This is a genomic window from Variovorax sp. VNK109 (genome assembly GCF_049445855.1).
In the GTDB taxonomy this organism is placed as follows: domain Bacteria; phylum Pseudomonadota; class Gammaproteobacteria; order Burkholderiales; family Burkholderiaceae_C; genus JAGOCV01.
This window is the reverse complement of record NZ_JBMSDV010000003.1, coordinates 195001-650532: the sequence shown is the minus strand read 5'-3', so window position 1 is coordinate 650532 and position 455532 is coordinate 195001. Positions and strand designations below refer to the sequence as shown.

General features: G+C 65.0%; 413 protein-coding genes, 1 tRNA gene, 2 rRNA genes, 1 other RNA gene, 1 pseudogene and 1 riboswitch (2 of these 419 cut by a window edge). Of the genes and pseudogenes, 150 read left to right on the top strand and 268 right to left on the bottom strand.

The genetic code is table 11. From position 1 onward, the window contains the following. Both ACO2Q9_RS14100 and ACO2Q9_RS14095 read left to right on the top strand, forming a co-directional pair. Positions 1 to 874 carry the 3' portion of a DUF58 domain-containing protein gene (locus ACO2Q9_RS14100; RefSeq protein ID WP_423312413.1) on the top strand. It extends 95 nt beyond the left edge of the window, so the window shows 874 of its 969 coding nt (coding positions 96-969); the start codon falls outside the window, past its left edge; the stop codon is at positions 872 to 874. Positions 875 to 892: 18 nt separating this feature from the next. Next, complete coding sequence (locus ACO2Q9_RS14095; protein WP_423312412.1) at positions 893 to 1945, top strand: VWA domain-containing protein; 1053 nt, start codon at positions 893 to 895, stop codon at positions 1943 to 1945. Here ACO2Q9_RS14095 and ACO2Q9_RS14090 read toward each other — a convergent pair. Both ACO2Q9_RS14090 and ACO2Q9_RS14085 read right to left on the bottom strand, forming a co-directional pair. Continuing rightward, positions 1929 to 2696 (bottom strand): alpha/beta fold hydrolase, encoded by a 768-nt coding sequence (locus ACO2Q9_RS14090; protein WP_423312411.1) that lies wholly within the window; start codon positions 2694 to 2696, stop codon positions 1929 to 1931. The two genes, ACO2Q9_RS14095 and ACO2Q9_RS14090, sit on opposite strands and share 17 nt — an antisense overlap. Then, entirely contained in the window at positions 2696 to 3730 is a 1035-nt protein-coding gene (locus ACO2Q9_RS14085; protein WP_423312410.1) for a M14 family zinc carboxypeptidase, read from the bottom strand. The genes ACO2Q9_RS14090 and ACO2Q9_RS14085 overlap by 1 nt, the downstream gene beginning before the upstream one ends. Before the next feature lie 65 nt (positions 3731 to 3795). Here ACO2Q9_RS14085 and ACO2Q9_RS14080 point away from each other — a divergent pair, with 65 nt between their 5' ends. From ACO2Q9_RS14080 to ACO2Q9_RS14060, 5 genes are all read left to right on the top strand, one after another. Then, positions 3796 to 3924, top strand: coding sequence for a hypothetical protein (locus ACO2Q9_RS14080; RefSeq protein WP_423312409.1), 129 nt, complete (start codon positions 3796 to 3798; stop codon positions 3922 to 3924). A 263-nt stretch (positions 3925 to 4187) separates the two neighbouring features. Then, complete coding sequence (locus ACO2Q9_RS14075; RefSeq protein ID WP_423312408.1) at positions 4188 to 5066, top strand: Bug family tripartite tricarboxylate transporter substrate binding protein; 879 nt, start codon at positions 4188 to 4190, stop codon at positions 5064 to 5066. After that, positions 5059 to 5337, top strand: coding sequence for a chorismate mutase family protein (locus ACO2Q9_RS14070; protein WP_423312407.1), 279 nt, complete (start codon positions 5059 to 5061; stop codon positions 5335 to 5337). Before ACO2Q9_RS14075 ends, ACO2Q9_RS14070 begins: the two co-directional genes overlap by 8 nt. Then, a complete protein-coding gene (locus ACO2Q9_RS14065; protein ID WP_423312406.1) occupies positions 5330 to 5950 on the top strand; it encodes a hypothetical protein in 621 nt (206 codons plus the stop codon). Before ACO2Q9_RS14070 ends, ACO2Q9_RS14065 begins: the two co-directional genes overlap by 8 nt. A 112-nt stretch (positions 5951 to 6062) precedes the next feature. Then, positions 6063 to 6611, top strand: coding sequence for a helix-turn-helix domain-containing protein (locus ACO2Q9_RS14060; protein WP_423312492.1), 549 nt, complete (start codon positions 6063 to 6065; stop codon positions 6609 to 6611). A gap of 7 nt (positions 6612 to 6618) precedes the next feature. Here ACO2Q9_RS14060 and lolD read toward each other — a convergent pair whose 3' ends face one another. Beyond that, the gene (gene lolD, locus ACO2Q9_RS14055) at positions 6619 to 7293 is read right to left on the bottom strand and encodes a lipoprotein-releasing ABC transporter ATP-binding protein LolD (RefSeq protein WP_423312405.1); all 675 of its coding nucleotides are present in this window, start codon (positions 7291 to 7293) and stop codon (positions 6619 to 6621) included. Beyond that, positions 7286 to 8542 (bottom strand): lipoprotein-releasing ABC transporter permease subunit, encoded by a 1257-nt coding sequence (locus ACO2Q9_RS14050; RefSeq protein WP_423312404.1) that lies wholly within the window; start codon positions 8540 to 8542, stop codon positions 7286 to 7288. Before ACO2Q9_RS14050 ends, lolD begins: the two co-directional genes overlap by 8 nt. Positions 8543 to 8597: 55 nt before the next feature. Here ACO2Q9_RS14050 and ACO2Q9_RS14045 point away from each other — a divergent pair, with 55 nt between their 5' ends. Beyond that, entirely contained in the window at positions 8598 to 9575 is a 978-nt protein-coding gene (locus tag ACO2Q9_RS14045; protein ID WP_423312402.1) for a hypothetical protein, read from the top strand. A gap of 13 nt (positions 9576 to 9588) precedes the next feature. Beyond that, positions 9589 to 11313: a single-stranded-DNA-specific exonuclease RecJ gene (recJ, locus tag ACO2Q9_RS14040; protein WP_423312400.1), complete on the top strand. Its 1725-nt coding sequence runs from the start codon at positions 9589 to 9591 to the stop codon at positions 11311 to 11313. Here recJ and ACO2Q9_RS14035 read toward each other — a convergent pair. The 4 genes from ACO2Q9_RS14035 to ACO2Q9_RS14020 all read right to left on the bottom strand — a co-directional run bounded on the left by ACO2Q9_RS14035 (position 11305) and on the right by ACO2Q9_RS14020 (position 17157). Continuing rightward, the gene (locus ACO2Q9_RS14035) at positions 11305 to 12804 is read right to left on the bottom strand and encodes a Fic family protein (RefSeq protein ID WP_423312398.1); all 1500 of its coding nucleotides are present in this window, start codon (positions 12802 to 12804) and stop codon (positions 11305 to 11307) included. The two genes, recJ and ACO2Q9_RS14035, sit on opposite strands and share 9 nt — an antisense overlap. 246 nt (positions 12805 to 13050) lie before the next feature. Next, a complete protein-coding gene (gene ychF / locus ACO2Q9_RS14030; protein WP_423312396.1) occupies positions 13051 to 14145 on the bottom strand; it encodes a redox-regulated ATPase YchF in 1095 nt (364 codons plus the stop codon). Between the two features lie 82 nt (positions 14146 to 14227). After that, positions 14228 to 15082, bottom strand: a complete 855-nt coding sequence (locus tag ACO2Q9_RS14025) for an MOSC domain-containing protein (RefSeq protein ID WP_423312394.1) — start codon at positions 15080 to 15082, stop codon at positions 14228 to 14230. Then, positions 15079 to 17157, bottom strand: a complete 2079-nt coding sequence (locus tag ACO2Q9_RS14020; protein ID WP_423312392.1) for an AsmA family protein — start codon at positions 17155 to 17157, stop codon at positions 15079 to 15081. The genes ACO2Q9_RS14025 and ACO2Q9_RS14020 overlap by 4 nt, the downstream gene beginning before the upstream one ends. A gap of 34 nt (positions 17158 to 17191) precedes the next feature. Here ACO2Q9_RS14020 and ACO2Q9_RS14015 point away from each other — a divergent pair, with 34 nt between their 5' ends. From ACO2Q9_RS14015 to ACO2Q9_RS14005, 3 genes are read left to right on the top strand one after another with little or no spacing between them, the layout of a single operon-like run. Beyond that, positions 17192 to 18310 (top strand): FAD-dependent monooxygenase, encoded by a 1119-nt coding sequence (locus tag ACO2Q9_RS14015; protein WP_423312390.1) that lies wholly within the window; start codon positions 17192 to 17194, stop codon positions 18308 to 18310. 21 nt (positions 18311 to 18331) lie between these two features. Continuing rightward, positions 18332 to 19060 (top strand): DsbC family protein, encoded by a 729-nt coding sequence (locus ACO2Q9_RS14010; RefSeq protein ID WP_423312388.1) that lies wholly within the window; start codon positions 18332 to 18334, stop codon positions 19058 to 19060. 43 nt (positions 19061 to 19103) lie between these two features. Continuing rightward, entirely contained in the window at positions 19104 to 20954 is a 1851-nt protein-coding gene (locus ACO2Q9_RS14005) for a M61 family metallopeptidase (RefSeq protein ID WP_423312386.1), read from the top strand. Between the two features lie 40 nt (positions 20955 to 20994). Here ACO2Q9_RS14005 and paaK read toward each other — a convergent pair whose 3' ends face one another. The 3 genes from paaK to ACO2Q9_RS13990 are packed head-to-tail and all read right to left on the bottom strand — an operon-like array spanning position 20995 to position 23533. Next, complete coding sequence (paaK, locus tag ACO2Q9_RS14000) at positions 20995 to 22302, bottom strand: phenylacetate--CoA ligase PaaK (protein ID WP_423312384.1); 1308 nt, start codon at positions 22300 to 22302, stop codon at positions 20995 to 20997. Further along, positions 22299 to 22742 (bottom strand): hydroxyphenylacetyl-CoA thioesterase PaaI, encoded by a 444-nt coding sequence (gene paaI, locus ACO2Q9_RS13995; protein WP_423312382.1) that lies wholly within the window; start codon positions 22740 to 22742, stop codon positions 22299 to 22301. The genes paaK and paaI overlap by 4 nt, the downstream gene beginning before the upstream one ends. Continuing rightward, positions 22739 to 23533, bottom strand: coding sequence for an enoyl-CoA hydratase-related protein (locus tag ACO2Q9_RS13990; protein WP_423312380.1), 795 nt, complete (start codon positions 23531 to 23533; stop codon positions 22739 to 22741). The genes paaI and ACO2Q9_RS13990 overlap by 4 nt, the downstream gene beginning before the upstream one ends. Before the next feature lie 126 nt (positions 23534 to 23659). On the opposite strand from ACO2Q9_RS13990, the gene ACO2Q9_RS13985 reads away from it, so the two are divergent. Then, complete coding sequence (locus ACO2Q9_RS13985; protein ID WP_423312378.1) at positions 23660 to 24436, top strand: enoyl-CoA hydratase; 777 nt, start codon at positions 23660 to 23662, stop codon at positions 24434 to 24436. Between the two features lie 36 nt (positions 24437 to 24472). Here ACO2Q9_RS13985 and ACO2Q9_RS13980 read toward each other — a convergent pair whose 3' ends face one another. Both ACO2Q9_RS13980 and ACO2Q9_RS13975 read right to left on the bottom strand, forming a co-directional pair. Further along, complete coding sequence (locus tag ACO2Q9_RS13980; protein ID WP_423312376.1) at positions 24473 to 25444, bottom strand: hypothetical protein; 972 nt, start codon at positions 25442 to 25444, stop codon at positions 24473 to 24475. Next, entirely contained in the window at positions 25441 to 26052 is a 612-nt protein-coding gene (locus ACO2Q9_RS13975; protein ID WP_423312374.1) for an RNA polymerase sigma factor, read from the bottom strand. The genes ACO2Q9_RS13980 and ACO2Q9_RS13975 overlap by 4 nt, the downstream gene beginning before the upstream one ends. Before the next feature lie 137 nt (positions 26053 to 26189). Here ACO2Q9_RS13975 and ACO2Q9_RS13970 point away from each other — a divergent pair, with 137 nt between their 5' ends. The 3 genes from ACO2Q9_RS13970 (at position 26190) to ACO2Q9_RS13960 (ending at position 29021) form a co-directional block, all read left to right on the top strand. Further along, positions 26190 to 27797 carry a vWA domain-containing protein gene (locus ACO2Q9_RS13970; RefSeq protein WP_423312372.1) on the top strand — a complete coding sequence of 536 codons (1608 nt, stop codon included), beginning with the start codon at positions 26190 to 26192 and terminating at the stop codon, positions 27795 to 27797. A gap of 55 nt (positions 27798 to 27852) precedes the next feature. Beyond that, positions 27853 to 27929 (top strand) — tRNA-Met (locus ACO2Q9_RS13965). Between the two features lie 213 nt (positions 27930 to 28142). Further along, entirely contained in the window at positions 28143 to 29021 is an 879-nt protein-coding gene (locus ACO2Q9_RS13960) for an alpha/beta hydrolase (RefSeq protein ID WP_423312370.1), read from the top strand. A 12-nt stretch (positions 29022 to 29033) separates the two neighbouring features. Here ACO2Q9_RS13960 and ACO2Q9_RS13955 read toward each other — a convergent pair whose 3' ends face one another. From ACO2Q9_RS13955 to ACO2Q9_RS13930, 6 genes are all read right to left on the bottom strand, one after another. Next, positions 29034 to 29234: a hypothetical protein gene (locus ACO2Q9_RS13955; protein WP_423312368.1), complete on the bottom strand. Its 201-nt coding sequence runs from the start codon at positions 29232 to 29234 to the stop codon at positions 29034 to 29036. Beyond that, on the bottom strand, positions 29234 to 29842 hold the full coding sequence (locus ACO2Q9_RS13950; RefSeq protein WP_423312366.1) for an RES domain-containing protein: 609 nt from the start codon (positions 29840 to 29842) through the stop codon (positions 29234 to 29236). The genes ACO2Q9_RS13955 and ACO2Q9_RS13950 overlap by 1 nt, the downstream gene beginning before the upstream one ends. Beyond that, positions 29839 to 30111, bottom strand: coding sequence for a hypothetical protein (locus tag ACO2Q9_RS13945; RefSeq protein WP_423312365.1), 273 nt, complete (start codon positions 30109 to 30111; stop codon positions 29839 to 29841). The genes ACO2Q9_RS13950 and ACO2Q9_RS13945 overlap by 4 nt, the downstream gene beginning before the upstream one ends. Positions 30112 to 30316: 205 nt before the next feature. Continuing rightward, on the bottom strand, positions 30317 to 34249 hold the full coding sequence (locus ACO2Q9_RS13940) for a YadA-like family protein (RefSeq protein WP_423312363.1): 3933 nt from the start codon (positions 34247 to 34249) through the stop codon (positions 30317 to 30319). A 137-nt stretch (positions 34250 to 34386) separates the two neighbouring features. Further along, entirely contained in the window at positions 34387 to 36717 is a 2331-nt protein-coding gene (locus tag ACO2Q9_RS13935) for a CHASE2 domain-containing protein (RefSeq protein WP_423312361.1), read from the bottom strand. Between the two features lie 15 nt (positions 36718 to 36732). Then, on the bottom strand, positions 36733 to 37425 hold the full coding sequence (locus tag ACO2Q9_RS13930) for a response regulator transcription factor (protein WP_423312359.1): 693 nt from the start codon (positions 37423 to 37425) through the stop codon (positions 36733 to 36735). Positions 37426 to 37625: 200 nt separating this feature from the next. Between ACO2Q9_RS13930 and ACO2Q9_RS13925 the strand changes: the two genes are divergently transcribed. The 7 genes from ACO2Q9_RS13925 to mdoH all read left to right on the top strand — a co-directional run bounded on the left by ACO2Q9_RS13925 (position 37626) and on the right by mdoH (position 46765). Beyond that, a complete protein-coding gene (locus ACO2Q9_RS13925) occupies positions 37626 to 38120 on the top strand; it encodes a hypothetical protein (RefSeq protein ID WP_423312357.1) in 495 nt (164 codons plus the stop codon). 13 nt (positions 38121 to 38133) lie between these two features. Next, positions 38134 to 39483, top strand: coding sequence for a tRNA (N6-isopentenyl adenosine(37)-C2)-methylthiotransferase MiaB (gene miaB / locus ACO2Q9_RS13920; RefSeq protein WP_423312355.1), 1350 nt, complete (start codon positions 38134 to 38136; stop codon positions 39481 to 39483). Between the two features lie 22 nt (positions 39484 to 39505). Then, positions 39506 to 40924, top strand: coding sequence for a sensor histidine kinase (locus tag ACO2Q9_RS13915; protein WP_423312353.1), 1419 nt, complete (start codon positions 39506 to 39508; stop codon positions 40922 to 40924). Continuing rightward, positions 40914 to 41588, top strand: coding sequence for a hypothetical protein (locus ACO2Q9_RS13910; protein ID WP_423312351.1), 675 nt, complete (start codon positions 40914 to 40916; stop codon positions 41586 to 41588). Before ACO2Q9_RS13915 ends, ACO2Q9_RS13910 begins: the two co-directional genes overlap by 11 nt. Beyond that, on the top strand, positions 41585 to 42976 hold the full coding sequence (locus ACO2Q9_RS13905) for a sigma 54-interacting transcriptional regulator (protein WP_423312349.1): 1392 nt from the start codon (positions 41585 to 41587) through the stop codon (positions 42974 to 42976). The genes ACO2Q9_RS13910 and ACO2Q9_RS13905 overlap by 4 nt, the downstream gene beginning before the upstream one ends. Positions 42977 to 43160: 184 nt before the next feature. Then, complete coding sequence (locus ACO2Q9_RS13900) at positions 43161 to 44804, top strand: glucan biosynthesis protein G (protein WP_423312347.1); 1644 nt, start codon at positions 43161 to 43163, stop codon at positions 44802 to 44804. Beyond that, positions 44777 to 46765, top strand: coding sequence for a glucans biosynthesis glucosyltransferase MdoH (gene mdoH, locus ACO2Q9_RS13895; protein ID WP_423312345.1), 1989 nt, complete (start codon positions 44777 to 44779; stop codon positions 46763 to 46765). Before ACO2Q9_RS13900 ends, mdoH begins: the two co-directional genes overlap by 28 nt. 61 nt (positions 46766 to 46826) lie before the next feature. Here the strand turns inward: mdoH and ffh are convergent, their stop codons facing one another. Beyond that, complete coding sequence (gene ffh, locus ACO2Q9_RS13890) at positions 46827 to 48194, bottom strand: signal recognition particle protein (RefSeq protein ID WP_423312343.1); 1368 nt, start codon at positions 48192 to 48194, stop codon at positions 46827 to 46829. Between the two features lie 32 nt (positions 48195 to 48226). Between ffh and ACO2Q9_RS13885 the strand changes: the two genes are divergently transcribed. The 8 genes from ACO2Q9_RS13885 to ACO2Q9_RS13850 all read left to right on the top strand — a co-directional run bounded on the left by ACO2Q9_RS13885 (position 48227) and on the right by ACO2Q9_RS13850 (position 58316). Then, positions 48227 to 49033, top strand: coding sequence for a cytochrome C assembly family protein (locus tag ACO2Q9_RS13885; protein WP_423312341.1), 807 nt, complete (start codon positions 48227 to 48229; stop codon positions 49031 to 49033). Continuing rightward, positions 49030 to 49275: a PP0621 family protein gene (locus ACO2Q9_RS13880; protein ID WP_423312339.1), complete on the top strand. Its 246-nt coding sequence runs from the start codon at positions 49030 to 49032 to the stop codon at positions 49273 to 49275. The genes ACO2Q9_RS13885 and ACO2Q9_RS13880 overlap by 4 nt, the downstream gene beginning before the upstream one ends. A gap of 14 nt (positions 49276 to 49289) precedes the next feature. Beyond that, positions 49290 to 50966, top strand: a complete 1677-nt coding sequence (locus ACO2Q9_RS13875; protein WP_423312337.1) for a sensor histidine kinase — start codon at positions 49290 to 49292, stop codon at positions 50964 to 50966. 17 nt (positions 50967 to 50983) lie between these two features. Beyond that, positions 50984 to 52489 carry a sigma-54-dependent transcriptional regulator gene (locus tag ACO2Q9_RS13870; protein ID WP_423312335.1) on the top strand — a complete coding sequence of 502 codons (1506 nt, stop codon included), beginning with the start codon at positions 50984 to 50986 and terminating at the stop codon, positions 52487 to 52489. Then, positions 52486 to 53091 carry a 1,6-anhydro-N-acetylmuramyl-L-alanine amidase AmpD gene (gene ampD, locus ACO2Q9_RS13865; protein ID WP_423312333.1) on the top strand — a complete coding sequence of 202 codons (606 nt, stop codon included), beginning with the start codon at positions 52486 to 52488 and terminating at the stop codon, positions 53089 to 53091. Before ACO2Q9_RS13870 ends, ampD begins: the two co-directional genes overlap by 4 nt. A gap of 301 nt (positions 53092 to 53392) precedes the next feature. Beyond that, complete coding sequence (locus tag ACO2Q9_RS13860; protein ID WP_423312331.1) at positions 53393 to 56311, top strand: ribonucleoside-diphosphate reductase subunit alpha; 2919 nt, start codon at positions 53393 to 53395, stop codon at positions 56309 to 56311. A 141-nt stretch (positions 56312 to 56452) separates the two neighbouring features. Further along, positions 56453 to 57685, top strand: a complete 1233-nt coding sequence (locus ACO2Q9_RS13855) for a ribonucleotide-diphosphate reductase subunit beta (protein ID WP_423312491.1) — start codon at positions 56453 to 56455, stop codon at positions 57683 to 57685. 187 nt (positions 57686 to 57872) lie between these two features. Next, complete coding sequence (locus tag ACO2Q9_RS13850; protein ID WP_423312329.1) at positions 57873 to 58316, top strand: histone H1-like DNA-binding protein; 444 nt, start codon at positions 57873 to 57875, stop codon at positions 58314 to 58316. A gap of 52 nt (positions 58317 to 58368) precedes the next feature. Here ACO2Q9_RS13850 and ACO2Q9_RS13845 read toward each other — a convergent pair whose 3' ends face one another. From ACO2Q9_RS13845 to ACO2Q9_RS13810, 8 genes and pseudogenes are all read right to left on the bottom strand, one after another. Then, entirely contained in the window at positions 58369 to 59262 is an 894-nt protein-coding gene (locus ACO2Q9_RS13845; protein ID WP_423312327.1) for a carbohydrate kinase family protein, read from the bottom strand. Between the two features lie 9 nt (positions 59263 to 59271). Continuing rightward, positions 59272 to 60261 carry a DUF3426 domain-containing protein gene (locus tag ACO2Q9_RS13840; protein WP_423312325.1) on the bottom strand — a complete coding sequence of 330 codons (990 nt, stop codon included), beginning with the start codon at positions 60259 to 60261 and terminating at the stop codon, positions 59272 to 59274. Positions 60262 to 60295: 34 nt separating this feature from the next. Continuing rightward, a pseudogene (locus ACO2Q9_RS13835) lies at positions 60296 to 61245 on the bottom strand (IS481 family transposase). A 95-nt stretch (positions 61246 to 61340) separates the two neighbouring features. Further along, a complete protein-coding gene (gene prmA, locus ACO2Q9_RS13830; RefSeq protein WP_423312323.1) occupies positions 61341 to 62222 on the bottom strand; it encodes a 50S ribosomal protein L11 methyltransferase in 882 nt (293 codons plus the stop codon). 8 nt (positions 62223 to 62230) lie between these two features. Beyond that, the gene (accC, locus tag ACO2Q9_RS13825; protein WP_423312321.1) at positions 62231 to 63580 is read right to left on the bottom strand and encodes an acetyl-CoA carboxylase biotin carboxylase subunit; all 1350 of its coding nucleotides are present in this window, start codon (positions 63578 to 63580) and stop codon (positions 62231 to 62233) included. Positions 63581 to 63612: 32 nt separating this feature from the next. Next, on the bottom strand, positions 63613 to 64074 hold the full coding sequence (gene accB, locus ACO2Q9_RS13820; protein WP_423312319.1) for an acetyl-CoA carboxylase biotin carboxyl carrier protein: 462 nt from the start codon (positions 64072 to 64074) through the stop codon (positions 63613 to 63615). Positions 64075 to 64205: 131 nt separating this feature from the next. Then, positions 64206 to 64787, bottom strand: a complete 582-nt coding sequence (locus tag ACO2Q9_RS13815; RefSeq protein ID WP_423312317.1) for a TlpA family protein disulfide reductase — start codon at positions 64785 to 64787, stop codon at positions 64206 to 64208. After that, positions 64777 to 65388: a hypothetical protein gene (locus ACO2Q9_RS13810; protein ID WP_423312315.1), complete on the bottom strand. Its 612-nt coding sequence runs from the start codon at positions 65386 to 65388 to the stop codon at positions 64777 to 64779. The genes ACO2Q9_RS13815 and ACO2Q9_RS13810 overlap by 11 nt, the downstream gene beginning before the upstream one ends. A gap of 77 nt (positions 65389 to 65465) precedes the next feature. On the opposite strand from ACO2Q9_RS13810, the gene mpl reads away from it, so the two are divergent. Both mpl and ACO2Q9_RS13800 read left to right on the top strand, forming a co-directional pair. Further along, positions 65466 to 66851, top strand: coding sequence for a UDP-N-acetylmuramate:L-alanyl-gamma-D-glutamyl-meso-diaminopimelate ligase (mpl, locus tag ACO2Q9_RS13805; protein WP_423312313.1), 1386 nt, complete (start codon positions 65466 to 65468; stop codon positions 66849 to 66851). Further along, positions 66848 to 67390, top strand: a complete 543-nt coding sequence (locus tag ACO2Q9_RS13800) for a cupin domain-containing protein (protein ID WP_423312311.1) — start codon at positions 66848 to 66850, stop codon at positions 67388 to 67390. Before mpl ends, ACO2Q9_RS13800 begins: the two co-directional genes overlap by 4 nt. A gap of 17 nt (positions 67391 to 67407) precedes the next feature. On the opposite strand, the gene ACO2Q9_RS13795 is transcribed toward ACO2Q9_RS13800, so the two are convergent. From ACO2Q9_RS13795 to rodA, 3 genes are all read right to left on the bottom strand, one after another. Continuing rightward, positions 67408 to 68535, bottom strand: a complete 1128-nt coding sequence (locus ACO2Q9_RS13795) for a 3-deoxy-7-phosphoheptulonate synthase (RefSeq protein WP_423312309.1) — start codon at positions 68533 to 68535, stop codon at positions 67408 to 67410. A gap of 217 nt (positions 68536 to 68752) precedes the next feature. Beyond that, positions 68753 to 70213 carry a metalloprotease TldD gene (gene tldD / locus ACO2Q9_RS13790; RefSeq protein ID WP_423312307.1) on the bottom strand — a complete coding sequence of 487 codons (1461 nt, stop codon included), beginning with the start codon at positions 70211 to 70213 and terminating at the stop codon, positions 68753 to 68755. 62 nt (positions 70214 to 70275) lie between these two features. Next, a complete protein-coding gene (gene rodA, locus ACO2Q9_RS13785; protein ID WP_423312305.1) occupies positions 70276 to 71430 on the bottom strand; it encodes a rod shape-determining protein RodA in 1155 nt (384 codons plus the stop codon). Positions 71431 to 71485: 55 nt separating this feature from the next. On the opposite strand from rodA, the gene ACO2Q9_RS13780 reads away from it, so the two are divergent. The 8 genes from ACO2Q9_RS13780 to ruvC are packed head-to-tail and all read left to right on the top strand — an operon-like array spanning position 71486 to position 78873. Then, complete coding sequence (locus ACO2Q9_RS13780) at positions 71486 to 72085, top strand: YqiA/YcfP family alpha/beta fold hydrolase (RefSeq protein ID WP_423312303.1); 600 nt, start codon at positions 71486 to 71488, stop codon at positions 72083 to 72085. A 48-nt stretch (positions 72086 to 72133) separates the two neighbouring features. Further along, on the top strand, positions 72134 to 74209 hold the full coding sequence (locus tag ACO2Q9_RS13775) for a ribonuclease catalytic domain-containing protein (protein ID WP_423312301.1): 2076 nt from the start codon (positions 72134 to 72136) through the stop codon (positions 74207 to 74209). Positions 74210 to 74211: 2 nt separating this feature from the next. Beyond that, positions 74212 to 75078 carry a TonB family protein gene (locus ACO2Q9_RS13770; protein WP_423312490.1) on the top strand — a complete coding sequence of 289 codons (867 nt, stop codon included), beginning with the start codon at positions 74212 to 74214 and terminating at the stop codon, positions 75076 to 75078. A gap of 8 nt (positions 75079 to 75086) precedes the next feature. Next, positions 75087 to 75953, top strand: coding sequence for a shikimate dehydrogenase (gene aroE / locus ACO2Q9_RS13765; protein WP_423312299.1), 867 nt, complete (start codon positions 75087 to 75089; stop codon positions 75951 to 75953). After that, positions 75950 to 76678, top strand: a complete 729-nt coding sequence (gene mtgA, locus ACO2Q9_RS13760) for a monofunctional biosynthetic peptidoglycan transglycosylase (RefSeq protein WP_423312297.1) — start codon at positions 75950 to 75952, stop codon at positions 76676 to 76678. The genes aroE and mtgA overlap by 4 nt, the downstream gene beginning before the upstream one ends. Positions 76679 to 76698: 20 nt before the next feature. Continuing rightward, on the top strand, positions 76699 to 77313 hold the full coding sequence (locus ACO2Q9_RS13755) for a lysophospholipid acyltransferase family protein (RefSeq protein ID WP_423312295.1): 615 nt from the start codon (positions 76699 to 76701) through the stop codon (positions 77311 to 77313). After that, positions 77313 to 78308, top strand: coding sequence for a phosphatidate cytidylyltransferase (locus ACO2Q9_RS13750; protein WP_423312293.1), 996 nt, complete (start codon positions 77313 to 77315; stop codon positions 78306 to 78308). The genes ACO2Q9_RS13755 and ACO2Q9_RS13750 overlap by 1 nt, the downstream gene beginning before the upstream one ends. A 16-nt stretch (positions 78309 to 78324) precedes the next feature. Then, positions 78325 to 78873: a crossover junction endodeoxyribonuclease RuvC gene (gene ruvC / locus ACO2Q9_RS13745; protein WP_423312291.1), complete on the top strand. Its 549-nt coding sequence runs from the start codon at positions 78325 to 78327 to the stop codon at positions 78871 to 78873. Between the two features lie 17 nt (positions 78874 to 78890). Here the strand turns inward: ruvC and ACO2Q9_RS13740 are convergent, their stop codons facing one another. The 28 genes from ACO2Q9_RS13740 to dapF all read right to left on the bottom strand — a co-directional run bounded on the left by ACO2Q9_RS13740 (position 78891) and on the right by dapF (position 115668). Continuing rightward, on the bottom strand, positions 78891 to 83897 hold the full coding sequence (locus tag ACO2Q9_RS13740; protein ID WP_423312288.1) for a calcium-binding protein: 5007 nt from the start codon (positions 83895 to 83897) through the stop codon (positions 78891 to 78893). A gap of 313 nt (positions 83898 to 84210) precedes the next feature. Beyond that, entirely contained in the window at positions 84211 to 84591 is a 381-nt protein-coding gene (locus tag ACO2Q9_RS13735) for a hypothetical protein (protein WP_423312286.1), read from the bottom strand. Between the two features lie 343 nt (positions 84592 to 84934). Then, a complete protein-coding gene (locus ACO2Q9_RS13730; protein WP_423312284.1) occupies positions 84935 to 86368 on the bottom strand; it encodes an HlyD family type I secretion periplasmic adaptor subunit in 1434 nt (477 codons plus the stop codon). Further along, complete coding sequence (locus ACO2Q9_RS13725) at positions 86365 to 88524, bottom strand: type I secretion system permease/ATPase (RefSeq protein WP_423312489.1); 2160 nt, start codon at positions 88522 to 88524, stop codon at positions 86365 to 86367. The genes ACO2Q9_RS13730 and ACO2Q9_RS13725 overlap by 4 nt, the downstream gene beginning before the upstream one ends. Positions 88525 to 88669: 145 nt before the next feature. Continuing rightward, positions 88670 to 88846, bottom strand: coding sequence for a hypothetical protein (locus ACO2Q9_RS13720; protein WP_423312282.1), 177 nt, complete (start codon positions 88844 to 88846; stop codon positions 88670 to 88672). 22 nt (positions 88847 to 88868) lie between these two features. Next, positions 88869 to 89792 carry a UDP-3-O-acyl-N-acetylglucosamine deacetylase gene (gene lpxC / locus ACO2Q9_RS13715; RefSeq protein WP_423312280.1) on the bottom strand — a complete coding sequence of 308 codons (924 nt, stop codon included), beginning with the start codon at positions 89790 to 89792 and terminating at the stop codon, positions 88869 to 88871. Between the two features lie 141 nt (positions 89793 to 89933). Beyond that, entirely contained in the window at positions 89934 to 91163 is a 1230-nt protein-coding gene (gene ftsZ / locus ACO2Q9_RS13710; RefSeq protein ID WP_423312278.1) for a cell division protein FtsZ, read from the bottom strand. 175 nt (positions 91164 to 91338) lie between these two features. Next, positions 91339 to 92568, bottom strand: a complete 1230-nt coding sequence (gene ftsA / locus ACO2Q9_RS13705; RefSeq protein ID WP_423312276.1) for a cell division protein FtsA — start codon at positions 92566 to 92568, stop codon at positions 91339 to 91341. A gap of 24 nt (positions 92569 to 92592) precedes the next feature. Continuing rightward, positions 92593 to 93378, bottom strand: coding sequence for a cell division protein FtsQ/DivIB (locus tag ACO2Q9_RS13700; RefSeq protein WP_423312274.1), 786 nt, complete (start codon positions 93376 to 93378; stop codon positions 92593 to 92595). Continuing rightward, the gene (locus ACO2Q9_RS13695; protein ID WP_423312272.1) at positions 93375 to 94346 is read right to left on the bottom strand and encodes a D-alanine--D-alanine ligase; all 972 of its coding nucleotides are present in this window, start codon (positions 94344 to 94346) and stop codon (positions 93375 to 93377) included. Before ACO2Q9_RS13695 ends, ACO2Q9_RS13700 begins: the two co-directional genes overlap by 4 nt. A 23-nt stretch (positions 94347 to 94369) precedes the next feature. Then, positions 94370 to 95773 (bottom strand): UDP-N-acetylmuramate--L-alanine ligase, encoded by a 1404-nt coding sequence (murC, locus tag ACO2Q9_RS13690; RefSeq protein ID WP_423312270.1) that lies wholly within the window; start codon positions 95771 to 95773, stop codon positions 94370 to 94372. Continuing rightward, complete coding sequence (murG, locus tag ACO2Q9_RS13685) at positions 95770 to 96846, bottom strand: undecaprenyldiphospho-muramoylpentapeptide beta-N-acetylglucosaminyltransferase (protein WP_423312269.1); 1077 nt, start codon at positions 96844 to 96846, stop codon at positions 95770 to 95772. The genes murC and murG overlap by 4 nt, the downstream gene beginning before the upstream one ends. Beyond that, positions 96843 to 98063 carry a putative lipid II flippase FtsW gene (gene ftsW / locus ACO2Q9_RS13680; RefSeq protein ID WP_423312488.1) on the bottom strand — a complete coding sequence of 407 codons (1221 nt, stop codon included), beginning with the start codon at positions 98061 to 98063 and terminating at the stop codon, positions 96843 to 96845. The genes murG and ftsW overlap by 4 nt, the downstream gene beginning before the upstream one ends. A gap of 38 nt (positions 98064 to 98101) precedes the next feature. Further along, complete coding sequence (murD, locus tag ACO2Q9_RS13675) at positions 98102 to 99793, bottom strand: UDP-N-acetylmuramoyl-L-alanine--D-glutamate ligase (protein WP_423312267.1); 1692 nt, start codon at positions 99791 to 99793, stop codon at positions 98102 to 98104. Positions 99794 to 99806: 13 nt separating this feature from the next. Then, the gene (mraY, locus tag ACO2Q9_RS13670) at positions 99807 to 100985 is read right to left on the bottom strand and encodes a phospho-N-acetylmuramoyl-pentapeptide-transferase (RefSeq protein WP_423312265.1); all 1179 of its coding nucleotides are present in this window, start codon (positions 100983 to 100985) and stop codon (positions 99807 to 99809) included. Then, positions 100975 to 102402, bottom strand: coding sequence for a UDP-N-acetylmuramoyl-tripeptide--D-alanyl-D-alanine ligase (locus ACO2Q9_RS13665; RefSeq protein ID WP_423312263.1), 1428 nt, complete (start codon positions 102400 to 102402; stop codon positions 100975 to 100977). Before ACO2Q9_RS13665 ends, mraY begins: the two co-directional genes overlap by 11 nt. Beyond that, positions 102399 to 103886, bottom strand: a complete 1488-nt coding sequence (locus tag ACO2Q9_RS13660; RefSeq protein ID WP_423312261.1) for a UDP-N-acetylmuramoyl-L-alanyl-D-glutamate--2,6-diaminopimelate ligase — start codon at positions 103884 to 103886, stop codon at positions 102399 to 102401. The genes ACO2Q9_RS13665 and ACO2Q9_RS13660 overlap by 4 nt, the downstream gene beginning before the upstream one ends. Position 103887: 1 nt before the next feature. Further along, complete coding sequence (locus ACO2Q9_RS13655; protein WP_423312487.1) at positions 103888 to 105621, bottom strand: peptidoglycan D,D-transpeptidase FtsI family protein; 1734 nt, start codon at positions 105619 to 105621, stop codon at positions 103888 to 103890. An 8-nt stretch (positions 105622 to 105629) separates the two neighbouring features. After that, positions 105630 to 105974 (bottom strand): cell division protein FtsL, encoded by a 345-nt coding sequence (gene ftsL, locus ACO2Q9_RS13650; RefSeq protein ID WP_423312259.1) that lies wholly within the window; start codon positions 105972 to 105974, stop codon positions 105630 to 105632. Beyond that, entirely contained in the window at positions 105971 to 106927 is a 957-nt protein-coding gene (gene rsmH / locus ACO2Q9_RS13645) for a 16S rRNA (cytosine(1402)-N(4))-methyltransferase RsmH (protein WP_423312257.1), read from the bottom strand. The genes ftsL and rsmH overlap by 4 nt, the downstream gene beginning before the upstream one ends. 9 nt (positions 106928 to 106936) lie before the next feature. Beyond that, a complete protein-coding gene (mraZ, locus tag ACO2Q9_RS13640; RefSeq protein WP_423312255.1) occupies positions 106937 to 107365 on the bottom strand; it encodes a division/cell wall cluster transcriptional repressor MraZ in 429 nt (142 codons plus the stop codon). Positions 107366 to 107678: 313 nt separating this feature from the next. Next, complete coding sequence (locus ACO2Q9_RS13635; RefSeq protein ID WP_423312253.1) at positions 107679 to 109484, bottom strand: STAS domain-containing protein; 1806 nt, start codon at positions 109482 to 109484, stop codon at positions 107679 to 107681. 33 nt (positions 109485 to 109517) lie between these two features. Next, positions 109518 to 110597, bottom strand: coding sequence for an RNA polymerase-binding protein DksA (dksA, locus tag ACO2Q9_RS13630; RefSeq protein ID WP_423312251.1), 1080 nt, complete (start codon positions 110595 to 110597; stop codon positions 109518 to 109520). 229 nt (positions 110598 to 110826) lie between these two features. After that, a complete protein-coding gene (locus ACO2Q9_RS13625; RefSeq protein WP_423312249.1) occupies positions 110827 to 111888 on the bottom strand; it encodes a CobW family GTP-binding protein in 1062 nt (353 codons plus the stop codon). A gap of 68 nt (positions 111889 to 111956) precedes the next feature. Beyond that, complete coding sequence (locus ACO2Q9_RS13620; RefSeq protein WP_423312247.1) at positions 111957 to 113162, bottom strand: class I SAM-dependent rRNA methyltransferase; 1206 nt, start codon at positions 113160 to 113162, stop codon at positions 111957 to 111959. Beyond that, positions 113159 to 114097, bottom strand: coding sequence for a tyrosine recombinase XerC (locus ACO2Q9_RS13615; RefSeq protein WP_423312245.1), 939 nt, complete (start codon positions 114095 to 114097; stop codon positions 113159 to 113161). The genes ACO2Q9_RS13620 and ACO2Q9_RS13615 overlap by 4 nt, the downstream gene beginning before the upstream one ends. Before the next feature lie 8 nt (positions 114098 to 114105). Next, positions 114106 to 114771, bottom strand: coding sequence for a DUF484 family protein (locus ACO2Q9_RS13610; RefSeq protein ID WP_423312243.1), 666 nt, complete (start codon positions 114769 to 114771; stop codon positions 114106 to 114108). A 12-nt stretch (positions 114772 to 114783) separates the two neighbouring features. After that, on the bottom strand, positions 114784 to 115668 hold the full coding sequence (gene dapF / locus ACO2Q9_RS13605) for a diaminopimelate epimerase (RefSeq protein WP_423312241.1): 885 nt from the start codon (positions 115666 to 115668) through the stop codon (positions 114784 to 114786). Between the two features lie 52 nt (positions 115669 to 115720). Between dapF and ACO2Q9_RS13600 the strand changes: the two genes are divergently transcribed. Further along, complete coding sequence (locus ACO2Q9_RS13600) at positions 115721 to 117373, top strand: MBL fold metallo-hydrolase (protein ID WP_423312239.1); 1653 nt, start codon at positions 115721 to 115723, stop codon at positions 117371 to 117373. A 29-nt stretch (positions 117374 to 117402) separates the two neighbouring features. On the opposite strand, the gene kdpE is transcribed toward ACO2Q9_RS13600, so the two are convergent. From kdpE to rnpB, 7 genes are all read right to left on the bottom strand, one after another. Further along, a complete protein-coding gene (kdpE, locus tag ACO2Q9_RS13595; protein WP_423312237.1) occupies positions 117403 to 118131 on the bottom strand; it encodes a two-component system response regulator KdpE in 729 nt (242 codons plus the stop codon). After that, positions 118128 to 120833, bottom strand: coding sequence for a DUF4118 domain-containing protein (locus ACO2Q9_RS13590; RefSeq protein WP_423312235.1), 2706 nt, complete (start codon positions 120831 to 120833; stop codon positions 118128 to 118130). The genes kdpE and ACO2Q9_RS13590 overlap by 4 nt, the downstream gene beginning before the upstream one ends. 127 nt (positions 120834 to 120960) lie before the next feature. Next, positions 120961 to 121545 (bottom strand): potassium-transporting ATPase subunit KdpC, encoded by a 585-nt coding sequence (gene kdpC, locus ACO2Q9_RS13585; protein ID WP_423312233.1) that lies wholly within the window; start codon positions 121543 to 121545, stop codon positions 120961 to 120963. An 11-nt stretch (positions 121546 to 121556) separates the two neighbouring features. Then, positions 121557 to 123674 carry a potassium-transporting ATPase subunit KdpB gene (gene kdpB, locus ACO2Q9_RS13580; protein WP_423312231.1) on the bottom strand — a complete coding sequence of 706 codons (2118 nt, stop codon included), beginning with the start codon at positions 123672 to 123674 and terminating at the stop codon, positions 121557 to 121559. 13 nt (positions 123675 to 123687) lie between these two features. Beyond that, positions 123688 to 125379: a potassium-transporting ATPase subunit KdpA gene (kdpA, locus tag ACO2Q9_RS13575; RefSeq protein WP_423312229.1), complete on the bottom strand. Its 1692-nt coding sequence runs from the start codon at positions 125377 to 125379 to the stop codon at positions 123688 to 123690. Between the two features lies 1 nt (position 125380). Then, positions 125381 to 125479, bottom strand: coding sequence for a potassium-transporting ATPase subunit F (locus ACO2Q9_RS13570; protein ID WP_423312227.1), 99 nt, complete (start codon positions 125477 to 125479; stop codon positions 125381 to 125383). A gap of 287 nt (positions 125480 to 125766) precedes the next feature. Beyond that, an RNA gene (gene rnpB, locus ACO2Q9_RS13565) (RNase P RNA component class A) lies at positions 125767 to 126125 on the bottom strand. Positions 126126 to 126174: 49 nt separating this feature from the next. Between rnpB and ACO2Q9_RS13560 the strand changes: the two genes are divergently transcribed. Beyond that, the gene (locus ACO2Q9_RS13560) at positions 126175 to 127869 is read left to right on the top strand and encodes an NAD(P)/FAD-dependent oxidoreductase (protein ID WP_423312225.1); all 1695 of its coding nucleotides are present in this window, start codon (positions 126175 to 126177) and stop codon (positions 127867 to 127869) included. Between the two features lie 24 nt (positions 127870 to 127893). On the opposite strand, the gene ACO2Q9_RS13555 is transcribed toward ACO2Q9_RS13560, so the two are convergent. Continuing rightward, a complete protein-coding gene (locus tag ACO2Q9_RS13555) occupies positions 127894 to 128361 on the bottom strand; it encodes a GNAT family N-acetyltransferase (protein WP_423312223.1) in 468 nt (155 codons plus the stop codon). 248 nt (positions 128362 to 128609) lie between these two features. Between ACO2Q9_RS13555 and ACO2Q9_RS13550 the strand changes: the two genes are divergently transcribed. The 16 genes from ACO2Q9_RS13550 to ACO2Q9_RS13475 all read left to right on the top strand — a co-directional run bounded on the left by ACO2Q9_RS13550 (position 128610) and on the right by ACO2Q9_RS13475 (position 146083). Then, positions 128610 to 129434 (top strand): phytanoyl-CoA dioxygenase family protein, encoded by an 825-nt coding sequence (locus tag ACO2Q9_RS13550; protein WP_423312221.1) that lies wholly within the window; start codon positions 128610 to 128612, stop codon positions 129432 to 129434. A gap of 37 nt (positions 129435 to 129471) precedes the next feature. Beyond that, positions 129472 to 130446, top strand: coding sequence for an ABC transporter substrate-binding protein (locus ACO2Q9_RS13545; protein ID WP_423312218.1), 975 nt, complete (start codon positions 129472 to 129474; stop codon positions 130444 to 130446). A gap of 7 nt (positions 130447 to 130453) precedes the next feature. After that, entirely contained in the window at positions 130454 to 131329 is an 876-nt protein-coding gene (locus ACO2Q9_RS13540; RefSeq protein WP_423312216.1) for an ABC transporter permease, read from the top strand. After that, the gene (locus ACO2Q9_RS13535; RefSeq protein WP_423312214.1) at positions 131326 to 132108 is read left to right on the top strand and encodes an ABC transporter ATP-binding protein; all 783 of its coding nucleotides are present in this window, start codon (positions 131326 to 131328) and stop codon (positions 132106 to 132108) included. The genes ACO2Q9_RS13540 and ACO2Q9_RS13535 overlap by 4 nt, the downstream gene beginning before the upstream one ends. 22 nt (positions 132109 to 132130) lie before the next feature. After that, the gene (hutC, locus tag ACO2Q9_RS13530; protein ID WP_423312212.1) at positions 132131 to 132904 is read left to right on the top strand and encodes a histidine utilization repressor; all 774 of its coding nucleotides are present in this window, start codon (positions 132131 to 132133) and stop codon (positions 132902 to 132904) included. Positions 132905 to 132975: 71 nt separating this feature from the next. Further along, on the top strand, positions 132976 to 134544 hold the full coding sequence (gene hutH / locus ACO2Q9_RS13525; protein WP_423312210.1) for a histidine ammonia-lyase: 1569 nt from the start codon (positions 132976 to 132978) through the stop codon (positions 134542 to 134544). A gap of 16 nt (positions 134545 to 134560) precedes the next feature. After that, on the top strand, positions 134561 to 136282 hold the full coding sequence (gene hutU, locus ACO2Q9_RS13520; RefSeq protein ID WP_423312208.1) for a urocanate hydratase: 1722 nt from the start codon (positions 134561 to 134563) through the stop codon (positions 136280 to 136282). A gap of 2 nt (positions 136283 to 136284) precedes the next feature. Then, positions 136285 to 137298, top strand: coding sequence for an ornithine cyclodeaminase family protein (locus tag ACO2Q9_RS13515; RefSeq protein WP_423312206.1), 1014 nt, complete (start codon positions 136285 to 136287; stop codon positions 137296 to 137298). Positions 137299 to 137308: 10 nt separating this feature from the next. Further along, positions 137309 to 138121: a phosphate/phosphite/phosphonate ABC transporter substrate-binding protein gene (locus tag ACO2Q9_RS13510; protein ID WP_423312204.1), complete on the top strand. Its 813-nt coding sequence runs from the start codon at positions 137309 to 137311 to the stop codon at positions 138119 to 138121. Between the two features lie 555 nt (positions 138122 to 138676). Beyond that, entirely contained in the window at positions 138677 to 139576 is a 900-nt protein-coding gene (locus ACO2Q9_RS13505; protein ID WP_423312202.1) for a fatty acid desaturase, read from the top strand. Positions 139577 to 139649: 73 nt separating this feature from the next. Next, entirely contained in the window at positions 139650 to 140618 is a 969-nt protein-coding gene (locus tag ACO2Q9_RS13500) for a Bug family tripartite tricarboxylate transporter substrate binding protein (protein ID WP_423312200.1), read from the top strand. Between the two features lie 30 nt (positions 140619 to 140648). Further along, the gene (locus ACO2Q9_RS13495; RefSeq protein WP_423312198.1) at positions 140649 to 141239 is read left to right on the top strand and encodes a HutD family protein; all 591 of its coding nucleotides are present in this window, start codon (positions 140649 to 140651) and stop codon (positions 141237 to 141239) included. Further along, the gene (hutI, locus tag ACO2Q9_RS13490; protein WP_423312196.1) at positions 141236 to 142477 is read left to right on the top strand and encodes an imidazolonepropionase; all 1242 of its coding nucleotides are present in this window, start codon (positions 141236 to 141238) and stop codon (positions 142475 to 142477) included. Before ACO2Q9_RS13495 ends, hutI begins: the two co-directional genes overlap by 4 nt. Then, positions 142474 to 143889, top strand: a complete 1416-nt coding sequence (locus ACO2Q9_RS13485) for a formimidoylglutamate deiminase (protein WP_423312194.1) — start codon at positions 142474 to 142476, stop codon at positions 143887 to 143889. Before hutI ends, ACO2Q9_RS13485 begins: the two co-directional genes overlap by 4 nt. Beyond that, complete coding sequence (gene hutG, locus ACO2Q9_RS13480) at positions 143886 to 144707, top strand: N-formylglutamate deformylase (RefSeq protein ID WP_423312192.1); 822 nt, start codon at positions 143886 to 143888, stop codon at positions 144705 to 144707. The genes ACO2Q9_RS13485 and hutG overlap by 4 nt, the downstream gene beginning before the upstream one ends. Before the next feature lie 2 nt (positions 144708 to 144709). Then, a complete protein-coding gene (locus tag ACO2Q9_RS13475) occupies positions 144710 to 146083 on the top strand; it encodes an FAD-binding oxidoreductase (protein WP_423312189.1) in 1374 nt (457 codons plus the stop codon). A gap of 79 nt (positions 146084 to 146162) precedes the next feature. On the opposite strand, the gene htpX is transcribed toward ACO2Q9_RS13475, so the two are convergent. The 4 genes from htpX to pyrC form a co-directional block, all read right to left on the bottom strand. Next, entirely contained in the window at positions 146163 to 147047 is an 885-nt protein-coding gene (gene htpX, locus ACO2Q9_RS13470) for a protease HtpX (protein ID WP_423312187.1), read from the bottom strand. Between the two features lie 70 nt (positions 147048 to 147117). After that, positions 147118 to 147795, bottom strand: a complete 678-nt coding sequence (locus tag ACO2Q9_RS13465) for a DUF3025 domain-containing protein (protein WP_423312486.1) — start codon at positions 147793 to 147795, stop codon at positions 147118 to 147120. A gap of 109 nt (positions 147796 to 147904) precedes the next feature. Further along, the gene (locus ACO2Q9_RS13460) at positions 147905 to 148699 is read right to left on the bottom strand and encodes an NYN domain-containing protein (RefSeq protein ID WP_423312185.1); all 795 of its coding nucleotides are present in this window, start codon (positions 148697 to 148699) and stop codon (positions 147905 to 147907) included. 68 nt (positions 148700 to 148767) lie between these two features. Further along, the gene (pyrC, locus tag ACO2Q9_RS13455; protein WP_423312183.1) at positions 148768 to 149811 is read right to left on the bottom strand and encodes a dihydroorotase; all 1044 of its coding nucleotides are present in this window, start codon (positions 149809 to 149811) and stop codon (positions 148768 to 148770) included. 105 nt (positions 149812 to 149916) lie between these two features. Here pyrC and ACO2Q9_RS13450 point away from each other — a divergent pair, with 105 nt between their 5' ends. After that, the gene (locus ACO2Q9_RS13450) at positions 149917 to 150729 is read left to right on the top strand and encodes an IclR family transcriptional regulator (protein ID WP_423312180.1); all 813 of its coding nucleotides are present in this window, start codon (positions 149917 to 149919) and stop codon (positions 150727 to 150729) included. 25 nt (positions 150730 to 150754) lie between these two features. Here ACO2Q9_RS13450 and ACO2Q9_RS13445 read toward each other — a convergent pair whose 3' ends face one another. Beyond that, positions 150755 to 152029, bottom strand: a complete 1275-nt coding sequence (locus ACO2Q9_RS13445; protein ID WP_423312178.1) for a Zn-dependent hydrolase — start codon at positions 152027 to 152029, stop codon at positions 150755 to 150757. 356 nt (positions 152030 to 152385) lie between these two features. On the opposite strand from ACO2Q9_RS13445, the gene ACO2Q9_RS13440 reads away from it, so the two are divergent. The 6 genes from ACO2Q9_RS13440 (at position 152386) to ACO2Q9_RS13415 (ending at position 159184) form a co-directional block, all read left to right on the top strand. Beyond that, on the top strand, positions 152386 to 153930 hold the full coding sequence (locus ACO2Q9_RS13440) for an ABC transporter substrate-binding protein (protein WP_423312485.1): 1545 nt from the start codon (positions 152386 to 152388) through the stop codon (positions 153928 to 153930). Between the two features lie 84 nt (positions 153931 to 154014). Further along, a complete protein-coding gene (locus tag ACO2Q9_RS13435) occupies positions 154015 to 154968 on the top strand; it encodes an ABC transporter permease (protein WP_423312176.1) in 954 nt (317 codons plus the stop codon). After that, on the top strand, positions 154968 to 155867 hold the full coding sequence (locus ACO2Q9_RS13430; protein ID WP_423312174.1) for an ABC transporter permease: 900 nt from the start codon (positions 154968 to 154970) through the stop codon (positions 155865 to 155867). Before ACO2Q9_RS13435 ends, ACO2Q9_RS13430 begins: the two co-directional genes overlap by 1 nt. A gap of 4 nt (positions 155868 to 155871) precedes the next feature. Then, the gene (locus tag ACO2Q9_RS13425; RefSeq protein ID WP_423312172.1) at positions 155872 to 156906 is read left to right on the top strand and encodes an ABC transporter ATP-binding protein; all 1035 of its coding nucleotides are present in this window, start codon (positions 155872 to 155874) and stop codon (positions 156904 to 156906) included. A 10-nt stretch (positions 156907 to 156916) separates the two neighbouring features. Beyond that, complete coding sequence (locus tag ACO2Q9_RS13420; protein WP_423312170.1) at positions 156917 to 157966, top strand: ABC transporter ATP-binding protein; 1050 nt, start codon at positions 156917 to 156919, stop codon at positions 157964 to 157966. 36 nt (positions 157967 to 158002) lie between these two features. Further along, positions 158003 to 159184 carry an amidase gene (locus ACO2Q9_RS13415; RefSeq protein ID WP_423312168.1) on the top strand — a complete coding sequence of 394 codons (1182 nt, stop codon included), beginning with the start codon at positions 158003 to 158005 and terminating at the stop codon, positions 159182 to 159184. Between the two features lies 1 nt (position 159185). Here the strand turns inward: ACO2Q9_RS13415 and ACO2Q9_RS13410 are convergent, their stop codons facing one another. Beyond that, positions 159186 to 159740 carry an ureidoglycolate lyase gene (locus tag ACO2Q9_RS13410; protein WP_423312166.1) on the bottom strand — a complete coding sequence of 185 codons (555 nt, stop codon included), beginning with the start codon at positions 159738 to 159740 and terminating at the stop codon, positions 159186 to 159188. A gap of 45 nt (positions 159741 to 159785) precedes the next feature. Then, positions 159786 to 160718: a LysR family transcriptional regulator gene (locus ACO2Q9_RS13405; RefSeq protein WP_423312164.1), complete on the bottom strand. Its 933-nt coding sequence runs from the start codon at positions 160716 to 160718 to the stop codon at positions 159786 to 159788. 107 nt (positions 160719 to 160825) lie between these two features. Between ACO2Q9_RS13405 and ACO2Q9_RS13400 the strand changes: the two genes are divergently transcribed. Beyond that, positions 160826 to 162169 carry an aspartate aminotransferase family protein gene (locus tag ACO2Q9_RS13400; protein ID WP_423312160.1) on the top strand — a complete coding sequence of 448 codons (1344 nt, stop codon included), beginning with the start codon at positions 160826 to 160828 and terminating at the stop codon, positions 162167 to 162169. A 97-nt stretch (positions 162170 to 162266) separates the two neighbouring features. Here the strand turns inward: ACO2Q9_RS13400 and ACO2Q9_RS13395 are convergent, their stop codons facing one another. The 7 genes from ACO2Q9_RS13395 to ACO2Q9_RS13365 form a co-directional block, all read right to left on the bottom strand. Beyond that, complete coding sequence (locus ACO2Q9_RS13395) at positions 162267 to 163004, bottom strand: amino acid ABC transporter ATP-binding protein (RefSeq protein WP_423312158.1); 738 nt, start codon at positions 163002 to 163004, stop codon at positions 162267 to 162269. A 47-nt stretch (positions 163005 to 163051) separates the two neighbouring features. Next, positions 163052 to 163720: an amino acid ABC transporter permease gene (locus ACO2Q9_RS13390; RefSeq protein ID WP_423312156.1), complete on the bottom strand. Its 669-nt coding sequence runs from the start codon at positions 163718 to 163720 to the stop codon at positions 163052 to 163054. A gap of 1 nt (position 163721) precedes the next feature. After that, on the bottom strand, positions 163722 to 164477 hold the full coding sequence (locus ACO2Q9_RS13385) for an amino acid ABC transporter permease (protein WP_423312154.1): 756 nt from the start codon (positions 164475 to 164477) through the stop codon (positions 163722 to 163724). 70 nt (positions 164478 to 164547) lie between these two features. Next, the gene (locus ACO2Q9_RS13380; protein WP_423312152.1) at positions 164548 to 165435 is read right to left on the bottom strand and encodes an amino acid ABC transporter substrate-binding protein; all 888 of its coding nucleotides are present in this window, start codon (positions 165433 to 165435) and stop codon (positions 164548 to 164550) included. 406 nt (positions 165436 to 165841) lie between these two features. Continuing rightward, complete coding sequence (locus ACO2Q9_RS13375) at positions 165842 to 166789, bottom strand: LysR substrate-binding domain-containing protein (protein ID WP_423312150.1); 948 nt, start codon at positions 166787 to 166789, stop codon at positions 165842 to 165844. Positions 166790 to 166828: 39 nt separating this feature from the next. Then, positions 166829 to 167767 (bottom strand): 2-hydroxyacid dehydrogenase, encoded by a 939-nt coding sequence (locus ACO2Q9_RS13370; RefSeq protein WP_423312147.1) that lies wholly within the window; start codon positions 167765 to 167767, stop codon positions 166829 to 166831. Beyond that, positions 167764 to 169656 (bottom strand): ABCB family ABC transporter ATP-binding protein/permease, encoded by a 1893-nt coding sequence (locus ACO2Q9_RS13365; RefSeq protein ID WP_423312145.1) that lies wholly within the window; start codon positions 169654 to 169656, stop codon positions 167764 to 167766. The genes ACO2Q9_RS13370 and ACO2Q9_RS13365 overlap by 4 nt, the downstream gene beginning before the upstream one ends. Before the next feature lie 38 nt (positions 169657 to 169694). On the opposite strand from ACO2Q9_RS13365, the gene ACO2Q9_RS13360 reads away from it, so the two are divergent. Further along, on the top strand, positions 169695 to 170102 hold the full coding sequence (locus tag ACO2Q9_RS13360; RefSeq protein WP_423312143.1) for an acyl-CoA thioesterase: 408 nt from the start codon (positions 169695 to 169697) through the stop codon (positions 170100 to 170102). A gap of 126 nt (positions 170103 to 170228) precedes the next feature. Next, the gene (locus tag ACO2Q9_RS13355) at positions 170229 to 171455 is read left to right on the top strand and encodes an AI-2E family transporter (RefSeq protein ID WP_423312141.1); all 1227 of its coding nucleotides are present in this window, start codon (positions 170229 to 170231) and stop codon (positions 171453 to 171455) included. Here ACO2Q9_RS13355 and ACO2Q9_RS13350 read toward each other — a convergent pair. The 17 genes from ACO2Q9_RS13350 to ACO2Q9_RS13270 form a co-directional block, all read right to left on the bottom strand. After that, positions 171440 to 171862 carry a thioesterase family protein gene (locus ACO2Q9_RS13350; RefSeq protein ID WP_423312484.1) on the bottom strand — a complete coding sequence of 141 codons (423 nt, stop codon included), beginning with the start codon at positions 171860 to 171862 and terminating at the stop codon, positions 171440 to 171442. The two genes, ACO2Q9_RS13355 and ACO2Q9_RS13350, sit on opposite strands and share 16 nt — an antisense overlap. Before the next feature lie 104 nt (positions 171863 to 171966). Then, on the bottom strand, positions 171967 to 172443 hold the full coding sequence (locus tag ACO2Q9_RS13345) for a phage regulatory CII family protein (RefSeq protein ID WP_423312139.1): 477 nt from the start codon (positions 172441 to 172443) through the stop codon (positions 171967 to 171969). 52 nt (positions 172444 to 172495) lie between these two features. Beyond that, the gene (locus ACO2Q9_RS13340) at positions 172496 to 173785 is read right to left on the bottom strand and encodes an RNA polymerase sigma factor (protein ID WP_423312137.1); all 1290 of its coding nucleotides are present in this window, start codon (positions 173783 to 173785) and stop codon (positions 172496 to 172498) included. Positions 173786 to 173821: 36 nt separating this feature from the next. Beyond that, on the bottom strand, positions 173822 to 174229 hold the full coding sequence (locus ACO2Q9_RS13335) for a VOC family protein (RefSeq protein WP_423312135.1): 408 nt from the start codon (positions 174227 to 174229) through the stop codon (positions 173822 to 173824). Positions 174230 to 174307: 78 nt separating this feature from the next. Further along, complete coding sequence (locus ACO2Q9_RS13330) at positions 174308 to 174661, bottom strand: YciI family protein (RefSeq protein WP_423312133.1); 354 nt, start codon at positions 174659 to 174661, stop codon at positions 174308 to 174310. Between the two features lie 19 nt (positions 174662 to 174680). Continuing rightward, complete coding sequence (locus ACO2Q9_RS13325) at positions 174681 to 175835, bottom strand: tetratricopeptide repeat protein (protein ID WP_423312483.1); 1155 nt, start codon at positions 175833 to 175835, stop codon at positions 174681 to 174683. 32 nt (positions 175836 to 175867) lie between these two features. Then, the gene (locus tag ACO2Q9_RS13320; protein ID WP_423312131.1) at positions 175868 to 176710 is read right to left on the bottom strand and encodes an SDR family oxidoreductase; all 843 of its coding nucleotides are present in this window, start codon (positions 176708 to 176710) and stop codon (positions 175868 to 175870) included. 40 nt (positions 176711 to 176750) lie between these two features. Next, positions 176751 to 177524 (bottom strand): enoyl-CoA hydratase, encoded by a 774-nt coding sequence (locus ACO2Q9_RS13315; protein ID WP_423312129.1) that lies wholly within the window; start codon positions 177522 to 177524, stop codon positions 176751 to 176753. Continuing rightward, on the bottom strand, positions 177521 to 178111 hold the full coding sequence (locus ACO2Q9_RS13310) for a 2-hydroxychromene-2-carboxylate isomerase (RefSeq protein ID WP_423312128.1): 591 nt from the start codon (positions 178109 to 178111) through the stop codon (positions 177521 to 177523). The genes ACO2Q9_RS13315 and ACO2Q9_RS13310 overlap by 4 nt, the downstream gene beginning before the upstream one ends. A gap of 30 nt (positions 178112 to 178141) precedes the next feature. After that, a complete protein-coding gene (locus ACO2Q9_RS13305) occupies positions 178142 to 178885 on the bottom strand; it encodes an SDR family oxidoreductase (RefSeq protein ID WP_423312126.1) in 744 nt (247 codons plus the stop codon). A gap of 2 nt (positions 178886 to 178887) precedes the next feature. Further along, positions 178888 to 179730 (bottom strand): acyl-CoA thioesterase, encoded by an 843-nt coding sequence (locus tag ACO2Q9_RS13300; protein WP_423312123.1) that lies wholly within the window; start codon positions 179728 to 179730, stop codon positions 178888 to 178890. A 28-nt stretch (positions 179731 to 179758) separates the two neighbouring features. Further along, positions 179759 to 180643, bottom strand: coding sequence for an alpha/beta fold hydrolase (locus tag ACO2Q9_RS13295; protein WP_423312121.1), 885 nt, complete (start codon positions 180641 to 180643; stop codon positions 179759 to 179761). Positions 180644 to 180662: 19 nt separating this feature from the next. Then, entirely contained in the window at positions 180663 to 181871 is a 1209-nt protein-coding gene (locus ACO2Q9_RS13290) for an acetyl-CoA C-acyltransferase (protein ID WP_423312118.1), read from the bottom strand. Positions 181872 to 181893: 22 nt separating this feature from the next. Continuing rightward, complete coding sequence (locus ACO2Q9_RS13285; protein ID WP_423312114.1) at positions 181894 to 184293, bottom strand: 3-hydroxyacyl-CoA dehydrogenase NAD-binding domain-containing protein; 2400 nt, start codon at positions 184291 to 184293, stop codon at positions 181894 to 181896. Positions 184294 to 184319: 26 nt separating this feature from the next. Then, entirely contained in the window at positions 184320 to 184724 is a 405-nt protein-coding gene (locus ACO2Q9_RS13280) for a DUF2147 domain-containing protein (RefSeq protein WP_423312110.1), read from the bottom strand. Between the two features lie 95 nt (positions 184725 to 184819). Next, positions 184820 to 186616, bottom strand: a complete 1797-nt coding sequence (locus tag ACO2Q9_RS13275) for an acyl-CoA dehydrogenase C-terminal domain-containing protein (protein ID WP_423312106.1) — start codon at positions 186614 to 186616, stop codon at positions 184820 to 184822. A 3-nt stretch (positions 186617 to 186619) separates the two neighbouring features. Beyond that, a complete protein-coding gene (locus tag ACO2Q9_RS13270) occupies positions 186620 to 187291 on the bottom strand; it encodes a TetR/AcrR family transcriptional regulator (RefSeq protein WP_423312102.1) in 672 nt (223 codons plus the stop codon). Positions 187292 to 187524: 233 nt separating this feature from the next. Between ACO2Q9_RS13270 and ACO2Q9_RS13265 the strand changes: the two genes are divergently transcribed. Continuing rightward, positions 187525 to 203511, top strand: coding sequence for a calcium-binding protein (locus tag ACO2Q9_RS13265; protein WP_423312099.1), 15987 nt, complete (start codon positions 187525 to 187527; stop codon positions 203509 to 203511). On the opposite strand, the gene ACO2Q9_RS13260 is transcribed toward ACO2Q9_RS13265, so the two are convergent. The 6 genes from ACO2Q9_RS13260 to ACO2Q9_RS13235 form a co-directional block, all read right to left on the bottom strand. After that, positions 203477 to 204793 carry a glycosyltransferase family 4 protein gene (locus ACO2Q9_RS13260; RefSeq protein ID WP_423312097.1) on the bottom strand — a complete coding sequence of 439 codons (1317 nt, stop codon included), beginning with the start codon at positions 204791 to 204793 and terminating at the stop codon, positions 203477 to 203479. The two genes, ACO2Q9_RS13265 and ACO2Q9_RS13260, sit on opposite strands and share 35 nt — an antisense overlap. Further along, on the bottom strand, positions 204790 to 206124 hold the full coding sequence (locus ACO2Q9_RS13255; RefSeq protein WP_423312482.1) for a TolC family protein: 1335 nt from the start codon (positions 206122 to 206124) through the stop codon (positions 204790 to 204792). Before ACO2Q9_RS13255 ends, ACO2Q9_RS13260 begins: the two co-directional genes overlap by 4 nt. Positions 206125 to 206143: 19 nt before the next feature. After that, positions 206144 to 207181: an HlyD family secretion protein gene (locus tag ACO2Q9_RS13250; RefSeq protein WP_423312095.1), complete on the bottom strand. Its 1038-nt coding sequence runs from the start codon at positions 207179 to 207181 to the stop codon at positions 206144 to 206146. Further along, entirely contained in the window at positions 207178 to 208929 is a 1752-nt protein-coding gene (locus tag ACO2Q9_RS13245; RefSeq protein ID WP_423312093.1) for a type I secretion system permease/ATPase, read from the bottom strand. The genes ACO2Q9_RS13250 and ACO2Q9_RS13245 overlap by 4 nt, the downstream gene beginning before the upstream one ends. 94 nt (positions 208930 to 209023) lie before the next feature. Beyond that, the gene (locus tag ACO2Q9_RS13240; RefSeq protein WP_423312091.1) at positions 209024 to 209872 is read right to left on the bottom strand and encodes a fumarylacetoacetate hydrolase family protein; all 849 of its coding nucleotides are present in this window, start codon (positions 209870 to 209872) and stop codon (positions 209024 to 209026) included. 41 nt (positions 209873 to 209913) lie between these two features. Then, positions 209914 to 210648, bottom strand: a complete 735-nt coding sequence (locus ACO2Q9_RS13235; protein WP_423312089.1) for an SDR family oxidoreductase — start codon at positions 210646 to 210648, stop codon at positions 209914 to 209916. 118 nt (positions 210649 to 210766) lie between these two features. On the opposite strand from ACO2Q9_RS13235, the gene ACO2Q9_RS13230 reads away from it, so the two are divergent. The 9 genes from ACO2Q9_RS13230 to manD all read left to right on the top strand — a co-directional run bounded on the left by ACO2Q9_RS13230 (position 210767) and on the right by manD (position 220644). Further along, a complete protein-coding gene (locus ACO2Q9_RS13230; RefSeq protein WP_423312087.1) occupies positions 210767 to 211507 on the top strand; it encodes a FadR/GntR family transcriptional regulator in 741 nt (246 codons plus the stop codon). A gap of 37 nt (positions 211508 to 211544) precedes the next feature. Continuing rightward, positions 211545 to 212531, top strand: a complete 987-nt coding sequence (locus ACO2Q9_RS13225) for a sialic acid TRAP transporter substrate-binding protein SiaP (RefSeq protein ID WP_423312085.1) — start codon at positions 211545 to 211547, stop codon at positions 212529 to 212531. A gap of 66 nt (positions 212532 to 212597) precedes the next feature. Next, entirely contained in the window at positions 212598 to 213161 is a 564-nt protein-coding gene (locus ACO2Q9_RS13220; RefSeq protein ID WP_423312083.1) for a TRAP transporter small permease, read from the top strand. A 13-nt stretch (positions 213162 to 213174) separates the two neighbouring features. After that, positions 213175 to 214569, top strand: coding sequence for a TRAP transporter large permease (locus tag ACO2Q9_RS13215; protein WP_423312081.1), 1395 nt, complete (start codon positions 213175 to 213177; stop codon positions 214567 to 214569). Positions 214570 to 214591: 22 nt separating this feature from the next. After that, positions 214592 to 216118, top strand: a complete 1527-nt coding sequence (locus ACO2Q9_RS13210) for a UxaA family hydrolase (RefSeq protein ID WP_423312079.1) — start codon at positions 214592 to 214594, stop codon at positions 216116 to 216118. A 20-nt stretch (positions 216119 to 216138) separates the two neighbouring features. Then, complete coding sequence (locus ACO2Q9_RS13205) at positions 216139 to 217230, top strand: malate/lactate/ureidoglycolate dehydrogenase (RefSeq protein WP_423312077.1); 1092 nt, start codon at positions 216139 to 216141, stop codon at positions 217228 to 217230. Next, the gene (locus ACO2Q9_RS13200; RefSeq protein WP_423312075.1) at positions 217227 to 218009 is read left to right on the top strand and encodes an SDR family NAD(P)-dependent oxidoreductase; all 783 of its coding nucleotides are present in this window, start codon (positions 217227 to 217229) and stop codon (positions 218007 to 218009) included. Before ACO2Q9_RS13205 ends, ACO2Q9_RS13200 begins: the two co-directional genes overlap by 4 nt. Positions 218010 to 218029: 20 nt before the next feature. Continuing rightward, positions 218030 to 219436, top strand: coding sequence for a mannitol dehydrogenase family protein (locus tag ACO2Q9_RS13195; protein ID WP_423312073.1), 1407 nt, complete (start codon positions 218030 to 218032; stop codon positions 219434 to 219436). Next, entirely contained in the window at positions 219433 to 220644 is a 1212-nt protein-coding gene (manD, locus tag ACO2Q9_RS13190; protein ID WP_423312071.1) for a D-mannonate dehydratase ManD, read from the top strand. The genes ACO2Q9_RS13195 and manD overlap by 4 nt, the downstream gene beginning before the upstream one ends. A 20-nt stretch (positions 220645 to 220664) precedes the next feature. On the opposite strand, the gene slmA is transcribed toward manD, so the two are convergent. From slmA to galE, 30 genes are all read right to left on the bottom strand, one after another. Continuing rightward, positions 220665 to 221306 carry a nucleoid occlusion factor SlmA gene (gene slmA, locus ACO2Q9_RS13185; protein ID WP_423312069.1) on the bottom strand — a complete coding sequence of 214 codons (642 nt, stop codon included), beginning with the start codon at positions 221304 to 221306 and terminating at the stop codon, positions 220665 to 220667. A 50-nt stretch (positions 221307 to 221356) separates the two neighbouring features. Then, positions 221357 to 222772, bottom strand: a complete 1416-nt coding sequence (locus ACO2Q9_RS13180) for a sensor histidine kinase (protein WP_423312481.1) — start codon at positions 222770 to 222772, stop codon at positions 221357 to 221359. Between the two features lie 14 nt (positions 222773 to 222786). Further along, positions 222787 to 223461 (bottom strand): response regulator transcription factor, encoded by a 675-nt coding sequence (locus ACO2Q9_RS13175; RefSeq protein WP_423312067.1) that lies wholly within the window; start codon positions 223459 to 223461, stop codon positions 222787 to 222789. Positions 223462 to 223481: 20 nt separating this feature from the next. Continuing rightward, positions 223482 to 224372, bottom strand: a complete 891-nt coding sequence (gene argB, locus ACO2Q9_RS13170) for an acetylglutamate kinase (protein ID WP_423312065.1) — start codon at positions 224370 to 224372, stop codon at positions 223482 to 223484. A gap of 45 nt (positions 224373 to 224417) precedes the next feature. Further along, positions 224418 to 226292 (bottom strand): polysaccharide biosynthesis protein, encoded by a 1875-nt coding sequence (locus ACO2Q9_RS13165; RefSeq protein ID WP_423312480.1) that lies wholly within the window; start codon positions 226290 to 226292, stop codon positions 224418 to 224420. Positions 226293 to 226350: 58 nt separating this feature from the next. After that, positions 226351 to 226911, bottom strand: coding sequence for a sugar transferase (locus ACO2Q9_RS13160; RefSeq protein WP_423312479.1), 561 nt, complete (start codon positions 226909 to 226911; stop codon positions 226351 to 226353). Positions 226912 to 226924: 13 nt separating this feature from the next. Continuing rightward, positions 226925 to 227839, bottom strand: a complete 915-nt coding sequence (locus ACO2Q9_RS13155) for a UDP-glucose 4-epimerase family protein (protein ID WP_423312063.1) — start codon at positions 227837 to 227839, stop codon at positions 226925 to 226927. Continuing rightward, positions 227836 to 229005: a glycosyltransferase family 4 protein gene (locus ACO2Q9_RS13150; protein ID WP_423312061.1), complete on the bottom strand. Its 1170-nt coding sequence runs from the start codon at positions 229003 to 229005 to the stop codon at positions 227836 to 227838. Before ACO2Q9_RS13150 ends, ACO2Q9_RS13155 begins: the two co-directional genes overlap by 4 nt. Next, positions 229002 to 229886, bottom strand: coding sequence for a glycosyltransferase family 2 protein (locus ACO2Q9_RS13145; RefSeq protein WP_423312059.1), 885 nt, complete (start codon positions 229884 to 229886; stop codon positions 229002 to 229004). The genes ACO2Q9_RS13150 and ACO2Q9_RS13145 overlap by 4 nt, the downstream gene beginning before the upstream one ends. Then, complete coding sequence (locus ACO2Q9_RS13140; RefSeq protein ID WP_423312057.1) at positions 229876 to 230820, bottom strand: NAD-dependent epimerase/dehydratase family protein; 945 nt, start codon at positions 230818 to 230820, stop codon at positions 229876 to 229878. The genes ACO2Q9_RS13145 and ACO2Q9_RS13140 overlap by 11 nt, the downstream gene beginning before the upstream one ends. Before the next feature lie 64 nt (positions 230821 to 230884). Next, the gene (locus ACO2Q9_RS13135; protein ID WP_423312055.1) at positions 230885 to 231697 is read right to left on the bottom strand and encodes an NAD-dependent epimerase/dehydratase family protein; all 813 of its coding nucleotides are present in this window, start codon (positions 231695 to 231697) and stop codon (positions 230885 to 230887) included. A gap of 58 nt (positions 231698 to 231755) precedes the next feature. Continuing rightward, positions 231756 to 232679, bottom strand: a complete 924-nt coding sequence (locus tag ACO2Q9_RS13130) for a glycosyltransferase family 2 protein (RefSeq protein WP_423312053.1) — start codon at positions 232677 to 232679, stop codon at positions 231756 to 231758. Positions 232680 to 232863: 184 nt separating this feature from the next. Then, positions 232864 to 234048: a polysialyltransferase family glycosyltransferase gene (locus ACO2Q9_RS13125; protein WP_423312051.1), complete on the bottom strand. Its 1185-nt coding sequence runs from the start codon at positions 234046 to 234048 to the stop codon at positions 232864 to 232866. Between the two features lies 1 nt (position 234049). After that, positions 234050 to 234898 (bottom strand): hypothetical protein, encoded by an 849-nt coding sequence (locus tag ACO2Q9_RS13120; protein ID WP_423312049.1) that lies wholly within the window; start codon positions 234896 to 234898, stop codon positions 234050 to 234052. Positions 234899 to 234909: 11 nt separating this feature from the next. Continuing rightward, a complete protein-coding gene (locus ACO2Q9_RS13115; protein WP_423312047.1) occupies positions 234910 to 235695 on the bottom strand; it encodes a TylF/MycF/NovP-related O-methyltransferase in 786 nt (261 codons plus the stop codon). 5 nt (positions 235696 to 235700) lie between these two features. Beyond that, entirely contained in the window at positions 235701 to 236567 is an 867-nt protein-coding gene (locus tag ACO2Q9_RS13110; RefSeq protein ID WP_423312045.1) for a hypothetical protein, read from the bottom strand. A 174-nt stretch (positions 236568 to 236741) separates the two neighbouring features. After that, entirely contained in the window at positions 236742 to 237548 is an 807-nt protein-coding gene (locus ACO2Q9_RS13105; RefSeq protein ID WP_423312043.1) for a hypothetical protein, read from the bottom strand. Between the two features lie 6 nt (positions 237549 to 237554). Further along, a complete protein-coding gene (locus ACO2Q9_RS13100) occupies positions 237555 to 238820 on the bottom strand; it encodes an ABC transporter ATP-binding protein (protein ID WP_423312041.1) in 1266 nt (421 codons plus the stop codon). Positions 238821 to 238824: 4 nt separating this feature from the next. Continuing rightward, the gene (locus tag ACO2Q9_RS13095; protein ID WP_423312039.1) at positions 238825 to 239667 is read right to left on the bottom strand and encodes an ABC transporter permease; all 843 of its coding nucleotides are present in this window, start codon (positions 239665 to 239667) and stop codon (positions 238825 to 238827) included. Beyond that, positions 239664 to 240854, bottom strand: a complete 1191-nt coding sequence (locus tag ACO2Q9_RS13090; RefSeq protein WP_423312037.1) for a glycosyltransferase — start codon at positions 240852 to 240854, stop codon at positions 239664 to 239666. The genes ACO2Q9_RS13095 and ACO2Q9_RS13090 overlap by 4 nt, the downstream gene beginning before the upstream one ends. Further along, on the bottom strand, positions 240851 to 241768 hold the full coding sequence (locus tag ACO2Q9_RS13085) for an NAD-dependent epimerase/dehydratase family protein (RefSeq protein ID WP_423312478.1): 918 nt from the start codon (positions 241766 to 241768) through the stop codon (positions 240851 to 240853). Before ACO2Q9_RS13085 ends, ACO2Q9_RS13090 begins: the two co-directional genes overlap by 4 nt. Beyond that, positions 241768 to 242748 carry a hypothetical protein gene (locus ACO2Q9_RS13080; RefSeq protein WP_423312035.1) on the bottom strand — a complete coding sequence of 327 codons (981 nt, stop codon included), beginning with the start codon at positions 242746 to 242748 and terminating at the stop codon, positions 241768 to 241770. The genes ACO2Q9_RS13085 and ACO2Q9_RS13080 overlap by 1 nt, the downstream gene beginning before the upstream one ends. Before the next feature lie 2 nt (positions 242749 to 242750). After that, positions 242751 to 243878, bottom strand: a complete 1128-nt coding sequence (gene gmd / locus ACO2Q9_RS13075) for a GDP-mannose 4,6-dehydratase (protein ID WP_423312033.1) — start codon at positions 243876 to 243878, stop codon at positions 242751 to 242753. Next, positions 243875 to 244834, bottom strand: coding sequence for a GDP-L-fucose synthase (gene fcl / locus ACO2Q9_RS13070; RefSeq protein ID WP_423312031.1), 960 nt, complete (start codon positions 244832 to 244834; stop codon positions 243875 to 243877). The genes gmd and fcl overlap by 4 nt, the downstream gene beginning before the upstream one ends. Before the next feature lie 2 nt (positions 244835 to 244836). Beyond that, positions 244837 to 246249, bottom strand: a complete 1413-nt coding sequence (locus tag ACO2Q9_RS13065) for a mannose-1-phosphate guanylyltransferase/mannose-6-phosphate isomerase (RefSeq protein ID WP_423312029.1) — start codon at positions 246247 to 246249, stop codon at positions 244837 to 244839. Between the two features lie 18 nt (positions 246250 to 246267). Next, the gene (gene rfbC / locus ACO2Q9_RS13060) at positions 246268 to 246813 is read right to left on the bottom strand and encodes a dTDP-4-dehydrorhamnose 3,5-epimerase (protein WP_423312027.1); all 546 of its coding nucleotides are present in this window, start codon (positions 246811 to 246813) and stop codon (positions 246268 to 246270) included. Further along, positions 246810 to 247697 (bottom strand): glucose-1-phosphate thymidylyltransferase RfbA, encoded by an 888-nt coding sequence (gene rfbA / locus ACO2Q9_RS13055; protein WP_423312025.1) that lies wholly within the window; start codon positions 247695 to 247697, stop codon positions 246810 to 246812. The genes rfbC and rfbA overlap by 4 nt, the downstream gene beginning before the upstream one ends. Before the next feature lie 9 nt (positions 247698 to 247706). After that, entirely contained in the window at positions 247707 to 248591 is an 885-nt protein-coding gene (rfbD, locus tag ACO2Q9_RS13050) for a dTDP-4-dehydrorhamnose reductase (protein ID WP_423312023.1), read from the bottom strand. Between the two features lie 8 nt (positions 248592 to 248599). Next, a complete protein-coding gene (gene rfbB, locus ACO2Q9_RS13045) occupies positions 248600 to 249676 on the bottom strand; it encodes a dTDP-glucose 4,6-dehydratase (RefSeq protein ID WP_423312021.1) in 1077 nt (358 codons plus the stop codon). 31 nt (positions 249677 to 249707) lie between these two features. Beyond that, positions 249708 to 250712: a UDP-glucose 4-epimerase GalE gene (gene galE / locus ACO2Q9_RS13040; RefSeq protein WP_423312019.1), complete on the bottom strand. Its 1005-nt coding sequence runs from the start codon at positions 250710 to 250712 to the stop codon at positions 249708 to 249710. Between the two features lie 105 nt (positions 250713 to 250817). Here galE and ACO2Q9_RS13035 point away from each other — a divergent pair, with 105 nt between their 5' ends. The 5 genes from ACO2Q9_RS13035 to ACO2Q9_RS13015 all read left to right on the top strand — a co-directional run bounded on the left by ACO2Q9_RS13035 (position 250818) and on the right by ACO2Q9_RS13015 (position 254205). Continuing rightward, a complete protein-coding gene (locus ACO2Q9_RS13035) occupies positions 250818 to 251327 on the top strand; it encodes a phasin family protein (protein ID WP_423312016.1) in 510 nt (169 codons plus the stop codon). 70 nt (positions 251328 to 251397) lie between these two features. Further along, a complete protein-coding gene (locus tag ACO2Q9_RS13030; protein WP_423312014.1) occupies positions 251398 to 252063 on the top strand; it encodes a TetR/AcrR family transcriptional regulator in 666 nt (221 codons plus the stop codon). Between the two features lie 10 nt (positions 252064 to 252073). Continuing rightward, a complete protein-coding gene (locus ACO2Q9_RS13025) occupies positions 252074 to 252835 on the top strand; it encodes a hypothetical protein (protein ID WP_423312012.1) in 762 nt (253 codons plus the stop codon). A 35-nt stretch (positions 252836 to 252870) separates the two neighbouring features. Next, on the top strand, positions 252871 to 253413 hold the full coding sequence (locus ACO2Q9_RS13020; RefSeq protein ID WP_423312010.1) for an MgtC/SapB family protein: 543 nt from the start codon (positions 252871 to 252873) through the stop codon (positions 253411 to 253413). A gap of 108 nt (positions 253414 to 253521) precedes the next feature. Next, positions 253522 to 254205 (top strand): glutathione S-transferase family protein, encoded by a 684-nt coding sequence (locus ACO2Q9_RS13015; RefSeq protein WP_423312008.1) that lies wholly within the window; start codon positions 253522 to 253524, stop codon positions 254203 to 254205. A 10-nt stretch (positions 254206 to 254215) separates the two neighbouring features. On the opposite strand, the gene ACO2Q9_RS13010 is transcribed toward ACO2Q9_RS13015, so the two are convergent. Then, positions 254216 to 254860: a nitroreductase family protein gene (locus ACO2Q9_RS13010; protein ID WP_423312006.1), complete on the bottom strand. Its 645-nt coding sequence runs from the start codon at positions 254858 to 254860 to the stop codon at positions 254216 to 254218. 80 nt (positions 254861 to 254940) lie between these two features. Between ACO2Q9_RS13010 and ACO2Q9_RS13005 the strand changes: the two genes are divergently transcribed. The 5 genes from ACO2Q9_RS13005 to ACO2Q9_RS12985 all read left to right on the top strand — a co-directional run bounded on the left by ACO2Q9_RS13005 (position 254941) and on the right by ACO2Q9_RS12985 (position 260907). Further along, a complete protein-coding gene (locus tag ACO2Q9_RS13005; protein WP_423312004.1) occupies positions 254941 to 256200 on the top strand; it encodes a multifunctional CCA addition/repair protein in 1260 nt (419 codons plus the stop codon). Positions 256201 to 256262: 62 nt separating this feature from the next. Next, a complete protein-coding gene (otsB, locus tag ACO2Q9_RS13000; protein ID WP_423312002.1) occupies positions 256263 to 257021 on the top strand; it encodes a trehalose-phosphatase in 759 nt (252 codons plus the stop codon). Continuing rightward, on the top strand, positions 257018 to 258853 hold the full coding sequence (locus ACO2Q9_RS12995) for a glycoside hydrolase family 15 protein (RefSeq protein WP_423312000.1): 1836 nt from the start codon (positions 257018 to 257020) through the stop codon (positions 258851 to 258853). The genes otsB and ACO2Q9_RS12995 overlap by 4 nt, the downstream gene beginning before the upstream one ends. Next, the gene (otsA, locus tag ACO2Q9_RS12990; protein WP_423311998.1) at positions 258850 to 260235 is read left to right on the top strand and encodes an alpha,alpha-trehalose-phosphate synthase (UDP-forming); all 1386 of its coding nucleotides are present in this window, start codon (positions 258850 to 258852) and stop codon (positions 260233 to 260235) included. The genes ACO2Q9_RS12995 and otsA overlap by 4 nt, the downstream gene beginning before the upstream one ends. A 39-nt stretch (positions 260236 to 260274) precedes the next feature. Next, positions 260275 to 260907 carry a hypothetical protein gene (locus ACO2Q9_RS12985; protein WP_423311996.1) on the top strand — a complete coding sequence of 211 codons (633 nt, stop codon included), beginning with the start codon at positions 260275 to 260277 and terminating at the stop codon, positions 260905 to 260907. Between the two features lie 14 nt (positions 260908 to 260921). Here the strand turns inward: ACO2Q9_RS12985 and ACO2Q9_RS12980 are convergent, their stop codons facing one another. From ACO2Q9_RS12980 to ACO2Q9_RS12970, 3 genes are read right to left on the bottom strand one after another with little or no spacing between them, the layout of a single operon-like run. Beyond that, positions 260922 to 261881, bottom strand: coding sequence for an ROK family protein (locus tag ACO2Q9_RS12980; protein ID WP_423311994.1), 960 nt, complete (start codon positions 261879 to 261881; stop codon positions 260922 to 260924). A 33-nt stretch (positions 261882 to 261914) separates the two neighbouring features. Then, a complete protein-coding gene (locus ACO2Q9_RS12975; RefSeq protein WP_423311992.1) occupies positions 261915 to 262109 on the bottom strand; it encodes a DUF2905 family protein in 195 nt (64 codons plus the stop codon). A 4-nt stretch (positions 262110 to 262113) separates the two neighbouring features. Continuing rightward, positions 262114 to 263262, bottom strand: a complete 1149-nt coding sequence (locus ACO2Q9_RS12970; protein WP_423311990.1) for a class I SAM-dependent methyltransferase — start codon at positions 263260 to 263262, stop codon at positions 262114 to 262116. A gap of 18 nt (positions 263263 to 263280) precedes the next feature. On the opposite strand from ACO2Q9_RS12970, the gene ACO2Q9_RS12965 reads away from it, so the two are divergent. The 7 genes from ACO2Q9_RS12965 to ACO2Q9_RS12935 are packed head-to-tail and all read left to right on the top strand — an operon-like array spanning position 263281 to position 269261. Continuing rightward, complete coding sequence (locus ACO2Q9_RS12965) at positions 263281 to 264057, top strand: SDR family oxidoreductase (RefSeq protein WP_423311988.1); 777 nt, start codon at positions 263281 to 263283, stop codon at positions 264055 to 264057. A gap of 17 nt (positions 264058 to 264074) precedes the next feature. Further along, complete coding sequence (locus ACO2Q9_RS12960; RefSeq protein ID WP_423311986.1) at positions 264075 to 264446, top strand: dihydroneopterin aldolase; 372 nt, start codon at positions 264075 to 264077, stop codon at positions 264444 to 264446. Further along, entirely contained in the window at positions 264443 to 265360 is a 918-nt protein-coding gene (ttcA, locus tag ACO2Q9_RS12955) for a tRNA 2-thiocytidine(32) synthetase TtcA (protein WP_423311984.1), read from the top strand. The genes ACO2Q9_RS12960 and ttcA overlap by 4 nt, the downstream gene beginning before the upstream one ends. A 42-nt stretch (positions 265361 to 265402) precedes the next feature. Next, complete coding sequence (locus ACO2Q9_RS12950) at positions 265403 to 266014, top strand: DUF4136 domain-containing protein (protein WP_423311982.1); 612 nt, start codon at positions 265403 to 265405, stop codon at positions 266012 to 266014. A gap of 58 nt (positions 266015 to 266072) precedes the next feature. Next, complete coding sequence (locus tag ACO2Q9_RS12945) at positions 266073 to 266711, top strand: histidine phosphatase family protein (protein WP_423311980.1); 639 nt, start codon at positions 266073 to 266075, stop codon at positions 266709 to 266711. A gap of 31 nt (positions 266712 to 266742) precedes the next feature. Beyond that, positions 266743 to 267906, top strand: a complete 1164-nt coding sequence (locus tag ACO2Q9_RS12940) for a DSD1 family PLP-dependent enzyme (RefSeq protein WP_423312477.1) — start codon at positions 266743 to 266745, stop codon at positions 267904 to 267906. After that, positions 267903 to 269261, top strand: coding sequence for a phenylacetate--CoA ligase family protein (locus ACO2Q9_RS12935; protein ID WP_423311978.1), 1359 nt, complete (start codon positions 267903 to 267905; stop codon positions 269259 to 269261). Before ACO2Q9_RS12940 ends, ACO2Q9_RS12935 begins: the two co-directional genes overlap by 4 nt. Positions 269262 to 269289: 28 nt before the next feature. Here the strand turns inward: ACO2Q9_RS12935 and ruvB are convergent, their stop codons facing one another. Then, on the bottom strand, positions 269290 to 270354 hold the full coding sequence (ruvB, locus tag ACO2Q9_RS12930) for a Holliday junction branch migration DNA helicase RuvB (protein WP_423311976.1): 1065 nt from the start codon (positions 270352 to 270354) through the stop codon (positions 269290 to 269292). A gap of 13 nt (positions 270355 to 270367) precedes the next feature. Further along, positions 270368 to 270940, bottom strand: a complete 573-nt coding sequence (ruvA, locus tag ACO2Q9_RS12925; RefSeq protein WP_423311974.1) for a Holliday junction branch migration protein RuvA — start codon at positions 270938 to 270940, stop codon at positions 270368 to 270370. A 45-nt stretch (positions 270941 to 270985) separates the two neighbouring features. Here ruvA and ACO2Q9_RS12920 point away from each other — a divergent pair, with 45 nt between their 5' ends. Both ACO2Q9_RS12920 and ybeY read left to right on the top strand, forming a co-directional pair. Then, positions 270986 to 271933 (top strand): PhoH family protein, encoded by a 948-nt coding sequence (locus ACO2Q9_RS12920; RefSeq protein WP_423311972.1) that lies wholly within the window; start codon positions 270986 to 270988, stop codon positions 271931 to 271933. Positions 271934 to 271944: 11 nt separating this feature from the next. Further along, the gene (gene ybeY / locus ACO2Q9_RS12915) at positions 271945 to 272403 is read left to right on the top strand and encodes an rRNA maturation RNase YbeY (protein ID WP_423311970.1); all 459 of its coding nucleotides are present in this window, start codon (positions 271945 to 271947) and stop codon (positions 272401 to 272403) included. Between the two features lie 8 nt (positions 272404 to 272411). On the opposite strand, the gene ACO2Q9_RS12910 is transcribed toward ybeY, so the two are convergent. The 5 genes from ACO2Q9_RS12910 to dtd form a co-directional block, all read right to left on the bottom strand. Beyond that, on the bottom strand, positions 272412 to 274364 hold the full coding sequence (locus ACO2Q9_RS12910; protein WP_423311969.1) for an HAD-IA family hydrolase: 1953 nt from the start codon (positions 274362 to 274364) through the stop codon (positions 272412 to 272414). A 36-nt stretch (positions 274365 to 274400) separates the two neighbouring features. Next, positions 274401 to 275324 carry a glycosyltransferase family 2 protein gene (locus tag ACO2Q9_RS12905; protein WP_423311968.1) on the bottom strand — a complete coding sequence of 308 codons (924 nt, stop codon included), beginning with the start codon at positions 275322 to 275324 and terminating at the stop codon, positions 274401 to 274403. Next, positions 275324 to 276034: an ABC transporter ATP-binding protein gene (locus ACO2Q9_RS12900; RefSeq protein ID WP_423311966.1), complete on the bottom strand. Its 711-nt coding sequence runs from the start codon at positions 276032 to 276034 to the stop codon at positions 275324 to 275326. Before ACO2Q9_RS12900 ends, ACO2Q9_RS12905 begins: the two co-directional genes overlap by 1 nt. Next, positions 276034 to 276792, bottom strand: coding sequence for an ABC transporter permease (locus ACO2Q9_RS12895; RefSeq protein ID WP_423311964.1), 759 nt, complete (start codon positions 276790 to 276792; stop codon positions 276034 to 276036). Before ACO2Q9_RS12895 ends, ACO2Q9_RS12900 begins: the two co-directional genes overlap by 1 nt. 122 nt (positions 276793 to 276914) lie before the next feature. After that, complete coding sequence (gene dtd / locus ACO2Q9_RS12890; protein ID WP_423311962.1) at positions 276915 to 277361, bottom strand: D-aminoacyl-tRNA deacylase; 447 nt, start codon at positions 277359 to 277361, stop codon at positions 276915 to 276917. A gap of 164 nt (positions 277362 to 277525) precedes the next feature. On the opposite strand from dtd, the gene ACO2Q9_RS12885 reads away from it, so the two are divergent. Next, a complete protein-coding gene (locus tag ACO2Q9_RS12885) occupies positions 277526 to 278002 on the top strand; it encodes a FecR family protein (protein WP_423311960.1) in 477 nt (158 codons plus the stop codon). Continuing rightward, positions 277999 to 278625: an OmpA family protein gene (locus ACO2Q9_RS12880; protein WP_423311958.1), complete on the top strand. Its 627-nt coding sequence runs from the start codon at positions 277999 to 278001 to the stop codon at positions 278623 to 278625. Before ACO2Q9_RS12885 ends, ACO2Q9_RS12880 begins: the two co-directional genes overlap by 4 nt. Before the next feature lie 27 nt (positions 278626 to 278652). Here the strand turns inward: ACO2Q9_RS12880 and tyrS are convergent, their stop codons facing one another. Then, positions 278653 to 279885, bottom strand: a complete 1233-nt coding sequence (gene tyrS, locus ACO2Q9_RS12875) for a tyrosine--tRNA ligase (RefSeq protein WP_423311956.1) — start codon at positions 279883 to 279885, stop codon at positions 278653 to 278655. Between the two features lie 182 nt (positions 279886 to 280067). On the opposite strand from tyrS, the gene ACO2Q9_RS12870 reads away from it, so the two are divergent. Together ACO2Q9_RS12870 and ACO2Q9_RS12865 are read left to right on the top strand one after the other, a co-directional pair. Next, positions 280068 to 281408, top strand: a complete 1341-nt coding sequence (locus tag ACO2Q9_RS12870) for a peptidoglycan DD-metalloendopeptidase family protein (protein ID WP_423311954.1) — start codon at positions 280068 to 280070, stop codon at positions 281406 to 281408. Between the two features lie 12 nt (positions 281409 to 281420). After that, positions 281421 to 282530, top strand: a complete 1110-nt coding sequence (locus ACO2Q9_RS12865; protein ID WP_423311952.1) for an anhydro-N-acetylmuramic acid kinase — start codon at positions 281421 to 281423, stop codon at positions 282528 to 282530. Between the two features lie 12 nt (positions 282531 to 282542). Here ACO2Q9_RS12865 and mdtD read toward each other — a convergent pair whose 3' ends face one another. From mdtD to rplM, 6 genes are all read right to left on the bottom strand, one after another. After that, positions 282543 to 283976 carry a multidrug transporter subunit MdtD gene (mdtD, locus tag ACO2Q9_RS12860; protein ID WP_423311950.1) on the bottom strand — a complete coding sequence of 478 codons (1434 nt, stop codon included), beginning with the start codon at positions 283974 to 283976 and terminating at the stop codon, positions 282543 to 282545. 89 nt (positions 283977 to 284065) lie between these two features. Then, a complete protein-coding gene (gene erpA / locus ACO2Q9_RS12855) occupies positions 284066 to 284431 on the bottom strand; it encodes an iron-sulfur cluster insertion protein ErpA (protein WP_423311948.1) in 366 nt (121 codons plus the stop codon). A gap of 84 nt (positions 284432 to 284515) precedes the next feature. Beyond that, positions 284516 to 284908, bottom strand: coding sequence for a bactofilin family protein (locus ACO2Q9_RS12850; protein ID WP_423311946.1), 393 nt, complete (start codon positions 284906 to 284908; stop codon positions 284516 to 284518). Positions 284909 to 284947: 39 nt separating this feature from the next. After that, the gene (locus tag ACO2Q9_RS12845) at positions 284948 to 285652 is read right to left on the bottom strand and encodes a DUF6776 family protein (RefSeq protein ID WP_423311944.1); all 705 of its coding nucleotides are present in this window, start codon (positions 285650 to 285652) and stop codon (positions 284948 to 284950) included. 146 nt (positions 285653 to 285798) lie between these two features. Then, positions 285799 to 286191: a 30S ribosomal protein S9 gene (rpsI, locus tag ACO2Q9_RS12840; protein ID WP_423311942.1), complete on the bottom strand. Its 393-nt coding sequence runs from the start codon at positions 286189 to 286191 to the stop codon at positions 285799 to 285801. 11 nt (positions 286192 to 286202) lie between these two features. Further along, complete coding sequence (rplM, locus tag ACO2Q9_RS12835) at positions 286203 to 286634, bottom strand: 50S ribosomal protein L13 (RefSeq protein WP_423311940.1); 432 nt, start codon at positions 286632 to 286634, stop codon at positions 286203 to 286205. Between the two features lie 212 nt (positions 286635 to 286846). On the opposite strand from rplM, the gene ACO2Q9_RS12830 reads away from it, so the two are divergent. Further along, on the top strand, positions 286847 to 287746 hold the full coding sequence (locus ACO2Q9_RS12830) for a 23S rRNA (adenine(2030)-N(6))-methyltransferase RlmJ (RefSeq protein ID WP_423311938.1): 900 nt from the start codon (positions 286847 to 286849) through the stop codon (positions 287744 to 287746). 54 nt (positions 287747 to 287800) lie between these two features. Here the strand turns inward: ACO2Q9_RS12830 and ACO2Q9_RS12825 are convergent, their stop codons facing one another. Next, complete coding sequence (locus ACO2Q9_RS12825) at positions 287801 to 288814, bottom strand: porin (protein ID WP_423311936.1); 1014 nt, start codon at positions 288812 to 288814, stop codon at positions 287801 to 287803. A gap of 268 nt (positions 288815 to 289082) precedes the next feature. On the opposite strand from ACO2Q9_RS12825, the gene paaA reads away from it, so the two are divergent. Genes paaA through paaE form a run of 5 tightly spaced genes read left to right on the top strand, consistent with a single transcriptional unit; the run spans position 289083 to position 292844 of the window. Continuing rightward, positions 289083 to 290093: a 1,2-phenylacetyl-CoA epoxidase subunit PaaA gene (gene paaA / locus ACO2Q9_RS12820; RefSeq protein WP_423311934.1), complete on the top strand. Its 1011-nt coding sequence runs from the start codon at positions 289083 to 289085 to the stop codon at positions 290091 to 290093. After that, positions 290090 to 290395, top strand: coding sequence for a 1,2-phenylacetyl-CoA epoxidase subunit PaaB (paaB, locus tag ACO2Q9_RS12815; RefSeq protein WP_423311932.1), 306 nt, complete (start codon positions 290090 to 290092; stop codon positions 290393 to 290395). Before paaA ends, paaB begins: the two co-directional genes overlap by 4 nt. Further along, positions 290392 to 291201, top strand: coding sequence for a 1,2-phenylacetyl-CoA epoxidase subunit PaaC (gene paaC / locus ACO2Q9_RS12810; protein ID WP_423311930.1), 810 nt, complete (start codon positions 290392 to 290394; stop codon positions 291199 to 291201). The genes paaB and paaC overlap by 4 nt, the downstream gene beginning before the upstream one ends. Continuing rightward, the gene (paaD, locus tag ACO2Q9_RS12805; protein WP_423311928.1) at positions 291195 to 291719 is read left to right on the top strand and encodes a 1,2-phenylacetyl-CoA epoxidase subunit PaaD; all 525 of its coding nucleotides are present in this window, start codon (positions 291195 to 291197) and stop codon (positions 291717 to 291719) included. Before paaC ends, paaD begins: the two co-directional genes overlap by 7 nt. Positions 291720 to 291731: 12 nt before the next feature. Next, positions 291732 to 292844 carry a 1,2-phenylacetyl-CoA epoxidase subunit PaaE gene (gene paaE / locus ACO2Q9_RS12800; RefSeq protein ID WP_423311926.1) on the top strand — a complete coding sequence of 371 codons (1113 nt, stop codon included), beginning with the start codon at positions 291732 to 291734 and terminating at the stop codon, positions 292842 to 292844. A 23-nt stretch (positions 292845 to 292867) separates the two neighbouring features. On the opposite strand, the gene ACO2Q9_RS12795 is transcribed toward paaE, so the two are convergent. From ACO2Q9_RS12795 to ACO2Q9_RS12725, 15 genes are all read right to left on the bottom strand, one after another. Then, the gene (locus tag ACO2Q9_RS12795; RefSeq protein WP_423311924.1) at positions 292868 to 293869 is read right to left on the bottom strand and encodes a Bug family tripartite tricarboxylate transporter substrate binding protein; all 1002 of its coding nucleotides are present in this window, start codon (positions 293867 to 293869) and stop codon (positions 292868 to 292870) included. Between the two features lie 134 nt (positions 293870 to 294003). Then, entirely contained in the window at positions 294004 to 294828 is an 825-nt protein-coding gene (gene metF, locus ACO2Q9_RS12790; protein ID WP_423311922.1) for a methylenetetrahydrofolate reductase [NAD(P)H], read from the bottom strand. 10 nt (positions 294829 to 294838) lie between these two features. Continuing rightward, a complete protein-coding gene (locus ACO2Q9_RS12785; RefSeq protein WP_423311920.1) occupies positions 294839 to 295621 on the bottom strand; it encodes a TlyA family RNA methyltransferase in 783 nt (260 codons plus the stop codon). 69 nt (positions 295622 to 295690) lie between these two features. Beyond that, positions 295691 to 297136, bottom strand: coding sequence for an adenosylhomocysteinase (ahcY, locus tag ACO2Q9_RS12780; protein ID WP_423311917.1), 1446 nt, complete (start codon positions 297134 to 297136; stop codon positions 295691 to 295693). Positions 297137 to 297208: 72 nt separating this feature from the next. Next, positions 297209 to 297280, bottom strand: a riboswitch (S-adenosyl-L-homocysteine riboswitch). Between the two features lie 34 nt (positions 297281 to 297314). Next, a complete protein-coding gene (locus ACO2Q9_RS12775) occupies positions 297315 to 301007 on the bottom strand; it encodes a molybdopterin cofactor-binding domain-containing protein (protein WP_423311915.1) in 3693 nt (1230 codons plus the stop codon). Beyond that, positions 301004 to 301489, bottom strand: a complete 486-nt coding sequence (locus tag ACO2Q9_RS12770; protein WP_423311913.1) for a (2Fe-2S)-binding protein — start codon at positions 301487 to 301489, stop codon at positions 301004 to 301006. The genes ACO2Q9_RS12775 and ACO2Q9_RS12770 overlap by 4 nt, the downstream gene beginning before the upstream one ends. Before the next feature lie 31 nt (positions 301490 to 301520). Beyond that, positions 301521 to 302240 carry a bifunctional nicotinamidase/pyrazinamidase gene (gene pncA / locus ACO2Q9_RS12765; protein ID WP_423312476.1) on the bottom strand — a complete coding sequence of 240 codons (720 nt, stop codon included), beginning with the start codon at positions 302238 to 302240 and terminating at the stop codon, positions 301521 to 301523. A 61-nt stretch (positions 302241 to 302301) separates the two neighbouring features. Next, positions 302302 to 303030: an ABC transporter ATP-binding protein gene (locus ACO2Q9_RS12760; RefSeq protein WP_423311911.1), complete on the bottom strand. Its 729-nt coding sequence runs from the start codon at positions 303028 to 303030 to the stop codon at positions 302302 to 302304. Continuing rightward, positions 303027 to 303803, bottom strand: a complete 777-nt coding sequence (locus ACO2Q9_RS12755) for an ABC transporter ATP-binding protein (RefSeq protein ID WP_423311909.1) — start codon at positions 303801 to 303803, stop codon at positions 303027 to 303029. The genes ACO2Q9_RS12760 and ACO2Q9_RS12755 overlap by 4 nt, the downstream gene beginning before the upstream one ends. Next, positions 303800 to 305701: an ABC transporter permease gene (locus tag ACO2Q9_RS12750; protein ID WP_423311907.1), complete on the bottom strand. Its 1902-nt coding sequence runs from the start codon at positions 305699 to 305701 to the stop codon at positions 303800 to 303802. Before ACO2Q9_RS12750 ends, ACO2Q9_RS12755 begins: the two co-directional genes overlap by 4 nt. A gap of 71 nt (positions 305702 to 305772) precedes the next feature. Next, positions 305773 to 306978, bottom strand: coding sequence for an ABC transporter substrate-binding protein (locus tag ACO2Q9_RS12745; RefSeq protein WP_423311905.1), 1206 nt, complete (start codon positions 306976 to 306978; stop codon positions 305773 to 305775). Between the two features lie 88 nt (positions 306979 to 307066). Next, positions 307067 to 307651 carry an amino acid synthesis family protein gene (locus ACO2Q9_RS12740; RefSeq protein ID WP_423311903.1) on the bottom strand — a complete coding sequence of 195 codons (585 nt, stop codon included), beginning with the start codon at positions 307649 to 307651 and terminating at the stop codon, positions 307067 to 307069. Positions 307652 to 307691: 40 nt separating this feature from the next. After that, on the bottom strand, positions 307692 to 308336 hold the full coding sequence (locus ACO2Q9_RS12735) for an amino acid synthesis family protein (RefSeq protein ID WP_423311901.1): 645 nt from the start codon (positions 308334 to 308336) through the stop codon (positions 307692 to 307694). A gap of 36 nt (positions 308337 to 308372) precedes the next feature. Then, positions 308373 to 309305: a UPF0280 family protein gene (locus ACO2Q9_RS12730; protein ID WP_423311899.1), complete on the bottom strand. Its 933-nt coding sequence runs from the start codon at positions 309303 to 309305 to the stop codon at positions 308373 to 308375. A gap of 18 nt (positions 309306 to 309323) precedes the next feature. Next, positions 309324 to 310964, bottom strand: coding sequence for a 6-hydroxynicotinate reductase (locus ACO2Q9_RS12725; protein WP_423311897.1), 1641 nt, complete (start codon positions 310962 to 310964; stop codon positions 309324 to 309326). Positions 310965 to 311224: 260 nt separating this feature from the next. Between ACO2Q9_RS12725 and ACO2Q9_RS12720 the strand changes: the two genes are divergently transcribed. The 4 genes from ACO2Q9_RS12720 to ACO2Q9_RS12705 all read left to right on the top strand — a co-directional run bounded on the left by ACO2Q9_RS12720 (position 311225) and on the right by ACO2Q9_RS12705 (position 314579). Further along, positions 311225 to 311998, top strand: a complete 774-nt coding sequence (locus ACO2Q9_RS12720; protein WP_423311895.1) for a ferredoxin--NADP reductase — start codon at positions 311225 to 311227, stop codon at positions 311996 to 311998. A 17-nt stretch (positions 311999 to 312015) separates the two neighbouring features. Then, complete coding sequence (locus tag ACO2Q9_RS12715; RefSeq protein WP_423311893.1) at positions 312016 to 312780, top strand: TetR/AcrR family transcriptional regulator; 765 nt, start codon at positions 312016 to 312018, stop codon at positions 312778 to 312780. 39 nt (positions 312781 to 312819) lie between these two features. Further along, a complete protein-coding gene (locus tag ACO2Q9_RS12710; RefSeq protein ID WP_423311891.1) occupies positions 312820 to 314016 on the top strand; it encodes an amidohydrolase family protein in 1197 nt (398 codons plus the stop codon). Between the two features lie 101 nt (positions 314017 to 314117). Beyond that, positions 314118 to 314579 carry a YidB family protein gene (locus ACO2Q9_RS12705; protein ID WP_423311889.1) on the top strand — a complete coding sequence of 154 codons (462 nt, stop codon included), beginning with the start codon at positions 314118 to 314120 and terminating at the stop codon, positions 314577 to 314579. Positions 314580 to 314631: 52 nt separating this feature from the next. On the opposite strand, the gene ACO2Q9_RS12700 is transcribed toward ACO2Q9_RS12705, so the two are convergent. From ACO2Q9_RS12700 to ACO2Q9_RS12690, 3 genes are read right to left on the bottom strand one after another with little or no spacing between them, the layout of a single operon-like run. Continuing rightward, positions 314632 to 314865 (bottom strand): hypothetical protein, encoded by a 234-nt coding sequence (locus ACO2Q9_RS12700; protein ID WP_423311887.1) that lies wholly within the window; start codon positions 314863 to 314865, stop codon positions 314632 to 314634. A gap of 32 nt (positions 314866 to 314897) precedes the next feature. Next, positions 314898 to 315815 (bottom strand): nucleotidyl transferase AbiEii/AbiGii toxin family protein, encoded by a 918-nt coding sequence (locus ACO2Q9_RS12695; protein ID WP_423311885.1) that lies wholly within the window; start codon positions 315813 to 315815, stop codon positions 314898 to 314900. After that, the gene (locus ACO2Q9_RS12690; protein ID WP_423311883.1) at positions 315812 to 316549 is read right to left on the bottom strand and encodes a type IV toxin-antitoxin system AbiEi family antitoxin domain-containing protein; all 738 of its coding nucleotides are present in this window, start codon (positions 316547 to 316549) and stop codon (positions 315812 to 315814) included. The genes ACO2Q9_RS12695 and ACO2Q9_RS12690 overlap by 4 nt, the downstream gene beginning before the upstream one ends. Positions 316550 to 316697: 148 nt before the next feature. Between ACO2Q9_RS12690 and ACO2Q9_RS12685 the strand changes: the two genes are divergently transcribed. Both ACO2Q9_RS12685 and ACO2Q9_RS12680 read left to right on the top strand, forming a co-directional pair. Next, on the top strand, positions 316698 to 317042 hold the full coding sequence (locus tag ACO2Q9_RS12685) for a hypothetical protein (RefSeq protein WP_423311881.1): 345 nt from the start codon (positions 316698 to 316700) through the stop codon (positions 317040 to 317042). 28 nt (positions 317043 to 317070) lie between these two features. Then, on the top strand, positions 317071 to 318708 hold the full coding sequence (locus tag ACO2Q9_RS12680; protein WP_423311879.1) for a peptide chain release factor 3: 1638 nt from the start codon (positions 317071 to 317073) through the stop codon (positions 318706 to 318708). A gap of 12 nt (positions 318709 to 318720) precedes the next feature. Here ACO2Q9_RS12680 and ACO2Q9_RS12675 read toward each other — a convergent pair whose 3' ends face one another. After that, positions 318721 to 320295 carry an amidohydrolase gene (locus ACO2Q9_RS12675; RefSeq protein ID WP_423311875.1) on the bottom strand — a complete coding sequence of 525 codons (1575 nt, stop codon included), beginning with the start codon at positions 320293 to 320295 and terminating at the stop codon, positions 318721 to 318723. A 256-nt stretch (positions 320296 to 320551) separates the two neighbouring features. Here ACO2Q9_RS12675 and ACO2Q9_RS12670 point away from each other — a divergent pair, with 256 nt between their 5' ends. The 11 genes from ACO2Q9_RS12670 (at position 320552) to ACO2Q9_RS12620 (ending at position 332580) form a co-directional block, all read left to right on the top strand. Continuing rightward, positions 320552 to 322237, top strand: coding sequence for an amidohydrolase (locus ACO2Q9_RS12670; protein WP_423311872.1), 1686 nt, complete (start codon positions 320552 to 320554; stop codon positions 322235 to 322237). Then, positions 322234 to 323097, top strand: a complete 864-nt coding sequence (locus ACO2Q9_RS12665; RefSeq protein ID WP_423311870.1) for a branched-chain amino acid ABC transporter permease — start codon at positions 322234 to 322236, stop codon at positions 323095 to 323097. Before ACO2Q9_RS12670 ends, ACO2Q9_RS12665 begins: the two co-directional genes overlap by 4 nt. After that, positions 323097 to 324032: a branched-chain amino acid ABC transporter permease gene (locus tag ACO2Q9_RS12660; protein ID WP_423311868.1), complete on the top strand. Its 936-nt coding sequence runs from the start codon at positions 323097 to 323099 to the stop codon at positions 324030 to 324032. The genes ACO2Q9_RS12665 and ACO2Q9_RS12660 overlap by 1 nt, the downstream gene beginning before the upstream one ends. Then, complete coding sequence (locus ACO2Q9_RS12655) at positions 324029 to 324784, top strand: ABC transporter ATP-binding protein (protein WP_423311864.1); 756 nt, start codon at positions 324029 to 324031, stop codon at positions 324782 to 324784. The genes ACO2Q9_RS12660 and ACO2Q9_RS12655 overlap by 4 nt, the downstream gene beginning before the upstream one ends. Next, a complete protein-coding gene (locus ACO2Q9_RS12650) occupies positions 324777 to 325493 on the top strand; it encodes an ABC transporter ATP-binding protein (RefSeq protein WP_423311862.1) in 717 nt (238 codons plus the stop codon). The genes ACO2Q9_RS12655 and ACO2Q9_RS12650 overlap by 8 nt, the downstream gene beginning before the upstream one ends. A gap of 70 nt (positions 325494 to 325563) precedes the next feature. Continuing rightward, positions 325564 to 326778: an amino acid ABC transporter substrate-binding protein gene (locus ACO2Q9_RS12645; protein ID WP_423311860.1), complete on the top strand. Its 1215-nt coding sequence runs from the start codon at positions 325564 to 325566 to the stop codon at positions 326776 to 326778. Then, positions 326765 to 327742, top strand: coding sequence for an amidohydrolase family protein (locus tag ACO2Q9_RS12640; RefSeq protein WP_423311858.1), 978 nt, complete (start codon positions 326765 to 326767; stop codon positions 327740 to 327742). Before ACO2Q9_RS12645 ends, ACO2Q9_RS12640 begins: the two co-directional genes overlap by 14 nt. Then, positions 327634 to 328245 (top strand): amidohydrolase family protein, encoded by a 612-nt coding sequence (locus tag ACO2Q9_RS12635; RefSeq protein WP_423311856.1) that lies wholly within the window; start codon positions 327634 to 327636, stop codon positions 328243 to 328245. The genes ACO2Q9_RS12640 and ACO2Q9_RS12635 overlap by 109 nt, the downstream gene beginning before the upstream one ends. A gap of 27 nt (positions 328246 to 328272) precedes the next feature. Further along, on the top strand, positions 328273 to 329238 hold the full coding sequence (locus ACO2Q9_RS12630) for a Bug family tripartite tricarboxylate transporter substrate binding protein (RefSeq protein ID WP_423311854.1): 966 nt from the start codon (positions 328273 to 328275) through the stop codon (positions 329236 to 329238). Between the two features lie 39 nt (positions 329239 to 329277). Beyond that, positions 329278 to 330972 carry an amidohydrolase gene (locus ACO2Q9_RS12625; protein WP_423311852.1) on the top strand — a complete coding sequence of 565 codons (1695 nt, stop codon included), beginning with the start codon at positions 329278 to 329280 and terminating at the stop codon, positions 330970 to 330972. Between the two features lie 24 nt (positions 330973 to 330996). After that, positions 330997 to 332580, top strand: a complete 1584-nt coding sequence (locus tag ACO2Q9_RS12620; RefSeq protein WP_423311850.1) for a gamma-glutamyltransferase family protein — start codon at positions 330997 to 330999, stop codon at positions 332578 to 332580. A 1-nt stretch (position 332581) separates the two neighbouring features. On the opposite strand, the gene ACO2Q9_RS12615 is transcribed toward ACO2Q9_RS12620, so the two are convergent. The 21 genes from ACO2Q9_RS12615 to ACO2Q9_RS12515 are packed head-to-tail and all read right to left on the bottom strand — an operon-like array spanning position 332582 to position 349856. After that, on the bottom strand, positions 332582 to 333505 hold the full coding sequence (locus tag ACO2Q9_RS12615) for an MBL fold metallo-hydrolase (RefSeq protein WP_423311846.1): 924 nt from the start codon (positions 333503 to 333505) through the stop codon (positions 332582 to 332584). A gap of 7 nt (positions 333506 to 333512) precedes the next feature. Further along, a complete protein-coding gene (locus tag ACO2Q9_RS12610) occupies positions 333513 to 334115 on the bottom strand; it encodes a 3-hydroxyanthranilate 3,4-dioxygenase (RefSeq protein WP_423311844.1) in 603 nt (200 codons plus the stop codon). Next, positions 334112 to 334516 (bottom strand): RidA family protein, encoded by a 405-nt coding sequence (locus ACO2Q9_RS12605; RefSeq protein WP_423311842.1) that lies wholly within the window; start codon positions 334514 to 334516, stop codon positions 334112 to 334114. Before ACO2Q9_RS12605 ends, ACO2Q9_RS12610 begins: the two co-directional genes overlap by 4 nt. A gap of 25 nt (positions 334517 to 334541) precedes the next feature. Next, positions 334542 to 335708, bottom strand: a complete 1167-nt coding sequence (locus ACO2Q9_RS12600) for an ABC transporter substrate-binding protein (protein ID WP_423311840.1) — start codon at positions 335706 to 335708, stop codon at positions 334542 to 334544. A gap of 55 nt (positions 335709 to 335763) precedes the next feature. After that, entirely contained in the window at positions 335764 to 336801 is a 1038-nt protein-coding gene (dmpG, locus tag ACO2Q9_RS12595; RefSeq protein ID WP_423311838.1) for a 4-hydroxy-2-oxovalerate aldolase, read from the bottom strand. A 14-nt stretch (positions 336802 to 336815) separates the two neighbouring features. Continuing rightward, positions 336816 to 337763, bottom strand: coding sequence for an acetaldehyde dehydrogenase (acetylating) (locus ACO2Q9_RS12590; RefSeq protein WP_423311836.1), 948 nt, complete (start codon positions 337761 to 337763; stop codon positions 336816 to 336818). Positions 337764 to 337804: 41 nt separating this feature from the next. Then, entirely contained in the window at positions 337805 to 337999 is a 195-nt protein-coding gene (locus ACO2Q9_RS12585) for a tautomerase family protein (RefSeq protein ID WP_423311834.1), read from the bottom strand. A gap of 21 nt (positions 338000 to 338020) precedes the next feature. Then, on the bottom strand, positions 338021 to 338911 hold the full coding sequence (locus ACO2Q9_RS12580) for a creatininase family protein (protein ID WP_423311832.1): 891 nt from the start codon (positions 338909 to 338911) through the stop codon (positions 338021 to 338023). Then, entirely contained in the window at positions 338908 to 339624 is a 717-nt protein-coding gene (locus tag ACO2Q9_RS12575) for an ABC transporter ATP-binding protein (protein WP_423311830.1), read from the bottom strand. The genes ACO2Q9_RS12580 and ACO2Q9_RS12575 overlap by 4 nt, the downstream gene beginning before the upstream one ends. Next, complete coding sequence (locus tag ACO2Q9_RS12570; protein ID WP_423311826.1) at positions 339614 to 340357, bottom strand: ABC transporter ATP-binding protein; 744 nt, start codon at positions 340355 to 340357, stop codon at positions 339614 to 339616. The genes ACO2Q9_RS12575 and ACO2Q9_RS12570 overlap by 11 nt, the downstream gene beginning before the upstream one ends. Next, positions 340350 to 341384, bottom strand: coding sequence for a branched-chain amino acid ABC transporter permease (locus tag ACO2Q9_RS12565; protein ID WP_423311824.1), 1035 nt, complete (start codon positions 341382 to 341384; stop codon positions 340350 to 340352). Before ACO2Q9_RS12565 ends, ACO2Q9_RS12570 begins: the two co-directional genes overlap by 8 nt. Further along, on the bottom strand, positions 341381 to 342250 hold the full coding sequence (locus tag ACO2Q9_RS12560) for a branched-chain amino acid ABC transporter permease (protein WP_423311822.1): 870 nt from the start codon (positions 342248 to 342250) through the stop codon (positions 341381 to 341383). The genes ACO2Q9_RS12565 and ACO2Q9_RS12560 overlap by 4 nt, the downstream gene beginning before the upstream one ends. 27 nt (positions 342251 to 342277) lie before the next feature. After that, positions 342278 to 343462 carry an ABC transporter substrate-binding protein gene (locus ACO2Q9_RS12555; protein WP_423311820.1) on the bottom strand — a complete coding sequence of 395 codons (1185 nt, stop codon included), beginning with the start codon at positions 343460 to 343462 and terminating at the stop codon, positions 342278 to 342280. A gap of 27 nt (positions 343463 to 343489) precedes the next feature. Beyond that, the gene (gene dmpH / locus ACO2Q9_RS12550; RefSeq protein ID WP_423311818.1) at positions 343490 to 344293 is read right to left on the bottom strand and encodes a 2-oxo-3-hexenedioate decarboxylase; all 804 of its coding nucleotides are present in this window, start codon (positions 344291 to 344293) and stop codon (positions 343490 to 343492) included. 19 nt (positions 344294 to 344312) lie between these two features. Further along, positions 344313 to 345104, bottom strand: coding sequence for a fumarylacetoacetate hydrolase family protein (locus ACO2Q9_RS12545; protein ID WP_423311816.1), 792 nt, complete (start codon positions 345102 to 345104; stop codon positions 344313 to 344315). A 37-nt stretch (positions 345105 to 345141) separates the two neighbouring features. Then, positions 345142 to 346608, bottom strand: a complete 1467-nt coding sequence (locus ACO2Q9_RS12540) for a 2-hydroxymuconic semialdehyde dehydrogenase (protein WP_423311814.1) — start codon at positions 346606 to 346608, stop codon at positions 345142 to 345144. Further along, positions 346605 to 347069, bottom strand: a complete 465-nt coding sequence (locus tag ACO2Q9_RS12535) for a carboxymuconolactone decarboxylase family protein (protein ID WP_423311812.1) — start codon at positions 347067 to 347069, stop codon at positions 346605 to 346607. The genes ACO2Q9_RS12540 and ACO2Q9_RS12535 overlap by 4 nt, the downstream gene beginning before the upstream one ends. A gap of 25 nt (positions 347070 to 347094) precedes the next feature. Continuing rightward, entirely contained in the window at positions 347095 to 347760 is a 666-nt protein-coding gene (locus ACO2Q9_RS12530) for a cysteine hydrolase family protein (protein ID WP_423311810.1), read from the bottom strand. Continuing rightward, positions 347757 to 348605 carry a hypothetical protein gene (locus ACO2Q9_RS12525; protein ID WP_423311808.1) on the bottom strand — a complete coding sequence of 283 codons (849 nt, stop codon included), beginning with the start codon at positions 348603 to 348605 and terminating at the stop codon, positions 347757 to 347759. Before ACO2Q9_RS12525 ends, ACO2Q9_RS12530 begins: the two co-directional genes overlap by 4 nt. A 22-nt stretch (positions 348606 to 348627) precedes the next feature. Then, positions 348628 to 349545: an N-acyl homoserine lactonase family protein gene (locus tag ACO2Q9_RS12520; RefSeq protein ID WP_423311806.1), complete on the bottom strand. Its 918-nt coding sequence runs from the start codon at positions 349543 to 349545 to the stop codon at positions 348628 to 348630. Then, positions 349545 to 349856: a hypothetical protein gene (locus ACO2Q9_RS12515; RefSeq protein ID WP_423311804.1), complete on the bottom strand. Its 312-nt coding sequence runs from the start codon at positions 349854 to 349856 to the stop codon at positions 349545 to 349547. Before ACO2Q9_RS12515 ends, ACO2Q9_RS12520 begins: the two co-directional genes overlap by 1 nt. Positions 349857 to 349967: 111 nt before the next feature. Between ACO2Q9_RS12515 and ACO2Q9_RS12510 the strand changes: the two genes are divergently transcribed. Next, positions 349968 to 350702: a GntR family transcriptional regulator gene (locus ACO2Q9_RS12510; protein WP_423311802.1), complete on the top strand. Its 735-nt coding sequence runs from the start codon at positions 349968 to 349970 to the stop codon at positions 350700 to 350702. Beyond that, positions 350699 to 351493: an HAD-IIB family hydrolase gene (locus ACO2Q9_RS12505; protein ID WP_423311800.1), complete on the top strand. Its 795-nt coding sequence runs from the start codon at positions 350699 to 350701 to the stop codon at positions 351491 to 351493. The genes ACO2Q9_RS12510 and ACO2Q9_RS12505 overlap by 4 nt, the downstream gene beginning before the upstream one ends. Here the strand turns inward: ACO2Q9_RS12505 and ACO2Q9_RS12500 are convergent. The 5 genes from ACO2Q9_RS12500 to uvrA all read right to left on the bottom strand — a co-directional run bounded on the left by ACO2Q9_RS12500 (position 351474) and on the right by uvrA (position 360726). Next, complete coding sequence (locus ACO2Q9_RS12500; protein ID WP_423311798.1) at positions 351474 to 352334, bottom strand: DUF4399 domain-containing protein; 861 nt, start codon at positions 352332 to 352334, stop codon at positions 351474 to 351476. The two genes, ACO2Q9_RS12505 and ACO2Q9_RS12500, sit on opposite strands and share 20 nt — an antisense overlap. A gap of 159 nt (positions 352335 to 352493) precedes the next feature. Next, on the bottom strand, positions 352494 to 353462 hold the full coding sequence (locus tag ACO2Q9_RS12495; protein WP_423311796.1) for a tripartite tricarboxylate transporter substrate binding protein: 969 nt from the start codon (positions 353460 to 353462) through the stop codon (positions 352494 to 352496). A 100-nt stretch (positions 353463 to 353562) separates the two neighbouring features. Further along, positions 353563 to 354573, bottom strand: coding sequence for a hypothetical protein (locus ACO2Q9_RS12490; protein ID WP_423311794.1), 1011 nt, complete (start codon positions 354571 to 354573; stop codon positions 353563 to 353565). Between the two features lie 4 nt (positions 354574 to 354577). After that, positions 354578 to 354955, bottom strand: a complete 378-nt coding sequence (locus ACO2Q9_RS12485; protein ID WP_423311792.1) for a hypothetical protein — start codon at positions 354953 to 354955, stop codon at positions 354578 to 354580. A 26-nt stretch (positions 354956 to 354981) separates the two neighbouring features. Continuing rightward, positions 354982 to 360726 carry an excinuclease ABC subunit UvrA gene (gene uvrA / locus ACO2Q9_RS12480; RefSeq protein ID WP_423311790.1) on the bottom strand — a complete coding sequence of 1915 codons (5745 nt, stop codon included), beginning with the start codon at positions 360724 to 360726 and terminating at the stop codon, positions 354982 to 354984. A gap of 213 nt (positions 360727 to 360939) precedes the next feature. On the opposite strand from uvrA, the gene ACO2Q9_RS12475 reads away from it, so the two are divergent. Next, entirely contained in the window at positions 360940 to 361491 is a 552-nt protein-coding gene (locus ACO2Q9_RS12475) for a hypothetical protein (protein WP_423311788.1), read from the top strand. 94 nt (positions 361492 to 361585) lie between these two features. On the opposite strand, the gene ACO2Q9_RS12470 is transcribed toward ACO2Q9_RS12475, so the two are convergent. The 24 genes from ACO2Q9_RS12470 to ACO2Q9_RS12355 form a co-directional block, all read right to left on the bottom strand. Continuing rightward, the gene (locus tag ACO2Q9_RS12470; protein ID WP_423311786.1) at positions 361586 to 363694 is read right to left on the bottom strand and encodes a sodium:solute symporter family protein; all 2109 of its coding nucleotides are present in this window, start codon (positions 363692 to 363694) and stop codon (positions 361586 to 361588) included. After that, the gene (locus ACO2Q9_RS12465; RefSeq protein WP_423311784.1) at positions 363694 to 363954 is read right to left on the bottom strand and encodes a DUF4212 domain-containing protein; all 261 of its coding nucleotides are present in this window, start codon (positions 363952 to 363954) and stop codon (positions 363694 to 363696) included. Before ACO2Q9_RS12465 ends, ACO2Q9_RS12470 begins: the two co-directional genes overlap by 1 nt. Before the next feature lie 58 nt (positions 363955 to 364012). Further along, positions 364013 to 364621 carry a tetratricopeptide repeat protein gene (locus ACO2Q9_RS12460; RefSeq protein WP_423311782.1) on the bottom strand — a complete coding sequence of 203 codons (609 nt, stop codon included), beginning with the start codon at positions 364619 to 364621 and terminating at the stop codon, positions 364013 to 364015. Next, the gene (locus ACO2Q9_RS12455) at positions 364612 to 364908 is read right to left on the bottom strand and encodes a hypothetical protein (protein ID WP_423311780.1); all 297 of its coding nucleotides are present in this window, start codon (positions 364906 to 364908) and stop codon (positions 364612 to 364614) included. Before ACO2Q9_RS12455 ends, ACO2Q9_RS12460 begins: the two co-directional genes overlap by 10 nt. Positions 364909 to 365098: 190 nt before the next feature. Then, the gene (locus tag ACO2Q9_RS12450) at positions 365099 to 365764 is read right to left on the bottom strand and encodes a 2-hydroxychromene-2-carboxylate isomerase (RefSeq protein WP_423311778.1); all 666 of its coding nucleotides are present in this window, start codon (positions 365762 to 365764) and stop codon (positions 365099 to 365101) included. Continuing rightward, entirely contained in the window at positions 365761 to 365973 is a 213-nt protein-coding gene (locus ACO2Q9_RS12445) for a DUF1289 domain-containing protein (protein ID WP_423311776.1), read from the bottom strand. The genes ACO2Q9_RS12450 and ACO2Q9_RS12445 overlap by 4 nt, the downstream gene beginning before the upstream one ends. Next, positions 365970 to 366482, bottom strand: a complete 513-nt coding sequence (locus tag ACO2Q9_RS12440; protein WP_423311774.1) for a YbaK/EbsC family protein — start codon at positions 366480 to 366482, stop codon at positions 365970 to 365972. The genes ACO2Q9_RS12445 and ACO2Q9_RS12440 overlap by 4 nt, the downstream gene beginning before the upstream one ends. A gap of 15 nt (positions 366483 to 366497) precedes the next feature. Continuing rightward, complete coding sequence (locus tag ACO2Q9_RS12435; RefSeq protein WP_423311772.1) at positions 366498 to 367406, bottom strand: hydroxymethylglutaryl-CoA lyase; 909 nt, start codon at positions 367404 to 367406, stop codon at positions 366498 to 366500. 33 nt (positions 367407 to 367439) lie between these two features. After that, positions 367440 to 368372 carry a 2-hydroxyacid dehydrogenase gene (locus ACO2Q9_RS12430; protein ID WP_423311770.1) on the bottom strand — a complete coding sequence of 311 codons (933 nt, stop codon included), beginning with the start codon at positions 368370 to 368372 and terminating at the stop codon, positions 367440 to 367442. Positions 368373 to 368406: 34 nt separating this feature from the next. Continuing rightward, positions 368407 to 370413 (bottom strand): acetyl/propionyl/methylcrotonyl-CoA carboxylase subunit alpha, encoded by a 2007-nt coding sequence (locus tag ACO2Q9_RS12425; protein ID WP_423311768.1) that lies wholly within the window; start codon positions 370411 to 370413, stop codon positions 368407 to 368409. Positions 370414 to 370427: 14 nt separating this feature from the next. Next, a complete protein-coding gene (locus ACO2Q9_RS12420; RefSeq protein WP_423311766.1) occupies positions 370428 to 370961 on the bottom strand; it encodes a DinB family protein in 534 nt (177 codons plus the stop codon). A 22-nt stretch (positions 370962 to 370983) separates the two neighbouring features. After that, positions 370984 to 371775: an enoyl-CoA hydratase/isomerase family protein gene (locus ACO2Q9_RS12415; protein WP_423311764.1), complete on the bottom strand. Its 792-nt coding sequence runs from the start codon at positions 371773 to 371775 to the stop codon at positions 370984 to 370986. Between the two features lie 21 nt (positions 371776 to 371796). Beyond that, a complete protein-coding gene (locus tag ACO2Q9_RS12410; protein WP_423311762.1) occupies positions 371797 to 372930 on the bottom strand; it encodes an acyl-CoA dehydrogenase family protein in 1134 nt (377 codons plus the stop codon). 25 nt (positions 372931 to 372955) lie between these two features. Then, on the bottom strand, positions 372956 to 373357 hold the full coding sequence (gene vapC / locus ACO2Q9_RS12405) for a type II toxin-antitoxin system VapC family toxin (RefSeq protein ID WP_423311760.1): 402 nt from the start codon (positions 373355 to 373357) through the stop codon (positions 372956 to 372958). Next, a complete protein-coding gene (locus ACO2Q9_RS12400; protein ID WP_423311758.1) occupies positions 373344 to 373649 on the bottom strand; it encodes a type II toxin-antitoxin system VapB family antitoxin in 306 nt (101 codons plus the stop codon). The genes vapC and ACO2Q9_RS12400 overlap by 14 nt, the downstream gene beginning before the upstream one ends. A gap of 39 nt (positions 373650 to 373688) precedes the next feature. After that, positions 373689 to 375311 (bottom strand): carboxyl transferase domain-containing protein, encoded by a 1623-nt coding sequence (locus ACO2Q9_RS12395; protein WP_423311756.1) that lies wholly within the window; start codon positions 375309 to 375311, stop codon positions 373689 to 373691. A gap of 134 nt (positions 375312 to 375445) precedes the next feature. Next, positions 375446 to 376123, bottom strand: coding sequence for a response regulator (locus ACO2Q9_RS12390; RefSeq protein WP_423311754.1), 678 nt, complete (start codon positions 376121 to 376123; stop codon positions 375446 to 375448). Then, positions 376120 to 378258: an MASE1 domain-containing protein gene (locus ACO2Q9_RS12385; RefSeq protein WP_423311751.1), complete on the bottom strand. Its 2139-nt coding sequence runs from the start codon at positions 378256 to 378258 to the stop codon at positions 376120 to 376122. Before ACO2Q9_RS12385 ends, ACO2Q9_RS12390 begins: the two co-directional genes overlap by 4 nt. Beyond that, positions 378255 to 378728 (bottom strand): RidA family protein, encoded by a 474-nt coding sequence (locus ACO2Q9_RS12380; RefSeq protein ID WP_423311749.1) that lies wholly within the window; start codon positions 378726 to 378728, stop codon positions 378255 to 378257. The genes ACO2Q9_RS12385 and ACO2Q9_RS12380 overlap by 4 nt, the downstream gene beginning before the upstream one ends. A 7-nt stretch (positions 378729 to 378735) precedes the next feature. After that, positions 378736 to 379500 carry a cysteine hydrolase family protein gene (locus ACO2Q9_RS12375; protein ID WP_423311746.1) on the bottom strand — a complete coding sequence of 255 codons (765 nt, stop codon included), beginning with the start codon at positions 379498 to 379500 and terminating at the stop codon, positions 378736 to 378738. Positions 379501 to 379521: 21 nt separating this feature from the next. Next, the gene (locus ACO2Q9_RS12370) at positions 379522 to 380610 is read right to left on the bottom strand and encodes a BMP family ABC transporter substrate-binding protein (protein WP_423311744.1); all 1089 of its coding nucleotides are present in this window, start codon (positions 380608 to 380610) and stop codon (positions 379522 to 379524) included. 71 nt (positions 380611 to 380681) lie between these two features. Further along, positions 380682 to 381587 (bottom strand): ABC transporter permease, encoded by a 906-nt coding sequence (locus ACO2Q9_RS12365; protein WP_423311742.1) that lies wholly within the window; start codon positions 381585 to 381587, stop codon positions 380682 to 380684. Beyond that, positions 381580 to 382596, bottom strand: a complete 1017-nt coding sequence (locus ACO2Q9_RS12360; protein ID WP_423311740.1) for an ABC transporter permease — start codon at positions 382594 to 382596, stop codon at positions 381580 to 381582. Before ACO2Q9_RS12360 ends, ACO2Q9_RS12365 begins: the two co-directional genes overlap by 8 nt. Further along, the gene (locus ACO2Q9_RS12355) at positions 382593 to 384131 is read right to left on the bottom strand and encodes an ABC transporter ATP-binding protein (RefSeq protein WP_423311738.1); all 1539 of its coding nucleotides are present in this window, start codon (positions 384129 to 384131) and stop codon (positions 382593 to 382595) included. The genes ACO2Q9_RS12360 and ACO2Q9_RS12355 overlap by 4 nt, the downstream gene beginning before the upstream one ends. Before the next feature lie 163 nt (positions 384132 to 384294). Here ACO2Q9_RS12355 and ACO2Q9_RS12350 point away from each other — a divergent pair, with 163 nt between their 5' ends. The 5 genes from ACO2Q9_RS12350 to ACO2Q9_RS12330 all read left to right on the top strand — a co-directional run bounded on the left by ACO2Q9_RS12350 (position 384295) and on the right by ACO2Q9_RS12330 (position 387449). Beyond that, on the top strand, positions 384295 to 384621 hold the full coding sequence (locus ACO2Q9_RS12350) for an ArsR/SmtB family transcription factor (RefSeq protein ID WP_423311736.1): 327 nt from the start codon (positions 384295 to 384297) through the stop codon (positions 384619 to 384621). 2 nt (positions 384622 to 384623) lie between these two features. Then, positions 384624 to 385094, top strand: coding sequence for an SRPBCC family protein (locus tag ACO2Q9_RS12345; RefSeq protein WP_423311734.1), 471 nt, complete (start codon positions 384624 to 384626; stop codon positions 385092 to 385094). Next, positions 385091 to 385519 (top strand): GFA family protein, encoded by a 429-nt coding sequence (locus ACO2Q9_RS12340; RefSeq protein ID WP_423311732.1) that lies wholly within the window; start codon positions 385091 to 385093, stop codon positions 385517 to 385519. The genes ACO2Q9_RS12345 and ACO2Q9_RS12340 overlap by 4 nt, the downstream gene beginning before the upstream one ends. Positions 385520 to 385595: 76 nt before the next feature. After that, positions 385596 to 386669 (top strand): AraC family transcriptional regulator, encoded by a 1074-nt coding sequence (locus tag ACO2Q9_RS12335; protein WP_423311730.1) that lies wholly within the window; start codon positions 385596 to 385598, stop codon positions 386667 to 386669. A gap of 57 nt (positions 386670 to 386726) precedes the next feature. After that, positions 386727 to 387449, top strand: a complete 723-nt coding sequence (locus ACO2Q9_RS12330; RefSeq protein ID WP_423311728.1) for a hypothetical protein — start codon at positions 386727 to 386729, stop codon at positions 387447 to 387449. 7 nt (positions 387450 to 387456) lie between these two features. Here ACO2Q9_RS12330 and ACO2Q9_RS12325 read toward each other — a convergent pair whose 3' ends face one another. Both ACO2Q9_RS12325 and ACO2Q9_RS12320 read right to left on the bottom strand, forming a co-directional pair. Continuing rightward, positions 387457 to 388602: a hypothetical protein gene (locus tag ACO2Q9_RS12325; protein WP_423311726.1), complete on the bottom strand. Its 1146-nt coding sequence runs from the start codon at positions 388600 to 388602 to the stop codon at positions 387457 to 387459. Then, on the bottom strand, positions 388599 to 389519 hold the full coding sequence (locus ACO2Q9_RS12320) for a serine/threonine protein kinase (RefSeq protein ID WP_423311724.1): 921 nt from the start codon (positions 389517 to 389519) through the stop codon (positions 388599 to 388601). Before ACO2Q9_RS12320 ends, ACO2Q9_RS12325 begins: the two co-directional genes overlap by 4 nt. A 472-nt stretch (positions 389520 to 389991) precedes the next feature. On the opposite strand from ACO2Q9_RS12320, the gene ACO2Q9_RS12315 reads away from it, so the two are divergent. Continuing rightward, on the top strand, positions 389992 to 390222 hold the full coding sequence (locus ACO2Q9_RS12315; RefSeq protein WP_423311722.1) for a helix-turn-helix domain-containing protein: 231 nt from the start codon (positions 389992 to 389994) through the stop codon (positions 390220 to 390222). A gap of 132 nt (positions 390223 to 390354) precedes the next feature. Here the strand turns inward: ACO2Q9_RS12315 and ACO2Q9_RS12310 are convergent, their stop codons facing one another. The 11 genes from ACO2Q9_RS12310 to ACO2Q9_RS12260 all read right to left on the bottom strand — a co-directional run bounded on the left by ACO2Q9_RS12310 (position 390355) and on the right by ACO2Q9_RS12260 (position 402726). Continuing rightward, on the bottom strand, positions 390355 to 390837 hold the full coding sequence (locus ACO2Q9_RS12310; RefSeq protein WP_423311720.1) for a MarR family transcriptional regulator: 483 nt from the start codon (positions 390835 to 390837) through the stop codon (positions 390355 to 390357). A 2-nt stretch (positions 390838 to 390839) separates the two neighbouring features. Continuing rightward, the gene (locus ACO2Q9_RS12305; RefSeq protein WP_423311718.1) at positions 390840 to 392189 is read right to left on the bottom strand and encodes an aldehyde dehydrogenase; all 1350 of its coding nucleotides are present in this window, start codon (positions 392187 to 392189) and stop codon (positions 390840 to 390842) included. A gap of 23 nt (positions 392190 to 392212) precedes the next feature. Further along, the gene (locus tag ACO2Q9_RS12300; RefSeq protein WP_423311716.1) at positions 392213 to 393967 is read right to left on the bottom strand and encodes a thiamine pyrophosphate-requiring protein; all 1755 of its coding nucleotides are present in this window, start codon (positions 393965 to 393967) and stop codon (positions 392213 to 392215) included. 27 nt (positions 393968 to 393994) lie between these two features. After that, on the bottom strand, positions 393995 to 394969 hold the full coding sequence (locus ACO2Q9_RS12295) for a Bug family tripartite tricarboxylate transporter substrate binding protein (RefSeq protein ID WP_423311714.1): 975 nt from the start codon (positions 394967 to 394969) through the stop codon (positions 393995 to 393997). A 135-nt stretch (positions 394970 to 395104) separates the two neighbouring features. Beyond that, positions 395105 to 396070 (bottom strand): nuclease-related domain-containing protein, encoded by a 966-nt coding sequence (locus ACO2Q9_RS12290; RefSeq protein WP_423311712.1) that lies wholly within the window; start codon positions 396068 to 396070, stop codon positions 395105 to 395107. A gap of 153 nt (positions 396071 to 396223) precedes the next feature. After that, positions 396224 to 397258 carry a DctP family TRAP transporter solute-binding subunit gene (locus tag ACO2Q9_RS12285; protein WP_423311710.1) on the bottom strand — a complete coding sequence of 345 codons (1035 nt, stop codon included), beginning with the start codon at positions 397256 to 397258 and terminating at the stop codon, positions 396224 to 396226. Between the two features lie 50 nt (positions 397259 to 397308). After that, on the bottom strand, positions 397309 to 398607 hold the full coding sequence (locus tag ACO2Q9_RS12280) for a TRAP transporter large permease (protein WP_423311708.1): 1299 nt from the start codon (positions 398605 to 398607) through the stop codon (positions 397309 to 397311). Then, positions 398604 to 399182 (bottom strand): TRAP transporter small permease, encoded by a 579-nt coding sequence (locus tag ACO2Q9_RS12275; RefSeq protein ID WP_423311706.1) that lies wholly within the window; start codon positions 399180 to 399182, stop codon positions 398604 to 398606. Before ACO2Q9_RS12275 ends, ACO2Q9_RS12280 begins: the two co-directional genes overlap by 4 nt. Before the next feature lie 57 nt (positions 399183 to 399239). Further along, on the bottom strand, positions 399240 to 400229 hold the full coding sequence (locus tag ACO2Q9_RS12270) for an alpha-ketoacid dehydrogenase subunit beta (RefSeq protein ID WP_423311704.1): 990 nt from the start codon (positions 400227 to 400229) through the stop codon (positions 399240 to 399242). Continuing rightward, positions 400220 to 401194, bottom strand: coding sequence for a thiamine pyrophosphate-dependent dehydrogenase E1 component subunit alpha (locus ACO2Q9_RS12265; RefSeq protein ID WP_423312475.1), 975 nt, complete (start codon positions 401192 to 401194; stop codon positions 400220 to 400222). The genes ACO2Q9_RS12270 and ACO2Q9_RS12265 overlap by 10 nt, the downstream gene beginning before the upstream one ends. A 119-nt stretch (positions 401195 to 401313) precedes the next feature. After that, on the bottom strand, positions 401314 to 402726 hold the full coding sequence (locus ACO2Q9_RS12260) for a patatin-like phospholipase family protein (protein ID WP_423311702.1): 1413 nt from the start codon (positions 402724 to 402726) through the stop codon (positions 401314 to 401316). Positions 402727 to 402775: 49 nt separating this feature from the next. Here ACO2Q9_RS12260 and ACO2Q9_RS12255 point away from each other — a divergent pair, with 49 nt between their 5' ends. After that, positions 402776 to 403186 carry a RidA family protein gene (locus ACO2Q9_RS12255; protein ID WP_423311700.1) on the top strand — a complete coding sequence of 137 codons (411 nt, stop codon included), beginning with the start codon at positions 402776 to 402778 and terminating at the stop codon, positions 403184 to 403186. A gap of 1 nt (position 403187) precedes the next feature. Here ACO2Q9_RS12255 and ACO2Q9_RS12250 read toward each other — a convergent pair whose 3' ends face one another. The 8 genes from ACO2Q9_RS12250 to ACO2Q9_RS12215 all read right to left on the bottom strand — a co-directional run bounded on the left by ACO2Q9_RS12250 (position 403188) and on the right by ACO2Q9_RS12215 (position 410081). Beyond that, complete coding sequence (locus ACO2Q9_RS12250; protein WP_423311698.1) at positions 403188 to 403853, bottom strand: HAD family hydrolase; 666 nt, start codon at positions 403851 to 403853, stop codon at positions 403188 to 403190. Between the two features lie 24 nt (positions 403854 to 403877). Further along, positions 403878 to 404930: an RNA methyltransferase gene (locus tag ACO2Q9_RS12245; protein ID WP_423311696.1), complete on the bottom strand. Its 1053-nt coding sequence runs from the start codon at positions 404928 to 404930 to the stop codon at positions 403878 to 403880. Between the two features lie 5 nt (positions 404931 to 404935). Continuing rightward, positions 404936 to 406063, bottom strand: coding sequence for an acyl-CoA dehydrogenase family protein (locus tag ACO2Q9_RS12240; RefSeq protein ID WP_423311694.1), 1128 nt, complete (start codon positions 406061 to 406063; stop codon positions 404936 to 404938). 13 nt (positions 406064 to 406076) lie between these two features. Next, the gene (locus ACO2Q9_RS12235) at positions 406077 to 407258 is read right to left on the bottom strand and encodes an acetyl-CoA C-acyltransferase (RefSeq protein WP_423311692.1); all 1182 of its coding nucleotides are present in this window, start codon (positions 407256 to 407258) and stop codon (positions 406077 to 406079) included. 38 nt (positions 407259 to 407296) lie between these two features. Continuing rightward, the gene (can, locus tag ACO2Q9_RS12230; RefSeq protein ID WP_423311690.1) at positions 407297 to 407953 is read right to left on the bottom strand and encodes a carbonate dehydratase; all 657 of its coding nucleotides are present in this window, start codon (positions 407951 to 407953) and stop codon (positions 407297 to 407299) included. Between the two features lie 37 nt (positions 407954 to 407990). Further along, positions 407991 to 409169 (bottom strand): isovaleryl-CoA dehydrogenase, encoded by a 1179-nt coding sequence (locus tag ACO2Q9_RS12225; RefSeq protein ID WP_423311688.1) that lies wholly within the window; start codon positions 409167 to 409169, stop codon positions 407991 to 407993. Positions 409170 to 409204: 35 nt separating this feature from the next. Continuing rightward, positions 409205 to 409588: a PaaI family thioesterase gene (locus ACO2Q9_RS12220; protein ID WP_423312474.1), complete on the bottom strand. Its 384-nt coding sequence runs from the start codon at positions 409586 to 409588 to the stop codon at positions 409205 to 409207. 91 nt (positions 409589 to 409679) lie between these two features. Then, the gene (locus ACO2Q9_RS12215; protein WP_423311686.1) at positions 409680 to 410081 is read right to left on the bottom strand and encodes a MerR family transcriptional regulator; all 402 of its coding nucleotides are present in this window, start codon (positions 410079 to 410081) and stop codon (positions 409680 to 409682) included. Between the two features lie 127 nt (positions 410082 to 410208). Between ACO2Q9_RS12215 and ACO2Q9_RS12210 the strand changes: the two genes are divergently transcribed. After that, a complete protein-coding gene (locus ACO2Q9_RS12210; RefSeq protein ID WP_423311684.1) occupies positions 410209 to 411273 on the top strand; it encodes an MBL fold metallo-hydrolase in 1065 nt (354 codons plus the stop codon). On the opposite strand, the gene ACO2Q9_RS12205 is transcribed toward ACO2Q9_RS12210, so the two are convergent. The 13 genes from ACO2Q9_RS12205 to ACO2Q9_RS12145 form a co-directional block, all read right to left on the bottom strand. Further along, entirely contained in the window at positions 411255 to 412820 is a 1566-nt protein-coding gene (locus ACO2Q9_RS12205; RefSeq protein ID WP_423311682.1) for a sensor histidine kinase, read from the bottom strand. The two genes, ACO2Q9_RS12210 and ACO2Q9_RS12205, sit on opposite strands and share 19 nt — an antisense overlap. 12 nt (positions 412821 to 412832) lie before the next feature. Further along, positions 412833 to 413483 carry a response regulator gene (locus ACO2Q9_RS12200; RefSeq protein ID WP_423311680.1) on the bottom strand — a complete coding sequence of 217 codons (651 nt, stop codon included), beginning with the start codon at positions 413481 to 413483 and terminating at the stop codon, positions 412833 to 412835. An 88-nt stretch (positions 413484 to 413571) separates the two neighbouring features. Beyond that, entirely contained in the window at positions 413572 to 417891 is a 4320-nt protein-coding gene (locus ACO2Q9_RS12195; protein ID WP_423311678.1) for a PAS domain S-box protein, read from the bottom strand. Between the two features lie 13 nt (positions 417892 to 417904). Continuing rightward, the gene (locus ACO2Q9_RS12190) at positions 417905 to 418345 is read right to left on the bottom strand and encodes a response regulator (RefSeq protein ID WP_423311676.1); all 441 of its coding nucleotides are present in this window, start codon (positions 418343 to 418345) and stop codon (positions 417905 to 417907) included. Between the two features lie 146 nt (positions 418346 to 418491). Continuing rightward, positions 418492 to 419433: a M48 family metallopeptidase gene (locus ACO2Q9_RS12185; protein ID WP_423311674.1), complete on the bottom strand. Its 942-nt coding sequence runs from the start codon at positions 419431 to 419433 to the stop codon at positions 418492 to 418494. A 5-nt stretch (positions 419434 to 419438) separates the two neighbouring features. Then, the gene (locus ACO2Q9_RS12180) at positions 419439 to 420176 is read right to left on the bottom strand and encodes a lysophospholipid acyltransferase family protein (protein WP_423311672.1); all 738 of its coding nucleotides are present in this window, start codon (positions 420174 to 420176) and stop codon (positions 419439 to 419441) included. A 26-nt stretch (positions 420177 to 420202) separates the two neighbouring features. Beyond that, complete coding sequence (gene gmhB / locus ACO2Q9_RS12175) at positions 420203 to 420772, bottom strand: D-glycero-beta-D-manno-heptose 1,7-bisphosphate 7-phosphatase (protein WP_423311670.1); 570 nt, start codon at positions 420770 to 420772, stop codon at positions 420203 to 420205. After that, on the bottom strand, positions 420769 to 421311 hold the full coding sequence (locus ACO2Q9_RS12170) for a DUF6036 family nucleotidyltransferase (RefSeq protein WP_423311668.1): 543 nt from the start codon (positions 421309 to 421311) through the stop codon (positions 420769 to 420771). The genes gmhB and ACO2Q9_RS12170 overlap by 4 nt, the downstream gene beginning before the upstream one ends. Beyond that, positions 421308 to 421625: a hypothetical protein gene (locus tag ACO2Q9_RS12165; RefSeq protein ID WP_423311666.1), complete on the bottom strand. Its 318-nt coding sequence runs from the start codon at positions 421623 to 421625 to the stop codon at positions 421308 to 421310. The genes ACO2Q9_RS12170 and ACO2Q9_RS12165 overlap by 4 nt, the downstream gene beginning before the upstream one ends. Positions 421626 to 421634: 9 nt before the next feature. After that, complete coding sequence (gene glyS / locus ACO2Q9_RS12160) at positions 421635 to 423761, bottom strand: glycine--tRNA ligase subunit beta (RefSeq protein ID WP_423311664.1); 2127 nt, start codon at positions 423759 to 423761, stop codon at positions 421635 to 421637. A 19-nt stretch (positions 423762 to 423780) separates the two neighbouring features. Next, entirely contained in the window at positions 423781 to 424686 is a 906-nt protein-coding gene (gene glyQ / locus ACO2Q9_RS12155) for a glycine--tRNA ligase subunit alpha (RefSeq protein WP_423311662.1), read from the bottom strand. Between the two features lie 127 nt (positions 424687 to 424813). Next, complete coding sequence (locus ACO2Q9_RS12150; RefSeq protein ID WP_423311660.1) at positions 424814 to 425236, bottom strand: VOC family protein; 423 nt, start codon at positions 425234 to 425236, stop codon at positions 424814 to 424816. Further along, complete coding sequence (locus tag ACO2Q9_RS12145; protein ID WP_423311658.1) at positions 425233 to 426141, bottom strand: alpha/beta hydrolase; 909 nt, start codon at positions 426139 to 426141, stop codon at positions 425233 to 425235. Before ACO2Q9_RS12145 ends, ACO2Q9_RS12150 begins: the two co-directional genes overlap by 4 nt. A gap of 129 nt (positions 426142 to 426270) precedes the next feature. On the opposite strand from ACO2Q9_RS12145, the gene ACO2Q9_RS12140 reads away from it, so the two are divergent. The 10 genes from ACO2Q9_RS12140 to ACO2Q9_RS12095 all read left to right on the top strand — a co-directional run bounded on the left by ACO2Q9_RS12140 (position 426271) and on the right by ACO2Q9_RS12095 (position 435479). Continuing rightward, the gene (locus ACO2Q9_RS12140; RefSeq protein ID WP_423311656.1) at positions 426271 to 426975 is read left to right on the top strand and encodes a TetR family transcriptional regulator C-terminal domain-containing protein; all 705 of its coding nucleotides are present in this window, start codon (positions 426271 to 426273) and stop codon (positions 426973 to 426975) included. Between the two features lie 157 nt (positions 426976 to 427132). Beyond that, positions 427133 to 427723 carry an NAD(P)H-dependent oxidoreductase gene (locus ACO2Q9_RS12135; RefSeq protein ID WP_423311654.1) on the top strand — a complete coding sequence of 197 codons (591 nt, stop codon included), beginning with the start codon at positions 427133 to 427135 and terminating at the stop codon, positions 427721 to 427723. A 51-nt stretch (positions 427724 to 427774) separates the two neighbouring features. After that, positions 427775 to 429058, top strand: coding sequence for an amidohydrolase family protein (locus tag ACO2Q9_RS12130; RefSeq protein ID WP_423311651.1), 1284 nt, complete (start codon positions 427775 to 427777; stop codon positions 429056 to 429058). A gap of 34 nt (positions 429059 to 429092) precedes the next feature. Next, on the top strand, positions 429093 to 429950 hold the full coding sequence (locus ACO2Q9_RS12125; RefSeq protein ID WP_423311649.1) for a creatininase family protein: 858 nt from the start codon (positions 429093 to 429095) through the stop codon (positions 429948 to 429950). Positions 429951 to 430045: 95 nt separating this feature from the next. Next, positions 430046 to 431044: an ABC transporter substrate-binding protein gene (locus ACO2Q9_RS12120; RefSeq protein WP_423311647.1), complete on the top strand. Its 999-nt coding sequence runs from the start codon at positions 430046 to 430048 to the stop codon at positions 431042 to 431044. Positions 431045 to 431054: 10 nt separating this feature from the next. Further along, positions 431055 to 431870 (top strand): ABC transporter ATP-binding protein, encoded by an 816-nt coding sequence (locus tag ACO2Q9_RS12115; RefSeq protein ID WP_423311645.1) that lies wholly within the window; start codon positions 431055 to 431057, stop codon positions 431868 to 431870. Next, on the top strand, positions 431867 to 432688 hold the full coding sequence (locus ACO2Q9_RS12110; protein WP_423311643.1) for an ABC transporter permease: 822 nt from the start codon (positions 431867 to 431869) through the stop codon (positions 432686 to 432688). The genes ACO2Q9_RS12115 and ACO2Q9_RS12110 overlap by 4 nt, the downstream gene beginning before the upstream one ends. 1 nt (position 432689) lies before the next feature. After that, entirely contained in the window at positions 432690 to 434054 is a 1365-nt protein-coding gene (locus tag ACO2Q9_RS12105) for an FAD-binding oxidoreductase (RefSeq protein WP_423311641.1), read from the top strand. Next, positions 434051 to 434524, top strand: a complete 474-nt coding sequence (locus ACO2Q9_RS12100) for a RidA family protein (RefSeq protein WP_423311639.1) — start codon at positions 434051 to 434053, stop codon at positions 434522 to 434524. The genes ACO2Q9_RS12105 and ACO2Q9_RS12100 overlap by 4 nt, the downstream gene beginning before the upstream one ends. 73 nt (positions 434525 to 434597) lie before the next feature. Further along, on the top strand, positions 434598 to 435479 hold the full coding sequence (locus ACO2Q9_RS12095; RefSeq protein ID WP_423311637.1) for a bile acid:sodium symporter family protein: 882 nt from the start codon (positions 434598 to 434600) through the stop codon (positions 435477 to 435479). Here ACO2Q9_RS12095 and lnt read toward each other — a convergent pair. The 4 genes from lnt to ACO2Q9_RS12075 form a co-directional block, all read right to left on the bottom strand. Then, on the bottom strand, positions 435424 to 437013 hold the full coding sequence (gene lnt, locus ACO2Q9_RS12090; RefSeq protein WP_423311635.1) for an apolipoprotein N-acyltransferase: 1590 nt from the start codon (positions 437011 to 437013) through the stop codon (positions 435424 to 435426). The genes ACO2Q9_RS12095 and lnt overlap by 56 nt on opposite strands. Then, entirely contained in the window at positions 437013 to 437900 is an 888-nt protein-coding gene (locus ACO2Q9_RS12085; RefSeq protein ID WP_423311633.1) for an HlyC/CorC family transporter, read from the bottom strand. The genes lnt and ACO2Q9_RS12085 overlap by 1 nt, the downstream gene beginning before the upstream one ends. A 78-nt stretch (positions 437901 to 437978) precedes the next feature. Continuing rightward, a complete protein-coding gene (locus ACO2Q9_RS12080) occupies positions 437979 to 438725 on the bottom strand; it encodes a GNAT family N-acetyltransferase (RefSeq protein WP_423311631.1) in 747 nt (248 codons plus the stop codon). Between the two features lie 96 nt (positions 438726 to 438821). Further along, positions 438822 to 439295 carry an Lrp/AsnC family transcriptional regulator gene (locus ACO2Q9_RS12075; RefSeq protein ID WP_423311629.1) on the bottom strand — a complete coding sequence of 158 codons (474 nt, stop codon included), beginning with the start codon at positions 439293 to 439295 and terminating at the stop codon, positions 438822 to 438824. 111 nt (positions 439296 to 439406) lie between these two features. Between ACO2Q9_RS12075 and hppD the strand changes: the two genes are divergently transcribed. Together hppD and phhA are read left to right on the top strand one after the other, a co-directional pair. After that, positions 439407 to 440546: a 4-hydroxyphenylpyruvate dioxygenase gene (hppD, locus tag ACO2Q9_RS12070; protein ID WP_423311627.1), complete on the top strand. Its 1140-nt coding sequence runs from the start codon at positions 439407 to 439409 to the stop codon at positions 440544 to 440546. A gap of 2 nt (positions 440547 to 440548) precedes the next feature. Next, positions 440549 to 441364, top strand: coding sequence for a phenylalanine 4-monooxygenase (gene phhA / locus ACO2Q9_RS12065; RefSeq protein WP_423311626.1), 816 nt, complete (start codon positions 440549 to 440551; stop codon positions 441362 to 441364). A gap of 13 nt (positions 441365 to 441377) precedes the next feature. Here phhA and ACO2Q9_RS12060 read toward each other — a convergent pair whose 3' ends face one another. From ACO2Q9_RS12060 to ACO2Q9_RS12035, 6 genes are all read right to left on the bottom strand, one after another. Beyond that, positions 441378 to 442199: an ABC transporter ATP-binding protein gene (locus ACO2Q9_RS12060; RefSeq protein WP_423311625.1), complete on the bottom strand. Its 822-nt coding sequence runs from the start codon at positions 442197 to 442199 to the stop codon at positions 441378 to 441380. Between the two features lie 4 nt (positions 442200 to 442203). Beyond that, a complete protein-coding gene (locus ACO2Q9_RS12055) occupies positions 442204 to 443052 on the bottom strand; it encodes an ABC transporter permease (RefSeq protein WP_423311623.1) in 849 nt (282 codons plus the stop codon). A 5-nt stretch (positions 443053 to 443057) separates the two neighbouring features. After that, a complete protein-coding gene (locus ACO2Q9_RS12050) occupies positions 443058 to 444113 on the bottom strand; it encodes an ABC transporter substrate-binding protein (protein WP_423311621.1) in 1056 nt (351 codons plus the stop codon). A gap of 181 nt (positions 444114 to 444294) precedes the next feature. Next, complete coding sequence (locus ACO2Q9_RS12045; protein ID WP_423311619.1) at positions 444295 to 447705, bottom strand: response regulator; 3411 nt, start codon at positions 447703 to 447705, stop codon at positions 444295 to 444297. A gap of 7 nt (positions 447706 to 447712) precedes the next feature. Next, positions 447713 to 448831: a response regulator gene (locus ACO2Q9_RS12040; protein WP_423311616.1), complete on the bottom strand. Its 1119-nt coding sequence runs from the start codon at positions 448829 to 448831 to the stop codon at positions 447713 to 447715. An 89-nt stretch (positions 448832 to 448920) separates the two neighbouring features. Further along, positions 448921 to 449820, bottom strand: a complete 900-nt coding sequence (locus ACO2Q9_RS12035; RefSeq protein ID WP_423311612.1) for an esterase/lipase family protein — start codon at positions 449818 to 449820, stop codon at positions 448921 to 448923. Positions 449821 to 449925: 105 nt separating this feature from the next. Here ACO2Q9_RS12035 and ACO2Q9_RS12030 point away from each other — a divergent pair, with 105 nt between their 5' ends. Beyond that, on the top strand, positions 449926 to 451611 hold the full coding sequence (locus ACO2Q9_RS12030; RefSeq protein WP_423311610.1) for an AMP-binding protein: 1686 nt from the start codon (positions 449926 to 449928) through the stop codon (positions 451609 to 451611). Between the two features lie 17 nt (positions 451612 to 451628). Then, on the top strand, positions 451629 to 452555 hold the full coding sequence (locus ACO2Q9_RS12025; protein WP_423312473.1) for an MBL fold metallo-hydrolase: 927 nt from the start codon (positions 451629 to 451631) through the stop codon (positions 452553 to 452555). A gap of 84 nt (positions 452556 to 452639) precedes the next feature. On the opposite strand, the gene rrf is transcribed toward ACO2Q9_RS12025, so the two are convergent. Continuing rightward, a 5S ribosomal RNA gene (rrf, locus tag ACO2Q9_RS12020) occupies positions 452640 to 452752 on the bottom strand. 113 nt (positions 452753 to 452865) lie between these two features. Next, a 23S ribosomal RNA gene (locus tag ACO2Q9_RS12015) occupies positions 452866 to 455532 on the bottom strand (it continues 208 nt past the right edge of the window).

Here is a 455532-nt window from a genome sequence, read left to right as displayed (position 1 = left end):
CCGCCTCGACGGCCTGCTGCAGGGCGACTACCGCACGCTGATGCGCGGCGGCGGCCTCGACCTGGCCGACCTGCGCGAATACCAGTTCTATGACGACGTGCGGCACATCGACTGGAACGTCACCGCGCGTCTGCAGCAGCCGCATGTGCGTGTGTTCACCGAAGACCGCGAGATGGCTGCCTGGTTCCTGCTGGACCTGAGCCCGTCGATCGACTTCGGCTCTGGCACGCAGGCCAAACGCGATGTGTCGTCGGCGTTTGTCGCCGCGCTGGCGCGCATGCTCACGCGCCACGGCAACCGCGTCGGCGCCATCCTGCACGGCGGCGGCGCAGACCAGGTCATCCCCCCCCGAAGCGGACGACGTTACGTGCTGCACCTGATGCATGCGATGCAGGAGCGGCCGCCTGCCGGTGAAATCGGCGTCACGCGTCTGCAGGACCTGTTGACCAACGCAGCGCAGATGATGAAGCGCCGCTCCACCGTGTTCGTGGTGTCGGACTTCATCAGCGAGCCCGGCTGGGACAAGCCGCTCGGCCTGCTCGCGCGCCGCCACGAAGTCGTGGCCGTGCGCCTGCTCGACCCGCTGGAACTCGAACTGCCTGATCTTGGCCTCATCCCCATCCGCGACGTGGAGACCGGCGAGCAGTTGCTGGTGGACACGCACGATGCGGGCTTCCGCCGCCGCTTTGCGCGCATCGCCGCCCAACGCGAAGCCGATCTGCGCGAAGGTCTGACCAATGCCGGCGTGGATGCGCTGGAACTGTCCACCGGCGACGACCTCGCCGAAACGCTGATGCGATTCGTGGACATGCGCAAGCGCAGGAGCCGACTGTCCGGCGGCGCAGGAATGCCTGCACACATGAAGGTTGCCTGAAGAAGCGAGCTACAGCCTATGAACAACAGCCCCGTCAATTTCCTCTGGCCCGAGTTCCTGTGGCTGCTGCTGGCGATCCCGCTGCTGGTGTTGCTGTACGTGTGGCTGCTGCGTCGCAAGAAGAAGATGGCGCTGCGTTATGCGAGCCTGTCCATCGTGCGCGAAGCCATGGGCAAGGGCGCGGGCTTTCGCCGGCACATCCCGCCGATCCTGTTCCTGCTTTCCATCGTGGCGATGCTGCTGGCCGCGTCGCGCCCGCTCGCGGTGATCACGCTGCCGTCGAACCAGCAGACCATCATGCTGGCGATGGACGTGTCGGGCAGCATGCGCGCAACCGACGTGCAGCCCAGCCGCCTCGAAGCGGCCCAGGCAGCCGCCAAGCAGTTCATCGCCGACCTGCCGCGCAACGTGAAGGTCGGCATCGTCGCCTTCGCGGGCAGCGCGCAGGTGGCGCAGTTGCCCACCACGAGCCGCGACGACCTGATCACCGCCATTGATCGCTTCCAGCTGCAGCGCGGCACGGCCACCGGCAACGGCATCATGGTGTCGCTGGCGACGTTGTTTCCCAACGACGGCATCGACATTTCGGCGCTTGCGCCGGGCGGGCGGCCACGCAGTCTGTCGCTCGACAAGGCTGGACAGGAGAAGAAAGAAGTGGCGCCGGTCGCACCGGGGTCGTACACGTCGGCCGCCATCATCATGCTCACCGATGGGCAGCGCACGACCGGTGTGGACCCGATGGATGCGGCCAAGCTTGCGGCCGATCGTGGTGTGCGCGTGTACACGGTCGGCATCGGCACGGTTGATGGCGAGACCATCGGCTTCGAAGGCTGGTCCATGCGCGTGCGGCTCGATGAGGAAACGCTCAAGTCCGTGGCCAACCGCACGGCGGCCGACTATTACTACGCCGGCACAGCGGCGGACCTGAAGAAGGTCTACGAGACGCTGAGCTCCAGGCTCACGGTGGAGAAGCGCGAAACCGAAGTGTCGGGACTGCTCGCGCTCGTCGCCTCGCTGCTCGCACTGACTTCGGCAGCGCTCTCGCTGCTGTGGTTCAACCGCATTCTCTGACGCGCTGCACCAGCCACGCGGGGTCGTCCAGCGGCAAGTCGTGTCCCGCGCCCTCATGCTGCACCAGCGTGCGGCTCCATTGTTTTGCGAGTGTCTCGCTGCAACGCGGCGACACCAGCCTGTCGCCCCGCGTTCCGACGATGAGCAGCGGTACGGGCGGCGCTCCGGACGGCGCACGGTAGCGTGCGGCAGCCAGCAGTTGCCTCACCGCATTTGCGCGCGACACCGGATGCCGTTGACGCAATTCCACCCAATGCGCGAGGAGCTTCGCACGTTCCACATCGCTGCGCACCACTGTGCTCGTGAGTTCGAGGATCGCACTCTCCGCGTCCACCGGTGAAGCACGCGGCTTCAGCAACTTCGCGAGCACCGGCCATGAGCGCGGCATCAGTCGTTCGTGAAACGGGCTGAACGGCCGCAGGCTCGTGTTCACCAGAACGGCAACCTGCACTTCCCGCGGATGCGCCTGCGCCCATGCCACGCACACCATGGCGCCGAGCGACAGGCCGAGCAGGCGGTACGGTGGTTCCATGCCGCGTTCGCGCAAGGTGGCGCGCATGGATTCCATGAGCGTCACGACCGACGAAGGACTGCGCTCCCGCCAGCGTTCGCCGTTGCCCGGCAGGTCGATGGCATGCACGGCGTGCGGCGCGACAGCCTGCGCAAGCAGCGGCAGGAAGTCGCCCCAGTGCCCGGCTTCGCGCGTGAGCCCGCGCAGCAGGATCCAAGGCGCGGGATCGGAAGGAGGCATCAATACCATTGCTGCAGGGCCTCCTCATGGTGGCGCGCGCGTTCGTCGCCATCGGGCGACCACAAGCGCCAGCCGGCGGCCGCACGCGAGATGAAGTCCAGCAAGCCCATGTGCACACGCAGCGTGCGTTCCTGCCGGTGACGGATGAGCGGGTTGAAGATGCCGTGGCGCGAGAACAGTTGCCGCGGGTTTTTCTTTACCCAGATCCACGAGCCCATTTCCAGCGTGAGCGGCAGGAATACCGGGCCACCCTGCCTGCGTTCGCCTGCCTCGAGGTGCAGGTAGTCCCAGATATCGCCATGTGCCAGGTATTGGGCGCTCTGCGGTTCGACGATGTAGCGATGCAGCGGATGCGCGCGGCCGAAGATGTCCTGCAGCGCATGCAACTCGGCCAGATGGCGGATCGGCGTGCGCGTGTGCGCGTACGGAAACCACACGCGATCGCGCGCGCCAAATCCCGAATGACAGTCGATGGAAATGCTGAAGGGACGCGACAGCAGTTCTTCGCGCACGAGTTCGCACAGGGCACGCGCCTCGGGCTCCATGGGGCTGCCGGCCGCCCCCCGGTACCAGGGCAGGCCCGCGCTGGTGCGCTGTCCGCCCACCATCCACGGCACACGGTCGTCGGCGTCGAGGGGTGCATTGCGCATCAGGTCCACACCCGCCGGGTTGGCGCGCGTACCGCGCAGCATGCCCACCGGATTGACGATGGGCATGAACACGAGGCGCACGGACTCGAGTTGCCGGTGCAGCGTGCTGTCCCACCGCAGCCGCATCACCAGGCTCTGCAGGTAGGCAATGACCACTTCGGCACCGATGCGCTCCAGCCCATGAACGCCACCGAAGAAGCCTGCCGCCGGGACATGCGGTGCGGCGTTGCCCAGCGTGATGGCATACACCGGCAGACGCGCGCCATCCGGCTGCGCCGGATCGACCGGCACCTGACACACCACGCGCGCCTGGAGGTGCCCCGCGCCAAGCTCGATGATGCGTTCGAGCGCGTTGAGTTCGGGGAGCGCGGGGGCTGGAGCCATGACCGGACAGCGTACGTCATGAACATGACACCGGTTTGTCACACGACGGCCATAGGCTGTGGGACATGAGATCCAACCGATTCAGTCCACGCAACGCCTCGCGGCCACTGGTGCTCGCTGCGGCCCTGCTCTGGGGTGCGGTCGAACTGGTGGCGCTGCAGCGCCACCGCTGGCGCCACGCGCGCAACCGGTGAAAACAATCGCTGGAAACTGCGATTCCCTGTCGCTCAACATCCGCAGTCGCCCCGACTGAAACGACGAGGCCGCGACACGCGCCCGTTGCATGCCAGTGAAGGCTTGCGGCAGGCGTTCACCGCTTCCATCATCGGCTCCGATCTTCAACCCCGGAGCCTTCATGAAACCTCCTTCCGTACTCCTCAGGGCCGCACTTGTCTCATGCGCGTTGGCAACCTCCGTCGCCAGTGTTCATGCGGCTGAACCTTGGCCGCTCAAACCCGTGAAACTGCTCGTCGGCTTTCCGCCCGGTTCCTCACCGGATTTCATCGCAAGGGCGCTGGCCGAACCGCTTTCGAAAGCGCTGGGCCAACCGGTCGTGGTCGAGAACCGCGTGGGCGCTTCCGGCAACATCGCGACCGCAGCAGTGGCGCAGTCGACCGACCAGCACACACTGGGTGTCGTGATCAACGGCAACATGACGGTCGCGAAATTGTTGAATCCCGCAACACCCTATGACCCGCTCAAGGACCTGATGCCCGTGAGCCTGGTCTGCAGGGCACCCCTGCTGCTGGCGGCGTCGGACAAGGTGCCTGCGGGCAATGCCGCAGAATTCCGGATCGCTGCGCGCGCGGCTGGTGCGAAGTGGAACTACGGTTCGCCGGGTATCGGCACTATCGGTCACCTCGCGATGGAAACCTTCAAGGCCAGGGCGGGTATCGCGCCTGTGCACGTCCCGTACCCGTCGTACCAGCGTGTGGTCATGGCCATGCTGGCGGATGAAGTGCAGGTGTCGCTCGTGCAACTGGGTGCGGCCATGCCCATGGTCGCTTCAGGAAAACTCAAGGCGCTGGGCATCACTGCTGCAACCCGCACGCCACTCGCGCCGGAATTTCCCACGCTGGCAGAGGCAGGGCTGCCAAGCCTGGAGCTCGAGGTATGGACCGGCATTGCCGCCCCCGCAGGCATGCCACCGGAAATCGTGAGCCGCCTGTCCAGCTTGCTGGCGACCATCGCAAAATCGGATGACATCCGCCGGCAAATGGCGAATCATGGCTACGAGGCCGTCGGCATGGATGCCGCCACGTTTGCGCAGCGCATCAGGTCTGACTATGACCAGTTGTCGCACATCATCAAGACTCAGGGGATCAAAGTTGAGTGAAGACCTTCAGCAACTTCGGGCAAGGCTGGACGCCATCGATGTGCAACTGCTTGCCGTCCTCAAGGCGCGGCTGGATTGCTGCGAGGACATCGGACGCTACAAGAAGCGGCACGACGTCGCCATGATGCAGCCGCAGCGCATCGGCATCGTCAAGGCGCGCGCCGGCGAATTTGCGCGCACCAACGGCATGAGCGAAGCATTCCTGTCTGACCTGTATGACGTCATCATTGCCGAGACGTGCCGCCTTGAGGACATCATCATCCATGGCTGAATCACAGGGCAGCGGGCTCCGCTTCGCGACATTGGGCCCTGCGGGCAGCAATCACGCTTTCGTGAGCGAAAGGTACCTGATGTTCCAGGGCCTCCGGGAAGGCGCACACATACAACTGCACCGCACCTTCGAGGACGCGGTGGAAAGCGTGCTGCAACATGACGCCGACTTCCTGATCCAGTGCGCCGTACACCCCTCGACACCGCGCACGGTTTCAGCGTTCCATCGCGGCCTGTACGTCATCGATACGTTCGTCTCGTCGAGCCGGCCACTCGCCGTCGTGCGCCGGCGCGACCGGCCTTCACCGCGCACGATCGGTGCGATGGCAGCCACCGTGGACTACGTCGATCTTTCGCGTTGGGGCAGCCTGGCGATCACGGAAACGGTGACCGCGGTGACCGACGGACTGCTCGAAGGAAGCTTCGATGCAGGACTGGCTTTCGCCGATGCCGCTGCAGAACATCCCGAAGCGCTGGTGATGGAGCAGGCCGTCCCCAGCCCCGATGACGCATGGATCGTCTACGGGCGCACACGTGTGGCCGCAGACGGTCTCGTGGGTTCGGACCGCGGGCCCGCATCGGCTCTCTATCGCAAGGCGGGAGGACATGGCTAAACGTTCGCAGGCATCGCCATTTCCGACCGCGAAGCCGCCCAAGCTCCGGTTGCCCACCGCGACGTCGCGCCACAAGCCCGTGCAGCCCAAGCGCAGCACGACCTCGGCGCGCGTGGGCTCACAAGTCAAGGGCATGCGGCTCGCCATGGGTCTGTCTGCCGCCGCGCTGGCCGAGGGCGCGGGCATCTCCCGATCGATGCTGTCGCGCATCGAAAGCGGTCTGGTCTCCCCTTCCATCGAAGTTCTGGACCACATCGCCGCTGCCTTGCATGTTCCGCTTTCGCGGTTCTTCGGGGATCAGAATGAGCGCGCGGATTGCTCCTACGTTCCGGATGGCGGCGGTCTCGTGGTGGATCGCGACGGCGCTGTGCAAGGCTACCGCTACGAACTGCTCGGCCACGTGCTGTCGGGCAATGCGTTCGTCGAGCCGTACCTCGTGACCCTGGGTGCCGAAGCCGAGCCTTATGTGACCTTCCAGCACGCGGGCATGAAGTTCCTGCGCATGGTGTCAGGGCGCGTCCGGTACACGTACGGCAGCCGCAGCATGGAACTCCGACCGGGCGACTCGCTGCTGTTCGAGGCGCATGCGCTGCATGGCATCAGCGAAATCCTCGAGCGGCCCGTGAGCTATCTGGTCGTCGTGTTCACGCTCAGGGACTGAGCGGATCTCAGGCCAACCGTCCCTGCACCAGCCGCACCTGCCGGTGGCAACGCGCGGCGAGCGCTTCGTCGTGCGTCACCATCACGAAGGCCGTGCCCTGCTGCTGCGCAAGGTCGAGCATCAGGCGGAACACCGCGTCGGCGGTGCCGCGGTCGAGGTTGCCCGTGGGTTCATCGGCCAGCACGCAGGCCGGCCTGGTGACCAGTGCGCGCGCAATCGCCACGCGTTGACGCTCGCCACCGGAGAGTTCCGCCGGGCGATGCAGCACGCGATCTTTCAGGCCGACCGCGTCGAGCATGGCGCGCGCGGCCTCAGCACAGGCTTCGGTCGTTTCGCGGCGGATGCGCAGCGGCATGCCGACGTTGTCCAGCGCACTGAACTCGGGCAGCAGGTGGTGGAACTGGTAGATGAAACCGAGGTACTTGTTGCGCAATTCGCCCTGCGTCGCGGCGTCGAGTTTCGCGATCGGTTGTCCCTTGAGCGTGACGCTGCCTGCGGTGGGCGCATCGAGCCCGCCCAGCAGATGCAGCAGCGTGCTCTTGCCGGAGCCCGATGCGCCGACGATGGCGACCGTCTCGCCGGCCTGCACGCTGAAGTCCACGCCCTGCAGCACGGTGACGTCGAGCGCGCCTTCGACGAAGCGCTTGACCAGGCCCTGGCATTGAAGAACGGTTTCACTCATAGCGCAGCGCCTCCGCCGGGTTGACGCGGCTGGCGCGCCAGCTCGGATACAGCGTGGCGACGAACGCCAGCACGAGGGAAATGACGGCAATCGGCACGATGTCCGTGCTCTGTGGATCGCTGGGCATGCGGTTGATGAGGTAGATGTCCTTGGGCAGGAAGCTCGCATTCAGCGCACGCTCCAGCGCCGGCACGATCACGTCGATGTTGAACGCGATGCCCAGGCCCAGCAACAGACCGCCGATGGTGCCGATCACGCCCACCATCGCGCCCTGCACGACGAAGATGCCCATGATGCTTTTCGGGCTCGCGCCCAGCGTGCGCAGGATGGCGATGTCCGCGCGCTTGTCGGTCACCGTCATCACCAGCGTGGAGACGAGGTTGAACGCGGCCACCGCCACGATCAGCGTGAGGATGATGAACATCATGCGTTTCTCGAGCTGCACAGCGGCGAACCAGGTTCGGTTCTGCCGTGTCCAGTCGCGGATGAGCAGGTCGCCGCTCAGCGAGTTGGCCAACTGCTGCGCGACGTCGCGCGCCTGGTGCAGGTCTTTCAGCTTGAGGCGGATGCCCGTCGGCCCTTCGAGCCGGAAGATACGGGCCGCATCTTCCTGATGGATCATCACCAGCGCCGAGTCGTATTCGAAATGGCCGGAGTCGAAGGTGCCGACCACCGTCATCTGCTTGAGGCGCGGCACCACGCCGGCCGGTGTGACCTGGCCGCTCGGCGAAATGAGCGTCACCTGCTCGCCCATGCGCACGCCGAGTGCACGCGCCAGTTCACCGCCGAGCACGATGTTGAATTCGCCGGGGATGAGCTTGTCGAGCCCGGTCGTCTTCGAATCACCGGCAAGGTCGGTCACTTCATGTTCGCGCGCGGGGTCGATGCCGCGCACGATGGTGCCCTTCATGTCCTCACCGCGCGCGATCAGACCCTGCGCGGCGATGAAGGTCGCAGCGCCGATCACCTGCGGAATGCGGCGCGCCTCTTCAATGGTGAGCGTCGGGTTCGGCAACGCCGCGCCGCCGGGTGCGAAGATCTCCACATGCGAGACGACGCCGAGCATGCGGTCGCGCACTTCCTTCTGGAAGCCGTTCATGACCGACAGCACGATGATCAGCGCAGCCACCCCCAGCGCGATGCCGAGCATCGACACGCCGGAGATGAAAGAGATGAACCCGTTGCGCCGGGTGGCGCGGCCAGCGCGGGTGTAGCGCCAGCCGAGAATCAGTTCGTAGGGGAGCTGCATCCGGGATTGGTGAAGGGAAACTGCCGCAGATTGTGGCATCCCGGACAATAGACCCATGTCGGACGCTACCCATTTGTTGATTCCGGGCGCCGGGCTGCCCCCGCTGCAGGCGGACGGCCCGCCGGGCTACCAGCCGCCCCCGTCTTCTGCCCGCCAGCGACCGGACCTGCCCAATCTCGCCGGATTGCTGCGCGAAATGCAGCCCGTGGACGAGACACGCGCCGCCACGGACACGCCGTCCCTTCCCTACGAACTGGTGCTGGCCCGGTTGCTCGGCCTGCCCGCCGAACCCGGCCGCGTGCCGTGGGCCGCCTTCGAGACGCGTACCTTCGGAACGCCCTGCGGCTGGGTCAAGCCGTGCCACTTGCAGGTCGGCACCGACCAGGTGCTGCTGGGCGATCCGGCGTTGCTCGCGTTGAGCGACGACGACTCGCGCGCACTGATGGAGGCCGCGCGCCCCTACTTCGCGGAAGACGGCATCCAGCTCGCCTGGTACCCCGCCGGCTGGCTGGCCACCGGCGAGCCGCTGCGCGACCTGCCCGCCTGGTCCATGGACCGGCTGATCGGCCGCAACATCACGCCCGAACTGCTGCAGGAAGCGGCCCGAACGCCCAACGCCTTCGCCTCCAAGCTGCGCCGCCTGCAGAACGAAATGCAGATGCTGTTCTACACACATCCGGTGAACGACGCGCGCATGCAGCGCCGCCAGCCGCTGGTCAATTCGTTCTGGCTCACCGGCGTCGGCGTGCTGGACGGGCTGCCTGCACCGCAACCGCACGTCGTTGTGGAGAACGGCCTCTACGCCAGCGCCCTCGCGCTGGACGAAGCTGCCCATGCGAAAGCCTGGCAAGCCGTGGACGCAGGCAGCGTCGCGAAGCTGCTGGCCGACTTGCGTGCCGGCAAGGACATCCGCCTCACCCTGGCCGGCGAACGCCGCGCCGTCACCTACGCACCCACCAAGGCTTCACTGCTGAAGCGCATCACCGCCGTTTTTGGTGGCAAGCCCTCGCTCGCCGTGCTGGACGACCTATGAAGAAAAGCTGTCGATGAAAGTCACCATCCGGGACATTCCCCCCCGCGCCGCCTGGGCACTGGAGCAAGCCGGCGTGCACCCGCTGCTGGCGCGCCTGTTTGCCGCGCGCGGCATTACCTCGCAAAAAGACCTGGACGACAACCTCGCCCGCCTGCTGCCACCGCCCGCGCTGCTCGGCACGCAGGCCGCAGCGACGCTGCTGGCCGATGCCATCACCGCCGACAAGTCGCTGTGCATCGTGGCCGACTATGACTGCGACGGCGCGACCGCCTGCGCCGTCGCCATCCGCGGCCTGAAGCTGCTCGGCGCGAAGCGCGTGCAATACATCGTGCCCGACCGCGTGGTGGACGGCTACGGCCTCACGCCCCCCATTTCTGAGCGCGTGAAGAACGCCGGCGCCGACGTGCTCATCACCGTGGACAACGGCATCGCGAGCGTCGACGGCGTGGCCGCCGCGCGCACGCTCGGCCTGCAGGTGCTGGTGACCGACCACCATCTGCCCGCCACCGTCAACGGCAGCATCGTGCTGCCCGAGGCCGATGTGCTGGTCAACCCCAACCAGCCCGCGTGCAGCTTCGGCAGCAAATGCATCGCCGGTGTCGGCGTGATGTTCTACGTGCTGCTCGCGCTGCGCGCGGAACTGCGCCAGCGCGGCGCGTTCGACGCGGCGAACCAGCCGAAGCTCGACACACTGCTGCCGCTCGTCGCACTCGGCACCGTGGCCGACGTGGTGAAGCTCGACGCCAACAACCGCCGCCTCGTCGCGCAAGGCCTGCGCCGCATCCGCGCGGGTGCCATGCCTGTGGGCCTGGCCGCGCTGTTCACCGCCGCAGGCCGCAAGCCCGACGCGGCCACCACCTTCGACTTCGGCTTCGCGCTCGGCCCGCGCATCAACGCAGCAGGACGCCTATCGGACATGACGCTCGGCATCGAATGCCTGATCACCGACGACGCCGCGCGCGCCGATGAACTTGCGCGCTTGCTCGACAACATCAACAAGGAACGCCGCGATATCGAAGGCGGCATGCGCGAGCAGGCGCTGGAGATCGCCGAATCACTCTTCGACGAAGACGAAACGCCGCCGCCCGCCATCTGCGTCTTCGACCCGGACTTCCACGAAGGCGTCATCGGCATCGTCGCCGGCCGCATCAAGGACAAACTGCATCGCCCCACCTTCGTCTTCGCCGCCAGCCAGGCGCCAGGCAAGGAACACGAGCTCAAAGGCTCGGGCCGCTCCATCCCGGGCTTTCACCTGCGCGACGCGCTCGACCTCGTCGCCAAACGCCACCCCGGCGTGCTGCAACGCTTCGGCGGCCACGCCATGGCGGCCGGCTGCACGCTGCTCGAAGAAGACCTCGACACCTTCGAGAACGCATTCACGCAAGTGGCGCAGGAATGGCTCGACGCCGCCACCCTGACCCGCCGTCTCGATACGGATGGCCCGCTAGCCCCCGAATACCGCAGGGTCGAACTGGTCGACACGCTGCATAAGGAAGTCTGGGGCCAGGGCTTCGCGCCGCCCGTGTTCAGCGAAGAAGTGGAAATCGTCTCGCAACGCATCGTCGGCGAGAAGCACCTCGCGCTGAAGATGAAGCACCAGGGTCAGCCGGTGGACGGCATCTGGTTCGGGCATACCGAACCGTTGCCGAACAAGGTGACGCTGGCGTTCCGGCTGGATGCGGATGAGTGGCAGGGCGTCCGACGGGTGAGGTTCCTCGTCGAGGGTGCTTCAATCTGAATTCAGTGGAATGCCTTGCATCGCATCGCTGACCGCTTGCGCAATGGCATCCAACACATGAGGCTGGACTCGGTCGGCAAATCGCTTCCGACGATTCGCCGACAACACGCCTCCATTCTGGAAAATCGTCACGATCAGGGTTGTCAGGTCGCTACTGCGCAAATCATATTGATCATTGATGAAGCGTGCCACCTTGTCATAGAGACCGAGAAAATCCACCTCCTGGCGCAAATGGGTTGATAGCGCCGCATCCGCCATGTCCAACCCGAATTCGGTACACGCCGTCAGGTCCATGTAGCGAAACCAGGTGTCGGCGCCTTCAACCCAGTCGTAGGTGTAGTGTTCGTCGCCCGCCCAGCCCACGTTGCACAGTTCGCGAGCGGGTCTGCTGAAGGATGTCAGCGCCTGAAGATACTCCGCTTCATGCTTCTTCATCGCTACCGAAATCGGCAACAAGAACTGTGGCGGCAAGCGACCTGACTGGCCCAAGCAATGATGGATCAAGAAGCGCGACAAGCGGCCATTGCCATCCATGAATGGATGAATAAACACGAATGCAAACGACACAACGGCAGCATGGATCAGAGGATCGACACTCGATGGCCGCTGATTCCCGAACTCCATGAGCCTGCTCATCAGATCGGCTGCGAATTCAGGTTCCGGAGGCACGTAAGTCACACCCGCGGCACCCGGCACATCTTTTTGCAGACGGTTCTGCTCGACCCGGAATTGCACCGCCTTGTCGAACGGGTTGGTGACGACTGCGTTCTGCAATTCGACCAGATAGGCTTCAGTCAAAGGCTTTTGCTCATGCGCTCTGCGCAGCAATCCCGCGAAGAGCGCAGCCTTGTCGTGACTGGGCGCTTCTCCTTCAATGGCAAACGATCCTTCCGTTTCGCTCAGATAGGCCCAGGACAGTGCACGCTCGAGCATGGCTCGACCAACATCATCTGCAAACGCCTGCGCCTGACCCAGGATGTCCCGCTGCAGCATCTCGGCCAGCCTCTGGGTCCGTCGAACCATGGGACAGAATGAAAGATCGCCCAACCCATTGAATTCGATGCGCCATCGTGCATCGCGGCGCCCTTCGCCGACGATATGGGTCTCCGGTTCGAAGAAGGGTACATAGGAAGCAGCCACGGAAAGATCGTCCAGGCCCGGCAACCGTTGGCGATGCAAGCCCTCCCACAAATGGCCAAGTTTGCGGGAATAGGCGCTATTGGGCGCCGATCGCACGAGGTTTACCAGATCGACGGGTGAGATTCGACGCAGTGCCGCAACCAGCAGGTTGAGCCGGACACCCTCGTGCTTGAGCGCAAACATTGCGTGCTGCAAGAACTCCGGGGCCGGAGCAAGTTTGCCGGGCACCAGCAACGCACCTTCAGGAAGTCGCTCAATGCGCTGAACGGGACCAACTCTTGCTTGCTGCGCCCCTAGAAAGTCGGGTGCGCCCAGGGCATTCTGGATCCATGCGTAGCCCACAGCACTCATGAGGTCACACCCTTCTTGCCAAGGAAAATCTTCAGAAGACGGGAATTATCTTCAAATTCCCGTCTTCCATTGATTTTTTTATCAGAATTCAGGATTTCAAAGCTGCGACAGGCCCTCCAAGAGCTCTTTCCAGCCGAATGGCAAAAGTCGTCGCTGGCACTACCTTGAGCTGATCTTCAGTTACGGCATGAAGCGTCATGGAGTGATCAGGCTGTCAATGGAACGATGGAAAGAGAACTCTCGGCCTCAGACGTTGAACAGGAAGTTCAACACGTCCCCATCCTTGACAACGTATTCCTTGCCTTCACTGCGCATCTTCCCCGCATCCTTCGCGCCACTCTCGCCCTTGAAGGCAATGTAGTCGTCGAAGCCGATGGTCTGGGCGCGGATGAAGCCGCGTTCGAAGTCGCCGTGGATGACGCCTGCAGCCTTGGGCGCCGTGTCGCCGATGTGGATGGTCCAGGCGCGCACTTCCTTCACGCCGGCAGTGAAGTAGGTCTGCAGGCCCAGCAGCTTGAAGCCGGCACGGATGAGGCGATTCAGGCCCGGTTCGTCCTGGCCGATTTCCTTGAGGAATTCGAGGCGGTCGGCATCGTCCATTTCCGACAGTTCCGCTTCGATCTTGGCGCAGATGGCGACGACGGGCGCGTTCTGCGCGGCGGCGAATTCGTTCAGGCGGTCGAGCAGCGGGTTGTTCTCGAAGCCGTCTTCGGCCACGTTGCCCACGAACATGGCGGGCTTGGCGGTGATGAGGCACAGGGGCTTGAGCAGCGCCTGCTCTTCGTCGGTCAGGCTGAGCGAGCGCGCGGGCTTGCCTTCGTTCAGCGCCGCCTGAACCTTGGCGCAGATCTGCACGAGCTTGGCGGCGTCCTTGTCGTTGCCGCTCTTGGCGGCCTTGGTGTAGCGCTGCAGGCTCTTCTCGACGGTGCCCAGGTCGGCCAGGCACAGCTCGGTCTGGATGACTTCGATGTCGGCGATCGGGTCGACCTTGCCGGCCACGTGGATGATGTTCGAGTCCTCGAAGCAGCGCACCACGTTGACGATGGCGTCCGTCTCGCGGATGTGCGCGAGGAACTGGTTGCCCAGGCCTTCGCCCTGGCTGGCGCCGGCCACGAGGCCCGCGATGTCCACGAACTCGACGATGGCGGGGACGATGCGCTCGGGCTTGACGATGTCAGCGAGCTGGCCCAGGCGCGGGTCCGGCACTTCGACGATGCCCACGTTGGGCTCGATGGTGCAGAACGGATAGTTCTCGGCGGCGATGCCGGATTTCGTCAGCGCGTTGAACAGGGTGGACTTGCCGACGTTGGGCAGGCCGACGATGCCGCATTTGAGGCTCATGGGCTGGGCTTTCTTGGGATTCGGGGAAAGCCGCAGATTTTACCGGCCCGGGTGCACCGGGCCGGGCGGAGGCTGCTTGCCCTTACTCGAACACGTAATCCGCCGTCACCGGCTGGCCCACACGCAGCACATATTCCAGCCCCGCCACGGGAATGCAGTTCATCCCGAAGGTGATGGCACCGTTCATCTTCGGGTCGGGCCGGTAGGTCTGCAGCGTGTCGTTCACCTCGGGGGTGGACTCGGCTGTCTCGGGGTTGATGTTGGGAATCGGGCAGCGCTGGCAGGGCTTCACCGGTTTGAGTTGCGCCAGGCCTTCGCTGGTGACGATGTCCAGCACGTCCAGCCGGTCTTCGTCGTGCGCCTCCACACCGCCCAGCACGACATTGGGCCGGAAGCGCTCCAGACCCACGGCCATGTGACCGGCGGCAGCCAGTTTCTCGTTGAGTTGCTGTACAGACGCCTCGCTGGTCACGAGCACGGGGTAACCATCGCTGAACTGGTTGAGTGCCTCGACGTCACCCGTCCACTTCCTGCTGGAAAGGCGTCGGAAATCGGGGTTGAAGCGCACGAGGCGCAGCTTCTGCCCGAGGAAGTCGGTGAACCACTGCGCAGCCACGTCGCCCATGTCGTAGGCGTCGACCACATCGTCCCACACGCGCACCCGCACCGGCTCTTCCACCTCGTTGAGCGAGATGTGCAGCGCCAGCATGCCGGGCGCGCGCAGGATCATGTCGAAGTGCTTGAGTTGCGGCTTGATGAGCGCCATGCGCGGCAACTCGCGCTGCGAGACGAACTCGCCCTCCGCGTCCACCACCATCCAGTTGCGGTCGAACTCGAGACCGGTTTCGGTGAGGATGGCCTCCTTCACTTCCACGCCCGCGCAGGATTTGACGGGGTAGATGAAGAGGCGGGCAATGGTGCCGGAAACATCACTCACTTGAACAGTCCTTTCAGCTTTTCCCTGGCTTTTTCGCGCAGCTTGTCCTTGGCATCGGCGCTGTCCTTGGCGCCGAGTTTCTCGGTGATCTTGTCCTTGAGCGCATCTTTCGCCGCTGCGCTCGCGACGGCCGACCACTGTACCTTGTATTGCATAGCATCCAGCGGCCCGTAGAGATGCACCGGAAGGCGGATGCCGTCCAGCGCCGCAAGTTCAGCCCCGCCCTGCCCCTTGGAGGTATCGGTCACGGTGACGAAGGTCGTGTAGTCGAGGGTGCCGGCGCCGATGTCGATGGCGCCCTCGCCCGCCACACGCAGGTAGGGGCTCTTGGCCTGCAGGTCCTTGTTGCGCGCGACGCCGTTGGCGATGTCGAAGCTGGCCGTCACCTCGGAGAAGTCTGTCTTATCGGTGCCCTTGGCTTTCTGCACATCGTCGGTCTTCATCTGCAACGCGGCCTTGGCCTGGCGGCCGAGCGCGGCCAGGTTGAAGCCCTTTACCGCGCCGTCGCGCAGCGCCACATTCGCCGTTCCCGCCAGCGCGGACTTGAGCGCGTTCACCGAGCGGCCAGCCGTGTTCACGTTCACCGTGAGGTTGCCCGCGCCTTCCACCGTGTCACGCCCGGCCAGGTCTTTCAATGCCTGCTCGACACGGATGCCGCTGGCCTGCGCCGACAGCGCAATGCGCTGCGTCGTCTCTTTCAGCGGGGCCTGCACCTGCGCATTGCCCTGCACCTTGCCGCCCCACACGCTGGTGGAAAACGGCTGCGCATGCAGCGTCTGCCCGTCCCCCTTGAGCGCGACGCGCACGTCGCTGAAGGTGATGCGGTTGGCGATGAGTTTGCCGATACCGGCATCGACGCTGCCCTTCAGTGCGCGCACTGCGCTCAGGTCCACCGGCGTGTCGCCCTTGTCCGGCCCGACGACGACCTTGTCCACGCTCCCCGCGGGCAACGGTGCTGGCGCGGCGGCGCGCATCTTGTCCACATCCAGCGCAGCCATCTGCAGCTTTGCCTGCACCGTGCCGCTTTCCTGCGCATAGCTGCCGCTCGTGGACACCGGGCCATCGATGCCCGCACCACGCAACTGGCCCGCCAGGTCCCAGGTGACACGGCGCGCTGCAACCGATGTCTTGCCGGTCAGCGCGATGGCCTGTTCACCCAGATCGAGATCGAGCGAAATCTTCGGCAGGTCTGCCGTCAAGCCGGCGTTGCCGGATGGCGTGGTCACCCCCATCGCAGCGTCGAGCGTCTCCGCGCCCAGCTTGAACTTGACCGGCAAGCCCGCCAGCCGGCCCTCGTAGCCAGCCTGCGTGTTCTTCAGCACCAGCTTCAGCGGCTGGCCGGCGGCCTGTTCGTAGCTGAACCGGGTGGAAAAGTCCAGCTCACCGCGCACCTCGGGCTCCACCATGGCGAGGTTGAGTTTCATGTCCAGCGGGCTTTCGACGCCGGGGGCGATGCGGCCCGTCCTGAACCCGGTCAGTTCGACCGTGCCGTTCACCTTGGCCAGGCTGTCCTTCACGCGCAGTTGCACGTCGTGCAGCTCGACGGCCGCCACATCGATTGTCGAGAGCCCCGGCGATTGATCTTCGCTGCTTCGCGGCTGCGACGCGTCTTCGGCCGGTTTGCCGGCGGTGAGCAGGTCGTCGATGTTGGTACGGCCCTGCGCGTCGCGCTCGTAGGCCAGTCGCACGCCGCGCGCGCTGACGCGGCTCACCTCGGCGCGACCCTGGAGCAGTGGCATGAATTCGAGGGAGAACTCTGCCGACTCCACCTGCGCGAACAGGTCGGCGCGTCCACGCTCGCTCAGGCTCGCGCCGTCCACCTTGATGCCCACACGCGGGAACACGGTGAGCGACAGCGGGCCCTGGATGTCCAGCGTGCGGCTGTAGTGCTGCTTGGCCCAGGCGGCGGCGAGGGGCTTGTATTTGTTCACGTCGAACGTGGCAACGAAGATGGCCATCGCCACGATGATCAGCACGACAAGGCCGGCGATCCCGAACAGCACCCACAGGACGATGCGGCGCGCGGGCTTCGGGGAAACGCGGGAAGGTGACGACGGGGAGGCGGATGAGGTCATCCGTGGATTTTGCCCCGCTCCTACAATGGCCCTCATGCCCCTTCCTGTAGACATTTGTATCCGCGGTGCCGGCATCGTCGGACGCACATTGGCCCTGTTGCTTGCCCGTGAAAAGCTGCGCGTGGCGCTGGTCGAGCAAGCGCCGGCAACAGCCAGCGGCCACAGCGATGTGCGGGCCTACGCGCTCAACGCCGCGTCGCGCAAACTCATCGAAAGCCTGCGCGCCTGGCCTGACGAAAACCAGGCAACCCCGGTCGTCGACATGGAAGTGAGCAGCGCCGAGGGCGCGACGGTGCATTTCCATGCGCGCGACGAAAAGGCCGACGCGCTCACGTGGATCGTCGACGTGCCCGCGCTCGAATCGAAGCTCGCCGAAGCCATCCGCTACCAGCCGCAGATCGAGGTGGTGGCCGAGCCGGTGCGCGCCGCGCTCACCGTGGTGTGCGAGGGCAAGTCCAGCCGCACACGCGACGAGTTCGGCGTGGACTTCGAGGTCACCCCCTACGCCCAACACGCCATCGCCACGCGGCTGGAGTGTGAAAAACCGCACGGCCAGGTGGCACGGCAGTGGTTCGCGGGTGGAACGATCCTGGCTTTTCTGCCTTTGGGTGGGCCGCAAGGGAACTCGGTCGCCGTTGTCTGGTCAGTGGAAAAGGAACGCGTGCCGGAATTGCTGGCATTGGAGCCTGCCGCATTCGCGGCAGAGTTGCACGCAGCCAGCCATGGCGAACTCGGTGCGCTGGAGTTGTCAGGTGAACGGGTCGCGTGGCCGCTTCAACTGGCGATGGCCAGCCGCTGGACAGGGCGCAATGCGCAGGGCTCGTGGGCGCTGGCCGGCGACGCGGCGCACAACGTGCATCCGCTGGCAGGCCAGGGCCTGAACCTCGGGCTGGCCGACGTGGCGGAACTCACGCGGGTACTGCGTGAAAGGGCTTACTGGCGCAGCCCGGGCGACGAACGGCTGCTGCGGCAGTATGCGCGGGCCCGGCGTGCGGATACGCTTGCCATGGGCCTCGCAACCGACGGTTTGCAGCAGGTGTTTGCGCGGCAGGACGGCATGTTGCCGGCCCTGCGGAGTTGGGGAATGAAGGGCTTTGACCACAGCGGCTGGATCAAGGCATGGGTAGCGAAGCAGGCCATGGGCCTGCGCTGAAACGACGGAATCGACTGGACCATGATGATTTTCAAACGACTGATGCTGGCCCTGGCCGCAGCCACCGGACTGGCCATGGCCACCGGCGCCCTGGCCGACGAAGCCGCCATCCGAAAGAACCTGGCGGAGCGCCTGCCCCGCCTGCCGGCCATCGAGGAAGTGACGGCCTCGCCCGTGCCCGGGCTGTACGAGATCCGCGTCAACGGCTCGGAAATCTTCTACACCGACGCCCAGGGCAACTTCCTCATCCAGGGCAACGTGATCGACACCAAGGCGCAACGTGACCTGACGGAAGAACGCATCGCCAGGCTCACCGCCGTGGCCTTCGACGCGCTTCCCATCAAGGATTCCTTCACCATCGTGCGCGGCAACGGCAAGCGCAAGGTGGCTGTGTTCGAAGACCCGAACTGTGGTTACTGCAAGCGCTTCGAACGTGACCTGCAGAACGTGGACAACGTCACCATCCACATGTTCCTCTACCCCATCCTCGGCCAGGATTCCGCCGACAAGTCGCGCGCCATCTGGTGCGCGAAGGACAAGGCCAAGGTCTGGCAGGACTACATGGTGCGGGACACCGCCATTCCCCAAGGCGCCAACTGCGACGTGAGCGCACTCGCGCGCAATGTGGAATTCGGTCGCAAGTACAAGATCACCGGCACGCCCACGCTGATCTTTGCCGACGGTGCGCGCGTGCCGGGCGCCATCAGCTCCGCACAGGTCGAGCAGTTGCTGAGCGCTGCGAGCAAGTAAGCACCAAGGCAATCACGCAAGCAATTGCGGCAATAATCGCCACGTGACGTCGGCAAACAGCAGCAAGAAGTCTTCCAGCAAACCTGCCGGCCGCAAGGTCGCGCCGAAGCCGGCGCGCAAGCCGGTCGGCAAGACCGTGGCGCTGCACTACACGGTCGAAGTCGCCGACTTCCACGCCCACCTGCTCCAGGTGACGCTGCGCATTGCACAGCCCTCTGCCAGCCAGCGCGTCACGCTGCCGGTTTGGATTCCCGGCAGCTATCTGGTGCGCGAATTTTCGAAGAACCTGCAGGGCCTGCAGGCGAAGCAGGGGGCGCGCGCCGCCGAAGTCCACCAGCTCGACAAGCACCGCTGGCAGGTCGACTGTCATGCAGACAGCCCGCTGGAACTGCGCTGGCAGGTCTACGCCTACGACAATTCCGTCCGCGCCGCGTGGCTGGACGCTTCGCGTTGCTTCTTCAACAGCACCAGCGTGTGCCTGCAGGTGGAAGGCCAGGAGGAGGTCCCCCACCTGCTCGAGATGCCGGCACCGCGCAAGGCTTCGGCGGACGGCAGTCGCTGGCATCTGGCCACCGGCCTCACCCCGCAGAAGGTGGACGCGCAGGGCTTCGGCACCTATCTCGCCGCCAGCTACGATGAGCTTGCGGACTGCCCCGTGGAAATGGGCGCGTTCTGGAGCGGCGAATTCACCGCGTGCGGTGTGCCGCACCGCTTCGTGGTCGCAGGCGCAACCGGATCGTTCGATGGCGACCGGCTGCTGGCAGACGCCCAACGCATCTGCGAAGCGCAGATCACTTTCTGGCACGGCAAGCGCAAGCCGCCCATGCAGCGCTATGTCTTCATGCTCAACGCCGTGGACGACGGCTACGGCGGGCTCGAACACCGCAACAGCACCGCGCTGATCGCCACGCGGCGTGACCTGCCGCGCATCGGCGAAGCGCGAGCGAGCGACGGCTACGTGCAACTGCTCGGTCTCATCAGCCACGAGTACTTCCACACGTGGAACGTGAAGCGCCTGCGCCCCGCAGAGTTCACGCGCTATCGCTACGAAGCCGAGAACTACACGCAGCTGCTGTGGTTCTTCGAAGGCTTCACCAGCTACTACGACGACCTGTTCCTGCGCCGCACGAACCTGATCGACAGTACGGTCTATCTGAAGTTGCTCAACCGCACCATCAACCAGGTGCAGCAGACGCCGGGCCGCCTCGTGCAGTCCGTCGCGCAGGCGAGCTTCGACGCCTGGGTGAAGTACTACCGCCAGGACGAGAACACGCCCAACGCCACGGTGAGCTACTACACCAAGGGTTCGCTGGTGGCCTTGTGCTTCGACCTCACGCTGCGTGCCGAAGGCCGCACCACGCTGGACGACGTGATGCGCGCGCTATGGGAACGCTGCAGCGCCGGACCGATGAGCGAGGCGGATTTCGCAGCCGTGCTTGCCGCACTGGGCGGCCGCTCGTTCGCGAAGGAAATCGCCGAATGGGTGCATGGCACGGGCGACCTGCCACTGCGTGAACTGCTCGGCCAGCATGGCGCGCTGGTGCTCGACGAGCCCTCGCAGATGGCCCAGCGCCTGGGCCTGCGCGTGAGCGAGACCAGTGGTGTGCAGATCAAGAACGTGTTGCGCGGCGGTGCGGCAGAAGCCGCAGGTTTCGCCGCCGGCGACGAGTGGATCGGCATCGAACTGCCCGTGCGCAAGGGCAAGCCGCTGGAAAACTGGCGACTGATGAAGCTGGAAGAACTGACGCTCTACGCCGGCCAGCAACTGAAGATGACCGCCATCGTCTCGCGCGACCGCAGGCTGCTGCGCCTGCCGCTCACGCTGCCGAAGGAATCCACTACCTGGCGCATCGTCCCGCGTGATGCGGCGGCGGTGGATCGCTGGCTGGGCTGAGGCTTTTCTTCGTCCGGCCTTCGGCGCGGGCGTGTCCCCTTCAGCGCGCGCGCGTATCCAGCACGCGCCTGGCCTTGCCCGCACTGCGCTCCACACCGCCTTCCGGGCGCAACTCCACCAGCGCCGTCGTGCCGACATAAGCCTTGATGTCGTGCTGCAGCTGCACGGCGGCGCGGCGCGCCTCGGGCGTGTCCACATGGAGTCCAGGGCGGGTTTCCACCACGACGGCCAGTTCGTCCATCGGCCCGCTGCGCGAGAGCACGCACTGGTAATGCGGTGCAAGTGCAGCCTGCTTGAGGATGAGTTCCTCGATCTGCGTCGGGAACACATTGACGCCGCGCACGATCATCATGTCGTCGCTGCGGCCGGTGATTTTTTCCATGCGGCGCATCGTGCGTGCCGTGCCAGGCAGCAGGCGCGTGAGGTCGCGCGTGCGGTAACGGACGATGGGCAGCGCTTCCTTCGTGAGGCTGGTGAAGACGAGCTCGCCGAGTTCGCCGTCGGCCACGGGCTCTCCGGTGTCGGGGTTGATGATCTCGGGGTAGAAATGGTCTTCCCAGATCGTGGGGCCGTCCTTGGTCTCCACGCATTCGCTCGCGACGCCGGGGCCGATGACTTCCGACAGCCCGTAGATGTCCACCGCGTCGATGCCCATGCGCTTCTCGATGGCGGCACGCATGTCGTTGGTCCACGGCTCTGCGCCGAAGATGCCCAGCCGCAGGCTGCTCTCGCGCGGGTCGATGCCCTGCTTCTCGAACTCATCGGCAATGGCGAGCATGTAGCTCGGCGTCACCATGATGATGTCGGGCCGGAAGTCGTTGATCAGCTGCACCTGCCGTTCGGTCTGGCCGCCGCCGAAGGGCACCACGGTCAGGCCCAGCTTTTCCGCGCCGTAGTGCGCACCGAGGCCGCCGGTGAACAGGCCGTAGCCGTAGCTCACATGCACGATGTCGCCTGGCTTCGCACCGGCCGCGCGGATGCTTCGCGCCACGCACGCAGACCACATGTCCACGTCGTTGCGTGTGTAGCCCACCACCGTCGGCTTGCCGGTGGTGCCGCTGGACGCGTGGATGCGCACGCACTGCTCGCGAGGGACGGCGAACATGTTGTAAGGGTAGGCGTCGCGCAAGTCCTTCTTGGTGGTGAACGGGAACTTCGCGAGGTCTTCGAGCGACGTGAAATCGTCGGGATGCACGCCCGCCTCGTCGAATTTCGCGCGGTAAACAGGCGAGTTCCGGTACGCATGGCGCAAGGTCGATGCGAGCCGCTTGCGCTGCAGCGCGCGCAACTCGTCGGTGGACGCCTTCTCGATGGGGTCGAGCGCAAAGCCCGTCATGGATGTCGTCATGTCGTCCCCGCAATCACAGCGCCCTGGATCTGCGCGCTCTTGCCTCGCAGCACGGCCACCACGTCACCGACCTGGTTCGTCACCTTCATGTCGTAGATGCCGTGCCGGCCCTGCAGCACCTGCTCCGTCGCTTCACAGGTGAGCACATCGCCGAGCTGACCTGGCTTGAGGAATTCGATGCTGCCGCCCGAAGCCACCGTCGCCTTGTTGCGGCTGTTGCAGGCGAATGCGAAAGTGGAGTCGGCCAGCGTGAAGATGAAGCCGCCGTGGCAGATGCGATGGCCATTCAGATGCAGTTCCTTCACCGTCATCCGCATCACCGCACGGCCGGGCTCGCAACTCACGAGCTGCATGCCCATGGTGTCGCGCGACGCGACGTCGCCCGAGAACATCGTTTCGCCGACGCGGCGTGCGAGGCCAGCAGCACCGGTGTCCATCATTCGCCCCTGAACTGCGGCGTGCGCTTCTGCAGGAATGCAGTGACGCCTTCGATGTAGTCGTGCGTGCGCCCCAACGCGGATTGCATGTCGCGTTCGGCATCGAGCTGCTGGCCGAGCGTGCGCGTGTTGCTCTCGCGGAGCAACTGCCGCGTGGCGACGAGCGCCTTGGTCGGCATGACGGCGAGGCGCTGCGCCATGTCAATGGCGGCAGCGACGCAGTCGTCGGCGACGTCCCAGATCATCCCCCACTCCTTCGCTTGCGCAGCGGGCAGCTTGTCGCCTGTCATCGCAAGCGCCATCGCGCGTGGCAGCCCGAGGCGCTGCGCGAGAAACCAGCTGCCACCCGCATCGGGGATGAGGCCGATCTTGCTGAACGCCTGGATGAAATTCGCCGATGGCGATGCGATCGCGATGTCGCATGTCATCGCGAGCGAGGCCCCTGCACCGGCAGCCACACCGTTGACGGCCGCGATGGTGGGCATGCGAAGCCCCTGCAGCCGACGCACCGTCGGGTTGAACAGCTGGTCGATGATGGGACCCGGGTCGGCACGCTCCACGAGGTTCGGTCCGTCGGCGAAATCGAACTCGGAGAGGTCCGCCCCGGCGCAGAAACCACGGCCGGCCCCCGTGATCACCAGCGCGCGCACTTGCGCATTGGCCTCGGCGCGGTCGCACGCAGCGCGCAGATCCATGTGCATCTGCCGCGTGAAACTGTTGAGCGACTGCGGCCGGTTGAGCGTGGCAATGGCCACGGCCCCCTGCTCCGCGTAGGTCACGCTGGGTTCGGTCATGTTTTGTCTCCTGCGGGGAAATCTATCACCAAACGTCATTAACCGACCGCTTGGTCGGTTAATTTTCACCCCGTGTTTTCCCGCACCTGTGGCATTCTTGGGTTTGCTTCAACGGAGACTTTTTCAATGGCTTACGAACTCATCCTCACCCGCACCGAAGGCAAGGTCGGCATCGTCACGCTCAACCGTCCCAAGCAACTCAATGCGCTCAACAACGAATTGATGGACGAACTGGGCGCCGCGCTCAAGGCCTTCGACGCCGACGAGAACATCGGCTGCATGATCGTCACCGGAAGCGAGAAGGCGTTCGCCGCGGGGGCGGACATCGGCGCCATGGCCACCTACACGTTCTCCGATGTCTACAAGGGCGACTACATCACCCGCAACTGGGAAACCATCCGTTCCATCCGCAAGCCGGTGATCGCGGCGGTCAGCGGCTTCGCCCTGGGCGGTGGCTGCGAGCTGGCGATGATGTGCGACTTCATCATCGCAGCCGACAACGCGAAATTCGGCCAGCCCGAAGTGAAGCTCGGCATCATCCCCGGCGCGGGTGGCACGCAGCGCCTGCCGCGCGCGGTAGGCAAGTCCAAGGCCATGGATCTCGCACTCACCGGCCGCATGATGGACGCGACCGAAGCCGAGCGCTCGGGCCTGGTGAGCCGCGTCGTGCCGCTGGACAAGCTGATGGAAGAATCCCTCGGCGCGGCGCTCATGATCAGCGACTACTCGCAGCTCGCGGTGATGGCGGCCAAGGAGTCGGTGAACCGCTCGTTCGAAGGCACGTTGGCCGACGGCGTGATGTTCGAGCGCCGCATGTTCCACGCGATGTTTGCCACCGCCGACCAGAAGGAAGGCATGGACGCCTTCGTCAACAAGCGCAAGGCCAGTTTCGGCAACAAGTAGGGCGGATCAGCAAAGACGAAGTCATAGCTTCGGGCTCTAAGGCGGCAACAGACCGAGGCGACGCAGTTCGCCATCGATCGAGTCGCGCAACACGGGGTTCAACGGCCCCGAGCGCGGACCGGGTGTCCTCGCGAAGCGCGACACGAAACGCCAATGGTCCGCATACAACTCGAGCGTGCCCAGTGCATCGCCGTCGCGCAGGAGTTCGATGCGCATGGGCGGGGGCTGCGAACCGGCTGCCGAGCCGGAAGCATCCGGGCTCGCATCGGCCTGCGCCTGAACGGCTCGCAGCAGCAAGGCCAGATCCGGCGCGCTGTCACGCCCGACACGGATCGACGAAGCAGCGGGTGAGGCACTGCGCGGCGCGCGCGCGAAATTCCAGGCGTCGATCCACGACTGCGGCCCCGATTGCGGTGCGAAATTGCGCGCCAGTTCCTGGTCCGTCAAGGCCTGGCTACGACGTTCGGAAAGAGCGGCTGATGGCCTCGCCATGGCAGCAGGTGGTGGCGCAGGCGCGGCAGAAGCCATGGCCTGCGGCACGGGTGGAGCGGCTGGCGCAGGCGCAGGCGCAGGTGCAGGTACGGGTGCTGCAGCCGGCGGTTGCGGCTCAGCTTTCTGTTCCGCTTCGCGCTTCACCACACTGGCTTCTGCAGACTGCCTCTCCACAGCGCGCTTCGCTTTTTCAGCGGCAACCTGCGGCGCCGCGGAATCGACGCGTGCATCAGGAATTTCCTCGCCGTGCCACATGACGGTGATGAACCCGGCAACCAGCACCGTGGCGAATGCGGCGTTCCAAGGCGCGCGCCCACGGCCGCCCAGCAAGCGCTTCCACCACGGCAACGATGCGGCCGCGCCTGTGTTCGCAGTCGCACCGCCCTGCACGGCTTCGTGCGCAGCCCGCAGCACGGATGCGCGCACGGCGGCGTCGGGCGTCATGTGCACATCGGGCGCGTGGTCCAGCGCGCGGCGCAGCCGTGCGTCCCGCAGGTTGTCGCGTGGGTCGCTCATGTGCGGGGCTCCAGCACCACCAGATAGGCCTGCATGCATCCACGCAGCTTCTGCAGCGCGTAACGCAGACGACTCTTCGCGGTTTCGAAAGGCAGCGAAAGGCTCTGCGCCAGTTCTTCCACCGACGCGCCATCTTCGTGATGCAGCAGGAACGCAGCGCGCTGCGGCGCGGGCAATGCGTCCAGGCAATCGAGCAACTGCTGCCCCGCCGCGCGCCAGAACGCGGTGTCTTCGCTCGACGGATGCGCCATGTCCAGCGCTTCCTGCAGCCAGTCCATCGGGTCGCTGCCGTCGTCGGCCATTTCGATCTGCGTTTCGCGGCCGCTGGTGCGCAGGCGGTCGAGCGCAGCGTTGTGGGCGATGGTGAAGGCCCAGGTTTTCCACGACGCGCCGTCAGCAGTGAATCGCTCGCGCGCGGCAATGATGCGCATCCATGTGTCCTGGAACACCTCGTCGGCCTGCGCGGCCAGCGCATGGCCGAGCAACCGCCGCACGAAGCGCAGCAACGCGCCTTCGTGGCGGGCATAGAGCGCGTCGAACGCCGAAACGTCGCCGCGCGCGTAGGCAAGCATCAGTTCGTCGTCGGGCATCTCTGCGTGGGTGGGCATGCGGGGATTGTCACATCACCTTCCACGGGCCAAGACTGCGTTCGGGGTTAAGCCCAGGCAAAAAAATTTGTGCCTGTTAACCCCGCGTCGCGACGCCGACCGTGGAAGCAGCGTCACAACTTTTTGCGGAGCCCTCCATGACACGTCTCGCATCCAGCTTCTCTCCCCGCCTGCAACGCAGCCTGGCCGCACTCCTGTGCACGCAGATGCTGATGGCCTGTGCCCCGGCCGGCGCCCTGTCCATCGCACCTGTGCCGCAGGACGGCGCGCTGTGGCCGGAGCCGAGGCCGCTGCCCCACCCCATGCCACAACCGTATCCGCAGCCCGACCAGCAATATGGCACCTGGGCACCGCTGCGCGTGTCGCCCAACTTCCAGGCACCCAGCGCCAACACCTGCGCACGGCCGATCCAGACGCGTGAAGTGCCCGGCATCGCGCAGAACAGCCAGCGCGAGCATCGCCGCCATGGCGCACTCGCGTCCGAACTTGCGGCGTCGGGTGAAGCCGGTGACGCACGGCTGGAACGCTCTGCAGCCCCCACCGTCTCAAGGGCTGCTCCCGCAGCGCCGCCTGCACCCACCGCGTCTGCCGCGAAAGCCATGGCCGCCGAGAGCTCCGAACGCGAGCGCCGCGCCGACATTGCCGCCGACCGTGCCTGGGCCGAACCCGCGCCGCAGGCCGCACCCCATGCCTTCGTGCCGCAGCGCCCCCGCCCATCCATCGTCACTGCCGGCATGGTCGACGACAACGCCGCGTTCTCCGAATACCTGGCGTTCCGCAACCGCACACAGGTCACCCACCGCCCACGCGATGTGAGCGAGCGCTACCTGCTCGAAGTGAAGGACGCGCGCGGGCGCAACGTGCCCGACGCCGAAGTGCTGGTCCGCTCCCCGGGCGGCCAGGCCATGTGGGCCCGCACCGACGCCGCAGGTCGCGTCTGGCTGCACCCCAACGCATTCGACCCGGTCGCTTCGCAGGTGTATGAAGTGAGCGTGCGCAAACAGGGCCAGACGTCACGCAGCTACCTGCGGCGCGGCCAGAAGAGCGCGGTCGAGGTTCGTCTGGGCACGCAAGCCGTCGCCAGCCGCGCGCAGCTCGACCTGGTGTTCCTCATCGACGCCACCGGCTCCATGGCCGACGAGATCGACAAGCTCAAGGCCAGCCTGCGCAGCATCGCCGCCGAAGTGGCGCAACTGCCCAGCCGGCCCGACCTGTGCTTCGGCATGGTGGCCTACCGCGACAAGGGCGACCCGTTCGTGCTGCGCAGCCACGACTTCACCAATGACCTGAACGCGTTTCAGGGCGTCTTGAACAAGCTGCGCGCCGACGGCGGCGGCGACTACCCGGAAGCAATGAACGAAGCCCTGAACGAAGCCGTGCACAACCTCAACTGGCGCGGCAACGGCGCCACGCGCATGGTGGTGCTGCTGGCCGATGCGCCGCCGCACCTGGACTATGCCGGCCCGCAATACGACGACGACATGGTGGCGGCGCTGGGCAAGGGCATCAAGATCTTCAGCGTGGGCGCGAGCGGCCTGGACAAGCAGGGCGAATTCATCCAGCGGCAGATCGCCCAGTACACGGGCGGACGCTTCGTGTTCCTGACCTACGCCAACGCGGCCGTCCCGGCCAGCGGCCCCGGTCGCGAGACCGTGCACGACGTGAACAACTACTCGGTAGATACGCTGGACCGCCTGATCGTGCGGCTGGTCAGCGAGGAACTGGCCAGGCTGCCCGCTTCCTGAGAGCGGCCGGGGGCTCTGGACCCGGCGCCACGGGATTGGCTATAATCGCGGGCTCGGCGCTTTAGCTCAGTCGGTTAGAGCGATGGAATCATAATCCACAGGTCCGCGGTTCGAATCCGTGAAGCGCCACCAGATAAAGAAAGCCCGCTACCAAAAAGATAGCGGGCTTTTTTCTTTCCTTCGGCCCGAGTGGTATGCAAACGTTTCATTCGCCGCCGGATGCAAGCGCCGCTTGGCGACACACGTCCCGCGAGCACACTGGCTCGCTCCGACCATGCGAAGCCTCACATGCCCCCCAGCCCGTGCCACGATTCCGACCACCCCCGGCCGTCTCCGGCGTTCCGCATGACGCGACGCACGGGGTTGCTTGCAGCCGCGGGAGCGTTGCTCGCCGGCTGCTCCGGCACGCAGGCACTCAATGCGCTGGTGGCGCGTGACACCTACACCTCGCGCGGAGGCATTGCGTACGGAACGCATCCGCGCCAGAAGCTCGATGTCTACAAGCCGCTCGCGTCCGCCCATTCGACGGCGACCCCGCCGGTGGTGTTGTTCTTCTACGGTGGCAGCTGGACGCGCGGCGAGCGTGCCGACTACCGTTTTGTCGGCGAGTCGCTGGCGTCGCAGGGCGTCATCACCGTCGTGGCCGACTACCGGCTCAGCCCCGAGGTGCGCTGGCGCGAGATCGCGCAGGACAGCGCCCTGGCGGCGCGCTGGGTGTTCGACAACCTCAACGACATGAACGGCGACCCGAAGCGGGTGTTCGTCATGGGTCACAGTGCGGGGGGATGGAACGCGGCGATGTTGGCGCTGGATGCGCGCTGGCTGAATGCGCAGGGCCTGTCGCCCCGGCGTTTTGCGGGATGGATCGGTCTGGCCGGTGCGTACGACTTCCTGCCCATCGAGAACCCGGAAGCGCAGGTCGCTTTCAACTGGCCCGACACGCCGCCGGACAGCCAGCCGCTGCGTCATGTGAGCAAGGACAGTCCACCTGCATTGCTCATCGCTCCAGACAGCGACAAGCTCGTCAACCCCGAGCGCAACACCGAAGGCATGGCGCGCGCGTTGCGTGCGCAGGGCGTGCCTGTGACGGTGCATCGGCACTCGGCGATCAACCACGTCACGCTGGCAGGCTCGCTCGCGGGGCCGCTGCGCTGGCTGGCGCCGGTGCGGCGCGAGGTGCTGGACTTCATCGCAGCGCCCGCCGCGGCCGGCGCTGCCCGCTGATTCGAACGCCGCTCAGCGCCCCCATTGCGCGGCGGCTTCCACGCATTCGTGCAGCACCGACAAGTCGGACTCGCTGCAGTTGCTGATCCAGCGTTGTGCATTCTGCTGGCTGCCGAAGATCTCGCTCGCCATCCTGAGCATCGCGGCGATGCGGCCCTGGTTGCGCACCGGCAGCACGCCGGGCACGTCGTCGACGAAATTTTCAACGTTCATCAGAAGCATGGCGCAGCTCCCACTTCACGGGGTTGGAACAGGGTGGACTGCATCGACGGTTCGTCTTCATCCGCACCGAAGTCGGTCTGCGCCCAGGCATCCGCCACGTCGGAGCCGCAGGGGCCGGTGCTGAAGAACGAGGCGCCAGGCAACACATGTGACTCGATACGGATCTTGCCGAACGCGGGGTGGTCGGCGTTGATCAGCACCGTGCGCTGCTGCGTGGTGTAGGGCGACGTCACCCACAGCGTCAGCAGATGGCGTTCACGCATCAGTGCGCTCAGGTTCACGATGGGCAGGCGCACTTCACCGGGGGTGTAGAACGCGCGGCGCGTCTTGCCTTCGCCGGCCACGTTGAACTCGGCATGCAGCGTCGGGTCGGCCGGCAGGTCGAGGCTTTCGTGCACCAGACGCGCAGGCTCCACGCCTTGCGTGAGCTGGCTGAGTGAAAGCGCAGCCAGTTCCTCGGATTCATAGGCGTACAGCACGCGGTCGCCCACGTCGTGCCAGCGGCCTGCACGCAGCGCTGGTTCGGCACACACCTGTTGTGCAGGACGGGTTGCGGTGGCAAGGCGCCACACGCGGATGACATTGTCGATGTTGCTCATGCCCATACGGCCGCAGCCGCCTCCATGAAGTGCTGGTTGTTGACCTTGCTGCTGCGCGCACGGCGCAACAGGTAGCTGTTCAGGATCGGCAGCTCGAGCGCATCGCAGCGCCCGAGCCAGCGGCGCGCTTGCTCTTCACTGCCCAGCACTTCGCTGGCCAGGCCGCGCAGGCTGCCGTCGCGGCTGCCCTGGTGTGTCACGCGCACGCGGGGACGCAAGTCCGACGTCACGATGTGCGTCAGGGAAAGGATGGTCTCGATGTGTTTCATGTTGCTGCTGTCCTTGAAGAAAATTTGATCCGATTACCGCTGAAAGCCGGGTCTGCGCTCTCGTCGTTTCCGTTCTGCTCTGGATGGATGAACTTTAGAAGCGGATGCCTGTTTCAGGGGCGTTGGCAACACTTGTTCATGCTGTAGGCAACGATTGTTATCAACGTGGAAATGGTTGTTCATGATTCGACGCGTTCGCATCGCCTTACCACTGGAAACCGACGCCGACGCTCATGCCGAACTTGCCGCGCGAGTTGGCGCTGCCATTCAGTTTGGACACCCACTTGCCCGAGTCCGACACCATGGAGACGCCGACCGCGATGGCCGTCTCGCCGCCGTAGCTGGCTGCGCCTGCTGACACCATGCCCTTGCCCGGAACGGCAGACTGCGGCATGCCGGCCATGGCCATCGCGGCAGCAGTGCCGCTGTTGGCGTTCTTCTCGACACGCTGGATGCCTTGGGCCAGGTTGTTGATCTTGGCGTCGATGTTCTGCACGACAGCCTCGACGGTAGAAGCCTGAGCGGCGCGCAGCTGGCGCAGGTTGACGGCGTCGGTGTCCTGCGTGCCGCCAGCGACATTGGTGATCTGGCGTTCGGCGCCAGGAGCACCGACGGAGACCTCGGCCTGCGTCGAAACAATCGGGGTGCCGGAGATTGCTTCGGCTGTTCCGGTCACGGCGCCGCGGTTGGCGACGGAACCGGAGCCGAGAGCGACACCGGTTGCCGACTGCACCACAGCGCCGCTGCCGAGTGCGACACCGTTGGTAGCGCCCACAAAGACATTCGCGGCGTTGCCCATGGCGATGGAGCCCGCACCGCGTGCCAGGGACTGGTTGCCCAGCGCAACGGAACCGTCACCCACTGCCACGCTCAGGTTGCCCTGTGCAATGGCACCCGTCCCGGTGGCGGTGTTGTCGGCGCCAACGGCCACGGCACCCGTGCCGGTGGCGACGTTCGGATCGCCGATGGCAACCGCGCCGTTGCCGTTGGCGATGTTGGCAGCACCGATGGAGACGGCCATGCCGCCGGTGGCCACCGCCGAGTCGCCGATGGCGACGGAGCTGGCCGACTGCGCCATGGCGCCCGCGCCCATCGCCACGGCCTTGTCGCCGTTGGCCTGGGACATGGGACCGAATGCGAGGCTGTTTTCACCTGCAGCGACCGAGTCGCTCAGGCTCGAGTTGATGTTCATGTACATGTCATCGTCCATCACGTTGGTGATGTTGTTGATCGTGCTCGTGCCGCCATTGCCCGTCGCTGCCAGCGTGTTGATGCGGACCGTGTGGTGATCGACGCGGTTGCCCAGGTAGTTGATGGAGTTGCTCAGGCTGTCGAGCGCGGAAGCCACGCTGGTGAAGCTGGCCGTGCCCACATTGCCGTCGTTGTCGATCTGCGACAGCGTGAAGGACGGTGCGGAGACCACGCCACCTGCATTCAGTTGCATGCCACCGCCGATGTAGCCGAGGGCTTGCTGCAGTTGCGCGGCATTGATGGCTTCGGTCGGCGCGTAGCCGGCGGCCACGTTGCGCAGCGTGACGGGTGCGCCGGCAATGCCGAAGCTCACGCTGTTGCGATTGACGGACTGGTCGGCATTGAGGTCGTACGTCACCGCGCGGGCGACAAGGTTGTCCACCTGGTTGCCCACATTGCGCACCTGGCCCACCGTCGCGGCGTCGCTGTCGCCCACGCCATCTGCGACTTGCACGATGCGGCGCTTCTGGCTGTTCGAGCCCACGGACACCACGTCGGATTCACCGCCGTCGCTGGAGCCGGTACCGAGTGCCACCGAGTTCGTGCCGGTGCTGCTCGAGCCGTTGCCAAGCGCGACGCTGCCCTGGGCGGTCGCCGAGGAGCCGTAGCCCACCGAGGATGAGTTGGCGCCGCTGGCAACAGCCACGTTCGCACCGGCAGTGTTGTCGGACTGCGTGGCACCACCACCCGCGCCGGTGACGGCTGCGTTCAGCGCGGCGATGTCGGCCGTGTTGGTGGCGATCTGCGACGTGTTGGCCGCAACCTGCTGGTTCGTCGTGTACAGCTGGCCACCGGTCACGGCTTGCGTGCTGCCGGCGCTCAGGTTGCCAGCGGCCACGTTGGAGATCGTCGTGCCACCTGCGCCACCCAGGGTGATGGAGGACTTCGACACGTCGTCGTACTTCAGCGCACTGTTGCCGAGCGCCGAGATGGCGGCGGTATTGGCAGCGATGTCGGTCGTGTTGGTGCCGATGCTCGCGGTGTTCGTGGCAATGTCAGCCGTGTTCGTGGTGATCCTGTTGCCGTGGTCTGCGATGTCGGCCGTGTTGGCAGAGATCTGTGCGGTGTTGGCGGCGACTTGCTGGTTCGTGGCGAACAGCTGGCCGCCGTTCACGGCTTGTGTGCTGCCTGCGACCAGCGTGCCGGCGGCCACGCCGCTCAGCTGGCGTGCACCGGCCGTGCCGGTGAAGTCGACAGCCAGGCCACCGGTCAGCGCGCCGACCGTGATGTCCTGCGTTGCGCCAGCCTGGCGCACGAGACCGGCTGCGCCGCTGTTGACCTGCTGCGAGAGCGTGCTGATGTCGCTCGTGTTGACAGCGATGGCGGCGGTGTTCGTGGCCACTTGCTGGTTCGTCGTGAACAGCTGGCCACCGGTCACGGCTTGCGTGCTGCCGGCTGCCAGGTTGCCATCGGCGATGCCAGTCAGGCGACGCACACCGGCCGTGCCGGTGAAGTCGACGGCCAGGCCATCGGTCGCAGCGCCCACGGTCAGCGATTGACCGGCAGACAGCTGGCGCACCATGCCCGTGCCGCCGGCATTGAGTTGCTGCGTCAGGCTGCTGATGTTGTTGGTGTTGACAGTGATCGCGGCCGAATTGGTCGCGATGTCGGCGGTGTTGGTAGCCACTTGCTGGTTCGTGGCGAACAGCTGGCTGCCGTTCACGGCCTGCGTGCTGCCGACGGAAAGCGTGCCGGCTGCAACGTTGGCGATCGTCGTGCCGCTCGCGCCGCCCAGGGTGATGGTGCTCTTGCCGATGGTGTCGTACTTCACGGCGATGTTGTCCAGGCCCGAGATCAGCGACGCATTGGCCGACACACCGGCAGCCGCAGCGGAGATGTTCGCGGCGTTGGTGGAAATGTTGGCTGCGTTCGTGGCGATGTCCGCCGTGTTGATGGACACCTGCTGGTTGGTCGAGAACAGCTGGCCGCCATTCACGGCCTGTGTGCTGCCGACGCTCAGCGTGCCTGCGGCAACACCCGTCAGTTGGCGTGCGCCGTCCGTGCCTGCGAAATTGATGACCGTGCCGCCGGTGGCGCCGCCGATGTTGATGGTCCGGTTCAGATCGGCAGCCTGCTGCACGAGGCCGATGGTGCCCAGGTTCAGGCGCAGGTTCAGGTTGGCCAGGTCCGTCGTGTTGGTGCTCAGCGCCGTGTCCACGGCGGCGAACGCATTGCCGATGCCGGCTTGCGCGTGGCCCTGGATCAGGTAGCTCGGTAGCGTGAGACCGTTGGTCAGGTCGTACGCGGCGCCGCCGCCCAGGGCCGCCGTCAGCGAGGCGCCCAGGTTCAACTGACCTTGCTGCAAAACGTACAGCTGGCCGCCCGTCACCACGTCGTGCGAGCCCAGCGAGATGGTGCCGTCCGACACGTTGATGATGCGGCGCGTGGAGCCTGCAGCGCCGACGGACAGCACATTGGCCAGGCCGCCGTCGCTGGACCCCGAACCGATGGCGATGGAGCCGGCACCGGAGACACTGGCACCGTTGCCTAGCGCGATGCCGGACGTGCCCGTGGCGGAGACCAGTGAACCGAAGCCGACCGCCACGCTGGCCGTCGCGGCAGCGGTGGAGTTGCGCGACAGGGCCAGTGCATCCGCGCCGCTGGCAGTCACGTTGGCGCCGACGGCGATGGCGTTGGCACCGGAAGAGTTGGCAGGTGAGAACAGCGTGGCACCGATGGACACCGAACCGAGCCCGCCGAGCAGGCCGCCGACACCGAGCGACAGTTGTGCATGTGCGGCCAGCGGCAGGCCGGCAGCCAGCAGCAGCGCCACCATGGCAGAGCGGGCACGGCCCGATCCGGAGCTGCGGCCAGCGGATTCAGGAGCTGCGACCCAGGTGCCGCTGCGTTCGTTCCAAATTGATTTGTAGATCCGGTTCATCGTCATCCACCTAGTGGGTTAGTGCCTGTGCAGCCCCCTGCACTTGCGATGGATGAACTTTAAAAACGGACGCGCGCTTCAGGAGCGTCGGCAACATTTGTTAATGCTGCCGGCAACGATTGTTATCAACGCAGAAATGGTTGTTAATGATTCGACGCGTCCGTGCCACGGATGCGTGATTTTTTCGGGATGCAGAGCATGAACTCCGCCCCCTGCTCCGTGCAGTTCAGCGCGCGGATCGTGCCGCCATGCGCCACCACCACCGCCTTGACGAAGGCCATCGCGAGGTTGCTGCCTTCCACGCGTGTGCGTTCGCCGCTGCTGCGGCGGAACTTCTCGAACATCAGGTCGATGTCCGACACCGCGATGCCCGGTCCTTCGTCGCGCACGGACACCTGCCAGTGGCGGCCATCCTCGGCGGATTGCACATCGCAGGTGATGCTGGTGTTGTCGGGCGAGACGCGCACCGCGCTCTCCATCAGGTTGCGCAGTGCACGCGTCATCAGGCCGCGGTCCACCTCCGCCATGGCCGGTGCTGGTTCGTCCGCCAGCACGATGCGGATGCCACGGCTCTCGGCCTTCTTCCACAACAGATCGGCCGCTTCCGCCAGCAGCAGGTTGAGGTCTTCGGGCTCGGCGCGGTGGTTGCCAAGTTCGGCGCTGGCCAGTTGCACATAGTCTTCCGACAGGTCCATGCCGGTGCGCGCGTAGCGTTTGATGCGCGCGAGCAGTTCGTTCACATCCTGCGTTTTCGACGCGCCCAGCTCATGCAGTTCGATCAGGCTGAGCACGGACGACAAGGGCGAGCGCATGTCGTGGGACATGAAGGTCAGCGCGTCATCGCGCTGGCGCCTTGCAGAGACGCCGCTGTGGTCGTCCACCACGCTGATCACCCAGCCCGCTTCGGTGCCATCGGGCCCGGTGCGCGGAATCACACGCACCAGGTGATGTCGTCCGTCGTGGTCGGTGATTTCCAGCGTGCGGCGCTCGCGCGGCCGGTCACGGAAATGTTCGGCCACCTGCAGCTGCGCGGGCGCGGGCAGCAATGCGGCCGAGAGTGTCTGCAGGCTCACGCTGGGCAAAGCGCCTGCAGCCGCAAAGGCAGTGCGGGCGGCAGCATTCATCATCAGCACGCGGCCGCGCTCGTCGGCAATGAACGTCAGGTCCGGCACGGCGTCCAGGCTGTCCTGCAGCAGCGCCTGCGTCACTTTCAGTTGCCGGATGACTTCCTGCACGCGGCCCACGGGTCGGCCGATGATGTCGTCGTTGCCACTGTCCACTGCGTCGACGTCGGGCGGCAACACGGAGATCGGCACGTCGCGCATTTCGCGGGACAGCTTGCGCAGGGCCACGATCACGCGCAGCACCATCCACACCGGAAAGGCGAGCAACAAGGCGAACAGGCCGGCCACGGGGTAGATCTGCACGCCCGCGATCAACGGCAGCCAGGCCGTCACGAGAAGGAAGAGGCCCGCGATCGAGAACACAGTGACGAGCGCCAGTCCGGTCGGCAGGAATCCCAGGGCCAGCGCCGCTGCAAACGCCGGCAGCATGTTGACGACGGCATTCAGTCCCGGACGCGCTTCCTGGATGAAATGCTGGTCCAGCAGCGCCTGCAGCACGGCCGCGATGAGGTCGGTCTCCGGCAACAGCGCCGGCGCGGCAGGAGGCGTCGAAAATGCGTTGCCCACACCCGGTGCCGTCGCGCCGACGAGCACGTAACGGTTGCGCAACTGCTCTGCCGGAACCTTGCCGGTGATGACGTCCACGAACGAAACCCGCTGCACCCGCTCACGGGGGAAAGGCACGAGCATGCGGTCGCTGTTGGTCCAGTTGCTTCCCCGCAGTTCGTCGGGCAGCAGTCGCGACCGGTCGGCCACGACGGCCGCGTCGCCGCTGCCCACGCGGTACATGGCCAGTGCCATGTGCTCCCAGGGCCGCTCGAGCGGCCCTGCGCGCAAGGCCACCATGCGGGCCATGCCGTCGGCGTCGAGCTGCGTATGGATGTGGCCGATCGCCTCGGCATGCCCTGACAACACTTTCGAAGGCAGCACGGCGATGGGTTGGCGCCCCGTGACACCGTTCACCGCCACGGGCAGCACCACGTTGCCTGCGCGCTTGACGGCCTCGGCCAGGACATGTTCGTCCGACTGGACCGAGAGATACCGGCGGCCCCATGGGGACGAGATACCGATGACGCGCGGCCTTGCGTCGGCCAGCGTGTGCAGCAGGCGCGCATACGCCTGGTGACCCCACGGCAGCGGGCCGAGGGCGCGGAGGCTCACATCGTCGATGGCCACGACGACGATGTCCTGGCGGCGCTCCTGCACATCGAACCGGCGCAACGCATCCGCGACCAGGTGATCCGGCTGGCCCACACCACCCAGCGCGCCCAGCCCGCCCGCCACCGCCAGCAGGACGGCGGTGAACGCCAGCCAGCGTTTCCTGAACTTGCGGAAGTCGGGTCGCGCCACGGCCGCCTCGCGCTGCTACTCCGAACCGAGCGTCACCGGCTCGAGCCGGTAACCCTGGCTGTAGACGGACACCAGCTGGTAGCCGAACTCACCGCGCAGCCGCAGCTTGGTGCGCAGGCGCGACATGTGGACGTCCACCGTGCGGAAGTCGGTGTCGGCCTGGCTGCGCCAGACCTCGTCGCGCAACTGCTGGCGCGACACCAGGCGGCCGGCCTTGCGGAACATGAAGAGCGCGAGCGCGAACTCTTTCTGCTTGAGGTCGACGCGCTCGCCATTCATTTCGGCCAGGTTGGCGCCGGCGTCGAATTTGTATTCGCCGAAGGTTTCGACGCCCCCCGTCTGCGGATAGCCCCGCCGCAGCATGGCGCGCAGCCGGGCGATGAGCTCGGCCACGCGGACGGGCTTGATCATGTAGTCGTCGGCCCCTGCGTTCAGCCCCTCGATGATGTCCGACTCCTGCGAGCGCTGGGTGACGAAGAGGATGGGAAAGGTAGCCCCCTGCTGCATGCGCACCCATTTCACGATGGTGATGCCGGTGGTGTCCGGCAGCTCCCAGTCAAGCACCATCATGTCGAAAGTGTCCCGGGCCAGCGCCCGCATCAGGGCCTGACCGTTGTTGAACGCATGGGGGTCGTGCCCCAATGCCTTCACCGTGTGCTGGAGCAGATCCAGCTGCGCCGGGTCGTCGTCAAGGATTGCGATTCGCAAACTACCCCCTCTGTTACTACCGTGAAAATTCATTCTAGATACTTTGTATTTAGTCGTTACAGAGGTTTCCCTCTATTGCGATGGGCGCGCGAATTTGTGCGACCTTTGTCACGGTTTTGCCTTCGTGTCGCGCGCGGGGCAGCGGTCGACGGAGCCGTTACACTGACCGCTCCCCCACACACAGCCTCTGGATCTAAACCATGAACCGCTGCACTGCCTTGCCGGCAAACCCGCTGGCAGCCCTTGCCCTGACCCTCGCCACGGGGCTGCTGGCCGTCCTGGCCACCCTGCCCGTCTCCAGTGCCCATGCGCAGGCCACCGCCGCGACACCGGCAGTGCGCCAATTCCCGGCCAATGCGCTGCGCGGCACACTCGTCGTCGTGGCACCCCCCGAAATCCGCATCGACAGCAAGGCCGAGCGCCTGTCGCCCGGCTCCCGCATCCGCGGCATGGACGGCATGCTGGTCATGTCCGGCGCGATCGTCGGGCGAAGCCTTGTCGTGAACTACACGCGCGAGTCGAACGGGATGGTCCACGACGTGTGGATCCTCACCGACGCCGAAATTGCCGAAAAGCGCCCGCACGCCACACCGCCGCGCAATTTCATCTTCGGCTCCGAAGGCGATGCGCCCGCGCGCGACGACGGCCGCACGCCCTACAACCAGTTGCCCGGCTACGGCACGACAACGCGTTGAAGGGCGGGTCATCATGACCAGGAAGGTATTCATCAAGACATTCGGCTGCCAGATGAACGAGTACGACTCGGACAAGATGGCCGACGTACTGGGCGCTGCCCAGGGTTACGAGCCCACGCAGGACGTGGAAGAGGCCGACCTGATCCTCTTCAACACCTGCTCGGTGCGCGAGAAAGCGCAGGAGAAGGTGTTCTCCGACCTCGGGCGCGTGAAGCACCTGAAGGCGCGGGGGGTGAAGATCGGCGTGGGCGGCTGTGTGGCCAGCCAGGAAGGCGCGGCCATCATCGCGCGTGCGCCTTTCGTGGACGTGGTGTTCGGCCCGCAGACGCTGCACCGCCTGCCCGAGATGCTGGAAGCGCGCGACCGGCAGGACCGCCCGCAGGTGGACATCAGCTTCCCCGAGATCGAGAAGTTCGACCACCTGCCGCCCGCGCGGGTGGAAGGCGCCACTGCGTTCGTGTCCATCATGGAAGGCTGCTCCAAGTACTGCAGCTACTGCGTCGTGCCCTACACGCGTGGCGAGGAAGTGAGCCGGCCGTTCGACGACGTGCTGGTGGAGATCGCCGGGCTGGCCGACCAGGGCGTGCGCGAAGTGACCTTGCTCGGCCAGAACGTCAACGCCTACCGTGGCACGATGGGCGGCACGGCGGACATCGCCGACTTCGCGATGCTCATCGAATATGTTGCGGACATCCCCGGCATCGAGCGCATCCGCTACACGACCAGTCATCCCAATGAATTCACCCAGCGCCTGGTGGACGTGTATGCACGCGTGCCACAGCTGGTGAGCCACCTGCACCTGCCGGTGCAGCACGGCAGCGACCGCATTCTCATGGCGATGAAGCGCGGCTACACCGCCATGGAATACAAGAGCACCATCCGCAAGCTGCGCGCGGTGCGGCCGGAACTGTCGCTGAGTTCGGACTTCATCGTCGGCTTCCCCGGCGAGACGGATGACGACTTCGCGAAGATGATGAAGCTCATCCACGACGTGGGGTTCGACGCGAGCTTCTCGTTCATCTTCAGCCCGCGGCCTGGCACGCCCGCCGCCAACCTGCACGACGACACGCCCCATGCGGTGAAGCTCGCGCGCCTGCAGCAACTGCAGGCCGCCGTGGACGCGAACGTGCGGCGCATCAGCGCTGCGCGCGTGGGCACGGTGCAGCGCGTGCTGGTGGAAGGGCCTTCGCGCAAGGACGCGTCCGAACTGATGGGCCGCACTGCCTGCAACCGCGTGGTCAACTTCCCGGGTGGACCGCACGCGGCGCGGCTGGTGGGCCGGATGGTCGATGTGCACATCACGCGCGCGCTTACCAACACGCTGCGCGGCGAAGTGAAGGTCGGCGAACCCGCGCTGGCCTGAGCCGGCGTCGCCACGAGCGCCGATGAAGCTGTACCGCGTGTCCTTCCGGCAGTGGCTGCTGGTTGCCTTCATGCTGATCGCGGCGCTGCTGGGCACGGCCTCGCTGCGCGCGCTGTTCACGCTGGAGGAACTGATGGCACAAAGCCGCGACAGCGCGACACGCGCCGTGGATTTGTCCACCGCCGCGCAGTCGCTCACCGAACGCAGCCTCGCCATGGAACGCGCGTCGCGCCAGTCGCTGGTATTGAACGACGCGCAGTTGCGCCGCCGGTTCGACGACGCGGCGCGTGATGCACGCGGCATCATCGGGCGACTGGTGGACAACGACCTGCCGCCCGATCTGGCCCGCACGTGGAACGGGCACTTGGACACCATTGCCGGCCTGCTCGGCGGGCCTGCAGAAACCGCACTCGACCGCGAACGCACGGTGGCGCTCGAGTTCCGTGAGCTCGATGTGCTGAACGCGAGCGTGGCGCAGCAGGTGCAGCAGGGCATCGCCAAGCGCAACCGTGCGCTGCTGGGCCGGCTCGATGCCAGCCGCAGGCAACTGGCCCAGCAGGTGATGCTGTCGATCGCGCTCGCTGTCGCGCTGGCACTCGGCTTCGGCATCTGGCTGGCACGGCCGTTCAAGCGGCTGGAGAAAGCCATCGTCGGGCTCGGCGAGAACCAGCTGGACGTGCCCATCGACATTTCGGGGCCGTCCGATGTGCGGCGTGTGAGCCAGCAGCTCGACTGGCTGCGCCTGCGGCTGATGGAGCTGGACGCCGACAAGGCGCGCTTCCTGCGCCACATCTCGCACGAACTCAAGACCCCGCTGGCCGCCATGCGTGAAGGCGTGGCACTGCTGCAGGACGGCGTGGCCGGCGAGCTCAACACCAGCCAGCGCGAGGTTGCCCAGATCCTGAACGTGAACACGACGGTACTCCAGGGCCAGATCGAGGCGCTGCTGCGCTTCAACGCTGCCGCGTTCGAGGCCCGCCAGCTGCGCCGCCAGCGCACCGATCTGACAGTGCTGCTCGAGCAGCAGGTGGATTCACAGCGGTTGCAGTGGCAGGCGCGCAACCTCAAGGTGCGCGTGGAAGGCGAACCCCTGGACGCGCTGGTGGACCCGGAAAAGGTCGGTACGGCCGTGGCGAACCTGCTGTCCAACGCCATCCGCTTCTCGCCGCCCGATGGCACGGTGCGTCTGCTGGTTTCGCGCGTGTCCGGCAATGCCCGCATCGACATCACCGACCAGGGCCCCGGCATCGCGCGCACCGACCGCGAGCGCATCTTCGAACCTTTCTATCGCGGCGAACGCCAGCCGCAGGACATGGTCCGGGGCACCGGTATTGGCCTGTCCATCGTGCAGGAGTACATTGCGGCACACGGTGGCCGCATCGAACTCGTGCCCGCGAACGAAGGCGCCCATTTCCGTATCGAATTACCCCATGCCCTCTGAATTGCAGCGCGCCGATCCGCGCAAGTCATCCATCCTGCCCGCCGGTGTGGCGGTGCTGGCCCTGTGCGCCGTGGTCGCCGGCTGCGCCACACCTCCGCCCCCGGCACCGCCGCCGGTGATCCCTGTAGCGCCGCCGCCTCCTCCACCGGCCCCGCCGCCGCCGCCGCCCCCCGCTCCAGCCCCCGTGGTGAAGACCGAACCGGGCGTGGAAGCCCTGGTGCTGGCGTATTCGGAACGGGTGCGCACGATGGCCGCCGCCGAGCTCGCCATGGAGATCACACGCCAGACCGAGGCCGGCGATGTGCCGCAAGCCCAAGTGCAACTCGCCCTTGCATTGCTTCAGACACACCTGCCGGCCGACACGGCGCGCTCGCTGGGCCTGCTCCAGAAAGTCGTCGCCACGGACACACCGCAAGCCCGTCCGCTGCACCCGCTCGCGCGGCTGCTGGCAGCGCGCGCTTTCGAACAACGACGTCTGGAAGACCAGATCGATCGCCAGAACCAGCAGTTGCGCGACAACCAGCGGCGCATCGACCAGCTCAACGAACGGCTCGAAGCCGTGCGCGCCATCGAGCGCAGCCTGACCGCACCGAGGCCGGGTGGCCCCGGTGCGCCGCCCCCGGCCGCAGCGCCGTCCAACGGCAATCGCCCGCCTGCACCATGAAGACCGCGTCGTCCACCGCACAGCAACCCCGCCTGCTCGTCGTGGACGACGATGCGGACATGCTTCGCCTGCTCTCGATGCGGCTCACCGCCGCGGGTTATCGCGTCAGCGCGGTGGGCTCCGCGGAAGCGGCGCTCGCACAACTCGACATGGAGCGGCCACAGCTCGTGCTGTCGGACGTCCGCTTGCCCGGCCGCGACGGGCTCGCACTGTTCGACGAGATCCGCGCTCGCCACCCTTCGCTGCCGGTCATCCTGCTCACCGCGCACGGCACCATTCCCGATGCGGTGGAAGCCACCGCGCGCGGTGTATTCACCTATCTCACCAAACCCTTCGACGGCAAGGAACTGCTGGACAAGATCGCACAAGCGCTCGCGCTGCATGCGCCTGCCATCGCGCCCGCACACACCGACGAAGCCTGGCGTGCCGACATCGTGAGCCGCTCTAACCGCATGGCCGAGGTGCTGGCCGAAGCGCACATGGTGGCGCGCTCCGACGCGAGCGTGCTGCTGCGTGGCGACAGCGGCGCCGGCAAGGAACTGCTGGCGCGTGCCATCCACCGTGCGAGCTCACGTGCGGCCAGGCCTTTCGTCGCGGTGAACTGCGGCGCGATTCCTGAAGCACTGCTCGAATCCGAGCTCTTCGGCCACATGAAAGGCGCGTTCACCGACGCAGTGAGCAATCACAAAGGCCTGTTCCAGACGGCCGATGGCGGCACGCTGCTGCTCGACGAGATCGGGGACATGCCGCCTGCGCTGCAGGTCAAGCTGCTGCGCGTTTTGCAGGAGCGCGCGGTGCGTCCGCTGGGCTCCAGCCAGTCCATCCAGGTGGATGTGCGCATCATCTCCGCCACGCACCGCGACCTGGAAGCCGCCATGGCCGCCGGCCAGTTCCGCGAAGACCTTTATTACCGGCTCAACGTCGTCACGTTGACGCTGCCGACGCTGGGCGAACGGCGCGAAGACATTCCGCTGCTGGCGCAGCATTTCCTCACGCGCCTGGCAGGCAAGTACGGCAAGCGGCTTTCCGGCTTTGCGCCAGAAGCGCTCAAGGCCTTGACCACGGCGGCGTGGCCCGGCAATGTGCGCCAGCTCTACAACGTGGTGGAGCAGGTCTGCGCGCTGTCCAGCACACCCCTGATTTCGCTGGCGCTGGTGCAGCGCGCCCTGCGCGTCCCGTCGGTGGAAGTCCTGAGCTATGCCGATGCCAAGCAGCGTTTCGAGCGCGACTACCTCGTCGGCCTGCTCAAGATCACCGACGGCAACGTGGCCGATGCAGCACGTCTCGCCGACCGCAACCGGACGGAGTTCTACCGTCTGCTGCAGAAGCACGAGCTGACCCCCGGTCACTTCAAGAACGAACCTGTCGCCGACACCCGACAGGAATAAGTCATTGATTTTGTTGAGCTTTTAGAACGCCCGGAATTGCCTTGTCGCTGAACAGCGACAGATTTCGGGGGTTTTGCCCCCTGCCAGGCCTCTGATACAGCCACTTACAGCAGAAATCACACTCAAGTCCTTGATCGAAAAGGACTTTTTCTGACTGGCACAGGGTTTGCCCTATAGAGCGGCAATGAATGCCGTTCTCGTCCTCGTCAACAGCCTCTCCTGGCGCCATGCAGCCGGTGCGCTGCTGGCCGCCCTGACGCTGTCCGGCAGCGCGGTCGCGCAATCCCCCTCTCAAACGACGGTTGCGACACCCGAAACCGCTGTGCCTGCCAGGCGTCCGGCGGCAGCGCCGGTGTTCGGTTTCGACAACGTCGCGGGCATCGCCCGCAAGCGCGCGGCACAGCCGTGGAAGGCAATCAGCGACAAGCCCGGCAGCAACCTGCCGCCCGAACTGCGCGACATCACCTACGACCAGCATCGCGACATCCGCTTCAAGCCCGATCAGGCCCTGTGGCGCGATGCGTCCCTGCCTTTCGAGACCATGTTCTTCCACCTCGGCCTCTACCAGACCGAGCCGGTGCTGATCAACGAGATCACCCCGGAAGGTGTGAAGCACATCGCCTATGACCGCTCGCGTTTCGACTACGGCAGGAACACCTTCAATCCCGACAACTGGGGTGATCTGGGCTTCGCTGGTTTCCGCGCGCACTTTCCGCTGAATTCGCCGGACTACAAGGACGAGCTGGTGGTCTTCCTGGGCGCGAGCTACTTCCGCGCACTCGGCGCCGGGCAGGGGTACGGTCTGTCGGCACGCGGGCTCGCCATCGACACCGTGGGCGGCAGCAGCGAGGAATTCCCGCGCTTCTCCGAGTTCTGGCTGCAACGCCCGGCGGCCGACGATAAGAACCTCACCATCTTCGCGCTGCTCGAATCGCCACGCGCCACTGGCGCTTACCGCTTCGACATCACGCCCGGCAAGCAGACGACGACGAAGGTCACCGCCCGCGTCTACCTGCGCGCAGGCACCACGGCGCCTGCGATGCTGGGCATCGCGCCGCTGACCAGCATGTTCTTCTTCGGCGAGAACCAGCCCAACCTGGACGACTTCCGCCCCGAAGTGCACGACTCCGACGGCCTGATGGTGGCCACGGGCGAAGGCGAATGGCTGTGGCGACCGCTGCAGAACCCCAAAGAGAAAACGGTCACCTCGTTCGCCACCACGAATCCGCGCGGCTTCGGCCTGATGCAGCGGGACCGCAAGTTCGTGAACTACGAAGACTCCGAAGCCCGCTACGAACGCCGGCCGAGTGCCTGGGTGAAACCGCTGGGCGACTGGGGCCCGGGCCGCGTCGAACTGGTGATGCTCAGCACGCCGGACGAGACGCACGACAACATCGTCGCCTACTGGGTGCCTGCGAAGCTGCCCGCTGCCGGCGCGCCGCTGGACTTCTCCTACGAACTGCACTGGCAAGGCGATGCACCGCAGCAACCGCCCAACGGCCACGTGGTGCAGACGCGCCGCGGGATCGGCTTCAACCGGCTGAGCGCCGAAGAGCTGCGCACGCAGACGCAATACGTCATCGATTTCGCCGGCCCATCCCTGCAGGACTTGCCCGCCAACGCCCCGGTCCGCGCCGTGGCTTCCACCGACGCGAACGGTCGCGTCACCGAATCTCTGGTCTACCGCAATGCCGCCACCGGCGCATGGCGCATGACCCTGCGCGTGCAGCGCATCGACCCGGCCCGGCCGGTCGAACTGCGCGCCTTCCTCCAACACGTCAACGACATCGTGAGCGAAACATGGACCAACATCATTCTTCCCGAGTAACGCCTGAAACGCTCGCACAGCGCCACCCGAATGCGGTGACCGCACCGCCCATCAACCGTGGCTCCATGATGCCGCTGCCCTGGCGCGGCTTCTGGAACAGCATCGGCACGGCCATCCTCATGGCTGCCAACCGCATCGCTAGCCCCGTGCGCAGCGAGCCCCGCCAGACGCCGCCCGCCGGATGGGAGCTCGCTGCCAAGCGTCGCCGCATGGCATTCGCGGTGCTCACCCTGCTCAGCACCATCGTCGCCAGTTCGCTGTTTGCGAACGTGCAACCCAACTACGACAACGCATTCCTCGAATGGGGCCAGATCGCGTTGTTCGGCCTGCTGTCCGCCTGGGTGGTCAGCGGCTTCGTCACCGCGCTGATGGGCTTCTGGGTGATGGTGCGCGGGGATGCGCACACGCTGTCGGCCAGGCAGGTGCAGGGCCACACGCTGAACGCCGATGCGCGCACCGCGATCATCATGCCGATCTGCAACGAGGACGTCGCCACGGTGTTCGCCGGCCTGCGTGCCACCTGCGAATCGGTTGCTGCCACGGGTCACTCGAAGACCTTCGACGTGTTCGTGCTGTCCGACAGCTACGACCCCGAAATCGCTGCCGCCGAACGCGCCGCCTGGGAAGACCTGCGCGCCGCGCTGGCCGCCAACGCCAACCAGCCGCAGGTCGAGGTGTACTACCGCCTGCGCACGCGCCGCACGCACCGCAAGGCCGGCAATGTGGCCGACTTCTGCCGACGCTGGGGCAAGGACTACAAGTACATGGTGGTGCTCGATGCCGACTCCGTGATGAGCGGCGACTGCATCGTCTCCATGGCCAAGCTGATGGAAGCCAATCCGACGGCTGGCATCATCCAGACCGCGACGCAGGCCATCGGCCACGTGACGCTGCATGCACGCGCGCAGCAGTTCGCCTCGCGCGTGACGGGCCGACTGTTCACGCTGGGGATGCAGTTCTGGCAACTGGGCGAATCGCACTACTGGGGCCACAACGCGATCATCCGCGTCGAGCCCTTCATGAAGCATTGCGCGCTGGCGCCCATCAAGGGCACGGGCGGTCTGGCAGGCGGCATCATGTCGCACGACTTCGTCGAAGCCGCGCTGATGCGCCGTGCCGGTTATCACGTGTGGCTGGTGTCCGATCTGGTCGGCAGCTACGAACAGCAACCGCCCGACCTGCTGGCCGAACTGCAGCGTGACCGCCGCTGGTGCCAGGGCAATCTGCAGAACTCCCGCCTGATGGCCGAGCCGGGCATCCACACGGTCCATCGCAGCATGTTCGTGACCGGTGCCATGGCCTATTTGTCGGCCCCGCTGTGGCTCGCCTTCCTCACGCTGGGCACGGCGCTGTGGTTGTCCGGTGCGCGCATCGTGGCCGACTGGCACATCGTGCCGAGCGAACTGATCGGCCTGTGGGCCTGGACGCTGTGCATGCTGTTCCTGCCGCGCCTGCTCGGCATTGCCGCAGTCCTGATGCGTCGTGAGCAGCGCCTCTTCGGTGGTGTGGGCAGCCTGCTCAAGAGCGCCGTCCTCGAAGCCGCGCTCGCGTTGCTGCAGGCGCCCATCCGCATGCTGGCGCACTCGCTGTTCGTCGTGGTCGCGCTCACCGGCATCAAGCTGGACTGGAAGTCGCCGCCGCGTGAAGCCGCTGCCGTGCCGTGGACCCACGCACTCCGCCAACTGGCGCCGATGACGCTGGTCATTGCGCTGCTGGCCGTGGGCATCGCCGTCATCGATGCAAGTGCGCTGATGTGGTTGCTGCCTGTGGGCCTGCCGCTGTTGCTGGCCGTTCCGCTGACAGTGCTGACCAGCCAGATCGAGCTGGGCACCATGCTGCGTCAGAACCGCTGGCTTCTCATTCCTGAAGAAGCCTGGTCGCCCGCCGTACTACGTCGCGCCTGGCTGCATGCGAGCCAGCTGGCTCGCCCGGCAGCACGGTCGTTGCGTATTGCGGCGTGATTGTGGAGCGCAAACAAAAAAAGGCCGTCTCCCGACGGCCTTTTTTGTGGGCAGTTGCCAACTAGAACTTCGGCATGCCCGGCATGCCTTTCATGCCGCCCATCTTCTTCATCATCTTCATGAGGCCGCCGCCCTTCATCTTCTTCATCATGCCCTGCATCTGCTCGAACTCGTTGAGCAGGCGGTTCACTTCCTGAACCTGCACGCCGGCACCGGCGGCAATGCGGCGTTTGCGCGTGGCCTTGAGCAGTTCGGGCTTGCGGCGCTCCAGCGGCGTCATGCTGTTGATGATGCCTTCCTTGCGGCGGATGTCGCGTTCGGCGCGCGTGAGGTCCGCCTCGCTGGCCTTGGCGGCCATCTGCGCGGGCAGCTTGTCCATGAGGCTGGACAGGCCACCCATCTGCTTCATCTGCTGGATCTGCGCGAGGAAGTCGTTCAGGTCGAAGCCCGAGCCGCTCTTGACCTTGGCGGCCAGCTTCTGCGCGGCCTCCATGTCCACGCCGGCCGTGACCTGTTCGACCAGCGCGACGATGTCGCCCATGCCGAGCACGCGGCCCGCATGGCGATCGGCGTCGAACACTTCGAGGCCGTCGATCTTCTCGCTCGTCCCTGCGAACTTGATCGGTACACCGGTGATCTGCCGCACCGACAGCGCCGCGCCGCCGCGCGAGTCGCCATCGGTCTTGGTGAGGATGATGCCGGTCAACGGCAGCGCGTCCTTGAACGCCTTGGCGGTGTTGGCCGCGTCCTGGCCCTGCATGGCGTCGACGACGAACAGCGTTTCCACCGGGTTGATGGCGGCATGCAGATCGCGGATTTCCTTCATCAGCGCTTCGTCGATGCCCAGACGGCCGGCCGTGTCCACCAGCAGCACGTCGAAGAAGTGACGGCGCGCATGGTCGAGCGCCGCCTTCGCGATGTCGACCGGCTTCTGGTCCGGCGTGCTGGGGAACCACTCCGCGCCGGCCTGCGCGGTGACGGTCTTGAGCTGCTCGATGGCGGCGGGGCGATAGACGTCGCCAGAAACAGTGAGCACCTTCTTCTTGCGTTTCTCGATGAGATGGCGCGCGAGCTTGGCCGTGGTGGTGGTCTTGCCGGCGCCCTGCAGGCCGGCCATCAGGATGACGGCCGGCGGCTGCGCGGCGAGGTTGATGTCGGCCACGCCCTCGCCCATGGTGGCGGCGAGTTCGCGGTTGACGATGCCCACCAGCGCCTGGCCCGGCTTGAGCGAGCCCAGCACTTCCTGGCCGAACGCCTTTTCCTTGACGCGCGCGATGAAGTCGCGCACGACGGGCAGGGCGACGTCGGCTTCGAGCAAGGCCATGCGCACTTCACGCAGCATGTCCTGCACGTTGTCTTCGGTGATGCGCGCCTGCCCGCTGATCTGCTTGACGATGCGGGAGAATTTTTCGGTAAGGGCCGAGGCCATGGGAAAGCCTGTTTCAAAGCTAAACTGTACGCATGATTCTAGCCAGCACGACCCTCACAAGCCTCTGGCTGGGCTCTGCGGCGGCCGTGGCGTACGCCGTGCCGGCGGCAGCGGCGTCCCAGCTCAGCGAACGCGCGGCGAAGGTTGCCCTGCTGATCGCATGGCTTTTGCATGGCGCGCTGCTGATCCACGGCCTGGCGGCAGAGTCGCCCCGCTTCGGTTTCGCCCCTGCGCTGTCGGTGACCGCCTGGCTGGTGCTCACGGTCTATGCGGTCGAAAGCCAGCTCTTTCCCCAGATGCGCGCGCGATGGGCTCTGGCAGGCCTGGGTGCTGTGGCCGTGCTGCTGGCCTTGCTGTTCCCCGGACAACCGCTCCACGTGGCGGCCTCGCCCTGGCTGCCGATGCACCTGGCGCTGGGCATCGCCTCTTATGGGCTCTTCGGCGCGGCTGTGGTCCATGCATGGCTGATGTCGCGCGCCGAAAAGCAGATCCGGCTGGCCGCCGAGCCGCAGGCCGGGTTGCCCCTTCTCCTGCTTGAACGGCTGACGTTCCGCTTCGTCACAGCGGGCTTCGTGCTGCTGTCCGCCACATTGCTGGCCGGGTGGCTTTTCGGCGAGACGCTTTACGGCGCGGCAGGCAAGTCATGGAAGTGGGACCACAAGACCATCTTCTCCGTGCTGTCCTGGATCACGTTCGCACTGCTTCTGATCGGTCGCTCGCGGTTCGGCTGGCGCGGACGCACCGCCGTCGGCGTTCTCTATGTCGGGACCGCATTGCTGCTGCTGTCCTACGTCGGCTCCCGCTTCGTGCTCGAGGTCGTGCTGGGCCGCCCCACATGAAATTCGTGCTCGTCGCGGCCGTCGTGCTGCTGGCGTTCTGGCTCTGGCGCAATGGCCGGCAAAGTCGCAGCGATGACGAGGAAGCCAGGCCCGCGCAACCCGCCAGCCGACGCGAACCACCCCCACCCCAGGACATGGTCAGTTGCCCTGTCTGCGGATTGCACCTGCCGCGTTCGGACGCAGTCACCGGCAAGCTCGCCCTGTACTGCGGCGAAGAGCATCGCCGGAGCGCCGAGCGCTGAAGGCCGGCATACGGATGGCTTCGACCCCATACGAAACGTCGTGGTTCGGTCCACCCGAAGCGGCGAGTCATCCGGTGGGCGCGGGCTTTGCGCGCCTGTGGCGCGGGTTCATGGGCGTGCGCATCATGACGGGCGTGGTGTTGCTGCTTTTGCAGATCACCCTCTTCGCGCTCGGCCAGCCGGTCATGCCCTGGGTGCTTGCACTGGCCCTCGGCTACCTCCTGGCGACGATTGCGGTGCGCCTCAAAGTCCAACCCTCACTCCCGGTGCGCGCGCTCGACCGCCACTGGCTGGTCACCGTCGGTGTCGACCTGGTGTTCTTCATCATCCTGCAGGCCCAGCAAATCGGCGGCATCAACTACGGGCCGCTCCTTGCACTGCCTGTGCTGCTTGCCTCGGTGCTGGGAACCATGCTGCTGGCGCTCGGCACAGCAGCGCTCGTGGCCATCCTGCTGCTCGCGGACGCATGGTGGTTGACACTGATCTCCACGGCCGACACCACGGGCCGCTTCCTTCAGGCGGCGCTCACCAGCACCGGACTGTTCCTCGTTGCCTTCCTCGCCAACCAGCTGGCGTCGCGGCTGGCCGGTGAAGAACTGCGGTCCGTGCAGAGCCAGCGCGCGGCGCGCATCCAGACGCAGGTGAACGAACTGGTGATCGACAACCTCACCGACGGCGTGATCGTGGTGGACAGGCAAAGCATTGCGCGCGCTGCCAACCCGGCGGCACGGGCCTTGCTCGGAGCACCTGGCGCGACGCTGCCGTTGCCGTTCTCGCTGAGACGCGAAGCGGCATGGCAATCGGTCGCCGACGTCGCGATGCTGACCTTCGAAAGCCGCCTTCCGCAAATCAGCGACGTCGGCATCGACGTGGCAGGCGCAGCGCTGGTCCGCGTGCATGTGCGCACCCGCCTGACAGCCGCGCTGGGTGGTGACAGCGAAAGCCTGTGCGTCATCTTCCTGCAGGACCTGCGCGAAATGGAAGCGCGCGTGCGCACCGAGAAGCTGGCCGCCATGGGCCGCATGTCGGCGGCGGTGGCGCATGAAATCCGCAATCCGCTGGCCGCCATTGCGCAGGCCAACGCCCTGCTGGATGAAGACCTCACCGACCCCGCCCAGCGCAAGCTCACGCAGATGGTTCAGCAGAATGCGCAGCGCCTGTCCCGCATCGTCGAGGAAGTGCTGGACATCGCACGCGTGCAACAGGTGGGCGCGCGAGCCGACGTCCCCACCATCGTGCTGGACGCGGCGGTCTATCCGGCCCTCGAAGACTGGCTGCAACAGACAGGACACGGAAAGCGTCTCCAGCACCGCTTGCGCGCAGAACGGCTGGGCATTGTTTTCGAAGCCGAGCATCTGCGTCGGCTGATGGTCAACCTGCTGGACAATGCCGCGCGCTATGCATCGCAGGAGCCGGACGCCATCATCGTTTCCACGCGCATCGCACCGGATGGCCGCGGGCTGCTGCAGGTGTGGAGCGACGGCGCGCCCCTTGAACAGGCGGTGGAGCGGCATCTGTTCGAGCCGTTCTTCTCGTCGGAAAGCCGCTCCAGCGGACTGGGCCTCTATATATGTCGCGAGCTTTGCGAGCGGCACGGCGCCGTCATCGGCTACGAGCGCACGCAGCGCCTGCGCAATGACACGACGGTGCAAGGCAATGCCTTCACCGTCGCCTTCCAGGCCGCCGGCTGATTTGACACAATAGCCCCGTGAGCACCTCCGCCGCCGTTCCCAACTCTGCAGCGCAAATCCTCGTCGTCGACGACGAGCCCGACCTGCGCACGCTCTACGAACTCACGCTGCTGCGCGAAGGCTATCGTGTCGAGACCGCGTCGTGTCTGGCCGAAGCCTGGGAGCAACTCGGCGACAACCGGTTCGACGCGGTCATCACCGACATGCGGCTTCCCGATGGCCAGGGTCTGGACCTCATCAAGGGCATGCAGTCGCAGCAACGTCCGGAGCGCTGCGTGGTGATGACGGCGTATGGCTCGGCGGAGAACGCCGTCGAAGCACTGAAGGCTGGCGCATTCGACTACCTCACCAAACCCGTGGACCTCAAGCAGTTCCGCGCCGTGGTAGCGTCCGCCGTCCAGGGCGGCAACGTGCTGCCGGTGGCGTCTGCTGCTGCGCCTTTGCGTTCGCATCACACTGCGGCTGCGCCGGCGCAGCCGGTCTCGGGCCAGGCCGCGCAGGCCCTGCAGCGACTCGTCGGCGAGTCGCAGGCCATGCGCACGGTGAAGGCGCGCATCGCCAAGGTGTCCCGCAGCATGGCGCCGGTGCTCGTGCGCGGGGAGTCGGGTACCGGCAAGGAACTGGCCGCGCGGGCCATCCATGCCTGCAGCCATCGCAACGAAGGACCGTTCATCGCGGTGAACTGCGGCGCGATCCCCGAAAACCTGCTCGAAGCGGAATTCTTCGGCGCGCGCAAGGGCTCGTACACCGGTTCGACGCACGACCGCGAGGGCTATTTCCAGGCCGCCCAGGGCGGCACGCTCTTCCTCGACGAAATCGGCGACTTGCCGCTGGTCATGCAGTCCAAGCTGCTGCGGGCCATCCAGGAGCGCCATGTGCGCGCGATCGGCTCGACACAGGAAGAAGCGGTAGACGTGCGCATCATCAGCGCCACGCATCGTGACCTGGCAGGCGATGTACAAACCGGCAGGTTCCGGCAGGATCTGTTCTATCGCCTCAACGTGATCGAGATTGCGCTGCCGCCGCTGCGCGAGCGGCGCGAGGATCTGGCCGCATTGTGTGAATCTTTGCTGGCGCGCATTGCCCAGGAGTCGGGCCTGCCCCTGCCCGTGTTGTCCCGCGATGCGCTGGATCAGCTGGCCGCCCATCCGCTGCAAGGCAACGTGCGCGAGCTTGAAAACCTGTTGCACCGTGCCGTCGCCTTGAGCGATGGCGAAGAGCTGCATCTCGACGCCTTGCCCGGATCGATGCCGGGCCCGGCATCGAATGAATTGCCTTCAACTGCAGCATCCTCCGCCAGACCATCACCCGCGTCAGACGGCATGCCGCAGGACCTTCAGTCGTACATGGACAGCCAGGAGCGTGAGATCCTGGTCAAGGCGCTGCAGGAAACCGGCTTCAACCGTACCGCGGCGGCCGCGCGCCTGGGCCTGAGTCTGCGGCAGATCCGCTATCGCATCGCACGGCTGAACATCGCCGTGCCCGACGGCGACGATGCGCAGGACGCGCCCGACAGCAAATGACCACCGACGCCACCAGCGCGTTGTGGACCGAAGGCTGGTACCGGTTTGCGCGTCATGTGCCCTCACCCAACCATGGGCCCCGGCCCGAAGGCATCGAGATCGACCTGATCGTCGTGCATTCCATCAGCTTGCCGCCCGGCCAGTATGGCGGGCCCGAAGTGATGCAGTTGTTCACCAACACGCTCGACTGGGATGCACATCCGTACTTCGACACCATCCGTGGCATGGAAGTGTCGGCCCACTTCTTCATACGCCGCAACGGTGAGCTCTGGCAGTTCGTGAGCTGTGCGGACCGCGCCTGGCACGCAGGCCGTTCGCACTTCAACGGCCGCGACAACGTGAACGACAACTCGATCGGCATCGAGCTCGAAGGCCTGGAGGGCGGGCTGTTCGAATCCGCGCAATACGAAACGCTGGCGGGCTTGTGCAGCGCACTCAGCCAACACTACCCGGTGACCTATATCGCCGGACATGAGCACGTTGCGCCAGGTCGCAAGCAGGACCCTGGCGAAGGATTCGACTGGCCGTTTCTTCAACGCGCTCTCGGCTGGCCGGTGTCGCGATTTCCGCGCGAAATTTCCAGCGGAATTCGTAACGGTTAAAGACCACGCGGCTTGCGCGCGCATTCACCGTCAGAGCCCGCGCCAGTGCTCGTTGTGGCACTCTGGAGTCAGCGTTGATGCGCCCTGTGGAAGGGTGTCTATCGAGGGTCGGCGCGCACGATCAACCACGCTGCAGCGCGTCAATTCCGGCGAAGGTAAACTTTGTCGCGACACACTACCCGTAGTGGCTTGAAATCCCGCCAGACCCTAGATATAGTGTGTCGCTGTACCGCAGAAATCAGGGTTTCTGCCTGCCGCCAGCCGGCACATCAACAAGAATTCGCGAACGAAAGAGGAAGCAATGCAAGTCGCTTTGAACACGCCCACCCCTTCCGCCGGCATGGTGCCGGCCCAGCACACCGACACGGCAGGCCAGCCCGCCAGCAACCCGCTGGCGCATTACCAGATCATCCGCCGCAATGGTGCCGTGGTGCCGTTCGAGCCGAACAAGATTGCCATCGCCATGATGAAGGCGTTTCTTGCCGTGCATGGCACGCAGGGCGCTGCGTCCGCCAGCGTGCGTGAAGTGGTGGACAACCTGTCGCAGGCGGTGGTCCGCGCGCTGGTGCGTTCGCGCCCGGGCGGCGGCACCTTCCATATCGAAGACGTGCAGGACCAGGTCGAACTCGGCCTCATGCGTGGCGGCCACCACGAGATCGCCCGCGCCTACGTGCTGTACCGCGAGCGCCGCGCGCAGGAGCGCAAGTCCACCGTGCAGGAAGTGCCGGCCGCGCCCGCACTGCATGTGATCGACGGCGGCCAGCGCGTACCGCTCGACCTGGGCCAGTTGCAGCGCCTGATCGAATCGTCCTGCGCCAATCTCGGCGCCGATGTCCGTCCCGATCCCATCATGGCCGAGACCATGCGCAACCTCTACGACGGCGTGCCGGTGGACGAGGTCTACAAGGCGTCCATCCTGGCCGCGCGCACGCTGATCGAGAAAGATCCTGACTACACCTACGTCACCGCCCGCCTGCTGCTGCACACGATCTTCAAGGAGATCATCGGCCGCGAAGTGCAGCCGGCCGACATGGCGCAGGCCTACGCCGACTACTTCCCGCAATTCATCAAGAAGGGTGTCGAGAACGAACTGCTCGACGAGAGGCTGCTCCAGTACGACCTGAACCGTCTGGGCGCCGCGCTCAAGTCCGACCGCGACCTGAAGTTCGACTACCTCGGCCTGCAGACGCTGTACGACCGCTACTTCCTGCACGTGCGCAAGACGCGCATCGAACTGCCGCAGGCTTTCTTCATGCGCGTGGCCATGGGTCTGGCGCTCAACGAGATCGACCGCGAAGCCCGCGCCATCGAGTTCTATGAAGTGCTGTCGTCGTTCGACTTCATGTCGTCCACGCCCACGCTGTTCAACAGCGGCACGCTGCGCTCGCAGCTCTCGTCGTGCTACCTCACCACCGTGCCCGACGATCTGGACGGCATTTACGAGTCCATCAAGGAAAACGCGCTGCTGTCCAAGTTCGCCGGTGGTCTGGGCAACGACTGGACGCGTGTCCGCGCGCTGGGCTCGCACATCAAGGGCACCAACGGCGAATCGCAAGGCGTCGTGCCGTTCCTGAAGGTGGTCAACGACACGGCCGTGGCCGTGAACCAGGGCGGCAAGCGCAAGGGCGCTGTCTGCACATACCTCGAATCGTGGCACCTGGACATCGAGGAATTCCTCGAACTGCGCAAGAACACCGGCGACGACCGCCGCCGCACGCACGACATGAACACCGCGAACTGGATTCCCGACCTGTTCATGCGCCGCGTGATGGAAAAGGGCGAGTGGACGCTGTTCTCCCCCTCCAACGTGCCCGACCTGCACGACCTGTTCGGTGCCGAATTCGAAAAGGCCTACGTGGCCTACGAAGAGAAGGCAAAGCGCGGCGAGATCAAGCCCTACAAAACGGTGCAGGCCACCGACATGTGGCGCAAGATGCTCTCGATGCTGTTCGAAACCGGCCATCCCTGGATCACCTTCAAGGACGCCTGCAACGTGCGCTCGCCCCAGCAGCATGTGGGCGTCGTGCACTCGTCCAACCTGTGCACCGAGATCACGCTCAACACCAGCGACACCGAAACCGCGGTCTGCAACCTGGGTTCCGTGAACCTGCTGCAGCACTTGAAGGATGGCGGCGTCGACCACGAGAAGCTCAAGAAGACCATCAAGGTCGCGATGCGCATGCTCGACAACGTGATCGACATCAACTACTACGCCGTCAAGAAGGCGCGCGACTCCAACATGCGCCACCGTCCGGTGGGCATGGGCGTCATGGCCTTCCAGGACTCGCTGTATGAATTGCGCATCCCCTACGCCAGCCAGGAAGCTGTCGAGTTCGCCGACAAGTCGATGGAAGCGATCTGCTACTACGCCTACTGGGCCTCGACCGAACTGGCCAAGGAACGCGGCAAGTACTCCAGCTACAAGGGATCGCTGTGGGACAAGGGCATCCTTCCCTGCGACACGCTGGACCTGCTGAGCCAGGCCCGCGGCGGCTATGTCGAAGTGGACCGCTCGTCCACGCTGGATTGGGATGCACTGCGCAAGAAGATCGCCACCGACGGCATGCGCAACTCCAACTGCGTGGCCATCGCCCCGACGGCAACCATCTCCAACATCATCGGCGTCGACGCCTCCATCGAGCCGTGCTTCGGCAACCTGTCGGTCAAGTCGAACCTGTCCGGCGAGTTCACCGTGATCAACCACTATCTGGTGCGTGACCTCAAGCGCCTGGGCCTGTGGGACGACGTGATGGTCATGGACCTCAAGCACTTCGACGGCTCGCTGCGTCCGATCGACCGCGTGCCGCAGGAAGTGAAAGCGCTCTACGCAACCGCGTTCGAAGTGGAGCCGGTGTGGTTGGTGGAAGCCGCGTCGCGTCGCCAGAAGTGGATCGACCAGGCGCAGAGCCTGAACATCTACATGGCCGGCGCATCGGGCAAGAAGCTCGACGACACCTACAAGCTCGCATGGACGCGCGGTCTGAAGACCACGTACTACCTGCGCACCATCAGCGCGACGCATGCGGAAAAGTCCACGGTGCAGTCGGGTCGACTCAATGCCGTGTCGTCGGGCAGCGACTCCTCGTCTGCAGCCGCAGCACCGCGCATGAGCGCACTCGAAGCGGCTGCGGCCGCCGCACGCGAACAGATGAGCGCAACGCCCGCAACCGACATCAAGTTCTGCGGCGTCGATGACCCGACCTGCGAAGCCTGCCAGTAAAACAGCCAGCGAAGCAAACACGCAATGCATCACACAACGTGAATCGTTCGATGCAATACAGCAACACAATCCGGGCCCGATGTGAATGAACACTTTTCAATTCACAGCGATGCCCGGATAATTTGAAACATTGGAATGCCTATGCTGACCTGGGACGAAGAAGTCAAGCCCTCATCACAAGGACTGCAACAGTCACCCGCCAGCGGTTCAACCAGCAACCGCACGGCGGAGTATCCGCCTCTCCCGCAGGCGTCCCCTACCCTCCAGACCGTTTCTTCGCAGCCTGCAGTGCGCACGCTGAACGATGGCGCGACCATTGCTGCGCCGACGCAAGCCACGACCAAGCTCGGTGACCATCGTCGCGTGCGCGCGGCCGACAAGCGCATCATCAACGCGCAGACCGACGTCAACCAGCTCGTGCCATTCAAGTACAAGTGGGCTTGGGAAAAGTATCTCGCCACCTGCGCCAACCACTGGATGCCGCAGGAAGTGAACATGACGCGCGACATCGCGCTGTGGAAAGATCCGAACGGCCTGACCGAAGACGAGCGTCGCATCGTCAAGCGCAACCTCGGCTTCTTCGTGACCGCCGATTCGCTGGCCGCCAACAACATCGTGCTGGGCACCTATCGCCACATCACCGCCCCCGAGTGCCGCCAGTTCCTGCTGCGCCAGGCATTCGAGGAAGCGATCCACACGCACGCTTACCAGTACATCGTAGAGTCACTCGGCCTCGACGAGTCCGAGATCTTCAACGCGTACAACGAAGTCCAGTCGATCCGCGACAAGGACGAGTTCCTGATCCCCTTCATCGAGGCGATCATGGACCCGAACTTCCACACCGGCACGCCCGAGACCGACCAGACACTGCTGAAGTCGCTGATCGTCTTCGCCTGCCTGATGGAAGGCCTGTTCTTCTATGTCGGCTTCACGCAGATCCTCGCGCTGGGTCGCCAGAACAAGATGACCGGTGCTGCCGAGCAGTACCAGTACATCCTGCGTGACGAGTCGATGCACTGCAACTTCGGCATCGACCTGATCAACCAGCTCAAGCTCGAGAACCCGCACCTGTGGACCGCCGAGTTCAAGGCCGAGATCAAGGCACTGTTCCAGAAGGCCGTCGATCTCGAGTACCGTTATGCCGAGGACACCATGCCGCGTGGCGTGCTGGGCCTCAATGCCTCCATGTTCAAGGGCTACCTGCGCTACATCGCCAACCGGCGCGCGACGCAGATTGGTCTTGAAGCACTCTTCCCGAACGAGGAGAATCCGTTCCCGTGGATGAGTGAAATGATCGACCTGAAGAAAGAGCGCAACTTCTTCGAGACCCGCGTGATCGAGTATCAGTCGGGCGGCGCGCTCTCCTGGGATTGACCTTTCAACAAGAACAATGTCGTCAAGATTCACAAGCACCGTCCATCGCGCCATAGAGCGCGAAGCGGCGCTTGTTCCCGTGTTCATGGTGCTGGGCGTTGTCCCAACACCATGGATCGCTTCGAGCCCCCAACAGGCGTGAAGCGCTTCACCTAGTTGATTTTTCAACTTGATCAAGGAGAAAGAAATGGCAACTGCAAAGAAAGCTCCGGCCAAGAAGGCCGCCGCGAAGAAACCCGCTGCTAAGAAAGTCGCAGCAAAGAAGCCGGCCGCCAAGAAGGTAGCCGCGAAGAAGGCTCCGGCGAAGAAGGCCGCTGCCAAGAAGGCTCCGGCAAAGAAGGTTGCTGCCAAGAAGGTAGCCGCCAAGAAGCCGGCTGCGAAGAAGGTTGCTGCCAAGAAGGCTCCGGCGAAAAAGGCCGCTGCCAAGAAGGTAGCCAAGAAGGCTGCTGCGAAGAAGCCCGCTGCGAAGAAAAAGCCCGCAGCCAAGAAAGCAGCCAAGAAGCCGGCTGCGAAGAAAGCTGCGAAAGCACCTGCTGCCAAGGCAGCCGCCCCCGCGGTAGCTGCCCCTGCGGCTCAGACCACTCTGAATCCGCAAGCAGCCTGGCCGTTCCCCACGGCCAGCAAGCCGTAAGCAAGGCGCTTTGCGTCCTGCAAGCCCGGAGCCGCAAGGCCCCGGGCTTTTTTCATGCCTGACGATCGAGCGTGTAGTTCTGCGGGCCGCGTTGCGCGATCTTGATGGCGCCGACCTTGTTGCCCAGTTCCGCACAACGCTCGAGCGACCATCCGCGTTCCAGCCCGAACAGCAGCGCGCCGCGCCAGGCATCCCCGCATCCGGTCGGATCGACCACAGCATCAGGTTTGACCGGCGGCACCACCGTGCACACACCGTCGATCCAGACCTCGCAGCCCTCGGCACCCAGCGTGACGACAAGCCCCTTCACCTTGCGCGAGATGGTCGCGCTGTCCCAGCCGGTGCGCTCGCTCAGCATCTTGCCTTCGTAGTCGTTGACCGTGACCCAGCTCGCCTTGTCGATGAAAGCGGCAAGGTCCTTGCCGTCGAACATCGGAAGCCCCTGACCCGGATCGAACACGAAGGGAATGCCGGCGGCCTTGAACTGGTCGGCATGCTGGAGCATCGCGTCGCGTCCGTCGGGCGAGATGATGCCCAGCTTCACGTCGGGCCGCGCCTCGATCCGCGTCACATGCGCCTGCGTCATCGCGCCGGGGTGGAATGCGGTGATCTGGTTGTTGTCGCGGTCGGTCATGATCATGGCCTGCGCGGTGTACGTGTCGCTCACCTCGCGCACATACGACGCATCGATGCCGAGCGTCTTCAACCGCGCGATGTACTCGGGCCCATCGCTCCCGACCGTGGCCATCGGCAGCGGATCGCCGCCCAGGGCCTTGAGGCTGTAGGCAATGTTGCCGGCGCATCCACCGAAGTCACGGCGCAGCGCCGGCACGAGGAACGAGACGTTCAGGATGTGCAGCTGGTCCGGCATGATCTGCTCGGCAAACCGGCCCTCGAAAGTCATGATCGTGTCGAAAGCCAGGGAGCCACAGATGATTGCTGCCATACAAAAGTCTCAAGGATAGAAAGCGAGTACGCGATAGCCTGCCACGCGCGCTGCACCGCCCGCTGCGGAAACAGCGATCGGAATGTTGCCGTTCCATTCGGCACCGGCCGCAAGCGTCGAAGAAGCGCCCATGTCGGCGGGGGTAAGCACGCGGCGGACCACGGCGCCGTCCTGCGTGTCTGTGAGCGTGAGCTCCACCGACGGCATCGCGACATCCATCGGCGCATTGTTCTTCAGCACGATGTTCAGGCGATACGCATCCGGGCGCAGGCGCGTGAACGACGAGCCTTCGATCGCGACCGATTCGATCTTGCGAAGTGCGGAGATTTCGCACTGCAGCAGTTCGCACATCTTCGCGAGTGCGGGTCGCGTCTGGGGCCATTGCGCCGCGATGCGGTCGCGCTCCTGATACGCCGCCTGAAGCGCGAGCGCGCCGGTCAGCAACAGGACGATCAGCGTGAGCAGTATGCGCACCCACGGCTTTCGCCAGAACGCCCTGCGATCGGCCTGTTTCACGAACGACGGTGTCACGACCGGGGCCTCGGGCTCGTCGTCCTCGACACCGAGCGTGCGGGCAGCCAGTTCCCGCATCTCCGGCGGGTCGTCGGCGTTGACGGACTGGTCCACCGGCAACACGCGTGTGTCAGTCCACGATGCCGGATCCTGTGAAGGAGCAAGGCTTTCGTCGATAACCACGATGTCGTCTTCGGCAGCAGCTGCATCTTGCGCAGCGTCGGGATCCATGTGTGCAAGCCCGGTGTATGGCTGCTCCACGAACTCCATGGGCACCGGGTCCGGCTGCTCATGCATGGCCTCGAACGGCTCAGGCGCGTGTTCCTGCACGGCGGGTGGCGGGGCCGACGGATCATGAAGATGCGCAGGCGCATCGAACACCTCGGCGCAGTGCCCGCAGCGCACCCAGCCATCGGAAATCCTGAGCTGGTCGGGTACGACTTTGAACATCGTCCCGCAGGCAGGGCAGCGTGTGATCAGGCTCATGACCGCACGATTGTAGGGGCGCGCCGCCAGCGCGCTAGATGTGAAGAGTCAAGAGGTTGTTTCGTGACCGCTTGAGTCTGGACATGGGAGAGGCACCGCCGATGCCTTGATGTGGGCGGTGCCAGTTGTAGTGGTGATTCCAGTGGTCCAGTGCGGCGGTGCGCTCACTGGAGTTCTGATAGGTAAATCCATACGCCCACTCGCGCAAGGCCGACTGGATGAATCGCTCTGCCTTGCCGTTGGTTTGTGGCCGGTACGGGCGGGTGAATCGGTGGCGTATGCCCAGCTCTCGGCAGGCCAGCGCGAAGTCTCGTGATCGGAAGGCCGATCCGTTGTCGGTCAGCAAGCGTTGGATGCGCACTCCCAGGCTGGCGTAGTAGGCATGTGCGTTGCGCAGGAACTGCACCGCGTTGGGCGCCTTCTCGTCAGCATGGAGTCAGTGAAGGCAATGCGGGCATGGTCATCAATGGCCACGAACAGCATTTCCCAGCCCGCTCCATCGACGCTGTCCTTTCGGTTGCCCGTTACCCGATGGCTGGGCCGCACGATGCGCCCCAGCTTCTTGGTGTCGATGTGCAGCAAGTCGCCAGGGGCCGCATGCTCGTAGCGCACCACCGGCTCGGCTGGCTGCAGGTCTGCCAGCCGAGACAGGCCTGCGCGCGCCAGAACCCGCCCGACGGTGCTCCTGGACAGGCCCAGCGCTGTGGCAATGCGGGCCTGCGTGAGCCGCTTATGGCGCATTTCCACCACCGCCAGCGCCTTGGCCGGTTCGATGCGACGCGGCGAACGCGCGGGCCTCGAAGAGGCATCAGTCAAACCTGCATCGCCCAAGGCCAGGTAGCGGCCCAGCCATTTGCGCGCTGTAGGTGCGCTCACACCGTGCGCTTGTGCAGCGGCACAGGCGCTCAGGCCTCCCATCGTGATGTCTTGAACCATTTCGATTCGACGCGCCAGCGTAAGTCGGGCATTCTTATGAATGTTCATCTGGTTGAGTTCCTTGAAAGTCCTGGGGGTGTGGTAATTCCCAGTCTCTCAAACTCAATTCAGATGAACACAAACAACCTATTGGACCTTCACAGCTAGACGCGCGCCGTCATGAGGATCCAGCCATCCTCGCTGTCGGCCACGTCCAGCTTTGCGTAGGGTGCGTACGCCGCCTTCAGTTCGTCAGCCTGACGCTCCAGGATACCTGCGAGCACAAGGTTGCCGCCACGTGTCACGTACGCGCACAGCAACGGCGCCAGCACCTTGAGCGGCGTGGCCAGGATATTGGCCAGCACGAGCGGATAGGTTCCTTGTGCGAGTTCGGGCAGGCCCGCATTCAGCGTCACGCCGTTCGCCTCGGCGTTCTGCACCGTCGACTCGACGGCTGCGGGGTCGATGTCCACTGCGTCGATCTCCGTCGCGCCATAACGCGCTGCACCGATCGCCAGGATGCCGGACCCGCAACCATAGTCCAGAACGCGTTGCCCCGGCTGCGGGTTCCGTGCAATCCATCGAAGGCACATGCGGGTCGTCGGATGCGTGCCGGTGCCGAATGCCAGACCGGGATCGAGCCGGATGATCTGCCGCGCAGCCGCCGGGGGCTCGTGCCACGTGGGCACGATCCAGAATTCAGGCGTGATCTCGACCGGCTCGAACTGGCTTTGCGTCAGGCGCACCCAGTCCTGGTCAGGCACGGCCTGGATGCCCAGCACGCGGCAGCCTTCAAAGAAATCCTGCGCAGAAAGAAGTTGCGCGGCTTCGTCCGCCACTGCTTCCGCGGGGAACAGGGCCAGCACACGGGACCGCTGCCAGCCGCCTGCGGGCGCAGGCATGCCGGGTTCGCCGAACAGGGCGCGCTCGGCGTCCGTCTGTGCGTCGGCGTCTTCCACCGACACACTCAGTGCGTCCAGGGCTTCGAGCGCATCGCTCAATGTCTCGACCCGGTCCTCCGGGCACATCAGGCTCAGCTCGAACATCCGGAAGCTCAACGCTTGTGGGCGCCGAGCCACTCCTCGAGATAGTGGATGTTGGTACCGCCAGCCATGAATTTGGCGTCCACCATCAATTCACGGTGCAACGGGATATTGGTCTGGATGCCTTCCACCACGGTCTCGAGCAGCGCGGTGCGCATGCGCGCCAGCGCTTCTTCCCGCGTGTCACCGTGAACGATGATCTTGCCGATCATCGAGTCGTAGTTCGGCGGCACGAAGTAGTTGGTGTACACGTGCGAATCGACGCGTACGCCCGGCCCGCCGGGTGCGTGCCACATGGTGATGCGGCCGGGCGACGGCGTGAACTTGTACGGGTCTTCGGCGTTGACGCGGCACTCGATGGCATGGCCCTGCAGCGGGATCTGGCGCTGCGTGAACGGCAGCTTCTCCCCTGCAGCAACCATGATCTGCGTCTTCACGATGTCGATCCCCGTGACCAGTTCGGTCACCGGATGCTCCACCTGCACGCGCGTGTTCATCTCGATGAAGTAGAACTCGCCGTTTTCGTAGAGGAATTCGAACGTGCCGGCACCGCGGTAACCGATGCGCTTGCAGGCGGCCGCGCAGCGCTCGCCGATCTTCTCGATCAGCTTGCGGGGAATGCCCGGTGCCGGTGCTTCCTCGATCACCTTCTGGTGGCGGCGTTGCATGGAGCAGTCACGCTCGCCGAGGTACACGGCGTTCTTGTGCTTGTCGGCCAGCACCTGGATCTCGATGTGGCGCGGGTTCTGGAGGAATTTCTCCATGTAGACCGACGGATTGTTGAAGGCGGCCTGCGCCTCGGCCTTGGTCATCTGCACTGCATTGACCAGCGCCGCTTCGGTGTGGACCACGCGCATGCCGCGACCGCCGCCACCGCCTGCGGCCTTGATGATCACCGGATAGCCGACGGTGCGCGCAATGCGGCGGATGGTCGCGGGATCGTCCGGCAGCTCACCTTCCGAACCGGGCACGCAGGGCACGCCAGCCTTGATCATGGCCTGCTTGGCCGACACCTTGTCGCCCATGATGCGGATGGATTCGGGCGTCGGGCCGATGAACTGGAAGCCGCTCTTTTCCACGCGCTCGGCAAAGTCGGCGTTCTCGGAGAGGAAGCCGTAACCGGGGTGGATCGCTTCGGCGTCGGTCACCTCAGCCGCAGAAATGATGGCCGGCATGTTGAGGTAGCTCGCCGACGACGGCGCCGGACCGATGCAGACAGCCTCTTCGGCCAGCTTGACGTACTTGGCTTCGCGGTCGGCCTCTGAATAGACCATGACCGCCTTGATGCCGAGCTCGCGGCAGGCGCGCTGGATCCGCAACGCGATCTCGCCACGGTTGGCGACAAGGATTTTCTTGAACATGAAGCGCTTTGGCCTTTATCGCGGAACGGAAATCACTCGATCACGAACAGGGGCTGTCCGTACTCCACGGCCTGGCCGTTCTCGACCAGCGCCTTCGTCACGGTACCGGACTTGTCAGCCTCGATCTCGTTGAGGATCTTCATGGCTTCGATGATGCAGAGCGTGTCGCCTTCCTTGACCTGTGCACCGATCTCGATGAAAGGCGCTGCGCCCGGGCTGGAAGAGCGATAGAACGTGCCCACCATCGGGGACTTCACGGCATGACCGGTTTCTGCGGCAGGCGCAGCGACGGGCACAGGTGCAGCTGCGGCCGCAGGACCCGCCGCCGGAGCGCTGACTGCCATCTGAGGAGCCATCATGGGAGCCGCCATCTGTACCGGCGCGATGCCGCCCTTGACGATGCGGACCTTGCCTTCGGCTTCCGTGATCTCGAGCTCCGATACATTGGACTCGGAGACCAGATCGATCAAGGTCTTGAGTTTGCGCAAATCCATAAAATCTCCAACGACAGCAATAAGCCGGGAATTTAACCTTAAAACAGGTCAAATCCGGTCATTTTGCATTTATTTTTTATTATCTGACATGAACTCGTTGACATGGATGCCGCCAGTCATTCCACCGGCTTTCATGCATTCCCAGAGACCAGCTCAGTCAGATCGACAGGCTCGAGCTTGCCCATTTTACGCTTGATTACCCGGCCAGCCGGGTCGATCATGACCGTGAAGGGCAGACCACCAGTCAGATTTCCCAGCGATTTACCCAGATCCGTGCCGTCCATGCCTGCCAGGCCCATTGGAAATGTCAGGGGCATGCGCTGGAGGAATTTCGCCACCGCACTGGGCTGATCGATCGCCAGCCCGACAACTTGCCAACCGTTCGACACATTTTGTTGAAAGAAGCGCTCCAACATCGGGAGCTCTTCGACACAAGGTGGACACCAGGTCGCCCAGAAATTGACGATCAGGGGCTTGCCCCGGAAAGACGCCATTGCCAGCTCACCGCCCCCCGGCTTGTCGAACTTCAACCCCCAAAGCTGGGGCACTTCATCGCCGGGCAAGCCATGCGGCTGCAACCGCCACCAGCCGAAGCCGGCCCCGGCAAGCACTGCGGCAGCGCCGACCCCGGTCACTAGCCAGTTCCGTCGCCCTGCCTGCGGTAACGACCTGACGTCATCATTCGCCGTCATTTTTTCCTTTTTATCGCTCATCGTCCTTCTTTTCCCGCAGAAGCGCTGCGACCGCAGCAGAATTGCCGCGCGGGGTCCGGCCTCTGGAGTCCGGCTTCAGGGCTCCGCGCAAATCGTCCAGATCGTAGATGAGCAAATGAACCCCGATGTGCTCGCCAAGTTCCTCGCTGAACGCATGAACGCTGAGCGCCTCCACAGTGTCGCCCTGAAAGCCGGTCACAGTCCGCGGCTCGTAGTCGACATGATGATCGATCAGGCTCAGTTCGGCCGACTTCGGGTCATCGCAGAACAGCTGGATGTACACATCCGACAGCCGCGTGGCCGTGCCGTGCCAGACAGCGCCGCCCAAGTACGGACGGAATTGCGCAAGCCGGTCCATCCACAGCAAGGCAAGGCGACGCAACGCTGCCAACTCATCCGGCTGGGTGTCAGCACAGAAAAGCGTGATGTAGCCGCGCACTTCATCTTCCACCAGCTCGTTGTCCGGCAGCGCCGTACGTTGCGGCAGGCCCATGGCTTTGACCGCGCGGCGCTTGGCGGGCCCGTATTCCAGCCCCTCTTCCACCACCAGCCGTGCGGCCTGCGCGGCGATCTCGTGCAACTGCGAGTCGTACGTCTCCATGGCCTGCGATTCTGCCTGCTTTGCATACCCGCGCCAGCGTGTCGGAGGCAACGTCCACGCACCTAGAATCGCGCTCCATGCACATTCATATCCTGGGTATCTGCGGCACGTTCATGGGAGGCGTCGCAGCCCTGGCCCGCGAAGCGGGCCATCGCGTGACCGGTTGCGACGCCGGCGTCTATCCCCCGATGAGCGACCAGTTGCGTGCCCTCGGCATCGAACTCATCGAGGGCTATGACGCATCACAGATGGCCCTGGAACCGGATGTCTTCGTGGTCGGCAATGTGGTCTCGCGGGCACGCGATGCCAGCGGCAACCCCCGCTATCCGTTGATGGAAGCCATCCTCGAAGCGGGTGCCCGCTACACCAGCGGCCCGCAGTGGCTGGCCGAGAACGTGCTTCATGGCCGCCATGTGCTGGCTGTCGCCGGCACGCATGGCAAGACCACGACAACCGCGATGCTCGCCTGGGTGCTGGAACACGCGGGTCTCGAACCAGGCTTTCTCGTCGGCGGCGTGCCGGTGAATTTCGGCGTGTCGGCGCGGCTGGGCAAGGGCTCCGCCTTCGTGATCGAGGCCGACGAGTACGACACGGCCTTCTTCGACAAGCGCAGCAAGTTCGTGCACTACAGGCCGCGCACCGCGATCCTGAACAACCTCGAGTTCGATCACGCGGACATCTTCGACGATCTCGCGGCGATCGAGCGGCAGTTCCATCACCTCGTGCGCACCGTGCCGTCATCCGGGCGGCTGGTGGTGAACGGCACCGAGGACAGCCTGAAACGCGTGCTGGCCCAGGGTTGCTGGAGTGGCAAGGAATTCTTCGGCAGCGAAGGCGGCTGGCAGGCTGACGGGGCACATGACGCGTTCGACGTGCTGAAAGCCGGCCAGAAAGTCTGTCGCGTGCAGTGGGCACTCACGGGCGCACACAACCAGATGAACGCGCTGGCAGCCATCTCGGCGGCAGAGCATCTCGGCGTGGCGCCCTCGAAAGCCGCCCACGCGCTGGCCGGTTTCCAGAGTGTCAAGCGCCGCATGGAGGTGCGCGGAGTGGTAAACGGCGTCACGGTCTACGACGACTTCGCGCATCACCCGACGGCCATCCGCACCACGGTCGACGGCTTGCGCCGCAAGCTCGGCGACGGACCGCGCATCCTTGCCGTGTTCGAGCCGCGCAGCAACACAATGAAGCTGGGCACCATGAAGTCGCAGTTGCCCTGGAGCCTGGAGTCGGCAGATCTTGCGTTCTGTCATACCGCCGGCCTCGGCTGGGATGCCGCAGAAGCTCTCGCGCCGATGGGCGTCGGACCGGGCCGGCGTGCCCAGGTGGCCGACAACGTGGACGCACTGGTCGCCCAGGTGGTAGCCGCCGCGAAACCCGGCGATCACGTCCTGTGCATGAGCAACGGCGGATTCGGCGGCATCCACGCGAAGTTGTTGGCCGCGCTGGCAGCCACGACATGACTGCACCGCCTGGCAAAGCGACATCGCGCGCGCAGCAATTGATCGGGTTGCTGGAGTTGCAACCGCACCCGGAAGGCGGCTGGTACCGGGAAACATTCCGCTCGCCCGCCTCGGTGACGCCCTGCGACGGCCGCTCCGACCGCAGCGCGCTCACCAGCATCTACTTCCTGCTCGAAGCCGGCACGCATTCGCGCTGGCATCGCGTCCTGTCCGATGAGGTGTGGGTGCATCTCGAGGGCGCGCCACTGGCGCTGTGGACGGCAGATGCCGCGTTCCGCACCGCACCGGCGCATGCGCGGCTCGGCCCGATCGACGTGCACGGCACGCGCCCCCAGCATGTGGTGCCCGCCGGCCAATGGCAGGCAGCCGAACCGATCGCACGGCGAGCATCGGATGACCATATGTTCAGCGGCTACACACTGGTCGCCTGCATGGTCGCGCCGGGCTTCGACTTCACCGATTTCTCGATGATGGACGCGGCGGGTGACGAAGCCGCGCAACTGCGCCATCACTGGCCAGAGCTCGCCCGGCTCATCTGAATACGGGCGACGGCGCTTCAGCCGCGGCGCGTCTTCACCGCTTCCGACAGTACATCCAGCACCTTCAGCGAGTCGTCCCAGCCGATGCAGGCGTCGGTGATGCTCTTGCCGTGTTCGAGTTTCGACGCGTCATCCTTGCCTGGTGTGAATTTCTGCGCACCGGCGTTCAGGTGGCTTTCCACCATCACGCCGAAGATGCCGTGTGACCCGCCCGCGATCTGGGCTGCGATATCGCGCGCCACGTCGACCTGCCGCTCGTGCTGCTTGCTGCTGTTGGCGTGGCTGCAGTCCACCATCAGCGTGGGCGGCAGCTTCGACGCTTCCAGTTCCTTGCAGGCGGCCGCGACGCTGACAGCGTCATAGTTGGGCGCCTTGCCGCCGCGCAGGATGACGTGGCAATCCTTATTGCCATTGGTCTGCACGATGGCCACCTGGCCGTTCTTGTGGACCGACAGGAAGTGATGACCGCGGGCCGCCGCCTGGATCGCATCGGTCGCGATCTTGATGTTGCCGTCGGTACCGTTCTTGAAGCCGATGGGTGCGGACAGGCCAGAAGCCAGCTCGCGGTGCACCTGGCTCTCCGTCGTGCGCGCGCCGATCGCGCCCCAGGCGATCAGGTCGCCGATGTACTGCGGGGAGATCACGTCGAGGAACTCGCTGCCCGCCGGCAGGCCCAGACGGTTGATCTCGATGAGCAATTGGCGCGCGATGCGCAGGCCTTCGTCGATGCGGTAGCTCTCGTCGAGGTACGGGTCGTTGATGAGGCCCTTCCAGCCCACCGTGGTGCGCGGCTTCTCGAAGTACACGCGCATGACGATTTCCAGCGTGCCTGCGTACTTGTCGCGCTGCACCTTCAGGCGGCGGGCGTATTCGACGGCCGCGGCCGGGTCGTGGATGGAGCACGGCCCGATGATGACCAGCAACCGGTCGTCCTTGCCGGCCATGATGTTGTGGATGCGGCGGCGCGTGTCGCCGATCAGCGTTTCGACCGGCGTTCCGCGGATCGGGAAGAAGCGGATCAGGTGTTCGGGAGGCGGCAGCACGGTGATGTCCTTGATGCGTTCGTTGTCGGTCTGGCTGGTCTTCTCGACGTTCGTGTTCGCATACCAGGCATCGCTGGCGTTCTGGACGGCTTTGGCGTTCATGCGGGGCTCCTGAAATCTGTGGGAATAAAAAAACCGCCGGGACCTTTCGGTTCCGGCGGTTTTGACTTGAGATCTGTTTGCTTTTTACGCGCGCGCCTCTAGTCCGCCGGAGACCGGGAACCAAAAGTAAAAGTAAAAAGCGCTGCGGATTTGCATAGGGGCGAAATGTAGCACAGGTTTCTGACAGGCTGGAGCAACGTGTCGTGCCGGGTCCATGTCAGGCCGTGCCGCCCACCGTCAGCCCGTCGATGCGCAGCGTGGGCTGTCCCACACCCACCGGCACGCTCTGGCCTTCCTTGCCGCAGGTGCCTACGCCCGAATCGAGCGCCATGTCGTTGCCGATCAGGCTCACACGCGTGAGTGCGTCCGGGCCGTTGCCGACGATGGTCGCGCCCTTCACCGGATACTGGATTTTGCCGTTTTCCACCCAGAACGCTTCGCTCGCCGAAAACACGAACTTGCCCGACGTGATGTCCACCTGCCCGCCGCCGAAGTTGGTGGCGTACAGGCCCTTCTTGATGCTGGCGACGATTTCCTGCGGGTCCCTGTCGCCGCCGAGCATGTAGGTGTTGGTCATGCGGGGCATCGGGATATGCGCATAGCTCTCGCGGCGGCCGTTGCCCGTGGGTTTGACCTTCATGAGGCGCGCGTTCATCGAGTCCTGGATGTAGCCACGCAGGATGCCGTCTTCGATCAGCACATTGCGCTGGCTCGCGTTGCCTTCGTCATCCACGTTCAGCGAGCCGCGTCGATCGGCAATGGTGCCGTCGTCCAGCACGGTGACGCCCTTGGCCGCCACGCGCTGGCCGATGCGGCCGGAGAACGCGCTCGAACCCTTGCGGTTGAAGTCGCCCTCGAGCCCGTGGCCGATGGCTTCGTGCAGCAGGATGCCCGGCCAGCCGGAGCCGAGCACCACGGTCATCTCGCCGGCCGGTGCGGGCCGCGCCTCCAGGTTGGTCAGCGCGGCGGACACCGCGTCGCTCACATAAGTCTGAATGGTGTCATCGGTGAAGTACGCGAGGCCGAAGCGCCCGCCACCGCCACCGGACCCCACCTCGCGGCGGCCGTTCTGCTCGGCAATGACGGTCACCGAAAGTCGCACCAGCGGGCGAACGTCGGCAGCCAGCGTGCCATCGGCGCGCGCGACCAGCACCACGTCATATTCAGCGGCGAGGCCTGCCATCACCTGCACGATGCGCGGATCGCGTGCGCGGGCCAGTTGTTCGACCTTTTCGAGCAGCTTCACCTTCGCCGTGCTGTCCAGCGTGGCAATCGGATCCAGCCCGTCATACAGCGAGCGGCTGCCCGCCACCTTGCGCGCGGGTACCTTGGTGCGGGCCGAACGCGAGGCGGCAGAGATCGAACGCACCGTGCGCGCCGCGTCCAGCAAGGACGCCTCGGAGATGTCGTCGGAGTAGGCGAAGGCCGTCTTTTCGCCGCTCACCGCCCGCACACCGACGCCTTGGTCGATGCTGAAGGAGCCCGTCTTGACGATGCCCTCTTCCAGGCTCCAGCCCTCGTTGCGGGTGTACTGGAAGTACAGGTCCGCGTCGTCCACCTTGTGCGCGGTGATTTCCGCCAGCGCGCGGCTCAGGTGGGATTCGTCCAGGCCGAAGGGGGTGAGCAGCAGTTGCTGCGCGATGGCCAGACGTTCGAGGGTGGGTTCGCGGGAGATCATCGGGCCATTTTAGGCAGTTGCGGCCCGCCCGTGCACCGTGCGGTCAATGCGCCCCGAAAGCTTCAGGACTGCACCAGCCGCTTGGACTTGGAGATCGACAGCAATATGCCGATGGCCAGCCCCAGCGTCACCATGGCCGTGCCGCCATAGCTGATGAACGGCAGCGGCACGCCCACGACGGGCAGGATGCCGCTGACCATACCCATGTTCACGAAGGCGTAGGTGAAGAAGATCATCGTCACCGCCCCGGCCAGCAACCGGGAGAACAACGTCGGGGCTTCCAGCGCGATCATCAGGCCGCGGAAGATCAGGAAGATGAAGGCGCACAGCAGGAAGATGTTGCCCGCGAGGCCGAATTCCTCCGAATACGCCGCGAAGATGAAGTCGGTCGTGCGCTCGGGAATGAACTCGAGGTGCGTCTGCGTGCCCTGCATGAAGCCCTTGCCGAACATGCCGCCCGAACCGATGGCGATCATCCCCTGGATGATGTGGAAGCCCTTGCCCAGCGGGTCTTTGGTGGGGTCGAGCAGGGTGCAGATGCGCTGCTGCTGGTAGTCGTGGAGGATCGGCCAGCGGTTGCCCTGCTCGCACAGCTGCGGCTCGAACCACACCAGCAGGAAGATGCCGAGAAGGCCCAGCAGCACTGGCGGCAGCACCAGCTTCCAGGGCAGGCCGGCGAAGAACAGCACGGCGAGACCCGCCGCCAGCACCAGCAGCGACGTGCCCAGGTCGGGCTGCTTCATGATCAGCCCCACCGGCACAGCGAGCAACACGCCCGCCACGAGGAAGTCCAGCGGCCGCAGTTGCCCTTCGCGCTTCTGGAACCACCAGGCCAGCATCAACGGCATGGCGATCTTGAGGATTTCGGAGGGCTGGATCACGATGCCGACGTTGACCCAGCGCCGCGCGCCCTTTTTCGTGATGCCGAAGATCGCCACCGCAATGAGCAGTGCGACGCCCACCGTATAAAGCGGCACGGCGAACTGCATCAGCCGCTGCGGCGGAATCTGCGCCACCACGAACATGATGAAGCCGGCAATCAGCATGTTGCGGCCATGCTGCAGGAAACGCGTCCCGTGGTCGAAGCCTGACGAGTACATCGTCACCAGCCCTGCGCAGGCCAGCAGGAAGATGGCGAATGCCAGCGGCCCGTCGAAGCCCTGGAACACCGGCAGCACGCGGCGCATGAGCGGAGGGCGTTCGAATACGGCAGACATAGGCCACGATTATCCGCCGGACAGGCCCTGCCGGAGCACATGGCATCATGCGGCGATGGACTTTTCGCGACCACGAACGACCCATCTGCTCTACCTGCACGGCTTCCGGTCGTCGCCGAAGTCGATCAAGGCCCGCATGATGGCCGAGCGTGTGGCGAGCCAGCATCCGCAGGTGCACTGGTGGTGCCCGCAACTGCCGCCCTCGCCGCGCGAGGCCATGGAACAGGTGATCGGCCGTATCGCCGACTGGCCGCAGGATCGCATGGCTGTGGTCGGCTCGTCGCTCGGCGGCTTCTATGCCACGCACGTTGCCGAAACCACCGGTTGCAAAGCCGTGCTGCTCAATCCCGCCGTGAACCCTGCACGCGATCTGGCGCGCTACATCGGCGAGCAGACGAGCTGGCACAACCCCGATGAGCGCTTCTACTTCCAGCCCCATTTCGTGGACGAACTCCGCGCACTGGAACATGGGCCGGTGCAAGACCCGTCCCGTTACTTTGCCGTCATCACGAAGGGCGACGAGGTGCTGGACTGGCGCGAGATGACAGGCCGCTACCCCGGCGCATCCATCCGCCTGCTGGACGGCGGCGACCATGCCATCAGCGACTTCTCGTTGCACATCGACGCCGTGCTGGAATTCCTGGCCCTCGCCTGACGCCAGATACCGGATTCCGCCGCCACCCTGCGTGGGACAATGCAGCCCATGTTTGTATTGTTTGAAGAAGCCGGCAAGTTCCTGGCCGGTCGTGTGCTGTCCGAAGCGGAAGCTTCTGCGCAGGTGGAGCTCGACAGCGGCAAGCGCGTGAAGGTCAAGGCCGCCAACATCCTGCTGCGATTCGAGAAGCCGCAACCGGCAGCGCTGATGGACGCCGCACGCGCGCAGGCCGCAGAAATCGACGTCGACCTGGCGTGGGAATTCGCGCCCGAGGACGAATTCGGTTTCGCCGAACTGGCCGGCGAATATTTCAGCAAGCCCACGCCGCTGGAACAGCAGGCCGCCATGCTGCTGCGCCTGTTCGAGACGCCGCATTACTTCCGCCGTGCGGGCAAGGGGCGCTTTCGCAAGGCCCCTGCCGAAATCGTGCAGCAGGCTTTGGCCGCCATCGAGAAGAAAAAGCAGATCCAGGCACAGATCGACACCTGGGCCGCAGAACTCGGCCGCGGCGAATGCCCTGCGCCCGTGCGTGAACAACTCTTCCGCATCCTGTTCAAACCGGACAAGAACGCCCCTGAATACAAGGCCGTCGTCGAAGCCTCACGCGCCACGCAGACGGCACCGCTGGACCTGCTGCAGAAGGCGGGCGCGATCGATTCGCCCTACCAGTTCCACTGGAAGCGCTTCCTGTTCGACAACTTCCCCAAAGGCACGGGCTTTCCCGCGCTCGAAGCACCGGCGATTGCCGACGAACTGCCGGTCGCGCCGGTGCGGGCGTTCTCCATCGACGACTCGCAGACCACGGAAATCGACGACGCGCTGTCGGTGCAGGGCCTGGGCTCCGGCAAGGTGACGGTGGGCATCCACATCGCCGCGCCCGGCCTCGCGCTCAAACCATCCGGCGCGGTGGACGCGGTCGCGCGCCAGCGCCTGTCCACCGTCTACATGCCCGGCTACAAGATCACCATGCTGCCGGACGACGTGGTGCAAAGCTACACGCTGCAGGAAGGGCGCAACTGCCCCGCGGTGTCGCTGTATGTCACTTTCGACGAAGTCACGCTTGAATTGCAGGCGAGCGAAACGAAGCTGGAGCAGGTACCGATTGCCGTGAACCTGCGGCACGACCAGCTCGACAGCGTCGTCACCGAAGACTGGCTGCTCACCTCCGGGACCGGCCAGACGCTGCCGCAGGGGCACGCGGACGGGGTTGCGCATGCGGACCTCGCCTTCCTGTTCCGCCTCGCCCGGCACCTGAAGGCCGCGCGCGAGGTCGTGCGCGGCAAGCCGGAGAACTTCAACCGGCCGGACTACAACTTCCGTCTGGCCGATCACGACGGGAGCGAGCCTTCCGGCGTCGAGGCCGTGCAGATTTCCACCCGGCAGCGCGGCGCGCCGCTCGATCTGATCGTGGCCGAAGCCATGATCCTGGCCAACAGCACCTGGGGCGGCTGGCTGGCGGAACTCGGCGTTCCGGGCATCTACCGCAGCCAGGCCAGCCTGGCGCCCGGTGTGAAGGTGCGCATGGGCACCAAGTCGCTGCCGCACGCCGGCATCGGCGTGAAGAGCTATGCGTGGAGCACCTCTCCACTGCGGCGCTACACCGACCTGGTGAACCAGTGGCAAATCATTGCGTGCGCGCGGCACGGCCGCACCGCCGCGCTGGCCGCGCCGTTCAAGCCCAAGGACGCCGAGCTGTTCTCGATCATCTCCGGCTTCGACGCCGCCTACAGCGCGTACAACGGCCATCAGGCAGGGATGGAGCGCTTCTGGACGCTGCGCTATCTGCAGCAGAACAACATCACCGAACTCACCGCGACCGCCTTCAAGGACACGCTGGTGCGCGCCGACGACCTGCCGCTGGTGCTGCCGGTGCTCGGCGGGCAGGCCCTGCCGCGCGGGGCGCATGTGCGCGTGAAGCTGGGCGAGATCGATCTCATCACGCTGGACGTGGCCGGGACCGTCGTCGAACGGCTGGACTCGGCCCCGCCAGCCGCCGCCGAGGAAGAAGATGGCGACGAGGAACCCGTGGCCGGGCCGATTGCGATCGCCATGGACATTGCCAGTGAACCCGACGGGGAAACTGGTGATTCCGCGCCCGCCAGCAGCGATAATCCGACTCCGTGAACCTGCGGTCCCTCAGTACCCTCCAGATTGCCCTCGGCGCTTCGATCGCCGTGCATGCCATCCTCCTGACGGTGCGCTTCGTGGACCCCGAATCCTTCAACCGCGTTTTCCAGGACACGCCGCTGGAGGTGATCCTTGTCAACGCCAAGACCAACGAGCGGCCCGAGAAGGCGCAGGCCATTGCGCAGTTCGCGCTCTCCGGCGGTGGCAACGTCGAGAAAGGCCGCGCCACCAGCCCGCTGCCGCCCTCGGCCCTGACTTCCGTGGGCGATTCGTCCGAAGACGCGCAGCGCAAGATCGACGCGATGCAGGAACAGCAGCAGATGCTGCTGGCACAGATGAAGCAGGTGCTCGCCGCCATGCCGCCGCCCGACCCCAAGCGCCCGAGCAACACGCCGGAGGCGCAGTCGCAGGAAGAACGGCGCAAACAGCTCATGCAACTGCTCGCCGAGATCGAGCGCCGCGTCAACGAAGAGAATGCGCGGCCCAAGCGGCGCTACATCAGCCCGTCCACGGCGGCCGGCGTGCATGCGCTCTACTACAGCCGATTCAAGGAACGCGTGGAAGGCCTGGGCACCCAGAATTTCCCCAGCGCCAACGGCAACAAGCTCTATGGCGAGCTGACCATGCTCATCAGCCTGAACCTGCGCGGTGAGGTGATCAGCACCGAGATCGTTCAGAGCTCTGGCAACCGCTCGCTCGATCGCATGGCGCAGACGATCGTGCGCGCAGGCGCACCGTATGGCGCCTTCACACAGGCCATGCTCAAGGAGTTCCAGGTCATGGTGGTGTCCTCACGCTTCCGCTTCACGCGCGACGAAACGCTCGAAACCGTGACGACGGGCACCGGTTCGGGCGCGGCGCAATGAGCACCGGCATGCCCGATCTTTACTGCGTGATGGGCAACCCGGTGGAGCACAGCAAGTCGCCGTGGATCCACGCGCGCTTCGCCGAACTCACCAGGCAGGCATTGCGTTATGAGAAGCGACTGATCCCGCTCGAAGGCTTCGCGGAATCCGTGCAGCGGCTGCGCGACGAGACGGCCGGCCGCGCGCGCGGCTGCAACATCACGGTGCCGTTCAAGTTCGAAGCCATCCCGCTGGCGCAGGCCGTGAGCGAGCGCGCCGCATTGGCCGCAGCGGCCAACGTGCTGAGCTTCGAGGAAGACGGCATCCACGCCGACAACACCGACGGTGTGGGCCTGGTGAACGACATCCAGAACAACGCGGGCATCCTGCTGCGCGGGTGCGACCTGCTGCTGATCGGCGCGGGCGGCGCGGCCAGCGGCGTGCTCGGGCCGCTGATCGAGACCGGGTTGCGCAGCCTCACGCTGGTCAACCGCACGCAGTCACGCGCAGCAACACTCGCGGCGCGACATGCCACGCTGGCACAGAAGCATGGCGTGCTGCTGCACGTGCAGGACATCCAGGCCACGCGCGGCAGCTTCGACGTGGTGGTCAATGCCAGCGCAAGCAGCCTCGCGGGCGACTCTGTGCCCGTGGACGCATCGGTGCTCAAGCCGCACGCGCTGGCCGTGGACATGATGTACGGTCCCGCCGCGCAGGGCTTCCTGCAATGGGCCGAAGCGCACGGCGCAGTTCCGCGCGACGGGTTGGGCATGCTGGTCGAACAGGCGGCCGAGGCTTTCCTCATCTGGCGCGGCATGCGCCCGCCGTCGGCGCAGGTGCTTGCCGAACTGCGCGAATCGCTCGCGCCGTCCACCGTTCTCACGCAAGCCGCATGAAACCCGTCCTCCGCTGGGTTGCGCTGGTCGTGCTGGCCGGCCTGGCGCTGGAGGTGTTCTTCATCGCACGCATCGCGTTCGCGGCAGTGGTCGACCCGGAATCCACCACGTTCCAGCGTTCGGAGGCCATGGCCATCGTGCGGGAACGCGGCCAGTTGCGCTGGCGCCAGCAGTGGGTGCCGTACGACCGGATTTCCGACCACCTCAAACGCGCGGTCATCGCCAGCGAAGACGGCGACTTCATCAACCACGATGGCGTGGAGTGGGAAGCCATCGAGAAAGCCTGGCAGCGCAATGCCAAGGCCGAGGAAGCCGCCGCCAAACGCGCGCAGGCGCAGCGCCCGGCGCGTCCCGCACGCATCGTCGGCGGCTCCACCATCACGCAACAACTGGCCAAGAACCTGCTGCTTTCCGGTGAGCGCACCATGCTGCGCAAGGGCCAGGAGTTCGTGCTCACCATGTCGCTGGAAGTGCTGCTGTCCAAGAAGCGCATCCTCGAGCTGTATCTCAACAGCGTGGAGTGGGGCGAGGGCGTGTTCGGCGCGGAAGCCGCGGCGCAACACTATTACCGCAAGAGCGCTGCGAAACTCACACCGTACGAGGCCGCGCGGCTGGCCGTCATGCTGCCGCGCCCGAAGTTCTTCGAGAAGCTGCCGAACTCGGCCTATCTGGCGAGCAGGGCATCGACGATCACCGCGCGGATGGGCGACGCGGTATTGCCTTGATGTTGGCTTAACATCGACCGATGTTCGCTGCCAAGATGATGGGCTGGTTCCTGCTGGGACTGGTCAGACTGCTCACCGGTGCGCAGGCACGCTGGTATGGCTGCCCGCCCAAGGCGGAGCAGCGCATCTATTTCGCCAACCACCAGAGCCATGCCGACATCGTCATGATGTGGGCCGCGCTGCCCTCCGAGCTGCGCAGCATCACGCGGCCCATTGCCGCGAAGGACTACTGGACGAAGACGCCTTTCCGCCAGTGGATCACCACCGCCGTGTTCAACGCGGTCTATGTGGACCGCGAGCGCAAGGGTGATGAAGACCCGCTGCAGCCGCTGGTAGATGCGCTGAAGAGCGGCGACTCGATCATCATCTTTCCCGAAGGCACGCGCGGCCACCAGGAAGAGCCGCAGCCGTTCAAGTCGGGGCTGTATTCGCTGTCGCAGCGTTTCCCGGACGCGGTGCTCGTGCCGGCATGGATCAACAACATCCAGCGGCTCCTGCCCAAGGGTGAAGTGATTCCGGTGCCCGTGCTCTGCTCGGTCACCTTCGGCGCGCCGATCAAGCCCGAAGAAGGCGAGGACCGCAAGGTCTTCCTCGAGCGTGCGCGCCAGGCCGTGATGGCGCTGCGGGAGGTGTGATGGGCGTCAACGCATTCCTGCGCGCCCTCGCACCCGGCCAGCAGGTGGCATTGCTGTTCGTCGTGCTGTTCGGCCTGTTGATGCTGTGCAGCATCGTCCTCTTCACGCTCAACCTGCGCGAGCAGCCGGATACGGAAGCCGGCCAGGCGCGCCGCATCTTGCTGGCCGATATGGGCGCGCTGCTCAAGGCCTCGTGGCTGATGACCGTGGTCTTCTGGATCGGCTGGTCGCTGGGTGCAACCGTGGCCACCGTGCTGTTCGCACTCGTTGCCTTCTTCGCGCTGCGCGAATTCATGACGCTCTCGCCCACGCGACGTGGTGATCACCGCAGCCTGATCCTCGCGTTCTTCATGGTGCTGCCCATCCAGTTCTGGCTGGTGGCGACGCGGCACTTCGACCTGTTCACCGTGTTCATTCCGGTCTATGTGTTCCTCGCGCTGCCCGTGGTGAGCGCGCTGGCCGACGACCCGATGCGCTTCCTGGAGCGCAGTGCCAAGCTGCAATGGGGCATCATGGTCTGCGTGTACGGCATGAGCCATGTTCCGGCGCTGCTGCTGCTCGATTTTCCCAACTACAGCGGCAAGCAGGCCTTCCTCGTCATCTATCTCGTGCTCGCCGTGCAGAGCTGCATGCTGGCGCAGCATCTCGCCTCGTTGCAGTTCAAGCGCGCGCCCTTTGCGCCCAACGTGAGCAGCAGTTTCAACTGGCCCAGCTGGGGCATCGGTGTGCTGGCGGGTGGTTTCGTCGGTGGGCTGCTTTCTTTCCTGACCCCGTTCAAGCCGGGGCAGGCACTGGGCATGGCACTCATCGCCTGCGTCGCGGGTTCGCTGGGACATCTGGTGATGAAGGCACTCAAGCGTGACCGCGGGGTCACCAACTGGGGCAACGAGGCGCGCTCGGTGACGGGCGCGACTGGCATGCTCGACCGTGTGGACGCGCTGTGCTTTGCAGCGCCGATCTTCTTCCACTCGGTGCGCTGGTACTTCGGCCTCTGAACCGGCGCACGGCGACATGCGAATCCTCGGCATCGACCCCGGCCTGCAGACCACCGGCTTCGGCGTGATCGACGTCGAGGGCCACACACTACGCTACGTGGCGAGCGGGACCATCAGCACAAGGCACATGGCGCGCGGCGAACTGCCCGCGCGTCTCAAGGTGCTGTTCGACGGCATCAGCGAACTCTCGGCGCGCTACCAGCCCGATGCGTCTGCGGTCGAAATCGTCTTCGTCAACGTCAACCCGCAGTCCACGCTGCTGCTGGGCCAGGCGCGCGGTGCTTGCGTCACCGCCCTTGTCTCAGCCTCATTGCCGGTGGCCGAGTACACCGCACTGCAGATGAAGCAGGCCGTCGCCGGTCATGGCAAGGCCGCGAAGGCGCAGGTCCAGGAGATGGTGGCTCGCCTGCTCAAGCTGCCGGGCCTGCCCGGCACCGATGCCGCCGATGCACTGGGCCTGGCCATCACGCATGCGCATGCGGGGCAGTCGATGGCCAGGCTGGCTGCAGCCGCGCCGCTGGAGCGGCGTTCGAGTGCGATGTTCCGCAAGGGGCGGAGCTACTGACGCCCGCCCCCTGCGGGTCATTGCCAGCTAGCGGCCAGCGCCGGACTGAGTGAAGACGCATAGCCGGGTGGCAGCGTCGTCTGCCCTGCGGCAGGTGGCGCGAACGACGCCATTGCCTGCACCAGGTTCTGCACCTGACTCTCCAGCAGCAGATGACCATCGCCGGAACGAAACTCCTCGATCCGCCCAGGATTGTCCAGATACCAGCCTTCGATCGTGAACCGATCCGCGGTGCCGACGATGCTCACCCGCAGGTCGTCTCCCGAGCGATCGAACCATAGCTGGTCGAACGCCACGTCACTGCCGAACTGAACCACGTCCACGTTGGCAGGATCGGAGCGCGATTCGATGATTCGGTCTTCTCCATCGCCGCGCGCGATCTGGTAAAGGTCGCTACCCGATTCTCCCTGTAGCACGTCGATTCCTGCCCCGCCAACGATCAGATCGTTGCCCCCCGCAGCCCAGATCAGGTCATCGGCAACGCTACCGTTGAAAGTTTCGTCGGCGTTGTTGCCCCATACCCAAGCCGTTGCTTCGCCGTGCGTCGTAACTTCCGTTATACCGGTGCCGGGTGCGTAGTAACCCGTCGAAATCATCGAATCGATCTCGCTGGCTGATATTTGCCTGCCATCGGCGAATTCCAACGCGCTGATCCGGCGGACTGCAGAGTCCCACCAACCTTCGACTTCCGCCAGCGGATTCCCATAAATCGTTTCGATCAACAGAATTTCGTGATTGATGTGTGAAAACACAAGCACTTCGGGCGTGAATCCTGCATCGAAACGAATGATGTCTATGTCATTCGACGAGGCGCTCGCCTGCTGAACGACCACTGCGGGCCCGCCCAGCTCGACGAGATACACATCGTCGCCGGCACCGCCATCCAGATAGTCAAATGTGACGTACCCAGGCGACGAGTTGCCTTCGCTGCCCTTCAATACATCGTTGCCGCCTTGCCCGAACAGGTGATCAACTCCCGCCTGTCCGACAATTGAATCGCTCGTTCCAGTACCCAGGACGTATCGCTCCCCCTCGACGTGAAGCACAGTCAATGCCCCAGCAGGCGGCTGTTCGTCAATTCGCGCCACCAATTCTGCCGCCGACCAGATGGTACCGTCGGCAAAGCGTACCTGCTCAATTGCAAAGTAGGACTCCATGCCAATCATCAGCATCGACGCAATCGTCAATTGCTGCCCCGTCGCCACGTCGGTGATGATGAGCGAATGGGTGGCTGCGTCGCTACTCACTGCAATGTCGCCCGGGTTCAGGTCGAACAATTCAACCCGATCCCGTCCGCCGGCTTCGACAATCGTATCGCTGCCCATATTGCGACCCCAACGGTAGATATCGTTGCCCATCCCGCCGTAAAGATTGTCATTCCCGGCAAGGCCGTTCAAGATGTCGTCGCCCGCCGTTCCCATCAAGAAGTCATTGCCCGGCGTCGCAGGAATCACCGACTGATCCGCTCGCGGAGCAACGTTGATTTCAAAGCTTTGCGACGCACTGGCCCCAACTCGATCAGTAACGGTGACTCGGATGTTGTAAGTGCCTTCACTACCAAGAGGGGGAACTCCAGAGAATGCCTGAGCTGCCGGGTCGAAAGTAAGCCAGTCCGGCAGCGGTAGTCCATCAGCCAATTCCGCCGCATAGGTCAACACTTCATACTCCGGCGCATAAACATCAACGTCGTCATCAGCAAATGCAAGATCCGGTAACGTAAACGCCCATGCGACTTCTTCCTGCACGGTTTGTGAGTTCACTGCAATCACAGCTCTTGGCGCAGAGTTCTCGCCCAAGGGGAATGCGTGCCAAAGAATCTCGTGTTCGCCCCAGACTGTTCCGTCCGCAAAATGCACTTCCTCTATATAGCGGGAAGAACTCGAGAACCATTCCCGTACTGCAATCCGGTCAGTTTCGTTGACACAGAAGATCAGATCATTGCCTTCGCGTTCCAGCGTAATGTCTCGCGCACTGATACCCGAGCCAAACCGGATGATGTCTTTAAAGCCAGACTCAGGAAACGACCAGGTTGAAAGCCCTTCTTCCAAGATGGCGTCCTTGCCATCTCCCGGATTGAACACATACACGCTGGCACGAGAGCCACCGATCAGCACGTCATCACCCTCGCCGCCAGATATCGTTCCATTCGCATAGATCGTGTCGTTGCCAACGCCGCCCACAATGATCTGGTCATCCGCATAAGAAGTGATCGTGTCATCACCATCGCCACCGTCAATGCGGTGGTGGCTTCCAAAATTCACCGTCACTACGTCGTCTCCCTCGCCTCCGGAAATTTCCTGACTTCCACCGTGGGCACTGATTGCATCGTTCCCCCGACCTCCATCAATAGTGTGGTCCCCCGCTGTTCCAGTCAGCTGATCATCTCCATCACCGCCCGACAAAATTCCAGCGCCTTCGATTACATCGTTTCCATCCCCACCTTGAATCTCATTGATCCCCTGCACATCAAAGATTGTGTCGTCGCCTTCGCCCCCATCAATGAAATCATCTCCCTCCAAGCCGTTGATGTAGTCGTTACCGCCGCCGCCGTTGATACGATCAATGCCACTCCAACCAAACAGATCTTCGGCAGCAGCGGTGCCTTGATACTCCTCGACCGGCACCAGATCCATCATCTGCGCCAACGTCATGCTGGTTCCATCGTCGAACTGCAGTGTCTCGATAAAGGCATCCCCCGTCGCAAAGTATCGACGCAGAAGAATCGTGTCCGTAGCGCTGTATTTCAGCATCATGTCTGCAGCGTTGGCACGCCAGATCTGCACATCCGTCGATTGGATGCTCGCTCCGAACCTGATCACATCGCTACTGAAGTCGCCACTGTCGCTGATTTCGTAGATCGAATCATGACCATCACCTATGTTGAAGACATAGATGTCGCCATGGCTCGCATCCGAGGCAGTCAATGTATCGTTTCCCTTGCCGCCTTCAAAAGTTCCGGAGCCAGCGAGGTGATCGTCGCCTTCTCCTCCACTCAGAGATCCCACGCCAACGATCGTGTCGTTGCCTGCTCCGCCTTGTATGACGTTGAAACCATCAATGTCGGTAATCCTGTCGTCGCCCTCGTCGCCATCAATTTTGTCCGCCCCCAGTCCTCCGCGGATTTCGTCGCTCCCGCCTCCCCCTTCCACAGTGTCATCCCCTGAACCTGCTTCGATCAGGTCATCGCCCGATCCGCCAAATATTCTTTCAGCGCCGCTTCCAGTGCGCAGCACATCGTTTTCCGTAGATCCGACAAGGAGATTCAAGGTACCTGCGCCCGCCTGCCCGGACACCAGAACGAGTCCGGAGGATTCGAGCTCAGCAACCGATGCCTCGTTGCCAGAAACTTTTCTTGCCAGTTCTGCAGACCATGCATCAAAGTCGAATCGCGCTTGTGTAAGCAGGTCAGCGCTATATTTCTGGAGTTCAAGGACATCAACCAGCGCGTTGATCGGATCGGAGGCGGCTTTGAGCTCAATCAACTCAATGAGTCGATCGGCGTTCATGGCAACCTCACCTGCCTCATTGACATCAAGTTCAATGGCGTCCAGATAGGCGCCCAAGCGTGTCTGGAGAATCACTGACTCATAGACGCTGACCCTGAGTGCGTCGTACGCATTTCGCAATAGCGCGCTCTGCACCGCAGATGGTGCAATCCGGAACCGCTTCTGACCAGATCCCGTCGAGATGGTAAGGCCGGCGGGCAATGGCAAACCCTCTGTCCCATCATTGAAAAACCTGCTGCCATTGAACGCCTCCAGCACGGCGATCATGTCGCGGTACTGCTGCTCGGTCATGCCCGCAGGCGGCACGATGGTGACGGGCCCGCCGAGGTACTCCTCCAGACTCTCCCAGTAAGTCGAAGTTTTGGCCCAGTTGAGCAGCAGGCCATCCATCGCGCCCCACTGCGCATCCCGCGTCTGCCCGGCGGCCACGGTCTGCACCGAAGCGAGCAGCGCAGCGCCATCGGCGTTCTGCAGGCTCATGGCGGCCCTGAGGTTGCGCACCATGCCCGTGCCGTTCATCTGGGGCAGATCTTGCGCGGTCTCGGTGACGGTGACGGGGTTGCCCTCCTCGTCCACCAGCTCGGGCGGGATCTCGGAGAAGAAGGCGTTCTCCTCGAAGTCGATGGCACCCACGGTGCGGGCGACGCCGCCCCGGATGTAGGTGGTGGACAGGGCCACGCGGTTGTTGTTGAGGGTCTGGCCGGCCTGGGGGCCGGTGGCGCTGCCGTTCAGGTCGATGCCGGTGATGTTCAGCGAGGCGAGCGTCTTGAGCTCGGAGGCCTGGCTCACGCCGTCCTGGTTGGTGTCCTGCCAGACGCGCAGTTCACCCCAGGCGGTATCGGCGCTGGTGATCTGGCCGTCGCCGTTGGCGTCGAGCTGGCTCAATGCCTCGAAGCCGTTGGAGGCCAGAGAGCCGTCGTTCTTGAGGGTGTCCACGCCAAAGAGTTCGCGGCCGGAGTCGATGGAGCCATTGGCATTGATGTCACGCACAAGCAGGCCGTCATCGGGGCGGACCCAGCCGGTGCCGGTCGCGATGCCGTCGGCGTTGTGGTCGAAGAGGATGGAGCCGGAGGCGGAAAGGAGTTCAAGGCCGTCGCCGTCCAGGTCCAGGACGAGGGGGTCTCGGGGGAGGATGAAGGAGCGGGCTGAGGTGAAGTATTCGTTAGTTAGCGGATCGGGATGCGTGAGATCATAAATTCTTCCGCCCAACCCCCATTCATTAACCGCATCAATTAGCTGACTGGCTGTGATGCTGCCTGCAGCACCTGCTGCATAAGACAGTGCTTCCCATTTCCAAATTTGTCCAGATACAGCCAGCCCGAGGCGAACCATGGACATTGATGTTCTAACTGTGGCGGTGATTGCTCCAGCAAGTGCCAATTCGGCAACAAATTGAGAAGCAGCTGCGGCTACTTCAATTGGCTCTTCCGCTTCTTTCAGCTTCACAAGGGATTGCCAAACACCGCTGAAACCTTCGATTTGTTCGACGATATTTATTGCTTTTTCTAGAATGCTCATAGTGACCTCTTAGAAATTAATGAGGAAAAATACGACGGGAAGCAAGATGGCTCGAATGATGAGACTCATCCGATGACCCGACCAAGGAAGCTGTCTCAATCGCAGTAGAAGAAAAAATAGGATTGGAGGCGTAAAAAGCGCCAGCACTAGAAACTTTTCTGGTGATCGACCGGCTATCTGCATCTGCGGATAAACCAAGGCTCCTGCTATCCAGATGACGGTAGCTGCGAAACAAAGGCAAAGAGAAATTCCATCAATTGTTTTTGGAAGAGTTCGAAGAAAGGAACGGAGAGACTCGTTGCTTTCGGTGGAATCAATGGAGTTCATATGTTCTCTGGAGATGGTTGTTCAGGAAATTATTTACGGTGACGGGGTTGCCCTCCTCGTCCACCAGCTCGGGCGGGATCTCGGAGAAGAAGGCGTTCTCCTCGAAGTCGATGGCACCCACGGTGCGGGCGACGCCGCCCCGGATGTAGGTGGTGGACAGGGCCACGCGGTTGTTGTTGAGGGTCTGGCCGGCCTGGGGGCCGGTGGCGCTGCCGTTCAGGTCGATGCCGGTGATGTTCAGCGAGGCGAGCGTCTTGAGCTCGGAGGCCTGGCTCACGCCGTCCTGGATGGTGTCCTGCCAGACGCGCAGTTCGCCCCAGGCGGTATCGGCGCGGCCGGAGTCGGTGACGAAATTTGGGACGGTCATGATCTTGTGAATGCCTTAATGAAGTAAGTAAAAGCCAATGCGAAAAGGCAATATAGAAATATTCTTGTCATTGCGTAAGCGACTACCCAGTTAGTTGAGCAATCCTTAAAGCTTGGAGGTTTGGTAAATGCATGCCTAAAATAGGTTTCAGATTGAAATGCAGCCCAGAAAGCAATAGATAAGAACGAAAAAATCAATCCTGTTAGCGCAAGAATAATTAGTAGATTCATTCAGCTTTCTTCTTTCTAAATAAATTAAGAACTCAAGGATTTCTCTTCGAAGTCGATGGCACCCACGGTACGGGCCACGCTGTTGCGGATGTAGTTAATAGACCCGCTGTGCATCACCGCTCCCTCAAACTCTCATTCCCCGCCCTCTGAATCGGACTGAGCAGATACTCGATCACACGTCTCTTGCCCGTCCTGATCTCCGCCGTCAGGCTCATGCCCGGTGACAGGTTCACCTTCCTGCCATCCACATCCATCTGCTTTGCCTTCAGGATGAGCGTCACCGGGAAGATCGCGCCGCGCTTCTCGTCATTCACCGCATCGGGCGTGACCCATTGCACGGTGGCCGGCACCGTGCCGTAGCGCGTGTACAGGAACGTTTCCATCTTGATGGTGGCCTCCTGCCCGGCTTCGACGAAGCCGATGTCCTTGTTCTCCAGCGTCACCTCTGCGGTCATTTCGGCTTCCTGCGGCACGATGACCATGAGGGGTTGCGCTTCGGTGGCGACACCGCCTTCGGTGTGCACGGCCAGTTGCTGCACCGTGCCGTCTACCGGCGCTCTCAGCTGGGTGAGGTTCTCCCGCTGTGTGGCCTTGGCCTGGTCCTGCGCGAGTTGCTGATGGCGCGACGCGGCCTGGGCTTGCCGGTCCTGCAGTGCTCTTCGGGTTTCGGCGAGGTACGCGCTTCTGGTCTGGCGGCTTTCCTCGATGATGAGGTTCGCTTCCGACAGCCTCGCCTTCTGCGTGGCCAGGTCGCGTTCGAGCTCGATGCGCTCACGCGTCTTGTCTTGCGTGGCATGACCGGAGATGTAGCCCTGCTCCACCAGACGCCTGAAGTCCGCCTCGCGTGCCTGCGCCATCGGCAGCGTGGCTTCGAGCTTGGCGATGGTTTCCTTCACGGTTTCGCGCTCGGCCTGCCTGCGGCTGAGTTCGGCGTCCAGCCGTGCGAGCCTGGCCCGGATGTCCTGCCATTCGGCATTGAGCTGGTTGCGGGTCTGCGCCGGCTCCGTGGTCGAGATGGTGGGCGGTGTCTGCGCATCGATGGCCTTGAGCAGCGCGCTCGTCCTCAGGTCTTCACTGCGCGCGAACTCCAGTTGCTCGGCCACGTTCGCCTTGTCTGCGGTGGCCATGGTGGGGTCCAGCTCCACCAGCACCTGTCCGGCGTTGACCCTGTCGCCATCCTTGACCAGAACCTTGCGGATGACGCTGGTCTCCAGCGGCTGGATGACCTTGGTGCGCTCGCTCACCACGATGCGGCCTGGCGCCACGGCCACGATGTCGATCTGGCCGAGGATGGCCCAGGCCAGCGCGATGACGAAGAGTGCGATCAGCGCCCAGGCTAATCTTCGTGGTGCAGGGTGAACCGGGGTCTCCTGCAGGCTGAGCGCTGCGGGCAGGAAGGCCGCTTCATCGGCCAGCCTTGCGGGCCCTGCCATCTGGTGGCGCAAGGCCCACGCGGCCTTGAAGATGGTGGCGTAGCGTTTGAGGAGTTCGGCGACCGGGTGCCCCGGCGCAGCAGCTTCGTTGGCCGAGGATGGCGGCGCGCTCATGCCTCCACCTGCCTTCCGTCCTGCATCTTCCACAGGCGTGCATAGATGCCGTCGACTTTGCCCAGCAACTGGGCATGGCTGCCCTCCTCGGCGATCTGGCCCTTCTCCATCACGACGATGCGGTGGGCATCTTTCACGGCCGAGAGGCGGTGCGCAATGATGATCACCGTGCGGCCCTGGCTGATGCGCGCCATGTTCTGCTGGATGATGGCTTCGCTCTCGTAGTCCAGCGCGCTCGTCGCTTCGTCCAGGATCAGGATGCGCGGGTTGGTGAAGAGCGCCCGGGCAATGGCAATGCGCTGCCGCTGCCCGCCCGAGAGGCCCGAGCCTTGCTCGCCCACGATCGTGTCATAGCCCTCGGGCAGCTCGCTCACGAAGTCGTGCGCACCGGCAAGTTTTGCGACCTGGATCACGGCTTCGATGGGCGCGGCCGGGTCGGCGATGGCGATGTTCTCCCGCACGCTGCGGTTGAAGAGCCAGTTCTCCTGCAGCACCACGCCCACCTGCCTTCTGAGTTGCGCTGCATCGATGAGGCTGACGTCGATGCCGTCGATGAGCACCCGGCCCTGCTCGGGCACGTACAGCCGCTGGATCAGTTTGGTGAGCGTGCTCTTGCCGGAACCCGAGCGGCCGACGATGCCCAGCACCTCGCCCGCACGGATGTCCAGGTGCACGTCGCTCAGCACCGGTGCGGCCTCGGCCCGGTAGCGGAAGCGCACGCCGTCCAGCACGATGCGGCCCTTCACGGGCGGCAGTTGCGCGGCGTTGGCCGGTGCACCCTCGGTGCGGGTGTTCAGGATGTCGCCCAGCCGCGCCATGGAGATGCCTGTCTGCTGGAAGTCGGTCCACAGCTGCGCCATGCGCATGATGGGCTGCGCCACGCGCTGCGCGAACATGTTGAAGGCCACGAACTGGCCGACGGTCAACTGGTTGTCCATGACGAGGTGCGCACCCCACCACAGCGTGGCCGCGTTCACCAGCTTGCCGATGAGGTTCACGCCCTCATGTGCCCAGGTCGCCAGGTTCTGCGTCTTGAAGCTGGCCGAGACGTAGGCGGCCAGGCGGTTGTCCCACTGTCGGGCGAAGGCAGGCTCCAGGGCACTCGCCTTCACCGTCTGGATGCCCGTCACCGTCTCCACCAGCATCGACTGGTTCTCGGCACCGCGCGCGAACTTCTCGTCCAGCCGTTTCCTCAGCACCGGCACCACGAACAGGGACAGGCCGAAGTACAGCGGCAGGCTCGCCAGCACGATGAGTGTGAGGCTCACGCTGTAGAACAGCATCACCGCAACGAACACCACCGAGAACACCACGTCCAGCAGCACCGTGAGCGCGTTGCCGGTCAGGAAGCTGCGGATGTTCTCCAGCTCGCGCACGCGGGCGACCGAGTCGCCCACGCGGCGGGACTGGAAGTACGCCAGCGGCAACTGGACCAGATGCCTGAACAGGCGCGCGCCCAGCTCCACGTCGATGCGGCTCGTGGTGTGGCTGAACACGTAAGCCCGCAGGCCTGAGAGCACGCTCTCGAAGATCACCACCACCACCAGCCCGATGACCAGCACATCCAGCGTGGTCAGGCCCCGGTGCACCAGCACCTTGTCCATCACCACCTGGAAGAACAAGGGGCTCACCAGCGCAAACAGCTGCAGCATGAAGCTGATGGCCAGCACTTCGGCGAGCAGCTTGCGGTGCTTGACCAGGCTCGGGATGAACCAGCTGAAGTCGAATTTGGCCAACTCTCCGGCCAGGCTCGCGCGGCTGGTGACCAGGATGAGCTCACCCGTCCAGTGCGCCTTGAACTGCTCCAGCGGTTCGATCGTCGGGCGGTTGGCCGAGCCTTCCTGATACAGCACCCGCTGGCCGTCGCACTGGGCCAGCAGCACCGTGCGCACCTCGCCTTCTTCAGACCGGAGGAAGGCCAGAGCAGGCAGCGGACTCAATTGCAGGCGCTCCGCACCCGTTCTGCTCAGCTTCGCTTTAAGGCCCAGGTGCTTCGCCGCCAGAAGCAGATCCTGTGTCGTGACAGGCTCGTTGTTGGACAGACCGAGCTGATGCGCAAGCGTATTTGGATCGGCGGCGATCTGATGAAACCGTGCCAGCGTACATAGGCATGCCAGCGGATGCGCCGCTTGCGGCATCGCTTTCGGCGGATGCATGGCAATGCCCGCCGAATGTGGGTGCGTAGTCAAACTTTCTTCCTCTCCCAGAACCTTGGCCGGCAGGCTAAGGGAGGAAGAGGAAATGAAAAGTCAAAGATCGTTAAGGAAACAGACCTTTACAACAGGTCATGCCAGACAACGCTCAGGCCAGCCGCTCGAGCACCAGCACGCCGAAGAAGGCGAGCGCCGCAATCACCGTCCATTTCAGGATGATGAGGCCCCACTGCTTGAAACGCGGCTGGCCGGTGCCGGCATAGAACGCGAAGCTCACGGCCGACGCGAGCAGAAGCAGGAGAACGAGCCAGCGGAAAATCAGCATCGCAAGCGTTCCTTGCGGTGGTTCACCAGGCGCGCGCGGGTTGCGCGAAGCCGGTCGGTGCCTTGCGATCGTCCTCGAAGGTGACGACCTCGTAGGCGTCCTGCTGCGAGAGGAGTTCACGCAGCAGCTTGTTGTTCATGGCGTGGCCGGAGCGGAATGCGCTGTAGGCGGCCAGCAGCGGTTTGCCGACGAGGTACAGGTCGCCCATGGCGTCGAGGATCTTGTGCTTGGCGAACTCGTCGTCATAGCGCAGGCCGTCGCTATTGAGCATCTTGTAGTCGTCCATGACGATCGCATTGTCCAGCCCGCCACCGAGCGCGAGGCCGTTGCTGCGCATCATCTCCACGTCCCTGGTGAAGCCGAAGGTGCGTGCACGTGCGATGTCGCGGCTGTAGTTGCCCTGACCGAGGTCGAACACGACGCTCTGGCCGGTCGAATCCACAGCCGGATGGTGGAACTCGATCTCGAAGCTGAGGCGGTAGCCGTGGTACGGCTCGAGCCGTGCCCACTTGACGTTCTCGCCCTGCCCTTCACGCACTTCCACTGGTTTGAGCACGCGGATGAAGCGCTTGGGCGCCCTCTGCATCTCGATGCCCGCACTTTGCAGCAGGAACACGAACGACGCCGACGACCCGTCGAGGATGGGCACCTCTTCGGCCGTGATGTCCACATACAGGTTGTCGATGCCCAGACCTGCACAGGCAGACATCAGATGCTCGACGGTGTGAACCTTCGCGCCGCCTGCCGAGATGGTGGAAGCCAGCCGCGTGTCCGTGACCGCCAGCGCTGAAATCGGAATGTCCACCGGCTGCGGCAAGTCCACACGCCGGAACACGATGCCCGTGTCCGGCTGCGCGGGACGCAGCGTCAGCTCGACCCTTTGGCCGCTATGGAGACCCACGCCCACGGCCTTGGTGATCGATTTCAGTGTGCGCTGCTGAAGCATAGGGACTGAATTTTACTTACCCAGAATAAGCCTTGCCCGAAAGGGCTCTAGGCCAGTGACACCGCGGAACCGGCTTCGCCGGGCCGCAGGTGTCGCCCCCTTGAGGGGGAGGCGGCAGAGCCGCTTCGGGGGTAGGCACGATCAATCGGCTTGCTTGCGCAGGAAGGCCGGGATTTCGAAGTCGTCCATGCCGCCCGACGACAGCGCATCGACCTTGGCGGCCGCCTGCGTGCGGTTGGTGCGCCAGACGCTCGGCACGGCCATCGTGCCGTAGTCGGGTTGCTGAACGGTCTGCGCGGGCATCGCTGCACCGGGACCGCCGACGGCGTTGTTCACCGTGGGCACGTGGAACGGCACGTTGTCGGTGCCGGTGCGCAGCACCTGCAGCGGCGGGGCCGTGCGGCGCTGGCCCTGGCGGGACAGGCCGGTCGCAACCACGGTCACACGGATCTCGTCGCCCAGGCCGTCGTCGTAGGCCGTGCCGTAGATGACATGCGCATCGGGCGAAGCGTAGGCGCGGATGGTGTTCATCGCGAGCTTCGACTCGGCCAGCTTGAGCGAACCCTTGGCGGCGGTGATCAGCACCAGCACGCCCTTGGCGCCGGACAGGTCGATGCCTTCCAGCAGCGGGCAGGCGACGGCCTGTTCGGCGGCAATGCGCGCGCGGTCCGGTCCGGAAGCCACGGCCGTGCCCATCATCGCCTTGCCGGGCTCACCCATCACCGTGCGCACGTCTTCGAAGTCGACGTTCACATGGCCAGGCACATTGATGATTTCGGCGATGCCGCCGACGGCGTTCTTCAGCACGTCGTTGGCGTGTGCGAAGGCTTCGTCCTGCGTGACGTCGTCACCCAGCACTTCGAGCAGCTTCTCGTTCAGCACGACGATCAGCGAGTCGACATTCGCTTCGAGTTCGGTCAGACCGGCATCGGCATTGGTCATGCGGCGGCCGCCTTCGAATTCGAAGGGCTTGGTCACCACGCCCACGGTCAGGATGCCCATTTCCTTCGCCACGCGTGCGATGACGGGTGCAGCGCCGGTGCCGGTGCCGCCGCCCATGCCGGCGGTGATGAACAGCATGTGCGCGCCGTCGATGGCCGCGCGGATGTCTTCCACGGCAACTTCGGCGCAGTCACGGCCCTTGTCGGGCTTGCTGCCCGCGCCCAGGCCGCTGTTGCCCAGCTGGATGGTCTTGTGCGCCACGCTGCGCGCCAGCGCTTGCGCGTCGGTGTTCGCACAGATGAATTCCACGCCTTGCACGCCACGGTCGATCATGTGCGCGACAGCGTTGCCGCCACCACCACCGACGCCGATGACCTTGATTTGCGTGCCCAGGTTGAACTCTTCGACTTCAATCATTTCGATAGGCATTTGGTGCTCCTAGATTCCTGCAGTTGCCAGATAGTTAAAGACAGTTTTATTTGTGTCGTGTGTTGAACGTTCATTTCCCAACGTTCATGAAGGCGGGCCGGTGCACCGCCATCGGCAATCGATGCGAGGCGGGCTTCCGCGGGCGAGATAGAGTTTCCTGTGCATCACATCGTCCTCAGAAGTTGCCCACGAACCAGTCCTTGACGCGGCCCAGCGCGGTCGACATCGACCCGTTCTTCTGTGCCACCTTGAAGCCGCGCAGCCGTGCGAGGCGCGCTTCTTCCAGCAAACCCATCACCGTGGCCGCACGCGGCTGGGCGACCATGTCCGACAGCGCGCTCGAGTAGCGCGGCAGGCCGCGGCGCACGGGCTTGAGGAAGATGTCCTCACCCAGTTCCACCATGCCCGGCATCACCGCGCTGCCGCCGGTGAGCACGATGCCCGAGGACAGCACTTCCTCGAAGCCCGACTCGCGGACCACCTGCTGCACCAGCGAGAAGATTTCCTCGATACGCGGCTCGATCACGCCGGCCAGCGCCTGCCGGCTGAGCATGCGCGGACCACGGTCGCCCAGGCCCGGCACTTCCACCTGCGTTTCCGGATCGGCCAGCAACTGCTTGGCGCAGCCGCTCTCCACCTTGATGTCTTCTGCGTCTTTCGTGGGCGTGCGCAGCGCCATCGCGATGTCGCTCGTGATCAGGTCGCCCGCAATCGGGATCACCGCCGTGTGTCGGATCGCACCGCCGGTGAAGATGGCCACGTCGGTCGTGCCCGCGCCGATGTCCACCAGTGCAACGCCGAGTTCACGCTCGTCCTGGCTCAGCACCGACAGGCTGGAGGCCAGCGGATTCAGCATGAGTTGCTCCACTTCGAGCCCGCAGCGGCGCACGCACTTGATGATGTTCTCGGCCGCGCTCTGCGCACCGGTGACGATGTGCACCTTCGCTTCGAGGCGGATGCCGCTCATGCCGATGGGTTCGCGCACGTCCTGCCCGTCGATCACGAACTCCTGCGGCTCCACCAGCAGCAGGCGCTGGTCGGTGGAGATATTGATCGCCTTGGCCGTCTCCACAACGCGCGCCACGTCGGCCGGCGTGACTTCACGGTCCTTCACCGCCACCATGCCGCTGGAGTTGATGCCGCGGATGTGGCTGCCGGTGATGCCGGTGTACACGCGCGTGATCTTGCAATCGGCCATCAACTCGGCTTCTTTGAGCGCCTGCTGGATGCTCTGCACCGTGGCGTCGATGTTGACCACCACGCCGCGCTTGAGCCCGTTGCCCGGGGCAATGCCAAGGCCTGCGAGCTTGAGCTCGCCGCCCGGCAACACCTCGGCCACCACCGCCATCACCTTGGCGGTGCCGATGTCCAACCCCACGACCAGATCTTTGTACTCTTTTGCCATATCAGCCTCGTCTTGATCGTTCTTTCATTTCTTCTGCGCGTCGGGCACGACCGTCGTCACCCCGCGCAGCCGCACCGCATAACCCTGTGTGTGCCGCAGGTCCGCCGACTCCAGCATGTCGGGCCGGCGTCCGTAGCGCGAGGTCACCTGTGTCAGCGTGTTCACGAACACTTCCGTGCGTGCCTGCACTTCCTGCACGCTGCCGCGCCCCAGTTCCACTTCGGCACCGGTGTCGAGTTCGACACGCCAGCCGCCGCGCCCCGAAAGCATCAGTTCCTCGATGCCCAGGTCCAGCGGATCGAACAGCGGCTTCAAGGCGAGATACATCGTCAGCACCTCGGCCGACTGGCCCTCCGGTCCACGCAAGCGCGGCAGGTTGTCCTGCTCCACGTCCCCCGCATTCGCCTCGAACACTTCGCCCTGGCTGTTGACGAGGCGCGATCCATCTTCGTCACCCCAGAAGGCCACGGCCTGGTGTTCCTGCAGCGTCACGCCCAGCCGGTTGGGGAATTCGCGGCGTACCACCGCGCGGCGCACCCAGGGCACGGCTTCGAATGCGGCGCGTGCACGCGCAAGGTCCACCGTGAAGAAGTTGCCCACCAGCTTGGGCGCCACGTTGGCGCGCAGCGTGAGCGCGTTGTTGTGCTGCGTATCGCCATTGATCGTGATACCGGCAATGGTGAACACCGGGTGGCGCAGCGCCCACCAGGCCACGGCTGCGATTCCGCCGACCGCGCAGACGACGAACAGCACCGACGCGGTGGCGTTCATCAGCTTCACGTCGAAGGGAACCTGCAGCGTGGAGTTCATCCCTGGCCCTCTCCCGTGGACTGGTCCAGCGCGGCCGACGCCAGCAGCTGCATGCAAAGGTCTTCATAGCTGATGCCGGCGGCACGCGCGGACATCGGCACCAGCGAATGGCCGGTCATGCCGGGCGAGGTGTTGATCTCAAGCAGGTAGGGCTCGCGCGTCTTGCCGTCGATCATCACGTCCACGCGTCCCCATCCCCGGCAGTTCAGCACGCGGTAGGCACGCACGACCAGTTCCTGGATGCGTTTCTCCTCATCGGCCGGAAGGCCGGAGGGCACGAGGTACTTGGTGTCGTCGGTGAAGTACTTGTTCTGGTAGTCGTAGTTGCCTTCGGGCGCGACGATGCGGATCACCGGCAGCGCGCGGGCTTCATCGCCCGTGCCGAGGATGGGGCAGGTCACCTCGTCGCCCGAGATGAACTGCTCGCACAGCACGTCTGCGTCGAGCTTCGACGCAGCCTCGACGGCGTCAGCCATGCCCGAATAACCCGCCACCTTGGTCACACCGATCGACGACCCTTCGCGCGCGGGCTTCACGATCACCGGCAGACCGAGCGTGTCGGGGATCTCGATCACGTCCTTGCGGTCGAACTTGCCGCGACGCAGCAGCTTGTACCTGGGCGTCGGTACGCCGTCAGCCAGCCACACGCGCTTGGTGGTGACCTTGTCGATCGCGATGCTCGACGCCATGACCCCCGAACCCGTGTAAGGGATGCCCAGCAGTTCCAGCGCGCCCTGCACGGTGCCGTCTTCGCCGAAGCGGCCATGCAGGGCGATGAAGCAGCGCTTGAAGCCCTTCTTCTTGAGTTCGGACAGGTCACGCTCGGCCGGGTCGAACGCATGCGCATCGACGCCGCGCGACTGCAGGGCCTTGAGCACACCCGCACCCGACATGAGCGACACCTCGCGCTCCGCGGAGCGGCCGCCCATGAGCACGGCCACCTTGCCGAACTCGCCGTGCTTCTGCATGTTGACCTGTGTACTGCCCGTCGTCACTTCACACCCCCGAGTTCAACCACGCGCGCAGGCACGGCGCCAATGGTGCCCGCACCCATGCACATCACCACGTCGCCGTCACGCGCGTTGTCCAGCACGGCCTGCGGCATCGCCGAGATGTCGTCCACGAACACAGGCTCCAGCTTGCCGGCCACGCGCAATGCACGGGCGAGCGAGCGACCGTCCGCCGCGACGATCGGCGCTTCGCCAGCGGCATACACCTCGGCCAGCAGCACGGCATCGGCATGGCCGATGACTTTCACGAAATCCTCGAAGCAGTCGCGCGTGCGCGTGTAGCGGTGCGGCTGGAACGCCAGAACCAGACGGCGACCAGGGAACGCGCCCCGCGCGGCGGCCAGCGTGACTTCCATTTCCACCGGGTGATGGCCATAGTCATCGATCACCGTGAACGAACCGCCGCCCTGCGCCGGCACATCACCATAGCTCTGGAAGCGGCGGCCCACGCCCTTGAATTCAGCCAGCGCCTTCTGCACCGCCGCGTCGGGCACATTGAGTTCGACCGCCACCGAAATCGCGGCCAGCGAATTGCGCACGTTGTGCTCGCCCGCGAGGTTGAGCACGATGTCCAGGTCCGGCAGCGTGACGCCGTTGCGGCGCTGCACGGTGAAGTGCATCTGGCCGTTCACGGGCCGCACGTTGACGGCGCGGACCTGTGCTCCCTCACCGAAGCCGTAGCTCGTGACGGGACAGGACACCTGCGACACGATCTCGTTCACCGCGGGATCGTCTGTGCACAGGATGGCCGTGCCGTAGAACGGCATGCGGTGCAGGAAGTCCACGAACGCGCCCTTGAGCTTGCCGAAGTCGTGGCCGTAGGTCTCCATGTGGTCTGCGTCGATGTTGGTCACGACCGCCATCACCGGCAGCAGGTTGAGGAATGAGGCGTCGGACTCGTCGGCTTCCACCACGATGTAGTCGCCCGTGCCGAGCTTGGCGTTTGCGCCCGCGCTGTTGAGCTTGCCGCCGATCACGAAAGTCGGGTCGAGCCCTGCCTCGGCCAGCACGCTCGCGACGAGGCTGGTCGTCGTCGTCTTGCCGTGCGTGCCGGCGATCGCAATGCCGCGCTTGAGGCGCATGAGCTCGGCCAGCATCAGCGCGCGCGGCACGATGGGGATGCGCTTCTCACGCGCGGCCAGCACTTCGGGGTTGTCCTGCTGCACGGCGGTGGAGGTGACCACCGCGTCCGCGCCGGTCACATGTGCCGCCGCATGGCCCACGTGCGTCACCATGCCGAGCGAGGCCAACCGGCGCAGCGTGGGGCTGTCCGACAGATCCGAGCCCGAAATCGTGTAGCCCAGGTTGAGCAGCACCTCGGCGATGCCGCTCATGCCGGCGCCGCCGATGCCCACGAAATGAATGTGACGGATGGCATGCTTCATGCCGTGATCTCCTCGCAGGCCAGCACCACCTCGCGCGTGGCGTTGACCTTCTCCAGTTGTTTCGCCTTCTGCGCCCGCGCGAGCAGTTCGCCTCGCGTGAGACCGATGAGCATCTGCGCAAGACCGTCGGGGGTGAGCGTGGCTTGCGGCACGAGCCAGCCGCCACCGGCATCGACGATGAACCTCGCGTTGGTGGTCTGGTGGTCGTCCACCGCAGCGGGGAACGGCACATACAGTGCGGCCGCGCCGACAGCGGCCAGCTCCGTGACCGTGCTCGCGCCGGCGCGGCAGATCACGAGATCGGCTTCGGCGAAGGCCGATGCCGTGTCGTCGATGAACGGCGTCAACTCGGCTTTCACACCGGCCGCCGCGTAGTTGGCCCGCAGCGCATCGATCTGCGCAGCACCGCTCTGATGCAGCACTTCGGGGCGTTGCGTTTCGGGTAGCCGCGCCAGGGCCTGCGGCACGATCTCGTTGAGTGCGCGGGCACCGAGGCTGCCGCCGACCACCACGATGCGCAGCGGGCCGTCGCGACCCGCAAAGCGCGCTTCGGGCGTCGGCTGCTGCGTGAATTCCTTGCGCAGCGGATTGCCGATCCACAGGCCCTTGGGGAACACGTTCGGAAAGGCGGTGAACACGCGGTCGGCCACGCCGGCAAGCACCTTGTTGGCCATGCCGGCCACCGAGTTCTGCTCATGCAGCACGAGCGGCTTGCCGAGCAGCACGCCCATCATGCCGCCCGGGAAGGTGATATAGCCACCCAGCCCCACCACCACATCGGGCTTCACGCGCCGCACCACCTGGATGCTCTGCCAGAAGGCCAGCAGCAGGCGCAAGGGCAACAGCGCCAGCGTGACAGGCCCCTTGCCGCGCACGCCGGAGAAATCCACGGCCTCGAAAGCGAAGCCGCGCGGTGGCACCAGACGGCTCTCCATGCTCGGCGACGCGGCGGTGCCGGGCGCGCCGAGCCAGTGCACCTGCCAGCCGCGCTCACGCAAGGCTTCGGCCACAGCCAGGCCCGGGAAGATGTGTCCGCCTGTGCCGCCTGCCATGATGAGCGCCTTCTTGCTCATACGCGGCCTCCACGCATCAGGGTGCGGTTTTCGAAGTCGATGCGCAGCACCACGGCCAGCGCCACCAGGTTCATCAGGATCGCCGACCCCCCATAACTCATGAGCGGCAGCGTGAGCCCTTTGGTGGGCAGCGCGCCCAGGTTCACGCCCATGTTGATGAACGCCTGGAAGCCGATCCAGATGCCGACGCCCTGCGCGACCAGGCCCGCGAACACGCGGTCCAGCGCGATGGCCTGGCGGCCGATGTGCATGATGCGCCGCGTGAGCCAGAGGAAGAGGCCGAGCACGCACAGCACGCCGATGAGGCCGAACTCCTCGCCGATCACGGCGAGCAGGAAATCGGTGTGCGCCTCGGGCAGCCAGTGCAGTTTCTCGACGCTGCCGCCCAGGCCCACGCCGAAAATCTCGCCACGCCCGATGGCGATCAGCGAATGCGAGAGCTGGTAGCCCTTGCCCAGCGCATGCTTCTCGCTCCACGGATCGAGGTACGCGAAGATGCGTTCGCGCCGCCAGTCCGACAGCATCACCATCATGCTGAAGGCGAACACCATCACGGTGGCGATCAGGAAGAACATGCGCGCGTTCACACCACCCAGGAACAGGATGCCCATGGCGATGACAGCGATCACCATGAACGCGCCCATGTCAGGCTCGGCCAGCAGCAGCATGCCCACCACGCCGACGGCAATGGCCATGGGCATGACGGCGCGGAAGAAGCGTTCCTTCACGTCCATCTTGCGCACCATGTAGTCCGCCGCGTAGAGCAGCACCGCGAACTTGGCGAGCTCCGACGGCTGGAAGTTCATGATGCCGAAAGAGATCCAGCGGCGCGCGCCGTTGACGCCCTTGCCCACGTGCGGAATGAGCACGGCGATGAGCAATACCAGCGACACGACGAAGAGCCACGGCGCCCACTTCTCCCACTTGGCGAGCGGAATCTGGAAGGCGATGAGCGCTGCCACGAAGGCCACCACCAGCGACACCATGTGACGCGAGAGGAAGTGCGTGTGCGCGTAGCGTGCGAAACGCGGGTTGTCCGGCATGGCGATGGACGCCGAATACACCATCACCAGACCCCAGGCCAGCAAAGCCACCACCACCCACAGCAGCGGCTGGTCGAAGCCCTTGAACGTGGCAGGCACGGCGCGCGTGCGGCCGTACTCGGCGCTGCCCGTGCGCACCGGCAGGGCATCGTCGCCCTTGCCACCGCCGAACATGCCACCGAGAAACCCGGAAAAGCGTGCCGCCAGACTGCTCACAGCGCCTCCTCCTGCAAAGCCTCGACCGCGGCGCGGAACACGCGGCCACGGTGCGGGTAGTTGTCGAACATGTCGAAGCTCGCGCAGGCCGGCGACATCAGGACCGCGTCGCCGGCATGGGCGCGCTGCGTGGCCTGTGCCACCGCGTCTTCCATGCTGGTCGCGTCCAGCAAGGTCACGCCCGTGCCTTCGAGCGCCGCGCGGATGATCGGCGCATCGCGGCCGATGAGAACGGCTGCACGCGCAAAGCGCTGCACCGGCGCTGCGAGCGGCGAGAAGTCCTGCCCCTTGCCTTCGCCGCCCAGGATGACCACCACGCGGCGATCCGCACCGATGCCCTGCAACGCCGCCACCGTCGCACCGACGTTCGTGCCCTTGCTGTCGTCGAAGTACTCGACGTCATGCACAACGCCGACCGGTTCGACACGATGCGGCTCACCGCGATATTCACGCAGGCCATAGAGCATGGGTGCAAGCTGGCAGCCGGCGCTCACCGCGAGTGCAAGCGCGGACAACGCGTTCACCGCGTTGTGGCGACCGTGGATGCGCAGTGCATCCACCGGCATCAGGCGCTGGATGTGCAGTTCTTCCTCTTCCTCATTGCGGCGCTTGCGACGCGTTTCGTCGGCTTCGTGCGCGCGCACCAGCCAGGCCATGCCGTTCACGGTTTCGATGCCGAAATCGCCGGGGCGCGCCGGCATGTCGGCACCGAACGTCACCACGACGCGCGATGGCGTCTTGTCATTCTTCGCACGCGACGGCGGCTGCATCGCCATGACAAGCGGATCTTCGCGGTTGAGCAGCATCGCGCCGCGACTGCCGAACACGCGCGACTTCGCAGCCGCATAGGCCTGCATGTCGCCATGCCAGTCGAGGTGGTCCTGCGTGATGTTGAGCAGCGCGGCAGCGGTCGGCTCGAAACCTTTCACGCCGTCGAGCTGGAAGCTGGAGAGTTCGAGCACCCAGACTTCGGGCAGCACAGCGATCGCGGGGTCGACCGGGGGTGCGGGCGGCACTTCGATAGCGGGCATGATCGCCTCATCGCTGGCGGCTGCTTCGGATTCCGGCTCAGCCACAGGCTCTTCTTCTGTCTGGTCGGCAATCAGTTCGGTTGCTGTGTCGCCTTCCGCTTCAGCGATGTCTTCTTCGACCGCCTCTGCAACGGTCTTCTCCGGCAGATCGCGGATCGCCTCCGTCAACGTGTCCAGCAGCGTCGGGCCGATGTTGCCGGCGACCGCGACGCGCTTGCCTGCGCGTTCCACCAGCTGACCGGTGAGCGCCGTCACCGTGGTCTTGCCGTTGGTGCCGGTCACGGCAAGCACATGCGGCGCGTAACCGCGCTCGTCCTTGAGCACTTGCAGCGCGCGGGCAAACAGGTCGAGTTCACCGCCGGTCCACAGGCCCTGTGCCACAGCGGCATCCATGACAGGCGCCACTTCACCCGGCTTGAGACCGGGGCTGCGGAACACGGCACGCACGTCCGTTCCTTCCACCAGCGACGCAGTGAACGTGCCCGGTACGAAGCGCGCTTCGGGCACTTCCCCTTGCAAGGTCCCGAGCCCCGGTGGCGTATCACGCGTATCGGCCACGGTGACCTTCGCCCCCATGCGCACGCACCAGCGCGCCATCGCCAGGCCCGATGTTCCCAGGCCCAGGATCAGCACGTGTTGGTCTTGGAGGAAGTTCATGCGCCCGTCTTCCTCACCGCAGCTTCAGCGTGGACAGGCCGATCAGGCACAGCAGCATGGTGATGATCCAGAAACGCACCACGACTTGCGTTTCCTTCCAGCCCGACTTCTCGAAGTGATGATGCAGCGGCGCCATCCTGAACAGACGACGGCCTTCACCGTAGCGACGCTTGGTGTACTTGAAGTAGGTCACCTGCATCATCACCGACAACGCTTCCACCACGAAGATGCCACCCATGATGGCCAGCACGATTTCCTGGCGCACGATGACGGCGATGGTCCCCAGCGCAGCGCCCAGTGCCAGCGCACCTACGTCACCCATGAACACCTGCGCCGGATGTGCGTTGAACCAGAGGAACGCCAGGCCGGCCCCCGCCATCGCCGAGCAGAAGATCAGCAGTTCACCCGAGCCGGGAATGTTGGGGAACAGCAGGTACTTCGAATACACCGCGCTGCCCGTGACGTAAGCGAATACGCCGAGTGCGGAACCGACCATCACCACCGGCATGATGGCGAGACCGTCCAGGCCGTCCGTGAGGTTGACCGCATTGCTCGAACCCACGATCACGAGGTAGGTGAGGATCACGAAGCCGAACACGCCCAGCGGATAGGTGATCTCCTTGAAGAACGGCACCTGCAGGCCGGCCTTGGGTGGCAGGTTCACGTCGAAGCCCGAACGCACCCAGGTCATGAAGAGTTCCACCACCTTGAGGTTGGAACTCTCGGAGATGCTGAACACGAGGTACACGGCAGCAATGAGGCCGATCACCGATTGCCAGAAGTACTTCTCGCGCGAGCGCATGCCCTCCGGGTCCTTGTTGACAACCTTGCGCCAGTCGTCCACCCAGCCGATGGCGCCGAAGCCCAGCGTGACGAGAAGCACGATCCACACGAAGCGGTTGGACAGGTCGAACCACAACAACGTGGAGATTGCGATCGACAGCAGCACGAGCACGCCGCCCATGGTGGGCGTACCGCTCTTGGAAAGGTGCGTTTCCATGCCGTAGCCGCGCACGGGCTGGCCGATCTTGAGCGCAGTGAGGCGACGGATCACATAGGGACCGGCGAGCAGGCCGATGAGGAGCGATGTCATGGCTGCCATCACCGCACGGAAGGTGAGGTACTGGAAGACCCGGAACGATGCGAATTCGGGCGAGAGTGCTTGCAGCCACTGGGCCAGGCTAAGCAGCATGGATGTTCTCCTGTTCTTGTTCGTGTGGCTGCGCCAGCGCCGTGATGGCTTGCACCACGCGCTCCATCTTCATGAAGCGCGAGCCCTTGACGAGCACACTGGCTGTCTGGGGAAGCGTTGCCGCGACAGCCGTGTTGAGCGCCGCGATGTTGTCAGGGGTGTCATGGCCGAAATGGCGTCCCGAACCGAATGCCTGCGAGATGCCGGCAGCCTGCTCGCCCAGCGTGAAAAGCTGTTCGATGCCGCGCGCGCGTGCATGCGCACCGACTTCTGCATGGAAGGCCGGTCCTTCGTTGCCTACCTCGCCCATGTCGCCCAGCACGAGCACGCGCGGGCCGGGCAGTTCGGCGAGCACGTCGATGGCGGCGCGCACGGAGTCGGGATTGGCGTTGTAGGTATCGTCCACCACGGTGAGCACGCGCCCGGCGAACCGGAGTGCCAGCGCACGGGAGCGCCCCTTGACCGGCTCGAAGGTCTCGAGTCCTTGCGCAATGGCGGAGAGCGGCGCTCCGGCAGCCAGCGACGCGGCCACGGCCGCCAGCGAATTCTTCACGTTGTGGCGGCCGGCGATATGCAGCCCATGGCTCAGGTCACCGGCCGGCGTGCGTGCGCGGACCTGCCATGCGCCCTCGCCCCAGCGGGCGTCAAGCAGTGTCACATCGGCCGGACCGGCGAGCGCGAATGTCATGCATGCCCGCCCCGCGGCGAGCTTCTGCCATACCGGCGCGAATTCGTCGTCGGCCGGGAACACGGCCGTGCCGCTGCCGGGCAGGCTGCCGATGGCGGAGCCATTCTCGTGCGCTACGGCCTCGACGGTGGCCATGAATTCCTGGTGCTCACGCTGCGCGTTGTTCACGAGCACGACCGTCGGCTTGGCGATGCGCGCGAGGTAGTCGATTTCGCCCGGGTGGTTCATGCCGAGCTCCACCACACCCGCAGTGTGATCTGCCGTCAGCCGCATCAACGTGAGCGGCACGCCGATGTCGTTGTTCAGGTTGCCCTGGGTTGCAAAGGCATGCTCGCCTTTCCAGGCACGCAGGATGGACGCGATCATCTGCGTCACCGTGGTCTTGCCGTTGCTGCCGGTCACGGCGATGAGCGGCAAGCGGAACTGCGCGCGCCAGCCGGCCGCGAGCTGGCCGAGGGCGATGCGACTGTCTGCCACCTGCAGGCCAGGAAGCCCTGCTTCAGCAAGACCGCGCTCGGCGATGGCCGCCACCGCGCCCTTGTCCTGCGCCTGCGACAGGAACTCGTGCGCGTCGAAACGCTCGCCGCGCAACGCCACGAACAGGTCCCCGGCTTCGAGCGTGCGGGTGTCGGTGTGCACGCGGCGCACGGTCACGTCGTCACCGACGAGCGTTGCGCCCGGCAACCAGGGCATGGCCTGCGACAGGGAGAAGAGCTGCACGCCGTTCATGCCTTGCCCTCCTGCGAACGGGCGGCAAGTGCGCGCGCGGCATGCTCGACATCGGAAAACTCCTCTCGCCGGCCTGCCACTTCCTGCCAGGCCTCGTGCCCCTTGCCGGCAATCAGGACCACGTCCTGTGCCCCGGCCTGCTTCAGCGCATCCGCGATCGCGGACGCACGGTCGACCTGCACCTGCGCGGCTTCCGGTTTGGTGAGACCGAGCAGGATCTGGCTCACGATGGCTTCGGGCTTTTCGCTGCGCGGGTTGTCACTGGTGATGACAATGCTGTCCGCGCACTTCTCGGCCACAGCGCCCATCATCGGTCGCTTGACCGGATCGCGATCGCCGCCGCAGCCGAACACACACCAGAGCCTGCCGCCGCGTTCGACGGTCAGCGTGCGAAGACCCGTGAGCGCCTTGTCGAGCGCATCGGGCGTGTGGGCGTAGTCCACCACTGCAAGCGGCTGACCCGCGACACTGTCCACGCGTTGCATGCGCCCGGGCACAGGCAGCAAGCCGGTGCATGCCGTCACCGCATCGGCAAGCGGCACATCCATCGCGCGCAACGCACCGATGACGCCCAGCAGGTTCGAAACGTTGTACTGGCCGATCAGTTGTGTCTGCAGGCTGTGCCGCTGGCCATCTTCGACCACATCGAAGCGCAGGCCCTGCTCCGTCGTCACGATGGACTGCGCGCACAGGCGCGCATCGCCGACCGCCGAGAAGGTCCACAGGTCCATCGGCTCGCCGAGTTCACCCGCGAGTGTCGCGCCTTGCACGTCATCCACATTGACGACGGCCGCTGCAAGGCCCGGCCAGCGGAACAGCTCGGCCTTGGCCTGCCAGTAGGCGTCCATGCTCGCGTGGTAGTCCAGATGGTCCTGCGTGAAGTTGGTGAACACGGCCACGCGGATGCGCGTGCCGTCGAGCCGTCGTTCGGCAATGCCGATGGACGAAGCCTCGATCGCGCAGGCGCTGAATGACTTGTCTGCGCACACGCGGAACGTGCGTTGCAGCAGGACCGGGTCCGGCGTCGTCAGTCCGTTGTACCGGACATCCGGCGGCACGCCGACACCCAGGGTTCCGACGACTGCGCACGGGGCCCCGGACCTGAGGCGTGAGATCGCCTGCGCGAGCCACCATGCGGTGGATGTCTTGCCGTTGGTGCCCGTCACCGCCAGCACATCAAGCTCTGCGGACGGATCTTCGAAGTAGGCGGAAGCGATGAGCCCGGTGGCCGCCTTGAGGCCTTCGTAACCTGCAATGTCGTCGCCCTGCAGGTCGAACTGGTCTGCGCCCTGCAATTCCACCAGGCACGCGGTCGCGCCCTGCGCGCGTGCCGCGCCGACGAACTGGCGACCGTCGGTCGCGAAGCCGGGCCATGCGATGAAGCCGTCGCCGTCGCGCACCAGGCGACTGTCCACCGTGAGGTTGGCGCTCACGCGTGTGCGCAACCACTGTGCAGCTTCGGCGGGCGTGTTCAGGCGCTGCATGTCAGAAGCTCTCCTGCACCGCGTTGGCCACGACCTGCGGCTTCACCGCCATGTCGGGCTGCACGCCCATCATGCGCAGCGACTGCTGCACCACTTCGCTGAACACCGGTGCGGCCACATCGCCACCGAAATACTTGCCGGCGCTCGGCTCGTCCACCATCACCGCGACAATGATGCGCGGCTTGTCGATGGGCGCCATGCCCACGAACCACGAGCGGTACTTGTCGGCCGCATAGGCCTTGCCCACCTGCTTGTGCGCGGTGCCGGACTTGCCACCCACCGAGTAGCCCAGCGTCTGCGCCTTGGGGCCGGTCCCGCCGGGGCCGGCGGCCATCTGCAGCATCTTGCGCACTTCGGCTACCGTCTTCGGCGACAGCACCTGCACACCCGTCACGGGCTCGTCGATCTTCATCAGCGTGGCGGGAATGATCTGCCCGTCGTGCGCGAACACGGTGTACGACCGCGCGATCTGGAACAGGCTGGCCGACAGGCCGTAGCCATACGACATGGTCGCCTGCTCCACCGGCTTCCACGTCTTGTAGGGCCGAAGCCGACCCGATACCGCGCCGGGGAAGGTGATCTGCGGGCGCTGGCCGAAGCCCGATTGCGAGAAAAGGTCCCACATCTCGCGCGGCTGCATCTGCAGCGCGAGCTTGAGCGTGCCGACGTTGCTCGACTTCTGCAGCACTTCCTGCACCGTCAGCACGCCGTGCGGATGCGAGTCGGAAATGCGCGAGCCACCGATGACCACATAGCCCGGCGCGGTCTGGATCGGTGTGAGGGGCGTCACGCGGTTCGTTTCGAGCGCGAGACCGATGGTGAACGGCTTCATCGTCGAGCCCGGCTCGAACACATCGGTCAGCGCGATGTTGCGCAACTGGCCGCTGCTGAGGTTCTGGCGGCGGTTGGGGTCGTAGCTCGGGTAGTTGGCCATCGCCAGCACTTCGCCGCTCTGGGTGTCCAGTACCACCACGCTGCCCGCGCGCGCCTTGTTCGCGATGACTGCATCGCGCAGTTTCTGCCACGCGAAGAACTGCACCTTGCTGTCGATGGACAGCTGCATGTCGCGGCCGTCCACCGGCGGCACCTGCTCGCCCACGTCTTCCACCACGCGGCCGAGGCGGTCCTTGATGACACGACGCGAACCGGCGCGTCCCGCCAGGTCCTTGTTGAAGGCGAGCTCGATGCCTTCCTGCCCGTTGTCCTCGATGTTGGTGAAACCGACCACGTGCGCAGCCGCTTCGCCTTCGGGGTACTTGCGCTTGTATTCCTTGCGCTGGTAGATGCCCTTGATGTTGAGCGCGGCGATCTGCTGCGCCACAGGCTCGTCCACCTGGCGCTTGATCCACACGAAGGTCTTGTCTTCGTTCTCGAGCTTCCTGTTCAGGTCTGCCAGCGGCATTTCGAGCAGCTTCGCGAGTTGCTGCAGCTTGGCACGATCACGGTCCACGTCCTCCGGGATTGCCCAGATGCTCGGTGCCGGCACGCTGGACGCGAGGATGAGACCGTTGCGGTCGAGGATGCGGCCACGGTTGGCCGGCAGCTCCAGCGTGCGGGCGAACCGCACTTCGCCCTGGCGCTGGAAGAAGTCGTTGCCCAGCACCTGGATGTACGCGGCACGGCCCGCCAGCCCCACGAAGCCCAGCGCGATCGCCCCGACCACCAGCTTGCTGCGCCAGACCGGCGTCTTGCTGGCCAGCAGCGGGCTGGAGGTGTAGGCCACACTGCGGCTCATGCGGCGGCTCATGGCGCTTCACCCCTGGCAGGCGCCTGCACGGATGTTTGCGAAGGCGCAGGCGTCACCGCGCCGGCAGTGGCGGAGGTACCCTTGTACGTCACGTACTGCGTGATGGCCGGCGTGGCCGAGCGCATCTTGAGCTGCTCCTTGGCAAGCCGTTCCACGCGCAGCGGCGTGGCCTGCGCGCGTTTCTCGACCTGCAGGCGCTCGTTCTCGAGTTCGAGGCGGCGCGCTTCGGCGTGCGCCTTGTCGATCTCCACGAACAGGCGGCGCGACTCGTACTGCGTGCGCACGAGGTACAGCGCGCTCGCCATCACGGCCAGCAGCAGCACGAGGTTGAGCCGCGTCACGCCGCAGTCCTTTCAGCCACGCGCATAATGGCGCTGCGCGAACGCGGGTTGCGCGCCACCTCCCCGGCCGACGGCTTGATGCGGTCGATCGTGCGCAGCTTCATCGGCTTGGGCTCGGCAAACGGCGCGCGGCGGTCGTACACCTCGCGCGAATGCTTCGTCATGAACTGCTTGACGATGCGGTCTTCCAGCGAATGGAAGCTGATCACCACGAGCCGGCCCTGGGGTTGGAGAACATCGAGGCTGGCCTCTAGCGCTTGTTGCAGCTCTTCAAGCTCGGCGTTGATGAAAATCCGAAGAGCCTGAAATGTGCGCGTTGCAGGGTCCTGGCCCGGCTCGCGGGTTTTGACCGCACCAGCCACGAGCTGGGCCAGTTCAGCGGTGGTTGAAACTGGGCCCCGTTCCTGTCGGCGAGCAACAAGCGCCTTTGCAATCTGAAGAGCAAACCGTTCTTCCCCATAGTCACGAATCACCTCCGCGATCTGTTGTACTTCTGCCTCGGCCAGCCAATCGGCCACGCTCTGTCCGCGCGTGGTGTCCATGCGCATGTCCAGCGGGCCGTCGAAACGAAAAGAAAAACCCCGTGCGGGGTTGTCGATCTGGGGCGAGCTGACGCCCAGATCCATCAGGATGCCCGCCGCACTGGCGGCCGGCATGTCGGTCAGGTGAGAAAAGCCCTCGTGACGGATCACGAAGCGAGGGTCCGGGATGCGGCGCGCCTCGGCAACGGCTTCGGTGTCCTTGTCGAAGGCAATCAAGCGCCCCTGCGGCGACAGGCGCGAGAGGATGAGGCGCGAATGGCCGCCGCGGCCGAACGTCGCATCGACGTACGTGCCCGCTGCACGATCCGCGGTTGCTGCAGGATCGGTTGCTGCCAGTTCGCCGGTTGTTGCCAGAAGAGAGTCGACTGCTTCGTTCAACAAGACGGTGGTGTGTTGCCATGTGGTGTCCACCGCCTGCCTTCAGAAAGAGAAGTCCTTGAAGACATCGGGCATGTCGCCCTGCATCGCTTGCGCTTCCTGCGCGTCGTACGTCGCCTTGTCCCACAGTTCGAAGTGGTTGCCCATGCCCAGCAGCATGGTGTCGCGCGTGATGCCGGCGGCGCTGCGCAATTCGGGCGAGATCAATACGCGGCCGGTCGCATCCACCTCCACGTCCATCGCGTTGCCAAGGAAGATGCGCTTCCACCACTGGGCCGACATCGGCAGCGCGGCGATGCGCTCGCGGAATTTCTCCCATTCGGGACGGGGAAACACCATCAGGCAGCCGTGCGGGTGCTTGGTGATGGTGAGCTGGCCGGATGCCGTTGCGGAAAGCACGTCGCGATGGCGCGTCGGGACAGACAGCCGCCCCTTGGCATCCAGACTCAGCGACGAAGCCCCTTGAAACACGGCCAGAAATCCTCTCTGCTTGGCAGATTTGCGAACGGCCTTCGTTGAAGGCACTTTTCACCACTTAATTGCACTTTTTTGCACTGTAGCAGGAAAAGCAGAGCGCGCAATAGGAGGAACTGAGTTTTTTGTAATGAAATCAACGACTTAGCGTAGATTTCAAGAGGTAAATTGTTTTAAAAATCGTTCTAAATGAAGCACTTAGCGAACGCTGTGAAAGTGCTTCCTGAAGGATTTCGGCAGTGTGAACAAATGTGGATGCATGCACGTCGCATGCATGCGTGTGCAGCCACAGCTCACCGATGCGCCGGTCTCAGTCGCGGCGCGAAGTCACCTGCGCCAGTTCACTGATGCCGATGACACCCAGGAACGAGGCGACGAGGCGGTGCGCCTCGGTGAAATGCACACGCTTGCCGTGCGCATGGCGGGTCGACACCCAGTTGAGCAGCGTGCCGGCCGCGGAAAAGTCCACGCGGATGAGGCCTGCGCAGGAAATCACCATCTCCTCGGCCTCGCCGAACTTGTTGTTGAGCAGTTCGATGGCGGCCGTTGCGTCACCGAGGATCTGGCCCGACAGGTCGACAGTCAGCGCAGAGAAAGTGGACTCGTCGGCCGATGTGCTCGGGAATTCGCTGCCCATGAGGCTTTGCGACACGGTGGAATATTGCGATTCGTGCGCCTCGCCGATGATGGCGCCACCGGCATCCGGCCCCCCTTCGCCACCCAGCGCCACGAACCCGCACTTCGGCGGCTCCCAGGCAGGCGGCGACACTTCATACGTGACGCAGTAGTTGAGCGCAACCAGCTCGAAATCGTCGGCCTTGCGCAGGATGCGCAGCACGGCCATGCGCAGCAGCCACCAGGCCTGCGCCACGCTGCGGTCGCCGGAAGGCGTCGCATCGCCAAGCACGCTGTCCAGATGACTCGCACCCAGGAAGCCCAGCTGCATCGGCTGGTCGGCCAGGATCGAAAGTTGCCGGTACAACGGCTCCACCGCATCGTCATGGATGGACGACAGCGCACGCCAGTCGACATTCCAGGGTGGCGCGGTCTGCCTGAGCACGCCCACCAACGCGGACAAGCCTTCCAGCGTCAAGGCAGGCGGGCAGGTCCAGTGGATGTTTTCGTTCGTGATGACCGGCTTCGGCGCTGCTGCCTTGGGCGCGGCACGGTTGACCATGTCGGGAATGGAAAACCACGACGGCGCGGAACGGCCGAAGTTCTCGGTGAAACGCTCGGCCTGCGCCTCGAAAGGTTCGCGTTGGCCGGTGGCGCGGTACAGGTCGAACAGCGCGAGCCAGGTTTCCTGGTGCAACGCACGCGGACCACCGACGACGATGGCATCCAGCAACCCGGCCTCGGCACCTGCATCGTCGCCGTTGGCGAACCGGATGGCAGCCTCCTCGAGCTCGGGATCGTGGGCCCCGTCGTCCACCTCGACGTTGAACATCTCGGAGCCGAAGAAGCCGCTGGCCATCAGATCCAGATTGGCCGGTGCCGGCGTGGGCGCCTGGGCGCCCTTCATGCCCTGCTGCAACAAGGCCATCGGGGCCGGTTCGGTCTGCGGGAAGCTGGTACGCATGTCCATGTCGCCGCGCATCGGCGGACGCGTCTCGGGCGCCTGGGCGCGCGTCAGCGGCTCGCCAATGTCTTCGCCCAGGGGCGTGGGCGACGTGGCAGCGGCCGCATCGCCCGTGCTGGACGGCTCGGACTGCGGGAAGTTGCTGGTGCGCTCGGCGATCTCACCATGCTTGGTCTTCCACCATTGCATGGACATCTGCTCTTCGATCTCGTCGATCTTCTTGAGCGTCATCGCGCGGTCGTCCGGCTTGGACGACGAAGTGCTGATCTGGAAGAACGACGGACGCGCGGTCGGGTTCTGCACGCCCAGCGCCTCGCGGCGGCGCAGCTTGCGCAGCATGTCGAACTCGCGCTTGCGCACGAAGTCGTTGCGCCGCTTGCGCTCGATCATTTCCTTCAGCGCGGCCTTGCTGTAGCCGCTGTCCCGGCCCGAGTCGTCCTGATCGAGATCGCTCCAGTTGGTCGTCGGGTTGCGGACGAACCTGACGACCTTGGACAGCAGTCCGCCGTTGCCGTTGCTGGGTTCTTCCTTGGACATCAGTGGGTCAGCCTTCGCGCACTGGACGGGACATCAATCCCCGAACATCTTCTGCTTGAGTTCGCGGCGCTGCTGCGCTTCGAGCGACAGCGTGGCGGTGGGACGCGCCAGAAGGCGGCCGACGCCGATGGGCTCGCCCGTTTCGTCGCAGTAGCCATAGTCGCCTGCATCGATGCGCGCGATCGACTGCTCGATCTTCTTGAGCAGCTTGCGTTCGCGGTCGCGCGTGCGCAACTCGAGCGCGTGCTCTTCCTCGATGGTGGCGCGGTCGGCCGGATCGGGGACGATGACGGTTTCCTCGCGCAGGTGTTCGGTGGTTTCACCGGCGCTGTTCAGGATGTCCTGCTTGAGTTGCGACAGCTTGAAGCGGAAGAACGCCATCTGCTTGTCGTTCATGTATTCGGAGTCCGGCATGGCCAGGACTTCGGCGTCGGTCATCTGGTCAACAGACTTGGTCTTCCAGTTGTTGGCCAGTTTGGGATCTTTCTTGATGGTCACTTGTGGGGGCGGGGCAAGAACAGGAGAGGGCATGGTTTGCAGGTAACTGGCTTTGGCGGCAGTGGAGGCCACCGCCGGCGGCAGGGAAGGAACGGTCAATGCCGCAAGTTTAGAGGAGCGAACGGGCTTGGGTGCAACGGCCTGCTGTGCAGCAGGGACAACGGGTTTCGGCGCCACCGGCGGCACGGGTGCCGGCGCGGGTTTGACCACCGGCTTCGCAACGGCCTTGGGCGCTGCGACAGGTTTGGCCGCAGGCTTGACTGCCTTGGTGGGTGCCTTGACAGGCGTCTTGGCAGCCACCTTGGTCACGGATTTCGCGACGGTTTTCTTCGCGGGCGCTTTCGCAGGTGCTTTGACAGGCGCCTTGGCGGCGGACTTGGCTGCCGGTCTGGCAGCCTTGGCGGGTACTGTTTTTTTCACGACAGGCTTGGCAGCAGCTTTCTTGGGAACAGGCTTCGCGGCCGGCTTGGCCTTCGCGGGAACGGATTTGGCGACCTTGGTCTTGGGGACGGTCTTGGAGACGGTCTTGGCAATGGGCTTGGCAGCGGTTTTGGCTTTTGCAGCCGGCTTTTTCACTTTGGCCTGCTCCTTGGACTTGCTGGATTGCGCTTTCACTACCTGTCTCCTCGCAGGGTCCTTTCGTCTCAGGCAGCGCCCGAACCGGCCCGAACCACTAGATATAGGTAGCCAATTGCTACCAAGACGGGAGTTATACCCTTAATACCTCACAGCAAGGCCCGTTTGGACCTGCTGGGCGCGCGCGATTGTATAGGTTGGCACCAGCAGCGCCGATGCGTTGCAGAAGCGAGACAGTCCGCAAGACCGCGTGAAGCGATACCACGCCTCAGACGAGGCATTGCTCCAGACCCTGCAGCAGGATGTCCTTGGGCAGGTCGATGCCGATGAACACCATCTTGCTGGTCCGTGCTTCGCCCTCGGCCCACAGCGGGCCCAGGTCGGAGCCCATGAGCTGGTGCACGCCCTGGAAGATGACCTTGCGGTCCGTGCCCTTCATGTTGAGCACGCCCTTGTAGCGCAGCATGCGCGGGCCGTAGATGTTGACGATGGCGCCCAGGAAGTCCTCCAGCCGCGCCGCGTCGAACGCGCGGTCGGAGCGGAAGACGAAGCTCTTCACATCGTCGTCGTGATGATGGTGATGGCCATGACCGTGGTCGTGCGCGTGCGACGGGTGGTCGCAGTGCTCGCCATGCTCGTGGTCGTGGTGGTCGTGATCGTGGTCATGGCCGTCTTCCTTGAGGAAGTCCGGGTCGATGTCCAGCTTGGCATTGAGGTTGAAGCCGCGCAGGTCGAACACCTCGCTGATCGCCACATCACCGAAATGCACGGCGCGCTGCGGCGCGCGCGGGTTCATGTGCTTGATGCGGTGCATCAGCGCGTCGGCCTCGTCCTTGGCCACGAGGTCCGTCTTGCTGATGAAGATCTGGTCGGCGAAGCCCACCTGCCGGCGCGCCTCCTGGCGGTCGTTGAGCTGGTTGGCGGCGTGCTTGGCATCCACCAGCGTGAGGATCGAGTCGAGAAGGTAGCTCTCCGCGATCTCATCGTCCATGAAGAAGGTCTGGGCGACCGGGCCGGGGTCGGCCAGACCGGTGGTCTCGATCACCACACGGTCGAAGTCCAGCAGGCCCTGGCGCTTCTTGGCGGCCAGCAGTTGCAGGGCGGAGCGCAGGTCTTCGCGGATGGAGCAGCAGATGCAGCCGTTGCTCATCTGCACGATCTGCTCCTTCGACTCGGTCACGAGGATGTCGTTGTCGATGTTCTCTTCGCCGAATTCGTTCTCGATGACCGCGATCTTCTGGCCGTGCGATTCGCTCAGGATTCGCTTGAGCAATGTGGTTTTGCCGGACCCGAGAAAACCGGTCAGGATGGTGGCAGGAATCAGGCTCATGAAAGGGGTCCCCAAAACAGCAAGCTGGGGAGTTTATGCCCGATTGCAAGGCAGCGCCGTGATCATGGTCACGGCTTGCGCACGACCACCAGCCCCTTGAGGTATTCGCCTTCCGGAAAATTCACCGTCATCGGGTGGTCCGGCGCACCGCCCATGCGTTCGCTGATGAAGCCGTCCACGCCTGCGTCCGTGCCGGCCGAGGCCACGATCTTGTGGAACAGGTCGGCGCTCACGCCGCCCGAACACGAGTAGGTGAACAGCACGCCGCCCGGCTCCAGGATCCTGAAGGCCAGCCGGTTGATGTCCTTGTAGGCACGCGCGGCCTTCTCGGCATGCGCCACGGTGGGCGCGAACTTCGGCGGGTCGAGCACGATGGCGTCGAAGGTGCGGCCCTCGCGGCCGAACTCGCGCAGCGATGCATTCACGTCGGCTTCGATGAAAGTGGCGTGGCCGGGGTCGAAGCCGTTCAACGCAACATTGCCTTTCGCACGCTCGATGGCCGGGCCGGACGAGTCGATCGAGGTCACGTGCCCCTCGCCTGCCAGGCCCGCTGCGCGCTGCCCGGCCAGCGCGGCGACGCTGAAGCCGCCGGTATAGCAATAACAGTTGAGCACGCGCTCGAACCGGCGGCGCGCCACCGTGCGGGCAAAGCGCTCACGGCTGTCGCGCTGGTCGAGGTAGAAGCCGGTCTTGTGGCCTTCCGCGATGTCCAGCGTGAGTTGCCATTCATGCTCGCGGATGGTGATTTCCGTCGGCCCGTCGCCCCGCAGCCAGCCTGTAACGGGCTCGAGGCCCTCGAGGCCGCGGGAGCTGGCGTCGGAACGCTCGTACAGGCGCGTGAGACCGGTGTGCTCCAGCAACGCGTCGGCCAGCACCGGCTTCCAGCGCTCCATGCCGCTCGACAGGAACTGCGCCACCAGCGTGTCGCCATAGCGGTCCACGATAAGCCCCGGCAACCCATCGGACTCGCCGTGCACGAGGCGGATGCCGTCGCTGTTCACGTCGAAAAGCAGCCGCGCGTCGATCGCCGCTTTCACGAGGAATGAGAGGTAGGCCGCGTCGATGCGCTGCGTTTCGTCGAAGCTCCACACGCGCGCACGGATGCGCGACGCCGGGCTGAACGACGCCCACGCCAGGAACTCGCCGGTGGACGACTCCACCCGCACGGTTTCGCCCGCGTCGGCGCCGCCCCTGGCGATGGCGGATTCGAATATCCAGGGATGGCGGCGCTGCAGTGAGCGCTCCTTGCCTTCCCGCAAACGGAGGGTTTTCATGTCTTTCGGGTTGCCCGCGCGCGCGGATGCGCGGCATCGTAGGCTTTGGCCAGATGCTGGAAGTCCAGGCGTGTGTAGACCTGCGTGGTGGTGATGTTCGCGTGGCCCAGCAGTTCCTGCACGGCGCGCAGGTCGCCGCTGGACTGCAGCACATGGCTGGCGAACGAATGGCGCAGCATGTGCGGATGCACCGGCGCGGCGAGCCCGGCGCGTGCGCTGCGCTGCTTGAGGCGTTGCCACACGGCCTGCGCGGAAAGGCGCGTGCCGTTGCGGCCGATGAAGAGTGCGGGTTGTGTTCTGGCGGCGGCAGGCTTCGAATCGCGCGCGGCCAGCCATGCCCGCAACGCGTCCATCGCCTGCGAGCCCACGGGCACGCTGCGCCGCTTGCTGCCCTTGCCCAGCACATGTGCCTGCGCTTCCTGCATGTCGACCCAGCCCCGCGCTTCGTCGCCTGCCGTCACATCGAGGCCCACGAGTTCGCCCACGCGCAGGCCGCTGCCGTAGAGGAGTTCGATCATGGCGATGTCACGCGCTTCGAGCCACGGGTCGGCCTCGGGATCGCGCGCGTCGGCGAACTGCATGGCATCGTCCACGCCCAGCGCCTTGGGCAAGGGCTTGGGTGCCTTCGGCGCACGCACGTCCTGCACGGGGTTGCTGGTCACCAGACCTTCGCGGCCCAGCCATGTGTAGAAGCCGCGCCAGCCCGACAGGATGAGCGCAATGCCTCGTCCGCTGCGGCCGGCCCCATGCATCTGCGCCACCCAGCGGCGGATGTGCGCGTTCTGCACCTGTGCGAGCGGCACGCCAGCCTGCGTGGCGTTGTCGGCGAGCTTGTGCAGGTCGAGCGAATACAACTCGACCGTGCGGGCAGCCAGCCGCTTTCCGACGCGCACGTGTTCGAGGTAGCGTTCGATCAGTGCGGCGTCGCCGGACATGGGCGGTGTCAGCTGCGCAGGCGCGAGAGCGCGGCGCTGGCGAGCTCGGAAATGCGCTCGAGGAAATCGGTGCCCATCTCGCTGTTGAATCGCTGTGGATCGGGCGACGACAACACGATCAGGCCGAACGCCTGGGGCGCCGCGCCTGCACGCAACGGGATGAGCGCAAGCGACATGGCCGAGCCCGGATCGGGCAGCCAGTTGGCGGGCTCGAAGCCGGAGTTCATGCCGCAATACGGTGTGGTGAGCGAGGACGCGAACAAACGTGCGTCTTCGCTTGCGCCCTGCGCGAAGGCAGAACCGGCGAACGCATCGGCCACGCCCCAGACCTTGATGGCGGCCTGTGGCACGAGGAACTGCTCCTTCAGTTCCTCGACGATGGTCACGGGCAGCATCTCCGCTTCACGCGTGAGCAGCAGCGTGCGGATCCAGCGTTGCAGCTTGTCCGCAATGATCATGTTCTCGTTGCTGTTGCGGATCATGTCCATGATGCGGTGCTCCAGCGCCTTGATCTTCTCGCGGAGCATTTCGGCCTGGCGTTCCTGCAGGCTCACGGCACGGCCACCGTGCGGGCTGGACAGTTGCACGCTGGCCAGCAACTGGGCATGGCGCTCGAAGAAGTCGGGCGTATGGACCAGGTAGTTGGCGATGTCGTCTTCAGTGATCGGATTCATGAAAAGGTGTGTTCAGGAAAGTTCGGGGATGTCGTCGGGAACGTCGATTTCCCCCTGGAATACGGTAACGGCGGGGCCGGTCATGAGCACGGGCTGCCCTTCGCCCGCCCATTCGATGGTCAGCAGACCGCCGCGCGTCTCGACATCGACGCGAGCGTCGAGCAGGCCGCGGCGGATGCCCGCAACGACCGCCGCACAGGCGCCGGTGCCGCAAGCGAGCGTTTCGCCAGCCCCGCGCTCGTAAACGCGCAGGCGGATCCGGTCGCGGCCGATGATCTGCATGAAGCCCGCGTTGACGCGGCGCGGAAAGCGCGCATGGCTTTCGATCAGCGGGCCCTGCACGGCCACGGGCGCGGTGTCCACGTCGGCCACGACCTGGACCGCATGCGGGTTGCCCATGGACAGCACCGACACCGGCACGGCGGTGGCGGTCACATCGGGCAGCACGAGCGGCCAGGCTTCCCAGCCGCCTGCTTCGACCGGCTGGAGGCCGCTGGCATCGAAGGGCACGCGCGCCAGGTCGAAGACGGGCGCACCCATGTCGACGGTGACGCGGCCGTCTTCATTGAGGCGCGGTTCGATGATGCCGGACAGCGTCTGCACGCGCACGGCGTCCTTGGTGGTCAGACCCGCGTCGCGCACGAAGCGCACGAAGCAGCGCGCGCCGTTGCCGCACTGCTCCACCTCGCCGCCGTCGGCGTTGTGGATGGCGTATTCGAAGTCGATGCCCGCTGCCGGCGATGGCCGCACTGAGAGGATCTGGTCGGCACCCACGCCGAAATGGCGGTCCGCGAGGAAGCGGTATTGCGCGGCCGACAGGTCGAGCAGGCCGCGCGTCTCGTCGAGCACGACGAAATCATTGCCGGCGCCCTGCATCTTGGAAAAGCGGATTCGCATGTCAGGGATTATCACCTCGTGGATGAAGCCCCGGCTGCCGATAATGGTGCGCATGGTCCGCCCCGCACAACTCCTGTACCCCTCACGCGAACCCGCACCCCTGCGCCCTGCCGCCACCGTGCTCCTGCTGCGCGACACGCCCGACGGCGTGCAGGTGCTGATGACCCGCCGCTCGATGACGGCCAGCTTCGCGCCCGGCGCCTATGTGTTCCCCGGCGGCGGCATCGACCCGGCCGACGAGCAGGCGCATGCGATCGCGGCGCAGCGCCCCACGCAGAGCGGCCTGCACCTGACGCAGGCCATCGCCGCCATCCGCGAAAGCTTCGAGGAACTCGGCCTCCTGCTGGCACGCCGCGCGGACGGCAGCGCCGCGAACGCGCAGGACATCGCATCGCTCGACCGCAAACCGCCCGCCGGCGAGACCTTCGCGTCGCAATGCCAGGCGCGTGGCCTCACGCTGGCGGCCGACACGGTGTACGTGCTGGCCCACTGGATCACCGACCGTGACCTGCCGCGCCGTTTCGACGTGCCCTTCCTCGTCGCGCGCATGCCCGAAGGCCAGGAGCCCGTGGCCGACGAGTCCGAACAGTTCGAACCCGTCTGGGTGCGCCCCGCCGACGCTCTGGCCCGCCATGCAAAGGGCGACTTCTTCATCATCTTCCCGACCATCCGCACGCTGGAGCGGCTGCAGCATTTCAGGACCGTGGACGAGGTGCTCGCCGCCTGCGCCAGCGAGAAGCCGCTGTGGACCAGTTGCCCGCGCGCCGGTTTGCTCGACGGCAAGGAAGCCCGCTTCATGGAGCAGGACCATCCGTATGGTGAACTTGCGCTGGTCTGCCCCGACGGCCAGATCATCCATGCACTGGACTGGCAGAACGAACGGCCTGTCCCGCTGCTCAAGAACGTGCAGCGCCTGACCGCCGCCAACGCCGGCATCATGACCGGCCCGGGAACCAACAGCTATCTGGTCGGCGACCCGGACAGCGGCTACATCGCCATCGACCCCGGCCCGGTCGATGATGAGCATCTGGAGCGCATCTGGCGCGCCGCGGGCGGCAACATCCGCTTCATCGTGTGCACGCATTCGCATCCGGACCATTCGCCCGGCGCGCGGCCGCTGCAAGCGCTGTGCAAGGACAAGCCACCCATCCTCGGCGTGCCGTCGGCCGACACCGCGCGACCCGACAGCCGCTTCGCGCCCGACCGCGAGCTGGTCGACGGCGGGGAGCTCGCGCTCACCGGCCGCGACGGCACAACACACACCTTGCGCGCCATCCGCACGCCTGGCCATGCGGCGAACCACGTGTGCCTTGCGCTGCTGGAAGACGGCCTGCTGTTCTCGGGCGACCATGTGCTCAACGGCAGTACGACGGTGATCAACCCGCCGGACGGGGACATGAGCGACTACCTCGATTCGCTCGACAAGCTGTCGGCCACCTGCGAAGCGCTCGGCCTCGAATTCATCCTGCCGGCGCACGGCTATGCCATCAGGGCTGCAGGCGAGGTAATTTCCCACCTGAAGGCCCACAGGCTCAAGCGCGAGGCCAAGGTGGCAGCGGCCATGCGCGCCATGCCTCAAGGAAGCACGCAGGACTGGGTCAGGCTCGCGTATGACGATGTGCCGGAGCGGATGTGGCCCGTTGCTTCACGTTCACTGCTGGCGCACGTGAAGCGCATCGAGGCGATGGGGTTGGCGAACCTCTGATTCCGTTCTCCGCGAATGTACGCCTTCGCTCAGGCCGTCCCATCGCCGCCAGACACAACAAGCCTGTAACCCACTGCCGTTTCAGTGAGCAGGTGCCGGGGCTGTGCCGGGTCGGCCTCGAGCTTCTGTCGCAGGTGGCCCATGTAGATGCGCAGGTAGTGGCTCTGTCCGGTGCTCGATGGTCCCCACACTTCCCGCAGGAGCTGTCGGTGCGTCATCACCCGGCCCGCATTGCCGATGAGCACGCCCAGGAGGCGGTATTCGGTCGGCGTCAGGTGCACTTCCTGGCCCGCCTTGCGCACGACGCGGGCATTGCGGTCGATCTCGACATCGCCGAAGCGGAACACGGGGTCGGCCGGCGACTCACCCGCCCCGGCCGTGGCAGCCCGGTTGCGGCGCAGGTTCGCGCGCAGCCGCGCGAGGAGTTCGCCGGTGCCGAACGGCTTGGCCAGGTAGTCGTCAGCGCCGGCATCCAGCGCCACGATCTTGTCCGCTTCGTCGGTCCGGGCGGACAGCACCACGATGGGCACCTGCGACCACGCACGGACATCGCGGATCAGGTCGACGCCATCGCCATCGGGCAGGCCCAGGTCGAGCACGATCAGCGTCGGCTGGCGCGTGCCCGCCTCGATCAATCCGCGCTGCTTCGTCGCAGCTTCGAACACCTGCCAGCCTTCTGCCTCCAGCACGGTGCGGACGAAGCGCCGGATCTGCGCTTCATCTTCGATGATGAGGACGATGGGTGCCGAGGAATTCATTCCGGAAGTGCGGCGATCAATGCGGGCGGCTCGCGCCGGGGCAGGTGGATCGTGAATTCTGCTCCTCCCGCCGGCGCGTTCGCCGCCGCGATGCGGCCACCATGCGCCTCCACGATGGTCTTGCAGATCGCCAGCCCGAGCCCCACGCCGGGGCGCGACGACTCCGGCTCGCCCCGCGTGAATTTCTCGAACAGTTCGTGCTCGCGGCCACGCAATGCGGCGGGAAGCCCGGGCCCGTGGTCGCGCACGCTCACGACGAGTTCGCCGGGCGTGGTGTGCGCGCGCAGTTGGATCAGGCCTTCGCCGTGCTTGACCGCGTTCTCCACGAGATTGGCCAGAACGCGCTCCATCAGCGTGGCGTCGAACTCCACCAGCGGCAGGTCCGCCGGGATGCCGATCTGCACCTTGCGCTCGCCCAACACAGCCTGCAGGTTGCGCAGCGCGGTACCGACCACTTCCTCCAGCGATTGCCATTCCATGCGCAGGTTGATCCTGCCGCTTTGCAGGCGCGACATTTCGAGCAGGTTGTTCACCAGGCCCGAGAGCGCGCGGGCCTGCTTCACCAGCGCCCGGGCCGATTCGGCCTGCGCTTCGGTGAGCGGCCTGGAGACAGCGAGCGTTTCCGCCAGGCCCATCAGCGCCGTCAGGGGCGTGCGGATGTCATGCGACATCGACGCCAGCAGCGCGTTGCGAAGGTGTTCCGACTCCATTTCCACCAGCGCGCCCTGAGACACCTCGACGTAGTGCACACGCTCCAGCGCAATGGCGATCTGGCGCGCCAGCGTCTCCAGGTGCTGGCGCTGCTCGGGGATCGACAGCCACCGCGGATGCGCAGGTTTCACCGCGAGCACGCCGCGCACGCGCATCGGGGCACGCAGCGCCACGTAGTGCCATGTATGCGCCGACAGCGTTCCGGTGGCCAGCCCCGCCGGCTGACCGTTGCGGAACGCCCAGTCCGCCACGCTGGCATCGAACCCTTCGGACGCATGACCGGCCACCACGAGTTCGTCGCGCGCGTCGGTGCACAGCACCAGGGCCTGCCCGCCGAAATGCGCCTGCACCGCCGCCTCCCCCTGCTCCACCACCTGCGAGACCATCAACGCCCCGGACAATTCCCGTGTGAGCGCAAACAGCGATTGCGCGCGCCGCTCCCGGCTTGCGGCCACGTCGGCCTGGAAGCGCAGCCCCGCCGTGAGTTGCCCGGTGATCAGGCCGACCGCCAACATCACCGCGAACGTCAGCAGGTACTGCACGTCGGCCACGGCGAACGAAAAGCTCGGCGGCACGAAAAAGAAGTCGAAGGCCGCGACGTTCAGCACGGCCGCCCATGCCGCCGCGCCGCGGCCGAAGCGCAGCGCAACCAGCACCACGCCCAGCAGGAACAGCATGGCGATGTTGGCCTGGTCGAGCCGGCCATGCAGCGGCGAGGCAAGCAGGGTGATGGCCGCGCTGGAGGCCACCGCCCACAGGTAGCGCGGCAGATGGCGCGTCCAGCCGGTTGCGGTCGCTTCGACCGCCTCGTCCACTTCGCTCGAAGCGATGCGGCCCAGGCGGCGCGTGCTGCCCTCTCCGCCCACGACGACGACATCGACGTCCGGCGCGAGCGCGAAAAGGCGGCTTCGCACGCCCCGACCCGGCCACAGGAAACGCCCGCGTCGCGGACGGCCGGTGATGACGATCGAGCAATTGAGACGCTGCGCGTGCGCCACGAGTTCGCTCGCCGCATCGGCGCCGGCAAGCACGGCGTTGCCGGCGCCGAGGTCCTCCGCCAGTTTCAGCACGGCGAGGATGCGGTCCCGTTGCGCGGCGGGCAGCCGTCGAAGCGCAGGCGTCTCGACATAGGCGGCATGCCAGTGCACGTTCAGCCGCCCGGCAAGCCGCGCAGCGGCCCGCACGACCTGTTCGTTGCCCTCGTCCGGCCCGACGGCCGCGAGGATGGCGCCCGCCGTGTTCCACACCGGCGAAATCGATTGCTCGACGCGGTAGCTGCGCACGTCGTCCTCGACGTGCTCGGCCGTGCGGCGCAGCGCGATCTCGCGCAGCGCGATCAGGTTGCCCTTGCGGAAGAAATTCTGCGTGGCGCGCTCTGCCTGCTGTGCGATGTAGACCTTGCCGGCTTTCAGCCGCGCGATCAGCTCGTCGGGCGTCACGTCCACCAGCACCACTTCGTCGGCACCGTCGAGCACCGTGTCCGGCACGGTCTCGTGAACGCGGATTCCGGTGATCGCGCCAACCGTGTCGTTCAGGCTTTCGAGGTGCTGGACGTTCAGCGTGGACCACACATCGATGCCGGCGTCCAGCAGTTCCTGAACGTCCTGCCACCGCTTGGCGTGGCGCGAACCCTGCACATTCGAATGCGCCAGCTCATCGACCAGAAGGATGTCGGGCCGACGCTGCAATGCGGCGTCGAGGTCGAACTCCGACAACTGGCGACCGTTGTAGTCGACTTTCCTGAGTGGCAGCGTGGGCAGGCCTTCGGTGAGTTGCACCGTCTCGCTGCGTCCATGGGTCTCGACAAGACCGACGAGGATGTCGCGCCCTGCCTGGTGTTCGCGGCGGGCGGCGCCCAGCATGGCGAAAGTCTTGCCAACGCCCGCACTCGCCCCGAAGTAGATGCGCAACCGTCCCCGACGGGCCTCGTCCGATTCCCGGCGCAACTGCTCGAGCAGCGCGTCGGGGTCAGGGCGTTGGAGGTCTTCCATGTTCGTTACGATCTCTGCGTCGCGCGTCCCAGGCAATGCAGGCCCATGCTATCAGCATGGGGGTGAACATGGCGGCCAGCGCAAGCAGCGCGCTCAGCAGGTCGGGAAGCATCACATCGTCGCCCGCTTACTTTGCAGCCAGCTCATCCAGCGCCAGGTTGAGCTGCAGCACGTTGACGTGCGGATCGCCCAGCACCGCGAGCCACGGCTTCTGCACATGCTGCTCGACCAGCGCCATCACCCGGCCCTGGTCGAGACCGCGCGCCTTCGCCACGCGCGCCGCCTGATAGCGCGCTGCCGCCGGGCTGATGTGCGGATCCAGCCCGCTCGCGGAGGCGGTGACCAGGTCGACCGGCACCGGCGCCGTGTTGCCCGGATCGGCGGCGCGCAGCGCCGCGACGCGCGCCTTCACGGCATCGAGAAGCGCGGGGTTGAGCGGGCCGAGGTTGGACCCGCCGGACGCGGCCGCGTTGTAGGGCGTGGGCGCCGTCGCCGACGGCCGGCCCCAGAAGTGGCGCGGGTCGGTGAAGTTCTGCCCGATCAGCGCAGAGCCGACGGGCTTGCCGTCCTTCACCACCAGGCTGCCTGCGGCTTCGTGCGGGAACAGGGCCTGCGCCGCGCCGGTGACGGCCAGCGGATACGCCACGCCGGTCACGAGTGTGAGGGCGGCGAACAGCACGAGTGCCGGCCTCAGGATGGATTCGTTCTTCATGGGTTTCTCCTTCAGGCGAGCCCGATGGCCGCCAGCACGATGTCGATCAGCTTGATGCCCACGAAGGGCACCAGCAGGCCACCCAGGCCGTAGATGGCCAGGTTGCGGCGCAACAGCGAGGCTGCACCGATGGCACGGAAGCGCACGCCCTTCAACGCCAGGGGAATCAGCACGACGATGATCAGCGCATTGAAGATCACCGCCGACAGGATGGCGGACTGCGGGCTCGCCAGTTGCATCACGTTCAGCGCGGACAGTTGCGGATAGGTGGACACGAAGATCGCGGGGATGATGGCGAAGTATTTCGCCACGTCGTTGGCAATCGAGAAGGTGGTGAGCGAGCCGCGCGTCATCAGCAGCGCCTTGCCGGTCTCGACCACTTCCAGCAGCTTGGTCGGGTCGGAGTCCAGATCCACCATGTTGCCGGCCTCCTTGGCCGCCTGCGTGCCGCTGTTCATCGCCACCGCGACGTCGGCCTGGGCCAGTGCCGGTGCGTCGTTGGTGCCGTCGCCCGTCATGGCCACCAGGCGGCCGCCGCTCTGATAGTCACGGATCAGCTTGAGCTTGTCTTCGGGCGTCGCCTCGGCCAGGAAGTCGTCCACGCCGGCCTCGGCAGCGATGGCGGCAGCCGTGAGCTTGTTGTCGCCGGTGATCATGATCGTGCGGATGCCCATGCGACGCAGCTCGGCAAAGCGTTCGCGGATGCCGGTCTTCACGATGTCCTTGAGTTCGATGACGCCGAGCACGCGATCGCCTTCCGCCACCACCAGCGGTGTCGAACCGCGACGCGCCACTTCGTCGGCCGTGCGCGTCACTTCGGTGGGCATGGCGCCGCCCAGCGCTTCGACATGACGGCGGATCGCGTCGGCGGCGCCCTTGCGCAGGGCACGCGGTCCGGCAGCACCCTCGGCGGGAAGATCCACGCCGCTCATGCGCGTCTGCGCACTGAAGGGCACGACCTGTGCGCCTTCCACCGGCCGGTCGTCCACGCGCTGGCGGCGCGCGAATTCGACGATCGACCGGCCTTCGGGCGTTTCGTCGGACTGCGAAGCCAGCAGCGCGACGCGCGCGAGGTGCACATCGGTGATGCCGGGCGCGGCAACGAAGGCCGAGGCCTGGCGGCTGCCATGCGTGATGGTTCCGGTCTTGTCCAGCAGCAGCACGTCCACGTCACCGGCCGCCTCCACCGCACGGCCCGAGGTGGCGATCACATTGGCCTGCATCATGCGGCTCATGCCCGCCACGCCCACGGCCGACAGCAAGCCGCCGATGGTGGTGGGGATCAGGCAGACCAGCAGCGAGATGAGCGCCGTGAGCGTGACGATCTGGCCCGCACCGGATGCCTCGACGCTGAAGATGGAGAAGGGCAGCAGCGTCACGGTGACCACCAGGAACACGATGGTCAATGCGATCAGCAGGATGTGCAGCGCCACTTCGTTCGGCGTCTTCTGCCGCTTCGCGCCTTCGACCATGCCGATCATGCGGTCCAGGAACGATTCGCCCGGGTTCACGCCGACACGGATCACCAGCCAGTCGGACAGCACGCGCGTGCCGCCCGTCACCGAGGAGAAGTCGCCACCGGATTCACGCACCACCGGTGCCGACTCGCCGGTGATGGCGCTCTCGTCCACCGAGGCGACGCCCTCGATCACCTCGCCGTCCAGCGCGATGGTGTCGCCAGCCTCGACCAGCACGACGTCGCCCTTGCGCAGCTGCGCGCCCTCGCACGGCAACCAGCGCTGGCCATGGAACGCCTTGCCCTGCGCGACCTGCTGCACTTCAAATCGCTTGGCCCAGACGGACTTCTTCATGCCGCGCAGCGACGCCGCCTGCGCCTTGCTGCGACCTTCAGCCAGGGCCTCGGCGAAGTTCGCGAAGATCACGGTGAACCACAGCCACAACGCGATGGTGAAGGTGAAGCCCGCGGACCCGCTGCCGCCCTGCAGCGCCTGCACCCAGAGCAGCGTGGTGACGATGCTGCCGATGTAGACGACGAACATCACGGGGTTGCGCCACTGCACCTTCGGGCTCAGTTTGGCCAGGGCACTCCACAGCGCCGGTTTGACCAGTGCAGGGTCCAGAAGCCGCAGTTGCTTCGATTGCGGCTGGATCGATGTCTTGTTGTTCATGATTCCTTCTCCCTCACTGCACATGCCAGAGCATCAGGTGCTCGACGATCGGACCCAGTGCCAGGGAGGGCACGTAATTGAGAAGACCCACCAGCAGCACGGTGCCGACCAGCAGGACGACGAAGAGCGGCCCATGCGTGGGCATGGTCCCGGCAGTGACGGGCAGGCGCTTCTTGGCCGCCAGCGCGCCGGCGATGGCCAGCACCGGAACGATCACGCCGAAGCGGCCGATCCATACCGCGATGCCCAGCAGCGTGTTGTAGAACGGCGTGTTGGCCGACAGCCCCGCGAACGCGCTGCCGTTGTTGTTGGCCGCAGAGGTGAACGCATAGAGGATTTCGCTGAAGCCATGCGCACCCGGATTCGCGATGCCGGCCTTGCCCGCAGACGCCAGCACGGCCAGCGACGTGCCCAGCAGCACCACGAGCGGCGTCACCAGGATCACCACCGACGCGAGCTTCATTTCATAGGCCTCGATCTTCTTGCCGAGGTATTCGGGCGTGCGACCGATCATCAGGCCCGCGATGAAGACCGCGAGGATCGCGAACACCAGCATGCCGTAGAGACCCGAACCCACGCCGCCGAAGACCACTTCGCCAAGTTGCATGAGCATCATCGGCACCATGCCACCCAGCGGCGTGAACGAGTCGTGCATGGCATTGACCGCACCGCAGGATGCCGCAGTCGTGATGGCCGCGAACAGCGTGGACGCGGCAATGCCGAAGCGGACTTCCTTGCCCTCCATGTTGCCGCCCGACGTGTCCACGCCGAGCTGTGCCAGTTGCGGATTGCCCGCCTGCTCGGCGGGAATGGCAACCAGCACCGCAGCGACGAACAGCACGGTCATCGCGGCCAGTACGGCCCAGCCCTGGCGGATGTCGCCCACGCCACGGCCGAAGGTGAAACACAGGCCGGCCGGAATGGCGAAGATCGCCAGCATCTGCAGCAGGTTGGTCCAGGCATTCGGGTTCTCGAACGGATGCGCGGAGTTGGCATTGAAGAAACCGCCACCGTTGGTACCCACCATCTTGATGGCCTCCTGCGATGCGACCGGTCCCATTGCCAACTGCTGTGTCGCGCCCACGGCCTGCACGTCCTTGTAGGCGTCGAAGTTCTGGATGACACCCTGCCCGGCCAGCACCAGCGCGACCACCAGCGACAACGGAACCAGCAGCCACAGCGTGGCACGCACGAGGTCCGCCCAGAAATTGCCCACACCGGCAGCCGAGCGCTGCGCGAACCCGCGGATCAGCACGAATGCCACGACGATGCCCGTCGCAGCGGACAGGAAGTTCTGCCCGGCCAGCGCCACCATCTGCGTCAGGTAGGCCATGGTGGATTCGCCGCCGTAGCCCTGCCAGTTGGTATTCGTGACGAAACTCAGGGCCGTGTTGAACGACGAATCGGGCGACACAGCGCCCATGCCTGCCGGATTCAACGGCATCAGTTGCTGCATCCGCTGCATGCCGTAGACGAACAGCGCGCCGATGCCGTTGAACGCGAGCAGTGCGAATGCATAGCGGGTCCAGGGCATCGAGGCGTCCGGGTCCACACCCGCAGCGCGGAACAGGGGCGCCTCCACGCGGCGCATCCAGGCCGCATGCCTGCCTTCGAGCAGCGCAGCCATCCAGCGGCCGAGCGGCCAGGCAATGACGGTCGTGAGACCGAGGAACAGGGCCAGCAGGCCCCAGGCGGATGCGTCCATGTCAGAACTCCTCCGCGCGCCACAGCGCATACACGAGGTAGGCGAGCAGCGCCAGCGCGCTGAACGCACCGAAACCGTAGAGCGTGGCCATGTCGATCATGACCGCTCTCCCTTGCCCGGTGCGAGCGCTGCAAGGCCGCGCACCAGCAAAGCCATCAGGGCCCACAGCCCGATACCGAGAAAAATAAAGACGATGTCCAAGGGACCTCCTGCTTTTGTCCAGACCCGACCGGCCGTCCGGCTGCGGTCCAGGGTGTGGGAAAAGTATGGAAGTGCCCGCGAAAAAACAGGATCAAAACTGCAGGGGGCGGTGTAAAAAATCCGTATATGTGCGCATGGCGTTCGTGCCCCCGCCGACGGCATTGCCACCAACGCAAGAGCGAAAAAATGTGAAGCCCGCCGATACGCCGGATTCTGTGCATCGAAACCAGCTTGCGCCGACTTCAATGTGACCGCCATTCATCTGGGCCGTGGGTTGCCCACACGGCTCGGTGCTACCTACCCGCCAACAGCCTGCGGAACCACAGGATGGAGCGTTGCCGCTCCTTGCTGGCCTACTTGGTATTGCTGCGCGCAGAGATTGCCCGTTTCACCCGGACCGGGTTGCCCCGGCCCGACTCGTCTCTGTTGCTCTGATCCTCACCTCGCGGTGGAGAGGTGTTACCTCCTGCGCTGTCCTTTGCAGTCCGGACGTTCCTCCAGTGCCGCGTTTCCGCGATTGCACCAGCGACGGCCTGGCGGGCTTCACGGGGCGTATTATCGGCGCTCTCTGCTTGATCGACACGAGCCGAAACCATGATCCGGATCTCCGAACTCAAACTGCCGCTGGAACACGCGGCCGACGCACTCACTGCCCTCGCCGCCAGCACGCTCGGCGTCGAGCCGCAGGACATCACCCACCTGCACGTGCACAAGCGCAGCTTCGACGCGCGCCGCGCCGAACTGCTGCAGGTCTACATCGCCGACGTCACGCTGGCCGACCCATCGCGTGAAGCGGCGCTGCTGGCGAAGCACGCGAAGAATCCGCACATCCAGCCCTCGCCGGACATGGCGTACCGCCTGCCCGCCGTGACGCAGCCATCCGGTGCGCTGCGGCCCGTCGTCGTGGGCTTCGGCCCCTGCGGCATCTTCGCGGCGCTGATGCTGGCGAAGATGGGCCTCAACCCCATCGTGCTCGAACGCGGCAAGACCGTGCGCGAACGCACGAAGGACACGTGGGGCCTGTGGCGCAAGAGCGAGCTCACCCCCGAGAGCAACGTGCAGTTCGGCGAAGGCGGCGCGGGCACGTTCTCCGACGGCAAGCTCTACAGCCAGATCAAGGACCCGCGCTTCCTCGGCCGCAAGGTGATGGAGGAGTTCGTGAAGGCCGGCGCGCCGCCGGAAATCCTGTACGAAGCGCATCCGCACATCGGCACCTTCAAACTGGTGAAGGTGGTGGAGACCATGCGCGAGGAAATCATCGCGCTCGGCGGCGAGATCCGCTTCATGCAGCGCGTGACGGACGTGCTGCTCGAAGGCGAGGTGGCGAACCTGCGCATGCGCGGTCTCGTCGTGCTCGACCAGGCCACCGGCCAGACGCACGAACTGCGCGCCGACCATGTCGTGATGGCGCTGGGCCACAGCTCGCGCGACACCTTCACCATGCTGCACAAACGCGGCGTGCACATCGAGGCCAAGCCGTTTTCGATCGGCTTCCGCGCGGAGCATCCGCAAGGCGTCATCGACCGCGCGCGCTGGGGTCGGCATGCCGGCAACGCGTTGCTCGGCGCGGCCGAATATCGCCTCGTGCACCACGCGAGCAATGGCCGCTCGGTCTACAGCTTCTGCATGTGCCCGGGCGGTACGGTGGTCGCCGCCACTTCCGAGCCCGGGCGTGTGGTGACCAACGGCATGAGCCAGTATTCGCGCAACGAGCGCAATGCGAATGCAGGCATCGTGGTCGGCATCGAACCCACTGACTACCCGACCACGTACCAGCACATCGACGTGCCCGAGGAAGCGCAAGGCAAGCCGCATCCGCTGGCGGGCATCGAGCTGCAACGGCGACTCGAGTCCCTGGCATTCGTACTGGGCGGCAGCACGTACGAAGCGCCGGGGCAACTGGTGGGCGATTTCGTGGCGGGCATGCCATCGACAGAGTTCGGCTCGGTCATGCCTTCGTACAAGCCGGGCGTGCGACTGGGCGATCTGTCGCAGGCCCTGCCCGGCTATGCCATCGAGGCGATGCGTGAGGCCTTTCCTGCGTTCGGCAAGAAGATCAACGGCTTCGACATGCCCGACGCAGTGCTCACCGGCGTGGAGACGCGCACCTCGTCACCCATCAGGATGGCGCGCGGCGCCGACCTGCAGAGCGTGAACGTGCGCGGGCTGTTCCCGGCGGGCGAAGGCGCGAGTTATGCGGGCGGCATCCTGTCGGCAGGCGTGGATGGCATCAAGGTCGCAGAAGCCGTGGCGGCGAGCCTGAACCTTCACGCATCGGCGACGACCTGAAGCGCCGCAGGAATTTCGCGGAAGTCATGGCGTCGTCAACGCCAGCGTCATGAAGGCGCTGTTCGGATCGTCGGTGTAGTCGCCGAACGGCCCGCACGGCACGAAGCCGGCGCTTGCGTACAACCGGCGCGCGGGCGCGAAGCCGTCCTGCGAGCCGGTCTCCAGGCTCAGCCGCGCGTAGCCGCGCCTGCGCGCCTCTTCAACGATGTGCACGAGCATCGCTCGCCCCGCGCCACGGCGGCGCAAGGCATCGGGTGTGCGCATGGATTTCACTTCTCCATGCGTTTCGTCCAGCTCGCGCAGCGCGCCCGTGCCCAGCAGCAGGCCGTCGGCGTCGCGCGCCGTCCAGAAAGTGATGTCGGGTGTTTTCAGCTTTTTCGGATCGAGCGCGTGCACGCTCTCCGGCGGCGACAGCGCATGCATGTGCCGTAGGTGTTCTTCGAGCAGCGCCAGCACGTCGGCGCGTTCGGGGTCGTCGGTCTGGATCTGCATGCGGCGGATGATGCCACGCCGCTGTCTAGACAATATTTTGGTGCATGCCTGTCCGGAGACGCACCAAGTCGACACAGAGCTTCGCACCCGCTTGTGCATGCGCTGCCGGGGCCAAGGGTTAATCTGTATGTACAGGTTGCCTTCGGACGCGAAAACTGGGAGACGTCACGAAACGGCCAGGCAACGGCGAACAGTGGCACAGCGATTGCTAGTCTTGTCTAGACAGAGTCCACCGGAGCACCCCAGGTATGGTTTCCGCAGCTTCCCTTCCCGTCACCGACGCCGACGTCGAGGCCTTCCAGCGCGATGGCGTCATCGTCGTGCGAGGCGTGTTCAGCGACTGGGTGGAGCCGCTGCGCGAGGGCATCGCCCGCCTGATGGCCAATCCGAGCCCGCTGGAGCGCTCGGTGGTGCCGGCCGACGGGACCGCTCCTTTCTTCCAGGACCTGTGCAACTGGCAGCGCATTCCCGAGTTCGAGCGCTTCGTCTGGGAGTCACCCGCCGCCGCACTGGCCGCCCGGCTGATGAAATCGCAGAGCGCGCGCTTCTTCCACGACCACGTGCTGGTCAAGCAGCCCGGCGGCAGCACCGTCACGCCCTGGCACCAGGACCAGCCCTATTACTGTGTCGAAGGCCGGCAGAGCGCGAGCTTCTGGATTCCGCTGGACGAGGTCTCGCGCGAGGTCGTCATGGAATGCGTGCGCGGCTCGCACCGCTGGGGCAAGGACTTCCGGCCCATGCGCTTCAATGGCACGCGCCTGTACGAGAACGACAACTTCGAAGTGATGCCCGACATCGCGGCCATGCGCAGCGAGCTCGACATCGCCGGCTGGGACATGCAGCCCGGTGACGCCATCGCATTCGATTTCCGCACCGTGCACGGCGCACCGGGCAACGCTTCGCCACGTTCGCGGCGCGTCTTCTCGGCGCGATGGGTGGGTGACGACGCCGTCTACGCCGAACGGGCCGGCAAGGGGTCGCCCCCCTTCACCGGCCTGACGATGAAGGACGGTGACCCGTTCGATGCGCCGATCTTTCCCGTGGTGCACGGAGCAGGCACGGCGCGTGCTTGATGTCTTTCTTTCCTCCCCTTTTTCAATGGAGCGTTCCATGTCCCTTCTGAAGCACAAGTTCTCCCGCGTCATCGCTGCAGCAGCCATCGCTGCCGGCCTGTCCGCGCCCGCCTTCGCACAGGAAACGCCTGTGGCCATCGGCATTTCCGGCTGGACCGGCTTCGCGCCGCTCACGCTGGCCAAGGAAGCCGGCATCTTCAAGAAGAATGGCCTGGACGTCACCATCAAGAAGATCCCGCAGATCTCGCGCCACCTGGCCATCGCCTCGGGCGACATCCAGTGCGCCGCCACCACGGTGGAAACCTGGATCGTCTGGAACGCCAACGGTGTCGCCGGCACGCAGCTGTTCAAGATGGACCAGGGCATGGGCTCGGACGGCATCGTCGCGCGCAACAGCATCACCAGCGTGGCCGACCTCAAAGGCAAGACCATCGCGGCGTCCGGCCCCGGCACCAGCCCCTACTTCTTCCTGTCGTGGGTGCTCAAGAAGAACGGCATGTCGATCAAGGACATCAAGCACGTGACGCTCGAGCCCGCACCGGCGGCCAACGCCTTCGTCGCCGGCACGGGCGACCTGGACGCCGCCGTGACGTACGAGCCCTACCTCAGCCTGGTCAACAGCAAGCCCGAGTCCGGCAAGCTGATGGCCGACTCGCTCAAGTACCCCGCCGTGTTCGACACCTTCGGCTGCACGCCCAAGTTCATCAAGGACAACCCGAAGGCTGCCAAGGCACTGACGGAAAGCTACTTCGAAGCGCTCGACATGATCAAGGCCGACAAGATGAAGGCCTTCGGCATCATGGGTGCCGACGTCAAGCAGACCGCGGAAGCCTTCGAGAAGTCGCAGTCCAAGATCATGTGGGCCGACCGCGAAGAGAACATGAAGTTCTTCAACGGCCAGATCCAGGCCTTCAACGCAGAAGCCGCCCCGCTGCTGCTCGAAACCGGCGTGATCAAGGCCATTCCGGCCAACCTGAACGCGCTGTTCGACACCAGCTTCCTGAAGAAGTAAGCACGCGATGCAGGCGACACCCTCTTACGAAGAATCCAAAGCCGTGCCGGCCGCTGTGCCGGCGGGTGCGGCGCCTGCCGTGCCCGCCGCGCCGCGGCGCCAGCGCATGAAACTGTTCACGCCCGTGTCGCCCACTGCTCGGGTGATGCTGGGCATTTCTTTCTTCGTGTTGTTCCTGTGCGTGTGGACGCTGATCACCGTCACGGGCTGGGTGCCGCAACACTTCCTGGCCACGCCGCTGCTCACGCTGCAATCGGGCTGGGAACTGTTCGCCAGCCAGAACTTCATCCATGACGTGGGCATGACCGTGTGGCGCGTGGTGGGCGGCTTCGTCATCGCGGCGGTCATCGCGGTGCCGCTGGGCATCATGATGGGCGCGTACAAGCCCATCGAGGCTTTCTTCGAACCCTTCGTGTCGTTCGCGCGCTACCTGCCCGCGTCGGCCTTCATCCCGCTGCTGATCCTGTGGGTGGGCATCGGCGAGAAGCAGAAGCTCTCTGTCATTTTCCTCGGCTGTTTCTTCCAGCTCACGCTGATGGTGCTCATGATCGTGAGCGCCACGCGCCGTGACCTGGTGGAAGCCGCCTACACACTCGGCGCCAAGGATGCCGGCGTGATCCGCCGCGTGCTGCTGCCGGGTGCCGCGCCCGAGATCGCCGAAGCATTGCGCCAGGTGCTCGGCCTGGGCTGGACTTATGTCATCGTGGCCGAGCTCATCGGCGCGGCCTCGGGCATCGGCCACATGATCGTCGACAGCCAGGCCCTCATGGCCACGGACCACATCATCGCGGGCATCGTCGTGATCGGCCTGGTCGGCCTCGCATCGGACCTGCTGTTCAAGAAGGCCAACCAGATGCTGTTCCCCTGGAGCCTCATCCGATGAGCCGTTTATCGATCCGCAACGTCGGCAAGACCTTCCCCGGCCTGCGCGGCAAGCCGTCCACACAGGCGCTGCAACCCGTGAGCCTGGAAGTCGCCGACAACGATTTCATCACCGTGCTCGGCCCGTCCGGCTGCGGCAAGTCCACGCTGCTGCGCCTGGTGGCGGGACTCGAGACGCCGAGCGAAGGGCAGATCCTGCTCGACGGCCAACCCGTCTACGAGCCGGGCGCAGACCGCGGTGTGGTGTTCCAGAGCTACACGCTGTTCCCCTGGCTCACCGTTCGGCAGAACATCTGCTTCGGCCTGCGCGAGAAGAACATGCCGGCCGCACAGCAGCGCGAAATCAGCGAGCACTTCATCGAGAAGGTGCGCCTGCGCGGCTTCGAAGACCACTATCCCAAGCAGCTGTCGGGCGGCATGCAGCAGCGCGTGGCCATTGCACGCGCGCTCGCCAACGACCCGAAGATCCTGCTGCTCGACGAGCCGTTCGGCGCGCTGGACAACCAGACCCGCGTGCTCATGCAGGAGCTGCTGCTCGGCATCTGGGAGTCGGCGCGCAAGACCGTGCTCTTCGTCACGCACGACATCGACGAAGCCATCTTCATGGCCAGCCGTGTCGCGGTATTCAGCGCACGGCCCGGCCGCATCAAGGCGGATGTGCCCGTGAACCTGCCGCATCCGAGGCACTACACCATGAAGACCACGCCCGAGTTCATGGAACTCAAGGCGCGGCTCACCGAAGAAATCCGCGCCGAGACGCTGGCCTCGGCAGAACACTGACACACCGCTCAACCGGCGAACCATGTCCACCGCAACCTCCAGCGTCAGAAGCGCCACGACCGGGAAGTCCAGCACTCCGTCGGCGCTGTACCAGCAGGTCAAGGACTTCATCGCGCGCAAGATTTCCGATGGCTCCTGGAAGCCCGGTGATCGCGTGCCCTCCGAAGCCGACCTGGTCGCCGAGTTCGGCATCGCGCGCATGACCGTGAACCGCGCACTGCGCGAGCTGGCGGACCAGGGGCGCATCGTCCGCGTCGCCGGCGTCGGCTCGTTCGTCGCGCAGGAGAAGCCGCAGTCCACACTGCTGCAGATCGCCAACATCGCCGACGAGATCCGACAGCGCGGACACGACTACCGCTGCGAGCTGATTTCCCTCGCACGTGTGGCAGCGCCGCTGGACGTGGCCGCCGCACTCGACCTGCGCACCGGTGAGTCCGTCTACTCCGTGATGTGCGTGCACTTCGAAGACGACGTGCCCGTGCAGTTCGAAGACCGTTACGTCAACCCGCGCATGGCGCCGGATTTCATTCATGAGGACTTCGAGAGCGCCACGCCTTCGGAATACCTCGTGAAGCATGTGCCGTTCGACCAGATCGAGCACGTTGTCGACGCCGTGCTGCCGACGCCCGAACAGGCAGCGCATCTGCAGATGCCTGCGAACCAGCCCTGCCTGCTGCTCACGCGGCGGACCTGGTCGGCGGGCGTGCCCGTCACGCTGGTGCGCTGCCTCCACCCCGGGCAGCGGTATCGCCTGGGCAGCCGCTTCCGCGCAGAAAAGCTACCCGCGCGCGGCTGAGCGCCGCATGCACATTGAAGAACACAGAGCCATTCCGTCGACCCGATATCTTGTATAGACAGGAGCAGACCATGAACACACCACGCCGCATCGTTCTGGAGTCGCAGGGCCTGTCGCTCGTGGACCTGCGCGCCATCCATTCGGGCGAGGCGGTGCTGTCGCTGGGCGATGAAGTCCGCAGCGGCGTGGCGGCGGCGCAAGCCGCCGTCGCCAACATCGTGGCCGGGGGCCAGGTGGTCTACGGCATCAACACGGGCTTCGGCAAGCTGGCGCAGACCGTCATTCCGCACGAGCGGCTGGCCGAGCTGCAACGCAACCTCGTGCTCTCGCACAGCGTCGGCACCGGCGAACCGTTGCCGGACGCGGTGGTGCGCCTCGTCCTGGCGACCAAGGCGGTGAGCCTGGCGCGTGGACATTCGGGCGTGCGGCCGGAAATCATCGACGCACTGCTCTCGCTGCTCGAAGCGGGCTTGCTACCGCGCATCCCGTCGAAGGGCTCCGTGGGCGCTTCAGGTGATCTCGCGCCGCTCGCGCATCTGGCCTGTGTGCTGATCGGCGAAGGCCGCGTTCTCACGCCCGAAGGGGAAGTGGTGACGGGCGCTGAAGCCATGAAGCGAATCGGCCTCGCGCCCTTCGTGCTCGGCCCGAAGGAAGGTCTCGCACTGCTCAATGGCACGCAGGTGTCGACCGCGCTCGCGCTGTCGGGCCTGTTCGGCGCGGAGAGCGTGTTCGCAGCCGGCATCATGTCGGGCACGCTGTCGCTCGAGGCGATCCAGGGGTCGGTGAAGCCGTTCGACGAACGCATCCACGCCGCGCGCGGCCAGCCCGGGCAGATCGCCGTGGCTGCTGCGCTGCGCACGCTTCTCGACGGCAGCGAGATCGTGCCATCTCACGCCGACTGCGGCCGCGTGCAAGACCCCTATTCCATCCGCTGCGTGCCACAGGTCATGGGCGCATGCCTGGACAACCTGGTGCACGCGGCGCGCGTGTTGACCACCGAGGCCAACGCCGCATCGGACAACCCGCTGGTCTTCACGGACACGGGCGAAGTGATTTCCGGCGGCAACTTCCACGCCGAACCCGTGGCCTTCGCGGCCGACATCATCGCGCTCGCGGTGAGCGAAATCGGTGCGATCGCCGAGCGCCGCATTGCGCTGCTGCTGGACACCGGCCTCTCCGGCCTGCCGCCCTTCCTCGTGCGCGATGGCGGCGTGAACTCCGGCTTCATGATTGCGCAGGTGACCGCTGCGGCACTCGCATCAGAAAACAAGTCGCTCGCGCACCCGGCCAGCGTGGACAGCCTGCCAACCTCGGCCAACCAGGAAGACCATGTGTCGATGGCCACCTTCGCGGCGCGCCGCCTGGCCGACATGGTGAACAACACGGCCGTCGTCACCGGCATCGAGGCCATGGCGGCCGCGCAAGGCATCGAGCTCAAGCGCGGCACCAACGGCGGCCTGCGCTCCTCCGACATCGTGGAAGCCGAATTCAGCGGCATCCGCAACAAGGTCGCCTTCATCGAGCAGGACCGTTACCTCGCCGACGACGTCGAAGCCATGCGCCTGTGGGCGCTGCGCAGCGAATGGCCGGCACCGGTCGCAGCCATCCTTCCGAGCCGCGCTGCGGCTCCCATCCACTGAACCAAAGGACTTCAACATGAACGCTCCCGAGAAGCTCCCCGCCACGGCCGACGCCGATCCGCGCCACGACCCGACCCGCGTGATCCGCGCACCGCGCGGCAGCCAGCTCCACTGCAAGAGCTGGCTCACCGAAGCGCCGTTCCGCATGCTGCAGAACAACCTCGATGCAGAGGTCGCCGAGCGCCCGCAGGACCTCGTGGTCTACGGCGGCATCGGACGCGCCGCGCGTAACTGGGAATGCTACGACCAGATCATCGCGTCGCTGAAAGACCTGAACGACGACGAGACGCTGCTCATCCAGTCGGGCAAGCCGGTCGGCGTGTTCCGCACGCATGCGGATACGCCGCGCGTGCTGCTGGCCAACTCCAATCTCGTGCCCAAGTGGGGCAACTGGGAGCACTTCAACGAACTCGACCGCAAGGGTCTGTTCATGTACGGCCAGATGACGGCCGGCAGCTGGATCTACATCGGCAGCCAGGGCATCGTGCAGGGCACGTTCGAGACCTTCGTCGAAGCCGGCCGCCAGCATTACAACAACGACCTGTCGGGCAAGTGGATCCTGACCGCAGGCCTGGGCGGCATGGGCGGCGCGCAGCCGCTCGCGGCCACGCTGGCCGGTGCGGTGTCGCTCAACATCGAATGCCAGCAGGCGAGCATCGACTTCCGCCTGCGCACGCGCTACGTGGACAAGCAGGCGAAGGACATCGACGACGCGTTCGCGCTCATCAAGCAGCACACGGCGGCGAAGGAAGCCGTGTCGATCGCGCTGCTGGGCAACGCGGCGGACATCCTGCCCGAACTGGTGAAGCGGGCAAAGGCTGGCGGCCTCAAGCCCGACCTTGTCACCGACCAGACCTCGGCGCACGACCTGATCAACGGCTACCTGCCGATGGGTTGGTCGCTCGAACAATGGCGCGCGGCGATGAAAGATCCGTCGCAGCATGCCACGCTGAAAGCCGCTGCCGCGAAGTCCTGCGCGGTGCACGTGCAGGCCATGCTGGACTTCCAGGCCATGGGTGTGCCGACCGTGGACTACGGCAACAACATCCGCCAGGTGGCCTTCGACGAAGGCGTGAAGAACGCGTTCGACTTCCCCGGCTTCGTGCCCGCCTACATCCGCCCGCTGTTCTGCGAAGGCAAGGGCCCGTTCCGCTGGGTCGCGCTGTCGGGCGATCCGGAGGACATCTACAAGACGGATGCGAAGATCAAGGAACTGTTCCCCGAGAACAAGCACACGCACCGCTGGCTCGACATGGCGCGTGAACGAATCAGCTTCCAGGGCCTGCCCGCACGCATCTGCTGGCTCGGCCTGGGAGAGCGCCACAAGGCAGGCCTGGCTTTCAACGAGATGGTGAAGAACGGCGAACTCAAGGCGCCCATCGTCATCGGCCGCGACCATCTGGACACCGGCTCGGTCGCCAGCCCCAACCGCGAAACCGAAAGCATGAAGGACGGCACCGATGCCGTGTCCGACTGGCCGCTGCTCAACGCGCTGCTCAACACCGCCGGCGGCGCCACCTGGGTCAGCCTGCACCATGGCGGCGGCGTGGGCATGGGCTACTCGCAGCATTCGGGTGTGGTGATCGTCTGCGACGGCACCGACGCGGCAGCAAAGCGCATCGAGCGCGTGCTCTGGAACGACCCGGCCAGCGGCGTGATGCGCCATGCGGACGCGGGCTACGAACAAGCCATTGCCGCATCGAAGAAACACGGCCTGAAGCTGCCGATGGTGAAGTGAATATGTCCCGAGAAATCAACCTCACGTATCTGAACCATCCCGACGTGCAAGCGCTCCAGCTCACCGACGCGGAGATCGTCGCGGCGGTGGAAGAAGGCCTGCGCGCGCAAGGCCTCGGCCAGACCACCATCGCGCCGCGCATGCACCTCGTGCCCGAGAAGGACTACCCGGGCCACTTCAACGTGCTGCGCGGCTACATCCGCACGCTGGGCGAACACGGCGTCGCCGGCGTGAAGACGGTGGGCGACTTCTACCGCAACTACGAGCACGGGCTGCCGTCCGAGCTCGCGATCCTCAACCTGTTCGATCCGAAAACCGGGGTGCCGCTGGCGATGATCGACGCCTCCGACATCACCGACATGCGCACCGGCGCGGTGACGGCCATCGGCGCGAAACATCTCGCCCGCAAGGACTCGAAGGTGCTCGGCCACATCGGCGCGCGCGGCACGTCGTACTGGAACGTGCGGCTGCTTGATGCCATCTTCGACTTCGATGAGATCCGTGTTCACTCGCGCCGCCCCGAAAGCCGCGATGCGTTCGGCGCGCAGCTGGAGAAAGACCTGGGCAAGAAGATCGTCGTCACCACCGACTGGGAATCCACCGTGCGCGGCGCTGACATCGTGGTCGAAGCCTCGCGCCTGGAGAAGCCCACGCCGATGCTCAAGACCGAGTGGATCAAGAAGGGCGCGTGCGTGATTCCCTACGGCACGATGAGTGCCGTGGAACTCTCGCTCACCGACATCATGGACAAGATGGTGATGGACGACTGGGGCCAGGCGCGCTCGGGCCCGTACGGCGCGTTGCGCGCACACGTGGACGCAGGCAAGTTCTCCGAGCAGACGCTGCACGCCGAACTCGGCCAGATCGTCGCCGGTCTCAAACCCGGACGCCAGAGCGATGACGAGACCAACCTGTTCTGGCACCGAGGCCTGTCGCTGTCGGACATCGCGCTCGGCCACGCCATGCTGGAGAAGGCGAAGAAGCTGGGCATCGGCCAGACGCTGCGCTATCGCTGAGGTCATGACCATGAGCACGCCTGTCGCCAACGCCCGCATGTATTCGGCCACGCCGCAGGTGCGCGCCGACTGGAAGGAACTGCTGGCCTGGGTGCTGCGCCGGGCAAATCTCGACTGGCCCGTGATCGACTACGACCCGCCCGCGCCGCTCAATGCGCTGTGGGCGCGCGACGATCTGGGCATCGCGATGATGTGCGGCCTGCCGTTCTCGCTGCGCGAAGCGGGCACAGTGCAGCTGGTCGCCGCGCCGGTGCCCTCGCCCGCCCGTTTCGACCGCAAACCCGTGTACTTCACCGACATCGTGGTGCGCGCGGACTCCCCCTTCCAGCGGCTGGAAGACACGTTCGGCGGCACGGTCGGCTACACGCTGGCGGATTCGATGTCCGGCGGCGTGGCCTTTCGTGCACATCTCGCGCCGTATCGTGCGCAACGCGGCAGTCGTCTCTATGCGCGCGCGGTCGGCGACCTGATCCACGCGCGCGGTGTCATCGACGCGTTGGATCGCGGCGAGATCGACGTCGGTCCGCTGGACGCGTACTACCACGAGCTGCTGCGACACAATGACCCGGCGTTCGCATCGCGCGTGCGCATCATCGCGTCGACGCAGCCCACGCCGATTCCGCCGCTGATCGCCACGGCGTCGCTCGACGATTCGACGCTCGCATCCCTGCGGTTCGCGTTGCAGGCGTCCATGCAAGCGGCGGAGCTGGCAGCCATCAGGGAACGATTGTTGCTTGCTGGCTTCGCCGTGCCCGATGCCCAGGACTACCAGTTGCTTGCCGCAATTTCGCGGCGCGTCGTACCCGCGTTCGAGGAGCTCTGAGCCGTGTCTACGCGTACCTTCGTTTGCCCGGCACAAAGTTTCAAGGCGCTCTGCGTCAGGGTGCCGGTGCTTGCCCCTGCTGCGCAGGGGTGCCCTGCGATGCTCGACGGGACGGCCACGCGGCGCAACTCACTGCGCGCTCTTCGAGCGCTTCGTTCAGACAAGCGCCGCAAGTATGAAATTGAAGCGCGCTGCGCGCGCTGGCCGTCCCACCTGCGCTTCTCGGCTGCGCACAGGCACCCTGACGCAGAGCGCCTTGAAACTTTCCAATGTGTATGGGCCCACCCTGCCTCACGGCAGTCCACTGTACGCCGGTGCGCGCTGTGTGGCGCCGAGCAGCACAGCCTTGGGGGTGGCGCGCACAGCGCGCTTCGACAACTGACTCATGGCGACTGTCTGAGCGCAGCGCTTGAAGAGCGCGTAGCGAGTTTCGCCATGCACCCCCAAGGCGAGCAGCGCAGGGAAGTCGATGCACAGCATCGACCGCCACACCGCGCGCACCGGCGTACAGTGGACTGCCGTGATGCGCGCACCACAGAGCGGGAGACTTGAGCCATGGATCAGCAAAAATTCTGGGATCGCTACGAACTGCCGACCGTCGTACTCGGCCTCGCACTCTACGCATCGTGGCTCGCCCTCACCTGGTGGCATGCCTCCATTCCGGGCATCGTGCTCTTCCTGGCCGGCGGCTATGTCGTGCAGTGGCACTTCTCGCTGCAGCACGAAAGCATCCATGCCATGCGCAACTGGCCCGCGTGGCTACGCACCGCCTTCGTCTGGCCGCCGCTCGGCCTGTGGATGCCCTACCCCATCTACAACAAGAGCCACAGCACGCACCACGTCAACTTCCACCTCACGCACCCGCAGCGCGACACCGAGAGCAACTATCAGATGCAGGGCATGTGGCCGCCGAAGAACCGGTTGCAGTACCACATCGTCATGCTCAACCAGACACTGTGGTTCCGCCTGGTCTTCGGTCCCTTCATACGCCTGTGGAAACTTGCGAAGAAGGAAACCCTGCGTGTCATGTCCGGTGACTACTCCCATCTGCCGCACTGGGGTGCGCACGTAGTGAGCCTCACCGTCATCCTGTACTGGGTGCTGGTGGTGTGCGACATGCCGCTGTGGAAGTACCTGGTGTGCTTCGCATGGCCCGGCATGTCGCTGGGCATGCTGCGTACCTTCACCGAGCACCGCTGGGGCGAGAAGCCGATGGAGCGCGTGGCCATCGTGGAGTCGAACACGGTCATGGGCGTCCTTTTCCTCTACAACAACCTGCACCTCGTGCACCACCGCCAGCCGACGCTGCCCTGGTACCGCATCCGCCGCAGGTTCATCGACAACCGCGAGGAGATGCTCGCGACCAACAGCAACTTCTACTACCGTGGCTATCTGCAGATCGCCCGGCTCTTCATGTTCAGGCCCGTGTTCGACCCCGCGCATCCGCACTGGTAGCCGCACCGGCCTTCCCGTTCCATCCCCGTCCTCCCGTCCCTTCGTCCTCAACTTTTTGCCGGAGTCTCCCGTCATGAAATTTCCCTCCACCCGCCTCGCCGCCGCACTCGGCGCGCTGCTCGTCGCCGCTGCAGCGCACGCGCAGGACTATCCCGTGAAGACCATCCACCTCGTCGTGCCCTACCCTGCCGGTGGCATCGCCGACAAGGTGGCGCGCGAAACTGCGGATGAGCTCGGAAAGCGCCTCAGCCAGCCCGTGGTCGTCGAGAACCGCTCGGGCGCTGCCGGCAACATCGGCTTCGACTACGTCGCGCGCCAGCCGGCCGACGGCTACACGCTGCTGCTCGCACCCGCGTCCAACCTGACGGTGCAACCCGCGCTGTTCAAGACGCTGTCCTATGACCTCGAGAAGGACTTCACGCCCGTCTCGCTGCTGGTGCTCACGCCGCAGGTGCTGCTGGTGCATCCGAGCGTGCCCGCCTCGAATCCGAAGGAACTCATCGAGTACTCGAAGAAGAACCCCGGCAAGGTCAATTTCGGCGTGAGCCTGGGCGCTTACTCGCACCTCGCCGGTGAGCTGCTCAAGACGCAGGCCGGCGCCGACTTCACGGCCATCCCCTACCAGGGCGCGGCTCCGGCCATGAATGACCTGCTGTCGGGCCAGACGCAGTTCATCTTCAACGAAGTGATCACGGCCATCCCGAACGTGCAGGCCGGCAAGCTCAAGCCGCTGGCCGTCGCCTACAAGACGCGCGCGCCCTGGCTGCCGAACGTGCCGACCTTCGCCGAGGTGGGCTTCCCCGGTTTCGAGGTGACCTCGTGGTACGCCGTGGTCGCACGCAGCGGCACGCCCAAGCCGGTGATCGACAAGATTTCCAGGGAAATGGCCGCCATCATGCAGAGCCCCGAATTCAAGAAGCGCTATGACGCCATCGGCGCCTTCACCGTCGGCAGCACGCCGGAGGAACTCGGCACCTTCATCAAGTCCGAGACGGTCAAGTGGACTGCCGTGGTCAAGCAGGCAGGGATTCAACCTAACTGATCGCGCCATGAACCTGCGATCATGGACGGCATGACCGTCCACCACTTCGACGCTGCCGCCATCGACCCGACCCCCTGGAAAAACGGCGGCGGCGATACGCGCGAGGTGCTGTGCTGGCCGTCCGGCGCAGGCTTCGACACGTTCGACTGGCGCGTGAGCCTGGCCACCATCGCAAGCAGCGGGCCGTTCTCCAGCTTCCCGGGCATCGACCGCACGATCATGCTGATGGACGGGCAAGGTGTCCGGTTGCGTTCGAAGGACGACGGCATCGACCACCGGCTCGACACGCCGTGGGAGCCGTTCGCCTTTCCCGGTGAGGCGGCGATCTTCGGCAAACTGATGGACGGCACCACGACGGATTTCAACCTGATGGTGCGGCGTGGCCGTCTGCAGCCCCGGATCGAGATCCACCGCAAGGCCTTCAAGCTCGACGCGTCGAAGCACGGCTTCCTGATGTCGCTGTCGGGGACATGGCGTCTGGTGGTCGGCTCGGGCGACCTGCTCTGCCCGCCGCAACAGGGGCTGTGGTGGGCAGACACGCGGCATCACGTGAAAGCCGCGCCCGAAAGCAACGACGGTTCTGCAGCCATGCTGTCGATCCGGCTGGAGCCCGTCACATGACCCACCATTCGACGCGCCATTTTTCCGATGCGCCTTCCGCCGATGGCCTGTGGACCGGCGTGAACCTGCATGACGCGGGCAGTAGCGGCAGCTGCGCCATTGCCGTGCAGGACGGCCGCGTTGCATGGGTCGGCACCGAAGCGGCGGTGCCGCCGGCTTTCGCCGCCATGCCCCGCCAGGATGCGAAGGGAGCCCTCGTGACGCCGGGTCTCGTGGATTGCCACACGCACCTCGTCTACGGCGGCCAGCGTGCCCATGAATTTGCGATGCGGCTGGCCGGCGCGAGCTACGAGGAAGTGGCGCGCGCTGGCGGCGGCATCGTCTCGAGCGTGCGTGCCACGCGCGAAGCGGGCGAAGACGAACTCTTCGACGCCGCATCGGCACGCCTTGCGAGCCTGCTGGCCGAAGGTGTGTGTGCCATCGAGATCAAGTCCGGCTACGGCCTCGCGCTGGAACATGAGCGCAAACAGTTGCGCGTAGCGCGCCGGCTGGGCGAGGCACATGGCGTCACGGTCCGCACGACCTTCCTCGGTGCGCATGCGCTGCCGCCGGAATATACCGGGCGCAGCAGCGATTACATCGACCTCGTGTGCGAGCAGATGCTGCCCGCGCTTGCTGCCGAGGAGCTCGTCGATGCGGTCGACGTGTTCTGCGAACGCATCGCGTTCTCCCTCGAAGAAACCGAGCGCGTCTTCAAGGCCGCGAAGGCGCTCGGCCTGCCCGTCAAGCTGCATGCGGAACAGCTCTCCGACATGGACGGCGCTGCACTGGCCGCGCGCTACGGCGCGCTGTCGTGCGACCACATCGAGCACCTGTCGCACAAGGGCATCGACGCGATGCGCGAGGCCGGTACCGTGGCCGTGCTGCTGCCGGGCGCTTACTACACGCTGCGCGACACGCAGCTGCCGCCCATCGACGCGCTGCGCGCTGCCGGTGTGCCGATGGCCGTGTCCACCGACCACAACCCCGGCACCTCGCCCGCGCTCAGCCTGCTGCTGATGGTGAACATGGCGTGCACGCTGTTCCGGCTCACGGTGCCGGAAGCGATTGCCGGTGTCACGCAACACGCCGCGCGCGCGCTGGGGCTGCAGGACACGCACGGCCGCATCGAAGCCGGCATGCCCGCCAACTTCGTTCTGTGGAACCTGAAGGACGCCGCCGAGCTCGCCTACTGGTTCGGCCAGCGCCCGGTACGCGCCGTGGTGCGGCAGGGTCGTATCGCGGAGGGCGCGCTGTGACGCAGTCCATCTTCGCCGCCGACGCCCTGCTGCCCACCGGCTGGGCGCGCAATGTGCTGATCGAATGGGACAACGCCGGCCACATCACGGGTGTCCGTGCAATCGGCGATGTGCCCGCCCCTGCAGGCGTCACGCGCGCTATCGGCCCGCTGCTGCCCGGCATGCCCAACCTGCATTCGCATGCCTTCCAGCGCGGCTTCGCGGGCCTGACGGAATTCCGCGGCCCCGGCAACGGCGCGCAGGACAGCTTCTGGAGCTGGCGCGAGCTGATGTACCGCTTCGCGCTGCGGCTGGACCCGGCGCAGATGGAAGCCATCGCCACCTGGCTGTATGCCGAGATGCTCGAAGCCGGCTACACCGGCGTGTGCGAGTTCCAGTACGTGCACCATGCGCCCGACGGCATGCCGTATGCCGACGACGCAGCGATGAGCCACGCGTTGCTGGCTGCCGCGCGCAACACCGGCATCGGCCTCACGCTGCTGCCCGTGCTCTACCAGACCAGTGGCTTCGGTGCGTTGCCGCCGACCGAAGGACAACGCCGCTTCATCCGTTCCACCGAATCGATGCTGCGCCTGCTCGACACCTTGCATCCGGTCTGTGTCGCACAAGGCGCGCGCCTCGGCCTCGCACCGCATTCGCTGCGGGCCGTACCGCCCGATGCCCTGCGCGAAGCGCTGGCCGGGCTCGACGCCATCGACAACACCGCGCCCATCCACATCCACATCGCCGAACAGACACGCGAAGTGGACGATTGCATCGCCTGGAGCGGCCAGCGCCCCGTTGCCTGGCTGCTCGACCACGCACCGGTGAACGCACGCTGGTGCCTCGTGCATGCCACGCACATGAGTCCCGGCGAATACCTGCGGGCAGGCAAGAGCGGTGCGGTCGCCGGCCTGTGCCCGACCACCGAAGCCAACCTGGGCGACGGGTTGTTCGACTTCTCCGCCTGGCGTGCAGCCGGCGGCGTGTGGGGCATCGGCTCGGACAGCCACGCCACCGTCAACGCGGCCGAAGAACTCATGCTGCTCGAATACGGCCAGCGCCTGCTGACCCGGCGCCGCAATGTCGCGCCCGCCACGCGCGACGACGCGCACCCGCAGACCGCCACCGAGCTCACGCTGGGTGCCGTGCAGGGTGGCGCGCAGGCCTCGGGCCGTGAGACGCGCGGCATCGCGCCCGGCCAGCAGGCAGATTTCGTCGTGCTCGACGCGAACCATTGCGCGCTGGCGGGACTCGAAGCGCCCGACATGCTCTCCGCACACATCTTCGCCAGCCACCGCACCTCCGCCATCGACAGCGTGTGGGTGAATGGCCGGCCGCGCGTGCAGGGCGGGCGGCATGCGCTGCACAATGAAGCCAAGGCCGCTTTCGTCGCGGCGCGTTCGCAACTCCTCGCGTCCCCGAACCCATGAGTTTCTCCACCACCGAGCCGCCGTTCCGCTTCCGTGCAGGCACGAGTCCCCTGCTCATCTCGATGCCGCACGTCGGCACGCATGTGCCGTCCGCTCTGGCCGCGCGCTTCACACCCGAGGCGCGCGAAGTGCACGACACCGATTGGCATCTGGAGCAGCTCTACGATTTCGCCGACGAGCTCGGCGCATCGGTGCTCGTCGCCACGCATTCGCGCTATGTGATCGACCTGAACCGGCCGCCCGACGGCGCAAGCCTCTACCCCGGCCAGAGCGTCACGGGCCTGTGCCCGGTGGACACCTTCAACGGCACGCCGATCTACGCACACGGGCAAGTGCCTGGCGAGGTGGAGATCGCACAGCGCCGGGAAGCGATCTGGGAACCGTACCACCGCAAGCTCGCGCTCGAACTGTCGGTGCTGCGTGCCGCGCATGGCATCGCGCTGCTGTGGGACGCACACTCCATCCGCTCGGTGGTGCCGCGCTTTTTCACCGGCACGCTGCCGGACTTCAACCTGGGCACCAACAAGGGCGCCAGTTGCGACACCCTGCTGGAGCAGGTGGTGTTCGATGCCGCGCAACAGGCCGCGCCCGGCTACACCTCGGTGCTCAACGGTCGCTTCACCGGCGGCTACATCACGCGCAACTACGGCGTGCCGGAAAAGGGCGTGCATGCCATCCAGCTGGAGATGACACAGTCGAGCTACATGCAGGAGCGCATGCCGTTCAACTACCTCAAGGGCACGGCGCGCGGCGTGCAGGTGCACCTGCGCCGCATGCTCGAAACCGCGCTGGGTTTCGCGTACGCCAGCAAGGGTTGAAGATGTTTCTTGCTGAACTCGTCGAAGCCCTCGGCGCCGACGCCGTCTCCACCGGCGAAGCCATCGCACCGCGCCATCGCACCGACTGGAGCGGCGTATCGCCGGCCCTGCCGCTGGCGCTCCTGCGGCCGCGCAACACCGGACAGGTCAGTGCCGCACTGCGCCTCTGCACGAAGCACGGCGTGCCGGTGGTACCGCAAGGGGGCCTGACCGGTCTGGCGGGCGGCGCCGTGCCGCGACCGGATGCCGTCGCACTGTCGCTCGACCGCATGAATGCCATCGAATCCATCGACGTCGCCGCGTCCACCATGACGGTACAGGCCGGCGCCACATTGCAGGCCGTGCACGAAGCGGCTGCAGCCAAAGGCCTGCTGTTCGGTGTGGACCTGGGCGCGCGTGGCTCCTGCCAGATCGGTGGCAACCTCGCCACCAACGCGGGTGGCAATGGCGTGCTGCAGTTCGGCATGATGCGCGAGCAGACCCTCGGCCTCGAAGCCGTGCTGGCCGATGGCCGCGTGCTGCCGATGATGCGGCCCATGCAGAAGAACAACACGGGCTACGACCTCAAACAACTCTTCATTGGTGCCGAGGGCACGCTGGGCGTGATCACGCGCGCGGTGTTGCGCCTGCATCCGCTGCCCCGCACACGGGCCACCATGCTGGTGGCGCTGCCCACGTTCGACGCGGCGCTGGAGCTGCTGGGCCGCCTGCATGCACGCTTCAGCGGCTCGGTGTCGGCCTTCGAGCTCATGTGGCGCGACTTCGTCGCCGCATCGCTGAAATGGCAGTCGCTGCGCGAGCCATTCGATGACGTGCACCCGTTCATCGTGCTCACGGAAATTTCGGGAAGCAATGAAGCGGCGCTTGCAGCCGCGCTGGAAGAAGAACTCGGCTCGGCCATGGAAGCGGGCCTCGTGCTCGACGCGGCCATCGCGCAATCGCAGGCACAGGCACGCTCGTTCTGGAAGATCCGCGAAGCCACCGCCGAACTGCCGACGAACATGCACCCGCCACTCAACTTCGACGTGAGCCTGCCCATGGCCGACATCGGCCGCTTCGCCGCCGCCTGCCGCGCGGCGCTGGACGCACGCTGGCCCGGCAACATCTCGGTCTTCTTCGGCCACATCGGCGACAGCAACCTGCATCTCTCCACCGACATGTCCACGGTGGACGGCAGCGAGCACGACGTCGAAGCCATCGTCTACGGCGAGGTCGAGAAGTTCAGCGGCAGCGTGTCTGCAGAACACGGCATCGGCCTGCACAAGAAACCCTGGCTCGGCGTGAGCCGTACGCCAGATGAGCTTGAAGCCATGCGCTCGATCAAGCTCGCGCTCGATCCGCTCGGGCTGATGAACCCCGGCAAGGTGTTCGACTGAACCCGCGCCAATGAAAAAGCCCCGGGCTTTCGACCGGGGCTTCCATCGGCGCACAACGCGCCGGAGCAGCGTGCAGCACTTACTGCCGGCCGGCCCCCGCGCTTTGCAGCGCGGCAATGCGCTCTTCGATCGGCGGGTGCGTCGCGAACAGCTTGCCGATGCCACCCGTGATGCCCATGGCTTCCACCGCCTTGGGCAGTTCACCCGCCGGCAGGCCACCCAGACGGGCCAGGGCGTTGATCATCGGCTGGCGGCGGCCCATCAGCTGCGCGGCACCTGCATCGGCGCGGAATTCGCGCTGGCGCGAGAACCAGGCCACGATCATGGCGGCGACAAAACCGAGCACGATGTCCAGCACGATGGTGGTCACGTAGTAGCCGATGCCGGGGCCGGAGTTGTTGTCGCTGCCGCGGCGCAGGAACGAGTCGACAAAGTAGCCGATCACGCGGCTGAGGAACACGACGAAGGTGTTCATCACGCCCTGGATCAGCGTCATGGTGACCATGTCGCCGTTGGCGATGTGCGCGACCTCGTGGCCGAGCACGGCTTCGACTTCCTCACGCGTCATGCCCTGCAGCAGGCCGGTGGACACGGCGACGAGCGCCGAGTTCTTGAATGCGCCCGTGGCGAACGCGTTCGGTGCGCCTTCGAAGATGCCGACTTCGGGCATGCCGATGTTGGCCTGGTTGGCCAGCTTCTCGACGGTCTGCACGATCCAGGCTTCATCCGCGTTCTGCGGTTGCTGGATGATGCGCACGCCAGCCGTCCACTTGGCCATGGGCTTGCTGATCAGCAGCGAGATGATGGCACCACCGAAGCCCATGATGGCCGCGAACCCCAGCAGTGCGGTGAGGTTGAGGCCGTTGGCGGTAAGGTAGCGGTTGACGCCCAGCAGGCTGGCGACGATGCCGAGCACCACCACCACCGCGAGGTTGGTCATGACAAACAGGACGATGCGTTTCATAGCGTTGGAATTCTCCGTGGGTCAAAAAGGGAATCACCCTGGCCGGAAGATGGGAGCGATCCGCTCCGAATCAAGCCGTGCCGTCCGCAGAATTTGCCTGTTGTGCCTGTTTTTCCGGCGCCCTGCGAGGGCGGAATACTGAAGAGTCATCATAGAACGAAAAGTTCTGGTTTCCGTGACACCAGCCGGGGATGCCCAGCACCGGCAACGGGGTGAAAGGTTTGGTGCGCAGCCAGTCGACATCGGCAAGTCTTTCGGCGAGCCACGCGTCCGTTGCCGGAGCGTCGGCCGGCGCATCCGACAGCAACACATGCGCCGTGAGCGGCTTGCGCGGCGAAACGGCCAGTTGCTCCAGCAACGCGTGCCCGAAGATGGTGAAGCGCGCCTCGGCCCAGAGCGGACGCAGGTCGATGAACAGCTTTTTCCATTCGCGCGCTTCGAGCGCGTTCCATAGCGCCGGCGGTGCATGCAGCACCGCGCCGTTCTCGTCGAAGAGCGTCAACGCGTCGCGAAGCGGCCCGCGCGCGGAGCCCACACCGTGCCGTTCGATCTCGCCCGCCTGCAGAAGGTTGATGCATTTCTTGGTCTGTGGCGACGTGAGCCAGACAACGCCATTGAAAAAGTCGTGGAGGTTTTCTCGGGTAGGCACAGTTCCGGTCCGATAGATGAAGCCCTCATAAGACTCATCGGCCGGCAACAAGGATTGGGAAACAAAGCGAACGCGCGTCTGGGAATCGTTCAATGCCACATGCAGCGGGATATCCGACGCCCATGCTGAAGCGATTTGCTCTCCTGCTGCAAACGGTCTCAGCCAGGCAGGAGACTGCGATGTCTTGAACAACGCCGACAAATCCACATCACGTTGGGGGCAAGATGTACCGGACACGATTCGGCTGCTTCGATGGCATCAGTTCGAAGTGGTGAGGAAACTTGCTGAACAGCTTCGTTGAGCTTCCGGTCTTTGAAAGCAGCTTGTGGTCGTGCAAGGCTTTGACAACCTCGCCGAGGGAGTGCTCATTCCCAGCTTTCAGCGAAGGGACGGCGCTCAGGATTTGCTGTACTTTCACTTGGCCGCTTGCCGCCGTGCTTTTCACTGGTGCCGTCTTTTTGGCTGGCACCTTCTTTGTCGCTGCCTTTTTTGCAGGGGCCGCTTTTACGGAAGCTTTTTTTACGGCAGCCTTTGGCGCGGGCGCGGGAGTCGAGGTTGCCGAATCGTCGAGAGCAGCATCGGGCGACGCATCCTCGCCAACGAACATCACGTCATCGTAGGCATCCACTGCTTCAGCGGCCATCTTGCCTCGCTCGGATACACAGATCACGCGAATACCACGTTCGCGCAGACGCACGACCAGCGGAACAAAGTCCGCGTCACCCGACCCGATCGCGATGGTCGCCGGGCAAGGAGATTGATATGAGAGCTCCATCACATCGACAGCCAAAGCAACATCCGTCGTGTTCTTTGACAAGGACATGTTCAGGAAGGGCCGTACCAAGTGCAACTTGAGTACATCGGACAGGTGCCTCAGATTTTCGGCGCTGCCGTATGCACGCCGCCAACCCACAGGGCCAACTTCGGCTTCCAATAGGCGAAAAGCCTCTTCCACAGAGGCCGCAGCACACAAGTTATCCGCATCTATGACAAATGCAAGCACTTCTACCTCCCTCATCAACTCCAGACGACGGAACTGCGGTCGCCCTTTTCACACAGTAGATCCCGCCTTCAGTCCACCAGCTTCCAATGCACCTGCTCACCCCCGCGCAGCGGCTTGAGTTCCGCTTCGCCGAACGGCACGGTCTCCGGCACGGTCCAGCTTTCGCGGCGCAGGGTGATCTTGTCGGTATTGCGCGGCAGGCCGTAGAAGTCCGGGCCGTTGAAGCTGGCGAAGGCTTCGAGTTTGTCGAGCTTGCCGACGTTGTCGAAGGCTTCGGCGTACAGCTCGACGGCAGTGAGTGCGGTGTAGCAGCCGGCGCAGCCGAATGCATGCTCCTTCAGCAACGCGGGGTGCGGGGCGCTGTCGGTGCCGAGGAAGAAGCGGTCGCTGCCGCTGGTGGCGGCTTCGACCAGCGCGACGCGATGCGTCTCGCGCTTGAGCACGGGCAGGCAGTAGTAGTGCGGGCGGATGCCGCCGGTGAAGATGGCGTTGCGGTTGTAGAGCAGGTGATGCGCCGTGATGGTGGCAGCGCTGTACTTGCCCGCATCACGTACATAGTGCGCGCCCTCTTTCGTCGTCAGGTGTTCGAAGACGACCTTGAGCTCGGGGAAGTCCTTGCGCAGCGGAATCATCACGCGGTCGATGAACACGGCTTCGCGGTCGAACAGGTCGATGGACGGATCCGTCACTTCGCCATGCACCAGCAGCAGCAGGCCGTGCTTCTGCATGGCTTCGAGCGTCTTGTAGGTCTTGCGGATGTCGGTCACGCCGGCATCGCTGTTCGTGGTCGCGCCCGCCGGGTAAAGCTTGAGTGCGACGACGCCGGCCGCCTTCGCATTCGCGATCTCTTCGGGCGGCAACAGGTCGGTGAGATAGAGCGACATCAGCGGTTCGAACTTCACGCCTTGTGGCACGGCGGCGAGGATCCGCTCGCGATACGCCGTGGCCAGCGCGGCGGTGGTAACCGGCGGACGCAGGTTGGGCATGATCAGTGCGCGACCGAACTGGCGTGCGCTCGCGGGCACGACCGAGGCCATCGGCGCGCCGTCGCGCACGTGCAGGTGCCAGTCGTCGGGGCGGGTGAGGGTCAGCGTCTGGAAGTCGGAAGTCATGAGGCCGGATTGTCCCACTGTCGCTGGATGGGACTTTTTTCGTGACATGCGGCAAAGCCGCTTCCGTTTCCCTAGAATCGATAGTCGATTCCGTGATTGACGACTATGGCGACCCGCAAATCCAACACCAAGAGCACCGCCGCCGCGACACGTGACGCCGATCCGCTGTTCAACCAGTCCCTCGAGAAAGGGCTGGCTGCGCTGCAGGCGTTCGACGCGGCGCATCGCAGCCTGACCCTGTCCGACGTGGCCGAACTCGCCGGCATGACCAAGGGCTCGGCCCAGCGCACCATCCACACGCTGCAGAAGCTCGGCTACGTGGCCAAGCACCCGCAGACCAAGCGCTTCCAGTTGCAGCCCAAGGTCATCGGCCTGGGCTTCAACTACATCGCGGGCAACCCGCTGATCCAGGCCGCCAACCCGTACATGGCGCAGCTTGCGAATGCCAGCGGCGAAACCGCGCACGTCACCGAACCGGTGGGCACCGACATGGTGTACGTCGCGCAGCTGCTCACGCCGAAATTCATCCCGGTGCTGACGCCCGTGGGCATGCGCATCCCGATGTACTGCACCAGTTCGGGCCGTGCTTACCTGAGCCGCCTCCCGGCGGCCGAGGCGAAGGCGATCCTGGAAGCCTCGCACCGCGAAGCGCGCACGCATGCGACCCTGACCAGCGTATCGGCCATCATGGAACGCATTGCCGAGTGCCGGCACATGGGCTACGCGTACAACCAGGAAGAGCTGTTCCTCGGCGACCAGGGCATTGCCGCGCCGATCGTCTCGCGCTCGGGGCAGGCGGTGGGTGCGGTGCACCTGTCGCCACCGACGAGCCGCTGGACAATGGACGAGGCCAGGAAAAAGCTCGCGCCGCTGGTGATCGAGTGCGCACGGGCGATCTCGAGTTCGCTCGCGCACTGAAGCGCACGGCGGCGCACGGCGCGAGCTAACCCCGCGATTCCACACCGGCCATTGCCAGCATTGCGCGCAGCAACACGTTGCCGCCTGCGGTGATGTGCTCGGGCAGCGCGTCTTCTATCTCGTTGTGGCTGATGCCGTTCTTGCAGGGCACGAAGATCATGCCGGCCGGCGCGACCTGCGCGACATACACCGCGTCGTGGCCTGCGCCGCTGACGACATCCATGTGCGCAAGGCCCAGCTCCTGCGCCGCCTGGCGCACGCTGCTCACGCATGCGGCGTCGAAGGCGCAGGGTTCGAACTTGACCACCTGTTTGATCTCCACGTCGCACTTGCAGCCCGCGGCGATCGCGGGGAAAGACGCGCGCATCGCCGCGTCCATGCGGTCGAGCCCGTCCTGCGCCGCGTTGCGGAAGTCGACGCTGAACGACACTGCGCCGGGAATCACGTTGCGTGAGTTGGGCTTGACGTTCACATAACCCACCGTGCCGCGGCCGTGCGGCGCTTCGGCAAGCGCAATGCGGTTGACCTCATCGATCATGCGGGCCGAGGCCAGCATGGCGTCGTGGCGCAGCGGCATCGGCGTCGGTCCGGCGTGTGCGTCCATGCCGGTCACGGTCACGTCGTACCACTGCTGGCCCAGGGCACCGCTGACGATACCGATGGGCAGTTGCGCATCCTCGAGCACCGGGCCCTGTTCGATGTGCGCCTCGAAGTAGCCCGCGTACATGCCGCCGGGCACATCGCCGCAGGCCTGCTCACCCCGGTACTGGATGCGCGCCAGCTCATCCCCGACGGTCGCGCCGCCCACATCCTTCTGGCTGCGGATGAAGTCCGGCGCGAACACACCGGCAAAGGCGCCCGAGCCCATCATCACAGGCGTGAAGCGCGAACCTTCCTCGTTGGTCCACACCACGACCTCCAGCGGCGCGCGCGTGCGGATGCCCTGGTCGTTGAGTGTGCGCATCACCTCCAGTCCGGCCAGCACGCCGAAATTGCCGTCGAACTTGCCGCCTGTGGGCTGTGTATCTATATGACTGCCGGTGGCCACCGCGCGCGCGGCGGGGTCGGTGCCATCACGGCGCGCAAAGATGTTGCCGACTTCGTCGATGCGCACGGCAAGGCCTGCGGCCTTGCACCAGGCGACAAACTGGTCACGGCCTGCGCGGTCGCCGTCGGTCAGGGCGATGCGGCAGACACCACCTTTGGGCGTCGCACCAATTTGAGCCAGATCCATCAGCGACGCCCAAAGGCGCGCACCGTCGATGCTCGGAAGAAGGGAGGAAGCGGCTTCGGGTTTCATGGGGTTACCTCGGATGGCGCTGCCAAGCAATTTCCGGGCTCAAACATTCAGAACAAATCGATTGAACACCCTATCGAATCGATTATCGATTTGTTTAGCAGCATAAATTATCAATTTACTCGCAAATTAATTTTATTGAATCGCTTATCGATATCAAGTGGCTGATATGGCATACCGCTTGCTAGAGGCTGGCACCCGGGCTTTTCATTTCTACAACCACCTCAGGAGCTGCCGTGAATCGTGCCATCGTCCGCCCCCTTACGTTGAAAAAGGCCACTGCGGCCAGTGCCATCGCCCTCGCCATCGCCGGCGTCTTCGCACCCGCCCATGCGCAGGAAAAGACACTGCGCATCGCCATGACCGCTGCCGACATTCCCCGTACGCTGGGCCAGCCTGACCAGGGCTTCGAAGGCAACCGCTTCACCGGCATTCCCATCTACGACGCGCTGACGCACTGGGACCTGTCCAAGTCCGACTCGGCCAGCGTGCTGATCCCCGGCCTCGCCACCTCGTGGGCCGTGGATGCCAAGGACAAGACCAAGTGGGTCTTCAAGCTTCGCCCCGGCGTCAAGTTCCATGACGGCTCGGCGCTCAACGCCGACGCCGTGGTGTGGAACGTCGACAAGGTGCTCAACAAGGATGCCGTGCAGTTCGATGCCAGCCAGGTCGGCGTGACGGCCTCGCGCATGCCGACGCTGCGCACCGCGAAGAAGATCGACGACCTCACCGTCGAGCTGACGACCAGCGAGCCGGACTCGTTCCTGCCCATCAACCTCACCAACCTGTTCATGGCTTCGCCCGCCGCATGGCAGAAGAAGTTCGATGCCGCTGCAGGCGCCACGCCGGCCGACAAGTCCAAGGCTGCATGGACCGCTTTCGCATCCGACCCGTCGGGCTCGGGCCCGTTCAAGGTGACGCGCTTCGTCGCCCGTGAACGCCTCGAACTCGCCGCCAACAAGACCTACTGGGACGCCAAGCGCGTGCCCAAGATCGACAAGGTCGTGCTGATGCCCATGCCCGAAGCCAACGCCCGCACGGCCGCGCTGCTCGGCGGTCAGGTCGACTGGATCGAAGCCCCTGCCCCTGACGCGATGGCACAGATCACCCAACGCGGCTTCAAGCTCTACAGCAACGCCCAGCCGCACGTGTGGCCGTGGCAGCTGTCGTTCGCCGACGGCTCGCCCTGGCTCGACAAGCGCGTGCGCCAGGCCGCCAACCTCTGCGTGGACCGCGCCGCCCTCAAGCAGCTGCTGGGCGGCATGATGGCCGAGCCCAAGGGCGTGGTCGCACCGGGACATCCGTGGTGGGGCAACCCCAAGTTCGACATCAAGTACGACGTGAAGGCCGCGCAGGCCCTCATGACGGCTGCCGGCCACACCGCCGCCAAACCGCTCAAGGTCAAGGTGCAGATCTCTGCATCCGGCTCAGGCCAGATGCAGCCGCTGCCCATGAACGAGTTCGTGCAGCAGTCGCTGAAGCAGTGCTTCTTCGACGTCGAGTTCGACGTGATCGAATGGAACACGCTGTTCACCAACTGGCGCAAGGGCACCAAGGATCCGTCGGCCAACGGCGCCAACGCCACCAACGTGAGCTTCGCCGCCATGGACCCGTTCTTCGCGATGGTGCGCTTCGTGTCGACCAAGACCTTCCCGCCGGTGTCGAACAACTGGGGCTACTACGGCAACGCCGAAGTCGACAAGCTGGTGGCCGATGCACGCACCGCCTTCGACGACAAGGCACGTGACGCCGCGCTCGCCAAGCTGCACGCCCACGTGGTGGAAGACGCGCCGTTCGTCTTCATCGCACACGACGTCGGCCCGCGCGCCATGTCGGCCAAGGTGAAAAACGTGGTGCAGCCGCGCAGCTGGTTCATCGACATCGCCACGATGACGATGGACTGACGTTTCGCGTCACCCACCGTGGGGCCGCATTGCTTGCGGCCCCACGGGCTCCTCTCATAGCCAGCAACCCGCCAGCCAAACCCCATGCTTGCCTACCTGTTGCGCCGCTTCGTCTACACGCTGCCGATCATGCTGGGCGTGGCACTCGTGTGCTTCGCGCTTGTGCACCTGGCACCCGGTGACCCGCTCGTCTCGATCCTCCCGCCCGACGCTTCCGCGGACCTGCAGGCGCAGTTGCGTGAACTCTACGGATTCAACCGCTCGCTGCCCGAGCAGTTCGGGTTGTGGATCTGGCGTGCGCTGCAGGGTGACCTGGGCACGTCGATCGCCAGCAGCCGCCCTGTCGCGGCCGAAGTGTTCAAGGCCGTGGGCAACACGCTGCGCCTCGCGGTGATCGCCACGTTCATCGGCTTCATCCTCGGCAGCTTCTTCGGCTTCGTCGCCGGCTACTTCCGCAACTCGATCCTGGACCGTGCCGCCTCGCTGCTGTCGGTGCTGGGCGTGAGCGTCCCGCACTACTGGCTGGGCATGGTCATGGTCATCGTGTTCTCCTCGCTGCTGATGTGGCTGCCCGCCACGGGCGCCGGCCCCGGTGGGTCCGACCAGTGGAAGTGGGACTGGGAACATGTGCAGTTCATGATCCTGCCCGCGCTCACCATGTCGGTGATTCCCATGGGCATCATCGCGCGCACGGTGCGCGCGCTGGTCGCCGAGCTGCTCGACCAGGAATTCATCATCGGCCTCAAGGCCAAGGGGCTCACGCAGTTCGGCGTGTTCTGCCACGTCGTGAAGAACGCCGCGCCCACCGCGCTCGCCGTCATGGGCCTGCAACTGGGCTACCTGCTCGGCGGTTCCATCCTCATCGAAACCGTGTTCTCCTGGCCAGGCACCGGCTTCCTGCTGAACTCGGCCATCTTCCAGCGCGACCTGCCGCTGCTGCAGGGCACGATCCTCGTGCTGGCGCTGTTCTTCGTTCTTCTCAACCTGCTGGTCGACGTGCTGCAGACGCTGCTCGACCCGCGCATTGCGAGAAGCTGATGAGCGCCGTCCTCTCCCCCTCCCCCATGCCCGACGTGCAGCCCCTGCCGGCGCAACGATCGCGCGGCTACTGGACCTCGGTGGTCATGCGCTTCACGCGCGACCCGGTCGCCATGTTCGCGGCTTTTCTCGTGCTGCTGCTGGTGCTCATCGCCATCTTCGGTCCGTGGCTCTCGCCGGCCGACCCCTACCAGTCGTCGATGATGAAGCGGCTGCGTCCCATCGGCACCGACGGCCTGCCTCTGGGCAGCGACGAGCTGGGCCGCGACATGCTGTCCCGCCTGATCGTGGGCACACGGCTTTCGCTGTTCATGGGCATCACACCCGTCATCTGCGCGTTCGCCATCGGTGCGGCCATCGGCATCGTCGCGGGCTATGCGGGCGGGCTGACCAACACGATGATCATGCGCACCATCGACGTGTTCTACGCGTTCCCGTCGGTGCTGCTGGCCATCGCTTTGTCGGGCACGCTGGGCGCGGGCATCGTCAATTCGCTCATCTCGCTCACTATCGTCTTCATCCCGCAGATCGCGCGGGTGGCCGAGAGCGTGACCACGCAGGTGCGCGGGCGCGACTATGTCGAAGCCGCGCGCGCGTCGGGCGCCAATGCGTTCACCATCGTGCGCGTGCATGTGCTGGGCAATGTGCTCGGCCCGATCTTCGTCTACGCCACCAGCCTCGTGGCGGTGTCGATGATCCTGGCATCCGGCCTGTCGTTCCTGGGCCTCGGCGTGAAGCCGCCGGAGCCGGAGTGGGGTTTGATGCTCAACACGCTGCGCACCGCCATCTATTCGCAGCCGCTGGTGGCCGCACTGCCGGGCCTGATGATCTTCATCACCTCGATCTCGTTCAACCTGCTGTCGGACGGCCTGCGTTCGGCAATGGACAACAAGGGCTGATGCCATGACTGCAACCAACCCGGACATCGGCGGACCGGCGCAGCCCCTGCTCACCATCAAAGGCTTGCAGAAACTCTTCCCGCTCAAGAAGGACATGATGGGTCGTGGCGGTGGCGTGGTGCGCGCCGTCGACGGCGTGGACTTCGAAGTGCTCAAGGGCGAGACGCTCGGCGTCGTCGGCGAATCGGGCTGCGGCAAATCGACCACCGCGCGCCTGCTGATGCAACTGATCAACCCGACGGCCGGTGAAGTGGTGTTCGACGGCCGTTCGGTCGGCACCCGCGACCTGCCGCTCAAGGAATTCCGCCGCCAGGTGCAAATGGTGTTCCAGGACAGCTATGCATCGCTCAACCCGCGCCTGACCATCGAGGACTCGGTGTCGTTCGGCCCGATGGTGCACGGCGTGAGCCGCAAGGAATCTGTCGCGCGCGCGCGTGACCTGCTGGCGCGCGTGGGGCTGGAGCCCTCTCGCTTTGCCGAGCGCTATCCGCACGAGCTCTCTGGCGGCCAGCGCCAGCGCGTGAACGTCGCGCGTGCGCTGGCGCTGCAGCCGCGCATGGTCATCCTCGACGAAGCCGTGTCCGCCCTCGACAAGTCCGTCGAGGCGCAGGTGATCAACCTGCTCACGCAGTTGAAGGCGGAGTTCGGCCTGACCTACGTCTTCATCAGCCACGACCTGCATGTGGTGCGCTACATCAGCGACCGCGTGATGGTGATGTACCTCGGCCAGGTGGCCGAACTCGGCCCGGCCGACACGCTGTACGAAACGCCGGCACACCCCTACACGCGCGCGCTGCTCACGTCGATGCCATCGATGGATCCGGACAACCGCACGGAGTCCGCGCCGCTGGCAGGCGACCCGCCCAACCCGATCAACCCACCCTCCGGCTGTCGCTTCCATCCGCGCTGCCCCGCGGCTGCGCCGGTGTGCAGCGAACGCGCACCGTCTCTGATTCCCGTCGCGCCGTTGCACCGCGCGAGCTGTCTCATCCACGAAGCCGGCAGCGGTCACCCGCAGGCGCTGGCCCGGGCTGCATGAGGTACGAACGATGACGACAGACACCAACCTGCAATCCGGCGAACCGATGGTGCGCCTGCGCGACCTGTCCGTGGTCTTCACCGGTGGTCGCAAGCCGGTGCAGGCCGTGAGCGGCGTGAGCCTGGACGTGCAACGCGGCGAGACTGTCGCCCTGATCGGCGAATCGGGTTCCGGCAAGAGCGTGACCATGCGCACGCTGCTGCGCCTGCACCCGGAACGCCGCACGCGCATCGGCGGTGAAGTCACGGTCGCCGGCCGCAACGTGCTGGCCATGTCGGGCCGCGAGCTCGCCGATTTCCGCGGCAAGGTCGCCTCGATGATCTTCCAGGAACCGCTGCTGGCACTCGACCCCGTCTATACCGTCGGCGCGCAGATCGTCGAGTCCGTCCAGCGCCACGAGAAACTGGACAAGGCCGCAGCCCATCAGCGCGCGCTGGAACTGTTCGAGCGCGTGCGCATTCCGAGCCCCGAACGTCGCCTGGCCGCGTACCCGCATGAAATGTCCGGCGGCATGCGCCAGCGCGCCATGATCGCGCTCGCCCTCGCCTGCCGCCCGCAACTGCTTCTGGCCGACGAGCCCACCACCGCGCTCGACGCCACGGTGCAGATCCAGATCCTGCTTTTGCTGCGCGAGCTGCAGCGCGACCTCGGCCTTGCGTCGATCTTCGTCACGCACGACATCGGCGCGGCCGTCGAAGTGGCCGACCGCATCGCCGTGATGTACGCGGGCCGCATCGTCGAGGAGGGCACCGTGCGCGAACTCATCCGCAACCCGCGCCACCCCTACACCATCGCACTGCTCAAGAGCCGCGCGCACGGCTCGATGTCGCGCGGCACGCCGCTGGAAACCATTCCCGGCTCGCCACCCGATCTCGCCGCACTGCCGCCGGGCTGTTCGTTCGCCGCACGCTGTCCGTTGGCCACAGATGCGTGCCGCGCAGCCCAGCCCACAGTCGCCGAGTTCGAACCCGGCCATCGCGCGCGCTGCATCCGCACCGATGACGCGGCAGCGCTCGCGCCCCCGACCACCACCCACGCCCGCGACGCCGTCGCCGCCTGACGCCACACCACCGCGCTCCTTCCGTCGATTTCCGCAATGCCCCTGTACGACCCCGCCCACGCCTTCGTCCCGTATCCCGATGCGCCCGTCGCCAATGCCTCCACCGGTCCGCTGAGCGGCCTGTCATTCGGCGTGAAGGATCTGTTCGACGTCGCCGGTTATCCCACTGGCGGCGGCAGTCCGTTCATCCTCGCGATGTCGGGCATCAAGACCACCACCGCGCCTGCCGTCCAGAAGTTGCTCGACGCCGGCGCGCGCTTCGCCGGCAAGACGGTGACCGACGAACTCGCGTTCTCGATGAACGGCAACAACGCGCATTTCGGCGCGCCGGTCAACGGCGCCGCGCCCGACCGCATCGCGGGCGGCTCCTCTTCGGGTTCGGCTTCGGCGGTGTCCAGCCGCCTGTGCGATTTCGCGCTCGGCAGCGACACGGGCGGTTCGGTGCGCGCACCGGCCAACCACTGCGGGCTGTACGGCATCCGCCCGACGCACGGACGCATCAGCCTCGACGGCGTGCTCGACCTCGCGCCCAGCCTGGACACCTGCGGCTGGTTCGCGCGCGACGTCGGCACCTTCGCGCGCGTCGGCTTCATCCTGCTGGGCGCCGACAGCAATCCGCTGCCCGATCGCCCGCGCCTGCTCAAGCCCACCGATGTGTGGTCGCTTGCCGTGCCTGAAGCCGCCGAAGCGCTGCTTGCGGTGCTCGCGCGCATCGAAGACGTGACGGGTTCGTCCACCGAAGTCACGGCGGCGCTCGATTCGTTCGACGACATGTACTGGAATTTCCGTTATGTGCAGGCACGCGAGTCGTGGATCACCGACGGCCCGTTGATCGAACGCTTCGCGCCACCGCTCGGCCCGGGCGTGAAGGAGCGCTTCGAATGGTCGCGCCAGGTGACGGACGCGCAGGGCGCGCAGGGCTATGCATTCCGCGAGCGCTTCCGCGCACACCTCACGAGCCTGCTCGGCAACGACGGCGTGCTCGTGATGCCGACCATGCCCGACATTGCGCCGCTGCGCAGCGAGTCCGAGTCGGCGCTGGAGGACTACCGCAACCGCGCAATCCAGATGCTGTGCATCGCCGGCCTGTCGGGCTTTCCGCAGATCTCGCTGCCGCTGGCCTCGCGCGCGGCGGCACCGCTGGGCATCTCGCTGCTCGGTCCCGCAGGCTCGGACCGCTCGCTGATCGCGCTCGCCCAGCGCATCGGCCTGTCGTGACCTAAGCTGGCGGCAACACGGCGACGGATGTCGCGAGGTTGCACACATCGCAATCGACCTCTGCGGCGCTGCCGGCCCGCTCGATCACCGCGAAGTCGCCCGCATCGACGGCGAGCAGCGCATGGTGCCATGTGCCGGGCGCGAGCATCACGCCCTGGTGGCCATTGCTGAGGAAGGCCGCGAGTTCACCGGCTCCGGGTGCGTCGCCGGCACGCGCCACCACCACGATGAAGCGACGCTCCCCGAGCGGGATGAAGCTCTGGCTGCCGTGCCGGTGACGCTCCATTTCCGTCACTGTGTGCGGAAAGCGCCGCGCCTGCGCGCGGAAGATCGCCAGCATGGGCTTGCCGCCCTGCGCCTCGAGCTGCATGTCGCCCACGAGATCGAAACGCTGCGACGTGCCGTTGTTGATCGGCCTGCCCGTCGTGGCCGCCGGCACTTCGATCACGCGTCCATACGGCGCGAAGGCTTGTGCATCGAGCGGCAAGACCGGCAGCACTGGCACGGCCGGGGCGGCCGGTTGCGGTGAATTCACGGCGAGGAGATGGAGGTTCATGTCCATGGCAGGCGGGTGAGCATGAAGCATGCCGCGCCGGTGCCGTCAGCCGCTGTGCGCTGCGCGCAGCGCCTCGACGAAAGCCTGCGTGAGCCGCGACGGCGTGGCCGCACGGCGCGTGATGGCGACGAACTGCACGTCATAGCGCATGCCCGCCGCGTTCGCCGGCCTCATGAGCCCTTGTTCGACGAACTGCGCCGCGTAGTGCTCGGGCAGGAAACCCAGATGACTGCCGGAGAGGATCAGCAATGCGATCGCTTCCTGGTCGGTGGCCGTGGCGGTACGCTTCAGGCCCAGGCGCCGCGTCGCCTCCATGTTGGGCGAATGGAACGCGAGGCCGGCGAACGCGCAGGCGCGGATATCGTCTGCCGGTATCTGCGCACCGCGCCTGCGGCCGAAAAGCGGATGCTCGCTGCCCATGTAGAGCCGCATCTGCTCGTCGAACAGCGGCAGGTAGTCCAGGCTCTGCGAGCGCCGGTGGTCGGGCACGATCGCCACCTGCATCTGGCCGTCCATGATGGCCGGCTCGATCGTGTTGAGCGCACCCACGGTGATGGACAGCGTCACCTGCGGCGCCGCCTGCGTGAACGCGCGGATTGCCCGGTCCACGCGCGACACGGGATTGGTCACCATCTTGTCGAACAGGCCGATCTGCAGCGTGCCCGCCAGTTCGCCATGCATCTGCCCGACGTTGGCGCGGAACGCGTCCAGCGACTCCATGAGGCGCAGCGTGTCCTCATACACCCGGCGGCCTTCATCGGTGAGCTGGAAACCGCTTCGGCCACGCCGGCACAGCACGAGGCCCAGCCGCTCCTCCAGATCCTTCACGTGCCGGCTGATGGTGGACCGGCCGACATTGAGCTCGAGCTCGGCAGCCGCCATGCCGCCGCAATCGACCACCGAGCGAAAGACACGCAGGAGCCGGATGTCGGTGTCGCCGACCTGACCGAGCAGGGCTGGCGGATGGGAATGTTTCATTATTATGCAACTGAATAGCGTGATGTTGCAGTTTAATGAATCTGGAATGGAAGACAGAATCTGCTGCTGCACTCTGCCGTATCACGGAAAGAAAAGGACACGACGCCATGGACATGACCGACCTGAAGGCCACCGCCGGCCTCACCGCCGCGCAGCTCGACGCCCACTGGATGCCCTTCACCGGCAACCGCCAGTTCAAGGCCGACCCGCGCATCATCGTGGGTGCCGAGGGCACGCATTACATCGACGCGCAGGGCCGCCGCATCCTGGACGGCCTGTCGGGACTGTGGACCTGCGGCCTGGGGCACGGACGCAAGGAAATCGCCGAAGCCATCGGCAAGCAGGCGGCCACGCTCGACTATTCGCCGGGCTTCCAGTTCGGCCACCCGGGCTCGTTCCAGTTGGCGGAGAAGATCGTCTCGCACATGCCCGAAGGCCTGAACCATGTGTTCTTCACCGGCTCGGGCTCCGAAGCAGCCGACACCTCGATGAAGATCGCACGCGCCTACTGGCGTCTGAAGGGCCAGGCCGGCAAGACGCGTTTCATCGGCCGCGCCAAGGGCTACCACGGCGTGAACTACGGGGGTATCAGCGTCGGTGGCATCGTGGGCAACCGCAAGGTCTTCGGCCAGGGCGTCGAGGCCGACCACCTGCCGCACACGCAGCTGCCGGGCAACGAGTTCAGCAAGGGCCAGCCCGCCACCGGCGCGCATCTGGCCGAGCACCTGCTCGACCTGATCGCGCTGCATGACGCGTCGAACATCGCAGCCGTCATCGTCGAGCCCTTTTCGGGCTCGGCCGGCGTGGTGGTGCCGCCCGTGGGCTACCTGCAGCGGCTGCGCGAGATCTGCACGCAGAACAACATCCTGCTGATCTTCGACGAGGTCATCACCGGTTTCGGACGCTCAGGCGCGTGGACGGGCGCCGAAGCCTTCGGCGTGACGCCCGACCTGCTCAACTTCGCCAAGCAGATCACCAACGGCGTGGTGCCCATGGGTGGTGTGGTCGCCACGTCGGACATCTACAACACCTTTCTGCAGAACGGCGGCCCCGACTACATGGTCGAGTTCGCGCACGGCTACACCTACTCGGCCCACCCCGTGGCCTGTGCCGCCGGCCTTGCCACGATGGAACTGCTGGAAAAGGAAAATGCGCCCGCGCAGGTCAAAGCACTTGCGCCGTACTTCGAGAACGCGGTGCACGGCCTCAAGGGCGCGAAGCACGTGACCGACATCCGCAACTACGGCCTGGCCGCCGGCATCACGCTCGCTGCCGTACCGGGTGAGCCCGCCAAACGCCCGTTCGAAGCGGCGATGCATCTGTGGAAAAAGGGCTTCTACGTGCGCTACGGTGCCGACACGCTGCAGTTCGCCCCGGCGTTCGCGATGAAGCGCGAAGACATCGACAGCATCGTCAATGCGATCGGTGAGGCGCTGAACGCCACCGCCTGAAAAAAGCACAAACGCCAAAGGAACCGGCTTTGCCGGGCCGTCGGTGTCGCCCCCTTGAGGGGAAAGCGCCGCAGGCGCTTCGGGGGTGGGCTCAGTGTCAATGCGCCAGGATCTTGTTGAGGAAGTCCTTGGTACGCGGCTGGCGTGCTTCGGGGTTGCCGAAGAACTCGTCCTTCGAGCAGTCTTCCAGGATCCGGCCACCGACGTCGATGAAGATCACGCGGCTGGCCACCTTGCGCGCGAAGCCCATTTCGTGCGTGACCACCATCATGGTCATGCCTTCCTTCGCGAGCGTCACCATCACATCGAGCACTTCGCCGACCATCTCGGGGTCGAGCGCGGAGGTCGGCTCATCGAACAGCATGACGATCGGGTCCATCGACAGCGCGCGGGCGATGGCCACACGCTGTTGCTGACCGCCCGACAGCTGGCCGGGGAACTTGTCCTTGTGCGCCATCAGACCCACGCGGTCGAGCATCTTGAGGCCGCGCGTCTTGGCTTCGTCTGCACTGCGGCCGAGCACCTTGATCTGCGCGATGGTCAGGTTCTCGGTCACCGAGAGGTGCGGAAACAACTCGAAGTGCTGGAACACCATGCCCACACGTGAACGCAGCTTGGGCAGGTTGGTCTTCGGGTCGTGCAGCGGCACGTTGTCCACGAAGATCTCGCCCTTCTGGAAGGGTTCGAGCGCGTTCACGGTCTTGATCAACGTGGACTTGCCCGAGCCCGACGGGCCGCACACCACCACCACGTCACCCTTGTTGATGCTCACCGAACAGTCGTTGAGCACCTGCACCGGGCCATACCATTTGGAAACGTTCTTGATTTCAATCATTTTCGGTTCTCCGGATTCGATTCATTCGATGCGATTGCGCGCGTCGTTCAGCGGATGATCGCAATCTTCTTCTGCAGCATCTTCACCAGATACGACAGCGCGAAGCAGATCACGAAATAGAAGACGGCCGCCAGGATGTACGCCTCACGCGGATGGCTCAGGTTCGCGCCCGCGGTCGAGAAGCCGTGCAGCATGTCGTGCGCGGTGATGATGTAGACCAGCGACGTGTCCTGGAACAGGATGATGGTCTGCGTCAGCAAAATCGGCAGCATGTTGCGGAAGGCCTGCGGCAGGATGACGAGCTTCATGTTCTGCCCGTAGCTCATGCCCAGCGCCTGGCCCGCGAAGACCTGGCCGCGCGGGATGGACTGGATGCCCGCGCGCATGATCTCGCTGAAGTACGCCGCTTCGAAGGCGATGAACGTGATCACCGCCGACCATTCGGCGCCGATGGGCCGGCCGATGATCATCGGCACCAGCAGGAAGAACCACAGCAGCACCATCAGCAGCGGGATGGAACGCATGCCGTTGACGTAGATGGTGGCCGGCACTTCGAGCACCTTGCTGCCCGACAGGCGCATCAGCGCCAGCAGCGTGCCGAAGAAGATGCCGCCCAGCGTGGCGACGGCCGTGAGGCCCAGGCTGAAATAGAGCCCGCCCAGCACGTAGCCGCGGAACACTTCCCAGGTGAAGAAGGAAAAGTCGAGTCCGAGCATGTCAGTGTCCTCCGCCGCCGGTTGAGGCCACGAAGCCCGGTACGCGCACCCTCTTCTCGATGAAGGCCATGATGCGGTTGATGGTGAAGGCCGAGATGATGTACAGCAGGGTCACGCCCATGTAGATCTCGATGCCGCGCGACGTCTCTTCGCCGGCCTGTTGCGCAAAGAACGTCAGTTCGGTGATGGACACGGCGAACGCCACCGACGAGTTCTTGAAGATGTTCATGCTCTCGCTGGTGAGCGGGGGAATGATGATGCGGTAGGCCATGGGCAGCAGCACGTGGCGATACGTTTGCCACGTGGTGAATCCGACCGCCATGGCTGCGTAACGCTGGCCGCGCGGCAAGGCCTGCACACCGGCACGCACCTGCTCGGCGATACGCGCCGACGTGAAGAAACCCAGGCCGAACACCACCAGCGCCAGCTTGGGCATGCCGGCGAATGCGGGGAAAACGACGGGAACGACGTGGTACCAGAGGAAGATCTGGACCAGCAGCGGGATGTTGCGGAAGAACTCGACCCACGCATTGCCCAGGCGCACGAGCCACGGGCTGTTCGGCAGGGTACGCAGGATGCCGATGATCGAGCCGATGATCAGCGCGACGATGAGCGAGAGCACCGCGACCATGAGCGTCTGGCCCCAGGCTTCGATCAGCCACCCCAGATAGGTCTGGTTGTCACCGAAGGCCAGACAGCCCTTGACGGGCTCCTTGTCGATGGTGTCCAGACAGAAGACCTGCCACTCCAGATTCATTTCTTCTCCATGTTGTTATGCAAACGCCCGCCAGGCGTGAACCGGGCGGGCGCCATCTAGGGAGCCGTGATTACTTCTTGTTGTAGTCTTCAGCGGGCTTGTCGGACGGGTTCTTGACCAGGTCTTTCAGGATGCCGCCCATGGCCAGGTTCACACTCGTGTTCTTCGGCGGGATGGGCGCCTGGAACCACTTGGCGTACAGCTTGTCGAGGTCACCGCTCTTCATCTGGGCCTTGATGTAGTCGTCCACGGCCTTCTTGAAGGCCGGATCGTCCTTGCGGATCATGATGGCGATCGGCTCGACGTTCAGGGTTTCGCCGACGATGGCGTAATCAGCGGGCGACTTCGACGAAGCGATCAGGCCGGCCAGGATGTTGTCGTCCATCACGAACGCGTCAGCGCGGCCGGACTCGAGCAGCAGGAAGCTGTCGGCGTGGTCCTTGCCATACACCTCGTTGAAGTTCACGCCGGCGCCACGCTCGTGCTTGCGCAGCAGGGCCACGGAGGTCGTGCCGGTGGTGGTGGCGACGCTCTTGCCGTTCAACTGGGCGATGGAGTTGATGCCCGACGACTTCTTGACGGCGGTGCGCACTTCGGTGACGTACGTCGTCACGGCGAAGGACACGTCCTTCTGGCGTGCGGTGTTGTTGGTGGTGGAGCCGCATTCGATGTCCACGGTGCCGTTCTGGACCAGCGGGATGCGGTTGGCCGACGTCACGGGCGTGTATTCGACCTTGGCGGCAGGGGCCAAGGCCTTGATGATGCGTTCGCACAGTTCGACGTGGTAGCCGGTGAACTTGCCATCGCCCAGCGTATAGGACAGGGGCGACGAAGATTCGCGCACGCCCATCACGATCTTGCCCGAGGCCTTGACCTTGGCCAGCGTGTCGTTGGCCTGCGCAAATGCGCTACCGGCTGCGACGGCTGCAACGGTCAGGACAAACAGGTGTTTTTTCATGAAGAGATCTCCTAGAGATGAAGTACTGGGGACGTTGTGGAAGCTGAGAATCCGGCCTTTTGCAAGGCGCTACTACCCGGCCGTGGCTCGCATTTTCGCCCCACGAATGGGCAAATCTGCTGCAATGGCCCCCAACCGGGCCAAGACCGCACCCTTTTGGAGGAGGGCTCTGAATTGGTGCATTTCTTGTGGATTCGTCATGCGGTACCCAGAGTAAGCAGTCTTTGTGCCTGACGTGGATAGGGTAACTACGGAGCGTCAGCCGCTGTCAGTAGCACCTGCCGGGCAGGCGCCGCTTCCAGCGGTGGCCGCACTGTAGGTTTCCCGCGTTTTGCAGGCCAATGCAAAATGGATTCCAGTTCATGCGTTTTTTGCATGTCGGCCAGAAGCGGGGGTCAGGCCAGCGTCAGCCCGCAGGCTTTCTTGCAGCCTGCAGGAATTCCCACAACGCTTGCGCTGCACGCTTGGGCGCAGACGCTTCACGGCCATTCACGGCCACCGGCTTTTCGCGGCAGATGCGGATTTCGAGCGGCATCTCGAGTTCGGCGAGACCCGGCGCGGCATTCACGAGCTTGCGGGCGCGCACTTCCTTCTTCACCGCACTCTGCGGCAGGAAGGCGATGCCGTGCCCCTCCAGCGCCATGGCCTTCAGGCCTTCGGCCATGTCGGTCTCGTACACACGGTCCAGATGGATGGGCGTGCCCGAATCCTTGAGCAGCTGGTCCACCATGCGGCTGAGGTAAGCGCCCGGCGCATACCCCAGGTATGGCAGCGGATGGCCGGGCCGCCCGGGCAGGCGGTACTGGGGTTCACCCTCCGCGTCCGGCTTCACATAGGGCGCCAGCACCTCATGACCAAGCGTGAGCATCTCGTAGCGGTCGGCGTCGAGCTGAAAAGGCTGCGACACATGGTGGAAGGAAATGAGCAGGTCGCAGTTGCCTTCCACCAGCCGCATCACCGCGTCGTGCACGTTGAGCGCGATCAGCCGGCTCTTGATGGGGCCGAAGGTCTCGCGCAGGCTGCTGACCCATGCGGGGAAAAAGGTGAACGCCAGGCTGTGAGGCACGGCGAACTCGATGACATCCTGCGCCGCCGCCGAATGGCCGCGCAGCATGGCCCGCGTGCTCTGCAGCGACTGCAGGATTTCGAGCGACTGCGCGTAGAGCGTTTCACCCGCCGGCGTGAGGCTGGTCGGGTACGAGCTGCGGTCCACCAGGTCCGTGCCGGCCCAGGCTTCGAGCGCCTGGATACGCCGGCTGAACGCGGGCTGCGTCACATGCCGCAACGTGGCAGACCGGCTGAAGCTGCGCGTCTCGGCCAGGCTGACGAAGTCTTCGAGCCATTTGGTTTCCATGACGGGCGATTATGGGCCGCGCCATGAGGTCGCATCGCGTCAGATCGGCGACACCACGCCCCGGCCTTCGAAATGCCCCTGTGCGTTCGCAATGAACCGGTTGATGCTGTTCTGCGTGGCCTCGGGCGACCAACCCGCCAGGTGCGGCGTGATGATGAGGTTGTCCAGCCCGATCAGCTGTTGCGGCGGGTGGGGTTCGCTCTCGTAGACATCGATTGCGGCTCCCGCAATGCGGCGGTCGCGCAACGCGGCAGCCAGGGCGTCGGTATCGACCAGGCTGCCCCGGCCCACGTTGACGAGATAGCCCGTGGGCCCGAGCGCGTCCAGCACCTGTGCGTTGATCTTGTGGCGCGTCGCGGGACCACCGGGCGCCACGCACACGAGGATGTCCGCCCATTCGGCCAGTTTGACGACATCGTCGAAGTACGTATCCGTCGAGCCTTCCATCGGCTTGCGGTTGTGATACCCGATCGGCATGTCGAAGCCCGCCGCGCGGCGCGCGATCTGGCGACCGATGCTGCCCATGCCGAAGATGCCCAGCCGACGGCCCGACACCTGTGGCGGCTGCGGCACGGCGTCGCGCCAGATGCCGGCGCGGCATTGCTGGTCCAGCAGCCGGATGTTGCGCACGATGCCGATGATCAGCCCGAAGGTGTGGTCGGCGACCGTGTTCTCGTTGGTGCCGGCCCCGTTGGCGGTGACGATGCCGCGCGCGCGCAATGCCGCCATCGGCAACCCTTCATAGCCGACGCCCATGCAGCACGCGAGCTCGAGCGCGGGCATCGCGGCGATTTCTTCCTCACTCACGGGGATCACCCCGATGGTGAGCAGTGCGCGGAATCTCGCGCCGTCCCTGGTCAGCGCGGCAGCGCGCTTGTCCGGCGTAGGCGCATAGGTCAGGTCGAACAGGTCGGCCAACCTCGCCTCGTGTTCGGGCAACAGGGGGCTGATGACCAGCAGGGGGATTTTTTCAGTCACTGGGGTACCACTCCGGAAGATATTGGATGGGCCGGTGAACCCGTGCTGCTCGAACCCGTGCCGTTCTTCTGCACGCGCCACATCTGCGCGTAGCGGCCGTCCAGCGCCAGCAGTTCATCATGCGTGCCGCGTTCGACGATGCGGCCGACGTCGAGCACCAGGATTTCATGCGCGTCCACCACGGTGGACAGGCGGTGCGCGATGACCAGCGTGGTCTTGTTGCGCGCGGCATCGCGCAGCTCGGCCTGGATGGCGCGTTCGTTCGCGCTGTCCAGCGCGGATGTGGCCTCGTCGAAGATGAGGACGGCGGGGTCTTTCAGCAGCGTGCGCGCGATCGCCACGCGCTGCTTCTCGCCGCCCGAAAGCTTGAGGCCGCGCTCGCCCACCATCGTCTCGTAGCCCTTGGGCGTGCTGCTGATGAAGCCGTGGATGCGCGCAGCCCCTGCCGCCTGCTCGATCTCCTGGCGCGTCGCACCGGGCTTGCCGTAGCCGATGTTGTAGGCCACCGTGTCATTGAACAGCACGGTGTCCTGCGGCACGATGCCGATGGCCGCGCGCACGCTGCCCTGCGTGACGCTGCGGATGTCCTGTCCGCCGATGGTGATGCGCCCCTGCTGGATATCGTAGAAACGGAACATCAGCCGCGCCAGCGTCGACTTGCCCGAGCCCGACGGGCCGACCACGGCCACGGTCCTGCCTTCGGGAATCTCGAAGCTCACGTCGTGCAGGATGGGTCTTGACGCCTCATAGGCGAAATCGACATGTTCGAAGCGCACTGCGCTGCCGCGCGTCGCGTCCAGCGGCTGCGCGTCCGGCGCATCGGCCACCTCGCGCTCGCGTTCCATGAGCGAGAACATCTTCTCCAGGTCGGTCAGGCTCTGCTTGATCTCACGGTAGATCACGCCCAGGAAGTTGAGCGGTATGTAGAGCTGGATCATGAAGGCGTTGACCATCACCAGGTCACCCAGCGTCATGGTCCCGGCCACCACGCCCTGCGTCGCGCGCCACAACATCGCGACCAGCGCAATCGCGATGATGAGTTGCTGCCCCGTGTTGAGGATGGACAGCGTGGTCTGGCTCTTGAGCCGCGCGATGCGCAGCCGCTCCAGGCTTTCGTCGTAGCGCCGCGCCTCGAAGCCTTCGTTGTTGAAGTACTTGACCGTCTCGTAGTTCAGCAGCGAATCGATGGCGCGCGTGTGCGCGGCCGAATCGAATTCGTTGGCCTGCTTGCGGAACTGGGTGCGCCATTCGGTCACCGTCACGGTGAAGACGATGTAGACCGCCAGTGCACACAGCGTGATCCACGCGAACCAAGCGTCGAACTTCACCGCGAGGATGGACAGCACCAGCGCCACTTCCACCAGCGTGGGAACGATGCTGTAGAGCGAATACGAGATCAGCGATTCGATGCCGCGCACGCCGCGCTCGATGTCGCGCGTCATGCCGCCGGTCTGGCGTTCCAGATGGAAGCGAAGGCTCAATGCATGCAGGTGCTCGAAGGTCTGCAGCGCGATGCTGCGCGCCGCGCCCTGCGTGGCCTTGGCAAAGACGAGTTCACGCAGTTCGGTGAAGAGCGAGGTGGACAGGCGCAGCAGACCATAAGCCATCAGCAGGCTGACCGGCACGACCAGCACCGCCGTCACGTCGCCGGGTTTGATGCTCATCGCATCGACCAGGCTCTTCAGCAACAGGGGCACGCCGACGTTGGCCACCTTGGCCGCCACCATGAAGGCCAGCGCGAACACCACGCGCCATTTGTATTGCCACAGGTACGGCAGCAGGCGTGCAAGCGTCGCCCAGTCGGAGGCGGGCGCAGGGGCAGGCGCGGCAGCAGAAGGCTGCATGCTGGCTGACGGGGAAGTGGAGGAAAGTTCGCCGGAACGGCTCATTGCGGGACAATCGGGGGTTTTCTTTCCAGATTGTGCCCATGTCCGACGCTTCAAGCCTGCCCACCACTGCCTTGCCCATCGACAAGGAACTGGTACTCAAGGTCATCCCCATGCCGGCCGACTGCAACGCCAATGGCGACATCTTCGGCGGCTGGGTGATGGCGCAGGTCGATCTGGCAGGCTCGGTCATCCCCGCGCGCCACGTCCAGGGCCGCATGGCGACGGTGGCAGTCAAGGAATTCATCTTCAAGCAGCCGGTCCGCGTGGGCGACCTGCTGTCGTTCTTCTCGTCGATCGTGCGCATCGGCAATACCTCGATCACCGTGCTGGTGGAAGTGTTTGCAGAACGCATCGGGTTCCAGGGCCAGTTCGTCAAGGTGACGGAGGCCACGCTGACCTACGTGGCCATCGACGACGAAGGCCGCCCGCGCACGATCCCGCGCTGAACCCGTCCGAATGGCGACGCCCGCCCGAGGCCGCCACCCCCAGTTGCCCGTTTCCGCGCTGCCACAGGCGACGTTGGTGTTAATCTGGTGCCCCGGCCGAAGCGCCGCATCCTCCTGCATCGATACATGGCCGACCCACGCAACCCCGACAACGGCGACCCCAGAGACACGGACCGCCCGCCCCGCAGGCGCCGCCGCAAGCCGCCGCAGGAAACGCAGGGCTCCGCGGACGCCAAAGTCATCGTAGCCCCGGTGAAGACCGATCCGCTGTTCGAATTCAAGTCGTTGCTGTGGGTGGTGCTGGGCGCCAGCCTGCTGTTCGCACTCATCCTCTGGCCGTTCTTCGGCGCGGTGTGCTGGTCGATCTTCATCGCCATCACCTTCTGGCCCCTCCATGCCAGGCTGCTCGCGCGCTGGCCACGCCAGCCGACACTGGTGGCGCTGCTCTCGCTGCTGGGCATCCTGGTGGTGGTCATCCTGCCCCTGGGGCTGGTGGCCGCCTCGGTGGTGACCGAGGGCGCGGCGCTGGCCGAGCGGCTGCGCGCGGGCTCGGTGCAGCCGGCCCAGTACTTCCAGCAGGCCGTGAACTTCCTGCCCGACTGGGTGCGTTCGCTGCTCGACCGCTTCGGCCTGGGCGACCTCGCGCTGCTGCAGCAGAAGGTGATAGCCAGCCTCGCCCAAAGCGGCCAGGCGCTCACCGCGCGCGTGCTCACGATCGGGCAGAACGCGCTGGACTTCATCGTCAGCTTCTTCGTGATGCTGTACATCCTGTTCTTCCTGCTGCGCGACGGGATCTCGCTCACCGCTTCGGTGGAGCGCGCCATCCCGCTGCGGCGCGACGACACCCAGCGCCTGCTGACGCAGTTCGCCACCGTGGTTCGCGCCACGGTGAAGGGCAACGTCGTCGTTGCGCTGGTGCAGGGCATGCTCGGAGGCCTGGCCTTCTGGGCGCTGGGCGTTCCCGGCCCGCTGCTGTGGGGTGGCGTGATGGCGCTGCTGTCGCTGTTGCCCGCGGTGGGTGCGGCGCTGGTGTGGGCACCTGTTGCCATCTACTTCCTGGCCACAGGCGCCATCATCCAGGCCGTGGCGCTCACGCTGTGGGGCGTGCTGGCCATCGGGCTGGTGGACAACGTCCTGCGCCCCATCCTGGTGGGCAAGGACACGCGCATGCCCGACTACCTGATCCTCATTGCCACCCTGGGTGGCCTGGCGATCTTCGGGCTCAACGGCTTCGTCATCGGCCCGGTGATCGCAGCCATGTTCCTCGTGAGCTGGGACATCCTGGCGCGCGCGCGCGCCCGTGCCGAGGGCGGAAACGACGAGAAGCAGCAGCCGGATCAGGAGACGATGTAGGCGCCGGCGCCGACACACAGCAGCTTGCCGTCGGCACCCAGCAACTCCATGCGCGTGGACGCCACGCGCGAACCCAGGCGCAGCACTTCGGCACGCACCTCGAAGTGGTCGCTGATGGCCGGACGCAGGTAGTCGATGCGCAGGTCGATGGTGCCCAGCTTGGCGAAGCGCTGCAGCCGATGCGCCGGACTTTCGTCGAGGTGGCGGCCGCCGATCGCGGTCATCACTGCGAGACCCGCCATCGCATCCATCGCCGCGCTCGACACCCCGCCGTGCAGGCGGTTGTAGGCGAAGTGACCCACCAGTTCAGGCTTCATGTCGATGCGCCCGGCCACACGGCCATCCGGCGCCATCGACACGATCTTCAGGCCCAGCGTGCGGTTGAAGACGATCTTCTGTTCGAACATCTCGGTGATGCCCTCGATGAACTCGGGCTCGAACGATGCGCTGCTTGCGTTTTTCTTCAATCCGGATCCCCAGTTGGTACGCGGTCGACAAAGGTCTTGCAGGTTCAGGCCGGCTGCCGGGGCATGAGGCTGCGCACCGTGCGCAGCATGCTGTTGACAGCAGCGAACAGTTCGGCCGACTGGCGCTCGCATTCACGCATTTCATTGAGCGACACCTTGCCGTCTTCCAACGCGGCATTCACCGCCGTGAGCACGTCGCCGAATTCCTTGACCATGGCCAGCACTTCGCTGATGGTCGTGCCGCTGGCCGTGTGACCCAGCGACAACGCGATGAAGCCGTTGGACGCCGCCATCGCATGCAGCACGCGGAAGTCCTGCGTGATGGCCTGCATCTCCTGCGCTTCCCTCAGGCTGAGCTTGTGCGTGGTGTTGCGGGGGTCCAGCTTGTGCTGCAGCGTGTTCGGGCTCATCGCCATGCGCTGCGCGAGCGCCGGCACGCCGCCGGGGAAGTCGTGGCCGGTGTGGTACGCCGCGTCTTCGAGGCTGATGCCGCCGTGCGGGCTGGCGTTGCTGTCTGTCATGTCGGGTCCCGTCCCATGGAATTCACGACATTAGACCCAAGCCGGCAGATCGTTACAACAATCGCGCAGACGATCCGGCGCGCGCCAGCAACAACTGCTTCTCCTGCGCATTGCGCGCGAGGCCCGCCGCGCGCAGGAACTCGTCGCGCGCCTCGGCATGCCGGCCGAGTCTGGCCAGCAGATCGCCGCGCACGCTGGGCAGCCACTGGTAGTTTTTCAGGTGTTTGTCGTCGTTCAGCAAGTCGATGATGTCCAGCCCCGCCTGCGGTCCGTCGGCCATGCCCACGGCCACCGCCCGGTTGAGCTCCACCACGGGCGATGGCGCCACGTGCGCCAGCGTGGCGTAGATCGCCGCAATCTGCCTCCAGTCCGTGTCGCCCGCCTCGGCCGCGCGCGCATGGCAGGCGGCGATGGCGGCCTGCAGCGTGTAGGGGCCCGCGAGCGCGGATTGCTGCTCCAGCAGCACCAGCGAACGCTCGAGCGCCACGAGGCCGCGCTGGATCAGCGTACGGTCCCAGCGGCTGCGATCCTGCTCGAGCAGCAGCACCGGCTTGCCTTCGGTGTCGATGCGCGCCTCGGCGCGCGAGGCCTGCAACTCCATCAGGGCACAGAGGCCATGCACCTCGGACGCCTGCGGCGAAAGTCCGGCCAGCAGCCGGCCCAGTCGCAACGCCTCCTGCGTGAGCGCCGGGCGCATCCACTGGTCGCCCTCGGTGGCCGTGTAGCCCTCGTTGAAGACCAGGTAGACCACTTCGAGCACCGAGGCCAGGCGCTCGGCGAGCGCATCGCCGTGCGGCACCTCGAACGGCACCTTCGCTTCGGTCAGCGTGCGCTTGGCGCGCACGATGCGTTGCGCGATGGTGGGCTCGGGGACAAGGAAGGCCCGCGCGATTTCGTGCGTGGTCAGGCCCCCCATCAACCGCAGCGTGAGCGCCACGCGCGCCTCGGTGGACAGCACCGGGTGGCAGGCCGTGAAGATCAGCCGGAGCAGGTCGTCGGCAATCTGGCCGGGCCGGTTGTCGTCGAGCGAATCGACGAAGTCGGGCACGCGGTCGAGTTGCTGTGCCTGCATGTCCTGGCCGAGTTGCTCGATCTTCTCGTCCAGCGACTTGTTGCGGCGCAGCCGGTCGAGCGCGCGGTTCCTGGCGGTGGCCATCAGCCAGGCGGCCGGGTTGTCGGGCACACCGTCCTTCGGCCAGTGCTCCAGTGCGGCGACCAGCGCGTCCTGCGCGAGTTCTTCGGCCAGGCCAACGTCGCGCACCATGCGGGCGATGCCCGCGATGATCTTCGCGGATTCGCGTCGCCAGGCCGCATCGATCGCATGGTGGGTGCTGGAGTGCATGGCCGGAGTATCGCGCGACGGCGTTGCCGCGCGACGTCAGGCTCCGGGGAAGGCGGCCATGTCCATGTAGGCCAGTTCCCAGATGTGGCCGTCCAGGTCTTCATAGCCGTGGCTGTACATGAAACCATGGTCTTGCGGCGCATTGGGCGTCTTCGCACCGGCTGCCACCGCCCTGGCGACGATCTCGTCGACTTCGGCCCGGCTGTTGCAGGACACGCACACCAGCACTTCGGTGCTTTTCGTGGCGTCGGAGATGGGCTTTTTCGTGAAGGTCTGGAAGAAGCTTTCCACCAGCAGCATGACGAAGATGTTCTCGCCCACGACCATGCAGGCGCCCTGCTCGTTGGTGAACTGCGGGTTGAAGCTGTAGCCCACCTTCTCGTAGAAGGCGCGCGTGCGGGCCATGTCACGGATGGGCAGGTTGACGAACATGTTCGAGTGCATGGAAATCTCCTTCGTTTCGGTTGGTTGACATACCCACGACGAAGCAGCCGGGCCGGACTCGACACGCCCGGAGAAAATTTACATGAAACAGGGCCCCAGGCCGCGCACTTCCACCGTGGCCCATTCGGCCGCCGGGCAGGTACGGGCGATGGCCTCGGCTTCCTCGCGCGTGGCGCAGTCGATCAGGAAGAAGCCTCCCACCATTTCCTTGGCTTCGGCGAAGGGGCCGTCCAGCCGGCTGGCCTTGCCCTCGCGCTGCTGGATGCGGGTGGCATCGCCCTCGGAGGTGAGCGATTCGGCGGCCAGCAGCAGGCCACGCGACTTCAGATCAGCGCCAAAGGCGAGCATCCGGTCGTAGACGGCGCGCCCCTCCGCTTCGGTGCGGGTGGCGCGCTGGCCGGTGGGCTCGACGATGAACAGCATGTAGGGCATGGCGTGCTCCGCGCCCGAATCAGGGCTTGGACAGATAGTAATAGGCGCCGGGTACGGGCTGCGCCTGGTCCTGCCGCAGCGGCGCGCGGTGCATGGCACGCACCTGCAGACCGGCATCGGCCGCCACGCGGCGCACATAGGCTTCGGGGTGCGCGTACCGCAGGCTGGGCATGAGCTGCAGTTCCTGCGGGTTCACACCCGCGGTGCGCGTGTTCTCTTCGACAGTGAAAGCGAACATGCCGCCCGGCTTGAGCAGACGCCCCACGTCGGCGAAAACGGATTCGAGTGCGCCGACGTAGATGAAGACGTCGACCGCCAGCACCAGGTCGTACGGTTGCCTCGCGGTTTTGAGCCATTCGACGATGTCGGCATGCACGAGTTCGCTGTAGACGCCGAGTCCGCGTGCCTGCGCCAGCATGCGCGCGGACAGGTCCACGCCATCGATGCGGCTCGCCATGCCCTTGAGCAGAGGTCCGCACAGGCCCGTGCCGCAGCCCAGATCGAGCACGTCGTCGAACCAGCGTGCGCCCAGCGGCGCGAGGCCATCGATCAGCTCTTCCGGCGCGCGGTAGCCCAGCACCTCGACCAGGTGGTCGCTGAAGTCGTCCGCATAGCGGTCGAACAGGTTCTCGACATACGCGCGCGGCGGCGAGGGCGGCGCCTCGCCGCCCTGCATGGACGCGAGGAAATAGCCGATGACATGCGGGTCTGCCCCGTGCTCGCGTGCCTGCTCGAAGCTCTTCACCGCTTCGGGCAGATGACCCATCTCGCGCAATGCCGTGCCGCGATGCGTCCACAGCACGGCGCTCTTGCCGTCGATGCCGAGCGCCTTGTCGAAGCTGACCACGGCCTGGTCGAGATCGCCCGTTTCCGCCTGTGCGATACCCAGGTGCGCCCAGGCCTGCAGGTTGTCGGGTTCGAGCGCCGTGGCCTGGGCGAGCAAGGGCACGGCCTCTTCGGGCCGGCCGAGCTGCAGGCGCACGGCCCCCAGGTTGGTCAGCACGGAGGGTCGGTCCGGCACCAGCTTGTGCGCCGCGGAGAAGGCACGGTCGGCTTCTTCGAGGCGTTTGGCCTCGAAGTGCGCCACGCCCTCCAGGAAGTGCTTCTTTGCGGCCTCGATCGCGTCACTCATGAATGTCCTGCTGCTCCGTTTGGAGGCCGCATTGTCGGCGATCGGGAAGACAGCGACCGTTCAGTCCGCGTAACTCAATCCACGAAGAAGTCGGGGATGAAATTCCGGTTGCCCGGCGTCACGGCGTACTTGTCCAGGTCGGTGATGCCGTGCTGCGCAAGCAGCGTGTCGTCGATGTGGAAATTGCCCGTCTCGGACGACGGGCCGGTGAGGATGAGGTACGCCGCATCCGACAGGATTTCCGGCGTGCGGCAGAGCTTCAGGTCCACGCCCGGGATCATCTGCAGCGCAGCTGTGGCGATGGCCGTGCGCGGCCACAGGCTGTTGACGCCGATGCCGTAACGCCGGAACTCGCCCGCATGGCCGAGCGTGCACATGCTCATGCCGTACTTGGCCATGCTGTAGGCCGTGTGCGGTGCGAACCAGTGCGTCTTCATCGACAGCGGCGGCGACATGGTCAGCACGTGCGGGTTGCGCCCGGCGGCGGCCGATTTCTTCAGCTCCGGCAGACAGGCCTGCGTGCAGGCGAAGGTTCCGCGCGCGTTGATGCCGTGCATCAGGTCGAAGCGCTTCATCGGCGTCTGTTCGGTGTCGGTGAGGCTGATGGCGCTGGCGTTGTTGACCAGGATGTCGATGCCGCCGAAGGTCTTCACCGCTTCGGCAACCGCCGCAGCCACGGCTTCGTCGTCGCGGATGTCGACCGCCAGCGGCAGCGCCTGCCCGCCTGCTGCACGGATCTCTTCCGCCGCGCTGTGGATGGTGCCGGGCAGCTTGGGGTTGGGGTCGGTGGTCTTGGCGACCACCACGATGTTGGCACCGTCAGCTGCCGCGCGTTTCGCGATCGACAGGCCGATGCCGCGCGACGCGCCGGTGATGAACAGGGTCTTGCCCTTGAGCGAGCGCTGCGGGGTGGTCATGTCCTTGTCTCCTTGTTGTTGTCGCTGTCGTCGTTGCGGGTCAGATCTTGCTGAAGTCCGGCTTGCGGCGCTCCATGAACGCGCCGAAGGCTTCTTTCGCCGCGGGCTCGCGCAGCATGCGGCCGAAGCTCTCCGCTTCTTCCATCATCTGGCGTTCCACCTGCTGCGCGCTGCCCTTCTTCATGAGCCGCTTGGTTTCCACCAGCGATGAGAGCGGCTTGGCCGCGAGCTTGCGCGCGGTGGCAAGTGCGAGAGTCGTGGCTTCCGCCGGTGCGACGACGCGGTTCACCAGCCCGACCTCGAGCGCGGCCTCGGCCATGAACGGCTCGCCCAGCAGCAGCGCTTCGGCCGCGCGGTGGTAACCCATCATCTGCGGCACCAGCAGGCTGGACGCGGCTTCGGGACACAGGCCCAGGTTCACGAAGGGCATGGAGAACGCGGCGTTGTCGCCGGCATAGACCAGGTCGCAATGGAACAGCAGCGTGGTGCCCACGCCCACGGCCGGACCGCACACCGCCGCGATGAGCGGCTTGGGGAACGACGCGATACCACGCAGGAAGCGGAACACCGGCGCGTCCTGCCCGGCGGGCGGGCTGTTGAGGAAGTCGCCGATGTCGTTGCCCGCGCTGAAGATCGCTTCGTGGCCCTGGATGATCAGCACGCGCACGGCCGGGTCCTGCTCGGCGGCAGCGAGTGCGTCGGCCATTGCGCCGTACATGACGGCGGTGAACGAGTTCTTCTTGTCCACGCGGTTGATGGTGAGGGTGGTCACACCGGCTTCGGTGTGGACGAGGATGTCGGTGTTGTCGCTCATTGCAATGCTTCCTTCACGAAATCGAGTCGGTCCTGGCCCCAGAACATCCGGCTGCCGACGAACATGGTGGGTGCGCCGAAGACGCCGCGCGAAACGGCCTCGGCGGTGACGGTCTTGAGTTGCTCCTTGACTTGCGCGTCCTGCGTGAGCGCGAGCAGCGCCTGCGGGTCGAAGCCGGCCTTGTGCAGTACCTTGCCGACGATGGCAGGGTCGTTCATGTCCAGCGTGTCCACCCACATCGCCCTGAACACGGCATCGAGGTAGGGCAGGAGCCTGGCTGGCTGCTGCGCCTGCAGTCCCGCTGCGCCGCGCATCAGCATGAGCGTGTTCACGGGGAAATGCGGGTTGTTCCGGAACGGCACACCGTACCGCTGCGCGAACAAGGTGAGGTCTTCGAACATGTACTTGCCCTTGGCCGGAATCGTCGCGGGCGAGTGATTGCCCGTGGCCTGGAACACGCCGCCCAGCAGCATGGGCTTGTATGACAGCGCAGCGCCCGCGTCGCTGCAGATCGACGGCAGTTGCGTCCACGCCAGGTACGACGCGGGGCTGCCCACGTCGAACCAGAACTCCACTGTCTTGCTCATTGTTGTCTCCTTGCCTTTCTTGTCGGGTCGTCAGAACTTCTCGGACCACGGCCTCAGGTCGAGCTCATGGGTCCATGCGTCGCGCGGCTGCCTGTGCAGCATCCAGTAGTTCTCCGCGATGTGCTCCGGGTTGAGGATCCCGTCCTGATCTTTCAGCGCATAACGTTCGGGAAAATTCTCGCGGATGAATTCCGTGTCGATTGCGCCGTCCACCACCACATGCGCGACGTGGATGCCACGCGGCCCCAGTTCGCGCGCCATGCTCTGCGCCAGCGCGCGCAAGGCGTGCTTGGCACCGGCAAAGGCCGCAAAGCCGCTCGCGCCGCGCAACGAGGCCGTGGCACCGGTGAAGAGGATCGTGCCTTTGTGCCCGTCGCCCTCGCGCGCCACCATGCGTTTTGCCACCTCACGCGCATTGAGGAAGCCCGAGAGGCACGCCATCTCCCAGATCTTGAAATACTTGCGTGCGGTTTCATCCAGGATGCTGCTCGGTACGTTCGCACCGATGTTGAACACCAGCACTTCGATGGGTCCGACATTCGATTCAATCTGCTCGATGAGCGCCACGACTTCTTCCTCCTGGCGCGCGTCGGATGCGAAACCCTGCGCCTGCCCGCCTTCGGCGCGGATCTGCTCCACCAGCGGCTGCAGCTTGTCCAGGCTGCGGCGCGTCACGCAGGCCGTGTAGCCGCCGCGCGCGAAGCGCCGCGCGATCGCGCCGCCGGTGGCGTCGCCCGCGCCGATGACCAGTGCAACCGGATTGCGCGACGCCATGCTCACTCCTTGTAATAGACGATCTGGTGCGAGGTGACCAGCAGGTCGCCCGCCTCGTTCCACAGTTCGGCTTTCTGGTCGAAGAAGCCGTTGTGCATGCCTTGCGCCTGCGCCTGCCCGAGCAGCCAGCCGGTGCCGGTGCGTTCGAGCGCCGCCGCATCCGCGTGGAAATACACCGTCATCGACACCGTGCCCGCCGGCACGCGCTGCGCGCGCCGCAACCACACACGCGGATAAAACGCATCGGCCAGCGACGCGAGCGCGAGATGATCGACCGGGCGCGGCGGCACGTCACGCAGCCACATGCGGGTGCGGCTCGCGTCGCCCTGGCCTTCCCACGTGGTGGGCAGCGCACCTTCGACGATGCGCAGGTCGAAGCGGTTCACCCATTCGACGCCGGGTACCAGAAAGCGCTTCACGCCATCTGCTGGCGGAATGTCGGGCATGTGCAGGTCGTCGGCGCTCCAGGTCCCGCGGCGTGCGGCGGTGACGGCCGTTCCCGTGAGTGCCACTTCAGGCTTGCCGTCAGCGTTGGCCTGCATGAGCATGATTGTCCAGTGCTGCGTCGAGCGGTTGGTGCGCGCGGGCTCCGCACGCAGCGTGAACGGACCGGGCGCGATGGCACTCGCATAGTTGACGGTGAGCGAGACCGGCGTTCCCAGCAGCGCCGGATGCTTGAGCACCGCGTTGAGTGCCGTCGCGGCGGTGATCCCACCGAATGGCCCCACCATGTTGTTCCAGGCCGGGTGCATGGCACCGAGCATCGACCCGTCGCCCGTGGTTTGCAGCGCCACGGCTGCGTCGACGGGGTGGAGTTCGCCGGATGGATCGGAAATGGTTGTCATGTTGCGCAGTGTGAGGGACGCACCCGGATCACGCAGTCCGTTGCGCGACCATGCCCGCCAATTGGCCGAGCGATTCGACCGCGCGCGGCCACAGGCTGCCTGAGAACTGCTCACGGAAGAACCCGAAGTGCCCGATGCGCCGCGCCTGCACGTCGGCCGGCGCGATGCGCTGCACTTCACGCGGCGCGTTCGCGTACAGGCCGACCAGCGTCTGCGTGCCGCGCAAGGTCATGAGCTCGTCGTCGGTGATGGACAGCGCCAGCACCGGGAAGCGCACCGCGCCGTAGCTCGCGCGCACCGGCTCTCCTTCTGCGCCCACGCTGTACAACGGGTCGAGGCACCACTTGCGCCACTGCAGCATCACGCCGCTGGGCAGGTCGCCCACCTTGCGCAGCTTGCGGCCGGGGAAATAACCGAAGAGGCGCGTGGCGATGGGCACCAGCACGTACCAGAAGTAGAGGATCGAACGCCTCAGTTGCGGCGCGTTGTCTCGCCAGTAGCCGCTGCCCGCCGCGATGCTGATGAGGCCCGACACGCGCTTGGGATCGCGCAGCAGGCCTGGCAGCTGCGCGCCGAGGCTGTGGCCGAACAGGTAGAGCGGCGCGCCGTTCAACTGCGCATGCGTTGCGCCGATCACCGCTTCGTAGTCATGCGCCCAGTCGAACAGATCGGCCCGCACGTCGCGCATCGACTGGCCATCCGGCAGCGAGTCGCCCGTGCCCCGGTAGTCGAAGGTCGCAACGAGGAAGCCCTGCGCCGCGAGCCACTTTGCGAAGGTTTCGTAGAAGCCCTGGCGCACCCCCATCGCACCGCCGATGACGATGCCGGCGCGCGGCGCGGCCGAATCGGCCGGACGGTAGAGGCGCATGGCGAGCGTCGTGTCGCCATCCGCGCGGATCTGCAACTTCTCCATGCGAACCTCCCGGGTTGGTTCAGACGCGTTCGAAAATGCCTGCTGCACCCTGCCCCATGCCCACGCACATGGTGACCATGCCGTACTTCAGCTTCTTGCGCTGCAGCGCATGCACCACGGTGGCCGAACGGATGGCGCCCGTGGCACCCAGCGGGTGGCCGAGTGCAATCGCGCCGCCCATCGGGTTGACCTTCGACGCGTCGAGGCCGAGCGTGTTGATGACGGCCAGCGACTGCGCAGCAAAGGCTTCGTTCAACTCGATCCAGTCGATGTCCTGGTGTTTGAGGCCTGCATAGCGCAGCGCCGCCGGGATCGCCTCGATCGGGCCGATGCCCATGAGGTGCGGCGGCACGCCACGCGATGCGTAGCTCACGAAGCGTGCGAGCGGCTTGAGGTTGTAGCGCTTGATGGCCGCCTCGCTGGCGAGGATGAGCGCGCCTGCACCGTCCGACGTCTGCGAGCTATTGCCTGCCGTCACCGAACCCCGCGCAGCGAACACGGTGCGCAGCTTGGCGAGGCCCTCGGGCGTGGTGTCGGCGCGCACGCCTTCGTCGATGTCCACCGTGCGCGACTTCGCGATCGGCTCGCCGGTCTCGAGGTTGGCACTGCGGTCGGTCACTTCGATCGGTGTGATTTCGTTTGCGAACTCACCGGCCTTGATGGCCGCCATCGCCTTCATGTGCGACTGGTACGCGAACTCGTCCTGCGCCTCGCGGCTCACCTTCCACTGCTGCGCCACCTTCTCGGCGGTAAGGCCCATGCCGTAGGCGATGCCGTAGTCGTCGATGTTCTCGGTGTCGCGGAAGATCGTGGGCGACAGCGAGGGTGAGTTGCCCATCATCGGCACCATGCTCATGCTCTCGGTGCCGGCGGCGATCATCACGTCGGACTCGCCGACGCGAATGCGGTCCGCCGCCATCTGCACGGCCGACAGCCCCGATGCGCAGAAGCGGTTGACGGTGATGCCGCCCACACTCTTCGGCAGCCCAGCCAGCACCGCACCGATGCGCGCCACGTTGAGACCCTGCGCGCCTTCGGGAATCGCGCAGCCACTGATCACGTCGTCGATGGAAGCCGGGTCGAGCGACGGCACCTGCGCCAGCGCAGCGCGCAGCGTGGCGGCCAGCAGATCGTCGGGCCGCATGTTGCGGAAATAGCCCTTGTGCGAACGGCCGATGGGCGAGCGCGTCGCGGCGACGATGTAGGCGTCCTGGATTTGCTTGGTCATGTCGATTACTCCTTGCGCCTGATCAGTTGCGAACGGGTTTGCCGGTCGAGAGCATGCCCAAAATCCGCTCTTGCGTTTTCGGATGCGTGACGAGCGCGCAGAACGCCTTGCGTTCCAGCGTCATCAGGTATTCCTCGTTCACCATCGTGCCGGCATCGACGTCGCCGCCGGTGACGACGCCGGCGATCAGGCTGGCAATGTGGAAGTCGTGCTGGCTGATGAAGCCACCGTCGCGCATGTTCACCAGCTGGCCCTGGATGGTGGCCTTGCCGCTGCGGCCGGCCACGGGGAACTGGCGCGGCAGCGGTGCACGCCAGCCGGCGTCGGCCATGGCCTTCGCTTCGGCGAGCGCCACGTAGAGCAGTTCGTCCTTGTTCGGCACGATGATGTCGCTGTCCAGCAGATAGCCGAGCTTGCGGCTCTCGATGGCGCTGGTGCCCACCTTGGCCATGGCCGCGGCGGTGAAGCCTTCGGTCACGAACTTGAGCAGGTCCTTGTCGGTCGAGTACTGCGCGTTCTCGGCGGCGCGGCGTGCGATGTAGGTCAGACCGCCGGCACCGGGCACGAGGCCCACGCCGACTTCCACCAGACCGATGTAGCTTTCCATCGCTGCGACGCGACGGTGTGAATGGATCGCGAGTTCGCAGCCGCCGCCCAGCGCCATGCCCCGGATCGCGGAGATCACCGGCACCGACGCGTAGCGCAGGCGCAGCATGGTCTGCTGCAGGAACTGTTCGGCGTCTTCGACGGCCGTCACGCCCACGGCGATGAACGCGGGCAGGATCGCCTGAAGGTCCGCACCCACACTGAAGGGCTCGTCACCCGACCAGATCACCAGGCCCTTGTAGTCGCTCTCGGCCAGATCGGCCGCCTGCATCAGGCCTTCGGCCACTTCGGGGCTGATGGCGTGCATCTTGGACTTGATGCTGGCGATGAGCACTTCATCGTCGAGCGTCCACAGGCGGATGCTGCCGTTCTCGTGCAGCGTCTTGCCGGCGGTCTCGAAGCCCTGCGCCTGGCTGCCCAGCACGCTCTCGGGGAACAGCTGGCGGCTGTACACGGGCAGCACGCGCTTCGCCTCGAATTTCTTCGTCGTCGGATTGAAAGAGCCTTCGGGCGTGTGCACGCCGCCGGCCTCGGCCACCGGGCCCTTGAACACCCAGTCGGGCAGCGGCGCTTTCGACAACGCCTTGCCCGCGTCGATGTCTTCCTGGATCATCTTCGCGACTTCGAGCCAGCCGGCTTCCTGCCAGAGCTCGAACGGGCCCTGCTTCATGCCGAAGCCCCAGCGCATCGCGAAGTCCACGTCACGCGCGGTTTCGGCGATGTCGGCCAGATGCACGGCGGCGTAATGGAAGCTGTTGCGCAGGATCGCCCAGAGGAACTGGCCTTGCGCACCTTCGGCGTTGCGCAGCAGCTTGAGGCGCTCGGCAGCGGGCTTCTTCAGCATGCGGGCATAGACCTCGTCGCTCTTCTCGCCGCCGGGCACATAGTCCTTGCTGTCGAGTTCGAAGCGCAGGATGTCGCGCCCGACCTTCTTGTAGAAACCCGCCTTGGTCTTCTGGCCGAGGTTGCCCAGTTCCAGCAGTGCCTTCAGCACCGGCGGCGTGGCAAAGCTCGAATAGAACGGATCGCTCTTCTCGTCGAGGTTGTCCTGCAGCGTCTTGATGACGTGCGCCATCGTGTCCAGGCCCACCACGTCGGCGGTGCGGAAGGTGCCGCTCGATGCACGGCCGAGCTTCTTGCCCGTCAGGTCGTCGACCACGTCGTAGGTCAGTCCGAAGTTCTCGACTTCCTTCATCGTCGCCAGCATGCCGGCGATGCCGACGCGGTTGGCGATGAAGTTGGGCGTGTCCTTGGCGCGAACGACGCCCTTGCCCAGACCGCTGGTGACGAAGGTCTCCAGGTCGTCGAGGATGTGCGGCTCGGTCGTCGGTGTCTTGATCAGCTCCACCAGGTACATGTAGCGCGGCGGGTTGAAGAAGTGGATGCCGCAGAAGCGCGGCTTGATTTCCTCGGGCAGCGCTTCACTCAGCTTCGTGATGGACAGGCCCGAGGTGTTCGACGCGACGATGGCGTGCTTCGCAACGAAGGGCGCGATCTTCTTGTACAGGTCGAGCTTCCAGTCCATGCGTTCGGCAATGGCTTCGATGATCAGGTCGCAGTCCTTGAGGAGATCCATATTCTCCTCGTAGTTGGCTTGCTGGATGAGCACCGCGTCGTCTGCCACACCGAGCGGCGACGGCTTGAGCTTCTTCAGGTTTTCCACCGCCTTGGTGACGATGCCGTTCTTCGGGCCATCCTTGGCCGCCAGATCGAAAAGGATGACCGGCACCTTGACATTGACGAGGTGCGCCGCGATCTGCGCCCCCATCACGCCGGCGCCCAGCACCGCGACTTTCTTGACTTGGAATCGGGACATGGAAACTTCCTGTTTGGTATGTTGGTTTACTGCACGCGCACCCAGGTCTGCGTGCGGCCGATGAAGAGGATGGAGCCGCGCACCTCGAGCTTGCTGCCGTTGTCGACGGGCGTCATGCGAAGTGCGTATTCCTTGCCGTTCTCGGGGTCGAGGATCTTGCCGTTCTCCCACACGTCCTTGCCCTCGGCCTTCTTCGCCCCGCGGATGATCTCCATCCCCACCACGCGCTGGCCCTTGCGGTCGTCGGTGCATTCGTCGCAGGTCTGGTCCTGCTTGACATGGGTGCGCAGCAGTTTCTCGATGCGGCCGTTCAGCGCGCCGCCGGATTCGAAGATACGGATCTCGGCCTTGAACTCGCCGGTCTTGTCATCCACGCTGCGCCAGGTGCCGACAGGCGACATCTGCGCGAACGCATGCCCCGCGAACATCATCAGGGCCAGGGCAATCGCGGAACCGGCTCTGCCGGGCCGCAGATTGCGCCCCCTCGAGGGGGAGGCGCCGAAGGCGCTTCGGGGGTGGTCGTATGTCATGCCAGTGCTGCGTCGGTGTCCATCAGCACCTTGCTACCCGCGCGCGCGGTGCGCATCAGCGTCGAGGTTTCGGGGAACAACTTGGCGAAGTAGAAACGCGCGGTCTGCAGTTTGGCCCTGTAGAACGGGTCGGTGTTGCCGGCGGCGATCTCACGCAGCGCGACCTGTGCCATGCGTGCGAACAGGTACGCGAACACCAGGTGTCCTGCCACACGCAGGTAGTCCACCGCAGCGGCGCCCACTTCGTCCGGATTCTGGTAACCCTTGAAACCGATCTCGGTGGTGAACTTGGTCATCTGCTCGCCAAGGTAGCCCAGCGGGTTGATGAACTCGGCCATCTTCTCGTTGACGCCCTCTTCTTCCACCAGCCCGGCGATCAGCTTGCCGAACTTCTTGAGCGTCGCACCGTTGTTGCCCAGGATCTTGCGGCCCAGCAGGTCCAGCGACTGCACGGTGTTCGTGCCTTCGTAGATCATGTTGATGCGGTTGTCGCGCACGTACTGCTCCATGCCCCATTCCTTGATGAAGCCGTGGCCGCCGAAGACCTGCATGCAGGCGTTGGTGGCGATGTGGCCGTTGTCGGTGATGAAGGCCTTCACGATGGGGGTGAGCAGCGCAACCAGCTCGTCGCTGTCCTTCTTCACCTTCTCGTCGGGGTGGTTGTGCGCCTTGTCCAGCAGCAGCGTGCAGAAGATCTGCAGCGCGCGGCCGCCTTCGGCATACGCCTTGGCGGTGAGCAGCATCTTGCGCACGTCGGGGTGCACGATGATCGGGTCGGCTTCCTTGTCCTTGGCCTTGGGACCCGAGAGCGAACGGCTTTGCAGGCGGTCCTTGGCGTAGGCCAGCGCGTTCTGGTAGGCCACTTCGGTCAGGCCCAGCGACTGGTTGCCCACGCCCAGGCGCGCGGCGTTCATCATCACGAACATGGCGGCGAGGCCCTTGTTGGGCTGGCCCACCAGCGTACCCACCGCGCCGTCCAGCGCGATCTGCGCGGTGGCGTTGCCGTGGATGCCCATCTTGTGCTCGAGGCCCGTGCAATAGATCGGGTTGCGTGTGCCGATGCTGCCGTCGGCCTTGAGATTGAACTTGGGCACCACGAACAGGCTGATGCCCTTGCTGCCCTTGGGCGCATCCGGCAGTCGCGCGAGCACCAGGTGGATGATGTTCTCGGTCATGTCGTGCTCGCCGGCCGAGATGAAGATCTTGTTGCCGGTGATCTTGTAGGTGCCGTCGGCCTGCGGCTCGGCCCTGGTGCGCAGCATGCCGAGGTCGGTGCCGCAGTGCGGTTCGGTCAGGCACATGGTGCCGGTCCACTCGCCGCTCACCAGCTTGGGCAGGTAGGTCTTCTTCTGCTCGTCGGTACCGTGCGCCACCAGCGCCTCGTATGCGCCGTGCGACAGGCCCGGGTACATCGTCCACGCCTGGTTGGCGCTGTTGAGCATCTCGTACACGCACTGGTTCATCACATAAGGCAGGCCCTGGCCGCCGAACTCGGGCAGGCACGACAGCGCCGGCCAGCCGCCTTCGACATACTTGGCATACGCCTCCTTGAAGCCCTTGGGCGGCTTCACTTCATGCGTGGTCTTGTCCAGCACACAGCCTTCGGTGTCACCGCTGATGTTCAGCGGAAAGGTCACTTCGGCGGCGAACTTGCCCGCCTCTTCCAGCACTGCGTTCATGGTGTCCGCGTCGGTCTCGGCATGCACGGGCATGGCCTTGAACTCGTCTTCGACCTTGAAGACTTCGTGCAGCAGGAACTGCATGTCACGCAGCGGCGGGTTGTAGGTAGGCATGTCTTACTCCTTGATATAGGGATGGATGATGTTGTCGAAGCCGCGCACGCCGCGCTCGATGGAGCCCGGCGTCTTGAGGAAGCGCGCCTCGTAATGCAGGCCGAGGATGAGGCTGTGGATTTCGAAGAGCAGCTGGTCTTCGTCCAGCGTGGCCACCAGATGGCCCTCGGCCTTGGCCTGCACCACGGCACGGCGCATGGCGGCCAGCCAGGTCTGCACCGAACTCGCCAGCGCATCGCGCACGGGGCCGGTGCGGTCGTCGAACTCCACGGCGCCACTGATATAGAGGCAGCCCGAGTCGATCTCGACCGAGGTGCGCTTCATCCAGTTGGCGAACAGCGCGCGCAGTCGCGGCAGGCCGCGCGGCGCCTGCATGGCGGGGAAGAACACCTCCGCCTCGAAGCGCGTGTGGTATTCGCGGATGACGGAAATCTGCAATTCCTCGCGCGAGCCGAAGTGGGCGAACACGCCCGACTTGCTCATGTTCGTCACCTCGGCCAGCGCGCCGATGGACAGGCCTTCCAAGCCGATCTGCGTGGCCAGCCCCAAAGCGGCATCGACGATGGCAGCCTTGGTCTGCTGGCCTTTCTGCATGGCACGGCCCGTGTCGCTGGCCGACGTACGGCGCGAACGCGTGGCTTTGTCAGGACGGTCAGAAACGGGGGTGGCGGACATGCTCGAAAAATAAAACGAACGGTCGTTCTATTTTGCGGCATTTCATTGCAGGAGGTCAAAGCGAACTCACACCAAAGTCCTAGGGTTTACACCTAATTCGTAACGACTCACCTATTTGTGTGATGCTGACGACACCGACTGCTGATAGTGTGAGAACTAGTTGCAAAATCTTACAACTGGCATTCCGCCGGCCCGCGATGGGTCCGCACAAGCACCGAGAGGGAAGAGAACTTATGGCCGCCATCAATGGAACCTTCGGCAAAGACATGCTCATTGGCGAGGTCGGAAATGACACCCTGATGGGTTCCGGGGGTGAAGACACCCTGATCGGTCTGGCAGGCAATGACCTGATCAATGGGGGCGACGGTTTTGACACCGCCAGCTATGGTGGCGCCACCGCCGGTGTGAACGTCAACCTGGCGAGCGGCGTCGTTTCTGGCGGCGCAGGCACGGACACGCTGGTCAGCATCGAGGCGGTAGTGGGCTCGTCGTTCAACGACACCCTCACTGGTAACGCCGACGACAACGACTTCGAAGGCGGCCTGGGGAACGATGTCATCACCGGCGGCGCGGGCTTCGACGTGGCGATCTACACGCATGCCAACGCGGCCGTGAACGTGAACCTCGCCACCGGTGTGGTGAGTGGCGGCGACGGCAACGACACGCTATCGGGCATCGAAGCAGTGTTGGGATCGGCCTACAACGACACACTGACCGGCGGCGCGGGCGAAGACGCCATGGGCGGCGGTCTGGGCAACGACGTCATGGACGGCGGCGGCAGCAATTTCGACGAGGTCTATTACGGCAACGCGAACGGCAGCGTGCAGGTCAGCCTGGAGACCGGCGTCGTCACGGGTGCGGACGGTAACGACACGATCAGCAATTTCGAGATTGTGACGGGCTCGCGCTTCAGCGACATCCTGCAGGGCCACATCACCAACACCGGGATCTTCGACTGGGTGGGCTACGACAACTCCACCACGGGTGCGAACGTCAACCTGGCCACCGGGCTGGCAACGGGCGGCGGCGGCAACGACACCATCAGCGGCTTCGAGGGCATCATCGGCTCGGAATACAACGACACGCTGGTCGGCGATGCCGGCAACAACGTGCTGATGGGCGGTGATGGTGCAGACACGCTCATCGGCGGCAAAGGCAACGACACGCTGGACGGCGGCGAGGTCTTTGACCGCATCAACCTGGATGACCGAAACCTCGTCACCTACGCCAGCAACACAACGGCCGGGGTGAACATCGATCTGTCGGGCATCACCGGCAATGGTGGCCAAGGCCAAGGCACAGCCACGTCCGCCGACAGCGGGAGTGACGTGCTGATCAACATCAGCTTCTTGCAGGGCTCAAACTTCAACGACACCATCACCGGCAGTTCGGCCATGGTGTTCGAGCAGTTCGAGGGCGGCGCGGGAGACGACACCATCAACGGCGGGACGATCACCGACACGCTCAACGCAGTGAACGGCAATCGTGTGAGCTACCAGAACGCCGGTGCAGGCGTGAACGTCACCCTCACCTTCGACGAAGTAACCAAGGCCGTCGGTGGCACCGCGAGTGGAACTGCGACCGGCAACGACACGCTGGTCAACATCAATCAGGTCCGTGGCTCCGCGCATGCAGACTCGATCGTCGGCTCAAGCCGTTCCGATCTGACCGAGTTGTTCGAGGGGCGTTCCGGCAACGACTACATCAACGGCGGCGGCGGTTACGACATCGCGCGCTATGACTCCGCCTCGAGCGGCGTGAATGTCAATCTGGTCACGGGCATCGGTCTGGACGGGGACGGCGGCACCGACACGCTGGAAGGCATCGAAGGCATCTACGGCAGCGACTGGAACGACACGCTGATCGGCGGCCTGGCTGCCAACGGCGTGACGGTGTCCGATGGTCTGTCCGAGAACTTCAGAGGCGGCCGGGGCAACGACCTCATCAACGGCGGCCAGGGCTACGACCGCGCCGACTACAACAGCAGCACCAGCGGTGTGTTCGTGCAGCTCAACGACACCGCGGATGGCATCGGTTACGACGGCTTTGGCGGTGTAGACACACTGATTGGCATCGAGGCCGTGCGCGGCTCCGCCTATGACGACACGCTGATCGGCAGCAACACCGCCCCATTCGAATCGTTCGAGGGCCGTGAGGGCAACGACTCGATCGACGGCCAGGGCGGCACCGACCGTGTGGACTACCAGAACTCCACTGGCGCCGTGAACGTCAACCTGGCCACCGGTGTCGCACAGGATGGCTACGGCGGAACCGACACGCTGAAGAACATCGAGAACGTGCGTGGCTCACGCGATTTCAACGATTCCATCACCGGCAATTCAGCCAACAATTCATTGCAAGGCCTCGGCGGCAATGACACGCTGATCGGCGGTGCGGGCAACGACACGCTGGACGGGGGGGACGGCAACGACTCGCTCGACGGCGGCACGGGCAACGACTTGCTCATCGGGGGACCTGGCAACGACACACTCGTTGGCGGGGATGGCGACGACACACTCATCGGTGGTGCCGGCAACAACAGCATTGTCGGCGGCAACGGGCGCGACATTGCCTACTATCTCGCAGCCACCAGTTCGGTCACCGTCAACCTGCAAAACGGCACGGCGACTGCTTCGGCCGGAGCCGACACCCTGAGCGGCATCGAGTTCGTGATCGGCTCGAATTTCGACGACAACATCATCGGCAGTACAGCGGCCGAGACGATTGGCGGTGGAGGCGGCAACGACATCCTCAACGGCGGCGCAGGCACATACGCAGCCGGTACACAGAACACCGTGTTCTACGGTGATGCCACTGGCGCGGTCACCGTTAACCTGGCCGACGGCACCGTCACAGGCGCAGACGGCAATGACACCATCAGCAATTTCGACAACGTCGTGAGCTCGAACTTCAACGACACGTTCTTTGGCAATGCCAATTTCAACCGCGTGTCCTACGAAGCCTCAGATTTCGCAGTGACTGCCAGCCTGGCAACCGGGCTTTCGTCCGGTGGTGGCGGCAACGACACCTTCATCGGGTTCGAAGGCCTGAACGGCTCCGGCTTCAACGACTCGCTGACCGGCGACGGCAACGACAACGAGCTGGTCGGCGGCGGGGGCAACGACACATTGATCGGCGGCGGCGGCAATGACTTGCTGCGCGGCGGCGCGGGCTCGGACTTCCTGATCGGCGGCACCGGCAACGATACGCTCGACGGCGGCGCGGTGACCGACATCAACCTCAACGACCTCAACACGGCGTCCTACACGGGCAACGCCGCAGCCGTAACGGTCAGCCTGGCAACCGGCACAGCAACCTCGGCCGACAGCGGCACCGACACGCTGATCAGCATCCAGGTGGTGCAGGGCTCGAACTTCGACGACAGCATCACCGGCAGCACCACGGCCATCCTCGAACAGTTCGAAGGCTTCGGCGGCAACGACACCATCGACGGCGGTGCCATCACCGACCTGATCAACGGTGACAACAGCAACCGTGTCACTTACCAGAACGCGGGCACGAGCGCGAACCTGAACATCAACCTGGGCGCCAACGGCATCAACAGCGGCATGGCCACCGGCACGACCGGCACCGACACGCTGCTCAACATCAACCAGGTACGCGGCTCTGCCGGCGCCGACACCATCATCGGCAGCGACCGCACGGACGTCACCGAATCCTTCGAAGGCCGCGGCGGCAACGACAGCATCGACGGCATGGGCGGTTTCGACGTCATCCGCTACGACCAGACCAACCTGAACACCGGCGTGGTGGTCAACCTGTCCACCCACACCGCGTCGGACGGCCTAGGCGGCACCGACACCATCTTCAACATCGAAGGTGTCTTCGGCTCGGCATACAACGACTACCTGACGGGCGGCGACACGCTCAACGGCGGCGCCTTCATCGGCGACCGCAACCTCATCGAAGTCTTCCGCGGCGGCGCGGGCGACGACACCATCGACGGCGGCGTCGGCTTCGACCGCGCCGACTACAACACGAGCAACTTCGGCGCCTATGTGCAGCTGGGCGGCAGCGAGGTCGGCTTTGCCTATGACGGCCTCGGCGGTTACGACACGCTGCTGAACATCGAGGCCGTGCGCGGCTCCGAGTACGACGACACGCTGATCGGCAGCAATGCCGACCTCGAGTCCTTCGAAGGCCGCGCGGGCAACGACTCCATCGACGGCCGCGATGGCTTCGACCGCGTGGACTACCAGACGGCACGCAGCGGCGTGAACGTCAACCTGCTGACGGGCCTGGCGTCCGACGGCTACGGCGGCATCGACACGCTGGCGGGCATCGAGAGCATCCGTGGTTCGGCTTTCAATGACACGCTGACCGGCGGCGACGGCGACAGCGAAATTTCCGGCGGCTTCGGCAACGATTCCATCGTGGGCGGCACGGGCGAGACGCTGATGGAAGGTGGTGCCGGCAACGACACACTGGTCGGCAATGCTGGCGGCATGAGCATTGCGAGCTATGCCAACGCAGCAAGCGCAGTCACCGTCAATCTAGCGACGGGTACGGCCACCAGCGCGACCGAAGGCAACGACACGCTGAGCAACATCAAGGCGGTCATCGGCTCCAGCTTCAACGACACCATCACTGGCGGCGCGGGCAATGAAACCATTGCCGGCATGGGAGGCAACGACTCGCTCAACGGTGGACTCGGCAACAACACCGTGTATTACGGTGACGCGTCTGGCGCGATGTACATCGACCTGCTGGCTGGCTCGGCCTCGGGCGCGGACGGCACCGACACGCTGGCGAATTTCAAGAACGTCATCGGCACCGCGTTCAACGACACGATGGTCGGCACCACGGCGACCGACAACATGCTGGACTACAGCTCGGCCGACGCCGGCTCGTTCAACAGCGGCGTGAACGTCAACCTCGCCAGCGGCATCGCCACGGGCTCGGCAGGCAACGACAACTTCTCGCTGTTCGAAGGCGTGGTCGGCTCCGACTACAACGACACACTCATCGGCGACAGCGGCCACAACATCCTGCTGGGCGGCAAGGGCCTGGACCTGATCAACGGCGGCGCGGGCAACGACACACTGGACGGTGGCGCCGTGACCGACCGCCTCGGCTATCTGGACGCCAACACCGTGAGCTATGCCGCAAGCACGGGCGGTGTCACCGTCAACCTGTCCGGCATCACCGGCGACGGCACCACCGGCCAGGGCACCGCGAACGACGGCATGGGCGGCACCGACGTGCTGCGCAACTTCAACTTCGTCACCGGCTCCGCCAACAACGACACCATCACCGGCAGTTCAGCGCTGATCTTCGAGAACATCGAAGGCGGCCTGGGCGACGACTCGCTGAACGGCGGCGTCATCACCGACCTTGTGAACGGTGACAACGCCAACCGTGTGAGCTATCTGTCTGCCAATGGTGCGGTTACCGTCAACCTCGCAACGGGCCTGTCCAGCGGCGCGGCCGGCAACGACACGCTGACCAACTTCAACCAGATCCGGGGCTCCAACTACGGCGACACGCTGATCGGTTCCGACCGCACCGACATCAGCGAAAGCTTCGAAGGCCGCAACGGTGCCGACTCCATCGTCGGCGGCGGCGGCATCGACATCGCGCGCTACGACAACACGACGTCCGCCGTCCATGTGAACCTGGCCGATCAACGCGCCTACAACGACGGCTCCGGCGCTGTCGATACGCTGGAAGGCATCGAAGGCGTCTTCGGCTCCATCTACGGTGACTCGCTGGTCGGCGGCAATGCCCAAGGCGGCGTGGTCACGAGCGACGGCCTGATCGAATTCTTCCGCGGCGGCGCGGGCAACGACACCATCGACGGCGGCCAGGGCTACGACCGCGCGGACTACACGAACAGCACGTCCGGTGCCTACGTCCAGCTGAATGGCGCGCTGGACGGCTTCGCGAACGATGGCCTGGGTGGCAACGACGTATTGCGCAACATCGAAGCCGTGCGCGGCTCCGACTTCAACGACACGCTGATGGGCAGTTCCGCCGAATTCGAATCGTTCGAAGGCCGCGCCGGCAACGACCTGATCAACGGCGGGGGCGGTGTGGACCGCGTCGACTATCAAAGCGCGCGCGGCGCCGTGAACGTCAACCTGGGCACTGGCATCGGGCTCGACGGCGAAGGCGGCGTGGACACGCTCATCGGCATCGAGAACGTGCGCGGCTCGACTTTCAACGACGCCATCGTCGGTGACGGCGGTGCCAACTCGCTGCAGGGCAACAGCGGCAACGACAACCTGGCCGGTGGCGGCGGCAATGACACGCTGGACGGCGGTGCGGGTGACGACACCATGGCCGGCGGTGACGGCGACGACATTTACATCGTCGACAGCGCGGGTGACCGCGTGTTCGAACAGGACCAGACCGGCGGAACGGACTCGGTATGGACCAGCTTGTCCAGCTACGCCCTCACCGCCAACGTCGAAAAGCTCCTGTACACCGGCACCGCCGCCTTTACCGGTACCGGCAATGCCGGCGCGAACTCGATCAGCGGCGCCAACGGAAACGACACGCTCATCGGCGCGGAGGGTAACGACACCCTCGCGGGTAACGCAGGGGACGACTCGCTGTCGGGCGGAGCGGGCGCAGACCTGCTTGTCGGCGGCGCCGGCAACGACACGATCGACGGCGGCATCGTCACCGACCGCATCAACTACACGGACGTCAACACTGTCTACTACGCGAACTCCACTGGTGCCGTCACGATCGACCTGTCGGGCATCACCGGCATCGGCAACACCGGGCAGGGCACCGCCAGCGATGGCATGGGCGGCACCGACGTACTGCGCAATGTGTCGTTCGTGCAAGGCTCCAGCTACAACGACTTGATCACCGGCAGCTCAGCGTTGATCTTCGAGCAGTTCGAAGGGGGTGCCGGCGATGACACCATCGACGGCGGCGCAATCACCGACCTGATCAACGGCGACAACGCCAACCGCGTGAGCTACCAGAACGCCGGCGCCGGCGTGCTGGTCAACCTGGGCTCCGAATATGCCGTAGGCACGGCCACCGGAACCGACACGCTGCTCAACATCAACCAGGTGCGCGGGTCCAATTTTGCTGACACGATCACCGGCTCGGACCGCACCGACGTCACCGAAAGCTTCGAAGGTCGTGCGGGTGCCGACTCCATCAATGGCATGGGCGGCTTCGACTTTGCGCGCTACGACAACGCCGCGAATGGCATCAACGTCAGCCTGGCCGCGGGTCGGGCCTACAACGACGGTCACGGCTCGGTCGACACGCTGGTGGGCATCGAGGGCGTGTACGGCTCCAACTTCGCCGACTCCATCGTCGGCAGCGACGCGGAATACGAGTTCTTCCGTGGCGGCGCTGGCAATGACACCATCGACGGCGGTGCGGGCTACGACCGTGTGGACTACACGTCCAGCACCGCAGGCGTGAACGTGAAGCTCAACGACTCGCTGGACGGTACGGCCGCCGACGGCCTGGGCGGTACCGACGTGCTGCGCAACATCGAAGCCGTGCGCGGCTCGGCGTTCAACGACACGCTCACCGGCAGCGACACGGCGGCGATCGAATCATTCGAAGGCCGGGAAGGCAACGACTTCATCGACGGCCGTAGCGGCATCGACCGCGCCGACTACCAGGCCTCACGCGCCGGCATCAGCGTCAACATGGGTCTGGCCACGGTGACGGTCTCGGACGGCTACGGCAGCACCGACACGCTGGTGGGCATCGAGAACATCCGCGGCTCGGCGTTCAACGACACCATCACCGGCAGCGCCGGCGCCAACTTTCTGGAGGGTGGCGGCGGCAACGACAGCATTGCCGGCGGCGCGGGCAACGACACCATCAGCGCAGGCACGGCTGGCCTGACCGGCAGCGACACGGTCGACGGCGGCGCAGACACCGACACTCTGCAGGTCCTTGGCGCGAAAGCCGACTACATCGTCACGCGGCCCAACGCGACCGACACCACGCTCGTCAACACGACGACCGGTGAAAGTATCCTCCTGCGCAACATCGAGAACATCGCCTTCAGCGACGGCACATTCTCGGTTCCCGATGTACAGGCAGGCAATCCCAGCCCGTTCGCCGACTCCCTGACCGGCACCACCGGCAACGACACGCTCAACGGCCTGGCCGGCAACGACACCCTGGTCGGGCTGACCGGCGACGACACCTATGTGGTGGATACCCCGAACGATGTGATCGTCGAAAACGAGGGCGAAGGCATCGACAACGTGCGCGTTGCATTCGCTGCGGCCGGCACGTACGTCATGGCAGCGAACGTGGAGAACGCTGCCATCGTCGCGGCCGATGGAACCGCACTGGCGACCGCCGGAGTTGGCATCACCGGCAATGCGCTGGACAACGTCATCACTGGCAATTCCGTTGCCAATACCCTGCTCGGCCTGGAAGGCAACGACACACTGGACGGCGGCGCGGGTGCGGACTCCATGGCTGGCGGCATCGGCAACGACACCTACATCGTCGACTCCACCTCCGACATCGTGACCGAGGCGCTGAATGCGGGCACCGACACCGTGCTCACGAGCACCACGTCGCTCACCCTTTCTGCCAACGTCGAGAACCTCGCGTACACCGGCACGGGGGCGGTTGCATTCACCGGCACCGGCAACCTGTTGAACAACAGCATCGCTGGCGGTATTGGCAACGACACGCTGTCCGGACTGGATGGTGACGACACGCTCGCGGGCGGCGCTGGCAACGACAGCCTGCTTGGTGGCAATGGCAACGACAGCCTGCTGGGCGGCGACGGCCACGACACACTGGTGGGCGGCGCGGGTGTCAACATCCTCGAAGCTGGTGATGGCGACGACGTGTACGTCGTTTCTTCAGCTGACGACACGGTGATCGAGGCCAATGGCACCGACCGCGTCGAGACCACCCTGACGACTTACACACTTGCCAATCTTGTCGAGAACCTCAGCTTCACCGGCACCGGCAACTTCACCGGCACCGGCAACAGTGGCGCCAACAGCATCGTCGGCGGCGCAGGCAATGACTCGCTATCCGGCGGCGGCAACGTCGACACACTGATCGGCGGTGGCGGAAATGACACGCTGGACGGCGGCATCGGCGACGACGTGATGATCGGCGGTGCAGGCAACGACACCTACATCGTCGATTCGACACTCGACACAGTGACCGAACTCGCCGGCGGAGGCACGGACACCATCGTCACCTCGCTCACCAGCTACACGCTGGGTGCTGAAGTGGAGAACCTGGCGTATGCGGGGAGCGCAGACTTCACAGGCAATGGAAACGCACTGGCGAACTCCATCACCGGCAGCACCGGCAACGACACGCTCAACGGCGGTGCTGGCGTGGACACGCTGGCGGGCGGCCTGGGCGACGACACCTATACCATCGAAGCGGCCACCGATATCGTGCAGGAAGGCGTGGGTGCGGGCGACGACACCGTCAGACTCAACTTCACTGCGGCGGGTAGCCATACGCTTGCGGCCAACGTCGAGAAGGCAGTCATCGTCTCCGCCAACAACATTGCCATGACGGTCACCGGCAACGAACTGGGCAACGACATCACCGGCAACGCCGGAAACAGCACGCTCAACGGCGGCGCGGGCAACGACACGCTGCGCGGCATGGGCGGAAACGACCTGCTGGACGGTGGCGCGGACGTCGATACGGCATTCGTGCTAGGCACAAAAGCCAGCTATACCATCTCCCGCACGTCCCTGACCGATACCACGCTGGTCAACGGCGTGACCGGCGAGAACATCATCCTGCGCAACATCGAGAACGTGCAGTTCTCCGACGTCCTGGAAACCATTGGTCAGGTCAACAACAACCAGCCCAGCATCTTCAATGACGTGCTGACAGGGACGAGCGGCAACGATACGCTCAACGGCCTGGCCGGTGCCGATACGCTGGTCGGCCTGGCAGGGGACGACACGTATGTCATCGACAACGTGGGTGATGTGATCACCGAGGCGTTTGACGAAGGCACAGACACGGCAGAGGTCGGCCTGACCGCGGCGGGCAACTACGTTCTGGGCGCGAATGTCGAGAATGGCACGATCACCAATGCAACGGCAGGCGTGACCCTCACCGGCAACGCACTGAACAACCGCCTGACCACCTGGACACCAGGTGCCAACAACACCCTGGCCGGCGGCCTGGGCGACGACACCTACTTCATCGACTCCACCGCAGACGTCGTGGTGGAAGGCCTGAACGCCGGCACGGACTCCGTGTCGCTCGTGCTGACGACAGCCGGCACCTACACGATGACGGCCAACGTCGAGAACCTGTTCATCAACTCGGGCGCGAGCCTCGCGGTCAACGCCATCGGCAACGAGCTGGGTAACCAGATCTACGGCGGCGCGGCGGCAAACAGCATCTCTGGCGCGGGCGGTGACGACGTCATCCTCGGCGGTGGCGGCAACGACACCCTTGACGGTGGCGCCGGCAACGACCAGTTGCGCGGCGAAGCAGGCAACAACAGCCTGATCGGCGGATTGGGCAACGACACGCTGTACGCCGGCACCGGCAACGACACCATGGACGGTGGCGCGGACAGCGGCAGTCAGGGTGACTGGCTGGTCATGGCGGGTCTCAAGAGCGACTACACCATCAGCCGACCGAATGCGACGGACACGCTGTTGGTGCACAAGACGCTTGGCACTACCACGCTGCTGCGCGGCATCGAGACCATCGAGTTCCTGAGTGAAGGCACCTTCACGCTGGCGGAAGTGCAGGCGGGCAACCCCAGCCCGTTCGCCGACCTGCTGACCGGCACGGTCGGCAACGACACCATCGACGGCCTGGCCGGCATCGACACCATGGTCGGCCTGACGGGCGACGACACCTACGTGGTGGACAACCTGGCCGACGTGGTCACCGAAGCCCTCAACGAAGGTACGGACCTCGTCAACGTGGCACTCATCGCGTCCGGCTTCTATACGCTGGGCGCCAACGTCGAGAACGGCACGGTCACCGCATCTACCGCACTGACGGTGGGAATCACCGGCAATGACCTGGACAACGTGCTGACCGGCAACGCCGGCGCCAACTCGCTGTCGGGCGGGCTGGGCAATGACTCGCTCTCCGGCGGTGCGGGTGTGGACACGCTGGTCGGCGGCGACGGCAACGACACGCTGGACGGCGGCGTGGGCGCGGACAATCTGGCTGGCGGCTTGGGCAATGACGTCTACATCATCGACTCGGCCTCGGACGTGGTCACGGAAGCACTGAATGCAGGCACCGACCGCGTCGAGCTGGCTTTCACCGCGGCAGGCTCCTACACGCTCACGGTCAACGTGGAAAACGCCACCGTCACGGCGGCGAACACCATCGCCGTCAGCGTGACCGGCAACGACCTGGCCAACAACATCGCGGGCAACGACGCAGCCAACACCCTGCTGGGCGGCATCGGCAATGACACGCTGAGCGGCAACGGCGGCAACGATTCGCTGGACGGCGGCGTGGGCGACGACAGCGTGGAGGGCGGCGCGGGCAACGACACGCTGGTCAGCAGCGCCGGTGTCGACACGCTGATCGGCGGTGAAGGCAACGACGTCTACGTCGTCAACATCGCGACCACTACGGTGACGGAACTCGCCGACGAGGGCACTGACCGCGTCGACACCAACCTGACAACCTACACGCTGGGCAGCAACCTCGAGAACCTCACCTACACCGGCACGCTGGCCTTCACCGGCACCGGCAACGGCCTGGACAACAGCATCACGGGTGCGGGCGGAAACGACTCGCTGACCGGCGGCGACGGCAACGACACGCTCGTCGGCAACGCCGGCAACGACACGCTGGACGGTGGCACTGGCAACGACAGCATGGTCGGCGGCCTGGGCAACGACACCTACATCGTCGATGCCGTCGGCGATGTGGTCGTCGAGGCGGTCGGCGGCGGCATCGACACCGTCCTGACCAGCCTGACCACCTACACGCTCGGCACGGAAGTCGAGAACGTCACGTACACGGGCAGCGCGGACTTCGTGGGCACCGGCAACGGCCTGGCGAACGTGATCACCGGCAGCACGGGCGATGACACGCTGGTCGGCGGCGTCGGCAACGACACGCTGCTGGGCGGCGACGGTGCGGACTCGCTGGACGGCGGTGCGGGCATCGACAGCATGACCGGCGGCCTGGGCAACGACACCTACGTGCTCGATGTGGGAAGCGACATCGTGGTCGAAGCAGCAGTCTCGGGCGACGACACCGCCCTGCTGGCATTCACAACTGCAGGCGCCTATGTGATGGCAGCCAACCTCGAGAACGCGACAGTCACCGCCGCGAACACGATTGCCGTGAACGTGACGGGCAACGACCTGGCGAACACCATCACCGGCAACGGCGCGGCCAACAGCATCTCGGCCGGCCTGGGCAATGACACGGTCGATGGCGGCGCAGGCAACGACACCATCGACGGCGGCGCAGGCAACGACAGCCTCACCGGCGGTCTGGGCAACGACAGCCTGCAGGGCGGCGCGGGTGACGACACGCTGGACGCAGGCACCGGCATCGACATCGTCGACGGCGGTGCCGACAACGACCGCTTGGTCATGACCGGCAACTACGCCCAATACACAGTCACGCGCCCGAACGCGACCGACACGCGTCTGGTCAGCGTGGCACTGGGTCAGGACGTGACGCTGCGCAACGTGGAACTGGTGCAGTTCGCCGACGGCGTGCGCACCATGGGCCAGGTGTGGGGCAACTTCCCCAGCATCTTCGACGACGGCATCTCGCTGGGTGCGGGCAACGACTCGGTCGATGCGCTGGCAGGCAACGACACCGTCTTCGGCGGTGACGGCAACGACACGCTCATCGGCAACGCGGGCAACGACTCGCTGGACGGCGGGACGGGCGACGACAGCCTGGTCGGCGGCCTGGGCAACGACACCTTCGTGGTGGACTCGGTGGGCGACGTGGTCGTCGAACTCGCGGGTGGCGGCACGGACACCGTGCAGACCACGCTCGCGGCGTATACGCTGGGCACCGAGGTGGAGAACCTCACCTACACCGGCAGCGGCAACTTCACCGGCACCGGCAACGCAGGACTGAACGTCATCACCGGCGGCACGGGCAACGACAGCCTGAGCGGCGGTGCCGGCAACGACACGCTGCTAGGCAACGCGGGTAGCGACACACTGGACGGCGGTGCCGGCGTGGACAGCATGCTCGGCGGCGAAGGCGACGATGTCTACGTGCTCGACGTCCCGACGGATATCGTGTCCGAGGCGGTCAACGCGGGACGCGACAGCGTGGTGATCAACTTCGCGACGACCGGCGCCTACACGCTGACGGCTAACGCGGAGGATGCCGTGGTGACCTCAGGCATCACCGTGCAGGTCACCGTCAACGGCAACGAGCTGGCCAACAGCATCCTCGGCCACGCCGGTGTGGACATCCTCTCTGGCGGCCTGGGCGATGACACGCTGGATGGCTCGGTGGGCAATGACACGCTGGACGGCGGCGCGGGCAACGACAGCCTGATCGGCGGCACCGGCAACGACAGCATCCAGGGCGGCACCGGCAATGACACGCTGGTGGCAGGCAACGGCACCAGCATCCTGGACGGCGGCGCGGATTCGGACATCGTCCGTGTGCTGGGCAACTTTGCCGACTATGTCGTGACACGCACCACCGCTACCGACACGGTACTCACCAGCGCGAGCTACGGCACGGTCACCCTGCGCAACATCGAGCAGGTGCAATTCGCCGATGTGCTGATGGAGATGTATCAGGTCCAGAACAACACCGCCTCCAACTTCGCGGACACGCTGGTCGGCACCGGCGCGTCGGAATCGCTGGACGGGCTACTGGGCAACGACAGCATCACCGGCCAGGGCGGCAACGACACGCTGAACGGCGGCGGCAGCAGCGACACGCTGGTCGGCGGCATGGGCGATGACCTCTACATCGTGGACATCGCAACCGATGTGGTGGTGGAAGCCGATGCGGAAGGTACCGACCAGGTGAATGTCGCCTTCACTGCGGCAGGCACCTACGTGATGACGGCCAATGTCGAGAATGCGACCATCACCTCGAACGTGACCGGCGTGAACGTCACCGGCAACGAGCTGAACAATCTGATCATCGGCGGTGCAGGCGCGAATGCGCTGGTTGGCGGGGCGGGCAATGACACGCTGATCGGCGGCGCGGGCAGCGACGTGATGACCGGCGGCGACGGTGACGACGAATACGAACTGGATGTCGCCAGCGACTCGGTGGTCGAAGCGGCCACGGCCAATTCGGGCATCGACACGGTCAAGCTGGCCTTCACCAGCACCAGCAGCTACACGATGACGGCGAACGTGGAGAACGCGGTGGTCACCTCCACCGGCAGCTTCGCGGTCAACGTCACCGGCAATGCGTCGAACAACACCATCACCGGCCACTACGGTGCGAACAACATCTCCGCGCTGGCGGGCGACGACACGATCTACGGCATGGGCGGCAACGACACCATCGACGGCGGCATGGGCAACGACCTGCTGCAACTCGACGGTGTGCTGACCGACTACGCGATCACCCGTCCGAGCACGACCACGACGCTGTTCACGCGCATGGCAACAGGCGAGGTGATCTCGGTCAGCAATGTGGAGAACATCGAGTTCACATCCGCGCCCGGCCCGGTCACGCTGGCCTCGCTGCTGGCGCAGATCGGCTCACCCGGCGCCGACACATTGAGCGGAGGCACTGCAAGCGACACGCTGTCCGGCGCAGCCGGCAACGACTCGCTGGCAGGTGGCGCAGGCGACGATGACCTGCAGGGCGGCGACGGCCTTGACACCCTGTGGGGCGGCGCGGGCAACGACATCCTGGACGGCGGCGCCGGCAACGACACCTACCTCTTCAACATCGGCGACGGCGACGACATCATCGACCAGAACGATGCCCTCTCCACCGGCGACGTCGTGCTCATCGGCTCGCCCGTTGGCAACTACGCCTCCGGCGAGACCACCCTCACCCGCGGCTGGCACAGCTACAACGACCTGGTCATCACCGTCTCCTCCGGCTCCCCCGGCGCCGAGCAGGCCGATCACATGGTCATCAACGACTTCTTCCTCAACGACGCCCTGAACAGCGCCGGCGCCATCGACCTCATCCGCTTCGCCGTGGACAACTCCACCTTGAGCCAGGCCCAGATCATGGCCGAGCTGCTCAAGGGCACCTCGGGTGACGACTGGCTGCGCGGCTACGAGGCCAGCGCCGACAGCATCAACGGCGGCGCCGGCAACGACACCATCGGTGGCGCAGGCGGCAACGACACCCTCATCGGCGGCCAGGGCAACGACATCCTCTACGGCGACGCCGGCAACGACAGCCTGGACGGCAGCTCCGGCAACGACAGCCTCTTCGGTGGCGAGGGCAACGACATCCTCGTGGGCGGCACCGGCAACGATGCCCTGGCCGGCGGCAACGGCAACGACACCTACGCCTTCGCCCTCAGCGGCACCAGCGCCCTGAACAGCAACCACGACGTCATCACCGACTCCGCAGGTGACGCCGACGCCGTCACCTTCAGCGCCGGCATCCTCGCCTCGGCCACGCAGGTCGCACGATCAGGCAACGACCTCGTCGTTCGCTTCGGCGCCAGCGCCCACGACAGCCTGACCATCGAGAACTACTTCTCCTCCCCCGGCTCCGGCGCCACGGCCACCGGCTCCGGCCTCATCGAGAAGTTCAACTTCGCCGATGGCACGAGCTGGGCCTCCACCAGCGTGCTGCAGAAGGTGCTGGCCGCCACCGACGGGGACGACTTCATCTCCGGCTATCTGGGTGGCGAGAACCTCTCGGGCGGCAACGGCAACGACACCCTCTACGGCAACGAGGGCAATGACTCGATCCTGGGCGGTGCGGGCAACGACCAGCTCTTCGGTGGCATCGGCAACGACACGCTCTCGGGCGGCGCGGGCAACGACACGCTCTCCGGCGGTGACGGCGCCGACCGCTTCGTGCTGGACTCGGCCACGGGTGTGGACGTGATCACCGACTTCGTCTCGGGCATCGACAAGATCGCCATCAGCAAGTCTGTCTTCTCCTCCATCTCCGGCTCCGTCGGCTCCTCGGCCACGCTCGCCTCGCTGGGCTCGGCCGTCTCCTACGACTCGGCCACCGGCGCACTCACCTATGACGCCGATGGCGCCGGTGGCTCAGGCCCCCTCACCATCGCCATCATCGGGCAGTCAACCCACCCGGCTACGCTTTCTTCGGACTTCCTGATTTTGGCTTGACGGCCGATGCGGCCTTCGCTGGCTTTGCCGGCTTGACCGCAGGTGTTGCAGGTGCCGCTTCGCCCGTGACGAAACGAATCAGCGCCGGCAGGCAGTGCTGCTTCAGGTCGTAGCCGTCGACGATGGTCTTGCGTGCATTCGTGCGCAGGTGCTGCAGGCTCTCGCGACGCTCGAGCGTATCGGCCACGGTGCGTGCGAGGGCGGAAGGATCGAAAAAATCCACGAGGATGCCGTTGTGCCCATCGCGGATCACCTCTTCCACCGGCGCGGTCTTCGAGCCGATGATCAGGCAGCCGACGCTCATCGCCTCCATCAGCGACCACGACAGCACGAACGGATAGGTCAGGTACACATGCGCGGCCGACACCTGCATCAGCTGCGTGAGTACCTCGTGCGGAATGCGGCCCACGAAGTGCACCCGCTTGCGGTCGACGCGATCGGCCACGCTGCTCCAGAAAGTTTCCTTCCAGGTGGTGCCCGCCGGCGGTGCACCGCCGTAGCTCACGCCGTCGCCACCCACGATGACGACGTGTGCGGACGGACGCGCTGCCAGCAGTTCGGGCAGTGCTCGCATGAACACGTGATAGCCGCGGTACGGTTCGAGTTCACGCGCAACAAAGGTGATGACCTCGTCACCGGGCCTGAACACCAGCCCTGCCGAACGCAGCGACACGCTGGCTTTCGGATCGGGCCTGAAGCGTGCCGTGTCGATGCCGTCGTGCACGACGGTGATGCGATCACGGAACCATGCGGGGTGCTGGTCGCGCTGGAACTTTGTCGGCGACAGGCCGGCGTCGCTTGCTTCCATGGCCTGCAGCAGATGGGTATTCTTGATACGCACACGCTTGCGGCTGACTTCATTGGCCGAAGAAAACTCCGGATCGAACCCCACGTCGCCGCTGTCAGAACCGTAGTAGTACTCGGCATACATGAGATGCCGCGCCTTGGGAAACACTTCGCGCGCGAAGATCGCTTCGCCCCAGCCCGGATGCGCAAACACCACGTCGGGCTCGAAGCCTTCGCTCCTGATTTTCTGCATGGCCTGTGCAGCGGACTCGCCCCGTGCGTACTTGCTCAGGTACTCGTTCATCTTGTCGTCCACGCCCTGCGTCACGCTCTTCGGGTAACCCTTGGGTGCGTGGACAACATGACGCACGCCCGGCATAGCCGGGCTCAGCGCGCTCACGCCCAGCGCAACGACTTCGTGCCCCTGCTGCGCAAGCGCAGGGGCCAGATGGCGGAACTGCCCGGGGAAGTTCTGGTGGATGAACAACACCTTCATTTCTTCGCGTCCTCGAAAGCCTTGTCCAGCCGCGCGACATCCGCATCCGCCAGAACGCCGGCCGTGCTGCGCAGCTTGACCCAGGCACGCAGGTGCTCGGCACGCACGCGCACCAGATCGCGTTCGACTTCGTAACGCTGGCTTTCCGCATTCAGCACATCCAGCATGACGCGGATGCCGCCCTTCACGCTCTGGCGTGTGGCATCCACCTGCAATGCAGCGGCTTCGCGTGCAAGACCCAGGGCCTGGATGCGCCCTGCCGTGCTCGCCACCTGGCTGTGGAAGAGCCGCACGTCGGCCAACGCGCTTTCCTGTGCATCCAGCAATTCGGCTTCGGCCTGCGAAGCCTGCGCCACGGCCAGCCGTGCGGCGGAATCGAGCCGGCCGCCGTTGAAGATCGGCACCGTGAGCTGCACGCCGATGGAGGCTTGCGTGTTGGTCTGGTTGAGCGTGTTGACTGAATCCGAATCATTGCGCGAGAGGCTGCCGATGGCATCCACCCGCACCTTCTTCTGTGCATCGTTGCGCTGTGCTTCGGCCCGCGCGACGCTGGCGGCGTGGCGTGCCACGCGGATCTGCGGGTTGTTTTCAAGTGCCAGCGCTTCCCATGCCGACAGCGGTTCGGGCTCGAGCCTGAGCGGCTCGAAGCCAGGCGACAGCGATGCGGCGTCCGCTGGCTCCTGGCGCCCCGGCTGTGCAGGCGCGCCGCCCACCATGGTTGCCAGGCGGCGGCGCGCATCGCGCAGCGATTCTTCGGCTTCGATGCGCTGCGCACGTGCCAGCTGGAGGCGCGAGCGTGCCTCCAGGCTGTCGGTGCGTGTGCCTTCGCCGAGCTGGATCATGCGTTCCGCACCGCGCGACTGCTGCTCGAGCGCCTGGATCAATGCGTCGACGGACACCAGCTGACCGCGTAACACGGCCGACTGCAGGTAAGCGTCGATCACGCGCAGGCTGAGCTCCGCGTCGCGTACGGCCAACTGCGCTTCGCCCTGCAGCGAGCGCGCCTCGCCAATGGCCACGCGGGCCTGCAGTTCGGGGGCATAGAGGGGCTGGCGCACCTGCAGGGCCAGCGAACTGCTGGTGTAGGCAGAGTCACGCGACACGGCGCCCACCCGTTGCTCCAGCAGATTGCGGTAAGCCGAAGCCGATGCGGTGGCCTCGGCAGAAGTTGCCGCCTTGCCGGCGATGCGGTATTCGCGGCTGCCTTCGAATTCACGCAGGGCGATCTGGTACCGCGGGTCGTGGGTGCGCGCCGCCTGCAGTGCTTGCGACAGCGACAGCGTGGTCTGTGCATGCACCGTGCCCGCCGCGATGAAGGCGAGCCCCAACACGAGAAGCAAGGGCCGCGCGCTATTCCTCACGCAGGCCCCCATGCACCCGGTCGGCCAGCGGTTTGAAGAGATAGCTCATGAGCGTTCGCTCGCCGGTCTTCACGAAGATATCCACCGGCATGCCGGCTTTCAGCTCGACACCCTGCAGCATCGACGCGCCCTGCCGGTCCACGATGGCCGTCATGCGGTAGTAGGGAATGCCGCTGCGCTCGTCCACCACGCGGTCGGCCGAGACGACCGTGACCTGGCCTGGCACCACCGGCGTGCTGGTGCGGTTGAAGGCGGTGAACATCAGCTCGACTGGCAGGCCCGCCTGGACGCGGTCGATCACATTGACGGGCACCTGCCCTTCGACCACCAGGGGTGCCGCTTCGGGAACGATGTCGAAGAACTTGTGGCCGGGCTGCACGATGGCGCCCTGCGTGAACACCGTGAGCCCCTGCACGACACCCGCCACAGGGGCACGCACATTGAGGTTCTTCAGGTCGAATTCGTACTGGATCGTGCGCTCACGCACTTCTCCGATCTGCCGCTCCGCCCGGCCCAGCGTGCCCTGGTCGGCCGCTGTTTCGCCTTCGAGTTGTGCCACCTGTCGCTGCAGCTCGATCACGCGGTTGCGCGGCACATAGCCTTCCTTCGCCAGCTGATCGAGGTTGTCGGCCTGCGAGACCAGCAGCTTCATCTGCGACTGGCGCGACTGGATGGACGCGCGCAGGCCGCGCACCTGCGCCTGCAGGCCGCCGGTCATCTCGCGCGCCGCGTTGAGGTTGGCCTGCACGGCCACGGGGTTCATCTTCACGACGACCTGGCCTTCCTTGACCACATCGCCATCGCGCACCAGTACCTGGTCCACCATGCCGCCCGTCAGGTGCTGCACGGCCTTGCGATTGCCTTCGGCCACAAGATAGCCCGACACCGGCACGCCACGGTCCAGCGGCGCGAGCGAAGCCCAGGCGATGAAACCTCCGACGCCCGCCACCACGATGAACAGACCCAGCCAGATGAAGCGCCAGATGGCGCGATCGTCAACCTGCACGGATGCCTGCTGCCCGCTCATGCCTGCACCCCTTGTGCAGGTTGTACCGGTTGCACGGCCTGCGCCTTCGCCTTGGCCGCCGCGTTGGCCTGCGCCATCTGCGCGATGACTTCGGCACGCGTTCCCGACATCTGCACCGCACCTTCGTGCAGCACCAGCAGCCTGTCGCACGCGGCCAGGGTGCTGGCGCGATGCGTGATCAGCACGACGGCGGATCCGGCCCGGCGCATCTGCGCCATGGCGGCAAGAAGCGCGATCTCGCCGGCGTCGTCGAGGTTGGAATTCGGTTCGTCCAGCACCAGCAGCTTCGGCATGCCATAGATGGCGCGCGCCAGGCCCAGCCGCTGCTTCTGCCCGCCCGACAGGCCACCACCGCCATCACCGAGCACCGTGTCGTAGCCCTTGGGCAGACGCAGGATGAGGTCATGCACACCGGCCATCTGTGCGGCGCTCACGACAGCTTCAGGTGCGGGCGTGCCGAACCTTGCGATGTTGTCGGCTACGGTGCCGGCGAAAAGTTCCACGTCCTGCGGCAGGTAGCCCAGGCTCGGGCCGATCGCATCACGCGAGAGCTGCTGGATGTCCGCGCCGTCAAGCCGCACCACACCGGCCTGCGCCGGCCAGATGCCAAGCAGCGCGCGCGCCAGGCTCGACTTGCCCGAGCCGCTGGCACCGACGACGCCGAGCACTTCACCCGGCGCGATCTCCAGATCGATGCCCTTGAGCACCGGTGACTCGCGGCCCGGCGGCACCACGCTCACCCCCTTGAGCGACACCTGGCCCCGGGGCTGCGGCAGCGGCAGGCCCGTGGTCTGCGCCGGATGCCGCGCCAGCAACTCGCGCAGTCGCGCATTGGCGCCGCGTGCCGACGAGAACTGCCGCCACGAGGCAATGACCTGGTCCACCGGGCTGAGTGCACGGCCTGCCAGGATCGAGGCCGCCACCATCATGCCGGGCGTGAGCTCGTTGCGGATGACCAGCGCGGCGCCGATGCCCAGCACCAGTGACTGCTCCGTCATGCGGATGAACTTGCTGAGCGCCGCGACACCGGCTGAGCGCTCGCTCGCAGTGGACTGGCTGGCCAGGAATGAACGATGCACGTCGCGCCAGCGCGCGCGTACACCGCCGAGCATGCCCATGGCGTGGATGGCTTCCGCATTGCGCAGCGTATTCGTGGCCAGGTTGTCGGAGACGATGGCGTTCTGCGCGGCCTGCTGCATCGGCGCGTGCGTGATGCGTTCGTTGATCCAGGCCAGCAGCACGAGGACCACGGTGCCCGCCGTCGCGAACCAGCCGAGGATGGGGTCGAACGCGAAGATGACGGCCAGGTAGACCGGGAACCACGGCGCATCGAAGAAGGCGAACAGCGCGCTGCCGGTCATGAACTGCCGCAGGCTGGTGAGGTCCGTCACGGCCTGCCCGGCCGACTGCCCGGGCGAAAGCAGGCCGCGCCGGAAGGCCGCTTCGTACACCCGGTCGGAGAGGCGCCGGTCGAACTGTTCGCCCAGCGCGATGACCACGCGCGAGCGCACATATTCGATGAGACCGGAAAGAACATAGAGACCGACCATGATGCCGGTCAGCATGATCAGCGTGGTCTCGTTGCGGCTGGGCAGCACGCGGTCGTAGACCTGCAGCATGTAGATGGAAGGAACGAGCAGCAGCAGGTTGATCACTGCGCTGAACAAGGCCACGATGACGAAAACGCTGCGGTAGGCGCGCAGCGCCGCCGAGATTTCCCCCTGCCCCGATGTTGTACTTGCGGACATCGACAACCTGGCTGATACAGCCGCCCTGACCCTGAAGCAACTGATTGTAACGAGGCCACTCCCTCCGGAAATGACCCGCTCGCACTGTTACGCGTCAGCGTTTGAACGCCACCACAGTCTGCTTCTGCTGGCCTAGGCCCTCGATGCCCAGTTCCATCACGTCGCCCTTCTTCAGATAGAGCGGCGGCTTCTGGCCCAGGCCGACGCCGGGCGGTGTGCCGGTGGTGATGATGTCGCCGGGCATGAGCGTCATGAACTGGCTGACATAACTCACCAGCTTGGCGACGCCGAACACCATGGTCTTCGTGTTGCCGGTCTGCACGCGCTTGCCGTTGAGATCGAGCCACATGCCCAGCTTCTGCGGGTTGGCGATTTCGTCGGCGGTGACGAGCCACGGACCCACCGGGCCGAAGGTGTCGCAGCCCTTGCCCTTGTCCCACTGCGGACCGCGTTCGAGCTGGTACTCGCGCTCGCTCACGTCATTGACGACGCAATAGCCGGCCACGTGGCTGAGCGCATCCTTCTGCGAGACGTAGCGCGCCCTGGTGCCGATGACGACACCGAGCTCGACTTCCCAGTCGGTCTTGACCGAACCGCGGGGCAGCATCACGTCGTCGTCCGGGCCCTGCAGGCACGTGGTGGCCTTCATGAAGACCACGGGTTCCTTGGGCACCGGCACGCCGGATTCGGCGGCATGGTCGGCGAAGTTGAGACCGATGGCGATGAACTTGCCCACACCCGACACCGGGCAGCCCATGCGGGGCTTGCCCCGCACCAGCGGCAGCTTGTCGGTCCTGATCTTCGCGATCTTCTTCAGCGCCGCCTCGCCGAGCTGCGCGGGTCCGATGTCGGGCACGACGCCGGAGAGGTCGCGCAGCTTGCCGTCTGCATCGATGAGGCCCGGCTTTTCCTTGCCCGGGTTGCCATAACGTACGAGTTTCATTGTTGTCCTTCGGTTGGTTTGATTGGTGGATGCGCTGCGGCTCAGATCATCATGCCGCCGTCGACCGAGAATACCTGGCCGGTGGCGAATACCGATTCGTCGCTGGCCAGGTACACGATGATCGGCGCGATTTCGTGCGCCTGCGCGAGTCGCCCCATCGGCTGGCGCGCGATGAAGTTCCTGCGGGCTTCTGCCGGGTCCGCGTACGAATTGATGCGATCGCCGAGGGAAGGTGTATCGACCGTACCGGGGGCGATGGCATTGCAGCGGATGCCCTTCGCCACGAAGTCGGCTGCGACGCTCTTCGTGAGCCCCACCACCGCCGCCTTCGATGTCCCGTAGATGAAGCGGTTGGGCAGGCCCTTGAGGCTGCTGCACACGCTCGCCATGTTGATGATGCTGCCGCCGCCATGGGCCAGCATGCCGGGCAGCGCCGCCTGGATGGCCCAGTACTGCGCCCGCACGTTGAGGTTGAAAGCGAAATCCCAGTCGGCGTCGGTGGCATCGAGGATGCTGCCGTTGTGCACGAAGCCCGCGCAGTTGAACAGCACATCGAGTTTCGGGATGGAGGTGATGAGCTTGCCGATCGCCGCCTTGTCCAGCACGTCGAGCGTGACGGCGCGCACGTTCTGCACGCCGTCGTAGCTGTCCAGCAGTTTCGGGTTGACGTCTGTCGCCCAGACTTGCGCCCCTTCGGCCGCCATCGCCATCACGGCTGCGCGGCCGATGCCTTGCCCCGCCGCCGTCACCAGCGCGGTCTTGCCCTTGAGTCTCACTGCGGTCTCCTTGTGTTCTGTGTTGTTCTGTGCCCCCGGGTTTTGCCGGATGTGGCGCACGGGCTTGGCATGGCATTCTGAATTGGTCTGACCACTTGTCCAATTCTGGTTTCTCCTCATGCCGCTTCAAACCGTCGAGCCCCAGCGCCTGTACCGGCAGATCGCCGAGCAGGTGCGCGCGCTCATCACGCAGGGCGAATTCAAGCCCGGCGAACGGTTGCCGGCCGAGCGCGACCTGTCCAAGCAATTGGGTGTGAGCCGGCCCTCGGTGCGTGAAGCACTCATCGCGCTGGAAGTGGAAGGCTGGGTGGAGGTTCGCACCGGTTCGGGCGTTTACGTGCTCGAACGGCAGGCCAGGAACGGGGCGTCCAATGGGCACCTCAACGGCAACGGGCACGCGGAAGCAGCGCGTGACGAATGGGGTCCGCTCGAGCTCATCCGCGCGCGCCGCGTCGTGGAAGGCGAGATCGCCTTCATGGCCGCGCAGCAGGCCAAACGACGCGACATCGATGCGATGGCCCGCGCCATCGACAGCATGCGCGACGCGGCGGACCAGGGTGTGCTGCCGCTGGACGGCGACCGCGCATTCCACTCCGCCATCGTGCAGGCGAGCGGCAACGTGGTGCTGGTTGAAACAGTACAGAGCTTCTGGGACTCGCGCCGCGGACCCATCTTCACGCGCCTGGGCGGCTACTTCGAGACCGAGCAGTCGTGGCGCGCCGCCATCGCCGAGCACGAAGCCATCCTGCAGGCCATCCGCGCGAAGGACGGCGAGGCCGCGCGCGCGGCCATGCACACCCACATGGACAAGTCACACCAGAGATTCAGCGCGAGCTGGCGCCGCGCGAAGCGTTCCTAGGCCAGCAACTTCAATTCAACGACACGGAGACAAAACCATGCAATCGAAACGCTATGCACTGAAGACCCTGGCGGCCTGCGCGCTGCTGATGGGTGTGGTCGCCAGCCCGCTGGCCACGGCCCAGACCAAACTCAAATGGGCGCACGTCTACGAGACGTCGGAGCCCTACCACACCGCCTCGGTGTGGGCCGCCGACGAGATCAAGAAGCGCACCAGCGGCCGCTACGACATCCAGGTGTTCCCGGCCTCCACGCTGGGCAAGGAGTCGGACATCAACCAGGGCCTGCAGCTGGGCACCGTGGACATCATCATCTCGGGCGCGTCGTTCGCGGCACGCAGCTTTCCGCGCATCGGCGTGGGCTACTACCCGTACACCTTCCGCGACGCGGACCACCTGCTGAAGTTTGCCAAGAGCGACGTGTTCAAGGAGCTGGCCGACGGCTACAAAGCCAAGACCGGCATCCAGGTGACGGCCGTTACCTACTACGGCGCACGCCACTCCACCAGCAACAAGCTCTTCACCAAGTGCGACGACATGAAGGGCCTGAAGATGCGCGTGCCCGACGTGCCGGCCTACATGGCACTGCCGCGTGCCTGCGGCGCAAACCCCACGCCGATCGCCTTCGCCGAGGTCTACCTGGCGCTGCAGAACGGCACCGTGGACGCGCAGGAGAACCCGCTGCCCACCATCGAAGCCAAGAAATTCTTCGAAGTGCAGAAGAACATCATCCTGACCGGCCACATCAACGACTCGCTGATCACGCAGATCGCACCGCACCTGTGGACCAAGCTCACGCCAGCCGACCAGAAGATATTCACCGACGTGATGCAGGAAGCCGCCGCGCGTGCCACCGAACAGATCCGCAAGCGCGAAGCCGAACTGGTGGACGAGTTCAAGAAGAAGGGCATCAACGTCGTCGATGTGAACAAGGACGAGTTCCGCGACCGCATCGTCAAGGCCATCGACATGAGCACGATGGGCTACGAGAAGAAGGACTGGGACCGGATTCAGGCGATCAAGTAATCCCTCCCCCCACCCAAACCCTCCCCTCCGGGGGGAGGGCTTCATGTTTGCTTCTTGCGGATGTTTATGGACGACAACCACACTGAAAAAATCGTCGGTGACGACGGCGAGTTCCATGTGCAGGACGAGGCCGTGGATTTTTCGGAGACGACGCCCGAGGCCTGGGCTGCGCTCGCGCTGTTCTGGGCGCTGGGGCTCACGGTGTTCTACCAGTTCGTCACGCGCTACGTGTTCAACGACTCGGCTGCGTGGACCGAGGAAATCGCGCGCTACTTCCTGATCGGGACGGTGTTCGTCGGTGCGGGGATCGGTGTCGCGAAGAACAACCACATCCAGGTGGACTTCTTCTACCGCTACATGCCGGCGGCCATGGGCCGCGTCATGGCGATCGGCGTGGACATCGCGCGCACGCTGTTCTTCGGGGCCGCCGTGTATCTCACCATCGAGATGATGCGCAAGATGGACAACTACAAGATGACCATCGTCGAGCTGCCGATGAACATCGTCTACGGCGTTTGCCTGATCGGCTTCGCCGCCATGCTGGTGCGTTCGGTGCTCGTCACCCGCATCCACTGGAAGCGCGGCTACAGCGTGCTGGAACGTCCCGAAACCACGATGGCCGACCGCTGAAGGATTCGACCCCATGCTCAAGATCCTCTTCCTTTTCTTCATGGGTGCCGGCATCCCGGTGGCCGTGGCCATGGCCGGCGCGTCGCTGGTCTACATCTTCTTCTCGGGCAACCTGCCGCCCTTCGTCGTCATCCACCGCATGGTGTCGGGCATCGACAGCTTCCCGCTGCTGGCCGTGCCCTTCTTCATCCTCGCCGGCAACCTGATGAACAACGCCGGCATCACCACGCGCATCTACAACTTCGCGCTCGCGCTGGTCGGCTGGCTCAAGGGTGGCCTGGGCCATGTGAACGTGCTCGGCTCCGTGATCTTTGCGGGCATGAGCGGCACGGCGATTGCCGATGCGGCAGGCCTGGGCACCATCGAGATCAAGGCGATGAAGGAGCACGGCTACAGCTCGGAGTTCGCCGTCGGCGTCACCGCCGCTTCGGCCACGCTGGGCCCGATCATCCCGCCGAGCCTGCCTTTCGTGATCTACGGAATGATGGCCAACGTCAGCGTCGGTGCACTCTTTCTCGCAGGCATCCTGCCCGGCGTGCTGCTGGCGATCCTGATGATGATCACCGTGGCCTATTTCGCGCACAAGAACGGCTGGGGCGCGGACATCCGCTACTCGTGGGCCAAGATCAGCAAGGCGCTGGTCGAGACGGCCGTCGTGGTCGGCTGGCCGCTCGCGCTGTGGGTGCTCATCGCCAGGCTCGGCGCCCCGCCGCACGCCACGGTGATCGGTGCACTGATCGCCCTGTTCGTCGCCGACAAGCTCTTCAGGTTCCAGGCCGTGCTGCCCATCATGACGCCAGTACTGCTGATCGGTGGCATGACCACGGGCGTGTTCACGCCCACCGAAGGCGCCATCGCCGCGTGCGTGTGGGCGATGATCCTCGGCTTCGCCTGGTACCGCACGCTGTCTTTCCGCATGTTCGTGAAGGTGTGCCTGGAGACGGTGGAGACCACCAGCACGGTGCTCTTCATCGTGGCCGCCGCCAGCATCTTCGGCTGGATGCTCACGGCCACCGGCGTCACCACGGCCATTGCGTCGTGGGTACTCGCGTTCACAAAGGAACCCTGGGTCTTCCTGCTGCTGGCCAACATGCTGATGCTGTTCGTCGGCTGCTTCCTGGAGCCGACGGCGGCCATCACGATCCTGGTGCCCATCCTCGTGCCGATCTGCCAGCAACTGGGCATCGACCTGGTGCACTTCGGCCTCGTGATGGTGCTGAACCTCATGATCGGCCTGCTGCATCCGCCCATGGGCATGGTGCTGTTCGTGCTTGCACGGGTGGCGAATCTTTCGGTGGAACGAACGACCATGGCCATCCTGCCATGGCTGATACCGCTGCTCGGGTCGCTGGCGATCATCACCTACTTCCCCAGGCTCGTGCTGTGGCTGCCGAAGATGTTCTATTGATCCCACTATTCCCACGAACGAAATGACGCCCTTCATCCGACTCCATCCCGCCGACGACGTCGTCATCGCGCGGCAGCAACTGCTCTCGGGCACCAGCGTCGAGAACGTCCCAGTGAAAGGCCTTGTTCCGCCGGGCCACAAGATCGCCGTGCGCGCCATCGCCCAGGGTGCGCCGGTGCGGCGCTACAACCAGATCATCGGCTTCGCGAGCAAGCCGATCGCACCGGGCGAGCACGTGCACACGCACAACCTGGACATGGGCCCGGACAAGGGGCACTTCGACCGCGACTACGCGTTCGGCGCCGACGTGAAGCCGGCACCCCCGAAACGCGAGGCGACGTTCATGGGCATCAAACGGCCCGATGGCCGCGTGGCCACGCGCAACTACATCGGCGTGCTGACCAGCGTGAACTGTTCGGCTACCGCGGCCCGTGCGATCGCGGACCATTTTTCGCGGCAGACCAACCCGTCGGCGCTGGCGGCGTACCCGAATGTGGACGGCGTGGTCGCGCTCACACATGGCACGGGTTGCGGCATGGACGGCGACGGCATGGGCATGCGCATCCTCGAACGCACGTTGACCGGGTATGCGACGCATGCCAACTTCGCGGCGGTGCTGGTGGTGGGCCTGGGTTGCGAAGCCAACCAGATCAACGCGTGGCTGGCCACCGGCAACCTCCATGAAGGCGAGAACCTGCGCGTGTTCAACATCCAGGACACGGGTGGCACGCGCAAGACGGTGGACAAGGGCATTGCGCTGATCCACGAGATGCTGCCGCGCGCGAACGCGGTGAAGCGCGAGCCGTGCAGCGCGTCGCACATCACCATCGGCCTGCAGTGCGGCGGCTCTGACGGCTACTCGGGCATCAGCGCCAACCCGGCGCTCGGCGCGGCGGTGGACATCCTGGTCGCGCACGGCGGCACGGCCATCCTGTCGGAGACACCCGAGGTCTATGGTGCAGAGCACTTGCTGACGCGCCGTGCCGTGCGCCGCGAGGTCGGCGAGAAGCTGGTCGAGCGCATCCGCTGGTGGGAGCACTACACCGAGATCAACCAGGGCGAGATGAACAACAACCCGTCACCCGGCAACAAGGCGGGCGGGCTGACCACCATCCTCGAGAAGTCGCTGGGCGCGGTGGCCAAGGGTGGCACGACGAATCTGGAAGCCGTGTACGAATACGCCGAACCGGTCGATACGCACGGCTTCGTCTACATGGACACGCCGGGCTACGACCCGGTGAGCGCCACGGGCCAGGTGGCCGGCGGCGCCAACATGATCTGCTTCACCACCGGACGCGGCAGCGCCTACGGCTGCGCGCCCTCGCCCTCGCTGAAGCTCGCGACCAACTCCACGCTGTGGCAGCGGCAGGAGGAAGACATGGACATCAACTGCGGCGAGATCGTGGACGGCACGTCGGACACCCAGGCGATGGGTGAACGCATTTTCCGGCTTGTGCTGGCCACCGCATCGGGTGCGCAGAGCAAGAGCGAGAAGCATGGCTATGGTCAGAGCGAGTTCGTGCCCTGGCAGGTCGGCGCGGTCATGTAGGACGGTTGACAAGGCGATCCATGGCAGGCAGTTCCATCACACTCGATGCCGCGCGGCTGCGCAGCGTCCTCTCGAAGATTTTCGTGGCAGCCGGCAGCAGCGCGCAGGAAGCGCAGCAGGTGGCAGACAACCTCGTCATGGCCAACCTGAGCGGCCACGATTCGCACGGCGCCGGCATGACGCCGCGCTATGTGGACGCCGTGAAGGAAGGCGGGCTGAAGCCCAACACCGGCGTCAAGGTCACGCTCGACAGCGGCGCGCTGCTCGCGCTCGATGCGCAGCACGGTTACGGGCAGGTCACCGGTCCGCAGGCGATGGAACTGGCGATGGCACGCACGCGCGAGCACGGCAGCTGCATCATGACGCTCGCGCGCTCGCACCATCTGGGCCGCATCGGCCATTTCGCCGAGATGGCGGCGGCGCAAGGCTTCGTGTCCCTGCACTTCGTGAACGTGATGTCCAGACCCGTGGTGGCACCCTGGGGCGGCGGTGACGGCCGCTTCGGCACCAACCCGTGCTGCATCGGCATTCCACTGGGCACGCCGGAGAAGCCGCGCGCGCCCTTCATCCTCGACTTCGCGACCAGCCGCGCTGCACAGGGCAAGATGCGCGTTGCCCACAACAAGGGCCAGCCAGTCCCCCCGGGCTACCTCATCGACGCGCAGGGCCGACCCACCACCGACCCCGGCGTGGTGGTGGTGCCGCAGCCGCCGAGCGGGATGTTCGGCGCCATCCTCGCGTTCGGCGAGCACAAGGGTTACGGCATGGCCATCGCATGCGAGCTGCTCGGCGGCGCGCTGAGCGGCGGCGGCACTTGGCACCAGCCGGCCAACACGGCGCGCGCGGTGCACAACAGCATGCTCAGCGTGCTCATCGACCCCAGGCGCCTCGGCACGCAGGCCGCTTTCGAATCGGAATCCGCGGCGTTCCTCGAATGGCTGAAAAAGAGCCCACCCGGCACGGGATTCGACGCCGTGCAGATTGCCGGTGAACCGGAGCTTGCCGCCCGTGCGCAACGCGAGCGCGATGGCATCGTGATGGATTCGCAGACATGGGCCGAGATCGTCGCAGCCGGCGCCAAGGTCGGCCTGACCGTGGAGGACAGCGCATGACGACCGCCGACATCGCACCCGCAGCGGTGAAACCGCGATCCGCGCCCGCCATCCACGACCAGGTGGCGCTGGTGACCGGCGCCAACGCGGGGATGGGACTCGCAACCGTCCGGGCGCTGCTGGCTGCCGGCTACCGTGTCGCGGCGACGGACCTCGACACGTCGGTGGTTCAAGCCGAAGCAGCAGGCGAACGGCTCTTCTGCACGCGCATGGATGTGAGCTCACGCGACGAGGTTCACGCCGCCTGCGATGCCATCGAGGCGCACTTCGGCCGCATCGATGTGTGCGTGAACAACGCGGGCTTCCTGCAATATGCCAACTGCGAACAGACCACGCCCGAACTGTGGGACAAGACGCTGCGCATCAACCTCGACGGCGTGTTCCATGTGAGCCAGCGTGTCGCGCCGGGCATGAAGTCACGCGGCTTCGGGCGCATCGTCAACATCGCTTCGTACGGGGCGAAGACGGGTGGTCTGTCGCCACTGCCGGCCTATGCGGCCAGCAAGGGCGGTGTGATCTCGCTGACCTTCAGCTTTGCGCGTGAATACGCGCCCTTCGGTGTGACCTGCAACGCACTGGCGCCCACTTTCGTCAAGACGCAGATGCTGACGGAGCAGGTCAGCGCCCAGCGGCAGGCGGAGTTGCGCCGGATGATCCCGGTCGGGCGCTTCTGCGAGCTGGAAGAGCTCGCGCATTGCGTGCTGTTCCTCGCGCATCCGATGAGCGGCTTCATCACCGGCGAGGTGCTGGACCTCAACGGCGGGCTGCAATTCGATTGAGCACCGGGCGAGCGCATCCCATGGAAAGACTGCAGAACCGCACGCTCGATGTCGCCGCCGCCAACGGCGCAGCCGTCCCGCGCTACGAACGCGGCGGACTCATCCCCGGCGTGGTCCACCTCGGCCTGGGCGCATTCCATCGCGCCCACCAGGCCATGGTGTTCGACGCCCTGCTCTCACGCGGCGACACGCGGTGGGCGGTGCTGGGTGTGGCGATGCGCAGCACGCACGTGGCTGATTCGCTCGCTGCGCAGGACGGCCTCTATGCTGTCCAGATCGCCAGCCGGGATGGCACGCACTGGCAGGTTCCGGGGGCGATCGTGGAAACCTGTGTCGCTGCGCGTGAAGCGCCACGCGTGGTGCAGGCGATTGCCGCGCCATCGACCCGATGGATCACCCTCACCGTCACCGAGAAGGGCTACGGACCCGGGCTCGCGTCGCTCATCGTGCAAGGCCTGGTTGCGCGGCGCGCCGCAGGGTTGCCGGGGCTCACCATCGCATCGTGCGACAACCTGAGCGGCAACGGCCGCAAGCTGCAGGCGCTGTGCGAACAGGGCGCGCCCGATGCCGAAACCGCGCTCTGGATCGGTGAGCGCTGCGCCTTCCCCAACAGCATGGTGGATCGCATCGTGCCTGCCGCGACCGACGAACGCCTGAGGGCCGCACGCGAGTCGCTGGGGCTGAAGGACGACAGCGCGCTGGGCACCGAGGCATTCTGGGAATGGGTGATCGAGCGCCGCTTCGTCGACGCAGCCGACGGCGACTTGTTGGCCGACGCCGGCGTGAACGTGGTGGACGACGTGCGCCCTTTCGAGGAAGCCAAGCTGCGCATGCTCAACGGCAGCCACACGGCCATGGCCTGCATGGGCGCGGTGGCAGGGCTGGCGGTCATCTGCGACTGCATTTCGCAGCCGGCGATACACACCTTCGTGCACGGCCTCATGACGCATGAAGTCGCGCCGCACGTCACGCGGCCCGACTGGCAGGCGTACCGGGACGCCCTGCTCGCGCGCTTCGCCAACCCGGCGCTCAAGCACAGCGTGCACCAGATAGCGACCGACAGCACGCAGAAGATTCCGCAGCGCTGGCCGCCATCGATCCTCGGGCAGATCGGCAAGGGCCAGCCGTTCGAGCGCCTCGCCTTCGCCGCCGCCGCATGGATGCGTTATTGCACCGGCGAGAGCGAGAACGGACATTCCTACGCCCTGCTCGACCCGATGGCCGAGCGCGTCCAGGCGCTGGCACTCGCGCACGCGGGCGATGCCGTGCGCACGGTGCATGCACTCGGCAGCCTGGTCGAAGTGTGGGGAGAAGCAATCGCGCGCAACGATGCATGGCAGGCCCGTGTGGAGCACTGGCTCGCGCGCATCCATGCGAGCGGTGTACTGGCGGCGGTGGAACAACTCAACAGGGAGACAAGCGAATGAAGATCACAGCGGCACGCGTCATCGTCTGCTCGCCGGGACGCAACTTCGTCACGCTGAAGATAGAGACAGACCAGGGGCTCACCGGCATCGGCGATGCGACACTCAATGGGCGCGAACTGTCGGTCGTGAGCTATCTGACCGAGCATGTCATCCCCTGCCTGATCGGCAGGGACGCCCATCAGATCGAGGACATCTGGCAGTACCTCTACAAGGGCGCCTACTGGCGGCGCGGCCCGGTGACGATGAGCGCCATCGCGGCGGTGGACACGGCGCTGTGGGACATCAAGGCCAAGGCTGCCGGCCTGCCGCTCTACCAGTTGCTCGGCGGGCGCAGCCGCACCGGTGTGATGGTCTACGGCCACGCCAACGGCCGCGACATCGCGCAGACGGTGGAAGAAGTGCTCAAGTACAAGGAGATGGGCTACCAGGCGATCCGCGCGCAAAGCGGCGTGCCGGGGCTGGAGAAGGTGTACGGCGTGGGGCGCGGCACCATGTTCTATGAACCGGCCGACGCCGACCTGCCGAGCGAGCACGACTGGAGTACCGAGAAATACCTGCTGCACACGCCGCGACTGTTCGAAGCCGTGCGCGAAGCCGTGGGACCGGACATCCACCTTCTGCACGACGTGCACCACCGCCTGACACCGATCGAGGCCGGACGGCTGGGCAAATCGCTGGAGCCGTATCACCTGTTCTGGATGGAGGACAGCACGCCGGCCGAAAACCAGGAGGCGTTCCGGTTGATCCGCCAGCACACGACGACGCCGCTGGCCGTGGGTGAGATCTTCAACACGGTCTGGGACTGCAAGGACCTGATCCAGAACCAGTTGATCGACTACATCCGCGCGACCGTGGTGCATGCGGGGGGCATCACGCACCTGCGGCGCATTGCGGACTTTGCAAGCCTGTACCAGGTGCGCACCGGCTGCCACGGCGCGACCGATCTTTCACCCGTGTGCATGGGCGCTGCGCTGCACTTCGACACCTGGGTGCCCAACTTCGGGGTGCAGGAATACATGCGCCATACCGACGCGACCGACGAAGTCTTCCCGCACGACTATGTGTTCAGGCAGGGCTTCATGCATTGCGGCGAGAAGCCGGGCCACGGCGTGGAGATCGATGAGAAGCTCGCCGCGAAGTACCCGTACCAGCGCGCCTACCTGCCGGTGAACCGGCTGCAGCACGACGGCACGTTGTGGAGCTGGTGAGCCGGTTTGTTTGAACCGGCTTAGAGGAGCAGGCCGAGACTCGCGTCGAGGTGCTCGGACGGCATGCGCTTGAAACCGGAGCGCGCGAAGCGCTGCAGGCGACCGACGATGAACGCGGTGAGCGCCGAAGCGCGCACCTGCGCATCGGCCGTGGGTGTGGCCGAGCCCCGGGATTCCGCCTGCACGCGCAGCGACTGGCGGAAGGTGGATTCGATCTTGTCGAAGAACTGGTTCATGCGCTGCTGCAGGCGCTCGTTCTCGTAGACCAGCGCGTCGCCCACCATCACACGCGTCATGCCGGGGTTCTTTTCGGCGAACTGCAGCAACATGCCGGTGATGCGCGCGGCCTGCGCGGCGCCGTCGGCTTCACGTTCGGTGATCTGGTTGATCAGCGAGAACACGCTCTGTTCGATGAATTCGATGAGGCCTTCGAACATCTGGGCCTTGCTGGCGAAGTGCCGGTACAGGGCCGCTTCACTCACTTCCAGCCGTGCAGCGAGTGCCGCAGTGGTGATGCGCTCCGCCCCCGGTTGCTCCAGCATGGTGGCCAGGGCCTGCAGGATCTGGACGCGGCGTTCGCCCGGCTTGGGCCGCTTGCGCACCGGCGCGGAGGCGTCGGCGTCGGAAGTAACTTGGGAGGTGCTGTTCTCTGCGTCTGACATGGTGTAAGTACGGTGTGCAAATGATTCTCGCACAGCAGCATGGCCCCGGGTCAAACCACGGGGAGCGGCCCGGAAACCTGGGCCGGGAAATCCAGCCTCACGCGCAGTCCGGCACCGCGTTGTCCGGTGAGCAACTGCAGGTGGCTGCGATGGCTGTGCGCGATTTCGTCTGCAATGGCAAGACCCAGGCCATTGCCCTCGCCTTCGGCGCCGGGCGAGCGGTAGAAGCGCTCCAGCACCCGGCCACGCTCGGCTTGCGGAATGCCGGGGCCGTCGTCCTCCACTTCCAGGAAATTCGTGGGGATGGCCTCGCTGCCCTCGGGCGCCGGCTCACTCCCGCAGCGGATGGTGACCGAACCTCCCTCCTGCGTGTACTTCACCGCATTTCCCACGAGGTTGGCCAGTAGCTCGCGCAGCAACCATTCCTGTCCGGGCACCTGCACCGGTACGACATCGAGCCCGAGGTCGATGTGCTTGGCGGCGGCCGAGTCCAGGAAGGTCTGCAGGATGTCTTCGCACAACGGCTTGAGGTCGACCATGCGGCGCGGTTGCGCGTCGGTGGCGCGGGCGTCCGCGCGCGAGAGTGCCAAAAGCTGGTGTGCCAGTTGCGAAGTGCGTCGCGTGGCATCGCGCAGCTTGAGGATTTCCTCGTTGCCGAGGTCGAGCGGGCCGGTGCCCGCAGCCTGCGCCCAGGCTTCCACCTGCGCCTGCAGGCCCGCCAGCGGCGTGCGCAACTGATGTGCGGCGTCGGCAACAAAGCGGCGCTGGCTGTCGGCCTGCGCGTTGACGAGGCCGAAGAGCCGGTTGAGCGATTCGACCAGTGGCCGGACCTCGTCCGGCGTCGCCTGCACGTCCAGCGCAGTCAGGTCACGCGGCGAGCGATGTTCCACGTCTTCCTTGAGCGTCAGCAGCGGCCCGAGCGCGCGCCGCACCGCCCAGCTGACGGCCAGCGCTGCTGCGACGATGAGCACGATGTTGGGCAGCAGCACGCGGAACAACACCGACTGCAGCCATTGCTGGCGCGAGCCCGAACCGTCGGCCAGCACCATGATCAGTTCGCCGGCCGGCGTGGTGATGCGTTGCGTGGCGATGCGGTAGATGACGCCGTTGTATTCCTCGCTGTGGAATTCGGGCTGGTCGGTGTTGGGGTCCACCCCGGAAAGCCAGGGTTCGCCGATGACGATGCGGCCCGACGCGTCGCCGATGGCAAACACCGTGAGGCCGCGTCCTTGCTTCAGGAACTCGTCGAGCGGCGGGGCCAGCAGCATGACCGGCGGATCGGTGGCCGTCTCGCCGGGCCCGACGACCGAGTCGACCAGCAGCGGCAACAACGCGGCGAGCTGCCGATCCTGCTGCACGGCGGCGTTGCCTGCAGAGCGGTAATCGAACCACGCGTTGACAAATGCGAGGATGAGCAGGGGCAGCAGCAGCAGCACCACCAGCCGCCGCTGCAGCCCCGTGGTGATGCGGGTGGACCTCGTCACGAAGCGCCGAGGAGTTCCAGGCGGTAGCCGAAGCCCCGGATCGACCGCAGCGCCAGGCCGTGCGGCTCGAGCTTGGCGCGCAAGCGCGAGATGTAGACCTCCACCGCGTTCGGTGTGATCTCCTTGTCCCAGCCGGTGAGCGCGTGCAGCAGCTTTTCCTTGCTGGCAGGCTTGGGTGCGTTGATGAGCAGGTATTCCATCACGGTCCACTCGCGCGGGCCGAGTTCGAGTGTCTGCCCGCCGACGGTGGCGCGGCGGTTGGCGGTGTCCATCTCCAGCGGACCGAAGCCCAGCACCGCCGTGGTGGCCGCCTGCGAACGGCGAAGCAGCGCACGCAGGCGTGCCAGCAACTCCGGCAGCTCGAAGGGCTTGACCATGTAGTCGTCGGCCCCGAGGTCCAGGCCCTGCACGCGGTCCTGCAGCGCGTCGCGCGCGGTGAGGATCATCACGGGCAGCGCATGGCCGGCCTTGCGCAGCCGCTGGGTGAGTTCAAGCCCGTCCATGCGTGGCAGGCCGATGTCGATGACTGCGGCGTCGAAGGTTTCCGTGGCGAGCACTTCTTCGGCGCGCTCGGCGCTGGCCACCCAGTCCACCGCATAGCCGGCGTCACTGAGCCCCAGCTTGATGCCGCTGGCGACCATCACGTCATCTTCGACGAGCAGCAGGCGCATGGGTGTCGATGTCCCTTGTCTCAGTGCGAGCGGATCATCGTGCCGAACGCCTGCTCGGTCAGAATTTCCAGCAACATGGAATGAGGCACGCGGCCGTCGATGATGTGCACTGCGTTGACGCCGCTCTTGGCCGCGTCGAGCGCGCCGGCAATCTTGGGCAGCATGCCGCCGGAGATCGTGCCGTCGGCGATGAGTTCGTCGATCTGCTTCATCGTGAGTTCGGTGAGCAGGTTCTTGTCCTTGTCCAGCACGCCGGGAATGTTGGTGAGCATGAGCAGCTTCTCCGCCTGCAGAACCGTGGCCAGCTTGGCGGCCACCACGTCGGCGTTGATGTTGTAGCTCTCGTTCTGCTCGCCGAAGCCGATGGGGCTCACCACAGGGATGAACTGGTCGTCCTGCAGCGCCTTCACCACCGACGGGTCGATGCCGACGATGTCACCCACCTGGCCGATGTCGTGTTCCTTCGTGGGGTCGGCGTTGTCCAGCATGCGCAGCTTGCGCGCACGGATCATGCCGCCGTCGCGCCCCGTCAGCCCCACGGCCTTGCCGCCGACCTGATTGATCAGGCCCACGATGTCCTGCTGCACCTCGCCGGCCAACACCCATTCGACCACTTCCATCGTCTCGGCATCGGTCACGCGCATGCCCTGGATGAACTCGCCCTTCTTGCCCAGGCGCTTGAGCGCGGTCTCGATCTGCGGCCCGCCGCCATGAACCACCACCGGGTTGATGCCCACCAGCTTGAGCAGCACCACGTCTTCGGCGAAGTCCTGCTGCAGGGCGGGGTCCGTCATGGCGTTGCCGCCGTACTTGATGACCATGGTCTTGCCATGGAACTTGCGGATGTACGGCAGCGCCTGCGCAAGGATTTCGGCCTTGTCGCGCGGGGCGATATTGAGGAGGTCGGTCATGGGCGGCGTCGGGAAAAGGGGCTTTTCCCGGATTGTGACGCAAACTCAGGGGCGGGTTGCCAGCGCCAGGTGATCGACCGTCTCGGCCTCGGGCTGATAGCCGCTCACGATTTCCTGGAGCACCGCCTTGGCCGCAGGCACATCGTTGGTGGCGATGGCGGCCCGCAAGCGCTCCAGCGCCGCGTCGAGCTGCGGCCAGTCGAGCATGCTTTCCCGCGCCTTCATGATGCGCGGGTGCGTGGTGGGCTGGGGGTCGTCGCCGATCAGCAGCTCTTCGTAGAGCTTCTCGCCCGGGCGCAGGCCGGTGATGGCGATCTCGATGTCGCCGTCGGGATGTTCAGCGTCGCGCACCGTGAGACCCGATAGCCGCACCATGCGGTGCGCGAGATCGAGGATACGCACGGGTTCACCCATGTCGAGTACGAAGACCTCCCCGCCTTCGGCCATGGCGCCGGCCTGCAGCACGAGTTGGGCCGCTTCCGGGATGGTCATGAAATAGCGCGTGACTTCCGAATGCGTGACCGTCAGCGGACCACCCGCGGCCAGTTGCCTGCGGAACAGCGGCACGACACTGCCCGAGGAGCCGAGCACGTTGCCGAAGCGGACCATGGCGAAGGTTGTGCCGGACGCGCCGTTGGCCGGCTGCACCGACGCGGCCGATTTCGCGGCCAGCGCCTGCAGCACGAGTTCCGCGACGCGCTTGCTTGCGCCCATGATGTTGGTGGGGCGGACTGCCTTGTCAGTGGAAACAAGCACGAAACGGCCGACGCCATGGCGCAAGGCTGCCTGCGCGGTGATCAGCGTACCCGAGATGTTGTTGCTCAGTCCTTCGCCGGCGTTCTGCTCGACCAATGGGACGTGCTTGTAGGCGGCGGCGTGGTAGACGGTGTCGGGGCGGAAGGCGGCGAACACGTCGTCCATGCGGGCAGCGTGCATGACGCTGACGAGAAGCGGCAACAATTGCACGCCCGAATCCGAGGCTTGCGAACCCAGTTCCTGATGGATCGCATACAGGTTGTACTCGCTGTGATCCAGCAGCAGCAAACACCCCGGCCGCTGGAGGAGTATCTGCCGACACAACTCGCTACCGATGCTGCCTCCCGCTCCAGTCACCAGTACTGTGCGCCCGGTGAGGTGCCTGGACAATAGCTCCGGATCGGGTGCGACAGCGTCGCGGCCCAGCAAGTCTTCAATGTCCAATTCCTGAAAGTCCTGCACGGTCACGCGGCCGCTGGCCAGGTCGCCCAAGCCGGGCAACGTGCGAATGTGAACGGGTAGCGACCGCAGAGCGGCGAGGATTTCGTTGCGGCGCTGGCGTGTCGCGCTGGGCACGGCGAGCAGGATGTCGGTAATCCCGAGCCGCTCCACCGCCTCGGGGACCTGTGCCGCGGACAACACGGTCACACGATTGATACTGCGGCCGATCTTCGATTCATCGTCGTCAATGAACCCCATCAGGTCGAACTGGCCCGTACCGACCGCGTTGGCAGTTTGCACGCCCGCCGCGCCAGCCCCGTAGATGAGCAGGCGTGGCCGTGCACTCCGTGACCCGGATTTGGCCACCAGGTCGAGGAGCCAGAACCGGGCCAGCGCACGACTCATCGCCACGAGAAGCAGGAAGATGAGTGGCTGCAAAACGCCCAGGCTTCTCGGGACCATAGGCCAGCGCATGGTCACGAGAATCACGAACAGCAGCGCACCGTACAGCGCAACGGCTTTGACAGTTGCCGCCATTGCCGCGATTCCGGTGTAGCGGAAGATGGCCCGATACAGGCCGAATCGCAGAAAGACCGGAAGGGCCAGCACGAAGGACAGCGCATACGCCTTCCATTGATCGCCTTCCGGCCAGTGAAGGACGTCCAGCCGCAAACTGAACGCCAGCCAGGTGGCCACAACGGCAAGCGCCGCGTCGAGCAGCATCACGGTGAACTGCTTGACGCGACGCGGAAGGCCAATGAGCCGCTGAGAAATCATGTGCTCAATGTGCCACACCATCCCGGCGAACTACACGCCAGAAAGTCAGCCAGATGATGCGAATATCGAAGGCCAGCGAGCGGCGCTGCAGGTACTCCTCGTCCAGCGCCACTTTCTGAGGAATCGGCAATTCGTCCCGACCGTTGATCTGCGCCCACCCCGTGAGACCGGGAAGAAGAGAGTGAACGCCTTTTTCGGTGCGCAATGCAATCAAGTCATGCTGATTGAAAAGCGCAGGGCGGGGCCCGACGAAACTCATGTCACCCCGGAAAATGCTCCACAGTTGCGGGAGTTCATCCAGGCTGCTCTTGCGGAGGAAAGATCCGATGGGCGTCAGCCACTGGGCGGGGTTTTCAAGCAAATGGGTCGCGACGGCGGGAGTATCGATTCGCATACTCCGGAATTTTGGCATGCGGAAAACCGAATTGTTCCTGCCGACACGATCCGACCAATAAAGTGCAGGACCGGGTGAAGTCATGCGGACAGCAAGCACAACGAAAAACAGCGGGATTGCCAGAATCACGGCGGCCATGAGCGCCAGCGCCAGATCGAGTAATCGTTTCATCATCGATGCCTCGTCATTCAAGACCTGCAGCGGCACGACGTAAACCTTCGGCCACGGCAACTTGCGGTGTCCATGACAGCACGCTTTCCGCCTTGCCAATATCCACTTGCAGATTCCCACAAAGGCGTTGAACGGCTTCGCCGCGTCCTGCCATCGCGCCTCCAACTCGCAACAGCAACGGCGGCACAGGAATCAATCTTGCCGGGCGAGCAATCGCCTCGGCGATACCGCGAACCAGTTCAGTCGTAGACAGGTCCTGACCGTCACTGACCATAAACGTCTCGTTGGCAGCCTTCGGGTGTACGGCGCATAGCGCCAGAAGATCGACCAGATTGTCCAATGCGACAAGGCTGCGCTGGTTGTTCACTGCGCCGAGCGGCAAAGGCCAGCCACGTCTCACGGCCCGCATCAGTGCAGCAAAATTACCTTTCACACCCGGGCCATAGACGAGTGGCGGACGTACGATGACAAGCTCAATCCCCGTGCGCCCAGCGAGCTCGCGCAATGCCGACTCCGCTTCATGTTTACTGTATCCGTAGGAGTCCTGCGGAGCGGGAACATCTGTTTCGCGGAATGGGCGCCCCGGCAGCGTCGACTCGCCATTGACCTTGACGGAACTGACGAAAACGAAACGTCTGACACCGCATTTCGCCGCCTGACGAGCCAACGCCAATGTGCCGTCGACATTCACCCGACGGAACTCGGCAAGTGGATCAGCCGCTGACTCCTTCATTACATGGACGCGAGCTGCAGCATGCACCACGCAGTCCACATGGGCTAGCAGGCCGGACCAGTCAGTGCCACCGGCAAGTTCCGGCCCCTTGCGTGACCGGGAGGTCTCGACAACCGTGTTCGTCGGGTCCTCCCGCAAGCGGTTCGACAGGGCTTTGCCAACAAAGCCGGTGGCGCCGGTAACCAGAATCTTCATGGCGCCACACTCACACGTCGAACGTTCACAAGCCGTACGTACTCATCCAGCACCGTGGCGTTGACGACCTTGCTGTCGAACTGCGCCTCCACACGCCGGCGTGCGGCCGCTCCCATCGACTGACGCAACGGTTCATCATTCAACAAGCGCCGGAGCCCTGAACAAAGACCGTCTACTTCCTTTACGGGAACGAGCAGCCCCGTGACGCCATCGACCACGGCATCGCACAAGCCCGTGATATCAGTTCCGACGGAGGGCACGCCCATCGCGGCGGCTTCGATCACAACGATCGGGAAGCCCTCCCGATAACTGGGAATACAAAAAATGTCTGTCATGGCCAGATAACGCTCTGGTGCTGCGCAATAGCCGATGGATCGGATGTGAGGATCCGTCTTGATCGCCTCCAGCGTTTCATTCGGCAGCGGATCGTGTTCAGGTTCGAAAGGCCCGATCAGCAACAGCAGCACATCGAAGCCTTCGGTCACCAACTGGCGAATGGCCGCGACCAGTTCCCGCACACCCTTGTCGACGGTCGCACGCCCGATGAACGTAATGATCCGAGTGCTTGAAGAAGCCCCCAGCGTCGCCCTGTCAACCTTGACGGACTCTCCAATCGAGGCTACGCAGAAGCGTTGGAGATCAACGCCCGCCAGCGATCCCGCACCCAGTGTGCTCAACCGCGACGCTTTGGAGATGCCCTGGTCGATGAGGAAATCACGTTGGGACAGGCTGTCGGTGTAGCCATGGGTGACAAGACGCGCGGTGAGCCAATCACCCGTCTTTGCAAGTACGCGTACCGCTCCGCCCAACTCCACCCATGGCTGCCCCGTGAACGTATGCAGCCGCACGGGCACACGCACCAGCCAGCCAGCGATTGCGGCGAGCATGCCCGCCTTGGGGGTAGCAGAATGCACAACGTCGAATTTCTCGCGACCGAAAAGTCTGGTGAGCAAGAACAAAGCAACGATGTCGCGCCACAACGAAATTTTGCGGGGTATCTCGATCTCGCAGATGCGCACACCTGCGATGTTTCGCAAGTCGGCAATTTCCGGCCCCGGGCTGCAGACGAGCGTGACTTCATGCCCCGCACGGATCGTGGCAATCACCTGCTCACGAAGATGGTTCTGGAAAAAAAAGGGGACGGTCACGACGCGACAGATCTTCATGTCGCAGGGGCCTTCATGGTCGCGGCCCGAACATGCAGCCATTGAGTTTGCAATGCCGGATCGAGCCGCGATTCGCGGCGCACGTCAGATCCGCCGATCTTCCATCCAAGCTGTGTTGCCGCGTCGACTGCAACGCGCGCAACAAGCATCAGCGTCGCCAATAAAAGGTTGAGCCACTGCCGCCGCTTCGCAAATTGCGCTTGCTGCACCCGCCATACGGCAAGGCGGGTGCGAAACTGCTTGTGCGGATTGAACCGTCGGCGCACCCGATACGCAAACAGGACCTCGTCCACGATAGCGAAGCGGCTTGCAGGGTAACTGCGCAACAGCAATTCCTGATCTTCACAAAAATAAGGACCAGGCGTGGCATAACGGTGGTCTCGAAACCACTGCACTCGACCAGTCCAGCTGGGATGGGGCATGTGGAAACCTTGCCAAGGCCGCGCAGCAATCTCACTATCGCTTTCGGGCGCGGGAAACAGGTCTATGGCCTCACTGCTCTCGTCGATACGGATCGCTCGCGTTGCCACAAGGTCCAACGCGGCGTCCGCGCGCAGCCGCGCCACCTGCTTCTCCAGCCGCTCGGGATACGAGATATCGTCCTGGTCCATCCTGGCGAAGAACTCGCCTCTGGCCATGTCGATGGCTTCGTTGAGTCGTGCAGCAAGGCCGCGGTTGAATCCGTCACGAATAACCCGGACGCGCTTGTCATCGAGGCCTGCAAGGCAGGCAATCGCATTGTCTGTAGAACCATCATCGATGATCAGCAACTCCCAGTCCTGCAGGGTTTGCAGACGAATGGAGTTGACAGCAGCGCGCAGATACCCGCCGGCGTTGTAGATCGGCATCGCCACCGTGACGACAGGCAGGTCAGAAGCCATTGTCGCGAAGCCAACGGTAGGTTTTCTCCAGGCCCGACTCGAATTTCACGCCAGGCGCCCAACCTGTCAGTGAACGCATGCGGGTCGAATCGAGCACGTTGGCCCGAACATCGAATGAGCGTTCGGGCAGATGCTCGACGCGCAGCGTGTGGCCGTTTGCACGCAGCAATGGCTCCATCGCATCGATGACATCCATATTGGAGCGGCCCTCACCCGAACCGAGGTTATAAGTTTGCGACAACGCCCCCTGATACAGCAGCTTTGCAATGCCATCTGCGAGATCCTCGATAAAAATGTAATCCCGCACCGTCCCGCGTTCGCCGAATATGCGGACAGGATCACCACGCATGGCCGAGGCCATCGCCGTGGAGATAAAGCCTTGCCCGATGAAAGGCCTCTGACCCGGCCCATAGGCATTGGCGGGACGCACGCAAACGTAGCGCAAACCGTGAGTGACTGCGTAGACATGCGCGTAGTTTTCGAGGGTGAGCTTGGTAACCCCATATGGCGAGATGGGGCGCGCGGGCTGGTCTTCCGTAATGGGCAGGCGCAATGCCTCTCCATACACCGTACCACCTGACGATACAAGCACCAACTTCTTACCTCGCGCTGCGATTTCGGTGAACAGGCGAACGACTGGCGGAAGATTCTGCTGAAGATCGGCCAACGGATCGTCGAACGACGTGTTGGGCACCGTGGCGTATGCCAGATGAACGACGACATCGTGCGAATCGAGCAGCGACTCAAGCACGTGGGTATCGGCGTAATCGCCTTGCAAATATCGCAGCCCAGAATTTCCGCCTGTAGGTGCCATGGCCGAACGGCCCAGCAAAGTCACTTGGCCTGCGCTCGCCGCCAAGCGCTCCGCGAGGTGGCGACCAATGTATCCGTTACCCCCGATAAGCAGTATGCGGGGAGGGTCTGCTTGTGTCATGGCTTCCGTCGGTCTGGGCTGACTTCAAAGCATCTTCGCATAGTGGGCGTCATTCGCCGCTACTTCAAACAGGTTTGAAATCATTCAATACATAGTCGCTGATACTTATGAAATCGAGCTTCATCGTTTCCGTCAGCCGGCCAGTATCAGCCCGCGAGTATTCAGCCTCCTGAGTCACGGTCTTCGCGTATTCGACCTTCAGCTCCGGGTGGGCCCGTCGCGCCCATTCAACGAGCGACGAGATGCGTGTAGCCACACCGGTGCCGATATTGAGGTATGCATGGCGCACCGGCATTCCCAGTAACCCCAGAACAATCGTTACCACGTCTGCGACATGGATGAAATCCCGCTGCGCAACCCCGTGATTGTTCAATACGAAGGACATGTTCCCACGCACTGCCTGCTCAAGGCGACTCACGATCGAAAATCCATCACGCCCACCGTACATATTAAAGATTCGGAGTATCTGATACTCGATCCCATGCGCACTACAAAATTCCGAGATCAGCTTTTCATTGAGCAATTTTCCAACACCGTTGATGCTGATGGGACTCAGGGAACTGTCTTCGGCGGTATGCATGTCCTCGCCATAGACCGCGCAGCTACTCAAAAAGACAAAGCGCTTCACGCGAAGGCGACGCGCCTCCTCGAGAAGGCGCGCCGTCGCCATGACATTGGACTCCATCAAACGCGCTGGCGATACCGAAGCAGGCGACCGCAAGTCGCTCGCAGCATGTATAACCACCGCCTCGGGCAAAGACGGCATACGGTTCAGACTTTCCCACGCATCCCGATCGATGCCGATCACATTGTGCCCGGCCCGCTTCCGGAACTCGCTTCCGAAATTACCTTGCGAACCTGTCAGAACAATGTTCATATGACGCCATTCTGCCTTTTGGACCCGACAGCAAGATCATGACGCTTCATCGTTGCAATCATGTGCGTGTCCAGTAGGCCGGCTTGCCCGAGACCCGACGCCCCGCATCGAGCACATATCGGCCTAGACGTTCACCCACAATGCCCCACAGTATCAGCCGGACGTAGGCTCGGAGCCTAGCCTTCGTCAGCGCGGCTCCGGGCCACCGAACGCCGTATTTGCGCTGGATTCGACGAAGCTCCTGCAGCGATCGCAACACATTCGAAGGTTTACTGCTGATGCCGCCCTGCCTCATCCCAGCAATCACCAGGTCAGGCACAAACCGCGCAGTGGAATGCCGCAACTCACGAAACAGTAAATCCGCGTCACCGGCGATCCGAAAGCTTTCGTCGAATCCACCATGCTGCTCAAATATTGCGCGTCTATGCATCAGGCCAGGGTGAGGGGGAAGCTTCATGACATCCAAGTGACGATCTAGGTCGGAGTTACAACGTGTACCCACGGCATACAGCGGCGCATCATCCCGCCCTAAAAGCATGACCTGCGCATAAGCGATTCGCACATCAGCCGGCAAATCGCGTAGCGCAACAGCCATGCGGGCCATTGCGTCGCTGCTCCACAAATAGTCATCTGCCCCCAGAAAACAAACCCACTCCCCATTGGCATGGCGCAGCGCCTTGTTCCACGCGTTGTAGATACCGGTGTCGGCAGAACTGCTCCAGTAGTCGACGACATCAGAACTGGACTGCAGGATTGCGATGGTGCCGTCTGTCGACTCCGCATCCATCACTATCCATTCAATGCCGGAATATGTCTGCTGGCGAATGGAGGCAACCAAGGTGGGCAGATATAGGGCCGCATTGTAGGTGGCAGTTATGACTGTGATCAGCGGCGCCTCGACCGAGGACGACCTTGTTCCACGCAGCAGCCTACCGCCACCAGCTCGATCCGACAAGACCGCCGAACCTTCGTAGCTCAGCATTTTTTTTTTCGAGCGCGACGACCCTCACGCCGGACTTTTAGAACCGCAGCCGTCTCAGAACCCCAGTGAATATCCAGATCGTGTGCAGCGCCGCAGTAGAGCTGTAATCCGCCATCAACGCTTCTTTTCACGCGTCGTAGATCAGGTAAAACCATAGGAGACCCCAAGCCTTTAACAAGTGACGTCATATCATTTCCGGTCGATCGTCATCCGTCAACCGCATACAAAGACGGCGCAGTTCGCGTTCATGCTCGAGGCGTTCACGGCGCCTATTAGCCATCACGTACCTTCGCACAATCGTGTCACCAAACCCGATATGGTTTCGGCTTTTGACGACGAAATGCGCCGCAAGACAGGCCGTGCTCACTGTCAAAGTGCGCAGGGATGCCACCACGGGCTTGAGATTGAGCAGGAGCACCTCGATGGGAAGATAAGCACTTCCCAAAAAATCGGCAGACCACACTTCGCCAAACTGACGCCGGAGCCTTGTTTCCAGCAATTCACGTTTACCGCGGCGATCCCTTGGATGAGACTTGATTAGCAACACCGTGTCGGGTGATGGGAGCAAGCCTTCAATCCACTCACAGTACGCATCAAGCTCTTGCTCCAGCGTCATCAGACCCTGCTCAGAGAAGTTGCTACCCATTAGCACCCACACCGATCGGTCAGCAACTCGCACATACAAGTCATCCATCGCGGTCGCGTTAAGCAGCGGCGAAAGAATGTGGAATAAATCCCGGAGTACCGCTGCCTCTGTGCGCACAACGTCACCGCTGGGAGGGAGACTAAAGGCTTCAGGAAGCAGCAGGTAACTCACATCTAATCGCGGACTGGCAAGCAGCGCAGGAATTGGCGACATGACGTGCCGCAGCCATAGCGCGATCCGCGACCTGAGGCTCGGCGGCGGGGCCATGAATCCTTTTGGCAGGTACACGCCGACACTATCCCCATAGCAGACATGCAACGCATCCGGATAGGCGCTGAGCGCAAGCACATTGCACGACTGCCAATCGCGCACTGTGAACACCTCGTCAATTTCTCCTATGCCAGTCGCCTGATGAAGGAGCGCAGCTATTCCAGACGCGCTGGACGCACTTCTGGCTTCAGCGAGCAGTTGCTCCAGCCGTTTATCTGCAAGCCGGGTGATTGTGGCAAAGGGATGCAGTAACGCCGCCATCTTTTCGATCACGGTCGCGAACTCCTCAGCCTGCGACTCGTCGGCAACAGCCAGCCCGCATATCAGTAAATGTTCACGCGATTGCTGCGATTCTGACCTGGCAGTGCTTCTTGCCATATGTGCGCGGAGCGCCGCAACCGCCGTCACCAATTGGGCAGTGCCTTGGCAGACAATCAGCCGCTCGATTGTCATATCAGCGCCTACTGATCGCCGCGCGCATGCAACGCAGTTCCGACTTCAAATCGCGCGCCATCTTCCGTAGATACGAAGTCACTGTCCAGCGATTGCCTTCCAGTAGATCCTGGCGCGCGTAGGCGCGCACAAGCGCCAGCTCGATGTCGCGATCCGTGACATAACCCGCCTTTCGAGCCTCCTCGAAGTACTGGAACCATAGGTCCCCGTATGGATGACTTCGAAACTTCCATGGCTGCGAATAGAGGTTCGTGTAGTGGATTAGCCGGGAGTCCCGATCGCAACGGTCGAATTCATTCCAGCGGGGGTCTATCCGGCCCACCTTCAGGGGATGGCGTGCAAGGAAACCCGGACGCAACTGATGCAAATCACTGTAGCTGTATATGCCAGCCTCGATCTCGGAGAAATACTGGTCGAGTGTCCAGCGCGTGCGAGCGCAATCGATCAACATCACGCTCAACCCCCATTGCTCGTCAACCGTATCGCCGTACGCCGCGGGTTTTGCCAGCAGATCGCTGTCACCCATATCGGCATCGAACAGCTCGCCAATGTCCCCCAGCGCAATCACATCGGAGTCCATGGAAATCGCCCGGCCCTGATATCCGCAAACCTCAGGAACCAGGAAGCGGTAATTGCTGAACTCCGTCACGTTCTGATACTTCACCCTGAGCGACATGGGAGCAGGCTCAGGTGCGCGCCCTTCTCGTTCGATGGTGTTGTGTGTGCCATTGAAGACGCGTATATCCAGATCGCGCCGGGAGTTGCGTCGCAAAGAATACATCAGCACCTTGCGCTCAAGAACGCTCGCTTCGCCAGAACTGATGAAGACCGTAACGGGCGTGTTTGACAAGGCTGTCATATTTACCCGCCCAAACTTTCTCGCTTGATGATGACGCCTTGACCCGTGGTGAGACAAAGTACGGGGATGCCCCTTGGATGGCAGTATTCGTCCAGCGCCTTGCGAGCCCCCGGCCAGTGCAGGTGCGCGTAGTCGTCACACACAATGACTCCCCCTTCACAAAGGCGTGGATAAAAGTATTCCAGAGAATCCCGCGTTGGCTCGTAAAGATCTACATCAATATGAACAAAACGGTACTGCCGCTCCCGCAAATCCTTGAAACTGGCTGGTATCCAACCCTGATGGAACTCGATCGCCGGGAACTCGCGCAGAGCATGACGTACATGCTCCAGCCCGCCATGGAAAGATCCTGCTCCCATGTAAGCTTGCCCTGCCGAACCGACGCGGGCATCCTCAATCACATCCTGCGCGACTGGCTCGCTCAGCCCTTCGAACGAATCGAATATCAGAAAGTCTTTACCGTCATACGACGGATCCGACTGGCGCAGCGTATGGCAGAACATGAAACTGCCGAGTCCCTTGAAAGCTCCGCATTCTGCAATGCTGCCTTTCATCGCCACCACCAGTCGCAGAAACTGGATCGTGTTGTATTGCTTTTCAATGCTTCTGATCTTGCCGTCCGGACTTCCCGTCATCGCGAGCCCCTTAGCCCGCAATTCATGGTAACGAACGTCCGCCTCATACATAACGTTCTTCTCGTATCGGGATCCCGGCGCACTCACCCGTCTCACCTCCAGCCCGAAGAATCGAAATGTCCTGCGTACGATCTCGCGAAGTTTCAACATCATTGCACCTACCTAGAAGAATCGAGCGCATCCAGCACCAGCGCGGCAACGATCCGTTGTCCGCGGTCAGTCAGATGGATGCGGTCCACAAACAGATGTTCGCCTGTGAGCAGCGAGGGTTGAACATTCAAGTCAAGAAAGTCTATCTGGTGCTTGCGACACAGAGCGCTGATATCCAGTGCAAATCGGGATTTCCATGGCACGATCACTTCAGGCCTATGCGTTGCACGAAACCCGCTGGAAACAAGATCCCACCTCTCACACATCGCTGCCTCGTTCACATGCAATGGCTTGTCCATCCAGGCAAGCAATGGTTGAAGCGCGAAAAGTATGCGTGACTCCCTGTTTACGGCGAAGCGCGCAAGAAGAAGAAAAGCGCGATCAATGCTCGCAAGTGCATGCGCGTAGCGCTCATCAAGCGATAGCTTCAGTCTGCGATCATGCGGCTCGATTGCGCTGATTTCATTCAACTTCGAGAATTGATCATTGCCCCAAAAGACCGGGAAATGAGGGTCCGCACTTTCAAAATGCAGGGCAAACAGCAAATCATTGACGCCCGACATCAGGACGATGTCATGATGTTGCGACGCGCCCAGCAGCAGCAAGGACATGACGTCCTGCATGATGTTGGATGCCCGGCTGGACAAATTGAACCAAGGACGACCAGAGATCAGCGCGAGCTGACTCGCAAGCGATGCCTCGTCACTTGAAGCCCCTACGCCAAATGCAACGGAGTTACCCAGCAGAACAGATGCGTCACCTCGACTTGTGTACTCGGCAAAGCAAAATTCTCTTGCGCCGTGGTGAGAAACACGAAAACCCATGGCATCTGTCGCAACTGCCGCTGTCTTCTGGTTGGGGCGATTCAAACGCATCACATAAGGCCGCCAGACAAAACCGACCTTTTCGTAGTCTGCGACAGGGAGATCTACGAGGGAAGCCGACTTTCCGGCGTGTCTACGGAATACGCCCAGACGCCGGTACAGTCTCGACAAGACATCTCTCGACTTCAGCAAATGCCTTGCCCAGGATTGCATCTCAAGACCAACTCAGATTGACTCGATGTTGACAGTCAATGTCCGTCGCAACACATCGTGCGGCCCTGTCATGGGTTTGACCGCATGCAGGGAGTTGAACGTCTTGATGAAAATGACGCACTGGTTCGGTTCGTACGCCATAGTATCGATCGTCTCAACTTCATCGAAACGCAGATACCGGTTGCGGAAATTGAAATTGTCGCTCAGATCGACGGGACGCATGAGATCTGTTCCTCCGCCCCACGCCTGGTCCCACTCGCCTGGCTGGACCATACTTACCACCAAGGTAATGTGCTTCTGAGGTGAGTCCGTATGCGGGAGAATGTGTCCGCCCCCAGCCCTCATCATCGAAAATTCAAACCGCGATTGCAATGCGCCAGGAACATGGCGACCCCGTAAAGCATTTCGCAATCTCCGCAATACGTTCGTCTCTGGCATCGACCTGAGGCCAAGGTCAATCTTGGATTTAGCCAACACATCAATCACCTGATCGATGAAGTCAGTACTCGTCATCACCTTGTGCAGGTGATTCCAGTCCGCATTGGAATCCAGGAACTTGTAGTACTGGTCTGGATGATTGAACTGCGACAAGGACCATTTGTCACCATGATCCTGCATGAAGCGAAAGAGTTCGACTGGTGGAAAAGTTTTCACCAATCTTCCGTAAAAAGAAGGCTCGAAGATGTCGCGGATGATTCCAATCGGAAAAGGCTCATACCTGAAATTGGCACGTTCAAGGTTCAATAAACGCCCCCGGCCACTCGCACCAGTAACGCCCTCAGGTTTGGCCAAGTCCGTTGCAATGGTCGATTCAAGCATGTTTAATTACTCCCAGATGTTTTCAACAAGGACTTGGCCGAATGCAGGATTCAACACCAACCCATCGGCAAAACTTTGCGATGGGACAACTTCGAACTCCAGCGCGCGATCAAGCTTGTCCGCATTGACGCCGCCGATCAACACTGCAGCAGTCAACCAATAGGTGTCTGAAACCAATGGCAAGCCCCCAGGAACGCGACAGCGGAACCTGTGGAGTTCGCCCGAGACCTCGAGATCACTTTGGGCCCATTCTGTATAGAGCGGGATTATTCGATTGTCGCGGCCATCGCAAACGATCAGGATCAGATCCACCTTCTTGCCGACGGCTTCGGCAGTCATTGATACTGTAACGATGAAGCTGACGCTTTCCATCGAAGCTATTCTGAAGGTCTGCTCGCCCGAGTCCGCCTCCATGACAATGGATTCGATTCTCGCTCGCCCAGTCCCACTTCGATCATGGCGATCATTCAGGTCAACAGCCTTTCGCCACGTCTCCGAGTAGGCCTCGACGATCCTCCGGGTCTCGCCGACATCCACAAGCCTGCCGCCAGCCAAGAGCACCGCGCGATTGCAAAGTGTTTCGACCGCTGCCATGTTGTGACTCACAAATAGCAGCGTGCGTCCCTCCCGTCCCACGTCATCCATCTTGCCAAGGCATTTGCGCTGGAATGCGGCATCGCCGACCGCCAGCACCTCGTCAATGATCAGGATGTCGGTTTCTAGATGAGCCGCTACAGAAAATGCTAGTCTCGTATACATGCCGCTGGAGTAGCGCTTGACGGGCGTATCCAGGAATTTCTCGACATCGGCAAAGGCAACAATTTCGTCGAACTTGCGATCAATCTCCGGGCGGCCCATTCCGAGAATCGCGCCGTTCAGGTAGATGTTTTCCCGCCCTGTCAGCTCTGGATGAAAGCCGGTTCCGACCTCGAGCAGGCTGGCCATGCGCCCACGCAACCTCGCGCGTCCGCACGTTGGTTCCGTCACACGACTGAGTAGCTTCAGCAGCGTTGACTTGCCAGCGCCATTGCGCCCCACAATCGCCAACCGCTCCCCTTGCTCGATCTGCAGGTCAAAATCCTTCAATGCCCAGAACTCCTCGCGCGCAGGATCAGTATCAGATCCCATCCCGCCCATCAGGCGGCGGACAGCCTGTGCGGCGTGTTGCGCCCGTTCTGTGATGGTGTCGCGCAGCGAGTGGTATCGCGCCTTCTGCTGATGTGACAGCAGATAGCGCTTGCCAAGGCCTTCGATTTTGATCGCGTAGGACATAAGGTCAGATATTGTCGGCGAACGAACGCTCAGTGGCGCGGAAATACAGCACCCCCATTGCCAGCAACGCCAATAGCACACACAGCGACAAACCCACCCCCGGCCACCATGGGGTGAACTCACTGCCCAGCACTGTCCAGCGAAATGCGTCGATAAGGCCCGCCATTGGATTGAGGTAATACAAAGTTCGCCAGCTTTCGGGAATAAGACTGGTGCTGTAGGCAACAGGCGAGACGTAGATGCCCATCTGGACAATGAATGGGACGACGTACCGGAAGTCTCGGTACTTCACGTTCAACGCAGCCAGCAGCAAGCCCGGGCCTAAGGCAGCGAGTATGGCAAACAGAAGCACCACGGGTAGAGCAAGCAAATGCCAGTCCGGGATGAATCTGTAGTAAGCAAATATGCCAGCGAGAATGACAAGCGAGATCAGGAAATCGACCGCACAAACGGCCAAGGCGCTCACGGGAATAACGAGCCTGGGAAAGTAAATCTTGCTGACGATCTTCTCGTTATCGATAACACTGCCTGCCGCATCGGAAAGGCCGGCAGCGAAGAACTGCCAAGGCAACAGCCCGCACAACACCAGGAGCACATAGGGCGCGCTTCCTTCGGAAGGCAGACGGGCGATCTTGCTGAAAACAATCGTCAGGATGGCCAGGGTGAGCAAAGGACGCAACAGCGCCCAAGCCGCACCCATGACGGTTTGCTTGTAACGTACCTTGATATCACGCCATGAAAGTATGCGCAGCAAACCCCGGTACTGCCAGACAGTGCGGGCGTACTGGCGAGGCGAACTTCCAGCTTCAATGACCAATTCGTCCTTGGAAGATTCAGATGCCCTCATTCCTTGCTCTCCAGTTCACAGCAATCGTCAATGGCGCTCATCACAATTTCCTCATAGGCTTCGCCGAACTGCCGGATCCGACAGGGAAGCGCCACTGCGGCCGATTGGCGCGCCTCTTCAAGCAATAGCGGATCGCGCTCCCGCATGGTCCTCAGCATGACATCCGCAAGATCTTCAGGCGATCCCGCCTTGAAATACTGTCCCAGGCGGGGGGCCTGCTCGACATGGACAGCAATGTCCGAAAGAATGATCGGCAGGCCGAGTGACTTGGACTCTTCGACGGTCGTGCTCCAACCCTCGAAGTTGGATGGATTGATCAAGGCAAGTGCGTTCAGCATCAGCGACTGTAGTTCCGGCAGCTTGACGACTCCCAGCGGGCGGAAGTTGTCCTCGATACCAAGTTCCTTGACACGGCCCATCAACTGCAAGAAATGACCTGCTTTTCGGTAGTCTTCGGTTTTTCCGGTGGCCAGCACTAACACATTGACGCCACGCCTTTGGAGAATCCCGATCGCCTCGATGACCACCTCGTGGTTTTTATGCGCCCAGAACTGATTGGGCAAATGAAAGTAAGGTCGATCAATCCCGAAGCGGGCCTCCAGTTCCTCCCGAGAGAGAGCAAGACCGATGTTTTCGAACCACGAAACAAAATGCAGCACTCTGGCTTTTTGCTGCGCATGAGGTGCAAAAGAGGCAAAGTCACGTTGCGCATCATTGCTGCTGAGAATGACACGGCTGCTCTTGCTGGCGAGTTGAGAGAAATGATTGTTGCGCGCATCGAGTTCACGCCGGGAAAAGTAATCCGGCATACGCAAGTGCTGGAAATCAGGAATCCAGCTTATTGCGGGGATTTCGCTTCGCGAACCGATGACGCCTGAGTGCGATAACGCCTCTATGCCTCTCCTTTGCAGGAGCGATTCCAGTGCGAGATCACGACCCAACACGTTCGACGCGATCCTGCCCGCCAATCGGGTAGGGTGCCGGTGGCTTGCCAGCGGCGTTGTTATGGTTTCAGCTTCAGGGAATCCGGCCAAGGTCTCTCCAGGGAAAACTGGCGGCAACAGCAGTACCGGCTCAATGCCGCGTCCCGGGTTGGAGAAAACTGCCCGCAACAAATTGCGGAAGTAACTGAGCCCGCCAAGCCAATCATTCTGGTTGGCGTGAAGAATGAAACCAATGCGCTTCACACTGCACCTGCCTTGAACCATCGGACATAGCGCTCAAGTTCTATCTCCAGTACCTTTTCCGGCTTCCAGTCCAGCGCTCGGCTTGCGTCGATGTCACCGACGAGGTGCAAGGGATCGCCCGGGCGATTGACGCCAGAAAACCGCACTGACCCGTAAGCACCAAATTCGTCGGCAATAAGCTGGATGATTCTTGCGGTAGGCACACCGACGCCCGTGGCACCGTTGAGAAAAAGTGGACTGGTTTGCTCGTCCTGTCCCACTGCGAGTAGCAAGCGAGCAGCATCCTCCACGTGCAGCCAATCCCGCATCTCCTCCCCTGTCCCACCGAAGGTCGCAGCGCCCCGTGAAAGCTTGGTGCACGCGTCCCACAACAACTGTTTGCGAAGTCCAGCGCCGTATATCGAGAAAAGCCGAACCACAGCAACCGAAATGCCAAAATGACCGGCATAAGAACTGCACAGTTCCTCCGCTATTTTCTTGTGTACCCCATAGGGCGACACCGGAATCAGCGGGGCACCAATGCTGATGGGAATATCCCTCGCGTCGCCATAAACACTCGCGCTCGACGGGAGCACGACCCGGGTCCGGCGACTGTGCAAGCGCACATATTCGAGAACATCGCGCGTTGTTTCAACGGTACGCTCGAAATCCTGTACGGGATGCGATATGGAAAATCCGACCGAACCGCTGCCAGCGCAATGCATGATTACATGCGGGTCGCCCGCGTACGAGACGAGAGCTTCGAGCGTCACGTCTGAAGCTCGCCATTCGCTCAATCCCCACTGGCTCCATTCCGATCGCGCCCAAGTTCCATGGCCAATGCCGCGCACACTGTGACCGGCACGCGCGCAAGCTTGGGAGACATATCGCCCCAGAAATCCGAACGCGCCAGTAACAAGAACGTTAAGTACCATCACGGTGTCGGCAAGCGGCCGCAAAGCAGCGCCTGCCAATGAGGTGAATGCAGTTCGCCCGCCTCTCCGAGCGGAATGCGGATCTGCGTCGAAACATCGATGACAGGGAGATCCGCCAAGGCTTTTGACCGATCAGCGGGACGCGTGAAACCCAGCGCACCATCCGTGTCACGGCCCTCCCTGAAGCGCGACGGCCGGACAATCACAGAGTCGAGCCGGCGAAGAATTTCCGCCGCCTTGTCCTGACGCACAAAGAACGCGTTGCTACCGGCCGTGTTCGTGCCTACCAGCTTGTATCCTCGTCTGGTCGCCAAGTGCTCTGCCGCGCGGATGGACAGCCCGTAATAAAGGTTACTGAAGTGAGCATGAGCCCGGACAAAATCCGACGCATAAGGGACAGTCAAGGGCAACAAGTCCCCAAATGCCGAGTTGTACTCAACAACGATGATTTGCGGACTCACACATTCAATCGCCTCCCATACCCAGTAATCGACACCGTCGATATCGACGCTGAGGATTCCGATGTCACCTGAGAAACCGGCATTGACAATAACCGCGTTGATGTTTTCGCGCGTAATGAAAGAGGCGACTGCCGTGAGGTCATGACGCCAACTGATCGAATCGCGGCGTATGAAATCCACATTCCTGTCGCTCCCATCGATCACGAGTCCACGCCAGTTTCGGTGCTGGAGCAGAAAACGCGTGTTGGACTCCCTGTAGTTCTCAACACCGAATTCGATGAAAGTTTCTGGAATCCCGTCCAGATGGTGAACGAGCCATTCCAGGATACCGTCTTCGCCCCATTGCGAGGACACTCGAAACTCGGCATCACACAGACTGCTCAGTCTATCCAGCGCCCGCACCTGGCGCGCGGCCATCTCACCCGACAGGAAAGCAATGCCATCCAACTGCGTCTGGACGGGAAACAGCCGATTGGCGGCGGTCCGCTGGAGCTTTTCCTTGAGTTTCTCGATGCTCATGCCTACCCCGCGCTCACGTTGACCTGATAACCATTGGCCTTGAGCAACGCATGTTGTCTTGCTTGAGCGAGGTCGTTTACCACCATCTCCCTGCACATCTCCTGCGCGGTGATCTCCGGTACCCAGCCGAGCTTCCGCTTTGCCTTCGCGGGATCGCCGAGAAGGGTTTCCACTTCCGAGGGGCGGAAGTAGCGAGGATCGATGCGAACGATCGGATGACTAGGGCATGCGATGCCATCCCCACGGGAATGACAGAAGGCGACTTCCTCGATTCCCGAGCCCTCCCAACGCAATTGCATTCCCAGCGCTTCTGCCGTCCAGTTGATGAACTGGCGCACGCTGTACTGCAAGCCGGTGGCGATCACAAAGTCTTCGGGCTGGTCCTGCTGCAGCATCAACCATTGCATGCGCACATAGTCCTTGGCATGGCCCCAGTCACGCAGGGCATCGATATTGCCCATGTACAGGCATTCTTCCAGCCCTTGGCTGATATTGGCCAGGCCTCGGGTGATCTTGCGGGTGACAAAGGTTTCACCACGTCGCGGGCTTTCGTGGTTGAACAGAATCCCGTTGCATGCATACATGCCGTAGGCTTCGCGGTAGTTCACACAAATCCAGTAAGCATAGAGCTTGGCGACGGCATACGGGCTGCGCGGATAGAACGGCGTGGTCTCGCGCTGCGGGGTCTCCTGCACCAGCCCATAGAGTTCGCTCGTACTCGCCTGATAGAAGCGGGTTTTTTTCTCCAAGCCCAGAATGCGGATGGCCTCCAGCAGCCGCAATGTACCCATGCCGTCGACATCGGCCGTGTACTCAGGACTCTCGAAGCTGACGGCGACATGGCTTTGCGCGCCAAGGTTGTAGATTTCGTCCGGCTGCGTTTCCTGAATGATGCGTGTGAGATTGCTGGAATCGGTCAGGTCACCGTAATGCAGCTTGAACCTTGCGTTGTCGACGTGCGGATCCTGATAGATGTGATCGATACGCGAGGTATTGAAGCTGGAGGCACGACGTTTGATGCCGTGAACCACGTACCCCTTTTCCAGAAGAAATTCTGCAAGGTACGAGCCATCTTGGCCGGTGATACCGGTGATAAGTGCTACTTTGGGGGCGACTTGCGATGAATTCATGATTGGCGGGCGAGGAAGTCTTGGTAGGCTAGGCTGAGGCCTGTCGAAAGGCTCACTGCAGGCTTCCAACCAAGTGCATGGATGCGCTGGCTATCCAACAGCTTGCGCGGGGTGCCATCGGGTTTGCTGCGGTCAAAAGTGATCGGCCCGGTGTATCCGACGACCCGAGCGATGGTCTGCGCCACCTGGGCAATGCTTACGTCATCTCCATAACCCACATTGATGTGGCTGAGCATGGGGCTCGTGTGCTGATCGTATGTGTCCTTGGACAGGTTCATGATATGGACGCTCGCAGCAGCCATGTCATCCACATACAGGAATTCCCGCATCGGGGTGCCGGTGCCCCATATAGCTACACTGGGTAAATCCGCCACTTTGGCCTCATGGAAGCGACGGATTAGCGCAGGGATGACGTGGCTATTCTCCGGATGATAGTTATCGCCCGGACCATACAGGTTGGTAGGCATGACGCTCCGGTAGTCTCGTCCGTGCTGGCGCGAATAGCTTTCGCACAATTTGATGCCAGCGATCTTGGCCACCGCATAAGGCTCGTTGGTCAGCTCAAGCTTGCCCGTCAGCAACGCATCCTCATTCATGGGTTGGGGCGCCATGCGCGGGTAGATACAACTGCTGCCGAGAAAAAGAAGCTTTTGCACCCCATGGGCATGCGCAGCTCGAATGACATTGGCCTGAATCATCAGGTTGTCATAGATGAAGTCAGCAGGGTACGTATTGTTGGCATGGATGCCCCCCACGCGCGCCGCAGCCAGATAGACCTGATCGGGCTGTTCTCTCGCGAAGAAATCATCGACGGCCCGCTGGTTTACAAGATCGAGCTGCGCGTGTGTGCGAGTGATCAGTCGGACGGAACCTTCCGCCTGCAGCGCGCGCACGATGGCACTGCCGACCATTCCACGATGACCTGCCACATAAATGCGAGGTTGCTTCGACGTCATTCTCACTGTCGCCCGTAGACATCGTCGAATCGGACGATGTCGTCCTCACCGAGATAGGTGCCGCTCTGAACTTCCACGATCTCGAGCATCGTTTTCCCCGGATTAGCCAAGCGATGCTTGCGACCCGCCGGGATGTAAGTGCTCTCGTTCTCCCCAAGTGTCAGAACTTCATCTCCGTTCGTTACTTCCGCTGTGCCCGAGACAACTACCCAATGTTCTGCCCTGTGGCGATGCAATTGCAGCGAAAGTGCCGCGCCAGGCTTGACCGTAATGCGTTTGACCTGGTGTCGCTCACCGGCGTCCACGCTGTCGTACCAGCCCCATGGCCGTGCCACGCGCCGATGATGGAGCGCTTCTTCAGCATCCAGCGACTCGAGTCTGGCGACAACCTGTTTGACGGACTCGACATGGTCTTTTCCGGCCACTAGGAGCGCATCTGGCGTATCGACGATCATCAGGTCGTCAGCACCTAGCGCCACCACAGGTCGCGCACCGCCCGCGTGGATGTATGTGCGGTGGCTGAGCAGATGGTGTGCTTGCCCAGCCTTCCCACTCGCGCGATTACCCTCCGCATCGGCGACCGATAGGTCAGCTACCGCATTCCAGCTGCCAACGTCGCTCCAGGCGCCGAGAAATGCGAATACCGTGACGTTTTGGGCTTTCTCCATGACCGCATAGTCGATCGATTCGCTGCGACACTCTGCAAAAGCTTGGGGATCCGGCCGTAGGAACAGGCCGTCATGTTGCCGGCCTGCATACGCTTGCCGGCAGCTGGAAAGGATATCCGGCGCGTACTGCTCCAATGTTTGCAGCCACGTGTTGGCACGCGCCAGAAAGATGCCGGCGTTCCAGAAGTAGCCCCCTTCAGCAATCATCTGCAACGCCCGATCCGCAGGCGGCTTTTCCACGAAACGCGCTACTGAAAAACCTCCACGGGCATTCGCAGTTCCCCGCTGGATATACCCATAAGCTGTACTGGGAAAGGTTGGAGCGATGCCGAATGTGATAATTTCCCCCGCGCTGGCAGCCGGCTCGGCCTTGCGCACCGCATCAGCAAACGCATGACTATCCGGGATATGGTGGTCAGCCGGGCAAATCAGGAGTGAGGATTCTCCAGGCGCGGCCAGTGCTGCCAGAGCGATCGCCGCAGCCGTGTTCCGAGCAGCAGGCTCGAGGATCTGCGAGACAGCAATACCACACTGGGCTCCGACGTCCGCCACCAGAAATCGATGTTCCTCAGCACCAACACACGTGATCGTCGCGTCAGCCCCAGCAACAGCCCGCACGCGCTCCAGCGTGAGCTGAAGCAGGGACTTATCGCCCAACAAAGGAATGAACTGCTTCGGAAACGCCTTGCGCGACAGTGGCCACAACCGCGTGCCGCTACCGCCGCATAGGATGACGGGATGAATCATGGATCGACGATTATCCTTTCACGCAGGAATGTCGGCCTGCGAGAAGGCCACGCCCGCTTGGTCTTTGGCAGAGACCAGCGGTGGGCCATCCAGCGGCCAATCGATCGACAACTCTGGATCGTTCCACGCGATGCAGCGCTCGTGCTGCGGCGAGTAGTAATCGGTTGTCTTGTAAAGGAAATCGGCGCTCTCGCTGATCACGAGAAATCCGTGTGCCATACCAGGCGGAATCCACAACTGGCGACTGTTCCCGTCGGACAGTTCGATTCCGACACAGCGACCGAACGTCGGTGAGTTGCGCCGCAAGTCCACCGCCACGTCCCACACCGCGCCACTTGTCACCCGCACCAGCTTCCCCTGGGCCTGCTGCATCTGATAGTGCAAGCCGCGCAGCACCCCTTTCGCCGAGCGAGAATGGTTGTCCTGAACGAATTCGACATCCACGCCCGTCGCCTCGGCAAAACGTAGCCGGTTGTAGCTTTCCATAAAAAAACCGCGGCTGTCCCCGAACACCTGGGGCTCGAGAATCAGCACCCCCTCGATGGCGGTCTGCGTCACTTTCATGCACGCGCCCCCTCTTTGAGCAGCCGCACCAGATACTGTCCATACCCACTCTTCGCCAGCGGCGCCGCCAGGCGCTGCAACTGCGCCTCATCGATGAACCCCGCCCGCCATGCAATCTCTTCCGGGCAGGCGATCTTCAACCCCTGGCGGTGCTCCAGCGTGGCAATGAACTGGCTGGCTTCCAGCAGGCTTTCGTGTGTTCCGGTATCGAGCCACGCATAGCCGCGCTGCATGATCTGGACGTTCAGTTCTCCGCGGTCCAGATAGGCCTGGTTCACAGCTGTAATTTCCAGTTCGCCGCGGGCACTGGGTTTCACGGACTTGGCGATGTCCACCACCTGCGCGTCGTAGAAGTAGAGGCCGGTCACGGCGTAGTTGCTTTTCGGGGTCTTTGGCTTCTCCTCGATGCTCACGGCCTTGCCCGCCGCGTCGAAGGCCACCACGCCGTAACGCTCCGGATCCTGCACGTGATACGCAAACACCGTGGCGCCTGTATCGCGTGCATCGGCGGCGCTCAGCAGCGACGTGAAGTCATGCCCGTAGTAGATGTTGTCCCCCAGCACCAGCGCACTCGGCGCCCCATCCAGGAACTTCTCGCCAATGATGAACGCCTGAGCCAGCCCGTCAGGGCTCGGCTGCACGGCGTATTCGATGTGGATGCCCCATTGCGAGCCGTCGCCCAGCAGCTGCTCGAAGCGCGGGGTATCTTGCGGCGTGCTGATGACCAGGATGTCGCGGATGCCGGCCAGCATGAGCGTGGTCAGCGGGTAGTACACCATGGGCTTGTCATACACCGGCAGCAGTTGTTTGCTGATGGCCAGCGTGGCCGGGTGCAGCCGCGTACCGGAGCCTCCGGCCAGGATGATGCCTTTGCGTTGGGTCATGGATGGGGTTCAGTTCATTTCTGCCAACAGGCGCGCGACGCCCTGCTGCCAGGGTGGAAGTATCAGGCCAAAGGCGTCCCTCAGGCGCGTGGTGTCCAGCCTCGAATTGGAAGGGCGGCGGGCAGCCGTGGCATAGGCCAAGCCCGGGATGGCCTGCACAGCGTCCGCGTCGACCCTGAACGGCCCCGCCGAAGCAGGCGCTTGCCGGAGCACGAAGCGCGCATATTCGTACCAGTTGGTCTCGCCGGAAGCCGCCACGTGGTACGTGCCCGCCAGTTCCGGCCGGACCATCGCCGACCGCAAGGCGTGGGCGGTCACGTCGGCCAGCAGGTCGGCACCCGTGGGCGCGCCGATCTGGTCGTCGATCACGCGCAGTTCGTCGCGCTCGCGCGCCAGCCGCATCATCGTGCTGGCAAAGTTGTTGCCGCGGGCGCCATAGACCCAACTGGTGCGGAAGATGAGATGTCGCGAGGCCTGTGACCGGACCAGCATCTCGCCCTCCAGCTTGGTGCGCCCGTATTCGTTCAGGGGTCCGGTCGCGTCGGTTTCCTTCCACGGTCGTACGCCGCCGCCGTCGAAAACGTAGTCCGTCGAGAAGTGGATCAACCACGCCCCCAATGCCTGCGCCTCGCGCGCCAGCACGCCGGGGGCTTGCGCATTCACCACGCGCGCCAGTTCGGGCTCCGATTCCGCCTTGTCCACGGCGGTGTAGGCCGCGGCATTGACGATGACCTGCGGCGCCAGCGTCCGCACCTGCGCAGCCAGTGCTTCGGGCTGGCCCAGGTCGCCGCCCACATCGTCGCGCCCCAGCGCGACCACGTCACCCAGCAGCGCCAGGCTGCGCTGCAGTTCCCAGCCTAACTGGCCGTTCTTGCCCAGCAGGAGGATCTTCACGCCCGCCTTCATCCGGCAACGGGCTCAGCGTCGTAATGCACGCGCACCCAGTCTCGGTAGGCACCGCTTTGCACGCGCGCCACCCACTCCGGATGATCCAGGTACCAGCGCACCGTCTTGCGGATGCCGGACTCGAAAGTTTCCGCTGGCTTCCAGCCCAGTTCATCGTGAATGCGTGTGGCATCGATGGCGTAGCGGCGGTCGTGGCCCGGGCGATCCTTCACGTAGGTGATGAGGTCGGTGTACGGCTTGCCATCTGCCGCTGGTTGCAGTTCCTGCAGCAGCGCACAGATCGTCTGCACGATCTCGATGTTGGGTTTCTCGTTCCAGCCGCCCACGTTGTAGGTCTCGCCCACGCGGCCTGCCTCCAGCACGCGGCGGATGGCGCTGCAGTGGTCCTTCACGTAGAGCCAGTCACGCACCTGCATGCCGTCGCCATACACGGGCAACGGCTTGCCGGCCAGCGCATTGACGATCATCAGCGGGATCAGCTTTTCGGGGAAGTGCAGCGGTCCGTAGTTGTTGGAGCAGTTGGTGGTGAGCACCGGCAGCCCGTAGGTGTGATGCCAGGCCCGCACCAGATGGTCGCTGGCCGCCTTGCTGGCCGAATAGGGGCTGTTGGGTTCATGCCGGTGCTGCTCGCTGAATGCAGGCGCGTCCGGCGCGAGCGAGCCATATACCTCGTCGGTGGACACGTGCAGGAACCGGAAACCCTCACGGTCCTGCGGCGCCAGCGCGTTGAAGTAATGCCTCACCGCCTCCAGCAGGCGGAAGGTGCCGACCACATTGGTCTGGATGAAGTCTTCCGCGCCGTGGATGGAGCGGTCTACATGCGACTCGGCAGCGAAATTGATGATGGCGCGTGGCCGATGCTCCGCCAACAGGCGCTCGATCAGCCCGGTGTCGCCGATGTCACCCTGCACGAACACATGCCGCGCATCGCCATCGAGGCTGGCCAGGTTCTCCCGGTTGCCGGCATAGGTGAGCTTGTCCAGATTCAGGACCGGCTCCGCGCCAGGCTGGGCGAGCCAGTCAAGCACGAAATTGGCGCCGATGAAACCAGCGCCGCCAGTGACCAGAATCATGGTGCTCCCCTCGCGTATGGACAGCCGGCGATTATCGCACCGGGGCCGCTGCCTTTCCCTTCGTTGCATGCCATCGCAGGGCGTCGTTCATCACTGCCGCCAGTCCGCGGAATGCGGACCATTGCAACTCGCGCGCGCATCTGCCCATGTCGGCGACATAGCTGGCCAGATCGCCCGGGCGCGGGTCCGCGCAAACCCATGGAAGCGTTTGGCCACAGGCCTGTTCGAACATACGCAGCGCTTCCAGCACCGTGCTCCCCCGGCCCGAGCCCGCATTGAAGATGTGCAGGCCCGGCCGGTCGCCCAGCCAGTCGGTCACCCGCACGTGCAGCCCGGCCAGATCCTGCACATGGACGTAGTCGCGTTCCGCCGTGCCGTCACGCGTTCCGAACGCCATGCCATGGACCCGGAACGGAATCCCCAGGCTTCTCGCGCGCAGCAAGGACGAGACGACGTCGTCCCCCTGAGGGGTGAATGCGTCGCCGAGCGCACCGCTTTCATGCGCGCCGCTTGCGTTGAAATAACGGAGGATGGCGACTGCCATGCCGTCGACCGCAGCGCCCTGCAACAGCCGTTCCGCCTGGAGCTTGCTCTGGCCGTAAGGACTGCACGGGGCCAGCGCGGCGTCCTCGCCGACAGGCCCGGTGGCCGGCGCATAGACCGTCGCGGACGAAGAGAAAATGATGCGCCGCACGCCAGATCGACGCGTCACATCCAGCAACGTCTGCACGCCTCGGACATTGGCGTCGTGGAACTCGCCCGGCATCAGGAACGATTTCGGCACGGACTTCATGCCGGCCAGATGGATCACGCTGGTCGCGGACGTGCGTTCGATCGCATCGGAGAGCGCCGCGGCATCGCGGACGTCGCCCCGGAACACAGCGGGGCGACGCCCTGCCACGGCGGCAATGCGATCGATGGCGGCGGGTGTGCTATGGCTGAAGTCGTCGAACACGGCAACGGTGCGGCCCGCGCCGAGCAATTCGGCGCAGACATGGCTGCCGATGAACCCTGCCCCACCCGTCACGAGGATCATGGCTGCCGAGTTTAGCGAGCTGAGGCTCTAGGCCACAACATCTACAAAGGCCGGGGCGGGACCGGTAAAGTGGACGTTTTCACGCATCATCCGCGGGAGATTTCAATGCCGAGAAACCCGAAAGACACCGGCCCTGCCGACGCCACCCAGTTCGCCAGCAACATCCGCGACTCCGCCCAGCAGATCTGGCTGGCCGGCCTCGGTGCCTTTGCCAAGGCGCAGGAAGAAGGCAGCAAGGTGTTCGACACATTGGTGAAGGAAGGCGTGTCGATGCAGAAGAAGACGCAATCGACAGCCGAGGAAAAATTCACCGAGGCAACAGCCCGCATGTCCAGCATGGCCAACGACTTCGGCGCGCGCGCCGCCGGCCAGTGGGGCAAGCTCGAGGGAATCTTCGAGGAACGCGTCGCCAAGGCGATGGGCAAGATGGGCATGCCGACCGCGGAGCAGATCGCCAAGCTGGAAGCCCGGGTCGCGGCGCTGGAGCAGGCTGCTGCGGCTCCGGCGAAAAAAGCCCCGGCCAAGAAAGCAGCCCCCAAAGCCAAGGCTGCGGCAACTTCGCTGCGCAAGCCGCCCGCAAGCCGCAGCAGGAAGCGGTCGGCCTCGGCCGACTAGGAGCCTTCCCTAATTCCCCCGCCCGCGCGGCGCCGCTACATTGCCTCTCAAAGCAAGAGAGGCAGACAACATGGCGAAAAAGGCGCCGCGCCGCACGGCCGAGCGTATTCTTGAAACCACACTGGACCTGTTCAACCGGTTCGGTGAGCCCAATGTCTCCACCACGCTCATCTCGGCCGAGCTGCGCATCAGCCCGGGCAACCTCTACTACCACTACCCGGCCAAGGACGAGCTGATCAACGCCCTGTTCGACCGCTACGCGATCGGGCTGGACGAACTGCTGGCTGCCGCGCCCGGCGTGCGCGACGTGGAAGACGCCTGGTTTTTCATCCACAGCCTGTTCGAGCGCATCTGGCAGTACCGCTTCCTCTACCGCGACCTGAACGACCTGCTGACCAAGAACCGGCACCTCGAAACCCAGTTCCAGCGCCTGCTGAACGACAAGACGCGGGCCGTGCGCGACCTGCTGGAGGGTCTGCGCCGCTCCGGCGCGCTGCAGATCGACCCGCGCGAGGCCGAAGCCAGCGCCACCAGCATGATGGTCGTGCTCACCTACTGGCTGAGCTTCGAGTACGTGCGCGACCCCCGCCACGCGCTGGAAGACGCCAACGCCCAGCAGGCGCTCATGCGCGGCGCGCGCCACGTCCTGCACCAGCTGGCACCGTATCTCGAGCCTGGCCAGCGCCGCCACCTGATCACGCTGGCGGGCGCGTATGACGTCGAGGTGACCCCGTGAGGACTGCAGCATGACCCACGACGACGGCGAATTCCGCTACGACAGCGTCGCCGTGAGCGAGAACTGGGCGCGGCTGCACGCGGGCGATGCCGAGCCGCTGCCCGAAGACCCGGCAGTACTCGAGGCGTGGACGCTGTTCCACAACGGTCATTTCCACCAGGCGGCAAAAGCCGGCCTCCACGCGGGCGGCGCCGGCATCACCGTGGCCAACAAAGCGACCTGCCTGTACGCCAACTACCTGGAAAAGCGCGAGAAAGTGCGCCTCGAACTCTTCATGGAAGTCGCCGAACGGGCCCGTGCGCAGGCAGCCGACCACCCGGACAACGCCAATGCCCACTATTGGCTGGCGTATGCGCTGGGCCGCTACAGCCAGGGCATCAGCGTGGCCAAGGCGCTGGCGCAGGGCCTGGGCACGCGGGTCAAGGAAACGCTGGAAACGACCATCCGCCTGGAACCGCGCCATGCAGACGCTCATGTCGCCCTGGCCGCCTTCCAGGCCGAAGTCATCGACAAGGTCGGCGCGCTGATCGGCGGCATGACCTACGGCGCCCGCAAGGACGCCAGCCTGAAGCTGTTCCACCAGGGGCTGCAGCTGCATCCGGAGTCTGCCATCGCCCTGATCGAATACGCCAACGGGCTCGTCATGCTCGAAGGCGACGACATGATCCTGGAAGCCACGCGCCTGTACGAGCAGGCGGCCATTTCCCGCCCCGCCGACGCGGCCGAGCGGCTGGCGGTTGCCCTGGCGCGCGCAGAATTGGATGACGGCTGACAGACGGCCCTTGCTACGCCGCGTAAAAGACCGGCATGGCCTGGCAACAAATCACCGAAACCATTGCATCCGAATTCTCGGATGTCCCTGATCTTGCACAGGCGACGCGGATCGTCGTGCGGCTGACGCTGGCGGCCGTTCTCGGCGGCATCCTCGGTTACGAGCGTGAGCAGAAAGGCAAGGAAGCCGGCGTCCGCACACACATGCTGGTTGCGCTGGGCGCAGCACTCTTCGTGCTGGTGCCGCAGCAGGCCGGCATCCTGCCGGCCGACATGAGCCGGGTGATCCAGGGCGTGGTGGCCGGCATCGGCTTCCTCTGCGCAGGCACCATCCTCAAGAGCCAGGACGAGCGGCATGTGAAGGGCCTCACCACCTCGGCCGGTCTCTGGATGACCGCCGCCATCGGCATCGCCGCCGGCCTGGGCCGTGAGGCCACGGCCGTGCTGAGCACGCTGCTGGCGCTGGCGGTGTTTGCCGTGGTGCCGCTCATCGTGAAGCCGGAGCCGGACGACGATGAGCGTCCGAAGAACGGACAGGATGGCAAGAACGCCGGCTCCGGGGACGCGAGCTCGCACTAGCCTTTCACCGTCCGCTTTCACGGTCCGCGCCCGCATCAATCGGCGCGCCATCAAGCATCAATCGCCGGCGGGCGCAGCAGTAGCATGGCAGTCTCAACCGGAGGCCCCATGCTCAAGCTCTACATCGGCAACAAGAACTACTCGTCCTGGTCCATGCGGCCGTGGGTGACGCTCAAACAGGCAGGCATTCCCTTCGAGGAAGTGAAAGTGCGCTTCGACTCGTTCGACGCCGATTCGGAATTCAAGCGCGTCATCGGCAAGGTGAACCCGGTGGGCAAGGTGCCGGTGCTGGTGGACGGCGATCTGGTGGTGTGGGACACGCTGGCGATTGCCGAGTACGTGGCAGAGAAATTTCCCGACAAGCAACTCTGGCCCGCCGACGCGAAGGCCCGCGCCCGTGCGCGCAGCATCTGCGCGGAGATGCATACCGGCTTCAGCGCGTTGCGCAACCACTGCGGCATGAACATCGAGGCGTCGCTGGGTGACACGGGCCAGTTGATCTGGCGTGACCAGCCCGCCGTGCGGGCCGACGTGGCCCGTCTGCAGGACATGTGGAGCGCCCTGCTGGCCGAACATGGCGGGCCCATGCTGTTCGGCGGGTTCTCGATCGCCGACGCCTACTTCGCCCCCGTCTGTACGCGCCTGAAAACGTATGCGCTGCCGGTCAGCGAAGAAATCTCGGCCTACATCGACCGCGTTTACGCGCTGCCCGGCGTCAAGGCGTGGGTGGACGACGCGCTGGCCGAGAAGGACTTCCTCGCCTTCGAAGACCCGTACCGGCTGGGCCGCTGACCCGCGCGGTTCAGGTCCCCCTGAACCGCCCTGCCGACACGCTGTCCTGCAGCGGCCGGCGCTGCGACGGCAATTCACGCGCACGCAGGTTGAGCGGCAGCTTGTCGATCGTGCCCTGACGGCCGACGGCGACGATGGCCTCGACCACGAAGGCGGGCGGCACGCCCAGCGCGCCGCGCGTGCGCTCCATGTCGAAGCCGGCCATGCAATGGGCGGCCCAACCGCTCAGGTGCGCCTGCAGCGCGAGATAGCCCCAGGCGCAGCCCGCGTCGAACGAGTGCGTGCGCGACACCGATGCCTCGCCGTTGGGCGCCACGATGAAGCGGGACGAAAGGATCACCACCAGCGCAGCCGCCTTGTCGGCCCAGCGGCGGTTGTTGTCATTCAGCAGGCCGAGGTACTGCGGCCAGAACGTGTCGCCACGCATCGAATAGGCGAAGCGCCAGGGCTGCGCATTGCTGTTGGAGGGAGCCCAGCGCGCCGCCTCCAGGATGCCCATCAGGTCGGGTTCGGAAATCGGCTCGTCCGTGAACGCGCGCGGCGACCAGCGGTCCAGGAATTGCAGGCTGACGGGAAATTCGGACCGGCGCGAGCGCGCACCGCCCATGTTGTTGCTGGTAGCACCGGGCAGGCCGGGCACGGCAGGGGCATTCATTCTTTGTCTTCTCCGGGGCCGGCCGTGTGGCCGGAAAGCCCGCAGCATAGCCCCAGCCAGGGGTGGCCTACACTTTGGCGATGGAGATTTACAAAGTCGGTGGTGCGGTGCGCGATGCCTTGCTGGGCCTGCCCGTGCGCGACCACGACTGGGTGGTCGTGGGCGCCACGCCCGAAGAGATGACCACCTTGGGCTACCTCCCGGTCGGGCGCGACTTCCCCGTCTTCCTGCATCCCCGAACCCGCGAGGAATACGCGCTGGCCCGCACCGAACGCAAGACGGCGCGCGGTTATCACGGCTTCGAATTCCACACCCGGGCGGACGTGACGCTCGAGGAAGACCTGGCGAGGCGCGACCTCACCATCAACGCCATGGCGCAGCCTGGCGAAGCCGCGGCGGGCGAACAACTGATCGACCCCTTCCACGGCCTGGCCGACCTGCGGGCGAAGGTACTGCGTCATGTCACGCCCGCGTTCCGCGAAGACCCGGTCCGCATCCTGCGCGTGGCGCGTTTCGCCGCGCGCTTCGCCGATTTCTCGCTCGCGCCCGAAACGCTCGCGCTCATGCGCCAGATGGTCGAAGACGGCGAGGTCGACGCGCTGGTGGCCGAGCGCGTCTGGCAGGAACTCTCGCGTGGCCTGATGGAGCCGCGTCCCTCGCGCATGTTCGAGCTGCTGCGCGAGTGCGGCGCGCTCCAGCGCCTGCTGCCCGAAGTGGACCGGCTGTTCGGTGTGCCGCAGCGCGCCGAATACCACCCCGAGGTCGACACTGGCATCCATCTGATGATGGTGCTCGACATGAGTGCGCGGCTCGGCGCATCCCTGCCCATTCGCTTCGCCTGCCTCACGCACGACCTGGGCAAGGGCACGACGCCCGCCGACGTGCTGCCCCGTCACATCGGCCACGAAGCACGCAGCGCACGACTGCTGCAGGACGTCTGCAAACGCCTGCGCGTGCCCGTGGATTGCCGCGAACTGGCCGACGTGGTGGCGCGCGAGCACGGCAACATCCACCGCAGCGGCGAATTCGGTGCGGCTGCGCTGGTGCGGCTGCTGGAACGGTGCGATGCCTTCCGCAAGCCCGCCCGCTTCGAGGATGTGCTGCTGGCCTGCGAGTGCGACGCGCGCGGCCGCCTCGGGCTGGAGGAGGAGCCGTATCCGCAGCGAGAGCGGTTGCTGGCGGCGTTGCGCGCCGCGCAAACCGTCGATACCGCCGCAGTTGCGGCGCTGGCGCAGGCGCAGGGGCTGGGCGGCGAGAAGATCGGCAACCGGATTCACGACGCGCGCGTTGGCGCGCTGGAAACCGGTGCGTCCCCGACAATGCTGGATATCCCTCGCTAATTCCGTAACGAGATATTTCTTGAAGCTGACGGAGGTCGCCCGCTCTGGTAAGGTCGTTACAGATGCAGCTTTTACCCCTTCTCACACCCGAGAACGCCCTCTTCCTCGACTTCGACGGCACCCTTGCGGAGATCGCCCCCCTGCCGGATGCCGTCCGCGTGCCCTCGGGGCTCGTGCACACCCTCGCCTCGCTCCAGTCCCAGCTCGGCGGGGCGCTCGCCATCGTCACAGGTCGCCGCGAAGCGGACATCGACGGCTTTCTTTCGCCCCTTCGATTGACGCTGGCCAGTGAGCACGGCGCGCGCTATCGCCTGTCGGACGGCTCGCGGCTCGAACTGCCGCCGCCGGATCTGTTGCCGGTGACGATTGCCGCGCAGGCGCTGGTGGACCGCAACACGGGCCTCGTCATCGAGCGCAAGAACGCGAGCGTGGCCCTGCACTACCGGCTGGCTCCGCAGCTGCAGGCCGAATGCCGGAATGTGCTTGTCAGCGCCATGGCCGGCATGCAGGACGTCGAACTGCTCGAAGGCAAATGCGTCTACGAGGTCAAGCCTGTCGGCGTCAACAAGGGCCGTGCCATCAACGCGTTCATGTCCCAGCCACCGTTCGCCGGACGCATTCCGGTTTTCGTGGGTGACGACGTTACCGACGAGGCCGGCTTCTTTGCCGTGCGTGAACTCGGTGGTGCCGCCATCAAGGTCGGCGAAGGCCCGACCCATGCCCAGTACCGCTGCCTCAGCCCTGCCGCGTTGCGCGGATGGCTGGCCTCGGTACGCACTGCACTACCACCCGCCCAAGGCCCGAGGAGCCACGCCGCATGAACACCGCTGCCCAACCGCCGGTTGCATCGCCCGGGGATGCTTTCCCTGCCCCGCTGGCGCCTTCGCTGGGCCTGGGTGTCATCGGCAACTGTGCGTTCAGCGCGCTGGTGGACGCACGCGCCCGCATCGTCTGGAGCTGCCTGCCGCGCTTCGATGGCGACCCGGTGTTCAACGCCTTGCTGCAGCCCGAGGGCGGCAGCGAATTCGCCATCGAACTGGAAAACCTCGCGTCTTCGCGCCAGTGGTACGAGCCGAACACCGCCGTGCTGCGCACCCAGCTGTTCGACCATGCAGGCCACGGCATCGAGATCACCGACTTCGCGCCGCGCTTCTTCAGCCGCTCGCGTTTCTTCCGGCCGCTGACGCTGGTGCGCCGCGTGCGCCCCATCAACGGCTCGCCGCGCATCCGCGTGAAACTGGACCTGCGCTACGACTGGGGCCGCGCGAAGCCCACCATCACGCAGGGCAGCAACCACGTGCGCTTCGTCGGCGACGGCATGACGCTGCGGCTGAACACCGACGCGCCGATCACGCACGTGCTCAACAGCCAGCCCTTCGTGCTCTCGCGCGAGCACAACTTCCTGCTCGGCGCGGACGAGACGCTGACCGATGGCATTGCCGACACGGCGCGTCTGTTCGAACAGGAAACCGTGTCGTACTGGCGCAAGTGGAGCCAGCGGCTTCACCTGCCGCTGGAATGGCAGGATGCAGTCATCCGCGCCGCCATCACGCTCAAGCTTTCGCTGTTCGAGGACACGGGAGCCATCGTCGCGGCGATGACCACCAGCATCCCCGAAGCGCCGGACAGCGGCCGCAACTGGGACTATCGTTTCTGCTGGCTGCGCGACGCTTTCTTCGTGGTGCGTGCGCTCAACAGCCTGTCCGAAGTCGGCACGATGGAGGACTACCTGCGCTGGCTGAGCAATGTGGTCGTTGCCGCGGGTGGTGAGCATATCCAGCCGCTGTACGGCATCGGCCTGGAGCGTGAATTGCCCGAGGCGATGCTCACGCACATGGGCGGTTACCGCGGCATGGGTCCGGTGCGCGTGGGCAATCAGGCGCAGGAGCATTTCCAGCACGACGTGTACGGCAACATCGTGCTCGGCGCCGCGCAGGCCTTCCACGACCACCGGTTGCTGCGGCGCGGCGGCGTCGCGGAATTCACGCAGCTCGAGCACGTGGGCGAACAGGCCATCCGCGTCTACGGCACGCCCGACGCCGGCATGTGGGAGCTGCGCACGCGCGCGCGCATCCACACCTCTTCCGCGCTGATGAGCTGGGCCGCCTGCGACCGGCTCGCCAAGATTGCCGTGGCATTGGCGCTGCCACACCGGGCCGACTACTGGCGCGGTCATGCCGACCGCATGCGCGACGAGATCCTCGAGAAGTCATGGAGCGAATCGCGCCAGGCCTTCGCCGAAAGCTTCGGTGGCAAGGAACTCGACGCCAGCGTGCTTCTGATGGCCGAAGTGAACCTGCTCGACCCGAAAGACCCGCGCTTCGTCAGCACCGTCGAAGCCATGGAGAAAACGCTCTGCGACGGCCCGTACATGCGCCGCTACGAAGCCGCCGACGATTTCGGCAAGCCCGAGACGGCCTTCAACATCTGCACCTTCTGGCGCATCGACGCGCTCGCGCGCATCGGCCGCAAGAAGGAAGCGCGGGAGATTTTCGAGACCATGCTCGCCGCGCGCAATCCGCTGGGCCTGCTGTCCGAAGACACGCATCCCGTCACCGGCGAGATGTGGGGCAATTTCCCGCAGACTTACTCGATGGTCGGCATCATCAACGCGGCGACGCGCCTGTCCGCTCCCTGGGATTCCGTCATATGAGCGGTCGTCTCGTCGTCATTTCCAACCGCGTGGCCGACCCGCGAAAGGCTGCGGCCGGCGGCCTGGCCGTCGCACTGGGCGACGCGCTCAACCAGACCGGCGGCCTGTGGTTCGGATGGAGCGGCACCATCGTCGAAGGCGGCACGCCCGGCGAAGGCGAACTGCATACCCAGCAGGCCGGCAGCGTCACGCTGGCCACGGTGGACCTGTGCCGCGAAGACCACGACAGCTACTACCTGGGCTACAGCAACGGTGTGCTGTGGCCGGTGTTCCACTACCGGCTCGACCTGGCGGACTTCGATGCGGGCTACATCAGCGGCTACCGGCGTGCCAACCAGATGTTCGCGCGCAAGCTGCTGCCGCTTCTGAAGGACGACGACATCATCTGGGTGCACGACTACCACCTGATCCCGCTGGCAGCCGAGTTGCGGGCGATGGGCTGCAAGCAGCGCATCGGCTTCTTCCTGCACATCCCGCTGCCGCCACCGCTCATCCTGGCCGCGATCCCGCAGCACGAGTGGCTGATGCGTTCCCTGTTCGCCTATGACCTCGTGGGCCTGCAGAGCGAAGCCGACGTGCAGCACTTCGCCCGATACGTGCAGACCGAAGCCGGCGCCGAAGACCTGGGCGACGGCCGCTACCGCGCCTTCGGCAGCACCGTGTGCACGCGTGCTTTTCCGATCGGCATCGACGTGGAGGAGTTCTCCGAGCTCACCCATGCCAAGGAAGCCAGGGACACCTACGAACGCATGTGCGAGGAATACGCCCGCCGCCGCCTGCTCATGGGCATCGACCGGCTGGACTATTCCAAGGGCATTCCGCACCGCGTGCGTGCCTTCCGCGAACTGCTGGCGCACTACCCGGAGAACCAGAAGAGCGCGACGCTGATCCAGATCGCCTCGCCCACGCGCGAAAGCGTGGACGCGTACGGCGACATCCGGCGCGAGCTGGAAAGCCTGTGCGGCGCGATCAACGGCGACTACGGCGAACTCGACTGGATGCCGATCCGCTATATCCACCGCACCGTGGCGCGCAAGCGCGTGCCGGGCCTGTGCCGCGCCGCGCGCGTGGGCCTGGTGACACCGTTGCGCGACGGCATGAACCTGGTCGCCAAGGAATACGTGGTGGCGCAGGACCCGGGTGATCCCGGCGTGCTGGTGCTGTCGCGCTTCGCCGGCGCTGCCGAGCAGTTGAAGGAAGCACTGCTGGTCAATCCTTACGACACGCACGGCACGGCCGAGGCCATCCAGCAAGCGCTGCAAATGTCGAAGGAAGAACGCCAGCGCCGCCACCAGGCGCTGATGGCGCGCATCCGCGCGCAGGACATCCACTGGTGGCGCAAGACCTTCCTGCAAGTGCTGGAGGAAGCCGGTTCTGACTGACGGGCCCAGGCCCTAGAATTGCCCGCGGGAGTTTCTGCCATGACGCAAGACATCGTCGTTACTGTCGTTCATCGGGATCGCGCCGGCCGCGAGGACATGATCCGTCTGCGGGCGCGTGAGAACAACCGTGCCGCGCCCGGCAAGGAAACGGAAGCCCCACGCGAGAACAAGAGTGCCATGTCGCACGACGTGAAGCGCCGCATCATGGAATTCATCCTGGCCAACGACACCGACGGCGCCATCCGCGACAAGCTGAAGGACACGTCCAACCCGGCCGTCTTCCAGCAGGGCGGCAAACTCATCCTGCGGCCGCTGCAGATCAAGGCGCGCAAGATCCCGACCTCCATCCTGATCGGCTCGCTGCCCGACAACCTGGGCGATTCGGTGCCGCCGCTCAAGTTTTCGCGTGACGCCGACCTGTCGCTGGACGTGATGAGCGAGTCCCTCGTGTGCTTCGGCATCCGCCGCTCGGAAGCGCAATTCCTCGCGCTCTACGTGAGCGATGTCGTGGACGAGTCCGAAGCCACGGGCAAGTCACGCGCAATCTCGCTGAGCCTGGACACCATGAGTGTGGTGGCGCGCGTCGAGCGGACCGGACCCGAAGACAACATGCATCCGAACCAGCTGCGCATCCTGGTCGTGGCAGCGGAAGCGCAGCCGGCCGCGAAGTAGGGCTTGCTGCCCTCTCAGTCGAGCAACGCCAGCGCTGCGTAATCGCCCACGCGGTCCTTCAGGCCGGCAGGCACCAGTTCCACCCCGTCCGTCAGCGCGGGCAGATGGCCCGCCAGTTGTGCCTTCAGGCGCGGCAGCAGGAAGTCGCGGTGATGCCAGAACACGCTGCCGCCCAGGCTGATGCGCTGCAGGTCGCCCACGATCACCAGGTTGTAGAGCATGCGGCCCATCACGCGGCACAGGCCGTCCACCTGTGCCAGCGCCCCGGATTCACCCTGTTTGGCAGCTTCCAGCAATGCAGCGGCATTGCGGCCGAAGCGGCGCTCGATGGCATTGCCCGCGACGAGTGCTTCCACGTCACCCCGGTTGCCGCAACCGCACAGCGCACCTTCGGAATCGTCGTTCACGAACATGTGGCCCGCATGTCCGGCATTGCGGTTCTTGCCGCGCAGCACCTGGCCGTCCACGCACAGCGCAGCGCCGACGCCCGTGCTCCACGTCACGTAAGCGCAGTGCGGCGTATCGCGCAGGGCGCCCCAGCGCCGCTCGGCGTGGAGCGCGCCGATGGTGTCGATCTCGACACGCACACCCACCTGGCTGCCGTAGCGTTCGCGCAGCGGCGCTTCCAGCGTGGCAGACATCCAGTCGTTGGGCAGCCCGCGGGCGGGCCCTGCGATGCCACCGCAGATATTCGGCGCCGCAACTTCGACCAGCCCGCCGTTCACCACGAACGGCCCGCACGAAGAAACGCCTACTCCCCGCAGCGCCGACTCAGGGGCGCCGGCCTCGGCGCAGGCTTCGCCGATCATGCGGATGATCTGTTGCGCCAGCGCGTCGCGGGTGCCGGTCTTGGCCGTCGGCTCGCTGCGACTGGCCGACAGGCGGCTTTCGGTTCCCGCATCACCGGAGAGCGCCTTCACATCGGCCAGGCTCACAGCGACCTTGGTGCCGCCCACGTCCACACATGCTTTCATCGGTCTGTCTCTTCCTTCCCGTTTTCCGGTTTGCTAGATCAGGTGCGAAATCAGGCTGGCCACGAAGCTCAGCAGGACGGTGCTGCCCAGCGGCAAGACCCATTCGCGTCCGCGAACGCGAAAACGCATGTCGCCCGGCAGCCGCCCCAGGCCCAGCCGCCGCAGCAGCGGGCTCAGCCAGCTGATCAGCATCAGTGCCAGCAGGATGACGAGGAACCAGCGGATCATGGTTTCAGAGTGTATGGGTGCGGTCGCCGGCGGCGAAGCCCAACGGGTCAAAGCCCCCCGGCTCGCCGGGTTCTGCCGTGCCCAGCGCGATCACCTTGAACAGCTCGCCCATCTCGTGTTCATGGATCAACTTCGCGGCGTTGGCACGCTCCACCGTGCCCGACGCTTCCATCGCCTGCGCGATGCCGCAGTTGAGCAGGAAGCGCGCCTGCGACGCATAGCCCAGCACATGCAAGCCCGCGTCCTGACCAGCGAGCGCGATACCGGTGAAGTTGACGTGCGCCGTGATGTCCTTGAGTCCCACGTCGGCCAGCGCGTCGGCATCGGCCCGGTGTGCACGGTGGCACATCACCGTGCCCATGTGGCGCTGCGGGTGGTAATACTCGCTTTCGGGGAAGCCGTAGTCGAGGAAGAAGAGCGCGCCACGCCGCCCTGCGAAATGCCGCGCCAGCGTGGCGACGAATGCCTCGCCCTGCGGATGGATTTCCGTCAGGTAGTCGTGCGGGCCCTGAATCTCCACCGGTGGCCGCAATGAGGTCGGCAGGTCCTCGTGCACGAAACCTTGTGCTCCCAGCACGACACCGCGCTCGTGCCATTGGCCCGAAACGCGCGCGATCAGCTTCACAGGCATGGCGTCCAGCACTTCATTGCCGACCACCACGCCTTCCATCGCATCAGGCAGGGCCGACAGCCATCGCACGCGATCCCCGTATGCCGCCAGTCGGGCCTGCTGCCGCAGGCGCAGGGTGCCCGACAGATCGACGATGTTGTAGCGCTCGACACGCACGGCCCCTTCGTCGAGCGCCGCCAGCAACTGCGCAGCCAGCGCGCCCGAGCCAGCACCGAACTCCCAGATGGTGGACGTTCCCGTGGCCTGAAGCGCCTGCGCCAGCTGTTGTGCGAGCGCGCGGCCGAACAGGGGGCTGAGTTCCGGCGCCGTGACGAAATCGCTGCCTCCCGCGTCATCCGTTCCGGGCACGGTGCCGAACTTGATGCTGTCGTTGGCGTAGTAACCCAGCCCGGGTGCGTAAAGCGCCAGCTCCATGAAACGGTCGAAGCCGATCCAGCCGCCGGCCTGCCGGATGGCCTGCGCAATGACCTCGTGAAGGCCGGAGACAGGGGGGATCGTTAAACTCTCGGGTGTCGTCGTCACCCTTCCGATTGTCCCCGAATGTCTACTGCCAGCCCCGTGCGGGACGTGCGCACCGTTCTCGTGACCGGCGCAGCCAAGCGGCTGGGCCGGGAGATCGCGCTCGCCCTCGCCGCCGATGGCTGGCAAGTCGCCGTGCACTACCGGCAGTCGGCCAGTGAAGCGCAGCAGACTTCGGCCGACTGCGCCGTGCTCGGCCCCGCCAGCGCCGTGTTCCCGGGTGACCTGACGGATGAAACCGAAGTCCGCGCCCTGCTGCCTGCCGTCGTCGCGCATTTCGGCCGGGTGGACGCGGTGGTCAACAATGCCTCGCTGTTCGAGCACGACACGGCGCAGACCTTCGGCTTCGCTGCGCTGGACGCGCACATGCGCAGCAACACGGCGGCGCCCATCGTGCTCGCGCAGGCACTGCATGCGCACCTGTCGCAACGCGATGCTGCCGGTGCGGTGATCAACCTGCTCGACCAGAAGCTCTGGAACCAGAACCCGGACTTCCTGAGCTACACGCTTTCCAAGGCCGCACTCGAAGCCGCCAACACGATGCTGGCGCTCGCCCTCGCCCCGCGCCTGCGCGTCGTCGGTGTCGCGCCCGGCCTGACGCTCACCAGCCACATGCTCAGTGACGAGAAATTCCAGCATCTTCACAAGCTCAGCCCGCTGGGCCGCTCGTCCAGCGCGAAGGACGTGGCCGGTGCGGTGAAATTCGCGCTGGACAACAGCGCCATCACCGGCACCACGCTGCTGGTGGACGGCGGCCAGCACCTGATGAAGTTCGACCGCGATTTCTCGCTGATGTAAGCACCCAGGACATCGACATGGCCACCAAAGGCACCCAGATCCTCACCCTCACCGGTTTGCGCTTCGACGCGAACCTGGGCATCCTCGAGCAGGAAAAGACCGCACCGCAACCCATCCAGGTGGATGCCGAACTCAACCTCGGCACGCAGCCGCTGCTGCCGCGCGACGACGACATCACCCACGTGCTGGACTACCGCAAGGTGCGCCGCATCATCATCGACGAGTGCACCGCCGAGCACGTCAACCTGCTGGAGAGCCTGATCGGCAAGCTCGCCAGCCGCCTGATGCAGTTGCCCGGTGTGCTGGGCGTGCGGGTGAAGATCGCAAAGCTGGAAATTTTTGACGACTGCGAAGTGGCGATTCGCGTCGAGACAGGACAATGGTCATGAGCGCACAGTGGATCGAGAACGAGGTCGTTCCCCTCGAGAAAAGCCTGAAGATCGAGCGCGAGACGCACAAGCTCGAGAAGCGGCTGTGCCGCCAGATGGGCCAGGCCATCATCGACTTCAACATGGTGGAAGAAGGCGACAAGGTCATGGTGTGCTTGTCCGGCGGCAAGGACAGCTACGCCATGCTGGACATCCTGCTCAAGCTCAAGGCCCGTGCGCCGGTGCACTTCGACCTCATCGCGGTCAATCTGGACCAGAAGCAGCCGGGCTTTCCCGAACACATCCTGCCCGAATACCTGCAGCGCATCGGCGTGCCCTTCCACATCGAAAACCAGGACACGTATTCCATCGTCAAGGACAAGATTCCCGAAGGCAAGACGATGTGCAGCCTGTGCTCGCGCCTGCGTCGCGGCATCCTGTACCGCGTGGCGGGTGAACTGGGCTGCACCAAGATCGCCCTCGGCCATCACCGCGACGACATGCTGCAGACCTTCTTCCTCAACATGTTCTTCGGCGGCAAGCTCAAGGGCATGCCGCCCAAGCTGGTGAGCGACGACGGCCGCAACATCGTGATCCGCCCGCTGGCCTACGTGGCCGAGAAGGACCTGATCCGCTGGGCCGAGCACCGGCAGTTCCCCATCATCCCGTGCACGCTGTGCGGCAGCCAGGAAAACCTGCAGCGCAAGCAGGTCGGCAACATGCTGCGCGAGTGGGACAAGAAGTATCCGGGCCGTCTCGAGAACATGTTCTCCGCGTTACAAAAAGTCGTGCCTTCTCACCTGATGGACGGAACACACTACGACTTCCGCGGTCTCACGACGACCGGCATCCCCAGCGAGGATGGCGACAAGGCCTTCGACACCGAAACCTTCGATCCGCCCACGCTGCCAGGGCTGCAGGTCATCCGGACCTGAGCATCTTTACCGCCGCCGGGGCGGTTTTGTCGAGGAGGCGCGATGAAGCGCGTGGCATTGTGGTTGATGACGGGCGTGACCGTCCTGCTGGCGGGCTGTTCCGGCCTGCGTATCGTGGACAGCGAGGTCAATTCCTACTCGACGCTGGTCAGCATGCCCTCGCCGGCCTTCGCCACGTATCGTTTCGAGCGGCTGCCCTCGCAGCAACCGGGCGGCGAGCCGCAGGCGCGGCTGGAGTCCATGGCCACCCAGGCGCTGGAGAAAGTCGGCATGCGCCGTGACGACGCATCGGCGCGCTACAGCGTGCAGCTGGCGCTGCGGGTACAGCGCTTCGAACGCGGCCCGTGGGACGACCCGTTCTGGCCGGGCTGGGGCATGCGGGGCCCGGACTACGTCGTCACGGCCAACGGGCAGGTGGTGTTCATCCCCTCCTTTCCGCGCATGTCCATGAACACGCCCTGGTACGAACGCGAGATCAGCATCGTGATGCGCGACCTGTCCACGAATCAGGTCGTCTACGAAACCCGCGCCGCCCACGACGGCCGCTGGTCCGACACCCCGGCCGTGCTGCCTGCCATGCTGGAGGCCGCGCTGCGCGGCTTTCCCACGCCACCCCAGGGTCCACGCCGCGTGGACGTCGAAATCGCCCGCTGAGGCACTGCCAGCGCCACTTCCGCCCCCGTGTCAGCGCGCGCGCCTAGAATCGCGCGTCATGGACGCCACCCGCCTCATCGTTCTCCGCCACGGCGAAACCGCCTGGAACGTGGACACGCGCATCCAGGGGCATCTGGACATTCCCCTGAACGAGCGCGGCCGCTGGCAGGCCGCCCGTACGGCACAGGCCTTGATCGACGAGCCCGTGCGCGCCGTCTACGCCAGCGACCTGTCCCGCGCCCATGAAACCGCGCAGGCCGTCGCCCGGGCGTTCGACCTTCCCGTCACCACGCATCTGGGCCTGCGCGAGCGCAATTTCGGCACCTTCCAGGGCCGCACCTTCGCCGAGATCGAAGCCGAACTGCCCGAGCAGGCCATGCGCTGGCGCAAGCGCGACCCTCTTTTCGCGCCCGAAGGCGGCGAATCGTTGATCGAATTCCGCCGGCGCGTGACCGACGCGGCCCACGACATCGCCGCCCGGCATCCGGGCGAGCTGGTGGTGATGGTCGGCCACGGCGGCGTGCTGGATGTGCTCTACCGCGCCGCCACCCGCCAGGAACTGCAGGCCCCGCGCACCTGGGAACTGGGCAACGCCGCCATCAACCGGCTGCTGTGGACGCCCGACGGATTGACCCTGGTCGGCTGGGCCGACGCTGCCCACCTCAACGATGAATCCCTTGACGAATTCAGCACCTGAAACCAACGCTTTCGCGTGGCCGGCGGACACGCTGGCGAACCACCGGCTCGTCGGGCTCGGCGTCGACGACATCGACACGCCCGCGATCGTGGTCGATCTGGATGCCATGGAGCGCAACCTGACGCGCATGGCCGCGTTCGCGCAGCGCCACGGCATCCGCCTGCGCCCGCACGCCAAGATGCACAAGAGCGCGGTGCTGGCCGAACTGCAGGTGCGCGGCGGCGCGGTCGGCGTCTGTGTGCAGAAAACGTCCGAGGCCGAAGCGCTGGCTGCAGCCGGCGTGAACGACATCTACATCTCCAACGAGGTGATCGCGCCCGCCAAGTTGCGGCGCGTGGCGGCGCTCGCGCGCACGCTGTCGCTGCGCGAGGGTGGACGGCTGGCGCTGGCAGTGGACAGCGTGCAAGGCATCCAGCGCCTGGCGGAAGTGCTGGCCGGCGTGCTGCCCGATGCTGCGGCAGTGCTCGACGTGTTCGTGGAAATCGACGTCGGCCAGGGCCGCTGCGGCGTGCCCCCGGGCGACAAGGCCGTGGCGCTGGTCCAGGAAATACAGCTTTACCCGGCCCTGCGCTTTGCGGGCCTGCAGGCCTACCACGGTCGGGCACAGCACCTGCGCAGCCCGGCACAGCGTCGCGAAGTGATCGCACGCGCAGTGGCAGACGTGGTCACCACGCGCGAACTCATCGAAGCCGCAGGCTTCACCGTTCCCCTGGTGACCGGCGCGGGCACCGGCACCTTTGCGCAAGAAACCGCGAGTGGTGTGTATGGCGAACTGCAGGCCGGCTCGTACCTGTTCATGGACGCGGACTACGCGAGCAATGAACCCGACGCCGCACAACCGGTGTTCGAGCACGCGCTGTTCATCAAGTCGCAAGTGGTGAGCGTGCGCGCCGGTCACGCCGTGTGCGATGCGGGTCACAAGAGCCATGCCATCGATTCCGGCCTGCCGCGCGTACACGCGCTCGAGGGCCAGCCGGATCTGGAGTACGCCAACGGCGGCGACGAGCACGGCCTGTTGCGCCCGGCCGGCGTGGATGACTCGCTGCCCATGCTCGGCGACACCGTGTGGCTGATTCCCGGCCACTGCGATCCGACGGTCAACCTGCACGACACGATGATCGGCGTGCGCGGCGGCCTGGAAGCAGGCATCGTGGAGCGCGTGATCCGTGTGGATGCGCGCGGCGCGCTGACATGAGCACGGCAGGCGCACCCCCGGAGGGCTCGCCCGCCGGCTGGGACTGGCCGTATCAGGTGACGCTGCCTGAAACCCAGCAGGTGATGGATGCCCACGTCGTGCGCGTCCTCGAACAATCGCCGCGCAGCTTCCAGATGGCCTGGCAGACGCGGCAACTCTGGCGGTTACTGCAGTTCACCTACGAGCGCAGCGCGCGCTGGCGTCAACGGCTACCCGCCAAGGCCGACATCCAGGCCGGGGATCTGAGCGCGCTGCCGATCCTGTCGCGCGCCGGCTTCCGCGACGGCGTGGAAGCCGAAGGCGCACTGGTGGTGCCGCCCCGGCACGGCAAGATCACCGAGGCCTCGACATCCGGCTCCACCGGCATGCCCGTGCGCTTCTTCCGCACCGAATATTCACAGCGGCTGGTCCGCAATCACTACTGGGCCGACCACGCCCGCGTGGGCCGCAACCTGCGCGAGCTCTGGGCATCGTTCGGCCCGCACGTGCCGGCGCACCCGGGCGAGCCCCAGAGGCGCATTGCCGGACATGGCTGGCTCGGCGAAAGCGACGGTGTCGCGCGCAACCCGGGGGACAGCACGCTCGCAGAAAGTGCGGCCTGGTTGGCGGACATCGGCCCGGTGTACCTCTTCACGAACCCGACACTGCTGTCGGCACTGCTGGATGCGTATGAGTCCGATGTCACGCCACCAAAAGGCCTGCGGCAGGTCGCCACCTTCGGCGCCACCGTCGAGCCCGCACTGAGGGAACGCGCACGCCGCGTGCTCGACGCCCGCATCTGCGATCGCTACAGCTGCGAAGAAGCCGGACCGCTGGCCTGGCAGTGCCCGCACGACGACGAGCGTTACCACGTTTGCGTCTCGAACGTGATCATCGAAGTGGTGGACGACGACGGCGCACCCTGCGCCGCCGGTGAGCCGGGCCGCGTGCTGGTGACGGCATTGCACCATTGGGCCAGCCCCGTCATCCGCTACGACATCGGCGACGTCGCCGCGCTTCATCCGTATTGCAGTTGCGGCGCGCGCGTGCCCTCGCTCAGCAACCTGCTCGGCCGCAAGCGCAGCCTGATCCGCACGGCCACCGGAGCGTCACGCTTCGTGCGCATGACGGCACTGGACTGGCTGAAGATTGCGCCCGTGCGCGAGCACCGGATCATCCAGCAGAACCTTTCCACGCTGCGCGTGGAACTGGTGCTGGAAGAGCCGATGTCGTCAGGCCAGTACGAGGCGATCCGCACCCTGCTGCGCGACAAGATCGACCCCGAGCTGCACTACGAGATCGTGCAGCTCACCGCCATCGACTGGCCGGCCGGACGCAAGAAGCAGGACGTGGTCGGGCTGACCGATCTGACTTGACGTTGCGGCAGGCTGCTGCTTCGCGGCGTCAGTTGCCCGCAGCGAAGAGATCCGCCGGGTTGCCGGGCGGCGTGACGCCCAGATGGCGGAACGCCGCAAGGGTGGCCACGCGGCCGCGCGGCGTGCGCTGCAGATAGCCCTGCTGGATGAGATAAGGCTCGATCACATCCTCGATGGTGTCGCGCTCCTCGCCGATGCTCGCGGCGATGTTGTCCAGCCCGACCGGCCCGCCGTCGAACCGATGGATCACGGCTTCGAGCAGTTTGCGGTCCATCAGGTCGAAGCCCTGCGGGTCGACGTCGAGCATGGCGAGCGCGCGATGCGCGATGTCCTGGCTGATCTGCCCGTCTCCCTTCACGTCCGCATAGTCGCGCACGCGGCGCAGCAGGCGGTTGGCGATGCGCGGCGTGCCACGCGAACGGCGCGCGATCTCGGCAGAGCCTGCGTCGTCGATCGGCGCCTTCAGCAGCGAAGCACTGCGCCGCACGATGCGCGTGAGTTCCTCCGGCGTATAGAACTCCAGCCGCGCAACGATGCCGAAGCGGTCACGCAGCGGATTGGTCAGCATGCCCGCGCGCGTGGTCGCGCCCACCAGCGTGAACGGCTGCAGGTCGAGCTTGATGCTGCGTGCCGCCGGGCCTTCGCCGATCATGATGTCGATCTGGTAGTCCTCCAGCGCCGGGTAGAGGATTTCCTCCACCACGGGCGAGAGCCGGTGGATCTCGTCGATGAAGAGCACGTCGTTCTTCTCGAGGTTGGTCAGCAAGGCGGCCAGGTCCTTGGGCTTTTCGAGCACCGGGCCGCTGGTCTGGCGCAGGTTCACCCCGAGTTCGGCCGCGATGATGTGCGAGAGCGTCGTCTTGCCCAGGCCCGGCGGGCCGAACAGCAGCACATGGTCGAGCGCCTCTTCACGCTTGCGCGCCGCACCGATGAAGATTTCGAGCTGCTCGCGCACCTTCGCCTGACCGACATACTCGTCGAGCAGCTTGGGACGCAGCGCCCGCTCGATCGCCTCTTCGTTGGGCGACGCGGGGGCGGCGGACACCACGCGGCGCTCGGGCGCGGGGGCAAAGTCGTCGGTCTGGATGCTCATGGCATGAATTCCATCACTTGGCCAGCGCCTTCAGCGCCTGCTTGATGCCGTCGCTCACGCCCACGCCCGCCGGCAGCGATTTGAGCGCCGCCGCGGCCTCCTTGTCGCTGTAACCCAGCGCCACGAGCGCCTGCAGGATGTCGGCCTGTGCGTCGTTGACCGCGTGCACCTGCGCGCCCATGTCCGCACCCAGCTTGCCCTTGAGTTCGAGCAGCAGCCGCTCGGCCGTCTTCTTGCCGATACCCGGCACCTTGACCAGCCGCCCGGCCTCCTGCAGCGTGATCGCCTGCGACAACTCGGCGACGCTCATGCCACTGAGGACCGCCAGCGCCGTGCGCGGACCCACGCCGGAGATGCGGATGAGCTGGCGGAACGCTTCGCGCTCGGGCCCGGAACCGAAGCCGTAGAGGATCTGCGCGTCTTCCCGCACCACGAAGTGCGTGAGCAGCGAAACTTTCTCGCCCACGCCCGGCAGGTTGTAGAACGTGCTCATGGGCACATCCACCTCATACCCCACACCATGGCAGTCCACCAGCACCTGGGGCGGGTTCTTGCTGTCGAGTATTCCTGTCAGTTTGCCTATCATTGCGGTTCCACGGGCCCGCACCGGACCCCTCGCCGGATTATCAGCTTGATTCTCAGACACCTCTTCTCGCCGCCCAACAACACGCGGCTGGCCAACCTTTGCGGCCCCGCCGATGAAAACCTGCGTCGCATCGAGGACGCGCTGGGCGTGAAGATCGCGCACCGCCACGAACAATTCAAGGTGGACGGACCCAAGGCTGCCGCCAAGCGCGGCATGGAAGTGTTGCAGGCGCTCTACGAAATGGCCGCGCGGCCGGTGGACGCTGCGAAGCTGCAACTCATGCTGGCCGGCGACGCGTCGATGAGCGAAGCCGAAGACGGCAGCATGACGCTGCACACCCGCCGCAGCGACCTGCGAGCGCGCACGCCCAACCAGAGCGTGTACCTGGAGCACATCGCCAACCACGACATCACCTTCGGCATCGGTCCGGCCGGCACAGGGAAGACGTACCTGGCGGTGGCTTGCGCGGTTGACGCACTGGAGCGCAGCGCCGTGCAACGCATCGTGCTCACGCGCCCGGCCGTGGAAGCCGGCGAGCGCCTGGGCTTCCTGCCCGGCGATCTGAGCCAGAAAGTGGACCCGTACCTGCGCCCCCTCTACGACGCGCTGTACGACCTGATGGGCTTCGACCGCGTGCAGAAGGCGTTCGAGCGCAACGCGCTCGAGATCGCCCCCCTCGCCTTCATGCGCGGTCGCACGCTCAACAACGCATTCATCATCCTGGACGAAGCACAGAACACCACGCCCGAACAGATGAAGATGTTCCTCACGCGCATCGGCTTCGGGGCCAAGGCCGTGGTCACCGGCGACGTCAGCCAGATCGACCTGCCCAAAGGGCAGCTCAGCGGACTCATCGATGCCGAACGTGTGCTGCGGCGCACGCCGGGCATTGCGATGACACGCTTCACCAGCGCGGACGTCGTGCGTCATCCGCTCGTGGCGCGCATCGTCGATGCCTATGACAGCGCGCGCAAGCCGTCGCGCGAAGCCTGAGTGTGCTTGCGATGAGGCACGATCTGCCTGCGCTGGATCTTGCACTCCAGTTCGGTCGCTTCGACGATGTCGCGGAACACCGCGCCGCCTTGCCGAAGGCAAAAGTCCGGCAATGGGTTGCCCACGCGCTCGCGCTGCCGGCCGAACTGTCCATCCGCATCGTCGGTGAGGACGAAGGCCGGGCGCTGAACCTGCAGTACCGGGGCAAGGACTACGCCACCAACGTGTTGACCTTCGACTATGCGGCGCAGCCCGTCGTCATGGCCGACCTCGTGTTGTGCGGCCCCGTCGTCGCCCGCGAAGCACGCGAACAAGGCAAGACCCTGCAGGCACATTACGTACACCTGCTGGTGCACGGAACCTTGCACGCGCAAGGCTACGACCATGAAACCGGCGACCGCGACGCTCTGGAAATGGAGACGCTGGAGATCCTGCTGCTGGGTGCGCTGGGCCTGCCGAACCCTTATTGAATCCGCAGTCAGGAGGATCGGACAACCCGGAAAACGACCTGGCGTGCCCGGGTGATCATGAAAGCCAGCGCCCTCGACCATGCGAAACGCCAGCCATGCCGCCGCGCCTGGACAAAGAATTCAGCAACCAGATTCCTGCGCCTTGCATCGCCATCAGCCGACAGGCTACCATCCGGCCGCCAGAAGTCGGCAATGGTTTCGTGCTTCGAATGGCTGATGCTCCGATCGTGGGGTATGGGTCCCAACCGAAGACGTTCGAACAGATTGGGGGTTCTGACCAAAGTCGCATAAACATCGCGCAACATGGGGAGCGCGGCGCTCACTTCAGGACCATCCCATGGCAGACGGGCCGCTTCGGTAGCAAACGCCACAATCTCGTTGCGGATTTCCCGCGCCACCATCTGCCGTTCCTTTTCAAGAACGCTGGTTTCCCGCAAGACGAAATTGCCATCGCGGATGGCAATCACCTGCTGTTCGCAAGACAGGAAAGGCAGTTCGAGCAACTCCACGCCATGGTGGAAGATGTGGCTCCATTGCGCATCGTCTTCCCTGTCGAACAGGAAGGATTCGATGCCCGGATGACATGCCGCGTTGCGGGACGTGCCCAGATAGAGCCCATTGACCCTGCCGCCGCAGATGGCCTCAATGGCTTTCTGGCTGTTGAGCGACCATCCCACATCGACAACCGCGGTTTGCGGACTGCGAACACCGGCCTGGAGCAGGTATTTCCGCGTTTCTTCGAACTCCCGCCGAATCTGATCGGCAGCGATACGCCGACTCCCGACGAGGAATCGCCCCCGCTCCGCCTCATCCATGTCATGAAAACTCGTGGCTTCCGGATCGAAGCCCATGTCCAGCGCAAAAGAGCGAATTTCATCCGCACGATCGAGATACATGCCGTCGATCACATCACCGAGCGTGCGAGAGGGGTCAGAACTGAAGAAAACCGCCCACGGCTTCTCTTCGAGATGAGACGCCGGCAGCATGAGACTTCGACGTGAGCAGAAAAGCAGTTCCGTTTCAAGATCAGGACATGCATGCTTCATCACGGCATCCAGCGTGTGGCCATCGCGCGTCATCAGCAAGACCCGCTTGAAGCCACGCTCGCGCGCCTTTTCGTGAATCCACCGGGAAAAAAGGAACACGAGCGGAGCGGCGTAAACCGCACCGAAGTGCTGCGCCGCAGATTCGAAAGTCATATGATCCAGCCGGTTGGCCAGCCATGCCAGATGCATTCGACCGAAGTACGTATTGCTTCGATGAATGGCCGCGATCGATCCCAGATTCAATGCGCTGTTCAAGAACAGATGTTCCACCGCTTTCGGAACGTGGCTGGCCCGGATACCGAGTTGGACCGCCATCCGGTAGTCCGCGTGCAGGTTGTCACCGATGTGCATCACCTCCGGCGGTCGCAAACCTTCGGATTCGAGGAACTGCAGGAAAAGTTTTCTGTCGTACTTCCCTCCTTGCGATTCCGATGACACGTACACACCGTCGACGGCAATGCCGTTGATCGCCAGCAGCTTGCCAACCTGCTGTGAGGAGAGGTAGATGTCAGAGATCGCGTAGATGCGTTTTCGCTGGCGTTTCGCAATCTCGTAGAGCTGAAAAATCCATTCCCGGCGCTGGAGGTGTTCGGTCTCGAAGTCCAGCTCGTCACGCGCAGAAACGCCGGCGCATCGGGAGCCCATGCCTTCGTAGATTTCGTGGATGCCTATTTCCGAATGGTCATGGCGGATTTTCTTCACGTCCCGCCTCAGTGCTTCACTGCGGATGCGGATCGAACGGAACGCCTCGGCTCTTTCGGGGCTGTGCCCCCGGGACCGCGCCAGGAAATAAAAGGTGTCGACGGGCTCAATGCTGGTGCGCCTCACCAGCAAGGTGTCGAAAACATCGAACGTGATCGCGGCGTATTCGCGCATTTCCTCTTCGAGCGCGCGATGACTGACAAGGTTGTGCATGTGGGAAATGATGTTGGACGGTGCAATCCGGCGTTGTCACAGTTTGTTCAGGACTGCCGCACCTGCCAGGCCGATATTGCCCAGCGCCGTCTGGCGATAGACGCCACTGATCTGCAACAGCGCAAGCCGTTTGAGGAAGGCGCTACGGCGAGCACGCGCAAAATCGTGCAACGCCCAGCGGTTCTCTTCCGACAGCAAATGCTGCACCTTCTGCAGCCCTGCGATATGACGCTCGTTCCAGCCACGGATCTGCCCCGCGAGCAACGCTCGCGCCCGACCCAGCGTCGAGACAAGGTTGCTACCTGCCCCGATCACGTTGGCACCGTGCTGGCGATACCGCAGGGACGGAAGCGGGTCGTAGAAGACATAACCTCCCGCACCCGCGACAAGGATATAGGTCCACCAGTCATGAAATACCGCGTCCACGCCGGCGCCCGCCTGGCGTAGCAATTCACTCGCCGCACGGTTGAACATCATCGTGTTCCCTCCCGCGATGTTCTGAACGAGCGCATTCGCGAACGTCGGCGGTTTCACGAACAGTCGTGACGTTCCAATTTTCACGTTGTCCTTGTCCACAAGCACTGTCCGTGAGCAATAGAGCGCAGGCATGCCTTCGGGCACACAACGCAACCACGCTAGGCTGCGCTCAACCTTGTCGATATTCCAGATGTCGTCCTGATCGCAGAAAGCGTAGTAATCCGCCGCTATGTCCGTCGCACATGCGAGTGAAAGGAAGTTCGCCGCGAATCCACGGCGGGGGCCACACTGGATATGCGTGCGTCCCTGACCAGCTGTGCTCGCAAACCGGTCGAGGACTTCCAGCGTCCCGTCACTGGAGCCGTCATCGGAGGCAAAGAGACGCCAGTTACGGTATGTCTGCTGCAAAATCGAACGAAGTTGTTGCTCAAGGAAACGCTCACCGCCGTAGGTGGCCAGAAGGATGGCGACAGTCGGCTGCATCACGCGAACTCCCCGGCGTCAACCACGACGCCGCGCTCGAGTCGGATGTAGCGCTGGCAGAATTGCGCAGCCTGTTCAAGGGAATGGGTGACCAGCATGAGTGCCATGCCTTGCGTCTGCAGTGCTCGGACCCGATCCAGGCAACGTTGCTGGAACTCCGCATCGCCCACGGCAAGTATCTCGTCTGCCAGCAGCAAGTTCGGTGCTGTATGAATGGCGACAGAAAAACCAAGGCGCATGTACATCCCGGATGAATAGTTCTTGACCGGAATGTCGATGAACGTATCGAGGCCTGAGAAGGCGTGGATTTCACCGAACAGGTTCGCGGTCTGCCGGTTGCTCATTCCCATCAATGCCGCGTTGAGGAAGACGTTCTCCCGACCCGAAAGCTCCGGATGGAATCCGACACCCAACTCGATCAATGGAGCCAGCCGCCCGTTGACACGGACATGGCCGGTGGTGGGGGCCAGGATGCCTGCGACCAACTGAAGCAACGTACTCTTTCCGCTCCCGTTGGCGCCCAGCAAGGCGACGGACTCGCCGGACCGCAATGACAGGCTGACGTCACGCAGTGCCTGAAAGGGCTTCGGCTTGTCTGGAGAGTGCCCCCGCAATGGCGAAACGATCCGGTGCTTGAGCAATGTGTGACGGCCGGGGTGGATGTGGAATATCTTGCCCACACCCGTGACTTCGAGGACGGGTGCGGGCATCAGAGACGCTCCACGAGGTCGTACTCACGTGCTGCAAGCAGGATCTGTCCGCAGCAAAGTGCAATGCTGCCGGCACCCACGCACATCAACAGATCCGCATTCGAAGGGACAACTCCCTGATGCAGGATGGTTGAGAAGCTGCGGAAGAAGGCGCCGAGCGGATTCAGCGCCAGCCAATGTGCAATGTCCTGCGGAAGTTGCTCTGGTACCCAGATGATGGGGGTCATCCAGAACAGGAGCGGCAGCGCCACATCCAGCAAGTGGCGGGTGTCGCGAAAGTCGACATTCAGCACCGCCAGCACCATGCCTGCGCCCATGGCAAACGCCATGAACGTACAGAGCACCAAGGGATACAGGAAAAGAGCTTCGCCGAAATGTCCCCCCAGCGGGCGCCATGCAATCGCCACTACCAGCAGACTCGAAAGCCAGGCCATGAAGATTGCGCCGCCGCCAGCGACAGGCAGCAGCAGTTTCGGAAACGAAACCTTCCTGAGGAGCGCCGCGTTGCCCGTGAACCATTCGCAACTGGCGGTGAGGATCTGCGCCAGCAGAATCCAGTGCACGACGCCCGTGACGATGTACAAAGCGAAATCCTTCACAGGCGGCGTGAATATCCTCGAGAAGACAAACCAGTACACGAGCACCGTCACCAACGGCGCACCGAGCGACCAAAGATAGCCCAGTGCAGATCCCATGTAGCGGACGCGAAGATCCTTGCGGATCAGGTTGAGGAGAAGATCGAAATGATGCCGGCGCATTCTGGATTCGCGATGCAACTGGCTTGCTGCACGACGAAGAAAAAAGAATGCGCGATCCTAGAGAGGACTGCACAACCGGGAAAGCACTTTCACACTATTTGACCTTCACGATTCCTGTGCAATCAAGGCGTGCGCATCGTCACCGGAATCGTCACCGGTCCGTCGTTCACCAGATGCACTTTCATGTCGGCGGCAAAGCGGCCGGTCTCGACCTGCGGATGTGCAGCCCGCGCCTGCTGCACGAAATGCTCGTACAGCCTGCGGCCCTCATCCGGCGGCGCGGCCTGCGTGAAGCTCGGCCTGTTGCCGCCAGACACATCGGCCGCCAGCGTGAACTGGCTCACGATGAGCAGGCCGCCGTGCACATCCTGCACGCTGAGATTCATCTTCCCGGCGTCGTCGGAAAAGATGCGCATCTTGAGGAGCTTGGCGAGCAGCCTGTCGGCTTGCGCTTCGGTGTCGCCGCGTTCGGCACACACGAGCACGAGCAGGCCACGACCGATCGCGCCTGCGACGCCCCCATCGATCACGACACGCGCTTCGCTGACACGCTGGATCACGGCAAGCATGGAGGCATCTCCGTGCGGGTTGTGCAACGGATCGGCAGCATCCGCGTGCAAAGTTTGCACATGTCTTGATGGAAACAGTGCGGTGGGTCGTATTGATACATCTTCATGAAGCTTCTCGCGTATATTGGCCCGCGGGGAAAAAAGCTTTACACGGAGCAGGTGCGATGTATCACTTTTTCATCACGGCAGCGATGGTGCTGTCATCGACGTGCGCCATCGCACAATCCACGCAATCCGCGCAGTCCCCGGCACCGCAGTCGGCGGGCACACTCAAGAATGTATCCGGTGACGTGCGCGTCGTCGGCACGGACTACGAGGAACGCAAGGTCCAGCCAGGCGACACGATCGCGCCGTCCGAGCGCATCCTCACTGGCAAGGACAGCCATGCGAGCCTCGTGCTGCGCGATGGCACGGTGATGTCGCTGGGCGCACGCACCAATGTCGACTTCCGCAAGTTTGCCTTCGACGCGCAGACGCAGAAGGGCAACCTGCTGGTCTCACTCGTGAGCGGTTCGTTCCGCATGATCACCGGGCTCATCGGCAAGTCCGACCCGAAGGCCATTGCCATCCATACACCGACTGCATCCCTCGGTATTCGCGGCACCGATTTCATCGTGAGTGTGGATGAGGTCCAGCAGTGACGGCGCTGCGTCGATGTGGCGCGGCCGGCTTCGCGCTCGCATTCGTCTTGCTGTCGGGTTGCGTCACCCAGCCGCCGGCACGTACCGGTACGCAGGTCATCCTGTTGCCGCAGGCAGACGGCACGCCCTCGTCGGTCATTGTGAGTACGGCAGCCGGCGAAAGCGTGATTGCGACGCCCTATCAACGAGCGACGGTTCGCGAGGGACAAAAGGCGGCCCCGGTGATCGACCAGACCAGCGAGGCGCGCACGCGCGACGCTTACAAGGCCATCATCGACGCGACGCCGCCACCACCGGCAACCTACGTCGTGTACTTCCAGACGGGACGCACCTTGCTGACGCCCGATTCGCAGGCCGTGATCACGCGCGCGCTCGAAGAGACGCTCAAGCGCAATGGCGCGGAGATCGTCATCACCGGACATACCGATACGCGGGCCAGTGCCGCGTCGAACGAGGCGCTGTCGTTGCGCCGCGCCGAGGAGATGCGTGACCTGTTCGTGCAGCGCGGCTTCGCGGCCCGCCGCATCACGACGGTCGGCCTGGGTGAGCGCCAGCTGGCCGTGCAGACGCCCGACAACGTGGACGAACCACGCAACCGGCGCGTCGAGATCCAGGTGCGCTAGGAAGATTTGCGGCGTCTCGCCGCGCACTCAGCCCAGCACGACCCTGGCGAACTTGCGCTTGCCCACTTGCACGACATAGGTGCCGGCCTCGAGCTTGAGGCCCTTGTCGGACACGACGTTCGAGTCCACGCGAACGCCGCCGCCGTCGATCAGGCGGTTGGCTTCGCTGGTCGACGGCGCAAGGCCTGCTGCTTTGAGCAGCGCGCCGATGCCCAGCGGCGCCCCCGCGACCGACGCCTCGGGAATGTCGTCCGGCACGCCACCCTTGCTGCGGTTGATGAAATCCTGCTCGGCCGAGTCGGCCGCCTGCGCACTGTGGAAGCGTGCGGTGATCTCCTTGGCGAGCATCACCTTCGCATCCTTCGGATTGCGGCCGCCTTCGACCTCGGTCTTCAGCTTCGCGATGTCGGCTTCGGACTTGAAGCTCAGCAGCGTGAACCAGCGCCACATCAGTGTGTCCGAAATGCTCAGCACCTTGGCGAACATGGTGTTGGCGTCTTCGCTGATGCCGATGTAGTTGTTCTTGCTCTTGGACATCTTGTCGACACCATCGAGCCCCTCGAGCAGCGGCATGGTCAGGATGCACTGCGGCTCCTGCCCGTATTCCTGCTGCAGGTGACGCCCCATCAGCAGGTTGAATTTCTGGTCGGTGCCGCCGAGTTCCAGGTCGCTCCTGAGCGCTACCGAGTCGTAGCCCTGCATCAACGGGTAGAGGAACTCGTGCACGCTGATCGATTGGCCCCCATGGAAGCGCTTGTGGAAGTCGTCGCGCTCCATCATGCGGGCGACCGTGTACTTGGCGGCGAGCTGGATCATGCCGCGCGCGCCCAGCGGGTCGCTCCATTCGCTGTTGTAGCGGATCTCGGTTTTCGCAGGGTCCAGCACCAGGCTGGCCTGGCGGTAGTAGGTTTCGGCGTTGGCCTTGATCTGCTCCGCAGTGAGCGGTGGGCGCGTCGTGTTGCGGCCCGACGGGTCACCGATCATGGTGGTGAAGTCGCCGATCAGGAAGATGACGGTGTGCCCCAGATCCTGCAGCTGGCGCATCTTGTTGAGCACAACGGTATGGCCGATGTGGATGTCGGGCGCCGTCGGGTCCAGTCCCAGCTTGATGCGCAGCGGCACGCCGCTGGCTTCCGAGCGGGCCAGCTTTTTCACCCATTCGTCCTGCGGCAGCAGTTCGTCGCAGCCCCGCAGGCTGACGGCCAGGGCCTCACGCACCCGGTCGGTGACGGGGAAAGATGTAACAAGCTCTTGATTCATAAGGGTTTTTCAGATTCCGGACAGATGGCGGCCGCTATACTCTGCACCGTTTTGTAGCGGCCGATTCTAATTGGCGCGGTTATTGCAAACGCGTAAACTCGCGCTCTTGTCCTACGCCGGGCCTGGCCCGCTGCCGACAGACCAGTTTTTCAGCCTTGACCTGTTTTCCGGAGACACCCGTTTTGCTTCGTGGCCTGATCGACATCGGTAACGCTGTTCTGTCCTCCCTCCAACGCCATCCCCGCCGGGTGACCGCTGCCATTGCCGCCGCGCTGGTGAGCGGCGGCGGCGCGGCTTTCGCTGTTGCATCGCTCGGCCCCGACGCGGCCGACCTGCCCGTGCACCAGATTTTCGAAGCCGTCGACACCCTGCCGGTCGACGCGCAGGCGCTGGCCCTGGACACGCACAGCTTCAACCTCTTCCGTTCCGAAACCACCCGTTCGAGCGACACGCCCGAATCGCTGTTCCAGCGCCTCGGTATCGCCGACGCACCGGCTGCCGCCTTCCTGCGCCGCGACGCACAGGCGCGCCAGGTGCTGTGGGGCCGCGCCGGCCGCAACATTTCGGTGGAAGCGGGTGACGACCATTCGCTGGTTCGCCTGAGCGCACGCTGGAGCCCGTCCGAAGGCGTGTTCAACCGGCTCGTGGTCGAGAAGACCGCGACCGGCTTCGTCTCTCGCGTCGAGGCCGACACGCTCAGCAAGAACACGCGCATGGCAAGCGGCACCATCTATTCCTCGCTGTTCGCCGCAGCGGACGACGCGCGCATCCCCGATGCCGTGGCCACGCAACTGGCCGAAATCTTCTCGGGCGATATCGACTTCCACAGGTCGCTTCGCAAGGGTGACCGGTTCGCGGTGGTCTACGAAACGCTCGAAGCCGACGGCGAGCCGCTGCGCAGCGGTCGCGTTCTGTCCGCCGAGTTCGTTAACAACGGCAAGACTTACCAGGCCATGTGGTTCCAGGAGCCAGGCGCCAGCAAGGGTGCTTACTACACGCTGGACGGCCAGAGCCTGCGTCGCGCCTACCTCGCTTCGCCCATGGAGTTCTCGCGCGTCACCAGCGGCTTCAAGATGCGCTTCCACCCGATCCTGCAGAAATGGCGCGCCCACAACGGTGTGGACTATGCAGCACCCACCGGCACGCCGGTGCGCACCGTGGGTGACGGCATCGTCGAATTCGCCGGCGTGCAGAACGGCTTCGGCAACGTGGTGTTCATCAAGCATCGCGGCAACCACACCACCGTGTACGCCCACCTGAGCCGCATCAACGTCAAGCGCGGTGAGCGTGTGGAGCAAGGCCAGAACATCGGCGCCGTCGGTTCGACCGGCTGGGCCACCGGCCCGCACCTGCACTTCGAATTCCGCGTCAACGGCCAGTTCCAGGATCCGATGACGATCGCCCGCCAGAGCGAAGCCGTGCCGGTGTCGCCGCAGGCGCGCGCGCAGTTCGACCGCCAGGCGTCTGCCTTCCGCATCGAACTGTCTGCAGCGGGCTCGCTGCAGCAGGCCAGCGCGCAGTAACCCCGCATCCACGTGTCCGGCCTCTACATCGGCCTGATGTCCGGCACTTCGCTGGACGGGGTCGATGGCGTGTTGGCCGACTTTTCCGCCGCGCAGCCTCGCGTGCTGTTGCACGCCCACCAGCCGTTCGACCCAGCGTTGCGGGCTGAACTGCTCGCGCTCAATTCGTCCGGCACAGACGAAATTCATCGGGCAGCGCTCGCAGGCAACCGACTGGCGCGCGCGTACGCCGCCGTCGTGAAGCAGTTGCTGGAAGAAACCGGTACAGCCCCGGAGTCCGTCAACGCCATCGGCGCGCATGGCCAGACCGTGCGCCATCGCCCTGGCGAGTTCGATGGCACAGGCTACACCGTCCAGCTCAACCAGCCGGCGTTGCTGGCGGAGTCGTGCGGTATCGACGTGGTGGCAGACTTCCGCAGCCGCGATGTCGCTGCAGGTGGCCAGGGAGCGCCGCTGGTTCCCGCTTTCCACCGCGGCGTCTTCGGTGAAGCAGGCAGCACGGTCGCCGTGCTCAACATCGGCGGCATTGCCAACCTGAGCGTGCTGCACGCCGACGGTTCGACAACTGGCTTCGACTGCGGCCCTGGCAATGCGCTGATGGACTACTGGTGTCAGCAGCACACCGGGCAGCCGTATGACGCCGACGGTGCATGGGCCGCGCAAGGCCACGTGCATGACGCCCTGCTCTCGGCCCTGCTCGACGAGCCTTTCCTGCATCGCAGGCCGCCCAAGAGCACGGGCCGCGACCTGTTCAATCCTGCATGGCTGGCGGCGAAGCTGGAACCCTACCGCACCGTACCCGCTGTCGAAGTGCAGGCCACGTTGGCGGCATTTACCGCGCGCGCCTGCGCCCAGGACGTAATCCGCCACGCAGGCGATGCCGTCCGGCTGTTGGTATGCGGTGGCGGCGCACTGAACAAACACCTGATGGCGGGCATCGGACACGCATTGCCGGACATCGCGGTCACACCCACCGATGCCCATGGTTTGCCGCCGCTGCAGGTGGAGGCCTGCGCTTTCGCCTGGCTGGCGAAGCAAGCCGTGCAATGCTTGCCGGGCAACCTGCCAGCCGTCACGGGGGCGCGCGGCGCGCGCGTGCTCGGCGCGATTTATCCGGCCTGACCACAGAACAGCTCAACCGGCCGGATCGGTCGGGTCGCTGGCCTTCACCACCCGTTCCTCCGCCCGCAACTGCCAGAAGATGCTGGCCGACGCCAGCGTGATCAGTCCCATGCAGGCAAACGTGGCGTGGAATGCGTTCAGCGTCTGGTGTGGCTCGCTGTTGCCGAACACGCCGGTGAAAGCCGCCAGCACCGCGCCCGCCGTCGCGACGCCCATGCCCATCGCGAGCATCTGCACCATCGACAGCAGGCTGTTGCCGCTGCTGGCGCGCGCGTGATCGAGATCCTTCAGCGACAGCGTGTTCATCGCGGTGAACTGCAGTGAATTGACGGCGCCGAAACAGGCGAGCTGGATCGATTGCAGCCACCACGGCTGCGAGGGCGACGTCAGCGCGAAGCTGGCCATCGTGAGGCCCACCAGTGACGTGTTGACCACCAGCACGCGCCGGTAGCCGGCCTTGCGGATCAGCGGCACGGCCAGCCGCTTGACAGCCATGCCTGCGATGGCCACGGGCAGCATCATCAGCCCGGCACGCAGCGGCGAATAGCCCATGCTCACCTGCAGCAGCAACGGCACGAGGAATGGCATGCACGAACTGCCCAGGCGCGAAAACAGATTGCCGAGCAGGCCGATGCTCAGCGTGGGGATGGAAAACAGTTCAGGTGAAAAGAGCGGATCCTTGTGGCGCACGGCATGCAGCCAGTACGCCGTGAGGCTCGCCAGCCCGAAAACCAGCAGCACGAGCACGCCTGCCTGTCGAAGACCCAGGCCTGATAGCCCGTCCAGCGCCAGCGAAATGCACACCATGCCGACCGCAAGCAGCATGTAGCCGGCAACGTCGAAACGCGCCACGCGCTCCATGGGTGCGCCCTGCATGAACACCAGCGTGGCGATGCAGCCGGCCAGGCCGACGGGTACGTTGATCAGGAAGATCCAGTGCCACGACGCGGCCTCGACCAGATAGCCGCCCAGCGTAGGGCCGATGAGGGGGCCGATCAGGCCCGGGATGGCGATGAAACTCATCGCCGGCAGGAACTGCTCGCGCGGGAAGGCGCGCAGCACCGACAGCCGCCCCACCGGCAACAGCAGTGCGCCACCCATGCCCTGCACCACACGCGCGGCCACCAGTTGCGTGACGCTCTGCGACATCGCGCACAACACCGATCCGACCACGAACAGCACGATCGCTGCAATGTAGACGCGCCGCGTCCCGAACCGGTCCGCGATCCAGCCGGAGGCCGGGATGAGCATGGCCATGGTGAGCGAGTAAGCCACGACCACCGACTGCATGCGCAGCGGGCTTTCGCCCAGGCTGCGCGCCATCGAAGGCAGCGCGGTGTTGACGATGGTGGCGTCCAGCGTCTGCATGAAGAAGCCCACCGCCACCAGCCAGAGCAGGGCATTGAGCGAGCGTTGCTGTTGTGCGTCGACCTCGGGAATCTTCATGTTGTTCGCTGGACCCGGTGGAACGTAAAAAGCCGCCCGAGGGCGGCTTGTGGAACTCGATCAGCGGCCAGCCGCTGGAGCGCTGCAGGTCAGACCGAGAAGCTCGAGCCGCAACCACAGGTGGTGGTGGCGTTCGGGTTCTTGATGACGAACTGCGCGCCCTGCAGATCTTCCTTGTAATCGATCTCGGCACCCACCAGGTACTGGTAGCTCATGGCATCGATGAGCAGCGACACGCCGTTCTTGGTCATGGTCGTGTCGTCTTCGTTGGTGATTTCGTCGAAGGTGAAGCCGTACTGGAAGCCAGAGCAGCCACCACCCTGCACGAAGACGCGCAGCTTCAGGTCCGGGTTGCCTTCTTCGGCAATCAGGTCGGCCACCTTGGCCGCCGCACTGTCGGTGAACAGGATCGGCGACGGCATTTCGGTCTGGATGTTTTCGGCTACGGCGCTCATGAGGTACTCCAACTGGAACGTGTGGATGTCGGGCTCTTGACCCGTGTGTCCCAAATAGTACTGCAAACCTGTCAGGAATTCCTGTCAGTTGTTGTTTGCCGCCAGTTTGAGTGTGGGCTTTGCTTCCGCGCCCGCCGGGCACAGATGGCCGGAGATGATGGCTCCCTGGTGCATTTCCAGGGCCTTGTAATGGACGTCGCCCTCGATGCGCGCCTTGGGCTGCAGCTCGAGCAGTTCGGTGGCATGGACGGGACCGGTCACCTGCCCGTTGATGATCACGTGGTCGGCGTGGATGGCGCCCTGGATGCTGGCCAGCTCGGACACCACGAGGATGCTGGGCTGGTCGTCGCTGGCGCGTACGTCGCCCACTACCGTGCCATCGACACGCAGGCCATCCGTGAAATGGAAGTTGCCTTCGATGCGGCTGCCCTGCGCGATCAGGCTTTTGATGGGGGGTTGTTTCCGTTTGGCAAACATGTCGGACTTCCTGCAACGACGTTGTTCTGGTGGCCTGGACTACAGCCGCACGGCCTGCGTCGCCCGGGTGTTGTTTCCCTCCATCACCCGCGCGGACACGCTTTGTACCACGGCCTGGGGGGGCAAGTCGACCAGCCCCTCCACCCGCCGGTACTGGCGGAATTGCAGCGCCATGGCCCCGCCGGGCAGCTGCATCGTCCACGGTTTGCCATTCTGGTGGCCGGACAGGGTCAGTTCGAGGCGACCGTTGAACTCGGGCGCGTTGCGGGCCGGCTGGATGACCAGCACCTGCCAGCGCATCTGCGCATCGCTCATCAGCTCGGCCTGCAGGCCGCGGATGGCCATGCCTTCGCCGGACGACGGGATCAGCCGCTCGAAGAAACCGAGGTCGTCCCGCAGCGTGCGGTTGTCGGCCTCCAGCTGCCGCATCTGAGCTGCAAGGCGCTCCTGGGCGGATTTTTCCGCGGTCAATACGCTTTCGGATGTGTTGGCCACCTGCTGAGCGGCGTCACGCTCCTCGCGCAAGCGCTGGTTCTCGACCCGCAGAACGGCCAGTTCTTCCTTGGCGTTCTTCTCGAGCCCGGCGATCTCCTTGCCGAACTCGAAGGCCCACAGCGCGATGGCGGCGCAGAAGCCCAGCACGATGGCCGCCCCGATCCAGCGGATAGGCCAGGGCAGCGCACTGCGCACGGCCATGCGCGGGGCGCTGATTGTCAGGCGGCGACGGAGCAGGCGAAAGCGCATGGGACAGCAGTGCGCAGGCAGTTTTGAAGAGGGGCGAGTCTAACGCCACGTCCGGCTGGGTCCAAGCAAAACGCGCCGAAACCAATGAAAAAGCCGCCGTCGCACGGGGCGAGGGCGGCTTTTTGCCGGGAAGCAGTAAGAAAGGCTTAGCGCTTGCTGAACTGCTTGCGGCGGCGTGCGGAGTGCAGACCGACCTTCTTGCGTTCCACTTCGCGCGCGTCACGCGTGACGAAGCCAGCCTGGCTCAGCACGGGCTTGAGGCCTGCGTCGTAGTCGATCAGGGCACGGGTGATGCCGTGGCGCACGGCGCCGGCCTGGCCGGACTCACCGCCACCGTGCACGTTGACCATGACGTCGAAAGCTTCGGCGTTGTTGGTCAGCAGCAGCGGTTGCTTGGCGATCATGATGGACGTCTGACGGCCGAAGAAGGCCTGGATGTCCTTGCCGTTCACCGTGATCTTGCCGGTGCCCTTCTTGATGAACACGCGCGCGACGCTGGATTTGCGACGGCCCGTGCCATTGTTCCATTCACCAATCATCTCAAGGCTCCTTAGATTTCGAGCAGCTTGGGCTGCTGAGCGGTGTGGGGGTGCTCGGCACCGCCGTACACCTTGAGCTTCTTGATCATGGCGTAACCGAGCGGGCCTTTGGGCAGCATGCCCTTGACGGCCTTCTCGATTGCGCGGCCGGGATGCTTGGCCTGCAGATCGCGGAAGTTGGTTTCGCGGATACCACCGGGATAGCCGGTGTGGCGGTAATACATCTTGTCCTGGTTCTTGGTGCCAGTGACGCGGATGTTGGCCGCGTTGATGATGACGATGTAGTCACCGGTATCGACGTGAGGCGTGTAAATGGCCTTGTGTTTGCCGCGCAAACGGAGGGCAGCTTCGCTGGCAACCCGTCCGAGCACCTTGTCGGTGGCGTCAATCACAAACCACTCGTGCGTCACGTCAGCGGGTTTTGCGCTGAACGTCTTGGTCATGAGTTTTCTCTTCTGAGAATGGTTTGGCCAACCAGCAGGGGTTGGCGTCCTTCGAGCCCTTTTCCACGGTCGGTGTTCCTCTGTCGGGAACCTCTTAGGTGGGGTTTGACATTCGCCGCGGGGCCACAAAAGCGCTGCGAAGCCCAAGATTATATGCAAAATCAAGGACTTGGCGCAAGTGCGGGGCGCAGGCGGGTTACCATCGGCGCACCATGTTCAGTTATCGCCACGCATTTCACGCCGGCAGTCACGCCGATGTGCTCAAGCACACCGTCCTGATTGCCCTGCTGCGTTACCTGACGGAAAAGGAAACGGCGCTCACCGTGGTCGACACCCACGCCGGCGCAGGCCTGTACCGGCTCGACGGGGATTACGCCCAGACCAGTGGCGAGGCCGCTGAAGGCATCCAGAAGCTGACCTCGGGCGTGGCGCCAGCCGACCCGCTGATCCTGGACTATCTGGACGTCATCGGCAGTTTCAACAAGGGCGCACAAAAGCGCGTGTACCCCGGCTCGCCCTTCATCGCCCAGGCCCTGCTGCGCGGCCACGACCGCCTCAAACTCTTCGAAATGCACCCGACCGACGCCCGGGCACTGGCGGGCAACGTCGCCCAGCTCGAAGCCGGCCGCCAGGTCACCGTGGCGCGTGATGACGGCTTCAGCAGCGTACGCAAACTCCTGCCGCCGCCCTCGCGACGCGGGCTCGTGCTGTGCGATCCGAGCTACGAGCTCAAGAGTGACTATGGCCAGGTGCTGGATTTCGTGGCGGAAGGGCTGAAGCGATTTGCCACCGGCACCTATGCGGTCTGGTATCCCATCATCCCGCGCCCCGAGGCCCACGATCTGCCCCGCCGGCTGAAGACCATCGCCACCCGGGCCGGCAAGCCGTGGCTGCACGCCACGCTGACCATCAAGCGTGCGCGTCCCACCATCGCTGCGCGCGTCGATGCCGAAGGCGGCCGCGCCAAGCGGCCGGGCCTCACGGCCAGCGGCATGTTCATCGTGAACCCGCCCTACACGTTGAAGGCGGCGCTACAACCCGCGCTGATCGAAATGGCCGCGCTGCTCGAACAAGACAAAGCCGCCGGCTACACGCTGGAAGCCGGCGGCTGAATCAACTTCTGGCAACTGCAACCAGCCCATCCCGCAGGACCGGCCAGTGAAAGATCAGAAGCGGTGGCGGATGCCCACGCCGAAGCGTGAACCACTGCCAAGAACGTCGATCTTGTCATGCAGGTACATGGCATACACATCGGTGCGCTTGGACAGGAAATAGTCATAGCCTACGCTGAAGGTCTTGCGATCCGCGCCGGCGTCGACATCGGTGTCCGCGTAACCGAGAAGGACCTTTCCGGCACCGACGGGAATGGAGGCGCCCAGGGAAGTGGTCTTCCAGTCGACCGCGGCCGTTTCGGCCTGGCCATAGGTCAGGAAGGCCTTGACGGGACCGAAGTCGTACGCGCCGCCGACCATCCAGTTCTTCTTCGCCACTGCCAGCGCACCGCCCGTGGGGTTGGCCACTTCAGCGTCTTCGTAGAAGCCGGTCAGCGTCAACGGGCCACCGAAGTACAGGACGTTGAAGCCAATGTTGTTGGTGCCGGATGAGTTGGCGATTTCACCGAACTGGTAGTTGATGTTGGCCGACAGACCGCCGAAGCTGGGCGTCGTATACATGATCTGGTTGCTCCAACCTGTATCTGCCGGGTTGGTGCCGATCCAGGGCGCGCCAACAGCAGGGAAGACTGGCACGGCTGCATGCAGTACCAGCGGCGCGAAAGTGAAGGAGTCCCCGAACGGGTTGGAGAGGATCGTTGGCAGGAAGTTCGGTGCGAGGGCGCGGCCCAGTGTGACGGTACCGAAGCCGCCCGACAGGTTCACGCTCGCGTCGCGCGAGAAGAAGGTGTCGCCGGGGATCAGGCGCGTGTTGGCACCGGAGTCCGCCTGGAAGAAGCCCGTCAGCGCGAAGCCCGCCTTGAGGCCGCCGCCGAGGTCTTCCGTACCCTTCATGCCCCACCACGAGGTCGTCATGCCCCCGCTGTTGACGACAGTCGCACGGGCAGAGCCGGGGTTGCGGATCGAACCGACGAAGGAATCGACGGTACCCATGAGCTGAACGCTGCTTTGGGCCTGGACGCCCGAACACAGCGCCGCGACGCCGAGGGCAAGGAGGGTTTTCTTCATGTTTCTCTTCTCCGTAAAACGAGTTTGGTAATGCCTGGAATCGAAGCGACCGTCATCAGAATGTCGCAATCCGTTACCGTTTAGCAAAACGTGTGCCCGCTCCGACCGGCCTGCCCCCAACCCTTCTGCGTTCGGAAAACGCAAAGAAAAACAAGATGGCACCACGACGGGGAACGGAGTTGACCAAATGATCAGGAAATTAACCGACCGATCGGTCGGTTAATGAGTACAATGGTGCTTCGCACCCGCACGGTGCGGGGAGACACGCATGTATACGCAAGCGCTCGATGTACCGGATCGCACAACACCCCACGCGCGCAGCAAGGCGACGGTCGAACCGCGCGAACTGAAGGACGCCTTCGACGCCCGCATCGCTGCCGACCGCAAGATCGAGCCGCAGGACTGGATGCCCGAGGCATACCGCAAGACGCTGGTGCGCCAGATCAGCCAGCATGCGCACAGCGAGATCGTCGGCATGCTGCCCGAGGGCAACTGGATTTCGCGAGCACCGAGCCTCAAGCGCAAGGCCATCCTGCTGGCCAAGGTGCAGGACGAGGGCGGCCACGGCCTCTACCTCTACAGCGCCGCCGAAACACTGGGTACCAGCCGCGACCAGCTGCTGGACGCCCTGCACACCGGCAAGGCCAAGTACAGCAGCATCTTCAACTACCCCACCCTGACCTGGGCCGACGTGGGCGTGATCGGCTGGCTGGTGGACGGCGCAGCGATCATGAACCAGGTGCCGATCTGCCGCTGCTCGTACGGGCCGTATGCGCGCGCGATGATCCGCATCTGCAAGGAAGAAAGCTTCCATCAGCGCCAGGGCTTCGAAAGCCTGATGGCGATGATGGGCGGCACTCAGGCGCAGCGCGACATGGTGCAGGACGCGGTGAATCGCTGGTGGTGGCCGGTGCTCGCGATGTTCGGCCCGCCCGATGCCGACAGCCCCAACAGCGCACAGGGCATGGCCTGGGGCATCAAGCGCATCGGCAACGATGAATTGCGCCAGAAGTTCGTGGACGCCACGGTGCCGCAGGCAAAGATCCTCGGCGTGACGCTGCCCGACCCTGACCTGAAATGGAACGAGGAACGTCAGCAGCATGACTTCGGCGCGATCGACTGGGACGAATTCCGGGCCGTGGTCAACGGCAACGGCCCGTGCAACAAGGAACGCCTGGCCACGCGCGTGAAGGCGCACGAAGACGGCCAGTGGGTGCGCGATGCGGCCCTCGCGCATGCCGCAAAACAACGGACCCGCCAGATCAAGGAGGCCGCATGACGCAAACCCGGCAAGGTGCGGCCAACGAATGGCCGCTGTGGGAAGTATTCGTGCGCTCCAAACAGGGCCTGGAGCACAAGCACTGCGGCAGCCTGCATGCCGTCGACGCCCAACAGGCGCTGCAGATGGCGCGTGACGTCTACACGCGCCGGCAGGAAGGCGTGAGCATCTGGGTCGTGCCTTCGGCCAACATCACCGCCAGTGAACCGGACGACAAGCCCGAGTTCTTCGACCCGATGGCCGACAAGATCTACCGCCATCCGACGTTCTACGAAATTCCTGACGAAGTGGGGCACATGTGAGCCCCGCGGCAGTTCCCGCTCCCGTTTCCGCGTCGCAGGACTACCTGCTGCATCTCGCCGACAACGCGCTGGTGCTCGGCCAGCGCAACGCCGAATGGTGCGGCCACGGGCCTGTGCTGGAAGAAGACATCGCGCAGGCCAACATCAGCCTGGACCTGATCGGCCAGGCGCGTCTTCTCTATCAGCACGTCGCTGCGCTGCGGGGCGACGGCAGCACCGAGGATTCGCTCGCGTACTTTCGCGACCCGCGCGAATTCCGCAACTTCACGCTGCTCGAATTGCCGCATCGCGGACCGCTGGCCGGGCCGGCTGCCGCCGACCGCGACTATGCCGTCACCATCGTGCGCAACTTCCTCTACAGCGCGCTGATGCTTCTATGGTGGGACGCGCTGCAATCGTCGAAGGATGAACAGCTGGCCGCCATCGCCGCGCGCTCACTCAAGGAAACGCGCTACCACCTGCGCCACTCGCGCGACTGGCTGGTCCGGCTGGGCGACGGCACCGACGAATCGCATGCACGCATGCAGTCGGCGCTCGACCATCTGCTGCCGTACACGCGCGAATTCTGGTCCGGCTCCGCGATGGAGGCGCAGGCCCTGGCCGATGGCACGGGCGTGGCGCTCGACGCGCTGCAGGATGCGTGGAACGAACTCGTCAACGACGCGCTGCTCGAGGCCACGCTGTCGCGCCCCGATGCAGCGGGCCATCTGTCACGCGGCAAGGACGGACTGCACTCCGAGCATTTGGGCTTTCTGGTCGGCGAAATGCAGAGCCTGGCGCGACAGCATCCGGGAGCGACATGGTGAGTGGAGCGCTGGAAGCGCGCATCCACACCGCGCTGGACGGTGTGTACGACCCCGAGATTCCCGTGGTGTCGATCCGCGAACTCGGCATCCTGCGCGACGTGCGCATTTCGGGCGATACCCTGGAAGTGGTGATCACGCCCACCTACAGCGGTTGCCCCGCGATGGAACAGATCGGCGATGACATCCGCAACGCGCTGGCCCGGGAGCATGTGCAGGTCCGCGTCGTCACGCAGCTTGCACCGGCATGGACCACCGACTGGATCACGCCCGCCGCCCGTGACAAGCTGCGCGGATACGGCATCGCACCGCCCAGTCATGCTGCAGCCCAGCCGGAGGGACTGCACGCTTGCGGCAAGGTGCTGCAATTCAGGCGCCCGACCGCGACACCGCCTGTACCCTGCCCGCTCTGTGGCTCCGACGACACGACGGAGACATCGCACTTCGGCTCGACGGCCTGCAAGGCACTCTATCGCTGCCTTGCCTGCATGGAGCCGTTCGACCACTTCAAACCGTACTGAGCCTCGCAGCCCATGCCAGCCGCCCGCCATTTCCACGACCTTCCCATCCGCCGTGTGACACCCGAAGCAGCGCGCGCCGTCGCGCTCACGTTCACAGTGCCACCGGAACTGCGCGAAGTCTTCGCGTTCGAGCCCGGCCAGTTCCTCACACTGCGTGCCGACATCGACGGACAGCAGCAGCGCCGCAGCTATTCCATCTGTTCGAGTCGCGCACGCTATGCGGATGCGGGCGAGCTCGACATTGCCATCAAGCCGGTCGAAGGCGGCGTGTTCTCCAACTGGGCTGCCACCAACCTGCGCGCCGGTGATCAGATCTCGGTGATGCCGCCGGACGGCCGGTTCACGCCGCGCCTGCCGGGCGCGATGCATCGCGTGGGATTTGCCGCAGGCTCCGGCATCACGCCGCTGCTGTCGATCATCGCCAGCACGCTGGCGGCTGACCCGGACTCGCGCTTCACGCTTGTCTATTCCAACCAGCGCGTGGGCACCATCATGTTCCACGAGGCGCTGCAGGATCTGAAGGACAAGTACCCCGCGCGGCTCACGCTCATCCACCTGCTCTCGCGCCAGCCGCAGGAAGTGGCGCTCTTCAACGGGCGTCTCGATGCTGCCAAGGTCGGCGAGCTGCTTGCCACCGTGCTGCCTGCAGACAGCATCGATGAGGCCTTCATCTGCGGCCCCGAAGGCATGATCGATGCGACGCAGGCCGCACTGCAGGCCGCGGGCATCGAGCCTGCGCGCATCCATGCCGAGCGCTTTTTTTCGGCCGGTGCCACCACCTTGCAGCGGCCCGCCCCGCAAACGGCACCGGCAGCCGCTACCTCCACCGCACCCACGCCCGGGCAAGACTTCGAGCTCGACGTGGTGATGGACGGCAAGACGCACCGCTTCGGCATGCAGGACACGGATACCGTTCTCGACATCGCGCTCGAAGGCGGGCTGGACCTGCCCTATTCGTGCAAGGGTGGTGTGTGCTGCACCTGCCGCGCCAAGGTGCTGGAAGGCCGCGTCGAGATGGCGCGCAATTTCACGCTCGAGCCCTGGGAAATCGACAAGGGCTTCGTGCTCACGTGCCAGGCGCGGCCGCTCACGCCGCGCGTGGTGGTGAGCTATGACGAACGTTGAGCATCGCGGGCTCTGGCGTCACGTCATTCCGGCTTGATGTTCAGGTCCTTGACGACCTTGGTCCACTTCGGCACTTCGCGCGTGATGAAGGCGCGGAACTCCGCCGGCGTCGTGCTGCTGGGCAGCATGCCCTGCGACGTCAGCGAGTCCTTCACGTCCGGCGAGTTGACGCCCGCCACGGCCGCGGCGTTCAGCTTGTCCACGATGTCCGCCGGCGTTCCGGCAGGCACCATCAGGCCTTGCCAGACCGTGTTCTCGAAACCGGCGAAACCGGACTCGTCGAGCGTCGGCACGTTGGGCAGCAGCGGATGGCGCGTGCGCGTCGTGACAGCCAGCGGCACCAGCTTGCCTGCTGCAATGTGCGGCAGCACCACCGGGATGTCGGAAAAGACGGAGTCGATCTGCCCGCCCAGCAGGTCATTGACGGACGGCGCATTGCCCTTGTAGGGCACATGCAGCAGCTTGGCACCGCTCATGCTGGAAATCACTTCACCTGAAATGTGCATGGTGGTGCCCGCGCCCGAAGTGCCGTAGGTGATGGTGCCGGGCGCGGCCTTCGCCTTCTGGACGAACTCCGCAATCGTCTTGTACGGCTTGGCAGGACTGGTGACCAGCACGAGCGGCGACGTCACGAGCACGGTCACGGGGGCGAGGTCGCGCAGCGCATCGAGGCTGTGCTGCGGATTGAACAACGGATTGATCACCACCGGACCGGCCAGCGCGACGAGGACCGTGTAGCCATCGGCGGGCGACTTGGCGACGAAGCTCGCTGCCAGCACGCCACCGGCACCGGGCCGGTTTTCCACGACAACGGGCTGGCCGAGTGTCTGGGCCATCTTCTCGCCGACCTTGCGGGCCAGCATGTCCGTCGCGCCGCCCGGCGGGTAGGGAACGATCAGCTTGATGGGCCTGGACGGGAAGGCCTGGGCCCATGCGCCGCCTGTCGCTGCCATCGCTCCCGCAGCCACGGCAATCAGAACGGCCCGGCGCGAGAAGCCACAAAGCCGTGAAAAGTAAGTGCTCATAAACGCTCCGCAAAGAAAAGAGGAATGAACAGGAGCCAGCCGCAACTGGCTACCCTCGTTTCTAACGAAGCAAAGATCGAGCCAAAATCGATTTAAACCCTAATATCGATGAATCATATGCTTATGGATTCGACTCAACCTAATCGATCACAAAGATCCAGCGTCGCGGCGCTCTGGTTCATCGTGTAGAAGTGGATGGCAGGTGCACCGCCGGCGCGCAGCCGCTCGCACAGATCTGCCACGACATCCAGCCCGAACGACTTGATGGACGCCGTGTCGTCGCCGAAAGCCTGCAGGCGAAGACGGATCCAGCGCGGTATCTCGGCGCCGCACGCATCGGAGAAGCGCATCAGCTGCATCGAACTGATGATCGGCATGACGCCCGGCACGATGGGAATCGCCACGCCCTTGGCCCTGGCTTCATCCACGAAGCGGAAATACGCATCGCTGCTGTAGAAATACTGCGTGATTGCCGAATCGGCGCCCGCGTGCACCTTCGCCACGAACGCCTGCAGGTCCGCCTCGGGCGAGCGGGCTTGCGGATGTGTCTCCGGATAACACGCGACTTCGATCCAGAAATCGCGGCCGGTCTCCGCGCGGATGAACGCCACCAGATCGCTCGCGTACTGGAACTCGCCGCCCGCGCCATACCCGCTGGGCAGATCGCCGCGCAGCGCGACCAGGCGCTTCACGCCCATTGCCTTCAGGTCGCCGAGTTGCTGGCGCACGCTCTCGCGCGTGGCGCCGATGCACGAGAAATGGCTGGCCGCAGGCACGCCTTCGGACAGGATCTCACGCACCGTGCTGAACGTGCCTTCCTGCGTGGAGCCGCCAGCGCCATAAGTCACCGAGCAGAATTCGGGCTGGAGCGCATACAGCTTCGCACGCACGGCGCGCAGCTTCTGTGCGCCTTCGGGCGTCTTGGGCGGGAAGAATTCAAGACTGACTGGAAGACCCATGGCCTCCTCCTCAAGATTGGTTTGTTGCCAGAACAAAAAACTCACGGTTGCCGTCGCCCCCTGCGATCGGACTGTCGAACCAGCGCTGCACCTGCAAGCCCAGGCCGGCGCAGCAGTCGCGGATGCGCCGCTCGACCACCGCATGGCTCGCGGCGTCCTTCACGATGCCGCCCTTGCCGATCTGCGCGGGTTGCAACTCGAACTGGGGCTTCACCAGCATCAGCAATTCGCCGCCACTTTTCACGAGCGGAACGATCGCCGGAAGCACCAGCGTCAGCGAGATGAACGAGAGGTCACCCACCACCAGATCGAACGCGACAGGCCACGCACCCGGCTCAGGCGCAGCGGCATACGCCTGCTGCAAGCCGGCTGCAGACAGTTCGCGAGCGTTCACCCCCTCGATGCACAGCATGCGCGCGGCACCGCGCAGCGATTCGTTCAACTGGCCGTGCCCCACGTCCACACCCACCACGCGTGCCGCGCCGTGACGCAGCAGACAGTCGGTGAAGCCGCCGGTGGACTGCCCGACATCGAGGCAGTCCCTGCCGTCCACCGTCACGCCGCTGGCCGCCAGCGCACCTTCGAGCTTCAGTCCGCCGCGCGACACATAGCGCGCCTCCGCGTCGTCCAGCAACTCGACTTCGGCATCTTGCGGCACCTCGTCGCCATTCTTCGCAGCCTTGCGCCACTCGCCCCCGGCCAGCCGCCAGCGCACGCCGCCCGCAATCAGGCGCTGCGCCTGCGAGCGGGACGTGGCAAGACCTCGTTCAACGAGCATCTGATCAACACGCATGGCGATGGTGTCAGCAACGATGCAGCCCAGGACGCCACGGAACCGGCGCCGCAGGCGTTTCGGGGGTGATCAATACCTGTACGTGTCAGGCTTGTAAGGACCGTTCTTGCTCACGCCGATGTACGCAGCCTGCGCATCCGTCAGCACCGTCAGCTCGGCACCGAGCTTGGACAGCTGCAGGCGCGCGACCTTCTCATCGAGGTGCTTGGGCAGCACGTAGACCTGGCCGACCTTGTATTCCTTCTGCTTGGTGAACAGCTCGATCTGCGCGATGGTCTGGTTCGCGAAGGACGACGACATCACGTAGCTGGGGTGGCCCGTGCCGCAGCCCAGGTTCACCAGGCGGCCCTTGGCCAGCAGGATGATGCGCTTCTCGGGCTTCTTGCCCTTGGCCGGGAAAATCACGTGATCGACCTGCGGCTTGATCTCTTCCCACTTGTACTTCTCGAGCGACGCGACGTCGATCTCGTTGTCGAAGTGGCCGATGTTGCAGACGATGGCCTGGTCCTTCATGGCGGCCATGTGCTCGTGGCGGATCACGTCCTTGTTGCCCGTGGTCGTCACGAAGATGTCGGCCTTGTCGGCGGCGTATTCCATCGTCACGACGCGGTAGCCTTCCATGGCGGCCTGCAGCGCGTTGATCGGGTCGATCTCGGTTACCCACACCTGTGCGCTGAGGGCACGCAGTGCCTGGGCCGAGCCCTTGCCCACGTCGCCGTAGCCTGCGACAACCGCAACCTTGCCGGCGATCATCACGTCGGTGGCGCGCTTGATGCCGTCCACCAGCGACTCGCGGCAGCCGTACAGGTTGTCGAACTTGCTCTTGGTCACCGAGTCGTTCACGTTGATGGCGCGCATCTTCAGCGTGCCCTTGGCGGCCATTTCGTTCAGGCGGTGCACGCCGGTGGTGGTTTCTTCGGTCACGCCGATGATGTTCTTCAGGCGGCGGCTGTACCAGGTCGGGTCCTGCTTGAGTTTGGCCTTGATGGCAGCGTGGAGGATCTTTTCTTCCTCGCTGGTGGCCTTGCCCAATGCCTTGATGTCCTTCTCGGCCTTCGCACCCAGGTGCATCAGCAGCGTCGCATCACCACCGTCGTCCAGGATCATGTTCGGGCCTTCGGTCTTGCTGCCCTTGGGGCCGAACTCGAAGATGCGGTGGGTGTAGTCCCAGTAGTCTTCCAGCGTTTCGCCCTTGACGGCGAACACCGGCGTCCCGTTGGCAGCGATGGCCGCGGCCGCATGGTCCTGCGTGGAGAAGATGTTGCACGAGGCCCAGCGCACATCGGCGCCCAGCGCTTCCAGCGTTTCGATGAGCACCGCGGTCTGGATGGTCATGTGCAGCGAACCGGTGATGCGCGCGCCTTTGAGCGGCTGCTTCTTCGCGAACTCGTCGCGGATGGCCATCAGGCCGGGCATTTCGGTTTCGGCAACGCGGATTTCCTTGCGGCCCCAGTCGGCGAGCGACAGGTCGGCGATGGCGTAGTCTTTGGCAACGGGTTTGAGAACGGCGTTCATGGTTGGCTCCTGATTGAGAGTTCACCACGGCCCGGGGCTGCATGCTGGAAGGACAAGCTCACGCCACAGGACCGTGGGTGAGCGCAGTTGGGACTGTTCCGAGCCTGGCCCTGTTGGGAAGGGGTCGCAGCGCTCCTCGGAAGATCGGCATTGTAGCGCCGGACTCGCCGGCCCGCATTCAGTGGCGCGACCGTCGCACGCGCGCCACCTCGGCGGGCAGATCGCGCCATGCGGGCTTGCCCGGCGCGTACCGCGCGCGCATGTAGCCTGCGAGTTCGGCGATCTGCGCATCGCTCATGGCGTCGCGGAAGCCCGGCATGAAACCGATGTCGCGCGTCGCCGGTTCACGGATGCCGTCGAGGATCACACGCAGAAGGTTGTCGGGCCGGTCGCTGTGCAGGTTGGTGTTGAGGGCCAGCGGGACATTCGCGCCCAGCAACGTGGGGCCGTCACCGTCGTGATGGCAGGCTGCGCAGGCACCGTCAAAGAGTCGTTGCGCAGCGCCCGGCGGCGGCGCGCTGCGTTGTGCGGCGGCGTGCGCCGGTGCATCGCCAGGCGCATTGAACGACGCGAGGTAGGTGGACATCGCGCGGATGTCCGCGTCGGGCAGCGCAGCGAGGCCCTGGATCACGGGTGCCATCGGCCCCGAGGCGACACCGTGGTTCGCGCTGTAGCCCTTGCGCAAATACGAGAAGAGATCGTCCGCCGTCCACGGCATCGGTGATTTCGAGAGCGATGTGAGCGCGGGCGCTTCCCAGCCATCGATCAGCGTGCCCGACAGCCATGCGGGCTCGCCGCCCTTTTCTGCACCGAACGCGTTGCGCGGCGTATGGCAGGCGCTGCAGTGGCCGAGGCCATTGACGAGGTAGGCGCCGCGGTTCCACTCGGCCGTCTGCGTGGTCACCGGCTGGTAAGGCGTCGCGTCGTGGAACATGCCGTTCCACACGGCCATCAGCGGCCGCACGTTGAACGGGAAGCGGAGCTCGTTGGGCGGTGTCTGCGCACGCACCGCCGGCTGCGACATCAGGTAGGCGTAGATCGCCTCGAGGTCTTCGTCGCTCGTCTTTGCGAACGCGGTGTACGGGAACGCCGGGTAGAGATGATGGCCGTCGCGCGAGATGCCTTCGCGCATCGCGCGCTGGAAAGCGCTGAACGACCAGCGGCCGATGCCGGTTTCCGCATCGGGCGTGAGGTTGGTCGTGTAGATCGAGCCGAAGGGCGTTTGCATCGCGCGTCCGCCGGCATTGGGCGTGCCGCCGGGCGCGGTGTGGCAGACCACGCAGTCGCCGGCAGCGGCGAGCTGGCGACCCTTCTCCAGCGTGGCGGTGCTGTACGGTGACACGGCCGTCGGCGCAACAGGCGCGATGGCAGGGCGCCAGCCGAGCAGCGCGGCGCCCAGACCGAACACGCCTGCCGTGATGGCGAGACCGCGTGACCACCAGGGCCGTGCGCGCGGCGGCTCGGCACTGGCGGGCCAACGCGCGGGGGCGGGGTCGAGCACGGGATCGACCGCGTGGAGAGGCGTTGCCGGCGGTGCGTCCGGCGCCGGAAGCGCCTGCTGGTCGAGCGCTGCCCGCACCACTTCCGGCGTGAACGGCGGCTGGCGCAGGCGCACACCGGTTGCATCGAAGATGGCGTTGGCAATCGCCGCCGTGCCCGGCACCGACGACGACTCGCCCGCGCCGAGCGAAGGTTCGCCCTGGCGCGGCATGTGCATCACCTCGATCACCGGCACTTCGCGGAAGCTGAGGATCGGATAGCTGCCCCATTCGAGGTTGTGCACCGGTGAGGGCGGCTTCGTGACGGCGGTGCTTCCGGTGACGGTCGGTCCGCCGGGCGCACTGCTGAACGTCACCTGCTCCTTGAGCGCGCGGCTCGTGGTCTGCAGCACGTTGCCATGCACCTGATGCTCCACGCCGGCGGGGTTGATCATCATTCCCGCATCGTGGCCCACGACCACGCGTCGGACGTGCACCTCACCCGTTCTGCGGTTGACGTCCACATCTGCCACCCACGCCGCCCACGCGGCACCGAAGCCCGGCCACTTGCTGTGGATGTAGCGCGCGTAGGCGAAGCCCTGGCCGCTGACGATGTCGCCCTCTTCTCCATCGGCCGGCTTCGGACCTGTGCGCACGCGCCAGCCCGCGCGGTCCGCCGTGGCGCGCACGAGATCGGCGGCACGTTCGTCCTGCAGGTACTTCAGGCGGAACGCGACCGGATCCTCGCCCGCCGCTGTGGCGAGTTCGTCGAAATACGACTCGTGCGCGAAGCTGTTGGGCAAGGCAGAAACGCCGCGCAACCACGACGCACGCACGATCGGCGCCATGTCGTTCACGGTGACGCGCAGGTTGTCGACCGCATACGGTGGACGCGCGGTGCGGTCGCCCATCTCGTAGGCCTGCGCATGCGGCTCGATGGTGCGCGTGAGCAGCAGCGCCAGTGTCGGTGAGCCGTTCGACGGATACGAGGTCTCGAAGTCATAGGCCGCGACCGAGCCGTCGGCATTGAGCCCGCCACGCACCTGCATCAATTGTGCAGTGCCCTTGGGCTCCCACGCGTGCTCCTGTTCGCGCGTGAGCTGCACGCGCACCGGCGCGCCGACCGCGCGCGACAGCAGTGCGGCATCGGCCGCCACGTCATCGGCGCAGTTGCGGCCGTAGCAACCGGCCGCTTCCATGCGGATCAGGTCGACCGAGACGTCAGGCATGCCCATGAGCCGCGCGAGATCGGCGCGCAGCACGTGCGGGTTCTGCGTGCCGGCCCAGACGGTCATGCGCGCATCGCCGCCTTCGGGGGGCGCGCGCCAGTCGGCCACCGCGCACGACGGTCCGATGGACGCGTGCATCTGGTAGGGCCAGACGTAGGTGCGCGGCATGGAATGCGCAGCGCCGGCAACGCCGGCATCCACATCACCTTCGTCCACGAGTCTGCGCGATGTGGAGGGATTCGTTCGCAAGGCCTGCGCGAGGTCATCGAGCGGCGGCAGGCCCGGCCAGGCTTTCCACGCGACACGCAATTCACGCATCGCCTGTTCGGCATGTTCTTCGCGCTCCGCGACGACGCCGACGAAATCGCGGATCACCACCACGGCGCGGATACCCGGGATGTGCGCGATCGACGACTCGTCCACCGACTCGAGCGTGTTGCCGATGAAGTCACCATGGTCCGCACCCGCATACGGCGGCCGCACCACCCGCCCATGCAGCATGCCGGGCACGCGCATGTCATGCACGAAGACAAGCTCGCCGGTTGCCTTGGCCGACAGGTCCACGCGCGGCGCGCTGGTGCCGACCAGCGTGTAGTCGGCCGGGTTCTTTGCGTTGGTCTTCGGGTCGAGCTGGAGTTCGGTGTGCCCGTCACCGACGAGTTCGCCATAGCCGATGGATCGTGCAGACGCTGCATCGATCACCGCGCCCTCGCGGACCATCAGCGTCGCCGCCTCGACACCGAACCGGTCCGCCGCGCGCGCCACGAGCCAGTGCCGCGCCTGCGCCGCCGCCAGTCGCAGCGGCACCGAGTGGATCTGGATCGACGCGCTCGCGATGGTCGCACCCTGGTTCGGCGCACGCGTGGTGTCGCCCAGCACCATGTTGACCCGCTCCATCGGCACGTCGAGCTCTTCCGCTACGATCTGCGCAAGCGCCGTCCGGATGCCGGTGCCGAGATCGACGTGCCCGTTCAGCGCGGTGACACTGCCGTCGTTCCACACCGCAACGAGGATTTCGACACCTTCGGCCGGATTGGCCGGCACCGCAGCAGGCTGGCCGGGAACCGGCGCGGGCGGCGGTGGCGGATCGCGCACGACCACGACCACGCCGCTGGCCGCATGGAAGTCCGCGCGCGACAGCGGCGCATCCGCGCGCCGGTTCATGTGGCGTTCATCCGCGATGCGGCAAGGCACGCGGCCTTCATGATTTCCACATGCGTGCCGCAGCGGCACAGGTTGCACGACAGTTCGCGGCGGATCTCGGCCTCGCCGGCCTGCGGGTCGCGCGCGAGCAGCGCGGCGGTCATCATCACCATGCCGTTGAGGCAATAGCCGCACTGCGCAGCCTGCACTTCGATGAAGGCCTGCTGCACCGGGTGCGGCGCGTCGCTGGTGCCCAGCCCTTCGAGCGTGGTGATCTCGCGGCCCACGACACCGCCCGCCGGGATGACGCAGGCCCGCGCCGCGACGCCATCGACCAGCACGGTGCAGGCCCCGCATTCGCCGAGCCCGCAGCCGTACTTGGGACCGTTGAGCGCAAGGTCGTTGCGCAGCACCGCCAGCAGCGACGCATCGGGCGACGCCGGCACGTCATGCCCGACTCCATTGACACGGAGCCTGAGTGTCGGCGCGACGGCTTTTTGCATCCGCTGGCGATGGCTCGCAGTGATCGACGTCTCAGACTTCGATGTCGGACGACTGGATGCGCTTCACACCCTTGGCCTGCATCTGCTTCCAGGCAGCAGCGAGCGAGCCGTTGAGGTCGATGGCGCGCGTGGCGTCCTCGATCACATAGGTTTCGAAGCCGAGCTTGCGGGCATCCATGGCCGTCCACGCCACGCAGAAGTCGGTGGCAAGACCTGTGACGAACACGGTCCTGATGCCACGCGCCTTGAGGTAGCCGGCCAGGCCGGTGGTCGTCTTGCGATCGGCTTCCTCGAAGGCGGAGTAGCTGTCCACCCCCTTGTGGAAACCCTTGCGGATGATGAGCTGCGCAGTAGGCAGCTTGAGGTCTTCATGCAGCGCGGCGTCTTCGGTGCCCTGCACGCAATGGTCGGGCCACAGCACCTGGTTGCCGTACGACAGCTTGGTGGTCTCGAAGGGCTTCTTGCCGTTGTAGGTACTGGCGAAGGACGCATGTTCCTCGGTGTGCCAGTCCTGCGTGACGACGATGTTCTCGAACGCGGCCGACAGCGAGTTGATGACAGGCACGACTTCCGCGCCACCCTTCACCGGCAGCGTGCCGCCGTCGACGAAGCAGTTCTGAACGTCCACGACGATCAGCGCCGAATTGCCCTTGGGCTTGATCTTGCCCGCTGCCAGCAAAGGCGCGGCGACGCCGAGGCCGCCGACCGCGCCGAGTGCGCCGGCCGTCTTGAGAAGGTTTCTGCGATTCATCCGGTTCAGGGTATTCATGGTGTGTGCTCCTGGTTGAAGAAAAAATCGCCGGACGCCGGTGTCACACGCTGAGATAAGCGCGGCGCACCTCGTCGTTGGCAGCCAGCTCGGCCATGGAGGCCTCGTAGCGGATCTGGCCTTTCTCGAGCACGTAGGCCCGGTCGGAGACCAGTTCCGCGAAATGCATGTTCTGCTCGGACAGCAGGATGCTCACGCCCTGCGACTTGAGCTCGAGGATCATCTGCGCCATCTGTTCCACGATGACGGGCGCGACGCCCTCGGATGGCTCGTCGAGCAGCACGAGGAACGGGTTGCCCATGAGCGTGCGTGCCACGGTGAGCATCTGCTGCTCGCCGCCGCTCATGCGGCCGCCGGGACGATTGGGCATCTCGCCGAGATTCGGGAAGAGCTTGAACAGGCGCTCGGGTGCCCACAGCGGCGCCTCGGTGCCGTCGGGCCAGCGGCGCGCGGGCTGCTTGCCGACCTCGAGGTTCTCCATCACCGTGAGGTCGGTGAACACGCGGCGGTCTTCCGGCACGAAACCGAGGCCCAGTCGCGCTGCATGGTACGGCTCGCTGCGCGAGATGTCGTGGCCCATGAATTCGATGGCGCCCCGCCGGCGCGCCAGCATGCCGATGATGGCCTTGAGCGTCGTGGACTTGCCCGCGCCGTTGCGGCCCATGAGGGCCACGACTTCACCGCGCCGCACTTCGAGGTCGACGTCGAACAGGATCTGCGCGGCGCCGTACCAGGCCGCCAGGCTCTTTGCTTTCAGCAGCACGTCGCTCATGCGGTGGCCTTTTCGAATGTCTTGCCGGTGCCGAAATAGACCTCCTGCACCTTCGGATGGTCCCGGATCTCGAGCGGCTTGCCTTCGGCGATGAGCCGCCCGCGCGCCAGAACGATCATGCGGTCGGCGTAGGCGAACACCACGTCCATGCTGTGTTCGGTGAAGAGCACTGCCATGCCGCGGCTCACCACGAGCTGCTTGGTCAGCGCCATGAGTTCGTTGCGTTCCTTGGGTGCCATGCCGGCCGTGGGCTCGTCCATCAACAGCAGCTTGGGCGCATTGGCCATCGCGATGGCAAGTTCCACGCGCTTCACGTCCCCGTAGGCGAGCACGCTGCACGGCCGGTCGGCCTGTGCCTTCATGCCGACCTGGTCGAGCAGTTCGAGTGCGTCGTCGCGCCGGTAGTCCGCCGCGCGACGCCACATCGAGAACAGCTTGCTGTCGTGCGACAGCAAGGCCATCTGCACATTCTCCACCACGGTGAGCGAGGCGAAGGTTTCGGCGATCTGGAAGGTGCGGCCCACGCCGAGTCGCCAGATGTCGCGCGGCTTGCGGCCCACGAGTTCATCGCCGGCCAGGCGGATGGAGCCCTGATCGGCCGGAAGCTGGCCATTGACCATGTTGAACGTCGTCGTCTTGCCGGCGCCGTTGGGGCCGATGAGCGCCAGCAGCTCGCCGGGCGCGAGATCGAAGTTGATGCCGTCGACGGCCTTCACGCCGCCGAAAGATTTGCCGAGGTCGCGGACCTGCAGCAGGGGTGTGATGGTGCTCATTGCTTCACCTCCGCGCTACGGCCACGGAGCTTGTCGAACGCCTGCTTCGCGAAGCCGGCCAGGCCCTGCGGGAACAGCAGCACCAGGATCAGGATGACCGCACCGAGCATCGCGCGCCAGTAGTCCGTGTTGCGGGCGACGGTGTCGTGCAGCCAGGTGAAGGTGAACGCACCGACCACCGGACCTGCCAGTGTCTGGATGCCGCCGAGCAGCACCATCACCAGGCCGTCGACCGACTTGCTGACCGACAGGCTTTCAGGGGAGATGCTGCCTTTGGAGAACGCATACAGCGCACCCGACAAACCGGCGACGGCCCCTGCGACGACGAACGCTGCCCACTGCATGCGCTTCACGTCGATGCCGATCGCGTCGGCACGCAGCGCGGAGTCGCGCCCCGCACGCAGCGTGTAGCCGAACGGCGAGTAAAGGATGCGCCGCAGCAGCCACACGCCGAGGCCCACGAGCACCAGCGTGAGCCAGTAGTACGCACGCTTGTCGGAGAGCCATTCTGAAGGCCACACACCGGTCAACCCATTGCTGCCGCCGGTGAACTTGTCCCACTGGTAAGTGATGCCCCAGGTGATCTGCGCGAACGCCAGCGTGAGCATGGCGAGGTACACGCCCGACAGGCGTACTGCGAACCAGCCGAAGACGAGCGCGCCGATGGCAGCAGCGACAGGTGCGACGACGAGCGCCAGCTCCATCGGCATGCCGCTGGACCGCACCAGCAGCGCAGCGGCGTAGGCACCGAGGCCGAAATACGCCGCGTGGCCGAACGAGTGCATGCCCGCCGGTCCCATGATGAAGTGCAGGCTGGCTGCGAACAACGCGGCGATCAGCAGGTCGATGAGCAACACCAGCGTGTAGGGCGAATCGGGCATGAGCACCGGCACCGCCGCCAGTACGAGCGCGAAGACGGCAGCAGCGACGAGGTAGGCATTCGTCGGCGCGCGCAGCGGCTCTTCCTGCATGCCGACATAGCGGCTTGCGGCCTGCGGGCGACCCATCAGACCCCACGGACGCCACACCAGCACGACCGCCATCACCAGGAAGTCCACCACCAGCGTGAGCTTGGAGAAGGAGATTTCGAGGCCGAACAGGTTCACGACGCCGAGCCAGATGCACAGCGCCTTGATTTCGGCAATGAGCAGCGCGGCCACATATGCGCCGGGCAGCGAGCCCATGCCGCCCACCACCACCACCACGAAGGCCGCGCCGATGGTGTGCAGGTCCATCTCGAGCGTGGCCGGCTCGCGCGGCAACTGCAGCGCACCGCCGAGACCTGCGAGGAACGCACCGAGCGCGAACACCGCCGTGAACAGCCACGCCTGGTTCACGCCGAGTGCGCTGACCATCTCGCGGTCCTGCGTGGCAGCGCGCACCAGCGTGCCGAAGCGCGTGCGTGTGAGCAGCAGCCACACGAGGCCGAGCACCACCGGACCGACGACGATGAGGAAGAGATCGTAAGAAGGGAACTGCCGGCCGAGGATCGCCACCGAACCGCGAAGACCCGGCGCGCGCGGACCGAGCAGTTCTTCAGGCCCCCAGAACCAGAGCACCGCATCCTTGATGACCAGCACCATGGCGAAGGTGGCCAGCAGCTGGAAGAGTTCGGGCGCCTTGTAGATGCGTCGCAGCAGCAGCACCTCGATCAGCGCGCCGAGCACACCCACCACCAGTGCCGCCACCACCAGCGAAGGCCAGAAGCCCAGGCTGCCGGCGAACTTGTCCACCAGCGAGTAGGCGACGTAGATGCCCACCATGAAAAAGGAGCCATGCGCAAAATTGACGATGCGCGTGACGCCGAAGATCAGCGAGAGCCCTGCCGCGACCAGGAACAGCGACGACGCGCTGGCCAGGCCGTTGAGCAGCTGGACGACGAAACCGGAAAAACTCATGCGGGCATCCGTGGGCGATGAAGAAAACCGCCGCGCTCAGGAGGGCCCGGGCGCGGCGGTCGTGGGACGGGTCAGTCGGTGGAGCGCGACTTCTTCACGTCGGCGGCGGACGGCTGGAAGCGTGCGTCGGCGCCGTCGTAGTAGACATAGTCGACCATGATGCCCTTGCCGCCTTCGTTCTTCGTCTTGCCGACGAACGCGCCCATCGTCGACTGGTGGTCTTCGGCACGGAAGGTGACCTTGCCGAACGGCGAGTCGAATTGCAGGCCCTTGAAGGCAGCGGCGAGCTTGTCGGATTCGGTGCTCTTGGCCTTTTCGATGCCCGCAGCGGCGGCCATGATCATGCTGTAGCCGACGACCGAGCCCAGGCGCGGGTAGTCCTTGAACCTGGCCTGGTAGGCGTCGAGGAAGGCCTTGTGCGCCGGGATGCTCACGCCGTTCCACGGGTAGCCGGTCACCAGCCAGCCGTTGGGCGCTTCGTCCTTCAGCGGGTCGAGGTACTCGGGCTCGCCGGTCAGCACGCTCACCACCGTGCGGCCCTCGAACAGGCCACGGGTGTTGCCTTCACGCACGAACTTGGAGAGGTCGGCACCGAACAGCACGTTGAAGATCGCGTCGGGCTTGGAGTCGGCCAGCGCCTGCACCACCGGGCCGGCTTCGATCTTGCCCAGCGGGGGCGCCTGCTCGGTAACGAACTCGACGTCGGGTTGCGCAGCCTTGAGCAGCGTCTTGAACGCCGCCACGGCGGACTGGCCGTATTCGTAGTTGGGGTACACGATGGCCCAGCGCTTCTTCTTCATCTTCACGGCTTCGGGCACGAGCATCGCGGCCTGCATGTAGGTGCCGGGGCGCAGGCGGAAGGTGTACTGGTTGCCACCTTGCCAGGTCATCTTGTCGGTGAGTGGTTCGCCTGCGAGATAGAACACCTTCTTCTGCTTGGCGAAGTCGGCCAGCGCCATGCCGGTGTGCGAGAGGAAAGCGCCGGCGAGGAAGTCCACCTTCTCGCGCGAGACCAGTTCTTCGGCGGCGCGCACCATGTCGCCGGGGTTGGCGTTGTCGTCACGCGTGATCACTTCGATCTTCTTGCCGAGCACGCCGCCCCTGGCGTTGATCTGCTCGACCGCCAGATCCATGCCCTTCTTGTAGGGCTCGAGGAAGGCGGGCTGTGCCTTGTAGCTGTTGATCTCGCCGATCTTGATCTGCGCATGGACCGGCAGCGTGGCGGCGGCAAGCACCGCCCAGCAGGCGGCAAAGGTCAGAGGCTTCGAGAGTTTCATGATGGAAAGGCTCCTGGCTGGCTTCGGGTTGAGAAAGGGTTGAGGGAAAACCGGATGGACGTCTCGCAAGGCTGGCAGGAAGCGCGCATCAGCGCAACCCGTCCTGCCCCTTGATTTCATGGACCTGCAGCCCGCCGATGCGGGGCAGCGGGCGGCCACTGTCGGTGACAACGACGGCCACCACGATTTCGTTGGCACGCGGCGCGTCGGACACGCGGGCTTCCATGGCGTCGAAATGACTGCGCACGAAGGCGGCATCCTTGTGGCCCAGCGGCACGTCGATGGCCGTGCCCATGCCGCCGCGCTTCTTGGCGGACGGCACGAGGGCTGCGCCCTTCTCGACGGCCACACGCAGCGGTGCGCCGAGCTTGGGGTGCAGGATGGCGGCAGCGTGCTCGAGCTCGCCGGACTCGCCGACGATCGCGGCCTTGCCGTAGCTCTGCGCCTGCGCCGGCGCGATGCCCAGCGCCTTCACACATTTGTCGCCCAGCAGGCCACCGAGTTCTTCACCGATGGCGATGAGCTCGTCGAGGTTTTCGGAATAGCTGCCTGCGTACGGGTTGGCAATGACGGCCATGGCCAGCGCGCGACGCGTGGGCGGGTCGATGGGCTTGCCCATTTCGACGCGGGTTTCGTCGACCTGGACGATGATCTTGCGGATGTTGGCGCTCATGTGGATCTGTGCTCCTGTGTTCTTCTGCGGTACTGCGCCTTCAGCGCTGGCCGTCCCATTGGGCGATGTTCTCGGCACGCAAACCGCCGACGCGCTCATGTACGCGGTAGCCCGTGGTCATGACCAGCACGTAGACCACTTCGTCGGGCAGCGGCGAGCCCGGTACGCGAACTTCCATCGCATCGAACTGGCCACGGACGTAGGCGGCGTTGATGTTGATGAGCGGTACGTCCAGCGTGACACCGGGCGGACCGACCTTCTTGGTCGACGGCACGATGGACAGCGCATTGCCGGGCTGGCCCGTCTTCTTCTCGGTGACCGTACCCGACTTGTAGGCCGCACGGTCGCCTTTCCAGCCGAGCAGTTCGCGCATGGCGTAGCCGCCGGGCACATGCCACAGCGCACCATGCTCGAGCTCGCCGCGCTCGCCGACGATCGCACCCTTCCCATAGGTACCGATGCGTTCCTTCGGAACATCCATCGCCGCGAGCAGCTTGTTGGCCATGTCCACGCCGACGTCCTGCAGCGCATCCATCATCGGGAGGATGTTCGGTTCGTAGCGGCCGGCATAGGGGTTGGTCAGCACGGCGCAGATCGCGCCGCGCACGAGCGGCGTCGCCGCCGGCGGGCCGAACTCGTGGCGGATTTCTTCCACCTGCGTGACGATGCGTCGTATCTCGATCATGGGTTGTAGGTCATGGAGCGGGCTCCACCAGTTTCGTTAAGCAAATACTGAACCAACTTGATCTTTCTGCATGGACGAATGACCAATCATCATGGTGCCCGACAGTCCACCGTCAGTCACCATCACCTGCCGCTGGCACACCAGCACCGCCGATGCGATGAGGCCGGATGCCTTCAAGGCCTGTGCACGCGCCAGGCCCGACGCCAGCGCCTGCGCCACCTTGTACGCGGGCAGCGTGGGCACGTCCACCGTCACCGGAATCCCGCCAAGGTCACTGTCGTCCTTCACTTCGTTCGCGGGCAGGCGGACGATGCGCGCATCGTCCACGTCAACCGCATTGGCGATGATGGTAGCCGCCGCGTCGGCCGCCGATGCCGTGGCCGCGAGCACCGTCACGCTGTCTGCGATGCCCAGCGAGAAACTCCGGCCCCGCCAGCCACTCGTCGCAACGCCACGCACCGCCATGGCGTGCCGAACCTCGAACAGGCCATCCACCGAAACGCCCTGCATGACTTCATGCTCGCTCAGGCGCGCGATGTCGGCGTAGAGACCGATGCGCGTGGACGCACCGGGCGCGAGATGCAGCGCGATGTCGCCGCCGTTGTTCACCCATGCGCGTGCGATGCCTTCGCGCTGGTAGAAGCCGATCAGTTCCTGCGCCACCGAGCCGGCGACCGCGGCCATGGGCGTGATGTACGTGTCACGAAACGGTGCGCACGCCTGCCACATCCGGCGGGCGACAGCGCCGCGCACCGGGCATCCACCAGACACCACCGGCCGCTTCAGCAGCGGGAGTTCGTCCACCAGTTCATCCAGGAGGACCTCGAAACGCTGCCACGCTGTCGCATTGGCTTCGATGATGGCGCGCTCACCCGCTGCGTCGTTCGCCTCGGCATCGATGACGATGTCCATCGGGCCGTGCTGGAAATGCCAGCGACCGTCGGGAAGGAGTGAGCGTTGCGCGGGCATTTTTTCTTCGGCAACAGGTCAGCCCAGCAGCGGCCCATTCGACAGCGGCCACGGGTTCGTCGCCCCACCTTTTTCCCACTGCAGCGACGTGGGCGCCCCGTCGTTGTGCCACGCGCCGCTGCGCAGCACTTCCTGCAGCTCGCGCACGTATTCCATGTGGCCGCCCAGCGCCTCGTAGTCGTCGCGGCGCATGCTGAATTCGATGGGCGCGACGATGGCCGGCGTGGGTACCGTGCCGAAGCTGTTGAGCGGCATGCGCGTCACATCCGCCATCACCGTGATACCGCCACCGGGCCACACATAGGCCGGCGCGCCGCCGCAGGTGACGTTCACCAGCGCATTCTTGATGGCGCGCGTGAGCAGCACCGGGTTTTCCGTGACGCCCGCGCGCAGCGAACCGCCCGCACCGCCGAGGAACAGCACGGTGCACAGCGAAGGTTCGCAGTTCTCGCCGATGCGGTCGACGATGACACGCACGTCGGGCGGCATTTCCTGTTCGACAGGTTGCAGCGCCTCGTCCAGCACATACCAGGACGCATGCTCGCCCGTGGTCGACGTCATTAGCAGCTTCAGCCCGGGCCTGGCGACGCCTGCGTCCCAGCCTTCGATGATCGACAGCGGATCGGCGATGTCGGTGCCGCCCCAGCCGGTGCCCGGATTGGCCACCTGGAAATAGCGCCCCGGCGTGGACTTGCGGCCGCGCATCTGGATGCCCGAGCGCGGCATGTCCAGGCAACGCCCGGCCTGGTGCTCGGTGAGCACGCCGGTGATGTGGTCGTCCACGACCACTACTTCGTCGGCCAGGCCCGCGAACTGCCGCGCAAAGATGCCGACCGCCGCCGAGCCGCAGCCCACACGCATGCGCTGTTCTTCAACTCCGTTGACGATGGGCGCCTTGCCGGCCTGGATGACCAGTTGCGAGCCGCCGTCGATGGTGAGCTCCACGGCCTGCTGGTTGCCCAGCAACTGCATCATCTCGGCGGTGATGCGGCCTTCCTTCTTGCTGCCGCCGGTGAGGTGGTGCACGCCGCCTAGCGAGAGCATCTGCGAGCCATACTCGGCCGTCGTCACATGCCCGACCACCTCACCCTTGCAGCGCACGTTGGCCTGCTCGGCGCCGAGGAAGCGGTCGGTGTCGATCTTCACCTTGAAGCTGCAGTAGCTGAAGATGCCTTCGGTGACCACGGTCACCATGTCGACACCTGCGGCCCTGGACGACACGATGAAGGGCGCGGGCTTGTAGTCGGGATACGTGGTGGAAGAACCGACGCCGGTGACGAAGACCTCTTCGGCCAGCAGCAGGTCGCCGTTCCAGGGTGCGGTGGTCGAAGGATCGTTGGCCGCAGCCGCCTGGACGCCGCTTTCAGCCGTCGTATCGGCGGGCCCTGCGGCGAAGGGCACGAGCTTCGCCTCGCCGTCCTGCAGGCTCTTGCGCAGCAGGATCACCGGATCCACGCGGATCAGCAGGCCGTCCCGGTTGGCGTAACGATCGCAGGCGCCGGTGCGGCCCTCGGAGATCTGGCACAGCACCGGACAGGCGTTGCATTCGACCTTCTCGCTGTTCATGCGCTCGTTGCGGGGCTTCGAGCGCTCGAGCACCTGCGGCAATGTGGAAGAATCCATGCCTGGAAGCCCATCCGTCTTGGTGTGTTCGGTCATGTCAGCGGTATTCCGTGGGGTGGTTCGCACGCCAGATGATTCCAGCTTGTGCGACCGTTTCGTTCTGTGTAGCATTCACCTAACGAAAATGTTGCGTTCACTACATTTCTTTTTTTCAATGTAGCGTATTCAACAGCCACGCGCAACGGTGTTTTTGTGCCCAAGTCTGGGGCATGCCGGTGCGCGTGGATGCCCCAGAACGAGGCTTCCGGTCCGAATCGATTCCGTCTGATTTACTGAAACTCTCCCGAGCTGAAACCATGAGTGCATTCAATGAAGAAAAGGTCCTGAGCGTCCATCACTGGACCGATCGCCTGTTCTCCTTCACCACCACACGCGACCCGGCGCTGCGCTTTTCCAACGGCCACTTCACCATGATCGGCCTGCGCGTGAACGACAAGCCGCTGCTGCGCGCCTACTCCATCGTCAGTGCCAACTACGAGGAGCACCTCGAATTCCTGAGCATCAAGGTGGAAGAAGGCCCGCTCACCTCGCGCCTGCAGCACATCAAGGTGGGCGACAGCATCATCGTGGGCAAGAAGCCCACTGGCACGCTGCTCATCGACTACCTGCTGCCGGGCAAGCGCCTGTACATGTTGTCCACGGGCACGGGTCTTGCACCCTTCATGAGCATCATCCGCGACCCGGAAACGTACGAGCGTTTCGAACAGGTGATCCTGGTGCATGGCGTGCGGCAAGTGGATGAACTGGCCTACCACGACCTCATGACCGATCACCTGCCGCAGCATGAATTCCTGGGCGACATGATCCGCCAGAAGCTGCTGTACTACCCGACGGTCACGCGCGAAACGTACCGCAACATGGGCCGCGTGACGGACCTCATCACTTCCGGCAAGCTGTTCGAGGACCTGAGCCTGCCTTCCTTCAAGCGCGAAGAAGACCGCGTGATGATCTGCGGCAGCCCCGGCATGCTGAACGACCTGAAGGCCATGCTCGAAGAGCGCGGCTTCCACGAAGGCAACACCACGATGCCAGGCGACTTCGTCATCGAACGCGCATTCGTCGAGAAATAAGGCAAGCGCCTCCGTTCATGGCTACGTCCGCCACCGCTACCCGCAAACCGAGAGCTTCCGGCAAGACCGCCGCCCGGAAGACCGGCAAGGTCGTGGCGCCCAGGAGCAATACGGCGAAGAGCAGCACGGTCAAGCGCGGCACGGGCGTGCGCGAGCAGAACGCGCAGAACACGCGCGACAGCATCCTCAAGGCGGCGATCAGGATCTTCGCCAAACACGGCTACGACGGCGGCAGCGTGGAGAAAATATCCCGCCAGGCCAAGTCGTACGACCGGATGATCTACTACTACTTCGGGAGCAAGGAAGGGTTGTTCATCCAGGTCATCGAAGAAATCTACCGCCGCATGAACGAAGCCGAGGCCGAACTCGACCTCGACTTCAGCCAGCCCGTCGAAGCGCTCACCGCGATGACGCACTTCGTGATGGACTACTACCGCGAACACCCCGAGTTCGTCACGCTGCTCAACACCGAGAACCTGCACAAGGGCAAGCACATCGGCAAGTCCGACCGTGCACGCGAGTATTCGTCGCAGCTGATCTCGCTGCTCGGCCAGATCCTCGAAAGCGGCGCGGCCAAGGGCCTCTTCCGCAAGGACATTTCGGCGCGCGACCTGTACCTGCTGATCGCGGCCAATGGCTACTTCTACATGTCCAACCGCTACACACTGGCGAGCTTCCTCGGCGAGAGCATCGACACACCCGAAGCCGTCGCTCACTGGCGCAGCTTTGTCATGGACACGGTGCTGCGCGCCGTGAGCCCGCAAGGCAAACCCGCGGGCTGATGGGCGAAACAACACGAATCCCACGAACAGGAACACCCCATGGCAGAAGCAGCAGTGGCCGGCAAATCCGGCAAGGTCGTCATCCGCAACATCGGTCTCCTGTTGTCGGGTGACATCGACAAACCCATCCTGGATGCCGACACCATCGTGGTGCACGATGGCCTGATCACGGCCTTTGGCAGGGAGAAGGATTGCGACACCGAAAGTGCGACGACGACCATCGACGTGCGTGGCACCGCTGTGGCGCCCGGCCTGATCGACAGCCACGTGCATCCGGTCTTCGGTGACTGGACGCCGCGCCAGAACCAGCTCGGCTGGATCGACTCCACCATGAACGGCGGCGTGACGACCATGATCTCTGCCGGTGAAGTCCACCTGCCCGGCCGGCCGAAGGACATCGTCGGCCTCAAGGCATTGGCCATCACCGCGCAGCGCGCGTACGACAACTTCCGCCCAGGCGGCGTGAAGGTGCTGGCCGGTGCGCCGGTCATCGAGAAGGGGATGGTCGAAAGCGACTTCAAGGACCTGGCCGATGCGGGCGTGGGCCTGCTCGGCGAGATCGGCCTGGGCACCGTGAAGGGCGGCACCGAGGCGAGCCAGATGGTGGCGTGGGCGCGCAAGTACGGCATCCAGAGCACCATCCACACCGGTGGCCCGTCCGTGCCGGGCTCGGGCTACATCGACAAGGACGTCGTGCTCGAAGCGGACGCGGATGTCATCGGCCACATCAACGGCGGCCATACTTCGCTGCCCTGGAAGCACGTGTGCGAGCTGTGCGAGAAGTCCACGCGCGCCATCGAAATCGTGCACAACGGCAACGAAAAAATCGCCATCGAGGCCGCGCGTGCCGCCATCGAACTCAAGTGCCCGCACCGCGTGATCCTCGGCACCGACGGGCCCGCAGGCTCGGGCGTCCAGCCGCTGGGCATGCTGCGCATGATCTCGCTGATCTCCAGCTTCGCGAACATCCCCGCCGAGATCGTCTTCGGCTTCGCCACCGGCAACACCGCGCGCATGCGCAAACTCAACTGCGGCCTCATTGAAGCCGGCCGCGCCGCCGACTTCGTCTTCATGGACCGCGCGCAGCACACCGCCGGCAAGACGTTGCTGGAAAGCGTGCAGCTCGGCGACATCCCCGGCATCGGCATGGTGATGATCGACGGCATCGTGCGCTGCGGCCGCAGCCGCAACACGCCGCCGGCGACGGAGATTCCGGTGGTGGTGGGCGCGCACTGAGCGAGCGTTCGCAGTCTGATTTTTTAAACATTGTCAGAACCATTGAGTCGCACGGCGGCCCGTGCGACAACCCATGGCTTCATCCTCAGCGAAAGAAGACCATGGGCATTCTCGACACCCTGTTGGGCGCGGCCACGCAAGCCAATGCCCAGAACTGGCCGGATGACGGCACCCAACCCGGCGGTGCGCCACCCCCGGCGCTGATCGACAGCCTCACCGGCCTCATCTCCGGGCAGCAGGCCGACGGCGGCCTCGAAAGCCTCGTGCAACGATTCGCCCAGGCCGGCCTGGGCGACGCGATGGCCAGCTGGATCGGCCGCGGTGAAAACGCCACCGTGAGCGGCGAGCAGATGCGCGGCGCGCTCGGCGACGATTTCATCGCCCCCCTGGCCGGCAAGCTCGGCATCGACCCGCACCTCGCCAGCCAGCTCGTCGCGCAATGGCTGCCGCGCCTGATCGACACCTTCACGCCCAACGGACAACTGCCGGACCCGACACAGGTGAAGGTCGATTCCGGCCTGCTTTCCGCCGTTGCCGGCGCCCTGCTGAAGCCACGAACCTGAACTTCCGACGAGCCGGCCAACGCCACCGGCACGCCCCTGCGTTGACTGGTGTTCACTGGGGTTCGATCCAGGCCTTCTTCACCAGCGACGCGTATTTGGCGAGTTCGCGGCGGAATGCCGCCTGCGCCTGCTCGGGCGTGCTGATCGCGATGGTGTTGCCCTGCTTGTCCATCGCCTCCTTCGCCGCCGGGTCCGCAAACGCGGCAACGATCACGTCGTGCGTCTTTTTCACCGTGGCTGCAGACAGGCCCTTGGGACCGATGACGGCGAACCAGGCCTCGACCACGAAGTTCGGCAGCGCCGCAGTGCAGCGAAATCCTAGGCCTTCAGTCGCTCTTCCAGAATCGTGGCTTGCGCGGCGAAGTGATCGGGCTTCGCTGTTCGCAGTTCTTCCAGATTTGCGATTTTCCAGCGGATGGCAGGGAGATGCGGTAGTGACTTGAACGGCATCTTTTCCCACTCGGGTTCCAAGCGCACCAGCGAAAGCAGGAAGGCTTTGTGGTCTGCAGTCAGGGCCTTGGGCAGTTCGGCTTTAAGCCGCGCGCGGGTTTCCTCCAGAGCGACGAGCGCGACATCGTCGGTCGTCATGCCTTGGAAGTGCTGCTCGAAAACGTTCCCCAATGGAACATCGTTGCTGAAGAGAACTTCGTGGACCGGCCTGCCGTGGCCTGCGAGGTAGGCCACAAAGCAATCGACAAAGGCGGGGTCGAGCCCGTATTTCTCATACATCTTCAAGACATCGAAGATGTCCCGGGGATGCTGGCGGTCCATGGCGGCCACCAGTTTGCTTCCGTAGATTTCCCGGTAGTCCAGCATGGGAACGCTGAGGCCCGAGGTAAACATGTCCTGTGCAGAAGGCGCAAGCGGCGTGTTTGAGGTCGACATGAGGACGCCGCGAAAGATGTGATTGACTTCGACCTTCACTTCCGCCAACTCGCCCTGTACGAAGAGCTTCACGTCCTCGCCGCCTGGCTTGCGCGGGCGATTGATCTTGTAGCCGCGACCTTCCAGCGTCTTCGCGGCTTCGGCGAGGTCGCTTTCGATGGCCTTCAGGGCGTCATCACGCGACAGGGTGTGATCGGTGAAAACGACATCGATGTCCACAGACAAGCGGGGCATGTCCTGCAGGAACAGATTGAGCGCCGTGCCCCCCTTCATCGCGAACCGGGGCGACTTGAAGATGGTCGGGGCAATGTCGATCAGGACGCGAACCGTGTCGATGTAGTCTTGTGTCATCGCTTGAGTGCCAGCCTTTCACCGCTTTTGGAAACGGCTATCCAGCGCGTTCCGCCGCCCTTCTTCTCACTGACCGTACGGGCGAGCGCGGCCCACGGCAGATTCAGATCCTCCGCGAGCGTGCGGGCGAGGCGCACGACCTTGATACGCTGCGTGCTCTGAAGCAGGTTCTCCAGCACAGATGTTCTGAGACTATGCAGGCTTTCCACGATGGAGCGGGCGTCCTCCAGCGTGACCAGCTTTCCCACGTCACTGAGCATCTCCAGGAGCGCGCGCTCAGGGACCGACACCATCACATCGGGATGTCCGTTCGGCAGTGCCTTGATGGTCGCGTCATGTGGTCGGTCAAACAGCCTGGTGCACTGGTAGGTGCAGGGGACGCGCTCCGACAGCCAGGCAGGGACCTGGACTTGCCCCTCGCCCCAAAGATTGACCGACTGGCGAAAGCTGATGTTGTGACGTGTACCGCGCCAGTCCAACGCAGTCTTGCCGCCGACATGCAGGCCCGGATAGCGGCGCATCAGGAGGGCAAGGCACCCATCGCGCGTGAGGGTGTCGCCGGGCAGCATGTACGCGCCTCGGCCCAGATGATCCAGCCAGCCAGCTTTGGCGAGATGGGAGGCATGCGCCGGGCTTAGCCCTTTCTCCTTCAGAAAGGTCACATCGAGCGGCTCTCCTCGGGGGAGAGTCGCCAGCAGAGCTTTGAATGAAAAATCTTCGATTGTTGATCCCATAGATCAACTATTTCACATTTTTCATTCAAATTCAAGGCAGGCCTCAGCAATTCTGTATGTTTTTTTCTGAGTAAGTGGTCCATGAAGTCAATTACTCAGAAAAAAACATTCGGAAAACAAACTAGGCGGCCCAAGGGCCGCCCGCTCGATGCCGCCACGCCTCTACCGGTCGCTGGTGGGCGTGACCTTGACCGGCGCCCGGGTGTGCCCCGGCTTGGTCGTCGACGGCAGAGGACGGTTATCCGCCATTGTCTGGCTGAAGAAGCGCGAAGCCGTGCCCAAAAATACGCCCACCTACGCCTTCAATCAGAATCCGGGCAACGTCACCGAAGGCGAACGTACTGAGGAAACCTCAAATCTCCAGTATTGGTTTGGGGGACAGCGAAGCCTTGAAATCAGCGAGGACATCATTGGCCTGGGTCGGTACGGAAAGACTTCGATAATTGAGAGTTTCGCCAGCACGCACTGGCACCCACTCACGGTGTGTACATAGCCGTGTAAATAATCCAGAAAAGACACCCATGTCGAGCAGTAACTTTCTAGAAGAGACGCGGCGTAGACGCACCTTCGCCATCATCTCCCACCCCGACGCGGGCAAGACCACGCTGACCGAGAAGCTGCTGCTGTTCTCCGGCGCGATCCAGATCGCCGGCTCGGTGAAGGCGCGCAAGGCGTCGCGCCACGCCACGTCGGACTGGATGGAGATCGAGAAGCAGCGTGGCATTTCGGTGGCGTCGTCGGTGATGCAGATGCTCTACCGCGACCACGTGATCAACCTGCTCGACACGCCCGGCCACAAGGACTTCTCGGAAGACACCTACCGTGTGCTCACCGCTGTCGATTCAGCACTGATGGTGATCGACGCGGCCAACGGTGTGGAGGCGCAGACGCGCCGGCTGATCGAGGTCTGCCGCCAGCGCGACACGCCCATCATCACCTTCGTCAACAAGATGGACCGCGAAGTGCGCGATCCGCTGGACATCCTCGACGAAGTCGAACGCGAGCTCGGCATGCCCTGCGTGCCGATGACCTGGCCAGTCGGCCAGGGCAAGGCCTTCGGCGGCATCGTGAACCTGCGCACGCAGGCGATGACGGTGTTCGAATCCGGCAGCGAACGGCTGCCGCAGGACTTCGAGTCGATTCCCCTTGCCGACCGGGACACCCTGCTCAAGCGCTTCGGCCACGAGTACGAAGCCGCCGAGCAGAGCATGGAACTGGCCACCGGCGCATCGCCCGAGTGGGACCGCGAGGCCTTCCTCGCCGGCAAGCAGACACCGGTGTTCTTCGGCTCCGGCGTGAACAACTTCGGTGTGATGGAAGTGCTGGATGCGTTGGTGGATCTGGCCCCGTCGCCGCAGTCGCGCACGAGCACCACGCTGGTCAACCGCCAGCCGGTGGTGAAGGAGATCCAGCCCGAGGACAAGGACTTCGCCGGCGTGGTGTTCAAGGTGCAGGCCAACATGGACGCCAACCACCGTGACCGCATCGCCTTCGTGCGCATGGCCTCGGGCAAGTACACACCGGGCATGAAGCTCAAGGTGCAGCGCACCGCGAAAGAACTGCGCCCCACCAGCGTGGTGACCTTCATGAGCCAGCGCCGCGAGGCGGTGGACGAAGCCTATGCGGGCGACATCATCGGCTTCACCACGCACGGTGGCGTGCAGCTGGGCGACACTATCACCGACGGCGCGTCGCTGCAGTTCACCGGCCTGCCCTTCTTCGCGCCCGAGCTTTTCATGACCGTGGTGCTGAAGAACCCGCTGCGCACCAAGCAGTTGCAGACCGGCCTCGAGCAGCTCGGTGAAGAAGGTGCGATCCAGGTCTTCAAGCCCGAGATCGGCGGCCCGATGCTGCTGGGCGCCATCGGCCAACTGCAGTTCGAAGTGGTGCAGCACCGCCTCAAGACCGAGTACGACTGCGACGTGCGGATGGAGAACTCGCAGTACACCGGCGCGCGCTGGATCACGGCCGACACGCCGGCGGAACTGCGTGAATTCACCAACGCGTATCCGCAGCGGCTCGCGCTCGATGCGGCGAACACGCTGGCCTATCTGTGCACGTCGCCCTACGACGTGCGGCTGGCGCAGGAGCGCTTCCCGAAAATCCACTTCCATCCGCTGCGCGAGCACGCGGGTCTCGCGCTGCAGAGCGCGGGTTGATCGCCGGGCGGTTCAGGCCGCTTCGTACACCGTCTCACCGCCGACCACGGTGCGCTCCACGCGGATGTCGCGCAACCTGAGCGGCTCGCACGCATACGGATCTTCCGAGAGCGCGACCCAGTCGGCCAGCAGTCCGGGGCGGATCATGCCGCGCTCTTTCTCGGAAAACGCGATCCACGCGGCGTCGCGCGTGTACATGCGCAGCGCCTCGTCCACCGACACGGCTTCCTGCGCGCCGATGGTCTCGTCGATCTTGTCAACATAGCGCGTGACCGCATGCCAGATGCCCAGCAGCGGCGGGTAGTCATTCACGGGCGAGTCGGAGCCGCCCCCCACCTTCACGCCGCCGTCGAGCCAGCTGCGGATCGGCGTGGCCTTGCCGAATGCATCGGCGCCGAAGCGACGCACCAGCAGCGGCGCGAAGTTGTACTGCATGGTCGGCTGCGTGGCCACCGACACGCCCAGGCGCTTCGCGGTCTTGATGTTCTCCGCCGACGGCCAGAGGTAGGCGTGGATGATATGGAAGCGCAGATCACGGATCGGATGCCGCTCGTTCACCTCGGCCATCACCTGCAGCACGATGTCGATGGCCTTGCCACCCACTGCATGCACGCCGAGCGACCAGCCGCTTTGCGCGCAGAACTCCACGATGCGGTGGAACGTCGCCGTGTGCGTAACCTGGATGCCGCAGTTGCAGCGCATGTCCGGGTACGGCTCGCGCATGAGCGCGGTGCCGAGCGAACCGCCCCCGTCCATGAACACCTTGATGCCGCCGAGCTTGAGCCGGTCGTTGCCGAAGCCGGTACGCACGCCCCAGGCTTTCAGGTTGGCCATCAGCACGTCGGGGTCGTCGGCGGTCTGCGCGAGCGGCATGGTCACCGTGCGCAGCGACAGCTCGCCCGCCATGTGCAGTTCCTGATAGATGGACAGGTCGTCGTTGGTGAGACCCGGGTCGATCACGCCGGTCAGGCCGGCTGCGTGATAGAGCTTCTGCACATCGCGCAGAGCCGCGAGGCGGTCTTCGCGCGAGACGTCGGGAATGTGATGCTCCACCAGCACCATGGCGGGCAACTCGAAAAGCACGCCGGTCGGCTCGCCATCCGCGCCCTTCACCACGCGGCCGCCCTCCGGATCCGGCGTGTCGCGCGTGACGCCGCCGATTTCCAGCGCGCGGCTGTTGGCCACGATCACGTGGCCGCCACGGTTGAGCGCCACCGGCCGGTCGGGGCACACCGCGTCGAGCTCCTGCCGCGTCGGGTAGCGCGGGTCCGGGAAATGGTCGATCTGCCAGCCGGTGCCCGACGTGATCCACGCCTTGTCCGGGTGGCGCTGCGCGAAATCGGCCACGGCCGCCAGCATGTCCTCGATGGAGTTGCAGGCCGACAGGTCCACCAGCCGCTTCTGGATGCCAGTGGAGAGCATGTGGTTGTGCGTGTCGATCAGCCCGGGCAGCACGACCGCGCCGGGAGTGCGCTCCACCGGCGTACCCGGAGCGCAGGCGGCACTCACTTCCGCCAAGGTTCCGACGTGGCCGATCCTGTCACCAATCACCGAGAACGCTTCGGCACGCGGGCGTTCGGGATCCATGGTGAGGATGTTTCCTTGAATGATTTTTTCGCGCATGGGTGTTTGTATCGCAGGTTACTGACAGCCGTATCTCGGTCGGTTAATGGCAAATATATCGTTTATTGGAATTTAAATATTATGTTGACGCTTTAAATCGATCTCTTCTATATTATCGATTAAAGGCGTCCGAACTTGTTCCACGCCCATGAACCGGGCGCGAGACGCTCCGGATGTCCGGTCACCGCTCCATGGAAGGAACTGCGATGAGGGAAATTCGATGAGCGCATTGAAGACGGGCGCCGACACCATCGTCATCGGCAATGTGCTGACGATGAACGACGGGCAAGCTGCAGCCGAAGCAGTGGCCATCTCGGCCGGAAAGGTCATTGCCGTCGGCAGCCGTCAGGCGATCCTCGAAACCCGGACTGCCGCAACGCGCGTCCACGACTTTGGCAAGGCCACGGTCATCCCGGGCTTCAACGACTCCCACGCCCACATGGACGGCGTCGGCCTGAAGTTCATCCGCCCGCCCATGGAAGGCCTGAAATCGATTGCCGACGTCCTCGCACGGATCCGGCAGCTGGCAGCGACCACGCCGAAAGGCGAATGGATCGTGACCATGCCGCTGGGTACGCAGCCGTATTACTTCGACGCGCTCGAGGGCCTGGCAGAAAAGCGCGTGCCGACCCGGCAGGAGCTCGACAGCGCAGCGCCGGACCACCCCGTCTACATCAGCAGCCCGAACGGTTTCTGGGGCCATCCGCCGAGCCACTCCGCGATGAATTCGCTGGCGCTGCAACGCAACGGCGTGACACGCGACACGAAGCCGGAGTCGCCCCACATCACGATCGTGAAGGATGCGTCCGGCGAGCCGACCGGCCAGTTCATCGAGTACAGCTATGTCAGCGTGATCGACGCCGACATCTTTCCAGCCGTCCCGCGTTTCACCTACGAAGACCGCCGCGACGCCGTCGTGCGGGCGATGAAGCTCTATCACGCGGCCGGCACCACCAGCGTCTACGAAGGCCACGGGTTCGGCCCCGAGGTACTGTCCGCATGCCGCGAGGTCTGGGAGCGCGGCGACATGACGATGCGCATGAGCATCGTGGTCAGCCCTGCCTGGCGCACACCGGAAGAAGCCGACCAGGTCATGCGCGACTGGATGCCGTTGCTCCGCGGCCGCGGCACGGGCGACGCGTACTTCAACGTGTCTGGCGTCTTCATTTCCTATGGCGGCGAGTCCTGCGTCACGCACATCCAGCACAAGGACGTCAGCAACGTGGGCTGGAGCGGTCTCGTGCAGCAGACCAATACGCCCGAGAACTTCGAAGCACTGTGCATGCTCGCGGGCAAGCACAACATCCGCGCCAACGTGATCATTTCCGACAAGCTGCACGAGATCGCCCCGATCATGCAGCGCGTGGCGCGGCACTTCCCGCTGGCCGAGCGGCGCTGGGTCATGCAGCACGTCAGCCGGTCCAACGCGGCCAACCTGCAGGTACTCAAGGAACTCGGCATGCCTGTCACGCTGATCCCGCCGCATTACCTCTGGAAGGCGGGCGTGCGCTTCCTGGACCTCGACAACGAGGCCATGGACTACCTCTCGCCGGCGAAGCAGCTCCACGAGATGGGCGTGCACGTTTCCGCGGCCACCGACGCGGTGCCCTACAACCCGCTGTTCTGCATGTGGGCCATGACTGCGCGGCGCGAGCGCACCACCAACCGGCTGATGGGTGAGGGCGGCCTCGTGTCCAACGAAGTCGCCCTGCGGCTGCTCACCCGCGCAGGCGCCTACCTCACGTTCGAAGAAAGCGTGAAGGGCCAGCTCGCGCCCGGCTTCTACGCCGACCTGGCCGTCCTGTCCGGAAATCCGCTGGAGACCACGGGGCTTGCGCTCACCGACCTGCAATGCAAGGCGACGATGGTCGGCGGTCGCTGGGTGCACGGGGAGTCGCAGCCATGATCTACCTGCAGTTCCTTGTCAACGGCCTGCTGCTCGGCGGGCTGTATGCCTGCATCGCCGCCGGCTTCTCGCTGGTGTGGGGTGTGCTCCACATCATCAACATCCTGCACGGCGCCTTCATCGTGCTGGGCGCGTACATCGCCTTCTACAGCTACACGCTGCTCGGCATCCATCCGTTCGTGTCCGTCATCAGCGCCGGGCTGATACTGGGCGTGATCGGTTACGTGATGCAGGCCACGCTGATCAACCGTGTTGTCACCAAGTCGGTACTGATCACCCTCACCCTGACCTTCGGGCTCGAGCTGATCCTCAACAACGCGATGCTGCTCGCGTTCACGGCTGACTTCCGCAAGGTCGTACTCCAGAATCCGTTGGGCAATGCGTCGTTCGGCGGCGTGTTCGTGCCGCTGGACCGGCTGGCTGCGATGGTGCTGTCCCTGCTGGTGATCGCCGCCGTCGGCATCACACTGAAGATGACGCGCATGGGCCGCGCCATCGTCGCCGTACGGACCGACCGTGAAGCCGCCTCGCTGATGGGCGTGAACGTGGCGCGCACCTATGCACTCACCTTCGCCATCGGCGCGATGATGGCCGGCGCAGCCGGCAGCCTGATGAGCGTGATCTTCCCCGTCTCGCCGCTCACCGGACACCTGTTCCTGGGCAAGGCCTTCGTCATCTGCGTGCTCGGCGGCATCGGCAGCGTGGCCGGCGCCGTCATCGGTGGCCTCGCGCTCGGCCTGATCGAAAGCTTCGGCGGTCTGGTCTTCGGCCCCGAGAACGCACTCATCCTTTCATTCGTCCTGCTGCTCGTGCTGCTTGTGGTGCGTCCGCAGGGAATCATGGGCAAGAAGGAGCACTGATGAAACGGTCTCAACTCATCATGCTGCTGGCGGCGGCCGTACTGCTTGCGCTGGTGCCGCTGATGGGCACCAACTACCTGCTGCGTGTCGGCACCACCATGCTGATGTACGCCGTGCTGGCCATGGCGTGGAATTTCATCGGCGGCTTCACCGGCTACCCGTCATTCGGTACTGCCGCATTCTTCGGACTCGGCGCCTATGCAGGTGCCGTCATGCAGGTCAAGGGCATGCCCGCCATACCGGCCTGGATCCTGGCCGGGCTCGTCGCGGCAATCTTCGCCATGGTGCTGGGCTTTGCCGTGCTGCGCCTGCGGGGCCATGCCTTCGCCATCGCCACGCTGGTCGTTGCGGAATTGCTGCGCGAAATCGCTGTCGTGTGGGAATCTGTGACCGGCGGCGGCATGGGCCTGAACCTGCCTTTCTCCAGCCTGTCGCCCGAAGCCAGCGCGCGGTTCTACTACTACGCGATGCTCGGCCTGGCACTCATCACCTTTGCGGCAATGTATGCAGTGGCCGTCAGCAAGCTGGGATTCGGCCTGCGCTGCATCAAGCAGAACGAAGACGCCGCCAACATGGTCGGCGTGAACACGACGCTGTTCAAGACGCTCGCCTTCACCTTCTCCGGCATGTTCGCCGCCGCAGGCGGCGCCATCTATGGTTCATGGACCGCCTACCTCGAACCAGGCGATGCGTTCGACATCATGTTCTCCATCAAGGCCATCGTCATGGTATTGCTGGGCGGTGCAGGCACGATCCTCGGGCCGATCCTCGGCGCCGTGTCCTTCCTGGTGCTGGACGAACTGGTCTGGCGCAACTTCCTCGAACTGCACACAGGCATCCTGGGCGTGCTCATCGTCGCACTCGTGCTGTTCCTGCCGCTCGGCCTGTCGTCGGTCGGCTGGCGCGGGCTTGCCGGCAAATGGGGGCGTCCATGAGCGTTCCGCTTCTCGAACTCTCGCACGTCACACGCTCGTTCGGGGGCGTTCACGCCACGCGCGACGTCTCTCTGACGCTCAAGCAGGGTGAGGTCATCGGACTGATCGGTCCCAATGGCGCGGGCAAGTCCACGCTCGTGAACGTGATCACCGGCGTGCACCCGCCTTCTTCCGGCCAGATCATGCACAACGGCGAACGTATCGACGGCATGAAGCCCTTCCAGGTCGCAGCGCGCGGCATCGCGCGCACGTTCCAGGTGGTGCAGCCGTTCCCCGCCATGACCGTCATCGAGAACGTGATGGCCGGTTCGCTGTTCGGATCGCGCATACGCTCGATGTCGCAGGCACGCGAAGCGGCGGCCGAGCACCTGCGCTTCACCGGCCTGCTGACACTGGCCGAACGGCCCGCGTCCGAACTGACGCTGGCCAACCGCAAGCGGCTCGAACTCGCCAAGAGCCTGGCCATGAGCCCGAAGCTGTTGATGCTCGACGAAGTCAACGCCGGGCTCAATACCGCAGAGGTCGACCAGGCACTCGAGCTGATCCGCAAGATCGCGGCCACAGGCGTGACGGTCCTCATCATCGAACACCTGCTGAAGGTGGTGCTCACGCTGTGCAGCCGCGTGATCGTCCTGCACCACGGCGAACTGATTGCCGATGACACGCCGTCGAACATCGTCCGCAACGAAGCCGTGATCAAGGCCTATCTCGGCGCGCGCTTCGCGGAGAAATACAGGGACAGCCATGAATGAGCCCCTCCTGAAAGTCGAGTCTCTGGTCTCCGGCTATGGCGACATCACGGTTCTCCACGACATCGGCTTCGAGATCGCACAGGGCGAAACCGTCTGCCTGGTCGGCTCGAACGGCGCGGGCAAGAGCACGCTGCTGCGTACGCTTTCAGGCCTGCTCGCGCCCAAGGGATCGATCCACTTCGACGGGCAGGACATCACGCGCTGGACACCGCAGCAGATCCTGGCCGCAGGCATCGCACACGTCCCCGAAGGCCGTCGCCTCTTCGGCCCGATGAGCGTCATCGACAACCTGCGCATGGGTGCGTACCTGCGAACCGACAAGGCCGAGATCGAGCGAGACCTCGAGAAGATGCAGACGCTCTTTCCCATACTCGCGGAGCGCCGTTCGCAGGCAGCGGGCACCATGTCCGGCGGGGAGCAGCAGATGTGCGCCATTGCACGCGGGATGATGAGCCGCCCCCGGTTGCTGATGATCGACGAACTTTCGCTCGGCCTTGCGCCGCAGGTCGTCGAACTGCTCGGAGACGTCATCCGCCGCATCGCCAGCGAAGGGCTTGCCGTGCTGCTGGTCGAGCAGGACGTGATGACAGCATTCGAGCTCGCGACCAAGGGCATCGTCCTCGACACAGGCCGGATCTCCCTGGCCGGCCCGACCTCGCAACTCTCGCAGGATCCCGCGGTCCGGCATGCCTACATGGGCCTGGCCTGACGCCCCGCCGCATCCGCACATCCAGATCCCTGTCCTCCCTCGTTCAACCTCTCACCCCAGGAACCTCACCATGCACGGGAAACTGAAGAAACTGATTGCACTGGCTGTCTCGGCAGGCCTCGTTGCCATGTCGCTGGTCATGCCGGCCCACGCCGCAGAAAAAACCATCAAGGTCGGGGCAGCCCTCCCTCTGACAGGCCCGCTTTCGCCCGAGGGCAACCACCAGCGCAACGGATACCAGATGTGGGCCGACACGGTGAACGCTGCCGGCGGCATCAAGGCCGGCGGCGACACCTACAAGGTGGAGATGGTCTACGTGGACTACCAGTCCAATACGCCACGCGCCGTGCAATCGGCCGAGCGCCTGATCACACAGGACAAGGTGGACTTCCTGTTCGCGCCCTTCGGCTCGGGCGCTACCAAAGCGGTCAGTGCCATCACCGAAAAATACGGCGTGCCCCTGATCGCGCCCAATGCAGCGTCCGAACAGGTGTACGACCAGGGCTTCAAGTACCTGTTCGGCGTCTACTCGCCCAACCACACGCTGACGGACCCGGTGGTTGAACTCATCACGAAGCAGCATCCCACGGTGAAGAAGGTTGCCATCCTCTCGCGCAACGACCTCTTCCCCACCGCGATTTCCGACGAACTGCAGAAGTCTGCCAAGGCACGCGGTATGGATGTCGTGTACTACGAAAAATTCGCGATCGGTACCGTGGACTACAGTGCCGCGTTCACCAAACTCCGCAGCACGAATCCGGACTGGATCTTCTTCGCGGGTTACACCAACGACCTCATCCTCGCCCGCAAGCAGATGGCCGAACAGGGCGTGAGCGGCAAGCTGCTGACGATGGTCGTCGGGGCTGCCGAAGTCAACTTCCGCAATGCCGTCAGTGCCGACCTGGTCGACGGTGTGACGACATTCGCATGGTGGGACGCTGCCGCGGGTTACCAGGGCAAGGACATCTTCGGAACGCCCGATCGCTTCGCGCAGCTGTACCAGGCCAAGCACAACGAATACCCCGGCTACCCCGCCGCTGGCTCTGCCGCATGCGGCGTGGTGCTCCAGCTGGGCATCGAGAAAGCCGGTTCCGTCGACAAGGCCAAAGTACGCGACGCCATCGCATCGCTGGACGTGATGACGTTCTGGGGTCCGATCAAATTCGGTCCGACCGGCCAGATCAGTTCGCTCAAACCGCCGATGTTGCAGATGCAGGGCGGCAAGGTCGTCGTGGTGCACCCGGCCGAAATCAAGCGCGGCGACCTTCGCCTTGGCTTCAAGTAAACACGGTCTGTCCCAAGGCCTGCTGCGGGCTGGCTACCTCCTGCCCAGCAGCGCGTCCGAGCGCACCCTGGCAAACGCCAGGGTGCGCTTTTCCGCGGACGGCATCCTGTCGATCCAGGAGGATGCCGATACGTCCGGAGCGAACCCGGAGCGGACCCTGATCATGTCCCCGCTCGCCAATGCGCATGACCACGGACGTGGCTTGCGAACGCTCGACTACGGCGCACTCGACACCGCAGTGGAGGCATGGGTGCCGGCAACCTATGCGCTTCCGCCCGTGGATCCGTATCTCGTTGCCGCATCGGCTTTCGCGCGCATGGTGCGAAGCGGCATCGGCAGCACGGTCCACTGTCATCTTTCCAATGACATCCAATCGCTGCTGCGCGAAGCGCGCGCAGTGCGCAGGGCTGCCGACGACGTCGGCATCCGTGTCGCTTTCGTCGTGCCGCTGCGCGACGGCACGCGACAGGGTTATTCGGCCGCAACGTCGGCACTGGCCGGGCTGCGTCCCGCCGATGCAGATGCCATACGCGCGCAATTGCTCAAGCCATCCGCACCCGTCACGGAGCAGCTGGCACTGGTGGAACAGATCGCCCGCGAATGCGAAGGTCCCTTGTTCCAGGTGCAGTACGGACCTGTCGGTCTCGAATGGTGCAGCGATGCACTGATCGAAGGCATCGCGAACGCATCGCGTGCGTCGGGCCGCCGTGTGCACATGCACTTCCTCGAATCCCGGTACCAGCGCGAGTGGGCAGATGCTGCATTCGCGCGTTCGCCCGTCGGGCACCTGCATTCGCTCGGACTGCTGGGTGAACGGCTCACGCTCGCCCATGGCACCTGGTTGCGCCGCGACGAATGCGAGATGCTGGCCGCATCGGCACGATCGTGTCCGTCAACACGAGTTCCAACCTGCGCCTGCGTTCGGGCATTGCGCCCGTGCAGGACATGCACAGTTCCGGCGTGAAATTCGCTGTCGGCATGGATGCGCTGGCGCTCGATGACGACGATGACCTGTTGCGGGAAGTTCGTCTCATACGACTCCTTCACGCGGCACTCGGCTTCGAAGAGAGGATTCCGCGCGAGACGTTCCTCGACGCGGCCACGCGTATCGGGGCGGCGGCTTGCGGTTGCGTGCACGGTGGCCAGGTCGCGGAAGGAATGCCTGCGGACCTGCTGCTGCTCGACCTCGATCGTGAAGGACAGGGCACATCACTTGCAACGATCCCCACAGTGCTGCATGTGCGCGCCACTGCGGCGTGTACGAAGACACTCGTCATCGACGGCCGCGTGATCTTTGACGAAGGAAAGGTCACCGGCATCGATGAGCCCGCGACCGCGCGCGAACTGATGTCGCAGCTACGCGCTCACGAGCATGGAGTGGCACGATTCCTGCCACTTGTGCACGACTACCAGCAACTGGTCGCAACGCATTTCAAGGAAGGCCGGCACGTCGCCGGCGCCACCTGATCCAACTCCTCCAGAAAGGTCCATCCCATGCCAACGTTCAAATCGCTTGCCAGATTCGCGGCTCCAATCGCCGCGGTTGTCGCCATCTGCGCACCCTTGCATGCCACAGCGCAGGCGTTCCCCACCAAACCCATCCGCTGGATCGTGCCCTTCACGGCCGGTGGGCCTGCCGACATCATCGCGCGCGCGATGCAACCCAAGCTGCAGGAAAACCTGGGCCAGCCAGTCATCATCGACAACCGGGCCGGCGCCAACAGCAACATCGGGCACGACTTCGTCGCCAAGGCCGCGCCGGACGGCTACACCATTCTTTATGTCGTGCCCAACGTCGTCACCAACACCCTGCTCTTCAGGAACATGGTGGACCCGATCAAGGAACTCGCGCCTGTCATCCAGATGACCTCGCAGTCCTACATCCTGTTGACCAACCCGAACTTCCCCGCGAAGACCGTGCCCGAAATCATCGAGGCGGCGAAGAAAGGCGGCGTCAACTGCGCATCCGGTGGCGGCCTGCCCGGCTTCGGCTGCGAATGGTTCAAGTCGGCAACCAAGGCCGACTTCACGCATGTCCAGTACAAGGGCAACGCACCTGCGCTCAACGACCTGATGGGCGGTCAGGTGAACGTGATGATCGACCTGTTCAACACAGCGCTGCCACAGGTGAAGGCCGGCCGCGTGCGCCCCATCGCACTCACCGCGCCCAGGCGCGGCAACCCGCTGCCCGAACTTCCGGTGATCGCCGAGACATTGCCCGGCTTCGTGCTGCAGGGCTGGCATGGCGTGATGGCGCCGCCCGCCACGCCCGCGCCCATCGTCGAGCGTATCAACCAGGCCATGCGCGCCGCCCTGGCCGATCCGGACGTCGCCAAACGCATCACCGATTCGTACATCGAGGTCACGCCCTCCAGTGCTGCAGAATTCGGCCGTGTCCTGAAGGAAGACGTCGCCAAGTACACGCGCATCACGCAGGACGCGGGCATCAAGCCCGAATAAGCCAAGAGAAAGCACAGAACGCGAAAGCACAACTGACGAGTGAGCGACACGACAACAGCCGACCGCCTGCTGAGAGGCGGCCACATCCTCACGCTCGATGGCGCGGGCCGCACGGCCGACGCCATCGCACTCAAGGGCGACCGCATCCTCGCCGTCGGCAGCAGTGCAGACTTGTCCGCGCTCGCGGGTCCGCAAACGGAAATCACCGAGCTTGCGGGCCGCACCGTGATGCCAGGGCTGATCGACGGCCATGCGCATCTGGACCGCGAAGGCCTCAAAGGCCTGCTGCCGTCACTCGCGGGTTGCAAGTCGATCCGCGAGCTCGTCGAGCGCCTGCGCAAGGTGGCGGCCGACACGCCCGTCGGCCGGTGGATCGTCACCATGCCACTGGGCAGCCCGCCCGAGTTCGCGGTGTCGCCGACGATGTTCGAGGAAGGCCGCCTGCCGGACCGGAACGACCTCGACGCGGTGACGAAGGACCATCCGCTGCTGATCCGCTGCGCGTGGGGCTACTGGCCCGGCGTGATGCCCACCGTCTCGATCGCCAACACGGCAGCGCTCCGCGCGGCGGGCGTGCAACGCGGCACCGCCTCGCCGTCACCCAAGCTCGTCATCGAAACCGATGGCAGCGGTGAGCCCACGGGCCGCTTCTTCGAAAACACTTTCCAGCCGCTGGCCGAATTCACGCTGTTCCGCGCTGCGCCGCATTTCACGGCCGACGACCGGCTGCGCACACTCGAAGCATCGATGCGCGCGTACAACGCGTTCGGCACCACCGGCGTGTTCGAAGGCCACGGTGTCGCAGGTGAAACGCTCGAAGCCTGGCGCCGTGTCCGTGATGCAGGCCGCGCCACGATGCGCGGGCATCTGGTGATGAGCCCCGGCTTCAGCGGCGCAAGCGTGGCCGATGTGCAGCAATGGGTCGCACGCGAAACACGCGCGCTTCAACCCGACGCAGCCGGCAACGACGACTGGCTGCACCTGCAAGGCATCTACGCCGAACCGCTCGTCGATGCCGAAGAGACACGCCTGCGTGCGCTGTGCGCACCGCAGACCGGCTGGGCCGGCTTCAACTACGACGCGGGCCTGCCGCTGGCTGAACTGCGCGCGCTGCTGGTGGCCGCTGCGCGCGAAGGCCTTCGCGTCTGCGCGATCCAGACGAACATGGTCGACATGTTCATCGACGTCGCGCGGGAGGCGCCCATCGACAACTTGCGCTGGACTGTCGCGCACCCGGCCACGCTCGACGCATCGCAGCTCGACGGCCTCGCGGCCAACGGCATCTGCGTGACCACGCTCACCAACGCCTACATCTGGCGCAGCGCGAGCAGCCTTCTCAAACGCATCGGCCCTGAACGCGAGAACGAAATCTGCCCGATCGCCTCGCTGCTCGAGCGCAAGGTGCCGACGGTGCTCGCCACCGACAACGTGCCGGTGTCACTGTGGCCCTGCGTATGGCATGCCACCGAGCGCATCGATCGCGCGACCGGTCAGGTCATCAATGCCGCGCAACGCGTGTCGCGCGAAGAAGCGCTGCGCTGCGCGACCGTCAACGGCGCGTACCTGTGCGGCGACGAAGCGCTGCGCGGCACGCTCGAGCCTGGCAAGCTGGCCGACCTCGCCGTGCTGCCGGACAATCCACTCACCATGCCCGCAGATGCGCTGCGCGCGCTGTCGGCCGACATGACCATCGTGGGTGGTCGAACCGTGTTCCAACGCGACGCCGTAACCTGAACCAAGAGACATCGAGAGAGATTCATGGACTGGAGCTTCCCCTTCCGTTCGCAGCGTATGCCGGTGCTGGCGGACAACATCGTCGCCACCTCACAGCCGCTCGCCGCGCAGGCCGGCGTGTCCATGCTGGCGCAGGGCGGCAACGCCATCGACGCCGCCATCGCCACCGCTGCTGCGCTCACCGTCGTCGAGCCGGTGATGAACGGGCTGGGCAGCGATGCTTTCGCGCAGGTGTGGGACGGCCAGAGGATGCACGCGCTCAATGCGTCGGGCCGCTCGCCGCTCGCCTGGACGCCCGAACGCTTCGCGGGCCGCGACCGCATGCCCACCGAAGGCTGGGATTCGGTCACCGTGCCGGGTGCGGTCGACGCGTGGATCACATTGTGGAAGCGCTTCGGCACGCTGCCGCTTGCCACGCTTTTTGCACCTGCAATCCGCTACGCGGAGCAGGGCTTCACCGTCTCGCCCATCGTCGCGCGCCAATGGGCGACGCTGGCGCCGCGGCTCAAGGACCAGCCAGGCTTTGCAGAAACCTTCCTGCCCGGCGGCGCGCCGCCGAAGGCGGGCGAGCGCATGAGCTTTCCGGCAATGGCTCGCACGCTCAGGCGCATCGCCGAGACGGAAGGCCGAGCCTTCTACGAAGGCGAGATCGCCGACGCCATCGCCGCGCACGCCGCGAAGCACGGCGGCGCGCTGACGAAGGAAGACCTCGCCGCACACACTTCCGACTGGGTGGAGCCCCTCACGCTCGCCTACCGCGGCGTCGATGTACTGGAGCTGCCCCCCAATGGCCAGGGTGTGGCGGTGCAGATCGCACTCGGTGTGCTGTCGCACTTCGACCTCGGTCCCGATGTACCGCTGGCCACGCGCATGCATCTGCAGATCGAAGCGATGAAGATCGGCTTCGCCGACGCGTACCGCTGGGTCACGCAGCCGGACCTGATGCCGCTCGCACCCGCGGACCTGATCGATGCGGGCTACCTGGCAAGCCGCGCGAAGACGCTGGACCCGAACCGGGCGCAAGCCTGGCAGCCGAGAACGCTGCCAGGCGGCAACACCGTGTACCTGGCCACGGCCGATGCAATGGGCCACGTCGTCTCGTTCATCCAATCCAACTTCCAGGGCTTCGGTTCCGGCGTGGTGGTGCCCGAGGTCGGCGTGAGCCTGCTCAACCGCGGCAGCGGCTTCTCGCTCGATCCATCGCATTCCAACTTCGTGGCCGGGGGCAAGCGCACTTTCCACACCATCATTCCGGCGATGCTGATGCAGGGCGGCAAGCCCCTCGGCGCACTCGGCGTCGTCGGTGCGGACATGCAGCCGCAGGGCCAGTTGCAGGTCATCAGCCACATGATCGACGGCGGACGGAACCCGCAATCGGCCGTCGATGCGCCGCGCTGGCGCATTGCCGAGGAAGACGGACGCATCAAGCTGGAAAGCGGCGTGCCACCAGAAGTGGCGACTGCGCTCGCGGCCATGGGGCACGATGTGGCCCCCATGAGCCCGCCCGGCGCACCCGAGTTCGGTGGCGCCCAGTTGCTGTGGCGCGTCGGCGATGGCTGGGCCGGCGCATCGGACCCGCGCAAGGATGGCTGCGCAGCCGGGTTCTGAATCAGCCGGCGTAGCCGTGCCAGCGGCCACGGTATGACACCGGGCCTGCGCCGACGCCGGCAGGCGGCTTCTGCCGCTCGACATGGCAGCAATGCGGTGCGGCAAAGTGCGTGGGCATCAACAGCGCGCCCGTCTCCACACAGTCTTCGAGCATCGCAAGGCGCACCTGCAGCGCCTTGTCCGGGTCCTCGTCGAAAACCGAACGCAGATGCGGGAACGGCAGTTGCAAGGGGTGGTGGATCGTGTCCCCGGCGAACATGCCCTGCTCGCCACGCGACTTGAGGCGGATCTTCACGTGCCCCGCCGAGTGGCCATAGGCTGCTTCGACGGTCAGCAGGTTGTCCACCGTGTGGCCGTCGTCCACCAGCACCATCTGGCCGGACTCGACGACAGGCAGGATGCTGTCCGCGAACACGTATTGGTTCAACGGCCGCGCCACGTAATCGGCGCGCCGGTCGTCCCAGCGGTCGAACTCGGCTTGCGTGAACAGGTATTTCGCGTTCGGGAACGTGGGCACCCAGCGCCCGTCGACCAGGTGGGTATTCCAGCCGACGTGGTCGGCATGCAGGTGCGTGCACATCACGAAATCGATGTCGTCGGGGCTGGCACCGGCCGCAGCCAGCCGCTCGATCCACGGCTCGTTGCGCATGTTGAAGCGTTCGATGCTCGGCCGGCGCTTGTGGTTGCCGATGCAGGCGTCGATCAGCACCGTGTGGTGTGGCGTCCGCACCAGCCACGAATGGATGCTGGTGCGCAGCCTGTCGGCTTGCGGGTCGTAGAAGGCCGGCACCAGCCAGTCGCGCTCGGCCTCCCACTGGCCGGGCTGGTAGTTGGCGAGCATCTCGCCCGGCATGAAGCCCAGGCCCTGGGAATCCTCGACGCGGGTGACGATGGCATCACCGATCGCGATGGTCAAGGCGCTCATCGACGCATCAGTCGTTCGAGCCGAGCGTCTTGCCCGCCTGCGCTTCCGCTTCGGCCAGCGCATTGGGCATGACGTGACCGCACTTCTTGCAGGTGCGGTGGTCTTCGTTGTAGAAGAAATTGCGGTAGGCCTGCGCCACCGGGTCGGTGCCGTAGTCGCCGACGCCGTAATGCTCCTCGTGCAGCAGGTTGTCGCACTCGGGGCAGAACCACTGGAAGATGTCGATCTCGCCGGGCCGGCGCTCGCGCTCGAGGATGAGCGCGTACGCGTCGGCCGCAAAGCGCGGTGAATGCGGGATGCCCGCAGGCGTGTGGATGGCCGAGCCTTCGGGGATCACCGCGATCTCTTCCTTGCCTTCGGGCGTGCGGTAGTGCAGCCGCATCTCACCCTTGATCTGGTACATGACCTCGTCGCTGGGGTTGATGTGGAACTCGCTGCGGTAGGTGCGCCCGCGCGCCACGAACACGAGCGACTCCGGCTGCTGCCAGAGCACGCTCACGTAATTGCCGCTGCTCGACAGGTGCTGCACGCGGTCCTGCAGGGCGACGATGGGCATCGTGTAGTCGGGGATCTTGCGTCCGGAGGCTTTCTGGTCGGCCATCTCGTTCATCCCAGGTAGGCAACGCAGTCGATCTCGACCTTCACGCCCTTGCGGTGCGGCGTGCCGCCGGTGCAGGTGCGAGTGACCTTCTCGCCGTCCATGAAGTCGCGGAAGGCTTCGTTGAACGCGGGAAAGTCCGCCGTGTCGCGCAGGCACACGCGCATGTTGACCACCTGCGACAGCGACGCACCGCCAGCGGCCAGCACCGCCGTGAGGTTGAGCAGCGTCTGGCGCGTCTGCATGGCGATGTCGTCGCTCACCACCTCACGCGTGGCCGGGTCCAGCGGACCCTGGCCCGACACGTACAGCATGTCGCCGGCGCGGATGGCCTGCGCCAGCGGCGAGGGTTTGCTCTTGTCGGTGAAGCCGGTCACCGGGGCCTTGTCGCTCTGGACGAGGATCTTGGGCATCTGTGGATCTCCTGGAAAGCCTGGATCAGTTCGCAGGCTTGATTGTCTCGAACTCCACGTTCTGGAGTTCGCCGTTCACGCGTTGCACACGGCGGATGTAGTGGTTCTGCACGACATCGCGCGTGGTGGCGCTGATGCCCAGCGGGCCACGCGGGCTGTCGATCTGCAGGCCCTTGAGCGCACCGATGATGGCGTCGCCGTCGGTCTTGCCGCCGGTCTTCTTGATCGCTTCGTAGATCACAGCCATCGCGTCATAGGCGGACAGGCCCATGACGGTGGGCAGTTCCTTCTGCGGGCTGATGTCCATGAAGTCCTTGACGAAGCGCGCGTTCATGTCGGACTTGTGCGCGGCCGAGTACGGGTACACGGTCACGGTGTCGAGCGCGTAGTCGCCCATGGCCTTGAGGCTGGCTTCGTAGGTGATGTCGCCGGTGCCGATGAGCTTGATGCCGGCTTCGGGCAGGCCGCGCGTGCGGAATTCCTTGATGAAGGCCGGGGCCACATCGCCCGCATTCACGTAGGCGAAGAGCACATCGGGCTTGAGGTCCTTCACACGCTGCAGGTACGGGGCGAACTCGGTGGTGGTCATGGGCACGCGCACGTTGCCGACGATCTCGCCGCCGGCCTTCTTGTAGGCCGCGAGGAACGAGGTTTCGACGTCGTGACCCGGCGCGTAGTCGGCCACCAGCACGAAGGCCTTCTTGTAGCCCTGGCGCACGGCCCAGTCGGCCATCGGCGGCACCACGTCGGGGAACGAGAACGACACGCGCGCCATGTAGGGCGAGCGCGCCGTCAGCCCACCGGCGGCAGCGTTCATCACCACCATCGGCACCTTGGCTTCGGTTGCGATGGGCGCGACGGCTGCGGCATTGGGCGTGAAGCCGAAGCCGGTGAGTACGCTCACCTTGTCGCGCAGCACGAGTTCCTGCGCGTGGCGCTTGGCGAGTTCGGGGTTCGGGCCGCCGGCGTCCTTGTAGATCACCTCGATCTTCTTGCCCGCGACGGTTTCGCCGTGCTGCTTCTGGAAGGTGCGGATGCCGGTCTGCATCTGGCGGCCGAATTCCGCGAACGGGCCGGACATCTCGCCGATGAAGCCGATCTTGATGGTGTCCTGTGCAAACGCGGCAGGTGGGGTGGCGAGTGCAGCGGCGGCCAGCAGGCCACCGAGCATCTTGCGGGGGAATCCATTCATGGCGAATACTCCAGTCGAAGGTTGAGGTTGGAAAAGGAAACTCTGCGTGCAGGAATCACGCCACTGCGCCCTGCTTCTTGAGCAGGTCGAGCGCGACGTCGACGATCATGTCCTCCTGGCCGCCGACCATGCGGCGCTTGCCCAGTTCGACGAGGATGTCCACCGTCTTGATGTTGTAGCGGGCAGCGGCCGCTTCCGAGTGGCGCAGGAAGCTGGAGTACACGCCTGCATAGCCCAGCGCCAGCGTCTCGCGGTCCACGCGCACCGGCCGGTCCTGCAGGGGCCGCACGATGTCGTCGGCCGCGTCCATCAGCTTGTACAGGTCGCAGCCATGCTTCCAGCCCTGGCGCTCGGCGGCGGCGATGAAGACTTCCAGCGGCGCGTTGCCCGCGCCCGCGCCCATGCCGGCCAGGCTCGCGTCGATGCGGTCGCAGCCCTCTTCGGCCGCCACGATCGAGTTGGCCACGCCCAGGCTCAGGTTGTGGTGGGCGTGCATGCCGGTGTGCGTCTCGGGCTTCAGGACGTCCTTGAAGGCGCGGAAGCGGTCGCGCACGTCGTTCATGCCCAAAGCACCACCGGAATCGACCACGTAGATGCAGGTCGCACCGTAGCTTTCCATGAGCCTGGCCTGCTGGGCCAAGTTCTGCGGCGTGGTCATGTGGCTCATCATCAGGAAGCCGACGGTGTCCATGCCCAGGTTGCGGGCGGCCTCGATGTGCTGGCGCGAGACGTCGGCCTCGGTGCAGTGGGTGGCCACGCGCACGATGCGGGCGCCGGCGTCGTAGGCGGCTTTCAGGTCATGGACGGTGCCGATGCCGGGCAGCAGCAGCGTGGCGACCTTGGCGTGCTTGACGGTGGAGGCAACGGCTTCGATCCATTCGAGATCGGTGTGGGCACCGAATCCGTAGTTGAAGGACGAGCCGGCCAGGCCGTCGCCGTGGGCGACTTCGATGGAGTCGACCCTGGCCTCGTCCAGCGCCTTCGCGATGTCGATGGCGTTCTGCACCGAGTACTGGTGGCGGATCGCGTGGCTGCCATCGCGCAGCGTCACGTCGGAGATGTAGAGCTTGCGGTCCTTGAGGTTCGTGGTCATGTGTGTGTCTCCCTTCAGGCCACGGCCGCTTCGGCACGCATCGTCGCGGCAATGCGCTCGGCGCAGGCCAGCGCAGCCGAGGTCATGATGTCCAGATTGCCGGCGTACGCAGGCAGGTAATGCGCAGCGCCCTCCACTTCGAGGAAGACGGACGTCTTGAGGCCCGACATGCGGCCCACGCCCGGCACGTTGAGCGGCTGGTCCGCCGGCACCACGTCGAACTGCACCTTCTGCTTGAGGCGGTAGCCCGGCACGTACTTCTGCACGCGGGCCACCATGTCCTCGATGCTCTTCTCGATGGCGGCGGTGTCGGCCATCTCGGACAGCACGAACACCGTGTCGCGCATGATGAGCGGCGGCTCTGCCGGGTTCAGCACGATGATGGCCTTGCCGCGCGTCGCGCCGCCCACGGTTTCGATGGCCTTCGACGTCGTCTCGGTGAATTCGTCGATGTTGGCGCGCGTGCCGGGCCCTGCCGATTTGCTCGAGATGCTCGCGACGATCTCGCCGTAATGCACCTTCGCCACCTTCGACACTGCCGCCACCATCGGGATGGTGGCCTGCCCGCCGCACGTGACCATGTTGAGGTTGGGCGCCGCGAGGTGTTCGTCCAGGTTCACCACCGGCACCACGAAGGGCCCGAGCGCCGCGGGCGTCAGGTCCACCAGGCGGATGCCGTGCTGGCGCAGCACCTCGTCGTGCTTCCTGTGCGCACCGGCCGACGTCGCGTCGAACGCGATGCGGATGTCCTTGAAGCCGGGCATGGCGAGCAGGCCCTCGAGCCCGCCCGGCGTGGTGGGCACGCCGAGACGGTCGGCACGCGCAAGGCCGTCCGATGCCGGGTCGATGCCGACCATCGCGCCCATTTCGATGTTGGCGCCGTGGCGCATGATCTTGATCATCAGGTCGGTTCCGATGTTGCCCGAGCCGATGATCGCGGCCTTGATCTTTCCTTCAGTCAATCGAGTCTCCTTGGATTTTCTGTCGTGCACCAGGTGCGGGCTCAGTGTTTGCCGAGCGCGAATGCCGTCTTGCCGCCGATGCCCCACTGGGTGCGCGGCACTTCGTTGATGAGCACGCGGATCACCTCGTGCGGCGCGCCCATGCTCTGGTGCAACGCCTCGGTGACGGCGGCGATGATGTCGGCCTTCTTCTGGTCGTCGTGGCCTTCCATGATGGAAACATGTGCGATGGGCATGGGTTTTCCTTCAACAGGTTTTCATCGCGTTGGCTTTGCGATGCGTGCCTCGATGGCGTCCGCTGCGCGGGTCGCGGCAATGGCGGCGGAAAGCAAGCCCTCGTCGCGCGTTGCGGCAGCCGGATCGCCGAAATAGCCCAGCGGGGTTTTCTTCCTTGCGCGCTCGAAGCCATGGCGCCATTCGGCGAGATCGTCGGGACCGTAGTCGGTGGACTTGAGACCGACGCGCAGCTCCTCGCGCACGAGTTCCGGATGGGCAACCATCATCATCGACGTCTCCCAGCAGCCGGCATGCACGTCGACATAGCGCTTGGCGCCGTCGATGGCCGCCGATGGCGATGAACTGTCGATCTGCATGAAGCGGAACGGTGCGTCTTCCACCGAGGCCTCGGGATGCAGCGCGACGCGCGGGTCGTCCCGCGAGAAGCCGAGCCGTGCAGCCAGCGCGTCCTCGATCACGAAGCCGATGTCCATCTCCGTGCGTTCGCGGCCCAGGCCGATCGCTTCCCAGATGGTGCGGTTGTGCAGCGCATCGCCGTGACCCGAGAAGCAGAACACGCGGCTGAAGCCGTCGGTCTCGAGGCTGCAGAACACGTCGGCGACGAGTTCGCGCATGATCTGCGGGCGCACGCGGTACGACGCCGGGAACGCGCCCGACACCACATTCACGCCCCAGTAGTACGGCGGCACGATCAGCGCCTGGATGCCGCGTTGCGCGAGCTCGGCCTTCACATCGCGCAGCCGCGAGGACGGCAGGTACACGTCGGTGCCCGTCGGCAGGTGCGGGCCGTGCTGCTCGATCACGCCGAACGCCCACAGCAGCACCGCGCCTTCCTTCGCCGCCTTCTCGACCTCGTACCAGGTCATCTCGGCGATGGTGCCGGCGAAGATGTCGCGCGCGGAATCGCTCATGCGGCCTCCGTGCCCTCGATGCCGACGCCGAGGTAGCGGTCGAGCGCTGCATGGTCGCTGGCGAGCACATCGCTCGCGGCTTCGTGTACGGCGCGCCCCTGCTCCAGCACCAGTGCGCGTGTGCTCATCGACAGCGCCACCACCGGATGCTGCTCCACCACAATGGCCGACAGGCCCGACTCCCGCACCATCGCGGTGATGGCAGCGGACAGCTCTTCCACGATGATCGGGGCGAGCCCTTCCATCGGCTCGTCCAGCAGGAGCAGGCGCGGATTCGTCATCAGCGCGCGGCCGATCGCCAGCATCTGCTGCTCGCCACCGGACAGCTGGTTGCCCATGTTGGCAGCGCGCTCACCCAGGCGTGGAAACAGCTGCAGCACTTTGGCCAGGTCCCAGGGACCGGGCCGGTGCACGACGGTGAGGTTCTGCGCCACGGTGAGCGACGGGAACACCTCGCGCTCCTGCGGCACCCAGCCGAGCCCGCGCCGCGCACGGCGCACCGGCGAGAGCGACGTGATGTCCTCACCTGCGAAGCGGATGCTGCGGCCATGCACGGTGGTCAGGCCCATCAGCGTTTCGAGCAGCGTGGTCTTGCCCGCGCCGTTGCGCCCAAGCACTGCGAGGCTTTCGCCCTCGGGCAGCGTCACCGAAATATCGTGCAGCGCGATCGCTTCCCCATGTCCAGCCACGAGATGGTCGACTTCAAGCAGCATGACGGCTCCCCAGGTAGACCTCGCGCACACGCGGGTCGGCGGCGATCTCCGATGGGAGCCCCTCCGTCAGCACCGCGCCGCCCACCAACACCGAGATGCGATGCGCAAAGCGGAAGACGAGCCGCATGTCGTGCTCGATCAGCAGGATCGCGAGATCGGCCGGCAGCTTCTCGATCACGTCGAAGAGACGGCGGCTCGCTTCGTTGGACACGCCCGCGGCGGGCTCGTCGAGCAACAGCACCTTGGGCTTGCCGGCGAGCGCGAGCGCCACCTCCAGCAAGCGCTGCTGGCCGTACGGCATCAGCGACACACGGTCGTGCAGATGGCTGCCCAGGCCCACGGCTTCGAGCAGTGCAGCGGCTTCTTCCCCCGCCGCCGCTCCGAACTTGCGGAACCCGAACAGCCGGAAGGCCTGGCCTTCACGCTGCGCAATGGCCACGGCCACCGACTCCAGCGGCGTGAACTCGAGGAACAACGAGTTGATCTGGTACGTGCGCGCCAGGCCCGCACGCGCGCGCTGGTGCGCCTTGAGCGGCACCATGTCTTCGCCCGCGAGCGTGATGCTGCCCGCATCCGGCCGCAGGTTGCCGGTGAGCAGGTTGATCAGCGTCGTCTTGCCCGCGCCGTTCGGGCCGATGAGCGCGTGGCGGGCGCCGGGTGCGAGCTTCAGGCTCACCGACTGTGTGGCCGCGAGCGCGCCGAAGTTCTTGGAGAGCTGGCTGACTTCAAGCATGGCCCGCTCCTTCTTTCTTCACGCTTTCCTTCTTCGCTGCCGCACCGCTGCGACGACGCCACAGCGCCTTCAGCCGCGACGAGGTACCCAGCAGACCATCGGGCATGAAGAGCATCACCAGCACCAGCGCCAGGCCCAGCCAGAACTGCCAGTACACCGGGTTGATGCCCGAGAGCGTGTCCTGCAGCACGATGAACAGCGCCGCACCGAGCGGTCCGCCATACAGGTAACCCGCGCCGCCGATCACCAGCATGGTCATCACGTCGGCGCTGCGATGGAAGGCCAGCACGTCCAGCGCCACATACTGCGTGCCCTGTGTGAGCACCGCACCTGCAAGCCCCGCGATACCCGCCGACACGGTGTAGGAGACCGTCAGCGCGCGGCTGTTGTTCACGCCCAGCGACGCCGTGCGCTTCGGGTTCTGGCGGACCGCGCGCAGGGTCAGGCCGAACGGGCTGCCGACCAGGCGGCGCGCCACGAGCACCGCGATGAGCAGCCAGACTGCGGTGTAGATGTACGCCGTCTTCGAGGCGAAATCGAAGCGGAACAGGCCGAGCACCGGCGCAATCGTCACACCCTGCATGCCGTCCACGCCGCCGGTGTATTCGGTGGCCTTGTTCGCGGCTTCGTAGAGAAGCAGGCCCAGGCCCATGGTCACCATCAGGCCCGACAGGTGCGTGCCCGCAGCGACGACACGCGCCGTCAGCAGACCCATCAACGATGCGGCGAGCACTGCGACGAGCGCGCCGCTCACCGGCTCCGTCCAGCCGTACTTGCCGAGCCAGCCGGCGACGTACGCGCCCAGGCCGAGGAAGGCCGCGTGGCCCAGCGTGACGATGCCCGCGTAGCCGAGCGCGATGTCCAGCGAGAGCGCGAAGAGCGCCGCCACCAGCACCTGCGTGCCCAGCGCGAGCCGGTCCGGAAAAGCAAACCACACGAGCACGATCAGCGCCCAGATGATGCCCTCGGACCAGCGCCAGCGCTGGTGGAAGGGGTCGAGCCGGGGGTCTTTCCCGAGTTCGTTCATTTGGCACCTCCGGCGCGGCGCAGGCCTTGCGGACGGATCAGCAGGAAGACGAGCATGAGCCCGTACATGGCGAACGAGCCGATGGCCGGCACGTAGTATTTGCAGGCGATGTCGAATACCGCGAGCACCATGGCGGCAATGAAGGTGCCGCCGATGGAACCCGCGCCGCCCACCACCACGACCATGAGCGCCATGATCAGATGCTTCATCGCGAAGGCCGGATCGAGCCCCAGCGCCTCCACGCCCAGCGCACCGCCGAGCGCGGCCAGCGCCGTACCGATGGCGAACGTGGCCATGAAGACCACCTGGATCGGGATGCCGAGGGCAGCGGCCACGCGCTGGTTGTCCACCGCCGCGCGCACCATGGTGCCGAAGCGCGTGCGCTCGAAGCCGATGGTCAGCACGATCAGCAGGATCACGCTCACGACGAGCAGCATCAGCCGGTAGCGCGAGACATCGAGCGGACCGAGGCTCATGCGGCCGCGCAGGGCGTCGGGAATCTCCACCATCTGCAGCGAGGGGCCGAAGAAATAGATCATGCTGGCCGACACCATCAGCATCACGCCGATGGTGAGCAGCACCTGCACCAGCGCATCGCGCCGGTAGGCGAGGCGGTAGACGCCCCGCTCCAGCGCGACACCGAGCACGGTGGCCAGCACGACGGCGATGAGGACGGCGGGCACGAACGGCAGGCCCGCCTTCTGCGACAGCATCACCATGAAATAGCCGCCCACCATCGCCAGCGCGGTGTGCGACAGGTTCACGAAACCCATCAGCCCCAGCGTGACCGAGAGGCCGATGGCCATGAGGAACAGCAACGCGCCGTACGACATCCCGTCGATCAGCACGCCCGCAAAACCCAGCATTTCTTCTCCCCTGTTGACCGCTGCGGCTTACTTGCCGGGGTCCTTGACGGCCGGAATGGTGGCGAACTCGACGTTGTAGAGCTTGCCGTCCTTCTTCTCGACGCGGCGGATGTAGACGTTCTGCACGACATCGCGGTTCTCGTCGAAGGCGATCGGACCGCGCGGGCTCTGGATCTTCAGCGACTTGAGGATTTCCACGGCCTTGTCGCCGTCGATGTTGCCGTTCAGGCGCCGGGCGACTTCGTAGATCGCACCCATGCCGTCCCAGCTGCCGACCATGTAGAAGTTGGTACGCGCATTCGCACCGTAGGCCTTCTTGTAGGCGTCGACAAAGGCCTTGTTCTCCGGCGAGTCGTGCACCATCGAATAGTGGTGGCTGGTGATGAGGCCGAGCGACGCGTCGCCGATGGATTCGAGGAACACATCGTCGGTCAAGTCACCGGTGGTGATCAGCTTGATGCCGTCCTTCTCGAGGCCGCGCTCCGCGTAGGTCTTGATGAACTGCACACCGATGTCGCCCGAGGGCACGAAGGCGAAGATCGCGTCGGGCTTCGCGTCACGCGCGCGCAACAGGTACGGGCCGAACTCCGGATTGGCCAGCGGCGCACGCACGCTGCCGGCGATCTTGCCGCCATTGGCCTCGAATGCTTTCACGAAGGCCTTCTCCGCATCCAGGCCGGGGCCGTAGTCCGACACGATGGTGTAGACGTTCTTGATACCGTTCTTCGCGGCCCATTCGGCCAGCGGCGCGGTGACCTGCGGCAGCGTGAACGACATGCGCACGATGTACGGCGAACGCGTGACGATGGACGACGTGGCCGCCGCGTTCATGATGATCATCGGCTTCTTCGCTTCGGTGACCACGGGTGCGGCGCCCATCGCATTGGGCGAGAGGCCGAAGCCGACGATGAAGTCCACCTTGTCGCGCACGATCAGTTCCTGAGCGTGGCGGCGTGCCACCTCGGGGTTCGGGCCGGTGGTGTCGCGGTACAGCACTTCGACCTTGCGGCCGGCAACGGTGTCGCCCTTTTCCTTGAGGTAGAGGTCGATGGCCGACTTGACCTGGCGGCCGTAGTCGGCGAATGCACCCGACATTTCGGTGATGACACCGATCTTCAGCGGCGGCTGCTGCGCATGCGCGCCGAAGTGGGCCAGCAACAGGCCGGCGCCGACGAGTTTGACAATCGACTGACCGAGGACACGACGTTTCATGATTGGAACCTCCGTTGATAAAGTTGTTCAGGCAAAACGCATCGCTGCGCTGCCCACCCCCTGCACGGTGACACGCACGCTGTCACCGGGCTGCACCGCAAATGCTTCCGTCACGCCGCCGGTCATCACCAGCGTGCCCGACGGCAAAGTCTTGCCCTGTGCAGCGAGCATGTTCACCAGTGCCGCGAGGCTGGCTGCCGGGTGGCCGAGAACCGCCGCGCCCGCGCCGGTGGCGAGCACGTCGCCGTTCTTCTCGAGCACCACGCCCAGCGTGCGCAGGTCGAGACCGTCAGGGCGGACCGCGTCGGCGCCGATCACATAGCGCGCGGCCGACGTGTTGTCGGCAATCACGCTGACCAGGTCGAAGCGGAAATTTCGGTAGCGCGAATCGATCACCTCGATGGCAGCAGAAACATGACCGATGGCGGCCATCGCCGTGGCCGCGCTGCAGTCCGGTCCCGCGAGTTCACGCGTGGTGGTGAAGGCGATCTCCGCCTCCACCTTCGGATGGATGAGGCCTGCCATCTGCACGACCGCACCGTCGGCCACGCAGCCGTCCGCCGTGAGGAAGCCGTGGATGGGATCTTCCACACCCATCTGCTTCATCTTCGCGGGTGAGGTGAGGCCCATCTTGCGGCCCGCCAGGCGCGCTCCGGCCTTCAGCTTGCGCTCGAGAATGGCGTTCTGGATCGCATACGCGTCATCGTGCGTGAGTGCGGGCAATTCGTCGGTGATCTTCTCGACTTCCCTGATGCCGGTCTCGGCGTCATGCAGGAATGCGGCGAGGCGTTCGATCTCGGCCTGGGCAATGGAGGGTTTCAATGCGTTCATGTGTTGTTCTTCTGCTGCGTCATTCGGTGAAGCGTGCGCGGCAGCTGCCGAGGCCGCCGAGCGTCATCGAGATGCTGTCGCCGGCTTTCACCGGGAACATGATCGAGAGCGAGCCCGAGAGGATGACTTCGCCTGCCTTGAGCGGAATGCCGAATGCGCCCAGCGTGTTGGCCAGCCAGGTCAGGCAGGTGAGCGGATGGCCCATGGCCGCCGCACCCGCGCCGGTGCCGATGACTTCGCCGTTCTTCTCGAGCACCATGCCGATGTTGCGCAGGTCCACATCGGCCGGCGCGGCCATGCGGTCGCCCAGCACGAAGGCGCCGGCCGATCCGTTGTCGGCGATGGTGTCGCCGATGGAGATCTTCCAGTCGCGGATGCGAGAGTCGACGATTTCGAAGCAGGGCATCACGTGCGACACGGCTTGCAGCACCTCGGCGTTGGTCAGGCCCGGGCCCATCACGTCGCGGGCCATCACGAAGGCGATCTCACCCTCGGCGCGCGGCGAGATGAACTGCGAGGCGGAAATCGCCGCGCCGTCGGCATGCGACATGCCCGACAGAAGGTGGCCGAAGTCCGGCTGGTTCACCTTGAGCATGTCCATCACCACCTTGCTGGTGACGCCGATCTTCTTGCCCACCACACGCTGGCCTGCCGCGATGCGGTGCGACACCATCGCGAGTTGCACCGCGTAGGCGTCGGCGATGGACAGCTCCGGATGCTCGACGATGAGCGGGTCGACGGCAGCGCGGTTCTCCAGCGCCTGGTGCAGTTTCAGGCCGAGGGCTTCGATCTTTTCCCTGGAAAGGCTCATGCTTGTCTCTTGTCGTTGATTGGTGGGTTGGTTGCCGTCAGAGCTTGATGCACACGTTGCGCAGCTCGGTGTAGAACTCCAGCGAATGCACGCCGCCCTCGCGGCCGATGCCCGAATGCTTGGTGCCGCCGAAGGGTGTGCGCAGGTCGCGCAGGAACCAGGAGTTCACCCAGCAGATGCCCACGTCGAGCTTCGCGCCCACGCGGTGCGCGCGCGACAGGTTGGTGGTGTGCACCGCTGCGGCCAGGCCGTAGGGCGTGTCGTTGGCCAGGCGGATCACCTCCTCTTCCGTGTCGAAGGGCGTGACGTGGCAGCAGGGGCCGAAGATTTCCTCGCGCACCACGCGGCTGGTTTCCGGCAGGCCGGTCCACACGGTGGGTTGCACCCACGCGCCTTGCTTCAGGTCATCGGGCATGTCGGGCACGCCGCCGCCGGCCACCACGGTTGCACCTTCCTGGCGGGCGAGCTCGTAGTACGACAGCACCTTCTCGCGATGCTCCAGCGAGATCAGCGGGCCGATCTTCGTGTCTTCCGCTTCGGGGCGGCCGGGCTTCATGATGCGCGCGGCATCGCCCAGGCGCTTCACGAATTCGTCGAAGATCGGGCGCTCGACATAGACGCGCTCCGTGCCCAGACAGACCTGCCCGCAGTTGGCGAACACCGAGCGTGCAGTCGCTTCGAGCGCAACGTTCATGTCCGCATCGGCAAACACGATGGCGGGATTCTTGCCGCCGAGTTCCATCGACGAGGCCTTGATGTCGCTGGCTGCGGCACGCAGGATGGCCGAGCCCGTGCGCGTCTCGCCGGTGAAGGTGATGGCATCGACATCCGGATGCGTGGTGAGGAACTCACCCGCCGAGTCCGGGCCGAAGCCGTGAACCACGTTGTAGACGCCGGGCGGCACGCCGACTTCGTTCATCACTTCGCCAAGCAGCGCGGCCGTGGCCGGGCTTTCTTCGGAGGGCTTCACGACGACGGCGTTGCCGCAGGCCAGCGCCGGGCCGACCTTCCAGGTCATCAGCAGCAGCGGCAGGTTCCAGGGGCAGACCACCGCCACCACGCCCTTGGGCACGCGGATGGCGTAGTTGATGGCCCCCGCGCCATCGGGCGTGGGCATCTCGAAGAATTCCGTGGCGACGTTCTTCACCGTGTCGGCGAAGATCTTGAAGTTCGCCGCGCCACGCGGGATATCGAGGTGCGAAGCGAGCGACACGGGCTTGCCGGTGTCGGCCACCTCGGCGTCGAGGAAGTCCTTGAAGCGGCGGTTGATGCCGTCGGCCACCGCATAGAGCATGGCGGCGCGCTCGGCCACCGGCATGCGGCCCCACGGGCCGGACAGCGCAGCGCGCGCCGCAGCCACGGCGGCATCCACCTCGGGTCGGCCGGCCTCGTGCACGCGTGCGATCACGCGGTTGTCCACCGGACTGCGGTCATCGAACAGCTTGCCGCTCGCCGACGGCACGTACTGGCCGTTGATGAAATGAAGGATCTCGCGCGCGCTCATTCCTTGGCGGCTCCGTTCGACTTGGCCTGCTCCTGCAGTTCGCGGGCGGCGATGTTGGCCATGATCTCGGCGCCACGGTTCGCGGCGGAAAGACCGCGGAACAGGAAGCACAGGTTCACCGTGTCCTGCATCTCCTGCCAGGTCGCACCGGCCCGGCGCGCGGCGATGGCATGCAGCACGGCGGCGTCGGACGCGTCCATGAGCAGCATGCCGAACAGCATGAGCTGCGCCGTCTTCACGTCGAAGCTCTTGGGGTACATGCCGTGCGTGCGCATCTGCTCCTGCAGGTCGACCATCCTGGGGTCGAGCGCGCCGGTGACGGACAGTCGCGCCTCGATGCGCGGGGGCAGGAAACCGATCAGCTCCTCGTAGATCTTGCCGCGCTCTTCATAGGAGACCGTGTCGGCGTACTCGCCGATGCTTTTCTTCACCGCTTCGGTGTTGACTCTGTTGGGAAGCATGTTTGTCTTTCGTTGTGTCGATGGATCAGGCACGGGGCGGCACGGCGCCCCAGGCATGGGTGACGTCGGCGACGTTGCAGACGTCACCGAAAAGGAACCGGACGTTGTTGAGCGTGGCCTCGTGCAGCGGCGGCGTGTGCGATGCCACGGCGTCCTGCGGGACCACGCAGAAGTAACCCTCGGAGTGCGCGTCGCGCACGGTGGACTCGACGCAGACCTGCGTCTGCACGCCGGCGAACACGAGCGTGCGCACATCCAGCTTCGCGAGCGTGTCGGCGAGCGTGGTGCGTGCGAAGCCGCTGTAGGTGTGCTTGGCCACCAGCGCTTCGCCAGGCTTCGGCTCCACGCCGAACCAGCCCGCGCCCCAGGTGCCGGGCTTGCAGCACTCGGCCGTGATGCCGCGCGCCTTGAGCTTCACACGCATCGAATCGGGCACCTTGTCGTGCGAGTAATCGGCATAGACCCAGACCACCGGCACGCCTGCGCCGCGCGCGGATTCGAGCAGCGCGGCCACCGGCGCGACGACACCCGAGGCCGCGCCCACCGACTTGCCCATCACCTGGTCGATGTAGCCGCCGGGCGCGCAGAAGTCGTTCTGCATGTCGATGACGACCACGGCGCAGCCTTTCGCCGCGAGCTTTTCTTCGAGCGTCGACGGCAGCTCCGTGTCGGGCGTGTGCAGGCGCGTCATGAGAGGTCCCAGAACGAGCCGCCCATGCCGCAGCGCATCGGTACGGAGGGCACGTAGAACACGCTCTCGGCCTTGGGCTTGCCCAGCTCGGCCGCCGCGCCCATGGCGACGATCCACGCCAGCAGTTCGGCCGCGCCGCCGTCACCGCCGGTGAGGAATTTCTCGAACGTCACTTCCCGCTTCACGCGTTCGGTATCGCCGCTTTCCAGCAGCTCCATGAACCAGCGGTCGAATTCCTCGTGCACGGTGAAGTAGTCCGGGCCGCCCGGGTCGTGCGAGAGGCCGCCCGTGCCCATCAGCACCACGCGGTCGTCACCGGGCATGGCTTCAATGATCTTCGCGATCTGCGCGCCGACCTGCAGGCAGCGTTCGGCCGTCGGCACCGGCGGCACGATCGGGTTCATGTGGATCGGCACGAAGCGCACGTCGTACTTCGGGAACAGGAACTTGAGCGGCACCGACCAGTTGTCGTCGAACAGCAGCTTCTCGGCGAACGCGTGGTTGATGCCGGCCTTCGCCGACTCGCGCACGAGTGCGCGGCCCAGGGCGCGGTCGCCCTTGATTTCATAGTCAGGCACGTTGAGCCAGCCGCGGAACCACGGGGCCGGACCCGCCCATTCGTCACCGATGCCCACGCAGAAATCGGGCAGGTTGTCCATCGGGAAGTTGAGCAGGTGATCGTTCGCGACGCCGATCACCACGTCCGGCTTGAGCGCGTCCATGCGCTTGCGGAATTCCTCATAGCCGGCAAGCACGGCGTCCTGCTCGTGCTGGGGGCTCTTGTCGATCCAGCCTGTCACGCCGGGAGCGTGGGCAATGCCGAGCGATGCGATGAGTTTGGCCATGGCGGCGGCTTCTCCTGTTTCCTTAAATTGCGGGTGCCGCGGCAGCGGGTGCGGGTGCCAGCGCGTTCGCAGCGGTCATGGCCGGTGCGTCTGCGTAGCGTGAAAGCAGCGATTTCTGGCCGGAGGCCAGCGCCACCTCGATATATGAATTGCCCTTCCAGGCCGCGCTCGGATAACGCGTGAAGAGCTGGATGTCGTGGCCGGGCACGAGGCGCTTGAGGTCATCGCCCGCCACTGCCTTCATCTTCTGGAACTCGCGGATCATGTTCCAGGTGTTGCCCTGCGTGTAGCCGGGCGGCCACATGCGCTCGAGGTTGTGGAAGGTGTAGCAGCAGTCGCCCGCCAGCGCGTACGGCCCGCGGTGCGTGGTGACTTCGAGCCATTGGCTGCCGAAGGTGTGCGTATCTTTCGCAAGCCGGCACGTCACGCCCGGCGCGATCTCCGCGTCGCCATCGAGGAACTCCACGCGGCCTTGCGCGATGGCCCGCTCGAGTGCGTCGAAGTCATTCACGTTGAGCGACGAGAAGGCCCAGTGATCCTTGGACTGGGGCGTGCCGCCGAACTCGGCGATCACCTGCTTCCACGCGTCGTACTCGTAACGTTGCAGGTAGATGCGCGCATTCGGGAATGCGTCGAGGTTGCCCGCATGGTCGAAGTGCATGTGCGTGAGCACGAGCTTGCGGATGTCCTTCGCGTCGAAGCCGAAGCGGGCGATCAGTTCGTCGCTGCGCACGAAATCTTCGAAGCCCCGGCCCGTCATCGATTTGCCCGTGCCGAAGCCGGTGTCCACGAGGACCAGCTCGCCCTCTGTGGACTTGAGCAGCGACACGATCATCGGCACGGGCACGAGGCCGCGGTTGCTCGCCACCGGCGAGCCGCTCAGGAAGTCGTAGGGCAGCTTGCCGGTGGCGTAGGCGAAGGCCCAGATGCTCCAGTCCATCAGGCGCCCGAACTCTTGGCGATGCCCATCTTCTCGGCATACAGCCGCGCGGCGTCGCTGTCGTTGTGGTTGTAGTCACCGCCTTTCACCAGGCGCGAGATCTGCGGCAGGAAGTAAGGGTGCACGCCCAGCTTCGCCAGCGCGGGCAGGTCGACGGTGCGCCAGGCGTTGCGTTCGGGCTCGGTGAGGCCGAACGCGGCCATCGAGGCTTCGAGATCCTGCTTGAACGCTGCATATTTCTCGGCGTCGCGGCGCAATTCAAATACCATCCGGTTGGACGGGAGAGTGCGGTCGGTGTCGCGGATTCCCATGATGAAAATCAACCTTTCATCGATATTTATATGTAAATCGATTATTAGCCCCGGACTCTAGGGGAACGTACAATCGATGTCAATACGAAAATCGATTTTTCGGAGGCGAGCTTGGAACAGATTGAAAACCGTGCGGAAACTGGCAGCCAGACACTAGCCACCAGCATCGCCAGCCGGCTGCGTGCGCAGATCACCGGCGGCGACATCCCGCCGGGCGAGAAGCTGCGGCTCGATGACCTGCGCGCCAGCTTCGGCGTGAGCCTGAGCCCGCTGCGGGAAGCGCTGTCGCGCCTGTCGGCCGAAGGCTTCGTGGTGATGGAAGACCAGCGCGGCTATCGCGTGGCCCCCGTCTCCGAGAACAACCTGCTCGAGGTGACCAAGCTGCGCTCGGAGATCGAGAGTTTCGCGCTGCGCGAATCCATCCGCCTGGGCAACGACAAGTGGGAAAGCGAGCTGGTCGCGAGCCAGTACCGCCTGTCCAAACTGGAAAAGACCGAGCCAGACTCGGGCCGCCTCGCCGAATGGGAGAACGCGCACCGCGAGCTGCACCAGAAGCTGCTGTCGGCCTGCCACATGCCGCTGCTGCTGCAGTTCTGCGCGACGCTGCATGACCTGAGCGACCGCTACCGACGCCTCTTCCTGGAAGACCATCCGATCGACCGCGACGTCTCGCAGGAGCACGACAACATCGTGCGCGCCACGCTGGAGCGCCGGGCCGACGACGCCTGCGCCATGCTGAAGGTGCACATCGAGCGCACCGGCAACAACGTGCTGGCCGCGCTGATGCAGCGGCGCACGCCTCAGGCCGCCACCGCATCGGCGCAGGCCGCAGCCGAACGCGTGTGATCGCGCTGGACCAGTGGCCTGCCGCGAGCCGGGCAGGCATCCGCGGCGTGTTCACCGACATCGACGACACGCTCACCACCGACGGCGCGATCACGCAGGATGCGCTCGATGCACTGGCCGCGTTGCGCGCCGCAGGCCTGCACGTCATTCCCATCACCGGCCGTCCGGTCGGCTGGAGCGTGCCGTTCGCGAGCGCCTGGCCTGTGGACGCCATCGTGGCGGAAAACGGTTCCGTCGCGCTCATCCACCAGGGCCAGGGCAAGCTCGACAAACGCTACCAGCAGGACGATGCCACGCGCACGGCCAACTTCGCACGCATGCAGCGGGCGGCGCAGCGCGTGCTGCAGGAAGTGCCCGGCGCCACGCTCGCGCGGGACTCAGCGGGCCGCGAGACCGACATCGCCATCGACCACAGCGAGTTCACGCACCTCCCGCAGGACGCCATCGACCACGCGGTGCGCATCATGCGCGGGGAAGGCATGAACGCGACGGTGAGCAGCATCCACATCAACGCCTGGTACGGCGCGCACAACAAGCTCGAAGGCGCGCGCTGGATCGTCCGCGAGCTGTTCGGCCGCGACCTCGATAGCGAGATCGCGCAGTGGGCCTACGTGGGTGATTCGACCAACGACCAGCTGATGTTCGAACGCTTCGCGCACAGCGTGGGTGTGGCGAACATCCGCCGCTTCGAGGCGCAGCTCGCCCACAAGCCGCGCTACATCACGCAGGGCGAGCGCGGCGCGGGCTTCGCGGAATTCGCGCGCCAGTTGCTCAGCGCGCGACGACCTTGAGCGAGCGGTCCGCCGTCTTCGCCATCACAGCGCCAGCGGGCGTGTTCTGCACCAGCTCCAGCTTCAGCGTGTAGTCGCCCGTGGGCGGTTGAAGCCAGGCTTCGGTCTGGCCACCGGTGAAATCCATCACTTCGGACTTCTGGCCCTTGCGATCCAGGGTCAGCCGGAAGTGGCCGGTGTCCGGCCCCTGCACGGCGCTGTGCGAGATGTTGTAGCCGCTCGCATGGAACTGCACCCGGAACGGCACGCGCAGCGCGGCACCGTCCGCAGGACTGAGCAACTCGATGCGCGGCGGACCGGTCACCGTCTCGGGCTTCACGCCCTTGTTCTGCTTGCTGATGGTGAGCTTGAGCGGTTTGCTGTAGACGAAATACGGGATGTGCCCCTGGTCGGCCAGCAGCAGGCGCAGGTTGTAGGTGCCGGGCGGCAGGTCGAGCACCGCCTCCATCTGCCCCTTGCCGAAGTGGATGTACTTCTCGGTGAAGGGCAGCGGCTTCTTGAAGTCGAGCGGCAGGTCCTGGTTGACCAGCAGATGGTGGTGACCGGCCGTGCCGGCCGTCTTGCCGGCAGGCACGATGCCGCGCATGGCCAGGCCGAAGCGCACGACCAGCGGCGACTCGCGCGTGTCGCCGGACTTCAGGTTGGTGAAATAGGTTTCGGCCGAACGCGACGGCGGCGGCACGACCCAGGGATGGGCCAGCTCCTGGGGTGGTTCGGGCGTGGCTGCGGCAGTGGATGCTGCAGGGGCTGCGGGCGCCGGTGCCTGCGTGTGTCCCGGCGGGTGCGCCGGCGCCGGGGCCTGTGCGAGCGCAGGCCCGGCCACGATGAAGAAGGCGAGCATCGCCGCAGGGCACCCGGCCCTCCGCACAAAAACCGGATCGGACTGCAGGCGCGATGACATGTTCTGGAAACCCCCTTCCGCTCGGCGAGCGGGAGCCCCGAGGGTAGCGCCATCCCTTGACCAGCGTCAAATCACCAGGATGGCGTATGCAGGGTGGGGTCAGCCCGGCTTGGCCAGGCCCAGCTTCTCGACGAGCGCCTTCTCGCGCACGAAGGTGTCCTGTGCGAATTTCAGGTACTGCGCGGAGTCCATGTAGTTGGGCAGCATGTCGTAGCGCGCCAGCGCCTGCAGGTAGGCGGGGTCTTCCATCGCTTTCTTGAAGGCGTCGTGCAGCTTGCGCGCGACGTCCGGCGGCGTGTCGCGCGGCGCGCCGATGCCGAAGGGCGAGTTCTGCACGATGTCCAGGCCGAGCTCATTGAGCGTCGGCGCATCGGGGAACTTGGCCAGGCGCTTCTCGCCCCAGGTGTTGAGCACGCGCAGCTTGCCGGCTTCCACCTGCGGCGCGAAGCCGGTCGAATCGGCCGCCGCCATGATGTGCCCGCCCACGATCGCCTGCATCAGGTCCGCGCTGCCCTTGTAGGGCACGTGGTTGAGCTGCACGCCCAGCTTCTGCGCGATGAGCTCGGTTGTCAGGTGCGGGCTGGTCAGCGCGCCGGTGGAGCCGTAGCTCAGCTTGCCGGGGTTGGCCCTGGCATAGGCGACGAAGTCGTTCCAGTTCTTGATCGGGCCATCCGCGGGCACGACGATGCCGAAGGCATAGCCGGTGACGTTGATCACGTAGTGGATGTCCTTCACCGGGTCCCAGCTGATCTTGGTGGTGTACGGCAGGCGGAACACGCCGAGCGGGATCTGTGCGACGGTGTAGCCGTCGGGCGCCGCTGTCTGCAACTGCTGCGCGGGCAGCGTGCCGCCCGCACCGGGCTTGTTCTCCACGATCACCGGCTGGCCCAGCACCCTGGCCGCGTTGTCCGCGAGCGATCGCATCGTGATGTCGGTCGGCCCGCCTGCGGGGAAGGCAATGACGAGGCGGATGGGCTTGTTCGGGAACGCGCCGGACTGCGCGCGTGCGCCGATGGCCGGTGCAGCCAGCGCGGCGCCGGCCATCTGCAGAAGCTGCCTGCGTTGCATGGATGTCTCCTCTTGGTTGAAGAGCCATTGAAGCCCGCAGGCAGGCCATGCGGCATCGGGACTTCCCGGGGGTGCTGTCACCTGCGCGGCAGCACGCCCTTCACTTGAGCGGCGCCAGCCTCTCCCGCACCTGCGGCGGCAGGAAGCCCAGCACCCAGGCGCGGCTCGGGTGCCAGAACGCCGACAGCAGCAGCAGGGCCGATCCGATCACGAGTGCCGTGAGCGCAAAACCCAGGCTGACCACGCCGTATTGCTCGAGCAGCGCATTGAAGGCGTACAGCACGTACGCCAGGGCCGACGCCATCAGCGCGCGCCGGTCGATGGACAGCGACACGGCGGCGATGGCCACGTACAGCAGCAGCACCGCAAACGCCTGCGCGATGCCCATGTCGCCATCGAGCAGGCCGAGCACGGCAAACGCCGGGTGCACCAGCAGCGGCGCGGCCAGCAGGTGCAGCCAGAAGGCGACATCGGACTTGCGCGTTTCGCGGCGCGTGTCCGCCGCGTCCCAGCGCAGCGCGAGCGCGAATACCGCAATGCCGGCCACCAGCGAGAACAGCGTGGCCCATTGCCGCGCGGCCGGAACCATTGCGATCAACAGCCCGAGCGCGCAGCCCACGGCGGCTGCCGCGCCCGCCGCGACGGTGATCGGCACCTGGAAGCGCCGCCAGTGGAGCCAGGCGGCGATCGCCGACACCGCGCCCGCAAACGCGATCCGCCAGCCTCCGATGCCCGGACCCGCAGCGGACGGCAACAGCGACAGCACCACGCCGCAGACCGCGCCGACGAACACGAGCAGCAGCAGGATGGCCGGCAGTGCCATCCGGCGTTTGCGCACGAAGAATTCGGCCAGGCCCCAGGCCGTGCCCGCAACACCGAGCAAACCGGCCCACAGGCCGGCCGTGCTGCCGATCCAGCCCACCGCCGACAGCAGCAGCGTGCAGGCAATCACCACGAAGATGTCGTTGAAGCCCGTGACGAGTCGGAAATGCTCTTCATCCACACCGGGCGCGTTCTGCCGCCCGGCCACGAAATTGCGGAACGCATTGGCGGTTTCCGCCGGAAGCACACCGGCGTCCACGGCTGCCGCGAGATCGTCTTCGCTGTACATGGGTTCACTCCTCGGGCGAAGGATAACGTCCGGACTCCAGATGCGCGTCGCAACCGCTGCCCGCAGCAATCCAGCGCCTCGCCATGCGGCGGATCAGCGGAGCGGCCCATCGCCAGTGCGCGCCCAGCACATCGGCCGGGTCGGCCACCATGCCGCAGACGTAACGCGATTCCGCCTCGCGCCAGCGCAGCGCGTCACACGCACCCCGCCGGCGACGCGACACGACGATGCCGACCGGACATGGCTCGGACAGGCAGCACAGGCCGCAACCGTTGCAGGGCGCGCCGAACACCGGCTTGGGCGGCGCGTCCGGGTGCACGTGCACGATCTGCCAGCCAGTCCCGGCGTCCTGCGTTGCGGGATCGTGCGGCTGGCTGTTCATCCGGGTGGCCTGGCGTGTTCTTCGCGTCAGCGCGCGAGCACGGGTTCGAGCGCGACGCCGGTGTGCGTCTTCCTGCGCACGACTTCGTCCGGTGGGGCTGCTGCCACGACGCGCCCGCCCGCCGCGCCGCCCTCGGGGCCGAGGTCGATGATCCAGTCGGCCTCCGCGATCACATCGAGGTCGTGCTCGATCACCACCACGCTGTGCCCGCCGTTCACGAGGCGGTGCAGCACATGGATGAGCTTCTCGACGTCGGCCATGTGAAGGCCGACCGTGGGTTCGTCCAGCACATACAGCGTGTGGGGCGCCTTCTGACCGCGCCGCGTGATGTCATCGCGCACCTTGGACAGTTCGGTCACGAGCTTGATGCGCTGCGCCTCGCCGCCCGAAAGCGTCGGCGACGGCTGGCCGAGCGTGAGGTAACCCAGGCCCACGTCTTTCAGCAACTGCAGCGGATGGCTGATGTTGGGCATGGAGGCGAAGAAGTCCACCGCCTCGTCCACTTCCATCTGCAGCACGTCGCCGATGCTCTTGCCGCGCCAGCTCACGGCCAGCGTCTCGGGATTGAAGCGCGCGCCGTGGCAGGTTTCGCACGGCACCTTCACGTCGGGCAGGAAGCTCATCTCGATGGTGCGCACGCCCTGCCCTTCGCAGCTCGGGCAGCGGCCTTCGCCGGTGTTGAACGAGAAGCGGCCCGGGCCGTAACCGCGCGCCTTGGCTTCGAGCGTGTCGGCGAAGAGCTTGCGGATGGTGTCCCAGAAACCGATGTAGGTTGCGGGGCAAGAGCGCGGTGTCTTGCCGATCGGCGTCTGGTCCACCTCGAGCACGCGGTCCACGGTTTCGTAGCCCGCAAGCGATTTGCACCCGGCCCAAGCGGGCCGCTTGCCTGCCGCGTCCGCGTCACGGCCGGCCTTGGTGCTGCGAAGTTGCACGATGCTCTGCACGTTCTGCAGCAGCACGTCGCGCGCGAGCGTGGACTTGCCCGAACCGGACACCCCCGTCACCGCGACCAGGCGTTGCAGCGGGACGTCGACATCCACGTCGCCCAGGTTGTGCAGGTTCGCGCCACGCAGTTGCAGCTTCGGCAGGTCGCTGGTGATTTCGCGACGCTGGCCGATGGGATGACGGATCGCTTGCAGCAGGTAGCGGCCGGTGACGGATTCACCCGCCGCCGCGACCTCGGCCGCGGTGCCCTGCGCCACGAGTCGCCCACCGCGCTTGCCCGCGCTCGGTCCGATGTCGATGATGTTGTCGGCGCGGCGGATGGTGTCTTCGTCGTGCTCGACCACCACCAGCGTGTTGCCCTTGCCGCTCAGTGTCTTGAGAGCGTTGAGCAGGATCTGGTTGTCGCGCGCATGCAGGCCGATGGTGGGCTCGTCGAGCACGTAGCAGACGCCCTGGAGGTTGCTGCCGAGTTGCGCGGCGAGACGGATGCGCTGCGCCTCGCCGCCGGAGAGCGTGGGCGCGCCACGGTCGAGTGTGAGATAGCCCAGCCCTACTTCTTCGAGGAATTCGAGGCGTGAACGGATTTCGGGAATCAGGTCGCGCGCAATGTCGGCTTCGCGCACCGTCATCTGCTGGTCTTTCACCAGCGCATCGATCCAGTCGCGCACGCCGCTGACCGACAGTCGCGCGATGTCGGTGATGGCCATGCCGCCGAAGCGAACCGCGCGCGCGGTCGCATTCAGGCGCGTGCCTTCGCAGGTCGGGCACACCGTGTCACCCACGTCTTCCACTTCGGGTTCGGCGAAGGTCTGTTCGCGGCCCTTGTTGTCCTCGTCGCGCTGCGTGTCGTCGAACGCACGGCGTTGTTCCTTCGTCAGCTTGACGCCCGTGCCCACGCAGTCGGGGCACCAGCCGTGCTTGCTGTTGTACGAGAACAGGCGCGGGTCGAGTTCGGCATACGAGGTCGCGCAGACCGGGCATGCACGCTTGACCGACAGCGCCAGCACGGCGCCGATGTCTGCCGTCGGCGTGCCGGCGATCATCGCGGCGCGCAGGCCGGTGAGCTTGCTCAACACGTGCACAACGCCCTTGCCGTGCTCCAGCGCCACGGTGAGCTTCTCGCGCAGCAGGCTTTCGTTCTCCGGCGTGACGTCCAGGCTCGCCACCGGCAGTTCGATCGTGTGTTCCTTGAAGCGGTCGATGCGCGGGAAACCCGTGGTCGGAAGGAAGTTGCCGTCCACGCGCAGGTGCGTGTAGCCACGCGGTCGCGCCCAGTCGGCGAGTTCGGTGTACACGCCCTTCCGATTCATCACCAGCGGGCTCATCAGGCCGATGTGCTGGTTGCGGAAGTTGCGCATCAGCTGCGCGGCGATGCTGTCCGGCGTCTGCGGCTGTACCGCCGCACCATCGTGGATGCAATGCTGCACGCCCAGCTTCACATAGAGCAGGCGCAGGAAGTGCCAAACCTCGGTGGTCGTGCCCACGGTGCTCTTGCGGCCGCCGCGCGAGAGGCGCTGCTCGATGGCCACCGTCGGCGGAATGCCGTAGACCGCGTCCACCTCGGGCCGGCCCGCCGGCTGCACGATGCTGCGCGCATAGGCGTTCAGGCTTTCGAGGTAGCGGCGCTGTCCCTCGTTGAACAGAATGTCGAACGCGAGCGTGGACTTGCCCGAGCCCGATACACCGGTGATCACGCTGAACTTGCCCCGCGGGATGTCCACCGACAGCGACTTGAGGTTGTGTTCCTTGGCGTTGACGATCTGGATCGCATCGGCACCCTGCGCCGGTTGCTTGCGCTTCGGTGCAACGCGGTACGCAGCCGGCCGCTCGCCGACCTTGCGCGCGCCTTCACCCATCACCTCTTCATAGTCGCGCAGCGCACGGCCGGTGTGCGAATCGACATTCAGGCGGACGTCTTCCGGCGTGCCCTCGGCCACCACCAGACCACCGGCCTCGCCGCCGTCCGGGCCGAGGTCGACGATCCAGTCGCTCGCGCGGATCACGTCGAGGTTGTGCTCGATGACGACGAGCGAATGCCCCGCCTCCAGCAGCTTGCGCAGCGCGCGCATGAGCTTGGCGATGTCGTCGAAGTGCAGGCCGGTGGTCGGCTCGTCGAAGAGGAACAGCATGCCCTTCTTCGCCGTGGCCTGGCGGCTGGCGGTGGCGCTGCGCGCAGCTTCGGCGAGGAAGCCCGCGAGCTTGAGGCGCTGCGCCTCGCCGCCCGAGAGCGTGGGCACGGGCTGCCCGAGCTTCACGTATTCGAGCCCGACATCGACGATGGGCTGCAGCGCGCGGATGACGTCACGATCGCTGGCGAAAAGCGCAGCAGCTTCGCTCACCGTCAGTTCCAGCACGTCGGCCACGTTCATCACGCGGCGGCCACCCGTCGCATCGCTGCCGCGCTCGATCAGCACTTCGAGGATTTCGGGCCTGTAGCGGCGGCCGTCGCAATCGGGGCAACGCAGGTACACGTCGGACAGGAACTGCATCTCGACATGCTCGAAGCCCGATCCGCCGCAGGTGGGGCAGCGGCCATCGCCACTGTTGAAGCTGAACTTGGAGCCCGTGTAGCCGCGCTGCTTCGCGAGCGGCGCATTGGCGAAGATCTCGCGCACGGCGTCCCACGCGCCGACATAACTCACGGGGTTGGAGCGCGCCGTCTTGCCGATGGGCGACTGGTCCACGAACACCACGTCGCTCAGGTGGTCGGCACCCAGCAGGCGGTCGTGCGCACCCGGCGATTCGGTGGCGCGGCCGAAGTGCCGCATCAATGCAGGTGCCAGCACGTCCTGGATCAGCGTCGATTTGCCCGAACCCGAGACGCCGGTCACGCAGACGAGGCGTTGCAACGGAAAGTCCACCGACACATCGCGCAGGTTGTGCTCGCGCGCGCCTTCGAGGATAAGGCGCGGTGTGCTGTCGGTCACCATGCGCTTGAGGCCCAGGCCGATGTGCTTGCGTCCGCCGAGGTACGCACCGGTCAGCGTGTCTGCGTTGCGCAGTGCTTCGGTGTCGCCATCGAACACGATGCTGCCGCCGCGCTCGCCGGGCCCGGGGCCCATGTCGATCACGCGATCGGCGGCCAGCATGACGGCCGGGTCGTGCTCCACCACGACCAGTGTGTTGCCCGCGTCGCGCAGGCGGTGCATGGCCTGCGTGATGCGCTCCATGTCACGCGGATGCAGGCCGATGCTCGGTTCGTCCAGCACGAAGAGGGTGTTCACCAGCGAAGTTCCGAGCGCCGTGGTGAGGTTGATGCGCTGCACCTCGCCGCCCGAAAGCGTGCGGCTCTGCCGGTCCAGCGTGAGGTAGCCGATGCCCACATCGCCCAGGTATCTGACGCGCGTGGTGATCTCCTCGAGCAGCAGCTTCAATGCCTGCGCATCCCCGCCCTGCATGTGCCCGGGCGCCGCCGGGCTCATGAGGCTGAAGAAGTGACGCAGCTTGTCGATGGGCAGCAGCATCAGGTCATGCAGGCACAGGCCGGGCAGCGATTCGAGTTGCTCACGCGACCACTTCACGCCGCGAGGCATGAACCTTTTCCCGGGGGACAACACCGCGTCCGCCGCCTGCTTGCTGCCGATGCGCCAGAGCAGGCTCTCGGTCTTCAGGCGCGCGCCGCCGCAGGTGTCGCAGGGCGTGTAGCTGCGGTACTTGGACAGCAGCACGCGGATGTGCATCTTGTACGCCTTGCTCTCCAGGTACGCGAAGAAGCGCTTGATGCCGTACCACTGCTTGCTCCACTGCCCCTCCTTGTAGGTGGGCGTGCCGTCGAGCACCCAGGCACGTTGCGCGTCGGTGAGCTTGTTCCACGCCGTGTCGCGCGGGATGCCGGCGGCCTCGGCGTGGCGCATCAGGTCGTCCTGGCTTTCGGACCAGGCCGGCGTCTGGATCGGCTTGATCGCGCCCGCGCGCAGCGTGAGCTTGTCGTTCGGGATGACGAGACCCCAGTCCACGCCGATCACGCGGCCGAAGCCCCGGCACACTTCGCACGCGCCCACGGCCGAGTTGAACGAGAACATGGAGGGAATCGGGTCGGTGTAGCGCAGGTCGCTGTCGGGGCAATGCAGGCCGGTGGAGAAGCGCCAGATCTCGTCCTGCCCGCCTTCGTCCTCGCTGCGCAGGCGATAGACGTTCAGCCGTCCGCTGCCACGCTTCAATGCGGTTTCAATCGCCTCGATGACCCGCACCTTCTCGGCGCTGCCCATGCGCACGCGGTCGGCCACGACGTCCAGCACCTTGCGCGGACCGGTGGGTGTGGCCACTTCGCGTTCGGCCTGCACGCGCGTGAAGCCGCTGGCCGACAGCCATTGCTCGACCTCCTGTGCCGTGGTGTTGGCTGGCAGTTCGACCGGAAAGGTGAAGACCAGGCGCGGATCGCCCTCCGCCGCCGCGCGCTGCAGCAGCTTCGCGTGGATGGTCTCCGCGGAATCGTGCTGCACGGGCTGTGCGGTGTCGCGGTCGAACAACTGGCCCGCGCGCGCGAACAGCAGCTTCAGATGGTCGTTGAGCTCCGTCATGGTGCCCACGGTGGAGCGCGAGGACCGCACGGGGTTGGTCTGGTCGATGGCGATGGCCGGCGGCACACCGTCCACCTTGTCCACCGCCGGCTTGTCCATGCGGTCGAGGAACTGGCGCGCGTAGGCCGAGAAGGTTTCCACGTAGCGCCGCTGGCCTTCGGCATACAGCGTGTCGAACACGAGGCTGGACTTGCCCGACCCGCTGGGGCCGGTGACCACCGTCAGCTCGCCGGTGCGGATGTCGAGATCCAGGTTCTTGAGGTTGTGCTGGCGCGCGCCACGGATGCGGATGAAGCCCTGGGTCATAAAGTCCGGCGGGAGAGGTTTTGTGGGGTGAGGCGGAACATTCTAGGCACGCATCCTGACCCTGGCTTGCGCCGGGCCATCGCCATCCGTTACAACCCCGGGTTTACATCAGGGGCCCTCCCCGGCCGCGACGGGACATTTGTCACGGTTGTGCATTACCATTGCGCTAGTCGAACCGGACCCCAGACCGTTGGAGAGGAACGGACACAACACATGCCGGAGTTCAGCCCCAAGTCCTACTTGCGCAAGACCGAACGCGGTGCGTCTGCCCTCAAGGCACGCGACCCCGCCATCACTCCCAAAGGTCGGGCACTCATGATCATGGCCAGCGGCGAAAAATCGGCGCAGGACATCGTGCGGCTGCTGCCCAACCCGGACGAGTCCACGGCCATCCTCGGCGACCTCGTCCTGGCGGGCTTCCTGGAAGTCGTCGCCCCGCCCTTCGGACCGGGCACGCCTTCCCCGGCGCCAGCCACCCCGCGACCTTCGGGCTTCGGCAGCTCCTCCCCGGCCCCGCTGGCCGCCCAGTCGGCGCCCGCACCGCTCGCCGCATCTGCGGCCGGCGACCTGAAGGGTTCCATCCAGAAGGCCAGCAAGCTGCTCTACGACATGCTCGGCCCCACGGCCGACAACCTGTGCACGACGCTGGAGCGCTGCAAGACCTACGAGGAATTCGAGGCACGCCTGCTCGACTGCCGCCGCGTGGTCGCGCAGGTCCGCTCCGAGAAGAAAGCCGACGAGTTCTACAACGCCTCGCAGTCCTGAGCGGACCCGCACCCGGCCCTTGCGGCCACCCCCCCAACAAAGAAAAAAGCCCGCCACTTCCGTGGCGGGCTTCAGTCTGGCTGACTGTCAGCGATCAGTGGATTGCAGCGCCGGGTGCCGTGCGACCATCCAGGCTCGGATAGCGCACGTGCTCCACGAGTTCCTGCGTCTCGCGATCGGGCGCAGCGGTGAGCAGCGACACGATGATGATCACCACGAAGCCCAGCGGAACGCCCCAGAGGCCGGCGGAAATCGGCTGGATGCCCCACCACGTGTTCGCCGCCAGGACGTCCGGCGTCAGCGTGGTGCCGTGGAAGATCTTGTACATCCAGGGCTGCGTCTTGATCATGTAGTAGAACGTGATGCCCAGGCCGGCGACCATGCCGCAGACCGCACCCCATTTGTTGGCACGCTTCCAGAAGATGCCCAGGGTGAGTGCCGGGAAGAACGCAGCTGCCGCGAACGAGAACGCCGCCGAGACCAGGAACAGGATGTCCGCCGGTTTCTGCGCCGCCACGGAGGCGGCGGCAAGTGCCACGGCCAGCAGCAGGATCTTCGACAGCATCACGCGCTTGGCGGTCGATGCGTTGGGGTCGATGATCTTGTAGTACAGGTCGTGCGACAGTGCGTTGGCGATCGTCAGCAGCAGGCCGTCGGCCGTGGAGAGCGCGGCAGCCAGGCCACCCGCAGCCACCATGCCGGAGATCACGTACGGCAGGCCACCGATTTCCGGGGTTGCCAGCACGATGATGTCGCCGCCGATGGTCATCTCGGCCAGTTGCAGGATGCCGTCCTTGTTGATGTCGGTCACGGTCAGCAGCGTCTTGTCCACCGCGCTCCATCGTGCGATCCACTCCGGCAACCTGTCGAATGGTGTTCCCACAAGCACTGTGTAGACCTCGTACTTCACGAGTACCGCGAGCGCAGGCGCCGTGAAGTACAGCAGGAAGATGAAGAACAGCGACCAGGTCACCGAGTCACGCGCTTCCTTCACGGAAGGCGTCGTGTAGTAGCGCATCAGGATGTGCGGCAGCGCAGCGGTACCCACCATCAGGCAGAACACCAGCGCCAGGAAGTTGCGCCGTGCAATGTCGCGCGCGTTGTCGTCGCGTCCGGGGAAGGCCTCCGCATGGCGCAGGGGCGGGCCCGAGCGCGCGGTGTTGGAGGTCCTGGCCGCCGTGTAGGCGGCCCGGGCCGCTGCTTCGTCCCTGGGCAGTGCCGCGAGCGCAGCTTCGGCTGCAGTGACTTGCGCCACGGGTGCGTTGGCGGCACGCGCGTCGTCGACAGCCTTCTGCGCGGCAGCGCGGTCGGCAGCCATGGCGGCGGGCACGTCCTTGAGCTTCGCATCGGCGGCGTCGGCGCGCTGCTTGAAGATGCCGCGGACTTCGAGTTCCTTGGGATCCTTGAGCAGTTCGGCTTCCTTGGCCGTGACCTTCTCCAGCTGATGGCCGTAGACGACCTGCGGGATCGGGAAGGTGGTGTGCTTCACCGACAGCCAGACCACGGGAATCATGTACGCCACGATCAGGATGATGTACTGCGCCACCTGCGTCCACGTCACCGCGCGCATGCCGCCCAGGAACGAGCAGACCAGGATGCCGGCCAGACCCGCGAAGATGCCGATCTCGAAGGCGAGGCCGGTCAGGCGGGTGGTGATCAGGCCCACGCCGTAGATCTGCGCGACCACGTAGGTGAACGAGCAGAGGATGGCGGCGAAGATGCCGATCAGGCGTGGCAGGTTGCCGCCGTAGCGCGCGCCCAGGAAGTCGGGAATGGTGAATTGCCCGAACTTGCGCAGGTAAGGCGCGAGGAACAGGGCCACCAGGCAGTAGCCGCCCGTCCAGCCCATGATGAACGCGAGGCCGCCGTAACCCGTGAGGTACAGCGTACCGGCCATGCCGATGAACGAGGCCGCGCTCATCCAGTCGGCGCCGGTGGCCATGCCGTTGTACATGGCTGGAACGCGCCGGCCCGCGACGTAGTACTCGGCGGCGTCGCTGGTGCGGCTCATCACGCCGATGCCGGCGTACAGCAGCACCGTGGCCGCGAGGAACAGGTAGCCGATCCAGTTCTTCGGAAGCCCCATCATCTCGAGGATGCCCAGGACGATCACGAAGGCCAGGAAGCCGCCCGTGTAGAACGCATAGACCTTGTTCAGGCTTTTCTTGAAGTCCTTCTGGGACTGTGTCTGGTTACCGAACATCACTCGTCTCCTTCATGGACGCCGTACTCCAGGTCCAGGCGGTTCATGTACCGCGCGTAGTACCAGATGATCACGACGTACACCACCAGCGCGCCCTGCGCCGCCATCCAGAAGGAAAACGGCCAACCGAAGAAATTGAAGCTCAGGTCGCGGGCCAGGAAGCCGACGACGTAGGTCACCACGAACCAGATGGCCATCAGGATGGCCGTGATCCGGAGGTTCTTGCTCCAGTACTCCTTGTGCTTTTCTGTCAACTGCATTTCATGTGCTCCTCTCGTATTGAGTTCACCTTACCCACCTCTCTCTTTCTCGGGCCGGCTATTCGCCGGCCTTCAAACCTGTCTCCCGCTCCAGCTGCGCAGCCACCTTGGGCTCGAAGCCCCTCAGATGCCGGATGACGTTCCGCGTCTCGTCCGGCTGGCCCTGCTCCATGTGGATGCGACCGATCTGGTACCAGCCGTACGGGCTCATCGGCTGCAGCTTCGTGTTGCGCTTGAGGGCCTTGAGCGCTTCGTCCAGGCGGCCCTGCCGGATGAGTACGAGCCCGAGCCCGTACCACGCGCGGTCCATTTTTTCGTCCAGCGCGAGTGCTGCGCGGAAGCCGGCCTCGGCCGCCTCCAGATGGCCCAGTTCCTCGTCGACGAAAGCCAGCGCGAACACGGCATTGACCGACGCCGGGTTCGCCTGCGCCGCCACGGTGAACCATTCCCGCGCGCTTGCGCGATCGCCGGCGCGCAGGGCTTCGTAGCCCAGGCTCATGCGCGCGTGCAGGTCATCGGGCCTGAGCTGGAGGATCTGGCGGAAGACCTGCATGGCCTGGGCGCGGCGTCCGAAGACGAGCAGCGCCTTGGCCTGCAGGTGCAGCCACCGCAAGGCCCAGGTCTGCGCGGGCGCGGGTTGCATGGGGTTCATGGTGCTCACTGACATGCCAGCGCTCCGGCCGTGAGGCAGAGATCGATCTTCATCTTCACGGTGAACAGCCAGGCCATCAGCAGCAGGCTCGCTGCCGCCAGCGGGATGTGCTGGTCGAGGATGAAACGCGGGCTGATGCGGCGTGTGACCCAGAGTGCGGGCTTGGCCGCAACGTCGAGCAGTTGCCAGAAGACGTTGGTCTCCTTCTTTGCCCCCGCCAGCAAACCCAGTACGAACCGGGCAATGATGAACATGAGCGAAAGCTCGATGAGGCTTTTCGCAATGACGACAGCCAACAGCATCTGTCTTGTCTCCTGTTTTATTCCGGAATCCCGCCGATGCAGGGCAATGTGATCGCCTGCTCTGACCCGACGCTGACTTCAAACTGAATGCAATCTGACAAACCGGGTGCTAACCCTGCCCCGTGATTTCGAATCGCAAAAAAAAGAGGCCTCAGGCCTCTTGTCTCGGGAAAGTACCTAGCAGCCGGTGTCAGCTCCGCGGCGGCCGTGCACGCGCGATGCCCGTCGGGATGTGCCGGGCCGCCTCCCATGCGGGGCCTTCGAACCAGGGGTCGCCGTGCAGGCAGGCACGCAACATCGGCAGCGCGTCGAAGCCCCAGAAATGACGGCCGTCCACCACGGCCGTCGGCACGCCGAAGAGGCCTTGCCGCACGGCGGCATCGGTCTGCCGGCGCAGCAGGCCTTTCACTTCGTCGCCCGCGGGGTCGAGCGCATCGGGCTTGTCCTTGAAGAGCTGCTGCTTCAACGCATCGAGGCGCGCGGCATCGGTTGCATCCGCGCCGCCGCGCCACACGTGGCGGAAGATGGTCTCGCATACATGCCGGTTCACCGCACCGTCCTGTCCACAGGCCAGGGCCAGGCGCAACAGCGCGAGCGGGTTGAACGGGTGCGCGGCCGGCATGGCCATCTCGATGCCTTGCTGATGCGCCTGCCACAGCACCTGCCGGTAGGTCCATTCGCGCTTGGGCGCGATCTCGGCCGGGCCGAGCTGGCCGTTCGCATCGAGCAGGCCCGCGAACAGCAGCGGCCGGTACTCGACGCTGTGCGTGATGCCTTCGAGCGCTTGCGGCAACTGCTCGAAAGCGAGGTACGCGTAAGGCGAGATGAAGTCGATGTGGAAGACGATGTGCTTCATGGTTGCGCCCCCGCCATCCTGCGCCGCTCACGCAGCAGCGTCCACACCTCGCGCTTGCGCGCATCGTCCATCGCGCTCCACGCCGCGATCTCGTCGAGCGTGCGCCAGCAGCCCTCGCACAGCCCGCTGCGCTCGCTCATGACGCAGACCGATACGCAGGGCGAACGCACCGCCGGTGGAACCGCAGGCGTGGACGCGTTGCCGCTCATGTCTTTCCAGCGGCGGCTTCCACCACCACGTCCTCCACCGGCGCGCCGGTCAGCCGCTGCAGGTCAGGCGGCGCGAGGCGGAACACGCCATGCGGATGGCCCGCCGCAGCCCAGATCTCGTCGAACCGGCCGAGCTCGCGGTCGATCAGCGTGACCGGCGGCGTGGCATGTGCCACCGGCGAGACGCCGCCGATGGCGAAACCCGTCTTCGCGCGCACGAAGTCCGCATCGGCGCGGCCGATCCTGCCGACGATGGCCTCGACCTTCTTTTCATCCACGCGCTTGTCGCCCGAGGTGATGACGAGCACGGCCGTGTCGTCCACCTTGCGACGGAAGATGATGCTCTTGGCGATCTGGCCGACGCCGATGCCCAGTGCATCGGCCGCCTGCTGCGCCGTGCGCGCCGCGTCGTCGAGCATCACCGGCGCATGCGGGTGGTTGAGGCGCTGCAGCTCTGCCGCCACGCGCTGCACGCCCTCAGGCAATGACTTCAGTTCGGCGCCACACATCGTTCGCGTATCCCTTCAGGCTGCACGCTTGTTGAGGATGGCCGTCGACGCACGCGAGTTCGGCTTGCGCTGCAGGTAGTCGCTGATGTACTTGCCCGCGTCGATCAGCTTGTCCAGGTCGATGCCGGTGTCGATGCCCATGCCGTGCAGCATGTAGACCACGTCCTCGGTCGCCACGTTGCCGGTCGCGCCTTTCGCATAGGGACAACCACCGAGACCCGCGCTCGACGCGTCGTACTGCCACACGCCCATCTCCAGGCTCGCGAGCGTGTTGGCCAGCGCCTGGCCGTAGGTGTCGTGGAAGTGGCCGGAGATGTCGTCGATGTCGTAGTGGCGCAGCGCGGCTTCCATGGCGCGCCGGACCCTGGCAGGCGTGCCGACGCCAATCGTGTCCGCCACGCCGATGTGATCGACACCGATCTCCTTCATCAGCTTCGCGACGAGTTCCACGCGCTCGGGCGCCACGTCGCCTTCGTAAGGGCAACCCACCGCACAGGAGATGGCGCCGCGCACGTGGATGCCCTTGGCATGCGCGAGTTCCACCACCGGTGCGAATCGCTCGATGCTTTCGGCGATGGAGCAGTTGATGTTGCGCTGGCTGAAGGCCTCGCTGGCCGCGCCGAACACCACCACTTCGTCGGGTCGTGTGGGCAGCGCCGCTTCCAGGCCCTTCATGTTGGGCGTGAGCACCGAGTAGCGCACGCCCGGCTTGCGCTGGATGCCGGCCATGACCTCGATCGCGTCGGCCATCTGCGGCACCCACTTGGGGCTGACGAAACTCGTGACCTCGATGTCCTTCACCCCCGCGTCCTGCAGGCGGTGCACCAGGCCGATCTTGATGTCGGCAGGGACGGGGTCCTTCTCGTTCTGCAATCCGTCGCGCGGGCCGACGTCGACGATCTTCACGCGTGGGGGCAGGTTCATGTCTCGTTCCTTGCTCGTTCTTGCCGTGGCTCTTCAGTATCCGCGTTCGCGGTCAACCACGCCGGCAACAGGTTCTCCCCTGGCCATGGCGCGGATCTTCTGCGCGATCTGCAGCACCGTGTCCTCGCGCAGGGTGCGCGCGGACGTGTGCGGCGTGACCGCGATTTTCGGATGTTTCCAGAACGCGTGACCAGCGGGCAGCGGTTCGGTCTGGAAGACGTCGAGCGCGGCGCCCGCAAGGTGACCGCTGTCGATCAGTGCCAGCAAGTCGTCTTCCACCAGATGCGCGCCCCGCGCCACGTTGATCACATAGCCGCCCGGTTTGAGCAAGGACAGCGTGTCGCGGTTCATGATGCCGCGCGTTTCCGGCGTGAGCGGCAGCAGGCACACGAGGATGCGCGTCGCAGACAGGAATTCGTCGAACGTCGCCTCACCCGAAAAGCAATGCACGCCGTCGACCTGCCTGGGCGAGCGGCTCCAGCCCAGCACCGGAAAGTCGAACATCGCGAGCGTTTTCGCGACGCGTTCGCCGAGCACGCCCAGGCCCATCACGCCGATGGGAAAGTCGGTGCGCAGCAGCGGCTTGCGGAAACGCCATTCGCCGGCCGCCACGTCGCGTTCATAGGCATCGAGTTCGCGGTAATGGCGGATGACCGCATGCGCCACGAATTCGGCCATCTGCACCGACATGCCGGCATCGTTCAGGCGCACCACCTGCATGTGTGGCGGCAGCGACAGCTTCATCAGCGCGTCCACACCCGCGCCGATGTTGAACAGCGCCTTCATCTGCGGCTGCTCGTCGATCAGTTGCTGCGGCGGCCCCCAGACCATCGCGTAGTCGGGCCGCACGCCGTCCTGCATGCTTCCCGGGGACCATTCCACGACTTCGGCTTCGGGCAATGCAGCCCGCAGGCTCTGCAGCCACGGGCGCGGGTCGGTGTTCATGCAGCAGAAGGCGATCTTCATGACTGCGGAGTCTGCCACCGTTCGGTGAATGCGATCAGGCCGCCAGCTTCAGCAGCTCGGCGCCCTCGGTCACCTGGTCGCCCGGTGCGAAGAGGAGTTCGGCCACCGTGCCGTCCGCCGGTGCGGCGATGGTGTGTTCCATCTTCATGGCCTCCATCACCGCGAGCGCCTGGCCCTTGGTTACCTTGTCACCGGCTTTCACGGCGAACGACACCACCTTGCCGGGCATCGGCGCGGTGAGCCGTCCGCCTTCGGCAGCGGAATCGCCCGCATGCGCGAGCGGGTCGATGCGCAGGATCTGCGTGGCGCCCTGCGGCATGAAGACGTGCACCGTCTCGCCGCGCGTGTGCACGTGCGCACGTGCGCGCTGGCCGGCGTAGCGCAATTCGATGCTGCCGTCCGCCGCGGGTTCGAAGGACAGCACGCCCGCTGCCTCACCGACCTCCAGCTTCAGGCTGCCGTCATGCAGGTAGTGCAGCGTGGCCTTCTGCGGCTCGCCATGGAAATCGAACTCGAAACGGCGGATGGTGTGGCCCCAGGCCTGCCAGCCGTCGCGCGCGGAGAAGGGGTCTTGCCAGCCGTGCGTCTGCGCAGCCCGCTGCTCCTGCATGAGGACACTTGCCACCGATGCGGCCACCGTCATCGGCAGGCCGACCTTCTCCTGTTCGAACAGCACGGCCTGCTCGCGCTGGATGAGTGCCGTGTCCAGGTCCGCCTGCGCGAACGAGCGGCTCTTCACCACATGACGCAGGAACTGCACGTTGGTCGACAGGCCCACGATGCGCGTGGCAGCCAGCGCCGCGTCCAGCCGCGCCAGCGCTTCTTCGCGCGTGCTGCCGTGCACGATGAGCTTGGCGATCATCGAGTCGTAGAACGGCGAGATCGCATCGCCCTCGCGCACGCCATCGTCGATGCGCACCGTGCCCGGCTCGAACGCCGTGGCCTGCGGACGCGCGTACACCTGCAGCGTGCCGGTGGCGGGCAGGAAGTTGTTGTCCGGGTTCTCGGCGCAGATGCGTGCCTCGATGGCATGACCGTGGATGCGCAGGTCGCCCTGCTTGAGCGGCAGCGGCTCGCCCGACGCCACACGCAGTTGCCATTCGACAAGGTCCAACCCGGTGATCGCTTCCGTCACCGGATGCTCCACCTGCAGGCGCGTGTTCATCTCCATGAAGAAGAAGCCCATGCTGCCGTCGGCCTTCTGCTCGACGATGAATTCCACCGTACCCGCACCCACATAGTTCACCGCACGGGCTGCGGCGACCGCCGCCTCGCCCATCTGCTGTCGCATGGCTTCGGTCATGCCGGGCGCAGGCGCTTCTTCCAGCACCTTCTGGTGCCGGCGCTGCACCGAGCAGTCGCGCTCGAACAGGTACACGTAGTTGCCGTGCGTGTCGCCGAACACCTGGATCTCGATGTGGCGCGGGCGCTGCACGTACCTCTCGATCAGCACCGCGTCGTCGCCGAAACTGTTGATGGCCTCGCGCTGGCACGAAGCAAGCGCGGCCGCGAAGTCTTCCGACTTTTCCACCACGCGCATGCCCTTGCCGCCGCCGCCCGCACTGGCCTTGATGAGCGCCGGGTAACCGATGCGGTCGGCCTCGCGTTGCAGCAGCGCCGGGTCCTGGTCCTTGCCGTGATAACCGGGCACCAGCGGCACGCCGGCCTTTTCCATCAACTGTTTGGACGCAGCCTTGAGGCCCATCGCCTCGATGGCCGAAGGCGGCGGGCCGATGAAGACCAGGCCTGCATCCGCGCAAGCCTGCGCGAACGCTTCGTTCTCGCTGAGGAAGCCGTAACCCGGATGGATGGCCTGCGCGCCGGTGGCCTTGGCAGCCTCGATGATCTTTTCCCAGCGAAGGTAGCTGTCCTTCGGCGCGCTGCCGCCGATGTGGATGGCTTCGTCGCACACCTGCACATGCTTGGCCTGTGCGTCGGCGTCCGAGTACACGGCCACGGTGCGCACGGCCATGCGTGCAGCGGTGGCCGCGACGCGGCAGGCGATTTCTCCACGGTTGGCGATGAGGATCTTGCTGAACATGTGTGTCTCCGTCTTCAGGACTTCGGTGATGTGCGGGCCGCCTGCTCCTGCTGGAGCATGTAGACCATGTCGAGTTCGGGGCCGCGGTCACCCATGGCGCTCAGCGCGGCGGTGATCTGGCCGCGGTGATGCGTTGCGTGGTTGAAAACGTGCGCGAGCGTCGCAGTGAACGGCAGAATGGCGCGCGCACCGCGCATCGTCGTGTAGTCGAGTTCGCCGTCGTAGCGATCGGGCGTGAAGCTTCCGATCAGCGAAGTCCAGCGCTTGCCGCTTTCGATGAGACGCTCCTTGAGCCGCACGCGGTCTTCCTCCACCACGTCGGACAGTTGCACGTCCTTCGGAGAACGGCCGTCCGCAAAGCGCGGGTACCAGAGCAGGTCGCCCGTCACCAGCAGGTGGTTGAGCGTGCCGTGGATCGACTTGAAGAACAGCCCGCAATCGCGCCGGTAGGCATCGTCCGGCAGGGCGTCCACGTGGTCGGCCACCAGGCGTTGCGTGGCCCAGAGGTTGTAGCGGGCCAGTGTGAGGAAATGATCGCGCGGGTTCATCGTGTACTTGTGTTCCCGCCGTTTATTGAGATACCCACGCCGGCTTGCGCTTTTGCAGGAAGGATTGCAGGCCTTCCTTGCCTTCGTCGCTCGCGCGGATGTCAGCGATGCGGCGCGCGGTCTCGGCACGCAGCTCGGCGGTGATCTCGCGACCCGCCACGTCGCGCACCAGCTGCTTGCAGGCGCGGCTCGCAGCGGGGCCGTTGGCGACGATGGCCGCGACAAGCTCGGCCACCTTCGCATCGAGCGTGTCGGGCGTGCACAGCTCGTGCACGAAACCCATCGTCTGCGCCTGCGCGGCGGTGAACCGCTCGGCCGTCACCATGTAGCGGCGCGCGGCCTGCACGCCCATCGCGCGGGCCACGTAAGGGCTGATGGTCGCGGGCAGCAGACCGAGCCGGGCTTCGGACAGGCAGAAGGTCACGTTGTCCGACGCCACCAGCACGTCGCACATCGACGCGAGGCCCATGCCGCCCGCGTAGCAATCGCCCTGCAGACGACCCACCAACGGCACGGGGCACTGATCGATCTGCCAGAGCATGTCGGCCAGCTTCTGCGCATCGGCTCGGTTCTGCTCCCACGAGTAGTCGGCCATCTCGCGCATGAAGTTCAGGTCCGCACCCGCGCAGAAGGCCTTGCCGTGCGCGGCCAGCAGCACGACACGCACATCTTCATCTGCCGAAAGCGCAGCGAACGCAGCGGCCAGTTCGGCGATCAGCGTGCCGTTCATCGCGTTGCGGATGTCCGGCCGGTTGAGCCACACCTCGGCCACTTGGGGCGTGGGGCGACGCAGTTCGATCGTGGTGGTCGTCATCTCTTCGTCCTTGTTCTTGCTTCAGTAGCGCTTGGCCACTTCTTCCAGCATCACTTCCGTCGCGCCGCCGCCGATGCCCAGCACGCGCGCGTCGCGCCACAGGCGTTCGATGGCCGTCTCGCGGATGAAGCCCATGCCGCCGTGGAACTGCTGGCAGGTCTGCACGACTTCGTTCACCAGTTCGCCGGTGAGCGCCTTGAGCATCGAGACTTCCTGCACGATGTCCCGCCCCTGTGTGACGCTCCATGCACAGTGGTACATGAACTGACGCGCCGCGCGGGTCTTCGCGTCCAGCATGGCGATGCGGTGGCGGATGGTCTGCTTGTCCCACAGCGTGCCACCAAAAGCCTGGCGCTGGCGCACATGGTCGAGCGTAAGGCGGATCGCCTGCGTGCAATGGCCCACGGCCATGGCCGCGAGCGCGATGCGCTCGGTCTGGAAGTTCTTCATCACCGAATAGAAGCCCTTGCCCTCTTCGCCCAGCAGGTTGCCGGCGGGAACGCGCACGTTGTCCAGCACCAGCTCGGCCGTGTCGGACGACAGCCAGCCGGTCTTCTTCAATGCGCGGCCCACGCTGAAACCGGGTGTGCCTTTCTCGACGATGAACATGGACATGTCGTGCCGCGCCGTGCCGGTCTTGGCCGCGATGAAATACAGGTCTGCATGCACGCCGTTGGTGATGAACATCTTCGTGCCGTTGAGCACCCAGTCGTCGCCATCACGACGCGCTGTGGTGCGGATGCCCGCAACGTCAGAGCCTGCGCCGGGCTCGGTGATGCCCACGGCCGTGATCAGCTCGCCCGCGGTCACGCGCGGCATGTATTTCTGCTTCTGCTGCAGGTTGCCGGCGTGATGCAGGTGCGGGCTCGCCATGTCGGTGTGCACGAGCACCGTGATGATGAAGCCCGCGTAAGTGGATTGCGACAGCGCCTCGGCAAACACGAGGTTCGTCAGCGCGTCGGCTTCACCGCCGCCGTACTCGCCTTCGTACATCAGGCCCAGCAACCCGGCCCGGCCCATGCTGCGCAACACCTCGCGCGGCACCATCCCCTGCTCTTCCCACTTGTCCGCAAACGGTTCGACCTCCCGCGCGATAAATCGCGCGATCTGGTCGCGCAGCAGTTCGTGATCGGGGGTGATATAGATGTTGTCCACTCGCTTGTCTCCTTCGTTCTTCTTTTCAGTGGTGCCAGGCGTGCAAGCCGCGAAGCTGCTCGAACGCCTCGAAGTCCCGGTCACGATGCAGCAGCGTGTAACCGCGCTCGATGCAGAAAGTTGCCAGCAGCACGTCGATGGAATTCCGCACGGTGACGCCCTGTGCGCGCAAACTGCGATAGTGCGCAGCGGCTTGCTGGGCCAAGTCCGTGCCGCCGGTCGATTCCACCGTCATCGAAAGCATCAGGCGCTGCGCCTGCAGGTAGTCGCGCTCCTGCCTGAAGCCCCTGAGAACTTCGTACAAGACGAGATCAGGAACGATGAGCATGACCTCGCCTTTGCGCAGCAATTCGCGGAGCACGCCGCGGGCAGGCGTCGCCGCACCGTTGAAGAAGTCGATCCACACACCGGAATCAGCGACGACCATGGCCCGCCTTCGGCGTCTTGTTGCCAGCACGCTTGCCGGTGATCGGCGTGGGTGCAGGTGAGTTCGCGACAAGGCGGCGAGCATCACTACCTGTGGTCAATGCCGTGGCAAGGCCCTCTTCATCGTCACCATCCCAATGGAGTTTCCCCTCCCATTTGAGTATTTCGCGATAGGCAGCCTGCCTCGCGAGAAGCTTGAGCCCTGCTTCCACGGCGTCCTTCTTGGTCTTGAACGGACCGGCCTTCATCGCCTCGTCCATCAGATCCTCATTGATATCGATGTTGGTTCGCATGATGTGTATAAATCATTGAAAACGTACACATCTTACACATCACATCCGGAACACGCCGAACTTCGCATCCGGAATCGGCGCGTTGAGCGAGGCCGACAGGCCGAGTGCGAGCACGCGGCGCGTGTCGGCGGGGTCGATCACGCCGTCGTCCCACAGGCGCGCGCTGGAGTAATACGGATGCGACTGGTGCGCGAACTGGTCGAGGATGGGCTGCTTGAAGCTCTTCTCTTCGTCCGCGCTCCAGCTGCCACCGCGCGCCTCGATGCCGTCGCGCTTGACGGTGGCGAGCACGCCCGCCGCCTGCTCGCCGCCCATCACGCAGATGCGCGCGTTCGGCCACATCCACAAAAAGCGCGGCGAGTACGCGCGGCCGCACATGCCGTAGTTGCCCGCGCCATAGCTGCCGCCGATGATCACGGTGAACTTCGGCACGTTGGCGGTGGCGACGGCCGTCACCATCTTCGCGCCATGCCGTGCGATGCCTTCGTTCTCGTACTTGCGGCCCACCATGAAGCCGGTGATGTTCTGCAGGAAGACGAGCGGCACCTTGCGCTGGCAGCACAGCTCGATGAAGTGCGCGCCCTTCTGCGCGCTCTCGGAGAACAGCACGCCGTTGTTGGCGACGATGCCCACCGGCATGCCTTCGATGTGCGCGAAGCCGCACACCAGCGTCGCGCCGAAGCGCGCCTTGAACTCATGGAATTCGCTGCCATCCACGATGCGCGCGATCACCTCGCGCACGTCGTACGGCTTGCGCGTGTCGGTGGGAATGACGCCGTAGAGCTCTTCCGTGGGATACAGCGGCGGGCGGGCGGCTTGCGTCTGCACCGGCAACGCCTTGTCCTTGTTGAGCGTGGCCACGGCCTGGCGTGCGATGGCCAAGGCATGCGCGTCGTTCTGCGCCAGATGGTCCGCCACGCCGGACAGGCGCGTGTGCGCGTCGCCGCCGCCCAGGTCTTCGGCCGACACGATCTCGCCCGTGGCGGCCTTCACCAGCGGCGGGCCGCCCAGGAAGATGGTGCCCTGGTTCTTCACGATGATGGTTTCGTCGCTCATGGCCGGCACATACGCGCCGCCCGCCGTGCACGAACCCATCACCACCGCGATCTGTGCGATGCCCTGCGCGCTCAGGTTCGCCTGGTTGAAGAAGATGCGACCGAAGTGGTCGCGGTCGGGAAACACGTCGTCCTGGTTCGGCAGGTTGGCACCACCCGAGTCCACGAGGTAGATGCAGGGCAGCCGGTTCTGCTGCGCCACTTCCTGCGCGCGCAGGTGCTTCTTCACCGTCATGGGGTAATAGGTGCCGCCCTTCACCGTCGCGTCGTTGCAGACGATCATGCAGTCGATGCCGTTCACGCGGCCGATGCCGGCGATGACGCCAGCGCATGGTGCGTCGGTCACGCCGTCCTTGTTGAGGTACATGCCGTGCGCCGCGAGGGGCGACAGCTCCAGGAAGGGCGTGCCCGGGTCCAGCAACATCTGCACGCGCTCGCGCGGCAGCAGCTTGCCGCGCGCCGTGTGCTTCTTGCGGGCGGCTTCACCGCCACCTTCGGCAGCCTTGGCAATCTGGGCCGTCAGGTCGTCCACCACGGCGCGCATGGCGGCGGCATTGGCCTGGAAGTCGGCGGAACGGGCGTTGAGTTTTGTCTCCAGGGCAGGCATTTTTTCCTCGGCTTTTCGCAGACCTGTCACTGTACGGAAAAGACGCGTCCAGGGGGCGCCGGGAAGGTTGCAAATCGTGCCAACGACGGCACGTTTTTCGCCGAAGCGGCGGCGGGGCGGCGTGCAGCCGCGGGTTAACCCGGCCCGCCCGCGAGTTCGAATGCCGCTTTCGCCAGTTCGGCGCCCGACTTCAGGCCGAGCTTGCGCTTGATGTTGGCGCGATGCGCCTCGACGGTGTGGACGCTGCGGCTAAGCGTCTCGGCGATCTCGCCGGTCTTCATGCCGCGGCCGATCAGGCGCAGCACTTCCAGTTCGCGGTCGGTGAGTGCAGGCAGCGGGGCCTGCTCATTTTCTGCCACGGCTGCGCTGCCACCGGACGCCAGCCGCGCCAGAAGATCGCTCGCGATCTCTTCCCCGAGATAGATGCGGCCCGCGCGCACCGCACGTAGCGCGGTGACGATCTTGCGCGTGGCTTCCTGCTTCATCACGTAGCCGCGCGCGCCCGCACGCAGCACGCGTTCGGCATAAAGCCGTTCGTCGTGCATCGACAGCACCAGGCATTTCACATGGGGGTGCGCTGTGCGCAGGCGCTTGATGAGGTCGAGGCCCGACTGGTCTTCGAGCGACAGGTCCACCACCACGAGGTCGATGGCCTGCGTGGCGACGACGGCGAGCGCCTCGTCCACCGTGCCGACGTCGGCGCAGACGGTCAGGTCGCCCTCGCGCGCGATGAGTTGCGCAATGCCATGCCGCAGGATCGGGTGATCGTCGACGATCAGCACCCGCGCGGCCGTTGCGTCCTGCAGGGTCATCCTTGTTCCTTTGCACCCGGTGCCCAGCGCACCGCCACGACCCAGATGTTGCCAGACGGCGCCATGGACGGGTGGGCCGCTTGCGGGCCGATGGCGATGTCCGCGTCGATCAGGTGTGCACGGTGCCGCATGATGCGCAGGCCGATGCCTGCGTCGTCCACACTGTCGGTGTCATGGCGCACGGCAGCGTTCCCGCCTCCGGGTGCGGTCATGCTGCTGCGGATCTCCATCGCCAGCCCGCCGCCCTCTTCCTCCCGCAGCGCCATCTCGATGTCCGAACCCGGCGCATGGCGGATCGCGTTAGTCACCGCTTCCTGCGCGATGCGATAGAGGTGGATGGCCGCCGCGTGGTCCGCGATGTCCACCGGTTGCGGGCAGCGCAGCGTGCAGTGCCGCCGTGTTTGGCGGCCGGTGGAATCGGCCAGTTGCTGCAGCGCGCCCATCAGGCCCGCACCGCCGATCTCCACAGGGAACAGCCCGCGCGCGAGCAGCCGCGTCTGCGCGACAGCGCCGCTGAGCATCAGTTCGATCTGCTGCGCGCTCTGCTGGGCCGCATCGGCACCTGCGGCCTCGAGGTCGCGCGCGAGCAGTTCGGCCTGCACCGCCGTTGCGGTGAGATGCTGGCCCAGGCCGTCGTGCAGTTCACGGCCCAGGCGCTGGCGTTCATGCTCGCTGATGCGGATCAGTTCCTGCTCCAGCCGCTGGCGCTCGATCATTTCGGCTTGCAGCGACGTGTTGGCCGTGGCGAGGTCGCGCGTGCGTTCGGCCACCCGCGCTTCGAGTTCGCGCCGCGCATGGCGCAGCGCATCGGCGGCCTGTACGCGCGCGCTCACGTCGACACCGGAAACGATGGAGTGCGTCATCGCGCCGTCCGGCCCGCGCAACGCGGTGGCCGTCCACGACACGGTGATCGGCGGCCCGCTGCGGCGGCGCAGCGGGCTGTCGTGCCGCGCGATTTCCGACAGCCGCAGGCGCAGCAGTTCGGCGTGCGCCTTCACCTTGTCGCGCTGCTCTTCGGGAATCAGCGCTTCCTCGAAGCGCTGGCCGGCGATGTCGGCGGAATCGAAGCCCGTGGCGCGTTCGAACGCGCGGTTCACCCTGACGATGCAGCCCTGTGCGTCCAGCACCAGCACGAACGCGCCTTCGGCGTCGAGCACGGCGGTGGAGAAGTCACGGTCGCGGATGGCCTGCGCACGCGCGCGGTCACGCTCGCTCTGGCTGGCCGCGAGCAGCAGGCCGGTGACGGTGATGACGTTGGCAAACACCCACCAGCGCGCGAGGCTGCCGGTCTGCCCCTGGTCCACGAACGGGCCCATGCCGTGCACGGTGCCCCACACCGCCGCGAGCGTGACGAGCAGCGTCACCAGCGTCGCGCCGCGCAGGCCGAAGCGCAGCGCGGCCCACACCACGAGCGGGAAGAGCGCAAGCGCTGCCGGGTAGTTGCCGGGCTCGGGCGACAGGCGCGACAGGCGCGAGAGTTCTCCGCCGAACACCAGCTCGCACAGCACGACGAGTACCGCCAGCAGCAATGCGGCTTCGATCTTGCGGCTGCGCGTCATGCCGGCAGACGCACCGCCGATGGCACCGCGTTGCCACCATGCGAGCAACCACGGCGCCAGCACCACGACGCCCGTCGCGTCGCCCATCCACCACTGCAGCCACGCGAGCGGATAGTTCTCCGCCGGCAACGTGCCGCCCAGCACCAGCGACGCCGGCCCGATGAAAGCAGACACCGCCGCGGCCAAAGTGCCCAGCGCCAGGATCGCCATCACGTCGCGCACGCGCTGCAATTGCGCGTCGAAGCCGACGCGGCGCAGCGCCCACCAGCACAGCCAGGTCTGCGCGATGTTGCCGATGGCAATGCCCAGGATCGCGCCCAGCGGCGCGGCAGTGCCCGCATTGGCGATCAGGTCGCCGATGAGAATGCCGGGCGCCAGGCGCGGCCCCCAGCGCAGGAAAACGAAGAGCGAAATGCCCGTGGGCGGCCAGATCAGCGTGACGTTCGGGCCCACGCTGGAATACGCCAGCCCGGCGCGCGCCGCCATGCCGTAGACCAGCCCGAACACCAGGCATTCGAACAGCAGCACCAGCGCAGGCGGCCAGTGCGGCTTGCTGCCGGCCGGGCCAGGTTTCACACCGCCACCTCGAACACCGCATCCACCTCCACCGCCGCGCCGCGCGGCAGGCTGGCCACGCCCACCGCCGTGCGCGCGTGGCGGCCCGCCTCGCCCATCAGGCCAACGAACAGGTCCGACGCGCCGTTGATGACGAAGGGCACCTGCAAAAAGTCCGGGTCGCAGTTGACGAAGCCACCCACGCGCAGCAGCCCGCGCACGCGCGACAGGTCGCCGTCGCACGCGAGCTTCAGGCAGGCCAGCAGGTTGAGCGCGCAGAGTTCCGCGGCTTTCTTGCCCGTCTCCACATCGAACTCGCGGCCGAGCTTGCCGATGTAGGGCACGGTGCCGTTCCACTCGTTCACCTGGCCGGCCAGGTAGACCGTGTTGCCCTGCCGCCGCCAGGGCACGAAGTTGGCCACGGGCGTGGGGGGTGTGGGCAGTTCGAGGCCGCGCTCGGCGAGCCCGCGTTCGATCGCACTCAATGACATCGTCGAATCACTTTCCGGTGAAGCCCGCCATCAACGAGGCGGAATCCGTCATGAAACCATACAGCAGCTTCACGTTGTACTCCGTCGCCTGCATGCAGTAGTCGGGCGACGTCGTGCCCACGCAGTCGCGCAGCATCAGCACGTCGTAGCCGAGGAAGCTCGCGTCTTCCAGCGAGGTCATCACGCACTGGTCGGCGTTCACGCCTGCGAAGAACAGCGTCGACAGACCCATGTTGCGCAGGATGCTGTCCAGCGGCGTGTCCCAGAAGCCGGAGAAGCGGTGCTTGGTCACGTGCACGTCGCCGGGCTCGGGCACCAGTTCATCGACGATTTGCGCACCCCAGCCGCCTTCGAGCAGTATCGGCGCGCCGCCGGGAATCGTCTCGCCCAGCCCTGCGCCTTCGCCGTCATGCGTGTGCGCATGCAGCAGCGAGGGGTGGATGTTGAGCAGATCGCGCCGCACGCCCCAGTTGAGCCAGACGATCGGCACGCCCTGCGCGCGCAGGAACGGCACCAGCTTCACCAGCGGCGCGATGGGCGCGCGGTCCGGCGTGATGTCGATGCCGCGGTAGTCGAGGTAGCCGCCCCTGGCGCAGAAGTCGTTCTGCATGTCCACCACCACCAGCGCGCTGCGGTGGGCGTCCACCACCACGCGCTGGGGCTGGGCGTCGAGGGCCACCGGCCGCGCGGGCCGGCGGTCCGCGCGCGACAGGTCGGCCGTGGCCGCGTCCACCCGCCAGCGGTTGGCGGCGTGGGAACCCATGTCTTTCATCGCGTGCCTCTTCTCTTCTTTTTACTTGATGGTGCCCACGACACCCTTGACGAAGAACTGCATGCTCTCCAGTTGCTCCATCGGCATCGGCTTGCCGGCGGCCAGGATCTCCTTGCCGTCCTGCCCCGTCATCGGGCCGGCCCAGACCTTGAACTTGTCCTTGAGGATGTCGTCCTTCTTCGCCAGCACCTTGGTGCGCACGGCCGGCGGAACCGCGGGGCCGAAGCCGTCCAGCACCACGGTGCCGTCCTTCATGTCGCCGCGCACGTGCGAGGGCTTCCAGGTGCCGGCCTGGATCTCCTTCACGATCTTCAGCATGGTCGGGCCCCAGTTCCACGACGCGCCGGTCAGCACCGCCTTCGGTGCGAACTTCGACACGTCCACGTCCTTGCCCACCACGTAGATGCCGCGCTTCTCGGCCGTCTGCGCGATGGTGATCGGGCTGTCCACCTGTTCACCGATGACGTCGATGCCGGCATCGACCAGCGCGTTGGTGGCTTCGGCTTCCTTCGGCGGTTGCAGCCAGCCGCCGGTCCACACCACGGTGGTGGTGGCGTTCGGGTTCATGGCCTGCGCGCCCAGCGTGAAAGAGTTGATCGAGCGGATCACCTGTGGAATCGGGAACGCCGCGATGAAGCCGAGCTTGCCGCTCTTGCTGACCGCGCCCGCTGCCATGCCGGCCAGGTACATCGCGTCGTCGGAGTTGGCCCAGTAGGTTCCGACGTTGTCGCCGGTCTTGAGACCGCCCGCGTGCAGGAACGCGACCTTGGGGTACTTCTTGCCGAGCGCGATGGCGTAGTCGAGGTAGCCGTAGCTGGTGGCGAAGATGATGCCCGCGCCCGACTGGATCATGCGCTCCATCACCTTCTCGACCTCGGCCGTTTCGGGGATGTTCTCGACGTGCAGCGTCTTGGTGCCGGGCAGGTTCTTCTCGACGAACAGGCGGCCATAGTCCATGGAGGTGTTGTAGCCGTAGTCCTTCTCGGGGCCGACGTAGATGTAGCCGAGTGTGGACTTGGATTGCGCGGCTGCGGGCAGCGCAACGGCAGCGGCGAGTGCGGCGAAGGCGACTGCCGCAACGCGGCGTGTCACGGTGGAACGGGTTTTCATGACGATGACCTTTCGGGGTTGAGTGAGAGGGTTGAGTGAGGAAGAACAGCGGGAAAATCTTTTGTGCGCATCTACCGCTCCAGCACGGCGCGCAGCCCGGCAGGCGCGCCGCCGGACGACGCGCCGCGCGCGCCCATGCGCGCACAGGTGAACGTGAAAACAGCGAGGCTCGCCACGTAGGGCAGCATGTGCAGCAACTGCGCGGAGACGCCGATGCCGGTGGTCTGCAGTCGCAGCGACAGCGCTTCGGCCAGCCCAAAGAGCAGTGCGGCCGGCAGTGTGAGCCACGGGTTCCAGCGCGCGACGATGACCAGGCCTACGGCCACGAGGCCGCGCCCCGCCGTCATGCCTTCGGCCCAGGTGCGCGTGTAGTCCACCGACAGCGCGGCACCGCCCAGGCCTGCGAGCAAACCGCCGACGAGCACGCCTGCGCACACCACGCGCCACGGCACGATGCCGGCCGCCGCTGCGCCCGATTCCGATTCGCCCACGGCGCGCCAGCGCAGGCCGGTGCGCGTGCGCATGAGCCACAGCGCAATGACAGGCACGAGCAGCAGCGCGATCAGCATCGTCGGCGTGATGCCGCCCGCCCACGGTGTGAAGCTCTGGATGGGAAGGCCCACGAGGCTCGCACCCGCATAGGCCGAGAGGCCGAAGCCCAGCATCCACACCGCCAGGCCCGCCGCGAACTGGTTGGCCTGCGCAGAAATGGTGAGCCATGCGTACACGCACGACAGCAGTGCGCCCGCCAGCGCGCCAGCTGCGAGGCCGACCCACGGGTTACCGGTGAACGCGGTCACGCCATAGGCCGTCACCGCGCCGACCAGCATCTCGCCCTCCACCCCGAGGTTGATGCGACCCACGCGCTGCGTGAGGCATTCACCCAGCAAGACGAAGAGCAGCGGCGTTGCGCTGCGCCACGCGGACACGGCGAGCCCGGCGACGAATTCATTGAAGAGCGCGTGCAGCTCAGCCACGGCGTGCTCCCTTCACGCGCAACCCCGCCGCGCCGAGCACTGCCACGAACAGCAGCCCCTGCACCACCAGCGTGGCCGACGACGGCACGCGCGTCATCATCTGTAGCCCGTCGCCCGAGGCGAGCAGCGCGCCCACCAGCAGTGACAACAGCACCGTGCGCAACACGCGGTTGCCGCCGAGCCACGCGACGAGAAAGCCCGACAACCCGACGCCGTTCGACAGGTTCGGCTGCAGGCGTCCCTGCACCACCGACGCTTCCACGATGCCCGCCAGCCCCGCGAGGGAGCCGCCGATCACCAGCGTCAGCAGCACCTGCTTCTTCATGCTGAGCCCCGCGATCGCTTCGAGCCGCGGGTTGCCGCGCAGCACGTCGAGCATCAGGCCCCAGCGCGTGCGGGTGAAAACAAAGTGCAGCACGGCGGCCAGCGCCAATGCGACGAGCAGGCCCGCGTGCAGGCGGCCTTCGTCCGTCAGCAGCGGCAGTCGCGCGGCCTCGGGGAAGTCGATGGTCGCGGGCCAGCCCTGGCTCTTCGGGTCTTTCCACGCGCCGTAGACCAGCCAGGTGACGGCGAGCGCCGCCACGTAGTTGAGCATCAGCGTGGAGATGGTTTCGTTGACGTTGGCGGCCGTGCGCAACAGGCCGGGCACGAAGGCCCAGAGCGCGCCACCCGCCACACCGGCCAGCAACACGGCCGGCAGCAGAACGGCCATCGGTGCGGTGGGCATCAAGAGCATCGCACCGGTGCCCGCGATGGCGCCCGAATAGAACTGCCCCGCCGCGCCCACCGAGATGAGCCCGAGCCGCGCAGGCACCAGCGTTGCCAGCGCGCACAGCAGGATGGGCGTGGCCCGCAGCAACGATTCGCCGATGGCGTAGCGGCTGCCAGCCGCCGCGTCGGCGATCTGCTGGAACATCTCCAGCGGGTTGCGGCCGATGGCGAGGAAGAACACGCCGGCCAGCAGCACGAACAACGTGACGACGCGCGCGAAGTTGGCGGAAGCCGTCATGCGGTGACCTCTTGCGGAACATGCCCGGTCATCCAAGCGCCGATCTGCTCCGCCGTCGCATCGGCGGCATCGACGACCGCCACGATGCGGCCCGCGTGCATCACCGCGATGCGGTGCGCATGCTGCAGCAGGTCGTCCAGGTCTTCGCTGATCCACAGCACCCCGCTGCCCTGCGCGGCCAGACCGAAGAGCGATTCGTACACCTGCGCGGTGGCCGTCACGTCCAGCCCCATCGTCGGGTAGCAGGCCACCACGGCACCGGGCATGCCGGAGAGCTCGCGCGCGGCCACCAGCTTCTGCAGGTTGCCGCCGGAGAGTTGACCAGCCAACGCGGCGGGGTCCGACGGACGCACCGAAAAGCGCGCAATGAGTTCCTGCGCCTCGCGCATCAACCCGTCCTGCGACGGCAGCAGCGGCAAGGTGCGCAGCTTCTTCACCGCGAGGTTGACCGCCAGCGACAAGCCCGGCGCCACCGCGTTGCGCAGCGGCTCGGGCGGTATGTAGCCGAGATTCGGTGCTGCGCGCACAGGCATGCGCGGTGCGCGCAGCAGTTCGCCGTCGAGGATGACCTCGCCCGCTTCCACCGCACGCATGCCCGCAATCGCTTCGGCCAGCGCCGTCTGGCCGCTGCCAGAGATGCCGGCCACGCCCACGATCTCGCCCGGCGCGATGGAGAGGCTCACGTCGTGCGCGGCTTCAGCGTCGTGCGAACCGTCTTCACCCACTGTGACGCCACGCAATTCAAGCCTCGGCGCTTTGCCCATGACCGGACGCGAGGGCGTACGCACCGGCGCAGGCTCTTCGCCCACCATCCAGCGCACGATCTGCGCATCAGTCGGCGCATCGGTGCTGCCCGTGGCCGGCACCTGCGCCACCACGCGACCGGCGCGCATCACCGCCACGTCGTCGGCGCAGGCGCGCACGTCCGACAGCTTGTGCGTGATCAGCACCACCGACAGCCCCTGCTGCGTGAGCGAGCGGATCAATTGCCACAGCCGCTGCGCCTCGGCCGGCGCCAGCACGGCGGACGGTTCGTCCAGGATCACGCAGCGCGCGTCGCGCAGCAGCACCTTGGCGAGCTCGATCAACTGCATCTGCCCCACGGGCAGCGAAGACACCGGCGAGTCCGGGTCCACGCCCGGTGCGAGGCGTGCCAGTTGCGCGTCCAGCCCCGACAGGCGGCGCGCACCGCGCCCCACCCACCACGGCGGCGCTTCGAGCGCCAGCGCCAGGTTCTCGCGCACGGTGAGCGCCGGCATCAGGCTGAACTGCTGGAACACCATGCCGATGCCGGCCGCCAGCGCCTCGCGCGGCGAACCGATCACCGCCTCGCGTCCGTTGATGGTGATGTGGCCTTCATCCGGTGCATGCACACCGTAGAGCACCTTCATCAGCGTACTCTTGCCCGCGCCGTTCTCACCCAGCAGCGCCAGCACCCGCCCTGCGCGGATGTCCAGCGTCGCGCCGTCCACCGCGCGCACCGCGCCGAACCGGCGTGAGATGCCTTCGAGCCGGATGTCCATGCCTTGATTCATGCATCCGACTTTAGGAACGCAAGGCTTCGGCGATGAGCGCGCGCCCCGTGGTTCGCGCGTGGTGGCGGCCGCTATTGGCGGCTAGCGGAATCCACTAGCACTCGACCCAATTGCGCGGCACGCTTGACATGCAGGCATTTACCTGCATATTATCCGCCTACGCATGACAAAGGCCGACGACACGGACAAGGTTTTCAAGGCACTGGGTGACCCGACGCGGCGCAAGCTGCTGGACCTGCTTTCCGAAGAAAACGGCCAGACCCTCGGCCAGCTGTGCGAGCAGCTGGACATGGCACGGCAGTCGGCCACGCAGCACATCGGCATCCTCGAGGCAGCGAACCTCGTGACCACCGTGTGGCGTGGGCGCGAGAAGCTGCACTTCATCAACCCGGTGCCGCTGCATGAGGTGTACGAGCGTTGGGTGCGCAAATTCGAACGGCAGCGGCTCAGCCTGCTGCACGACCTGAAGAAAGAGCTTGAAGGAGAGTGACCATGAGTAAGGAAAAGACGAGCTTCGTCTACGTGACCTACATCCGCTCGACGCCCGACAAGGTGTTCGACGCCATCACCCGTCCCGAGATCGCGCGCCGCTACTGGGGCCATGAGAACGTGTCGGACTGGAAGGTCGGCTCGGACTGGCAGCACGTGCGCGCCAACGAACAGCGCAGCGTCGAGCTGGTGGGCAAGGTGGTGGAGCACACGCCGCCCACGCGCCTGGTCATCACCTGGGCCAACCAGTCGCAGGCGGCCGACCCGTCGGCCTACAGCCGCGTGCAGTTCGACATCGTCGAGTACGAAGGCATGGTGCGCCTCACCGTCACGCATGACGAACTCGATGCCGACAGCGGCATGGCGCGCGGCATCAAGCAGGGCTGGCCGGCCGTGCTGTCCAGCCTGAAGTCGCTGCTGGAAACCGGTGAAGGCATCGACGTGTTCGCCAAGCCGAAGGCGGTGCAGCTATGAAAACGTCAACGATTGCGCCTTTCACCGGCGGCTGCGCCTGCGGTGCAGTGCGCTATGCCACGCCGCATGCGCCGGTCTTCCAGAACCACTGCCAGTGCCGCGACTGCCAGCGGCGCAGCGGCACCGGCCACGGGTCGTGGCTCACCTTTGCGGCACGCGGCGACATGGCCATCACCGGCGAGGCGAAGGAATGGCAGGTGGCCGGCGACAGCGGCAACATCAAGATGCACGCCTTCTGCCCCACCTGCGGCACGCCGGTGTACCTGCGCTTCGCGGCCATGCCCGACCTGATCGCCGTGCCCGCCGGCAGCCTGGACGCGCCGGAACGCTTCGCGCCGCACGTGCTCACCTACAAAGTCCGCGCGCAGGCGTGGGACCGCATCGACCCCACGCTGCAGACCTTCGACCGCATGCCTGTGGGCTGACAGCCGCGCCCACTCCCGCGCCCACGCTCACGCTCACGGGTTGCCAATCGTGCCACCGGGCGGCAGACTGTCACCCATGCCACGCACAGAGACAACGCGCAGCGCGTCACCCGTCAGCGCCCCGATTGCCGTTACCCCCGTCGCTTTCGCGCGCGCCATCGTCACCGCGTACAAGCGCCACGGACGCGATCCGGCCGGCGCATTGAAAGCGGCACAAATCACGCCAGCGCTGTTGAAGAAGGCCGACGGCCGCATGACCGCCGTGCAGATGGAAACCCTGTCCGCCACCGCCATGCAGGAGCTGGACGACGAATCGCTCAGCTGGTTCAGCCGGCCGCTGCCCTGGGGCAGCTACGGCATGCTGGCGCGCGCGTCACTCACCGCGCCTGATCTGGACGTGGCGCTGAACCGCTGGTGCCGCCACCACGGCCTGCTGACCGGCGACGTCACCATTTCCGTGAGCGTGCAGGACGGCGTCGCCACCCTCGCCATCGACGAACACACCGACCTCGGCCCCATGCGCGAGCTTTGCCTGGTCTACCTGCTGCGCAACGCCCACGGCCTGGCTAGCTGGTTCATCGACTCGCGCATCCCGCTCATCGACGCCGCGTTCCCGTACAAACCGCCGCCGCACCGGGATGTGTATGACGTGCTGTTCGGCGGCGCACCCACAAGCTTCGCAGCCGACCGCGCCCTCATCCGCTTCGACGCCCTCTACCTGCGCGAACCCCTGCGCCGCGACGAAGCCGCCATGCGCCAGATGCTGCGCCGCGCCCTGCCCATCGCCGTCATGCCCTACCGCCGTGACCGCCTGCTCGTGCAGCGCGTGCGCCAGATCCTCACCACCCGCCCCGACCAACCCCACACCGCCGACAGCCTGGCCCGCGACCTCAACATGTCCGCCCGCACCCTGCACCGGCAACTGAAGGAAGAAGGCGCGTCACTCCAGCAACTGAAAGACGAAACCCGCCTTCACCGCGCCAAGGATTTGCTGCTGCGCAGCGGCAAGCCGGTGAAGCAGGTGGCTGCTGCGACGGGGTTCCGCAACGAGAAGAGTTTTGTGCGGGCGTTCAAGGGGTGGATGGGGGTGGGGCCGGGGGAGTTTCGGGGGGCGACTTCGCAACATGCCCTTCCCCACGTTTCAGATTGAGATCGCTACGGGGTTTACGATTGTGCTTTCGTTGCAACACCACAGAAGTCCTGACTAGTGAAGACAAAAGTAGATATGCGCTCTCTTGAGGCTCAAGCTCTGACTCGCCGTAAAGGAGCCCCTGAATCCTTTGAATCAGAAGCACAGCTAGTAGAAGCCTTGAAAAAGTGCATCCGACGCGCAAACCTGCGCGAATGGACTACCGACCTTGAGGTGGATGCTGGTGTGGGAATCGCGGACATCGTCCTTTCGAAACGAAACCAAAAAACAACGCGCGAACTTCAACGACTTGCCTCAGTGCCTACACGTCTCGCGCCATTGCTGGCCCCCTCCACCTCGTCGAAAATTCGTTCCTCGGAAGAAATGGCAGCAGCTTTAGGTACGTCTAGCGCCGCAGCGACTCGCGTGCTTTCTATGTTCAAACGAATTGGCCTGCTACGACCAAACGCCAAAAGAATCGAAATTGCGGCTGTAGAAAAGGTGCCTTTCAACACCATCATCGCCGTTGAAGCGAAGCTCTCAGATTGGCCCCGCGCTTTAGCGCAGGCATACAGAAACAAGCAATTTGCTGATCAGTCATGGGTCGTTTTAGACCACTCATATCACCGCGCGGCATTGAAGAACTTGTCGAAGTTCTCTCAATCCGGAGTCGGATTAGTTTCGATTGACAGGAATTCTGGACTTTTCGTTCATCTTGACCCATGCGGAGGCGAGACAAGCACGATTAAGCGTTGGGTTGCTCAAGCAGCTCTAGCAAAACGAGCTGTCCGCAAGCACTAATCACTCATTACGAAATTGCTTTGATCCAAGAATCAATGTGATGGTTACGCCCGTGTTTTTCTAGTTTCACACCATGTTTTTCAAGTTTCGAGTACGCGAGTCGTGCTTTTGCCAGCTTTTCTAGAAGATAGCGTCTCCGATCTTCAGTTTTTAGTTTCTTGAGTACATTGAATTCGTCTGCCATGTTGATGAAGTAGTGCTTGTAAAGCTGAGGTTGATTAAACGTCGGCTCAACAGGAAGCTTCAGCGCCGCTTCTGAATAAGGTGTCGGCTCGTAAATAGTCTTCCATACCTCCGGCGCATCTTTACGTATCGTCCTGGCATCTTCGTACTGCACCCAGTTCATCAAGCCAGCGAGATAGATCCTGGCTTTTGGACCTCTCCTCTCCTCATCAGAAGAAAGAAATTTATCGATCGAGAAGATTCTCGTGTTCTCGAAGGATCCGATCGTTAGGGATATCTCACCCACAGTGGAAAACAATAGGCCTTCCACATTTGTGTATCCAACTATTAACTTTAATCCACTCTCGACAATCTCCCTGAAGAATAGTGAACACTCCTTCAAGAACAATGCATCGTTGATCATTTTTGTATCACGTGGATGCTGATACATGAGGTACAGCTCATCGACGTTAGGGTAGGCGGTTACCCAGTTAAGTAGCTTTTTTCTGAAACCGGCATCTTGAAGCATGGCATCCGTTACCGCCACCGAGAGGCACGATGGATGGTTCCCAGCGGCCTCCATAAATGCTTCAACGGTAAACTGCTTCTGCCGATCAAAGTAGTTTGAGTACATCTGATCTAGAAATCGCGTGGGAATTACTACCGAGCGGAATCCATTCGCCAACTGAAAGTCCACGCATGCTTTTGCTACTGACTTTGCTTGAGAACCAAAGGTTGAAGTCTGAAAGCCGCCATCTACGCTTTCAGGAAAGAACGGGTACGTCAACAGCTTCGGCTTCCTCGAGCTAGGCAGATAGAACTGCGGATCGAAGATCGAAACTGCTCTCGTCTTTTTGTCGAGCTTTTCCACTGAGCCCATGTTCTGATGAAGTGGGCTCAATATCAAACCTGCCCCACAGTTATCCTCTTCAAATGAAGCGACGTTCCAGTTGGCGTTGTGTCCGACTTGATGAAGTAGCTCTAAGGTCATTGCGTTTCCCTCTTCAGTTCCTCAAGTTTTTCAATCAACATCGATGGCGTTCTTGGCCTTGAATACGGGGTCTTTTTCATCAACCATTCAACCAACCCGGAGAATTCAGGAGACGCAACTCCGATCTCGTGAAGAGACTTCGGCTCGTTTTGCTCAATTGCAAGGGCAAGTTCGTGTTCGGCCATATGCCGGCTCGTTCTAAACGGATGTATTCCGGAGGCCAGCAGGTACATCAGAACACCGATTGCAAAGAAGTCTGTCTTGAACGAGATCGCCTCTTTGTCATTTGCAATTTGCTCAGGCGCTGCGAAGTCCAGAGTCAGGGGCGCATTCCCCCAACCTGCCTTAGTTATTCCGGTACCGCCCGTCTCCCTGACAATCCCGAGATCAATAACTACAACCTCTCCGTTTGGCCGGATTAGTATGTTTTCTGGCTTCAGGTCACGATGGACAAATCGCTTGGGGTGCATCCATAGAGGGAACAAGGCATTCGCGATTCCAAGGCAAAGATCAACGATTGCTTGGGGGTTAGCTCGGTATTCTGCTACGGCCTTTCCTAGCGTTTGGGAGACTACAAACGCCTCAATGCTCACGTACAGTTTTGAAGGAAGCGGCTCGTCAGACACTGGGTTGTCGACGAAGAGATTGCTGAAGCGCAACTCCGGGAAATTTTGCGGACGAACATCGGCCAGGATCGCAGTTTCCGCTTGCAGTCTGGTTAACGCTTCGGGCGAGGCGTTTTCAACAACCTTGATAACGACTCGCCCCCAATCCTCCCACCCGCGCAGGAATGTTGAGCCGCCCTCCTCATTGGGCGGCAACATGTCCGCGGGGATTAGCTGATCCTCAAAATGGCCGAAGTAAACCACTCGCTGTCCTGACTCGGCAGCGACCTCCTCGATAACGAGGCTTGGCATACATACCTTAAGGCTCTCGCGCAGAGCAGGCGAGTCATGCGGCACTTGTCCTCCGGCAACTATTTGTAGCCAGAAAGTATGCCTTATTTTTTGTTACAAGGATACAAATCCACGATGTAGAGGCATCCGCAGAGCCGAGCCTAGGGTCTCAATGTCCTCAGCCAACAATGAAAACTCACAACCATCAGGAAGTCGGCACTCGATCATCGGAATGAATCCGAAGTCGGTTCTTCGGGCTTTCAGTATCTGAGCTCTTTCCACAGAGAACAATGGAATTCCGGGCGCGCAGATCATCACCAGCCGTCGATCGGTCACTTGAACCTCACCGTGGCAGAAAAGTTCTCGCCCCATCATCAAGCAGGCCTGACCTTTGAAAAGAAGCTTTTCTCGTTGATGGCTGTCAAATGCTTGCATTGTTCTGGTCTTCTAATCCTGATATGGGATATTCTATTTCAGGATTCACATTCAGCGCGTGTCTCGCGCCATTCACTCGCCGCCGTACAGAAAGCTCCGTCAGTCCCTGATGGGTGCGCGCATTGAGTCCGGCCTGACACAGACGCAAGTAGCAGTGAAACTCAAGCGCCCTCAATCCTTCGTGTCGAAGTACGAAAGCGGGGAGCGCCAACTGGATGCGGTGGAATTCGCCAAGGTCTGTCAGGTGCTTGGTGTGAAGCCCGGCACAATTCTGGACACATTGTTCTAGGACTGTTCAATCCGACAAGGACGCAGCCGGATTCACCACCCCCGCCGCCCACAACACCCGCCAGAAATCCCCCGGCACCACTTCATCCAGCGCACCGGTGGTTGCAGGGCGCTCTGACAGAAGGCCGCGAGCTCACTCGTCCGCGGGCTCGAGTTCGCCACCGTCCTTCAGCACATCCAGCACCCGATCGCACATCGCATACATCTGCTGCACGAACTCCGGGCTGAGTTCGGCTTCGAGTTGCTTGTAGACATCTTCCAGGTCGTGGCTCACGTCGGCGAACATGCGTACAGCGCGCGGGGTGAGCGACACGTGCTGGCGACGCGCGTCGTCTTTCAGCCGCTCGCGCGTGACGAGGCCGATGGCCTCCATGCGGGCGAGCACGCCGGCCAGGCTGGGGCTGGAGATGTGGCAGATGGCGCAGAGTTCGCGCGGCTCCAGCGTGCCGTTGACGTCGAGCGCGCGCAGGATGCGGAACTGCTGCTCGGTGAGGCCTGTCTTCTTCAGCACATGGCGGAAGCGGCCGATGATCGCGCCGCGCACCTGCAGCAGCAGCAGCGGAAGGTTGCGGCGGGCGCGAAGGCGTGCGTTGCTGGTGGGCTTCGTCGGTGTCAAGACTAGAAGGGGTAGGCAGTGGGCTCGGTCTGGATGGTAATCGACCGCAGTTCGGTGAACTCGGCAATCGCCGCCTTGCCGCCGAAACGCCCATGCCCGCTGTCCTTCACGCCGCCGAAGGGCAGTTGCGGCTCGCTGCGCACGGTGGGCGCGTTGATGTGGCACACGCCGCATTCGAGGCGCTGCGCTACTTGCATGGTGCGGCTGATGTCGCTGCCGAAAACCGCGCCTGCCAGGCCGTACTCCGTGTCGTTGGCGACGCGGATGGCTTCTTCGAGGTCCGGCACGCGCACGATGGCGGCGATGGGCCCGAACGATTCGTCGCCGTACACCTTCATGCCGGGGCGCACGTGGTCGATGACGAGCGGCGCAATGCGCGTCTCGCCGTCGCGGCGCAGGGGCACGAGCAGCTTCGCGCCCTGCTGTACCGCGTCGTCCACCATGGCGGCCACCTGATCGGCCGCGTGGCAGCTGATGAGCGCGCCGCTCAAGGCGGGCACGCTGCCGGCGACGAGTTTCTCGGTCTTGGCGGCGAGCGCAGCGGCGAAGGCATCGGCAATCGGTTCTTCCACCACGATGCGTTCGGTGGACATGCAGATCTGGCCCTGGTTCATGAAGGCACCGAAGGCCGCAGCGTTGACGGCGGCGTCGATGTCGGCGTCTTTCAGGACGACCAGCGGCGACTTGCCGCCCAACTCCAGCAGCGCGGGCTTGAGGTGCCTGCCGGCCAGCGCGCCGATGATGCGGCCGGTGCGCGTGGAGCCGGTGAAATTGATGCGGCGCACGGCGGGGTGGGCCACCAGCGCCTCCACCATTTGCGGGGCAATGGCCGGGTCGTGTGCGATGACGTTGACCACGCCTTCCGGAAAGCCCGCGTCGTTCAGCAGTGCGCCGATGAGGCGGTGGCTGTCGGGGCAGACTTCGGACGCTTTCATCACCACGGTGTTGCCGCAGGCCAGCGGCGCGATGAGCGCGCGCAGGCCGAGCAGCAGCGGCGCGTTCCACGGCGCGATGCCGAGCACCACGCCCACCGGCACGCGCACCGTCATCGAGAAGCAGCCCGGCACGTCCGACGGGATGGTTTCGCCACCCACCTGTGTGGTCAGCGCGGCTGCCTCGCGCAGCGCGCCGATGCCGCCCTTCACGTTGAAATGCGCCCAGGCCTGCGACGTGCCGGTCTCGGCCACCATGCGCTCGACGAACACGTCGGCGCGCTGCTGCAGCAGGTCTGCAGCCTTGTTGAGCAATTCGCGGCGGCGGCCCGGCCCCGTGCGCGACCATGACTTGAAGGCTTGCGCGGCGCCATCGACGATGGCCTGCGCTTCAGCGACGGTGTGCTGTCTGGTGTTCATTCGATCTCTCTCGAAGAGGTACGTCAGAGGGGTGCGATGCGGGCGTGCAGCAGTGCGCTGCGCCCTTCGTCCAGCGCCTTCAGGCACCGGGCGATGGCGGCGTCGACGTTCGCTGGGTCCGTGAGGCGTTCGCCATGCGCGCCGGCGGCTTCTGCCACTCCCGCGAAGTCCATGTCCTTGGGCAGCAGCGACGCGTATTCGCTGGTGATGAAGGCACGGCCCTTCGGGTACATGCGCAGCGTGGATTCCTTCACCGCGGCCCAGCCGGTGTTGTCGAGCACGACGGTGAAGATCGGCACGTCGTATTCGCGAGCGACCGCGTAGGTGGACGTGGGGTTGCTGAAATAGAACGTGCCGTCGCCGACGAAATGCACCACGCGGCTCGAAGGCCGTGCGAGCTTGACGCCCAGCGCGGTGCCCGCAGAGAAGCCGAGGCCGCCGCCTGGCAGGCCCACCAGCGTGCCGGGTTCGTTGCGCGGCACCTGCTCGAACACGGTATTGGTGTTGCGGATGCCTTCGTTGAGCACGACGTCGTGGTCGGCCAGCGCGCGGTGCACGGCAGCGCACAGGTATGCGGGGTTGATTGCGCCCACCTCGCCCGGTGCGCTGGCGGCCGCTTCGATCTTCTGCTGGCGCTCTGCATGAGCCGCTTCGAGTTTCTTCATCCGCGCGGCGGCGCGCGCATGGAACTCGGGCGTGGCGATGGCCTTCACCGCACTGATGAGTTGCGCGAGCAGCAGTTCGCTGTCGCCCTCGATGCGCGCGTTGGTGGCGAATCCCCACATCGGCATGTCGCGCTTGATGGCATCGAGGTCCATCTGTGCCCACCAGGCCTTGGGGTTCACGCGCGTAGTCTTGGGAACCCAGGGCACGTCGACGTCGACCATGAGTCCCACGTCGGCTTTTTCCGCGAACGGGCCGGGCAGGTAGCCGCCGAAGCAGGGGCTGTCGCGGCGGATGTTCGTGTACACGCTGTTGAACTCGCACACGCGCATGCCCGTGAGCAGCGCCAGTTCTTCGACCAGCGCAGGCGTGCGGTGGTTGCGGCCGGCGTAGGCCGTGACGAGCAGCGGGTCTTCGCTGGCCACGAGCTTCTCGGCGATCTGGCGGATCAGCTTGGGCTGCGTGCCGCAGGCTTTCACCGGCAGGTGGCACGCAGCGGGGAATGGATGCAGCTCTTCCGGCGGACACGGTGCGGCCAGCACTTCGCGCGGCAGCATCAGGTACACCGGACCGGGCGGGTCGCTCTGCATGACCGAGTGCGCGCGCGCGATCACCTCTTCGGCCATCGACGGCCACGGCAACGTGTATTCCCACTTCACGTAGGGGCGCACGACGCTGGCCTGGTCGAACGGCTCCTGCACGAAATGCACATACGTGTCGCGTCCGCCGTCCACGCCGTTGAAGGTGGTGGCGGGCGCGCGGCCCGCCATCAGCAGGATGGGCACGCGCGCGCGGAACAGGTTGTGCATGGCCATGGCCGAGTTGGCCGTGCCGGCGTCCACATGCACCAGTGCCGCCTGCCCGCGCCCGGTGGCAATGGCGTAGCCGCCGGCCATGTGCAGCGCGGTGTTCTCGTGCGGGCACAGCACCACCTTCGGCAGCGGCCTGCCCTCCTCACGCCAGCGCGCCATCTCTTCGATGATCGGCGCGTGATCGGTGCCGAGGTTGCAGAACAGGTATTCGATGCCGTGGTCGAGCAGCGCCTGCAGCAGGTGGTGCGATGCGCTGCGTGATGCGGATGTCGCGGTGGCGCCGGTGGATGACTGGAGATCCATGAGGTAAGCGATGTCCTTGCGGATGTGTCAGTTGGTTGGTGCGGCGAGCCCGGCCGCGCGCACGGCCGGTGCGAACGCCTTCTGCTCGGTCTGGATGCGCTTGCGGATCACGTCGGGGCTGGCGTATTCGCTGTCGTGGCCCAGCTTGGCGAACGCGTCGCGTGCGGCGGGGTTGGAGAGCACCTTGTTCAGCTCGGCCGAGAGCTTGTCGAGCACGGCGCGCGGCGTCTTCGCCGGTGCATAGAGCGCGAGCCACACTTCGTATTCGGTGCCGGGGTAGCCGGCTTCAGCGAGCGTGGGCACATCGGGCATGAAGGGCGAGCGCTTCTCGGAAGCGACGGCCAGCGGACGCAGTTTGCCGTCCTTGATCTGCGCGTTGAGCGGCGCGAGATCGGCCATCACCATGATCACGCGGCCGGTCACCAGATCGGCAATGCCGGGCACGAAGCCGTTGTAGGGCACGTGGATCATCTTCGCGCCGGCGCTCTGCACCAGCATCTCGGTGCCGACGTGCGCCATCGACCCGACGCCGTTGCTCGCGTAGGCCAGAGAACCGTCCTTCACCTTCGGGTCGGAGAACAGCTCCTTCGCCGTCTTGTACGGCTGCGTGGCCGAGACGGTGAGGAAGAACGGCAGGCGCGACACCAGGCCGACCGGCGCGAAGTCATTCAGCGGGTCGAAGGGCAGCTTTGCCTGCGTGAGCGGCAGCAGCGTCATGGTGGAGCCACCAGTGAGCAGCAGCGTGTAGCCGTCCGGCGCAGCGCGCGCCACCATTTCGGCACCGATCACCGTGTTGCCGCCGGGCTTGGCCTCGACGATGAAGCTCTGCCCCATCGCCGTACCGAGCGATTGCGCCACGAGGCGCGCCGCCGCGTCCACACCGCCACCGGCCGCGTAGGGAATGACGATGCGCACGGGCTTGTTCGGATAGTTGTCCTGCGCATGCGCAGTGAAAGCGGCAGCGGACACGAGCGCCGCAGTCACCAGACGGAAGAATTTCATGCCTTGTCTCCTTTGATGTTGCCAGCGGCATCGGGGCCGCCGGTCAGTTCACTAACATGTGAGTGATTGATGCATGTTAGGCCCACGCCTGGGTGGTGGATCTAGGCAATTACCCTGACCCCGGAGAGAAAGCAACTACTGGAAGTCCGACTGGTGCGTCCTGCAGTACTGCACTCCACCAAAGCGTTGAGGTTTGCTCCAACAGAAGAGTCCTTCAGCTCTGGAAATTTTTTCGCCGCACTTTTCGCACACCAGCCGCTTCTTTTTCTCGCCTTCCACAACGCTGGGTGGAGTTCGCGTCTCGATTGGAGATGCCCTTGCAACATCTGGGGGCGCGGGAACAGGCGGCGCACTGGACGGCGGAGCCGTTTTGGGCTTCAGATATGCAGGAAGACTGAGAGGGTCAACAGGCCGGTGTTGCCGCGCGATCTTCTCGGCCATCTCTCTCAGGGTGCTGCTCGATCGCAGATTGATCATGGAGCCGAAGAGTTCTGCAACGCCAGCCTCCTTCTCCACCCACTCCGTATGCCAGCTGCGGAACTGGTCCGCCTTGATCACCATGCTGGTATCAAGGACCTTCGGTGAGGGTCGCTTGATGGTCGCCTTGGGGTCGACGAGGACGACATGACGGATCTGACGCGGCACACCGAGTCGGCCCTGGATACCAAGTTGATCGAGTACTTTCTCAAGAACTACAGCATGCCGCCTGCTTTGCTCAATGGGAGAGGGAATGCCGTAGGTCCTGCGGTTCGGGTAGGTGACAGAGAACTCACCCGCGTCCGATATGGTGATGCTGCCCGAGAAGTTCTTCGTTTCGAGCAGATAGAAGTTGAGCCCTCGGCTGATCAGCAAGTGATCGATTTGCGCTACTTCACCATCCATGGAAAGCCGCAAGTCGTGGATGACTGCATGGTTCTCGCCGTCTCGGTAGTAAGTGTCAATGTAATGCGCTGCGTCCCGCTCACCGGCGACGCCCATACGCAGAGCGAAAAGCTCATCCTTCAGCTTGTTCTTCTGCCAGTCGGCCAGAAGTGGCGAGCCCTGCAGGTTTTCGAGCAGCCCAATTCGCCGGGTTCTGTCGTCTGCTGTTTTGATAAGCACAGTGCCTTCTCCTGAAAACCAAAGTGCTCATGATTATCGGCGCTTCAGGTGAGTGGCGAATGCAAGGCAATGCAACCGCGCCCAAAAAAAAGGCCTCCCGGAGGAGGCCCTTTCCATAATGGCAATCGCAGTTGCGGTGCGTTCTTCAGTTGCTCATTTCTTGCGCTCGGCAATCGCCTTCTCGGCCGCATTCACCAGGTCGGCGCCGATGGTGGCCTTCCACTTGTCGTACACCGGGCGGGTGGCCTTGACGAAGGTGTCGCGCTCGGAAGCGGACAGGTTGGTCACAGTCACGCCCATGCCGGCGATTTCTTTCAGCACGGGCTTGTCGGCTTCGGTCAGGCCCTTGCGCGCGATGGCGATTTCCTGCTTGCCGGCGTCGATGGCGGCCTGGCGCACGATGTCCTGGTCGGCCTTGGACCACGAGTTCCACACGTCCTTGTTGACCACGAAGATCAGCGGGTCGGCCACGTAGCCCCAGGTGGTGACGAACTTCTGGCCCACGGTGTGCATCTTCAGCACGGTGAAGAGGAACAGCGGGTTCTCTTGCCCGTCCACAGCGCCGCTGGAGAGCGCGGGTTGCGCGTCGGCCCAGCTCATCTGCGTGGGGTTGGCACCCAGCGCGTTGAAGGTGTCGGAGAACAGCGGCGAACCGACCACGCGGATCTTCATGCCCTTGAGGTCTTCGGGGGTCTTGATGGCCTTCTTGCTGTTGGTGAGTTCACGGAAGCCGTTCTCGCCCCAGGCCAGCGGCACGGCGCCTGCGCGGTCCACGGTCTCGAAGATCTTCTTGCCCACGTCGCCTTGCGTCAGCGCGTCGATGGCAGCGTAGTCGGGCATCAGGAAGGGCAGCGAGAACAGGTTGAGTTCCTTGATCTGCGGCGACCAGTTGATGGTGGAGCCGACGGCCATGTCGATGACGCCCTGGCGCAGCGCGCTGAATTCGCGCGTCTGGTCGCCCTGCACGAGCGAAGTGCCCGGGTACAGCTTCATGTTGATGCGGCCCTGGGTGCGCTCCTTCACCAGGTCCATCCAGATCTGGCCGGCCATGCCCCACGGAGTGGGCGGGCCCAGCACCAGCGAGACCTTGTATTCGGCCTTGTAGTTGCCCTGGGCGATGGCGCCGGTGCCGAAGCCGAGTGCCGTGGCGGCGAGCGCCAGGCCGAGGATTGTGCGGCGAAGTTTCATTTGCTTTGTCTCCTTGTACGTGTGAAAAAAAGAACTGCCTCGTTGAAAAATCAATAGCCCAGCGCGCGCGGCAACCAGAGCGCGAGTTGGGGGAATGCGATGACCAGCACCATGACGATGGCCATGGAAAACAGCATCCACCCCACCCAGCGGATGGTGGACTCCATCGGCACCCTGGCGATGCGGCACGACACCATGAGGTTCACGGCCAGCGGCGGTGTGAACTGGCCCAGCGCCACCTTGAGCGTCAGGATGACGCCGAACCACACCGGGTCCCAGTTGTAGTGGCGCATGATGGGCAGCAGGATGGGCACGAAGATCAGGAAGATCGACACGCCATCGAGGAACATGCCCACCGTCACCAGCAGCAGGATGAGCAGCGCGAGCACGCCGTATTCGCCGAGGCCCGAATTGACGATGGCTTTTGTCACGGGGTCGATCACGCCGAGCGTGGACAGCGAATACGCGAAGATGCCCGCGAGCGACACCACCAGCAGGATGACGGCCGACAGCTCGCCCGACTCGCGCAGGATGACGAACAGGTCGCGCACCTTGATGGTCCGGTGGATCGCCATGCCCACGAAAAGGCCGTAGAACACGGCGACGACAGCCGCCTCGGTTGGCGTGAACCAGCCGGCGCGCATGCCGCCCAGGATGAGCACTGGCGCGAACAGGCCCCAGGTCGCTTCGCGCAGGCTCTTCCAGAACGGCGGGCGGGGCAGCGTGGCTTCGAGAGCGCCCATCTTGTGTTTGCGCGCCATCCACACGGCAGGAATCATGAGCGCGAGGCCGGCCAGCACGCCGGGCACCATGCCGGCCGCGAACAGCGCCGGCACCGACGCACCGGGCACGAGCACCGAATAGACGATGAACGCGATCGATGGCGGGATGAGGATGTCCGTCGCAGCGGCAGCGCCGACCACGCTGGCCGAGTACGCCGGCGGATAGCCCGCGCGGCTCATCGCGGCGATCATCACACCGCCCACGGCGGCCGCGTTGGCCGGCCCCGAGCCGGAGATGCCGCCGAGGAACATGGCCACCGCGATCGCCACCAGTGGCAGCATGCCCGACCCACGCCCCACGATGGAGATGGCGAAGTTGACGAGCCGCAACGCGACGCCCGACCGGTCGAAGATCGAGCCGACCAGCACGAACATCGGGATGGCGAGCAGCGGGTATTTGCCGAGCCCTGCGTAGAAGTTCTGCGGCACGGCGAGCAGGCCGAACCACTGCACGTCCGGGTTGGCGAGCGCGATGCAGACCGCACCGGCCAGGCCCAGTGCCGCACCGATGGGCACCCCCAGGAAGAGCAGCGCAAGGAAAGCGACGAAGAGCAGCGTGGCGATCATTGCGCGGCTCCGTCGTCTGCACCGCTGTCGTCCTTGCGGCCACGGCGGATCATGAGCCCGAGTGCGCGCAGCGCGATGGCGACCGACAGCACCGGCAGCCAGATCGTGTACCACCATTGCGGCACGCCGATGCCGGGCGACGTTTCGCCGAAGCGGATGTCGTCGTACACCGTGCGTACGCTCAGCACGGCGATCAGCGCGAAGAGCAGGAACACCATGAGCGCACCGAATTGCGCGAGCAGCTTCTGCCGCCACTCAGGGCCGTTGTCGGCGAAGTATTCGATGCGGATCTGCCGGTTGCGCGCGACCGAGGCCGAGCCCGCGACGAGCGCGAGCACGATCATCAGGAAGATCGAGAACTCTTCGGTCCACGCGAACGACTGGCTGGTGAAGTAACGCACGAGCACATTGGCGAAGGTGATGAGCGCGAGCAGGCCCATGACGATGACGGTGAGCCAGTCCTCGATCTTGAGAGGGACGATGGTGGTCTCGTCCTGCTCGTCGCCGGGCAGTTCACCGGGCACACCTTGCGGGATTTCCGCAGGCGCCGGCGCTTGGTTGTGGGGTTGGGACATGGGAAAACTCGAAGCTCGTTGTAATGTTTTTTGGAGGTGAAAATTTTCAGGCGTCGCTCACGCGGGCGTGGTGACCTTGCCGCGCACCATCGCGCGTGCAATGTCCGCAATCTGCTGCGCCGACACGCGCGACTCGGCTTCCAGCACGGGCGCATAGCCGACGGGAATGCGCGGGGCGCCCAGACGCTTCACGCGGCAGCCGGTCGCTTCTGCTGCGGTGGCGGCGATCTCGGCACCGAAGCCGGCGGGTTGCACGGCCTCGTGTGTCACCAGCAGGTGGCCGGTGCGGCGGCACGACGCGAGCACCGCCTCACGGTCCCACGGCCAGATGCTGCGCAGGTCGATCAGGTCGACCTCGATGCCTTCGTTCGCCAGTTGCTCGCAGGCCTGCGCGGCCACCTGCACCTGGCGGCTCCAGCTGACCATCGTCAGATGGTTGCCGCTGCGCACGGTGCGTGCCTTGCCGAGCGTGACTTGCAGCGATTCGTCTACCTCGCCCTGCGTGCCCCAGAGCGTCTTGTGCTCCATGTAAACGACCGGGTCGCCGCTGGCGAGCGCGGCGCGCAGCATGGAATAGTTGTCCTGCGGTGTGGCGGGGCAGACCACCACGACGCCCGGCAGGTGCGCGAACCAGCTTTCGAACGACTGCGAGTGCTGAGCGGCCGACGAGTCCCAGATGCCGATGGGCATGCGCACCACCATCGGCACGCGGCCCTGGCCGCCGAACATGAAGCGGTTCTTGGCGGCCTGGTTGACGATCTCGTCCATGCCGCAGAGTGCGAAGTCGACCACGCGCATCTCGACCACCGGGCGCAGGCCCGCGAGCGCCATGCCCACACCCGCACCGAGGATGGCGGCTTCGCTGATGGGCGTGTCGATCACGCGCTGCGCGCCGAAGCGCGCCTGCAGGCCCTTGTACTGGCCGAAGATGCCGCCCCGGCCCACGTCTTCGCCGGTGACGACGACGTTGGGGTCGGATTCCATCTCGCGCGCCACGGCGAGTGCGGCGGCTTCGGCATAGCTCATCACGGTTTTCGTCACACCCATTGACCTGCTCCCGTGGTCTGGATGTCGGTGTACGCGGCTGCGGCGTCGGGCCACGGCGCGGCGGCGGCGGCAGCCAGCGCAGCCTGCACTTCGTCAGCAGCCTCGCGCTCGATGGCGTCGAGCCTCGTCATGTCGGCTCCGGGCAGCGCGGCATAGGCCTGGCGCGCGCGGGCAATCGGGTCCGTCTTCAGCGCGGCCTGCAGTTCTTCGGGGTTGCGGTACGCGGCCGGGTCCACCGAGACGTGGCCCTTCACGCGGTAGGTGATGGCATGCAGCAGGCGCGGGCCGCTGCCGGCGCGCACCTCGCTCACGAGTTTCGCGGCGGCGGCATGCACGGCGAGCACATCGTTGCCGTCCACCTGTACCGAAGGAATGGCGAGGCTGCGCGCGCGCGCCGATGCGCCCTCGCCTGCCGTCATCGGGCCGCTGGCGGTCGTCGCGCTCCAGCGGTTGTCTTCGCAGACGAAGAGCACGGGCAGGCCATACACCTGCGCCCAGTTGAGCGACTCGAGGAAGGGGCCGCGGTTGATGGCACCGTCACCGAAGAAGCAGACGGTGATGGCATCGCGCTGCTGCAGCTTCTGCGCATGCGCCGCGCCCACCGCGATGGGCAGGCCGGCCGCGACGACGCCATTGGCACCGAGCATGCCGACGGTGAAGTCGGCGATGTGCATGGAGCCGCCCTTGCCGCCGTTGAAACCGGTGGCCTTGCCGAACAGCTCGGCCATCATGCGGGACAGGTCCGCACCCTTGGCCAGCGTGTGGCCGTGGCCGCGATGCGTGGAGGTGAGGTAGTCGTCGGCACGCAGGTGCGCGCACACGCCTGCGGGAACGGCTTCCTGCCCGGTGGAAAGATGAAGGGGTCCGCGCACTTGCGCGGTGCCGTCAGCGGCCTTGCCGTACGCGCTCACCCCACCCTGGCTTGCGGCCTCGGCCGCGTTCTCGAAGGCCCGGATCCGGACCATGGTGCGGTACAACGCCGCAACCGTATCTTCATTGGCGCTCAAAACACTTGTCTCCATCCGCCTTTTGATGTGTACACATTTTATTGGCGGACGGGGTGCGCGCCTCCTAGCGGAAACGCCTAGGGAAAACGCGAAGGAAACGACTGCACCAGCGCCTTGAACTCCGGCGATTCACGCAGGATGTGGCGCCCCGCCTCAATGAGCCGGCCCACATCCGCACGCGGGATCGAGAACGCCGTGGGCACCTGCAGCAGCGACGCACGCTGCAGAAGCTCGGGCGCATCGCGCAGGTTGACGGTGATCACGTGGATCTGCGCGTCGGGCGCGAACGCGTCGTTGCCGTCGCCCGCGCGGCGCGCGAGTTCACGCCGCCAGCCCTGCGCGGTGTCGGTGAGCAGCTCCAGCGTCTCCTGCGTGGCGCGCGCGCCGGCGCCGAACATCAGCGCGTCGAACACCTGGAAGGTGCTGGGCACGGTGTCCTGCGCGTCGATGCGCTCGGCCGGGTCACGCTCGGCATTCACCGCGACGATGACGAGCTTGCGGATGACGCCGGCGGGCAGGCTGCGCACGCTGCTGCGGATGCCGCCGCCAGCCAGCGAACGGTCGAGCAATGCACGCAGGCCGAGGTTGTCCGCGAGGCCTCCGTCGACGAGATGGATGTAAGGCCGCTCCTTCGCGTCGAGATAACTGCGCTGGCTGGAGCGCAGCAGGCGCACGCGGTAGTCGGTGGCGCTGGTGGCGGCGCGCACGTCCACCGATGGACGCTGGCAGTCGGCGCTGTAGTTCCGAAGCGTCGTGGGACTGAGCGCAATGGGCACGGCCGACGACGAAGCAACGGCGAACGAGAGCGGCACGCTCGCGAGGTCCGAGCAGATCAGTTCGAACTGGTCCCAGCTGAATTCGAAGCTCGAACCGAGCGACAGGTCCGTCGCCGAGATGAGCAGGCGCGGCTGGCCCGGCCGGTTGGCGAGGTCGCCGTAGGTCAGGCCTTTGTAGAGTTCGTCGAGTCGCCGTGCAAGCAGGTGCGTGCGGCCGAACCACGGCGAACTGAGGTCATGCAGGCTGCCCGGCCTGAACATGTTGCTGATGAGTGAGTCCTGGAAGTCCTGCCGCAGGAATTCGTTCTCGAAAGCAGGAAAGGTGTCCTTGCCAAACGCTGCGTAATAGGCCGACACGATGCTGCCACCCGAGACGCCGCTGATCACGTCGATTTCGTCGAGCAGCGAGATTTCATGACCGCGCCACTGCACCTGCGTGCGGCGCAGTTCGTCGAGCACGCCATAGCCGAACGCAGCGGCACGCGCGCCGCCACCCGAGATGGTGACGGCCAGCAGCATCGAGAGGTCGGCTGCTTCCGGGTTGTCCAGCCCCGCGCCGACGCGCATTTCGGGCAGCGTGGTGTCGGCGGGAAGCGGCTGGTTGATCCACGGCTTCACGCTGGAGCAGGCGGCCAGCAGCAGCGTGAGCGCCAGCACGACGACGCGGGTGACTGCGTGCGGAAAGTGGCGGGCGGGCGTGGCGTGATGGTGCATGGTGTGATATCAACCGGGCTGGCCGATTATCGACAAGGAAGCACACGCCATGCCTGACATCTCCGACATCCACCACATTCCCTCGCCCGGCACGTTCAAGGTGCCGCCGCTCTCCGCCGCTGCGCGCGTGGGCGACCTGCTGTTCGTTTCCGGCACGCCCGGGTATCACGACGACGGCAGCATCGACGAAGGCGACTTCGGCAAGCAGTTCGACCAGGCCGTCGTCGCGATGAAAAAAGTCCTGGAACTGGGCGGCGCGTCGCTGCGTTCGCTGGTCAAGGTGAACATGCTGCTCACGCGGCAGGAAGACGTGGCCGAGATGAACCGCCGCTACGCCGTGGCCTTCGGACCCGCCGCGCCCTACCCGGCGCGCACCACCTGCGTGGTGGCTTCGTTGCCCGATCCGCGCATGCTGCTGGAGATCGAGGGCGTGGCGCTGGTGACGTCGCCGAAGACCTGATTCAGCCCAGCAAGCCCGGCAGGTCCGCCATGTCGGTGAAGATGTGCGTGGCGCCCGCTGCGCGCAACGCACCCGGCGCATCGTGCCCGGCTTCGGCCGGGCTGTAACCGAACACCGTGCAGCCGGCTGCAACGCCGGCCGTCGCGCCCGTCACCGTGTCTTCGATCACCGCGCAGCGCTTCGGGTCCACGCCCAGCGCGGCAGCGGCGGCGAGGTACACATCGGGAAATGGCTTGGAGCGCGGCAGTTCGTGCCCGCTGAAGATGTGGCCCTTGAAGTAGGGCATGAAGCCGCATTTCTCGAGCTGCATCTCCACCTTGAAACGGTCCGCGCCAGACGCACAGGCGATGCGGCCCGCGTGCATCTCGTGGATGCGCGCCACCGCTGCAATGGCATTGCGCACCGGCAGCAACGAACGCATCAGGCCTTCATTGCGGCGCTCGCGGAATTCGACCATCCACTCTTCGGTGAGCGGCTTGCCGGTTTTCGCCTCGATGGTGGCGCGCTCGTCCTTCACGGCCTTGCCGACGAAGGTCCGCATGCATTCCTCGGGCGTCAGCTTCCAGCCGAGTTCTTCCAGCATGTCGCGCAGCACGCCGTTGGTGATGGATTCGCTGTCGACGAGCACGCCGTCGCAGTCGAAAAGAACGGCGTCGAAAGAAGCCATGGGTATTTCTGTCCTTTTGTTTGCTCAGGTCACAGCCTGCATGGGGATGACCCGGCGCTGTGTGCGCGCACGCAACTGGCCGCAGCCGCCGTCCACGTCCTGCCCCGCCGACTGGCGCAGCTTGGTGAGCACGCCCGCGCGATGCAGTTCACGCGCCATCTGCGCGGCACGTTCCCACGACGGACGTCGAAACGACAACTCGGGCACGCTGTTGTAGGGAATCAGGTTCATCACCGCATATTTGCCCTTCAGCAAACGCACGATGCCGGCGATTTCTTCGGCGCTGTCGTTCACACCGTCGATCAGCGTCCACTGGTACTGGATGGGGTAACCGGTGCTGCGCGCGTAACGCTCGCCGGCTTCGACGAGCTCGTCAGGGGTGAGCCGTGGCGCGCGCGGCAGCAGTTCGGCGCGCAGGTCTGCGCGCGTGGTATGCAGTGACAGCGCCAGCGCCGGCTTCACCGGGCCTTGCGGCAAGCGCTCGAAGACACGCTCATCCCCCACGGTGGACAACACCAGGTTCTTGTGGCCGATGTTGCCAGCCGTGCCAAGCAGTTCGATGGCTTCCATCACCGCGTCGAGGTTGTGCGCGGGCTCGCCCATGCCCATGAACACGACCTTCTGCACGGGCCGCATGCTGCGGGCCAGTGCCACCTGCGCCACGATCTCCGCGCTGCCGAGTTGCCGCAGCAGACCTTCGCGGCCCGTCATGCAGAACACGCAGCCCACCGCGCAACCCACTTGTGTCGATACGCAAAGCCCGGGAATACGACCGGGCGCAAGCAGCACGCTCTCCACCGATTGCCCATCGGTCAGATCGACGAGCAGCCGCGCGGAGCCGTCTTCACCGGGGTGTTCGGAGCGCAGTCTCGCCAGCGAGGCGAGTTCTTCGGTGAGCGCTGGCAATGCCTCCCGCAAGGTCTGCGGCAGGAAGTCCTCGATGTTGCGGCTGCCGCTGTCCTGCGGCAAGGCCTGCGACCACAGCCGCAGCACGCGGAACTCGTGCCCTGGCCGCGCGCCGAGCGCGCGCAACCGTTCGCGGATGGCGGCGATGGTGGACAGGGACGAGGCGCTCACGGAACTCAGAGCGCACGCTGGATGATGATCTTCTGCACGTCCGACGTGCCTTCATAGATCTGGCAGACGCGCACGTCGCGGTAGATGCGCTCGACCGGGAAGTCGCTCACGTAGCCGTAGCCGCCCAGCGTCTGGATGGCGGCGCTGCAGATCTGCTCGGCTGCTTCGCTGGCGAAAAGCTTGGCCATCGCAGCTTCCTTCAGGCACGGACGTCCGGCGTCGCGCAACGACGCGGCGTGCCACACGAGCTGGCGCGCAGCTTCGAGCTTTGTCGCGCAGTCGGCGAGGCGAAAGCCTACGGCCTGGTGGTTGATGATGGCCGTGCCGAAACTCTCGCGCTCCTTTGCATATGCCAGCGCCACCTCGAGTGCGCTGCGCGCCATGCCGACGCTCTGCGCTGCGATGCCGATGCGTCCGCCTTCGAGCGCCGAAAGTGCAATGCGGTAGCCCTCGCCTTCCGCGCCGATCAGGTTCTCTGCGGGAATGCGGCAGTTGTCGAAGTTGATCTGCGCCGTGTCGCTGCTGTGCTGGCCGAGTTTTTCCTCGAGCCGTGCGACGACGTAGCCGGGCGTGTCGGTCGGCACGATGAACGCGCTCATGCCTTTCTTGCCCGCTGCCTTGTCGGTGACGGCGATGACGATGGCCACATCGCCGTGCTTGCCGCTGGTGATGAACTGCTTCACACCGTCGATCACGTAGCCGTCGCCATCGCGCCGCGCCGTGGTCTTGAGCGCAGACGCATCGCTGCCCACGTGCGGCTCGGTCAGGCAGAACGCGCCGAGCAGTTCGCCTTGTGCGAGTCTCGTGAGCCACTTCTGCTTCTGCGCATCGTTGCCGTAGCGCATGAGGATGGCGTTGACCGGGCAGTTGGTCACGCTGATCGCGGTGCTGGTGCCACCGTCGCCGGCGGCGATTTCTTCCAGCACGAGGGCGAGCGTGAGGTAGTCGAGGTTGGCGCCGCCGAACTCTTCCGGCACGCAGATGCCGTACGCGCCCAGCGCGGCCAGCCCCTTGTGCACGTCTTTCGGGAAGTGGTGGTCACGGTCCCATCGAGCGGCGTGGGGCCAGAGTTCCTTCTGCGCGAAGTCGCGCACCGCGTCGCGGACCATTTCCTGATCGGGCGTCAGCAGCATGGGGTCGCCCGGATCAGACGAGTTCGATCGCCATGGCCGTGCCTTCGCCGCCACCGATGCACAGCGTCGCGATGCCCTTCTTCTTGCCCTTGGCCTTGAGCGCGTGGATCAGCGTCACCAGGATGCGTGCACCCGATGCGCCGATGGGGTGGCCCAACGCGCACGCACCGCCGTTCACGTTCACGATGTCGTGCGACACCTTGAGCTCTTCCATCAGCGCCATCGGCACGACGGCGAACGCTTCGTTCACTTCCCACAGGTCGACGTCGGCAACGCTCCAGCCGGTCTTGGCCAGCAGCTTCTTCACTGCGCCCACGGGTGCGGTGGTGAACCACTCGGGTTGCTGCGCGAACGTGGCGTGGCCGACGATGCGCGCGATGGGTTTCGCACCCAGCGACTTCGCGGTCGATTCGCGCGCCAGCACCAGTGCAGCGGCGCCGTCGTTGATCGACGAGCTCGATGCCGCGGTGATGGTGCCGTCCTTGCGGAAGGCGGGCTTGAGTTGCGGAATCTTGTCGAGCTTGATCTTGCCCGGGCCTTCGTCGGCAGAGATGACGACCTCGCCCGCACGGCCCTTGACGGTGACCGGCACGATCTCTTCCTTGAACGCACCGGATTCGGTGGCGGCCTTGGCACGCGTCACGCTGGCGGTGGCGAAGGCGTCCTGCGCCTCGCGCGAGAACTTGTACTTGTCGGCGCACTGCTCGCCGAAGGTGCCCATGGCGCGGCCGGGTTCGTAGGCGTCCTCCAGGCCGTCGAGCATCATGTGATCGAAGATGCGGTCATGGCCGATGCGGATGCCGCTGCGCCCCTTGGGCAGCAGGTGCGGTGCGTTGGTCATGCTCTCCATGCCGCCGGCGACCACCACGTCGCGACTGCCCGCGACGAGCTGGTCGTGCGCAAGCATCGCGGCTTCCATGCCCGAGCCGCACATCTTGGACAGCGTGACCGCGCCGGTGGCCGCTGGCAGGCCGCCCTTGAATGCCGCCTGACGCGCGGGCGCCTGGCCCTGGCCGGCCATCAGGCAGTTGCCGAACAGCACTTCGTCCACTTTCTCGGGCGCGATGCCGGCGCGTTCGATGGCGGCCTTGATGGCGGCGCCGCCGAGGTCATTGGCCGAGAGCGAGGCGAAGTCGCCCTGGAAGCCGCCCATGGGGGTGCGCGCCGCGCCGAGGATGACGATGGAATCGGACATGGAAATATCTCCTGGGAATCGTTGGAAAGGAATGGGGATCAGCTGCGCTTCTTCACCACGCGTTCGAGCGCGGCGCGGTATTTCGCATCCATCTCTTCAGGGCTGGACACGCTCATGCCCAGGTCCTGCAGCAGCCCGTCGTGCACGCCGAAGGCCCAGCCGTGCAGGTTGACCTTCTGGCCACGCGCCCAGGCGTCGAGCATGACCGTGCTCACGCCGACGTTCACCACCTGTTCGATGACGTTGAAGTCACACAGCATGTCGGCACGCTGCTCGTCGGCCACGGCGTCGATCCACGCGCGATGCCGGTCACGCACATCCTGGATGTGGCGGATCCAGTTGTCCGCGAGACCAATGCGCTTGCCGTCCAATGCGGCCTTCACGCCCGCGCAGCCGTAGTGCCCCACCACCATGATGTCTTCCACCTTCAGGTGCTCCACCGCGAACTGGATGGCCGACAGCGCGTTCAGGTCCGAGTGCACGACGATGTTGGCCACGTTGCGGTGCACGAACACTTCGCCCGGCTCCAGCCCGGTGATCTGGTTGGCCGGCACGCGGCTGTCGGAGCAGCCGATCCACATGTACTTGGGCGTCTGCTGCGCCACCAGGCCGGTGAAGAAGCCCGGGCGATCGCGCTCCATCTGCGCGGCCCAGTTGCGGTTGTGGACGAAGAGTTCTTTGATGGATGGTGTCATGGTGTGATTGTCGTCGCGAAGGGCGTTGCCCGTCGTCTTACATGGTCTCTGCGAACAGTTCCCGCCCGATCAGCATGCGGCGGATTTCGCTGGTGCCGGCGCCGATCTCGTAGAGCTTGGCGTCGCGCCACAGGCGGCCCAGCGGGTATTCGTTGATGTAGCCGTTGCCGCCGAAAATCTGCACGCCTTCGCCGGCCATCCACGTCGCCTTCTCGGCGCACCACAGGATGACGGACGCGCAGTCCTTGCGCACCTGGCGCACGTGGTCGGTGCCCAGCGAATCGAGGTTCTTGCCCACGGTGTAGCAGTAGGCGCGCGCGGCCTGCAGCACGGTGTACATGTCGGCCACCTTGCCCTGGATGAGCTGGAACTCGCCGATGCTCTGGCCGAACTGCTTGCGGTCGTGGATGTAGGGAATCACGTTGTCCATGACCGACTGCATGATGCCGATGGGGCCGGCCGCGAGCACGGCGCGCTCGTAGTCCAGCCCGCTCATGAGCACCTTCGCGCCGCCGTTCAGGTGGCCCAGGATGTTCTCCGCCGGCACCTCGACGTTCTGGAACACGAGTTCGCCCGTGTGGCTGCCGCGCATGCCCAGCTTGTCGAGCTTCTGCGCGATGGAGAAGCCTTTCATCGTCTTCTCGATCAGGAAGGCGGTGACGCCGCGCGCGCCGAGCTCGGGCTCGGTCTTGGCATAAACGACCAGCGTGTCCGCGTCGGGACCGTTGGTGATCCAGAACTTGCTGCCGTTGAGCAGGTAGTAGCCGCCTTTGTCTTCCGCCTTCAGCTTCATGCTGATCACATCGCTGCCCGCATTGGGCTCGCTCATCGCGAGCGCGCCGACGTGCTCGCCGCTGATGAGGCCCGGCAGGTATTTCTTTTTCTGCGCTTCATTGCCGTTGCGCTTGATCTGGTTCACGCACAGGTTGCTGTGCGCGCCGTACGACAGGCCCACGGAGGCACTCGCACGCGAAATTTCTTCCATGGCCACCATGTGCGCAAGGTAGCCCATGTTCGCACCGCCGTATTCCTCGGGCACGGTGATGCCGAGCACGCCCAGGTCGCCCATCTTGCGCCACAGGTCCATGGGAAACTGGTCGGTGCGGTCGATCTCGGCCGCGCGCGGCGCGATCTCCTCGTCGGCAAACGCGCGCACGGCGTCGCGCAGCGCGTCGATGTCTTCGCCCAGCTGGTAGTTGAGGCCCGGCAGGTTCATGCGTGTCTCCTTGGAATTTCTCTTTGTGTGAGTGCTCAGTGCTGGATGCCTTCGCGGCCCTGTACCGTCATGAGCGTGCAGCCCATGGTGGCGACCAGCTTCTCGCGCCCGTCGTCCAGCGCGATGGCGCGACCTTCGCATACGGTGACCGTCCGGCCCGGCTTGATCACCGTGCCCGTCATGCGGAAGCGCTGGCCCTTCGCGGGCGCCAGCAGGTTGATCTTGAACTCGATGGTGAGCACTGCGGCGTCGGCCGGCATCAGCGTGAAGGCCGCGTAGCCACAGGCCGAGTCGAGCACGGTCGCCACCATGCCCGCATGCAGGAAGCCATGCTGCTGCGTGAGCTTCTGCGCCCAGTCGAGCTCGATGCAGACGACGCCGGGCTCCACCGACACGAGCGATGCGCCGAGCGTGTCCATGGCCGCCTGGCGCGCGAAGCTGGCGCGCACGCGGTCGGCGTAGGCGGCGTCGGCGGTCTTGAAGTTCGTTGCGTCCACGCGTCCCCCGGCTTCAACGGCTCTTGTCCGACTTCGCCAGCAATGCGCGCGCTTCCTTCTCATGCGTGCGCACTTCGTCCAGGTTGGCCTGGATCTCGCCCATCTGCTCTTCCAGCTGCTTGCGGTGCGCGCCCAGGATGTCCAGGAACTTGCGCAGTTGCGGCGCGGTGTCGCGCGGGCTGTCGTACATGTCGATGATCTCGCGCGCTTCTGTGAGCGACAGGCCCAGGCGCTTGGCGCGCAGTGTGAGCTTCAGGCGCGTGCGGTCGCGCGCCGAATACACGCGGTTGCGGCCGCCCGGGCCTTCGCGCTTGGGCGAAAGCAGGCCCATGTCCTCATAGAAGCGGATGGCCCGCGTGGTGAGGTCGAACTCGCGAGCCAGGTCGCTGATGGTGAAGCTGCTGCTGGTGGCCATGGTTCCTGCACGTTGTGCGGCACATCCCTAGAATGGGCGGAATTACATCTGACGTTTACGTTAACGTCAATTCTCACACAACCGCCGGACGGCCCGCCATCCGGACCTGCATGACCCGTTTTCCCGCATGAACCCACTCGAACAGGAACTGACCTACACCCTTGGCGACACACTGCCTGCGTCCGGCGAGACCGTGGAGGTCGCACCCGGCATCCGCTGGATCCGCATGCCGCTGCCATTTGCGCTGAACCACATCAACCTCTGGTTGTTGCGCGATGCGATGCCCGGACCGGACGGCCTGGTGGAGGGCTGGACGGTGGTGGACTGCTGCATCTCGCACGACGAGCCCAAGGCGCACTGGGAGCAGATCTTCGCGACACAGCTCGAAGGCCGGCCCGTGCTGCGTGTGATCGTGACGCACATGCATCCGGACCACATCGGCCTCGCGCACTGGCTGTGCGAGCGCTGGAAAGCGCCACTGTGGATCAGCTCGACCGACTACCACTCGGCGCGGCTCGCGTCGCAGAGCACCATCGGCTTCGGCGGCGATCGCGCGGCGGACTTCTTCATGCTGCACGGCCTGGCGGACCCCGGGGCCATCCAGCAGATCCGCGGGCGCGCCAGCTACTACCCGAGCATGGTGCCCGACGTGCCGCGCAGCTTCCGTCGCATGATGGACGGCGACGTCATCACCATCGGCCACCGTCAATGGACCTGCATCGACGGCTATGGCCATTCGCCCGAACACATCGCGCTGCATTGCGCGGACGACAAAATCCTCATCAGCGGCGACATGATGCTGCCGCGCATCTCCACCAACGTGAGCGTGCAGGAGATGGAACCCGAGTCGAACCCGCTGCGCCAGTTCCTCGACTCGATCGACCGGTTCGCCCCGCTGGATCCGGCGACGCTCGTGCTGCCTTCACACGGCAAGCCGTTCACGGGCCTGCATGCGCGCATCCGCCAGTTGCACGACCATCACCGCGATCGGCTGGCGGAACTGCTGCAGGCCTGCACCGAAGCGCCGCAGAGCGCGGCGGACGTGCTGCCGCTGCTCTTCAGGCGCGAGCTCGACCTGCACCAGACGACGTTCGCCATGGGGGAATCGGTGGCGCACCTGCATGCGCTGTGGTTCGCGGGTCAGGTGCGGCGCACGCTGCACCCGGACGGGGTTTACCGGTTCGCGGTTTGAACCTGCGTGGGCAGGCCGCTCGACGCGGACGCCGCGCCGGTGGCCGCTTCGGGTTTGGTGCTTGCGTCCTTCACCGGCAGTGAGAGGTAGAAGGTCGCCCCCGACATCGGGGTCGACTCGGACCACACCTGCCCGCCATGTCGCATGGCCACCCGCTGCACGAGCACGAGACCCAGGCCAGCGCCCGGGAAGTCGGCCGACGAATGCAGCCGCTGGAATGCGGTGAACAGTTTGGACGAATAGGCCGGATCGTAGCCCGCGCCGTTGTCCGAGACGAACAGCACGCGCTCTTCGCGGTTCTTGCCCAGGGCCACGCCGACCTTGATCCAGGTCTGCTCCTTGCGGGAGGTGAACTTCCACGCGTTGTCCAGCATCGCCATCAACGCGGTGGTGACCAGCTCCTGGTCACCGAAAACGGTGAGGCCGGGCTCGATCTCCAGATCGACCACGCGCGACGGCTCGCGCTTCCGCAGGTTTTCCATCACCTGCAGGGCCAGCGCGGAAAGGTCCAGTTCCTGCGGATTCATGGCCAGGCGCGAGATGCGCGAGAGCATGCGCAGGTCCTCGATCAGCCGGGCCATCTTCTCGGTGCCCGCGCGGATGCGGTTGAGGTAGTGACGGCCCTGCTCACCCAGTGCTTCGCCATACTGGCTGAGCAGCACCTTGGTGAAGCCATCCACGGCGTGCAGGGGCGACTGCATGTCGTGCGACATGGCGTACTGCAGCGCGCCGAGTTCACGCAATGCGTCCTGCAGCGCGCGCGTGCGCTCCTTCATGCGCAACTCGAGCTCGGCGTTCTCGTTGCGCAACTGCGCATCCGACAGATAACGCGCCGTCACGTCGGCCAGCGTGACCAGCACGGCGCGCTTGCCGCTCCAGTCGATCACCATGCCGGAGAGTTCGACCATCTGCACCTGGCCGCCGCGCTTGCGCTGCTTGCACAGCCGCGTGCCCGCGCCGGCAGAGGGATGGGCGTCCATCACCGGGAGCGAGTTGCGCAGTTCCTTTTCGTCACTGTCGGGATAGAGCTTGTTGGCCGTCATGGCCAGGAAGTCGTCACGCGAATAGCCGTAGAAGCGGATGGCCGCGCGGTTGACCGCCAGGATCTGCAGCGACTCGGTGTCGAACACCCACATCACGTTCGGGTTCGCCTCGAACAGGCCCTGGCTGCGCCGCTCGCTCTCGCGCAGCAGGCCCATCAGGCGGTGGCGGTCGCTCACGTCGCGCAGGTGCACGACCACGATGTCGCCCGCCGGCATGAAGGCGTATTCGACCCAGCGGCCGGCGAATTCATCGTGGTGCAGCACGGTGTAGGTCTTGCCGGACTGCAACGCACGGTTCACGTGGCTCTGGTGCTGGTCGACCACGTCTTCGGGAATGACGTCCCAGAATTCAGCGCCTTTCAGCGTGGAAACGATGCCCGGTATGAGTTCATGTGCGCGGATGTTGGCACGCACGACGACGCCCGCACTGTCCAGCACGAGGATGCCTTCGCTGGCCAGCTCGCCCAGGTCTCCCTGCGGCGCGCCGTCGTCCTCAGTCCCCATTGCCTCTCCTCTTCAGCCCCCGCGTGCCGCACGGATGGCGGTGAGCAGCGCGGTCACGTAGCCTTGCAGCCAGTCGAAGTTCAGCGGTTTCTGGCGGAACAGCGTGCCTGCCGGCAGCCCCCCACGCGCGTTGACCGCTTCCTCGTTCATGCCGGTCACCGCCAGCACCTGCATGTTCGCAAGCGCGGGGTTGCGGCGCAAGACCTTGAGCATTTCCATGCCGTCCACGCCGGGCATGTCCAGGTCGGTGATCAGCAGGTCGGGCCGCAGCGTGGCGATGTCCACCAGCGCCTCGAGCACCGAGCCCATGAGCGACAAGTCCACCGGCAGGCTCCACTCCTCGAAACAGGCCTTGTAGAGCTCGCGTGTGTTCTCGTCGTCCTCGACGACCAGCACGTGCAGGCTGGTGGGCGGCTCGCTTTCGGCAAAGACGGATTGCGGCTGGTTGTCGCGAAGATACTGGTTGATGGACTTGATCGAGATGCGCCGGTGCCCGCCGCGGGTTTTCCACGCTTCGATTTCGCCGCGTTCCACGAGCGACTGCACGGTGGCCACCGACATGCCCAGCAGCTTGGCGGCGTAGGACGTGCCGCAGAAACTGTCTTCGCCTGCCGCGTCCGCCGGCAGGGCAGAGTCTTCCAGCTGGGAGTTACGGTTGGACATGGCAGCACTCGACGTAAGTCAAAAAATCAACAAAAAGCTGCGGCGATTTTAGCGTTTTCATCAGTTTCATCAAAAATCTCGCATCAAATCAGGTTGGAATATCAGGTTCGACCGGGCCCGCAGCCAGCAGGAGATCGCCCAGCGTCCAGAAGAACGTGGCTCCCTTCCCGATCTCCGAGTGCGCCCACACGCGCCCGTGGTGACGTGTGACGATGCGATGCACGGTGGCCAGGCCGATGCCCGTACCCGGGAATTCAGACGCCGCGTGCAGCCGCTGGAACATGCCGAACAGCTTGTTGGCATAGGTCATGTCGAAGCCGGCGCCGTTGTCCCTGACGTAGAAAATACGGCGGTCGTCCAGTGAACCGACGGTGATGCGCGCGTCCGGCGTGTGGGCCGTGAACTTCCACGCATTGCCCAGCAGGTTTTCCAGCACCACGCGCAGCAGGCGCGGGTCGCCCTGCACCAGGATGTCGCCTTCCACATCGACCGTGACGTCGCGCTGCGGCTCGGTCTGGCGCAGGCGATCGGCGATGGAGCGCGCCATCTCGCTCAGGTCCACCGGTTCGCTGCGCAGGTTGGCGCGCGAAACCTGCGCGAGCGACAACAGGTCTTCGATCAGTTGCCCCATGTAGCCGGCTGCCGCCTGGATGCGCTCGAGGTAATGCGTGACCTTCTGCGGCCCGTCCTGCCCCAGCTCGCGCGCCAGCAGCTTGCTGAAGCCGTGGATGGTGTTGAGCGGCGAGCGCAGATCGTGCGAGACGGAGTACGAGAACGCCTCGAGCTCGCGGTTCGATTCGCGCAGCTCGGCTTCCACCGTCTTCGATTCGGTGACATCGGTGTCGATGCCGACCCACAACATCACCTGCCCGTGCTCATCGAACACCGGCGCGCCCCGGTACGACATGATGTGATAGCGGCCGTACTTGTCGCGCAGGCGCCGCTCGCCCTTGTAGACCGTGCGCGCCTGCCGGGCCACAGTCCAGTTGGCGAGGCCTTCGTCGCGATCGTCGGGGTGGATGGCCTCCATCCAGCGGTTGCCCAGCCAGTAGTCGGCCGTGCCGCCGACGAGGTCGTACCAGGTGCGGTTGAAGTAGGTGACGCCGCGCCCGGGCTCGTAGCTCCAGATGATCTGCGGCGCCTGGTCCGACAGCGCACGGTAACGCGCCTGCTCGCGCGCCAGTTCACGCGTGCGCTCTTCCACCTTCTGCTCGAGGCCGGCGTTCAGCGCACGCACTTCTTCGAGCAGGCTGACGTTCTCCAGCGCGATGGACGCGAGCTGCGCCATTTCCATCGCCACGTATTCGTCCTGCAGCGAGAACTCGCCTTCGTATTTGTCGGTCAATTGCAGCACGCCGATGTTCTCGCCGTGCCGGTTGATCAGGGGCACGGCCAGCCAGCCGCGCATCGGCGGATGGGCCGCCGCATCGTTCCCGAAATTGCGCCAGCGCGGGTGCGCCTCGAGCTGCGCTTGCGTCATGCGCATCGGGCGATTCGTTTCCGTGACAACGGAATAGATGCCCTTGCCGTCGGGATCGCTCGCATAGTCACGGTAGTTCGCGTACTTGTCGGACATGGACACCGCATGCACGGCGTTGCCCCAGTTGCCACCGTAGACCAGCGAAACGATGGCCTGGTGGGCGCGGATGACGGCCCGCGACTGCTCCACCACCTCATGCAAGGTGCCCTGCAGCGTCTGGTGCGACACGACCATCTGGCTGGCATCGGTGGAACGCTGCAGCGTGAACATGTATTCCTGCAGGTTCTGCTCGGCCTGCACGCGTGCCGAGATGTCGTGCACGATGGCGAAGCGCGCCGGCATGCCGGCATACACCACCGGGCGTGACATCACATCCACCGGGAATTCCACTCCATCCTTGCGGCGGTGTGTCCAGCCCTGGGCCGTGCCTTCATAGCCTTCGGTGATGCGCTGTGTCATGCGCGCACGTTCGCGCGCGGGCCGCACGTCATACAAGGTGCGCGACATGAATTCCTCGCGCGTGTAGCCGTAGTGGGCAATGGCCGCCTCGTTCACCGCGAGGAACTGGCCGCCCTGCTCGTTGAACACCCACATGGGCAGCGGCGCCTGTTCGAACAGCGCCTGGTAGCGCTGCTCGCTTTCGGCCAGCGCGGATTCGGTGAGCTTGCGCCCGGTCATGTCGCGGCCCACGAGAATCCAGTGGCGCTGGCTGCCTGTGGTCTCGACGAAGGGCACCACGTCGAACTCCAGCCAGAGCTGGCCGCCGGTGCGCGTGCAGGCCAGCAGTTGCTCGCGCACCGGCAGGCCGCGCGCGAGTGCGTCGCGCATGCGTGCGAGCGTCTCTTTGTCGATGTCCGGTCCGTAGCAGCTCAGGGCGTCCCTGCCGATCACGCTGTCTGCAGGGTGACCGGTCAGCCGCTCCACGGCGGCATTCACGAACACCGTGCGCAGCATGGGCGCGTCGCCATCCTCGAGCTCCGCGATCATCACGATGTCGTTGATATGGTCCACCGCATTGCGCAGCAGGAAGAGTTCGGCTTCCGATTTCTTGCGCGAGGTGATGTCCTGCACCACGCCCGCGCGCGAGGTCGGGCGGCCATGCAGGTCGCGATGGAGTTCACCACGCTGCTGCACCCAGCGCACCGAGCCGTCCGGCATGACGATGCGGAATTCCACCTCCAGTGTGGCCTGGCGGCGCAGTGCGTCTTCGCGCCGGCGCAGGTAGACCTCGCGGTCGTCCGGATGGATGCGCTCGACGAGGCTCTCGTGGCGGCCGTCGAAACTGCCACGCGGGATTCCGAAGATCTCGTGCACCTCGTCCGACCACCAGAGCGAACCGCTCTGCAGGTCGAGCTCCCAGTTGCCGATGCGGCCGATGCGCAGCGCATCGACCAGCCGGCGCTGGATTTCCTTCAGCCGTTCGTGGGTCTGCGCCTCCTGGATCTCGGCCTTGCGCAGCTCTGTGATGTCCGAGAACACCACGACGCCACCGACGACGCGCCCCGCATCCGTCATGGGTCGGTAGCTGCAGCGCAGCACGCATCCTTGCGGCACGAGTTCGTTGCGGACCAGGACGTCGCTCTGTCCCGACTGACCTTGCAGCGCGCGCGACAAGGGCAGGTTTTCCGCGGCCATGTGGATCTCGGAGTCCGGCAGGTACACGCCGAAGTACGCCGGCCATTCCGGGGCCGGCCGCATGATGGGTTCGATCGGCAGCACGCGCGCAGCCGCCTCGTTGTACAGCAGCAGCGTGCCTTCGGTGTCCACGGCCCAGAGACCTTCCTGCATGCTGTTGAAGATCATCGTCTGCGTATCGCGCGCCTGCTGGCTGCTGCGCAGTTCGGCTTCGAGCGCGTGCTGGCGCTTCTGCAGCGCATCGGCCATGAAGTTGAGCGCATCGCCCATCTTCTGCAACTCCGACGCCGCCCCGCGACCGAGTTCGACGCGCCGGTTCACTGCGCCGTTGGCCACCTCCTCGGCCGTGTCGAGCATGCGTTGCACCGGGCGCACGAGCGCACGCCCGGCGAGCACCCATGCGACCGCCGAGCCCGCTGTGGCCAGGAGGAACAGGACCGCCATCTCGAGCAACAGGGCCTGCCGCGGCGCAGCCAGCACCTGGTCACGATCCATGCTGATCGTGACCGTCAGCCCGACACCGCCGCCACTCGTGCGCCCCGGCGCAAATGCGTAGATCCGCTCGCGGCCCTGTGTGTCTGCGGCTTCCACCACGCCGGCCTGCCGCTGCTGGATGGCCTGCAGCAATTCGGGGCTGGTGATGCGGTCGCCGACGCGCACGGCGTTCTCGGTCTGCAGGGCCAGGAACGTGCCCTTGTTGTCCACCACGCTCATGCGCCCACCGGGTGGCAGCCTGGCTTCGGAGACGGAGCGCGAGAAAATCGAGAGATCGATGGCGGCGTAGAGCACGCCGGTCATGCGCCCCCCGTCTTCGAAGATCGGCAGGCCGAATCCCAAGGCGTCCGCGCCGGTGACACGGCTCTTCACATGGTCGCCGATGGCGAAATCGCGGCTGGCCACCGCATTCTTGAAATAGAGGCGGTCGCTGACGTCCAGCCCGTCGTTGCCGCGGCTGCTGCATCGGATGCGGCCATCCATGTCGATGATGCCGAAGTTGGTGTACTGGGGAAATTGCTCGCGCAACTTGCTCACGTAAGCCTGGCAATGCTTCACGGAGCCGTCGCGCAGGTCGTTCGCGCGGGTCATGGCGGTGAGCAGGCCCTGGACGGAGTCGGTCGTCGCATTGAGGCCGGTAGCGGCCAGCGAGGCGGAGGTCAGCAGCGTGCTGCGCGCCTGCTCGACCGCCGAGCGCGCGTCGCGCAAGGCGGTGTAGACCGAGAAGGCAGCCAACGGCAGCACGGCCGCGATCACCAGCACGGCCACGCGCGCCTGCAGCGTGTGACGCAACTTCACGGGAAGACTCGCGTCAGCGCGGCGGGCGGGATTCGTTGACGAGCAGCCAGTAAACCTTGACCTGGCGGAGTTTGTCGGTGAACTCGCCGAAGTCCACCGGTTTGCGCACGAAGCTGTTCGCCCCGTTCTTGTAGCTGGCGATGATGTCTTCTTCTTCGCTGGAAGAGGTCAGCATGACCACGGGCACGAAGGCAGTGCGCGCGTCGGCTCGCACGCGTTGCAGCACTTCCAGGCCGGTCAGCTTGGGCAGCTTGAGGTCCAGCAGGACCACTTCGGGCTGCTGCGTCGTGTCGCGGCCGGCGTGCTTGCCTTCGCCGAACAGGTAGTCCAGCGCTTCCACGCCGTCATGCGCGACAGCGATCTGGTTGCGGATGCCGTTCTCCTGAAGCGTCAGCAGGGTGAGTTCCAGGTGATCCGGGTTGTCTTCGACGACAAGAATGGTCTTTTCTTTCATGTAACCCCCGATATGTCAGCAAATTTATCAGATTTATCAGATTTCGGTCAATACCCTCAATTTTGGCAATTTTTCACGAAATTCTCATCTTCGTGTGCCAGACGGAGGCGTGCGTGCAGTCTCTATCGGCAAATCGGCGCGCAACTTCACCAAGGCGGGATGGCGTCGTCCCGCAACTGCGCGCGCAACTGTTCGTAGTCGGGCATGACGGTCCGCACGGTGTCCCAGAAGCGGGGACTGTGGTCCATCACGCGAAGGTGGCTCAGTTCATGGGCCACCACGTAGTCGATGACGGATTGCCGGAAATGCACCAGCCGCCAGTTCAGGCGGATGGAACCGTCGGCACTGGCGCTGCCCCAGCGCGTGCTGGCGCTGGACAGGCTGAGCTTCTTCCACTGCACACCCAGCCGGGGCGCGAAATGATCCAGCCGCCCGGTGAAGATGCGGCGTGCCTGGCGCATCAGCCAGGCCTGCACCGCGTCCTGGATCTGCTGCGTGCTGGCATGGTGCGGCAGCCCGACATGCAGGGTCAGGCGCGGCACGCCAGGCAGCGCCTCGGCGTCGGTGTACAGCACGGCACCGACGCCGTCGAACGCATGGCGCGGGTCGAGCACGAGGATGACGGTTTCGCCAAGGAAGGGCAGCGTTGCACCGTCCTTCCATTCGATGCGCGCAGATTCGAGCCGTTCGTGCCGCTCGCGTGTTTCCGCCAGTTTGCGCAGGATCCAGCTGGATTTCTCGCGCAGCGCCGCGTCCACCTCGTACTGCGGCACCCAGCGCGGCGCGCTGACCACGAGACCGTCGGAGCCGACCACGAAACCGATGGTGCGCCGGCGCGCACGACGGAATTCGTAGGCAATGAACGTGTCGTCCAGCAGCACCTGCCGGTTGGCCTGGGGATGGCGGAACGCGACGGGCGAGACGGCCTGGTCGAGCGGAATGGCGGGACGGGTGTCGATCCCGGCAGCCGGCTCGGGCTTTGCCACCGGCTGCGGCGCAGCCACGGCTTGGGCGATCGGCTCGCTGTCCGCCAGCGCAGGTGGGGGCGGATCAAACAGGTCTAGGGTGAACTGGATGAACCGCTGCATGCGCGTCAGTTTATATAAGCCTCGGGATCGAGGCGACGCATTTCGGATTCAATCCATGCTTCCACCTCGGCCATCAGCTCTTCCGGGTTGCGGCCCTGGCTCGGGATCGGCTTGCCGATGGACACGTCCACCACGCCCGGGTACTTGATGAAGGCCTTGCGCGGCCAGCACTTGCCCGAAGTAACCGCGATCGGGATCACCGGCGCGCCGGTTTCGATGGCCAGCCGCGTGCCGCCGGTCTTGTACACACCCTTCTGCCCCCTCGGAATGCGCGTGCCTTCGGGGAACATGATGATCCAGATGCCCTGGGCGAGCAGTTTCCTGCCCTGCGCAACCACTTTGTTGAAGGCCTGCGCACGCTGGCTGCGGTCGATGTGGATCATGTCCAGCCGCCCCATCGCCCAGCCGAAGAACGGCACGTACAGCAGTTCCTTCTTGAACACGTAGGCCAGCGGGTGCGGCATCAGCGTCGGCATGAGGAAGGTTTCAAACGTGGACTGGTGCTTGACCAGCAGGATGGCCGCGCTGGTTTCGCCGGTGGGCAGGTTCTCCATGCCGGTCACGCGCGTGCGGATGCCCAGGATGACGCGCGCCCCGTCGATGGCCCAGCCGAGCCAGCGCGCAGCCATCCAGTACAAGGGAATGCCACGACGCCAGATCGAGGCCACCAGCATGATGATGGCCCACGGGATCACCGTGACGAACATCCAGAGCATGTGCAGCAGGGAGCGAATGACGGCCATGGGTGCTTGGGTTTCCTTGTCGGTTGTCAAACCGTTTCGATGCGGGACTCGGCGCGGGCCAGCAGGTCATCAGCGAACGCCGCGAGGTTTTCGTGCACGCGCGTGCCGGGCGGGAACGGCGCGGGCAGCTCGCGCCCGCGATAAACCGCGCCCTTGCCGGTGAGCACCAGATGCGGCGTGCAACCGACGGCCACGCCGGCCTGCAGGTCACGCACGCTGTCGCCCACGGACGGCACGCCTTTCAGTTCGATGCCGTAGCGGTCGCCGATCTGCTGGAACAGGCCGGGCTGCGGCTTGCGGCAGGTGCAACCGTCGTCCGGCGTGTGCGGGCAATAGAACACGGCATCGATGCGCGCGCCCAAGGCCGCCAGCGCCTTGTGCATCTTCGTGTGGATCGCATTGAGCGACACCACGTCGAACAGGCCGCGCCCCAGGCCCGACTGGTTCGATGCGATCACCACGTGCCAGCCGGCGTGATGCATGCGCGCGATCGCCTCGAGCGCGCCCGGCAGCGGGATCCATTCTTCCGGCGACTTGATGAAGTCGTCGCTGTCCTGGTTGATCGTGCCGTCGCGGTCGAGGATGACGAGTTTCATGACTGACCAGCCCCTGTCTGATTTTCGATATGGCGACGGCGCGCCCAGGCGACGATTTTTTCAATCGGATGCTTCGTCGCGTCCAGCAGGTGAATGCGCTCTTCGAGCGTGCCTATCGCCACATATCCGTCGCGCAGCAGTACCCGGACAAAATCGGCATCCTTGTCGCGACCGGCGGCACATTTCGAGACACAAAGATCATGCAGATCCGGGCAGATGGCCGTGATGTCGCCGAAGCAGCGGAAGATGGCCCGATCCATCCAGTCGGCAGGCATGACGGCAGTTTCAGGGCTCACGCCGTCGGCGTGATAGCCAAACTCGTCATGAAAAGCGGACAGTGCGCCGATTGCACCGTCGATCAGGTCTGCCTTCTCCGGTGCAAGCGACGGATACAGGTCCAGTTCATCGGACATGGTCAACACACCATCCGCCTCTTCGAGTGCGAGCAGCACAGCCTGGCTTCCGATCAGCACGAACGACTTCTCACCGGAAATGTCGGCAGACGCGCGCAACACATGCAGAAGCTGCGACAACTTCATTGCGACATGGCTTCGCGACGGATCTTCAGGCGTTCAGGCTCGTCGATGACGAAGCCCAGCGGAGACATGTTGCGCAATGTGGCCGCGCGCTCGTTCTCCGAGCACACAGCGTGCTCCAGCAACATCAGATCACCGGCGAGCAAGGAACGCCACTCGTCGCGATAGATCTTCCCACTGGCCGAAGCGCCACGCGATTCCCATCGATCGAGGACATTCAATGCCTGCCGCCCCAATTCGGAGTTCGCACGCAAACGACGCAAGGCTTCCTGATGGAAGGCGAGCGTGAAGCGGTCGATCTGTTGCTGGGTCGGCATGGCGTCAAATCATACGGCCAGGCGCGACAGGTCGGCCACCCGGTTCATGGCATCGTGCAACGATTTGAGAAGCCCCTGTCGGTTCAGGCGCAGGTCGGTCTGCTCGGCGTTGACCATCACACCATCGAAGAACGCATCGACGGGCGCGCGCAGCGCGGCCAGCGTGCGCAGCGATGCGGCGTAGTCGCCGGCATCGAACTGCGCGTCAGCCTTGGGCACCACATCCTTCAGGGCGGCGTAGAGCGCCTTCTCGGCAGGCTCCTGCAGCAGCACCTCGCTCACATGCGCATCGACCTCACCCGCCTTCTTGAGGATGTTGCCCACGCGCTTGTTGGCGGCGGCAAGCGCCGGCGCTTCGGGCAATGCCTGGAATTCGCGCACGGCCGAGAGGCGGCGCGGAATCGTGGACCACAGACCGAGCTGGTGCGCGTAGATGGCGGCGTCGACTTCAGCGGACGAATAGCCGCTGTCTTTCAGGTAGCCCTTGAGGCGTTCGATGAGGAATTCGTCGAGCTGCACCGCGGCGTCCTGCAGCATGCCGGCGGGGAAGACCGAGAACGCGAGGCGCGTGAGTTCGTGGAACTGCAGCTTGAGGTCGCCCTCGATCAGCATGCGCGCCACACCCAGCGCATGACGGCGCAGCGCGAACGGGTCCTTGTCGCCGGTGGGCAGGTTGCCGATGCCGAACATGCCGGCCAGCGTTTCGAGCTTGTCGGCCAGCGCGACGACCACGCCCACCTGCCCGCGCGGCAGCGTGTCGCCGGCAAAGCGCGGCTTGTAGTGGTCTTCGATGGCATCGGCCACTTCGGGTGCGAGCTTGTCGTGGTGCGCGTAGTAGCGCCCCATGATGCCCTGCAGTTCAGGGAACTCGCCGACCATGTCGGTCAGCAGATCGGCCTTGGCCAGTTGCGCGGCCTGGTCTGCCTGCTGCGCGAGCGTGGCACCGCCGATCTTTTCGCCAATCGCCTTCGCGATCGCGCGCACGCGTTCCACCCGCTCGCCCTGCGTGCCCAACTTGTTGTGATAGACCACCTTGCCCAGGCTCTCGACGCGCGAGGCCAGCGTCTTCCTGCGGTCCTGGTCGAAGAAGAACTTCGCGTCGGCCAGGCGCGGGCGCACCACGCGCTCGTTGCCGCCGGTGACCGCACTCGCATCCGCCGGGCGGATGTTGCTCACCACGAGGAACTTGTTGGTGAGCTTGCCCTGGGCGTCGAGCAGCGGGAAGTATTTCTGGTTCGCCTTCATCGTGAGGATCAGGCATTCCTGCGGCACGTCGAGGAACTGCGTTTCGAACTCGCAGATGAGCACGTTCGGGCGCTCGACCAGCGCGGTCACTTCGTCGAGCAGCGCGTCGTCGTCGATGGGCTTCGCACCGTTGCCAACCTTTGTCGCAGCTTCAGCCAGCTGTCGCACGATTTCGGCGCGGCGTGCATCGAAGCTGGCGATCACCGCGCCATCGGTTTCGAGTACGGCGTTGTAGCTGTCGGCATCCTTCACCGTCACGACCGGCTTGAGCGCTTCGAAGCGATGGCCTTGCGTGGTGTTGCCGGCCTTCAGGCCCAGCGCCTGCACCGGCACCACATCGCTGCCATGCAAAGCCAGCAGGCTGTGCGCCGGCCGCACGAAGCTCACGCTGCTCCAGCCCGGCAATTCGCAGCCAGACTCGAGCTGGTAGGTCATCACCTTGGGGATCGGCAGCTTCGCGATGGCTTCGAGCAGCGCCTTCTGCAAGCCATCGGCCAGCGCGGCACCGGCCACGGTGCTGTCGTAGAACAGCGCTTCGGCCTTGCCATCGGGTGCACGTTTGAGCGTGGAGACAGCTGACACATCCGCACCGAGCGACGCGAGTTTCTTGATGAGCGCGGGCGTCGCATTTCCCGATGCATCGAGGCCCACGGCCACCGGCATCAGTTTCTGCGACACCGCCTTGTCGGCTGCCTTGGCGGACACGCCGGTGATGTGCGCTGCCAGTCGGCGCGGCGACGCGAAAGGCGTCACCACCGAATCGGCAGCCGTCAGTCCCTGGGCCTTCAGCTGTTCGAACAGGACGGACGAAAACGCCTCGCCCAGTTTCTTCAGCGCCTTGGGCGGCAGTTCTTCAACAAAGAGTTCGACCAGAAGGTTCTTGCTTGTCATGCTCGTTCTCGTCCCTGCTTCAAGCAGCCTTCTTTTCGATCTCGGCAACCCACTCCCGCGGCGCCATGGGGAAGCCGAGCCGTTCGCGGCTCTCGTAATAGGCCTGCGCCACGGCGCGCGCCAGATTGCGGATGCGGCCGATGTAGGCGGCGCGCTCGGTCACGCTGATCGCGCCGCGCGCGTCCAGCAGGTTGAACGTGTGCGCGGCCTTGAGCACCTGTTCGTACGCGGGCAAGGCCAGTTGCTGCTCCATCAGGTATTTGGCCTGCTTCTCGTGCGCACCGAAGGCGGTGAACAGGAACCCGGCATCGCTGTGCTCGAAGTTGTAGGCCGACTGTTCCTTTTCGTTCTGGAGGTAGACATCGCCATAACTCATGGTGTCAGTCCACTTGAGGTTGTAGACGTTGTCCACGCCCTGCAGGTACATGGCCAGGCGTTCCAGGCCATAGGTGATCTCACCGGTGATGGGCTTGCAGTCGATGCCGCCGACCTGCTGGAAGTAGGTGAACTGCGTCACTTCCATGCCGTTGAGCCAGACTTCCCAGCCCAGGCCCCAGGCGCCGAGCGTGGGGTTCTCCCAGTCGTCCTCGACGAAGCGGATGTCGTTCTTCTTGAGGTCGAAGCCGAGCGCTTCGAGCGAGCCGAGGTACAGCTCGAGGATGTTGCCGGGCGCGGGCTTGAGCACCACCTGGTACTGGTAATAGTGCTGCAGGCGGTTGGGGTTCTCGCCGTAGCGGCCGTCCTTGGGGCGGCGGCTGGGTTGCACATAGGCCGCCTTCCAGGGCTCGGGGCCGATGGCGCGCAGGAAGGTGGCGGTGTGCGAGGTGCCGGCGCCGACCTCCATGTCATAGGGCTGCAGCAGTGCGCAGCCCTGCGCGTCCCAGTAGGACTGCAGTTTCAGGATGATTTGCTGGAAGGTCAACATGGCGTGTTCTGGGTGTGAAGCCCGCGTGCCGCCCTTGTGCTGGTGGGTCGCGCCGGCTTGCCGTGCGAGCCGTCCCGGCCCGCGCAAACCGTGCATTTTACGGTTGCGCCGCGTCTTGGGTCCGCATTCAGTCGGAAGGCAGCATCTGCGGATTCCAGGCGATTTCCCACAGGTGCAGGTCCGGGTCGCGGAAGTAGCCCGCGTAGCCGCCGTAGAACGTGTCGGCGGCAGGTTTGACGACGGTGGCTCCTGCCGCGGTCGCCAGCTTCATCACCGCGTCCACTTCTTCGCGCGACTTCACGTTGTGCGCGAGGCAGAAATCGGTGGCCGCCGGTGGTGTCTCCTTCAGCCCGCTGTCGTGCGCCAGGCTCGCGCGCGGCCAGAGCGACAGGCGCAGGCCGCCGGCCAGGTCGAAGAACGCGACCGCGCCGAATTCGAACTCCTTGCCGACGATGCCTTCGGTCGGCCAGCCCAGGCCGTCGCGGTAGAACGCCACCGCGCGCTCCAGGTCGGCCACGCCGAGGGTGATGAGGGTGATGCGGGGTTTCATCGCAGCAGCGCCGCCACCGCCGGGTCCAGCGATTTCAGGAAGGCCTCGACCGCGTCGGTGTACGGGCCGGGCAGGCCGAGTTCGTCATTGATCTGCGCGTGCGTGCGGTCCTGGCCGAGCACTTCGACACGGCCACCGAGCCCCGCTGCGTGACGCGACAGTCGTTCGGCCGCCGCGCACGGACGGTCGGGCCGCTGCGTGGAACACACGGCGAGCAGCGGAGGCACGCCGGCGGTCCATTGCTGTTGCGGCGACGCGGCAGCCCAGAACTTCGGGTCGCTGCCGAAGGCCTCGTCGTAGAAGCGCATGTGCCGCGCGCGCATGACGGGCGTGACGTCCATCACCGCGCTGTCCAGCGCCACGGTGCCCAGCCACGGCTGCGCGCCGAGGGCCGTGGCTCGCGCGGGCGCCGCATTCAGCAGTGCCACCAGATGAGCCCCCGCCGAATGCCCCATGAGGATGAAGCGCTTGGGGTCACCGCCCCAGCCGGGTGCCGCAGCTTGCGCAGCCGCGACGGCACGCGCCACGTCGTCAGCCTGCTCCAGCGGGTTGGCGTCGGGCAGCAGGCGGTAGTTGATGGACACGAAGATGAAGCCCTTGTCCACCCAGCGCGCGACCTTGTTGCGCGTGACCTTGCCCATGGTCTTGTTGCCGATGCGCCAGGCGCCGCCGTGCACCATGAGGATGACCGGCGCAGCAACAGACGCCGCTTTCGGTTGCGCGGGCAAATACACGTCCATGCGCTGGCGGCGGTCGGGGCCGTAGGGCAGGTCTTCGATGGTGCGTGCAGAAGCGGACGGCGCGATGAGCAGCCACATCCCCAACACCAGCGCCAGCAGGAGCAGCAGCCGCGGAACGCGGGCATGGGACGGAAAGAACGGACGGAAGAAGGGGCGCTGGAACATCGTGCAGACCTTCGGAAAGGGGCCGGGATGCGGCTTGAACGGAAGCAGGGCGTCACTCCCGTCGCAGGCAGTGTAGACCGCCTCGGAGTACCATGCCGGCAGTTCATCACCGATTGCCAGCCTCCCGTCATGAAAGTGGAAGCGCCCGCGAGCGCCACATCCCCATCCCAGGCCGCAGCCCAGGAAATGCCCGCGCCGGAAGGGCCGCTGTCGCGGGCCCGTCCGGGGCGTGAGCGCATCATGGCGGCCATCCGCGCGGCGGGCATCGCGGAGTTCAGCCTCAACGGGCTGAAGGGCACGTCCACCCAGGCCATCGCCGAGCGCGCCGGCCTCACCAAACCGCAGCTGCACTATTACATCGCCGGCAAGGAAGAGCTCTATGAAGAGCTGCTGATGCAGGTGCTGCACGAGTGGAAGGTGGTGTTCGCGTTCGAAGACAGCGTGAACGACCCGGCCCGCGTGCTGGACCACTACATCCGCAAGAAACTCGACCACGCGTTCGACAACCCGGAGATCTCGCGCATCTTCACACGCGAAGTGCTGGACGGCGGACGCAACCTCGAACAGTACTGGCCGAACGCCCGCCTGTGGACGCAGAAGAAGGTGGACATCATCAACGGCTGGATCGCGCGCGGGCTGATTCCGGCCATGGATGCGCGCCTGTTGCTGATGCACATCTGGGCGCTGACCCAGCATTACGCCGACTTCGCCCTGCAGGTACGCGTGATGCAGGGCCTGCCGCCCGACGCACCGCTGGACCGCGACGCCATCGCGCGCGAGGTCACCGGCTTCGTGCTGCGCGGCTGCGGCATCGATCCGGCTTCGGCCACCTGATCCCCCGGCTGGCGCCAGCCACCCCTCCCGCCAGTCAATCTGCCGAACTGCGCGCACCACATGCGTGCGCCGGATGTCCTTGATCCATGGCATGTCCTTTGCTTAATTTGACCGATTGCTCTGATTGGTTGGTCAAAAAGCAACAGAAGGACCCTCGATGCGTGTGCTCGTCATCTATTGCCACCCGGTGGAAACCAGTTTCCACGCGGCGCTGCACCAGGAAGTGGTGAAGAACCTCAAGGCCGCCGGCCACGAGGTGGACGATTGCGACCTGTACGCCGAGGGCTTCAACCCGGTGCTCTCGCGCGAGGAGCGGCTGGGCTACCACGACGTGCCGTCCAATCAGGAGCCGCTCAAGGACTACATCCGCCGCCTGCAGTGGGCCGAGGCCATCGTGTTCTGCTTCCCGACCTGGTGCTTCGGCCTGCCGGCCATGCTCAAGGGCTACTTCGACCGGCTGTTCATGCCGGGCGTGGCTTTCGACATCAGCGACCCGGCCAACGTCAAACCGATGCTCACGCACATCAAGCGCGTGTCGGCCGTGGTCACGTATGGCAGGCCGCGCTGGGTGGCCTGGTACATGGGCGACCCGCCGCGCAAGATCGTCACGCGCTACATGAAGCGCCTCACCGGCCAGACCGCGCGCGTGGACTACCACGCGTACTACCACATGAACATCGCCACCCGGCCGAAGCTCGAGCAGTTCCTCGCGCGCGTCGGCCAGGCAATGTCGCGCTTCGCGGCGTGATCGCGGCGTGACGGCACACGACGCGCGCAACACACACGGAACACCCCCGCAATGCATTTCTCTTCTGCCGCCACCGAAGTGAAACCGAAACTGCTGCTGGGCGCACGCCTGCCGCGCTGGCTGCTCGGTGACGCGTGGCCGCTCGACGAGCGCGGTTCACCGCAACTGGCGCGCATCGCCATGGCCGATGGCCAGGTCACGTCCGTGACGCCCATGACCGCTGCCGACACGGCGCGCCGCGACGACACCACCACATGGCATCTGGACGGCGCACTCGTGCTGCCCGGCTTCGTCGATGCCCACCTGCACCTGGACAAGACTTTCACGCTGCCGCGCATCGGCGACGTACAGCCCGGCCTGCTCGGCGCCATCGACGCGTCGCTGCGTGACCTGCCGAACTGGACCGACGAGGACATCCGCACGCGCGCATCGCGCGGCCTGCGATGGGCCTACGAAGCTGGCAGCGTGCACGTGCGCACGCACATCAACTGGGCCGACACGGCCACACTGCCGATGGCCTGGCCGGTGCTCGACGCGCTGAGCCGCGAATGGGCCGGCCGCCTGAAGCTCGAGCTCGTGAGCCTCACGCGGCTCGACGCGTTCGCCAGCATGGAGCCAGCGCGCGTCGTCGCCGCGCGCGTTGCCGAAACCGGCCCGCATGCGCTGATGGGCGGCTTCGTTCACTCGGTGAACTGGAACGCCGCCTATCTGAAGAACCTGTTGCTGGCCGCACAGGAAAAAGACCTCGACGTCGACCTGCACGTCGATGAAGAACTGAACGCCGCCGCCGAAGGGCTGCTGGGCACCGCGCGCGTGCTGCGCGAGATCGGCTTCGAAGGCCGCGTGGTCTGCGGGCACGTGTGTGCGCTGGCGGCCCAACCCGAAAGCGTCGCGCTCGCCACGCTCGACGAAGTGGCGCGCGCGCCGATCACGCTGGTGTCGCTGCCCATCACCAACCTGCTGCTGCAGGACGCCGCCACCGGCCGCACGCCGCGCATGCGCGGCATCACGCTGGTGAAGGAAGCGCGCGCGCGCGGCATCCCATTGCTGTTCTCCAGCGACAACGTGCAGGACCCGTTCTGCCCCGTCGGCAGCTACGACCCGATCGAATGTTTCGCGAGCGCCGCGCTGGCCGCGCAGCTCGATGCGCCGTTCGACAACTGGTCCGACACGATCTGCCGCAGCGACCTGATCACGCGCGATGTCGCCGGCAAGCCGGCGCTGCAGGGCGAGGTTGCCGACCTCGTGATCTTCCGCCGCGCCGACGTGACGAGCTGGCCCTCGCGCAGCGGCGCACGCACCGTCATCCGCGGCGGCACCGTCCTGCCGGACTGACCCCAGACACACACAAGACAACAAGGACATCACCATGCTGCACGGCTACATCCCGCCCCACCGCTTCCTGCCCTACCTGAGCTGGCCCGAGATCAACACGCTGCCCGACCGCGAGAACACCGTGATCGTGCTGCCGTGCGGCGCGATCGAGCAGCATGGCCCGCACCTGCCGTGTTCGGTGGACAGCGTCATCGCGTCAGGCGTGATCGGCAAGGCGCTCGAACGCCTTCCCGCCGAGATCCGCGCGTTCGCGATGCCGACCATCACCTACGGCAAATCGGAAGAACACCTGCACTTTCCCGGCACGATGACTCTGACCGGAACGACGCTGCTGTCCACCATCATCGAGATCGGCGAGTCGGTGTACCGCTCGGGCTTCCGCAAGCTGCTGCTGGCCAACGGCCACGGCGGACAGCCACAGGTGCTGGAGATGGCCGCGCGCGAACTGCGCCTGCGCCACGGCGACTTCGTCATCGTGCCCTACGGTGTGTCGCGCCTGCCCAATGCGTCGAGCAAGCAGGTAAGCGAACAGGAGAAGAGGCTGTCCATGCACGCCGGTCATTCCGAGACCGCGCTGATGCTCGCACTCGCACCGGACACGGTGCACATGGACCGCGCGGTCGCCAACTTCCCGCCTGCATTCCCCATCAAGCTGCTGTCGGCCGACGGCCGCCCCGCCTGCGCCTGGACCTCGCGCGACTTCGGCCCGAGCGGCGTGATCGGCGACCCCACCTCGGCCACGCGCGAGCAGGGCGAGGAAATCCTCGACACGCTGGCCGACAGCTGGGTGCAGGCGCTCACCGAGCTCTACCACCTGCAGTGGCTGGTGCGCGAGGAACCCACATGGGGCCGCGGCCACGAAACCGGCCACATCCAGCAGACGCTGCAATGAGTCCGGCCGCACCCTGTCCACGGCCCGTCTTTTGCTAACGGTTTTTCCCGTTCCCTTCCCTGACTGATTTGTCTGACCCTTCCAGGAGCCTCCGCATGAAGCTGCATCACTTCCTTTCTTCCCGCATCGCCCTCGCCGTGGGCGCCACCGTCCTCGGCCTGGCCGCGACCGGCGCGCACGCGCAGGAAAAGTTCACCTACATGACCAACTGGTACGCGCAGGCCGAACACGGCGGCTTCTACCAGGCGGTCGCCACGGGCATCTACAAGAAATACGGCCTGGACGTGACCGTGAAGATGGGCGGCCCGCAGGTCAACATCCTGCAGATCATGGGTGCCGGCCAGGCCGACTGCATCATGGGTTCGAGCGACCTGCAGATGATGCGCGCGCGTGACAACGGCCTGCCGGTCGTGACGCTCGCCGCCATCTTCCAGAAAGACCCGCAGGTGCTCATCGCGCACGAAGACGTGAAGTCGATGGAAGACATGAAGGGCAAGGACATCTTCATCGCCGCCAGCGCGCAGCAAGGCTACTGGGCCTGGGTGAAGTCGAAGTTCGGCCTGACCGACGCGCAGACCAAGCCCTACACCTTCAACATCCAGCCCTTCCTCGCCAACAAGAACGCCGTGCAGCAGGGTTACCTCACGTCCGAACCGTACGCGATCCAGAAGGCCGGCGCCAAGACCAATGTCTTCCTGCTGGCCGACCAGGGCTACCCGTCCTACGCCACCACGATCTCCTGCATGGAGAAGACCGTGGCCGACCGCACCAAGGCCGTGTCCGATTTCGTGAAGGCGTCCGCCGAAGGCTGGAAGAGCTACCTGGCCAACCCCGCACCGGGCAACGAGCTGATCAAGAAGGACAACCCGAACATGACCGACGACCAGCTGGCGCACAGCGTGGCCAAGCTGAAGGAAATGGGCATCGTCGGTTCGGGTGACGCAGCCAAGGGCGGCATCGGCATCATGACCGAAGCGCGCATGAAGGCGAACTACGACTTCCTGGTCAGCCAGAAATTCATCGACCCCGCGAAGGTGGACATCGCCAAGGCCTACCGCCTCGACTTCATCAAGGACGCCAAGGTCCTGCCCTGAGGTCATGCGCATGACGACTGAAACCACGAACGCCATCCCGGCCATCGAGGTCCTCTCCGCGCAGAAGACCTACCCGAACGGCACGGTGGCCCTGCAGCCGGTGGACCTCACCATCGGCGAGGGCGAATTCGTCACGCTGCTGGGCCCGTCGGGCTGCGGCAAGAGCACGCTGCTGAAGATGGTGGCGGGCCTGCTGGAGCCCACGGACGGACGGCTGCTGCTCTGGCGCAAGCCGGTGGCGCAGCTGGCCGACGCCGGCAGCGCGAAGAAGATGGCGTTCGTGTTCCAGTCGCCCACGCTCATGCCCTGGGCCAGCGTGCAGACCAATGTGCGCCTGCCACTGGACCTGGCCGGCGTGCCGCGCGCTGAAGCCGACGCGCGCGTGGCCGATGCGCTCGCGCTCGTCGGCCTGTCGAAGTTCGCATCCGCATTGCCCCGCGCGTTGTCGGGCGGCATGCAGATGCGCGTGTCCATCGCGCGCGGGCTCGTCGTCGAACCCACGCTTCTGCTGATGGACGAGCCCTTCGGCGCGCTCGACGAAATCACCCGCCACAAGCTCGACGCGGACCTGCTCGAACTCTGGCGCAAGAAGAACCTCACCGTCGTCTTCGTGACGCACTCGATCCATGAAGCCGTCTTCCTCTCCACGCGCGTGGTGATGATGGCCGCGCGCCCGGGCCGCATCGTGGAAGAGTTCCGCATCGACGAACCGTATCCCCGCAAACCTGAATTCATGGTCACGCCCGGGTTCGCGAAGTACGCGCGCCAGTTGCAGGACAGCCTGCACCGCGCCAGCCAGAACACCGACGAGGAGGTCGCGTCATGAGCACGACCCCTGCGGTCCGGAAAATTCCGCTGTTCCAGCAACCGCGCGTCCAGCGCGTGCTGTTCCCGGTGCTCGTGGCCATCGTGCTGCTCGGCGCGTGGCAGGGCATGGTCGTGGGTTGGGAATTGCCGCCCTATCTCGTGCCGTCGCCCGTGCTGATGATGAAGACCTTGTTCACCGACTGGAGCGCGCTGGGCACGGCACTGATGGTCACGCTCAAGATCACCGTGCTGTCGTTCATCGCCGCCGTGGTCATCGGTGTGCTGATCTCGTTCCTTTTCGTGCAGAGCCGCATCATCGAGACCGCGCTGTTCCCCTACGCCGTGCTGCTGCAGGTGACGCCGATCGTCGCCGTCGCGCCGCTGATCATCATCTGGGTGAAGAACCCCACTGCGTCGCTCGTGGTGTGCGCGGCGCTGGTGGCGCTGTTTCCCATCATCTCCAACACCACGCTCGGCCTGCGCAGCGTGGATCCGGACCTGCAGAGCTATTTCCGCATGAACCGCGCGACGCGCTGGCAGACGCTGATGCGCCTGCGCATCCCGAGCGCACTGCCCTATTTCTTCGGCGGCCTGCGCATTTCCAGCGGCCTCGCGCTGATCGGCGCGGTGGTGGCCGAATTCGTCGCCGGCACCGGCGGTACCGGCACAGGCCTGGCCTACCAGATCCTCATGGCTGGCTACCAGCTCAACATCCCGCGCATGTTCGCCGCGCTGCTGCTGATTTCGCTGACCGGCGTCGCGCTGTTCGTGCTGATGGCATGGCTCACGAGGCTGGCGCTCGGTTCATGGCATGCCAGCGAACTCTCACAAGACTGATATGAACGCTCCCGCATCCCCCATCGAGCAGTTGCACATGTCGCTGCCCGACATCGACTGGATCACCGATACGCCGCGCGTGACGCGCCTCTCGCAGGACTTCTCGTGGTTCAGCCCTGTGCTCAAGGGCGAGCTCAACGGCAAGCGCGCCGACATCGTCGCCAAGCCTCGCAACGAGGAAGAAATCCGCCAGCTCGTCGCCGCCTGCGCGCGGCTGCGCATACCGATCACAGTGCGTGGTGGTGGCACCGGCAATTACGGCCAGGCCGTGCCGCTGCAGGGTGGCTTGCTGATGGACATGAGCGGCTACAACGCATTCCTCTGGGCGAAGGACGGCGTGGGCCGCGCGCAAGCCGGTATCCGGCTCTCGGAATTCGACAAGGAAGCGCAGGCCAAGGGCTGGGAGCTGCGGTGCATCCCCTCCACCTTCCGCAGCGCGACCCTGGGCGGCCTGTTCGGTGGCGGCTTCGGCGGCGCGGGTTCGATCACCTGGGGCCCGCTCGCGTGCCCGGGCAACGTGCTGGGCGTGCGCGCCATCACCATCGAGCCGGAGCCGAACTTCGTCGAGCTGCGCGGTGCCGAGGCCTTGGCCATGCACCACGTCTACGGCACCAACGGCCTCGTGCTGGAAATCGAAGTCGGCCTCGCACCGGCCCATGACTGGCTGGAGAGCGTCGTCGTGTTCGACGACTTCGACAAGGCACTGGAATTCAGCGACGTCATCGCGCGCGCGCCCGGCATCCTGAAGAAGGAGGTCGGCCTGCTCGCCTGCCCCGTGCCGGACTACATGACGACGCTGGCCGATCACCTCGAACCCGGTTGCCATGCTGCGCTGCTGGTGGTGGCCGAATCGTGCGAGCAGCCGATGCTCGAGTACGTGCAGCGCTACGGCGGCAAGGTCACCTACCGCCAGACCGCCGCCGAGGTGAAGGCCACGCGCCGCACCATCATCGAATACGCGTGGAACCACACGACGCTCAACGCGCTGAAGGTCGACAAGACGCTGACCTACCTGCAAAGCTCGTTCACACCGGGGCAGCATCTGGAGCAGGTGCGCCTGATGGAGAAACTGCTCGGCGGCAAGGACGGCGAGGTACTGCTGCACGCCGAGTTCCTGCGCACGATGACGGGCGAGGTGACCTGCAGCGCGCTGCAGCTGGTGCGCTACACGACACCCGAGCGGCTCAACGAGATCATCGACATCTTCCGGGCCAACGGCGTGCGCATCAACAACCCGCACGTCTACCACCTGGAAGACGGCAAGGCGCAGGGTGAACTCGCGCCCGAGATCATCGAGACGAAGAAGCGCTTCGATCCGCAAGGCCTGCTCAACCCCGGCAAGATGCGGACCTGGAAAAACACATGACCCGCACACCGGCCGACAGCATGGGCCAGCCCATGGCGAAATACGCCGCCGCCAGGCGCGCTGGTGACTTCGTGTTCCTGAGTGGCGTAGTCGCGGTCAACCCCGCGACGAAGTCGGCAGTGAAGGGTTACGAAGACCTGCCCGACGCCGCGCGTGTGGCGCTGCGATCGGTCGGCTACGACACCGGTCAGATGAGCGTGGACGTTTTCGAAGCGCCCATCGTCGCGCAGAGCTGGTTCGTGCTGGAGCGCATCCGCCAGTTGGCGGCAGATCACGGCGGCACGATGGACAGCACCGCTCGGCTGGTGCAGTACTTCCGCCACCTGCATCACTACGCGCCGTACAACCGTGTGCGCGGCCTGTTCTTTCCGGGCGAACCGCCGGTCAGCACCGTGGTCGAAGTGAACCGCTTCCTGCCCGGCGACGAAGTGCTCATCGAAGTCGAAGCGACGCTTTACCTGCCGAAATAACGGCCGGACACCCGTAGCAACCCCGAGGCCATCGGTCTCCCGCCGCACCTATCATGGCCGGCAGGAGACAACGATGACGACACAACAACTGGTCCTGAGCCTGGTGCTGGCCACCATGGTGTTCTCGGTCGCGCTCGAACTCAGGGTGGACGATTTCCGCCGTGTCGCGCAGACGCCGCGTGCCGTCATCTGCGGCCTCATCCCGCAATTCATCCTGTTGCCCATCGGCACCTGGGCGGCGACGATGGTGCTGGACCTTCCAGCGAACGTCGAGGCCGCGATGATCCTCGTGGCCGCCTGCCCGGGTGGCAGCCTCAGCAATGTCATCACGCACTTCGGGCGCGGCAACACGGCGCTGTCGGTCAGCGTGTCGGCCGTGGCCAGCGTCATCGCCCTGTTCGCCACGCCGTTCAATTTCAGCTGGATGGTGGCCGCGAATCCGGATACGGCTTCGTGGCTGCGCACGCTGTCGATCGACGCGTCGGACATCTGGATCAGCCTGCTGGTGCTGCTGGCGATTCCCATGGCGCTCGGCCTGCTGTTCGCACATCGCATGCCGCTGGTGACGAAGCTCATCCAGAAGCCGCTGGCGAACTTCTCGCTGTTCGCGCTGTTCGCGTTCATCGTGCTCGGCCTCGTGAAGGAGCGGCAACTGCTGACGCTCGGCCTGCTGCCCACGCTGGCAATCGTGGTGGTGCACAACGCTTGCGGCTTGTTCTTCGGCTATGTCACCGCCCGGGCCATGCGCGTGAGCGAACGCGACCGCCGCGCCGTGATGATCGAGGGCGGCATGCAGAACTCGGGGCTCGCACTGGGCATCATCGCCGTGCAGTTCGGCAGCGACCTGGGCATGGTGATCGTGGCCAGCCTCTGGGGCATCTGGCACATCGTGAGCGGGCTTACCTGCGCGATGTGGTGGCGGCGGAAGGACGCGCGCGCAGTGCAACCTGCATGAACAGCGACAGCAGCAGCGGAACAAGCGCCAGCGCCCACAGCGGCCACAAACCGAAGCGCGAAGCCCACGCGGCATAGGCGGTGCGGCCCGACCGGCCCTGCACTTCACCCATCAGCACGCCGCGTGTGTGGCGCGGCAGCAGCTGCAACACCTCGCCGCGGTGATCGATGATGGCTGTGGCACCCGTGTTCGTGGCACGCAGCATCGGCCGCGCGAACTCCAGCGAGCGCATGCGCGAGATGTGCAGGTGCTGGTCGATGGCAATCGAGTTGCCGAACCAGCCGATGTTGCTGACGTTCACCAGCACGGTCGGCGCCGGTTTGCCGTCGGCGAAGTGCACGGCGATTTCCTCGCCGAACAGATCCTCGTAGCAGATGTTGGGCATGAGCCGCTGGCCCTGCCACTCGAACGGTGCTTGCGATGCAGCACCGCGGGCGAAATCACCCAGCGGGATGTTCATCAGGTTCGTGAACCAGCGGAACAGCGACGGCACGAACTCGCCGAAGGGCACGAGGTGGTGCTTGTCATAGCGGTAGTCCGGTGCACCGGCGCGCAGGCCGACCACGGAGTTCGAATAGCCGTCCTCCACGCTGCCCAGCGGCACGCCGATCAGCGCGGCGCGCTGGCCGCTGGCGAACTGCGACTGGATGCCGCGCCAGTACCCCTCGGGCAGCGCACGCGGCAGCAGCGGCAACGCGGTCTCGGGCGCGATGACGAGCGGTGCGTCGGTGGAGCCCAGTCGTGCCGCATACCAGGCAAGTGCCAGCGGCACACCGGTGCCGGGCTGGAATTTTTCGTCCTGCGGGATGTTGCCCTGCAGCAGCGCCACCTGCAGCGTGCCGGTGTTGCGACCGTCCTGCGCATCCAGTGTCGCGTCGTCGCCCGTGAACTGCAGCGCCGCGACGAGCAACACCCCCAGCGCGACGGGCAATGCGCGCGTGGCACGCGGCCCACGCACCAGCGCGAATGCAATCGCAAATGACAGCAGCGCACCGACGAAGTCGATGCCGTACACGCCCACGAGCGGTGCCAGCGGCGCCAGCGGCCCGTCCACATGCGCGTAGCCTCCCGCGCCCCACGGGAAACCTGTGAACCAGTGGCCGCGCAGCAGTTCCGCCAGCAGCCAGAGCGATGCAAACAGCCCTGCGCGCATCCACCATGCCGCGCCGGCGACACGCACGAAGGCCGCACAGGCCAGCGCGTAGTACAGCGAGAGCGCAGCCGCCAGCGCAAGCACGGCCACGGCCGCCAGCGGGGCAGCCATGCCGCCATAGGTGTGCATGGAAATGAAGAGCCACCAGAAGGTGCCGCACAGCCAGGCCGTGGCAAACAACCAGCCGAATGCGAAAGCGCGTCGCACGGAAGATTCGCGCTGGACGCAGACCGCCAGCACCGCGAGCGACGCGATCTGCAGCCACCACTGCGGCTGCCCGTCCCACGGCGATGCGATGGAGGCCGCCTGCCCGAGCCCCGCGAGTGCGACGATCGCTGCCAGCACGAAGAAGTTGCGGGAGACGGCGCCGTCGGTGCGCATCAGCCCGTCGCGTCGTCCTGGCTCGCGGGCGAGACCTTGAACCACTTCACTGCGCCACCGCGCGTGTGCAACACGACGAAGTTCAGCCCTTGGAGCGTGGTGAACTCGCCGCGCTTGGGCACGTGGCCCATCTCGTGCGCGATGAGGCCACCGATGGTGTCGAACTCGCGTTCGAGCTCGTCGTCGGGGTCGCTGGCGAGCTTCACGCCGAAGGCTTCGTTCACACGTTCGATCGGCGTGTCGCCGCTCACGCGGTAGGTGCGGTCGGCCAGGCCGAAGATGTCGCCTTCGTCCTCGGCGATGTCGAATTCATCCTCGATCTCGCCGACGATCTGCTCCAGCACGTCCTCGATGGTGATGAGGCCGGCCACACGTCCGAACTCGTCGATGACGATGGCCAGGTGGTTGCGGTTGCCGCGGAATTCGCGCAGCAGGTCGTTCAGGCCCTTGCTCTCGGGCACGAACACCGCCGGGCGCAGCAGCGCGCGGATGTTGAGCTCCGGCGCGCGCTGCAGCTTGAGCAGGTCCTTCGCGAGCAGGATGCCGATGATGTTTTCCTTCTCGCCCTCATACACCGGAAAGCGCGAGTGCGCGGTGTCGATGACCAGATGCAGCATGTCGTCGTAGGCCGAGTCGATGTTGATCAGGTCCATGCGCGGCGCGGCCACCATCACGTCGCCGGCCGTCATGTCGGCCATGCGGATCACGCCTTCGAGCATCACGCGCGATTCGGCGCCGATGACGTCGTTGTCTTCGGCCTCGGCGAGGGTTTCGATCAGTTCGTCCCGCGAATCGGGGCCGCGGTGAATGAACTCGGCCAGTTTTTGCAGGAAGGAGCGCTTGTCCTCCTTTTCAGGAGCATGGCGTTCAGGATGAGGGTCGGACACTGCAGCAGTGCGGAGTTGGGGAAACGCAAGGATAACGGATTGGCGTGACGGCGAGGCCATGCCCCGCAGATGCAACCCTCAGGCGCCCGATTTGCGCCGCGCGGCGCGCATGCCGCGACGCACTTCCTGGAAATTGGTGACGAAATCCCAGAACTGCTTGGACTGGACCTTGAGCTTGTAGTCCATCTCGGCGAACTGCTGCTCCACGATTTCCGCCATGCGGGTGTCGAGCGTAGGCTCGGCCAGCCGCAGCAACGCCTCGGACTCTGCGCCATCGCGCTCCACCGTCGCGCCGGCCTTGCGGGCGATCTGCAACATGGCCGCGTTCTCGCTCAGCGCATGGATGAGCAGGCGATCGACGCCCTGGTTGCGCGCGTGCATGGCCGCACGCTCGAACAGCCGCGAGCCATAGCCACGTCCGCGCGCGGCGGTGAGCACCGACACGCCGAATTCGGCGAAGTCGTCAGGCCCCGGCTCATCCGTGAAGGCCAGGTGCGCCATGGCGATGATGTCGAGGCGGCGATTGAAGATGCCGAAGATTTCGTCGCGCCCGAAGTCGAGCGAATCCACATAGCGGAGGATCTGTTCGTCATTGGCCGCATAACCGAAACGCAAATAGCGGTCCTGCGCGGTCAGCGCCAGCAGGTGCACGGCCACGCGTTCGCGCTGGTTGGGGCCGATGGAGCGGATGGGCACGAGCACAGGAGACAGGTGCTCCGCCGTACCTTTGTCCAGGATCCGGCTGACCGAGCTGATCGACGGGGCGCGCAGGAACTCCCGCCCGGCGCTGAGCGACGCCTTGAAGAGCTTGCGTGTGTCGACCATGGCTCGAATATAAGGGTTTACCCCAAGATTCCCAAGGCACATTGTCACCTTTGGAGAGGCTTTCCCAGCGACCGTCAGTCGGGCGTCAGACCGGGCTCAGACCGGCACGGCCGTCGTCGCCTTCACACGGTCGAGCACGAAACTGGTCTTGCAGTCCTGCACGCTGGGGTGCTTGAGCAGCGTGTCCATGATGAAGCGGCTGTAGTGCGCCATGTCGGCCATGACGACGCGCAGCAGGTAGTCCATGTCACCGGTCAGCGCGGCGCACTCGACCACTTCGGGCCAGGTCTGCACGGCGGCGCGGAACAGGTCCATGGGGTTGCGCTTGTGGCTTTCGGTGTGCTTTTCCAGACGCACATTGATGTATGCGGTCAGACCCAGGCCGACCGACTCGGGCTTGACCAGCGCGACGTAGCGGTCGATCACCCCTGATTCCTCCAGCCGCTTGACACGGCGCAGCACCGCGCTGGGTGAGAGATTGACCGCTTCGGCCACCTGGTCGTAAGTGGCCCGTCCATCTGCCTGCAGACTGCGCAAAATCAGGCGATCCAGCTTGTCGAGTGCTTCCATTCGGCGAATTTTGCATATTTCTTGCGTTTTACTCAAGCCACGCGCCTGAACTTGCAGAAAAAGTGAGGGCCACGCCCACTACAGTGGACGAATCTGCACAGGAGACCCTCGATGAACGCACCTCTCGCCGCACAGGCCACCGAAGAATTCAAGACCTGGGACAACCCCATGGGCACCGACGGATTCGAGTTCATCGAATACGCGGCGCCGGACCCGAAGGCGATGGGCGAAGTCTTCGAACGCATGGGCTTCCGCCCCGTCGCGAAGCACCGCCACAAGGATGTGACGCTGTACCGCCAGGGCACGATCAACTTCATCATCAACGCCGAGCCGGATTCCTTCGCGCAGCGCTTCGCACGCGCGCACGGCCCGAGCGTCTGCGCCATCGCCTTCCGCGTGCAGGACGCCAAGTTCGCCTACGAGCGCGCCGTCTCGCTGGGTGCCTGGGGCTATGCCGACAAGGCCGGCCCGGGCGAACTGAACATTCCTGCGATCAAGGGCATCGGCGACAGCCTGATCTACCTCGTGGACCGCTGGCGCGGCAAGAACGGTGCGCAACCGGGCGACATCGGCAACATCGGCTTCTATGACGTGGACTTCGAAGCCCTGCCCGGCCTGACCGCAGAGGAAGCGCTCGCGCCCGAAGGCAACGGCCTCACCTACATCGACCACCTCACGCACAACGTTCACCGCGGCCGCATGAACGAATGGGCCGGGTTCTACGAACACCTGTTCAACTTCCGCGAGATCAAGTACTTCGACATCGAAGGGCAGGTGACCGGCGTGAAGAGCAAGGCGATGACCAGCCCCTGCGGCAAGATCCGCATCCCGATCAACGAAGAGGGCAAGGAAAAGGCCGGCCAGATCCAGGAGTACCTGGACATGTACAAGGGTGAAGGCATCCAGCACATCGCCATGGGCTCGGACGACCTCTACAAGACGGTCGACAAGCTGCGCGGCAAGGGCGTGAAGCTGCTGGACACCATCGACACCTACTACGAGCTGATCGACAAGCGCATTCCGGGTCATGGCGAGCCCGTGGACGAACTTTTCAAGCGCAAGATCCTGGTCGACGGCAAGGCGGGCGCGCTGCTGCTGCAGATCTTCAGCGAGAACCAGCTGGGCCCGATCTTCTTCGAGTTCATCCAGCGCAAGGGCGACGACGGTTTCGGCAACGGCAACTTCAAGGCGCTGTTCGAGAGCATCGAGCTCGACCAGATCCGCCGGGGCGTGCTCGAAGCGAAGGTCTGAGCATGGCGGTCGAACCGGTTGTTTATGGCGCGAGCGATCGCCCGCCGCGCGGCGACTACTCGCGCGCAGGGGCGGACTACACCTGCGCGCAGGACTACGACGCCTACACGCCGGCGGACCACGACACCTACCGGCGCCTGTACGAACGCCAGAGCGCGCTGCTGCCGGGCCTCGCAGCGGATGAGTTCATCCGCATGCTGCCATCGCTCGGCGCGGTGGACCGCATTCCACGCTTCGACGAAGTGAACGAGCGCCTGTACAAGGCGACGAAGTGGGAGTTGGTCGGCGTGCCGGGGCTGATACCCGAAGTGCCGTTCTTCACGCTGCTGGCCAACCGCAAGTTCCCGGTGACGGACTGGATCCGCAAGCCGGAAGAGTTCGACTACATCGTCGAGCCGGACATCTTCCATGACCTGTTCGGCCATGTGCCGCTGCTGTTCAATCCGGTGTTTGCGGACTATGTGCAACGCTACGGCGCGGGCGGTCTCAAGGCCGACTCGCTCGATGCGTGCGAACTGCTGAGCCGCCTGTACTGGTACACGATCGAGTTCGGGTTGATCCGCCAGCCGGAAGGCCTGCGCGCCTACGGTGCGGGCATCCTGAGTTCTTCGGGCGAGCTGCGCTACAGCGTGACCAGCCCCGAACCGAAGCGTGTGCCGCTGTCGCTGGAGCGTGTGATGCGCAGCCGCTACAAGATCGACACGTTCCAGAGCACCTACTTCGTCATCGACAGCTTCGAGCAGTTGTTCGAAATGACGGCGCCAGACTTCACGCCGGTGTACGAGCGGGTGAAGCAGCTGGAAGAGATTCCGGCCTGAGCCGGAATCCCTTTCAGCGCCGCACTTCGCGCTGGAAGATCTCCAGGCTCAGCTTCTTGGCATTCACGAAGCTGGGCTGTGACAGCGTTTCCACCGTGCGCGGACGCGGGTCGTCGTAGCTCAGGATCTCGGCCACCTTGGTGGGACGCTTGGTCAGCAGCAAGACCTGGTCGGCGAGATACACCGCCTCCTCGAGGTCGTGCGACACCAGCAGCATGGTGGTGCCGGTCTTCATGAACACTTCCTGCAGCTTCTCGCGGATGAACAGCGTCATCTCGAAGTCGAGTGCGGAGAAGGGTTCATCGAGGAACAGCACTTCCGGGTTGGGTGCAAGCGCGCGCATGATCGACGCCGTCTGCTGCTGGCCCCCCGAGAGCTCATACGGATAGCGTCGCAGGTCGAACTTCACGTCGAAGCTCGCCACGAGTTCTTCCATGCGGCGATCGACTTCCGCCTTGGAGCGGCCTTCCAGCTTGAGCGGATACGCGATGTTGTCGATGGTGCGCATCCACGGGAACATCGCCTCGCGGTAGTTCTGGAAGACGTAGCCGATCTTCGTGTCCTTGAGGCTCTTGCCGTCGAACAGGATTTCACCCGAGTCGATGGGAATCAGCCCCGCGATCATGTTGATGAGCGTGCTCTTGCCGCAACCGTTGGGCCCGAAGACCGAAACGATCTTGTGCTTCGGGATGTCCAGGTCGAAGTTCTCGTACAGCGGCCAGCCCGCGAAGTACTTGGTCAGGCCACGGATGGTGATGTGCGTGCCGGCCGGGCCGGGCGCGAATTTCGGCGCGGGCACATCGGCGAACACAGGCGCGTTCAGGACAGCGGACATGGCGTTACCTCCCGGACCAATGGACGATCTTGCGTTCCAGCAGCAGGAACAGCACGTTGAGCGCATAGCCCAGCGCACCGGCGGCGAGGATGGACGCGTACATGCTCTTCACATTCAGCACCTGCTGCGAATTGATGATGCGGTTGCCCAGGCCCGAGTCGGCGCCGATGAACATCTCCGCGACGATCACGATCACGAGCGCCATCGACACGGCCGAACGCAGGCCGACGAAGCTCGGTTGCAGGCTCTCCCACACCAGCACGTCACGGAAGGTCTGCCAGCGCGTTGCGCCCATCACTTTCGCCGCCATCACACGCTGCTTGCGCGCGTTGATGACACCGTAGGCGCTGTTGAACACGACGATGAGCAACGCACCGAAGGCCGCGATCGCCACCTTGTTGACGTCGGAGGTGCCGAAGATCATCAGGAACAGCGGGATCAGCGCAGACGAAGGCGTGGAGCGGAAGAAGTCGATCAGGAACTCGACGCTGCGGTACGCCTTCTCGTTGCTGCCCAGCAGCACGCCCAGCGGCATGCCGACGATGGCGGCAATGAGGAAGGCCTGCACCGTGCGCCACACCGTGACCATGAAGTCGGAGAGCAGGGGCCCACCAGCCAGTCCGGTGATGAGCGTGGCGACGGTGTCGGCCGGGGCTGGCAGCAGGATGGGCTTGATGAAGCCCAGCCGCACCACGAGATCCCAGATGATGAAGAGCGCGATCGGCCCGATGGCGGGCAGCATGCGCTGCATGAACGGTGTCTTCGGCGGCGCGCTGGTGGGGGCAGCCGCAGGCGGCGCCCACGGCGTGCCGGTGGCAGCACCGGAAGGAGGAGTCGTCGTGGCGTCGGCCATGATGCTCAGCCCTTGTAGAGCAGGCCATCCACCACGACCTTCTTCTCGAAGATGCCTTTCTCGGTGAACAGGTCGTAGAACTTCTGGAAGTAGGCCGCGTCACTGGCCTTGAATTCGTTGTACATCATGTACGAAGCCAGCGGCACTTCATTGGTCAGCGCCCCTTCGATGGCGGTGTAACCCTTCATGTACTGACGTGCCTCGCCCGGCTGCTTGCGCACGAAATCGACACCCTTGGCGTAGGCGGCGATGTACTTCTTCGAGATCTCCGGGTTCTTCTTGATGAACTCCGTCGTGAGGCTGGCCGCGCCGCCATGCCACGGGGCCATCGGGTCGCCGAGGATGTAGTGGGCCACGACACCGGCTTCGAGCACGCGGGTGGTGCCGTTGAGGCGGCCGATGGTGCCGGTGGGTTCCAGCGTATAGGCAGCATCGATCTGGCCGGCCGCAAGCGCAGCGACGTGCTGGCCGATCGGCAGTTCGGTCACGTTCATCGGGCCCGCGCCTGCGCGCTCGAGCATCGTCTTGGCCAGCGTCACGTTCTGGATGCCGGGGCCGGATGCGACGCGCTTGCCCTTGAGATCGGCCACGGTCTTGACCGGGCTGTCCTTGGGCACGAGGAATTCTTCCAGCACGAACTTGGCGTTGCTCGGGTTGGTGCAGAAGATCTTGAAGAGGCCGGGTTGAGCAATCTCGCCGATGGCAAGGTTGGCAGAGCCGGTTCCGTTGGAACTGCCATCGCCTCGACCGGAGAGCATGGCCTCCATGACCTGCTGCGCGCCCGCGAACTTGAGCGGCTCGACGTCGAGTCCCGCTTCCTTGAAGAAGCCACGCTCCACCGCTGCGAAGAACGGCAGGCCTGCAGCGACAGGCCAGAAGCCGACGCGGATTTTCGGTGCGCCCTGCGCATTGACGATGGCGGGCGCGCCCATGACGCCCAGTGCCGTGACCGACGCAGCACCCTGCAGCAGCCGGCGGCGCGTCGCGCCCTTGTTGATGACCGTGGATGCCTCGGATGCAACCGCGCTGCTGGCGGTGACGGGGGTATCTGCCTTGCTCATGGAACGCTCCTGCAATGGTTGAAGAGAAGGGGTCATGCCGGCACCACACTGGGCAGGAAACTGCACCACTCTTGTGAATCCAAACATGTACACAAGATCGGACGCAACAAGCATGCCAAGAAAAAGCCGCCGGGGTTTGCACGCCCGGCGGCTCGATCCGAAACTCGAAGGCGGTGGGCGATCAGCCCGGCGGCAGCCAGCCTTCCAGCAGGGACTGTGTCTGCGGCCACAGCGCGTGCAGGATGGCGGCACGTTCTGCTGCGCCGTGCGGCATGACACCGTCACGTGCATCGGACTCCAGACTGGTGCAAATGGCCAGCATCGCGATCGCGCCCACATTGCTGCATGCGCCCTTGAGCGCATGCGCCGCACGCGACAGCGCCGGCGCATCGGCCGCCGCCACGGCAGCGTCGATGGCATCGAGCCGGCCTGGCGCATCGCTCTTGAACAGCGAAACGACTTCGCGCGTCATGGCCAGTGACTCATCGTCGAACTCGCGGAATTCCTCCAGCCGGCTGAAGTCGACGATGACAGGCTCCGGAGATCCGCCGGGCCCGGAACCGTTGTCGGGCGTTGCATCCGGAGCATCGGGCGGCCCACCGGAAGACTGCGACGCAGCAGTGCCGGCCGCCGCGATATCCGCGCGCACCCACTTTTCCAGCGCAACCGCCAGTGCCGCCACCTGAAGCGGCTTGGTGAGGTAATCGTCCATGCCTGCCGCAATGCAGCGCGCGCGGTCTTCGGCAGACGCTGCGGCGGTCAGCGCGATGATGGGCGGCGCGTCGTCGCCCCAAGCCGCCTGGATCAGGCCCGTCGCTTCCAGGCCGTCGATGTTGGGCATGCTCACGTCCATCAGCACTGCGCCGAGCGCGGGGCCGTCGCGACGCGCGCGATTGACCGCTTCCACCGCTTCGCGTCCATCGACTGCGGTCACGACGTCGTAGCCGAGTCGGAGCACCATGGCGCTCGCGACTTTCAAATTCACGGCGTTGTCATCGGCCACGAGGATGGGAATGTTCTTGCGCACGTCGGTCAGCAGGCTGCCGGGCGAAGCGATGCCACTGCCGACTTCGCCGGACACGCAGCGTGCCAGCGTGTCGAACAACTGGTTCTGCCGCGCCGGCTTGAGCAGGCGTGCATTGAAAAGCCGCGCACTGTCGTCCCCCGAAGGCATGAAGCCCGAGCTCAACAGCACGAGCGGCACGGTGCGCCACGCGTCGTTGGCGCGCAGCGTGCGTGCGAGCGTCACCCCGTCCATGCCCGGCATATGCATGTCGGTGATGATGAGGTCGGGCAGCACCGTCTGCAGGCTCATCCATTCGAGCGCACCGCCGCCCGAGTCGGCCGACGACACGTCCATGCCCCACAACTGCAGCTGCCGCGTGAGGATGCGTACGTTGGTCGCATGGTCGTCCACCACCAGCACGCGGCTGCCGCGCAGCATGCCGACCTGGGCCGGGCTGACAGCCGGGGCCATCTGCGCGATGGCCGCAGGCAAGGTGAACCAGAACGTCGAACCGCGCCCCGGCTCGCTTTCGACGCCGATGCGCCCTCCCATCAGTTCGACGAGGCGCTTGCAGATCGCCAGCCCCAGTCCGGTGCCGCCGTACTTCCGCGTCGTGGACACATCGGCCTGCGTGAACGCCTCGAACAGTGCACTGGCGCGATCGGGCGGGATGCCGATGCCGGTGTCACTGACGCGGAATTCCAGCTGCACGCGTCCGTCCGGCAACGTGCCGAGGCTGCGCACATGCACCGACACTTCGCCGTGCTCGGTGAATTTCACGGCGTTGTTGATCAGGTTGATCAGCACCTGGCGCAATCGCGTGACATCTCCTGCAACGGCCTCCGGCACAGCGTCCGGGCCGGCATCGGGCCCCGTGCTGGCAATCGGCACGTCGATGATGAGCTCGAGCCCTTTCTCACGGGCCCGGGGCGCGGCGATGTCGCATGCCTCTTCGACTGCGCCACGCAGGCTCAGCGGTTCGGCTTCGAGGTCGAGCTTGCCGGACTCGATCTTGGAGAAATCCAGGATGTCGTTGATCACCGCGAGCAGCTGGTCGCTGGACAGGCGGATGGTCTGCAGGTAGTCACGCTGCTCGGCATCGAGCGATGTCTCGGCCAGCAGCGTGCTCATGCCGACCACACCATTGAGCGGCGTTCGTATCTCATGGCTCATGGTGGCCAGGAAAGCGGCTTTGGCATGCGCGGCAGCCAGCGCTTCCTCGCGCGATGCAGCGAGTTCGGCGGTGCGCTGCTCCACGCGGTCTTCCAGCGTTTCGTTGGCGCGCTGCAGAGCGCGCGCATCCGATTCCACCTGCGCGCGGTACGTCTGCAACTGCTTCGCGCTGTCGTGCAGCACATGCGACAGCTTGCTGACTTCGGCGATACGGGTCTTCCCGTCCACCTCGGGTACTTCTCCACGCCCGATCTGCTCAGCCGCTGCGCTTAGCCGCTTCACACGGCGTCCGACCACCTGGGCGATCAACACGGCCAGCAACACCCCGGCGGCAACGAGCGCAGCAATCACGCCGAGCGAAGCGTGCAACGCGGCACGCGTGGTCGCCGTGAAATCGGACTCGGGTGCGGCCACCACGAGCGTCCAGCGCAAGCCGAGCATCTGGCCGAACGGGCGCTGCACCATCATCAGCGGGCCACCGTCACCACCCTGGAACGGGATGCGCTGCAAGGCCGTGTCATCGGCCACCGTGTCGGCGCTGCGCGCAGCGCGCAGGTTTTCGAACCCGGCGTAGGCGGCGCGGATCACCGGGTTGGCGCTGGTCGCCGGCGTGCGACGCTGCCATTCGTTGGCGCTCGCGCGAAAGAACAGCGGGTCGCCGGCAGAGCTGGCCAGCAATCGCCCCTGCTCGTCGACGATGAATGCCGCGCCACGCGAGCTGATGCGCTGCGTCCGCAGCATGTTGTCCAGTTGCCGGAGATGCAGGTCGACGGCAAACACACCTGCCGCGCCGCCATCGGGGTCGTACACCGGTTGCGACAGCGTCACGACCAGTTCGCGGCCGGACGGGTCGACCTGCGGCGATGTGAATACGCGCTCCTGCGACTTCAGCGCCTCCTGGTACCAGGAACGCGTGCGCGGCTCGAAGTTGGCGATTTCCTCGCCGAGCGGTCGGCTTCGATCGCCACTGGCCTGCGCCAGCCAGACCCGGCGCCCTTCACCGTCGGGCAGGCGATGCGCAACGCGCACGCCCTCCGGCGCTTTCTGGACGAGGAAGTATTCGCCGCGCATGTTGGCGAAGTAGAGCGAGGGCACATCGGGCCATTGGCGCGTGACGGCGAAGGCCATCGGCTCGAACGCCGAGCTGTCGCGAAGCCAGCGACGCGCGAGCTCCTGCTGCCTTGGCGACATGCGCGCGGGCACGATGGCGTTCAGCGCAGAGTGCGCCTGCTGCAGGTGGTTCTCTGTCTCGCCTTGCACACGCAACGCGACGTTGGACAGGATCTGCCCGGCGAGATCTTCAACCGCGCGCGCGCCGCCGCGGGACATGACCACGGCCACAAGCACGGCAGGCACGAGGGCGAGCAGCAGCAATGCCGCACCCAGCAGTTTGCGCAAGGAAAAGAGACGCATGTCCGGATCAGGCCGCCAGGCTGATCAGCTCGGCCGCATCGAGCGGCGCGGCGCGACCGGGCAAGTTGATGAGCGCGCGGTTGCCGGTCTTCACCGCGCCGGTGACGCCGCGCAGCATCGGCACACTGGCTGCGATGGTCCAGCCCATCGAATGGGCCTGCTTCTGCAACTGCATGGTTGCGACCACCGCGTCGCCCACCGGCAGCGTCTGCGCGGCTGCGCCGTGCAGCGGATCGTGCAGATGCGCCAGCGTGACCGGCCCGGTATGCAGCGCCACGTTCACCTCGAAGCGCGGCAGGTCCCGGTCAGGAAACTGCGTGGCCTGGTAATGGCGCATGCGTGTGGCGGAATCGATGAGGCCGAGTGCGGCGCGTGCTGCACGCAGGCCATGGTTGACCGACTTCGTGTCCGTGCTGTCGACGAAGACCGTGAGCAAGCCGTCGCCGATGAACTGCATGTGTCGCGCGCCGAAGAGATGGACCGTGTCGCCGACGCTCCCGTAGAACTTGCGCACCAGGTCACTGAGCTCTTCGCTGCTGAGCTTCTGTGCCATGGTCGCGTAATGCGGCATGTCGACGAACAACACGGTCGCGCTGCTGAAGCGCTCGTCCCCCGCCGCGCCATCACCGGTGGGCCAGCGTTCACTCAGCTCCTTGAACAGGCGACGTTCGTAGAGGCGCACCAGCTTGAGCTTCTGCTCGCTCAGCGCGGTCTGTACGGCCGTGTCCACCGCCAGGCTCTGCATGGCGCGGTTCATCTCCCGCCGGTTCAACTGGGCCTTGGCGGCTTCACGCAGTTCGGCAGGATGGAACGGCTTGGTGATGTAGTCGTCCGCGCCGGTGTTCATGCCCTGGCGCATATGGGCGCGCTCCTGCAGCGACGTGAGCAGGATGACGGGCGTGGAGGCGATGGCGGCGTTGGCGCGTACGGCAGCGAGCATCTCGAAGCCGTTCATCTCGGGCATCTGCACGTCGCTGATGACCAGCGCGGGCTTCGATTCCTCGACGATCCTCAGTCCTTGCGCACCGTTTTCTGCCGTGAGTACGTCGTACCCGTCTTTCTTGAGCACGGATGCCACGAGCATCCGAGTCCCGGCGTCGTCTTCCATCACGACGATCAGGGGCATTGCATGTCCTTCTGTATCTGTTCCGGCGCCACGATCATGCAACGCACATGTCCATGCAGCTGTAACAAACTGCGTAGCGTCTTGATATCTTACTGCGCGCGGATTTTCCCCAGGGCGTGCTCAATCACGCGGGGATGGAATGCCATGCCGACGTGTGGCGCGCCGGGTAGGAAGATGTTGTCCGCGCCCTCCAGTTTCGCCGTGGAGGCGGGAAACACGATGTTGTCGCAATTCGAGTACCAGCAGGTGAACAAGCTGCGGCGGGCGGGTGGTTCGGCGTCGCGCAGCATGCATAGCCAGTCGCTCGCCTCGCACATCTGGCGGCCGCTGGGTGCATGGCCGAAGCGGCCCATCCAGGTTCCGTTGTGCGGAGAACCGATGGTGATGACGTGGGCGGCGCGCGTATCGCCGTCGTGCGTGCGCATCCACGCGCGCGCCGCAAGCCCACCCATGCTGTGGCAGATGAGGATGGGGGGCAGCCCGGTGGCCTGCGTCACTTTCTGGACGGCCGCCTCGACGATGGGCACGTAATCGTCAATGTCGCCGAATACCGGCTCCAGGCTGACGGCTGCAAAAGGTACGCCGTCCGAGCGCAGCCGTTGAAGCCACGGCGTCCAGAACCCGCGGTTGCACACGAAGCCATGCACGAGGACCACGCCACGACGACCGGCCGAGGCGGGATCCGGCAGATGGTCGGGCACCGCCTGGCTGAAGAATGGCTGGCGCCAGCAGAAAACGGCGGGTGCCGTTGTCGTCTCCAGCCACCAGGCGCGGAGGACTTCTGACCATGAAGCGCGGGGAGCCGGATCGGCCCGGTTCACGCGCTGCATGAGGACGAACTCGATGGCCAGGAAGAATGCATATCCGAAAAGGATCGCCATGACGCCGGCAGCAGCCGCGAATGCAGACCGCTCCCACCAGTACGCCAGCCACAGCGCCGAAGCGAGCAGCGAGGACAGGGTGACGAACTGTTGGAGACGGGCAAGCATGAGGCGCCATTGTCGCCTGCGGGACGACGCAGGACGCAACCCTAGGACAAGCCCGGTAACACCCGGCCCCCGGCCCCTCCCACAATGTCCGCAAAGGAGTTGCGCATGGAAAAGTTCTGGCTCGCGAGCTACCCCGAGGGTGTGCCGCACGACGTGGACCCGGGGCAATACAGATCGCTGGTCCATCTGCTGGAGGAGTCGTTCCGCAAGAACGCGGCCAACCCGTTCTCGGTCTGCATGGACCGCTGGATGAGCTACCGGCAGCTCGACGAACTCTCGGAAGCGCTCGGTGCCTGGCTGCAGAACCTGGGGCTCGAACCGGGCGCACGCGTGGCCATCATGCTGCCGAACGTGCCGCAATTCGCCGTGACGATGGCGGGCATCCTGCGCGCCGGATTCACCTGCGTGAACGTGAATCCGCTCTACACCGCACGCGAACTCGAGCACCAGCTCAAGGATTCGGGTGCGACAGCCATCGTCATCCTGGAGAACTTCGCGCACACGCTGGAAGATGTGATCGAGCGCACGCCTGTGAAGCACGTGGTTGTCGCATCGATGGGCGATCTGCTGGGTTTCTGGTTCGGCATGTGGATCAGCTTTGCCGTGCGCCATCTGGCGCGCATGGTGCCGGCGTACAAGCTGCCACTCGCCAACGGGCGCACCGTGACGACGTTCAACCAGGTCCTCGAGGAGGGATCTCGATTGCCGCTCAGGCCCAGCCAGACAGGTCTGGATTCCATTGCCTTCCTCCAGTACACGGGTGGGACCACGGGCTTGTCGAAGGGTGCGGTGCTCACGCATCGAAATATCGTCGCAGCCATTCTGCAAGCCGAGGCGTGGTTCACTCCCGCGCTCAAGCGCGTGGGTGACGTGAGCCGCACGAACAGCATTGCAGCGCTTCCGCTGTATCACATCTTCGCGCTCACGCTGTGCCTGCTCGGCATCCGCTGGGGCTCGCACATGACGCTGATTCCGAATCCGCGCGACTTCGGCAAGTTCGTGGAAACGCTGAAGAAGCGGCCTTTTCATATGCTGCCCGCCGTGAACACATTGTTCAACGCGCTGCTGCAGCACCCACAATTCAAGAGCGTGGACTTCTCTTCGCTGTGCGTCTCCCAGGCCGGCGGCATGGCCGCTTCAGAAGGTACAGCGCGCAGTTGGCTGGATACGACGCACAGCCCGATGATCGAGGGCTGGGGCATGAGCGAGACCTGCGCCATCGGCACCAACAACCCGGTGACGAGCACGAAGTTTTCGGGGACGATCGGCCTGCCTCTGCCCGGCATCGAAATCGCCATCAAGGATGACGACGGCAAATCATTGCCTGTCGGCAGCTCCGGCGAGATCTGCATCAAGGGCCCGAACGTCATGACGGGCTACTACAACCAGCCGGAGGAAACCAGCAAGGCATTCACGGCGGACGGCTTCATGCGCACTGGCGACGTGGGCATCATGGACGAGCAGGGCTACACCCGGATCGTCGACCGCAAGAAGGACATGATCCTGGTGAGCGGCTTCAATGTCTTCCCCAACGAACTCGAGAACGTGATCTCGCTTTGCCCCGGTGTCGTGGAGTGCGCGGCCATCGGTATCCCCGACGAAAAGCAGGGCGAAGCGATCAAGGTTTTCATCGTGAAGAACGATCCGATTCTCACGGAAGACGATGTCGCGAAGTACTGCGCGCAGAACCTGACGGGGTACAAACGACCGAAGTACATTGAATTCCGCGATGAGCTGCCGAAGACAAACGTCGGGAAAATCCTCCGGCGCGAGCTGAGGACAGGAAAGTAAAGCGGCCGCCGGCATTCATCGTGAAGGTCTCCGATCTTTTACCCCCTGGCGTTCAGGTTTTCGAACGGGGGTGGTTGTCTGCGAACAATATCCTCTTCAGAGGAAGCGACTCGACGGCGTTGGTCGACAGTGGATATTTTTCGCATCGCTCGCAGACCGTCGCGCTCGTGCAGCAGGAATTGGATGGTCGGCCGCTCGATCTGCTGCTGAACACACATCTTCATAGCGACCATTGCGGCGGAAACGCTGCATTGCAAGCGGCATTCCCCGGAATTGAAACCTGGATTCCTCCCGGAGAAGCAGATGCCGTGTCGCGCTGGGACGAGGAGGCATTGTCGTACCGGCCAACAGGCCAGAACTGTGAGCGGTTTTCGTTCAGCGGACTGCTTCAAGCTGGCTCAACGATCTTGCTGGCGGGCCGGAATTGGGAGATGCACGCGGCACCAGGACATGACCCTCACTCCATCATTCTGTTCGAACCGGTATCGCGCACTTTATTGTCGGCAGATGCATTGTGGGAAAGCGGATTCGGCGTGATATTTCCCGAACTGCTGGGCGAGCCGGGTTTTGATGAAGTCGCGTCGACGCTGGATTTGATCGAGTCACTCGATCCAGCCTTGATCATTCCAGGGCACGGAGCTCCATTCACCGGGATTTCCGCTGCACTGTCCATTGCACGACATCGACTGTCCCAGTTTGCCGCAGACCCGCTGCGGCATGCCAATCATGCAGCCAAGGTACTCCTGAAATTCAAGCTGCTCGAGTTTCAATCGATCGAGTACTTGAGCTTTGAAAGATGGGCTGCTGCTGTTCCGTATCTGCGCACCCTGCACGCGCGCCACGCGGTCGGCAAAAGTATGTCCATCTGGATTGGCGATATGGTCCACAGCCTCCAGAAGTCTGGAGCGGCACAACTCGAAGGGACCATGCTTCGAAATGTCTGAATGACGTCTTGCCAATTCAGGCAAATCGATCAACCAAAAACAAAAGCCCGACCAGATAACTGGTCGGGCTTTCGGGCTGTAAGAGCCTGACGATGTCCTACTTTCACACGGGAATCCGCACTATCATCGGCGCAGAGGCGTTTCACTGTCCTGTTCGGGATGGGAAGGAGTGGTACCACCTCGCTATGGTCATCAGGCATAACTTGTCGTCACCAAGACCATGGTCTTGGCAACCAATTCATAGAGCTAAATCAGCATTTATTTGACTGCGTCACTTGGCATAACAACCTTGATTCGAGATCAAAGTTATAGGGTCAAGCCGCACGAGCAATTAGTATCAGTTAGCTTAACGCATTACTGCGCTTCCACACCTGACCTATCAACGTCCTGGTCTTGAACGACTCTTTAGGGGGCTCAAGGCCCCGGCAGATCTCATCTTGAAACGAGTTTCCCGCTTAGATGCTTTCAGCGGTTATCTCTTCCACACATAGCTACTCGGCAATGCCACTGGCGTGACAACCGATACACCAGAGGTGTGTCCACTCCGGTCCTCTCGTACTAGGAGCAGGCTTCCTCAAATCTGCAGCGCCCACGGAAGATAGGGACCAAACTGTCTCACGACGTTTTAAACCCAGCTCACGTACCTCTTTAAATGGCGAACAGCCATACCCTTGGGACCGGCTACAGCCCCAGGATGAGATGAGCCGACATCGAGGTGCCAAACACCGCCGTCGATATGAACTCTTGGGCGGTATCAGCCTGTTATCCCCAGAGTACCTTTTATCCGTTGAGCGATGGCCCTTCCATACAGAACCACCGGATCACTATGTCCTGCTTTCGCATCTGCTCGACTTGTCAGTCTCGCAGTTAAGCACGCTTATGCCATTGCACTATTAGCACGATGTCCGACCGTACCTAGCGTACCTTCGAACTCCTCCGTTACACTTTGGGAGGAGACCGCCCCAGTCAAACTGCCTACCATGCACTGTCCCCGATCCAGATAATGGACCTAGGTTAGAACCTCAAACACACCAGGGTGGTATTTCAACGTTGGCTCCATGCGATCTAGCGACCGCACTTCAAAGCCTCCCACCTATCCTACACAGATCTGTTCAAAGTCCAATACAAAGCTACAGTAAAGGTTCATGGGGTCTTTCCGTCTTTCCGCGGGGAGATTGCATCATCACAAACATTTCAACTTCGCTGAGTCTCAGGAGGAGACAGTGTGGCCATCGTTACGCCATTCGTGCAGGTCGGAACTTACCCGACAAGGAATTTCGCTACCTTAGGACCGTTATAGTTACGGCCGCCGTTTACTGGGACTTCAATCAAGAGCTTGCACCCCATCATTTAATCTTCCAGCACCGGGCAGGCGTCACACCCTATACGTCCACTTTCGTGTTTGCAGAGTGCTGTGTTTTTATTAAACAGTCGCAGCCACCGATTTTTTGCAACCTCATTGGGCTCCATCCGCAGGGACTTCACCTACTAAAGGCACACCTTCTTCCGAAGTTACGGTGTCAATTTGCCGAGTTCCTTCTCCTGAGTTCTCTCAAGCGCCTTAGAATACTCATCTCGCGCACCAGTGTCGGTTTGCGGTACGGTCGTGTGTAGCTGAAGCTTAGTGGCTTTTCCTGGAAGCAGGGTATCACTCACTTCGTCTGCAAGCAGACTCGTTATCACCCCTCATCTAAGCCCGGCGGATTTACCTACCAGGCACGACTACAGGCTTGAACCAACATATCCAACAGTTGGCTGAGCTAACCTTCTCCGTCCCCACATCGCACTACACATCGGTACAGGAATATTGACCTGTTTCCCATCAGCTACGCATCTCTGCCTCGCCTTAGGGGCCGACTCACTCTACGCCGATGAACGTTGCGTAGAAAACCTTGCGCTTACGGCGAGGGGGCTTTTCACCCCCTTTAACGCTACTCATGTCAGCATTCGCACTTCTGATACCTCCAGCAGCCTTTACAAGCCACCTTCACAGGCTTACAGAACGCTCTCCTACCACTTGCACTTGCGTGCAAATCCGCAGCTTCGGTAACTGGCTTAGCCCCGTTACATCTTCCGCGCAGGACGACTCGATCAGTGAGCTATTACGCTTTCTTTAAATGATGGCTGCTTCTAAGCCAACATCCTGACTGTTTTAGCCTTCCCACTTCGTTTCCCACTTAGCCAATTTTAGGGACCTTAGCTGGCGGTCTGGGTTGTTTCCCTCTTGAGTCCGGACGTTAGCACCCGGTGCTCTGTCTCCCAAGCTGTACTCTTCGGTATTCGGAGTTTGCATAGGTTTGGTAAGTCGCCATGACCCCCTAGCCTAAACAGTGCTCTACCCCCGAAGGTAATACTTGAGGCACTACCTAAATAGTTTTCGGAGAGAACCAGCTATTTCCAAGTTTGTTTAGCCTTTCACCCCTATCCACAGCTCATCCGCTAGTTTTGCAACACTAGTCGGTTCGGACCTCCAGTACCTGTTACGGCACCTTCATCCTGGCCATGGATAGATCACTTGGTTTCGGGTCTACACCCAGCGACTGGACGCCCTATTCGGACTCGATTTCTCTACGGCTACCCTATACGGTTAACCTTGCCACTGAATGTAAGTCGCTGACCCATTATACAAAAGGTACGCCGTCACCCTTGCGGGCTCCGACTTTTTGTAAGCATGCGGTTTCAGGATCTATTTCACTCCCCTCCCGGGGTTCTTTTCGCCTTTCCCTCACGGTACTAGTTCACTATCGGTCGATGATGAGTATTTAGCCTTGGAGGATGGTCCCCCCATATTCAGACAGGATTTCACGTGTCCCGCCCTACTTTTCGTTAGCTCAGTACCACACAGGTCTTTTCGCGTACGGGGCTATCACCCGCTATGGCCAGCCTTTCCAAGCTGTTCCGCTAAGTCTTGTGCTATCACTAACAGGCTTCTCCGATTTCGCTCGCCACTACTTTCGGAATCTCGGTTGATGTCTTT

What these genes read in the sequence shown, in the direction of transcription:
- ACO2Q9_RS13340 (WP_423312137.1), bottom strand. Translation starts at nt 173,785, where the DNA reads ATGCACTCCAGCACCCACCATGCGATCGATGCGGCCTGGCGACGCGAA.
- paaB (WP_423311932.1), top strand. Translation starts at nt 290,090, where the DNA reads ATGACGCAAACCCGGCAAGGTGCGGCCAACGAATGGCCGCTGTGGGAA.
- ACO2Q9_RS12785 (WP_423311920.1), bottom strand. Translation starts at nt 295,621, where the DNA reads ATGCGTGTTGATCAGATGCTCGTTGAACGAGGTCTTGCCACGTCCCGC.
- ACO2Q9_RS13750 (WP_423312293.1), top strand. Translation starts at nt 77,313, where the DNA reads ATGGGCGTCAACGCATTCCTGCGCGCCCTCGCACCCGGCCAGCAGGTG.
- ACO2Q9_RS12110 (WP_423311643.1), top strand. Translation starts at nt 431,867, where the DNA reads ATGAGCACGACCCCTGCGGTCCGGAAAATTCCGCTGTTCCAGCAACCG.
- vapC (WP_423311760.1), bottom strand. Translation starts at nt 373,357, where the DNA reads ATGGTCGTCGCTGATTCCGGTGTGTGGATCGACTTCTTCAACGGTGCG.
- ACO2Q9_RS12265 (WP_423312475.1), bottom strand. Translation starts at nt 401,194, where the DNA reads ATGGTCCGGATCCGGGCCTTCGAGAACGCGGCCGAGGCCGCAAGCCAG.
- ACO2Q9_RS13215 (WP_423312081.1), top strand. Translation starts at nt 213,175, where the DNA reads ATGCTCAAGATCCTCTTCCTTTTCTTCATGGGTGCCGGCATCCCGGTG.
- dtd (WP_423311962.1), bottom strand. Translation starts at nt 277,361, where the DNA reads ATGCTTGCCGTGATCCAGCGTGTCAGCGAAGCGCGTGTCGTGATCGAT.
- ACO2Q9_RS13290 (WP_423312118.1), bottom strand. Translation starts at nt 181,871, where the DNA reads ATGACCAAGCAAATCCAGGACGCCTACATCGTCGCCGCGACGCGCTCG.
- ACO2Q9_RS14050 (WP_423312404.1), bottom strand. Translation starts at nt 8,542, where the DNA reads ATGCAGCTCCCCTACGAACTGATTCTCGGCTGGCGCTACACCCGCGCT.
- ACO2Q9_RS13535 (WP_423312214.1), top strand. Translation starts at nt 131,326, where the DNA reads ATGAGCCGTTTATCGATCCGCAACGTCGGCAAGACCTTCCCCGGCCTG.
- ACO2Q9_RS13925 (WP_423312357.1), top strand. Translation starts at nt 37,626, where the DNA reads ATGAACCGCTGCACTGCCTTGCCGGCAAACCCGCTGGCAGCCCTTGCC.
- ACO2Q9_RS12200 (WP_423311680.1), bottom strand. Translation starts at nt 413,483, where the DNA reads ATGTCCAACCGTAACTCCCAGCTGGAAGACTCTGCCCTGCCGGCGGAC.
- ACO2Q9_RS12945 (WP_423311980.1), top strand. Translation starts at nt 266,073, where the DNA reads ATGGACGCCACCCGCCTCATCGTTCTCCGCCACGGCGAAACCGCCTGG.
- ACO2Q9_RS13360 (WP_423312143.1), top strand. Translation starts at nt 169,695, where the DNA reads ATGTCCGACGCTTCAAGCCTGCCCACCACTGCCTTGCCCATCGACAAG.
- ACO2Q9_RS13200 (WP_423312075.1), top strand. Translation starts at nt 217,227, where the DNA reads ATGACGACCGCCGACATCGCACCCGCAGCGGTGAAACCGCGATCCGCG.
- ahcY (WP_423311917.1), bottom strand. Translation starts at nt 297,136, where the DNA reads ATGAACGCCGTTCTCAAACCCGTTGCCAAAGACTACGCCATCGCCGAC.
- ACO2Q9_RS13390 (WP_423312156.1), bottom strand. Translation starts at nt 163,720, where the DNA reads ATGCTCGGACTCGACTTTTCCTTCTTCACCTGGGAAGTGTTCCGCGGC.
- ACO2Q9_RS12440 (WP_423311774.1), bottom strand. Translation starts at nt 366,482, where the DNA reads ATGTGTGGCGCCGAACTGAAGTCATTGCCTGAGGGCGTGCAGCGCGTG.
- ACO2Q9_RS13085 (WP_423312478.1), bottom strand. Translation starts at nt 241,768, where the DNA reads ATGGTACTTAACGTTCTTGTTACTGGCGCGTTCGGATTTCTGGGGCGA.
- ACO2Q9_RS13780 (WP_423312303.1), top strand. Translation starts at nt 71,486, where the DNA reads ATGGACTTTTCGCGACCACGAACGACCCATCTGCTCTACCTGCACGGC.
- ACO2Q9_RS13850 (WP_423312329.1), top strand. Translation starts at nt 57,873, where the DNA reads ATGGCAACTGCAAAGAAAGCTCCGGCCAAGAAGGCCGCCGCGAAGAAA.
- ychF (WP_423312396.1), bottom strand. Translation starts at nt 14,145, where the DNA reads ATGAGCCTCAAATGCGGCATCGTCGGCCTGCCCAACGTCGGCAAGTCC.
- ACO2Q9_RS13195 (WP_423312073.1), top strand. Translation starts at nt 218,030, where the DNA reads ATGGAAAGACTGCAGAACCGCACGCTCGATGTCGCCGCCGCCAACGGC.
- ACO2Q9_RS13700 (WP_423312274.1), bottom strand. Translation starts at nt 93,378, where the DNA reads ATGAACTCCACGCTGCAGGTTCCCTTCGACGTGAAGCTGATGAACGCC.
- ACO2Q9_RS13475 (WP_423312189.1), top strand. Translation starts at nt 144,710, where the DNA reads ATGTTTCTTGCTGAACTCGTCGAAGCCCTCGGCGCCGACGCCGTCTCC.
- ACO2Q9_RS12050 (WP_423311621.1), bottom strand. Translation starts at nt 444,113, where the DNA reads ATGAGCAAGGCAGATACCCCCGTCACCGCCAGCAGCGCGGTTGCATCC.
- ACO2Q9_RS13115 (WP_423312047.1), bottom strand. Translation starts at nt 235,695, where the DNA reads ATGATGTTGAAACTTCGCGAGATCGTACGCAGGACATTTCGATTCTTC.
- ACO2Q9_RS12115 (WP_423311645.1), top strand. Translation starts at nt 431,055, where the DNA reads ATGACGACTGAAACCACGAACGCCATCCCGGCCATCGAGGTCCTCTCC.
- ACO2Q9_RS12210 (WP_423311684.1), top strand. Translation starts at nt 410,209, where the DNA reads ATGAACCCACTCGAACAGGAACTGACCTACACCCTTGGCGACACACTG.
- mtgA (WP_423312297.1), top strand. Translation starts at nt 75,950, where the DNA reads ATGAAACCCGTCCTCCGCTGGGTTGCGCTGGTCGTGCTGGCCGGCCTG.
- ACO2Q9_RS12475 (WP_423311788.1), top strand. Translation starts at nt 360,940, where the DNA reads ATGCCGGAGTTCAGCCCCAAGTCCTACTTGCGCAAGACCGAACGCGGT.
- glyS (WP_423311664.1), bottom strand. Translation starts at nt 423,761, where the DNA reads ATGACAAGCAAGAACCTTCTGGTCGAACTCTTTGTTGAAGAACTGCCG.
- rodA (WP_423312305.1), bottom strand. Translation starts at nt 71,430, where the DNA reads ATGTCTGCCGTATTCGAACGCCCTCCGCTCATGCGCCGCGTGCTGCCG.
- ACO2Q9_RS12555 (WP_423311820.1), bottom strand. Translation starts at nt 343,462, where the DNA reads ATGAAACGTCGTGTCCTCGGTCAGTCGATTGTCAAACTCGTCGGCGCC.
- ACO2Q9_RS12150 (WP_423311660.1), bottom strand. Translation starts at nt 425,236, where the DNA reads ATGAAACCCCGCATCACCCTCATCACCCTCGGCGTGGCCGACCTGGAG.
- ACO2Q9_RS12300 (WP_423311716.1), bottom strand. Translation starts at nt 393,967, where the DNA reads ATGGATCTCCAGTCATCCACCGGCGCCACCGCGACATCCGCATCACGC.
- ACO2Q9_RS12130 (WP_423311651.1), top strand. Translation starts at nt 427,775, where the DNA reads ATGCATTTCTCTTCTGCCGCCACCGAAGTGAAACCGAAACTGCTGCTG.
- ACO2Q9_RS12340 (WP_423311732.1), top strand. Translation starts at nt 385,091, where the DNA reads ATGAAAACGTCAACGATTGCGCCTTTCACCGGCGGCTGCGCCTGCGGT.
- ACO2Q9_RS12140 (WP_423311656.1), top strand. Translation starts at nt 426,271, where the DNA reads ATGAAAGTGGAAGCGCCCGCGAGCGCCACATCCCCATCCCAGGCCGCA.
- ACO2Q9_RS13025 (WP_423312012.1), top strand. Translation starts at nt 252,074, where the DNA reads ATGACCCACGACGACGGCGAATTCCGCTACGACAGCGTCGCCGTGAGC.
- ACO2Q9_RS13375 (WP_423312150.1), bottom strand. Translation starts at nt 166,789, where the DNA reads ATGGAAACCAAATGGCTCGAAGACTTCGTCAGCCTGGCCGAGACGCGC.
- ACO2Q9_RS12995 (WP_423312000.1), top strand. Translation starts at nt 257,018, where the DNA reads ATGAACACCGCTGCCCAACCGCCGGTTGCATCGCCCGGGGATGCTTTC.
- ACO2Q9_RS12730 (WP_423311899.1), bottom strand. Translation starts at nt 309,305, where the DNA reads ATGCCCGCGCAACGCTCACTCCTTCCCGACGGTCGCTGGCATTTCCAG.
- rfbB (WP_423312021.1), bottom strand. Translation starts at nt 249,676, where the DNA reads ATGATTCTGGTCACTGGCGGCGCTGGTTTCATCGGCGCCAATTTCGTG.
- ACO2Q9_RS13385 (WP_423312154.1), bottom strand. Translation starts at nt 164,477, where the DNA reads ATGAATCTGGAGTGGCAGGTCTTCTGTCTGGACACCATCGACAAGGAG.
- gmhB (WP_423311670.1), bottom strand. Translation starts at nt 420,772, where the DNA reads ATGAAACTCGTCATCCTCGACCGCGACGGCACGATCAACCAGGACAGC.
- ACO2Q9_RS13415 (WP_423312168.1), top strand. Translation starts at nt 158,003, where the DNA reads ATGCCCCTGTACGACCCCGCCCACGCCTTCGTCCCGTATCCCGATGCG.
- ACO2Q9_RS12250 (WP_423311698.1), bottom strand. Translation starts at nt 403,853, where the DNA reads ATGGCTTCTTTCGACGCCGTTCTTTTCGACTGCGACGGCGTGCTCGTC.
- ACO2Q9_RS12350 (WP_423311736.1), top strand. Translation starts at nt 384,295, where the DNA reads ATGACAAAGGCCGACGACACGGACAAGGTTTTCAAGGCACTGGGTGAC.
- ACO2Q9_RS13265 (WP_423312099.1), top strand. Translation starts at nt 187,525, where the DNA reads ATGGCCGCCATCAATGGAACCTTCGGCAAAGACATGCTCATTGGCGAG.
- ACO2Q9_RS13425 (WP_423312172.1), top strand. Translation starts at nt 155,872, where the DNA reads ATGACTGCAACCAACCCGGACATCGGCGGACCGGCGCAGCCCCTGCTC.
- mdoH (WP_423312345.1), top strand. Translation starts at nt 44,777, where the DNA reads ATGGACCAACATCATTCTTCCCGAGTAACGCCTGAAACGCTCGCACAG.
- ACO2Q9_RS12080 (WP_423311631.1), bottom strand. Translation starts at nt 438,725, where the DNA reads ATGGTCGACACACGCAAGCTCTTCAAGGCGTCGCTCAGCGCCGGGCGG.
- ACO2Q9_RS13220 (WP_423312083.1), top strand. Translation starts at nt 212,598, where the DNA reads ATGGACGACAACCACACTGAAAAAATCGTCGGTGACGACGGCGAGTTC.
- ACO2Q9_RS13300 (WP_423312123.1), bottom strand. Translation starts at nt 179,730, where the DNA reads ATGACAACCATTTCCGATCCATCCGGCGAACTCCACCCCGTCGACGCA.
- ACO2Q9_RS14090 (WP_423312411.1), bottom strand. Translation starts at nt 2,696, where the DNA reads ATGCCTCCTTCCGATCCCGCGCCTTGGATCCTGCTGCGCGGGCTCACG.
- ACO2Q9_RS12235 (WP_423311692.1), bottom strand. Translation starts at nt 407,258, where the DNA reads ATGTCCGATTCCATCGTCATCCTCGGCGCGGCGCGCACCCCCATGGGC.
- ACO2Q9_RS12980 (WP_423311994.1), bottom strand. Translation starts at nt 261,881, where the DNA reads ATGAAAGCATGTGTGGACGTGGGCGGCACCAAGGTCGCTGTGAGCCTG.
- ACO2Q9_RS12490 (WP_423311794.1), bottom strand. Translation starts at nt 354,573, where the DNA reads ATGTACAGCGAAGACGATCTCGCGGCAGCCGTGGACGCCGGTGTGCTT.
- gmd (WP_423312033.1), bottom strand. Translation starts at nt 243,878, where the DNA reads ATGAATTCATCGCAAGTCGCCCCCAAAGTAGCACTTATCACCGGTATC.
- ACO2Q9_RS12520 (WP_423311806.1), bottom strand. Translation starts at nt 349,545, where the DNA reads ATGGACTGGAGCATCTGGGCCTTCGCCTACGCCACCGGCAAGCTGCCC.
- ACO2Q9_RS13440 (WP_423312485.1), top strand. Translation starts at nt 152,386, where the DNA reads ATGACCGCTGCCGACATTCCCCGTACGCTGGGCCAGCCTGACCAGGGC.
- ACO2Q9_RS13655 (WP_423312487.1), bottom strand. Translation starts at nt 105,621, where the DNA reads ATGAGCCGCAGTGTGGCCTACACCTCCAGCCCGCTGCTGGCCAGCAAG.
- metF (WP_423311922.1), bottom strand. Translation starts at nt 294,828, where the DNA reads ATGGGTCTTCCAGTCAGTCTTGAATTCTTCCCGCCCAAGACGCCCGAA.
- paaE (WP_423311926.1), top strand. Translation starts at nt 291,732, where the DNA reads ATGCCAGCCGCCCGCCATTTCCACGACCTTCCCATCCGCCGTGTGACA.
- ACO2Q9_RS12750 (WP_423311907.1), bottom strand. Translation starts at nt 305,701, where the DNA reads ATGAGTTTTTCCGGTTTCGTCGTCCAGCTGCTCAACGGCCTGGCCAGC.
- ACO2Q9_RS13730 (WP_423312284.1), bottom strand. Translation starts at nt 86,368, where the DNA reads ATGAGCGCGCCGCCATCCTCGGCCAACGAAGCTGCTGCGCCGGGGCAC.
- htpX (WP_423312187.1), bottom strand. Translation starts at nt 147,047, where the DNA reads ATGAAACGCATCGTCCTGTTTGTCATGACCAACCTCGCGGTGGTGGTG.
- ACO2Q9_RS13600 (WP_423312239.1), top strand. Translation starts at nt 115,721, where the DNA reads ATGGTCCGCCCCGCACAACTCCTGTACCCCTCACGCGAACCCGCACCC.
- ACO2Q9_RS13945 (WP_423312365.1), bottom strand. Translation starts at nt 30,111, where the DNA reads ATGAAACACATCGAGACCATCCTTTCCCTGACGCACATCGTGACGTCG.
- ACO2Q9_RS12985 (WP_423311996.1), top strand. Translation starts at nt 260,275, where the DNA reads ATGACGCAAGACATCGTCGTTACTGTCGTTCATCGGGATCGCGCCGGC.
- ACO2Q9_RS13800 (WP_423312311.1), top strand. Translation starts at nt 66,848, where the DNA reads ATGACTGCACCGCCTGGCAAAGCGACATCGCGCGCGCAGCAATTGATC.
- ACO2Q9_RS13330 (WP_423312133.1), bottom strand. Translation starts at nt 174,661, where the DNA reads ATGCCCTACATGCTGTTCATCGTCGAGCCCACCGGCCAGCGCGCCACC.
- rfbC (WP_423312027.1), bottom strand. Translation starts at nt 246,813, where the DNA reads ATGAAAGTGACGCAGACCGCCATCGAGGGGGTGCTGATTCTCGAGCCC.
- ACO2Q9_RS13130 (WP_423312053.1), bottom strand. Translation starts at nt 232,679, where the DNA reads ATGCTGAGCTACGAAGGTTCGGCGGTCTTGTCGGATCGAGCTGGTGGC.
- ACO2Q9_RS12900 (WP_423311966.1), bottom strand. Translation starts at nt 276,034, where the DNA reads ATGCCCGCACCCGTCCTCGAAGTCACGGGTGTGGGCAAGATATTCCAC.
- ruvA (WP_423311974.1), bottom strand. Translation starts at nt 270,940, where the DNA reads ATGATAGGCAAACTGACAGGAATACTCGACAGCAAGAACCCGCCCCAG.
- ACO2Q9_RS13320 (WP_423312131.1), bottom strand. Translation starts at nt 176,710, where the DNA reads ATGACCACCCCGCAGCGCTCGCTCAAGGGCAAGACCCTGTTCATCACC.
- prmA (WP_423312323.1), bottom strand. Translation starts at nt 62,222, where the DNA reads ATGTTCGAGCTGAGCCTGATGTGCCCGGAGGACCGGGTCGAGACATTG.
- recJ (WP_423312400.1), top strand. Translation starts at nt 9,589, where the DNA reads ATGAAAGTCACCATCCGGGACATTCCCCCCCGCGCCGCCTGGGCACTG.
- ACO2Q9_RS13145 (WP_423312059.1), bottom strand. Translation starts at nt 229,886, where the DNA reads ATGGCTTCTGACCTGCCTGTCGTCACGGTGGCGATGCCGATCTACAAC.
- ACO2Q9_RS12775 (WP_423311915.1), bottom strand. Translation starts at nt 301,007, where the DNA reads ATGAACCGGCGCGCGGATGCGCCGCTGTCGCGCGCGGACTTCCATGCG.
- ACO2Q9_RS13615 (WP_423312245.1), bottom strand. Translation starts at nt 114,097, where the DNA reads ATGTCCGGCGACGCCGCACTGATCGAACGCTACCTCGAACACGTGCGC.
- kdpB (WP_423312231.1), bottom strand. Translation starts at nt 123,674, where the DNA reads ATGAACAACAAGACATCGATCCAGCCGCAATCGAAGCAACTGCGGCTT.
- ACO2Q9_RS13380 (WP_423312152.1), bottom strand. Translation starts at nt 165,435, where the DNA reads ATGAAAAAACACCTGTTTGTCCTGACCGTTGCAGCCGTCGCAGCCGGT.
- ACO2Q9_RS13910 (WP_423312351.1), top strand. Translation starts at nt 40,914, where the DNA reads ATGCCCTCTGAATTGCAGCGCGCCGATCCGCGCAAGTCATCCATCCTG.
- ACO2Q9_RS12560 (WP_423311822.1), bottom strand. Translation starts at nt 342,250, where the DNA reads ATGCTGGGTTTTGCGGGCGTGCTGATCGACGGGATGTCGTACGGCGCG.
- aroE (WP_423312299.1), top strand. Translation starts at nt 75,087, where the DNA reads ATGCCCGATCTTTACTGCGTGATGGGCAACCCGGTGGAGCACAGCAAG.
- ACO2Q9_RS13625 (WP_423312249.1), bottom strand. Translation starts at nt 111,888, where the DNA reads ATGAGCCTGATTCCTGCCACCATCCTGACCGGTTTTCTCGGGTCCGGC.
- slmA (WP_423312069.1), bottom strand. Translation starts at nt 221,306, where the DNA reads ATGTCAGACGCAGAGAACAGCACCTCCCAAGTTACTTCCGACGCCGAC.
- ACO2Q9_RS12180 (WP_423311672.1), bottom strand. Translation starts at nt 420,176, where the DNA reads ATGGCCGTCATTCGCTCCCTGCTGCACATGCTCTGGATGTTCGTCACG.
- ttcA (WP_423311984.1), top strand. Translation starts at nt 264,443, where the DNA reads ATGAGCGCACAGTGGATCGAGAACGAGGTCGTTCCCCTCGAGAAAAGC.
- ACO2Q9_RS13205 (WP_423312077.1), top strand. Translation starts at nt 216,139, where the DNA reads ATGGCAGGCAGTTCCATCACACTCGATGCCGCGCGGCTGCGCAGCGTC.
- ACO2Q9_RS12745 (WP_423311905.1), bottom strand. Translation starts at nt 306,978, where the DNA reads ATGAAACTCTCGAAGCCTCTGACCTTTGCCGCCTGCTGGGCGGTGCTT.
- ACO2Q9_RS12420 (WP_423311766.1), bottom strand. Translation starts at nt 370,961, where the DNA reads ATGAACCCGCGCGATCATTTCCTCACACTGGCCCGCTACAACCTCTGG.
- ACO2Q9_RS12845 (WP_423311944.1), bottom strand. Translation starts at nt 285,652, where the DNA reads ATGCGCTTTCGCCTGCTCCGTCGCCGCCTGACAATCAGCGCCCCGCGC.
- rfbA (WP_423312025.1), bottom strand. Translation starts at nt 247,697, where the DNA reads ATGACCCAACGCAAAGGCATCATCCTGGCCGGAGGCTCCGGTACGCGG.
- ACO2Q9_RS12460 (WP_423311782.1), bottom strand. Translation starts at nt 364,621, where the DNA reads ATGTCAGTGAGCACCATGAACCCCATGCAACCCGCGCCCGCGCAGACC.
- ACO2Q9_RS13285 (WP_423312114.1), bottom strand. Translation starts at nt 184,293, where the DNA reads ATGTCCCGATTCCAAGTCAAGAAAGTCGCGGTGCTGGGCGCCGGCGTG.
- ACO2Q9_RS14085 (WP_423312410.1), bottom strand. Translation starts at nt 3,730, where the DNA reads ATGGCTCCAGCCCCCGCGCTCCCCGAACTCAACGCGCTCGAACGCATC.
- ACO2Q9_RS12100 (WP_423311639.1), top strand. Translation starts at nt 434,051, where the DNA reads ATGACCCGCACACCGGCCGACAGCATGGGCCAGCCCATGGCGAAATAC.
- ACO2Q9_RS13365 (WP_423312145.1), bottom strand. Translation starts at nt 169,656, where the DNA reads ATGAGCCGTTCCGGCGAACTTTCCTCCACTTCCCCGTCAGCCAGCATG.
- ACO2Q9_RS12950 (WP_423311982.1), top strand. Translation starts at nt 265,403, where the DNA reads ATGAAGCGCGTGGCATTGTGGTTGATGACGGGCGTGACCGTCCTGCTG.
- ACO2Q9_RS12035 (WP_423311612.1), bottom strand. Translation starts at nt 449,820, where the DNA reads ATGCTTGCCCGTCTCCAACAGTTCGTCACCCTGTCCTCGCTGCTCGCT.
- ACO2Q9_RS13245 (WP_423312093.1), bottom strand. Translation starts at nt 208,929, where the DNA reads ATGTCCGCAAGTACAACATCGGGGCAGGGGGAAATCTCGGCGGCGCTG.
- ACO2Q9_RS12675 (WP_423311875.1), bottom strand. Translation starts at nt 320,295, where the DNA reads ATGGATCCCGAACGCCCGCGTGCCGAAGCGTTCTCGGTGATTGGTGAC.
- ACO2Q9_RS13660 (WP_423312261.1), bottom strand. Translation starts at nt 103,886, where the DNA reads ATGCAGCGCCTGAACACGCCCGCCGAAGCTGCACAGTGGTTGCGCACA.
- ACO2Q9_RS13280 (WP_423312110.1), bottom strand. Translation starts at nt 184,724, where the DNA reads ATGATGTTCGCGGGGCATGCGTTCGCGCAGATGTCGCCTGTCGGCACC.
- ACO2Q9_RS12375 (WP_423311746.1), bottom strand. Translation starts at nt 379,500, where the DNA reads ATGAAAGACATGGGTTCCCACGCCGCCAACCGCTGGCGGGTGGACGCG.
- ftsA (WP_423312276.1), bottom strand. Translation starts at nt 92,568, where the DNA reads ATGGCAAAAGAGTACAAAGATCTGGTCGTGGGGTTGGACATCGGCACC.
- paaI (WP_423312382.1), bottom strand. Translation starts at nt 22,742, where the DNA reads ATGATGGACACCGGTGCTGCTGGCCTCGCACGCCGCGTCGGCGAAACG.
- ACO2Q9_RS12390 (WP_423311754.1), bottom strand. Translation starts at nt 376,123, where the DNA reads ATGACCCTGCAGGACGCAACGGCCGCGCGGGTGCTGATCGTCGACGAT.
- ACO2Q9_RS12535 (WP_423311812.1), bottom strand. Translation starts at nt 347,069, where the DNA reads ATGCTTCCCAACAGAGTCAACACCGAAGCGGTGAAGAAAAGCATCGGC.
- ACO2Q9_RS14080 (WP_423312409.1), top strand. Translation starts at nt 3,796, where the DNA reads ATGAGATCCAACCGATTCAGTCCACGCAACGCCTCGCGGCCACTGGTG.
- ACO2Q9_RS13400 (WP_423312160.1), top strand. Translation starts at nt 160,826, where the DNA reads ATGGACATGACCGACCTGAAGGCCACCGCCGGCCTCACCGCCGCGCAG.
- ACO2Q9_RS13510 (WP_423312204.1), top strand. Translation starts at nt 137,309, where the DNA reads ATGAGCACGCCTGTCGCCAACGCCCGCATGTATTCGGCCACGCCGCAG.
- ACO2Q9_RS12280 (WP_423311708.1), bottom strand. Translation starts at nt 398,607, where the DNA reads ATGATCGCCACGCTGCTCTTCGTCGCTTTCCTTGCGCTGCTCTTCCTG.
- ACO2Q9_RS13005 (WP_423312004.1), top strand. Translation starts at nt 254,941, where the DNA reads ATGGAGATTTACAAAGTCGGTGGTGCGGTGCGCGATGCCTTGCTGGGC.
- murG (WP_423312269.1), bottom strand. Translation starts at nt 96,846, where the DNA reads ATGAGCAAGAAGGCGCTCATCATGGCAGGCGGCACAGGCGGACACATC.
- ACO2Q9_RS12470 (WP_423311786.1), bottom strand. Translation starts at nt 363,694, where the DNA reads ATGTTCGGTAACCAGACACAGTCCCAGAAGGACTTCAAGAAAAGCCTG.
- ACO2Q9_RS12680 (WP_423311879.1), top strand. Translation starts at nt 317,071, where the DNA reads ATGTCGAGCAGTAACTTTCTAGAAGAGACGCGGCGTAGACGCACCTTC.
- erpA (WP_423311948.1), bottom strand. Translation starts at nt 284,431, where the DNA reads ATGAGCGCCGTAGCCGAAAACATCCAGACCGAAATGCCGTCGCCGATC.
- ACO2Q9_RS13885 (WP_423312341.1), top strand. Translation starts at nt 48,227, where the DNA reads ATGATTCTAGCCAGCACGACCCTCACAAGCCTCTGGCTGGGCTCTGCG.
- paaK (WP_423312384.1), bottom strand. Translation starts at nt 22,302, where the DNA reads ATGACGACATCCATGACGGGCTTTGCGCTCGACCCCATCGAGAAGGCG.
- ACO2Q9_RS13720 (WP_423312282.1), bottom strand. Translation starts at nt 88,846, where the DNA reads ATGCTGATTTTCCGCTGGCTCGTTCTCCTGCTTCTGCTCGCGTCGGCC.
- ACO2Q9_RS12575 (WP_423311830.1), bottom strand. Translation starts at nt 339,624, where the DNA reads ATGCTGCTTGAAGTCGACCATCTCGTGGCTGGACATGGGGAAGCGATC.
- ACO2Q9_RS13635 (WP_423312253.1), bottom strand. Translation starts at nt 109,484, where the DNA reads ATGTCCAAGGAAGAACCCAGCAACGGCAACGGCGGACTGCTGTCCAAG.
- ACO2Q9_RS13515 (WP_423312206.1), top strand. Translation starts at nt 136,285, where the DNA reads ATGTCCCGAGAAATCAACCTCACGTATCTGAACCATCCCGACGTGCAA.
- otsB (WP_423312002.1), top strand. Translation starts at nt 256,263, where the DNA reads ATGCAGCTTTTACCCCTTCTCACACCCGAGAACGCCCTCTTCCTCGAC.
- ACO2Q9_RS12565 (WP_423311824.1), bottom strand. Translation starts at nt 341,384, where the DNA reads ATGAACGAACTCGGGAAAGACCCCCGGCTCGACCCCTTCCACCAGCGC.
- hppD (WP_423311627.1), top strand. Translation starts at nt 439,407, where the DNA reads ATGAACGCACCTCTCGCCGCACAGGCCACCGAAGAATTCAAGACCTGG.
- ACO2Q9_RS12825 (WP_423311936.1), bottom strand. Translation starts at nt 288,814, where the DNA reads ATGAAGAAAACCCTCCTTGCCCTCGGCGTCGCGGCGCTGTGTTCGGGC.
- dapF (WP_423312241.1), bottom strand. Translation starts at nt 115,668, where the DNA reads ATGCGAATCCGCTTTTCCAAGATGCAGGGCGCCGGCAATGATTTCGTC.
- ACO2Q9_RS13035 (WP_423312016.1), top strand. Translation starts at nt 250,818, where the DNA reads ATGCCGAGAAACCCGAAAGACACCGGCCCTGCCGACGCCACCCAGTTC.
- ACO2Q9_RS12415 (WP_423311764.1), bottom strand. Translation starts at nt 371,775, where the DNA reads ATGACGACCACCACGATCGAACTGCGTCGCCCCACGCCCCAAGTGGCC.
- ACO2Q9_RS12465 (WP_423311784.1), bottom strand. Translation starts at nt 363,954, where the DNA reads ATGCAGTTGACAGAAAAGCACAAGGAGTACTGGAGCAAGAACCTCCGG.
- ACO2Q9_RS13175 (WP_423312067.1), bottom strand. Translation starts at nt 223,461, where the DNA reads ATGCGCCTGCTGCTCGTCGAAGATGACGTGATGGTCGCCAGCGGCATC.
- ACO2Q9_RS13210 (WP_423312079.1), top strand. Translation starts at nt 214,592, where the DNA reads ATGACGCCCTTCATCCGACTCCATCCCGCCGACGACGTCGTCATCGCG.
- ACO2Q9_RS12325 (WP_423311726.1), bottom strand. Translation starts at nt 388,602, where the DNA reads ATGACCTTAGAGCTACTTCATCAAGTCGGACACAACGCCAACTGGAAC.
- kdpA (WP_423312229.1), bottom strand. Translation starts at nt 125,379, where the DNA reads ATGGACGCATCCGCCTGGGGCCTGCTGGCCCTGTTCCTCGGTCTCACG.
- ACO2Q9_RS13010 (WP_423312006.1), bottom strand. Translation starts at nt 254,860, where the DNA reads ATGAATGCCCCTGCCGTGCCCGGCCTGCCCGGTGCTACCAGCAACAAC.
- ACO2Q9_RS14035 (WP_423312398.1), bottom strand. Translation starts at nt 12,804, where the DNA reads ATGAGTGCTGTGGGCTACGCATGGATCCAGAATGCCCTGGGCGCACCC.
- ACO2Q9_RS14095 (WP_423312412.1), top strand. Translation starts at nt 893, where the DNA reads ATGAACAACAGCCCCGTCAATTTCCTCTGGCCCGAGTTCCTGTGGCTG.
- ACO2Q9_RS13355 (WP_423312141.1), top strand. Translation starts at nt 170,229, where the DNA reads ATGGCCGACCCACGCAACCCCGACAACGGCGACCCCAGAGACACGGAC.
- ACO2Q9_RS12795 (WP_423311924.1), bottom strand. Translation starts at nt 293,869, where the DNA reads ATGAGCACTTACTTTTCACGGCTTTGTGGCTTCTCGCGCCGGGCCGTT.
- ACO2Q9_RS13160 (WP_423312479.1), bottom strand. Translation starts at nt 226,911, where the DNA reads ATGAAACGATTACTCGATCTGGCGCTGGCGCTCATGGCCGCCGTGATT.
- ACO2Q9_RS13100 (WP_423312041.1), bottom strand. Translation starts at nt 238,820, where the DNA reads ATGTCCTACGCGATCAAAATCGAAGGCCTTGGCAAGCGCTATCTGCTG.
- ACO2Q9_RS13270 (WP_423312102.1), bottom strand. Translation starts at nt 187,291, where the DNA reads ATGTCCGCCACCCCCGTTTCTGACCGTCCTGACAAAGCCACGCGTTCG.
- ACO2Q9_RS12285 (WP_423311710.1), bottom strand. Translation starts at nt 397,258, where the DNA reads ATGAAACTTCGCCGCACAATCCTCGGCCTGGCGCTCGCCGCCACGGCA.
- ACO2Q9_RS13305 (WP_423312126.1), bottom strand. Translation starts at nt 178,885, where the DNA reads ATGGCGTCGCGCAATCCGGTTGCACTGGTCATCGGCGCGGGCGACGCC.
- ACO2Q9_RS13940 (WP_423312363.1), bottom strand. Translation starts at nt 34,249, where the DNA reads ATGACGATGAACCGGATCTACAAATCAATTTGGAACGAACGCAGCGGC.
- ACO2Q9_RS12935 (WP_423311978.1), top strand. Translation starts at nt 267,903, where the DNA reads ATGAGCACGGCAGGCGCACCCCCGGAGGGCTCGCCCGCCGGCTGGGAC.
- murC (WP_423312270.1), bottom strand. Translation starts at nt 95,773, where the DNA reads ATGAAGCATGCCATCCGTCACATTCATTTCGTGGGCATCGGCGGCGCC.
- ACO2Q9_RS12425 (WP_423311768.1), bottom strand. Translation starts at nt 370,413, where the DNA reads ATGTTCAGCAAGATCCTCATCGCCAACCGTGGAGAAATCGCCTGCCGC.
- ACO2Q9_RS12120 (WP_423311647.1), top strand. Translation starts at nt 430,046, where the DNA reads ATGAAGCTGCATCACTTCCTTTCTTCCCGCATCGCCCTCGCCGTGGGC.
- ACO2Q9_RS12570 (WP_423311826.1), bottom strand. Translation starts at nt 340,357, where the DNA reads ATGCTTGAAGTCAGCCAGCTCTCCAAGAACTTCGGCGCGCTCGCGGCC.
- ACO2Q9_RS13695 (WP_423312272.1), bottom strand. Translation starts at nt 94,346, where the DNA reads ATGCAGAAGCACGGCGAGTTCGGCAAGGTGGCCGTGCTCATGGGCGGC.
- phhA (WP_423311626.1), top strand. Translation starts at nt 440,549, where the DNA reads ATGGCGGTCGAACCGGTTGTTTATGGCGCGAGCGATCGCCCGCCGCGC.
- ACO2Q9_RS12885 (WP_423311960.1), top strand. Translation starts at nt 277,526, where the DNA reads ATGTATCACTTTTTCATCACGGCAGCGATGGTGCTGTCATCGACGTGC.
- ACO2Q9_RS13875 (WP_423312337.1), top strand. Translation starts at nt 49,290, where the DNA reads ATGGCTTCGACCCCATACGAAACGTCGTGGTTCGGTCCACCCGAAGCG.
- ACO2Q9_RS12270 (WP_423311704.1), bottom strand. Translation starts at nt 400,229, where the DNA reads ATGGGTGTGACGAAAACCGTGATGAGCTATGCCGAAGCCGCCGCACTC.
- ruvC (WP_423312291.1), top strand. Translation starts at nt 78,325, where the DNA reads ATGCGAATCCTCGGCATCGACCCCGGCCTGCAGACCACCGGCTTCGGC.
- ACO2Q9_RS13740 (WP_423312288.1), bottom strand. Translation starts at nt 83,897, where the DNA reads ATGAGCATTCTAGAAAAAGCAATAAATATCGTCGAACAAATCGAAGGT.
- ACO2Q9_RS13795 (WP_423312309.1), bottom strand. Translation starts at nt 68,535, where the DNA reads ATGAACGCCAAAGCCGTCCAGAACGCCAGCGATGCCTGGTATGCGAAC.
- ACO2Q9_RS12515 (WP_423311804.1), bottom strand. Translation starts at nt 349,856, where the DNA reads ATGGGAATCCGCGACACCGACCGCACTCTCCCGTCCAACCGGATGGTA.
- ACO2Q9_RS14020 (WP_423312392.1), bottom strand. Translation starts at nt 17,157, where the DNA reads ATGACCTCATCCGCCTCCCCGTCGTCACCTTCCCGCGTTTCCCCGAAG.
- hutU (WP_423312208.1), top strand. Translation starts at nt 134,561, where the DNA reads ATGAACGCTCCCGAGAAGCTCCCCGCCACGGCCGACGCCGATCCGCGC.
- ACO2Q9_RS12705 (WP_423311889.1), top strand. Translation starts at nt 314,118, where the DNA reads ATGGGCATTCTCGACACCCTGTTGGGCGCGGCCACGCAAGCCAATGCC.
- ACO2Q9_RS13135 (WP_423312055.1), bottom strand. Translation starts at nt 231,697, where the DNA reads ATGAACATTGTTCTGACAGGTTCGCAAGGTAATTTCGGAAGCGAGTTC.
- ACO2Q9_RS13980 (WP_423312376.1), bottom strand. Translation starts at nt 25,444, where the DNA reads ATGAGCGACCCACGCGACAACCTGCGGGACGCACGGCTGCGCCGCGCG.
- ACO2Q9_RS13845 (WP_423312327.1), bottom strand. Translation starts at nt 59,262, where the DNA reads ATGGCAGCAATCATCTGTGGCTCCCTGGCTTTCGACACGATCATGACT.
- ACO2Q9_RS13505 (WP_423312202.1), top strand. Translation starts at nt 138,677, where the DNA reads ATGGATCAGCAAAAATTCTGGGATCGCTACGAACTGCCGACCGTCGTA.
- ACO2Q9_RS12380 (WP_423311749.1), bottom strand. Translation starts at nt 378,728, where the DNA reads ATGTCATTGAGTGCGATCGAACGCGGGCTCGCCGAGCGCGGCCTCGAA.
- ACO2Q9_RS13015 (WP_423312008.1), top strand. Translation starts at nt 253,522, where the DNA reads ATGCTCAAGCTCTACATCGGCAACAAGAACTACTCGTCCTGGTCCATG.
- hutC (WP_423312212.1), top strand. Translation starts at nt 132,131, where the DNA reads ATGTCCACCGCAACCTCCAGCGTCAGAAGCGCCACGACCGGGAAGTCC.
- ACO2Q9_RS13420 (WP_423312170.1), top strand. Translation starts at nt 156,917, where the DNA reads ATGACGACAGACACCAACCTGCAATCCGGCGAACCGATGGTGCGCCTG.
- ACO2Q9_RS12395 (WP_423311756.1), bottom strand. Translation starts at nt 375,311, where the DNA reads ATGCCTGCCCTGGAGACAAAACTCAACGCCCGTTCCGCCGACTTCCAG.
- ACO2Q9_RS12335 (WP_423311730.1), top strand. Translation starts at nt 385,596, where the DNA reads ATGCCACGCACAGAGACAACGCGCAGCGCGTCACCCGTCAGCGCCCCG.
- otsA (WP_423311998.1), top strand. Translation starts at nt 258,850, where the DNA reads ATGAGCGGTCGTCTCGTCGTCATTTCCAACCGCGTGGCCGACCCGCGA.
- ACO2Q9_RS12455 (WP_423311780.1), bottom strand. Translation starts at nt 364,908, where the DNA reads ATGCTGTTGGCTGTCGTCATTGCGAAAAGCCTCATCGAGCTTTCGCTC.
- ACO2Q9_RS13140 (WP_423312057.1), bottom strand. Translation starts at nt 230,820, where the DNA reads ATGACACAAGCAGACCCTCCCCGCATACTGCTTATCGGGGGTAACGGA.
- ACO2Q9_RS12755 (WP_423311909.1), bottom strand. Translation starts at nt 303,803, where the DNA reads ATGAGCACCATCACACCCCTGCTGCAGGTCCGCGACCTCGGCAAATCT.
- manD (WP_423312071.1), top strand. Translation starts at nt 219,433, where the DNA reads ATGAAGATCACAGCGGCACGCGTCATCGTCTGCTCGCCGGGACGCAAC.
- ACO2Q9_RS13020 (WP_423312010.1), top strand. Translation starts at nt 252,871, where the DNA reads ATGGCCTGGCAACAAATCACCGAAACCATTGCATCCGAATTCTCGGAT.
- ACO2Q9_RS13915 (WP_423312353.1), top strand. Translation starts at nt 39,506, where the DNA reads ATGAAGCTGTACCGCGTGTCCTTCCGGCAGTGGCTGCTGGTTGCCTTC.
- ACO2Q9_RS13665 (WP_423312263.1), bottom strand. Translation starts at nt 102,402, where the DNA reads ATGAACGGCGTGCAGCTCTTCTCCCTGTCGCAGGCCATGCCCTGGTTG.
- ACO2Q9_RS14010 (WP_423312388.1), top strand. Translation starts at nt 18,332, where the DNA reads ATGATGATTTTCAAACGACTGATGCTGGCCCTGGCCGCAGCCACCGGA.
- paaA (WP_423311934.1), top strand. Translation starts at nt 289,083, where the DNA reads ATGTATACGCAAGCGCTCGATGTACCGGATCGCACAACACCCCACGCG.
- ACO2Q9_RS13540 (WP_423312216.1), top strand. Translation starts at nt 130,454, where the DNA reads ATGCAGGCGACACCCTCTTACGAAGAATCCAAAGCCGTGCCGGCCGCT.
- ACO2Q9_RS12240 (WP_423311694.1), bottom strand. Translation starts at nt 406,063, where the DNA reads ATGCTGCTGACGCCCGATCAGGAAATGGTCCGCGACGCGGTGCGCGAC.
- ACO2Q9_RS13080 (WP_423312035.1), bottom strand. Translation starts at nt 242,748, where the DNA reads ATGAGCATCGAGAAACTCAAGGAAAAGCTCCAGCGGACCGCCGCCAAT.
- accC (WP_423312321.1), bottom strand. Translation starts at nt 63,580, where the DNA reads ATGTTCAAGAAAATCCTTGTCGCCAACCGTGGCGAGATCGCGTTGCGG.
- ACO2Q9_RS13495 (WP_423312198.1), top strand. Translation starts at nt 140,649, where the DNA reads ATGACCGTCCACCACTTCGACGCTGCCGCCATCGACCCGACCCCCTGG.
- ACO2Q9_RS13840 (WP_423312325.1), bottom strand. Translation starts at nt 60,261, where the DNA reads ATGAGCCTGATCACACGCTGCCCTGCCTGCGGGACGATGTTCAAAGTC.
- ACO2Q9_RS13725 (WP_423312489.1), bottom strand. Translation starts at nt 88,524, where the DNA reads ATGCATCCGCCGAAAGCGATGCCGCAAGCGGCGCATCCGCTGGCATGC.
- ACO2Q9_RS12205 (WP_423311682.1), bottom strand. Translation starts at nt 412,820, where the DNA reads ATGGGGACTGAGGACGACGGCGCGCCGCAGGGAGACCTGGGCGAGCTG.
- ACO2Q9_RS12345 (WP_423311734.1), top strand. Translation starts at nt 384,624, where the DNA reads ATGAGTAAGGAAAAGACGAGCTTCGTCTACGTGACCTACATCCGCTCG.
- ACO2Q9_RS13065 (WP_423312029.1), bottom strand. Translation starts at nt 246,249, where the DNA reads ATGATTCATCCCGTCATCCTATGCGGCGGTAGCGGCACGCGGTTGTGG.
- ACO2Q9_RS12910 (WP_423311969.1), bottom strand. Translation starts at nt 274,364, where the DNA reads ATGCACAACCTTGTCAGTCATCGCGCGCTCGAAGAGGAAATGCGCGAA.
- kdpC (WP_423312233.1), bottom strand. Translation starts at nt 121,545, where the DNA reads ATGAAGAACGAATCCATCCTGAGGCCGGCACTCGTGCTGTTCGCCGCC.
- ACO2Q9_RS13570 (WP_423312227.1), bottom strand. Translation starts at nt 125,479, where the DNA reads ATGATCGACATGGCCACGCTCTACGGTTTCGGTGCGTTCAGCGCGCTG.
- uvrA (WP_423311790.1), bottom strand. Translation starts at nt 360,726, where the DNA reads ATGACCCAGGGCTTCATCCGCATCCGTGGCGCGCGCCAGCACAACCTC.
- ACO2Q9_RS12045 (WP_423311619.1), bottom strand. Translation starts at nt 447,705, where the DNA reads ATGCGTCTCTTTTCCTTGCGCAAACTGCTGGGTGCGGCATTGCTGCTG.
- ACO2Q9_RS12540 (WP_423311814.1), bottom strand. Translation starts at nt 346,608, where the DNA reads ATGAGCGCGCGCGAGATCCTTCATTTCATCAACGGCCAGTACGTGCCG.
- mraY (WP_423312265.1), bottom strand. Translation starts at nt 100,985, where the DNA reads ATGCTGCTTAGCCTGGCCCAGTGGCTGCAAGCACTCTCGCCCGAATTC.
- ACO2Q9_RS12170 (WP_423311668.1), bottom strand. Translation starts at nt 421,311, where the DNA reads ATGAAGTTGTCGCAGCTTCTGCATGTGTTGCGCGCGTCTGCCGACATT.
- ACO2Q9_RS13405 (WP_423312164.1), bottom strand. Translation starts at nt 160,718, where the DNA reads ATGAAACATTCCCATCCGCCAGCCCTGCTCGGTCAGGTCGGCGACACC.
- ACO2Q9_RS13590 (WP_423312235.1), bottom strand. Translation starts at nt 120,833, where the DNA reads ATGGAAGACCTCCAACGCCCTGACCCCGACGCGCTGCTCGAGCAGTTG.
- ACO2Q9_RS12965 (WP_423311988.1), top strand. Translation starts at nt 263,281, where the DNA reads ATGTCTACTGCCAGCCCCGTGCGGGACGTGCGCACCGTTCTCGTGACC.
- ACO2Q9_RS14045 (WP_423312402.1), top strand. Translation starts at nt 8,598, where the DNA reads ATGTCGGACGCTACCCATTTGTTGATTCCGGGCGCCGGGCTGCCCCCG.
- ACO2Q9_RS12495 (WP_423311796.1), bottom strand. Translation starts at nt 353,462, where the DNA reads ATGCAACGCAGGCAGCTTCTGCAGATGGCCGGCGCCGCGCTGGCTGCA.
- galE (WP_423312019.1), bottom strand. Translation starts at nt 250,712, where the DNA reads ATGATCCTCGTGACGGGTGGGGCAGGGTTCATCGGCAGCCATGTCTGC.
- ACO2Q9_RS12645 (WP_423311860.1), top strand. Translation starts at nt 325,564, where the DNA reads ATGCACGGGAAACTGAAGAAACTGATTGCACTGGCTGTCTCGGCAGGC.
- glyQ (WP_423311662.1), bottom strand. Translation starts at nt 424,686, where the DNA reads ATGTTGACCTTCCAGCAAATCATCCTGAAACTGCAGTCCTACTGGGAC.
- ACO2Q9_RS12585 (WP_423311834.1), bottom strand. Translation starts at nt 337,999, where the DNA reads ATGCCCATCGCACATGTTTCCATCATGGAAGGCCACGACGACCAGAAG.
- rplM (WP_423311940.1), bottom strand. Translation starts at nt 286,634, where the DNA reads ATGACCAAGACGTTCAGCGCAAAACCCGCTGACGTGACGCACGAGTGG.
- ACO2Q9_RS13735 (WP_423312286.1), bottom strand. Translation starts at nt 84,591, where the DNA reads ATGACCGTCCCAAATTTCGTCACCGACTCCGGCCGCGCCGATACCGCC.
- ACO2Q9_RS12905 (WP_423311968.1), bottom strand. Translation starts at nt 275,324, where the DNA reads ATGCAGCCGACTGTCGCCATCCTTCTGGCCACCTACGGCGGTGAGCGT.
- ftsW (WP_423312488.1), bottom strand. Translation starts at nt 98,063, where the DNA reads ATGTTCGGCGGTGGCAAGGGCGACGATGCCCTGCCGGTGCGCACGGGC.
- can (WP_423311690.1), bottom strand. Translation starts at nt 407,953, where the DNA reads ATGACACCATCCATCAAAGAACTCTTCGTCCACAACCGCAACTGGGCC.
- pncA (WP_423312476.1), bottom strand. Translation starts at nt 302,240, where the DNA reads ATGAATCGCAGAAACCTTCTCAAGACGGCCGGCGCACTCGGCGCGGTC.
- ACO2Q9_RS13560 (WP_423312225.1), top strand. Translation starts at nt 126,175, where the DNA reads ATGATCCGGATCTCCGAACTCAAACTGCCGCTGGAACACGCGGCCGAC.
- ACO2Q9_RS13125 (WP_423312051.1), bottom strand. Translation starts at nt 234,048, where the DNA reads ATGACAATCGAGCGGCTGATTGTCTGCCAAGGCACTGCCCAATTGGTG.
- ACO2Q9_RS14065 (WP_423312406.1), top strand. Translation starts at nt 5,330, where the DNA reads ATGGCTGAATCACAGGGCAGCGGGCTCCGCTTCGCGACATTGGGCCCT.
- ACO2Q9_RS12895 (WP_423311964.1), bottom strand. Translation starts at nt 276,792, where the DNA reads ATGCGCCGGCATCATTTCGATCTTCTCCTCAACCTGATCCGCAAGGAT.
- ACO2Q9_RS12670 (WP_423311872.1), top strand. Translation starts at nt 320,552, where the DNA reads ATGAGCGCATTGAAGACGGGCGCCGACACCATCGTCATCGGCAATGTG.
- ACO2Q9_RS12145 (WP_423311658.1), bottom strand. Translation starts at nt 426,141, where the DNA reads ATGTTCCAGCGCCCCTTCTTCCGTCCGTTCTTTCCGTCCCATGCCCGC.
- ACO2Q9_RS13230 (WP_423312087.1), top strand. Translation starts at nt 210,767, where the DNA reads ATGCCGCTTCAAACCGTCGAGCCCCAGCGCCTGTACCGGCAGATCGCC.
- ACO2Q9_RS12530 (WP_423311810.1), bottom strand. Translation starts at nt 347,760, where the DNA reads ATGACGCGCCTGCACACGCCCGACACGGAGCTGCCGTCGACGCTCGAA.
- murD (WP_423312267.1), bottom strand. Translation starts at nt 99,793, where the DNA reads ATGAACTTCCTCCAAGACCAACACGTGCTGATCCTGGGCCTGGGAACA.
- ACO2Q9_RS13900 (WP_423312347.1), top strand. Translation starts at nt 43,161, where the DNA reads ATGAATGCCGTTCTCGTCCTCGTCAACAGCCTCTCCTGGCGCCATGCA.
- ACO2Q9_RS12545 (WP_423311816.1), bottom strand. Translation starts at nt 345,104, where the DNA reads ATGAGCCTTTCCAGGGAAAAGATCGAAGCCCTCGGCCTGAAACTGCAC.
- ACO2Q9_RS12060 (WP_423311625.1), bottom strand. Translation starts at nt 442,199, where the DNA reads ATGTCCGCTGTCCTGAACGCGCCTGTGTTCGCCGATGTGCCCGCGCCG.
- paaD (WP_423311928.1), top strand. Translation starts at nt 291,195, where the DNA reads ATGGTGAGTGGAGCGCTGGAAGCGCGCATCCACACCGCGCTGGACGGT.
- ACO2Q9_RS13275 (WP_423312106.1), bottom strand. Translation starts at nt 186,616, where the DNA reads ATGCCTACCTACAACCCGCCGCTGCGTGACATGCAGTTCCTGCTGCAC.
- ACO2Q9_RS13335 (WP_423312135.1), bottom strand. Translation starts at nt 174,229, where the DNA reads ATGCACTCGAACATGTTCGTCAACCTGCCCATCCGTGACATGGCCCGC.
- ACO2Q9_RS13500 (WP_423312200.1), top strand. Translation starts at nt 139,650, where the DNA reads ATGAAATTTCCCTCCACCCGCCTCGCCGCCGCACTCGGCGCGCTGCTC.
- ACO2Q9_RS12685 (WP_423311881.1), top strand. Translation starts at nt 316,698, where the DNA reads ATGCCGCCACGCCTCTACCGGTCGCTGGTGGGCGTGACCTTGACCGGC.
- ACO2Q9_RS12650 (WP_423311862.1), top strand. Translation starts at nt 324,777, where the DNA reads ATGAATGAGCCCCTCCTGAAAGTCGAGTCTCTGGTCTCCGGCTATGGC.
- ACO2Q9_RS12485 (WP_423311792.1), bottom strand. Translation starts at nt 354,955, where the DNA reads ATGAACAGCCAGCCGCACGATCCCGCAACGCAGGACGCCGGGACTGGC.
- ACO2Q9_RS13775 (WP_423312301.1), top strand. Translation starts at nt 72,134, where the DNA reads ATGTTTGTATTGTTTGAAGAAGCCGGCAAGTTCCTGGCCGGTCGTGTG.
- ACO2Q9_RS12095 (WP_423311637.1), top strand. Translation starts at nt 434,598, where the DNA reads ATGACGACACAACAACTGGTCCTGAGCCTGGTGCTGGCCACCATGGTG.
- fcl (WP_423312031.1), bottom strand. Translation starts at nt 244,834, where the DNA reads ATGACGTCGAAGCAACCTCGCATTTATGTGGCAGGTCATCGTGGAATG.
- ACO2Q9_RS13430 (WP_423312174.1), top strand. Translation starts at nt 154,968, where the DNA reads ATGAGCGCCGTCCTCTCCCCCTCCCCCATGCCCGACGTGCAGCCCCTG.
- ACO2Q9_RS12135 (WP_423311654.1), top strand. Translation starts at nt 427,133, where the DNA reads ATGCGTGTGCTCGTCATCTATTGCCACCCGGTGGAAACCAGTTTCCAC.
- ACO2Q9_RS13880 (WP_423312339.1), top strand. Translation starts at nt 49,030, where the DNA reads ATGAAATTCGTGCTCGTCGCGGCCGTCGTGCTGCTGGCGTTCTGGCTC.
- ACO2Q9_RS13240 (WP_423312091.1), bottom strand. Translation starts at nt 209,872, where the DNA reads ATGAAACTCGTACGTTATGGCAACCCGGGCAAGGAAAAGCCGGGCCTC.
- ACO2Q9_RS12665 (WP_423311870.1), top strand. Translation starts at nt 322,234, where the DNA reads ATGATCTACCTGCAGTTCCTTGTCAACGGCCTGCTGCTCGGCGGGCTG.
- ACO2Q9_RS13990 (WP_423312380.1), bottom strand. Translation starts at nt 23,533, where the DNA reads ATGACCGAACCCAGCGTGACCTACGCGGAGCAGGGGGCCGTGGCCATT.
- ACO2Q9_RS13345 (WP_423312139.1), bottom strand. Translation starts at nt 172,443, where the DNA reads ATGACAGACAGCAACGCCAGCCCGCACGGCGGCATCAGCCTCGAAGAC.
- miaB (WP_423312355.1), top strand. Translation starts at nt 38,134, where the DNA reads ATGACCAGGAAGGTATTCATCAAGACATTCGGCTGCCAGATGAACGAG.
- ACO2Q9_RS12690 (WP_423311883.1), bottom strand. Translation starts at nt 316,549, where the DNA reads ATGGGATCAACAATCGAAGATTTTTCATTCAAAGCTCTGCTGGCGACT.
- kdpE (WP_423312237.1), bottom strand. Translation starts at nt 118,131, where the DNA reads ATGAATTCCTCGGCACCCATCGTCCTCATCATCGAAGATGAAGCGCAG.
- ACO2Q9_RS12435 (WP_423311772.1), bottom strand. Translation starts at nt 367,406, where the DNA reads ATGAACCTGCCCCCACGCGTGAAGATCGTCGACGTCGGCCCGCGCGAC.
- ACO2Q9_RS12660 (WP_423311868.1), top strand. Translation starts at nt 323,097, where the DNA reads ATGAAACGGTCTCAACTCATCATGCTGCTGGCGGCGGCCGTACTGCTT.
- ACO2Q9_RS12450 (WP_423311778.1), bottom strand. Translation starts at nt 365,764, where the DNA reads ATGAAGCACATCGTCTTCCACATCGACTTCATCTCGCCTTACGCGTAC.
- ACO2Q9_RS12725 (WP_423311897.1), bottom strand. Translation starts at nt 310,964, where the DNA reads ATGACCGAACACACCAAGACGGATGGGCTTCCAGGCATGGATTCTTCC.
- lnt (WP_423311635.1), bottom strand. Translation starts at nt 437,013, where the DNA reads ATGCGCACCGACGGCGCCGTCTCCCGCAACTTCTTCGTGCTGGCAGCG.
- ACO2Q9_RS13950 (WP_423312366.1), bottom strand. Translation starts at nt 29,842, where the DNA reads ATGAGCAACATCGACAATGTCATCCGCGTGTGGCGCCTTGCCACCGCA.
- ACO2Q9_RS13810 (WP_423312315.1), bottom strand. Translation starts at nt 65,388, where the DNA reads ATGGAGACGTACGACTCGCAGTTGCACGAGATCGCCGCGCAGGCCGCA.
- ACO2Q9_RS12500 (WP_423311798.1), bottom strand. Translation starts at nt 352,334, where the DNA reads ATGCTCGCCTTCTTCATCGTGGCCGGGCCTGCGCTCGCACAGGCCCCG.
- ACO2Q9_RS12580 (WP_423311832.1), bottom strand. Translation starts at nt 338,911, where the DNA reads ATGAGCGATTCCGCGCGCGACATCTTCGCCGGCACCATCGCCGAGATG.
- ACO2Q9_RS12360 (WP_423311740.1), bottom strand. Translation starts at nt 382,596, where the DNA reads ATGACGGCTTCCGCCAACTTCGCGCGCGTCGTCACGTTGTTCGTGCTG.
- ACO2Q9_RS13250 (WP_423312095.1), bottom strand. Translation starts at nt 207,181, where the DNA reads ATGAGCGGGCAGCAGGCATCCGTGCAGGTTGACGATCGCGCCATCTGG.
- ACO2Q9_RS12960 (WP_423311986.1), top strand. Translation starts at nt 264,075, where the DNA reads ATGGCCACCAAAGGCACCCAGATCCTCACCCTCACCGGTTTGCGCTTC.
- ruvB (WP_423311976.1), bottom strand. Translation starts at nt 270,354, where the DNA reads ATGAGCATCCAGACCGACGACTTTGCCCCCGCGCCCGAGCGCCGCGTG.
- ACO2Q9_RS13105 (WP_423312043.1), bottom strand. Translation starts at nt 237,548, where the DNA reads ATGCTTGAATCGACCATTGCAACGGACTTGGCCAAACCTGAGGGCGTT.
- ACO2Q9_RS12635 (WP_423311856.1), top strand. Translation starts at nt 327,634, where the DNA reads ATGCGAGATGCTGGCCGCATCGGCACGATCGTGTCCGTCAACACGAGT.
- ACO2Q9_RS12220 (WP_423312474.1), bottom strand. Translation starts at nt 409,588, where the DNA reads ATGGACACGCTCGGCGCATCGCTCGTGTCGGTGGAGCCCGGCGTCGTC.
- ACO2Q9_RS13815 (WP_423312317.1), bottom strand. Translation starts at nt 64,787, where the DNA reads ATGAGCGATAAAAAGGAAAAAATGACGGCGAATGATGACGTCAGGTCG.
- ACO2Q9_RS12850 (WP_423311946.1), bottom strand. Translation starts at nt 284,908, where the DNA reads ATGTTTGCCAAACGGAAACAACCCCCCATCAAAAGCCTGATCGCGCAG.
- ACO2Q9_RS12620 (WP_423311850.1), top strand. Translation starts at nt 330,997, where the DNA reads ATGGACTGGAGCTTCCCCTTCCGTTCGCAGCGTATGCCGGTGCTGGCG.
- ACO2Q9_RS12610 (WP_423311844.1), bottom strand. Translation starts at nt 334,115, where the DNA reads ATGAACGAGATGGCCGACCAGAAAGCCTCCGGACGCAAGATCCCCGAC.
- ACO2Q9_RS13225 (WP_423312085.1), top strand. Translation starts at nt 211,545, where the DNA reads ATGCAATCGAAACGCTATGCACTGAAGACCCTGGCGGCCTGCGCGCTG.
- ACO2Q9_RS13155 (WP_423312063.1), bottom strand. Translation starts at nt 227,839, where the DNA reads ATGAAGATTCTGGTTACCGGCGCCACCGGCTTTGTTGGCAAAGCCCTG.
- mdtD (WP_423311950.1), bottom strand. Translation starts at nt 283,976, where the DNA reads ATGAAGATTCCCGAGGTCGACGCACAACAGCAACGCTCGCTCAATGCC.
- ACO2Q9_RS12185 (WP_423311674.1), bottom strand. Translation starts at nt 419,433, where the DNA reads ATGCAGCGGTTCATCCAGTTCACCCTAGACCTGTTTGATCCGCCCCCA.
- ACO2Q9_RS12055 (WP_423311623.1), bottom strand. Translation starts at nt 443,052, where the DNA reads ATGGCCGACGCCACGACGACTCCTCCTTCCGGTGCTGCCACCGGCACG.
- ACO2Q9_RS13350 (WP_423312484.1), bottom strand. Translation starts at nt 171,862, where the DNA reads ATGTTCGAACAGAAGATCGTCTTCAACCGCACGCTGGGCCTGAAGATC.
- ACO2Q9_RS13030 (WP_423312014.1), top strand. Translation starts at nt 251,398, where the DNA reads ATGGCGAAAAAGGCGCCGCGCCGCACGGCCGAGCGTATTCTTGAAACC.
- ACO2Q9_RS12760 (WP_423311911.1), bottom strand. Translation starts at nt 303,030, where the DNA reads ATGAGCGACGTGCTGCTGAAAGCAAAGAGCCTGGCGGCCTGGTACGGC.
- ACO2Q9_RS13960 (WP_423312370.1), top strand. Translation starts at nt 28,143, where the DNA reads ATGACGCGACGCACGGGGTTGCTTGCAGCCGCGGGAGCGTTGCTCGCC.
- ACO2Q9_RS13295 (WP_423312121.1), bottom strand. Translation starts at nt 180,643, where the DNA reads ATGGAGAAGTTGCAGATCCGCGCGGATGGCGACACGACGCTCGCCATG.
- ACO2Q9_RS12630 (WP_423311854.1), top strand. Translation starts at nt 328,273, where the DNA reads ATGCCAACGTTCAAATCGCTTGCCAGATTCGCGGCTCCAATCGCCGCG.
- ACO2Q9_RS12075 (WP_423311629.1), bottom strand. Translation starts at nt 439,295, where the DNA reads ATGGAAGCACTCGACAAGCTGGATCGCCTGATTTTGCGCAGTCTGCAG.
- ACO2Q9_RS12605 (WP_423311842.1), bottom strand. Translation starts at nt 334,516, where the DNA reads ATGCCCAAGATCCTCGTCCAGAGCGACAAGGCCCCGGTGACCGGCTTC.
- ACO2Q9_RS12655 (WP_423311864.1), top strand. Translation starts at nt 324,029, where the DNA reads ATGAGCGTTCCGCTTCTCGAACTCTCGCACGTCACACGCTCGTTCGGG.
- ACO2Q9_RS13260 (WP_423312097.1), bottom strand. Translation starts at nt 204,793, where the DNA reads ATGAAGGTGTTGTTCATCCACCAGAACTTCCCCGGGCAGTTCCGCCAT.
- ACO2Q9_RS12715 (WP_423311893.1), top strand. Translation starts at nt 312,016, where the DNA reads ATGGCTACGTCCGCCACCGCTACCCGCAAACCGAGAGCTTCCGGCAAG.
- hutH (WP_423312210.1), top strand. Translation starts at nt 132,976, where the DNA reads ATGAACACACCACGCCGCATCGTTCTGGAGTCGCAGGGCCTGTCGCTC.
- ACO2Q9_RS12370 (WP_423311744.1), bottom strand. Translation starts at nt 380,610, where the DNA reads ATGAAAACCCGTTCCACCGTGACACGCCGCGTTGCGGCAGTCGCCTTC.
- ACO2Q9_RS13985 (WP_423312378.1), top strand. Translation starts at nt 23,660, where the DNA reads ATGGCTTACGAACTCATCCTCACCCGCACCGAAGGCAAGGTCGGCATC.
- ACO2Q9_RS13150 (WP_423312061.1), bottom strand. Translation starts at nt 229,005, where the DNA reads ATGAAGATCTGTCGCGTCGTGACCGTCCCCTTTTTTTTCCAGAACCAT.
- ACO2Q9_RS12125 (WP_423311649.1), top strand. Translation starts at nt 429,093, where the DNA reads ATGCTGCACGGCTACATCCCGCCCCACCGCTTCCTGCCCTACCTGAGC.
- ACO2Q9_RS12695 (WP_423311885.1), bottom strand. Translation starts at nt 315,815, where the DNA reads ATGACACAAGACTACATCGACACGGTTCGCGTCCTGATCGACATTGCC.
- ACO2Q9_RS13110 (WP_423312045.1), bottom strand. Translation starts at nt 236,567, where the DNA reads ATGCGTTTGAATCGCCCCAACCAGAAGACAGCGGCAGTTGCGACAGAT.
- ACO2Q9_RS12720 (WP_423311895.1), top strand. Translation starts at nt 311,225, where the DNA reads ATGAGTGCATTCAATGAAGAAAAGGTCCTGAGCGTCCATCACTGGACC.
- ACO2Q9_RS12320 (WP_423311724.1), bottom strand. Translation starts at nt 389,519, where the DNA reads ATGCCAAGCCTCGTTATCGAGGAGGTCGCTGCCGAGTCAGGACAGCGA.
- ACO2Q9_RS12190 (WP_423311676.1), bottom strand. Translation starts at nt 418,345, where the DNA reads ATGAAAGAAAAGACCATTCTTGTCGTCGAAGACAACCCGGATCACCTG.
- dmpG (WP_423311838.1), bottom strand. Translation starts at nt 336,801, where the DNA reads ATGACCACGAACCTCAAGGACCGCAAGCTCTACATCTCCGACGTGACG.
- ACO2Q9_RS12225 (WP_423311688.1), bottom strand. Translation starts at nt 409,169, where the DNA reads ATGAACCTGCCGGGCCTCAACTACCAGCTGGGCGAAGACATCGACGCG.
- ACO2Q9_RS13095 (WP_423312039.1), bottom strand. Translation starts at nt 239,667, where the DNA reads ATGAGGGCATCTGAATCTTCCAAGGACGAATTGGTCATTGAAGCTGGA.
- ACO2Q9_RS13445 (WP_423312178.1), bottom strand. Translation starts at nt 152,029, where the DNA reads ATGAAACCCGAAGCCGCTTCCTCCCTTCTTCCGAGCATCGACGGTGCG.
- argB (WP_423312065.1), bottom strand. Translation starts at nt 224,372, where the DNA reads ATGACCGACCTCCTCAATATCGCCCCGCGCGACAAGGCCGAAATCCTT.
- ACO2Q9_RS13545 (WP_423312218.1), top strand. Translation starts at nt 129,472, where the DNA reads ATGTCCCTTCTGAAGCACAAGTTCTCCCGCGTCATCGCTGCAGCAGCC.
- ACO2Q9_RS13315 (WP_423312129.1), bottom strand. Translation starts at nt 177,524, where the DNA reads ATGAGCGACAACACCGACATCCTCGTCCACACCGAAGCCGGTGTGACC.
- ACO2Q9_RS13975 (WP_423312374.1), bottom strand. Translation starts at nt 26,052, where the DNA reads ATGCCCACCCACGCAGAGATGCCCGACGACGAACTGATGCTTGCCTAC.
- ACO2Q9_RS13395 (WP_423312158.1), bottom strand. Translation starts at nt 163,004, where the DNA reads ATGATTGAAATCAAGAACGTTTCCAAATGGTATGGCCCGGTGCAGGTG.
- hutI (WP_423312196.1), top strand. Translation starts at nt 141,236, where the DNA reads ATGACCCACCATTCGACGCGCCATTTTTCCGATGCGCCTTCCGCCGAT.
- dmpH (WP_423311818.1), bottom strand. Translation starts at nt 344,293, where the DNA reads ATGAACGCATTGAAACCCTCCATTGCCCAGGCCGAGATCGAACGCCTC.
- ACO2Q9_RS12525 (WP_423311808.1), bottom strand. Translation starts at nt 348,605, where the DNA reads ATGGCCAAACTCATCGCATCGCTCGGCATTGCCCACGCTCCCGGCGTG.
- tyrS (WP_423311956.1), bottom strand. Translation starts at nt 279,885, where the DNA reads ATGAATCAAGAGCTTGTTACATCTTTCCCCGTCACCGACCGGGTGCGT.
- ACO2Q9_RS12445 (WP_423311776.1), bottom strand. Translation starts at nt 365,973, where the DNA reads ATGAGCGGCAACGCGTCCACGCCTGCGGTTCCACCGGCGGTGCGTTCG.
- ACO2Q9_RS13860 (WP_423312331.1), top strand. Translation starts at nt 53,393, where the DNA reads ATGCAAGTCGCTTTGAACACGCCCACCCCTTCCGCCGGCATGGTGCCG.
- mpl (WP_423312313.1), top strand. Translation starts at nt 65,466, where the DNA reads ATGCACATTCATATCCTGGGTATCTGCGGCACGTTCATGGGAGGCGTC.
- ACO2Q9_RS12040 (WP_423311616.1), bottom strand. Translation starts at nt 448,831, where the DNA reads ATGCCCCTGATCGTCGTGATGGAAGACGACGCCGGGACTCGGATGCTC.
- ACO2Q9_RS13410 (WP_423312166.1), bottom strand. Translation starts at nt 159,740, where the DNA reads ATGAACCTCCATCTCCTCGCCGTGAATTCACCGCAACCGGCCGCCCCG.
- ACO2Q9_RS12030 (WP_423311610.1), top strand. Translation starts at nt 449,926, where the DNA reads ATGGAAAAGTTCTGGCTCGCGAGCTACCCCGAGGGTGTGCCGCACGAC.
- ACO2Q9_RS13310 (WP_423312128.1), bottom strand. Translation starts at nt 178,111, where the DNA reads ATGAGCAAGACAGTGGAGTTCTGGTTCGACGTGGGCAGCCCCGCGTCG.
- ACO2Q9_RS13165 (WP_423312480.1), bottom strand. Translation starts at nt 226,292, where the DNA reads ATGCTGCTCGACGCGGCGCTTGCCGTTGTGGCCACCTGGCTGGCGTTC.
- ampD (WP_423312333.1), top strand. Translation starts at nt 52,486, where the DNA reads ATGACCACCGACGCCACCAGCGCGTTGTGGACCGAAGGCTGGTACCGG.
- ACO2Q9_RS13970 (WP_423312372.1), top strand. Translation starts at nt 26,190, where the DNA reads ATGACACGTCTCGCATCCAGCTTCTCTCCCCGCCTGCAACGCAGCCTG.
- hutG (WP_423312192.1), top strand. Translation starts at nt 143,886, where the DNA reads ATGAGTTTCTCCACCACCGAGCCGCCGTTCCGCTTCCGTGCAGGCACG.
- tldD (WP_423312307.1), bottom strand. Translation starts at nt 70,213, where the DNA reads ATGATCTCCCGCGAACCCACCCTCGAACGTCTGGCCATCGCGCAGCAA.
- ACO2Q9_RS13855 (WP_423312491.1), top strand. Translation starts at nt 56,453, where the DNA reads ATGCTGACCTGGGACGAAGAAGTCAAGCCCTCATCACAAGGACTGCAA.
- ACO2Q9_RS12770 (WP_423311913.1), bottom strand. Translation starts at nt 301,489, where the DNA reads ATGCAAAAAGCCGTCGCGCCGACACTCAGGCTCCGTGTCAATGGAGTC.
- ybeY (WP_423311970.1), top strand. Translation starts at nt 271,945, where the DNA reads ATGAGGCACGATCTGCCTGCGCTGGATCTTGCACTCCAGTTCGGTCGC.
- ACO2Q9_RS14015 (WP_423312390.1), top strand. Translation starts at nt 17,192, where the DNA reads ATGCCCCTTCCTGTAGACATTTGTATCCGCGGTGCCGGCATCGTCGGA.
- ACO2Q9_RS12275 (WP_423311706.1), bottom strand. Translation starts at nt 399,182, where the DNA reads ATGTCCCAACCCCACAACCAAGCGCCGGCGCCTGCGGAAATCCCGCAA.
- ACO2Q9_RS13555 (WP_423312223.1), bottom strand. Translation starts at nt 128,361, where the DNA reads ATGCAGATCCAGACCGACGACCCCGAACGCGCCGACGTGCTGGCGCTG.
- ACO2Q9_RS13610 (WP_423312243.1), bottom strand. Translation starts at nt 114,771, where the DNA reads ATGAATCCGATCACTGAAGACGACATCGCCAACTACCTGGTCCATACG.
- ACO2Q9_RS12215 (WP_423311686.1), bottom strand. Translation starts at nt 410,081, where the DNA reads ATGGCCACCAGCAGCAGCTTCACCATCAGCGACCTGGCTCGCGAGTTC.
- ACO2Q9_RS13550 (WP_423312221.1), top strand. Translation starts at nt 128,610, where the DNA reads ATGGTTTCCGCAGCTTCCCTTCCCGTCACCGACGCCGACGTCGAGGCC.
- ACO2Q9_RS13620 (WP_423312247.1), bottom strand. Translation starts at nt 113,162, where the DNA reads ATGAAAACCCTCCGTTTGCGGGAAGGCAAGGAGCGCTCACTGCAGCGC.
- ACO2Q9_RS12600 (WP_423311840.1), bottom strand. Translation starts at nt 335,708, where the DNA reads ATGAATGGATTCCCCCGCAAGATGCTCGGTGGCCTGCTGGCCGCCGCT.
- ACO2Q9_RS13435 (WP_423312176.1), top strand. Translation starts at nt 154,015, where the DNA reads ATGCTTGCCTACCTGTTGCGCCGCTTCGTCTACACGCTGCCGATCATG.
- rpsI (WP_423311942.1), bottom strand. Translation starts at nt 286,191, where the DNA reads ATGATTGGTGAATGGAACAATGGCACGGGCCGTCGCAAATCCAGCGTC.
- ACO2Q9_RS12740 (WP_423311903.1), bottom strand. Translation starts at nt 307,651, where the DNA reads ATGAGCGCCAACATCCGCAAGATCATCGTCCAGGTCGACGAAACCCGC.
- ffh (WP_423312343.1), bottom strand. Translation starts at nt 48,194, where the DNA reads ATGGCCTCGGCCCTTACCGAAAAATTCTCCCGCATCGTCAAGCAGATC.
- ACO2Q9_RS12400 (WP_423311758.1), bottom strand. Translation starts at nt 373,649, where the DNA reads ATGCGAACCAACATCGATATCAATGAGGATCTGATGGACGAGGCGATG.
- lpxC (WP_423312280.1), bottom strand. Translation starts at nt 89,792, where the DNA reads ATGCTTCAGCAGCGCACACTGAAATCGATCACCAAGGCCGTGGGCGTG.
- ACO2Q9_RS13905 (WP_423312349.1), top strand. Translation starts at nt 41,585, where the DNA reads ATGAAGACCGCGTCGTCCACCGCACAGCAACCCCGCCTGCTCGTCGTG.
- ACO2Q9_RS13450 (WP_423312180.1), top strand. Translation starts at nt 149,917, where the DNA reads ATGGCGACCCGCAAATCCAACACCAAGAGCACCGCCGCCGCGACACGT.
- ACO2Q9_RS12735 (WP_423311901.1), bottom strand. Translation starts at nt 308,336, where the DNA reads ATGATCGAGATACGACGCATCGTCACGCAGGTGGAAGAAATCCGCCAC.
- ACO2Q9_RS13955 (WP_423312368.1), bottom strand. Translation starts at nt 29,234, where the DNA reads ATGAACGTTGAAAATTTCGTCGACGACGTGCCCGGCGTGCTGCCGGTG.
- ACO2Q9_RS12260 (WP_423311702.1), bottom strand. Translation starts at nt 402,726, where the DNA reads ATGCACCATCACGCCACGCCCGCCCGCCACTTTCCGCACGCAGTCACC.
- ACO2Q9_RS12615 (WP_423311846.1), bottom strand. Translation starts at nt 333,505, where the DNA reads ATGAGCGCCTTGACCATCGCGATCGGTGATGCCATCGTCACCCGCGTC.
- ACO2Q9_RS12830 (WP_423311938.1), top strand. Translation starts at nt 286,847, where the DNA reads ATGTTCAGTTATCGCCACGCATTTCACGCCGGCAGTCACGCCGATGTG.
- accB (WP_423312319.1), bottom strand. Translation starts at nt 64,074, where the DNA reads ATGGATTTGCGCAAACTCAAGACCTTGATCGATCTGGTCTCCGAGTCC.
- ACO2Q9_RS12355 (WP_423311738.1), bottom strand. Translation starts at nt 384,131, where the DNA reads ATGAATCAAGGCATGGACATCCGGCTCGAAGGCATCTCACGCCGGTTC.
- ACO2Q9_RS12255 (WP_423311700.1), top strand. Translation starts at nt 402,776, where the DNA reads ATGCCTGACATCTCCGACATCCACCACATTCCCTCGCCCGGCACGTTC.
- ACO2Q9_RS12295 (WP_423311714.1), bottom strand. Translation starts at nt 394,969, where the DNA reads ATGAAATTCTTCCGTCTGGTGACTGCGGCGCTCGTGTCCGCTGCCGCT.
- ACO2Q9_RS12105 (WP_423311641.1), top strand. Translation starts at nt 432,690, where the DNA reads ATGAACGCTCCCGCATCCCCCATCGAGCAGTTGCACATGTCGCTGCCC.
- ACO2Q9_RS12430 (WP_423311770.1), bottom strand. Translation starts at nt 368,372, where the DNA reads ATGAAGATCGCCTTCTGCTGCATGAACACCGACCCGCGCCCGTGGCTG.
- ACO2Q9_RS12975 (WP_423311992.1), bottom strand. Translation starts at nt 262,109, where the DNA reads ATGATCCGCTGGTTCCTCGTCATCCTGCTGGCACTGATGCTGATCAGC.
- ACO2Q9_RS12165 (WP_423311666.1), bottom strand. Translation starts at nt 421,625, where the DNA reads ATGCCGACCCAGCAACAGATCGACCGCTTCACGCTCGCCTTCCATCAG.
- ACO2Q9_RS13755 (WP_423312295.1), top strand. Translation starts at nt 76,699, where the DNA reads ATGTTCGCTGCCAAGATGATGGGCTGGTTCCTGCTGGGACTGGTCAGA.
- pyrC (WP_423312183.1), bottom strand. Translation starts at nt 149,811, where the DNA reads ATGACTTCCGACTTCCAGACGCTGACCCTCACCCGCCCCGACGACTGG.
- lolD (WP_423312405.1), bottom strand. Translation starts at nt 7,293, where the DNA reads ATGAGTGAAACCGTTCTTCAATGCCAGGGCCTGGTCAAGCGCTTCGTC.
- ACO2Q9_RS12710 (WP_423311891.1), top strand. Translation starts at nt 312,820, where the DNA reads ATGGCAGAAGCAGCAGTGGCCGGCAAATCCGGCAAGGTCGTCATCCGC.
- ftsZ (WP_423312278.1), bottom strand. Translation starts at nt 91,163, where the DNA reads ATGCCTATCGAAATGATTGAAGTCGAAGAGTTCAACCTGGGCACGCAA.
- ACO2Q9_RS12305 (WP_423311718.1), bottom strand. Translation starts at nt 392,189, where the DNA reads ATGAACACCAGACAGCACACCGTCGCTGAAGCGCAGGCCATCGTCGAT.